405 protein-coding genes, 6 tRNA genes, 1 other RNA gene, 4 pseudogenes and 1 riboswitch (2 of these 417 cut by a window edge) are annotated in these 391743 nt (G+C 67.3%); of the genes and pseudogenes, 205 read left to right on the top strand and 211 right to left on the bottom strand.

Going from position 1 to position 391743, the window contains the following annotated elements:
• From PRL19_RS09310 to PRL19_RS09290, 5 genes are all read right to left on the bottom strand, one after another.
• Positions 1 to 937: the 5' portion of a DUF481 domain-containing protein gene (locus tag PRL19_RS09310; RefSeq protein WP_127898075.1), read on the bottom strand. It extends 26 nt beyond the left edge of the window; the window shows 937 of its 963 coding nt (coding positions 1–937); it begins with the start codon at positions 935 to 937; its stop codon lies off the left edge, out of view.
• Between the two features lie 498 nt (positions 938 to 1435).
• Complete coding sequence (gene nusB, locus PRL19_RS09305) at positions 1436 to 1918, bottom strand: transcription antitermination factor NusB (protein ID WP_139085859.1); 483 nt, start codon at positions 1916 to 1918, stop codon at positions 1436 to 1438.
• Positions 1915 to 2457 carry a 6,7-dimethyl-8-ribityllumazine synthase gene (locus PRL19_RS09300; protein WP_046000249.1) on the bottom strand — a complete coding sequence of 181 codons (543 nt, stop codon included), beginning with the start codon at positions 2455 to 2457 and terminating at the stop codon, positions 1915 to 1917. The genes nusB and PRL19_RS09300 overlap by 4 nt, the downstream gene beginning before the upstream one ends.
• Before the next feature lie 4 nt (positions 2458 to 2461).
• Positions 2462 to 3580, bottom strand: a complete 1119-nt coding sequence (ribB, locus tag PRL19_RS09295; RefSeq protein WP_273742742.1) for a 3,4-dihydroxy-2-butanone-4-phosphate synthase — start codon at positions 3578 to 3580, stop codon at positions 2462 to 2464.
• A gap of 22 nt (positions 3581 to 3602) precedes the next feature.
• Entirely contained in the window at positions 3603 to 4211 is a 609-nt protein-coding gene (locus PRL19_RS09290) for a riboflavin synthase (protein ID WP_273742741.1), read from the bottom strand.
• A 188-nt stretch (positions 4212 to 4399) separates the two neighbouring features.
• On the opposite strand from PRL19_RS09290, the gene PRL19_RS09285 reads away from it, so the two are divergent.
• The 3 genes from PRL19_RS09285 (at position 4400) to PRL19_RS09275 (ending at position 9000) form a co-directional block, all read left to right on the top strand.
• The gene (locus PRL19_RS09285) at positions 4400 to 5746 is read left to right on the top strand and encodes a capsule biosynthesis protein (protein ID WP_273742739.1); all 1347 of its coding nucleotides are present in this window, start codon (positions 4400 to 4402) and stop codon (positions 5744 to 5746) included.
• A 151-nt stretch (positions 5747 to 5897) separates the two neighbouring features.
• Positions 5898 to 6992, top strand: coding sequence for a polysaccharide biosynthesis/export family protein (locus tag PRL19_RS09280; RefSeq protein ID WP_232303314.1), 1095 nt, complete (start codon positions 5898 to 5900; stop codon positions 6990 to 6992).
• Between the two features lie 4 nt (positions 6993 to 6996).
• Positions 6997 to 9000, top strand: coding sequence for a capsular polysaccharide biosynthesis protein (locus PRL19_RS09275; protein ID WP_273744490.1), 2004 nt, complete (start codon positions 6997 to 6999; stop codon positions 8998 to 9000).
• Here PRL19_RS09275 and ribD read toward each other — a convergent pair whose 3' ends face one another.
• Together ribD and nrdR are read right to left on the bottom strand one after the other, a co-directional pair.
• Positions 9001 to 10011, bottom strand: coding sequence for a bifunctional diaminohydroxyphosphoribosylaminopyrimidine deaminase/5-amino-6-(5-phosphoribosylamino)uracil reductase RibD (ribD, locus tag PRL19_RS09270; protein ID WP_420704389.1), 1011 nt, complete (start codon positions 10009 to 10011; stop codon positions 9001 to 9003). It abuts the gene before it with no gap.
• Positions 10008 to 10472, bottom strand: coding sequence for a transcriptional regulator NrdR (gene nrdR, locus PRL19_RS09265; protein WP_045982052.1), 465 nt, complete (start codon positions 10470 to 10472; stop codon positions 10008 to 10010). Before nrdR ends, ribD begins: the two co-directional genes overlap by 4 nt.
• A gap of 163 nt (positions 10473 to 10635) precedes the next feature.
• Between nrdR and PRL19_RS09260 the strand changes: the two genes are divergently transcribed.
• Complete coding sequence (locus tag PRL19_RS09260; RefSeq protein ID WP_217844690.1) at positions 10636 to 11307, top strand: SDR family oxidoreductase; 672 nt, start codon at positions 10636 to 10638, stop codon at positions 11305 to 11307.
• Here the strand turns inward: PRL19_RS09260 and PRL19_RS09255 are convergent.
• The 6 genes from PRL19_RS09255 to PRL19_RS09230 form a co-directional block, all read right to left on the bottom strand.
• Positions 11298 to 11723, bottom strand: a complete 426-nt coding sequence (locus tag PRL19_RS09255; protein ID WP_273742737.1) for a secondary thiamine-phosphate synthase enzyme YjbQ — start codon at positions 11721 to 11723, stop codon at positions 11298 to 11300. The genes PRL19_RS09260 and PRL19_RS09255 overlap by 10 nt on opposite strands.
• Positions 11720 to 13123 (bottom strand): DNA recombination protein RmuC, encoded by a 1404-nt coding sequence (locus tag PRL19_RS09250; RefSeq protein ID WP_273742736.1) that lies wholly within the window; start codon positions 13121 to 13123, stop codon positions 11720 to 11722. The genes PRL19_RS09255 and PRL19_RS09250 overlap by 4 nt, the downstream gene beginning before the upstream one ends.
• A 63-nt stretch (positions 13124 to 13186) precedes the next feature.
• The gene (locus PRL19_RS09245; RefSeq protein WP_273742735.1) at positions 13187 to 13612 is read right to left on the bottom strand and encodes a BLUF domain-containing protein; all 426 of its coding nucleotides are present in this window, start codon (positions 13610 to 13612) and stop codon (positions 13187 to 13189) included.
• The gene (rpoD, locus tag PRL19_RS09240; RefSeq protein ID WP_046000242.1) at positions 13602 to 15575 is read right to left on the bottom strand and encodes an RNA polymerase sigma factor RpoD; all 1974 of its coding nucleotides are present in this window, start codon (positions 15573 to 15575) and stop codon (positions 13602 to 13604) included. The genes PRL19_RS09245 and rpoD overlap by 11 nt, the downstream gene beginning before the upstream one ends.
• Before the next feature lie 150 nt (positions 15576 to 15725).
• Complete coding sequence (gene dnaG / locus PRL19_RS09235) at positions 15726 to 17636, bottom strand: DNA primase (protein ID WP_273742734.1); 1911 nt, start codon at positions 17634 to 17636, stop codon at positions 15726 to 15728.
• Between the two features lie 42 nt (positions 17637 to 17678).
• Complete coding sequence (locus tag PRL19_RS09230) at positions 17679 to 18263, bottom strand: TetR/AcrR family transcriptional regulator (protein WP_252929986.1); 585 nt, start codon at positions 18261 to 18263, stop codon at positions 17679 to 17681.
• 40 nt (positions 18264 to 18303) lie between these two features.
• On the opposite strand from PRL19_RS09230, the gene PRL19_RS09225 reads away from it, so the two are divergent.
• Complete coding sequence (locus tag PRL19_RS09225) at positions 18304 to 18588, top strand: hypothetical protein (RefSeq protein WP_273742733.1); 285 nt, start codon at positions 18304 to 18306, stop codon at positions 18586 to 18588.
• Between the two features lie 58 nt (positions 18589 to 18646).
• Entirely contained in the window at positions 18647 to 19825 is a 1179-nt protein-coding gene (locus PRL19_RS09220) for an alpha-hydroxy acid oxidase (RefSeq protein ID WP_273742732.1), read from the top strand.
• Here the strand turns inward: PRL19_RS09220 and PRL19_RS09215 are convergent.
• Positions 19822 to 20781 (bottom strand): acyltransferase family protein, encoded by a 960-nt coding sequence (locus PRL19_RS09215; RefSeq protein ID WP_273742731.1) that lies wholly within the window; start codon positions 20779 to 20781, stop codon positions 19822 to 19824. The two genes, PRL19_RS09220 and PRL19_RS09215, sit on opposite strands and share 4 nt — an antisense overlap.
• A 209-nt stretch (positions 20782 to 20990) precedes the next feature.
• On the opposite strand from PRL19_RS09215, the gene PRL19_RS09210 reads away from it, so the two are divergent.
• The 3 genes from PRL19_RS09210 to gluQRS all read left to right on the top strand — a co-directional run bounded on the left by PRL19_RS09210 (position 20991) and on the right by gluQRS (position 23865).
• A complete protein-coding gene (locus tag PRL19_RS09210) occupies positions 20991 to 21620 on the top strand; it encodes a 50S ribosomal protein L25/general stress protein Ctc (protein ID WP_045982043.1) in 630 nt (209 codons plus the stop codon).
• Between the two features lie 101 nt (positions 21621 to 21721).
• Complete coding sequence (gene trmFO, locus PRL19_RS09205; protein ID WP_273742730.1) at positions 21722 to 23059, top strand: methylenetetrahydrofolate--tRNA-(uracil(54)-C(5))-methyltransferase (FADH(2)-oxidizing) TrmFO; 1338 nt, start codon at positions 21722 to 21724, stop codon at positions 23057 to 23059.
• Positions 23041 to 23865, top strand: coding sequence for a tRNA glutamyl-Q(34) synthetase GluQRS (gluQRS, locus tag PRL19_RS09200; protein WP_273742729.1), 825 nt, complete (start codon positions 23041 to 23043; stop codon positions 23863 to 23865). The genes trmFO and gluQRS overlap by 19 nt, the downstream gene beginning before the upstream one ends.
• Here gluQRS and hisI read toward each other — a convergent pair.
• Positions 23862 to 24218 (bottom strand): phosphoribosyl-AMP cyclohydrolase, encoded by a 357-nt coding sequence (gene hisI / locus PRL19_RS09195; protein WP_127898056.1) that lies wholly within the window; start codon positions 24216 to 24218, stop codon positions 23862 to 23864. The genes gluQRS and hisI overlap by 4 nt on opposite strands.
• A gap of 72 nt (positions 24219 to 24290) precedes the next feature.
• Here hisI and PRL19_RS09190 point away from each other — a divergent pair, with 72 nt between their 5' ends.
• Positions 24291 to 24728 carry an iron-sulfur cluster assembly scaffold protein gene (locus tag PRL19_RS09190; protein ID WP_045982039.1) on the top strand — a complete coding sequence of 146 codons (438 nt, stop codon included), beginning with the start codon at positions 24291 to 24293 and terminating at the stop codon, positions 24726 to 24728.
• A gap of 273 nt (positions 24729 to 25001) precedes the next feature.
• On the opposite strand, the gene recG is transcribed toward PRL19_RS09190, so the two are convergent.
• The 4 genes from recG to sciP form a co-directional block, all read right to left on the bottom strand.
• Positions 25002 to 27122, bottom strand: coding sequence for an ATP-dependent DNA helicase RecG (gene recG / locus PRL19_RS09185; RefSeq protein ID WP_273742727.1), 2121 nt, complete (start codon positions 27120 to 27122; stop codon positions 25002 to 25004).
• Positions 27095 to 29284 carry an NAD-dependent DNA ligase LigA gene (gene ligA, locus PRL19_RS09180; RefSeq protein WP_420704388.1) on the bottom strand — a complete coding sequence of 730 codons (2190 nt, stop codon included), beginning with the start codon at positions 29282 to 29284 and terminating at the stop codon, positions 27095 to 27097. Before ligA ends, recG begins: the two co-directional genes overlap by 28 nt.
• A 75-nt stretch (positions 29285 to 29359) precedes the next feature.
• Entirely contained in the window at positions 29360 to 30070 is a 711-nt protein-coding gene (gene ctrA / locus PRL19_RS09175) for a response regulator transcription factor CtrA (RefSeq protein WP_042249236.1), read from the bottom strand.
• 99 nt (positions 30071 to 30169) lie between these two features.
• Complete coding sequence (gene sciP, locus PRL19_RS09170) at positions 30170 to 30445, bottom strand: CtrA inhibitor SciP (protein WP_042249233.1); 276 nt, start codon at positions 30443 to 30445, stop codon at positions 30170 to 30172.
• 177 nt (positions 30446 to 30622) lie between these two features.
• Between sciP and mnmA the strand changes: the two genes are divergently transcribed.
• The gene (gene mnmA / locus PRL19_RS09165) at positions 30623 to 31792 is read left to right on the top strand and encodes a tRNA 2-thiouridine(34) synthase MnmA (RefSeq protein ID WP_252929978.1); all 1170 of its coding nucleotides are present in this window, start codon (positions 30623 to 30625) and stop codon (positions 31790 to 31792) included.
• On the opposite strand, the gene PRL19_RS09160 is transcribed toward mnmA, so the two are convergent.
• The gene (locus tag PRL19_RS09160) at positions 31764 to 32174 is read right to left on the bottom strand and encodes a SufE family protein (protein WP_045982037.1); all 411 of its coding nucleotides are present in this window, start codon (positions 32172 to 32174) and stop codon (positions 31764 to 31766) included. The genes mnmA and PRL19_RS09160 overlap by 29 nt on opposite strands.
• Before the next feature lie 119 nt (positions 32175 to 32293).
• Here PRL19_RS09160 and PRL19_RS09155 point away from each other — a divergent pair, with 119 nt between their 5' ends.
• From PRL19_RS09155 to modC, 5 genes are all read left to right on the top strand, one after another.
• Positions 32294 to 32797 (top strand): hypothetical protein, encoded by a 504-nt coding sequence (locus PRL19_RS09155; RefSeq protein ID WP_273742726.1) that lies wholly within the window; start codon positions 32294 to 32296, stop codon positions 32795 to 32797.
• A gap of 42 nt (positions 32798 to 32839) precedes the next feature.
• Positions 32840 to 32929: transfer RNA gene (locus PRL19_RS09150), tRNA-Ser, on the top strand.
• A 146-nt stretch (positions 32930 to 33075) separates the two neighbouring features.
• Entirely contained in the window at positions 33076 to 33834 is a 759-nt protein-coding gene (gene modA, locus PRL19_RS09145) for a molybdate ABC transporter substrate-binding protein (RefSeq protein WP_273742725.1), read from the top strand.
• Positions 33831 to 34538 carry a molybdate ABC transporter permease subunit gene (modB, locus tag PRL19_RS09140; protein WP_273742723.1) on the top strand — a complete coding sequence of 236 codons (708 nt, stop codon included), beginning with the start codon at positions 33831 to 33833 and terminating at the stop codon, positions 34536 to 34538. Before modA ends, modB begins: the two co-directional genes overlap by 4 nt.
• Positions 34535 to 35632 (top strand): molybdenum ABC transporter ATP-binding protein, encoded by a 1098-nt coding sequence (gene modC / locus PRL19_RS09135; protein ID WP_273742722.1) that lies wholly within the window; start codon positions 34535 to 34537, stop codon positions 35630 to 35632. The genes modB and modC overlap by 4 nt, the downstream gene beginning before the upstream one ends.
• A gap of 107 nt (positions 35633 to 35739) precedes the next feature.
• Here the strand turns inward: modC and PRL19_RS09130 are convergent, their stop codons facing one another.
• The 9 genes from PRL19_RS09130 to PRL19_RS09090 form a co-directional block, all read right to left on the bottom strand.
• On the bottom strand, positions 35740 to 37743 hold the full coding sequence (locus PRL19_RS09130; RefSeq protein ID WP_273742721.1) for a Hint domain-containing protein: 2004 nt from the start codon (positions 37741 to 37743) through the stop codon (positions 35740 to 35742).
• 178 nt (positions 37744 to 37921) lie between these two features.
• The gene (locus tag PRL19_RS09125; protein ID WP_273742720.1) at positions 37922 to 38110 is read right to left on the bottom strand and encodes a hypothetical protein; all 189 of its coding nucleotides are present in this window, start codon (positions 38108 to 38110) and stop codon (positions 37922 to 37924) included.
• Positions 38111 to 38182: 72 nt separating this feature from the next.
• Positions 38183 to 38548, bottom strand: a complete 366-nt coding sequence (locus PRL19_RS09120) for a hypothetical protein (protein WP_273742719.1) — start codon at positions 38546 to 38548, stop codon at positions 38183 to 38185.
• Between the two features lie 15 nt (positions 38549 to 38563).
• Entirely contained in the window at positions 38564 to 39838 is a 1275-nt protein-coding gene (locus PRL19_RS09115) for a hemolysin family protein (RefSeq protein ID WP_273742718.1), read from the bottom strand.
• 195 nt (positions 39839 to 40033) lie between these two features.
• The gene (locus PRL19_RS09110) at positions 40034 to 40195 is read right to left on the bottom strand and encodes a hypothetical protein (RefSeq protein ID WP_157020456.1); all 162 of its coding nucleotides are present in this window, start codon (positions 40193 to 40195) and stop codon (positions 40034 to 40036) included.
• Positions 40196 to 40330: 135 nt separating this feature from the next.
• Complete coding sequence (locus PRL19_RS09105) at positions 40331 to 41848, bottom strand: tripartite tricarboxylate transporter permease (RefSeq protein ID WP_045982029.1); 1518 nt, start codon at positions 41846 to 41848, stop codon at positions 40331 to 40333.
• 4 nt (positions 41849 to 41852) lie between these two features.
• Complete coding sequence (locus PRL19_RS09100) at positions 41853 to 42341, bottom strand: tripartite tricarboxylate transporter TctB family protein (RefSeq protein ID WP_045982028.1); 489 nt, start codon at positions 42339 to 42341, stop codon at positions 41853 to 41855.
• Positions 42338 to 43282, bottom strand: coding sequence for a Bug family tripartite tricarboxylate transporter substrate binding protein (locus tag PRL19_RS09095; protein ID WP_240542512.1), 945 nt, complete (start codon positions 43280 to 43282; stop codon positions 42338 to 42340). Before PRL19_RS09095 ends, PRL19_RS09100 begins: the two co-directional genes overlap by 4 nt.
• 84 nt (positions 43283 to 43366) lie before the next feature.
• The gene (locus PRL19_RS09090) at positions 43367 to 44458 is read right to left on the bottom strand and encodes an ABC transporter substrate-binding protein (RefSeq protein ID WP_273742717.1); all 1092 of its coding nucleotides are present in this window, start codon (positions 44456 to 44458) and stop codon (positions 43367 to 43369) included.
• A 99-nt stretch (positions 44459 to 44557) separates the two neighbouring features.
• Between PRL19_RS09090 and PRL19_RS09085 the strand changes: the two genes are divergently transcribed.
• The 10 genes from PRL19_RS09085 to PRL19_RS09040 all read left to right on the top strand — a co-directional run bounded on the left by PRL19_RS09085 (position 44558) and on the right by PRL19_RS09040 (position 54368).
• Entirely contained in the window at positions 44558 to 45226 is a 669-nt protein-coding gene (locus tag PRL19_RS09085) for a response regulator (protein ID WP_046000203.1), read from the top strand.
• 6 nt (positions 45227 to 45232) lie between these two features.
• Complete coding sequence (locus tag PRL19_RS09080) at positions 45233 to 46594, top strand: sensor histidine kinase (protein WP_273742716.1); 1362 nt, start codon at positions 45233 to 45235, stop codon at positions 46592 to 46594.
• Between the two features lie 97 nt (positions 46595 to 46691).
• A complete protein-coding gene (locus PRL19_RS09075) occupies positions 46692 to 47027 on the top strand; it encodes a hypothetical protein (protein ID WP_148910485.1) in 336 nt (111 codons plus the stop codon).
• A 216-nt stretch (positions 47028 to 47243) separates the two neighbouring features.
• Entirely contained in the window at positions 47244 to 50141 is a 2898-nt protein-coding gene (locus tag PRL19_RS09070; protein WP_273742715.1) for a monovalent cation/H+ antiporter subunit A, read from the top strand.
• Complete coding sequence (locus tag PRL19_RS09065) at positions 50141 to 50488, top strand: Na+/H+ antiporter subunit C (RefSeq protein WP_045983165.1); 348 nt, start codon at positions 50141 to 50143, stop codon at positions 50486 to 50488. The genes PRL19_RS09070 and PRL19_RS09065 overlap by 1 nt, the downstream gene beginning before the upstream one ends.
• Positions 50485 to 52125 (top strand): monovalent cation/H+ antiporter subunit D, encoded by a 1641-nt coding sequence (locus PRL19_RS09060; RefSeq protein ID WP_273742714.1) that lies wholly within the window; start codon positions 50485 to 50487, stop codon positions 52123 to 52125. The genes PRL19_RS09065 and PRL19_RS09060 overlap by 4 nt, the downstream gene beginning before the upstream one ends.
• Positions 52122 to 52610: a Na+/H+ antiporter subunit E gene (locus tag PRL19_RS09055; protein WP_273742713.1), complete on the top strand. Its 489-nt coding sequence runs from the start codon at positions 52122 to 52124 to the stop codon at positions 52608 to 52610. The genes PRL19_RS09060 and PRL19_RS09055 overlap by 4 nt, the downstream gene beginning before the upstream one ends.
• Positions 52607 to 52888 (top strand): K+/H+ antiporter subunit F, encoded by a 282-nt coding sequence (locus PRL19_RS09050; RefSeq protein WP_045983163.1) that lies wholly within the window; start codon positions 52607 to 52609, stop codon positions 52886 to 52888. The genes PRL19_RS09055 and PRL19_RS09050 overlap by 4 nt, the downstream gene beginning before the upstream one ends.
• Positions 52885 to 53250 carry a monovalent cation/H(+) antiporter subunit G gene (gene mnhG, locus PRL19_RS09045; protein ID WP_045983162.1) on the top strand — a complete coding sequence of 122 codons (366 nt, stop codon included), beginning with the start codon at positions 52885 to 52887 and terminating at the stop codon, positions 53248 to 53250. The genes PRL19_RS09050 and mnhG overlap by 4 nt, the downstream gene beginning before the upstream one ends.
• Entirely contained in the window at positions 53247 to 54368 is a 1122-nt protein-coding gene (locus PRL19_RS09040) for an AI-2E family transporter (protein ID WP_273742712.1), read from the top strand. The genes mnhG and PRL19_RS09040 overlap by 4 nt, the downstream gene beginning before the upstream one ends.
• Here the strand turns inward: PRL19_RS09040 and PRL19_RS09035 are convergent.
• On the bottom strand, positions 54365 to 56896 hold the full coding sequence (locus PRL19_RS09035) for an ABC transporter permease (protein ID WP_273742711.1): 2532 nt from the start codon (positions 56894 to 56896) through the stop codon (positions 54365 to 54367). The genes PRL19_RS09040 and PRL19_RS09035 overlap by 4 nt on opposite strands.
• Complete coding sequence (locus tag PRL19_RS09030) at positions 56893 to 57576, bottom strand: ABC transporter ATP-binding protein (RefSeq protein ID WP_273742710.1); 684 nt, start codon at positions 57574 to 57576, stop codon at positions 56893 to 56895. The genes PRL19_RS09035 and PRL19_RS09030 overlap by 4 nt, the downstream gene beginning before the upstream one ends.
• A gap of 157 nt (positions 57577 to 57733) precedes the next feature.
• On the opposite strand from PRL19_RS09030, the gene PRL19_RS09025 reads away from it, so the two are divergent.
• Complete coding sequence (locus PRL19_RS09025; protein ID WP_337960252.1) at positions 57734 to 58294, top strand: arylesterase; 561 nt, start codon at positions 57734 to 57736, stop codon at positions 58292 to 58294.
• Here the strand turns inward: PRL19_RS09025 and fba are convergent.
• The 5 genes from fba to PRL19_RS09000 are packed head-to-tail and all read right to left on the bottom strand — an operon-like array spanning position 58288 to position 62283.
• Entirely contained in the window at positions 58288 to 59322 is a 1035-nt protein-coding gene (gene fba / locus PRL19_RS09020; protein ID WP_273742709.1) for a class II fructose-bisphosphate aldolase, read from the bottom strand. The genes PRL19_RS09025 and fba overlap by 7 nt on opposite strands.
• 6 nt (positions 59323 to 59328) lie before the next feature.
• Positions 59329 to 60297 carry a class 1 fructose-bisphosphatase gene (locus PRL19_RS09015; RefSeq protein WP_273742708.1) on the bottom strand — a complete coding sequence of 323 codons (969 nt, stop codon included), beginning with the start codon at positions 60295 to 60297 and terminating at the stop codon, positions 59329 to 59331.
• Entirely contained in the window at positions 60297 to 60758 is a 462-nt protein-coding gene (gene derI, locus PRL19_RS09010; protein WP_273742707.1) for a D-erythrulose-4-phosphate isomerase, read from the bottom strand. The genes PRL19_RS09015 and derI overlap by 1 nt, the downstream gene beginning before the upstream one ends.
• Positions 60755 to 61516: a triose-phosphate isomerase gene (locus PRL19_RS09005; protein WP_273742706.1), complete on the bottom strand. Its 762-nt coding sequence runs from the start codon at positions 61514 to 61516 to the stop codon at positions 60755 to 60757. The genes derI and PRL19_RS09005 overlap by 4 nt, the downstream gene beginning before the upstream one ends.
• The gene (locus tag PRL19_RS09000) at positions 61513 to 62283 is read right to left on the bottom strand and encodes a DeoR/GlpR family DNA-binding transcription regulator (RefSeq protein ID WP_045982702.1); all 771 of its coding nucleotides are present in this window, start codon (positions 62281 to 62283) and stop codon (positions 61513 to 61515) included. Before PRL19_RS09000 ends, PRL19_RS09005 begins: the two co-directional genes overlap by 4 nt.
• Positions 62284 to 62415: 132 nt before the next feature.
• On the opposite strand from PRL19_RS09000, the gene tkt reads away from it, so the two are divergent.
• The gene (tkt, locus tag PRL19_RS08995; protein WP_273742705.1) at positions 62416 to 64440 is read left to right on the top strand and encodes a transketolase; all 2025 of its coding nucleotides are present in this window, start codon (positions 62416 to 62418) and stop codon (positions 64438 to 64440) included.
• 116 nt (positions 64441 to 64556) lie between these two features.
• Here tkt and PRL19_RS08990 read toward each other — a convergent pair whose 3' ends face one another.
• From PRL19_RS08990 to PRL19_RS08970, 5 genes are read right to left on the bottom strand one after another with little or no spacing between them, the layout of a single operon-like run.
• Positions 64557 to 65510: a sugar-binding transcriptional regulator gene (locus tag PRL19_RS08990; protein ID WP_148910494.1), complete on the bottom strand. Its 954-nt coding sequence runs from the start codon at positions 65508 to 65510 to the stop codon at positions 64557 to 64559.
• Positions 65510 to 66658, bottom strand: a complete 1149-nt coding sequence (locus PRL19_RS08985; RefSeq protein WP_273742704.1) for an iron-containing alcohol dehydrogenase — start codon at positions 66656 to 66658, stop codon at positions 65510 to 65512. Before PRL19_RS08985 ends, PRL19_RS08990 begins: the two co-directional genes overlap by 1 nt.
• Before the next feature lie 22 nt (positions 66659 to 66680).
• Positions 66681 to 67613 (bottom strand): sugar phosphate isomerase/epimerase family protein, encoded by a 933-nt coding sequence (locus PRL19_RS08980; protein ID WP_337960251.1) that lies wholly within the window; start codon positions 67611 to 67613, stop codon positions 66681 to 66683.
• A complete protein-coding gene (locus PRL19_RS08975) occupies positions 67610 to 69127 on the bottom strand; it encodes a glycerol-3-phosphate dehydrogenase (protein WP_273742703.1) in 1518 nt (505 codons plus the stop codon). Before PRL19_RS08975 ends, PRL19_RS08980 begins: the two co-directional genes overlap by 4 nt.
• A gap of 1 nt (position 69128) precedes the next feature.
• The gene (locus PRL19_RS08970) at positions 69129 to 70688 is read right to left on the bottom strand and encodes an FGGY-family carbohydrate kinase (RefSeq protein WP_273742702.1); all 1560 of its coding nucleotides are present in this window, start codon (positions 70686 to 70688) and stop codon (positions 69129 to 69131) included.
• A gap of 364 nt (positions 70689 to 71052) precedes the next feature.
• On the opposite strand from PRL19_RS08970, the gene PRL19_RS08965 reads away from it, so the two are divergent.
• From PRL19_RS08965 to PRL19_RS08935, 7 genes are all read left to right on the top strand, one after another.
• The gene (locus PRL19_RS08965; RefSeq protein ID WP_217844726.1) at positions 71053 to 71706 is read left to right on the top strand and encodes a DUF2291 family protein; all 654 of its coding nucleotides are present in this window, start codon (positions 71053 to 71055) and stop codon (positions 71704 to 71706) included.
• A complete protein-coding gene (locus PRL19_RS08960) occupies positions 71703 to 73208 on the top strand; it encodes a sugar ABC transporter ATP-binding protein (protein ID WP_273742701.1) in 1506 nt (501 codons plus the stop codon). Before PRL19_RS08965 ends, PRL19_RS08960 begins: the two co-directional genes overlap by 4 nt.
• A gap of 21 nt (positions 73209 to 73229) precedes the next feature.
• Entirely contained in the window at positions 73230 to 74267 is a 1038-nt protein-coding gene (locus PRL19_RS08955; protein WP_042245462.1) for an ABC transporter permease, read from the top strand.
• Between the two features lie 98 nt (positions 74268 to 74365).
• Positions 74366 to 75316, top strand: coding sequence for a D-ribose ABC transporter substrate-binding protein (locus PRL19_RS08950; protein WP_045982694.1), 951 nt, complete (start codon positions 74366 to 74368; stop codon positions 75314 to 75316).
• Positions 75317 to 75374: 58 nt separating this feature from the next.
• Positions 75375 to 76175 (top strand): DeoR/GlpR family DNA-binding transcription regulator, encoded by an 801-nt coding sequence (locus PRL19_RS08945; RefSeq protein ID WP_273742700.1) that lies wholly within the window; start codon positions 75375 to 75377, stop codon positions 76173 to 76175.
• A gap of 4 nt (positions 76176 to 76179) precedes the next feature.
• Positions 76180 to 77673, top strand: a complete 1494-nt coding sequence (locus PRL19_RS08940) for an FGGY-family carbohydrate kinase (RefSeq protein ID WP_273742699.1) — start codon at positions 76180 to 76182, stop codon at positions 77671 to 77673.
• Positions 77670 to 79322, top strand: coding sequence for a glycerol-3-phosphate dehydrogenase/oxidase (locus tag PRL19_RS08935; protein WP_273742698.1), 1653 nt, complete (start codon positions 77670 to 77672; stop codon positions 79320 to 79322). Before PRL19_RS08940 ends, PRL19_RS08935 begins: the two co-directional genes overlap by 4 nt.
• On the opposite strand, the gene PRL19_RS08930 is transcribed toward PRL19_RS08935, so the two are convergent.
• The gene (locus tag PRL19_RS08930; RefSeq protein WP_273742697.1) at positions 79304 to 79774 is read right to left on the bottom strand and encodes a 6,7-dimethyl-8-ribityllumazine synthase; all 471 of its coding nucleotides are present in this window, start codon (positions 79772 to 79774) and stop codon (positions 79304 to 79306) included. The genes PRL19_RS08935 and PRL19_RS08930 overlap by 19 nt on opposite strands.
• A 72-nt stretch (positions 79775 to 79846) precedes the next feature.
• Positions 79847 to 79980: riboswitch (FMN riboswitch) on the bottom strand.
• 67 nt (positions 79981 to 80047) lie between these two features.
• Positions 80048 to 81178 (bottom strand): tRNA guanosine(34) transglycosylase Tgt, encoded by a 1131-nt coding sequence (gene tgt, locus PRL19_RS08925; protein ID WP_273742696.1) that lies wholly within the window; start codon positions 81176 to 81178, stop codon positions 80048 to 80050.
• Between the two features lie 127 nt (positions 81179 to 81305).
• On the opposite strand from tgt, the gene PRL19_RS08920 reads away from it, so the two are divergent.
• From PRL19_RS08920 to PRL19_RS08905, 4 genes are all read left to right on the top strand, one after another.
• Positions 81306 to 81662, top strand: coding sequence for an SUF system Fe-S cluster assembly protein (locus PRL19_RS08920; RefSeq protein WP_045981535.1), 357 nt, complete (start codon positions 81306 to 81308; stop codon positions 81660 to 81662).
• A 76-nt stretch (positions 81663 to 81738) separates the two neighbouring features.
• Positions 81739 to 82110, top strand: coding sequence for a HesB/IscA family protein (locus tag PRL19_RS08915; RefSeq protein WP_217844734.1), 372 nt, complete (start codon positions 81739 to 81741; stop codon positions 82108 to 82110).
• Between the two features lie 57 nt (positions 82111 to 82167).
• Positions 82168 to 82914: a triose-phosphate isomerase gene (tpiA, locus tag PRL19_RS08910; RefSeq protein WP_273742695.1), complete on the top strand. Its 747-nt coding sequence runs from the start codon at positions 82168 to 82170 to the stop codon at positions 82912 to 82914.
• Positions 82915 to 82966: 52 nt separating this feature from the next.
• Positions 82967 to 83043 (top strand) — tRNA-Arg (locus PRL19_RS08905).
• Positions 83044 to 83082: 39 nt separating this feature from the next.
• Here PRL19_RS08905 and PRL19_RS08900 read toward each other — a convergent pair.
• From PRL19_RS08900 to PRL19_RS08845, 12 genes are all read right to left on the bottom strand, one after another.
• A complete protein-coding gene (locus PRL19_RS08900; RefSeq protein ID WP_273742694.1) occupies positions 83083 to 84147 on the bottom strand; it encodes a site-specific integrase in 1065 nt (354 codons plus the stop codon).
• A complete protein-coding gene (locus tag PRL19_RS08895) occupies positions 84123 to 84347 on the bottom strand; it encodes a MerR family transcriptional regulator (protein ID WP_273742693.1) in 225 nt (74 codons plus the stop codon). Before PRL19_RS08895 ends, PRL19_RS08900 begins: the two co-directional genes overlap by 25 nt.
• Complete coding sequence (locus PRL19_RS08890) at positions 84347 to 84922, bottom strand: MT-A70 family methyltransferase (protein WP_273742692.1); 576 nt, start codon at positions 84920 to 84922, stop codon at positions 84347 to 84349. Before PRL19_RS08890 ends, PRL19_RS08895 begins: the two co-directional genes overlap by 1 nt.
• On the bottom strand, positions 84919 to 85662 hold the full coding sequence (locus PRL19_RS08885) for a hypothetical protein (RefSeq protein ID WP_273742691.1): 744 nt from the start codon (positions 85660 to 85662) through the stop codon (positions 84919 to 84921). The genes PRL19_RS08890 and PRL19_RS08885 overlap by 4 nt, the downstream gene beginning before the upstream one ends.
• On the bottom strand, positions 85655 to 85993 hold the full coding sequence (locus tag PRL19_RS08880; RefSeq protein ID WP_273742690.1) for a hypothetical protein: 339 nt from the start codon (positions 85991 to 85993) through the stop codon (positions 85655 to 85657). The genes PRL19_RS08885 and PRL19_RS08880 overlap by 8 nt, the downstream gene beginning before the upstream one ends.
• A complete protein-coding gene (locus PRL19_RS08875) occupies positions 85990 to 86193 on the bottom strand; it encodes a hypothetical protein (RefSeq protein ID WP_273742689.1) in 204 nt (67 codons plus the stop codon). The genes PRL19_RS08880 and PRL19_RS08875 overlap by 4 nt, the downstream gene beginning before the upstream one ends.
• 95 nt (positions 86194 to 86288) lie before the next feature.
• The gene (locus tag PRL19_RS08870) at positions 86289 to 86597 is read right to left on the bottom strand and encodes a hypothetical protein (protein ID WP_273742688.1); all 309 of its coding nucleotides are present in this window, start codon (positions 86595 to 86597) and stop codon (positions 86289 to 86291) included.
• On the bottom strand, positions 86590 to 86763 hold the full coding sequence (locus PRL19_RS08865) for a hypothetical protein (protein WP_273742687.1): 174 nt from the start codon (positions 86761 to 86763) through the stop codon (positions 86590 to 86592). Before PRL19_RS08865 ends, PRL19_RS08870 begins: the two co-directional genes overlap by 8 nt.
• A gap of 109 nt (positions 86764 to 86872) precedes the next feature.
• Positions 86873 to 87160: a hypothetical protein gene (locus PRL19_RS08860; protein ID WP_273742686.1), complete on the bottom strand. Its 288-nt coding sequence runs from the start codon at positions 87158 to 87160 to the stop codon at positions 86873 to 86875.
• Complete coding sequence (locus PRL19_RS08855; RefSeq protein ID WP_273742685.1) at positions 87157 to 87504, bottom strand: hypothetical protein; 348 nt, start codon at positions 87502 to 87504, stop codon at positions 87157 to 87159. Before PRL19_RS08855 ends, PRL19_RS08860 begins: the two co-directional genes overlap by 4 nt.
• On the bottom strand, positions 87501 to 87713 hold the full coding sequence (locus tag PRL19_RS08850; protein WP_273742684.1) for a hypothetical protein: 213 nt from the start codon (positions 87711 to 87713) through the stop codon (positions 87501 to 87503). The genes PRL19_RS08855 and PRL19_RS08850 overlap by 4 nt, the downstream gene beginning before the upstream one ends.
• A gap of 255 nt (positions 87714 to 87968) precedes the next feature.
• Entirely contained in the window at positions 87969 to 88265 is a 297-nt protein-coding gene (locus tag PRL19_RS08845) for a helix-turn-helix domain-containing protein (protein ID WP_273742683.1), read from the bottom strand.
• Positions 88266 to 88358: 93 nt separating this feature from the next.
• Between PRL19_RS08845 and PRL19_RS15745 the strand changes: the two genes are divergently transcribed.
• The 35 genes from PRL19_RS15745 to PRL19_RS08675 all read left to right on the top strand — a co-directional run bounded on the left by PRL19_RS15745 (position 88359) and on the right by PRL19_RS08675 (position 120963).
• Positions 88359 to 88646, top strand: a complete 288-nt coding sequence (locus PRL19_RS15745) for a helix-turn-helix transcriptional regulator (protein WP_420704426.1) — start codon at positions 88359 to 88361, stop codon at positions 88644 to 88646.
• A gap of 130 nt (positions 88647 to 88776) precedes the next feature.
• Positions 88777 to 88938 (top strand): hypothetical protein, encoded by a 162-nt coding sequence (locus PRL19_RS08840; RefSeq protein WP_273742682.1) that lies wholly within the window; start codon positions 88777 to 88779, stop codon positions 88936 to 88938.
• Positions 88939 to 89316: 378 nt separating this feature from the next.
• Positions 89317 to 89577, top strand: coding sequence for a hypothetical protein (locus PRL19_RS08835; RefSeq protein ID WP_273742681.1), 261 nt, complete (start codon positions 89317 to 89319; stop codon positions 89575 to 89577).
• A gap of 3 nt (positions 89578 to 89580) precedes the next feature.
• The gene (locus PRL19_RS08830) at positions 89581 to 89871 is read left to right on the top strand and encodes a hypothetical protein (RefSeq protein WP_273742680.1); all 291 of its coding nucleotides are present in this window, start codon (positions 89581 to 89583) and stop codon (positions 89869 to 89871) included.
• Positions 89868 to 90788 (top strand): hypothetical protein, encoded by a 921-nt coding sequence (locus PRL19_RS08825; RefSeq protein ID WP_273742679.1) that lies wholly within the window; start codon positions 89868 to 89870, stop codon positions 90786 to 90788. The genes PRL19_RS08830 and PRL19_RS08825 overlap by 4 nt, the downstream gene beginning before the upstream one ends.
• Positions 90789 to 90822: 34 nt before the next feature.
• Positions 90823 to 91932: a DUF7146 domain-containing protein gene (locus tag PRL19_RS08820; protein ID WP_273742678.1), complete on the top strand. Its 1110-nt coding sequence runs from the start codon at positions 90823 to 90825 to the stop codon at positions 91930 to 91932.
• Complete coding sequence (locus tag PRL19_RS08815) at positions 91929 to 93788, top strand: DNA primase family protein (protein WP_273742677.1); 1860 nt, start codon at positions 91929 to 91931, stop codon at positions 93786 to 93788. The genes PRL19_RS08820 and PRL19_RS08815 overlap by 4 nt, the downstream gene beginning before the upstream one ends.
• A 434-nt stretch (positions 93789 to 94222) precedes the next feature.
• The gene (locus tag PRL19_RS08810; RefSeq protein WP_273742676.1) at positions 94223 to 95008 is read left to right on the top strand and encodes a hypothetical protein; all 786 of its coding nucleotides are present in this window, start codon (positions 94223 to 94225) and stop codon (positions 95006 to 95008) included.
• Between the two features lie 286 nt (positions 95009 to 95294).
• On the top strand, positions 95295 to 95633 hold the full coding sequence (locus tag PRL19_RS08805) for an HNH endonuclease (protein ID WP_273742675.1): 339 nt from the start codon (positions 95295 to 95297) through the stop codon (positions 95631 to 95633).
• Positions 95614 to 95862: a hypothetical protein gene (locus tag PRL19_RS08800; RefSeq protein ID WP_273742674.1), complete on the top strand. Its 249-nt coding sequence runs from the start codon at positions 95614 to 95616 to the stop codon at positions 95860 to 95862. The genes PRL19_RS08805 and PRL19_RS08800 overlap by 20 nt, the downstream gene beginning before the upstream one ends.
• A gap of 92 nt (positions 95863 to 95954) precedes the next feature.
• Positions 95955 to 96443 carry a hypothetical protein gene (locus PRL19_RS08795; RefSeq protein ID WP_273742673.1) on the top strand — a complete coding sequence of 163 codons (489 nt, stop codon included), beginning with the start codon at positions 95955 to 95957 and terminating at the stop codon, positions 96441 to 96443.
• The gene (locus PRL19_RS08790; RefSeq protein WP_273742672.1) at positions 96430 to 98139 is read left to right on the top strand and encodes a terminase large subunit domain-containing protein; all 1710 of its coding nucleotides are present in this window, start codon (positions 96430 to 96432) and stop codon (positions 98137 to 98139) included. Before PRL19_RS08795 ends, PRL19_RS08790 begins: the two co-directional genes overlap by 14 nt.
• Positions 98139 to 99371 (top strand): phage portal protein, encoded by a 1233-nt coding sequence (locus PRL19_RS08785; RefSeq protein WP_273742671.1) that lies wholly within the window; start codon positions 98139 to 98141, stop codon positions 99369 to 99371. The genes PRL19_RS08790 and PRL19_RS08785 overlap by 1 nt, the downstream gene beginning before the upstream one ends.
• A gap of 14 nt (positions 99372 to 99385) precedes the next feature.
• Entirely contained in the window at positions 99386 to 100225 is an 840-nt protein-coding gene (locus tag PRL19_RS08780; RefSeq protein WP_273742670.1) for a head maturation protease, ClpP-related, read from the top strand.
• 10 nt (positions 100226 to 100235) lie between these two features.
• Complete coding sequence (locus PRL19_RS08775) at positions 100236 to 101543, top strand: phage major capsid protein (protein ID WP_273742669.1); 1308 nt, start codon at positions 100236 to 100238, stop codon at positions 101541 to 101543.
• Positions 101544 to 101603: 60 nt separating this feature from the next.
• The gene (locus PRL19_RS08770; protein ID WP_273742668.1) at positions 101604 to 102122 is read left to right on the top strand and encodes a hypothetical protein; all 519 of its coding nucleotides are present in this window, start codon (positions 101604 to 101606) and stop codon (positions 102120 to 102122) included.
• Complete coding sequence (locus PRL19_RS08765) at positions 102119 to 102508, top strand: head-tail connector protein (protein WP_273742667.1); 390 nt, start codon at positions 102119 to 102121, stop codon at positions 102506 to 102508. The genes PRL19_RS08770 and PRL19_RS08765 overlap by 4 nt, the downstream gene beginning before the upstream one ends.
• Positions 102495 to 102824, top strand: coding sequence for a phage head closure protein (locus PRL19_RS08760; protein ID WP_273742666.1), 330 nt, complete (start codon positions 102495 to 102497; stop codon positions 102822 to 102824). The genes PRL19_RS08765 and PRL19_RS08760 overlap by 14 nt, the downstream gene beginning before the upstream one ends.
• Complete coding sequence (locus PRL19_RS08755; RefSeq protein ID WP_273742665.1) at positions 102821 to 103213, top strand: DUF3168 domain-containing protein; 393 nt, start codon at positions 102821 to 102823, stop codon at positions 103211 to 103213. Before PRL19_RS08760 ends, PRL19_RS08755 begins: the two co-directional genes overlap by 4 nt.
• Positions 103213 to 103713, top strand: a complete 501-nt coding sequence (locus PRL19_RS08750) for an HK97-gp10 family putative phage morphogenesis protein (protein ID WP_273742664.1) — start codon at positions 103213 to 103215, stop codon at positions 103711 to 103713. Before PRL19_RS08755 ends, PRL19_RS08750 begins: the two co-directional genes overlap by 1 nt.
• Positions 103706 to 103897 (top strand): hypothetical protein, encoded by a 192-nt coding sequence (locus tag PRL19_RS08745; protein WP_273742663.1) that lies wholly within the window; start codon positions 103706 to 103708, stop codon positions 103895 to 103897. Before PRL19_RS08750 ends, PRL19_RS08745 begins: the two co-directional genes overlap by 8 nt.
• Position 103898: 1 nt before the next feature.
• On the top strand, positions 103899 to 104372 hold the full coding sequence (locus PRL19_RS08740; RefSeq protein ID WP_273742662.1) for a hypothetical protein: 474 nt from the start codon (positions 103899 to 103901) through the stop codon (positions 104370 to 104372).
• On the top strand, positions 104372 to 104761 hold the full coding sequence (locus tag PRL19_RS08735; RefSeq protein WP_273742661.1) for a gene transfer agent family protein: 390 nt from the start codon (positions 104372 to 104374) through the stop codon (positions 104759 to 104761). The genes PRL19_RS08740 and PRL19_RS08735 overlap by 1 nt, the downstream gene beginning before the upstream one ends.
• Positions 104762 to 104924: 163 nt before the next feature.
• Positions 104925 to 107762, top strand: coding sequence for a lysozyme family protein (locus tag PRL19_RS08730; RefSeq protein WP_273742660.1), 2838 nt, complete (start codon positions 104925 to 104927; stop codon positions 107760 to 107762).
• On the top strand, positions 107762 to 108433 hold the full coding sequence (locus PRL19_RS08725; protein ID WP_273742659.1) for a hypothetical protein: 672 nt from the start codon (positions 107762 to 107764) through the stop codon (positions 108431 to 108433). Before PRL19_RS08730 ends, PRL19_RS08725 begins: the two co-directional genes overlap by 1 nt.
• Positions 108433 to 109053, top strand: a complete 621-nt coding sequence (locus tag PRL19_RS08720; RefSeq protein ID WP_273742658.1) for a hypothetical protein — start codon at positions 108433 to 108435, stop codon at positions 109051 to 109053. Before PRL19_RS08725 ends, PRL19_RS08720 begins: the two co-directional genes overlap by 1 nt.
• Positions 109050 to 109439 carry a hypothetical protein gene (locus PRL19_RS08715; RefSeq protein ID WP_273742657.1) on the top strand — a complete coding sequence of 130 codons (390 nt, stop codon included), beginning with the start codon at positions 109050 to 109052 and terminating at the stop codon, positions 109437 to 109439. The genes PRL19_RS08720 and PRL19_RS08715 overlap by 4 nt, the downstream gene beginning before the upstream one ends.
• Positions 109440 to 111473 (top strand): phage tail protein, encoded by a 2034-nt coding sequence (locus PRL19_RS08710; RefSeq protein WP_273742656.1) that lies wholly within the window; start codon positions 109440 to 109442, stop codon positions 111471 to 111473.
• A 62-nt stretch (positions 111474 to 111535) separates the two neighbouring features.
• Positions 111536 to 113461: a hypothetical protein gene (locus PRL19_RS08705; protein ID WP_273742655.1), complete on the top strand. Its 1926-nt coding sequence runs from the start codon at positions 111536 to 111538 to the stop codon at positions 113459 to 113461.
• Positions 113462 to 113675: 214 nt separating this feature from the next.
• Positions 113676 to 116300: a hypothetical protein gene (locus PRL19_RS08700; protein WP_273742654.1), complete on the top strand. Its 2625-nt coding sequence runs from the start codon at positions 113676 to 113678 to the stop codon at positions 116298 to 116300.
• Positions 116301 to 116323: 23 nt separating this feature from the next.
• Positions 116324 to 118933, top strand: coding sequence for a hypothetical protein (locus PRL19_RS08695; protein WP_273742653.1), 2610 nt, complete (start codon positions 116324 to 116326; stop codon positions 118931 to 118933).
• Positions 118934 to 119091: 158 nt separating this feature from the next.
• Positions 119092 to 119523, top strand: coding sequence for a hypothetical protein (locus PRL19_RS08690; protein WP_273742652.1), 432 nt, complete (start codon positions 119092 to 119094; stop codon positions 119521 to 119523).
• The gene (locus tag PRL19_RS08685; protein ID WP_273742651.1) at positions 119495 to 119848 is read left to right on the top strand and encodes a hypothetical protein; all 354 of its coding nucleotides are present in this window, start codon (positions 119495 to 119497) and stop codon (positions 119846 to 119848) included. The genes PRL19_RS08690 and PRL19_RS08685 overlap by 29 nt, the downstream gene beginning before the upstream one ends.
• A 168-nt stretch (positions 119849 to 120016) precedes the next feature.
• Complete coding sequence (locus tag PRL19_RS08680; protein WP_273742650.1) at positions 120017 to 120583, top strand: N-acetylmuramoyl-L-alanine amidase; 567 nt, start codon at positions 120017 to 120019, stop codon at positions 120581 to 120583.
• A gap of 2 nt (positions 120584 to 120585) precedes the next feature.
• Positions 120586 to 120963, top strand: a complete 378-nt coding sequence (locus tag PRL19_RS08675) for a hypothetical protein (RefSeq protein WP_273742649.1) — start codon at positions 120586 to 120588, stop codon at positions 120961 to 120963.
• 82 nt (positions 120964 to 121045) lie between these two features.
• On the opposite strand, the gene PRL19_RS08670 is transcribed toward PRL19_RS08675, so the two are convergent.
• From PRL19_RS08670 to PRL19_RS08605, 14 genes are all read right to left on the bottom strand, one after another.
• The gene (locus PRL19_RS08670) at positions 121046 to 121933 is read right to left on the bottom strand and encodes a hypothetical protein (protein WP_273742648.1); all 888 of its coding nucleotides are present in this window, start codon (positions 121931 to 121933) and stop codon (positions 121046 to 121048) included.
• Positions 121934 to 121996: 63 nt separating this feature from the next.
• Positions 121997 to 122305 (bottom strand): hypothetical protein, encoded by a 309-nt coding sequence (locus PRL19_RS08665; RefSeq protein ID WP_273742647.1) that lies wholly within the window; start codon positions 122303 to 122305, stop codon positions 121997 to 121999.
• 907 nt (positions 122306 to 123212) lie between these two features.
• The gene (locus PRL19_RS08660) at positions 123213 to 123722 is read right to left on the bottom strand and encodes a hypothetical protein (RefSeq protein ID WP_273742646.1); all 510 of its coding nucleotides are present in this window, start codon (positions 123720 to 123722) and stop codon (positions 123213 to 123215) included.
• A 302-nt stretch (positions 123723 to 124024) separates the two neighbouring features.
• Positions 124025 to 124669, bottom strand: coding sequence for a ceramidase domain-containing protein (locus PRL19_RS08655; RefSeq protein WP_127898010.1), 645 nt, complete (start codon positions 124667 to 124669; stop codon positions 124025 to 124027).
• 1 nt (position 124670) lies between these two features.
• Positions 124671 to 125879: a YeeE/YedE family protein gene (locus PRL19_RS08650; protein ID WP_273742645.1), complete on the bottom strand. Its 1209-nt coding sequence runs from the start codon at positions 125877 to 125879 to the stop codon at positions 124671 to 124673.
• 76 nt (positions 125880 to 125955) lie between these two features.
• A complete protein-coding gene (locus tag PRL19_RS08645; protein WP_273742644.1) occupies positions 125956 to 128052 on the bottom strand; it encodes a M10 family metallopeptidase C-terminal domain-containing protein in 2097 nt (698 codons plus the stop codon).
• Positions 128053 to 128067: 15 nt separating this feature from the next.
• On the bottom strand, positions 128068 to 128304 hold the full coding sequence (locus PRL19_RS08640; RefSeq protein ID WP_273742643.1) for a hypothetical protein: 237 nt from the start codon (positions 128302 to 128304) through the stop codon (positions 128068 to 128070).
• Between the two features lie 228 nt (positions 128305 to 128532).
• Positions 128533 to 129219: an ABC transporter ATP-binding protein gene (locus PRL19_RS08635; RefSeq protein ID WP_148910508.1), complete on the bottom strand. Its 687-nt coding sequence runs from the start codon at positions 129217 to 129219 to the stop codon at positions 128533 to 128535.
• On the bottom strand, positions 129219 to 129959 hold the full coding sequence (locus PRL19_RS08630; protein ID WP_273742642.1) for an ABC transporter ATP-binding protein: 741 nt from the start codon (positions 129957 to 129959) through the stop codon (positions 129219 to 129221). The genes PRL19_RS08635 and PRL19_RS08630 overlap by 1 nt, the downstream gene beginning before the upstream one ends.
• Positions 129956 to 130900, bottom strand: coding sequence for a branched-chain amino acid ABC transporter permease (locus PRL19_RS08625; protein ID WP_273742641.1), 945 nt, complete (start codon positions 130898 to 130900; stop codon positions 129956 to 129958). The genes PRL19_RS08630 and PRL19_RS08625 overlap by 4 nt, the downstream gene beginning before the upstream one ends.
• On the bottom strand, positions 130897 to 131814 hold the full coding sequence (locus tag PRL19_RS08620) for a branched-chain amino acid ABC transporter permease (RefSeq protein ID WP_273742640.1): 918 nt from the start codon (positions 131812 to 131814) through the stop codon (positions 130897 to 130899). The genes PRL19_RS08625 and PRL19_RS08620 overlap by 4 nt, the downstream gene beginning before the upstream one ends.
• Positions 131815 to 131818: 4 nt before the next feature.
• Positions 131819 to 132982 (bottom strand): ABC transporter substrate-binding protein, encoded by a 1164-nt coding sequence (locus tag PRL19_RS08615; protein ID WP_273742639.1) that lies wholly within the window; start codon positions 132980 to 132982, stop codon positions 131819 to 131821.
• Positions 132983 to 133159: 177 nt separating this feature from the next.
• A complete protein-coding gene (locus PRL19_RS08610) occupies positions 133160 to 133900 on the bottom strand; it encodes a MipA/OmpV family protein (protein ID WP_045981524.1) in 741 nt (246 codons plus the stop codon).
• 127 nt (positions 133901 to 134027) lie between these two features.
• Positions 134028 to 135893: an ABC-F family ATP-binding cassette domain-containing protein gene (locus tag PRL19_RS08605; RefSeq protein ID WP_273742638.1), complete on the bottom strand. Its 1866-nt coding sequence runs from the start codon at positions 135891 to 135893 to the stop codon at positions 134028 to 134030.
• Between the two features lie 121 nt (positions 135894 to 136014).
• Between PRL19_RS08605 and PRL19_RS08600 the strand changes: the two genes are divergently transcribed.
• The 4 genes from PRL19_RS08600 to PRL19_RS08585 all read left to right on the top strand — a co-directional run bounded on the left by PRL19_RS08600 (position 136015) and on the right by PRL19_RS08585 (position 139193).
• Positions 136015 to 137232, top strand: a complete 1218-nt coding sequence (locus PRL19_RS08600) for a GTP-binding protein (protein WP_273742637.1) — start codon at positions 136015 to 136017, stop codon at positions 137230 to 137232.
• Positions 137229 to 137855 (top strand): DUF1826 domain-containing protein, encoded by a 627-nt coding sequence (locus PRL19_RS08595; protein WP_273742636.1) that lies wholly within the window; start codon positions 137229 to 137231, stop codon positions 137853 to 137855. The genes PRL19_RS08600 and PRL19_RS08595 overlap by 4 nt, the downstream gene beginning before the upstream one ends.
• Positions 137855 to 138118 carry a DUF6525 family protein gene (locus PRL19_RS08590; RefSeq protein WP_273744485.1) on the top strand — a complete coding sequence of 88 codons (264 nt, stop codon included), beginning with the start codon at positions 137855 to 137857 and terminating at the stop codon, positions 138116 to 138118. Before PRL19_RS08595 ends, PRL19_RS08590 begins: the two co-directional genes overlap by 1 nt.
• Before the next feature lie 97 nt (positions 138119 to 138215).
• The gene (locus PRL19_RS08585) at positions 138216 to 139193 is read left to right on the top strand and encodes a zinc-binding dehydrogenase (RefSeq protein ID WP_046000166.1); all 978 of its coding nucleotides are present in this window, start codon (positions 138216 to 138218) and stop codon (positions 139191 to 139193) included.
• 24 nt (positions 139194 to 139217) lie between these two features.
• Here PRL19_RS08585 and PRL19_RS08580 read toward each other — a convergent pair whose 3' ends face one another.
• Positions 139218 to 139574, bottom strand: coding sequence for a YigZ family protein (locus PRL19_RS08580; protein ID WP_273742635.1), 357 nt, complete (start codon positions 139572 to 139574; stop codon positions 139218 to 139220).
• The gene (locus PRL19_RS08575; RefSeq protein WP_046000164.1) at positions 139574 to 139990 is read right to left on the bottom strand and encodes a Fur family transcriptional regulator; all 417 of its coding nucleotides are present in this window, start codon (positions 139988 to 139990) and stop codon (positions 139574 to 139576) included. The genes PRL19_RS08580 and PRL19_RS08575 overlap by 1 nt, the downstream gene beginning before the upstream one ends.
• Before the next feature lie 97 nt (positions 139991 to 140087).
• On the opposite strand from PRL19_RS08575, the gene PRL19_RS08570 reads away from it, so the two are divergent.
• From PRL19_RS08570 to PRL19_RS08550, 5 genes are all read left to right on the top strand, one after another.
• Positions 140088 to 140963, top strand: coding sequence for a metal ABC transporter solute-binding protein, Zn/Mn family (locus PRL19_RS08570; RefSeq protein ID WP_273742634.1), 876 nt, complete (start codon positions 140088 to 140090; stop codon positions 140961 to 140963).
• Positions 140956 to 141828: a manganese/iron ABC transporter ATP-binding protein gene (locus PRL19_RS08565; RefSeq protein WP_273742633.1), complete on the top strand. Its 873-nt coding sequence runs from the start codon at positions 140956 to 140958 to the stop codon at positions 141826 to 141828. Before PRL19_RS08570 ends, PRL19_RS08565 begins: the two co-directional genes overlap by 8 nt.
• Before the next feature lie 67 nt (positions 141829 to 141895).
• Positions 141896 to 142756, top strand: a complete 861-nt coding sequence (locus PRL19_RS08560; RefSeq protein WP_273742632.1) for a metal ABC transporter permease — start codon at positions 141896 to 141898, stop codon at positions 142754 to 142756.
• A complete protein-coding gene (locus PRL19_RS08555; protein WP_273742631.1) occupies positions 142753 to 143568 on the top strand; it encodes a metal ABC transporter permease in 816 nt (271 codons plus the stop codon). The genes PRL19_RS08560 and PRL19_RS08555 overlap by 4 nt, the downstream gene beginning before the upstream one ends.
• A gap of 72 nt (positions 143569 to 143640) precedes the next feature.
• Positions 143641 to 144936: a GH1 family beta-glucosidase gene (locus PRL19_RS08550; RefSeq protein ID WP_273742630.1), complete on the top strand. Its 1296-nt coding sequence runs from the start codon at positions 143641 to 143643 to the stop codon at positions 144934 to 144936.
• On the opposite strand, the gene PRL19_RS08545 is transcribed toward PRL19_RS08550, so the two are convergent.
• Positions 144933 to 146531, bottom strand: a complete 1599-nt coding sequence (locus PRL19_RS08545) for a GMC family oxidoreductase (RefSeq protein ID WP_273742629.1) — start codon at positions 146529 to 146531, stop codon at positions 144933 to 144935. The genes PRL19_RS08550 and PRL19_RS08545 overlap by 4 nt on opposite strands.
• 124 nt (positions 146532 to 146655) lie before the next feature.
• Here PRL19_RS08545 and PRL19_RS08540 point away from each other — a divergent pair, with 124 nt between their 5' ends.
• The 6 genes from PRL19_RS08540 to PRL19_RS08515 are packed head-to-tail and all read left to right on the top strand — an operon-like array spanning position 146656 to position 151816.
• The gene (locus tag PRL19_RS08540; protein ID WP_164871398.1) at positions 146656 to 146820 is read left to right on the top strand and encodes a hypothetical protein; all 165 of its coding nucleotides are present in this window, start codon (positions 146656 to 146658) and stop codon (positions 146818 to 146820) included.
• On the top strand, positions 146820 to 148001 hold the full coding sequence (locus tag PRL19_RS08535) for a vWA domain-containing protein (RefSeq protein ID WP_273742628.1): 1182 nt from the start codon (positions 146820 to 146822) through the stop codon (positions 147999 to 148001). The genes PRL19_RS08540 and PRL19_RS08535 overlap by 1 nt, the downstream gene beginning before the upstream one ends.
• Positions 147998 to 148579: a DedA family protein gene (locus tag PRL19_RS08530; RefSeq protein ID WP_273742627.1), complete on the top strand. Its 582-nt coding sequence runs from the start codon at positions 147998 to 148000 to the stop codon at positions 148577 to 148579. The genes PRL19_RS08535 and PRL19_RS08530 overlap by 4 nt, the downstream gene beginning before the upstream one ends.
• Positions 148580 to 148584: 5 nt before the next feature.
• Positions 148585 to 149268 carry a M48 family metallopeptidase gene (locus tag PRL19_RS08525; RefSeq protein ID WP_273742626.1) on the top strand — a complete coding sequence of 228 codons (684 nt, stop codon included), beginning with the start codon at positions 148585 to 148587 and terminating at the stop codon, positions 149266 to 149268.
• 59 nt (positions 149269 to 149327) lie between these two features.
• Complete coding sequence (locus tag PRL19_RS08520; RefSeq protein ID WP_273742625.1) at positions 149328 to 150491, top strand: hypothetical protein; 1164 nt, start codon at positions 149328 to 149330, stop codon at positions 150489 to 150491.
• Positions 150488 to 151816, top strand: coding sequence for a cytochrome P450 (locus tag PRL19_RS08515; protein WP_273742624.1), 1329 nt, complete (start codon positions 150488 to 150490; stop codon positions 151814 to 151816). The genes PRL19_RS08520 and PRL19_RS08515 overlap by 4 nt, the downstream gene beginning before the upstream one ends.
• Positions 151817 to 151829: 13 nt before the next feature.
• Here PRL19_RS08515 and PRL19_RS08510 read toward each other — a convergent pair whose 3' ends face one another.
• The 11 genes from PRL19_RS08510 to PRL19_RS08460 all read right to left on the bottom strand — a co-directional run bounded on the left by PRL19_RS08510 (position 151830) and on the right by PRL19_RS08460 (position 164661).
• The gene (locus tag PRL19_RS08510) at positions 151830 to 152930 is read right to left on the bottom strand and encodes an ABC transporter ATP-binding protein (protein WP_273744484.1); all 1101 of its coding nucleotides are present in this window, start codon (positions 152928 to 152930) and stop codon (positions 151830 to 151832) included.
• A gap of 14 nt (positions 152931 to 152944) precedes the next feature.
• Positions 152945 to 153757, bottom strand: a complete 813-nt coding sequence (locus PRL19_RS08505; protein WP_194885149.1) for an ABC transporter permease — start codon at positions 153755 to 153757, stop codon at positions 152945 to 152947.
• Complete coding sequence (locus PRL19_RS08500) at positions 153754 to 154626, bottom strand: ABC transporter permease (protein WP_046000153.1); 873 nt, start codon at positions 154624 to 154626, stop codon at positions 153754 to 153756. The genes PRL19_RS08505 and PRL19_RS08500 overlap by 4 nt, the downstream gene beginning before the upstream one ends.
• 84 nt (positions 154627 to 154710) lie before the next feature.
• Positions 154711 to 155481: a squalene/phytoene synthase family protein gene (locus tag PRL19_RS08495; protein ID WP_273742623.1), complete on the bottom strand. Its 771-nt coding sequence runs from the start codon at positions 155479 to 155481 to the stop codon at positions 154711 to 154713.
• Positions 155478 to 156887, bottom strand: a complete 1410-nt coding sequence (gene cysS / locus PRL19_RS08490; RefSeq protein WP_273742622.1) for a cysteine--tRNA ligase — start codon at positions 156885 to 156887, stop codon at positions 155478 to 155480. Before cysS ends, PRL19_RS08495 begins: the two co-directional genes overlap by 4 nt.
• Before the next feature lie 33 nt (positions 156888 to 156920).
• Positions 156921 to 158144, bottom strand: a complete 1224-nt coding sequence (locus PRL19_RS08485) for a glycosyltransferase (protein ID WP_273742621.1) — start codon at positions 158142 to 158144, stop codon at positions 156921 to 156923.
• The gene (locus PRL19_RS08480; RefSeq protein WP_273744483.1) at positions 158141 to 159775 is read right to left on the bottom strand and encodes an ABC transporter ATP-binding protein; all 1635 of its coding nucleotides are present in this window, start codon (positions 159773 to 159775) and stop codon (positions 158141 to 158143) included. Before PRL19_RS08480 ends, PRL19_RS08485 begins: the two co-directional genes overlap by 4 nt.
• Positions 159776 to 159840: 65 nt before the next feature.
• Positions 159841 to 160944, bottom strand: a complete 1104-nt coding sequence (locus PRL19_RS08475; protein WP_045981503.1) for an ABC transporter permease — start codon at positions 160942 to 160944, stop codon at positions 159841 to 159843.
• Positions 160944 to 162026: a microcin C ABC transporter permease YejB gene (locus tag PRL19_RS08470; RefSeq protein WP_046000148.1), complete on the bottom strand. Its 1083-nt coding sequence runs from the start codon at positions 162024 to 162026 to the stop codon at positions 160944 to 160946. The genes PRL19_RS08475 and PRL19_RS08470 overlap by 1 nt, the downstream gene beginning before the upstream one ends.
• 102 nt (positions 162027 to 162128) lie before the next feature.
• Entirely contained in the window at positions 162129 to 163985 is a 1857-nt protein-coding gene (locus PRL19_RS08465) for an extracellular solute-binding protein (RefSeq protein ID WP_273742620.1), read from the bottom strand.
• A gap of 142 nt (positions 163986 to 164127) precedes the next feature.
• Positions 164128 to 164661 carry a c-type cytochrome gene (locus PRL19_RS08460; RefSeq protein ID WP_046000146.1) on the bottom strand — a complete coding sequence of 178 codons (534 nt, stop codon included), beginning with the start codon at positions 164659 to 164661 and terminating at the stop codon, positions 164128 to 164130.
• 120 nt (positions 164662 to 164781) lie between these two features.
• Here PRL19_RS08460 and PRL19_RS08455 point away from each other — a divergent pair, with 120 nt between their 5' ends.
• Entirely contained in the window at positions 164782 to 165642 is an 861-nt protein-coding gene (locus PRL19_RS08455) for a prephenate dehydratase (protein WP_273742619.1), read from the top strand.
• 6 nt (positions 165643 to 165648) lie between these two features.
• On the opposite strand, the gene PRL19_RS08450 is transcribed toward PRL19_RS08455, so the two are convergent.
• Positions 165649 to 166107, bottom strand: a complete 459-nt coding sequence (locus PRL19_RS08450) for a hypothetical protein (protein ID WP_046000145.1) — start codon at positions 166105 to 166107, stop codon at positions 165649 to 165651.
• Positions 166108 to 166439: 332 nt separating this feature from the next.
• On the opposite strand from PRL19_RS08450, the gene PRL19_RS08445 reads away from it, so the two are divergent.
• The 3 genes from PRL19_RS08445 to PRL19_RS15785 all read left to right on the top strand — a co-directional run bounded on the left by PRL19_RS08445 (position 166440) and on the right by PRL19_RS15785 (position 168636).
• The gene (locus PRL19_RS08445; RefSeq protein ID WP_273742618.1) at positions 166440 to 168299 is read left to right on the top strand and encodes a bifunctional 2',3'-cyclic-nucleotide 2'-phosphodiesterase/3'-nucleotidase; all 1860 of its coding nucleotides are present in this window, start codon (positions 166440 to 166442) and stop codon (positions 168297 to 168299) included.
• Between the two features lie 51 nt (positions 168300 to 168350).
• An RNA gene (gene ffs, locus PRL19_RS08440) (signal recognition particle sRNA small type) lies at positions 168351 to 168447 on the top strand.
• 102 nt (positions 168448 to 168549) lie between these two features.
• Positions 168550 to 168636: a small membrane protein YohP gene (locus tag PRL19_RS15785; RefSeq protein ID WP_127899305.1), complete on the top strand. Its 87-nt coding sequence runs from the start codon at positions 168550 to 168552 to the stop codon at positions 168634 to 168636.
• A gap of 79 nt (positions 168637 to 168715) precedes the next feature.
• Here the strand turns inward: PRL19_RS15785 and pheT are convergent, their stop codons facing one another.
• On the bottom strand, positions 168716 to 171103 hold the full coding sequence (gene pheT, locus PRL19_RS08435; RefSeq protein WP_273742617.1) for a phenylalanine--tRNA ligase subunit beta: 2388 nt from the start codon (positions 171101 to 171103) through the stop codon (positions 168716 to 168718).
• A gap of 171 nt (positions 171104 to 171274) precedes the next feature.
• Here pheT and PRL19_RS08430 point away from each other — a divergent pair, with 171 nt between their 5' ends.
• The 3 genes from PRL19_RS08430 to PRL19_RS08420 all read left to right on the top strand — a co-directional run bounded on the left by PRL19_RS08430 (position 171275) and on the right by PRL19_RS08420 (position 173491).
• Positions 171275 to 172501 (top strand): hypothetical protein, encoded by a 1227-nt coding sequence (locus PRL19_RS08430; RefSeq protein ID WP_273742616.1) that lies wholly within the window; start codon positions 171275 to 171277, stop codon positions 172499 to 172501.
• Positions 172502 to 172705: 204 nt separating this feature from the next.
• On the top strand, positions 172706 to 173005 hold the full coding sequence (locus PRL19_RS08425; RefSeq protein ID WP_273744482.1) for a TM2 domain-containing protein: 300 nt from the start codon (positions 172706 to 172708) through the stop codon (positions 173003 to 173005).
• A gap of 171 nt (positions 173006 to 173176) precedes the next feature.
• Positions 173177 to 173491 carry a TM2 domain-containing protein gene (locus tag PRL19_RS08420; protein WP_239441282.1) on the top strand — a complete coding sequence of 105 codons (315 nt, stop codon included), beginning with the start codon at positions 173177 to 173179 and terminating at the stop codon, positions 173489 to 173491.
• Positions 173492 to 173533: 42 nt separating this feature from the next.
• Here the strand turns inward: PRL19_RS08420 and pheS are convergent, their stop codons facing one another.
• The 4 genes from pheS to PRL19_RS08400 form a co-directional block, all read right to left on the bottom strand.
• Positions 173534 to 174616, bottom strand: a complete 1083-nt coding sequence (gene pheS / locus PRL19_RS08415; RefSeq protein WP_127897976.1) for a phenylalanine--tRNA ligase subunit alpha — start codon at positions 174614 to 174616, stop codon at positions 173534 to 173536.
• 75 nt (positions 174617 to 174691) lie between these two features.
• On the bottom strand, positions 174692 to 176098 hold the full coding sequence (locus tag PRL19_RS08410) for an alanine/glycine:cation symporter family protein (protein ID WP_194885138.1): 1407 nt from the start codon (positions 176096 to 176098) through the stop codon (positions 174692 to 174694).
• Between the two features lie 63 nt (positions 176099 to 176161).
• Positions 176162 to 177517 carry a cytochrome P450 gene (locus tag PRL19_RS08405; protein WP_273742615.1) on the bottom strand — a complete coding sequence of 452 codons (1356 nt, stop codon included), beginning with the start codon at positions 177515 to 177517 and terminating at the stop codon, positions 176162 to 176164.
• Between the two features lie 56 nt (positions 177518 to 177573).
• Complete coding sequence (locus PRL19_RS08400; RefSeq protein WP_273742614.1) at positions 177574 to 178494, bottom strand: LysR family transcriptional regulator ArgP; 921 nt, start codon at positions 178492 to 178494, stop codon at positions 177574 to 177576.
• A gap of 91 nt (positions 178495 to 178585) precedes the next feature.
• On the opposite strand from PRL19_RS08400, the gene PRL19_RS08395 reads away from it, so the two are divergent.
• On the top strand, positions 178586 to 179194 hold the full coding sequence (locus PRL19_RS08395) for a LysE/ArgO family amino acid transporter (protein WP_273742613.1): 609 nt from the start codon (positions 178586 to 178588) through the stop codon (positions 179192 to 179194).
• A 57-nt stretch (positions 179195 to 179251) separates the two neighbouring features.
• On the opposite strand, the gene PRL19_RS08390 is transcribed toward PRL19_RS08395, so the two are convergent.
• The 5 genes from PRL19_RS08390 to pyk form a co-directional block, all read right to left on the bottom strand.
• On the bottom strand, positions 179252 to 179434 hold the full coding sequence (locus tag PRL19_RS08390; protein WP_045981490.1) for a CsbD family protein: 183 nt from the start codon (positions 179432 to 179434) through the stop codon (positions 179252 to 179254).
• A 125-nt stretch (positions 179435 to 179559) separates the two neighbouring features.
• Positions 179560 to 179919: a 50S ribosomal protein L20 gene (gene rplT, locus PRL19_RS08385; RefSeq protein ID WP_045981489.1), complete on the bottom strand. Its 360-nt coding sequence runs from the start codon at positions 179917 to 179919 to the stop codon at positions 179560 to 179562.
• A 15-nt stretch (positions 179920 to 179934) separates the two neighbouring features.
• The gene (gene rpmI / locus PRL19_RS08380) at positions 179935 to 180135 is read right to left on the bottom strand and encodes a 50S ribosomal protein L35 (RefSeq protein ID WP_042244892.1); all 201 of its coding nucleotides are present in this window, start codon (positions 180133 to 180135) and stop codon (positions 179935 to 179937) included.
• Between the two features lie 108 nt (positions 180136 to 180243).
• Entirely contained in the window at positions 180244 to 180468 is a 225-nt protein-coding gene (locus PRL19_RS08375; protein ID WP_045981488.1) for a hypothetical protein, read from the bottom strand.
• A gap of 30 nt (positions 180469 to 180498) precedes the next feature.
• Positions 180499 to 181944: a pyruvate kinase gene (pyk, locus tag PRL19_RS08370; RefSeq protein ID WP_046000136.1), complete on the bottom strand. Its 1446-nt coding sequence runs from the start codon at positions 181942 to 181944 to the stop codon at positions 180499 to 180501.
• Between the two features lie 98 nt (positions 181945 to 182042).
• On the opposite strand from pyk, the gene PRL19_RS08365 reads away from it, so the two are divergent.
• A complete protein-coding gene (locus PRL19_RS08365; protein WP_045981486.1) occupies positions 182043 to 182795 on the top strand; it encodes an N-formylglutamate amidohydrolase in 753 nt (250 codons plus the stop codon).
• 50 nt (positions 182796 to 182845) lie between these two features.
• On the opposite strand, the gene PRL19_RS08360 is transcribed toward PRL19_RS08365, so the two are convergent.
• Entirely contained in the window at positions 182846 to 183706 is an 861-nt protein-coding gene (locus tag PRL19_RS08360; RefSeq protein WP_273742612.1) for a D-amino-acid transaminase, read from the bottom strand.
• 164 nt (positions 183707 to 183870) lie between these two features.
• Between PRL19_RS08360 and PRL19_RS08355 the strand changes: the two genes are divergently transcribed.
• Positions 183871 to 184827, top strand: a complete 957-nt coding sequence (locus tag PRL19_RS08355; protein ID WP_046000134.1) for an L-malyl-CoA/beta-methylmalyl-CoA lyase — start codon at positions 183871 to 183873, stop codon at positions 184825 to 184827.
• Between the two features lie 828 nt (positions 184828 to 185655).
• On the opposite strand, the gene PRL19_RS08350 is transcribed toward PRL19_RS08355, so the two are convergent.
• Both PRL19_RS08350 and PRL19_RS08345 read right to left on the bottom strand, forming a co-directional pair.
• The gene (locus PRL19_RS08350) at positions 185656 to 186558 is read right to left on the bottom strand and encodes a TIGR02186 family protein (protein ID WP_273742611.1); all 903 of its coding nucleotides are present in this window, start codon (positions 186556 to 186558) and stop codon (positions 185656 to 185658) included.
• Positions 186555 to 187469 (bottom strand): sulfite exporter TauE/SafE family protein, encoded by a 915-nt coding sequence (locus PRL19_RS08345; RefSeq protein WP_045981483.1) that lies wholly within the window; start codon positions 187467 to 187469, stop codon positions 186555 to 186557. Before PRL19_RS08345 ends, PRL19_RS08350 begins: the two co-directional genes overlap by 4 nt.
• Before the next feature lie 170 nt (positions 187470 to 187639).
• Here PRL19_RS08345 and surE point away from each other — a divergent pair, with 170 nt between their 5' ends.
• From surE to PRL19_RS08330, 3 genes are read left to right on the top strand one after another with little or no spacing between them, the layout of a single operon-like run.
• The gene (gene surE / locus PRL19_RS08340) at positions 187640 to 188449 is read left to right on the top strand and encodes a 5'/3'-nucleotidase SurE (protein ID WP_273742610.1); all 810 of its coding nucleotides are present in this window, start codon (positions 187640 to 187642) and stop codon (positions 188447 to 188449) included.
• Complete coding sequence (locus PRL19_RS08335) at positions 188446 to 189096, top strand: protein-L-isoaspartate(D-aspartate) O-methyltransferase (RefSeq protein ID WP_273742609.1); 651 nt, start codon at positions 188446 to 188448, stop codon at positions 189094 to 189096. Before surE ends, PRL19_RS08335 begins: the two co-directional genes overlap by 4 nt.
• Positions 189097 to 189132: 36 nt before the next feature.
• A complete protein-coding gene (locus PRL19_RS08330) occupies positions 189133 to 190251 on the top strand; it encodes a LysM peptidoglycan-binding domain-containing protein (protein ID WP_273742608.1) in 1119 nt (372 codons plus the stop codon).
• Between the two features lie 14 nt (positions 190252 to 190265).
• Here the strand turns inward: PRL19_RS08330 and PRL19_RS08325 are convergent, their stop codons facing one another.
• Genes PRL19_RS08325 through PRL19_RS08315 form a run of 3 tightly spaced genes read right to left on the bottom strand, consistent with a single transcriptional unit; the run spans position 190266 to position 193407 of the window.
• Positions 190266 to 191351, bottom strand: coding sequence for a hypothetical protein (locus tag PRL19_RS08325; protein ID WP_273742607.1), 1086 nt, complete (start codon positions 191349 to 191351; stop codon positions 190266 to 190268).
• Between the two features lie 20 nt (positions 191352 to 191371).
• Complete coding sequence (locus PRL19_RS08320; protein WP_046000130.1) at positions 191372 to 192757, bottom strand: TolC family outer membrane protein; 1386 nt, start codon at positions 192755 to 192757, stop codon at positions 191372 to 191374.
• Positions 192754 to 193407 (bottom strand): protein-L-isoaspartate O-methyltransferase family protein, encoded by a 654-nt coding sequence (locus tag PRL19_RS08315; RefSeq protein ID WP_045981477.1) that lies wholly within the window; start codon positions 193405 to 193407, stop codon positions 192754 to 192756. Before PRL19_RS08315 ends, PRL19_RS08320 begins: the two co-directional genes overlap by 4 nt.
• A gap of 138 nt (positions 193408 to 193545) precedes the next feature.
• On the opposite strand from PRL19_RS08315, the gene PRL19_RS08310 reads away from it, so the two are divergent.
• The 8 genes from PRL19_RS08310 (at position 193546) to opgC (ending at position 203847) form a co-directional block, all read left to right on the top strand.
• Positions 193546 to 193619: transfer RNA gene (locus PRL19_RS08310), tRNA-Cys, on the top strand.
• A gap of 29 nt (positions 193620 to 193648) precedes the next feature.
• Positions 193649 to 194866 carry a 3-deoxy-D-manno-octulosonic acid transferase gene (locus tag PRL19_RS08305; RefSeq protein WP_273742606.1) on the top strand — a complete coding sequence of 406 codons (1218 nt, stop codon included), beginning with the start codon at positions 193649 to 193651 and terminating at the stop codon, positions 194864 to 194866.
• A 14-nt stretch (positions 194867 to 194880) separates the two neighbouring features.
• Entirely contained in the window at positions 194881 to 195285 is a 405-nt protein-coding gene (locus tag PRL19_RS08300; protein ID WP_045981475.1) for a DUF1178 family protein, read from the top strand.
• Positions 195286 to 195359: 74 nt separating this feature from the next.
• Positions 195360 to 196616 (top strand): aspartate kinase, encoded by a 1257-nt coding sequence (locus PRL19_RS08295; protein ID WP_045981474.1) that lies wholly within the window; start codon positions 195360 to 195362, stop codon positions 196614 to 196616.
• Between the two features lie 59 nt (positions 196617 to 196675).
• On the top strand, positions 196676 to 198919 hold the full coding sequence (gene ptsP / locus PRL19_RS08290) for a phosphoenolpyruvate--protein phosphotransferase (protein WP_127897964.1): 2244 nt from the start codon (positions 196676 to 196678) through the stop codon (positions 198917 to 198919).
• Between the two features lie 187 nt (positions 198920 to 199106).
• Positions 199107 to 200612, top strand: coding sequence for an OpgD/OpgG family glucan biosynthesis protein (locus PRL19_RS08285; protein WP_273742605.1), 1506 nt, complete (start codon positions 199107 to 199109; stop codon positions 200610 to 200612).
• A complete protein-coding gene (mdoH, locus tag PRL19_RS08280; protein WP_148910540.1) occupies positions 200609 to 202726 on the top strand; it encodes a glucans biosynthesis glucosyltransferase MdoH in 2118 nt (705 codons plus the stop codon). Before PRL19_RS08285 ends, mdoH begins: the two co-directional genes overlap by 4 nt.
• A complete protein-coding gene (gene opgC / locus PRL19_RS08275) occupies positions 202723 to 203847 on the top strand; it encodes an OpgC domain-containing protein (RefSeq protein ID WP_045981540.1) in 1125 nt (374 codons plus the stop codon). The genes mdoH and opgC overlap by 4 nt, the downstream gene beginning before the upstream one ends.
• A gap of 51 nt (positions 203848 to 203898) precedes the next feature.
• On the opposite strand, the gene PRL19_RS08270 is transcribed toward opgC, so the two are convergent.
• Complete coding sequence (locus tag PRL19_RS08270; protein ID WP_045981470.1) at positions 203899 to 205119, bottom strand: Hint domain-containing protein; 1221 nt, start codon at positions 205117 to 205119, stop codon at positions 203899 to 203901.
• Positions 205120 to 205725: 606 nt separating this feature from the next.
• Positions 205726 to 205962: pseudogene (locus tag PRL19_RS08265) on the bottom strand (integrase core domain-containing protein); the annotation flags it as partial.
• Between the two features lie 83 nt (positions 205963 to 206045).
• On the opposite strand from PRL19_RS08265, the gene PRL19_RS08260 reads away from it, so the two are divergent.
• Positions 206046 to 207452: an IS30 family transposase gene (locus PRL19_RS08260; protein WP_232303292.1), complete on the top strand. Its 1407-nt coding sequence runs from the start codon at positions 206046 to 206048 to the stop codon at positions 207450 to 207452.
• Positions 207453 to 207615: 163 nt separating this feature from the next.
• Here the strand turns inward: PRL19_RS08260 and PRL19_RS15740 are convergent.
• A pseudogene (locus PRL19_RS15740) lies at positions 207616 to 208318 on the bottom strand (integrase core domain-containing protein); the annotation flags it as partial.
• A 926-nt stretch (positions 208319 to 209244) separates the two neighbouring features.
• Here PRL19_RS15740 and PRL19_RS15735 point away from each other — a divergent pair.
• The 3 genes and pseudogenes from PRL19_RS15735 to PRL19_RS08245 form a co-directional block, all read left to right on the top strand.
• Positions 209245 to 209730: pseudogene (locus PRL19_RS15735) on the top strand (DEAD/DEAH box helicase); the annotation flags it as partial.
• 548 nt (positions 209731 to 210278) lie between these two features.
• A complete protein-coding gene (locus PRL19_RS08250) occupies positions 210279 to 210818 on the top strand; it encodes a hypothetical protein (RefSeq protein ID WP_273742603.1) in 540 nt (179 codons plus the stop codon).
• On the top strand, positions 210818 to 211069 hold the full coding sequence (locus PRL19_RS08245) for a hypothetical protein (RefSeq protein WP_273742602.1): 252 nt from the start codon (positions 210818 to 210820) through the stop codon (positions 211067 to 211069). Before PRL19_RS08250 ends, PRL19_RS08245 begins: the two co-directional genes overlap by 1 nt.
• A gap of 719 nt (positions 211070 to 211788) precedes the next feature.
• Here the strand turns inward: PRL19_RS08245 and PRL19_RS08240 are convergent.
• The 5 genes from PRL19_RS08240 to PRL19_RS08220 form a co-directional block, all read right to left on the bottom strand.
• Entirely contained in the window at positions 211789 to 212073 is a 285-nt protein-coding gene (locus PRL19_RS08240; protein WP_273742601.1) for a hypothetical protein, read from the bottom strand.
• A gap of 913 nt (positions 212074 to 212986) precedes the next feature.
• The gene (locus tag PRL19_RS08235; protein ID WP_273742600.1) at positions 212987 to 213229 is read right to left on the bottom strand and encodes a hypothetical protein; all 243 of its coding nucleotides are present in this window, start codon (positions 213227 to 213229) and stop codon (positions 212987 to 212989) included.
• A gap of 776 nt (positions 213230 to 214005) precedes the next feature.
• Positions 214006 to 214482 carry a hypothetical protein gene (locus PRL19_RS08230; RefSeq protein WP_273742599.1) on the bottom strand — a complete coding sequence of 159 codons (477 nt, stop codon included), beginning with the start codon at positions 214480 to 214482 and terminating at the stop codon, positions 214006 to 214008.
• Between the two features lie 542 nt (positions 214483 to 215024).
• Positions 215025 to 215101 (bottom strand) — tRNA-Arg (locus PRL19_RS08225).
• An 85-nt stretch (positions 215102 to 215186) separates the two neighbouring features.
• Positions 215187 to 216608, bottom strand: coding sequence for a sensor histidine kinase (locus PRL19_RS08220; RefSeq protein WP_046000117.1), 1422 nt, complete (start codon positions 216606 to 216608; stop codon positions 215187 to 215189).
• Between the two features lie 250 nt (positions 216609 to 216858).
• Here PRL19_RS08220 and rpmH point away from each other — a divergent pair, with 250 nt between their 5' ends.
• The 10 genes from rpmH to PRL19_RS08170 all read left to right on the top strand — a co-directional run bounded on the left by rpmH (position 216859) and on the right by PRL19_RS08170 (position 224914).
• Complete coding sequence (rpmH, locus tag PRL19_RS08215) at positions 216859 to 216993, top strand: 50S ribosomal protein L34 (protein WP_042247969.1); 135 nt, start codon at positions 216859 to 216861, stop codon at positions 216991 to 216993.
• Positions 216994 to 217043: 50 nt separating this feature from the next.
• A complete protein-coding gene (rnpA, locus tag PRL19_RS08210) occupies positions 217044 to 217436 on the top strand; it encodes a ribonuclease P protein component (protein WP_420704387.1) in 393 nt (130 codons plus the stop codon).
• The gene (gene yidD, locus PRL19_RS08205; RefSeq protein ID WP_045982129.1) at positions 217433 to 217696 is read left to right on the top strand and encodes a membrane protein insertion efficiency factor YidD; all 264 of its coding nucleotides are present in this window, start codon (positions 217433 to 217435) and stop codon (positions 217694 to 217696) included. The genes rnpA and yidD overlap by 4 nt, the downstream gene beginning before the upstream one ends.
• Positions 217680 to 218567, top strand: a complete 888-nt coding sequence (gene ttcA, locus PRL19_RS08200) for a tRNA 2-thiocytidine(32) synthetase TtcA (protein WP_045982130.1) — start codon at positions 217680 to 217682, stop codon at positions 218565 to 218567. The genes yidD and ttcA overlap by 17 nt, the downstream gene beginning before the upstream one ends.
• 58 nt (positions 218568 to 218625) lie before the next feature.
• Positions 218626 to 219921: an EAL domain-containing protein gene (locus PRL19_RS08195; protein WP_273742597.1), complete on the top strand. Its 1296-nt coding sequence runs from the start codon at positions 218626 to 218628 to the stop codon at positions 219919 to 219921.
• Between the two features lie 152 nt (positions 219922 to 220073).
• Positions 220074 to 221936: a membrane protein insertase YidC gene (gene yidC / locus PRL19_RS08190; protein WP_046000114.1), complete on the top strand. Its 1863-nt coding sequence runs from the start codon at positions 220074 to 220076 to the stop codon at positions 221934 to 221936.
• Positions 221933 to 222694: an MOSC domain-containing protein gene (locus PRL19_RS08185; RefSeq protein WP_273742596.1), complete on the top strand. Its 762-nt coding sequence runs from the start codon at positions 221933 to 221935 to the stop codon at positions 222692 to 222694. The genes yidC and PRL19_RS08185 overlap by 4 nt, the downstream gene beginning before the upstream one ends.
• Complete coding sequence (gene yihA, locus PRL19_RS08180) at positions 222691 to 223341, top strand: ribosome biogenesis GTP-binding protein YihA/YsxC (RefSeq protein ID WP_273742595.1); 651 nt, start codon at positions 222691 to 222693, stop codon at positions 223339 to 223341. The genes PRL19_RS08185 and yihA overlap by 4 nt, the downstream gene beginning before the upstream one ends.
• 63 nt (positions 223342 to 223404) lie before the next feature.
• On the top strand, positions 223405 to 224304 hold the full coding sequence (gene argB / locus PRL19_RS08175; protein WP_045982134.1) for an acetylglutamate kinase: 900 nt from the start codon (positions 223405 to 223407) through the stop codon (positions 224302 to 224304).
• A 91-nt stretch (positions 224305 to 224395) separates the two neighbouring features.
• Positions 224396 to 224914: a SixA phosphatase family protein gene (locus PRL19_RS08170; RefSeq protein ID WP_273742594.1), complete on the top strand. Its 519-nt coding sequence runs from the start codon at positions 224396 to 224398 to the stop codon at positions 224912 to 224914.
• Positions 224915 to 224950: 36 nt separating this feature from the next.
• Here the strand turns inward: PRL19_RS08170 and PRL19_RS08165 are convergent, their stop codons facing one another.
• The 18 genes from PRL19_RS08165 to rplO form a co-directional block, all read right to left on the bottom strand.
• Positions 224951 to 225736: an amino acid ABC transporter ATP-binding protein gene (locus PRL19_RS08165; protein ID WP_045982136.1), complete on the bottom strand. Its 786-nt coding sequence runs from the start codon at positions 225734 to 225736 to the stop codon at positions 224951 to 224953.
• A gap of 11 nt (positions 225737 to 225747) precedes the next feature.
• Positions 225748 to 227202, bottom strand: a complete 1455-nt coding sequence (locus tag PRL19_RS08160) for an amino acid ABC transporter permease (protein WP_273742593.1) — start codon at positions 227200 to 227202, stop codon at positions 225748 to 225750.
• 1 nt (position 227203) lies between these two features.
• Positions 227204 to 228460, bottom strand: a complete 1257-nt coding sequence (locus PRL19_RS08155; RefSeq protein ID WP_245008363.1) for an amino acid ABC transporter permease — start codon at positions 228458 to 228460, stop codon at positions 227204 to 227206.
• A 120-nt stretch (positions 228461 to 228580) separates the two neighbouring features.
• On the bottom strand, positions 228581 to 229606 hold the full coding sequence (locus tag PRL19_RS08150) for an amino acid ABC transporter substrate-binding protein (protein ID WP_045982139.1): 1026 nt from the start codon (positions 229604 to 229606) through the stop codon (positions 228581 to 228583).
• Positions 229607 to 229776: 170 nt separating this feature from the next.
• Positions 229777 to 230490, bottom strand: a complete 714-nt coding sequence (locus tag PRL19_RS08145) for an ATP12 family chaperone protein (protein WP_273742592.1) — start codon at positions 230488 to 230490, stop codon at positions 229777 to 229779.
• The gene (locus tag PRL19_RS08140; RefSeq protein WP_273742591.1) at positions 230487 to 231143 is read right to left on the bottom strand and encodes an HAD-IA family hydrolase; all 657 of its coding nucleotides are present in this window, start codon (positions 231141 to 231143) and stop codon (positions 230487 to 230489) included. Before PRL19_RS08140 ends, PRL19_RS08145 begins: the two co-directional genes overlap by 4 nt.
• On the bottom strand, positions 231140 to 232195 hold the full coding sequence (locus PRL19_RS08135) for an RluA family pseudouridine synthase (protein WP_273742590.1): 1056 nt from the start codon (positions 232193 to 232195) through the stop codon (positions 231140 to 231142). The genes PRL19_RS08140 and PRL19_RS08135 overlap by 4 nt, the downstream gene beginning before the upstream one ends.
• Entirely contained in the window at positions 232192 to 232551 is a 360-nt protein-coding gene (gene crcB, locus PRL19_RS08130; protein WP_273742589.1) for a fluoride efflux transporter CrcB, read from the bottom strand. Before crcB ends, PRL19_RS08135 begins: the two co-directional genes overlap by 4 nt.
• Before the next feature lie 32 nt (positions 232552 to 232583).
• Positions 232584 to 233900, bottom strand: coding sequence for a replication-associated recombination protein A (locus PRL19_RS08125; RefSeq protein ID WP_273742588.1), 1317 nt, complete (start codon positions 233898 to 233900; stop codon positions 232584 to 232586).
• Positions 233901 to 233963: 63 nt separating this feature from the next.
• Positions 233964 to 234554, bottom strand: coding sequence for an acyl-homoserine-lactone synthase (locus PRL19_RS08120; protein WP_045982145.1), 591 nt, complete (start codon positions 234552 to 234554; stop codon positions 233964 to 233966).
• Positions 234555 to 234615: 61 nt separating this feature from the next.
• On the bottom strand, positions 234616 to 235227 hold the full coding sequence (locus PRL19_RS08115; RefSeq protein WP_045982146.1) for a helix-turn-helix transcriptional regulator: 612 nt from the start codon (positions 235225 to 235227) through the stop codon (positions 234616 to 234618).
• 298 nt (positions 235228 to 235525) lie between these two features.
• Positions 235526 to 235945 carry a 50S ribosomal protein L17 gene (rplQ, locus tag PRL19_RS08110; RefSeq protein WP_042247916.1) on the bottom strand — a complete coding sequence of 140 codons (420 nt, stop codon included), beginning with the start codon at positions 235943 to 235945 and terminating at the stop codon, positions 235526 to 235528.
• A gap of 108 nt (positions 235946 to 236053) precedes the next feature.
• Positions 236054 to 237070 carry a DNA-directed RNA polymerase subunit alpha gene (locus PRL19_RS08105; RefSeq protein ID WP_042247914.1) on the bottom strand — a complete coding sequence of 339 codons (1017 nt, stop codon included), beginning with the start codon at positions 237068 to 237070 and terminating at the stop codon, positions 236054 to 236056.
• 114 nt (positions 237071 to 237184) lie between these two features.
• Positions 237185 to 237574: a 30S ribosomal protein S11 gene (gene rpsK, locus PRL19_RS08100; RefSeq protein WP_042247912.1), complete on the bottom strand. Its 390-nt coding sequence runs from the start codon at positions 237572 to 237574 to the stop codon at positions 237185 to 237187.
• Positions 237575 to 237586: 12 nt separating this feature from the next.
• Positions 237587 to 237955 (bottom strand): 30S ribosomal protein S13, encoded by a 369-nt coding sequence (gene rpsM / locus PRL19_RS08095; RefSeq protein ID WP_045982147.1) that lies wholly within the window; start codon positions 237953 to 237955, stop codon positions 237587 to 237589.
• A gap of 155 nt (positions 237956 to 238110) precedes the next feature.
• Positions 238111 to 238686: an adenylate kinase gene (locus tag PRL19_RS08090; RefSeq protein WP_371706120.1), complete on the bottom strand. Its 576-nt coding sequence runs from the start codon at positions 238684 to 238686 to the stop codon at positions 238111 to 238113.
• A gap of 70 nt (positions 238687 to 238756) precedes the next feature.
• Positions 238757 to 240127: a preprotein translocase subunit SecY gene (gene secY / locus PRL19_RS08085; protein WP_045982149.1), complete on the bottom strand. Its 1371-nt coding sequence runs from the start codon at positions 240125 to 240127 to the stop codon at positions 238757 to 238759.
• Between the two features lie 110 nt (positions 240128 to 240237).
• Positions 240238 to 240717: a 50S ribosomal protein L15 gene (gene rplO, locus PRL19_RS08080; protein WP_273742587.1), complete on the bottom strand. Its 480-nt coding sequence runs from the start codon at positions 240715 to 240717 to the stop codon at positions 240238 to 240240.
• A 233-nt stretch (positions 240718 to 240950) separates the two neighbouring features.
• On the opposite strand from rplO, the gene PRL19_RS08075 reads away from it, so the two are divergent.
• On the top strand, positions 240951 to 241577 hold the full coding sequence (locus PRL19_RS08075; RefSeq protein ID WP_127897946.1) for a hypothetical protein: 627 nt from the start codon (positions 240951 to 240953) through the stop codon (positions 241575 to 241577).
• 59 nt (positions 241578 to 241636) lie between these two features.
• On the opposite strand, the gene rpmD is transcribed toward PRL19_RS08075, so the two are convergent.
• From rpmD to tuf, 21 genes are all read right to left on the bottom strand, one after another.
• Entirely contained in the window at positions 241637 to 241822 is a 186-nt protein-coding gene (gene rpmD, locus PRL19_RS08070; protein WP_273742586.1) for a 50S ribosomal protein L30, read from the bottom strand.
• A gap of 12 nt (positions 241823 to 241834) precedes the next feature.
• Positions 241835 to 242404 carry a 30S ribosomal protein S5 gene (gene rpsE / locus PRL19_RS08065; protein ID WP_042247897.1) on the bottom strand — a complete coding sequence of 190 codons (570 nt, stop codon included), beginning with the start codon at positions 242402 to 242404 and terminating at the stop codon, positions 241835 to 241837.
• A 113-nt stretch (positions 242405 to 242517) separates the two neighbouring features.
• Entirely contained in the window at positions 242518 to 242877 is a 360-nt protein-coding gene (gene rplR / locus PRL19_RS08060) for a 50S ribosomal protein L18 (RefSeq protein ID WP_045982153.1), read from the bottom strand.
• Between the two features lie 12 nt (positions 242878 to 242889).
• The gene (gene rplF / locus PRL19_RS08055) at positions 242890 to 243423 is read right to left on the bottom strand and encodes a 50S ribosomal protein L6 (RefSeq protein WP_045982154.1); all 534 of its coding nucleotides are present in this window, start codon (positions 243421 to 243423) and stop codon (positions 242890 to 242892) included.
• A 10-nt stretch (positions 243424 to 243433) separates the two neighbouring features.
• Positions 243434 to 243826 (bottom strand): 30S ribosomal protein S8, encoded by a 393-nt coding sequence (rpsH, locus tag PRL19_RS08050; protein ID WP_045982167.1) that lies wholly within the window; start codon positions 243824 to 243826, stop codon positions 243434 to 243436.
• A gap of 16 nt (positions 243827 to 243842) precedes the next feature.
• Complete coding sequence (gene rpsN / locus PRL19_RS08045) at positions 243843 to 244148, bottom strand: 30S ribosomal protein S14 (RefSeq protein WP_042247889.1); 306 nt, start codon at positions 244146 to 244148, stop codon at positions 243843 to 243845.
• A gap of 19 nt (positions 244149 to 244167) precedes the next feature.
• On the bottom strand, positions 244168 to 244728 hold the full coding sequence (gene rplE, locus PRL19_RS08040; RefSeq protein WP_273742585.1) for a 50S ribosomal protein L5: 561 nt from the start codon (positions 244726 to 244728) through the stop codon (positions 244168 to 244170).
• A complete protein-coding gene (gene rplX, locus PRL19_RS08035) occupies positions 244728 to 245033 on the bottom strand; it encodes a 50S ribosomal protein L24 (protein WP_045982156.1) in 306 nt (101 codons plus the stop codon). Before rplX ends, rplE begins: the two co-directional genes overlap by 1 nt.
• Entirely contained in the window at positions 245033 to 245401 is a 369-nt protein-coding gene (gene rplN / locus PRL19_RS08030) for a 50S ribosomal protein L14 (RefSeq protein ID WP_022708219.1), read from the bottom strand. The genes rplX and rplN overlap by 1 nt, the downstream gene beginning before the upstream one ends.
• Before the next feature lie 77 nt (positions 245402 to 245478).
• The gene (gene rpsQ / locus PRL19_RS08025; protein ID WP_045982157.1) at positions 245479 to 245724 is read right to left on the bottom strand and encodes a 30S ribosomal protein S17; all 246 of its coding nucleotides are present in this window, start codon (positions 245722 to 245724) and stop codon (positions 245479 to 245481) included.
• A 12-nt stretch (positions 245725 to 245736) separates the two neighbouring features.
• A complete protein-coding gene (gene rpmC, locus PRL19_RS08020) occupies positions 245737 to 245943 on the bottom strand; it encodes a 50S ribosomal protein L29 (protein ID WP_045982158.1) in 207 nt (68 codons plus the stop codon).
• Between the two features lie 192 nt (positions 245944 to 246135).
• Positions 246136 to 246549: a 50S ribosomal protein L16 gene (gene rplP / locus PRL19_RS08015; RefSeq protein WP_045982159.1), complete on the bottom strand. Its 414-nt coding sequence runs from the start codon at positions 246547 to 246549 to the stop codon at positions 246136 to 246138.
• 13 nt (positions 246550 to 246562) lie between these two features.
• Positions 246563 to 247273 carry a 30S ribosomal protein S3 gene (rpsC, locus tag PRL19_RS08010; RefSeq protein ID WP_045982160.1) on the bottom strand — a complete coding sequence of 237 codons (711 nt, stop codon included), beginning with the start codon at positions 247271 to 247273 and terminating at the stop codon, positions 246563 to 246565.
• Complete coding sequence (gene rplV, locus PRL19_RS08005; protein WP_042247864.1) at positions 247273 to 247653, bottom strand: 50S ribosomal protein L22; 381 nt, start codon at positions 247651 to 247653, stop codon at positions 247273 to 247275. The genes rpsC and rplV overlap by 1 nt, the downstream gene beginning before the upstream one ends.
• Positions 247654 to 247658: 5 nt before the next feature.
• Entirely contained in the window at positions 247659 to 247937 is a 279-nt protein-coding gene (gene rpsS, locus PRL19_RS08000; protein WP_045982161.1) for a 30S ribosomal protein S19, read from the bottom strand.
• Positions 247938 to 247940: 3 nt separating this feature from the next.
• Positions 247941 to 248780, bottom strand: a complete 840-nt coding sequence (gene rplB / locus PRL19_RS07995) for a 50S ribosomal protein L2 (RefSeq protein WP_045982162.1) — start codon at positions 248778 to 248780, stop codon at positions 247941 to 247943.
• A gap of 93 nt (positions 248781 to 248873) precedes the next feature.
• Entirely contained in the window at positions 248874 to 249170 is a 297-nt protein-coding gene (locus tag PRL19_RS07990; RefSeq protein ID WP_046000098.1) for a 50S ribosomal protein L23, read from the bottom strand.
• On the bottom strand, positions 249167 to 249787 hold the full coding sequence (gene rplD / locus PRL19_RS07985; RefSeq protein WP_045982164.1) for a 50S ribosomal protein L4: 621 nt from the start codon (positions 249785 to 249787) through the stop codon (positions 249167 to 249169). Before rplD ends, PRL19_RS07990 begins: the two co-directional genes overlap by 4 nt.
• Positions 249787 to 250677, bottom strand: a complete 891-nt coding sequence (gene rplC / locus PRL19_RS07980) for a 50S ribosomal protein L3 (RefSeq protein WP_045982165.1) — start codon at positions 250675 to 250677, stop codon at positions 249787 to 249789. Before rplC ends, rplD begins: the two co-directional genes overlap by 1 nt.
• An 11-nt stretch (positions 250678 to 250688) precedes the next feature.
• A complete protein-coding gene (gene rpsJ, locus PRL19_RS07975) occupies positions 250689 to 250997 on the bottom strand; it encodes a 30S ribosomal protein S10 (protein WP_042247848.1) in 309 nt (102 codons plus the stop codon).
• 261 nt (positions 250998 to 251258) lie between these two features.
• On the bottom strand, positions 251259 to 252434 hold the full coding sequence (gene tuf / locus PRL19_RS07970) for an elongation factor Tu (protein ID WP_045983513.1): 1176 nt from the start codon (positions 252432 to 252434) through the stop codon (positions 251259 to 251261).
• Between the two features lie 231 nt (positions 252435 to 252665).
• On the opposite strand from tuf, the gene PRL19_RS07965 reads away from it, so the two are divergent.
• Positions 252666 to 253484 (top strand): DUF533 domain-containing protein, encoded by an 819-nt coding sequence (locus PRL19_RS07965; protein WP_273742584.1) that lies wholly within the window; start codon positions 252666 to 252668, stop codon positions 253482 to 253484.
• A gap of 138 nt (positions 253485 to 253622) precedes the next feature.
• Entirely contained in the window at positions 253623 to 254531 is a 909-nt protein-coding gene (locus tag PRL19_RS07960; RefSeq protein ID WP_217844790.1) for an SDR family oxidoreductase, read from the top strand.
• Between the two features lie 70 nt (positions 254532 to 254601).
• Here PRL19_RS07960 and parC read toward each other — a convergent pair whose 3' ends face one another.
• On the bottom strand, positions 254602 to 256845 hold the full coding sequence (gene parC / locus PRL19_RS07955) for a DNA topoisomerase IV subunit A (protein WP_273742583.1): 2244 nt from the start codon (positions 256843 to 256845) through the stop codon (positions 254602 to 254604).
• A 125-nt stretch (positions 256846 to 256970) separates the two neighbouring features.
• Here parC and PRL19_RS07950 point away from each other — a divergent pair, with 125 nt between their 5' ends.
• The 9 genes from PRL19_RS07950 (at position 256971) to betC (ending at position 264390) form a co-directional block, all read left to right on the top strand.
• Positions 256971 to 257486 (top strand): SH3 domain-containing protein, encoded by a 516-nt coding sequence (locus tag PRL19_RS07950; RefSeq protein ID WP_273742582.1) that lies wholly within the window; start codon positions 256971 to 256973, stop codon positions 257484 to 257486.
• Positions 257483 to 258301, top strand: coding sequence for an SDR family NAD(P)-dependent oxidoreductase (locus PRL19_RS07945; protein ID WP_273742581.1), 819 nt, complete (start codon positions 257483 to 257485; stop codon positions 258299 to 258301). The genes PRL19_RS07950 and PRL19_RS07945 overlap by 4 nt, the downstream gene beginning before the upstream one ends.
• A gap of 27 nt (positions 258302 to 258328) precedes the next feature.
• Positions 258329 to 258529: a twin transmembrane helix small protein gene (locus PRL19_RS07940; RefSeq protein ID WP_045982762.1), complete on the top strand. Its 201-nt coding sequence runs from the start codon at positions 258329 to 258331 to the stop codon at positions 258527 to 258529.
• Positions 258529 to 259101 (top strand): cob(I)yrinic acid a,c-diamide adenosyltransferase, encoded by a 573-nt coding sequence (locus PRL19_RS07935; RefSeq protein ID WP_046000094.1) that lies wholly within the window; start codon positions 258529 to 258531, stop codon positions 259099 to 259101. The genes PRL19_RS07940 and PRL19_RS07935 overlap by 1 nt, the downstream gene beginning before the upstream one ends.
• Before the next feature lie 111 nt (positions 259102 to 259212).
• A complete protein-coding gene (locus PRL19_RS07930; RefSeq protein WP_273742580.1) occupies positions 259213 to 259971 on the top strand; it encodes an electron transfer flavoprotein subunit beta/FixA family protein in 759 nt (252 codons plus the stop codon).
• Positions 259971 to 260897, top strand: a complete 927-nt coding sequence (locus PRL19_RS07925) for an electron transfer flavoprotein subunit alpha/FixB family protein (RefSeq protein WP_273742579.1) — start codon at positions 259971 to 259973, stop codon at positions 260895 to 260897. Before PRL19_RS07930 ends, PRL19_RS07925 begins: the two co-directional genes overlap by 1 nt.
• Before the next feature lie 110 nt (positions 260898 to 261007).
• Complete coding sequence (locus PRL19_RS07920) at positions 261008 to 261883, top strand: 3-hydroxybutyryl-CoA dehydrogenase (RefSeq protein WP_045982758.1); 876 nt, start codon at positions 261008 to 261010, stop codon at positions 261881 to 261883.
• 77 nt (positions 261884 to 261960) lie between these two features.
• Positions 261961 to 262890 carry a choline ABC transporter substrate-binding protein gene (gene choX, locus PRL19_RS07915; protein WP_148911879.1) on the top strand — a complete coding sequence of 310 codons (930 nt, stop codon included), beginning with the start codon at positions 261961 to 261963 and terminating at the stop codon, positions 262888 to 262890.
• A gap of 6 nt (positions 262891 to 262896) precedes the next feature.
• Complete coding sequence (gene betC / locus PRL19_RS07910) at positions 262897 to 264390, top strand: choline-sulfatase (protein ID WP_420704386.1); 1494 nt, start codon at positions 262897 to 262899, stop codon at positions 264388 to 264390.
• Between the two features lie 33 nt (positions 264391 to 264423).
• On the opposite strand, the gene PRL19_RS07905 is transcribed toward betC, so the two are convergent.
• From PRL19_RS07905 to PRL19_RS07880, 6 genes are all read right to left on the bottom strand, one after another.
• The gene (locus PRL19_RS07905) at positions 264424 to 264825 is read right to left on the bottom strand and encodes a DUF2852 domain-containing protein (RefSeq protein ID WP_273742578.1); all 402 of its coding nucleotides are present in this window, start codon (positions 264823 to 264825) and stop codon (positions 264424 to 264426) included.
• An 85-nt stretch (positions 264826 to 264910) separates the two neighbouring features.
• Complete coding sequence (locus PRL19_RS07900; RefSeq protein WP_273742577.1) at positions 264911 to 265540, bottom strand: TetR/AcrR family transcriptional regulator; 630 nt, start codon at positions 265538 to 265540, stop codon at positions 264911 to 264913.
• Positions 265540 to 265818 (bottom strand): HPr family phosphocarrier protein, encoded by a 279-nt coding sequence (locus PRL19_RS07895; RefSeq protein WP_127897938.1) that lies wholly within the window; start codon positions 265816 to 265818, stop codon positions 265540 to 265542. The genes PRL19_RS07900 and PRL19_RS07895 overlap by 1 nt, the downstream gene beginning before the upstream one ends.
• Positions 265815 to 266237 carry a PTS sugar transporter subunit IIA gene (locus PRL19_RS07890; RefSeq protein WP_045982754.1) on the bottom strand — a complete coding sequence of 141 codons (423 nt, stop codon included), beginning with the start codon at positions 266235 to 266237 and terminating at the stop codon, positions 265815 to 265817. The genes PRL19_RS07895 and PRL19_RS07890 overlap by 4 nt, the downstream gene beginning before the upstream one ends.
• 43 nt (positions 266238 to 266280) lie before the next feature.
• Entirely contained in the window at positions 266281 to 267231 is a 951-nt protein-coding gene (gene rapZ / locus PRL19_RS07885) for an RNase adapter RapZ (protein ID WP_127897937.1), read from the bottom strand.
• 30 nt (positions 267232 to 267261) lie between these two features.
• Complete coding sequence (locus PRL19_RS07880; protein WP_252926557.1) at positions 267262 to 267675, bottom strand: HPr kinase/phosphorylase; 414 nt, start codon at positions 267673 to 267675, stop codon at positions 267262 to 267264.
• Between the two features lie 198 nt (positions 267676 to 267873).
• Here PRL19_RS07880 and PRL19_RS07875 point away from each other — a divergent pair, with 198 nt between their 5' ends.
• Positions 267874 to 269469 carry a phosphoenolpyruvate carboxykinase gene (locus PRL19_RS07875; protein ID WP_273742576.1) on the top strand — a complete coding sequence of 532 codons (1596 nt, stop codon included), beginning with the start codon at positions 267874 to 267876 and terminating at the stop codon, positions 269467 to 269469.
• 714 nt (positions 269470 to 270183) lie between these two features.
• Here the strand turns inward: PRL19_RS07875 and argF are convergent.
• The 4 genes from argF to PRL19_RS07855 form a co-directional block, all read right to left on the bottom strand.
• Positions 270184 to 271110 (bottom strand): ornithine carbamoyltransferase, encoded by a 927-nt coding sequence (gene argF, locus PRL19_RS07870; protein ID WP_046000086.1) that lies wholly within the window; start codon positions 271108 to 271110, stop codon positions 270184 to 270186.
• A 147-nt stretch (positions 271111 to 271257) separates the two neighbouring features.
• Entirely contained in the window at positions 271258 to 271734 is a 477-nt protein-coding gene (locus PRL19_RS07865; protein ID WP_273742575.1) for a GNAT family N-acetyltransferase, read from the bottom strand.
• On the bottom strand, positions 271727 to 272899 hold the full coding sequence (locus PRL19_RS07860) for an aspartate aminotransferase family protein (RefSeq protein WP_273742574.1): 1173 nt from the start codon (positions 272897 to 272899) through the stop codon (positions 271727 to 271729). Before PRL19_RS07860 ends, PRL19_RS07865 begins: the two co-directional genes overlap by 8 nt.
• A gap of 151 nt (positions 272900 to 273050) precedes the next feature.
• Positions 273051 to 273887 (bottom strand): ABC transporter permease, encoded by an 837-nt coding sequence (locus PRL19_RS07855; RefSeq protein ID WP_273742573.1) that lies wholly within the window; start codon positions 273885 to 273887, stop codon positions 273051 to 273053.
• A gap of 117 nt (positions 273888 to 274004) precedes the next feature.
• Between PRL19_RS07855 and PRL19_RS07850 the strand changes: the two genes are divergently transcribed.
• From PRL19_RS07850 to rocF, 5 genes are all read left to right on the top strand, one after another.
• Positions 274005 to 274622, top strand: coding sequence for a GcrA family cell cycle regulator (locus PRL19_RS07850; RefSeq protein WP_273742572.1), 618 nt, complete (start codon positions 274005 to 274007; stop codon positions 274620 to 274622).
• 136 nt (positions 274623 to 274758) lie between these two features.
• Positions 274759 to 275466 carry a ZinT family metal-binding protein gene (locus PRL19_RS07845; protein ID WP_273742571.1) on the top strand — a complete coding sequence of 236 codons (708 nt, stop codon included), beginning with the start codon at positions 274759 to 274761 and terminating at the stop codon, positions 275464 to 275466.
• Positions 275467 to 275560: 94 nt separating this feature from the next.
• Positions 275561 to 277279 (top strand): methionine--tRNA ligase, encoded by a 1719-nt coding sequence (gene metG / locus PRL19_RS07840; protein WP_273742570.1) that lies wholly within the window; start codon positions 275561 to 275563, stop codon positions 277277 to 277279.
• 151 nt (positions 277280 to 277430) lie between these two features.
• Complete coding sequence (locus PRL19_RS07835; RefSeq protein ID WP_273742569.1) at positions 277431 to 279470, top strand: TonB-dependent receptor domain-containing protein; 2040 nt, start codon at positions 277431 to 277433, stop codon at positions 279468 to 279470.
• A gap of 74 nt (positions 279471 to 279544) precedes the next feature.
• Positions 279545 to 280468 (top strand): arginase, encoded by a 924-nt coding sequence (gene rocF, locus PRL19_RS07830; protein WP_127897930.1) that lies wholly within the window; start codon positions 279545 to 279547, stop codon positions 280466 to 280468.
• A gap of 52 nt (positions 280469 to 280520) precedes the next feature.
• On the opposite strand, the gene PRL19_RS07825 is transcribed toward rocF, so the two are convergent.
• A complete protein-coding gene (locus PRL19_RS07825) occupies positions 280521 to 282545 on the bottom strand; it encodes a catalase (RefSeq protein ID WP_273744431.1) in 2025 nt (674 codons plus the stop codon).
• A gap of 374 nt (positions 282546 to 282919) precedes the next feature.
• On the opposite strand from PRL19_RS07825, the gene PRL19_RS07820 reads away from it, so the two are divergent.
• A tRNA-Leu gene (locus PRL19_RS07820) sits at positions 282920 to 282991 on the top strand.
• A 49-nt stretch (positions 282992 to 283040) separates the two neighbouring features.
• Here the strand turns inward: PRL19_RS07820 and PRL19_RS07815 are convergent.
• Positions 283041 to 283592, bottom strand: a complete 552-nt coding sequence (locus tag PRL19_RS07815) for a LabA-like NYN domain-containing protein (RefSeq protein ID WP_042245486.1) — start codon at positions 283590 to 283592, stop codon at positions 283041 to 283043.
• Positions 283593 to 283643: 51 nt separating this feature from the next.
• Here PRL19_RS07815 and folK point away from each other — a divergent pair, with 51 nt between their 5' ends.
• The 4 genes from folK to PRL19_RS07795 all read left to right on the top strand — a co-directional run bounded on the left by folK (position 283644) and on the right by PRL19_RS07795 (position 287563).
• On the top strand, positions 283644 to 284291 hold the full coding sequence (gene folK / locus PRL19_RS07810; RefSeq protein ID WP_331497799.1) for a 2-amino-4-hydroxy-6-hydroxymethyldihydropteridine diphosphokinase: 648 nt from the start codon (positions 283644 to 283646) through the stop codon (positions 284289 to 284291).
• A gap of 70 nt (positions 284292 to 284361) precedes the next feature.
• A complete protein-coding gene (rpoZ, locus tag PRL19_RS07805; protein ID WP_042245492.1) occupies positions 284362 to 284718 on the top strand; it encodes a DNA-directed RNA polymerase subunit omega in 357 nt (118 codons plus the stop codon).
• Between the two features lie 33 nt (positions 284719 to 284751).
• Positions 284752 to 286866 (top strand): RelA/SpoT family protein, encoded by a 2115-nt coding sequence (locus PRL19_RS07800; RefSeq protein WP_045982739.1) that lies wholly within the window; start codon positions 284752 to 284754, stop codon positions 286864 to 286866.
• A gap of 37 nt (positions 286867 to 286903) precedes the next feature.
• Positions 286904 to 287563, top strand: coding sequence for a DUF2062 domain-containing protein (locus tag PRL19_RS07795; protein WP_273744429.1), 660 nt, complete (start codon positions 286904 to 286906; stop codon positions 287561 to 287563).
• Here PRL19_RS07795 and PRL19_RS07790 read toward each other — a convergent pair.
• The 7 genes from PRL19_RS07790 to PRL19_RS07760 form a co-directional block, all read right to left on the bottom strand.
• Positions 287557 to 288465: a 2-hydroxyacid dehydrogenase gene (locus tag PRL19_RS07790; RefSeq protein ID WP_273744428.1), complete on the bottom strand. Its 909-nt coding sequence runs from the start codon at positions 288463 to 288465 to the stop codon at positions 287557 to 287559. The two genes, PRL19_RS07795 and PRL19_RS07790, sit on opposite strands and share 7 nt — an antisense overlap.
• Complete coding sequence (gene rodA / locus PRL19_RS07785) at positions 288462 to 289601, bottom strand: rod shape-determining protein RodA (RefSeq protein WP_045982737.1); 1140 nt, start codon at positions 289599 to 289601, stop codon at positions 288462 to 288464. Before rodA ends, PRL19_RS07790 begins: the two co-directional genes overlap by 4 nt.
• Before the next feature lie 4 nt (positions 289602 to 289605).
• Positions 289606 to 291552 (bottom strand): penicillin-binding protein 2, encoded by a 1947-nt coding sequence (gene mrdA / locus PRL19_RS07780; protein ID WP_273744427.1) that lies wholly within the window; start codon positions 291550 to 291552, stop codon positions 289606 to 289608.
• A 10-nt stretch (positions 291553 to 291562) separates the two neighbouring features.
• Positions 291563 to 292084, bottom strand: a complete 522-nt coding sequence (locus tag PRL19_RS07775; protein ID WP_052714834.1) for a hypothetical protein — start codon at positions 292082 to 292084, stop codon at positions 291563 to 291565.
• Complete coding sequence (mreC, locus tag PRL19_RS07770; protein WP_045982735.1) at positions 292081 to 293019, bottom strand: rod shape-determining protein MreC; 939 nt, start codon at positions 293017 to 293019, stop codon at positions 292081 to 292083. The genes PRL19_RS07775 and mreC overlap by 4 nt, the downstream gene beginning before the upstream one ends.
• 23 nt (positions 293020 to 293042) lie before the next feature.
• Positions 293043 to 294077 (bottom strand): rod shape-determining protein, encoded by a 1035-nt coding sequence (locus tag PRL19_RS07765; RefSeq protein ID WP_045982734.1) that lies wholly within the window; start codon positions 294075 to 294077, stop codon positions 293043 to 293045.
• Positions 294078 to 294262: 185 nt separating this feature from the next.
• Complete coding sequence (locus PRL19_RS07760) at positions 294263 to 295825, bottom strand: 2-isopropylmalate synthase (protein ID WP_273744426.1); 1563 nt, start codon at positions 295823 to 295825, stop codon at positions 294263 to 294265.
• Between the two features lie 355 nt (positions 295826 to 296180).
• On the opposite strand from PRL19_RS07760, the gene PRL19_RS07755 reads away from it, so the two are divergent.
• The 4 genes from PRL19_RS07755 to PRL19_RS07740 all read left to right on the top strand — a co-directional run bounded on the left by PRL19_RS07755 (position 296181) and on the right by PRL19_RS07740 (position 299833).
• Complete coding sequence (locus PRL19_RS07755) at positions 296181 to 296615, top strand: universal stress protein (protein ID WP_045982732.1); 435 nt, start codon at positions 296181 to 296183, stop codon at positions 296613 to 296615.
• A 26-nt stretch (positions 296616 to 296641) separates the two neighbouring features.
• Complete coding sequence (locus tag PRL19_RS07750; protein ID WP_252929149.1) at positions 296642 to 298174, top strand: alanine/glycine:cation symporter family protein; 1533 nt, start codon at positions 296642 to 296644, stop codon at positions 298172 to 298174.
• Positions 298175 to 298286: 112 nt separating this feature from the next.
• On the top strand, positions 298287 to 299579 hold the full coding sequence (gene fucP, locus PRL19_RS07745) for an L-fucose:H+ symporter permease (protein ID WP_046000070.1): 1293 nt from the start codon (positions 298287 to 298289) through the stop codon (positions 299577 to 299579).
• A gap of 71 nt (positions 299580 to 299650) precedes the next feature.
• Entirely contained in the window at positions 299651 to 299833 is a 183-nt protein-coding gene (locus PRL19_RS07740; protein WP_046000069.1) for a hypothetical protein, read from the top strand.
• Here PRL19_RS07740 and PRL19_RS07735 read toward each other — a convergent pair.
• Together PRL19_RS07735 and PRL19_RS07730 are read right to left on the bottom strand one after the other, a co-directional pair.
• Positions 299830 to 300534: a CDP-alcohol phosphatidyltransferase family protein gene (locus PRL19_RS07735; protein ID WP_045982728.1), complete on the bottom strand. Its 705-nt coding sequence runs from the start codon at positions 300532 to 300534 to the stop codon at positions 299830 to 299832. The two genes, PRL19_RS07740 and PRL19_RS07735, sit on opposite strands and share 4 nt — an antisense overlap.
• 48 nt (positions 300535 to 300582) lie before the next feature.
• Complete coding sequence (locus tag PRL19_RS07730) at positions 300583 to 301317, bottom strand: SseB family protein (RefSeq protein ID WP_273744425.1); 735 nt, start codon at positions 301315 to 301317, stop codon at positions 300583 to 300585.
• 100 nt (positions 301318 to 301417) lie between these two features.
• Here PRL19_RS07730 and PRL19_RS07725 point away from each other — a divergent pair, with 100 nt between their 5' ends.
• Positions 301418 to 302428 carry a serine hydrolase domain-containing protein gene (locus PRL19_RS07725; RefSeq protein ID WP_273744424.1) on the top strand — a complete coding sequence of 337 codons (1011 nt, stop codon included), beginning with the start codon at positions 301418 to 301420 and terminating at the stop codon, positions 302426 to 302428.
• Between the two features lie 23 nt (positions 302429 to 302451).
• Here the strand turns inward: PRL19_RS07725 and PRL19_RS07720 are convergent, their stop codons facing one another.
• Positions 302452 to 302901, bottom strand: coding sequence for an outer membrane protein assembly factor BamE (locus PRL19_RS07720; protein WP_045982726.1), 450 nt, complete (start codon positions 302899 to 302901; stop codon positions 302452 to 302454).
• A gap of 122 nt (positions 302902 to 303023) precedes the next feature.
• Between PRL19_RS07720 and PRL19_RS07715 the strand changes: the two genes are divergently transcribed.
• The 4 genes from PRL19_RS07715 to PRL19_RS07700 all read left to right on the top strand — a co-directional run bounded on the left by PRL19_RS07715 (position 303024) and on the right by PRL19_RS07700 (position 306105).
• Entirely contained in the window at positions 303024 to 303560 is a 537-nt protein-coding gene (locus tag PRL19_RS07715; protein ID WP_273744423.1) for a YceD family protein, read from the top strand.
• 241 nt (positions 303561 to 303801) lie between these two features.
• On the top strand, positions 303802 to 304008 hold the full coding sequence (rpmF, locus tag PRL19_RS07710; protein ID WP_042251337.1) for a 50S ribosomal protein L32: 207 nt from the start codon (positions 303802 to 303804) through the stop codon (positions 304006 to 304008).
• Between the two features lie 19 nt (positions 304009 to 304027).
• Positions 304028 to 305134: a phosphate acyltransferase PlsX gene (gene plsX, locus PRL19_RS07705; protein ID WP_273744422.1), complete on the top strand. Its 1107-nt coding sequence runs from the start codon at positions 304028 to 304030 to the stop codon at positions 305132 to 305134.
• Positions 305131 to 306105, top strand: a complete 975-nt coding sequence (locus PRL19_RS07700; protein ID WP_045982723.1) for a beta-ketoacyl-ACP synthase III — start codon at positions 305131 to 305133, stop codon at positions 306103 to 306105. Before plsX ends, PRL19_RS07700 begins: the two co-directional genes overlap by 4 nt.
• Position 306106: 1 nt before the next feature.
• Here the strand turns inward: PRL19_RS07700 and PRL19_RS07695 are convergent, their stop codons facing one another.
• A complete protein-coding gene (locus PRL19_RS07695) occupies positions 306107 to 306382 on the bottom strand; it encodes a DksA/TraR family C4-type zinc finger protein (RefSeq protein ID WP_273744421.1) in 276 nt (91 codons plus the stop codon).
• Between the two features lie 185 nt (positions 306383 to 306567).
• Here PRL19_RS07695 and ihfA point away from each other — a divergent pair, with 185 nt between their 5' ends.
• The 4 genes from ihfA (at position 306568) to PRL19_RS07675 (ending at position 308665) form a co-directional block, all read left to right on the top strand.
• Positions 306568 to 306870 carry an integration host factor subunit alpha gene (ihfA, locus tag PRL19_RS07690; protein WP_042251331.1) on the top strand — a complete coding sequence of 101 codons (303 nt, stop codon included), beginning with the start codon at positions 306568 to 306570 and terminating at the stop codon, positions 306868 to 306870.
• Between the two features lie 15 nt (positions 306871 to 306885).
• Positions 306886 to 307365: a MerR family transcriptional regulator gene (locus tag PRL19_RS07685; RefSeq protein ID WP_273744420.1), complete on the top strand. Its 480-nt coding sequence runs from the start codon at positions 306886 to 306888 to the stop codon at positions 307363 to 307365.
• A 79-nt stretch (positions 307366 to 307444) separates the two neighbouring features.
• Positions 307445 to 307522 (top strand) — tRNA-Pro (locus PRL19_RS07680).
• Positions 307523 to 307594: 72 nt separating this feature from the next.
• Positions 307595 to 308665: a 2'-deoxycytidine 5'-triphosphate deaminase gene (locus PRL19_RS07675; protein ID WP_139599122.1), complete on the top strand. Its 1071-nt coding sequence runs from the start codon at positions 307595 to 307597 to the stop codon at positions 308663 to 308665.
• On the opposite strand, the gene PRL19_RS07670 is transcribed toward PRL19_RS07675, so the two are convergent.
• The 7 genes from PRL19_RS07670 to argS all read right to left on the bottom strand — a co-directional run bounded on the left by PRL19_RS07670 (position 308662) and on the right by argS (position 315465).
• A complete protein-coding gene (locus tag PRL19_RS07670) occupies positions 308662 to 309780 on the bottom strand; it encodes a THUMP domain-containing class I SAM-dependent RNA methyltransferase (protein WP_273744419.1) in 1119 nt (372 codons plus the stop codon). The two genes, PRL19_RS07675 and PRL19_RS07670, sit on opposite strands and share 4 nt — an antisense overlap.
• 38 nt (positions 309781 to 309818) lie before the next feature.
• Positions 309819 to 310037, bottom strand: coding sequence for a hypothetical protein (locus PRL19_RS07665; protein WP_139599124.1), 219 nt, complete (start codon positions 310035 to 310037; stop codon positions 309819 to 309821).
• A 3-nt stretch (positions 310038 to 310040) separates the two neighbouring features.
• Entirely contained in the window at positions 310041 to 310679 is a 639-nt protein-coding gene (gene scpB, locus PRL19_RS07660) for an SMC-Scp complex subunit ScpB (protein ID WP_273744418.1), read from the bottom strand.
• Positions 310663 to 311469 carry a segregation and condensation protein A gene (locus tag PRL19_RS07655; protein WP_273744417.1) on the bottom strand — a complete coding sequence of 269 codons (807 nt, stop codon included), beginning with the start codon at positions 311467 to 311469 and terminating at the stop codon, positions 310663 to 310665. Before PRL19_RS07655 ends, scpB begins: the two co-directional genes overlap by 17 nt.
• A 49-nt stretch (positions 311470 to 311518) precedes the next feature.
• The gene (locus PRL19_RS07650; RefSeq protein WP_273744416.1) at positions 311519 to 312496 is read right to left on the bottom strand and encodes a glycoside hydrolase family 3 N-terminal domain-containing protein; all 978 of its coding nucleotides are present in this window, start codon (positions 312494 to 312496) and stop codon (positions 311519 to 311521) included.
• A 4-nt stretch (positions 312497 to 312500) separates the two neighbouring features.
• The gene (locus tag PRL19_RS07645) at positions 312501 to 313649 is read right to left on the bottom strand and encodes an SPOR domain-containing protein (RefSeq protein WP_064503546.1); all 1149 of its coding nucleotides are present in this window, start codon (positions 313647 to 313649) and stop codon (positions 312501 to 312503) included.
• 73 nt (positions 313650 to 313722) lie between these two features.
• On the bottom strand, positions 313723 to 315465 hold the full coding sequence (argS, locus tag PRL19_RS07640) for an arginine--tRNA ligase (RefSeq protein WP_273744479.1): 1743 nt from the start codon (positions 315463 to 315465) through the stop codon (positions 313723 to 313725).
• A gap of 270 nt (positions 315466 to 315735) precedes the next feature.
• On the opposite strand from argS, the pseudogene PRL19_RS07635 reads away from it, so the two are divergent.
• Positions 315736 to 317313 (top strand): annotated as a pseudogene (locus PRL19_RS07635) (DEAD/DEAH box helicase); the annotation flags it as partial.
• Positions 317314 to 317870: 557 nt separating this feature from the next.
• Entirely contained in the window at positions 317871 to 319388 is a 1518-nt protein-coding gene (gene lnt / locus PRL19_RS07630; protein ID WP_273744414.1) for an apolipoprotein N-acyltransferase, read from the top strand.
• 19 nt (positions 319389 to 319407) lie between these two features.
• Here lnt and PRL19_RS07625 read toward each other — a convergent pair whose 3' ends face one another.
• Complete coding sequence (locus tag PRL19_RS07625) at positions 319408 to 320037, bottom strand: J domain-containing protein (RefSeq protein ID WP_046000058.1); 630 nt, start codon at positions 320035 to 320037, stop codon at positions 319408 to 319410.
• An 82-nt stretch (positions 320038 to 320119) separates the two neighbouring features.
• On the opposite strand from PRL19_RS07625, the gene PRL19_RS07620 reads away from it, so the two are divergent.
• The 5 genes from PRL19_RS07620 to PRL19_RS07600 all read left to right on the top strand — a co-directional run bounded on the left by PRL19_RS07620 (position 320120) and on the right by PRL19_RS07600 (position 325805).
• Entirely contained in the window at positions 320120 to 320380 is a 261-nt protein-coding gene (locus PRL19_RS07620) for a BolA family protein (RefSeq protein WP_045981785.1), read from the top strand.
• A 73-nt stretch (positions 320381 to 320453) separates the two neighbouring features.
• Complete coding sequence (gene glpX / locus PRL19_RS07615; protein ID WP_046000057.1) at positions 320454 to 321419, top strand: class II fructose-bisphosphatase; 966 nt, start codon at positions 320454 to 320456, stop codon at positions 321417 to 321419.
• A 70-nt stretch (positions 321420 to 321489) separates the two neighbouring features.
• Positions 321490 to 323241: a single-stranded-DNA-specific exonuclease RecJ gene (recJ, locus tag PRL19_RS07610; RefSeq protein WP_273744413.1), complete on the top strand. Its 1752-nt coding sequence runs from the start codon at positions 321490 to 321492 to the stop codon at positions 323239 to 323241.
• A 69-nt stretch (positions 323242 to 323310) separates the two neighbouring features.
• The gene (locus PRL19_RS07605; RefSeq protein WP_273744412.1) at positions 323311 to 324003 is read left to right on the top strand and encodes a metal-dependent hydrolase; all 693 of its coding nucleotides are present in this window, start codon (positions 323311 to 323313) and stop codon (positions 324001 to 324003) included.
• Positions 324000 to 325805: an aminopeptidase P family protein gene (locus PRL19_RS07600; protein ID WP_273744411.1), complete on the top strand. Its 1806-nt coding sequence runs from the start codon at positions 324000 to 324002 to the stop codon at positions 325803 to 325805. Before PRL19_RS07605 ends, PRL19_RS07600 begins: the two co-directional genes overlap by 4 nt.
• A 55-nt stretch (positions 325806 to 325860) precedes the next feature.
• Here PRL19_RS07600 and PRL19_RS07595 read toward each other — a convergent pair whose 3' ends face one another.
• The 3 genes from PRL19_RS07595 to gltX all read right to left on the bottom strand — a co-directional run bounded on the left by PRL19_RS07595 (position 325861) and on the right by gltX (position 329372).
• On the bottom strand, positions 325861 to 326526 hold the full coding sequence (locus tag PRL19_RS07595) for an SDR family NAD(P)-dependent oxidoreductase (protein WP_045981780.1): 666 nt from the start codon (positions 326524 to 326526) through the stop codon (positions 325861 to 325863).
• Between the two features lie 88 nt (positions 326527 to 326614).
• Positions 326615 to 327904: a citrate synthase gene (locus PRL19_RS07590; RefSeq protein WP_045981779.1), complete on the bottom strand. Its 1290-nt coding sequence runs from the start codon at positions 327902 to 327904 to the stop codon at positions 326615 to 326617.
• A 79-nt stretch (positions 327905 to 327983) separates the two neighbouring features.
• Positions 327984 to 329372: a glutamate--tRNA ligase gene (gltX, locus tag PRL19_RS07585; protein ID WP_273744410.1), complete on the bottom strand. Its 1389-nt coding sequence runs from the start codon at positions 329370 to 329372 to the stop codon at positions 327984 to 327986.
• 107 nt (positions 329373 to 329479) lie between these two features.
• Between gltX and PRL19_RS07580 the strand changes: the two genes are divergently transcribed.
• Entirely contained in the window at positions 329480 to 331621 is a 2142-nt protein-coding gene (locus tag PRL19_RS07580) for a ComEC/Rec2 family competence protein (RefSeq protein WP_273744409.1), read from the top strand.
• Positions 331622 to 331728: 107 nt separating this feature from the next.
• Here the strand turns inward: PRL19_RS07580 and PRL19_RS07575 are convergent, their stop codons facing one another.
• The gene (locus PRL19_RS07575) at positions 331729 to 331953 is read right to left on the bottom strand and encodes a DUF2798 domain-containing protein (protein WP_139598486.1); all 225 of its coding nucleotides are present in this window, start codon (positions 331951 to 331953) and stop codon (positions 331729 to 331731) included.
• Between the two features lie 36 nt (positions 331954 to 331989).
• Positions 331990 to 333351 carry an aminotransferase gene (locus tag PRL19_RS07570; protein WP_273744408.1) on the bottom strand — a complete coding sequence of 454 codons (1362 nt, stop codon included), beginning with the start codon at positions 333349 to 333351 and terminating at the stop codon, positions 331990 to 331992.
• Between the two features lie 123 nt (positions 333352 to 333474).
• Here PRL19_RS07570 and PRL19_RS07565 point away from each other — a divergent pair, with 123 nt between their 5' ends.
• Positions 333475 to 334770, top strand: coding sequence for an alpha/beta hydrolase family protein (locus tag PRL19_RS07565; RefSeq protein ID WP_273744407.1), 1296 nt, complete (start codon positions 333475 to 333477; stop codon positions 334768 to 334770).
• 4 nt (positions 334771 to 334774) lie between these two features.
• On the opposite strand, the gene PRL19_RS07560 is transcribed toward PRL19_RS07565, so the two are convergent.
• Complete coding sequence (locus PRL19_RS07560) at positions 334775 to 335095, bottom strand: TfoX/Sxy family protein (RefSeq protein ID WP_045981775.1); 321 nt, start codon at positions 335093 to 335095, stop codon at positions 334775 to 334777.
• A gap of 64 nt (positions 335096 to 335159) precedes the next feature.
• On the opposite strand from PRL19_RS07560, the gene miaB reads away from it, so the two are divergent.
• Both miaB and PRL19_RS07550 read left to right on the top strand, forming a co-directional pair.
• Positions 335160 to 336473: a tRNA (N6-isopentenyl adenosine(37)-C2)-methylthiotransferase MiaB gene (gene miaB / locus PRL19_RS07555; RefSeq protein WP_273744406.1), complete on the top strand. Its 1314-nt coding sequence runs from the start codon at positions 335160 to 335162 to the stop codon at positions 336471 to 336473.
• A gap of 404 nt (positions 336474 to 336877) precedes the next feature.
• Positions 336878 to 337717: a universal stress protein gene (locus PRL19_RS07550; RefSeq protein ID WP_273744405.1), complete on the top strand. Its 840-nt coding sequence runs from the start codon at positions 336878 to 336880 to the stop codon at positions 337715 to 337717.
• A 79-nt stretch (positions 337718 to 337796) separates the two neighbouring features.
• On the opposite strand, the gene queE is transcribed toward PRL19_RS07550, so the two are convergent.
• The 5 genes from queE to polA form a co-directional block, all read right to left on the bottom strand.
• The gene (gene queE / locus PRL19_RS07545; protein ID WP_273744404.1) at positions 337797 to 338504 is read right to left on the bottom strand and encodes a 7-carboxy-7-deazaguanine synthase QueE; all 708 of its coding nucleotides are present in this window, start codon (positions 338502 to 338504) and stop codon (positions 337797 to 337799) included.
• Positions 338501 to 338854 carry a 6-carboxytetrahydropterin synthase QueD gene (gene queD, locus PRL19_RS07540; protein ID WP_173403574.1) on the bottom strand — a complete coding sequence of 118 codons (354 nt, stop codon included), beginning with the start codon at positions 338852 to 338854 and terminating at the stop codon, positions 338501 to 338503. The genes queE and queD overlap by 4 nt, the downstream gene beginning before the upstream one ends.
• Positions 338854 to 339561, bottom strand: a complete 708-nt coding sequence (queC, locus tag PRL19_RS07535; RefSeq protein WP_273744403.1) for a 7-cyano-7-deazaguanine synthase QueC — start codon at positions 339559 to 339561, stop codon at positions 338854 to 338856. The genes queD and queC overlap by 1 nt, the downstream gene beginning before the upstream one ends.
• Positions 339562 to 339649: 88 nt before the next feature.
• The gene (gene fnrL / locus PRL19_RS07530) at positions 339650 to 340420 is read right to left on the bottom strand and encodes a transcriptional regulator FnrL (protein ID WP_045981770.1); all 771 of its coding nucleotides are present in this window, start codon (positions 340418 to 340420) and stop codon (positions 339650 to 339652) included.
• A gap of 97 nt (positions 340421 to 340517) precedes the next feature.
• Complete coding sequence (gene polA / locus PRL19_RS07525) at positions 340518 to 343316, bottom strand: DNA polymerase I (protein ID WP_273744402.1); 2799 nt, start codon at positions 343314 to 343316, stop codon at positions 340518 to 340520.
• An 82-nt stretch (positions 343317 to 343398) separates the two neighbouring features.
• Between polA and PRL19_RS07520 the strand changes: the two genes are divergently transcribed.
• A complete protein-coding gene (locus PRL19_RS07520) occupies positions 343399 to 343581 on the top strand; it encodes a DUF2256 domain-containing protein (protein WP_042251866.1) in 183 nt (60 codons plus the stop codon).
• Positions 343582 to 343637: 56 nt separating this feature from the next.
• On the opposite strand, the gene PRL19_RS07515 is transcribed toward PRL19_RS07520, so the two are convergent.
• Entirely contained in the window at positions 343638 to 343883 is a 246-nt protein-coding gene (locus PRL19_RS07515; RefSeq protein WP_045981767.1) for a zinc-finger domain-containing protein, read from the bottom strand.
• A gap of 90 nt (positions 343884 to 343973) precedes the next feature.
• Here PRL19_RS07515 and PRL19_RS07510 point away from each other — a divergent pair, with 90 nt between their 5' ends.
• Positions 343974 to 344897 (top strand): ABC transporter ATP-binding protein, encoded by a 924-nt coding sequence (locus tag PRL19_RS07510; RefSeq protein WP_045981766.1) that lies wholly within the window; start codon positions 343974 to 343976, stop codon positions 344895 to 344897.
• A gap of 1 nt (position 344898) precedes the next feature.
• On the opposite strand, the gene PRL19_RS07505 is transcribed toward PRL19_RS07510, so the two are convergent.
• On the bottom strand, positions 344899 to 345273 hold the full coding sequence (locus PRL19_RS07505; protein WP_045981765.1) for an HIT domain-containing protein: 375 nt from the start codon (positions 345271 to 345273) through the stop codon (positions 344899 to 344901).
• A gap of 12 nt (positions 345274 to 345285) precedes the next feature.
• A complete protein-coding gene (locus PRL19_RS07500; RefSeq protein ID WP_045981764.1) occupies positions 345286 to 346863 on the bottom strand; it encodes a DUF5928 domain-containing protein in 1578 nt (525 codons plus the stop codon).
• Between the two features lie 166 nt (positions 346864 to 347029).
• On the opposite strand from PRL19_RS07500, the gene PRL19_RS07495 reads away from it, so the two are divergent.
• Positions 347030 to 347848 carry a sulfotransferase family protein gene (locus PRL19_RS07495; RefSeq protein ID WP_045981788.1) on the top strand — a complete coding sequence of 273 codons (819 nt, stop codon included), beginning with the start codon at positions 347030 to 347032 and terminating at the stop codon, positions 347846 to 347848.
• A gap of 85 nt (positions 347849 to 347933) precedes the next feature.
• On the opposite strand, the gene PRL19_RS07490 is transcribed toward PRL19_RS07495, so the two are convergent.
• From PRL19_RS07490 to ndk, 4 genes are all read right to left on the bottom strand, one after another.
• Entirely contained in the window at positions 347934 to 348167 is a 234-nt protein-coding gene (locus PRL19_RS07490; RefSeq protein WP_042251881.1) for an acyl carrier protein, read from the bottom strand.
• A gap of 170 nt (positions 348168 to 348337) precedes the next feature.
• Positions 348338 to 349075 carry a 3-oxoacyl-ACP reductase FabG gene (gene fabG, locus PRL19_RS07485; protein WP_127897890.1) on the bottom strand — a complete coding sequence of 246 codons (738 nt, stop codon included), beginning with the start codon at positions 349073 to 349075 and terminating at the stop codon, positions 348338 to 348340.
• 63 nt (positions 349076 to 349138) lie between these two features.
• Positions 349139 to 350065, bottom strand: coding sequence for an ACP S-malonyltransferase (fabD, locus tag PRL19_RS07480; RefSeq protein ID WP_139598494.1), 927 nt, complete (start codon positions 350063 to 350065; stop codon positions 349139 to 349141).
• Between the two features lie 110 nt (positions 350066 to 350175).
• Positions 350176 to 350598 (bottom strand): nucleoside-diphosphate kinase, encoded by a 423-nt coding sequence (gene ndk / locus PRL19_RS07475; protein ID WP_045981761.1) that lies wholly within the window; start codon positions 350596 to 350598, stop codon positions 350176 to 350178.
• Positions 350599 to 350751: 153 nt separating this feature from the next.
• Here ndk and PRL19_RS07470 point away from each other — a divergent pair, with 153 nt between their 5' ends.
• The 15 genes from PRL19_RS07470 to urtE all read left to right on the top strand — a co-directional run bounded on the left by PRL19_RS07470 (position 350752) and on the right by urtE (position 364412).
• On the top strand, positions 350752 to 351831 hold the full coding sequence (locus PRL19_RS07470) for an AI-2E family transporter (RefSeq protein ID WP_273744401.1): 1080 nt from the start codon (positions 350752 to 350754) through the stop codon (positions 351829 to 351831).
• A 118-nt stretch (positions 351832 to 351949) separates the two neighbouring features.
• Positions 351950 to 352714: a GNAT family N-acetyltransferase gene (locus tag PRL19_RS07465; protein ID WP_273744400.1), complete on the top strand. Its 765-nt coding sequence runs from the start codon at positions 351950 to 351952 to the stop codon at positions 352712 to 352714.
• Positions 352715 to 352839: 125 nt separating this feature from the next.
• Positions 352840 to 353655, top strand: a complete 816-nt coding sequence (locus tag PRL19_RS07460; RefSeq protein WP_273744399.1) for an urease accessory protein UreD — start codon at positions 352840 to 352842, stop codon at positions 353653 to 353655.
• A 2-nt stretch (positions 353656 to 353657) separates the two neighbouring features.
• Positions 353658 to 353972: an urease subunit gamma gene (locus PRL19_RS07455; protein WP_148911302.1), complete on the top strand. Its 315-nt coding sequence runs from the start codon at positions 353658 to 353660 to the stop codon at positions 353970 to 353972.
• Positions 353973 to 353980: 8 nt separating this feature from the next.
• Positions 353981 to 354538, top strand: a complete 558-nt coding sequence (locus PRL19_RS07450; RefSeq protein ID WP_273744398.1) for a HupE/UreJ family protein — start codon at positions 353981 to 353983, stop codon at positions 354536 to 354538.
• A gap of 1 nt (position 354539) precedes the next feature.
• Positions 354540 to 354845, top strand: a complete 306-nt coding sequence (locus PRL19_RS07445; protein WP_045981756.1) for an urease subunit beta — start codon at positions 354540 to 354542, stop codon at positions 354843 to 354845.
• Positions 354842 to 356527, top strand: coding sequence for an urease subunit alpha (gene ureC / locus PRL19_RS07440; RefSeq protein WP_273744397.1), 1686 nt, complete (start codon positions 354842 to 354844; stop codon positions 356525 to 356527). Before PRL19_RS07445 ends, ureC begins: the two co-directional genes overlap by 4 nt.
• Positions 356528 to 356543: 16 nt before the next feature.
• Positions 356544 to 357089: an urease accessory protein UreE gene (locus PRL19_RS07435; RefSeq protein ID WP_045981754.1), complete on the top strand. Its 546-nt coding sequence runs from the start codon at positions 356544 to 356546 to the stop codon at positions 357087 to 357089.
• Positions 357076 to 357717 carry an urease accessory protein UreF gene (locus tag PRL19_RS07430; RefSeq protein ID WP_273744396.1) on the top strand — a complete coding sequence of 214 codons (642 nt, stop codon included), beginning with the start codon at positions 357076 to 357078 and terminating at the stop codon, positions 357715 to 357717. Before PRL19_RS07435 ends, PRL19_RS07430 begins: the two co-directional genes overlap by 14 nt.
• Complete coding sequence (gene ureG, locus PRL19_RS07425) at positions 357714 to 358337, top strand: urease accessory protein UreG (protein ID WP_273744395.1); 624 nt, start codon at positions 357714 to 357716, stop codon at positions 358335 to 358337. Before PRL19_RS07430 ends, ureG begins: the two co-directional genes overlap by 4 nt.
• Before the next feature lie 216 nt (positions 358338 to 358553).
• Positions 358554 to 359813: an urea ABC transporter substrate-binding protein gene (gene urtA / locus PRL19_RS07420; protein WP_198143142.1), complete on the top strand. Its 1260-nt coding sequence runs from the start codon at positions 358554 to 358556 to the stop codon at positions 359811 to 359813.
• Between the two features lie 54 nt (positions 359814 to 359867).
• Positions 359868 to 361787, top strand: coding sequence for an urea ABC transporter permease subunit UrtB (gene urtB, locus PRL19_RS07415; protein ID WP_420704417.1), 1920 nt, complete (start codon positions 359868 to 359870; stop codon positions 361785 to 361787).
• Positions 361788 to 361790: 3 nt separating this feature from the next.
• Positions 361791 to 362966 (top strand): urea ABC transporter permease subunit UrtC, encoded by a 1176-nt coding sequence (gene urtC / locus PRL19_RS07410; RefSeq protein WP_273744394.1) that lies wholly within the window; start codon positions 361791 to 361793, stop codon positions 362964 to 362966.
• A complete protein-coding gene (gene urtD / locus PRL19_RS07405; RefSeq protein ID WP_273744393.1) occupies positions 362963 to 363703 on the top strand; it encodes an urea ABC transporter ATP-binding protein UrtD in 741 nt (246 codons plus the stop codon). The genes urtC and urtD overlap by 4 nt, the downstream gene beginning before the upstream one ends.
• A 1-nt stretch (position 363704) precedes the next feature.
• Positions 363705 to 364412 (top strand): urea ABC transporter ATP-binding subunit UrtE, encoded by a 708-nt coding sequence (gene urtE, locus PRL19_RS07400; protein ID WP_273744392.1) that lies wholly within the window; start codon positions 363705 to 363707, stop codon positions 364410 to 364412.
• Positions 364413 to 364497: 85 nt separating this feature from the next.
• Here urtE and PRL19_RS07395 read toward each other — a convergent pair whose 3' ends face one another.
• Entirely contained in the window at positions 364498 to 364947 is a 450-nt protein-coding gene (locus tag PRL19_RS07395; protein WP_273744391.1) for a DNA polymerase III subunit chi, read from the bottom strand.
• A 132-nt stretch (positions 364948 to 365079) separates the two neighbouring features.
• A complete protein-coding gene (locus PRL19_RS07390; protein WP_273744390.1) occupies positions 365080 to 366663 on the bottom strand; it encodes a leucyl aminopeptidase in 1584 nt (527 codons plus the stop codon).
• Positions 366664 to 366773: 110 nt separating this feature from the next.
• On the opposite strand from PRL19_RS07390, the gene lptF reads away from it, so the two are divergent.
• Genes lptF through rsmA form a run of 6 tightly spaced genes read left to right on the top strand, consistent with a single transcriptional unit; the run spans position 366774 to position 374545 of the window.
• The gene (gene lptF, locus PRL19_RS07385) at positions 366774 to 367895 is read left to right on the top strand and encodes an LPS export ABC transporter permease LptF (protein WP_273744389.1); all 1122 of its coding nucleotides are present in this window, start codon (positions 366774 to 366776) and stop codon (positions 367893 to 367895) included.
• Complete coding sequence (gene lptG, locus PRL19_RS07380; RefSeq protein ID WP_273744388.1) at positions 367892 to 369001, top strand: LPS export ABC transporter permease LptG; 1110 nt, start codon at positions 367892 to 367894, stop codon at positions 368999 to 369001. Before lptF ends, lptG begins: the two co-directional genes overlap by 4 nt.
• The gene (locus PRL19_RS07375) at positions 368998 to 371379 is read left to right on the top strand and encodes an LPS-assembly protein LptD (protein ID WP_273744387.1); all 2382 of its coding nucleotides are present in this window, start codon (positions 368998 to 369000) and stop codon (positions 371377 to 371379) included. The genes lptG and PRL19_RS07375 overlap by 4 nt, the downstream gene beginning before the upstream one ends.
• Before the next feature lie 31 nt (positions 371380 to 371410).
• Entirely contained in the window at positions 371411 to 372682 is a 1272-nt protein-coding gene (locus PRL19_RS07370; protein WP_217844856.1) for a peptidylprolyl isomerase, read from the top strand.
• Complete coding sequence (pdxA, locus tag PRL19_RS07365; protein WP_273744477.1) at positions 372679 to 373644, top strand: 4-hydroxythreonine-4-phosphate dehydrogenase PdxA; 966 nt, start codon at positions 372679 to 372681, stop codon at positions 373642 to 373644. Before PRL19_RS07370 ends, pdxA begins: the two co-directional genes overlap by 4 nt.
• Positions 373645 to 373699: 55 nt before the next feature.
• Complete coding sequence (gene rsmA / locus PRL19_RS07360) at positions 373700 to 374545, top strand: 16S rRNA (adenine(1518)-N(6)/adenine(1519)-N(6))-dimethyltransferase RsmA (RefSeq protein ID WP_045983591.1); 846 nt, start codon at positions 373700 to 373702, stop codon at positions 374543 to 374545.
• Positions 374546 to 374667: 122 nt separating this feature from the next.
• Here rsmA and PRL19_RS07355 read toward each other — a convergent pair whose 3' ends face one another.
• The 4 genes from PRL19_RS07355 to speB form a co-directional block, all read right to left on the bottom strand.
• Positions 374668 to 375612: a DUF4167 domain-containing protein gene (locus PRL19_RS07355; protein ID WP_273744386.1), complete on the bottom strand. Its 945-nt coding sequence runs from the start codon at positions 375610 to 375612 to the stop codon at positions 374668 to 374670.
• A gap of 254 nt (positions 375613 to 375866) precedes the next feature.
• Positions 375867 to 376703, bottom strand: coding sequence for a peptide chain release factor N(5)-glutamine methyltransferase (gene prmC, locus PRL19_RS07350; protein ID WP_046000019.1), 837 nt, complete (start codon positions 376701 to 376703; stop codon positions 375867 to 375869).
• On the bottom strand, positions 376700 to 377755 hold the full coding sequence (gene prfA, locus PRL19_RS07345) for a peptide chain release factor 1 (protein ID WP_046000018.1): 1056 nt from the start codon (positions 377753 to 377755) through the stop codon (positions 376700 to 376702). The genes prmC and prfA overlap by 4 nt, the downstream gene beginning before the upstream one ends.
• A gap of 110 nt (positions 377756 to 377865) precedes the next feature.
• A complete protein-coding gene (gene speB / locus PRL19_RS07340; protein WP_046000017.1) occupies positions 377866 to 378825 on the bottom strand; it encodes an agmatinase in 960 nt (319 codons plus the stop codon).
• Between the two features lie 223 nt (positions 378826 to 379048).
• Between speB and rpsF the strand changes: the two genes are divergently transcribed.
• From rpsF to bmt, 4 genes are all read left to right on the top strand, one after another.
• Positions 379049 to 379489, top strand: a complete 441-nt coding sequence (gene rpsF / locus PRL19_RS07335; RefSeq protein WP_045981105.1) for a 30S ribosomal protein S6 — start codon at positions 379049 to 379051, stop codon at positions 379487 to 379489.
• Positions 379490 to 379502: 13 nt separating this feature from the next.
• Entirely contained in the window at positions 379503 to 379730 is a 228-nt protein-coding gene (gene rpsR, locus PRL19_RS07330) for a 30S ribosomal protein S18 (RefSeq protein ID WP_042247758.1), read from the top strand.
• A gap of 13 nt (positions 379731 to 379743) precedes the next feature.
• On the top strand, positions 379744 to 380334 hold the full coding sequence (rplI, locus tag PRL19_RS07325) for a 50S ribosomal protein L9 (protein WP_127897869.1): 591 nt from the start codon (positions 379744 to 379746) through the stop codon (positions 380332 to 380334).
• Positions 380335 to 380497: 163 nt separating this feature from the next.
• Positions 380498 to 381472, top strand: a complete 975-nt coding sequence (gene bmt, locus PRL19_RS07320; RefSeq protein WP_127899291.1) for a betaine--homocysteine S-methyltransferase — start codon at positions 380498 to 380500, stop codon at positions 381470 to 381472.
• On the opposite strand, the gene PRL19_RS07315 is transcribed toward bmt, so the two are convergent.
• Positions 381469 to 382548 (bottom strand): PA0069 family radical SAM protein, encoded by a 1080-nt coding sequence (locus PRL19_RS07315; RefSeq protein WP_273744385.1) that lies wholly within the window; start codon positions 382546 to 382548, stop codon positions 381469 to 381471. The genes bmt and PRL19_RS07315 overlap by 4 nt on opposite strands.
• A gap of 99 nt (positions 382549 to 382647) precedes the next feature.
• Between PRL19_RS07315 and yghU the strand changes: the two genes are divergently transcribed.
• A complete protein-coding gene (gene yghU / locus PRL19_RS07310) occupies positions 382648 to 383511 on the top strand; it encodes a glutathione-dependent disulfide-bond oxidoreductase (RefSeq protein ID WP_252930162.1) in 864 nt (287 codons plus the stop codon).
• Positions 383512 to 383638: 127 nt separating this feature from the next.
• Here yghU and ilvC read toward each other — a convergent pair whose 3' ends face one another.
• Entirely contained in the window at positions 383639 to 384661 is a 1023-nt protein-coding gene (ilvC, locus tag PRL19_RS07305; RefSeq protein ID WP_045981101.1) for a ketol-acid reductoisomerase, read from the bottom strand.
• Between the two features lie 128 nt (positions 384662 to 384789).
• On the opposite strand from ilvC, the gene PRL19_RS07300 reads away from it, so the two are divergent.
• The 3 genes from PRL19_RS07300 to PRL19_RS07290 are packed head-to-tail and all read left to right on the top strand — an operon-like array spanning position 384790 to position 386208.
• Positions 384790 to 385245, top strand: a complete 456-nt coding sequence (locus PRL19_RS07300) for an Lrp/AsnC family transcriptional regulator (RefSeq protein WP_273744384.1) — start codon at positions 384790 to 384792, stop codon at positions 385243 to 385245.
• Complete coding sequence (locus tag PRL19_RS07295; protein ID WP_045981100.1) at positions 385242 to 385700, top strand: Lrp/AsnC family transcriptional regulator; 459 nt, start codon at positions 385242 to 385244, stop codon at positions 385698 to 385700. The genes PRL19_RS07300 and PRL19_RS07295 overlap by 4 nt, the downstream gene beginning before the upstream one ends.
• A gap of 58 nt (positions 385701 to 385758) precedes the next feature.
• Positions 385759 to 386208, top strand: coding sequence for a DUF305 domain-containing protein (locus tag PRL19_RS07290; RefSeq protein ID WP_273744383.1), 450 nt, complete (start codon positions 385759 to 385761; stop codon positions 386206 to 386208).
• Between the two features lie 15 nt (positions 386209 to 386223).
• Here PRL19_RS07290 and ilvD read toward each other — a convergent pair whose 3' ends face one another.
• Both ilvD and PRL19_RS07280 read right to left on the bottom strand, forming a co-directional pair.
• The gene (gene ilvD / locus PRL19_RS07285) at positions 386224 to 388062 is read right to left on the bottom strand and encodes a dihydroxy-acid dehydratase (protein ID WP_273744382.1); all 1839 of its coding nucleotides are present in this window, start codon (positions 388060 to 388062) and stop codon (positions 386224 to 386226) included.
• A 175-nt stretch (positions 388063 to 388237) separates the two neighbouring features.
• Positions 388238 to 388552, bottom strand: a complete 315-nt coding sequence (locus PRL19_RS07280) for a DMT family transporter (protein WP_045981098.1) — start codon at positions 388550 to 388552, stop codon at positions 388238 to 388240.
• A gap of 221 nt (positions 388553 to 388773) precedes the next feature.
• Here PRL19_RS07280 and PRL19_RS07275 point away from each other — a divergent pair, with 221 nt between their 5' ends.
• Positions 388774 to 388947 (top strand): TMEM199/VMA12 family protein, encoded by a 174-nt coding sequence (locus tag PRL19_RS07275; RefSeq protein ID WP_164871395.1) that lies wholly within the window; start codon positions 388774 to 388776, stop codon positions 388945 to 388947.
• A 4-nt stretch (positions 388948 to 388951) separates the two neighbouring features.
• On the opposite strand, the gene PRL19_RS07270 is transcribed toward PRL19_RS07275, so the two are convergent.
• The 4 genes from PRL19_RS07270 to PRL19_RS07255 all read right to left on the bottom strand — a co-directional run bounded on the left by PRL19_RS07270 (position 388952) and on the right by PRL19_RS07255 (position 391610).
• A complete protein-coding gene (locus tag PRL19_RS07270) occupies positions 388952 to 389551 on the bottom strand; it encodes an HNH endonuclease (protein ID WP_045981097.1) in 600 nt (199 codons plus the stop codon).
• Between the two features lie 157 nt (positions 389552 to 389708).
• Complete coding sequence (locus PRL19_RS07265; protein WP_273744381.1) at positions 389709 to 390365, bottom strand: alpha/beta hydrolase; 657 nt, start codon at positions 390363 to 390365, stop codon at positions 389709 to 389711.
• A complete protein-coding gene (locus tag PRL19_RS07260) occupies positions 390362 to 390994 on the bottom strand; it encodes a DNA-3-methyladenine glycosylase family protein (protein ID WP_273744380.1) in 633 nt (210 codons plus the stop codon). The genes PRL19_RS07265 and PRL19_RS07260 overlap by 4 nt, the downstream gene beginning before the upstream one ends.
• Positions 390987 to 391610, bottom strand: a complete 624-nt coding sequence (locus PRL19_RS07255) for a GntR family transcriptional regulator (protein ID WP_045981094.1) — start codon at positions 391608 to 391610, stop codon at positions 390987 to 390989. Before PRL19_RS07255 ends, PRL19_RS07260 begins: the two co-directional genes overlap by 8 nt.
• A 64-nt stretch (positions 391611 to 391674) precedes the next feature.
• Between PRL19_RS07255 and PRL19_RS07250 the strand changes: the two genes are divergently transcribed.
• Positions 391675 to 391743, top strand: the start of a protein-coding gene (locus PRL19_RS07250; protein WP_273744379.1) for a pyrimidine 5'-nucleotidase. 594 nt of this gene lie beyond the right edge of the window; only the first 69 of its 663 coding nucleotides appear in the window; its start codon is at positions 391675 to 391677; its stop codon lies beyond the right edge, outside the window.

Genomic DNA, 391743 nt, shown 5'->3' with positions numbered 1-391743 from the left:
CGACGGTGTTGTCGGTGCGGATCGCACGGTCTTCCTGGTATTCGCTGGTGTAGCTCACACGGGTCGCCAGCTGCTCGGAGACGCGGAAGTTCACGCCGAACTCGTTGGTGATCACGTCAGCAGAATCTTCCGAACCCAGGTAGTCGGTGTCGTTGGTAATGAAGATGTTGTCGTTAAACCGGTGGTACAGACGCGACGACGCGATGTAACCGACCGAAGTGTCCGACGACGACGAGACGCCAACGGGGATCAGATCGCCATCGGGGCCCTCGACCAGATCAAAGCCAGCTTCCTGCGCACCGGTCTTGGTGTAACGGACGCCAACGCCGGCCTGCACACGCCAAGTGGTTTGGTCGGAGTTCAGGATGCGGTAACCGGGACCAAAGCCCAGGAACGCGTCGGTGCGGAAATCGCTGAACTCGTCTGCGAAATCTTCATCGGTCTGCGACGGGCTGTTGCGGACGCCGTCGACCAGACCGTTCTGGTTGATGCGGCCCAGGGCGAAGGCGTACAGCTGGTCGTTGAAGTAGTACTGCGCGTCATAGATCGCGGCGACGTCTTCCTGGTCCTTGTTGCCGAAATCATCTTCACCGAATTCCAGCGACAGGCCCACGCTCTGCGCGAACACGCCCTGGTTGTAGTTCACGCGACCACCGATCGCCAGATCCTGGTTGTCGGTGTTGCCGGTGCGGCCGGTGTAGCTCAGCGACATGTTGCCGAACAGGCCCTGGCGACGGTCGGCGGGGCCGAAGCGGTCAGCGTCGTTGTCACGGTCGAACGCGTCGGTCACATCTTCTTCGATGTCGGTGATGCGGTCGTTGATGGCCGACACGCCGGCAGCGTCGGCGCCGGTCGAGATCTCGGATTGCGCGAATGCCGGAACCGACAGGGCGGCCAGGATTGCGGCGGTGCTGGTCAGCAGCGTAACTTTTTTCATTTTCGTCGTCCTCACGAGCTGAGTAGGATTGTCCCGGCCCCGTTCCGGGCACCAGAGCATCTCTGCTGGGACATCAATTAGCGCCCCCCCCTTTCGGTTCAAAGCCCGCCGCATTTCTTCTGCAAGTCGCGCAATCGTGAGCATGCTTGGGTCTTGACAGAAAACGGCAAAACCTTGCCGAAAACGACGTGTAATGTTTGGTGATGCAACTTTTTCGCGACTTGACGAACCTACTTGGAACGCGACGTTTTTATGGGTTTCGTTCCATGCTGTCGCTTAAGGCCGCAAAAACAACCGACTGAAATATCAGCGTGATTGCCTTAATATTGGGCAAGACATTGACGGCGTTCAGGCATCATAAATGTTGCACAGATGCCACGATCCCGCTGTCAGAATGACACGACGTGCAAGGCGTCTGTCAAGCAAATGAACCCGTCCGTCCAATGAAAACGGCCCGGATCAGGGATCCGGGCCGCATCGTCATGACGGGACGGTGTGTCAGCCAAGGGAATCAGGTTTGAAGTCACGCGCCATGTGGTCCAGCACGGCATTCACGAAGCGCGCCTCGCGGCCGTCCGGAAAGAAGGCATGCGTCAGCCGGACGTATTCGGTGATGACCACCTTGGCGGGTGCACGTTCGGCCACCAGTTCGGCGCCAGCGGCGCGGAACACGGCGCGCAACACCGGATCGATCCGGTCGATGGGCCATTTCGCCACCAACCCGCGGTCGGTGGCCTGGTCGATCTTGGACTGCCACATGACGACGTCGTCGACGATGCGGGTGAACAGCGCCTCGTCGGCCTGATCGGTCGGGCCGTCGCGGTCGTCGAAATCGATGCGGAAGTTCTGGAATTCGCGCGTGACACGGTCGGCGGACTGACCCGCGGCCTCCATCTGGAACAGCGCCTGCACGGCATACATCCGCGCCGCGCTGCTGAGGGCGCGCCGGTCGGGCCGCTTGTCCTGGTCGTGGTCGGTCATGCCTTGCCCTGCCCTTCAAGTTCGCCCGCCAAGCGGATCACGTCATGGGCCGCAGCCTTTTGCGGTGTCGCCGCCCAACGGCGCGCAAGTGCCACCAGATGCAGCGCGGCCGCCGCGGCGCCCCCGCCCTTGTTCTGACCCGCCGGGTCCGCGCGGACCTGGGCCTGGGCCATCGTCTCGACCGTCAGGATCCCGTTGCCCAGGCAGACGCCCTGCAGCCCCAGCAGCGTCAGCGCGCGGGAGCTGTCGTTGCAGACGGTGTCGTAATGCGTGGTCTCTCCGCGGATGACGCAGCCCAGGGCCACGAAGCCGTCATACTGACCGCTGCGGGCGGCAAGGCCCACGGCGGTGGGGATCTCCAGCGCGCCGGGCACCTCGATCACGTCAAGGCTGGCGCCCGCGGCATCCGCCGTGGCGCGGACCCCCGACAGCAGGCCGTCGGTGATGTCCTTGTAATAGGGTGCCACGACCGCCAGCAGGCGCACCGGAGCATCCAGACGCGGCAGCGCCAGTTCGTGATGTTGCGTGTTCGAGGCCATGTACCTAGTCCTTGGGGATAGGCCGGGTGGAATGGATGGAAAGGCCGTAGGCGTCAAGCCCAACCACCTTCACCGGCGCCGAATTGGTCAGCAGGATCAGGTCCGACAGGCCAAGGGCCGACAGGATCTGCGCGCCCAGGCCGTATTGACGCAAGGTATGTGGCCCGACATCGCCCGGATCGGCGATCGCATGGGACAGGTCGCGGATCAGCACGACGACGCCCCGCCCCTCGACGGCGATGGCCTGCATCGCCGCGGGCAGGCTGCCCGCGCTTTCGCGCCCGACGCCCAGCACGTCGTGCAGCGGGTCCAGCGCGTGCATCCGCACCAGCACCGGCTCGGGGGTCGTCAGATCGCCCTTGGTCAGGACGATATGCTCGCTGCCCTGCGTCTCGTCCGCAAAGACACGCATCATCCAGTCGCCGCCATGGGCGGAATGAACCGCCTTCTGCGACCGCTCGGCGATCAGGTTGTCGTGGCGGCGGCGATAGCGGATCAGGTCGCTGATCGTGCCGATCTTCAGCCCGTGGCGCTGCGCGAAATCGACCAGATCGGGCAGGCGTGCCATGCTGCCGTCGTCGTTCATGATCTCGCAGATCACGCCCGACGCGTTCAGACCGGCCAGGCGGGAAATATCGACCGCGGCCTCGGTGTGGCCCGCGCGGACCAGCACGCCCCCGTCGCGGGCGCGCAGCGGAAAGATGTGGCCCGGCGTCGCGATATCAGGCGCGCCCTTGGTCGGGTCGATCGCCACGCTGATCGTGCGCGCGCGGTCGGCGGCGCTGATGCCGGTGGTGACGCCTTCGCGCGCCTCGATGGACATGGTGAAGGCGGTCTCGTGCCGGCTGGAGTTCTTGGGGCTCATCAGCGTCAGGCCCAGGGTCTCGATCCGGTCAGCGGTCAGCGTCAGGCAGATCAGCCCGCGCCCATGCGTCGCCATGAAGTTGATGGCATCCGGTGTGGCCATCTGGGCGGGAATGCACAGATCGCCCTCGTTCTCGCGGTCCTCGTGGTCGACCAGGATGAACATCCGGCCGTTGCGGGCCTCGTTGATGATGTCCTCGATCGGTGAGATGGCGGCCGACAGGTCGCGTTCGACGGGTCCGGGTTCTTCGAATTGCATCTGTTCGTCCTTCACGCAGGCGTCACGCGCCGATCGGTTGTCCGGCTTCGGCCAGCCGCGCGACATAGCGGGCCAGCGTGTCGATTTCCAGGTTCACGACATCGCCCACCGCCGCATCGCCCCAGGTGGTCACCTGCTGGGTATGCGGGATCAGGTTGATGCCGAAGCTGTTGCCAAAGACCTCGTTCACGGTCAGCGAGGTACCGTTCAGCGTGACCGACCCCTTCTGCGCGATGAAGCGTGCCAGGTCCGCGGGCGCCTCGAAGGTCAGGCGCAGGCTGTCGCCCTCCTTCGCGGCGGCGGTGATCTGTGCCACGCCGTCGACATGGCCGCTGACGATATGGCCGCCCAACTCGTCGCCGACGCGCAGCGCGCGTTCCAGGTTCAGGCGCTGGCCCACAGACCAACACTCGGCGCCGATGCTGGTCTTGGACAGCGTCTCGGCCGAGATGTCGACGTCGAACCAGTCCGGGCCCTTGGCCACGACCGTCAGGCAGACCCCGTCGCAGGCGATCGAGGCGCCCAGATCCACGCCCGCCATGTCATAGGCACAGCCGATGCGCGCGCGCATGTCGCCGCGCATCTCGACCGCGCGGACGATGCCGATATCCGTGATGATCCCCGTGAACATCGCAGCCCTTCCCTGATGATCCTGGTCCGAACTAGGCCATCGGCCCTGTCCGTTCAAGCACCAAGCCCCCGCCCCCGCGCCGAGCCGCTAAAGCTTGATGCACAAAATGATGGATCGGTGGGGCATGACATGGCATGTCTGACGCATGGCCCCAGGCATTGCGGCCGCCCCTCCTTTTCAAGTCGACCATGATTCAGACCGGCGTCACCCCCCTGCCCCAGACCTCGCACGCGCCGACGGGCCGCGTGTCCGCGCAGGGTGATCCGGTCTTCCTGATGCTGCAGGGGCCCCACGGTCCGTTCTTCGACCGCCTTGGACGGCTGCTGCGCGCGGCGGGGGCGGTGGTCTGGCGCTGCGGCTTCAACGCAGGGGATGAGTTCTTCTGGTCCGACCCGAAAAGCTTCATCCGCCATCAGGGCAGCGTCGACGAATGGCCCGACCATCTGGCGGCGATCCTGGACGACAAGGGCGTGACCGACATCGTCCTCTACGGCGATGTTCGCCCGATCCACGCCACCGCCCGCCGCCTGGCCGCAGCCCGCGGCCTGCGCGTCCACGTGTTCGAGGAAGGCTATCTGCGTCCCTACTGGGTCAGCTATGAACGTCAGGGATCGAACGGCAACTCGGTTCTGATGCGCATTCCGCTGGCCCAGATGCGTGCCGCCCTGCGCGAGCAGATCAACGAGGTGCGCCGCCCGCCCGCCCATTGGGGCGATATGCGCCATCACAAGTTCTACGGCGCCTTCTATCATTTCCTGATCCTGGTCGCGAATGGCCGGTACCGCGCCTATTCGGGGCACCGTGCGATCGGCGTCGTGCAGGAATTCCGCCTCAACCTGCGGAGGCTGGTGCTGGCCCCGGCCTACAACCTGGGCCGCGCGCTGCAATGGCGGCGCCTGCGCCTGTCGGGCTGGCCCTACAACCTGGTCCTGATGCAGCTGGAACACGATTCCAACTTCCTGGGACACTCGCCCTTCACCCGCAACGCCCAGTTCGTCCGCACCGTGATCGACGGGTTCGCTCGCGCAGCCCCCCGACACCACCACCTGATCTTCAAGGCCCACCCGCTGGAGGACGGTCGCGCGGGGAACCGCGCCGCCATCCACGCGGCGGCTGCCGAACATGGGGTTTCGGACCGCGTGCATTACGTCCGCGGTGGCAAGCTGGCCGAGATCCTGTCCCATGCCCGCGCCGTGGTCACCGTCAATTCCACCGCTGGCCAGCAGGCCCTGTGGCGCGGGATTCCCGTCAAGACCCTGGGCCGCGCCGTCTATGACAAGCCGGGGCTGGTGTCCGAGCAGACGCTGGAGGAGTTTCTGGCCGATCCTGACGCCCCGGATCCGCAGGCCTACCGCGTCTTTCGCGACTATCTGCTGCAGACCAGCCAGATCCCCGGCGGCTTCTATGCCAGCCGGTCACGCGCCCACGCGCTGCGCCTGGTGGCCGACATGCTGCTGTCGCCGGACGACCCGTACCAGGCCCTGGCGACAGGCCGAATCCTGCCGCGGCAGCAACTGGCGGACCGCCATGGCTGAAAGGCAACGCCCCGCCGACATTGCTCAAGATGATATAGCCTGTCTTTGCGGACAGGGTTACAGTGGATGCAAACCGGCATACAAGGCCGGAACCAGACAACATGGAGTATCAGAGGTGACAGTTTTATCCCGGTCGTCGACCACCCTGCGGATGCTGATGATCGCGTCAATGAGCCTTTTGGCCGCTTGCGCGCTGCCCCGTTCCGGCCCCAACAAGAACGAGATCTTCAACGGCGCGGTCGAACGCGGCGGCAACACGCAGGTGATCTACGTCAACGACCACGTCACCCGTGCCTCCGCCTTCGCACCCGCCTACGGGTTCTCGAACAGCTTCCGCAATGCCGGACAGGTCGGCGCGGACGAGATCCGGGCCGGCGACACGCTTGGCCTGTCGATCTGGGAGAACGTCGATGACGGTCTGCTGACCTCGCTCGGCGCCAGCTCGACCACCCTGACGGAAATCCAGGTGGACAGCGATGGCTTCATCTTCGTGCCCTATGCCGGCCGGGTCCGCGCCGCGGGCAACACGCCCGACCAGCTGCGCCAGGTCATCACTGACGCGCTCAGCGCACAGACCCCCGACCCGCAGGTGACCGTCCAGCGTGTCGCCGGCAACGGCGCGACTGTGTCCGTGGTGGGCCGCGTCGGCGCTCAGGGCGTCTATCCGATCGAGCGCCCGACCCGGTCGCTGTCGGCCATGCTGGCCCGTGCGGGCGGCGTCGCCATCGAGCCCGAGGTCGCCGTCGTGACCGTCAAGCGCGGCAACGACAGCGGCCGCGTCTGGCTGACGGACCTCTACAGCAGCCCCACCAACGACATCGCCCTGCGTCCGGGTGACCTGATCGTGGTCGAGGAAGACCAGCGGACCTTCACCGCCCTTGGCGCTTTGGGCGGCCAGACCCGCGTGCCCCTGGGCAACGAGGTGATCAACGCGGCCGAGGCCATCGCCATGGTCGGCGGTCTGACCAGCGCCCTCGCCGACCCCACCGGCGTCTTCGTCCTGCGCGACGAGCCGGAATCGGTCGCCTCGCGCGTCCTGGGCAAGCCGGTCGTCGGCACGCAGCGCTTCGCCTATGTCCTGGACCTGACGCGCCCCAACGGCCTGTTCCTCGCCCGCGACTTCGTCATCCGCGACGGCGACACCGTCTATGTGACCGAGGCGCCCTACGTCCAGTGGCAGAAGACCCTGTCCGCCGTCACCGGCAGCGCCGCCACCGCAGACAGCCTGTCCAGCATCGGCAACTGATCTGCTGCCGACGCCGCAAGACGATCGTTCAGCCGCCGGGGAAACCCGGCGGCTTTGCGTTTTCAACCTTGGTTTCCTGACCCGCCCCCGGATCGCACGCATCCTGACGCTGGCCGGCCACCGTCCGGTCCTGGCCCTGCCCCGGCTTGGCGATGCGGTGGGTATCTGGGGCGACAGCCCGACGGCATGGCGCGGTCGGGCCATTGCGCAACGCCACCGCTGCCCGCTGATCACGGTCGAGGACGCATTCCTGCGATCGGTCCTGCCCGGCAGGGCGCGGGGGACACTGGCGGCTCGCGGCCCGGTCGGACTGATCATCGACCCACAGGGGCTGCATTTCGATCCTGACCGGCCCTCCCGCCTGGAACACCTCATCAGACAACCGCTGGCACCCGCCACGCGCGACCGCGCGGTTCGCCTGCTGGCCCGGTTGCGCGCGGCGGATCTGTCGAAATACAATCTTCATGATCCCGACGCGCCGCTGCCGCCGCCCGGCTATGTCTTGGTCATCGATCAGACACGGGGCGACGCATCCTTGCGGGGCGCGGACCGCGCTTTATTTCTGACGATGCTGCAGGCCGCGCGTGACGAACATCCCGGCTGCCGCATCGTGATCCGCACTCATCCCGAAACCGCGGCGGGGCTCCGGCCCGGCCATCTGACCGCCGAGGACCTGCGTCCCGGCGACACGCTGTGCGACGGACCGGTATCCCCGTGGCGACTGGTCGAGGGGGCCGATGTGGTCTATGCCGTCAGCTCTCAACTGGGATACGAGGCCTTGCTGGCCGGGCACCGACCACGCCTGTTCGGTCAGCCGTTCTATGCAGGCTGGGGCCTCAGCGATGACGAAACCCCGCCCGCCCGGCGCGGCCGCGCCACGCGCGAGGCATTGTTCGCTGCCAGTCACCTGACCGGGCCCACATGGTACGACCCCTGCCGCGACCGACTGACCGATTTCGAAGGCGCGGTGGATCAGATCGAGGCCGAGACCCGCGCCTTTCGCCAGGACCGGCACGGCCACACGGCCTATGGCATGCGTCTGTGGAAGCGCCGCTTTCTGGCCCGTGAATTCGGCGATGCCCGCCCGCTGCGTTTTGCGGCTGAACCCGGACCGCAGGTGACCCTGGCTTGGGCCGGGGCTGCGCCTCAGGTGCCGCAGGCGATCCGGGTCGAGGACGGCTTTCTGCGATCGAACGGCCTCGGTGCCGCGCTGACCCCGCCTCTGTCGGTGGTGGCCGACGATCTGGGGATCTATTTCGACCCGACCGCGCCCTCGCGGCTGGAGGCGCTGATCTCTCGCGGCCCGCCGCCCTGCGGACGGGACAGGGCGGAACGGCTGATCGCCGCGCTGATCGCCGCGCGGCTGACCAAGTATAATCTGGGCGGCACCATTGACCTGCCCCCGCGCGACGCGCGCCGCCGAATTCTGGTGCCGGGACAGGTCGAGGATGACGCCTCGATCCTGAAGGGCGCGGGCGCCGAACGGACCAACCTGACGCTGCTGGCGCGGGTGCGGGCGGACAATCCGGATGCCTGCCTGATCTACAAGCCGCATCCCGATGTCGAGGCGGGGCTGCGCCCCGGCGCGATCGATGCCGCATCGCTGGCGGCCTTGTCCGATCATGTCGCCACCGATGCCGACCCCGTCGCGCTGATCGAGGCCGTGGACGAGGTTTGGACCATCACCTCGACCCTGGGGTTCGAGGCGCTGCTGCGCGGCAAGCCCGTGACGGTGCTGGGCGCGCCCTTCTATGCAGGCTGGGGGCTGACGCGCGATCTGGGCCCCCTGCCCGCCCGGCGTCAGGCGCGCCCCGATCTGGCGGCGCTGGTCCATGCCTGCCTGATCGCCTATCCCCGCTATCGCGATCCGGTGACGGGCCTGCCCTGCCCGGTCGAACTGGCACTGGAAAGGCTGGCGGCGGGACAGGCGCATCCGCTACCGGCCCTGCGGCTGCTGGCCAAGGCGCAGGGCGCGCTGGCCGGACATGCCTGGATCTGGCGCCGCTAGTCAGGCGCGGGTCCAGCGATGGAACAGATCGCCGCCAATGGCGCGCGTCTCGGCCAGGTGGAACCGCGGTGCCTGGGCCAGATGCGTCCAGCCGGTCGGACCCAAGAACGGCCGCGCCTCGGCCCCAAGCGCCAGGCCGGCAGTATAGCCGACCAGCTGATCGACCAGCCCCGCGGCCAGCAGGCTGGCAGCCAGCCGTCCGCCCCCTTCGCAAAAGACCCGCGTGATGCCGCGCGCGCCCAGATCGGCCAGGACCTGTGCCGGGGGCCCGTCGACCCGCCACAGCGGCCCGTGATGGGCGTCCTGCGGCGGCAATGGCGGCAAGGCCTGTGCCGACACGACGATGCGGACCGGCTGCTGTGGCGTGCGGATGCCGCGCACGTTCAGATGCGGCAGGTCGGTGCGTGCCGTCGCTCCGCCGACCATGATCGCGTCATGCTGCGCCCGCAGGGCATGGACATGTGCGCGGGCGGCGGGCCCGGTGATCCACCGGCTTTCCCCGCTGGCCATGGCGATGCGCCCGTCCAGGCTGCTGGCCAGCTTCAGCGTCACGAAGGGGCGGCCCACGGTGATGCGCAGCAGGAACCCCGCCTGCAGGTCCGCGGCCTGGTCCGCCAGCACGCCTTCGGTCAGCGGAATGCCGGCATCGCGCAGCATCTGGTGACCCCGCCCAGCCACGCGCGGGTCCGGGTCGGTCAGCGCCGTCACCACCCGCGCAACACCCGCGCCGACCAGCCCCGCCGCGCAAGGCGGTGTGCGGCCGTGATGGGCGCAGGGCTCCAGCGTGACATAGGCCGTCGCCCCCGCCGCCAGCGGTCCCGCCTGGTCCAGTGCCATGCGTTCGGCATGCGGCCTGCCGCCGGGCTGGGTCCAGCCGCGTCCGACTACGCGCCTGTCGCGCAACAGCACGCAGCCCACCGCGGGGTTCGGCCAGACGTTGCCCAGGCCGCGCCGCGCCAGGCGCAGGGCATGGGCCATGTGCCGAGCGTCTTCTGTCGGATCGGGGGTCAATCGTTGGCGGCGCCGGGGCGCAGCTCGGACACGAACTTGTCGAAGTCGTCCGCGTCCTGAAAGTTCTTGTAGACGCTGGCGAACCGGACGTAGCCGACATTGTCGATGCGCGACAAAGCCTCCATCACGATCTCGCCGATGGTCTTGGACGGGATGTCGGTCTCTCCGGTGCTTTCAAGCCTGCGGACGATGCCGCTGATCATCTGTTCGATGCGTTCCGGCTCGACCGGGCGCTTCTGCATGGCGATGCGGATCGACCGGGCCATCTTGTCGCGGTCGAAATCCTCGCGGCGGCCGTTCGTCTTGACCACGACAAGATCGCGCAGCTGGACGCGTTCATAGGTCGTGAAACGACCACTGCAGGACGGGCAGAAGCGACGGCGGCGGATCGCCACGTTATCCTCGGCCGGGCGCGAGTCCTTGACCTGGGTATCGACATTTCCGCAAAACGGGCAGCGCATTCCGTTGTCCCTGTGCCAAGGCGATCCACCGTCACTATAGGCACCTTGGCAGGGATTGGGTAGCTTTATCCACAGCCCACAAGATAGGCCCCCTGGAACCTGTGGCCCGAATGCCGCGTTGCCGCCCGTAATTTCCTGCGGGATTCAACCGATTGAGGCATCCATGACCCAGACCCTGTTCATCACCGGCGCCTCCTCGGGCATCGGTGCGGCGACTGCGCGCGCCGCCGTTGCCGCCGGCTGGAACGTCGCGCTGTTCGCCCGGTCGGCGGACAAGCTGTCCGCCCTGGCGAAGGAACTGGGCGACCGGGCGATGGTCGTCAGCGGCGATGCCACCGACATCGACGCCCTAACCGCCGCCGCGGCCCAGGTCGCCGACCATTTCGGCGGCATCGACGCGGCCTATGCCAATGCAGGGCGCGGCCTTTCCAAGCCGGGGACCGAGGCGGGCGATCTGGACGACATTCGCGGGATGATCGACCTGAACGTCATGGGCGTTGTCCTGACGGCGCGCGCCCTGCTGCCGCATCTGCGCAAGACGCGCGGAACGCTGGTGCTGACCGGGTCCGCGGCGGGACGCCAGCACATCAAGGGCTCGATCTATGGCGCGACCAAGTGGTTCGTGCATGGCTATGCCGGCAATCTTGCCGAAGAGATGCGCGAATGGGGTGGGCGCTGCTGCGTCGTGGCGCCGGGGATGGTCGACACCGCGTTCTTCGACGACGGCGCCCCGGACAAGCTGCAGCCGGACGATGTTGCCGCCGCCGTCATGCACATGATCACCGCCCCGGACCGCGCCGCGATCCGCGAAGTGTATCTGATGCCTCAGGCCTGAGGCGCGAACATCGCCACGACCTGACGCCGATGCGGGGCGCGGCGGTGTTCCACCAGATAGATGCCCTGCCAGCGGCCCAGTATCATCCGACCCCGGTCGACCGGGATCTGCAGGGTCGTTGGCAAAACGGCCGCCTTCAGATGCGCGGGCATGTCGTCAGGCCCCTCATAGCGGTGCGTGATCCAGCCCATGGACGGATCGTCGGCGGGCGGGGCCAGACGGTCCAGCCATGCCAGCAGGTCAGCCTGCACCTCGGGGTCGGCATTCTCCTGGATCAACAGCGACGCGGACGTATGTTGCACGATGAGGGTCAGCACCCCCCGGACCGCGCCGCCGGAACGCAGCCAATCGGCCAGTTCCGCGGTGATGTCGTGACAGGCGGGCCCCTGCGTGGCGACGGTCAGGACATGCATCATTCGGCGGCCTCCGGGCCCAGCAGCGCATCGTTGCGGTCATGGTCAAGGTCGATCTGCTTGCTGGCACGTGCGCCCAGGGACCGCAGCATCTCGACCTGACGGATGACATTGCCGGACCCGCGCGTCAGCCGGTCCATCGCCTGACCGTGGGCGCGGTTGGCCTGGTCCAGCGCGCGGCCGACGCCGTCCATCGCCTCGACGAAGCCCGCGACCTTGTCATACAGCTGCCCCGCCCGGCGCGCGATCTCCAGCGCGTTGCTTTCGCGCCGCTCGACCGCCCAGATGTGATCGACCGTGCGCAGCGTCAGCATCAGCGTCGTGGGCGTCGTCAGTCCCACGCGGCGTTCCATCGCGAATGCCGCCAATGCCGGATCGGCCCGCAGCGCGTCCGAGAACGCCCCCTCGATCGGGATGAACATCAGCACGTAATCGACGGAGTTGTCGTCCATCCGCTGATAGCCCTTGCCCGACAGCGTGGCGATGTGCGTGCGGATGGCGGCCACGTGACGGCGCAGCGCCGCGGCAGAGGCCGCCGGATCGTCAAGCGTCACCGAGGCCTCGTAATCGTTCAGCGACACCTTGCTGTCGATGACCATGACCTTGCCGCGCGGCATCTTGACCACCACGTCGGGACGCCACAGCTTGCCGTCGTCGTCGCGCCAGCTGGACTGCAGATCGTAATGCGTCCCGGCCATCAGCCCCGAATCCTCCAGGATGCGTTCCAGAACCATCTCGCCCCAGGCACCCTGCTGCTGCTTGTCGCCCTTCAGGGCGCGGGTCAGGTTGACGGCCTCGCGGCTGATCTGTTCGCTGCGGTTGTGCAGGGACAGGATCTGTTCGCGCAGGCGGGCCGATTCCTCGTCCAGCACCTTGTTCCGGGCCTGCAGCTCTGTCTGGAACCGGCCGACCTGATCGCGGAACGGGGTCAGCAGGGCCGCCAGCTGGTCGTTCTGCAACCGCTGCAGGTCGTCCTGCTGCGCGCGCAGCGTCTCTGCCGACAGCAGCTTGAACTGTTGCGTCATCTCGGCGCGCAGTTCCCGAAGGGTGGCGACCTCGCGCGCGCTGGCCTCGGCGTCCTTCTCGGCGCGCAGGCGTGTTTCGGCCAGACTTGTCTCCAGCTGCGCCGCCTGCCGGCGGGCGTGATGCAGCGCGTCGGTCAGACCGTCCCGCTCCTCGGTCAGATCGGCAAGGCGGGCATCCTGCGCCTCGCCCCGGGTCTGCGCGCGGGTGCGGTCCAGGTTCGCCTCGTGCAGTCGATCCTCGGCCAGTGTCGCGCGCACACGCATCCGCGACAGTGCCACCTGCCCGCGCCACCACAGCAGCAGCGCCAGCGCGACCGCCAAGGCCGGCCCGATCACCGTCATGTCGGAAAGCCACGCCCCGGCATCGTCGAACTGCATCCTGTCATCACCCCGTCGTTTCGGGGCAGTGTTCACAGTTTGTGCCGCAAGCGCAAGGCGCTGTCAGAGATCGAGACCCATCATGAAGGCGACCACGCCGCCTGCATAATCCCCGCGATGCACGGTCGAACTGTCGGACCGCGCGAACCAGTCCATCAGCGATGCCCTGTCCCGGTCCGAGAAACGCATCCGCCAATCCTGAAAGCGCCGGTGATCCAAAGCGCCCTGGTCCAGAATCTCGAAATCGCGATGACGGTCGTCGTCCATCAGCGACGCCACCACCTTCCGCAGGCCGTCGGCCGGCCCCTCCAGCCACTGGAAGAACAGGCCGTCCTCGTGGTGCAGGCATCCGGTCAGGCCGAGCGACTGGTTGCGATGGCGCGCGGTGCGCAGGATGTCCTGCATGGCCGAGCCGTCCAGACCGGCACGCGCGGTGCTGCGGTAGAGGACAAAGCCCAGGCCCTGCAGGTCCTCCAGATCACTGGTCAAGGAAAGACCGCAGCTTTCTGCTCCGCGACGGATGCTTCAGCTTGCGCAGCGCCTTGGCCTCGATCTGGCGGATGCGTTCGCGGGTCACGCTGAACTGCTGGCCGACCTCCTCCAGGGTGTGGTCGGTGTTCATGCCGATGCCGAAGCGCATGCGCAGCACACGTTCCTCGCGGGGCGTCAGGCTGGCCAGGACACGGGTCGTGGTCTCCTTGAGGTTCTCCTGGATGGCGCTGTCCAGCGGCAGGACGGCGTTCTTGTCCTCGATGAAATCGCCAAGCTGGCTGTCCTCCTCGTCCCCGATCGGGGTCTCGAGGCTGATCGGTTCCTTGGCGATCTTCATCACCTTGCGGACCTTCTCCAGCGGCATCTGCAGCTTCTCGGCCAGTTCCTCGGGGGTCGGTTCGCGGCCGATCTCGTGCAGCATCTGGCGGCCGGTGCGGACCAGCTTGTTGATCGTCTCGATCATGTGGACCGGGATGCGGATCGTGCGCGCCTGATCCGCGATGGACCGGGTGATCGCCTGACGGATCCACCAGGTCGCATAGGTCGAGAACTTGTAGCCGCGGCGGTATTCGAACTTGTCCACGGCCTTCATCAGGCCGATGTTGCCCTCCTGGATCAGGTCCAGGAACTGCAGGCCGCGGTTCGTGTATTTCTTGGCGATCGAGATGACCAGGCGCAGGTTGGCCTCGACCATCTCCTTCTTGGCCTGACGGGCCTCCTTCTCACCGCGCTGGACCTGGGCCACGATCCGGCGGAATTCCTCGATGTCGACACCGACATACTGGCCGACCTCGGCCATGTCGCCGCGCAGACGCTCGACCTGGTCGCGCGACCGGTCGAACAGCGCCTGCCAGCCGCGCCCGGCCTGCGCGGACATGCGGTCCACCCAGTTCGGGTCCAGTTCGCTGCCGCGATAGGCGTCGATGAACTCGCGGCGGTTGATGCGGGCCGCGTCGGCCAGCTTGACCATGCCGCTGTCGATGGTGACGATCCGGCGGTTGATGCCGTAAAGCTGATCGACAAGCGCCTCGATCCGGCCGCTGTTGAGGTGCAGCGAGTTCACCAGGACGACGATTTCCGACCGCAGGTTCTGATAGTCGCTCTCGGCACTGGCCGAGAAGCTGTTGTCCTCGTTCAGCGTCGCGGACATGCGCTGGTCCTGCATGTCGGCCAGCCCCTCGTAGTGATGGGCGATGGCTTCCAGCGTCTCCAGGACCTTGGGCTTGAGGCTTGCCTCCATCGCGGCCAGCGACAGGTTGGCGCCCTCGTCCTCGTCCTCGTCATCCTCGACGCGCAGCGGGTTGCCGTCGGCGTCGAACTCCTCGCGCTTGGTCGCGGCAGGGCTGGCCTCGCCCTCGACGGTCAGCTCGACCTCTTCGGCCTCCTCGTCGTCCATGGACTGGCCGAAGGTGGTCTCGAGATCGATGACGTCGCGCAGCAGGATCTCTTCGTCCAGAAGCTCCTCGCGCCACAGCGTGATGGCCTTGAAGGTCAGCGGGCTCTCGCACAGGCCCGCGATCATGGTGTTGCGGCCCGCCTCGATCCGCTTGGCGATGGCGATCTCGCCCTCGCGGGAGAGCAGCTCGACCGATCCCATCTCGCGCAGGTACATGCGAACGGGGTCGTCGGTGCGGTCCAGCTTTTCGGTCTCGCTGGCCGACACGGCCAGTTCGCGCGACCCGGACCCGGTGGTGACGATGGCCCCGCCCTCCGACTCCTCGGCGGCGTCGTCGTCCTCGATGACGTTGATGCCCATTTCGGACAGCATCGACATGACGTCCTCGATCTGCTCGCTGCTGACCTGCTCGGGCGGCAGGACGGCGTTCAGCTGGTCGTAGGTGATGTAGCCACGCTCGCGTGCCTCGGCGATCATCTTCTTGACCGCCGCCTGGCTCATGTCCAGCGTATGGGCATTGTCGTCCTTGTCGGTCTTGTCGTGGTCATCGTCCTTGGCGGCCATCCAGGGCTCCTTCTCGGCGAGATCGTGGGCGGGTGATTCGCATGTGCGTGCGAATCGTCGCAAAGTTGCTTCGGTTCTAGCGTGCTTCCCGGCCGAATCAAAGGCCGGGCGCGCTGATGATTCGCAACCCCCGGGGGTTGCGAATCGCGGTCACCGCCGGGGCGGCTTGCGCCAGATCTGGCCCGACAGCCAATCCGACAATTGCGCCGACATGGCGTCGCGATCCTCGTTCATGTCGCCCGACGTCTCCATCTCGGGGTTCTCGGCCCGGTGGCGGGCGCGGGTTATCTGGCTGATGCGCCATGTCAGTCCCTCATCGGCCTCTCCCTGGATCTCGGATTCGGCGCGGGGCAGTTCGTGCGTCGTGGCGCGCGCGACCTCGATGCGGTCCAGAAGATCCAGCAGCATCGTCACGGCGCCGTCGTCGTCCTTCCGTTCGATGATTGCGGGCGTCAGGCCCAGATGGGCGTCGCGGCGCAGGGTTTCAAGGCCGCGCCGCCCGGCCGGGCTGTCGGTATGGGTCAGCAGATCATGAAGCAGCGCCGCGCGGTCCGGGTCGCGCGGCAGCACGCGTTCAAGACGCGCCTCGACATGCGCCACGACTGAAGGGCGCAACGCACAGATCAGCAGGGCGGCGCCCTCCAGCGTCCCCTCTCCCTGTTCCGGGACGTTGATCCCCACCGGCAGGGACGCCGCCCGCGGGGCCATCGAGGCCCCTTGGCGCCGGGCCGGACCACGCCCGGCCGCGCCCCCCCGCGGGGTGGTCTTGCGGGCGCCACCGCCGAACAGCTCCCACTGCTTGCGCCGGATATCTTCGGAGTACAGCGCGCGGGTACGTTCATCGGGGATGCGGGCAACAGCCTCGGCCAGGCGGCGATCCAGGGCCGCCTTGCGTTCGGGGCTGTCGAAGACCTGCCCCTGCGTCTCGCGCGCCCAGAGCAGATCCAGCATGGGCCGTGCCTGATCCAGCAGCGCCCCCATCGCGCTCGGGCCGGATGCCTTGATCAGATCGTCGGGATCCTGCCCCGCGGGCAAAATGACAAAGCGCAGTGCCTGTCCGGGTCCGGTCAGCGGCAGCGCCAGGTCGATCAGCCGCTGCGCCGCGCGCTGGCCCGCCGCATCGCCGTCCAGCGCGATCACCGGTTCGGGCGAGACGCGCCACATCAGGCGCAGCTGCTCCTCGGTGATGGCGGTGCCCAGGGGAGCCACCGCCCCCTCGAACCCCGCGCGGGCCAAGGCGATCACGTCCATATAGCCTTCGGCCACGACCAGCCGCTGGCCCTTGGCGACCGCGCTGCGTGCAGGGCCCAGATTGTACAGATTGCGCCCCTTGTCGAAAAGCGGCGTTTCCGGGCTGTTGAGGTATTTCGCCCGCGCGTTCGGGTCCATCGCCCGGCCGCCAAAGCCGATGCAGCGGCCCTGTCCGTCGCGGATCGGAAAGATGATGCGCCCCCGGAACCGGTCATAGGCCGCGCCGCCGCCTTCGGGCCGGGCGGACATGCCGGCCTCGACGATCTGATCCTCGGCAAAGCCCTTGTCGCGCAGAGCCGCGGTCAGGGCGGTGCGGTGATCGGGGGCAAAGCCGATCTCGAACCGGTCCAGTGCGGCGGCGTCCAGGCCGCGGCGGTCTAGGTAATCGCGCGCATCCGCCGCGGCGCCGGTCTGCAACTGCAGGCGGAACCAGCGGCAGGCGGCCTCGGTCACCTCCAGCAGCCGCGTCCGCCTGTCGGTCTTTTCGCGGGCACGGGGGTCGGGTTCGGGCATGGTCAGCCCGGCCTCGGCGGCCAAGAGCTTGACCGCCTCGATGAACTCCATCCCGTCATGGTCGCGCAGGAAACCGATGGCGTCGCCCTTGGCCTGACAGCCGAAGCAGTAATAATAGCCCTTCTGGTCGTCGCAGTGAAAGCTGGCGGACTTTTCCTGGTGGAAGGGGCACGGTGCCCACCAATCGCCGCGCGCCTGGTTCGACTTGCGCAGATCCCACGTGACCTTCTTGCCGATCACCCGGCTGATCGGGACGCGGTTGCGAATCTCATCAAGGAAACCGGGGGGCAGGGACATGGGCGCGATTATCCGGCATGGCGCGGGGGGCAGCAAGCGCCTTCAGGCACCCACGGCGCCGCGGGCCAGCCCCCAATAGATCTGGGCGATGCGGCCCCGGTCCAGGCGCCCGCCCTCGCGGTACCAGTTCGTCACCCCGGTCAGCATCGCGATCAGGGCCAGTGTGGTCAGCTTGGGATCCTCGATCCGCATGGAGCGGGAGGCGACCCCGTCGCGCAGGATCCGCTCCAACGCGGCCTCGTACCGGCCCCGCAGCGCCGCGATGCGGCCGAAATTGTCGGGCGTCAGGTTGCGCAGCTCCATATAGGACAGGAACACCGCGTCGCTGTGATCAAGGCTGAAATCGATGTGGAACCGCACGAAGCGTTCCAGCCGCGCCAGCGGATCGGCCGCCGGATCGTCCGACCAGGCGTCCAGCAGCTCCTGCATGTGGCTTTCCAGCAGGTCGGCCAGCAGCGCCTGCTTGTCGGGCGTATAGGCGTAGAGCGCGCCGGCCTGCACGCCCACGGCAGCCGCGATCTGGCGCATCGACACGGCGGCATAGCCCTGCCGCGCGAACAGGCGGCGGGCCTTGTCGCGGATCAGGGGGCCGGTGATTTCGGCGCGGGAACCGGTGGTGCGGGCCATGGCCCCGTGTCTAGCGCGCAGCCGTGGCCGAGGGAAGGCGTTGCCGGGCGCCCACGGCCCGCGTATCGTCGCCGCCATGAAGCACGCCCTGATCCTTGCGCTGACGCTGGCCGCCTGCACCGCCGACGGGGACTATCCCCGCCTGCTGCCGACGGAACAGGCGCTGGCCAAACCCGCCCTGCCCGCCCATGCGACCGCGGCCCGCACCGACCCCACACCGCTGGAGGATGCGACCGCCGCCCGTGCAGCCGCCCTGCAGGCGCGGGCCGATGCGCTGCGCGGCCCTGTGGTCGATCCGGGCCTGCGGGGACGCGCGGGCGGGTGATTGCCAGGGGCCCGCGCAACTGGTAATAAGTTTTGACCAGTTCGCGAAAGGCCATGCCATGCCCGTCATCACCTGCATCGACGATCTCAAGCGGATGCACCGCGCCCGCACGCCCAAGATGTTCTACGATTACGCGGAATCGGGCAGCTATACCGAACAGACCTTTCGCGACAACACGACCGATTTCGCGCGGCTGAAGCTGCGCCAGAAGGTCGCCGTGGACATGTCCGACCGCCGCCTGTCGCGGCAGATGGCGGGTCAGGCAGTGACCATGCCGGTGGCGCTGGCTCCGGTCGGCATGACAGGCATGCAGCATGCCGACGGAGAGATCCACGCCGCCCGCGCGGCCGAGAAGTTCGGCGTGCCGTTCTGCCTGTCCACCATGTCGATCTGTTCGATCGAGGACGTGGCCGCGCACACGACCGCGCCCTTCATGTTCCAGCTGTACGTGATGAAGGACCAGGATTTCGTGGCCGCCATCATCGAACGCGCCAAGGCCGCCAACTGCAGCGCGCTAGTCCTGACGCTGGACCTGCAGATCCTGGGCCAGCGGCACAAGGACCTGAAGAACGGCCTGTCCGCGCCGCCCAAGATGACCCTGCCCACGGTGCTGGACCTGGCCACCCGCTGGCGGTGGGGCATGGGCATGCTGAAGACCAAGCGCCGCTTCTTCGGCAATATCGTGGGCCATGCCAAGGGCGTGGGCGACACCTCCAGCCTGATGAGCTGGACGGCGGAGCAGTTCGACGAGCGCCTGGACTGGGACAAGATCGCCAGGATCCGCGACATGTGGGGTGGCAAGCTGATCCTGAAGGGCATCCTGGACCCCGAAGACGCCCGCATGGCCGCCGATTTCGGCGCCGATGCGATCATCGTCAGCAACCATGGCGGGCGCCAGCTGGACGGTGCCCTGTCGTCGATCCGGATGCTGCCCCATATCGTCAAGGCGGTGGGCGACCGGGTCGAGGTCCACATGGACAGCGGCATCCGGTCGGGTCAGGACGTGCTCAAGGCGCTGGCGCTTGGCGCGCACGGCACCTGGATCGGACGGGCCTGGCTGCACGGGCTGGGCGCGATGGGAGAGGCCGGCGTGACCCGCGCGCTGGAGATCATCCGCAAGGAGCTGGACATCAGCATGGCGCTGTGCGGCGAACGCGACCTGGACAATATCGGGCCCGAGCATCTGCTGATCCCGCGCGACTTCCTGGACGAATACCAGATCGGCCAGCCGGCCTAGAACAGGCGCGACAACCAGCGGTGGCGTCGGCCCGCGAGGCTGACGCCCCAGACCAGCAGGAACGGCAAGGCGATCCCCAGGACCGCCGTGACGCCGGGATGGTCCACCCCCAGCTTCGGCAGCCCCTGCAGAACAATCACGTGCAGCACATAGATCCCCGCCGCCGCCCGCCCCAAGGGCAGCGCCGTGTCAGGCATCCGCAGCCGCATTACCAGCAGCAGCAGCGCCGGACACAGGATCAGGTGGCCGACCGGGATCTCCAGCAGCGGCTCCTCTCCGATGCGGCGCAGCCAGTACAGGCTTTCGCCGATGGTCAGGACCAGCCCCCCCGCGACCATCGCCCACAGAAGGGCCGTCGACAGGCGCGGCGGATGCACGGCCATCAACCAGCCCATCACCAGATAGGGATAGAGGTAGAAGGGGCCGTTGCGATAATGTTCGACGGGCATCTCGGACAGGCCGGCCATCCGCGCGTATTGCAGCGCGACCCCCACCAGCCCCAGCACGACCGCCGACGCGACCACGGCCCCCGATCCCAGCAGCCGCACCGCGCCCAGGATCACGCCGGAGATCGCCAGCCCCTCCAGAAACCACAGGTGCATGAAGCCAAGCGTCAGTTCGGTCGCGGTCAGTCCAAGGGGCCGGTTCGTGTAATAGGGCCACAGGAACAGCAGATAGACCGCCGACCAGACGGCATAGAGCACCAGCAGATGCCCCACCCAATCCGACAGCCGCGCCCGCCGCAGCACCGATGCCAGGAAATACCCCGCGATCAGCGTGAAGACCGGCACCGCGACGCGCAGCACGCTGTTGCCCGTGGCCAGCGCGACCAGGCCCGCATCGCCCCAGGTCCGGAACGTCTCTCGGGCAAGGCCCGAATGCGCGACGACCACGAAGGCGGCCAGCACCACCCGCAGATAGTCCACCGACATCTGCCGCGTCTGCGTCTTGTCCACCGCTGCCCCCAAGCCCCGCCCACGCCTTGCGCGCAGGCCCTGTCGGCCCATAGGGCCGGGGGGACCGGCAAGTCAATTCACCTGCGCGCATGCGTCGCGCGGCGTGGTATTTCTGACTTCACATCCGGGCCTGTCTGCGCTAAGGGCACCGCTTGGCGCCACGCACCCTTGGAGGGTGGCGTCTTCAATCATGGTTAAGGATTAAGAAAATGGCCAAAGAGATTCCGAATCTGGTGGCCGAGGCACGCGCGGGGTCAGGCAAGGGGGCCGCCCGCCAGACCCGCCGCGAAGGCAAGGTGCCCGGTATCGTGTATGGCGACGGCAAAGAGCCCGTCTCGATCGCGTTCGACTTCAACAAGCTGCTGACCACGCTGCGCGCCGGCCGCTTCATGTCCACGCTGTGGAACCTGCAGGTCGAGGGCCAGGACGATGTCCGCGTCATCTGCCGCGGCGTCCAGCGCGACGTCGTCAAGGATCTGCCGATCCACATCGACTTCATGCGCCTGCGCCGCACGTCCAAGGTGAACCTGTTCATCCCGGTCGAGTTCATCAACGAGGACAAGTGCCCCGGTCTCAAGCGCGGTGGCACCCTGGTCACCGTGCGTCCCGAGGTCGAGCTGGTCGTGACCGCGGGTGACATCCCCGATCATCTGACCGTGGACCTGGAAGGCCGCCAGATCGGCGACACTATCCACATCAGCGACGTCACGCTGCCGAACGGCGCCAAGGCGACGATCGACCGCGACTTCGTCATCGCGAACCTGGCCGCACCGTCGGCCCTGCGCGCCGAGGATGATGCAGAGGACGGCGACGCCGCCGAGGCAGCCGCCGAGGCCTGATCCCGCGCGGATCGGTCGCATGACCCTGGGGGCGGTGCCGACGGCGCCGCCCCTTTCCATTCCGCCACGGCCTTGCTAGCCCACCCGTCAAGGAGACACGCATGGAACCCGTCCACATCATCGGTGCCGGCCTTGCCGGATCGGAAGCCGCCTGGCAGATCACCCGGATGGGCGTGCCCGTCGTGCTGCACGAGATGCGCCCGCAGGTCGAAACCTTTGCCCACAAGACCGGCGACTGCGCCGAGATGGTCTGTTCGAACAGCTTCCGGTCCGATGACGACGTGATGAACGCCGTCGGCCAGCTGCACTGGGAGATGCGGGCCGCCGGCGGTCTGATCATGGAGATGGCGGGCCGTTACCGCCTGCCCGCGGGCGGCGCGCTGGCCGTGGACCGCGAGGCCTTTTCGGCCGCCGTCACCGCCGCGCTGCAGGCGGAGCCGCTGATCACCATCGTTCCCGGAGAGATCACCGAACTGCCCGGCACCGGCAACTGGATCGTGGCGACGGGGCCGCTGACCTCGGACGCGCTGGCCGGGGCGATCCGCGGCGTGACGGGGACGGACGCGCTGGCCTTCTTCGACGCCATTGCGCCCATCGTGCATGCCGACACGATCGACATGTCGATCGCCTGGGAGCAGTCGCGCTATGACAAGGGCGAGACGGAGGCCGAGCAGAAGGCCTATATCAACTGCCCGATGAACCGCGACGAATACGAGGCCTTCATCGACGCGCTTCTGGCCGCCGACAAGACCGAGTTCCACGAGGGCGAGACCGCGGGCTATTTCGATGGCTGCCTGCCCATCGAGGTCATGGCCGAACGCGGCCGCGAGACCCTGCGCCACGGTCCGATGAAGCCCGTGGGCCTGACCAATGCCCACAAGCCTCAGGAAAAGGCCTATGCCGTGGTCCAGCTGCGCCGCGACAACGCGCTCGGCACGCTGTACAATATCGTGGGCTTTCAGACCAAGATGAAATACGGTGCGCAGACCCAGGTGTTCCGGATGATCCCTGGCCTGCAGAATGCCAGCTTTGCCCGGCTTGGCGGCATCCACCGCAACAGCTTTTTGAACTCACCGACGTTGCTGGACGACCGCATGCGCCTGCGCCTGGCGCCGAACCTGCGCTTTGCCGGGCAGGTCACCGGGGTCGAGGGATACGTCGAAAGCGCCGCGATGGGGCTGCTGGCAGGGCGCATGGCCGCAGCCCAGGCCCTGGGGCGCGATCTGGCGCCGCCGCCCTTCACCACCGCGATGGGCGCGCTGGTCAACCACATCACCGGCGGGGCCGAGGCCAAGACCTTTCAGCCGATGAACGTGAACTTTGGCCTGTTCCCGCCCCTGCCCGACAGCCGGTCGGGTCGCCGCGGCCGCAAGGACCGCTATCCCGCCTACACGCAGCGCGCCAAGGACGATTTCAACGCATGGCTGGCCGCCCAGTAACACGGTTCGCGCCGTCGCCCACGGGGCTGCTGCACCTGGGCCATGCGTTTTCGGCCCTGACCGCGGCGGCGCAGGGGGATTTCCACCTGCGGATCGAGGATATCGACCGCGACCGCTGTCGCCCGGAATACGAGGCCGCGATCTTCAAGGACCTGGCTTGGCTGGGCCTGGACTGGCCGCGGCCGGTCATGCGCCAGTCCGACCGCATGCCCGCCTATCAGGACGCGCTGGCGCGGCTGGCGCCATTGACCTATCCCTGCCGCTGCCGCCGGGGGGATATCCGCGCAGCGCTGTCCGCCCCGCAGGAGGGCGCCCTGCCTGCCGGGCCGGATGGCCTGATCTATCCGGGCACCTGCCGCCACCGCGACCTGCGCGATGCCGGCCCTGATGACGTGATCCGGCTGGACGCCGGTCGCGCCTTCGACGCGCTTGGGCTGGACAGCATCGGGTTCACGGATCAAGGCCGAAGCCACATCCTTACCCGTCAGCAGTTCCTTGCGGGCATCGGCGACGTCGTCCTGTCGCGCCGGGGGATGGGTACGTCCTATCATCTGGCGGTTGTCGTGGACGACGCCGCACAGGGGATCACGCTGGTGACGCGGGGGATGGACCTGTTCGCGTCGACCCATATCCACGTGCTGCTGCAGCACCTGCTGGACCTGCCGACGCCGGCCTATCTGCACCACCGGCTGATCCGCGACACGGCGGGGCGGCGGTTGGCGAAGCGCGACGATGCCCGCGCAATCCGCCAGTACCGGTCGGACGGAGCGTCCCCGGACGACATCCGCCGCATGGTCGGGCTTTAGACCATCGGTTCGGTCAGCACGACCTCGGCCCCGTCCCGGATGCCGGTGTAAAAGCAGCTGCGCCGGTTCGTGTGGCAGGCGGGCCCGGTCTGGTCGACCAGCACCAGCAGACAGTCGCGGTCGCAGTCGACGCGCATCTCGACCAGCGCCTGAACGTGGCCCGAACTTTCGCCCTTGATCCAGAACGACGACCGCGACCGCGACCAATAGGTCACGCGTCCTGTCTCCAGCGTCCGGGCCACGGCGTCGGCGTTCATCCAGGCCATCATCAGCACCTCGCCCGAGGCGGCGTCCTGCGCGATGGCGGGGATCAGGCCGGCCGCGTCATATTTCAGGCTGAGGGGGTCGAACATCGGGTTTCCTTTCGGCATGGCCGTCCCTATCTACTCATCGACCCGCGCTGATGAAACCCCAAGGGATGACGCATGGCCGAAACCGATCTGATGCAGCTTTACTCGCGACGCATCCTCGCGCTGACGACCGCCATCCCCCATCAGGGCCGGCTGGACGACGCACAGGCGAGCGTCCAGCGCCGGTCGCCGCAATGTGGATCGTCCGTGACTGTGCACCTGTCGATGGCCGATGGCCGCATCAGCGATTTCGCGCAGGAGGTGCGGGCCTGCGCCCTGGGTCAGGCTTCGGCATCCGTGCTGGGACAGGCGGTGATCGGCATGGACCGGGCGGGCATCGTGCAGGCGCGCGATCAGCTGCGCGCGATGCTGACCCAGGATGCCCCCGCCCCCGGCGCGCCCTTTTCCGACCTCGAGGCGCTGACGCCTGCGCGCGCCTATCCCAACCGCCATCCGTCGATCCTGCTGGCCTGGGACGCCACGCTGGAGGCGCTGGACAAGGCATCCGCATGAAAAGGGCCGGCCTCCTGCGGGGCCGGCCAGGTGCGCGAGCTTTGGGGACGGATGGCGCACAGGCGGGGCGCCATCCCTGCGTCGCGGGGCAGTCGGTCAGACCTGCAGCATGGCGGGCAGCCACAGCAGGACAATGGTGGTCAGGCTGAGCGCGGCGGCCCCGATCAGGTCGATGGCAGTGTCTTTGGTCATGACGGCAACTCCTCTCTGTTGCCTCTTTGTTCTCATGTTCTCTCGATTCGGTAAAGAACTTTTTAAGAACATTCCGCCTTGTCAGCCAACCTGGATCAGTCGAATCGCATGATCCTGCTGCATCAGCCACATCAGCAGCCGCAGCGCCTGCCCCCGCGGGGTCTCCAGTGTCGGGTCGCGTTCCAGCAGCGACCGTGCGTCCTGGCGCGCCACCGCCATCAGCCCGGCCTGGTGTTCCAGGTCCGCGATGCGGAACCGCGGCAGGCCCGATTGCGCAGTGCCGATCACATCGCCCGCGCCCCGCATCTCAAGGTCGACCTCCGCGATGCGGAACCCGTCCTCGGTGTCGCGCAGCGTGGTCAGGCGGCGGGCCCCGGTCTCGTTCAAGGGCCCATGATACATCAGCAGACAGGTCGAGGCGCCTGCCCCGCGCCCGACCCGACCCCGCAGCTGGTGCAGCTGCGCCAAGCCAAAGCTTTCGGCGCGTTCGATCACCATGATCGTGGCCTGCGGCACGTCCACGCCGACCTCGATCACGGTGGTGGCGACCAGCAGCTGCGCCGTACCGTCGGCGAAATCGGCCATTGCCGCGTCGCGTTGGTCGGGGGGCATCTGGCCGTGGATCAGCCGCACCCTGTCGCCGAAGATCGCGCGCAGATGGGTGAACCGCGCCTCTGCCGCGGTCAGGTCGGTGACCTCGCTCTCCTCGACCAGGGGGCAGACCCAATAGGCGCGCGCGCCCTGCGCCATCGCGGCGCGCAGGCGTTCCGTGACCTGGTCCAACCGCGTGTCCGCGATCATCACCGTGGTGATGGGCTGGCGCCCCGGCGGCTTTTCGTCCAGCACCGACAGGTCCAGATCGCCATATTGCGACAGGGCCAGCGAGCGGGGGATGGGCGTTGCGGTCATGATCAGCATGTCGGGCGGCACGTCGCCCTTGGCCGACAGCTCCAGTCGTTGGGCCACACCGAAGCGGTGCTGTTCGTCGATGATGGCCAGGCGCAGGTCGTGGAAGGTCACGTCCTTCTGGAAGACCGCATGGGTGCCGACCAGGATGTCGATGCGGCCCTCCGCCAGGTCGGTCAGGATCTGGCCGCGCAGGTCGCGCTTGTCGCGCCCGGTCAGCGCGGCCAGCCGCGCCCCTGCCGCACGCGCCAGCGGTTCCAGCGCGCGGGCATGCTGGCGGGCCAGGATCTCGGTGGGCGCCATCAGCACGGCCTGGCCCCCGGCCTCGACCGCGACCAGGGCAGCCATAAGCGCGACCAGCGTCTTGCCCGCGCCGACATCGCCCTGCAGCAGGCGGTTCATGCGGCGCGCACTGGCCATGTCATCGGCGATCTCGGCGATCGCGCGGCTCTGAGCGCCCGTGGGCGGCCAGGGCAGGCTTTGCAGCACCCGCGCGCGCAGGGTGCCGTCACCCGCGCTGGCCCGCCCCTTCAGCCGCCGCTTGTCCCGCCGCACCAGTGCCAAGGTCATCTGATGGGCCAGAAATTCGTCATAGGCCAGCCGCGCCCGCGCCGGGCTGTCGGGCGACAGCGCGCCGGGCGATTGCGGCGCATGCGCCTGGTGCAGCGCATCGGCAAAGGAGGGCCAGCCGCGCTGCGCGATAAGCTGTGGGTCGATCCATTCCTCGACCGGGGGCAGCCGGGTCAGCGCGGCATCGACCGCCTTGGCCATGCCCTTCTGCGTCAGCCCCGCCGACAGGGGATAGACGGGCTCGAAGCTGGGCGGCAGCGCATCGCCATTCGCCAGGATGTGGTCGGGATGCACCATCTGGGCCAGTCCGTCGAACAGCTCCAGCTTTCCGCTGAGGATGCGGCGCGCGCCCACGGGCAGCTGGCTTTCGATCCAGTTGTCGCGCGGACGGAAGAACACCAGCGTCAGGTCGCCCTCTCCGTCGGTGCAATGCACCCGGAACGGGCGGCCGCGGACCTGGGGCGGGTGGTGGCGCGTGACGGTCACCGTGATCGTCACGATCTCGGGCGCGCGGGCGTCGGCGATGCGCGCGATGCGGCGGCGGGTGATGCCGCTGGCCGGCAGCGTCAGGACCAGGTCGCGCGGCTTGTCGATGCCCATCTGTTCCAGCGCGGCGCGCCCCTTGGGGCCGATGCCGGGCAGCGTGTCGATGGCCGCGAACAGCGGGAACAATGCGGGCGGGCGGCCCTTGGGGGCGGTCATCCGGCCCCCGCGATGCGCAGCCATTCTTCCTCGTCGATGACGGTGACGCCCAGGGCCTCGGCCTTGGCGGCCTTGGACCCCGCCCCGGGCCCCGCGATCAGCAGGTCGGTCTTGGCGCTGACGGACCCCGCGACCTTGGCCCCCATCGCCTCGGCCCGCGCCTTGGCCTCGGCGCGGGTCATCCGCTCCAGCGTACCGGTGAAGACCAGCGTCTTGCCGGAAATCTCGGTCTGCACCGCATTGGCGGTATCGACCGGCCGGATGTCCAGAAGGGTCGCCAGCCGGTCGATGCTGGCGCGTTCTGTCGGCTGCGCGAACGTCGTCACCAGCGAATCGACCAGCACCGCGCCGATGCCGTCGATGCCGGTCAGCTCGGCCCAGTTCGGGCTGTCGGCCAACGCCACGCGACGGGCCTTGTCGTCCGGGGCGGCAAAGGCGGGCTCCCGTGCCGCCCCGTCGATGGCGGCGATCAAGGCAGGCCAGTCGTGGAAATGGCGGGCCAGGGTCGCGGCCGCGACCTCGCCCACATGGCGGATGCCCAAGGCAAAGATCAGCCGGGCCATGGGGATCGAACGGCGATCCTCGATCGCGGCGAACAGCTTTTCGGCCGAGCGTTCGCCGAACCCCTCGCGGTTCTTCAGCTTGGTGAAGTTTCGGGCGTCGCGATCGGCCAGGGTGAAGATGTCGGCGGGCTCGCGGATGGGCAGCTGATCGTCTGCGAAGAACATCTCGATCTGCTTGGCGCCCAGCCCGTCGATGTCGAAGGCTGCGCGGCTGACGAAATGCTTCAGCTTCTCGACGGCCTGCGCGGGGCAGATCAGGCCGCCGGTACAGCGGCGCACGCTGTCGCCCGGCTCGCGGATCGCCTCGGACCCGCATTCGGGGCAGTGCGACGGAAAGACATAGGGCACGCTGTCCGCGGGCCTGCGCGACAGGTCGACATCGGCGATCTTGGGGATCACGTCGCCGGCGCGATAGATCTTCACCCAGTCACCCTCACGGATGTCGCGACCGTCACGGATGGGTGCGCCAGAGCTGTCCCGCCCGGCGATGTAATCCTCGTTGTGCAGGGTCGCGTTGGACACGACCACGCCGCCCACGGTCACGGGCTCCAGCCGCGCGACGGGGGACAGGGCGCCCGTGCGACCGACCTGGATCTCGATCCGCTCCAGCCGGGTCCAGGCGGTCTCGGCCGGAAACTTGTGCGCCAAGGCCCATCGGGGCGTGGTGGACCGAAAGCCAAGCCGCCCCTGGAACGCAAGGTCGTTCACCTTGTAGACCACGCCGTCGATGTCATAGCCCAAGGTGGCGCGCTGCTGTTCGATCTCGGCCCAGGTGGCGATCATCTGCGCGGTGTCGGTGCACAGGCGCGTCAATGGGTTGGTTTGGAACCCCAGGGCGGCCAGCCGCTCCACGGAGGCCATCTGCGTCGGCGCCAGCGGTTCGGACAGCTGCCCCCAGCCATAGGCGAAGAAGCGCAGCGGCCGGCGCGCGGTCACCGCCGGGTCGATCTGGCGCAGCGATCCCGCGGCCGCGTTGCGCGGATTGGCAAAGACCCGCCCCGCATCGTTCAGCGCCGCAAAGTCGTCATGCGCCATGTAGACCTCGCCGCGCACCTCAAGGATGGCGGGGACGTCGCCCTCCAGCTGGTGGGGGATGTCGGAAATCGTGCGGGCGTTGGCGGTCACGTTCTCTCCCACCACGCCATCGCCGCGGGTCGCGGCATGGACCAGCACGCCGTTCTCATAGCGCAGCGACAGGGACAGCCCGTCGATCTTCGGCTCGGCCGTCACCTCCAGGGGCATGTCGGGGTCAAGGCCCAAAAAGCTGCGGACGCGGGCGGTGAAGTCGGCGACGTCGCCCTCGGTAAAGGCATTGCCCAACGACATCATGCGTTGCGCGTGGACGATCTTGCCGAAGCCCTCGGCCGGGGCGGCGCCGACCTTGCCGGTCGGGCTGTCGGGCAGCGCCAGATCGGGAAAGTCCCGCTCAAGCGCCGCCAGCTGCGCCTTGAGCGCGTCGTATTCAGCGTCCGATATCTGCGGTGCGTCCTCGGCGTGATAGGCCTTGTTCGCGGCGGCGACCCGCGCCGCCAGATCCGCGATGCGGTCCGCGGCCTGACCGCGATCCATCTTCCGGTCCGGTTGCCCCACCGACTTGTCCTGCGCCATCGCCGCCCCCATCATCCGCATCCGGCCGAAACACGCGACCGTCTCAGATGTGGGTATCGCCCAAGGGCAGGCAATCGTCCAGAAGCCGTATCAGGCCCCGATCGCCAGACGTTCCGCCTGCCCCGGACCCGGATCGCGCAGGACATAGCCGCGGCCCCAGACCGTCTCGATATGGCTCTCGCCGCCCAAGGCCTCGGACAGCTTCTTGCGAAGCTTGCAGATGAACACGTCGATGATCTTCAGTTCGGGTTCGTCCATGCCGCCGTACAGGTGGTTCAGGAACATCTCCTTGGTCAAGGTCGTGCCCTTGCGCAGGCTCAGCAGTTCCAGGATCTGGTATTCCTTGCCGGTCAGGTTCACCGGCTTGCCCTTCACCTCGACCGAACGGGCGTCCAGGTTGACGGTGATCTCTCCGGTCCGGATCAGCGCCTGGCTGTGCCCCTTTGAGCGGCGGATGATCGCCTGGATGCGGGCCTGCAGCTCTTCGCGGTTGAAGGGCTTGGTCATGTAATCGTCCGCGCCGAAGCCGAAGCCGCGCAGCTTGCTTTCCGTGTCGTCGGACCCGGTCAGGATCAGGATCGGCGTGTCGATGCGGGCCAGGCGCAGATGGCGCAGGACCTCCATCCCATGCATGTCGGGCAGGTCCAGATCCAGCAGGATCAGATCGTAATCGTACAGCTTGGCCAGATCGATCCCCTCCTCGCCCATGTCGGTCAGGAACACGTTGTAGCTGGCCGCCGTCAGCATCAGTTCGATCGCCCGTGCAGTGCTTGGGTCGTCTTCTACCAGAAGGATTCGCATGGCTTGGTCTTTCCCCGATTCGCCGAAGGTCATGTCCCGACAATCTGACGAACAGGTTAATATGTCGTTACCACTTGCATTCCTTCTGCGTCATGCACCCTATGGTTGTCTATACTTTTGAAGCGCCGTCACCTTCAAAGCCGCCTTTCCGTGGCGCGCGACCGCGGTGCACCAGCCGTCGAACTCCTCCTCCGACAAGCCATAGCGGCGCAGCGCGTCGTCGCGGCTGATCAGCCCGTGCGACACCGCCAGCACGACCGTCTGCTTGCGGCTGGCGACCCATCTGGTGTCGGCCATCGGCAGATCCGCCACGCTGAGGATGCGCCCATCCGCCAGTGTCACGATCCGCGGGCCTGTGGTCTTTTTCACGAACATTGCAGCGTCCTTCCGTCACGTTCTGCAAGTTCTGGTCGAAAGCACTTAAGGCGCGGTTAGCCTGATCGGGATTTCGACCCCGGCCGGGGTTGAGAATCCGACCAATTTGCCTATATTTTGACGCAAATCCCTTTGCCGCCCGACCAGCACCGCCCTTGGCGGGCCGAAAGATCATCCATGACCCTGACCGCTGCCCTGCGTGCCGATGCGCCCGCGACCGAACTGAACAGCCTTGGTTTTGCAAAATCCCCTGCGCAGACGCGTGTCGTCGTGGCGATGTCGGGGGGCGTGGACAGTTCAGTCGTCGCGGCGCAGCTGAAATCCGAAGGCTATGACGTCATCGGGGTCACGCTGCAGCTGTATGACCACGGGGCGGCACTTGCCAAGAAAGGCGCGTGCTGCGCGGGCCAGGATATCCACGATGCCCGTCGCGTGGCCGAACGCATGGGCTTTCCCCATTATGTCCTGGATTACGAGAACAAGTTCCGCGAATCGGTCATCGACGAATTCGCCGACGCCTATCTGGCCGGCGCGACGCCCGTTCCCTGCATCCGCTGTAACGAACGGGTCAAGTTCCGAGACCTGCTGGAAACCGCGCGCGATCTGGATGCCGACTGCATGGCGACCGGCCATTACATCCAGCGCAAGGACGGTGCGCATCGCGCCGAACTGCACATGGCGGCCGACCCGAACCGCGATCAGAGCTATTTCCTGTTCTCGACCACCCAGGAACAGCTGGACTTCCTGCGCTTTCCCTTGGGCCATCTGGTCAGCAAGGCCGAGACGCGCGCCCTGGCCGCCGATTACGGCCTGTCCGTCGCGGACAAGCCCGACAGCCAGGATATCTGCTTTGTCCCCAACGGCGACTATGCCGCGGTGATCGAGAAGCTGCGCCCGGGTGCCGCAGATCCCGGCGAGATCGTCGACCAGCAGGGCACCGTCCTGGGCACCCATCGCGGGGTGATCCATTATACGATCGGACAGCGACGCGGGTTGGGCATCGGCGGCGGCAGCCCGCTCTATGTGCTGCGGCTGGAGCCGGAGACGCGCCGCGTCGTCGTCGGCCCGCGCGAGGCGCTGTCGACGCGCACCATCGCCGTGACCGAGGTGAACTGGCTGGGCGATCAGCCCTTCGAGGGAGAGATCGCGTGCCTGGTCCGCATCCGGTCCACCCGCCCGCCGCGGCCCGCGATCCTGCGCCCCCTGCCCGGCCGCCGTGCCGAGGTCGAACTTCTGGACCCCGAGGACGGCGTCAGCCCCGGCCAGGCCTGCGTCTTCTACGAGGCCGAGGGCACGCGCGTCCTGGGCGGCGGCTGGATCAGCCTGCGTCGGCGGCCAGCTGCCTGATCCGGGCGATCATCGCGCGCACGCCGTTCGATCGTTGCGCCGACAGGTGTTCGTCCAGCCCAAGGCGCGCCAGCGCGGCCTGGGCGTCCACCGCCTCGACCTGGTCCACCGGCAGCCCTGCATACAGCGCGTGCAGCACCGCGATCAGGCCGCGCACGATCAGCGCATCGCTGTCGCCCTGAAAGTCAAAGCTGCGCCCCTCGATCCGCGGCAGGATCCAGACCTGGCTGGCGCAGCCGTCGACCTTGGTGGCCGGGACCTGCACCGCGGAGTCCATGGGCGGCAGGGCCTTGCCCATCTCGATCAGGTGGCGATAGCGGTCTTCCCAATCGTCCAGAAAGTCGAAGGTTTCGGCGATGTCCTCGAAGGCGGGGGTGGCCATGGGTCTCTCCTGATATCAGGGGTCATGGCCTAGCGCGCCGCGGCGGTCAGGTCAAAGAGGCTTTTCGGCGCGGCCCGGATCGCCTATCACGGGGCCAAGGACCGCCAAGGGGACATGCCATGACCAGACTTACCGTGCCGCTGCTGATCGGCGCCCTGATCCTGTCCGGCTGCGGGCGGTTCGGCGACAGCGGCTGGAACCCGCTTGGCTGGCGTGGCGCGGGTGCGTCGACCCCCGAAACCCTGGCCCCGGAAGGCGGCTATCCCACGGCCCAGGACGCCCGCCCCGCGGTGCCGCAGATCCTGGGTGCCGAATGGCAACCGCTCAGCGACGGCCGCCTGCTGGTGCTGCGGGGCTTTGCACCGGTCAAGGGCTATCACTCGGCCACCCTGGTCCGGTCGGTGCCGCGGTCCGGCGACCAGCTGCAGCCCGACCCGGACGGCGTGCTGCGCCTGCGCTTCGTGGCCTCGCCCCCGGTCGCGGACAACCCCGCGGCGGCCCTGCTCGCAAATCCCGTCACGGACACGATCACGGTGGCGCTGCCGATCAGCTTCCTGCGTCTGTCGCGCCTGTCCGCGATCCAGGTCGAGGGCGGCGACCGCGTGATCACCCTGACCCGCTGAAGGCTTGCGCAAACGCCCGCGCCGCGCTAGTCCGCAGCGGTCGGAGGCGTGGCAGAGTGGTTAAATGCACCGGTCTTGAAAACCGACGTGGGTGAAAGTCCACCGTGGGTTCGAATCCCACCGCCTCCGCCATCCCCAACTCATCTGATCTGATCTGATCTGATCGTCCGCACCCCGACCCTGCCTGTGCGTCGATATGTCCGCCGGAAAATAGCGCTTGCCAGGTCCGCCCTTCGTTGCGTTATATCCACCCGGACATATCACCGATGGAGATTGCCATGCCCGGCCCGGATCGCCTTGCCCTTGCCGCCTGCGTGGCGCTGATCGCGTTCCCCGCGCTGGCCGACGACGTCACCATCTTTGCCGCCGCCAGCCTGACCGACGCGCTGGACCGCATCGCCGCCCAGTGGAGCGAAGAGACCGGCCAGACGGCCGTGATGTCCTATGCCGGCTCGTCCGCCCTGGCCCGCCAGATCCAGCAGGGCGCGCCCGCGGACATCTTCATCTCGGCCAGCGAGGAGTGGATGGACGCGGTTCAGGCCTCGGGTGATATCCGCCCCGACACGCGCCGCGACCTGCTGGGCAACAGCCTGGTGCTGATCGCGCATGGCGACGCGGCCCCGGTGATCATCGACACGACGCTGGACCTGACGGCGATGCTGGACGGGGGGCGGCTGTCCATGGCGATGGTCGACAGCGTCCCGGCGGGCATCTATGGCAAGGCCGCGCTGACCCAGCTGGGGCTGTGGGACGCGGTGGCGCCCATGGTCGCGCAATCGGACAACGTGCGCAGCGCCCTGACCTTCGTCGCGCGCGGAGAGGCGCCCCTGGGCATCACCTATGCCACCGACGCCGCCGCGCAGGACGACGTGACCATCCTGGGCACCTTTCCCGCCGACAGCCACGACCCGATCGTCTATCCCGCCGCCGTCACCGCGCAGTCGGACAATGATCAGGCGCAGGCCTTTCTGGACTATCTGTCGTCGGACGCGGCACGGGCGGTCTGGACAGAGTTCGGCTTCACGACCCCACAATGATCGACGCCGTCACATCCTGGCTGGGACCGACCGAATGGCAGGCGGTGCGCTTGTCGCTGTGGGTCGGGCTGGTCGCCACGCTGGTCAGCCTGCCATTGGGCATCGTGACCGCCTATGCCCTGGCGCGCTGGTCCTTTCCCGGCAAAGGGATCCTGAACGGCATCGTCCACCTGCCGCTGATCCTGCCGCCCGTGGTCACGGGCTATCTGCTGCTGGTCACCTTCGGGCGGCGGGGCAGCGTCGGGCAGTCGCTGGAGACGGTGGGCATCGTCTTCTCGTTCCGCTGGACCGGGGCGGCGCTGGCGGCCGCGATCATGGCCTTTCCGCTGATGGTGCGCGCCATCCGCCTGGCGATCGAGGCGGTCGATCCCCGGCTGGAGGCCGCGGCGGGCACGCTTGGCGCCAGCCCTTCTTGGGTGTTCGCCACGGTGACCCTGCCCCTGATCCTGCCCGGCGTGCTGGCCGGATCGATCCTGGCCTTTGCCAAGGCGATCGGTGAATTCGGGGCGACCATCACCTTCGTGTCGAACATCCCCGGCCAGACCCAGACCGTCCCCTCGGCCATCTATGCCCTGCTGCAGGCGCCGGGCGGAGAGGCGGCGGCCGGGCGCCTGGTTCTGGTGTCGATCACCATCGCCATGACCGCGCTGCTGCTGTCAGAGGTTCTGGCGCGCCACGTCGCGCGTCGGGTGGCAGGCGCATGACGCTGCAGGTCCGCCTGACCCACCGGTTTGCCGGGTTCGACCTGGACGTGGCGTTCGACGCGCCCCCGGGGCTGACGGTGCTTTTCGGGCCATCCGGTTCGGGCAAGACCACGGTCGTGAACACGGTCGCGGGCCTGCTGCGACCGGATGCGGGGCGGATCGCGGTCGATGACTGGGTCCTGACCGACAGCGCACTGCGGCGCCACCTGCCCCCCCACCGCCGCCGCCTTGGCTATGTCTTCCAGGAGGGGCGGTTGTTCCCGCATCTGTCGGTCCGCCAGAACCTGCTCTATGGCCGGTGGTTCGCGCCGCGCGACACCACCGTGCCCGATCTGGATCGCGTGGTGCAGATGCTGGGCATCGACCCCTTGTTGGCCCGCCGCCCCGGAACCCTGTCCGGCGGAGAGCGCAGCCGCGTGGCCATCGGGCGCGCCTTGCTGGCCGCCCCGCGCCTGATCCTGGCGGACGAGCCGCTGGCCGCCCTGGACGAGGCCCGCAAGGCCGAGATCCTGCCCTATTTCGAACGCCTGCGCGACGAGTCCGGCGTGCCAATCCTCTATGTCAGCCATTCCAGCGCCGAGGTCGCGCGGCTGGCCACCACCGTCGTGGCGCTGCGGGCCGGGCGGGTCGCGGCCATCGGGCCGCCGGCGCAGGTCCTGGGCGATGCGGGCGCGGTTGGTGCGGACACGGCATCGGTCCTGACAGCGCAGGTCACCGGCCACGATGCGGACGGGCTGACACGGCTGCAGACGGGGGCGGGTCCGGTCTTCGTCGCCCGCCTGGATGCCCCGCCCGGCACGCATGTGCGCCTGCGGGTGGGGGCGCGCGACGTCATCCTGTCACGGGATCGGCCGCAGGGCCTGTCGGCGCTGAACATTCTGGCGGGCCGAATCGCCGCGATCACGGCCGAGGAAGGACCGAACGCGCAGGTCGTCCTGACCGTTGGGTCCGACACGCTGACGGCTCGCCTGACGCGCCGCTCCGTCGCCGCGATGGGTCTTGCGCCGGGGCAGCCCTGCCACGCGATCCTGAAGACCGTGGCGGTGGCCGCCGGTGACATCGGCGCATTGCACACTGTCCCGCCCGCGACGTGACCGCATCTTCGGATGCAGAAATTTGATGGCCGACGCCGAAATGACCGGTTACCGCAACCGAAGGTGGCATGCCTTCGGATGCAGTGGCCGTGAACGCTTGGTCCTGGTCAGCAGACCAGCGTCTTGCCGTTGCGGCGGTGGCGCTGAACCATCTTCTGGGCCTTGCCGCCGGGCACGAAGGGCCGTGCGGGTTCCGACGGGCCGGCACGCAGTTCGGGGAACAGCGTGAAGATCTCGTCCTGCGCGGCCTGGCCCAAGGACTTCATCGCCTGGGGCCCGGTATACAGCGACTCGGTCTGCGCGTCGTTCGAGAAGACGATCTCGTGGCGGGCGAACAGGATGTGATAGTACTGGACCGAGTCCACCGCGACCTCATCGACGCCGTCCAGCGCGGTCAGCTGACGTGCGGCGACCAGAACCTCGGTCGTGCCGAACATGCGCTGCGCGATGGCCGACCGGACCAGCACGCGATGCTGCGGCGACACCATCAGGTCGCGGCTTGGCAGATCCTGCCCCAGGGCGCCCGCGCGGATGCGGATCGGACGCAGCTTGGGAACCATGGTCAGATCGACGCGGTCCAGCGCGCGCCCCCCGATCCAGCGGATCGGACGGGCGCCGTTGTCGCGGGTCTCGACCAGGTCGCCCACGCGCAGGTCCTCGACCGCGACGTCGCCATTGGGGGTGCGGATCATCGTGCCCGCGCAGAAGCAGGGAATGCCCATCCCGTTCAGGCGCGACGGCGTCAGGCTGTCGGGATCGACGTCGCGCATCCACAGCTCTTCCCCGTTCGGGAAGGAGATGACGGCGTACTTGTTGTCCCACTCGTCCACATCGGCGCGGATCTTGACGTCTGACAGGTCGATCGGGTTGCCATCGGCATCATGCAGGCCGCTGAGGTCCAGCACGTCCGCGGCGGCGGGGTTGCCCTCGCTGTCCAGCTCGTCCCCGAACCCGAACCCGCGGATCGTGTCATGGCCAAAGCCGTCGGTCAGGACCAGCGTGTCGACCTCGGCATCAGGACGGCTGACGGCGGCGAACAGATCGCCGTTCATCGAGATCTCGTCGTTGCCAAGGCCGCCGATGATGGTATCGGCGCCCCACCCGCCTTCCAGGACGTCGTTGCCGTCGCTGCCGATGATCATATCGTCGCCCGCATCGGCAAAGACGCGGTATCCATCGACGCCTGCCGCCGATCCGTCGATCACGTCATGACCGCCGCCGGTCCGCAGGTTCTGCATGTTCAGGAACCGCAGATGCCCGTCCACGCCGCCCAGGGCGTCGATGTCGCCCGAGCTGGAGCTGTCCAGCACGACATGCACGCCGGGCGCGGATTCGGTGGGCTCCGACGGGGCGGACTGCCAGGCGTTCAGAGTGTTGTACCCCCCTTCGCCGTCGTACAGGTCGTTCCCGATCGGCGCGTCGCTGCCGCCGTTGCCCCAACGATAGCCGTCGTCACCGTCCCCGCCATAGGCGACGTCGTCGCCGCCGCCGGTCTCGATCACGTCGTTGCCGTCGCCGCCATGGACGATGTCGTTGCCGCCGCCGCTCTGGATGTAGTCTGTGCCCGAGCTGCCGTGGATCGTGTCATTGCCGTCGCCGGAATAAAGGCGCATGCCGACCGTGTGCGTCGGGCCATCGACATACAGGATGTCGGCATTCGAGGCGTCGACATTGTGGTTGCCGTCGCCCAGGTACACCCGCTCGATTCCCTGGAACTCGATGGTGTTGCCGTTGGAATCGGTCGCGGTCCCCGCCTCGGTCGAGGAATAGGTGACCGTCATGTCGGCGTCGCTGTCCGGGTTCAGGCTCAGCGTGTCGCCGCCGTTGTGGTTGTAGGGATCGAAGGTGTAATTCTCGGACCCCGTCATGCCGATGACATAGGAACCGTCGAAGACGGGCACATGCCCGTCGCCACCGATATACGTGTCGTGCTCACCACCCTCGGCCGATCCGTTCCAGGTCAGATGGTCCGCGCCCTCGCCACCGTCGACGGTGTCATTTCCGGGACCGCCGTCGATGGTGTCATTGCCGGGGCCGCCGTTGATCGTGTCGCCCTCGGCGGTGCCCACGATCGTGTCGTCACCCGTGGTTCCGGGAAGATCTGCGGCCATGGATAGTCCTCACAATGTCGCTGGTTACATCACATGCCGCGGGTCGCTGAGGGCTTCTGCCCGGCGATTCGCACCCGCTGACTTATGTCGGTTTAGTCCAAAACGCTGCCCAATTGAGAGTTGTCCTTTTCTACAGGCCACGGGCATGGCACGGCCCCGCCGCACCATGCCGCGCCGGTCAATAGATCAGCACGAGGGCACCGATCACCCCGCCGAACACCAGCGCGAAGATCGCCCAGTGCAGCAGGACGCTGTGCGGCGTGGTCGGGGGTTGCACCAGGCGCCAGTCATCGACCGGGCCGGGTTGCGCGTCCATGTCGGTCGGTGCCGGGGGCGTGGCCGCCCGGTCTTGGTTCATCTTTGTCATCTGGATGTCCTGAAAGAATGAGGTCGCGACGAACCGCCCGCCGGGGCGGTGTCCGTTCAGATCGTCATTGTTTCAGGGGCGTGGCGGCGCGCGGGGCCTGCGCGTCCGCCGGACAGGCCGCGGGGGTGCGGCGCGGCGTGCCTGCGGCAGGACCAGCCTGACGGGCGCACGCGGGGGCGGCGGCGAAAACGGTTCCGGATCGGCCCCCGCGGCGGGTGACGGCACCACCGGCACGCCCTGACGGTCGACCAGCGCGACGGTCGCGGGCAGGCCGAGCTGTGACAGGCGGTCGCCAGACAGATGCGGCACCTGCCGTTGCCAGGCCGGATGGGAAACCGCAACCGCCGCGACCAGCAGCAGGACCGCGCAGACGGCCCACAGCCTCAGGACAACGGTCCTGAGGCCGTTATGGGATGCGGCGTTCGGCGGGGCGGACATCGGTTCTGGCGTTCGTCAGTCGATGCGGGCGACCAGCAGCTTGTCGATGCGGCGGCCGTCCAGGTCCACCACCTCGATCCGCCAGGGCGACAGGGTCACGTGGGCGCCCACCTCGGGCAGGACGCCCGCAAGGTCAAGAACCAGGCCGGCCACGGATTCGTAATCGCGATCCTCGGGCAACGGGACGCCCAGCAGGTCGGAAAACTCGTCCACCGGCATCCAGCCCGCGATCAGCCAGCTGCCATCGTCGCGCCGGACGGCCTTGGGCTCGTCCTCTCCGGGGTCGGGGAAGTCGCCAGCGATGGCTTCCAGCACGTCCATCGCGGTGATCACACCCTCGAAATGCCCGTATTCGTCAAAGACCAGCAGCATGTGCGCGGGCGAGGATTTCAGCTGCTCGATCACGTTCAGCGCCGGCAGACCGTCGCGCACGACGGGCACCGCCTGGATCAGCGCGCGCGGGTCGGCGGCGGGATCGGCCTGCAGGCGGATCAGGTCGCGGGCATGGATGACGCCGACGATGTCGTCATCGGCCCCGTCCCGCAGCAGGATGCGAGAGCGATGGCCGGTGCGGAAGACCTGCGCCAGATCGTCGGGGGTGGCGTTCGCGTCGGCGATCAACACCTCGTGGCGGGGGGTCATCAGGCCGCGCGCGGTGCGGTCGGCGATGCGCATGACGCCGGCGATCATCTCGTTCTCGGCCGGGGCGATGACGCCGGCGTTGTGCGCCTCGGCCAGCATGACCTTGATCTCCTCGTCGGACATGCTGCTCTCGGCCTTGCCCGATTGGCCCAGCAGGGCCAGCAGCACCCGCCCCGACCGGTCCAGCACCCAGACCACCGGCGCCGCGATGCGCGAGATCATCCGGATCAGCGGCGCGATGCGCGCGGCAACGGCCTCGGGGGCGCGCAGGGCGATCTGCTTGGGGACCAGTTCCCCGACGATCAGCGACAGATAGGTGATGGCGACGACCACGCCGCCCACGGCCAGCGTATGGGCCAATGCGGGCTGCATGCCCCCCGCGACCAGGGCGGTGGCCAGGCGCGTGCCCAGTGTCGCGCCCGAGAAGGCGCCCGACAGCACGCCCACCAGCGTGATGCCGATCTGGACGCTGGACAGGAACCGGCCCGGATCGGCGGCCAGGTCCAGCGCGGTCGCGGCCCCCCGGCTGCCCTGCTGGGCCATGGTCTTGAGCCGGGCGGGCCGGGCAGAGACGATGGCAAGTTCGGACATGGCAAGAATGCCGTTGAACAGGGTCAACAGCAGGACAATGGCGATTTCGAGGAGCATGGGACTTTCGTCAGGTGATGAAAGGCGGCGTCACGGCCGTCCTGGACCGCCACGATAGGCGACGGCCCCCCATCGGACCAGCACCTTTCCGCGTCTGTTCACGCAATCGTCGGTTTTCCGCCGCCGTGACCCGGAAACACGAAGACGCGCCGCGGGGGGCGGCGCGCCGGGTGGCGGATCGGACCGGGGCCGCGATCAGATATGGGTCGGAAAGCTGTCGCGGCGGATGCCCAGCTGCTTCAGGCTGGCATCGGCGGGACGGCGATGGGCGCGGACGGCGCGGGCCGCCTCGAGGCTGGCACCCAGAGTGTCCATCGCGGACAGAAGGCGGTTCCAGGCATTGCGCAGGGTGGTCATTTCGGTCTCTCTTTCCGTCATCAGGTGACAGCAGAGATATCGGGTCCGACCCCCGTTTCTGCAATGCAGCATCCGGTCAACCCAGCCTTGCGCCGGGTGCATGACCCCGGCCCGTCACCGGGCCGGGGTTTCGCGTCAATCCTCGTCCGATGCCATCTGGCTGAGGACCTGACCCTTGCCGCGGGCCCGCATGATCATCGGCACGATCAGCGCAAAGGCCGCGACCGCGATCAGCCCCGCGGATACCGGGGTCGAGACCAGCGTCATCACGTCGCCCTGGCTGATCGACAGCGCGCGGCGCAGCTGCTGTTCGGCCATCGGGCCCAGGATCAGCCCCACGACCACCGGCGCGATGGGATAGCCGTAAAGGCGCATCAGATAGCCCATGACGCCGAAGATCAGCAGCATCGACAGTTCGATCGGGGAGGGGTTGGCGCCGATCGTGCCCAACGTGGCAAAGCACAGGATGCCCGCGTAAAGCCACGGCCGCGGGATGGTCAGCAGGCGCACCCACAGCCCGATCAGGGGCAGGTTCAGGATCACCAGCATCACGTTGGCGATCAGCAGCGACGCGATCAGGCCCCAGACCAGATCCGGGTTGGTCGCGAACAGCAGCGGTCCGGGCTGCAGGCCGAACTGCTGGAACCCGGCCAGCATGATCGCCGCGGTGGCGGTGGTCGGCAGGCCCAACGTCAGCAGCGGGACCAGCGTGCCCGCGGCGCTGGCATTGTTCGCGGCCTCGGGCCCGGCGACGCCCTCGATGGCGCCGTGGCCGAACTCCTCGGGGCGCTTGGCGGCGCGTTTTTCGGCGGCATAGGACAGGAAGGTGGCGATGTCGGCACCGCCCGCGGGCATGGCGCCGATGGGAAAACCGATGAAGGTGCCGCGCAGCCAGGGCTTCCAAGACCGCTTCCAGTCCTCGCGCGTCATCCAGACCGATCCCTTGACCGCCGTCACCTTGTCCTCGACGCCATGACGGTTGGCGGCGACGATCATCGCCTCGCCCACGGCGAACAGCGCCACGGCCAGGGTCGTGACCTCGATCCCGTCCAGCAGCTGCGGGACGCCAAAATCCAGCCGCGCCTGACCGGTCAGCTGGTCGATGCCGACCAAGGCCAGCGCCAGTCCGATGAACAGCGATATCAGCCCCTTGCGCGCGCTGTCGCCAAAGGCAGACGACACGGTGACGAAGGCCAGCACCATCAGCGCGAAATACTCGCGCGGGCCGAAGGTCAGGGCCAGCTTGACCACCGTCGGCGCGACGAAGGCCAGAAGCAGCGTCGCGACCAGCCCCGCGACGAAGGATCCGATGGCAGCGGTGGCCAGCGCCGGCCCGCCGCGTCCGGCGCGGGCCATCTTGTTGCCCTCCAGCGCGGTCACGATGGAGGCGCTTTCGCCCGGCGTGTTCAGCAGGATCGACGTGGTCGATCCGCCATACATGCCGCCGTAATAGATGCCCGCGAACATGACCAGCGACCCAGCCGGGTCCAGCCCGTAGGTCACCGGCAGCAGCAGCGCCACGGTCAGTGCGGGCCCGATGCCGGGCAGCACGCCCACGGCGGTGCCCACGGTCACGCCGATCAGCGCGTAGAGCAGGATCATCGGGTCGGTCGCGACCATCAGGCCCTGAAACAGATATCCGAACGTGTCCATGCCCTTAGCCCCCCGTGATCAGGCGTTCCAGCGGACCCGCCGGAAGGCTGAGGTTCAGAAGCTGGGAGAAGACCAGATAGATCGTCCCGGTGAAGATCAGCCCGATGGGCAGGGTCAGCGCCAGGTTGCGCTTGCCGAAGGCCCGGGCGGTGGCCGCGAACAGCAGCGCGGTCGCAATGACGAAGCCCGCCGTGTTCAGCAGCGCCAGCTGTGCGGCCAGGCCGCCGATGATCCAGGCGATGGGCGCGGGATCCTGGGCCGGGCGTTCGGCCGGCGCGTCGCGGAATGCCGCGACGACGGTCCAGGCCGACAGCGCCAGCAGCGCCCAGGCGATCCAGCGCGGGACGTCGGCCGGGCCGACGCCGGAATAGCCCCGGTTCTGCGGCAGCGTGGCCACGTCGCGGAAAATGATGACCGCGATCAGCGCCAGCACGGCCGCCACGGTCAGCGCCGCCCCGTCGGGGCGGCGTCTCGTGTCCGGGGCAGTCGTCATTCGACCAGCCCGATGTCCTTGAGGACCGCGGCCGTCGTGGCGGTCTCCTCCTCCAGCTGGGCGCGGAACGCGTCGCCCGCCAGATAGGTGTCGGCCCAGCCCTTGGTCGCCAGCGCCTCCTGCCATGCGGTCGATTTGGCCATCGTCTCGATGTCGGCGGCGATGGCGGCCTCGTCCTCGGGGGACAGTCCTGCGGGGGCGGCGACCATGCGCCAGTTCTGCAGCACGACGTCCAGGCCGACCTCGGTCAGGGTGGGGGCGTCGACGCCCTCGATCCGCTCCTCGGAGGTGACGGCCAGGATGCGCAGCGTCCCGGCATCGGCCTGCGGCTTGAACTCGCCAAGGCTGGAGATGCCCGCGGTCACCTGGTTGCCCAGGATCGCGGCCAGTGCCTCGCCGCCACCGGAATAGGCGATGTAGTTGATCGCGGTCGGGTCGACATCGGCGGCGTTGGCCAGAAGGCCGACCGCGATGTGGTCCGCGCCGCCCGCCGAACCGCCGGCCCAGCTGACGGAGCCGGGATCGGCCTTCAGCATCTCGACCAGCTGGTTGATGTCCTGGATCTCGGATGCGGTGGGCACCACGATCGCCTCGTATTCGCCGGTCAGGCGGGCGATGGGCGTCACGTCGGCCAGCGACACGGGCGAGGCGTTGGTCAGGATCGCCCCGACCATCACATAGCCGCCCACGATCAGCTGGTCGGCCTTTCCGGTGGCCGAGGACGCGAACTGCGCCAGACCCACGGTGCCGCCGGCGCCCGGAACGTTCTGGACCTGCACGGAATCAGAGATGCCCTCGGCCTGCAGGACCTCCTGCATGGTGCGGGCGGTCTGGTCCCAGCCGCCGCCCGGTGCGGCAGGCGCCAGGATGGTATAGTCGGTGGCCAGCGCCGGAACGGCCAGGGCCGCGGTGAACAGGCCCGCAAGAATCGCGTGTTTCAAGATAGTCCTCCCCATTGGCCGGGCCTCCACCCGGCAACGGGCATCCTGACACGCCAACCTGACGCAAAGCTGACATCGGCGCGATTATTCCTGGCCCGGCTCCGGCGGGGACAGCGCCTGCTGCCATCGCGCGATCAGCCGGGCACGGCGCGACTGGTCCAGATAGGCCAGCAGGCCGGGGCTGATCGCCACGGGGCGCAGCTGCGCGCCCAGCGCCGGGGGCATGCCGTCCGCGCCCGACGACACCTCCAGGCTGACGGCGGGCAGGCGCAGCTCCTCGGCCAGGATAGTCTGGCCCTCGCGCGACATCAGGAAGGCCAGGAAGGCCGCGCCCAGGTCGGGCCGCGCCGCCGCACGCGGCACCAGCGCCACCCGCGACACGACCACGGTGAAGTCGCGCGGCAACAGCAGGCCCACGTCCGGCTCCTGCCGCGCCCAGTCCGCGGCATAGGACCCCAGGATGTTGTATCCGACCGCCAGCCGCCCGTCGGCCACGCGTTCCAGGATCTCGCGCGAGGTCGCGAACTGCTGGACGCCCGCGCGACCCATCGCCTGGCCCAGGTTCCAGATGTCGAAGAAATGCTCCTGGTCGCGGGCCAGGAACAGGTATCCCACCCCCGACAGCGCGATGTCATAGGTGCCGATGCGCCCCTGCACCGCCGCCCCGCCATGATCCAGCCAGTCCAGCAGCTCGAACCGGGTCGCGGGGGGCTGGCGGTCGCGGAAGCTGGGCTTGTGATAGACCAGGACGGCGGGTTCGAACGTGATCGCATAGGCCGTGTCGCGCCAGTTCGCCCAGCGCGGCCAGTCGGCCGAGGACGGCGTGGCCACCGCCTGGGCATAGCCGTCATTGGCCAGCTTGATCTGCAGGTCCATCGCCGAGGAGAACGCCAGATCCGCGGTGGTGCCGCCGGCATCTGTCTCTTCGGTGATGCGCGCAAAGATCTGGCCGGTCAGCAGGTCCTGGTATTCGACGGCGATGTCGGGGTTCAGCGCCTGGAACCCCTGGATCAGCGGGCGGGCCAGATCCTCGTCCAGCGACATGTAAAGGCGCAGCGGCTGGTCCTGCGCGCCCGAGGGCGCGGGAAACCGCAGCGTGTCGGCCGCCGCCGCCCCGGCGATGACGGACAGGATCAGCGCAACGCAGGACAGGCGGGGAATCATGCGCACCAGCATGGCGCATCGTGGCACCCGCCGCCCCGCCGGACAAGCGGGCCGCGCGCCCTTGCCTGCCCGGCCCGCGCGGCCCTAAGATCGCCGCCGGGGGGACGGTCGATGCGCATTCTGCTGGTCGAGGACAACGCGGCGCTGGCCGACGGGCTGGTGCAGCTTCTGGCCGGTGCGGGGCATGCCGTCGATCACGTCGATGACGGCGCCTCGGCCGAGGCGCTGATCGCGGCGGAGCGGTTCGACCTGGTGATCCTGGACCTGAACCTGCCGCAGATGGACGGGCTGGAGGTGCTGCGCCGCATGCGCACACGCCGCGACCCGGCTGCGGTGATGATCCTGACCGCCCGCGGCACGCCCGAGGAACGCGTCCGGGGCCTGGATCTGGGGGCCGACGACTACATGGTCAAACCCTTCGAGATCACCGAGTTCGAGGCCCGCGTCCGGTCGCTGCTGCGCCGCCAGGCGGGCCTGCGCGCGGCCGAGGTCACGATCGGCGGCGTCATGCTGGACCTGACCGCGCGCCGTTTCCTGGCCGAGGGGCAGCCGATGGACCTGCCCGCCCGCGAACATGCGCTGCTGGAACTGCTGTTCATGCGCGCCGGCAAGGTCGTCCCCAAGGAGACGATCATGCAGTCCATGACCTCGCTGGAGGATACCCTGTCGGACAACGCGATCGAGCAATATGCCAGCCGCCTGCGCCGCAGGCTGGCGCCCCACGGGGTGCAGCTGCGCACCGCGCGGGGCATCGGCTATTACATCGACAAGGGCGTCTGAGCGCCGATGGGATCGCTGCGCCGCCGCCTGCTGGCCTGGCTGCTGGCGGCCACGGCCGCCCTGGGCACGCTGGCGATGGCCGACACCTGGTCCGAGGCCGTGTCCACCGCGCGCGCCGTGTCCGACCGGGTGCTGACCGGATCGGCGCTGGCCATCGCGGAACGGGTGACGGTGGGCGACGATGCCGCCCTGCAGGCCGACATCCCCTATTCCGCGCTGGAGATGCTGACCTCGACCGCGCAGGACAGCGTGTTCTATCGCGTCGACGGGCCGGGCGGGTTCATGACCGGCTATGCCGACCTGCCGCTGGCCGAACCGGGCGCGGATGGGGCGGGCTATGCGGATGCGGTGTTCGCCGGTGCGCCGATCCGGGTCATCACGCTGGCGCGGACCGTGTCGACGGGCATCGAATCCATCCCGTTCCGCGTGACGGTCGCGGAATCCAAGCTGGCGCGGAACCAGCTGTCGCAGGCGATCCTGCTGCGCTCGGCGGCCAGGTTGGCGCTGATGATCTGCGGGGCGGCGGCGATCATCTGGATCGCGGTGCCGCTGGCGCTGCGCCCGCTGAACAGGCTGGGCGACGCGATCAGCGCGCGGCGCGCGGACGACCTGTCCCCCCTGCCCACCGACGTCCCGCAGGAGGTCCAGGACCTGGTCGCGGCGATGAACTCGTTCATGGTGCGGCTGGCCACGGCGCTGTCGGCGCTGCGCAACTTCACCGGCAATGCCAGCCATCAGCTTCGCACGCCGCTGGCGGTGATCCGCACCCAGCTGACCCTGGCGCAGCGGGCGGGCGACGCGCAGGCCGCGCGATCGGCGGTGGCCAAGGGCGACGCGGCGCTGGCCGATGCCGAACGGATCTTGGCGCAGCTGCTGCTGCTGGCGCGGGTCGATGCGGCCGCGGGCCATCCGATGGTCGCGCCGCTGGATGCCCACGCCCTGGCCCGCGATCTGACCGGAGAGATGATCCCCCGCGCCGCCGGTGCGGGGATCGACCTGGGCTATGACGGCCAGCCCGTCGTCGTGCGCGCCGAACCCGTCCTGCTGGCCGAGGCGCTGAAGAACCTGGTCGACAACGCGCTGGCCTATGCCGGCCGCGGGGCAGAGGTCACCGTCCGCGTCGCGCGGCAGGACGGCACGGCGGTGATCTCGGTCGAGGATGACGGCCCCGGCATCGCCGCCCCGGCGATGGACCAGCTGACCTCGCGCTTTACCCGCGGCGCGTCGGCCGAGGCGCGGCCCGGCGGCAGCGGCCTGGGCCTGTCCATCGTGACCGAGATCGCGCAGCTGTTCGGCGGGACCTTGCGGCTGCGCGCGGGGGCGCAGGGGCGCGGCCTGCGGGCCGAACTGCACCTGCCGGTGGGGTGACAAACGCGTCTGCGCCCCCCACCCGCCCTTGCATCGCCCCGGCGGCGTCTGCAATATCCGCGCCATGGACGGACAGCGGACACCCTTGGCGTGCATCATGCGCGTTCTGGTCCTGGTGGCCAGCATCGTGCAGCTTGCGCTGTACGGGGCGACGGCGCCTGCCTCGGTCGAACTGGGGCCGCAGTTCCTGCGCCTGACCGAGGAGCAGCGGCTGTATTCCGACAGCCCGGCCCAGGTCGCAGTCCTGACCTCCAAGGCCCCGACCGGACCGCAGGCGACATCACCACTGCCGGACGCCGATCCCTGGTACCGCACGCCCGCGAGGCCCGTCCCGCCGCAGGCCGTCTCGATCATCGCCGCGTCCGACGCGGACGTTCCCCGGCCGCAGGGCGTCGCCCGCCCTGCCCGCGCCCGCGGCCCTCCGCTGGCCTGACCCGCGCCCGCGGACGCCTGCTGTCCTGACCCGCGGCCGATGGCTCCGCGGCCGCCCCCACAGAGGTGATCCCGGACGGATCGTGCCGCGGCACGGCCACATCGCATGCGCCGTCCCGTCATCACCCGCATCTTGCCGCATTCCCCCGACGCCCGCATGATCCCGCCTGGGATCCTGCCCCGCCCTGCATGCCGCCCCAGCGAAGGACCGCCCTTGATGATGACCCCCACCGCCCTTGCGCAGCAGAACCTTCTGGTGCTGCTGGCGGTCCTTCCCTTCCTGTCCGCGCTTCTGCTGATCAGCGTCTCGGGGCGCGCGGCGGGGATTCTGGCGGGCATCACGATGCTGGCCGGAATCGCGCTGTCGGCGGGGCTGGGGGGACCCGTGATGTCGGGCGAGGTGCTGCGCGCATCGCTGGACTGGGTGCCGTCGGCGGGGCTGTCGCTGTCGCTGCGGATGGACGGGTTCGCCTGGATGTTCGCGACGCTGGTCAGCGCGATCGGCCTGCTGGTCGTCGTCTATGCCCAGGTCTACATGGCGGGCAAGGACCGCCTGCCACGCTTCTTCGCACTGCTGATGGCGTTCACCGGCGCGATGCAGGGCATCCTTCTGTCGGGCAACCTGCTGATGCTGGTGGTGTTCTGGGAGCTGACATCGGTCGTGTCGTTCCTGCTGATCGGGTTCTGGCACCAGGGCCAGGCGGCACGCGACGGCGCGCGCACCGCGCTGCTGATCACCGCGATGGGCGGGCTGTGCCTGCTGCTGGCAATGCTGATGCTGGGCCATGTCGTGGGCAGCCACGATCTGGACGTGGTGCTGGCCGCGGGGCCGCAGGTGCGCGAACATCCGATGTACGGCGCGATTCTGGCGCTGTTCCTGCTGGGTGCGTTCACCAAGTCGGCGCAGGTGCCGTTCCACTTCTGGCTGCCCGGCGCGATGTCGGCGCCGACCCCGGTCTCGGCCTTCCTGCACAGTGCCACGATGGTCAAGGCCGGGGTGTTCCAGCTGATCCGCTTCTCTCCCGTCCTGGGCGGGACCGAGGCGTGGTTCCTGGCCGTGACCGGCATCGGCATGGCGACCTTCCTGACCGGCGGGGTGATCGCGCTGTTCCGCCACGACCTCAAGGGGTTGCTGGCCTATTCGACGATCAGCCATCTGGGCCTGATCACCGCGCTGGCCGGCATCGGCAGCCAGGGCGCGATCCTGGCCGCGATCTTTCACATCTGCAATCACGCGGTCTTCAAGGCGTCGCTGTTCATGACCGCGGGCATCATCGACCACCAGACCGGCACGCGCGACCTGCGCAAGCTGGGGGGCCTGGCGCGCGTGATGCCCTTCACCGCGACCCTGGCGATCATCGCATCCGCCGCGATGGCGGGCGTGCCGCTGCTGAACGGCTTTCTGTCCAAGGAGATGTTCCTGGCCGAGGCCGTCGCCTGGCACAACGGCAGCTGGCTGGACGACAGCCTGCCCTATCTGGCGGTCGTGGCCAGCGCGTTTTCCGCCGCCTATGCGATCCGGTTCATCGCGTCGGTGTTCTTCGGTCCGCTGCCCGACGCCCTGCGCGGCCGCGTGTCCGAGGCGCCGGTTCTGCTGCGCCTGCCCGTCAGCCTGCTGGCCGCGGCCTGCCTGGCGGTGGGCATCCTGCCCGCGCCGGTGATCGGCCCCGTCATTAACAGCGCCGCGCGCGCTGTGCTTGGGCCCGACCTGTCCTATTACGACATCGCGATCTGGCACGGGGTCAATGCGGCGCTGATGCTCAGCCTGGTGTCCCTGGGCGTGGGCACGCTGATCTATGCGATGACCCGGACCCGCATCCCCCTGGGACCCGAAGGCCCGCCCCTGCTGCACCGCCTGCGCGGGCAGCGCGTCTTCGACCGGCTGATGCTGAAGGGGGCGTGGGTCCTGCCCCGCCGCGTGCTGGGCAGGCTGGCGACCGAACGGCTGCAGCCGCAGCTGCGCCTGCTGGTGGCGGTCGCGCTGTTTCTGGCCGTCGCGGCCATCGGCGCGCGGTTCCCCTGGGCACCCCCGGCGCGGGTGACCGATTTCAGCTTGGCGTTCGCGCTGATGTGGCTGATCGGCGGGGCCTGCGCTGTGGGTGCGGCGTGGCAGGCCAAGTACCACCGCTTTGCCGCGCTGGCGATGCTGGGCGGCGCGGGTCTGGTGACCTGCCTGACCTTCGCCTGGCTGTCGGCCCCCGACCTTGCCGTGACCCAACTGCTGGTCGAGGTGGTGACCACGGTCCTGCTGCTGCTGGGCCTGCGCTGGCTGCCCCAGCGCCGGGCGGGCCTGCCCGAGGACAACCTGGCATCCGCCCGCAGGCGGCGGATGCGCGACCTGGTGATGGCCGTCGCGGGCGGGTCGGGCATCGCCCTGGTGGCGCATTCGGTGATGACACGGCCGCTGGTCCCGAACGTGGGCGACTGGTTCCTGGCCAACGCCTATTACGAAGGCGGCGGCACCAATGTGGTGAACGTCATCCTGGTCGATTTCCGCGCCTTCGACACGTTCGGAGAGATCGCCGTGCTGGCGATCGTGGGCCTGACCGTCTATTCGCTGCTGCGCCGCTTCCGCCCCGCCCCCGAAAGCGTGGACCAGCCCAACCAGCAGCAGGCCACCAGCCAGCAGGCGCTGGACGACTACCTGATGGTGCCGTCGGTCATCATGCTGTGGATGTTCCCGGTGCTGATCATGGTCGCGGCCTATTTCTTCTTCCGCGGCCATGACCTGCCGGGCGGCGGCTTCGCCGCGGGCGTGACCATGGCCATCGCCTTCCTGCTGCAATACCTGGCCACCAATGTGCGTTGGGTCGAGGCGCGGCTGACCATCCTGCCGATCCGCTGGATGGGCATCGGCCTGCTGATCGCGGTTGGCACGGGGATGGGGTCGTGGATCTTCGGCTATCCGTTCCTGTCGGCCCATGCCCGCTATGTCTCGATCCCGCTGATCGGGAACGTGCCCGCCGCGACCGCGCTGCTGTTCGACCTGGGGGTCTTCGCCCTGGTCGTGGGCGCGACGGTGCTGATGCTGATCGCCATCGCCCACCAATCCCTGCGCGCCGCGCGCCTGCGCGAACAGGACGATGCCGCCCCCGCCACGAAGGAGATCCGCTGATGGAGATCGTGCTGTCCCTGGCCATCGGCGTTCTGTCGGCGTCGGGCATCTGGCTGATCCTGCGCCCGCGCAGCTTCCAGGTCATCGTGGGGCTGTGCCTGCTGTCCTATGCGGTGAACCTGTTCATCTTTTCCATGGGGCGCCTGACGCTGTCGGCGCCCGCGATCATGCCCAAGGGCGGCTTCGTCGATCCGACCCGCTATGCCGACCCGCTGCCCCAGGCGCTGGTCCTGACCGCCATCGTCATCAGCTTTGCCACCACGGCGCTGTTCCTGGTCGTGCTGATCGCCTCGCGCGGGTTCACCGGCACCGACCATGTCGACGGCCGCGAGAGAGAGCAGCCATGAGCCAGCACCTGATCATCGCCCCGATCCTGATCCCCTTCGTCGCCGGCGCGCTGATGCTGCTTTATGACGACCGCCAGCGCGCGGCGAAATTCTGGCTCAGCCTGATCGCGACCGGGCTGACCCTCGCGGTGGCGGTGGCGCTGCTGATGCGCGCCAAGCTGGGCGCGTCCGAAGGGGCCGAGAACATCGGCTTCTACCTGCTGGGGGACTGGGCCGCGCCGATGGCGATCGTCCTGGTGCTGGATCACCTGGCGGCGATGATGCTGCTGCTGACATCGGTGCTGGCGCTGGCGTCGCTGGTTTATGCGCGGGCGTCCTGGCACCGGCAAGGGCAGCATTACTTTTCGCTGTTCCAGTTCCTGCTGGTCGGTCTGAACGGCGCGTTCCTGACCGGCGACCTGTTCAACCTGTTCGTCTTTTTCGAGGTGCTGCTGGCCGCGTCCTACGGCCTGCTGCTGCACGGGTCGGGACAGGTGCGGGTCCGCGCGGGGCTGCATTACATCGCGATCAACCTGGCGGCGTCCCTGCTGCTGCTGCTGGGGATCAGCCTGATCTATGGCGTGACGGGCACGCTGAACATGGCGCATCTGGCCAGCATGATGCCCGACATCGATGCCGCCAACCGGCCCCTGCTGCAGATGGGCCTGGCGCTGATGGGGGTGGCCTTCCTGGTCAAGGCGGGAATCTGGCCGCTGTCCTTCTGGCTGCCCAACGCCTACATGGCCGCCGCCGCGCCGGTGGGCGCGATGTTCGCGATCATGACCAAGGTGGGCATCTATGCGATTTTGCGCCTGACGATGCTGCTGTTCGCGGCCGGATCGGGCCCGTCTGCGGGGCTGGGCGCGGGGCTGCTGATCGGGCTGGGCATGGCCACGGTCGTCTTCGGCATGCTGGGCGTGCTGGCGTCGCAAAGCCTGGGGCGGATCGCGGCGCATGCGGTGATCCTGTCGTCGGGCACCATGCTGGCCGTGACCGGGCTGGCGCTGGCGGGGGGCGGGGAATGGATGCTGGCGGGCGCCCTGCATTACATGGTCGCGTCGACCCTGGCCGCGGGCGCCCTGTTCCTGATGGTCGAGCCGATGTCGCGCGACGACGGCGGCATCGCCGCCATGCTGGCGCTGACGGCCGAGATCTATGGCGCCAAGGCCGACCTGCCGTCCGACGACGAAGGCCCGGACGGCCCCGCCATCGCCGCGGGCCCCGCCCTACTGGCGGCGTGCTTTGCGCTGTGCCTGCTGGCGCTGGCGGGGTTGCCGCCGATGCCCGGCTTCATCGGCAAGCTGACGATGATCCAGGGCGTCTTCGACACGGCCGACACCAGCCCCTGGCTGGGCTGGGCCTTCGTCGCGCTGCTGCTGGTGTCGGGCTTTGCCACGCTGATCGGGCTGGCGCGGATCGGCATCCAGACCTTCTGGGCCAATGACGACCGCGATTCCCCCGTCATGGCGATGGAGATCGCGCCGATCATGGCCCTGATCGCCGTCCTGGCCGTGATCAGCATCGAATCCGAGGCTGTGCTGCGCTATACCGACCGCACCGCGCAGGCGCTGCATCAGACGTCGCGCTATGCCCAGGGCGTGCTGACCGCGCCCCGTGCCGACGACGCGCAGCCGCCCACCCCAGAGGACGTTCCATGATGATCCGGCTTGTCCCCTATCCCGTCCAGTCGGGCCTGCTGACGCTGCTGTGGATGGTAATGACGCGGTTCTCGCTTGGTCACCTGCTGCTGGGGGGCGCGCTGGCGCTGCTGGCGGGCTGGGCGATGTCGTCGCTGCACCCCGAACGGGCCACGCCGCGCAACTGGCGCGTGGTGCCGCGGCTGATCTCCACGCTGTTCGGCGATATCGTCCGGTCGAACATCCGCGTGGCGCGGCTGATCCTGACCGAGGGGCGGTCGGGCCGCCGCTCGGCCTTCCTCGAGGTGCCGCTGCAGCTGCGCAGCCCGACCGGGCTGGCGGTGCTGTCGATCATCCTGACCGCCACGCCCGGCACCGCCTGGATCGAATATTCCCACGACCGCCAGACGCTTGTCCTGCATGTCTTCGACGGGGCCGAAACCGACCATTACCTGCATGTCATCCGCGACGTGTATGAACCCATGCTGCAGGAGATCTTCGAATGAGCGGCACGATCCTGACCTTTGCCATCGGCTATGCCCAGGTGGTCCTGGCCCTGGCGGGCTGCCTGGCGGGCCTGCGCATCCTGCGCGGTCCCCGCGCCCAGGACCGGGTGCTGGCCCTTGACACGCTGTATATCGCGGTGATGCTGCTGTTCCTGGTCACCGGGATGCGCCTTGGCTCACTTTACCTGTTCGAGGCCGCGATGGTCATCGCGGTGATGGGGTTCGTGGCCTCCATCGCGCTGGCCAAGTTCCTGTTCCGCGGAGAGGTGATCGAATGAGCCCGCTTGACGACATCCCCCTGTGGCTGGCCATTCCGGTGGCGGGGCTGGTGATGCTGGGTGCGACGCTGACGCTGATCGGGGCCTGGGGGTTCTTGCGGATGAACAGCTTCTATGACCGGCTGCATGCGCCGACGCTGGCCTCCAGCTGGGGGACGGGCGGGGTGATCCTGGGGTCGGCGCTGCTGGCCAGCTTTCAGCAGGGGCGCCCGATCCTGCATGAACTGATGGTGGGTCTGGGCATCATGACGACGGTCCCCGTCACGCTGATGCTGCTGGGCCGCGCCGCCCTGCACCGCGACCGGGCCGAGGGCACGCTGCCGCCCGCCCCTGGCGACGACCACCCGGAGACGCGCGAATGACCCCAGGGGCCGACCGCAACGCCGTTCCCCGTCCGGCGCCGCGCCCGCTGGTCACCGACCTGTCGGCCGCGCGCTGGCTGCTGCTGGGGATCCTTGCGGCGTCGATCTATTTCTTCCACGGCTTCCTGATCCCGGTCCTGGCCGCGACGATCATCTGCGTGGCCAGCTGGCGCATCCGCGATTGCCTGGCAGAGCGCACTGGGCCGACGCTGGCCGCGACGCTGCTGGTGCTGGCGATCCTGTGCATCCTGGTGGTGCCGCTGCTGATGGCGCTGACCTATGCGGCGGCCGAACTGCGCGTCTGGATCCTGTGGGCGGGCAACGTGAACGCCATGGGCGAGGCCACGCCCCCCTGGATCGCCGACATCCCCCGCGTTGGGCCGTGGCTGGACCAGCAATGGCGCACCTATATCGGTCAGCCCGGCGCGATCAGCCAGCTGGTTCAGGCGGTCACCGGGTCGAACATCTATTCCGTCTATCGCGGCATCCTGACCGCGGGATCGACCGCGTTCCACTTTATGTTGAACCTGCTGTTCACGTTGATCGCGCTGTTCGTGTTCTATCGCGACGGCGAACGCATCGTGGCGCAGCTGGACCGCGTGGGCGCGCGCATCCTGCCCGGCCGCTGGTCGCACATGTCGCGCGTGGTCCCCGCCACGATCAGCGCGACCGTCACCGGCATGACCCTGATCGCCATCGGCGAGGGGGTGATCCTGGGCACGGCCTATTGGCTGGCGGGGGTGCCCTCGCCGGTGTTCTTCGGGGTCGTGACCGGGTTCATGGCGCTGATCCCGGGCGGCGCGCCGCTGTCCTTCACGCTGATCTCGGCCTATCTGGTGTTCAGCGGAACGCCGGTCGCGGGCGCCGCGCTGTTCCTGTGGGGCACGGTCGAGCTGTTCATCGTGGACAAGACCATCCGCCCCGTGCTGATCGGCGGCCCGGTCAAGCTGCCTTTCCTGGCCACGTTCTTCGGGCTGATCGGCGGGATCAAGACGATGGGCCTGGTGGGCCTGTTCGTGGGGCCGGTGCTGATGGCGCTGCTGATGTCGATCTGGCGGGAATGGCAGCGCGACGTATCCCAGCCCGCGGCCCCCCTGCCCGGTCCCGTCGACCCCTAGTCCTGCGCCCGCAGGACCTGTGCGGGCCGCGCGGCCAGCGGGCGCCACGCAAAGGCCAGCCCCGCCACGACGGTCGCGGCGATACCGCCCGCCACGATGGGCAGCGCCGAGCCCATGTCGAACCGATAGGGCACGTCCATCACGAAGCGGCTGACAGCCCAGCCCGCGAGGCCCCCGCCCAACAGCGCGACCAGCCCCGCCGCCGCCCCCATCAGCGCTTGGCGCAGCGCGAAGCTGCCCAGGATCAGCGCGCGCGACGCGCCTAGCGTCTTCAGGATCGCGGCCTCATAGACGCGCGCGCGTTCGCCCGCCGCCGCGGCCCCGATCAGCACCACGAAGCCGGTGACCAGCGTGGCCCCCGCCGCCCAGGCCACCGCCGCCGCGATCCCCGCCAGGGCGTCCGAGGCACGGTCGATCGCCTCGGCCACGGGGACGGCGGTGATGTTGGGAAAGCGGTTGCCCAGATCGCGCAGGATCTGCGCCTCGGCCGCCGGATCGGCATAGACGGTGGCGATGTGGGTGTGCGGCGCGCCCGCCAGCGCGCCCGGGTTCAGCGCCATGACGAAGCCGATGCCCGCATCGCTGAAATCCACCACCCGCAGGTTGGCGATGGTCGCGGTGATGTCGCGGCCCAGGATGTTGACGGTGACGGTGTCGCCCAGGTCCAGGCCGATCTCGGTCGCGATCTCCTCGGACAGGCTGACCAGCGGGGGGCCGGCGTAATCCTGGGGCCACCAGTCGCCGCGGGTGATCTGGGTGCCCGGCGGCGGGGTCGCGGCATAGGTGATGCCCCGGTCGCCGCGCAGCACCCAGTGATCGCCCGCGACCTCGCGCGCGGGGCGCCCGTTCAGCTGCGTGACGATGCCGCGCAGCATCGGCGCGGTCTGCACGTCGCCGACCAGCGGATCGTCCCGCAGCCGGGTCAGGAACGGGTCCAGTTGATCGGGCTGGATGTCCAGGAAGAAATAGCTGGGCGCACGTTCGGGCAGTTCGGTCGCGATGGCCTGGCGCAGGTTCGACGACACCTGCCCCACCGCCGCCAGCACCGTCAGGCCCAAGCCCAGGGACAGGATCACCGACAGCGCCTCGCTGCGCGGCCCGCCGATGGCCGCCAGCGCCAGCCGCAGCGCGGGTCTGCGTCGCGCCAGGCGCGCCCCCGCCCCCGCCGCGCGCCGGACCAGCGCCGCCGCCCCGGCCAGCACGACAAAGGCCGCCAGGACGCCCCCCGCCATGCCAAGCGTCAGCCGCCACAGCCCCGAAAACAATGCGGCAGCCCCCACCAGCGCGATCAGCGCTGCGACGATCATCACCAGATAGCGCCGTTCGGGCCAGCCGCCCCCGGATGCGTCCGCGTCGCGGAACAAGGTCGCCGCCCGGATGCGCCGCGTCCGCGCCAAGGGCCACAGCGCAAAGATGAACGCAGTCAGCACGCCATAGACCGCCGCCTGCGCCAGGGGGCCCGGATAGACGCCGAAGACCGCCGGCACCGGCAGGCGCGCCGTCAGCAGCGGCGCCAGCGCCAGCGGCACCAGCGCCCCCAGGATCAGCCCCGCCGCGACGCCGATCGCGGTCACCGCCCCGATCTGCAGCAGATAGACCTGAAAGATCGTGCGTCCCGACGCGCCGAAGGTCTTGAGCACGGCGATGGTCTCGGTCTTGCGCGCCAGATGGGCGCGCACCGCGGCCGACACGCCGACGCCGCCCACGGCCAGCCCGGTCAGCCCGACCAGCACCAGGAACGCCCCGATGCGGTCCACGAAACTGTCGATGCCCGGCGCGCCACGGCGGCTGTCGCGCCAGCGTGCGCCGCTGTCGGGGAAGGCCGCGCGCCAGTCAGCCCGCAGCGCGTCCAGATCGGTCCCCGGCGGCAGCGCCAGCCGATAGTTGCTGTCATACAGCGTGCCTGCGCCCAACAGATCGCTGTCGGCCAGCGCCTCGCGCAGGACCAGGGTGCGGGGGCCGAAGCCAAAGCTGGCCGCGCCCGCATCGGGTTCGCTGACCAGCCGCGCGGTCAGCACGAAATCCTGCGTGCCAAGGCGGAACACGTCGCCCGGAGACAGCCCCAGCCTGTCGGCCAGCAGCGGCGCCATCACGCCCCCGGGCAGGCCCTGCGGGGTCGCCCCCAAGGCCTGCGCCAGCGGCATGGGCGGGTCCAGCACCGCCTGACCCAGAAGGGGCCAGGCCGCGTCGACGCCCTTGACCTGGGTCAGGGCGCGTTCGGAGGCATCCCCCTGCCCGACCACCGCCATGGACCGGAAATCGACGATTTCGGATACCGTGACGGCCCGATCCTCCAGCCAGTCCCGCTCTGGGGGCGTGGCAAAGCGATAGGTAAGCTGCACCTCGGCATCGCCGCCCAGCAGGATCGCGCCCTGCGCGGTCAGCCCCGCCTGGATCGCCGCGCGCACCGACCCCACGGCGGCGATGGCGGCCACGCCAAGCGCCAGGCAGGTCAGCAGCACCCAGAACCCGCGCAGGCCCCCGCGCAGGTCGCGCCGCGCCAGCCGGGCCGCCAGCGCCAGGCTCATGCCGCGGCCTCGGCGGCCAGACGGCCGTCGGCCAGGCGGATCACCCGGTCGCAGCGTCGCGCCAGGTCCGGGTCATGCGTGACAAGGACCAGCGTCGCGCCATGATCGGCGCGCAGCCCGAACAGCAGATCCATGATCGCCTGCCCCGTCGCCCCGTCCAGATTGCCGGTGGGTTCGTCCGCCAGCAGGATGGCCGGGCGCGGCGCGGCGGCGCGGGCCAGGGCCACGCGCTGCTGCTCTCCGCCCGACAGTTGCGCGGGGTAATGGTCGCGCCGCGCACCAAGGCCCACGCGGTCCAGTTCCGCCGCCGCGCGGTCGAAGGCGTCGGGCGCCCCGGCCAGCTCCAGGGGCGTCGCGACATTTTCAAGCGCCGTCATGGTGGGGATCAGGTGGAAGGACTGGAACACCACCCCCATATGGGACAGACGAAAGCGCGCCAGCGCATCCTCGTCCAGCGCGGTCAGGTCCTGACCCATCGCCTCGACAAGGCCGCCCGTGGCGCGTTCCAGACCGCCCATCAGCATGAGGAGCGACGACTTGCCCGATCCCGAAGGACCCACCAGCCCGACCGTCTCTCCGCGTTCGACCTGCAGCGACAGGCCGCGCAGGATCGGGACCGGCCCGGCATTGCCCTGCAACGTCAGATGCGCATCGGACAGGCGGATCACGGGGTCGGCCATCGGGTCGCTCCTTCGTCGCGGTCTGGGTGTCGGGGCACGATATGGTCGGCCCGCCCGCGAAGGCAACCGCCTGACGGCCGCCGTCGCGGCGCTGGCGGTCACCATCGCGGCATCATGGGCAGCCCCTGCTGACGCAGAGACGCTGCGCCTGACCGCGATGGGCGACAGTCTGACGCAGGGATACGGCCTGCCGCAGGATCAGGGGTTCGTGCCCATGCTGGAGGCGTGGCTGCGCGAGCGCGGCCATGACGTCGCGGTGACCAATGCGGGCGTGTCGGGGGACACCACCGCGGGGGGTGCCGCGCGGATCGACTGGACGCTGGCGGACGGGCCCGATGCGATGATCGTGGCGCTTGGCGGCAACGATCTGTTGCGCGGGATCGACCCGTCCTCCAGCCGCGCGAACCTGGCGGCGATCCTGGACAAGACGCAGGCGGCGGGGGTGCCCGTGCTGCTGGCGGGCGTGCCCGCGCCGGGCAATTACGGCCCCGATTTCAAGCGCGACTTCGAGGCGATGTATGCCGAACTTGCGGCCGAATACGACGCCCTGCTGGTCCCCGACTTCCTGGGGCCGATCGGCGAGAAGGCCACGCAGGGCCTGTCCCTGGCCGATCTGATGCAGGAGGATCGCATCCACCCCAATGCCGAGGGCGTCCGACAGATCGTAGACGCCATCGGCCCCGAGGTCGAGGCGCTGCTGGCCCGCACGGATCAGTAGCGCGCGGCCATCTCGGGCAGGGACAGCGGGCGCAGGCGGTCGGCGTTGCCGGCCGTGCCGAAGGCTTCGAAGCGGTCGCGGCAGACTTGGGCCATCATCGCCATCGCGGGCTTCAGATAGGCGCGCGGATCGAACTCGGCCGGGTGTTCGGCCATCACGCGGCGGATCGCGGCGGTCATGGCCAGGCGGTTGTCGGTGTCGATGTTCACCTTGCGCACGCCGTGGCGGATGCCACGCTGGATCTCCTCGACCGGGACGCCCCAGGTCGGGCGGATGTCGCCGCCATGGGCGTTGATGATCGCCTGCAGATCCTCGGGGACCGAACTGGAGCCGTGCATCACCAGATGGGTGTTGGGCAGGCGGCGGTGGATCTCCTCGATCACATGCATGGCCAGGATGTCGCCGTCGGGCTTGCGCGTGAACTTGTAGGCGCCATGGCTGGTGCCCATGGCGATGGCCAGGGCGTCCACGCCAGTCTCCTCGACAAAGCGCACGGCCTCGTCCGGGTCGGTCAGCAGCTGCTCCTCGGACAGCTTGCCCTCTGCGCCGTGGCCGTCCTCGGCGTCGCCCATGCCGGTCTCAAGGCTGCCCAGCACGCCCAGCTCTCCCTCGACCGACACACCGCAGGCATGGGCCATCTCGGTCACGCGGCGGGTGATGTCGGCGTTATAGGCGTAATCGGCGGGCGTCTTGCCGTCCGATTTCAGCGACCCGTCCATCATCACCGAGGTGAAGCCGTTCTGGATCGCGGTCGCGCAGGTTTCCAGCCCGTTGCCATGGTCCAGATGCATGCAGATCGGGATGTCGGGATAGGCCCGCGCCAGACCCGCGATCAGCCCCGCCAGCACCGCGTCATTGGCATAGGCCCGCGCGCCGCGGCTGGCCTGCAGGATCACCGGGCTGCGGGTGGCCTGGGCCGCCTGCATGACCGACAGGCCCTGCTCCATGTTGTTGATGTTGAAGGCGGGCACGGCATAGTCATGCTCGGCCGCGTGGTCCAGAAGCTGGCGCAGGGTGATCATCGGCATGGGATGTTATCCTTGAAGGGCGGCGTGAAGCGCGTCGATTTCCTCGGACGCGCCGAAGAACAGCGGGGTGAAGTCATGCGGCCCGCGCGGCACGCGGTCCAGGATCGGGCCATGCCCGTCGGTCGCGCGGCCCCCGGCCTGTTCGATCAGGAAGGCGATGGGCACGCATTCATAGATCAGCCGCAGCCGGCCGTCGCCGTATCCGGGCCGGGTATCGGCGGGGTACAGGAATGCACCGCCCTTCAGCAGGATGCGGTGCAATTCGCCCACGGCGGCGGCCAGCCAGCGCATGTTGAAGTCGCGCCCGCGCGGCCCGTCCCGCCCTGCGCGCAGATCGCGCGCCCAGGCCTGAAGGCCCGGCGCCCAGTGGCGTTCGTTCGAGGCGTTATAGGCGATGGTCGAGGCCTGAGGCTTCAGCCGCAGGTTCTGGCGGGTGACGCGGAAGGCATGGATCTCGGCGTCCCAGGTCGCGACATGGACGCCCGCGCCGGTGGACCAGCCGAAATCAACCGAATGACCGAAGGAGGCGTAGCCCGCCGCCACCGCCGCCCGGCCCGTCCGCTGAAATCCCTGCGGATCGGCGGGCAGGATGCTGAACAGCATCCCCAGGGGCGCGCCGATGCCGATGCTGCCCGAGCCGTCGATCGGGTCGATCGCCACGTCGAAGGCGCCGCCTTCATTCAGCAGGATGATGTCCAGGGCCTCCTCGGACAGGACCTGGCGCACGCCCGCCGCGCGCAGGGCGGCGATCATGTGGTCGTGGGCCGCGACGTCCAGCGCCTTCTGCCGGTCGCCGCTGTCATTGGTGCCGACGATGGCCTCGGGGTCGCCATGCAGGCGCCCCGCCGCCAGCCGCGCGGCCAGGGGCGGAAGCGCGCGCGCGATGGCCGCCACGATGACCGCCGCGCCCTCGCGCGCCAGCACATCGTCCAGCAGCGGCCCCGTCGCGGGCCCGTCCGTCGGCAGGCGCAGCATCACCGGCCCGCGTATTTCGCGCCGACCGCGTCGATGGCGTTGACATTGCCCGCCGACTTGCCGTTGCGGTCGAAGTTCTGGGTCTGCGCCAGCCATGCGTCGGCGATGGTCTTGGCGACTTCGGCCCCGATGACGCGGGCACCCATGGTGATGATCTGCGCGTCGTTCGACAGGGCGGCGCGTTCGGCCGAATAGGTGTCATGCGTCAGGGCGGCGCGGATGCCTGGCACCTTGTTGGCCGCGATGCAGACGCCGATGCCCGTGCCGCAGACCAGGATGGCGCGGTCATAGGTGCCGTCCATGACCTGGCTGGCCACCCGGTCCGACAGGTTGGCATAGAAGGCGTCGGGGCCTTCGTCGGTGCGGCTGATTTCCGAGACCTCAAAGCGGTCCTTGAGGTGGTCGGCCAGAACCTTGGCCAGACCTTCGCCCGCGCTGTCCCCTGCGATTGCCAGTTTCATGCGTTCTCTCCGATGGTTGCGGCGCAGCGCGCCAGGATGTCCAGATAGCCGTTCACGTCCCAGGCCGACCGCCCGATGAACAGCCCGTCGATATGCGGGCAGGCGATCAGTTCCGCGCAGTTGCCCGGATTGACCGACCCGCCGTAGAGGCAGGGCACGCGGCGGCCCAGCACGTCCTGCGCGACCGCGATGATCTCGGCCTGCCGCGCATCGGCATAATCCGATGTCGCGGGGATGCCGTTCGCGCCGATCGCCCAAACCGGCTCATACGCCAGCAGGATCGTGGCGTCGGACCCTGCCACCGGCTCCAAAGCGGCGCGGACCTGCGTTTCCAGCACCTGCGTGGCGCGGCCAGCCTCGCGCTCGGCCAGGGTCTCGCCGATGCAGATCAGCGGGATCAGGCCGTGGCGAACGGCGGCGGCGGTCTTCAGGCCCACGGTCCTGTCCGTCTCTCCGAAATGCTCGCGGCGTTCGCTGTGGCCCAGCTCCACGATGTCCAGCTCGCAATCGGTCAGCATCACGGGGCTGATCTCTCCGGTCCAGGCGCCCGCGTCGTCCCAGTGCATGTTCTGTGCGCCGACCTTGACGTCGGTGTCCGACAGCGCGTCGGCCACCTGGCGGCAGGCGGTGAAGGGCGGGATGACGAAGCGCTGGATGCCCGCGGGCGCGGGCGTGCCGCGCAACCCTTGGGCAAATGTCATCGCCTCGGCCAGGGTCTTATTCATCTTCCAGCTGGTGCCGATCCAGAATGGGGTCATGCGGGGTCCTTTGCGATGGTCAGCGCGATGCCCGCCCGGTCGATCGCGGCGCGATCCTCGGGTGCGGGGGGCGCGTCGGTGATGATGGCGTCGAATTCGGTCAGGTCGGCCAGCGCATGCAGCGCGCTGCGCCCGAAGCGCGCGTGGTTGACCAGCAGCACGCTGCGTTCCGCCGCGTGCATCATCGCGCGCTTGGCCCGGACCGCGTTGTCGTCCATGTGGAACGCCCGCAGTCCCGCCACCGCGGGGGTCGAGATGAAGGCCAGGTCCGCATGCAGACCGGCCAGCGCGCTTTCCGTGACCATGCCGAAAAAACCGTTGAACTTGGCGCTGTAGATGCCGCCAAGCGCGATCAGCGTGACGCGCGGCGCATCCTTCAGCCGCTCGATCACGGCGGCGTTGTTGGTGATGACCGACAGGGGCGCACATTCCGTTAGGCTGGCGCCCAAGAGCGCCGCCATCGAGCCGTCATTGACCATCACGGTCATCCCCGGCTCAATCAGGGCGCGGGCGGCATGGGCCATGCGGATCTTGGCCTCTCCGTCCTGCAGGGCGCGGATGCGGAAATCGCTCTCGAACTGGGTGCCGGCCTCGATGGTGGCGCCGCCGCGGACCTTGCGCAGCAGGCCCGCCTGTTCCAGGTCGTCCAGATCGCGATGGATGGTCATCTTGCTGACCGCAAAACGGGCCGCCAGATCGTCCAGGTCCACGGCGCGTGCCGCGACCAGCAGATCCATGATCGCCTGTCTGCGTTCTTCGCGTTTCACCCAAACCCTCCCCTGGTTCGCCGATTTCATAACATGATCCGCGCACATAACAACACCAACTTTGTGACTTTGTGATTTTTTGTTGTGATGATGACGGCGACGGGTTATGGAGGGCGCGACAGGAGGACCGCCATGCCCTTAGACACCCCCAAAGACCCCGCCATCGCCGCCAAGGCCGATCTGGACCCGCAGAACTTCGCCTTGGCGAACTGCATCCGCGCACTGACCATCGACGCCGTGAACGCCGCCAACAGCGGCCATCCCGGCGCCCCGATGGGCATGGCCGATGCCGCCACCGTGCTGTTCCGCAACCACCTGAAGTTCGACGCGGCCAATCCCGACTGGCCCGACCGCGACCGCTTCGTGCTGTCGAACGGGCACGCGTCCATGCTGCTCTACAGCCTGCTGCACCTGACCGGGTACCAGGACATGACGCTGGATCAGATCCGGAATTTCCGCCAATGGGGCGCGATCACCGCGGGCCATCCGGAATACGGCCATGCCAAGGGCGTCGAGACCACGACCGGCCCCCTGGGCCAGGGCCTGGCCACGGCCGTCGGCATGGCGCTGGCGGAACGCGCGCTGGCCGGAGAGTTCGGCGATGACCTGGTCGATCACCGCACCTGGGTCATGCTGGGCGACGGCTGCCTGCAGGAGGGCATCGGCCAGGAGGCGATCAGCCTGGCGGGCCATCTGGGCCTGGGCAAGCTGATCGTGCTCTATGACGACAACAGCATCACCATCGATGGCCCGACCTCGGTCAGCTTCTCCGAGGACATCCCGGCACGGTTCAAGGCCTGCGGCTGGCATGTCCAGAGCTGCGACGGCCATGACGGCCGCGCCCTGGACGCCGCGATGGAGGCCGCCAAGGCAGAGACGGGCAAGCCCTCGCTGATCGCGATGAAGACGATCATCGGCTTCGGCTCTCCCAACCGCGCGGGCAGCTATTCCGTGCACGGATCGCCTTTGGGCAAGGATGAGGGCGCACTGACCCGCGAGGCCCTGGGCTGGAGCCACGACGCCTTCGTGATCCCCGACGATCTGGGCGCCGAGTGGCGCGAAATCGGCGCGCGCGGGGCCGCCGACCGCGAGGCCTGGGAGGCCCGTCTGGCCGCATCGCCCAAGGGCGCGGCCCTGACGCAGCGCCTGTCGGGCGCCCTGCCCGAGGGCTATGACGCGGCCCTCGCCGCCGCCCGCGACGCGCTCTTCGCCGCGCCCAAGAAGGCCGCGACCCGCAAGGCCAGCCAGATGGCGCTGGAGGCGCTGACCCCGGCCGTGCCCGCAATGATCGGCGGATCGGCCGACCTGACCGGATCGAACCTGACCCGCGTCAAGGCCGTCGACACGCAGTACACGCGCGAGGCGCCCGGCCGCTACATCGGCTATGGCGTGCGAGAGTTCGGCATGGCCGCCGCGATGAACGGGCTGAACCTGCATGGTGGCGTGATCGCCTATGGCGGCACGTTCCTGGTATTTTCCGACTATGCCCGCAACGCGATCCGCCTGTCGGCGCTGATGGGGGTGGGCACGATCTATGTCATGACCCATGACAGCATCGGCCTGGGCGAGGACGGCCCGACCCACCAGCCGGTGGAGCATCTGGCGTCCCTGCGCGCCATCCCCGGTCTGACCGTCCTGCGCCCCGCCGACACGGTCGAGACGCTGGAGGCCTGGGACATCGCGATCCGCAACCGGACCGTGCCGTCGCTCCTGGCCCTGTCCCGCCAGGACGTCCCGCAGCTGCGCACGGAGACCGGGTCCGAGAACCTGACCGCCAAGGGTGCCTATGTGATCCGCCAGTTCGGCGAGGGCCGCGACGTGACCCTGATCGCCACCGGCACCGAGGTCGCCATCGCCGTGGAGGCCGCCGAGGCGCTGGCCGCCGAAGGCATGGCCGTGGCCGTGGTGTCGATGCCCAGCTGGGAGCTGTTCGAGGCGCAGGACGCGGATTACCGCGCCCAGGTGCTTGGCACGGCGCCCCGCATCGCGGTCGAGGCTGCGGGCAAGTTCGGCTGGACCCGCTATGTCGCGACCGAGGACGACGTGATCGGCATGACCGGCTTCGGTGCATCGGCCCCGATCGACCGGCTGTACCAGGAGTTCGGCATCACCCCCGAGGCCATCATCGCCCGCGCCCGCCTGGTGACAGGCCACTGATCCAAAGGCCAAGGCCGCAAGCGGCCTTGCCACGATGCTCCCCACGCGCGCAAAGCGCGCGCGGGGCCCAGCGGCAGCGACCGGGTCGGGGTTTCCCCGACCCGTCCCCGTTTGGGTCACCCCGCCATCAGCGCACGCGCCGTCGCCTCGTCGGTGATCAGCCCGGACAGGCGCCCGCTGTTCAGCACCGCGCGAATGGCCGCGACCTTTTCCGCGCCGCCGGCGATGACCACGATACGCTGATCCTGCCCCCGGTTCAGGTCCACCGACAGCGTCCGCGCGCTCAGCGTCGTGTCCAGCACGCGACCCGTGGCATCGAAGAAATACCCCATCATCTCTCCGACGCCCCCCGCGGCGTTGATCTCGGCGATCTCGCGCGCCTCGATCATGCCGGATGCGACCAGCTGCGCGCCCGCATCAGCCGTGCCCATGCCCACGAAGGTCAGCGTGGCGCTGTTCGACAGATCGAAGATGTCGCGCACGCCGGGCTGGGACAGCAGCACGGCCCGGTCGCCTTCGGAATTGGCAAAGAACGGCACCGGCATCACGAAGGCCTGCGCCCCGGTCTTTTCCGCCAGCGTATGCATCACGTCATGCGGGTTCGCCGCATAATTGCGCGTCAGCCCGCCCAGGACCGCCACGAAGCGCACCGCGCGCGCGTCAAAGCGCGGCATCTGCCGGACCGCCGCCGCCAGCGTCCGGCCATGACCCAGCCCGATGACCCTGTGTGCGCCCCGCTCGATCTCGCGGCGCAGGAAGCCCGCGCCCGCCAGACCCAGGGCACGCAGGGGCATGCCGTCCTCGCCCAGGTCGGGGGCAACCTCGCAGTGGTCCAGCCCATAGCGCGCGCACAGCTGATCCTCCAGCATGGCGCATTCGACGATCTCTCCGTCGATGGTGACCTTGACCACGCCCTCGGCCACGGCGCGGGCGATCAGGCGGTGCGCCTTGACGCCGGGCAGGCCCAGCCGCTTGGCGACGGCAGCCTGAGTCAGCCCGCCCGCGTAATGCAGCCAGGCCGCCCGGATCGCCAGGCTCTGCTCCGGATCGACCGGTCCCCGCCGGGCCATCAGGCGGCGGCCCGCATCAAGGCGTCCAGATCGTCGGCCGACAGGGGCGCCGGGTTGGCCCTCATCGACGACGACGCGGCCGCCGCCTGCGCCGCGGCCTGGCGTGCCGCCGCGTCGATCCCCAGGGCGTCCAGCCCCGGCAGGCCCGCCGCACGGGACCAGTCGGCCAGCAGCGCTGCGGCCTCGGCCACCGATGCATCGGCCCGCCCGAACGCCGCCCCGATCCAGGCGCCCACCTGGTCCAGCCGGGCCGCCAGCGCGCGGTCCGTGACCGCCCGGCGGTTCGCGACCAGCACATGCGGCAGCAGCGTGCCGCAGATCGCGCCATGCGCCGCCCCGGTCAGCCCGCCCAAGGGGCCGGCCAGCCCATGCACCGCGCCCAGCCCCGCATTGGCCAGCGCCAGGCCGCCGCACAGGCTGACCCAGGCCATCTCGTCGCGCGCTTGCGGGTCTTCGGCCTGCATCAGGCGGACCAGCGACGCCAGCCCACGCGGGATCGCGTCGCGGCACAGCGCGTCGGTCAGCGGATTGGCGCGGGTGCAGACATAGGGCTCGATCACCTGCGTGACGGCATCCAGCCCCGAGGCCAGCGTCACCGCGCGCGGACAGCCGTCCGTCAGGGCCGGGTCCACGATGGCCAGCGCCGGCAGCATCCGCGCATCGCGCAGGCTGACCTTGCGGCGCGCCTCGGGGACGCCGATCACGGCGTTGCGGGTGACCTCGGCCCCGGTGCCGGCGGTGGTGGGGATGGCCACGAAGGGCAACGGGGGATGGTCCAGCGGCAGCCCCTGTCCCACGACTTCCAGATGATCCATCAGCGGACGGGTCATGGTCAGGCAGGCCGCCAGGGCCTTGCCCGCGTCGATCACCGCCCCGCCGCCCATCGCGACGACGACCTGGACCTCCGCGCCCGTCCGGACGCCTGCCTCAATCAGGGCGATGTCGGGTTCATGCGGAACGGCGAAGGTTGCGACCGAACAGCCCGCCGCGGCCAGATCGCGAGCCAGCGCCGCGCTGCGGCCCGGATCGCGGCCATGGATCAGCAGGACCCGCCGCCCCAGGGCCGCGACCCGCCCGGCGGCCATCGCCGCCTGCCCCCGGCCGAACAGGATCTCGGTAGCGGTGGCAAAGGCAAAGAGCTGGGGCATGGGGCGTCCTGTCGATGATGGGTCAGATATTCAGCTTATCCGCCCCGGTGTCGATATGCGGCGCCCAGAATGCGACACTTTCGGCGATCTGGGCGATGACCTGCCGGTCGTTCGGGTCGCGTTCCTTGAAGGACAGCTCCAGGCAGATCTCGTTGTCGACCGCGCCGCCCTGGGCCAGCGCCTCCAGCAGGGGTTCCGGCTGGACGCGGCCCTTGGCGTTGAATTCGGCGGTGAAAGGGCGGTGGCCGCCCTTGTCCATCAGCGACTGCTTGATGTGGATGATCGGGCTGACGCGCGGCACGGCGCGGGCCCAGGCATAGGGGTCCAGATCGTCCGGATCGGGGCTGGTGACGTCGCCGTGGTCGATATCGGCCATCATCCACATCGGCACCGCCATGTCGGCCGCGCTCAGCCGGTCCTGCAGCGCCAGGGCGGCCGGGATCGTCTCTCCGAATTCGCGGCCCACGCTCATGGGCTCCCAGAAGACATAGTCCAGCCCGGCGGCCTTCGCATGCTCGGCAACCTCGGCCCAGCAGTCGATGGCGATGCGGATCAGATCCTCGCGCCGGGCCGGACCGTCGTAATCGCGATAGGTGAAGATCGCGAACTGCGTGCCCACCGACCGACCGCCCAGATCGGCGGTGATGTCCGCGAAGGTCTTGAACCAGTCGACATAGTATCGCCGCACATCCGCATCAGGATGGCCGAAATGATTCAGCCGACCATAGGGCCCGGTCATGCCACTGGTGACGCGCACCCCGGTCCGGTCCAGCGCCGCGCGCATCTGCCGGGTCAGGCGGCGGATCACCGGCGCGGGCCAGGAGGGATTGATGAACTCATGCGTCAACTGCAGGTCGCGGATCTGCAGATCCCGCGCGACCGTGTCGATCAGGTCGTCCGGATCGGCAAAACGGTTGACCAGCGGATTGGTGTTCAGCGACAGGGTCAGCATCACGCGATCTCCGGCGCCAGGGTGTCGTCGAACCACGCGGCAAAGGCCGCCTGCTGGTCCTTGGTCAGGTGCAGATAATGCTTGGTGCGCCGGGTCAGGATGTCCTGCGGCGTGCGTGCCCATTCCTTGGCGACCAGATACCGCGCCTCGGCCTCGTAAAGCTGTCCGCCGAAATGGCGTCCCAGGCCCGACAGGGTCATGGCGCCCGCCACGACATCCTTGGTCCGCGCGCCGTACAGGCGGCCATAATGCTGGACCAGCGCGCGCGGCATCCAGGGGTGCAGTTCGCGCTGCAGATTGGCAAAGCTTTCGTAATCGGCATTGGCGATCTCGCCGCCCGGCAGGGTCGCGGTCTCGGTCCAGTCGGGGCCCATCTGCGGGAACACCTCGGTCAGGCGGTGCATGCCGCGTTCGGCCAGTTCGCGAAAGGTGGTTATCTTGCCGCCGAAGACGTTCAGCAGCGGCGCGCCTCCGGTCTTGTCCAGGTCGAACACATAGTCCCGCGTGACCGCCGACGGGTTGCCCTGCCCGTCGTCGAACAGCGGGCGCACGCCCGAAAAGCTGTGGATCACGTCGGACCGGCGCAGTTTCTCCTTGAAATAGCGGTTCACGGCGGCCAGCAGATAGTCGATCTCGGATTCGTCGGCGGTGACGTCCTCGGCCCGGCCGTCATAGGCGATGTCGGTCGTGCCGATCAGCGCCATGTCGCCCTCGTAGGGGTTGATGAAGATCACGCGCTTGTCGTGGTTCTGCACCAGATAGGCGTTGGTCCCCGCCCACCATTTCGGCACGATGATGTGGCTGCCCTTGACCAGGCGCACGTTGCGGGCCGAATTCGACCCCGCCACGCGGGTGATGAAGTCGCTGACCCAGGGACCGGCGCAGTTGACCAGGCAGCGGGCGCGGAACTGCCGTTCCTCTCCGGTGACGGTGTCGCGGGTGGTCACGGACCAGGCGTCGCCCTCGCGGCGTGCCGACACGCAGGCGGTGCGGGTCAGGACGGTCGCGCCGCGCTCCGCCGCATCGACCGCGTTCAGCACCACCAGCCGCGCGTCGTCAACCCAGCAATCGCTGTATTCGAACCCCTTATGGTACTTGTCCAGCAGCGGCGCGCCCTCGGGATCGCGGCGCAGGTCCAGCGTGCGCGTGCCCGGCAGTTTTTTCCGCCCGCCCAGGTTGTCATAGAGGAACAGCCCCAGCCGGACCAACCAGGCGGGCCGGTCGTCGGGGCTGTGCGGCAGCACGAAGCGCATCGGCCAGATGATGTGCGGGGCCGCGGCCAGCAGCACCTCTCGTTCGATCAGCGCCTCGCGGACGAGGCGGAATTCGTAATATTCCAGATAGCGCAGCCCACCATGGACCAGCTTGCCCGAGCGCGACGAGGTGCCCTGCGCCAGGTCGTCCTTTTCGCACAGCACGACCGACAGGCCCCGCCCCGCGGCATCGCGCGCGACGCCCGCGCCGTTGATGCCGCCACCGATCACGAACAGATCGATCATCTCGTGGCCTTGGGTCATCCTACTCTCCTGTCGTGGTGCGGGCCCGCGCCATGGCCGCCCAGACAGGCGGCAGGGCGGCGCGGGTCGCGGCAAAGGCGGGGAACAGCCGCGCATAGGTCGCGGCCAGATGGGAATCGGGGGCCTCGGGGGCGCGCAGCAGGGGCGTGACCCATTCGGCGATGCAGGCGTCCATGTCGCGATAGGCGCCGATGGCCACGGCAGCCATCATCGCGGCCCCCGCGGCCCCGGCCTCGTCGCGGTCGGACACGCGGACCGGCGCGTCCAGCGCGGCCGACAAAATGCGCCGCAGGGCGGGCGACCGCGCCGCCCCACCGGTCAGGCGCAGTTCGGACGGAAGCGGCCCCATCGCGGCGTAACAGTCGCGCATGGCCAGGCCCAGCCCTTCGGCCACGGCGCGCACCAGATCGGGATAGCGATGGCCCGCCGACAGGCCGGTGAACCCGGCCCGCGCCGCAGCATCGACGAAGGGCCCGCGTTCCCCGGCATCCGAGATATAGGGGTGGTACAGGATCTGCCCCGGCGCGGCCTGGCCCAGCCAGCCGTCCAGCCGCGCGACAAGGTCGCGATGCGTCACCGGCTGGCCCATGTCCGACAGGATACCCGCCGCCAACCCCAGTACCCAATCGAGGTTCAACGTCGCCGCCATGTTGGTCTGGACCTGCGTGACCACGCCCGGCACCGGCAGGCATATGACATAGCCCGTGCCCTGATCGTTCAGATGCACCCGGTCGGCGGTCACGGCGCGCAGATGCACCCCGGTCGAGCCGACCGTCGAACAGGCCACGTCGCCCGCCCCACCCAGCACGCCCGCACCCAGCGCGGTCATCACCATGTCGACATAGCCCAGGCTGACCGGCGTGCCTGCCAGCAGGCCCGTCGCCGCAGCGGCATCCGCGGTCAGCGGATGGGTCACCTGTGTGCCATCGATGATCGGCGGCAGCAGGCCGCGCCGATGCGTCAGGCCCAGCGCGTCGATGACCGTGTCATCATAGGCCCGGCTGCGGAAGTTGCCGAAGGTGAAGCTGGCCTCGGACGGGTCTGTCGCCCGAACGCCGGTCAGGTTCAGATACAGCCAGTCCTTGCAATGCAGCGCGACCCGCGCCCCATCCAGCAGGTCCGGATGATGGGCGTCCATATGGGCCATCTGCGCGCCCTGCTGGCAGGTGTTCAGGCCGGTGCCCGTCGCCTCGAACCGGGCGCGGTCCTGGCCCAACCGGCCGACGGTCGGTGCGGCACGCGCGTCCAGCCACAGCCAGGCATCGCCCACCGGGCCGTCGTCTCCGACCAGCCAGGTGCCGTCGCCCTGCCCCGTCACGGACAGCGCCGCGGTCCGCCCCGCTAGGTTCGGGATATGATCGGCTAGCCCGCGCAGCGCGGCGGCGCAATCATCCCAGGTGCGGGACATGTCCTGCGTCGCTGCGCCCTGCGCCCCGGTCGCATAGCGATTCGGCACCGCCGCCGCGCCCAGCTGACGCCCGGAAAGATCGAACCCCACGGCCTTGATGACCGAGGTCCCGGCATCGATTCCGATCAGCACATCGCGCTGCTTGTCCGTCATGATGCCTCCATCCCTTGGCCTCGGTTTATATCACGATGATCGCACAGGGAACGTATTTTTTTACGGACACGGCAATTTATTTCATCTAAGCTGGTCCTGTTCGCGTCCGAAAGGATGCGCGGAATCGCCGCAATCACAGGCCCGCGCCACGCGAATCGACCGGAGGGGAGGCCGGAGCGCATGACGACTTTCGCCAGCACAGGCTTGCGCCCCGCATGCCTTCGCGCCATGGATGCGGCCCGTGCGGCGACCGCCACAGGACAGGCCCCGATGCGCATCCTCTCCGCGAGGTCGATCACGTGAAGTTATCATCAACCATGAGATGTGCGCCCGCCCGCCCCGTGTTCCAGCCAGAGGCAGACCGATGACCGACAGCACCACCGCCCCCCGGGCCCCCGCCGCCAGCCGTCGCGGCCTGATCCTGTCCGTGGCCCTGGGCCTGGCCGTCCTGGCCGCCATCGCGCTGGATACCACCGTGGTGCAGGTCGGCTCCGAGGCAGATGCCCGCCAGCAGGCGTTTTCGCCCGACACCTATGGCACGCAGGAATTCCCGCGCATCCGCGACGCGGTGATCGAACGCGCCGTGCCCGCCACCGACCTGGCCGCGGCCATCGCCGCCGATCAGGACGCGGCCATCGCCGAATACGGCACGCCCGCATCGACCGGCGCCATCATGATGGTAACCGTGACCGGCACCGCCGGAGAGCCGCGGGCCGGGGTCTATCCGCTGACCGTCGAGGGCCTGCCCGAGGATCTGCGCATCCGCGTGCAGACCGGCCCCGCGATCAACGGCACCGACCTGCGCGACGCGCCGGGCGACATCGCCTTCGGCGCCTTCAAGAACCAGATCGAATACCAGGACGCGGGATCGGGCATCAACCGCGCCATGGCGGCCGAGGTGCTGGCCCCCATCGACACCACCGCCCTGGCGGGCAAGCAGGTGACGGTGACCGGGGCGTTCCGGCTGATCAACCCGTCGAACTGGCTGATCACCCCCGTCGCGCTGGAGGTCCAATGAGCGCCCAGGTTGTCCTTGCCGCCCGCAACGTGGCCAAGTCCTATGGTCAGGTCCACGCGCTGAAGGGCGTGAATTTCGACATCCATCGCGGCCAGGTCACCACCCTCTTCGGAGAGAACGGCGCGGGAAAATCCACGCTGATGAAGATCCTGTCGGGCGTGATCCAACCCACATCGGGCCAGATCGTGCTGGACGGCCAGCCGGTGGCCTTCGCCAATGCGAATGACGCGCGCGACCGGGGGATTTCCATCATCCACCAGGAGCTGTCGCTGGCCCCGAACCTGTCGGTGCGCGACAACATCTTCATGGGCCGCGAGATCATGGGCCCCTTAGGCGTCGATTACGCCGAGGAGGACCGCCAGACCCGCGCCCTCATGGATGAGCTGGAGGAGCAGATCGACCCTGCGACCCTGGTCGAGGACCTGCGCCTGGGCCAGCAGCAGATCGTCGAGATCGCCCGCGCCCTGTTGGTGGACAGCCGCATCCTGATCATGGACGAACCGACCAGCGCGCTGTCCGCCAGCGAGGTCGAGGTTCTGTTCAAAGTCATTCGCGACCTGACCGCGCGGGGCGTCAGCATCGTCTATATCTCGCACCACCTGGAGGAGGCGCTGACCATCACCGACCATGCGGTGGTGCTGCGCGACGGGGTGATGACCGCCTATGCGCCGCGCGCCCAGATCGACCTGGAATGGATCGTGCGCAACATGGTCGGCGAGAATTACGACCTGGGCTCGCCCCCGGACAGCACCATGGGCAAGGTCGCCCTGTCGATCCGCGACCTGTCGGTCCCGGACGCCACCGGCCAGGACCTGGTGCGCGGGCTGAACCTGGACGTGCGCGCCGGAGAGATCGTCTGCATCTATGGCCTGATGGGCGCGGGCCGCACCGAACTGCTGGAGACGGTCGCGGGGCGGCTGCGCGCCACCGGCGGCCAGATCGTGCTGGAAGGGCACGAGATCAGCCACCTGTCCATCGGCGAGCGCATCGCCCGCGGCCTGGCCCTGGTCCCCGAGGACCGCCAGCGCGATGGCTTGGTCCAGACCATGAGCGTCGGCCAGAACCTGTCGCTGGCCTCGATCGCGCGGTTCACGCGGGGGCTGTTCACCAGCACCCGCGCCGAACGCGACCTGATCGACGACAGCATCCGCCGCGTGACGGTCAAGACATCGGGCGGCGGCGCCCCCATCGGATCGCTGTCGGGCGGCAACCAGCAGAAGGTCGTGATCGGCAAGATGCTGGCCACCCGGCCCCGCGCGATCCTGCTGGACGAGCCGTCGCGCGGCATCGACATCGGTGCCAAGGCCGAGGTGTTCCGCCTGCTGGCGGAAGGCGCGCGGGCTGGGCTGGCGGTGGTCTATTCCACCTCCGAGGTCAGCGAATGCCTGTCCATCGCCCACCGGATCATCGTCATGCACAAGGGCCGCATCACGGCCGAATTCGACAGCACCGTGTCCAAGGACCGGATCATGGCCGCCTCGGGCGAGTCCGTGGCCGCCTGACGCGCCCGAGGGAGGGAACACATGTCCGCAACCACCACGACCGCCCCCGCGAAAGGCCGCCAGTTCCATCTGGGCCGCCTGCTGCTGGAAGGGCGCGCCTTCTTCGCGCTGATCGCCATCATCGCGGTCTTCTCGTTTCTGTCGCCGAACTACTTCACGCTGTCGAACCTGCTGATCATGTCCAGCCAGGTCGCGATCTTTGGCATCCTGTCCATCGGCATGCTGCTGGTCATCCTGAACGGCGGGATCGACCTGTCCGTGGGCTCCATCCTGGCGCTGTCGGGCGTGGTCGCCGGCGCGATGATGCAGGGGGTCGAACTGGATGCGCTTGGCGTGATCCTGTATCCGCCGGTCTGGGCGGTCGTGGTGCTGACGCTGTGCGTGGGCGCGGCCGTGGGCGCGGTCAACGGCGTGCTGGTCGCGATCTTCAAGGTGCCGCCCTTCGTGGCGACGCTTGGGGTCATGTACGTGGCGCGCGGCATCGCGCTGTTGATGACCAACGGGCTGACCTACAACAACCTGCGCGGGTCCGAGGCCCTGGGCAATACCGGCTTCAACTGGCTGGGCTTCTACCGCATCGGCGGCGTGCCCATCAGCGTGATCGTGCTGGCGGTCGTGGCGATCGCCGCGGGGCTGATGCTGGGCCGGTCGGCCTTCGGGCGCTGGCTTTACGCATCGGGCGGCAACGAACGCGCGGCGGAGCTGTCCGGCGTGCCGGTCAAGCGGGTCAAGATCACCGTCTACATGGTGTCGGGCGCGCTGGCCGCCGCCGCGGGGCTGGTCCTGGCGTCGCAGCTGACCTCGGCCGGGCCCACGGCGGGCAACGCGTATGAACTGACCGCCATCGCCGCGGTCGTGATCGGCGGCGCGGCCCTGACCGGCGGGCGCGGCAACGTGCGCGGCACGATGCTGGGCGCCTTCGTCATCGGCTTCCTGTCGGCGGGCCTGGTGATCATCGGGGTCAGCTCCTACTGGCAGACGGTGTTCACGGGCGCGGTGATCGTGCTGGCCGTGCTGATGAACTCGCTTCAATACGGCAGCGGCACGCGCAAGACGTGAGGCCCTGCCCCCCGACCTTCCCCGCGCGCCACAGGGATGGCGCGCGGAAAGACTGCCCCGCACCGGGCAGGATCACCACACCAAGGGAGAGAGACCAAATGATGAAGATGACGCGCCGGATGCTGATGGCCGCCGTGGCCACCGTGCCGCTGATGGCCGGATCGGCCTGGGCCGAGGGGCTGATCACCGTGATCGTGAACGATCCGGCCAACCCCTACTGGTTCACCGAGGGCGAGGTCGCCAAGGCCACCGCCGAGGAGCTGGGCTATACCGCCAACGTGGCCGCCCATCGCGGCGACACCAACACCGAAAGCACGCTGATCGACACCGCGATCACCAACCAGTCGGTCGCGATCATCCTGGACCCGGCCAATGCCGACGGTTCGGTCGGTGCGGTGCAGAAGGCCGTCGATGCGGGCATCCCGGTCTTTCTGGTCAACGCCGAGATCAACCAGGAGGGCCTGGCCAAGGCGCAGCTGGTGTCGAACAACGCGCAGGGCGCGGCCTTGGGCGCGCAGGCCTGGGTCGAGGCCATGGGCGAGGAAGGCGGTCAGTTCGTCGAGCTGTTCGGCAACCCCTCGGACAACAACGCCCAGACCCGTTCGAACGGCTACGAGACGGTTCTGAGCCAGTATCCCGAGTTCGAGAAGGTCGGCCAGGAAGTCGCCAACTGGGACCGCACCCAAGGCTATCAGCGCATGCAGTCGCTGCTGCAGGCGAACCCCGACATCACCGGCGTCATCTCGGGCAATGACGAGATGGCGCTCGGCGCCATCGCCGCGCTGAAGGAGGCCGGCAAGCTGGACGCCGTGACCGTGGGCGGCTTTGACGGCAGCCCCGACGCCGTCGAGGCGGTGAAGGCCGGAGAGATGGCCTATACCGTCCTGCAGCCCGTCGCCGTCTTCGCCGAGGAGGCCGTCCGCCAGGCCGACACCTTCATCAAGACCGGAGAGACCGGCGTCGAGACCGAAAAGCAGCTGTTCGACTGCCTGCTGATCACGCCGGAGAACGTGGACAGCTACAGCGCCGCCTTCGTTCTGGACCAGTGACGCCACCGGGGCGCGCGCCGTCACGCGCGCGCCCCACCCACGCAAGGGCCGCATCCCCATGGACATGATCCCCTCGGACAGCCGACAGGCCCGCCTGCAGGCGCGTCGCCAGCTGATCGCGCAGGCCGTCATGGCCGAGGGCAGCCTGCGGATCGAGGATCTGACCGACCGCTTCGGCATCAGCCTGATGACCGCGCACCGCGACCTGGACGAACTGGCCGCCAAGGGCCTGCTGCGCAAGTCGCGCGGCATCGTGTCCGCCGCCCCCACCAGCCTGATCGAGGCCAGCGACCTGTATCGCGACACCCGCCAGGGTCCGCAGAAATCCGCCATCGCGCAGCTGGCGGCCCAGCAGGTCGAACCGGGCCAGGCGGTGTTTCTGGACGACAGCACCACCGTGCTGCGCATGGTGCCGCATCTGGCCGCACGGGTACCGCTGACGGTCATCACCAATTCGCTGACGCTGATGAGCGCAATCAAGGAGATCGGCGACATGACGCTGCTGGGTCTGGGCGGCCAGTTCCACCATTGGTGCAACGCCTTCATGGGACCGCAGACCACCGCCCAGATCCGCCGCCTGCGCGCGGACGTGGCGATCCTGTCGATGGCCGCCGTCACCGACGACCAGGTCTTTCACCAGTCCCCCGAGATGGCCGAGACGAAGCGCGCCATGCTGGACGCCGCCAGCCGCCGCATCCTGCTGGCCGATCACACCAAGTTCACCCGCCGCGCCCTGCACTCGATGGGCGGCATCGAGGATTTCGACCTGATCATCACCGACGACCGCACTGCCCCCGACCAGATCACCGCCCTGCGCCGCAGCGGCGTCGAGGTGCAGATCGCCGTGACGGGGGACTGACGCCATGCTGATCCTGGGCATCGACAACGGGCTGACCGTCACCAAGGCGGTGATCTTCGACGCCACCGGCCGGGTTCTGGCCACTGCGCGCCGCCGCGTGGCGCAGGTCATGCCGCAGCCGCGCCATGTCGAACGCGACATGGAGGACCTGTGGTGCCAGACAGCCGCCGCCATGGCCGAGGCCATCGCCGCCTGCGGTCGCCCAGCCCGCGACATCGGCGCCGTCGCCGCGACCGCGCATGGCGACGGGCTGTATCTGCTGGACCGGGCGGGCGTGCCCCTGGGACCGGGCATCCTGTCGCTGGACAGCCGCGCGGGCGGCGTCGCGGACGGCTGGGTCGCGGACGGGACCGCCGCGCGCGCGCTGGCGCGGACGGGGCAGATGCCCCATGCCTCGGCGCCGTCGGCGATCCTGGCGTGGCTGCGCGACCATGACCCCGCGCGGTTTGCCGCGATCGGGCATGTGCTGGCCTGCAAGGACTGGCTGACCTATCGCCTGACCGGCCGCATCGGCACCGACCTGACCGAGGCCAGCACCGCCTTCACCGATGTCGCAACCCAAGGCTTCGCCCCCGACATCCCCGGCATCTTCGGCCTGCCGGGCCTGCCCTTGCCTGACATCGCCCTGCCCGATCAGGTCGTGGGCCATGTCACGGCGGATGCGGCCGCCCTGACCGGCCTGGCCGCGGGCACGCCGGTTGTGGCCGGACTGCATGACGTGACCGCATCGGCCTTGGGCTCGGGCGGGTACGGGCAGGGCTGCGTCGCCATCGTCGCCGGCACCTATTCCATCAACGAGACCGTCACCGACCGACCCCTGTCCGATCCGCGCTGGTTCTGCCGCAACGGCATCGCGCGCGGCGAATGGAACGCCATGTCGATCTCTCCGGCGTCCGCCGCGAATTACGACTGGTTCCTGGACAGCCTGTGCCGCGAGGGGGGCGACCAGCCCGCCCATCTGCGCGTCATCCCGGAAATCGAGGCCGCCCTGGCCCGCCCCACCAGCGCGCTGTTCCACCCCTATCTGTTCGGATCGCCCCATGGGGCGCAGGCCAGCGCGGGCTTCTTCGGCCTGCGCGGCTGGCAGGATCGCGGCGACATGCTACGCGCCGTGATCGAGGGCATCGCCTTCAACCACCGCCACCATGTCGACGCCCTGCGCGACGGGTTCGCCCCCAGGGCGGCGCGGCTGACCGGCGGCATTTCCCGCGCGCCGGTCTTTGCGCAGCTCTTCGCGGATGTGCTGGACATGCCCGTGACCGTCAGCGCGACCGAGGAGGCCGCGGCCTGGGGCGCGGCGCTCTGCGCGGGCGCGGGGGTCGGGATCTTCGCCTCGCCGCGCCACGATCCGCGCGACATGGGCGCGATCAGCACCACCCATCACCCCGACCCCGCCCGTGCCGCCGACATGGCACGCCGCTATGGGGTCTTCACCGACATCGCCGCCGCCATGGCCCCGCTGTGGCCGCGGATCGAGGCCCTGCAGGACATCCCATGACCCAAGACATCGACGTGCTGATCCTGGGCGCGGGCATCAACGGTGCGGGCCTGTTTCGCGATCTGTGCGAACAGGGCGTCAACGCGGTGATCGTGGACAAGGCCGATTACGGCGGCGGCACCTCGGCCGCGCCCTCGCGCCTGATCCACGGCGGCATCAAGTACCTTGAGACCGGAGAGCTGCGCCTGGTCGCCCAGTCCACGCTGGAGCGGAACCTGCTGCTCAAGAACGCGCCGCATCTGGTCAAGCCGCTGCCGACGGTCATCCCGATCTTCTCCTGGCTGCGCGGCATCGGGCCGGCACTGCGCACGCTGATGGGGTCGACCACCGCGCCCCGCAGCCGCGGCGCGGTGCTGATGAAGGCGGGGCTGGCCATGTACGACTTCTATGGCCGCCGCCACCGGGTCATGCCGCGCCATCAGCTGTGGTCGCGCGCCCGCGCTTTGCGCGAGATCCCGCCCCTGACCCCGCGCATCAAGGCCGCGGGGCAGTATTACGACGCCGCCGTCACCCTGCCCGAACGGCTGGTCTGGGAGCTGGTGGCGAACGGTCTGCGCGCCAATCCCGCCGCCCGCGCGCTGAACCACACTGCGCTGACCGGCACCGACGGCGACGTGATCCACCTGACGGGCCCGCAGGGCGCGCTGTCCCTGCGCCCGCGCATCGTGGTGAACGCCGCCGGCCCCTGGATCGACCGCGTGAACACGGCCCTTGGCGTGCCCACGCGGATGATCGGCGGCACCAAGGGCTCGCACATCCTACTGGACCACCCCGAGCTGCTGGCCGCGCTGAAGGGCCGCATGATCTATTTCGAGGCCGATGACGGACGCATCTGCCTGGTCTTCCCCTATCTGGACCGCGCGCTGGTCGGATCGACCGACACCCGCGCAGACGACCCCGACGACGTGGCCTGCGACGATGCCGAGGTCGCCTATTTCCTCGACGCGCTGCGCGGCCTGCTGCCGGGGCTCCATTTCGACGACAGCCAGATCGTCTATGCCTATTCCGGCATCCGCCCCCTGCCCGCCTCGGACGCGGCCAATCCCGGCCTGATCAGCCGCGACCATTCCGCGCCGGAGATCGCCCCCGACGCCAACCGCCGCTGGCCGATCATCGCGCTGGTGGGCGGCAAATGGACCACGTTCCGCGGCTTCGCCGAGGAGGTCGCCGACGATCTTCTGACGCGCCTGAACGCGTCCCGCCGCATCGCCACCGACAGGCTGCCCATCGGCGGTGGCCGCGATTACCCGGCCGATGCGGGCGCGTGGAGCGACGATGCGGCCCGGCGCACCCTGGCCGCGCCCGCCCGCGCGCGCCATCTTCTGGCGCGCTACGGCACGACGGCGGCGGCGATCCTCGCGGCCGAAGGCGCGGCGCCCATCATGCTGGCCGACAGCGATCACAGCGAACAGGAGCTGGGCTGGATCATCCGCAACGAACAGGTCGGCACCCTGGCCGATCTGGTCATGCGCCGCACCGCGCTGGCCGTCACCGGCCATCTGTCGGCCCGCGATCTGGCGCGCATCGCCGATCTCTGCGCGGCGGCGCTGGACTGGGACGCCGCGCGGCGCGACCGCGAACTCAGGGAAACACAGGCGATGCTGCTGACGCGGCACCGCCTGCGGATGGATCAGGCCGCGTCGGCCTGATCCAGACGGGCCAGACGCCCCTCCACGGCCAGCATCTGCACGACCGCATGGGCGGCCTCGGCGCCCTTCTTGACGAAATGCTCGCGATAGAAGCCGGTCAGCAGCTCGGTCTCCTGATAGTTGTGCGGAGTCAGCGACACCGAGAACACCGGCACGCCCGTGTCCATGCCCGCCTGCATCAGGCCGCTTACCACCGCGCCCGCGACGAAATCATGGCGATAGATGCCGCCATCGACCACCAGGGCCGCGGCCACCACGGCGTCATACTTGCCGGTCAAAGCCAGCTTCTTGGCCAGCTGCGGCATCTCGAACGCGCCTGGCACGTCCCAAGCCTCGATCTGCGCACCGGGCATCAGGCTGGCGGCCTGGGTCAGGAAACCTTCGTGCGCGCGGTCCACGACATCGGCGTGCCAGCGCGCCTTGATGAAGGCGATACGGGGGGATTTGGTCATCTTTCAGGAACCTTACGTAAGTTGCGTCAGGCCCCCAAGGCATACCACCACGCGCGCCGGGGTGGCACACGGGGCGGTTCTCTTCCATCCGGACTATACCGTCGGCCCCGGAATTTCACCGGATCTGCTGACCCCCCTGCCGTGGCAAGGGGCGCTCGCGGGCTGTCACCGCCGGTGGGGAATTGCACCCCGCCCTGAGAACACCATCAAGATAACGCCCTCGCACGCCCGCGCCAAGGCCCGGACGGGGAAAATCCTTCCAAGGTCGCGGCGTCACACCGGTTCGATATCGCCTTCCGCGCGGCGCGCGTGGAATTCGGCCACGAAGGCGTCCAGCCGTCCCGCCGCGATCGCGTCGCGCAGCCCCGCCATAAGCTGCTGATAGTAATGCAGGTTGTGCCAGGTCAGCAGCATGCCGCTGATCATTTCCTTGGCACGGAAGACATGGTGCAAATAGGCGCGGGAATAGCCCGTGCAGCAGGGGCAGGTGCAATCCTCGTCCAAGGGACGCGGGTCGTCCTGGTGGCGGGCGTTCTTGATGTTGACCTGACCGCGCGGGGTCCAGGCCTGACCCGTCCGCCCCGACCGCGAGGGCAGCACGCAATCCATCATGTCGATGCCGCGCTGCACCGCGCCCACGATGTCGTCGGGCTTGCCCACGCCCATCAGATAGCGCGGCTTGTCCAGCGGCAGGAAACCGGGGGCATAGTCCAGCACGCCGAACATCGCCTCCTGCCCCTCGCCCACGGCCAGGCCGCCGACCGCGTATCCGTCAAAGCCGATGGCCTGCAGCGCCTCGGCGCTCTCCTCGCGCAGTTCGCGGGTAACGCCGCCCTGCATGATGCCGAACAGCGCATGCCCCGGACGGTCGCCGAACGCGTCGCGCGACCGCTGCGCCCACCGCATCGACAGGCGCATGGAGGCCGCCACGGCCTCCTCGGTCGCGGGCAGCGCGGGGCATTCGTCGAAACACATCACGATGTCGCTGCCCAGCAGCTTCTGGATCTCCATGCTGGTTTCGGGCGACAGGAAATGCTTGGACCCGTCGACGTGGCTGGAGAAGGTCACCCCCTCCTCGGTCAGCTTGCGCAGGCCCGCCAGCGACATCACCTGGAACCCTCCGCTGTCGGTCAGGATGGGCTTGGACCAGTTCATGAACCTGTGCAGACCGCCCATGCGTGCCACGCGCTCGGCGCCGGGGCGCAGCATCAGGTGATAGGTGTTGCCCAGCAGGATGTCCGCGCCCGTGGCCGCCACGCTGTCGGGCAGCATCGCCTTGACCGTCGCGGCCGTCCCCACCGGCATGAAGGCCGGGGTGCGGATCTGGCCGCGCGGCGTGTCGATGACGCCCGTGCGCGCCGCACCGTCGGTCGCCTGGAGGGTAAAGTTGAAACGCGTGGTCATGGGTCCGCCCGAGCCTTTGGAACCGGGCGCTTGTAGCGCCGCCCCCCGCCCGGCGCAATGTGGGGCGCCCACTGGACCGCGGGCGGTCGGTGCCCTATATAATCGGTCGGAATTGAAGGATGCTCCGATGACCGAACCCCTGATGGAAGGCGCGCCCCTGATCGCGCCGTCTTCGACCGACCATCCCCTCTACGAGCCCATCGTCGAGGCGTGCAAGACCGTCTATGACCCCGAGATCCCGGTCAACATCCACGACCTGGGCCTGATCTACACGATCGACATCAACGACGCCTCGGAGGTGCGGGTGATCATGACCCTGACCGCCCCCGGCTGCCCCGTCGCCGGAGAGATGCCGGGATGGGTCGCCGACGCCGTCGAGGCCGTGCCCGGCGTCAAGCAGGTCGATGTCGAGATGACCTTCCAGCCGCAATGGGGCATGGACATGATGTCCGACGAGGCGCGCCTGGAACTGGGCTTCATGTGATCGCCGGCCGGGGGGCGGTCTTGAACCGATGCCCCCCGGATGACTATCTTGAGGCCAAGCCCGAAAGGATCTCGCCATGTTCGCCATGCCCGGCACCCCTCCCGTGACCATCACCCCCGCCGCCGCCGCCCAGATCGCGCGGCTGATGGCGGGCAAGAACGCCTATGGTCTGCGCATCGGGCTGAAGAAAGGCGGCTGCGCGGGCATGGAATACACGATGGAGCTGGCCCAGACCCCCACCGCGAACGAAGAGGTGGTCGAACTTGACGGCGCGCGCGTCATCATCGCGCCCATGGCGCAGATGTTCCTGTTCGGCACCCAGATCGACTATGAGACCGGCCTGCTGGAGCAGGGCTTCCGGTTCCGCAACCCCAACGTCACCGACAGCTGCGGCTGCGGAGAGTCGGTGAACTTTGCCCCGATCGAGGGCAGCCGCGCGCAGAGCTGAGCCTTGCGCGGGGGCGGGACGCTGGCTAAGCCTGTCCCGAACCCACGGAGGACCCCCATGGCACCGCGCAAACTTGCCGCTGGAAACTGGAAGATGAACGGCGATCTGGCCGCGCTGGATCAGCTGGACGACATGGCCGCCGCCGCCGAAGGCGCGACCTGCGATGTCCTGATCTGCCCGCCAGCCCTGCTGATCCACCCGATGATGGCCCGCATCGGCGCCAGCGACCTGCTGGTCGGCGGGCAGGACTGCCACCATGCCGACAAGGGCGCCCATACCGGTGACATCGCCGCCCTGCAGCTGCGCGACGCGGGCGCGACGCACGTCATCCTGGGCCATTCCGAACGCCGTGCCGATCACGGCGAGACCGACGCCATGGTGCGCGCCAAGGCGCAGGCCGCCCATGCCGCAGGCCTGACCGCCATTATCTGCGTCGGCGAGACCGAGGCCGAACGCGACGCCGACCGCACCCTGGACGTAATCGCCACGCAGCTGGCCGGGTCCGTCCCGGACGGCGCCAATGCCCGCAACACCGTCCTGGCCTATGAGCCGGTCTGGGCGATCGGCACCGGACGCACGCCGACGCTGGATCAGATCGCCCAGGTGCACGCGCTGATGCGCGACCACCTGTCCGCGCGCCTGTCCGACGGAGCCGATGTCGCGCTGCTCTACGGTGGCAGCGTCAAGCCCGCGAATGCGGCCGAGATCTTTGCCATCGCGCATGTGAACGGCGCGCTGGTGGGGGGCGCCAGCCTGAAGGCCGCCGACTTTGTCCCGATCATCATGGCCCTGGACGCCGCCTGATCGATTTTCACCATTGCGTCGCCTGACCCCGCCGGGTAATCAGGCGGCGCGTGCACCCGTAGCTCAGCTGGATAGAGCGCTGCCCTCCGAAGGCAGAGGCCAGGGGTTCGAATCCCTTCGGGTGCACCATATCTCCATACGCCCCCTGATTTTGCAGCGTTTTCCGGCCTATTTTGGAAACTGGGCAATGTTGTTTCCACTTTGCCGTTCTCGCTTCGCCCCAAGGACGCCCTTCTGATCCGCCTGGCGGGTGTAGTGAGAGATCTCCGACAGGCTCGCATGCCCGGTCCATGCGCCAATCTGAGAGGCGGTCGCCCCGGCCTCGGCTAGCGCCGCCGCGCGCGCCTTCCGGAGGCCATGCGCGGTGCAGTCGTCGGGCAGGCCAGCCGTCGATGCGGCAGCACTCATCCACTGCGACAGGCCCTTCACGCTTCGCGGCTTGCCGCCTTGGGTCATGATCCAGATCATCCGATCTCGCGGGACCGATGCCAGGAACGACGCGTGCTCGGCGCTCAACGGTGCAGCCCATTCGGGCAGTGCCGTGATCGGGCATGTCGCGGGCCCGCCGGTCTTCGCCTGGACGAACGAAAGCCACCCATCATCGTCCACCTTCTGCCAGCCGAGACCGACAGCGTCGACGCAGCGGGCGCCCGTCCAGTAGATGACCTCGAAGGCTATCCGCTCCGGCGTGTCCACTGCCCAGTGGTCGCGGAAGGTCTGGAGCTCGTCTGTTGTCCACTGGCGATGCGGTTTGACCTCGCCGCGCTGCGCCTTGACGCCGGCAGACGGGTCGGAGGAGATCATCCCCTCCTCAACCGCGAATTTCAGGATTGATCGCCACGCCTTGATCCGGTTTTGAGCTGCACCAGGCGTCAGTGCACGGATGTCTTTGCGCAGGTGATCCGGCCGAAGATCCTTGACCAGGCCCGTGCCTCGATCGGCGCTGATGCGGTCGAGCGTCCGGCGCCACACGCCACGCGTGCTGTCTGCCATCCGCCGATACTCATGAGAGGCGAGGTATGCCACACAGAGGGCCGATATGGTGCCTTCCTGATGCCGGGGCTTGGGCTGCACCGCGCCGGCCGCGACATATGCCGCGAGGAACTCGGGGTGGTTCTCTGGGAGGTCAGGCAGCGGCACGAGCTGCGCGCCCACGCGGCGGTACTTGTACTGGCGACCGTCAGCTTTCGTGACGACCTTGATCCCCTTCAGTCCCCGAATACCGCGTCGCATGAATTTCCTTTCTCGTCGCCCTCAGTGGGCAGGCTGGACGCGAATTCGTCAAGCACTAGACGATCGTACAGGCGCTTGCCGCCCAGCAGCTTGCGAGGGATCGAAAGCCCGCGCAGCATGGTCTCGCTGACGCCCAGATACGCTGCGGCCTCCGGGGTTGGAAGCAGGCGCGGTGCAAAAGTAATTGCTTGGCGTCCCATCAGCTGGCCTCCTCGAATTTCTCGGACTCGTGTCCCCAGTTCGACCACCCTGCCCGCCTCTGCCGGCTGAACACCTCGATCCGCCGCGCGTCGGGCATTAGCTTCTCGGCCTCGGCGAAGGCCTCCTCCGGCTTTCGGCTATGCTCGCGGATCTGGCCCATGATGACGGACCTGGTCGAGCTGGTCGTCTTCGGCGCGCCGCGCGTCCCAATCAGGAAGGGCTCTCCGGCACCGCGCAGAATGTAGCCCATGCCCATGTTTAGCTTACCGTTCACGGTCGTCTTCACCCAATGGCCCGACGTCTTATATTCGAACCCCCACGCCTCGATCACCCTCAAGGCCTGAGGCAGCATCGTGTTCAGCCCCCAGAGCCACAGCAGGCAGTTCGGGGCGGCCAGCGCTGCGACAGGCAGCGCCGCGATCTCGTCGATCGTCATGCAGACGTACTTGGCCTGGGGCGACCGCGTCTCGCCTTTCTCGGACCGCATTTCATAGCGCCAAGGCGGGTCGGCCATGATCAGGTCAAAGCCGCCGAAGGGCCGCAGGTCGTTGAACTGATGCAGGACGGTGGTCATATGTCCCCGCCGGTGATCTGGTCACGCAGCTGACGGTCTGTGAGCCCAACCTGATCAATGTTGCCGCGCTGAACGGTGAAGCTCAAGGCCACGACCCACGGGTTGCTACCCCACGGCGCGCGCTCTGCGTTCAGGCTGTCCCAAACGTCAGCGAACACGTCGACGTAGCTATCGTAATGCGACCATTCCGGTGCAATGCCCTCCGGTGGAGGCGGGACGCCTTCCGCTTTCGCATCTTTCTCGCTGATGTCCCACAACCGCTGCACGCGCACGTCGGTCACGGTCAGCGTCAGGCGGCTGGCCCACCGGGGCATGTGGATAGAGGGCCGCCAGCGCGGCGCACCGGATCGGTCGAAGCCCTCGCGCATGACGGCGGCGCTATAGCCGTCTGTGGGATGAACTGTTTGGACGATGGTGCCGGTCCCGATACTGCCGCGATATGCGGTGGCGGGAAGGATCGCGTGCGCCTCACGCACCCACGCCCTATCACCTGCGCGCCAAGACGCCGCGAAGTCGTGCCAGGTTGCAGCTTGTGCGTCGTCGGAATCCCGATCGGCCAAGATGTAGCCGCCTCGGCCATCATCCCAGCCCCAGCAGGCCGGGTCTTCGGTGCAGCCGCGCGGGCCGATGTAATCCGGCCGCCTGCCGCCAAGGGTCAGCACCCGCCGCGTCTGCGTCTTGCGGCCGTCCAGGAGTGCGCGGATCATCAGGGCGGAGAACAGGATGGGACGGTCAGTCATTGTTCTGCCCCTGGCCTGTGGCAGGCCTAACGCCTCCACCCGCGACATCGACACCCATCTTGGTCAGCGCCGCCGTCCAGCTTTCTTTAACGTCAGGGGCGCAGTGCTCCATGGCGTCTTGCCAGTTCGGCCAGCGGCCGTTCTGGCCGTAGAAGGCATACTGGTAATACAGCGCAGTGGCGTCGTGGGGCTGATCGTCAGGGTGTTGACGGGCGCAGGTCTGACAAAGGTCTTTCCGTGGGGCGAGGAGGGCGAAGGTCGCGGTCCCTTTCTCGACGATCCTGCTCGTGGTCATATCGACCGTAGTGCGCTCGATTGGGACATCGCTCATGCCACCAGCTCCTCGCCGTCATAGCCGCGCCCGCCGTCCATCGCGGCCAGCTCCTCGTCCATGCTGAACGTCTTGGGAGTGCCCTGCATGACCGGGGTGCCACTGCCGCGCAGGCGGTTGCTCCAGCCCTTCTCGCGGGCCACGCGGGCGACGTGGCGGGCGGTAACGCCCCACTCGCGCGGCGCGGGGTACCGGGCCACCAGGTCTGCGGCGACCTCGGCCGACGTTCGCGCCCAGGTGTGGGTCGTGCAATCGTAGTGAATGATGGCCGCAAGGGCCATGGTGCGCGGGCTGGTCATGCCGCCTCCTGATTTTCGAGAATGGCCATGCCGTTCTTCAGATCGATGCCGAACACGGCTATCACCGCCCTGACAGCGGACCGCTCTGCCTCTGTCTCCCAGACTGGCAGACTTTCCATTGTTGCGATGTCGAAGGGCCGGCCATGGGTAAGGGCAGCCATGGATTCGCGGACGCACCGCACAAAGCCGACAGGGTCAGCGATGTCTGGCTCAGGCAACGGGTCTAAGGGCGCATCGACTTGAACGGGTTTGCGCTGCTCAGGTTGAGCCTGGAGCATCGTAAACATGGAAAGCTGATCAGCCATGGGCGTCACACCGCTTCGCCAGGTGCGCGTCGATCTGCGCGCGCGCCTGGTCCAAAGTTTCTGCGGTACCGTGGCCGTCGGTTTCGTCGTGGGTCCAGACGTAGGGCGTGCAGGGCACCTCGAACTGCCGGATAGTGATACCGCGGTGGATAACGGGCTGGGTCATTTCAGCACCCGCTTGCCCAGTTTGATCTGCGCGGCCATCGCCAGCGTCAGGTTCTCCTCGAGGATCTTGCCGATCTTGTCCTGAGGCACCGGAAAGCCCTTGATGATGGTCATAGCCGCGCCCCTTCGGGCAGTGCCATGCGCCGAGCCTTGTCCCACTGGTGGGCATCGTCGCTGCCAACAACGGTGATCGCCTGGCTGATAGCCTCCCAGTTCGGCGGCAGCTTGCCGGTGATGACCGCCCTGCCTCGGTCCAGCGCCTCGACGATGCGGAAACACTCAGCGGCGGCAGCATGGGCCAGCGGCGGCATGTCGATCGGGTCGACATCGAAGCGTTCGACGATACCCAGCATGGCGCTGGTGATCTCGTCGCGCATTTCTTGCGTGAAGCGGGTCATGTCAGGGCTCCAAGGATGCGGGCCGCGCAGCTGGGCAGCGCGGCAGTGCCGTCGCAGGCCACCGGCCAATTGGTGTTGATGGCGTCGTAGAGAGCGATGCCGATGACGAGGCAGACGAAGGCCAGCACGAGCCCGGCCGCGACGCCCACAAGGTGGGCGCGTCGGATCGCGGCGCGGTATTCCGGGGCGTCCTGGTCAAAAGCTTGTGGCGAAAGTCCCTCGCGCATGGCCGCAAGGCGCAGGTCCTGCGCTTCGGCACAGGTGCCGCTGTCCCAGCCCAAGTGCCGCGTCCGCCTGATCATCTCGGCATCGGCCAAGCTGAGCGGTTTTTGATCGGTGGTCATTGCGGCCCCCGATGAACGTTGGCTGCCTGGCGTCGCTGCGTGACGCGGAAACCCATGCTGCTCATGGCCACGTTCCACGCCATGCGGCGGATGCTCTCTGGCAGACGCGACGCGAGGTCAGGAGTCGACAGCACCGCCATCGCGTCAGCGACAGCAGCGGGCGTCACGGGCAGGGAAACGGTATTGCTGTGGACGGGGCGCATGGCCAAGGTCTCCATCGAGTTTCGATGGGACTGAAAATGAATGTCAGGAATATTCCTGTCAATCCTTAAAATTCCTGTTGGGAATTTATGCACCGCTTGGTTAGGATCGTTTCAGGCAATTGCACCTCATGCACTTGCACCGCACGGTTGCGGTGCTGCATGATGTTCTCATTATGTTCTAGGGGGTATGAGTGAAACCAGAGGATCGATTCGCAGCATTACTTCGCCAGATGAACGACGAAGAATTTCGATCCTTCTTGGCTATGGCTGAGGGCCAGGCTGAACAAGCGCGGCTGCAAGCTCCAACCAACCTTTCTGCCGATCAGCAGAAAGACCGCGGAAAGCCTTAACAAGCTCACGCTCAGCAGTAGCGCGGTCATCAGCTAGAAGGTCATACACCTCGACATCCAGCGCAGAGGCTAACGACCGCAGTACCCGCAAGGTCACGCCGTCGTAACCCGCCTCGACCTTTGAGATCGTGGCTTGCTGGACGCCGGCCATGTCAGCCAGCTCTTTTTGGCTCAGTCCGCGGCTGAGACGCATGCTCTTCAGGTTCATGTCGACATTGTCATACGCTTGAGTGATGGCGGCAAACGCGTCTCAGGAATATTTATTCTTGACGATAATATTCCTGTCAGTGATAAGTGGCGCATGAGCACACTTCTCACATATCTCGCTGAGGCCGGAATTCGGCAAGATGACTTCGCGGCATCCGTAGGGGTGACGCAAGCTACGATCAGCAAGCTTGTGCGAGGGGTAGCTCGCCCAAGTCTGGATCTAGCGTTCGCCATTGCACGTGTCACTGGCGGCCGTGTTCCAGTTCAATCTTGGGACTCTTCCGGCGCGGACCATTCCGATCCGTGTCGAACCTCCCCCTCCTCCAACCAAGAGAACTCTCATGACCTGTCCCAACCCGATGCTTCGTCGGACGCAGCCTGATGCGTCGCACCGTCAAATGTCCCAGTCCAACCTCCTTGAGGGGCGCGGGCGTGGGCACCAGGCGGCGCGTCGTGCCCACGTTCATCATGGTGCCGACCGTGCGGTCTTTGGCCGCAACTGGTCGCTCCTGATGATCGCCAGCTTCTCCAGCCGCGAGGCCTGCGCCGTCCATTTCGGTGTCACCTTTCAGACCGCATGCAACTGGTTCGACGCCTTGAATGCCCCCTACGGGCACCACGTCGATCACGCGACGCGGACCCTGCCCCGCTATGCCGAGATCATGGCGGGCTGACATGCAGATCGGGTTCACAGGACACCCGAAGGCGGGAGAGATGGGCAGGAAGCACGGCCCGTCCAGGGGTGAGACCCCCCGCCCAAGCCACAATTCCGGCCGCCTTCGGGTGAATGTGGGAACGACCGGGATTGTGGAACCTGCGGCTGGCCCGGCCGAGAGCTGCCAGAAGGCGGCAGGGCACCATTACTCCGCATCCGCCTGTCCGGATCCGGCACCTGGCGCGGCGGCCTGACCGCCGCGTCCTTTTCATCCCCATCCGCGCGGTCCCTCATGCGCGGCTTCCGGGGCGCCCGCCACTCCTCCTCCCTGCGGGCGCCCCGGTTCATCCCAGAGCCGGAGGCTGCGATGCCCACCACCGATCACAGGATTGCCGCGATGCAGATCACCCTTGGCGTCGCCATGCGCGCCAAGCTGGCCACGCCAGACGTGACCTCCCTGCGTCTCGCCGTGATCGCGGTGAACAAAAGCTTTGGGGTCGAGGATCCACTGCGCGTCGCGCTGACCGATTTCGCCGACCGCTTTCCCTGCGCCAAGCGCGACCCGTCCGCCCTGCAGCAAGCGGGTGACGTGCTGTTTGATGCTGTCCGGCGCGCAACCTGGCCCGCGTCTGTCTCGCGCGCCGATATCGAGGGTTGATTCATGAAGCTGACGCAGTTCGATCGTGCGCTGATCCACGGCTTGGCCGTGCTGTCGCGCCCGCCGCTGACCCCCGATGCGGGCGAGCATGCGATGCTGGCCGACATCGTCGCCAGGTGTGCCGAGCGGGCCACGTCTGACGGTGCGATGATGCCGCTGATCCGTGCGGCCGGACAGGTCGGCCGGACGCCGGAGATCCACCGCGGCACTGTCCACCTGATCGCCGCCACCATGAACGATTTCGACCGGTGGGCGCTTGGCGCGCACTGGGATGCTGCGCGGGGTGTGAAATGACGATCGACGCCAAATCGGTGCCCCTGATCCTGCTGCAGTTTCAGATCACACTCCCCGCCAACATCAAGCCCGCTGCGTTTGATGCGCTGGTGGGGTTCGTTGCCACAATGACAGAGGTCGAACCCACGCCCGAGCCGGTGGCGGAGCCCGCGCCCGAGCCGGTGGCGGAGCCCACGCCCGAGCCGGTGGCGGAGCCCACGCCCGAGCCGGTGGCGGAGCCTACGCCCGAGCCGGTGGCGGAGCCTACGCCCGAGCCGGTGGCGGAGCCTACGCCCGAGCCGGTGGCGGAGCCTACGCCCGAGCCGGTGGCGGAGCCTACGCCCGAGCCGGTGGCGGAGCCTACGCCCGAGCCGGTGGCGGAGCCTACGCCCGAGCCGGTGGCGGAGCCTACGCCCGAGCCGGTGGCGGAGCCTACGCCCGAGCCGGTGGCGGAGCCTACGCCCGAGCCGGTGGCGGAGCCTACGCCCGAGCCGGTGGCGGAGCCTACGCCCGAGCCGGTGGCGGAGCCTACGCCTGTGAAGTCGCCGAAAGCTAAACCTTCAGCTGCGTCGAAGGCGAAGCCCGCCCCGGCGGCGAAGCCGATATCTAACAGCTCTGCGCAGGACCTGCTTGTCGCAGCCGTCAAAGGCGGCATGTCGGGCAACCGAATCCAGATCCTCGCTCACTTGCTCGGAACGCCACGCGACTTTTCGTGGGTTGATGACCTGTTCCTTGCCGAGGGCTTGATTGCCCGTCGTCAGGTCTCTGAAATCAGTGATCAGCTTGGCTGTTCCGACAAGTTCATCGCCAATCGATGGCGCGCAATGATGTGCCGGCAGATCACAGACAAGCATGGACGCATGACTACCGATGGTCAGGCGGATTTGCTACGCACCCTACGTTGGCTGGCCGAACAAGAGGCCGCTGCTCGTGTCTGATGATCCCCGAATTGCCATTGCGAAGCAGACGCCCATGCTGGATCTGGTCGATCGGCTTGCGATCACCAATCTATTGCGGACCGGTGGCGAACTGGTTGGTCCCTGCCCCGGCTGCGGCGGCAAGGACCGCTTCTCGATCAATCCGCGCAAGGACGTGATCTTCTGTCGCAGATGCGATGCCAAGGGCGACCAGATCGCCCTGGTGCAGCTGGTGCTGGGCCTCGACTTCAAGGCGGCGCTGGACTGGCTCGTCGGGCCCAGGCAGGAACTGACGCCGCAGCAGCTGGCCGAGCAGGAACGCAAGGCCGAAGAGCACCGCCTTGCGCGCGAGGCCGACGCCGCCCGCCGACGCACCGATGCCATCGCCCAGGCTCGCAAGATCTGGGATCAGGCGGGCCCGGCAGATGGCACCTTGGTCGTTGACTACCTCGCCCGCCGCGGCATCCGTCCGCGCGCCGGTGCACAGCTGCCGCGCTGTTTCCGTTTCGAGCCCGCCGCCCGCCTTGTTGTGCCGGGCAATGGCCGCCGGGGCGAGTTCGTGACCGTCCACGAGGGTCCGGCCATGTTGGCCGCCATCCTTGGTCCCGACGGCACCCTGACAGGCGTGCACCGGACATGGATCGATCTTGATCAGCCAAAGGGCAAAGTGGTGGTCATGAACCCCGCCAAGCCGGGCGAGCTGGTGCCGTCGAAGAAGGTCTATGGCTCCAAGAAGGGCGGCGCGATCCGGATCTTCACCCCGCGCGATGCGACCTGCCTGGTCATGGCCGAGGGGATCGAGACGACGCTATCGGCAATGGTTGCCGCCGCCAATGCCGCCAAGGCCGCGTACTGGGCCGGGGTCGATCTCGGCAATATGGCCGGGGCGCGCAAGCTCGGGCCCGGCCTCAAGTACGCCGGCATCCCGGATCTGGCCGACCTCGATGCCTTCGTGCCGCCCACTTGGATCAAGCGCCTGGTCTTCGTCCAGGACGGCGACAGCGATCCCAAGCTGACCCGCGCCAAACTCCTTTCCGGCCTCCGCCGCGCCATGGCGCTGCGTCCCGGCCTGACCGCCGCCATCGTCCACCCGGGCGAGGGCATCGACATGAACGACCTGCTGATGGGCGCACAAGACGTCGCACGGCGAGAGGATGACAGATGACCGACGATGGTATCGAGAAGGTCCGGGCCGCCATGGCTGCGGAAGAGGAAGTCGACCTGCCTGAAGGCATGGATCTTCCGCAGGATGCTTATGACGGCGACCCCGCCGATAGTTACCCGGAGGGCTATCTGCCGCCACCTCCGCCCCCGGACGATCGCGATGGGCAGGGCGATGGCGAGACCCCCGACCCCGTTGCGGTCGCCGCCGCCGAGCCCCTCAACGACATCGGGAATGCCCGGCGCTTCGTGGTGCATTTCGGTCAGGACGTTCACTATGTCTCGCAGGTCGGCTGGCACATCTGGGACAGCATGCGCTGGCGTAAGGATGCCGAGATCACCAAGGGGCTGTCGCCGCGAATCCGCACCATGGCCCAGCAGATGTCGGCACTGATCGAGCAGGAGATCGACTTCATCCTGCCCTCGCCTCGCGATCGCAAACTGCTGGAGGAGGAGTTCCAGCTGATCAAGCGCCGGGCCGAGATCGAGAGCACCGCAGGATATGCGGCCGACGAGGCCCTGCTTGGAGAGCTGGGCAACATCGCCGGGCGCCTCCGCAATATCGAGACCGCCCTCAAGGGCCATAAGACGGCCATCGGTCGCCGCATCACCCATGCCAAGAATGCCGGCAACTCGGGGCCGATGACAAACATGGCGGCCGAGGCCTCGGTCATGCGCTCGATCACCGTCGACGATTTGGATCAGGATGACCTGGTGGTGAACACGCTGACGGGGACGCTGCGCTTCTACGTCGACCCGACTGGCGATCTGGGCATGGGCCCGAAGCCCGCGGTCAAATTGATGCCCCACGACCGCGCCCATATGCTGAGCAAGCTGATGCCGGTGGATTACGACCCCACCGCGACCTGCCCACGCTTCGACGATTTCCTGTTGCAGATCCAGCCGAACATCGACGTGCGGCGGTTCCTGCAGCGCTGGTTCGGCCTCTCCATGAGCGGCATCCCCGTTCAGAAGCTGGCCTTCTTCCACGGGGCCGGCGCAAACGGCAAATCGGTCCTGGTGGACATCGTCTCACGCATCATGGGCGACTATTCGGCGACGGCGAAGATCGAGAGCCTGACCGGCAAGAACAAGAAGTCCGGCTCGGACTCGCAGCCCGACATGATCCCCCTGATCGGTGCCCGCAGCGTCCGGACCTCTGAGCCCGAAGAGGGTGAGCGCCTGCAGGAAGCGCTGATCAAGGCGCTGACCGGGGGTGAGCCGATGATGATCCGGGATCTGTTCTCCGGCATGATCGTGGTGCAGCCCTATTTCAAGCTGACGATCAGCGGCAACCACCTGCCCGACATCCGCGGCGGTGACGACGGGATCTGGCGGCGTCTGATGCTGGTCAAGTTCCCGATCCAGATCCCCGAGCACAAGCGGATCCCCAAGAAGGACCTGGACGCGATCCTGTGGGAGGAGCGGGCCGGCATCTTCAACTGGATGGTGCAGGGCCTGCTCGACTTCCTCGATGGCGGCCTCCAGGAGCCGGACGAGGTCCTGGCCGCAACGGAGGACTATCGCAAGGACAGCGACCCGGTCGGGAGCTTCCTGGCCGATGCCACCACGGTCACCGGCTATGAGGGCGACTTCATGACAGCCCGCGAGCTGATCGAGGCCTTCAACTTCTGGATGGAGGAGCGCGGGGAGACGCGATGGGGCGGCAGGACCGTGTCCAACCGCCTCAAGGGGAAGGCCGACAACTGGCGGCATCCAGAGACCCAAAAGACCTTCGCGCCCGGCAAGTCGGGCGTCACGGGCTATCGCGGCATCAGGCTCGGCGAGGACTTCGGCCAACGCATGCGCGAGGCCGAAACCAACGAAAAGGGCAACGGATGGACGTCATGGTCCAAATGACCCCGCACCCCACTCTCAGGATCATCGACCAGGCGGGCCTTCGGGCCCGTCGCGCATGTCAGCCCCTCGTCGCTGCGTTTGGGCCCGACGGGCTTAGTGGCGGTGGCCATTGGGCGCGACTGAAAGCGGGGTCAGGGGGCTTCGGTTTCAATGTGCTCAAAGGGTTAGGTGATGTTTTTGGGCTTGAGGGCCTGACGGGCCTGAAAATCTCGCCCACGTGCGCGCGTCTTCCAAGCGGGGTCGGGGGGAAAGCTTGCCTTGTGCATGGGTCGAACTTTCAAGCCCATCAAGCCCGTCAGGCCCAAATTCACCACTCAAGCCCATGATTTCATTGGATCAGGCCCTATCAAATACCCTCTAATCTCAAGCCCTCTTCAATTCCTACTAAGCCCATCAAGCCCAATCCCTAAAGACAAAGAACAACGGATAGACAAATGACCGAGAAGGGACGCAAAATGTTGATCGCAAAGCTTGCCGAGGATCAAAACCACCTTCCCGCAGGCCTGTCCGCCAGACTGAAGGCCCAGGAGGCCGAACGTGCCGCTGCGTTGCGCCTGAAGGCCGTGAAAGATGCTGGGGCTATTCCTGAGGCCTGCGGCCCCGACATTGCCCCTGCCCCGGCCCGTGGCGGCTTCGTGCTGGTTCAGAACATCGAGCTGCTGCCGGTGGGCACCGATGACGTCGAGGCCGTCCATCGGGGTTACGGCGGTCGTCAGGCCATCCGCGGGGCCGACGTGTTCGATGCAATGCTTGCTGCCGCCGCGCGCCGCAATCAACCTGCGCCATTGACGCCCGGCCAGATAGCTGTTGGCCGCCGGTATCACAACCTTGTGGAACTGCTCGCCGCGGACGGGATGAAGCTGTCGAGCCTGCAGGCCAGCGCGGGCGGCACCGATGCCCGAGACTGGATGGATCGCCGCCTAGAGCTGTCAGCTGAACTGGAAGGCATGCGCCGCAGGATTGGCATCGGGCCGGTGATGGTGCTGCGTCGCATCCGACCCTCACAACGCAAGCGTGACTTGGCGCCAGGCGAACGTGCGCCAGAGACGTTCACGGCCCGCGATCTGATTGATGGCGTGTGCGTCAAGGGGCTCACTTTGAAGCAGGTGCTGGTGCGGTTCTCGTGGCAGGACAATGGTCGCAATGCAAAGGCGGCCCTGCAGGCCCTCAGTGAGACGCTGGATGCCATGATCGGCCTGCGACCGCGAAAAAGTTCTTGACCGCTTATGGCGCTCTGTGCGAACAGAATCACTATTATCCAGACGTGTGCCCGCAGGGATCATCCCTAGCGGGCGTTCGTCGTTTCTATACCCAGGGGCAGCTGCTGCGTCCCATCCATACAAGGTTCGCCCGGCGCGGACCCCGGCAGCCAAGCGGGTGGAAGGCCCAATCCATCAGCAATGGAGCCTGACATGAGCCTGAGCAATCAGATCATCGTGCGGGCGCGCCTCGGTCTCCGCCCCATGCGGTACCGGGGTATCCGCTTCTGGTACTGACATGGCGCGCATGAGGCAGCTCGCACCGCGCGGGCAACAGCTGAAGCCGCGCGGCTCCAATGGTGGGGTGCCGGTCCGGTCGCGTGATCGGATCGATACCTGGCGCAAGTGGTACAAGACGGCAGAGTGGCAGGCCATCCGTTGGGATGTGCTGGTCGCGGCCAGCTTCACCTGCGTCCGGTGCAAGCGGATCTTCGAAAGTGCCCAGCTGGTCGGTGACCACATCCGCGCCCATCGTGGCGACCGTGACCTGTTCTTCGATAGGTCCAACGTCCAGTGCATGTGCGCCACCTGCCATAACCGCGACAAGCAGAGAGAGGAGCGGCGCGATGCTTATCGGAACGATTGAGGGCGTTACCCGCATCATCGGCAAGTCGCAAGGCTACCTCGGTCTGCCGCTTCGCGATGAGCTGATTAACTGCACGGTGGGTGGCCAAGGTACGCCTGCCATGGTGACGGCATGGCAACCCACCCCTGACGAACTGGCCCGCCTCAATGCCGGCGCGTCGGTACATCTGCGCGTGCTCGGCACCGTCCACCCGCCCGTGATGGTCGGGGTCGGCGACCCGCCGGCCTGATCCGCACCGACGTCCGGCAGGGGGGTGGGTCGAAAGTCGGGGGGCCGTCCTGGCCCGGACCCGCGTCCCCCTCATGCGGAGATTTTTTTCTCATGGCTGCGATTTTTGACCTTTTTGGCAACCCGGTTGAAGACCGGACCGGCAAGCTCGGACGCCCCCGGAAAGAGGCGACGCTGGAAGATCGCAATAAGGTCAAGATGTTGCTGGCTGTCGGGTGGAACAATGAACGGATCGCCAGTGTCCTGCACATGTCGCTCCCCACATTTCGGCGGCTTTTTTTTCAGGAGCTGAAGCTGCGCGATGTCGCTCGCGACATGCTCGATGCCCGCCGCCTGGAACTGGCAGTACAGGCAGCGGGTGGCGGCAACGTCGGTGCCATGCGCCAGGTAGACCGGCTTATGGAGATGTTCGACCGGATGGGAGCCGAACGCATGTACGCGGGCAAGGACAAAACTCCGGAGCCAGCCGCGCCGCGGGAGAAGCTGGGCAAGAAGGGCATGGACGAGAAACTCGCCCTCGATGCCGATGCGGCGCTGACGGCCGAACTGGATCTGGAGACCAAGCGGAATGTCCGCCACTGAGGCCCTGCCCCGCTTCGCCTGCCCCGACTGGTGGGAGAAGCTGCAGGCGGGCGACGTTCCGATGGCGGACGTGCCCATCAACGAGGCCAAGGCCGCGCGCGTCTTGGCATTCTTCAACCGGCTGCGCCTGCCGGACGTCCCGGGCAACCCGACAATGGCCGAGGCCTGCGGGGATTGGTTTAAGACGCTGCTGGTCGCCTTCTTCGCCAGCGAAGATCCCGACACGCATCGCGAGCTGGTCTGGGAACTTCTCTGCATGGTGCCGAAGAAGAACTCGAAGTCGACCTATGTTGCGGCCCTGGCGCTGACCGCGCTCTACATGGAGGAGGCCCCCAATCGGCAGATGCTGCTGGTCGGGCCCAGCCAGAACATCTCGGAGCGGTGCTTCGAGCAGGCGCAGGGTATGGTCGCCCTGGACGAGAAGCTGCAGCTGATCTTCAAGGTACAGGATCACCTGAAGACGATCACCAGGAGGAAGACCGGCACCTCGCTGGACGTGAAGACCTTCGACACGACGATCGTGACGGGCGAGATCCCGGTGCTGACGATCATCGACGAGCTGCACGAGCTGGGCAAGAAGGCCAAGGCACTGAAAGTGATGCAGCAGATCCGCGGCGGCGGCATCACGATGCAGCGCGGCAAGCTGCTGATGATCACGACGCAGTCCGACGAGATGCCTACCGGCATCTGGAAGGCCGAACTGAAGAAGGCTCGTGCCATTCGCGACGGCAAGGGCGGCCCGAAGCCGATCATGCTGCCGATCCTCTACGAGTATCCGGAAGCACAGCAGAAGGACGAGACCTTCTGGCGCGACCGGTCCAACTGGGGAATGCTCCTGCCGAACCTCGGCCTGTCCATCAGCGAACAGGCGCTGGAGGAGGATTACGAGAACAATGGCAAGGTCTCGAAGGAGGCCGAACAGATCTGGGCCAGCCAGCATCTAAACATCGAGATCGGTGTCGGCCTCGGTGGTGATGCGTGGCGTGGCGCGGATTATTGGGAGACCTGTGGAGACGAGAAGCTGAACCTGGACGAGGTGATGCGCCGGTCCGAGGTCTGCGTCGTAGGTATTGACGGTGGCGGCCTGGACGACCTCTTCGCACTAACCGTCCTCGGCCGGGAGAAGGGAAGCCGGCGTTGGCTGCACTGGGCCCACGCGTGGGCCTTTCCTGAAGTCTTTGAACGTCGCAAGGACATCGACGCCCGCCTGCGCGACTTCGAAGCCGACGGCGATCTCACGATCTGTCAGGAAGTAGGCGACGATGTGACCGGGGCGATTGCTTATATCCAGCGCCTAGAGGCAGCCGCCCTGCTGCCAATCCAGACTCCAGCGATCGGGTTGGATGCCGCCGGCATCAACGAGTTGCTGGACGGATTGGAGATGGCGGGTTTCGACGACAAGCGATGGATAGGCGTGGGTCAGGGATGGAAACTCAACCCTGCCGTATTGACGCTGCCGCGTCGCTTGAAGGACCGCAAACTGGTCCACTGTGCTTCCGACTACATGGCGTGGACGGTCGGCAATGCAAAAACAGAGCTCAAGGGGAGCAATTACATCGTGACCAAGCAAGCCGCCGGAAGCGCGAAGATCGACGCCCTGATGGCGACCTTCAACGCTGCGATGCTGATGTTCGGCAACCCCGAGGCTCCGGCCTCTCTGAACGACTTTCTCTCCGACCCCGTGATGGTCATCTGATGTCGCTGATTGAACGTCTGGCATCAGCCCTCCCGGCGCGCGTCCGCTCGGCAGTCTACGATGTCGAAAAGGAGAAGCGGCTGACCCTGACCGACGGCAGCGCCTGGAGCCAGTTGTTCGGAAAGGGGGCAGCGTCGGGCAAGCGCGTGACGCTGGACAGCGCCATGCAGCTGTCTGCTGTGTGGGCCTGCATCCGACAGACGGCAATGGTCATCTCGTCGCTGCCGATGGGCGTCTATGAGAAGCGCGCCGATGGATCGCGGGAAACTATCAGCGACCGCTTGGCGGAGGTGCTGACCGTGTCGCCCAACGCCGACCAGACGGCGATGGAGTACTGGGAAGGCCAGATCGCGTGGATGATGACCAACGGCAACAGCTATGCCGAGCGGACCGATTCACGCCTTGGGCTGTCCGACCTGCGGATCCTGCCTGCCAACATCACCAGCCCCTTCCGCAATGCTGACGGGGATCTGATGTACAGGACCGTCGATCGTGGAAAGCAGGAGGTCCTGCCCCGTGAGAAGGTCTTCCACGTTCGCGGCTTCGGTTTTGGCGGCGACATGGGCTTGTCAGCCATTTCCTTCGGCGTCCAGACGATGGGCACGGCGCTGGCGGCAGAGGAAAGCGCCGGCAAGCTGTTCGGCAACGGCATGCAGATCTCCGGTCTGCTGAAATCCAACCAGGTGCTCAAGCCCGAGCAGCGCGTCCAGATCCGGGAGATGCTGCAGGCCTACAGCGGGTCCGAGGCCGCCTGGAAGGTGATGATGCTGGAGGCAGGCTTCGACTTCGAGCAGCTGTCGCTGAACCCGGAAGATGCCCAGATGCTGGAGACGCGCCGGTTCTCGATCGAGGACATCTGCCGCTGGTTCGGCACGCCCCCGATTGTCATTGGGCATGCCGGAGACGGCCAGACGATGTGGGGCTCTGGCGTCGAGCAGATCATGATCGCCTGGATGAACACAGGGCTCAACCCGCTGCTGCGCCGCATCGAAGGGCGCATCCGCAAGGACATCATCCCGCCCGGTTCGAGGGTGAAGCGCTACGCGGAGTTCAACCGCGAAGGCATCCTGCAGATGGACAGCAAGGCCAAGGCCGACTTCCTGACCCGCCTGGTCAGCAACGGCATCATGTCGCGCAACGAGGCACGCGAAAAGCTGAACCTGCCCCGCCGCGACGGCGCGGACGATCTTACCGCGCAGACGGCCATGGCCCCTGTGCAAGACCTCGGCTAACAGGAGACCAAACCATGACGCTGATGAAGCTTCCCAAGGCGGACATCGCGGCCCGGCCGGGGCTGCGGAGCGACGTCACGCCCAAATCGCTGACCCGTTGGAACCCGGACGTCCGCTCGGCCGCCGACGATACCGACGCCACCATCTCGGTCCTGGACGTGATCGGGGAGGATTACTGGGGCGAAGGCGTGACCGTCAAACGGATCATGGCGGCCTTGCGCGCGATCGGCGACCGCGACGTCACCGTCAACATCAACTCGCCCGGCGGCAACTTCTTCGAGGGCCTGGCCATCTACAACGCGCTGCGCGACCACCCCGCCAAGGTGACAGTCAATGTCCTGGGCGTGGCTGCCTCGGCCGCTTCGGTCATCGCCATGGCCGGCGATGAGATCTTCATTGCCCGCGCCGGCTTCCTAATGATCCACAACACCTGGGTCATCGCCGCCGGCGACCGCCACGCGCTGACCGAGGTCGCGGAATGGCTCAAGCCCTTTGATGATGTGTCAGCCGACATCTATGCCGCGCGCACCGGGATCGACGCCAAGGTGATCGGGGACATGCTCGATCGGGAAACGTGGATCGCAGGGTCTGCCGCCGTGGCCCAGGGCTTCGCCGATGGGCTGCTGGCTGCAGACGAGATCGATGCCGGCGGAGACACCCAACAGCGTGGCGACACACGAGCCGAGAAGAAATTCGACGTCATGGCCCACAAGGCCGGCGTCACGCGGTCGGAGGCTCGTGAGCTTCTGGCCGCCCTCAAAGGGGGCAAGCCTGGTGCTGCCCCGCACGGCAAGCCGGGTGCTGCCGACACCGAGGAGATCCGCAATCTCCTCTCCTCCCTGAAATCCATCTAAGGAACCCACCATGTCCAAACACATGATGCTGCAAGCAAGCCTTGCAGCAATGATGGCTGCGCAACCGGCTGCCGTTCTTGGCTCGGTTCGCGCCGATGCCGGCGGCGGCGACGTCGTCCAGCTGATGAAAGAGGTCAAGTCTGAGCTGGAGCGCATCAACAGCGACGTCAACAAGAAGGCCGAGGAGGCCCAGAACGAGGCCAAGAAGGCCGGCACCCTGTCGGCGGAAACCAAGGTCTCCGTCGATCAGCTGCTGCAGGCGCAAGGCGGCCTGAAGCAGGCCGTCGACAAGCTGGAAAAGAAGATCGAGGATCTGGACAGCACCAACCTCGACATCGAGCAGCGCCTGAGCAACCGCCGTGGCGGCGGTCAGGGCAACGCCCGTCAGACCCTCGGCACCGCCGTCTCCAACCACGAGGGCGTCAAGGGCTTCGTCAAGGGCACGATGACCTTCACGGTCCAGAACGCGATCACGTCGGGCTCGGCCTCGGCCGGCACGCTGAAGGTGCCGCAACGCGACACCGAGATCGTCGGTCTGCCCCGCCGCCAGTTCTTCGTGCGCGACCTGCTGAGCCGCAACACCACGACCACCGACCTGATCCAGTACGCCAAGCTGCGGCTGCGGGCGCTGAACGCCGCCGTGGTGGCCGAGGGTGCGCTGAAGCCGGAAAGCAACCTGGAATGGGAACTGGCCGAGGCGCCCGTGCGCACCATCGCGCACTGGATCCACGTCGCACGCCAGACCATGGACGATATCCCCCAGCTGGAGGGAGAGATCGACAACGAACTGGTCTACGGCCTGGACCTGGCCGAAGAAGACCAGATCCTGTCCGGCGACGGTGTCGGTCAGAACCTGAGCGGCCTGATCACCAACGCGTCGGCCTATGGCGGCACGTATGAGCCCGCAGGATCCTCGCGGATCGACCGTCTGCGCTTCTCGCTGCTGGAAGCCAGCCTCGCCGGGTATCCCGCCGACGGCATGGTCCTGAACGAGATCGATTGGGCGCTGATCGAGACGTCCAAGGACAGCGAAGGCCGCTACATCTTCGCGAACCCGCTGCAGCTGGCCGGTCCCGTCCTGTGGGGCCGGCCCGTGGTGCCGACCACGGAGATCGAGGTCGACAACTTCCTGACCGGTGCATTCAAGGTGGCCGCGACCATCTACGACCGCATGGACACCGAGGTGCTGATCTCCAGCGAGGATCGCGACAACTTTGTCAAGAACATGCTGACGGTCCGCGCCGAGAAGCGTCTGGCGCTGGCCATCAAACGCGCCCAGGCTCTGATCTACGGCCAGTTCACGGCGGCCGGCGCCTGATCCGGGGCGGGCGCTTCGGTGCCCGCCTTTCCCCATCCCCATCATGTGTGGAGCATGAGAATGTCGAAAGTCACCATCACGCCGCTGCGTCAGCAGACCGGTGTCTATGGCACGGTTCGCGCCCATGAGCCGATCCAGGTCGAAGAGGACCTGGCCAAGACGCTGCTGAAAGGCCGCCATTGGCAGTTGGGCGTCACGGAGCAGGCCCGGAAGACGCATGCGTCGATCGTGCAGCGGTTCCAGGACGAGGCCGATGCTGCTGCTGCGCAACGGTTTGTCGACGCCGAGGCTGAACGCCAGGCACAGGCTGAGCGCGATCGTGCCGCAGCGGACGCGGACCGCGTGCGCGCGGAGGAAGATCTGCGCATGCAGAACGAGGCCAAGGCCAAGGCCGATGCGGATGCCAAGGCGAAGGCAGAGGCCGATGCGAAAGCCAAGCGCGAGGCAGACGAACGGCTGGAGGCCGAGGCTAAGGCGGAAGCCGAGGCGAAGGCAAAGGCCGATGCTGAAGCTGCCGCAAAGGCAGAGGAAGAGGCCAAGGCGAAAGCCGAAGCCGGCGCCAAAAAGGCCGGCAAGTGATCGTCGGGTCGGTCGAACTTCGGCAGCACCTACGGGTGGATGCGGGCGACGAGGACCAGCTACTGGAGCTCCTCGCCTTTGCGGCCGAACAGCAGGTGTCCAGCTGGATCGACCGGCCCCTCTACTCCAGGGAAACAGATCTGCCCGTCGCCACCGCACCGGGCTATCACCCGAACCAGATCGTTGCGACGGAAGCCATCAAGGCCGCGATCCTGATGATGGCCGCGCGGCTCTACATGAACAGGGAGGGCACCGGGGACGGCATGGAAGATGCCTCTCTGCCGATGTCGGTGCGCGCGCTGCTGGCCCCTTACCGTTTCTTCGGCTGTCCGCCACGCGCGCCCGAGTTGCCTGTCGTGCCGGAGGTGCCGGATGAAAATCTCTGACCTTAACCGCCGCATCACTCTTCTGGAGCCGAGCCTGAGCAAGGACGCCGATGGGAAAGCTGTCCAGGGCTGGGCGAACCGCGGAGAGGTGTGGGCCAACATTCAGCATCGGCCCGGTAGCGAGGCATTCCAGCAGGCGCGACTGGAGGCCAGAGACCCGGCCACGGTCGCCGTGCGCGCCTCCACCCTGACCCGGCGGATGACCTCGATGTGGCGCGTCGAGACTGACCGGGTGGTCTACGAGATAAGCAGCAACCCGAACCTGTCCCAGGACAATGCGTTCGTGACGTTCCAGGTTGAGGGGCAACGCAAATGAGGGCCGGTCGCCGTCTTCGCCAGCTGGTCATCGCCCGCATCGAGGATCAGGTCGCCGCGCTGGCAGGCAAGGTCTTCGACCAGGCGCTTGCCAGCACCGCATATCCCTATGTGACATTGGGCCCGTCCTATTGGAATGACACCAGCGTGACCTGCGTCAAGGCGCGCACGATGACGCTGCAGATCGATCTCTGGCACAGCCAGGAGAGCAAGGGGGCCTGTGAGGATCTGACCGACCACATCGCTGCGGCGATCGAGGGATGGTCTGACACCGCGGCGTTGACCATGCACCCGGCCACCATCTCACTGGTCCGCGTCCTGGACGATCCCAGTGGCAATGTGCACGGGATCATTCAGTTGGAGGTCAGGATCGAGCAGGACCCCGCCTGATGGCGCAGCTCAATCCCCGAATCGTCGCGAAGCTAAAGCAAATCCCTGCCGCAGCAGTCGATGCCGCCCGGGTAGCAATGGAGGAGGGCGCAGAGGAAATCTGTGTCCTGATGCGCAGCCTGGTGCCTGCCAAAAGCGGAGCCTTGCGCGCCAGCATCGGCTGGACCTGGGGCGACCTGCCGCCAGGTACCTTCATGATCGACGAGATCCGCTCCGGCATGAACAAGGGCGAGCAGTACGCCACGCTGCGCATCAAGATCTATGCAGGAAGCAAGGAGGCCTACTACGCCCGGTTTGTCGAGTTCGGCACCCAACCCCACTCGCTGGCGCGCAACGCGTCGGTGAAACGCGGCAAGCGGCAGGACAAGGGGGCGGGCCATCCCGGCACTGTCGCGCAGCCGTTTTTCTATCCCGCTTGGAAAGCCAAGCGGGCGGAGTTCCGCAACAGGATCCGCACCAAAGTCCGCGCAGCAATCAAGGAGGCATGGCGCAATGGTTAAGGCCGTTTTCCACAAGCGTTTCGACGCGACCGACCCGAAAAAGGGTACCTCGATCCGGGTCCAGGCATCGCCCGATCCGCAGGATTTCCCGGCATGGGTGATCGACAAGGCTGAGGCGGCCGGCGCCGCGACCCGCGAGGCCCCCAAAACTGCGGCCAAGGCCGCCCAATCCGAGGACAAGTGATATGGCCACCCCCCGCCTTCACAAGCGCGGCGACATCGTCGTGATGGTCGCGCTGGACCCGACGGCATCGCCGGCGAGCCCGACCTATTACACCAACTTCTGCGGCGCGACCGGCATCAGCCTGAACATCGAGAACGCCATCAGCGAGACGAATGTCGGCGACTGCGAGGACTGGACGCTGCCGATCCAGACGGTCCTGGACTACGGCGCACAGACGGTCGGCATGACCATCAACGCCCAGCTGGCACGTTCCAACCGCGACAAGCTGCTGCGGTGGGCCAAGGACCAGCTGATCCTGCCCGTCCGGACCTTCTTTGTCGATGCCGTCCCGGGAGAGGTCGAATACGTCGATGGGATGGGCATGCTCCCCACCCTGAACATCGAGAACATCGGCAGCACCGAGCAGAACGCCGTCGTCACCACCACGCTGAACCTGCGCTTCCAGGAAGGCGTGGAGTTCACGGACGCCACCTGATGCAGGCGGCGACGATACGCTGGCCGGGCGGGGAGCATGCTTTCCGCCTTGGCATCGCCGAGCTGGAGGTGATCCAGCAAAAGACGCAATGCGGTCCTGAGTATCTCCTGCACAAGCTGAACACCGGGCAGTGGTTTGCGGTCGAGCTGATCGAGGTCCTGCGCAACGGCCTGATCGGGGGCGGCCTGCCGCATGTTGAGGCGCTGAAGCTGGTGCGCAATGCCTTCGAACTGCATGACCTGATCAGCTTCAAGGTCCCCGTCCAGGAGGTTCTGTCGGTCTGTCTCTACGGCCCGGCGGATGATCCCGTGGGGGAGGATCAACCGGTGATGCCGACACCGGAGAACGAACAAACGGCCGCTGGAAGTTCAGCACCTACTACGGACTAGGGGCGGTCATGGGCTTCTCGCCTGCGCAGGTCGGCGAGATGACCCCTTGGCAGTTCATGGCATGCCTCGACGGCTATGGCCGCTCTCAGGGGTGGAACACGGCCCCGCAGGGCAAACGCATGAGCATCGACCGGATGCGTGAACTTGGAATTGAGGGGGTCTGATGGCTGAAGAACCGGATCTTGTCGTCTCCGCAGGCTTCTCGGACGCGCAGCTCGTCAAGGACGCCAACAAAGTCGTTGCCGCGTTCAAGAAGCGCGGCGAGGAGGCGCAGAAGGCGTTCCAGGACGCACAAGGCAAGGTCGGCAATTCCCAAGCCGCCAGGGCGCATGCGCGAGAGCTGGACCGGCTGTCCAAGGCCTATGATCCTGCCTATCGCGCAGCGAGCCGGTACGAGGCTGAGGTCAAGAAGCTGGACCGGGCGCTGGACGTGGGCGCGTTGACCCAGACCCAATACACCGCTCGTGTGGCCTCGGCAGCCCGCGAGATGAAGCAGGCCACCGAGGTCGTCGAACAGACGGCGCAGGGGTCGCGCCGCTACGGCGGGGCCATGCAGCAGGTCGGTTACCAGGTCGGCGACTTTGCCGTTCAGGTCGGTGCCGGCACGTCGGCCGTCCAGGCCCTCGGCCAGCAGCTTCCGCAGCTGCTCGGCGGGTTCGGCGCGATGGGCGCCCTTGCCGGTGCTGGCGCGGCGATCCTGATCCCCCTCGGCGCGGCCCTCTATCGTGTGGCCACCGACAGCGAGACCCTGGAGGAGCGGACCGCTGACCTGACCAAGTCGACGGACGCTTACGTGGACGCGGCGGAAGCGGCCATGACGCCCATCGAGGAGCTGCGGAACCAGTACGGCGATCTCGCGGACGAGGTGGCCCGCGCGAACTCCGCGATGGCCATGCTGAGCGCGATCCGCGCGCGCACAGATGTTATGGGTGCCGCCCGCGGCCTGAGCGCGCCTCTTGGCGTGAACCTGAACCCGGACCCTCTTCCCGTCCGCGGTGACGGTACCGTCGATCCCAACCGCGAATACATGCGCCGCAAGGAAATGGAGCGGGACCTTCAGCGGGTCAAGGATCTGACTGGCGCCAGCGCGGAACAGTTCGAAAAGCTGCGGATGGCCATCAATCGCGTGGACAGCTCCAATTCCGTGGAGGCGGTCGCGCGCGATGCGGAGAACCTGCTGGCTACCATCTCCGAGCTGGCCACAAACGATGGAGCCGATCTCGACTTCTTGGGGAACTGGGGCAGCCAGGTCTACGCCGTCATGCAGCAGGCGCAGCGCCAAGTGGAAGCCGGCGCCGATGCGATGGTCCGGGAACAGCGCCGGATCGTCAGCGAGTACCAAACCGACACCGACAAGCTGAAGAAGCTGACGGACGATCGTGCATCGGCGCAACGGATCATGGACGCCGCCATCAAGAGCGGCAACGAGGAGACGGCGCGGCTCACGCAGGAACGGCTTGACCTGATCGATGCCGAGATCTCCAAGGTCCAGGCACTCGGCCGCGCGAATGATGACGCGTTCGTCGCCATGCAGAAACGCATCCAGCAGGGCGCATGGGGTGTCATCAGCGGCGCCGTCGAGTCCGCCACAGGCAACAGCCTGGAACAGTGGGGCAAGGATCTGGAAGCCTCACAGAGAGGCATCCTCGAACTGATCAAGAGCCGGGAGAGCGGTGGGAACTACAATGCCACCCTCGACAACGGCCGCTACACCGGCGGTCAGCGCGATCTGGTGAACATGACCCTGAACGAGGTGCTGGAGATGCAGCGCCAGATGCTGGCGCACCCGGACAACACGCATAACAGCTCGGCTGCCGGGGCTTACCAGATCGTCAGCACCACGATGCGCGGGCTGATCAAGGAACTGGGCCTGAGCGGCAACGAACTCTATTCCCGCGAGATGCAGGATCGCATGGCGCAGCAGTTGCTGCGTCAGCGCATGCCTCAAGGGATCGAGGGCCTCCGGAATGAATGGGAGGGCCTGCGCGGCGTATCTCCTGCGGTCATCCAGCAGGCCCTCGGCCAACAGTCGATCGAACGGATGGACCCGGAGCTGCAGCGTGAGGCAGATGAGCGTCTAAAGGAACAGGTCCGTGATCGGGAGCGCCTGGCCAAGCAAGCCAAGGATTACGGCGACCAGCTGTCGGCCAGTCTGATCACCCAGCAGCAGGCAAACGACCTTTCCAGGCAGCAGGCCGAGCAAGTGGCCGCCATCAAGGCGCTGCGCCTCGATCCTGAGGCCGAGGCCCGCGCGATCGCGCAGGTCACGGCAGAGATCGAACGCCAGCGCACCGTGATGGCCCTGCAAGCCGATGCCAAGCGGCGCAACGTGGACCTGGACGCGCAGCTGGCCGACGGCACGATGACCTATCGCGAGGCCATCGAAGCACTGGGCGCGGCCAAGGCCGCGGACATCGTCGCCACCAATGAACGGGCGATCGCGGAAGGGCGCGCAGCCGAGGCGCAACAGTTCATGGCGGACCAGCAGCAGCGGGTGGAGCAAGGTCTGGTTCGCAGCATTGCTGCCGGTCAGAGCTTTACCGACGTCTTAGCAAATGTTGCGACGGCTTTTGCCGAAGCCGCACTGCAAGCCGCGCTCTTCAATAGCGGACCCTGGGCAAAGGGTGGAGGCATGGGCTGGCTCGGCGCTGTGACTAGCACCATCTTCGGCGGCGGGGACGCCCTGAGCGCCGGATTGAAGGTCGCTGGTCTTAACCCTGTCCGGTCCTTCGATGGCGGAGGCTACACCTGGAGCGGTCCGCGCTCTGGCGGCTTGGACGGCAAGGGCGGGCAGCTTCACATGCTGCATCCAAACGAGCGAGTCCTCGATCTCACCCGCGGCCAGACGCACGGTTCCGGCAGCCAGTCCGTAGCTCTCACCTTCGACCTGCGTGGAACGACGGGGGACCGTGTCCTCGATGAGAAGATCCGTCGCGCCGGCGAGGCGATGCTGGAGCGGGTGCCGTCTGTCATGGCTGAACACCAGAAACGAGAGCAGTGATGCAAGTCACCTTTCCCCATCTTTGCCTCTGGCAGGACGTTCAATTCCACATTGCCGGCCAATCTCTGGCACCGGAAGAAAGTGTGAGCGGCGATGAGACGATCATCCCCACGATGCGGGGCAAATGGGTGGCGAGCGCCAAGTTCGTTTTGCGCGGTGAGGCTGCTACCCTCCAATGGCAGGCGTTCCTGGCGCAGATGCAGGGCCGGATCGGCACCACGCTTGTGCCATGCCGGTCGCGGTATCGCCCCAAAGATAGGAGCGGATTGCCGTTGCCGTTCTGCAAAACCGGCGACATCGCAGAAGCACAGACCTTCGAGCACTTCGGCTTCGAGAAAACACCTGTGAACCGTATCGTGCTGGCCTCGGCTGCTGCACTGCGCGCCACCGAACTCGATCTGACCGTAAACGATTCGACGGGGTTGCGGCCTGGGCAGTTCTTCTCGATTGGCGAGAGGCTGCATCGGGTGCAGCACCACTGGCAGCCCACCAGCGCCTTAGATCGGGTGATGATCGAGCCGCCACTCCGGGCGGCCGCCCCGGCTGGCACCCGCCTGGAGATTGAGCACCCAGTCTGCAAGATGAGAATGGTGTCTGAAACGGAGGGGCTGATCGACCAGGCGATGTCGATCAGCCCCAGCACCCCCGTGAACTTCATGGAGTCGCTCTGATGCCCGCACGCGACGATCTGATGGCGATCCCGGACGAGGTGCTCCGAGACGGCCGGATCGGACAAGCGGTGCTCGTGTTCATGGATTTCCGGGACGGCCCCAAGCGGTGGTGGACGGGATTCGGGGATCTCGATGTCGGCGGCTACCGCTGGCAGGGCGTGGGCGATCTGGTCAGCATCGGCAAGATCAGCACGGCCTACCAGGTCTCGGCTAAGCAGCTGACCTTCAAGGTTGCAGCCACGCCGGAGATGTTCGCACTGGCACTGAACGCCAAGGCCCGCGTCCGTGACCGGGCGGTGACTGTCTACCTGCAGCTCTTCTCGAATATCCGACAGGCCGCCTTCACGGCCGGGGGTGGCGAGTTGCTGGCCGGCGACCCGGTAGGTTCGCCCATCTCGCTCTTCAACGGTACCATGCAGCGCATGCCCTGGTCCGGTGAGGGCTCGACGAAGCGCGAGATCAGCATCGAGGCCGAAGGGCTGTTCTTCCGCCGCAACGCTCCACCGCGCGGGCGTTGGACAGATCCGGACCAGCGGGCACTTTACGCCGGCGACCGGGGACTTGAGCGGCTGCCGCTTTATGCAAACGGGTATGAGGTCGGGTGGAGGATCAGCGGATGATCCGCCGTGCCGGTGCAAACGACATTTTACCCATCGTGGACATGATCGAGGATCTGCGCGCCGCCGTGGGTGGGCCTGTGCCGGTCGATCGATCCTGGACGGCGGGCATACTGGCGAAGCTGATCACCAGCCCCGACGCGGCTGTCTGGGTCTCCGGCGGTGGGTTCATTGCAGGATCATTGCAGCCCACGGTCATCAGCCCCGCACTGATCGCCATGGAGCATGGCTGGTGGGCCCGCGACGGAAGCGGCCTGCGCCTGCTGCGCGCATTCGAGGCATGGGCCCAGGAACGCGGCGCCCTGCTGACACAGTTATCGACGGGCCCCACAGGGCTGGATCTGACACGGCTCGGCTATCGGCTGGCTGAACGCGCATGGGTGAAGTGAATGGCCGTCTTTACGTACCTGGCAACCACGGCCTTCTGGGCCTCCGTAACGACGGCTCTCGGCACCACTGCGGCCAGTGCCATCATTGCGGCGGGTCAGGCAGTCACCTGGTCCTTGGCGTCGGCGGCGCTGAGCCGCCCGCAGGCGTCCCGCCAGGAGATGATGGCGACGCTGAACCAGCCGGAAGGCGCCCGCCGTCGAGCCTATGGTCGCAACCTGATGGGCGGCATCAGGGCGCTCTTCGAGGCACGCGACGGTCGGCTCTACCAGGTCGTGGTGATCCATCACGGTCGGGTCGACGGCCTGCTGCGCTTCTGGATCGATGGTGAACCCGTCGGCTGGAATGCGACGACGGGTGAAGTCTCGCGTTACAAATACCTGTTCTTTCGTGACGGCTCTGGGCAGGGCGGCGACTACGCGCCCGCGCGAGAGGCATTCCCGACACTTTGGACTGCCGACCACCGCCTGCAGGGTCAGGCAACGTTCTGTTCGGTTTGGGGCGATCCCTCCGACGAGGACTTCCAGAAGACCTTCCCGAAAGGCGACCAGACGCAGGTGCAGGCCGAGATCCTCGGCGTCCGGGTCCGCAACCTCGCGGGCGATCTCGTCTATACGGAAAACGCCGGGTTGAACATCCGCGATTTCATGACCCATTTAGATGGATGGGGGATCCCTTTGGCCCGTCTGGACGCTGCATCCTGGGCATCGTTCGTCGCCCTCTCAGGCGAGGCCGTGCCACTGCTCGCCGGCGGGACGGAACCCCGATATCGGCTTTGCGGCTACTACACTCTCGAAGACCCGCTGAAGGACGTGACAGCCCGAATGCTGGCGACGTGCGACGGGCAGATCTACGAAACGGCGGACGGCCTGGTCGGCATTCTCGGCGGGGCATGGTCGGAGCCGGACGTCACCATCACTGACCGGGACATCCTGTCCATTCAGATGTCGGACGGGTTCGATCCATTTACCGATTACAACGTGCTGCAGGGCAGCTTCGTCAGCCCGACGCATGGCTATCAGCCGACACAGGTGGCCGAACTGGTCGACGAGGAGGCGATGGCCACGCAGCCGCGTCGCACCGACATGCTCGACGTGGACATGTGCCCCTCGGGGACGCAGCTGCAGCGGCTGATGCAGATCAAGCAGGCCAAGGACCGCCGCGAGTATGTCGGCACGCTGCGGACCAACCTCGTCGGGCTGAAGGCACGTTTCCCGAAGGGTGACGGGATCCATACCATCCGTGTGGTATCGGAAGAATTCGGGATCAATCGTGTTTTCGAGGTCACCAGCCATAGCTTCGACATCGCCAGTGCCACCTGCGAGATCGGCATCGGCAGTATCGTTAACCCTTACCCCTGGCATCCTCCGTCCAACGAACAGCCGATGCCGCCAACATTGGTTCAGATCGGAACGCCTGTTGATGTCGATCCGGTTCCAACCGGCGCGGTGCTGGTGCAGGAGCAGGTATCGATCTCGGGCGACGTGCAAGGGGTGAGGCTCTCACTGTCAGTCGATGATCCTGATCGTGACGGGCTGCAGTTGCGCGCGCAGATCGCCAGGGGGGACTTCGCCGCCGTCGGCCCATGGTCCGGCGTACAGCCCCAGTGGGACGAGATGACGACATCGCAATTGCGCGCCATGAGCGATGTGCTGAATGACGGCCAAATCTATACGGTTCGCTATCGCTGGCGGGGATATGGGGATTGGCGGAAGGCGGGCCCTGTGACAGTGCTGGCAAATCCGACCACCCCACCACAGCCCTCCAGTCTTGGTGTCGTTGCAACCGGTGCTGCTGCGTACATCGACTGGATCAATGCCGCCTCGGGCTACTTCCGGACGCAGGTGTTCATGGGTGCCACAACCAACTTCGCAGCAGCTGCCCTGATTGCCACAGTAGCGGGCAGTGCCGGTCGGCCCGACAACTACACTCATGACATGACCGGGATCAGCGGCACCCGCCGCTTTTGGGTTCGCACCTTGAACCGTTCCGGCGTCCCATCCGCCCCCATCGGGCCGATCTCGGCCAGCTTCTAGCACTACCTGAACATCTTCACGACCGCCCGCCACGCGCGGGCTTTTTGCATTCGAGGTCAATCATGCCTGTATTGGACACCATCAACCGCGCGTTCAGGGATTTCGTGCGCTTTACCGGCGACGGAAAGCCGAACGCTCCGGTTGGTGCGCCATTACCGATTGGCGACCCTCGGTCCGGCCGTCACAATCCTGCATTGGCAGAAATTCGGGCGGCATTGATCGAGGTCGCGCAGACCCAGGGTGACCCGGAGGCGTTACAGGAAATTATTGGGGGCCTGAGCACGACAACCGCGCGATATGTTCAACCTATCGCTGCGGTGTCTGGAGGTAGCGGTGCTGCATATACCGTCACATCTGACCGCATCCCGATCAACGGCCAGACCTTCACCTGGACGCCGCATGTCGACAGCACGGTGGACAATCCGACAATATCCATCAGTGACGGTACCACAACGGCAACCAACGCGCTGTTTTCCATCGATGGCGGTCCCGTAAGGCTGAAGGGCGGCGCTCCCTATCTGGTCCGCAAGGGGGCTGGGGTCAATTACGTCTTGACGCAAACCCACTATGGCGAGCGCAGGATGTCGCCGATCGCGCCGATCCGCGCAGCGTCGGCTGTGTCAGGGCCTTCTGTTTTTGGTTCGCTGCAACCAGTTCCCGTGGCAGGGCCGGAGCCTTATCAGATCCAGCCCTATCATCAGCGCGGGGCCTTTCAGATACAGGGCGTCAACGGCGTCATCGACTGCAGCAATATGATTCCCGGAACCCAGGCCGAAATTTACATGCGCTCTGGGGATCGAGTGGTTGCGGGTGCCGGTCGTTCTTACATCGGCCGCGCAGGCGGAACTGCCACGGCAACCGGAGTCAGCGTCGTGCGGGTTTCGGCCATGTTCGCGGATCTCTACATCGAGGAAATCGCAGGCCCGGCGCCGACTTACACCGCCACGATTGGCGCGCATCTGCCCATCGATCGTATGCTGGTTATGGGCGGGCAGTCGAACGCTAACCTTTTCTTCCGAAACGGCGGCATCGGCGGTTTCTCTTGGGGTCTTCGGAACTGGCTTCAAACGCCTGCTCGGACATCGGTCCAGTGGGTTAATGGCGCCACAGGCGGATCAGCCTTGGATCGGCGGTCGGTCAACGCTGGCTCGGAGAATTACTGGTGGGATGCTATAGCCGGGGCACCTGGGCCCTGCATGACCACTTTCACTGATGCTGCCGATGCAGCAGTCGCGGCAGGTGGCCCAGCTCCGTCTTTTGTTATCTGGAGCCAGGGAGAGGCGGACGCTGGTGCCATTCAGGTTGGGCTCCTCACCACCGCCCAGATGACATCGACAATCCGCGCGGTCTGGGGTTACATCCGCGCTCGGTATCCCGGCATCCGCATCCTTGCCTGCCCGCTCGGTTCTCACGATGATCGAAATCCCGACAGAGGGGCCAACGCCGTCCGCGTAGCATACCTTCGCGCCATAGAGGCAGAGTCGTGGGCCTTCCACGGAGCAGAGTTCTACGATCTGCAACGTCCCGAGGATGACATTCATTACTTAGGCCAGTCGTATGCGGTTTTGGGTGCGCGTCTTGCCCGTATCTGGGCGAATGTCGCCTTGGGTCAGACGAATTCCCTCGGCCCGAGAGTGACAAGCAGCGTGGTTGGGGCGGGAGGACGGTCCGTCAACTTGCTGGTCGATTGGGGCGGAGCTGCGTTTACGCCAACTATGGCGCGCGTGAATGGGGCAACGCCGTTCGGCATCTACGCGCTAGCTCCCGGCGCCGATCCCGTCACGGCCCCAATCCCCCTAATGTCAGTGGAGGTATCAGGCGGGGTTATCAGGATCGCTTCGACATTCGATTTGACGGGGCACCAGATTGGTGGGGTGTGGGGGTATATGGCAGATGCCCGTATGGGCCATATCATCCGAGACACCCAGCTTGATCCTTACCATCTGATGCCGGGTCAGCCTCTGCGGTCCTTCCTGCAGCAACTCTGAGGGGCCGCTTGCAAACCGTCCTTCTCAGCCCAGTACGACCGGGCATGTCGTCCTGCGCCTCCGCCTTGGACTGACCAGCCGATAAATCGTTCTGCTATCGACCTGCCGCGCGCGGGCTTTTTTATGACCGACACCGTGTGCCCTGCGCTGCTGTGCGCGGCGCTTGCGACGACAGCACTGCCGGCATTGCCAGCCCAAATTGAGGATCGAATAAATGGCCACCCCTCGCCTTCACAAACGCGGCGACATCGTCGTGATGGTCGCGCTGGACCCGACGGCATCGCCGGCGAGCCCGACCTTCTACACCAACTTCTGCGGCGCGACCGGCATCAGCCTGAATATCGAGAACGCCATTGGTGAGACCAATGTCGGCGACTGCGAGGATTGGACGCTGCCGATCCAGACCGTGCTAGATTATGGCGCGCAGACGGTAGGCATGACCATAAACGCCCAACTGGCGCGCTCCAACCGCGACAAGCTGCTGCGGTGGGCCAGGGATCAGTTGGTGCTGCCTGTCCGAACCTTCTTTGTCGATGCAGTGGAGGGTGAGGTCGAATACATCGACGGAATGGGCATGTTGCCTGCCTTGAGCATTGAGAACATCGGCAGCACTGAACAAAATGCCATCGTCACCACCACGCTCAACCTGCGCTTCCAGGAAGGCGTTGAGTTCATAGAGTCCGGGCAGGTCATGTCTGCCCCGGAATTCACTGTTTCTCCTTCCCTGATAGGATCGACTGCTCTTGGTGGCACGATTGTAATCGACTTGGGTGCAGCGTCGGGTGTGCCCACTCCGGTGCTTACGGGTACACTCTCCCGCCCCGGCGTTTCACCCATCGCGGTGACGCAGGGTCAGCAGATAACGATCGTCTCTGGCGATCAGGGGGGCAGTCTGTCGCTAACGGCGGTCGCAACGAACAGCCAGGGTACTGATACGGAGACCGTTGTACGATCTGTTCCCGCTGCGCCGTCTCAGTTCGCGGCAGGCGACTGGTCGGTGGCGACCGGTCTGGAGGCGAACCAGCTGGTCGTGAACATTGCATCGCTGCCGGCCAATGGCGGGTCTCCGATCACCGCGATCCAGTACTCCGCCAATGGGGGCACGTGGACGGCGCTGCCTGGTGGCGCTGGAACCGGCCCCCGTACGCTGACCATGCCCGCGGCCGCCACGAGCTACTCGATCCGCCTGCGCGCCGTGAACGCAGTGGGCAACAGCACGCCTGGTGACACGAAGACGGCCACCAGCGGGGCGGCTGATACGTCCGCACAGCGGGTCATCGTTCTGACGGACTACGCGGGTGACTGCGATGACGCGGCAGCGATGGCTATTGTGGCGCGTGCGCATGAGGAAGGTGACATAAATCTGCTAGGTGTGGTCACAACCTCAACGGTCTCTACATCAGCGCCAGGTCTTCGCGGCAATCTTGACGCTTACAGGTTACAGTCCATTCCAGTCTACGCCTACCAAGGCGCTGTCGGAACGTACAACGACCGATACAGCATTCAGATGCGTGACGAGTTCGGCGTTCCCGGCCAGACACGAACTGCATACCAGGACGACGTCGCCGGGTTGCGGACGATGCTCGCGGCAGCGCCGAGCGCCTCGGTCAAGCTGATTGACATCGGCGCGCCTATCTCGACTGCTCGCTTGCTAGCCAGTCCTGCCGATGGCATCTCACCTCTTACCGGCGCAGAGCTTGTAGCGGCAAAGGTCGTAGGCTTGTGGGCCATGGCGGGCAATTTCCCGACCGGCGTGTCCGAGTACAACATGAACCGCGACGTGGCCTCGTCGCAGGCTGTGTACAGCAGCTGGCCCACGCCCATCTATGCGCACGGCGGGGAGGTTGGGGCTACGATTTTCACTGGACCAGCCCCGAGCACGGTTTACGGCGATGATCCGGTCAAGACGGCCTTTGATGCGTTCCAGAACATCTATGGCGGTACGCTGCAGAGTGGCCGCCGCCAATCATGGGACCCGGCGACGGTCCATCACGCCATCTATGGCAATCAGGCCCTCTACACCCTGTCCGCAGCCGGAACGATTGCGATCGACGGCACGGGTGTCAGCACCTGGACGGTAAACGCCAGCGGCAATCGGTTCTATGTCACCAAGACTGCGTCCGACGCGGCAATTGCCGCGGCAATGCAGGCTCTGATTGACGACTACGCTGTCATTGCCCCGCCGGGGCCATCCAATGCCGTGAACCGGTTCTTTGATCTGAACGAGGGCAATGGATCACCCACACAGCGTGGCGGCACTCTCGCAATGACCCGCGCCAGCGGCGCGACGTGGCGAACTGACCCTGTTGGTATCGCCCATAGCGGCACGACCAGCCACATGATCCTGCCGGGCGCAGGACTGAACGCTGATGACTTGCTGATCGGGGCCGTGTTCCGCCTGGACAGGATCACCGGGACACAAGCACTAGCTGCCCTGCGTGTAGGGGTGACCAACCAGTACCAGTTTCGGGCTAATGCCGCAGCGCTGGAGGCTGTCGTTTTTACCGGCAATGCAAATACGGCAACGATCCTCGCGTCTCCAAGCCTTCTGGTCATAGGCGATTGGGCTATGGCCGTGGTTCGCATGGGTGATATGGCCACGACCCTCCGCCTGAACGGGGTGGAGGTCGCATCCGCCTCACACCCTGTTCGGAACAAGGCTACGCCTGATGCCGGGGTTGCCATCGCAGGCCGGTACACCGGCTCGGCCTACACCGATTTGCTAGACGGCGACATGATCGGCTTCGGATACGCGACAAACGCCGCCTTGACCGACATTGCCGGGTTCGAGGCCGAGCTCCGAGCCATCGCCTTAGCCAAAGGCATCACCCTCTCCTGAAAACCGTCCAGAAAGGACATTTCATGCCCACCGCTGAAATCGCGGCGCGCCTCGGCGTCATCAATGGCGAGACCGCACGTCCCTTCATCAACGCCTTCAAGCAGGCGTGGTCCTGGCAGGCCGACCGGGGCGGCGCGCAATGGGACCAGCTGGTCGCGGCCGGTCACATGACCCCCGGCGGCCAGTTGATCTCGATCCCGCCGGGGTCAGGCGGGTTCCGCACACGCCTGTTCCACAACATGCCGGCGGAGGCGGGCGGCTCCGGCCGCCAGCGTCTGCGGTGGGACGGGACCTGCACCATTGATCTGCATGGCGCCCGAAACATCACCCGCGTGTCGCCGAACGAGATCCAGTTCGACTTCACTGCCAATGGTGCGTCCTGGATTGACCTGATCGTCCGGACGATTGAGCCCGCAGGCGGACCGATCGAGAACATCTCGCTGGTGCACCAGGATGACTGGGCCGACGCCGATCAGGGCAAGATCTTCCGTCGGCAGTACCTGACCGAGGTCGCCCCATATCACGCCCTGCGGTTCGACGAGTGGATCGGCATCCTGACGTCGGAGAGCCAGGGCGGGCTGCGGATCACGGACTGGGCCAGCCGCGCCCTGCCGACCGACGAGATCTTCCATCGCTTCGTGCCTTACGAGTGGATGGCGGCGCTGTGTCGGGAGGTCGATGCCGCGATGTGGCTGTGCCTGCCGACCGCGGCCACCGACGATCACATGCGCCAGTGCGCAGCCCTGATCCGCGACCTGATGCCCGCGCCGCGGCAGGTCTATGTCGAGTACAGCACCAAGACCTGGGACTTCTCAGGCACCCCGCAGGCCCACTACTGCGCCGCCCGGGGCCGCGAGGCCTTCGGCACCAGCACCGGGTCCGAGTTCCGGAACTGGTACGGCATGCGGTCGGTGCAGATGGCGCAGATCTGGCGCCGTGTCTGGGCCGGCGACGATCGGCTGCACACCGTGGTCCAGCACCAGGCGGACTGGGTCGGCGGCGAGGCCGACATCCTGTTGGCGCCGCTATGGCGGGATCGCAGCGGGACGCGAGGTCTTCCGGTCTACGTCGCGCCGCACTCGGTGATCGACATGCTGACCGTGCATGCGCAGATCGACGGCGGCATGGCCTATGGCGGCCGGGCCTCGCAGCTGGAGGGTTGGCGCACCTCCCTGTCACAGGGCGCGGCCTTCGACCGGATCCGCGACCAGCTGCTGACGGGCAACGCGTGGGGCGCAGACCGCACGGTTCGTAGCCTGGTGCCCAAGTGGCGACACTACCGCACAGAGGCGTCGAAGTACGGCATGGAGCTGGGCGCTTACGAGGTCGGCAACCATCTGAATGGCGTCGGCGGCAGCACGGCCCTGCAATCGTTCATCCATGCCTTCTCGGTCAGTCCGCAGATGGGCGAGGTCTATGCCGCGACCTTCGCTGCTCTCGATGCCGTAGGCTTCGACGGGCCGCTTGCCATGTCGGTCGAATGCCGGATGCCCGACCAGAATATCTGCCACGGCCTCCAACGCTGGCTGGGCGACCGTAACCCTGCCTGGGCCGCGGTGCGGGCGCTGATCGTGGATGCACCTGTCACAGCCCCTGATCCCGCGCCTGTGCCGGTTCCTAAGCCTGACCCGGTGCCGACGCCCACCCCTACGCCGGATCCTGTCCCGGAGCCGACCCCAACCCCCACACCGGACCCCGTTCCGGAACCAGCCCCCGAGGAACCCGACATGGCCGACCGCCAACTGCTGACTGCCCTTCTAGCCCTGCTGAAGGAGGGCGCTGCCTTGCTGGAGGCCCATCTGGCGGCCGAACCGGCAACACCGGCCCCGACGCCTGATCCGGAGCCGACCCCTGCTCCTGCACCCGATCCTGCGCCGGAGCCGGTCCCTGCGCCGCAGCCGACGCCCGAACCTGCACTCACGGTCCCGGCCGGCTATCGCGCCGTGCAGGACTTCAAGATCGACCGCAGCCTCTCCTACGACTGGTCGAGCAAAGGCGGCATCAACATCTTCCTGCCGAACTGGGCCGGTGGAGACCGGGGCAACGGTGTGGGCGGCAGTCTCGGCACGCCTTCCCGCGTCCGCTACGAAGACGATAAAGCCGTCACGATCAGCGCTGGCATGGAAGGCGGCAAATGGCTGAACGGCGCGCTGCAGCTGAACCGGCCGACCGTCGCACGGGGCAAGTGCGGCGCCGTGGTCACCAGCCACACCGGAGACGCGGTCAATGCGTTCTTCACCCATGCGGCCAACGGAAAGGAGCTGGACTTCGAGCTGGTCAAGCGTGACGGCGTGATCGGTTGGGCCCCGGCCGTCCACATGCCGCGCACGGGCGGCGGCCGCGCCTCTTCGAATCGTCGCAAGCTGGCCCTGGGCGCGTTCAAGCCGGGCGTTCGGCAGCGCCTGGAATTCGAACTGTTCGCCGATCGCTGCGAGTTCTCGATCGACGGCGAGATCTTCGAGACGGTCCACCTGGCCGACATGGGCGCAGGCTTCATCTGGGACGTGACCACCGGCATGGCGACGTTCGCCACGATCGAGCGGCACGCGAACTGGGCGGGCTGGAGCGCGACCGACTATGGCCGCGAAAGCCGGATGACCGTTCACGGCTTCCTGCTGCCCTCGATGCCATAGGCGCGTCTAAGGCGCTGCTACTCGGACCACCATAATCCGCCGCGTGCGGGCTTTTTCATGCCCGACAGCCGGGCATGAACCCCAACCCATTTCACGGAGGCCACGATGGCTGATCTTACCGTCCGCCATCGCGCGGCTGAGAATCCCGCATGACCAGAATGTCAGATGTCCTTCTACAGCACGGCCGCGCCTTGGAGTGGCTAACCAGTTGCGCTCTGCTGGTCTTTGCCCTGACCCTTGCGCTACCAGGTGACACGTTGGCCTCAAGCCCCAGTTTCTCCGGCTTCTTAGACGCAGGGCTGGACGAGGCGGCGATTGCGATGCCGCTCTCCTGGATTGCAGCCATGAGGATGGCAGGGCTCTACATCAACGGAGCATGGCGACGCTCGCCGATCTTGCGAATGGTCGGGGCAATCATCGGTGCAGGTGTTTTCGGGTTCCTCGCCGTGATGTTCGCGGTGCCCTATCTCACGGGCCAGCAGGTCGCCCTGTCCACCGGCGCAGGGCTCTATGCAGTCCTTTGCGTCTTCGATCTTCTCGCAGCTTACAGGACCGGCGCCGATGTTGGACACGCTAAACGGATTGGGTGAAACGGCATGGGCTGGCATTGTCGCGCTGGTCACGGTGATCCTCGGCGCCATCGGCGCTGCGTACAAGGGCAGCAAGAAGAGCCCTGTGGACGTTGGGCAACCGCTGCCTCCAGCAGATCAGACGCCGTACATCTTAAAGGAGCTGCGCGAGCTCAATCGCAAGCATGACGACGGCAGCCTTCAGATGGGCGCGCGATTTGACCGGCTGGATCGCAAGGCCGACGAGAACTGCAAGCTGGTCGACGAACGGTTTGACAATCAGGACCGATTGATGGGCCGTATTTATACCGACACCCAGGTGCTGCGAGAGCGCGGCAGCCGGTGAATGGATGCGGCGGCACCGGAAAGCCCAATCCCCCCGGCGCCGCCTAACCGATCTGCAAAGAATAAGCTTGGAGCGGCTGAGGCGACCTTAGCCCCACGCTGCCCGAATCCAACCCCGCCCCGCCGTCGTGCGGGGCTTTTTCATGTCCACACCCACGAGGAGGCAGCCATGCCGCACTTCCCCATAAAAAGTATCGTGCTGCACTACAGCGCGACCTATCCCGACCAGGATTACGGCGTGGCCGACATCCGCAAGATGCACCTTGCGCGCGGGTTTAACGACGTAGGCTACCACTACGTGATCCGGCGCAGCGGTGCCGTCGAGAAGGGCCGACAGGACGCGACCGTCGGCGCGCATGTCGCGGGCCATAACACCGGCAGCCTGGGCATCTGCTGCATCGGCGGCATCGAGCGGGCGACCGGCCCCAATGTCGGCGTCGATAACCGCACCGAGGCGCAGAAAGCCGCAACGGTGAAACTCGTCCGCGAGCTGCTGGCCAAGCATCCCGGTGCCCAGGTCGTCGGCCACCGGGATCTGGGCGCCACCCAGTGCCCCGGCTTCGACGTGCGCAGCTGGTGGGCCGCGGCCAACGCACGGCCGCCCGTCATCGACAGCATCCCGGCGAAGCCCCTGCCGTCCCCATCTGCCCCTGTCACGACCGGCCCTGCTAAGGGCGCCATCTACATCTTGGCTGCGCTGGCTGCTGCCGCGCTGGCCTATTTTGGAGTGAAATGACCATGAACCCGCTGATGCTCTTCAAGACCCTTCGCGACCTGTCCGCGCTTATCGACCAAGCGAACCACCTGGCCGGGCCAGACAAGCGCTGGTCGCTTGCCTTCACCAACCGTTCGTTCATCGTCGCCTGTGTGGCCTTCGTCGCGGCTGCGGCGCTGATGCTCGGCCTGCCGTTTCCGATGCCGATCGATGTGACGGCGGAGACAGTCTATGCGGTGATCACTGTGGCAGGTCTGCTGTGGGCTGGCATTGAGCGCATGCTCGGCAAGACGCGGGCGGTATGGAACAAGAAACAGGCCGTGGAGGCAGTCGTGGAAGCCGATGCTCTGACCACTGCGTTGAACAAGGTCCCGGGAGTGTCCGCGAAGCCGCCGCGCTGAACCAGAAATTCTTGCGCCAAGTTCTCCTCCCACTTTAATCGGATGGAAGGAGACAGGAGCTTTGCGAGGAGTCTGTAAACTACTAATCAGTATAGTGACCAGTTCTACGCTCTTTATGGTCCTCCACAATACTGCGGAACTTTTCACTTCCTTGCACTCGCTGACGAGATAACAAGGTCGCATAATAAGCTCTCAAATTTCTCCGCGCCCTGGCTTTGCTTCTGTAATCGCTAAGGTTCAGGTTCCCATCCATTATCTGTGAAAGAGTAGATCGCAAAATTCCCGCTTGTTGGAAATGAAGTGGCATCATGTGGCCAACATACGGCATATTTAAAATCTGTACGTTACTTCCCGTTATCCTGTCGACGTGCTTCCGGTCCAATTCTTCCCGCATGTCTACAGCGATGTATGCTCTCTCAACATTCTCGATCCCTTGGCGAGCTTCAGCGTAAGCGCTTGACCAGTCCTGATGCCAGCCTTGGTGGAACCGTGTTTCCCAAGGCACCTTTGTCTTATCCAAGGTCGACTGCGGGTTCAGGGAGAAAACGAACTTTGCACCTACGACATCCGCGAATGCCAAGGCAGCATAACCGCCCATAGAGCCGCCATAGGTTACAACGGTTTCAAATGCCTGAAAGAAGCCACCAGCTTTTAATTCAGCGAAGGCTGTTAGAAGATCGGGTCCTCTATACCAGTCCGAAACTTTCGGCTTTATGCAAAGGTGAGAAACGCATTGGGAACGAAAAAGGGGTGATCCCCAGCCCATTCGATACCCATCAGCTGTGGCATTCGGATTAAAAGGTTCAAATGAAACGACAAGCCTCCTATAATCGTAAATAAATGCTTCTAGATGATAGTTTTCAGTTGAAATGAACAGGTTCTCAGACTTATGAATATTGTACGATGACACTGTAGACTTTAGTGGTTTATCTTTAAAAGACGGAATTTTCTTGAACCAGTCTTTAAACATTTGCTGTTCCGCCTGAATTATCTGATGGCCGCCTCTTAATTAATTATATTAAGAGTCAAAGATTTACATGGAGGTAATTTTCTTTGCTTGTTCCGCTATATCAGCATTAGCTTTCTCAAGCAGTTTATCTGACCAAGTCCTCTGGTTGGTACCTAAGATTTGAGCTGCCGCATTCATTAAAGCCTCGGCTTTCGCCATCTGCTCACTGATCTGCTCCTCTGTCAGAGAAAGCGGCTCATAGAAGGGATCTTGCTGCGCATTCCACCCACAGGTGCTGCGTGCAACAACTGAAGCAATATCATTGGCCGCGTTCATCAAGGCTCCAGCGGCAGTTTCAGCGGCTATATCGGCAATCGTGAATGTTCGAGCCATCTTATGTTCTCCGTGCCAGATCTTTGGCGATTCAATCTTTGGTAGCTTAGGTGTGCGTTAGTGCGCTAGGAATGGAAACATCCTCTACGTATTTTTTTCGCGCTACCACCTCCTGATATGTACCTTCCCGACCATGCGTGTCACGACTCGATTTTCCAGAACCAGATAGCAGCTCGATCCTTGACGTCTTATCTTTGTAGTCATGACGCACTGGAGCCGAAAACGTATTTCCGAACTTAACGTTGAAGATTGGGTCGCTCTCCGGAATGGCCTGGTGGTCGGCCGTGTCATGCTGGACGACCAGCAGAGCAGCCGCCTCGGTCGTGATTAATGGGCATGGTCGGTCATCACGATGCCCTCAAAGAACGGCTATTCAATATCGATGCCTGAAGCGCTGGACGAGGTCCGCTCACGGGCGTCTGACAAGTGGGGGCACAAGCCCCATGGTTGGCCGGATCATCGCTAAGGTGTCCCACGCCCTGTTCCAGCGTGGGACACCTGCACTGATTTCTAAGGAAAATATTACACTGCTGGTAGGCCCGGCAGGACTTCAAATCGCCACGGAAACCGTGGGCGTCTCTTAGTAGCATCAATGATCAAATAATCTAAAAGAAAAGCCCCGCGGTTGCGGGGCTCAAGTCTTCATTCAGCTTCGTGAAATCTAAGCGCACTTTCGCAAGCGCACTTCCGTTGTGACCTCCGATGGCGCGTCCGGTGCTTTTTGCTTGGGCGACGGACGGCGGAGCATAGCACGCACGCCTTCGTCAGCCTTCCACTTAGCGGAAAGCGCGTCAGAACGTTCTTTTGCGTGCTTCATGATCTCAATCTGAAGTTCGCGGTCGATAGGTGCTTTCATGGTCCTTGTCTCCCTTCGGAGCTACGTACGGATGTAACGTGTCAGGTTCGGTCAAGTTTCGTCCGTGATTCTACTCATAATCCAAATTTGCGTTCCTAGGAAAGGACTATCGCGCCGACCGTCGTAGCCTACGTCACGTAGCTCACGACAAATCGTCCAATATTTATCTAACGCTTTCTTGGGCAAATTTTCAGTGATCGTAGTCATCACGATAGTGTCAGGTTGCAGCTGTAGTGCCAGCGCGTTCGTTGCAGTCACTACACACCAAAGAGCTATTCGTCGAGCCGTAGCATCAAGAAAGCGCGTTTCTTGTCCGTCGCGGTACTCGTACACGAGCTCTTCGCCGTCCTCAATCACTGTCTCGACAATGGAGAAGTGGATGTCTCTCCCGTTCGGACGCGGCAAGTACGGCGGCATGTGCACAAACACATTATAGATCGCGTCCGTTTCGTCATCATGCCCCAAGCAAATGTGAGCATAGGCGTTGTCCCCGTCGATGCGGACCGTGAGTTCTACACCCTGCGAGTCCTCGTCGATTGCACATACAAATGCCACGCGCACCTCACCATTGGTTCATAGTGCTCCCATATAACTATACATTTCCCAGTTTCCATCGCCATGATCACAATCCCATCGAAATATTAAGGAGTAGTTACATCAGCGCGTGCTAGTGTTGCAGTAACACGAAGGGTGTCCGGTCCACGGGGCATCATCCGATGCAGTCGCTCATAGCGGCTAAGTAGATCGTTTCCAAAGTGACTATTAAGCCATTGAAATCTTATGAAGTTGAAACAGCAATGTTTCCAATACAATCAATTGTTTTAGCACGCTTTGCGAGGTCCCTTCGGGTGCACCAAGATCCCCTAACCGATCCGATGCCGCCGCCAGACCTCGATCATCCATGCCAGCATGGTCGCGTTCAGGATGTGCCACATGAAATGCGTGCCGATGGGCAGCACGGCGCAGCTGGCCTGGTCCAGCGTGCGGAAGGTCAGCGACAGCGTCAGCAGCCCCGCCCCGATCGCCAGGCCCCGCGCCACGCGCGGCTGGCGGTTCCGCAGCAGGACCGCATAGGCCAGGATCAGCACCGGCACCGGGGCATAGCTGGCCGACGATCCCAGCCCCGGCACCTGCGCGAACAGCGGCACCGTGATCGCCGCATAGGGGATGAACCCAGCAGTCACCAGCGCCGCGACCCAAGGCCGGGCGCCCAGATAGTCGCGTGTGGCGGCAAACACGTAGATCAGGATGAACGTCAGGATCGGCAGGACGTCCATCAGCCCGGTCAGTCCGTTGGCATGGGTGTGAAACAGCCAGGACCCCAGCCCGATGACGAACAGCACCCCGGCCAGCACGTGCCCCGTCGCCATGCCCGGTCCCCGCAGGCGCCGCGCCATGACCAGAGCCGCCAGCAGAAAGGCCAGGTTGGTCAGCGCATTGACGGGTTCGGACCAGTATTCCGGCCCGGTGCGTTCGCAATAGGCGTCGACGGAGTCCAGCCAGTCCATCTCAGCCGTCGGCGCGGCTGGTGCGGCGTTCCATGAAGAACCACGGGCGCAGGGCCACGCCCAGCATGTTGCCCGCGAATGCCGCCACCGCCCACAGATAGCCGTGCAGGCTGCCCGACGCGATCCCCGAGAAATAGGCCCCGATGTTGCAGCCATAGGCGATGCGCGCGCCGTAACCCAGCATCAGCCCGCCCACGACCGCGGCGATCACCGACCGCAGCGGGATCCGCAGCGACGGCGCGAACCGACCGGCCAGCGACGCGGCCAGCATGGCCCCCGCGATGATGCCGAAATCCATGACCGAGGTGACGTCCAAGACCACGCTTGACTGCAGCGCCTCGGCATTGGCGGGGCGCTGCCAGTAGCCCCAGGCGGTGGGGTCGATGCCGATGGCCTGCGCGATCTTGGCCCCCCACAGCGCAAAGGCCGAGGTGATGCCCCAAGGCCGCCCCGAGATCGCCAGCGTCAGGAAGTTCAGCACCACCAGCGCCACCGCGCCACCGACCAGCGGCCAGGGCCCGCGCAGCCAGCGCGCCATGCCGTGACGCTCACTTTCGGGGGGCTGCTCCAGCGTGCCGTGGCGGTTGCGTTCGACCCGCATCGTGATCAGCGCGATCGTCCCGAAGATGGCCAGAGACAGCGCGATCCCGCCCCAGGGACCAAGCGGCTGCCACAATGCGACAGGCTCCAGCGCGGGCAGGCTGGCCCACCAGTCGAAATGGACGGTGCCCAGCACCGACCCCACGATGAAGAAGACCAGCGTGATCAGCATCCGCGCATTGCCGCCCCCGGCGGTGAACAGCGTGCCGGAGGCGCAGCCGCCGCCAAGCTGCATGCCGATGCCGAAGATGAACGCCCCCGCGATCACCCCCAGCCCGGCCGGAGAGACCAGGCCCCGCACCTCGTTCCCGAACAGCGTTCCCGATGCGAGGGCCGGAAAGAACAGCACCACCGCCATGGCCAGCAGCAGCATCTGCACCCGAAGGCCCCTGCCCCGGCGGTCCAGGATGAACACCCGCCACGCGGAGGTGAACCCGAACGCCGCATGGTACAGCGACATGCCCAAGGCGCCGCCTACAAGGAACAGCGCGCCCTGCGCCGCCCCCTGGGTCAGCGCCAGCGCGATGGTGCCAAGCGCCAGGACAACCAGTGCGCCGGTTCCGGGAAGGCCCAATCCGGGGCGGGGGGTCAGGGTCTGTGCGTATGCCATGGCCGGTCCTTGTCATCGGTGTTGGCAGGCAGATGGACCCGGTCGCGGGGAATTTGCAAGCCCCGCGCGGGCCGCCTCACAGCAGGAAGCTGTCGGCGTCCAGCTGCAGCCTGCCGCTCAGGCGGATCAGCATGTCCGGCAGGCGGTCGCCGTCCACGTCGACCAGCACGCGGGTCATCCCGTTCGCGTGGTCCCACCGCACCGCGGCATCCCCCGCCAGCGGCCCGCGTCCGACATAGTCGACATCCAGCGCCCGCAGGTCGATCACGTCCCGATCGGGGTCGAAATCGACGATCAGGTCCGGCGCGGCAAGGCTGCTGTCGGCGGCAGAGAAGAACCGGAACGTGTCCGCGCCCAGTCCGCCCGCCATCGAATCAGCCCCCAGCCCGCCGACCATCGTGTCGTTGCCCTGCTGGCCGAACAGGCGGTCGTTGCCCCAGCCGCCATCGACGATGTCGTTGCCCAGGCCGCCCTCGGCCCGATCATGGCCGGCACCGGCGCGGACCGTGTCGAACCCCGCCCCGCCCCGGATCAAATCGTCGCCCGCCCCCGCAAGGATGATGTCCGCGCCATCGTCGCCATAAAGGCTGTCGCGTCCGGCCCCCGCGGTCAGGCGATCGTCCCCTGTCCCGCCCGCCATCGCATTGTCGCCCTGCAGGTCGGTCAGCACGTCGTTCCCGGCATCGCCGAACAGCCGGTCCGCACCGACATCCCCCAGCAGGGTGTCGTTCCCCGCGCCGCCATGCAGGATGTCGTTGCCCCATCCGCCCGACAGCCGATCGTGGCCGCCCATGCCGCGCAGGACGTTGCCGGCAGCGTTGCCATGGACCGCATCATTGCCCGATCCTGCGACATAGCCCTCGATCACGGTGTTCTGGGCGATCTGCAGATTGCCGCGCAGGCCATAGATGTCCGACATGGCCCCGGGACGCAGATCGACCCGCTGCGCCTGTCCGTCGTTGGAGAAGTTCAGAACGTCATGGCCGCCTGCGTCATAGATGGTCATCGCCACGCCGCGCGCGTTCTGGACGGTCTGATGAGAGCCCCCGTCCTGGGCCGAGAACACGCGCCCCAGCCAGCTGCTGCCCAGCGTATGGCCCACGCCATAGACCGTGTTGCCCGCGGTCAGCGACCCCGCACCCGCGGCGCCGTACAGGCGCTGGATGGCGATGATGTCGGCGGGCATCAGCGACGCCAGATAGGCGCCGCTGGCGGCGATGTTGGGGTTCTCGTCCTGGCCGAAATAGGACATCACCGAGGCCTGCCAGCTGTCGTTCACGAACCACGCGTCATCGGCGAAATTGCCGCTGCCGTTATAGAGGCCCTGGTGCCCCAGGCCTAGCGCGTGACCGATCTCGTGCACGTAGGTCTGATAGGAATAGGTGCCGATGCGTGCGCCATCCTGCGAGATCCAGTCCGTGGAGACGTTGATCGACGACCGCAGGATGCGCCCGCCCATGATCGTCGACTGGGCAAAGGCCCCGTCCTGGTTGTCGTCGAAGGTGATGTCGGCATCGCCGCGCTGTTCGACGAAGCGCAGATTGGCGACTGCCGACCAGGCCTGCATCGCGTCGCGCGCCAGCGCCCGGCCCTGCGGCGTCAGGCCGCTGAAGTCATAGGTGATGATGTTGTCGCGCGACATGTCGAAGGACCGCGCGGACTGTCCGGTATCGGCCCAGAAGCCGTCGGTCAGATAGGTGGCCAGCTCTGCCATCGGGGCGGGCCGGGGCACGGGCGCCTCGGTCACGACCAGCTGATAGCTGCCGGTGCCCGCGGAATAGGCGCCCGCGTTCACGTAATAGGTCCCGGTCTGCGTGGGCGCGATGGTGATCAGGCTGTCCAGCCCCGGCCCCCCGTCGTCGTTCACGGCGACCACGCGGCCATCGGGGCCGCGCAGTTCCAGCAGGGGGTCCGACAGGCTGATGCCGTTCAGGGCGATTCGATAGGTCGTGCCGGCCTCCAGACGGACGGCCACCCAGTCGTTGTCGCCCGAAAATCCGACCGTGCCGTTGAACACGTCCCCCGGCGCCATGCGATAGGGGGTTCCCCGTCCCCCCGGCGCGTCGCCCTGTTCGCGCAGCGTCGCGCTGAGCAGATCGACGGTGGAACCCGCGAACTCCGACCCGGCGCAGGATTTGTCATAGGGACGAAGGTTGGCGCAGATCTGGCACATGCGTGCGGCTCTTTCCTAATCGGGCAACCCGTATCGCAGCAGGTCGCGGGCAAAGCTGGTGAAATCGTCGGGCTGCAGGTCCCGGTCCGTGACGCTGAAATCCATCCGCTGGCCGGGCCGGTCGCCCTGGTCGGTCACGCGGTCCAGCTGTGCCGACAACGCCGTGGGCCCCGTGGCCAGGACGCGCAGGCGAATCCCGCCCTTGGGGTCCTGGGCGCGCAGCGCGTCGCACAGGGCATCGGCCTGGACCATGTCCACACCTTGGGCCGGGGCGCATTGGACGGTCGGTGCCTCACCGCCTCCGCCGGCATCGACTCGGCAGGCGGCCAGCATCAGCGGCGCGAAAGCAAGACCGAGGGTCACGATTCGCGCGGACGGACGCATGATGAATTCCTGAAAAAAAACGGGCGGCAGTCGCCGCAGACCAATGCATCTTATTATGTCGCGCAGGCCGCGCCGGTAAAGGGGGATGTGCGTCCGTCAGACGCCCAGATGCCGTTCTGCCACAGCGGAATCGTTCAAAAGCTGCGCATTGTCGCCGGACCAGACGGTGCGGCCCTTCTCGATCACCACATGGCGGTCGGCAAAGCGGGTCAGGGCCGACAGGTTCTTGTCCACGATCAGGATGGCCTCGCCCTGGTCCTTCAGGCGCGTCAGGCAGGACCAGATCTCGTCCCGGATCAGGGGGGCCAGGCCCTCGGTCGCCTCGTCCAGCACGATCAGGCGGGGGTTGGTCATCAGCGCCCGGCCGATGGCCAGCATCTGCTGCTCGCCGCCCGACAGCTCGCTGCCCTTGTGGCCCATGCGCTCGGCCAGGCGCGGGAACAGCGCGAGGACGCGCGGCAGGGTCCAATGGCCGGGGCGCGCGGTGGCGATCAGGTTCTCGCGCACGTCCAGGGTGGGAAAGACCTGCCGCCCCTCGGGGACCAGGCCCAGGCCCGCGCGCGCGATGCGGTGCGGCGCGGCGCGGGTCACGTCGCGCCCGTCGATGCTGACCCGCCCGCCCCGCGCCGCCAGCAGGCCAAAGATCGTGCTGATCGTCGTCGTCTTGCCCATGCCGTTGCGGCCCAGCAGGGTCACCACCTGCCCCTGCCCGACCGACAGGTGGATGTCGTGGAGGACCTGCGCCTCTCCGTAACCGGCCTGCAGCCCCTCGACGACCAGCATCACGCATCCCCCAGATAGGCGGCGCGCACCGCCGGGTCGGCGCGGACCTGATCGGGCGTGCCGGTCGCGATGATCCGGCCATAGACAAGCACGCTGACCCGGTCGGCCAGCGCAAAGACCGCGTCCATGTCATGTTCGATCAGCACCAGCGTCACCTGCCCCTTCAGGCCTGCCATGACCTGGACCAGACGCTCGGCCTCTGCCCCGCTGGTCCCGGCCAAGGGCTCGTCCAAGAGCAGAAGGCGCGGCCTTGTGGCCAGGGCGATGGCCAGCTCCAGCGCACGTTTCTCTCCATGCGACAGGCTGCCGGCGCGGGTGTCGGCGCGGTCGGCCAGACCCACGCGAGACAGCGCGTCCCGCGCCTGTGCGTTCAGGCCGTTGTCCCGTGCGACGGGGGCGAAGAAGCGGAAGCTGCTGCCCGCATGGGCCTGCACGGCGGTGGCCACGTTCTCCAGCACGGTGAAGCCCGGCAGGATCGAGGTGATCTGGAAGCTGCGCGACATGCCCGCCCGAACCCGCGCGGGCATGGGGCGACCCATCATCTCGGCCCCCGCAAAACGGACCGAGCCCGCATCCGACCCCGCCTGCCCCGACAGCTGCGCGATCAGCGTGGATTTCCCCGCGCCGTTCGGGCCGATGATGGCGTGCAGCTCGCCCTCGGTGACCTCCAGGTCCAGATCGTCGGTAACCTTCAGCGCACCATAGGATTTGCGCAACCCGCGCACGGAGAGAAGGCTCATTTCCCGCGCCCCCTGAACAGCCCCGTAAGCCCGTCGCGCGAGAACAGCACGACCAGGATCAGCAGCGTGCCGAAGATCAGCCGCCAATGTTCGGTGAAGAGCGCCAGCCATTCCTCCAGCAGCAGCGCCAGTGTCGCCCCGGCGATGGCGCCCAGCAGGTTGCCGATGCCGCCCAGGACGACCATCACCACCAGTTCCCCCGAGCGGTGCCAGTTCATGTAGGAGGGCGAGACGAAGTTGGCCTGATTGGCCAGGATCACCCCGGCGATGGCCGTCATCGCCCCCGAAATGACGAAGGCCGTCAGCTGGAACCGGAAGGGGGTGAAGCCCACCGCCTGCATCCGTAGCGGGTTTTCCCGCGCCCCGGTCAGCACCCGCCCGAACCGCGACCCGGTGATCGCGACACATAGCAGATAGAGCCCCGCCAGCATCGCCAGCGCCGCGTAATAGAGCACCCGATCATCGGCCAGCCAGTCCTGCCCCAGCACGGTCGACCGCGCCGTCAGCGTCACCCCGTCATCGCCGCCATAGGCCGACAGCGAGACGAAGAAGAAATAGGCCATCTGTGCGAAGGCCAGCGTGATCATGATGAAATAGATGCCCCGCGTGCGCAGGCTGATCGCCCCGGTGACCAGCGCGAAACCCGCACCCGCGACCACCGCCACGCCCAGATGCGCGCCCAGATCGGTGATGCCCGCGCGCGACAGGATCGCCACCGCATAGGCGCCGATGCCCAGATAGGCCGCGTGGCCAAAGCTGACCATGCCCCCATAGCCCAGGATCAGGTCCAGCGCCAAGGCGGCCATGGCGAAGGCCAGGATCCGCGTCGCCACCACCACCAGATAGGGGTCCCCCGTCAGCGCCGCGACCAGCGGCAACAGGGCGAAACCGCCGAAGATCGCCCAGGCCGCCACCCGGCGGCGCATCAACCAGCGGGTCATGGGCGCGCTCCGAACAGGCCCTGCGGCCGGGCGGCCAGGATCGCGGCCATCAGCACATAGACCAGCATCGGCGCCAGCACGCGCCCGGTCTGGGCGGCGGCGGACGGCTCCATCACCGCGCGCAGGATGATCGGGCCGAAGCTGCGGCCCAGCGTGTCGACGATCCCCACCAGCAGCGCGCCCGCGAAGGCGCCCTTGACCGAGCCGATACCGCCAATGACGATCACCACGAAGGCCAGGATCAGCACGCTTTCCCCCATCCCCGGATCGACCGACAGGATGGGTGCCACCATCGCCCCCGCGAACCCTGCCAGCATCGCGCCAAAGGCGAAGATGACGGTGAACAGCCGCCCGATATCGACGCCAAGCGCCCCCACCATCGCGCGGTTCGTGGCCCCCGCCCGCAGGCGCATGCCGATGCGGGTGCGCGTGATGACCAGCCACAGCCCCACCGCGACCGCCAGCCCCGCCGCGATCACCGCCAGCCGGAACACCGGATAGCGCAGCGCGCCCACCAGCGGCACCGACCCCGACAGCGCGTCGGGCGGCAGGATCGACAGCGGCGACTGGCCCCAGATGATCTTCACCAGCTCCGTCACCACCATGACCAGCCCGAAGGTCGCCAGCACCTGATCCAGATGCGGGCGGTCATAGAGCCTGCGAAAGATCAGCGCCTCCAGCACCAGCCCGATGACCAGCGTTGCCGGAAGGGTCAGCAGAAGGCCCAGCCCGTAGCTGCCGGTCATGCCCGCGAACATCACCACCAGATAGGCGCCGACCATGTAGATCACGCCATGGGCCAGGTTCACGAAATCCATGATCCCGAAGACCAGGGTCAGCCCGGCGGCGATCAGGAACAGAAGGACCCCCAGCTGCACCCCGTTCAGCAGCTGCAGCAGGAACAGGCTGGTCATCGGCTCAGTTCATCTGGCAGTTGGCGGCGTAATTGTCCTGATAGTCGTCGAAGATCTTTTCGACGACCGAGGTGGCGAATTTGCCGTCCTCGCGCTGCACCACCGTGGTCAGGTAGAAGTCCTGGATCGGGAAGTGGTTGGGACCAAAGCTGAAATCGCCGCGGACCGAGGTGAAGGGCGCCCCCTCCAGCGCTGCGATCAGCGCGTCGCGGTCGGTGCCGCCCGCCTTGCGCAGCGCGCCGTCGATCAGGCGGGCCGCGTCATAGCCCTGCATGGCATAGACGCCGGGTACATGGCCGTATTTCGCCTCATAGGCCGCGACGAAAGCGGCGTTTTCCGCCGTGTCCAGATCGGGCGCCCAGTTCGACCCGGCAAAGAAGCCCAGGGCCGCCTCGGCCTGCGCGGGCAGCGTCGCCTCGTCCACGGTGAAGGCCGACAGGAACGGGATGCCCTCCAGCCCGGCCTGGCGATACTGGCGCACCAGGTTCACACCCATGCCGCCCGGCATGAAGGCGAAGACCGCATCGGGCTGCATCGCGGCGATCTGGGCCAGTTCGGCGGAATAGTCCAGCTGACCCATCTGGGTGAAGATCTCTCCGGCGACGCCGCCGGTATAGCTTTTCTTGAAGCCCGCCAGCGCGTCCTGCCCGGCCTGATAGTTCGGGGCCAGCAGGAAGACGTTCTGGAACCCCTGCGCCTGCGCATGGGCGCCCATCACCTCGTGCATCTGGTCGTTCTGATAGGACGTCGCGAAGAAGGCCTTGTTGCATTCCGCCCCGGCCAGGTTCGACGGGCCGGCATTCGGGCTGATCAGGATGCCGCCCCCCTGCGTCACCGGCTGCACGATGGCGCCCGCGACGTTCGAGAAGATCGGCCCGACCACGATGTCCGCGCCGTTCCGCTCGACCAGTTCGCGGGCCTTGTTGGCGGCGACGTCGGGCTTCTGTTCGTCGTCGACCACGATGATCTCGGTGGGGATGCCGCCCAGATCGCCGATCTCCTCTGCGGCCAGCAGGAAGCCGTCGCGCGCCATCTCTCCCAGCACGGCGCCGGGGCCGGACAGGGTCAGCAGCACGCCCACGGTCAGCGTGTCGTCCTGCGCCATGGCCGGGGCGGCCAGGGCGGTCGTTGCGGCAAGCGCCGCGATCAGCGAACGGGTCTGGGTCATGGTGCGGTCTTTCCCTGTTGGCGGGGACCGCGTTGGTCGCGGCCCGGTTCGGATGCCTTGACACCAGAACGCAACAGGCGGGCGCGACCTGTCAAGAAATTATTTCAGGCTTAAAACATTTGGCCAAGAAAAAGGGGCCGCGCCACGCGCGACCCCGATCCCCTGACCCTGCGGCGATCAGAAGCCGAAGGAGAACCGACGCGTCACGCCAAGGCGCAGCGAGGGCTGGTATTCTTCCTGCACGACCGGCGAATCGCCGGCGTCGCCGATCAGCTTGCCGTAACGCACCTCGCCCAGGACGGCGGTGGTGTCGTTGATGGCATAGCGCGCCTCGAAGGTGATCGCGGCCTCGTTCAGACCGCCGCCGGGGGCGCTGGCGGGCAGGCCGCTGGTCACGCTTTCGGCCGGCGTCACGCCGAAATAGGTGTTGTTGAAGTCGTCATTGCCATAGACGACCTCGGCCCCGGACCACAGGGTCACGCGGTCGCTCAGCTCGGTGCGGTACTTCGCGCCGACCTCTCCGGTGATGCCCTCATGGCCCTCGAACCCGCGGCGCACGCTGCCATAGGCCGTCACCGGCCCCGCGCCATAGCTGACCCGCAGGCCCAGCTCATAGGCGCGGTCGATGTCGTCCAGCCCCGTCAGGGCCGCGTCGTCGCTGCTTTCACGCTTGCCCACGGTGCCAAAGGACGGCGCGATCGAGAATCCCTGCGCAGGGGCCGTACCGACCGGACCGAAGCCCGCGTCGCGCCAGATGATCCACGGCGCGACCTCGGCATCCTCGGCACCGGGATAGGCCGGGCGCAGGGCCGCACCGACGCCCAGATCGACCGAGAACGTGCGCCCCCCGGTTGCCCCGAAATCCTGCGCATGGGCAGGAACGGCGAACAGGACGGCAAGGGCCAAGGCATATTTCATGGGGGCGATTCCGCGCAAAAAGGGCTTTCCGGGTATCTATGGCCGTGCCCCGCAAGGCACAACCTGTCCGCGTCTTATCCTGGGCCATGCGCCGCATTTTCGCAACAGCGCGATGATCACCCCGCCGTCAGCCCTTTTCGGCCGCGTCCAGCTTTTCCAGCGCGGCCATCCACAGCTCCTCGGCAAAGGCCAGGGCGCGCACGGCCTCGGCCCGCTTCTTGCCCCATTTCTCGGCCTCGTAGGGATCGTTGTAGAGGCCCGGATCGGCCAGCTTGACGTCCAGCTTGCCCATCATCTCGGTCAGCTTCTGGACCCGCTCCTCGGACTTGCGCACGTCCGACCGCAGGGCCAGCACCGCATCGCGGTTCGGCTTCTTCGGGGCGGCGGGCTTAGCCGCCTCGGGGGTCTTCTCGCCGGACTTCTCGGCGGGCGCGTCGCCCGACAGCAGGAACTTGCGGTAATCATCCAGATCGCCCTCGTAGGGGGCGACGGCGCCGTCCTTGACCAGCCACAGCCGGTCCGCGACCAGTCCCAGCAGGTGCATGTCGTGACTGACCAGCACGACCGCGCCCGTGTAATCGTTCAGCGCCTCGGACAGGGCCTCGCGGCTTTCGATGTCCAGGTGGTTGGTCGGTTCGTCCAGGATCAGCAGATGCGGCGCGTCGATCGTGGCCAGCAGCAGCGACAGGCGCGCCTTCTGGCCGCCGGACAGGGCGCGGACCTTGGTCTCGACCTGCGCCTCCATCAGGCCGAAACCGGCCAAACGGGCCCGCTGGCGCGCCTGCGCCTCGTTCGGGCGCACGGCGCGGATGTGGTCCAGCGGCGTGTCGTCCAGCGACAGCTCGTCGACCTGGTGCTGGGCGAAATAGCCGACGCGCAGCTTGTTCGACTGCACCACCTTGCCGGCCATCGGCGTCAGGCGGCCGGCCAGCAGCTTGGACAGCGTCGACTTGCCCTGGCCGTTGCGGCCCAGCAGCGCGATGCGGTCGTCCTGATCGATGCGCAGCCCCAGGCGCGACAGCACGGTGCGGTCACCATAGCCGACATTGACCCCTTCCATCGCGACGATGGGGGGCGACAGCTCCTCAGGCTGGGGAAAGCTGAAGCGGAAGAACTTGGCCTCTTCGGGCGCGGTGATCGGCTCCATCTTGGCCAGCGCCTTGACGCGGGCCTGGGCTTGGCGGGCCTTGCTGGCCTTGGCACCAAAGCGGTCGACGAAGCTTTGCAGATGGGCGCGGCGCTCGGACTGCTTCTTGGCCTCGGCGGCCTGCAATGCACGCTTTTCGGCGCGGATGCGGGTGAAGCTGTCATAGCCGCCGGTATACAGCGTCAGCTTCTTGTCCTCGACATGCAGGATATGGCCGACGGCGCGGTTCAACAGCCCGCGGTCGTGGCTGATGATGATGACCGTGTGCGGATAGCGGGCCAGATAGGTCTCCAGCCACAGCGCGCCTTCCAGGTCCAGATAGTTGGTCGGTTCGTCCAGAAGCAGCAGGTCGGGCTGCGCGAACAGCACCCCCGCCAGCGCCACGCGCATCCGCCAGCCGCCGCTGAAGTCGCTGGTCGGTCGCTGCTGGTCGGCGGTGTCGAAGCCCAGCCCGTCCAGGATCGTCGCGGCGCGGGCCTCGGCCGACCAGGCATCGATGTCGGTCAGGCGGGTCTGGATGTCCGCGATGCGATGCGCGTCCGTCGCGGTCAGCGATTCCGCCATCAGGGCGGTGCGTTCCTGGTCTGCCTCCAGAACGGTCTCCAGCACGGACAGCGCGGTCGCGGCCGATTCCTGGGCCACGCCGCCGATGCGGGCGCGCGTCGGCAGGCTGATGGCGCCGCCGTCCAGGCCCAGTTCGCCGCGGATCAGCTTGAACAGCGTCGTCTTGCCCGCGCCGTTCGGACCCACAAGGCCGACCTTGTGCCCTTCGGGCACGGATGCCGAGGCGCCGGCGAACAGCGGGCGGCCCTGGATGGAATAGGAGATGTCATCGATGTGCAGCATCCGCGCGGCATGGCCCATCGGGGGCGGGTCGTCAATGGGGCGGGCAAGGCAGGCTGCAGGATTGTCATCAGTAATGTTATACTATAACTAACCTGACCAGCCACAGCACCGAGGACCTGCCATGACCCACGATCCCCGCCTGCCCGTCACCGTCCTGTCCGGCTTTCTGGGCGCCGGCAAGACGACACTGCTGAACGCCGTCCTGAACAATCGCGACGGGCTGCGCGTCGCCGTCATCGTCAACGACATGTCCGAGGTGAACATCGACGCCGACCTGGTCCGCGCCGAGGGCGGCATGTCGCAGACACAGGAGACCCTGGTCGAGATGTCGAACGGCTGCATCTGCTGCACCCTGCGCGAGGACCTGCTGCTGGAGGTGCGCCGCCTGGCCCAGGCGGGGCGGTTCGACTATCTGCTGATCGAATCGACCGGGATCAGCGAGCCGCTGCCCGTCGCCACCACCTTCGAGTTCGTGGATGACAGCGGCGCCAGCCTGTCCGACGTGGCGCGGCTGGACACGATGGTGACGGTGGTCGATGCGGTGAACCTGACGGCCGACTTCTCCAGCCACGATTTCCTGTCCGACCGCGGAGAGGTGATGGGCGACGCCGACGCGCGCACGCTGGTCGATCTGCTGACCGACCAGATGGAATTCGCCGACGTGATCGTGCTGAACAAATGCAGCGATGCCGGACCCGCCCGCGTGGATGCCGCGCGCAAGATCATCCGGGCGCTGAACGCCGACGCGCGCATCATCAAGACGGATCACAGCCGCGTCGCGCCGCGCGACATCCTGAACACCGGCCTGTTTGATTTCGACCGCGCCCATACCCATCCGATGTGGGCCAAGGAGCTGTACGGCCATGCCGACCACACCCCCGAGACCGAGGAATACGGCGTCGCCAGCTTCGTCTATCGCGCCCGCCAGCCGTTCGAGCCGCGCAAGATATACGAGCTGCTGAACGGCCCCCTGCCCGGCGTGATCCGCGCCAAGGGGCATTTCTGGGTCGCCACGCGGCCCGACTGGGTGGCCGAGTTCTCTCTGGCGGGGGCGCTGTCCTCGGTCCGGCCCCTGGGGCAGTGGTGGGCCTCGGTCCCACGCGACCGCTGGCCGACCCACCCCGAGGGGCGCGCCTATCTGGACGCGCATTGGTCCGACCCCTTCGGCGACCGGCGGCAGGAGCTGGTCTTCATCGGCACCGGCATGGACGAGGATCGCATCCGCGCCCGCCTGGACGCCTGCCTTCTGGGCGAGGAATGGGGCGACAACCCGGCCGGCTGGACCGCCCTGCCCGACCCCTTTCCCGCCTGGCGCCGCGCGACGGAGGTCGCGGCATGAACCAGCGCGTCGCCCTGCGACCAACCCCCGCGACGGCGATGAACAGCGGCCACGATCCGCGCGTGCTGGGGACCATCGCGCTGCCCGGCGTCGCGGTCGCGCTGTGGCAGCGGACCACCGATCCTGCATGGCAGGTCTGGCTGGATGCGTTGCCGCCGGACCGGTTGCCGCGTCTGCGCCAGACCATGCGCCCGCAGGACGCCGCGACGGCCCTGCGCCATGCCTGCGACGCGGCCGCGCTGGCGGATTGCGATTACCGCAGCGCGCTGATCGACCAGATCGCCGAGTTGGCGCAGCACGCGGCGCGTTCCCTGGGCGCGTTGATGGTCACCCTGCGGGTCGAGGTCACGGATGGCCAGTCCTGTCCGAAATGGCATCTGGATGCAGTGCGCGCACGGCTGCTTTGCACGCTGCGCGGGGCGGGCACGCAGTTCGGTCCCGTGAGTGGTCCGGCCCAGGTCGACCGCATCCAGCAGATGCCCACGGGCACCGCCGCACTGTTCCGCGGCCGGACCTGGGGGGCCCAGCCGACGGGCATCCTGCACCGGTCGCCGCCCGCCATCCCCGGCCAGACGCGGCTGCTGGTGGTGGTCGATCCGGTGGAGGAGGCCGCGTCGTGCTGATGCGCCGCTGTGCCAACCTGGGCCGGACCGCGCAGCGCCAGCGGCGGCGCACGCGCGACCCCATGGCGGCCTTCGACGCGCTGCCTGCGCCGCTGCGCGCCTGGCTGAGCCGCGCCGCCCTCCCCTGGTCGCCCGCATCCTGCCTGCGCATCTGGCAGCGGCAGCGGGCGCAGGGGGCCACGATCAACCAGATCCTGGCCGCCCTGGACCGGGCCGAGGCGCGGGCGCTGGCCCGCGAGGTTCCCGCCGAACGGGCCGCTTGACGCGGAGTCATCCTGTCGCCGCCCGCGCGCCGGCACTGGCAACGGCGGGGGGCAATGCCTAGGTCAGCTGCAACGAACAGGACCGAAAGGATATCTTATGCGCAGCGTCACCCATGACCGCTTCGGCGAACCCGCCGACGTGCTGCAGTCGACCGACACCGACCGTCCCGCCCCGCAGGACGGCGAGCTGCTGGTCCGCGTGCTTCTGTCGCCCATCCACAATCACGACCTGTGGACCATCCGCGGCAATTACGGCGTGCGTCCCGACCTGCCCGCCACCGCCGGCAGCGAGGCCGTGGGCATCGTCGAGGAGACCGGCCCCGGCGTCGACCCCGCCCTGAAGGGCCGCCGCGTCGCCGTCGCGGGCCTCAAGGGGTCCTGGGCCGAATACGCCGTGGCCCAGGCCGCTGGCGCAATCCCTGTCCCCGACGAGATGCCCGACGCGGCCGCGGCCCAGCTGATCGCCATGCCCTTCAGCGCCATCACGTTGCTGGAGTTCCTGCACGTATCGCGCGGTGACTGGGTGATCCAGACCGCCGCCAACGGCGCGGTGGGCAAGATCATGGCCGTGCTGGCGCAGTCGCGCGGCGTGCGCCTGCTGAACCTGGTCCGCCGCCCCGAAGCGGTCGAGGAACTGACCGCGATGGGCATGACCGACGTCATCTCGACCAGCGACCCGGACTGGGTGGCCAAGGCGCGCGCGATCGTGGGCAAGGACGGCGCCCGCGCGGCGGTCGATTCCGTGGGCGGCGCGGTCGCGGCGGGGCTGGTCGACCTGCTGGGCACCGAGGGGCTGCTGGTCACCTTCGGTTCGACCACCGGAGAGGACCTGCAGCTGCCTGCCGGGCCGATCATCTTCAAGCACCTGTCCGTCAAGGGCTTCTGGGGTGCCAAGGTGATGCCCGCCACCCCGGCAGAGGATCGCCAGCGCATGTTCGGCGAACTGATCGGGCTGGTCATGGACGGCAAGCTGGACCTGACCGCGGGCGGCACCTTCGGACTGGACGAACCGACCCAGGCCGTCACCGCCGCCCTGACGCCGGGCCGCACCGGCAAGGTGATGTTCCGGCCCTGACCGAGGGGGTGACCCGTCTCCGGGTCAGCCCGCCCCCGTCTCGCGCAGGTAATGGCGCACCGCATCGGCGACATGCCGGAACCGGTCCCCGCCCAGATGCTTGCCGCCGTACCAGCGCGTGACGATGACCACATGATCCTGCAGGCCGGCGCGTTCCAGCATCTGCAGGATCAGCTGCCCCGCGCCGCTTTCGCCATCGTCATCCTTGACGCCCTCGCCGCCCAGGATGGCGGCCCAACTGTGATGGGTCGCCTTTTGGAACCGCTTGACCCGCGTCAGCTCGGCCAGCATCGCGGCCACCGCCGCCCGGTCGGCGGCCGGCCCGCCCGACACCGCATAGCGCGACCCTCGATCGCTGATGATCTTGTCGAACACCTGCATCAGCGCCGCCGCACATACAGCTCCAGCCGGTGATGGACGATGTCATATCCCATCTCGGCGGCGATCTCGGCCTGAAGGCGCTCGATCCGTTCGTTGGTGAACTCCATGACCTCGCCGCTGTCCACGTCGATCATGTGGTCGTGGTGGCGCTGGTCGGCGGCCTCCCAGCGGGCGGGTTCGCCCTGGAATTCCAGCTTCTCGATCACGCCCTGCGCCTGCAGCGTCGTCAGCGTGCGATAGACCGTGGCCAGCGACACCCCCGCCCCGGCGGTGACCGCGCGGGCATGCAGCTCGGCCGCGTCCGGATGATCGTCGGCTGCGGCGATCACCTGCAGCAGCGCCGCGCGCTGACGCGTGACGCGGACCCCCGCATCCCGCAACGCCTGCTCCAACCTGTCCGCACGTCGTCTGGTCATCCGCGCATTCTGCCGCAGCCGGGGTCCAGTTGCAACTGGTTCTCAACTGTTGACAGTTGCGAACCGTTCGCAGATAACAGGGGCATTGGAGGATGCGATGTATCGATTCCTGACGCCGTTCCTGTTCCTGATCCCGACCCATGCGACCGCTGACCAGTTGCAGGTCGCCACCAGTTTCACCGTGATCGCCGACATGGCCCGCAATGTGGGCGGCCACCTGGCCGAGGTGCGGTCAATCACCCCGCCAGGGGCCGAGATCCACGACTATCAACCCAGCCCGCGCGACATCATCGGCATCGCCGATGCCGATCTGATCCTGGTCAACGGCCTGAACCTGGACGGATGGGCCCAGCAATACCTGGACCGCGCGGGCGACGTGCCCATCGTCACGGTGACGCAGGGCATCGACCCCCTGCCGATCCGCAGCGGCGATTACGAAGGCAAGCCGAACCCCCATGCCTGGATGGCGCTGGATTCGGCACAGATCTATGTCGACAACATCGCCGCCGCGATGGCCCAGGCCGACCCCGACAATGCCGCCGCCTATGCCGCGAATGCGGACGACTACAAGCAGCAGATCGCCGATGTCGTGGGCCCGCTGCGTGACGCCGCCCGCGCCCTGCCCCAGGATCGCCGCTATCTGGTCACCTCCGAAGGCGCCTTCAGCTATCTGGCCCGCGATTTCGGCCTGACCGAGATGTATCTCTGGCCCATCAACGCCGAAGGCCAGGGCACGCCCCAGCAGGTCCGTGCCCTGATCGACGCCATGCGTGACACCGGCGCGCCGGTGATCTTCTCGGAAAGCACCATCTCGGACCGTCCGGCGCGCAGCATCGCAGCGGAAACCGGGGCCGACTATGGCGGCGTCCTCTATGTGGACAGCCTGTCGGACACGGAGGGGCCCGTGCCCACCTATCTGGACCTGCTGCGGGTCACGTCGCAGACCATCGTGGACGCGCTGGCCGATGGCTGACCCTCAGACCCAGCGCGACCCCCTGGGCATCGAGGTCGGCGATCTGACGGTTGCCTATCGCAACGGCCACCGCGCCCTGGCGCAAGCCAGCTTCACCGTGCCACAGGGTTCGGTGACCGCGCTGGTCGGCGTGAACGGCGCGGGAAAATCGACGCTGTTCAAGGCGCTGATGGACCTGCTGCCCCATGCCACGGGTCAGGTGCGCATCCTGGGCCTGACCGTGCGCCAGGCCCTGTCGCGCAACCTCGTCGCCTATGTCCCCCAGGCGGAGGAGGTCGACTGGACCTTCCCCGTGCTGGTGCGCGACGTGGTGATGATGGGCCGCTACGGCCATATGGGCTTTTTGCGCCGCGCCCGCCCCGCCGACCGCCAAGCCGTCACCGAGGCGCTGGCCCGCGTGGGCCTGACCGACTACGCCACCCGCCAGATCGGAGAGCTGTCCGGCGGCCAGAAGAAGCGCGTCTTCCTCGCCCGCGCGCTGGCGCAGGAGGCGCGGGTGATCCTGCTGGACGAACCCTTCACCGGCGTCGACGTGCAGACCGAACAGACGATCATCACGCTTCTGCGCCAGATGCGCGACGAAGGCCGGGTGATGCTGGTCTCGACCCACGATCTGGGCTCGGTCCCCGAATATTGCGACCGCGTTGTGCTGGTCAAAGGCACGGTGCTGGCCTTCGGCCCGACCGAGACGACCTTCACACCCGCCAACCTGCGCCAGGCCTTCGGCGGCACGCTGCGCCACTTCATGCTGGGCGGCACCGACCTGCATGCCGACGCGGACGCGCGCAACGTGGACGTCTTCACCGACGACGAACGCCCGCTGATCTTCTACGACGACCGTCACCGGACGGGGGGCGGCGCATGAGCATTTCTCCTTTGCCCCAATACCCTGCGGGGGTGCGGGGGTGCAAAACCCCCGCGCGCGACGCCTGATGATCGATCTGGCCCTGACGCCCTTCACCTATGGTTACATGGCGACCGCGATCTGGGTCTCGGCCCTGGTCGGGGGCGTCTGCGCGTTCCTCTCGGCCTACCTGATGCTCAAGGGGTGGAGCCTGATCGGCGACGCGCTGTCCCATTCCATCGTGCCGGGCGTGGCGGGGGCCTACATGCTGGGCCTGCCCTTCGCGCTTGGCGCGTTCCTGTCGGGAGGGCTTGCAGCGCTGACCATGCTGTTCCTGAACACCCGCACGGGGCTCAAACAGGACGCGATCATCGGCCTGATCTTCACCGGCTTCTTCGGCATCGGGCTGTTCATGGTGTCTCTGAACCCGGTCGCGGTGGACCTGCAGGCGATCACCATGGGCAACATCCTGGCCATCGCGCCAGCCGACGTGATCCAGCTGGTGCTGATCTCGACCGTCTCGCTTGCGATCCTGCTGATGAAATGGCGCGACCTGATGGTGGTCTTCTTCGACGAGACCCACGCCCGCACCATCGGCCTGCATCCGAACCGCATGAAGGCGCTGTTCTTCACCCTGCTGGCGGCCTCGACCGTGGCGGCGATGCAGACCGTCGGCGCCTTCCTGGTCATCGCCCTGGTGGTGACGCCGGGGGCCACGGCCTATCTGCTGACCGACCGCTTTCCGCGGCTGATCGTGATCTCGGTCGTGATCGGCACGACGACCTCGGCCATCGGCGCCTATGCCAGCTTCTTCCTGGACGGGGCCACGGGCGGCATCATCGTGACGCTGCAGACGCTGATCTTCCTGGCGGCCTTCGTCTTCGCCCCCACCCACGGGCTGCGCGCCACGCGCCGCCGCGCCCGCGACGCCGTCAGGGCGCGGCCATGAACGCGCTGATCCTGCCCTTCACCTTTCCGGTCATGGCGGACGCGGCGCTGATCGCGGTGATCGTGGCCATCCCGGCGGCGCTGCTGTCCTGCTTTCTGGTCCTCAAGGGCTGGGCGCTGATGGGCGACGGGATCAGCCACGCCGTCCTGCCGGGCATCGTGCTGGCCTATGCGATGGGCGTGCCGCTGCTGGTCGGGGCCTTCGCGGCGGGCATGGTCTGCGCGCTCTCCTCGGGCTGGCTGGACGCCAACAGCCGCATCAAGTCCGACACCGCGCTTGGCGTGGTCATGGCAGGCATGTTCGCCGTCGGCCTGATCCTCTTCACGGTCTTTCCGCCCGGGGTGCATCTGGACCATATCCTGTTCGGCAACATTCTCGGCATCGGGCCGGGCGATTTCGCCCAGGCCCTGCCCATCGCCGCCGCCGTGACGCTGGCGCTGCTGCTCAAATGGCGGGATTTCGCGCTGCTGGCCTTCGATCCGGTGCAGGCGCGGGTGTCGGGGCTGCGGGTGGGCTGGCTGCATTACGGGATGCTGGCGATGATCGCGGCGTCGGTCGTGGCGATGCTGTCGGCGGTGGGGATCATCCTGGCCGTGGGGCTGCTGATCGCGCCCGGCGCCATCGCCTTCCTGCTGACCCGCCGCCTGGCGGTGATGATGGCGCTGGCCACCGCCATCGCGGTGGCCAGCGCGCTGGCGGGCATCTGGGCCAGCTTCTGGCTGGACAGCGCGCCCGCCCCCACGATCATCGTGATCCTGACCGCGGTCTTCGTGCTGGCCTTTGCCTGGCGGCAGATGGCGCCGCGCGCGTGAACGGCGGCGCCTGACCCCTTTCGCGCCCCGCGCGGACATGCCAGCATGGTTGCGCCATCAGGAGGATCCCCCATGCTGCCGCCCCGCACCGACTTTCCCGCAGGTTTTACCTTCGGCGCCGCCACCTCGGCCTATCAGATCGAGGGCACGGCCGGCGCGGGCCCGTCGCATTGGGACACCTTTGCCGCCACGCCCGGCAACATCATGGATGACAGCGACGGCAGCCGCGCCTGCGATCACCTGCGGCTGTGGCCGCAGGACCTGGACCTGATCCGCGACGCAGGCTTTGACGGCTACCGCTTTTCGACCTCCTGGGCGCGGGTGATGCCGGACGGGGTGACGGTGAACCCCGATGGTCTGGATTTCTACGACAAGCTGGTCGACGGCATGCTGGAACGCGGCCTGAAGCCCTTCCTGACCTATCACCACTGGGATCTGCCCGCGGCGCTGTCGTCGCAGGGCGGCTGGCAGAACCGCGACATCGCGCAGCGTTTCGCGGACCTGTGCACCACGATCAACGCCCGCATCGGCGACCGCGTGGCATCGGCCGCCACCCTGAACGAGCCTTGGTGCATCGCCTGGCTGTCGCATTTCCTCGGCCACCACGCCCCCGGCCTGCGTGACATCCGCGCCGCCAGCCGCGCCATGCACCACGTCCTGCTGGCGCATGGCACCGCGATGCAGGCGCTGCGCGCCGATGGCGCCACGAACCTGGGCATCGTGCTGAACTTCGAGACCAGCCACCCCGCCGACACCACCGCCGAGGCGGAACAGGCGGCAGAGACGCAGGACGCGATCTATAACCAGTGGTTCATCCGCGCGCTGATGGGCCAGGGATACCCGGACGCCGCGCTGGCCGGGATCGGGCCGCATCTGCCCGACCGCTGGCAGGATGACATGGACCTGATCGCGCAGCCGCTGGACTGGCTGGGGGTCAACTACTACACCCGGCGCCTGTACACCCGGAACGACGGGCTGTGGCCCCACGCCTCCGAGGTGCCGGGCCCCCTGCCCAAGACCCAGATGGACTGGGAGATCCGCCCCGAGGGCCTGACCGAATTCCTGACCCGCCTGGCGCGCGACCACACCGGCAACCTGCCGGTGTATGTGACCGAGAACGGCATGGCCTCCGAGGTACCGACCGACGATCAGGCCCGCATCCGGTTCATCGGCGATCACCTGCGCGCGACAAAGGCGGCGATGGATCAGGGCGTGGACGTGCGCGGGTTCTTCTACTGGTCGCTGCTGGACAATTACGAATGGGGCTGGGGATACGGCCCGCGCTTCGGCCTGGTCCATGTGGACTATGACACGATGGTGCGGACCCCCAAGGCCAGCTGGCACGCGTTCCGCGCCATGCTGACCTAACGCGCCAGGATCATCCCCGCCGCCTTGTCCGCGATCATCGTGACCGGTGCATGGGTGTTGCCCGACACGATCGCGGGCATCACCCCGGCATCGGCGATGCGCAGGCCCGACAGCCCGTGCACGCGCAGCTGCGCATCGACCACGGCCATCGGGTCCGACCCCATCCGCGTCGTGCCGACCGGGTGGAAGATGGTCGTGCCGACCTCTCCCGCCGCCTGCGCCAGATCGGCGTCGCTTTGCAGATGCGCGCCCGGCTTGTGCTCCTCGGGCGCGAATTCGGCCATGCGGGCGGTCGCCATCAGGCGGCGCGCATGGCGCAGGCTGTCGATGGCCACCTGTCGGTCGCCCTCGGTCGTCAGATAGCGCGGCGCGATGGCGGGGGCCGTCCGGGGATCGGGCGCGGTGATGTGCACGGACCCCGTGCTTTCGGGCCGCAGGTTGCAGACCGACACCGTCAGCCCCGAAAAATCGTCCAGCGGGTCGCCGAACTTGCCCAGGGACAACGGCTGCACGTGATATTCGATGTTGGGCGTGTCGAACGCATCGGACGATTTCGCGAATATCCCCAGCTGGCTGGGCGCCATCGCCATCGGCCCCGTCCGGCGCAGCGCGTATTCCAGCGCGATGCCGGCCTTGCCCCAGATCGTCCGCGCCCGGTCGTTCAACGTCCGCGCGCCGCGGATACGGAACACGGTGCGCAGCTGCAGGTGATCCTGCAGGTTCTCGCCCACCCCCGGCAGGGCATGGACGGGCGCGATGCCCAAGGCCGCCAGGCGGTCCGGCTGACCGATGCCCGACAGTTCCAGCAACGCGGGCGAATTGACTGCGCCCGCGGCCAGGATCACCTCGCCCCGCGCGCGCGCCAGCCGGCGCTGGCCGTGCTGGTCGAACAGGACGCCCGTGACGCGGCGGCCGTCCATCTGCAGGCGCAGGACCTGGGCATCCGTCTCGATCCGCAGGTTGGGGCGGCCGCGGGCGGGGTTCAGGAAGGCCTTCCTTGCGTTCCAGCGGATGCCCTTGCGCTGCGTGACCGGAAAATAGCCGACGCCCAGGTTGTCGCCCCGGTTGAAGTCAGGGTTGGCGGGCAGGCCCAGCTCCTGCGCGGCCTGGGCCACCGCGTCCAGGATCGGCCAGCGCAGCCGCTGCTGTTCGACCCGCAATTCGCCTTGGTCGCCGTGGATGTCGCAGGCCGGTTCGTAATGACGCTCCGTCGCGCGGAAATGCTGCAGCACGTCGGACCAGGACCAGCCCGCGTTGCCCATCTGCCGCCAGCGGTCGTAATCGGCCGCCTGCCCGCGCATGTAGATCATGCCGTTGATTGACGAACACCCGCCCAGAACGCGCCCGCGCGGATAGTTCAGGCGGCGCCCGTTCAGACCGGGTTCCGGTTCTGTCTGATAGCACCAGTCCAGGGTCGGGTTGCCCATCGCATAGAGATAGCCCACCGGCACATGCACCCAGAAGCGGTTGTCATGCCCCCCCGCCTCCAGCAGCAGGACCCGGTTCGCGGGATCGGCCGACAGCCGGTTCGCCAGCACGCACCCGCCCGAGCCCGCGCCCACGATGATATAGTCGTAATCCCCGAAATCCTGCATGCCGATCCTCCGTCCCGGTGGCGACGCTAGTGGCACGGCCGCGCGGGGACAAGCGGTCGCGGTTGCGGGCGGGGGCCGGGCGCGGTATCTGCTGGGGGCCTTGGGTGCCACGGGAAGGACCGTCATGATCGTCATCGCAGCCGTCATCATCGGTGCCATCCTGGGCTGGCGCCGCGCCGGCCAGCTGGGCGGCACGCGCGCCGACCGCATCCAGTATGCGGTGGCCTTCGCGCTTGGCCTGGCCATGATCGGCGTTGTCGCCACGATCATCGTTCATCGGATGAGCTGATGTTCCTGCCCTTTCTGGACAATCTGCGCAGGCACGGGGTTCCCGTCTCGCTGCGGGAATGGCTGGATCTGATGGAGGGCATGGGCGCCGGCCTGGACGGCATGACGGTCGAGGGGTTCCACGGCCTGGCCCGGCTGGTGCTGGTCAAGGACGAACGCCATATCGACCGCTTCGACCGCGCGTTCTCGGACACGTTCTCGGGGCTTGAGCAGGTCGATGTCGGCGACCTGCTGGACCCCCGCGCCCTGCCCGAGGGGTGGCTGGAGAAGCTGGCCGAAAAGCTGCTGTCGGACGACGATAAGACGCAGGTCCAGGGCCTGGGCAGCCTGCAGGCGCTGATGGATACGCTGCGCAAGCGGCTGGCCGAACAGCAGGGGCGCCATCAGGGCGGCAACAAGTGGGTCGGCACCGCGGGCACCTCGCCCTTCGGTGCCTATGGCTACAACCCCGAAGGCGTGCGCATCGGCCAGGACGGCAGCCGCCACCGCCGCGCCGTCAAGGTCTGGGACAAGCGCGAGTTCCGCGATTTCGACGACACCGCCGAACTGGGCACCCGCAACATCAAGGTCGCGCTGAAGCGCCTGCGCCAGTGGGCGCGACACGGCGCCGCGGACGAGCTGGACCTGCCCGGCACGATCCGCGCCACCGCCGACCACGGCTATATCGACGTGCAGACGCGGCCCGAACGGCGCAACGCGGTCAAGGTGCTGCTGTTCCTGGACGTGGGCGGCAGCATGGACGACCATATCCGCGTCGTGGACGAGCTGTTCAGCGCCGCCCGCGCCGAATTCAAGCACATGCAGCATTTCTATTTCCACAACTGCCTGTACGAAGGCGTCTGGACCGACAACCGCCGCCGGTGGGACGCGCAGACGCCCACCTGGGACGTGCTGCACCGCTATGGCCGCGACTACAAATGCATCGTGGTGGGCGACGCGTCGATGTCGCCCTACGAGATCGCGGTGCCGGGCGGGGCCAACGAACACTGGAATCCCGAATCCGGGCAGGTCTGGCTGCAGCGCCTTGCCGGGGCCTGGCCCGACCATGTCTGGCTGAACCCCGTCCCCGAGTCGCATTGGGGATACACCCAATCCATCGGCATGGTGCAGCAGGTCTTTCCCGACCGGATGCTGCCCCTGACGCTGGACGGGCTGACGCGCGCCATGCGGGTGCTGGGATGATCGCCCAGCTGACGGCCCTGCTGCCGGTCTGGGGGCCGTGGCTGGTGGGGGTGATGGCGTTCCTGTCCTGCATGATGGTCCCGGTGCCGACCTCGGCGGTGCTGGTGGCAGCGGGGGCGCTGACGGGGACCGGGCACCTGGACCTGGGGCTGATCGGCGCGGGCGCGGTGCTGGGGGCCAGCGCGGGCGACGCGGCGGCGTTCCTGCTGGCGCGCCGGATGCGGCCGTGGCTGATGCGCGGCAGGCGGGGGGCGATCCTGGCGCGGGCGCAGGCGCTGATCGCCCGGCGCGGCGCGGGAGCGGTGTTCCTGTCGCGCTGGCTGGTCACGCCGCTTGGTCCGGCCACCAACTACGTCGCGGGGGCCGCGGGGGTGTCGCTGGCGCGGTTCATGGCCGCCTCGGTCCCCGGAGAGGCGATCTGGGCCACGCTGCATCTGGGCGCGGGGCATCTGGCCGGGCGCGGCTTTCGCGGGGACGAGGCCGCGGCGCTCAAGGCACTTGCGGCGGCCGCGATGCTGGCTGCGGCAATCTGGGCGGGGCGCAGGCTCTGGCATCGCCGGTCCGGCGCCGCCATATAAGGGCCATGATGCGTTACCTGCCCTTCATCCTGCTGGCGCTGTACCTGGTCGCGATGTGGTTCTTTTCCGCATGGCGCCTGCGCCAGGAGCTGAACCAGAAGGCCACGCCCCTGACCCATCCGCGCCTGACGCCCATGCTGGACCGGCTTGGCCGCGCGATGGACCTGCCCCCGATCCGCGCCCATGTCTATGAGATCGAGCCGGTGAACGGCCTTGCCGCCCCCGACGGGCGCATCTTCCTGACCCGCGGCTTTCTGCGCAAGCTGGACGCCGAAGAGGTCACGCCCGAGGAACTGGCCAGCGTCATCGCGCACGAACTGGGCCATGTCAGCCTGGGCCATTCGCGCCGCCGGATGATCGATTTCGCGGGCCAGAACGCGATCCGCATGGCGCTGGCCGGGGTTCTGGGGCGCATCCTGCCGGGCATCGGCGCCTGGATCGCCAACCTGATCGCGACCGCCGTCGCCGCCCGCCTGTCGCGCCAGGACGAGTTCGAGGCCGACCGTTTCGCCAGCGCCCTGATGATCAAGGCGGGCCTTGGCACCGCCCCGCAGAAGTCGCTGTTCCGCAAGCTGGACCGCCTGACCGGCAGCGGTGGCGCAGGCGCCCCCGCATGGTTCCTGTCCCACCCCCCCGCCGCCCGCCGCATCGCCGCGATCGAGGCGCACGAGGCAAGCTGGCGCGGCTGACCGGGTCTTGCCGCGGCGGCATTTCCACCTAAGGTGGTGCCGGACAGTCAAGGGCCCCCATGACCGCACCGTTCCGCCGCCACGTCCTGTACCTGCCGGGTTTCGACCCCATCCCGCCGCGCCGCTATCGCGAGCTGTATCGGCGCGAGGCCGCGGATCAGGCGCGGATTTCGGGCCACCGGCTGCGCATCACCAAGGCGCAGGCGCAGGGCTTTGCCTGGGCCGTCCACGGCCGGGTCGAGGGTCGCGACACCACCACCGTGATCGAGGTCGCGCTGTGGTCCGACATCGTGCAAGCCTCGATGCGGCAGGGCATCGCGGGGACGTTCGCACAGCTGGCGCGGACGTCCTGGACCTATATCGCGACGGGCACCCTGTCGCGGCTGATGCGGTTGCGGCGCGGGCCGGTCATCGCGGCGCTTTATCCCATCGCGGTGCTGCTGGCACAGCTGGCGCTGGCTTTGCTGGCTGGGGGGCTGGCGGCGTGGCTGGTCGGCGGCTGGCAGGGCCTGCCCGTCGGGGTGACGGTGGCCTGGGGCGTGCTGGTCCTGGGGCGGCGGCTGGATCACCGGCTGTTCGCCTATTACCTGATGCACGATTACGCCTTCACCGCGCGCCATCGCGGCGCTTATCCCCCCGCGCTGGAGGACCGGCTGGCCCAGTTTCGCGCCCGCCTGACGGCGATCCTGGACGACGGACCGGACGAGGTGCTGGTCGTCGGCCATTCCTCGGGCGCCTATCTGGCGGTGTCGCTGATGGCCGATCTGCTGCGCGAACGTGTCAAACCCGGCCCGGCGCTGTCGCTGCTGACGCTTGGGCATGTGGTGCCGATGGCGGCGTTCCTGCCCGATGCCGGGCGGCTGCGCGACGATCTGGGCTGGCTTGCGCGCAGCGACCGACTGTTCTGGCTGGACGTGACGGCACCGGGCGATGCCTGCTGTTTCGCGCTGTGCGATCCCGTGGCGGTCTGCGGACAGGCCGGCCCGGACCAGCGCTGGCCGCTGGTGATTTCGGCGGCGTTCACGCACACGCTGTCGCCGGACCGGCAGGCCGCGTTGAGGAACCGATGGTTCAAGCTGCACTTCCAGTATCTGTGCGCCTTTGATCGGCCGGGCGATTACGACTATTTCGCGATCACCGCCGGGCCGCGGACGCTGGCGCAGCGGTTCGCCGGGCGCAAGCCGTCGCCGGGGCGGATCACCCGGCCCGTGGGCGCGCGGTGACGCCCCGGCCCCGGGGAGCGGAGGGGCGCGGCACCCTGCGCGGGCTGATCCGCGGGTTCAGGCGCGACCTGCTGGGTGCGCTGCCGGAACGCCTGTACGGCGCGTGGATGGCGGAATTCCGCAGTCCGGTGATCCACAGCTTCTTCTGCAACGACCCGGCGCTGATCCGGCTGATCCTGCAGGATCGGCCGGTCGATTTCCCGAAATCGAACCGCATGCGCGAGGGTCTGGCGCCGCTGTTGGGCAACGGCGTCTTCATCGCGAACGGCGCGGACTGGGCGCGCCAGCGGCGCATCATCGACCCGGCGTTTGACGGCGGCCGCCTGCGCGACAGCTTTCCCGCCGTGCTGGCCGCCGCGCGCGCGGCCAGCCAGCGGCTGACGGCGGGAGTGCAGGACATCGAGCCGCAGGCCGCCCATGCCGCCGCCGACGTGATCTTTCGCACGCTGTTCTCGCTGCCCGTCGAACACCGCATCGCGACGGATGTGTTCGAGGCGTTCCGCGACCATCAGGCCGCGCAGCCCCTGGTGAATCTCGCGGCCCTGCTGCCCCTGCCCGCCTGGATGCCGCGGCCCCATTCGCGCCGGACCCGCGCCACTGCCGCGCGCATCCGCGGGCTGATCGGCGATCTGGTGCGCGCGCGTCGCCGGGCCATCGCGGCGGGCACCGCGCCCGACGATCTGGCCACGCGGATCATGACCACGCCCGACCCCGAGACCGGCACGCCGTTTTCCGAAGCCGAGATGATCGACCAGGTCGCGGTGATGTTCCTGGCCGGGCACGAGACCAGCGCCTCGGTCCTGGCCTGGGCGCTGTGGCTGCTGGCCGCCCATCCCGACTGGCAGGAGCGTGTCGCGGCGGAGGCCGCGACCCTGGACGACTTTGCCAGCGTCGGCGGGTTGCGGGCGACCCGCGCCGTGTTCCGCGAGGCGCTGCGCCTGTATCCGGCCGTCGCGATGTTCGTGCGCGAGGCCACCGCCCCCGAGACGTTCCGCGACCGGGCCGTGCCGCGCGGGGCGCAGCTGGTGATCTCTCCGTGGCATCTGCACCGGCACAACCGGCTGTGGGACCGGCCCGACGATTTCGACCCCGCCCGATGGGACAGCCCCGACGGCAAGGCCAGCGCGCGCGCGGCCTTCCTGCCGTTTTCCGCAGGGCCGCGGGCCTGCCCCGGCGCGGGGCTGGCCATGGTGGAAGGTGTGGTGATGCTGGCCGCGATCACCGCGCGGTGGCGGCTGGAGGTGACCGACCGCCGGCCGATGCCCGTGGCGCGGCTGACGATCCGGGCGCGCGACGGGATCTGGGTCAGGCTGACGCCGCGCTAAGGCGCCGCGCGCCTCAGCGGAACAGCACCAGCGATCCGGGCGACCAGGCCAACCGGGTCCGCGTCCCGACCTCCTGCACGTCGCGGCCGAAGACGTTGCGCATCGAGATGCGGACCGTGCGCGACTTGCCGTCGCCCCGCGCCACGCCGTCCAGGCGCAGGTCGTAATAGGTCATGTCGCCGTAATAGACGACCTCGTCGATGGTGGCGTTGGTCTCGCGTGGCTGCGTGTGGGTCGCGCCCGAACCGACCAGGGTCATCGTCTCGGGGCGGAAACCGATCACGGCACCCGCATCGTCGGGATTGGCGCGGCTGACCTGACGTTCGGGCAGCTCGACCGTACCCAGGCCCGCGACATCGACGGTGACCGTGCCGCCCGCCTCGGACAGGATCGTGGCGGGCAGAAAGTTCATCACCCCGATGAAATCCGCGACCCGCCGCGTGGCCGGGCGGGCATACAGCGCCTCGGGGCCGTCCAGCTGCGCGATCTCGCCCTCGAACATGACGGCGATGCGGTCGGACATGACCAGCGCCTCCTCCTGGTCATGGGTGACCAGGACGAAGGTGATGCCGACCTGACGCTGCAGCTTGATCAGCTCGACCTGCATCTGCTCTCGCATCTTGCGGTCCAGGGCCGACAGCGGCTCGTCCAGAAGCAGCACCTTGGGCTTGAGGATCAGCGCGCGGGCCAGTGCCACCCGCTGCCGCTGGCCGCCCGACAGGGCATGCGCGGATCGCGCGCCGTATCCCTTGAGCCCGACCATGGCCAGCGCCTCCTCAACCGCGGCGGCCTTTTCGGCCTTGCTGCGCGGATCGCGGCGCAGGCCGAAGGCCACGTTCTCGGCGACGGTCAGGTGCGGGAAGATGGCATAGGACTGGAACACCATATTGGTGGGCCGCTTGTTCGCGGGCACCTCCTCCATGCGCTTGCCGCCGATCAGGATGGCGCCGTCGCTGATGTCCTCGAAGCCCGCGATGGTGCGCAGAAGCGTGGTCTTGCCGCAGCCTGACGGGCCTAGCAGGGAGAAGAACTCTCCGGCCCGGATGGTCAGGTCGATCCCGCGCAGCGCGTGATAGTCGCCGTAATACTTGTGGACGCCCTGACATTCGATCATCGGCTTGGCTTCGGTCACATCAACCCTCCGGTGGGCTTGCCGCCGATGCGGGCATTGCCCCGGCGGCGGAAATATTCGCCGATCGCCAGAAGGACGATCGACAGGATCACCAGCACCGTGCCCAACGCCATGATGACGGGGATCGCGCGCGGAAAGCGCAGCTGGCTGAAGATGTAGGTGGGCAGCGTCGGTTCGTTCCCCGCCAGGAAGAAGGCCAGGATGAACTCGTCCAGGCTGATGGTGAAGCTGATCAGCAGCGCGCTGATGATGCCCGGCATGACCAGGGGCAGCGTGACAAGACGGAACGCACCCCATTTCGTCTCGCCCAGGTCATAGGCCGCCTCCTCCAGGCTGCGGTCCAGCGACGAAAAGGCGGTGGTCAGCACCGCGATGGCATAGGGCATGCAGATCAGCGTGTGCCCGGCGATGACCGTCATCAGCGACAGCTGCACCCCCATGCCCAGCAGCACGACCAGCAGCGACATGGCCACGATGATTTCCGGCAGCACCATGGGCAGCATGATGAACCCCATCATCCCGCCCTTGCCCGGAAACACGAAGCGGGTCGAGGCGCGCGCCGCGAAGATGCCAAAGCAGGTGGCCAGGATGGACGAGGCCACCGCCACGGTCAGCGAATTGGTCAGCGCCCGGCGCAGCGTCGCGTCCGCCCACATCTGCCGGAACCAGTCGGTCGTCACCCCCTGCAGCGGAAAGGCGATGATCGTGCCCGAATTGAACGCGAACATCGGCAGCAGGATGATCGGCGCATACAGGAACAGCAGATAGAAGATGGCATAGGCCTGCAGGCCGCGTCCCTGGCGGTTCATTGGCGCACCTTGAGGAAGCGGCGGTTGAGGAACAGGAAGACCAGGCTGACCACCGCCACGATGGCCATGGCCGTCACCGCCAGCGCCGATCCCAGGGGCCGGTTGTCCAGCGCCAGCATCTGGACCTGGATCAGGTTGGCGATCATCGGGATCTTGCCGCCGCCGATGACCTCGGGCGTGACATAGTCGCCGATGGTCGGGATGAAGACGATCAGCACCGCCGCGATGACGCCCGGCATCGCCAGGGGCAGCGTCACCCGCCAGAAGGTCATCAGCCGGCTTTCGCCCAGATCGCGCCCGGCCTCCAGCAGGGATCGGTCAATCTTCTCCAGCGCGACGAAGATCGGCAGGATCGCGAAGGGCGCGTAGGCATGGGCCAGCGTCAGCACGATCGCGTTGGTGTTGTAGAGGATGAAGGTCAGCGGCTCGTCGATGATGCCAAGCCCCGTCAGGGACGAGTTGATGACGCCGTTGTACCCCAGGATCACCTTCCACAGGAACACCCGGATCAGATAGCTGGTCCAGAAGGGGATCGTGATCAGGAACAGCCACATGGCCTTCTTTTCGGGCCGCACGCAGAAGCTGACGTAATAGGCGACCGGAAAGGCCATCACCACGGTCGCCAGCGTCACGATGGCCGCCACGACCAGCGACCGCAGCATTACCGTCCGCACGATCGGGTCGGTCAGCACCTGGGTATAATTGTCCAAGGTGAAGTCGCGGATGATCTCGAGATAGCCGTCGGTCAGGAAGCTATAGGCCAGGATGGTCAGCAGCGGCGCCGCCAGGATCACTAGCGCATACAGGAACGGCGGCGCGATCAGCGACAGCCCGGCCCGTGCCTGGTCGTCGAACTTGGCCTTTGCCATGGCGATCCCCTTCCGTCCGCCCCGCCGGGCCTTTCGCAATTGCTGTCACAGGCCGCGCGCGAGGAAAAGAGGTTTCTAGCCCGCCTAGCGCCACCAATGCCCGGTCAGCGCCAGCCGCGCCAGCGATGCGCGCCGCTGAAACGGCGTGATCGCGGTGGTGGCCTCGAACGGATCGGTGCGCCCGGCCATGATCTCGGACAGCAGGCGCGGCACGCGGGGGCCGGGATACAGCGCAGCCGCCGCCCGGCGCGGCAGCTTGCGGTGCATCCGTGCGGCCATGCGCAGCCCGTCGCGCGCCTGTTCCGCCAAGGCCCGCGCGTCCTCGGGGCGGGCCGGTTCCAGCCCCAGCCGGACTGCCTGCAATTGCGGCAGCGCGCGCAGCCACGCGGCCAGACCGGCACCGCGGGCCTGATGGGCCACGATCTCTCGCGTGCCTTCGGGCGCGCCGCAGCAGCGCGCGGCGGTCCACATCAGCGCGCCCGCCGTCGCGTCGACATAGGCCAGCACCGCCTGCGGCCCGTCAAAGGGCTGGCGTTCGCAATCCCTGCGCCGGGCCTCGGCCAGGGGCGACAGGGTGCCGGCATCGGTCCCCCAGGCCTCCCACAGGGGCGTCAGTACATCGTGCAGCGGGGGCGCGGTGTCCTGCCCCATCTCGTCCAGGCGGTCGATCCACCATTGCAGCCGCATCTCGGCCAGCATCGGCTCGGCCGACTGGAACGGCGCGCGGGCGATCTCCAGGTTCAGCGCATAGAGCGTGACCAGCGCCGGACGGTCCGCCGCCTCGGCCACCAGCACCGCACCGAACCGGTCGGGGTCATGCTGGCGCAGCGCCTCGGTGCAGGCCTCCAGGGTCATGTGCCGTGGGTCCGCGCCAGATCGGCCAGTCGTGCCGGATCGAACCCCGCGGCCAGCGACCATTCGGGCCCCTTGGCCGTGTCCTTGACCTCGACGCCCGCCGCCGCGAACCCGTCGCGGATCGCATCCGCGCGGGCGAAATCGCGGGCCTGGCGCGCCGCCAGTCGCGCCGCCAGCAACGCCTCGATCTGGCCCGCCGCACCGGCATCGGCCTGGGCCCAATCCCCCATGCCCGGCAGCAGCAGGCCCAGCATCCGGGCCGATGCCAACAGCGTCTCCGCGTCCCCCCGACCCGCCAGGTCGTGCAACGCGGCGATGGCACCCGCAGCGTTCAGGTCATCGGCAAGCGCCTCGATCAGCGCGGGTGCCGGGCTTGGCGCGGGCTCGATGCCCGTGACAAGCCCGTGCCACCGCCGAAGCACCGCTTCGGCCTCCTGCGCCTTGGCCTCGGTCCAGTCCATCGGCTTGCGGTAATGGGTGGACAGCATCACAAAGCGGATCACCTCACCCGGCACGCCCCGGTCCAGCAGGTCGCGGACGGTGAAGAAATTGCCCAGGGACTTGGACATCTTCTTGCCTTCGACCTGCAGCATCTCGTTGTGCAGCCAGACATTGGCGAAGCCCGCGCCGGGATGGGCGCAGCAGCTCTGCGCGATCTCGTTCTCGTGGTGCGGAAACTGCAGGTCGATGCCGCCGCCATGGATGTCGAAATGCGGCCCCAAGAGCGCCGCCGACATGGCCGAGCACTCGATATGCCAGCCCGGACGCCCCCGGCCCCAGGGGCTGTCCCAGCCCGGCAGGTCATCGCTGGACGGCTTCCACAGCACGAAATCCATCGGGTCGCGCTTGAAGGGCGCCACCTCGACCCGCGCGCCCGCGATCATGTCATCCACCGACCGGCCCGACAGCCTGCCGTAATCGGGGAACGACCGCACGTCGAACAGCACATGCCCCTCGGCCTCATAGGCATGGCCCTTGGCGATCAGGTCGGCGGTCATCGCGATCATCTGCCCGACATAGGCGGTCGCGCGCGGCTCGTGATCGGGGCGCAGGGCGCCCAAGGCATCCATGTCGGCGTGATACCAGCCGATCGTCTCCTCGGTCCGCTCGGCGATCAGCGCCTCCAGGGACAGGTCGGACCCGGCCGCACGGCGGCGCTGTGCCTCGGCGTTGATCTTGTCGTCGACATCGGTGAAGTTGCGCACATAGGTGACCGCACGGTCGCCGTATTCATGCCGCAGCAGCCGCACCAGCAGGTCGAACACCAGGACCGGCCGGGCATTGCCCAGATGGGCGCGGTCATAGACGGTGGGTCCACACAGATACAGACGCACGTTGGCCGGGTCGACGGGGACGAACTCCTCCTTGCGGCGGGTGCGGGTGTTGGTCAGCCTGATCTGCGTCATGATGCGGCCCTTTTGGCAAGCGTGGCCAAGGGTCTATCGCATCGCGCCCTGGCTTTCCACCCAGGCAATCTGGCGCGGCAGCGATTGCGACGCCAGATCATAGCCCCCCAGGATCGTGGCCCGCGCCGCCTTGCGGATGGCCGCCGCCTGCGGGTCGCCCGCCAAGCCGCGGATCAGGGCCGCCGACAGGGCCGCCCCGTCAAAGAACGGCACCAACCGCCCGTTCACCCCGTCGGTGATCAGCTCGCGCACCGGTTCGGTATCGGACGCCACGACGTACCCCCCCGCCGCCATCGCCTCGGTCAGCGACCAGGACAGCACGAACGGATAGGTCAGATAGCAATGCACCCGCGCCACCTGCATCAGCGACAGATAGTCGCCATAGGGCACGCGGCCCAGGAAATGCACCCGCGACAGGTCCAGCCGGGCGCCGACCTCTGCCAGCAGTTTGTCCTTCCAGCTGTTCGCATCGCGCGGCTTGGCGCCATAGCTGGTGCCCTCGGCGCCGACCAAGACCACCTGCGCGTCGGGGCGCGACGCCAGCACGTCGGGCAATGCCCGCATCAGCACATGAAACCCGCGGTAAGGCTCCAGAGAACGGGACACGAAGGACAGCACCTCGTCCCCCGCGCGCAGGATCGTGCCGCCCGGAAGGGTCAGGCGGGCCGCGGGATCGGGGGCCACGCGGGCCGTGTCGATGCCGTCATGGATGACGGTGATCTTGCCGCGCAGCTCGGGCGGAAAGCTGTCGGCCTGATAACGGGTGGGCGCGATGGCCGCATCGGCCTGCACCATCGCCTGGACCAGATGCGCCGACCGCGCGACGGTCATGAAGCGCACCTCGTCCCGGTCGGGGCTGATCTCGGGGTCGAAGCCCACGTCGTGGCCGCGGGTGCGGTACATCAGCTCGGCATAGACCAGCAGGCGCGCGTGGGGCCAGATCTCCTTCAGGAACAGCGTCTCTCCCCAGCCCGGATGGCCGATGACGATGTCGGGGTGAAATCCGTGCCGGTCGCGCAGCGCACGCGCGCCCCGCGCCGCCAGCAGGCCGCGTTCCGCATGGTCCGCATAGGTCCGGCCCAGGGCGCTGTCGGTCTGCACCGCCGCCGGCGCCTTGTAGCGCAGGGTCCGGATCGGGCTGGGCCGCTGGTTGTTCTCATCCGTCAGGGCCAGGACCTGGTGCCCGCGCGCGGCCAGGGCCGGGGCCAGATGCGGAAACTGGCCCGGAAAGTTCTGGTGGACGAACAGGATCTTCATTCTTGGATCGGAAAGGCCGCGCGCAGCAGGGCGCGGGTGTAATCCTGCCGGGGCGCATCGAAGATCTGCGCGACGCTGCCATGTTCCACGACCTCTCCGGCGCGCATGACCATGATGTGATGCGCCATCGCGCGCACCACGCGCAGGTCGTGGCTGATGAACAGGTAGGCCAGCCCGTATTTCCGCTGCAGGTCGCGCAGCAGATCCACGATCTGCACCTGCACGGTCATGTCCAGCGCGCTGGTCGGCTCGTCCAGGACGACGACCTTGGGACGCAGGATCATCGCGCGGGCGATGGCGATGCGCTGGCGCTGACCGCCGCTGAATTCGTGCGGATAGCGGTGCATCATCTGGGGGTTCAGCCCGACCTCGGTCATGATCTCGGTGACCAGCTGGCGGCGGTCCCGGCCGGGTTCGACCCCGTGCACGCCCAGGCCCTCGGTGATGATCTGCTCGATCGTCATGCGGGGCGACAGGCTGCCATAGGGGTCCTGGAACACGATCTGCATGTCGCGGCGCAGGCGGCGCAGCTGGCCGCTGGTCCAGGCCTGGATATCCTGCCCCAGATACAGGATCGGGCCGTCGCTTTCGATTAGGCGCATGATGCCCAGGGCCAGCGTGGTCTTGCCCGATCCCGATTCGCCGACGATGCCCAGGGTCTCTCCCGCGCGCAGCGACAGGGTCGCGCCGTTCACCGCCTTGACGTGCCCCGTCACGCGGCGCAGCAGGCCGCGCTTGATGGGAAACCAGACCTTCAGGTCGCGCGTCTCGACCAGAACCGGCGCATCGGGGGCTATGGGATCAGCCTGCCCGGTCGGCTCGGCGGCCAGCAGCTTGCGGGTATAGGGGTGCTGGGGCCGGGCAAAGATGTCCTCGACCGCGCCCTGTTCGACGATCTCTCCGTCCTTCATCACGCAGACGCGGTCGGCGATGCGGCGCACGATGCCCAGATCGTGGCTGATGAACAGCATCGACAGGCCCTCGTCGGCCTTCAACTCGGCCAGCAGGGCCAGGATCTGGGCCTGGATGGTCACGTCCAGCGCCGTGGTGGGTTCGTCCGCGATCAGCAGGTCGGGACCGTTGGCCAGGGCCATCGCGATCATCACGCGCTGACGCTGACCGCCCGACAGCTGGTGCGGATAGTCGGCCAGGCGGGTTTCCGGGTCGCGGATGCCGACGCGGGTCAGCAGTTCGATGATCCGCGCCCGCGCCTTGGCGCCCGACAGCCCCTGGTGCAGCGCCAGGCTTTCCGACAGCTGCTTTTCCAGCGTGTGCAGCGGGTTCAGCGAGGTCATCGGCTCCTGGAAGATGAAGCTGATGTCGTTGCCGCGGATGTCGCGCAGGGTGCGGTCCGATGCGCCGACCATCTCGCGGCCCGCGTATTTCACCGACCCTTGGACCTCGGCCGAGGCGCCCAGCAGCTGCACGGTGGACAGCGCCGTGATCGACTTGCCCGACCCGGATTCGCCCACCAGGGCCACGGTCTCGCCACGGTCGATGTGAAAGCTGACGCCCTTGACGGCCGCGGTCAGGACACCTTCGGACCGGAACCCGATGCGCAGGTCGCTGACCGCCAGCACCGCGTCGCTGGACGCGGCGGGCACGGGACGCGCCTGCGATGCGCCGGGCATCGAGCCGCCATGGCTCTCGGCCACGGCCGCGGGGGCGCCGGGGGCGGGGCGGACGGGCTGATCGCTCATCGGAAGGTCTTTCTGGGGTCGAAGGCGTCGCGGATGCCCTCGAAGATGAACACCAGAAGCGACAGCATGATCGCGAAGGTGAAGAAGGACGTGAAGGCCAGCCAGGGCGCCTGCAGGTTCTGTTTCGCCTGCAGCGCCATCTCTCCCAAAGATGCCGATCCGGCGGGCAGGCCATAGCCAAGGTAGTCTAGCGCAGCCAGGCCGCTGATCGTGCCGGTGACGACAAAGGGCATCATCGTCAGCGTGGCGACCATCGCGTTGGGCAGGATGTGGCGGAACATGATCTTGCGGTCGCTGACGCCCAGGGCGCGCGCCGCGCGGACATATTCAAAGTTCCGCGCGCGCAGGAATTCCGCCCGCACCACGCCCACCAGCGCGGGCCAGCCGAACAGGATGGTGACGAAGACCAGAAGCCAGAAGCTGCGCCCCAGGATCGCGAACAGGATGATGATGACGTAAAGGCTGGGCGTCGAGGCCCAGATCTCCAGCACGCGCTGGAACACCAGGTCGGTGCGGCCGCCGAAATAGCCCTGGATCGCGCCCGCCGTGATGCCGATGGTCGAGGCCACCACCGTCACGATCAGCGTGAACAGGATCGAGGTGCGGAACCCGTAGATCACCCGCGCCAGCACGTCCCGCGCGGTGTCGTCCGTGCCCAGCAGGTGGTTGCCGTCGGGCGCGGAGGGCGCGGTGCCCACGTTGTTGATGGTGCGGTAGTGATAGGGGATCGGCGGCCAGATCATCCAGCCCTGTTCGGCCTTGGGCACATCGGTCGAACCCGACCGCACCGCCGCCATGAAGCCCTCCGGCTCGTCCCAGCATTCCTCGCGGCCGCCCGACACGATCAGGCATTGCACCGCCTCGTCGCGATAGATCGCCTCGGTCCCGAAATCGCCGCCGAACGCGGTCTCGGGATAGAAGTTGTAGGCGGGCCAGTACAGTTCGCCCTGATAGCGGACGACGATGGGTTTGTCGTTGGCCACGATCTCGGCGAACATCGCGGTCACGAACAGGACCGCAAAGATCACCAGCGACCAGAAGGCGCGTCCGTTCCGGCGGAAGTTGCGCCAGCGGCGGCGGTTCAGTTCCGACATCGCCATCAGCCCGCCCTCTTCTCAAAGTCGATGCGCGGATCGACAAAGACGTACATCAGGTCCGACAGGATGCCGACCACCAGGCTCATCAGGCCGAAGACATACAGCGTGCCGAAGATCACCGGATAGTCGCGCTGCACCGCCGCCTCGAAGCCCAGGCGCCCCAGCCCGTCCAGCGAGAAGATCGTCTCGATCAGGATGCTTGATCCGAAGAACACGCCCAGGAACATCGCCGGAAACCCCGCGATCACGATCAGCATCGCGTTGCGGAAGACGTGGCCGTACAGGACGCGGCGTTCGGTCAGCCCCTTGGCCCGCGCAGTCATCACGTACTGCTTGTTGATCTCGTCCAGGAAGCTGTTCTTGGTCAGCAGCGTCAGCGTCGCGAAGCTGCTGATCGTGGCCGCGATCACCGGCAGGGCCGCGTGCCAGGCATAGTCCTTGACCTTGCCCCAGACCGACAGGTCCGCGAAATTGTCCGATGTCAGGCCGCGCAGCGGAAAGATCTGCCAATAGCTGCCGCCCGCGAACAGCACCATCAGGATGACCGCGAACAGGAACGCCGGGATCGCATAGGCCATGATGATCACCCCCGACGTCCAGGTGTCGAACCGCGATCCGTCGCGCACCGCCTTGCGGATGCCCAGCGGGATCGAGATGACATAGGCGATCAGCGTCGACCACAGCCCCAGCGTGATCGAGACCGGCATCTTCTCGACGACCAGGTCCATCACGCTGATCGATCGGAACCAGCTGGTCCCGAAATCGAAGCGGATGTAGTTCCACATCATGGAGAAGAACCGCTCGACCGGGGGCTTGTCGAAGCCGAACTCCTTTTCAAGCTGGGCAATGAATTCGGGGGGCAGGCCGCGCGCGCCCTCGTATCCCGCATCGCCGCCCAGCTGTTCGGCGCTGTCGGCCGTGGCGCCGGCCAGGTTGCCCAGCACATCGCCCTCGCCCCGGACCTGGGCCGCGATCTGTTCGATCGGGCCGCCGGGGACGAACTGCGTCAGGGTAAAGTTCACCACCATGATCCCGATCAGGGTCGGGATGATCAGCAGCAGTCGCCGCAAGATGTAGGCGCCCATCAGCGCATGCCCTTCCCCGTTGGGTCCGTGCCCCTTGGCGGGGCCTTGTCGTTATCTGGGCTTGTCGGCAATCCGCGCCGGGAAATCAAGCGCATCGCCGTCTCAGCGCAGCTGGCCCGCCGCCCGCAGCTCGTCCGCACGGGTCTGGTCGTACCACCAGAAGTCCGTGACCCCCAAGCCAAGGGCGGGCAGGGTCTCGGGGCGGTCATAGACGTCCCAGTAGGCGACCGTGGTCACCGGCTTGTACCATTGCGGGATCCAGAAGCGCAGGCTGCGCAGCGCCCGGTCCAGCGCGCGGATGGCGACGCGGTTCTCGGCGTCCGTCGTGGCGGCGCTGCCGATCTCGATCAGGCGGTCGATGGCGGGGTTGGCCAGGCCCATCGGGTTGAACACGTCGTCGCTGTGCTCGGACCCAAAGGCCTGCGCCGTGCCACCGCCGATTCCGTAACCGTTGCCCAGGCTGTCGCGCACGATGTCGAAATCATGGCTGCGGGTGCGGGTGGTCAGTTCCGACGGATCGACCCGCGACAGGACCGCGTCCACGCCGATCGCACGCAGGTTCTCGACATAGGGGTTCACGATGCGGTCATAGCTCTGGTTGAAGTCCAGGAACTCGACCCGCAGCGTCTGGCCTGCGGCGTTGCGGCGCATGCCGTCCGTGCCGGTGGTCCAGCCCGCCTCGTCCAGCAGCGCCGCCGCGCGGCGCGCATTGCCGCGGTCCAGCTGGCGTTCGCCGCTGACCGGGGCCGAGACCGGATCGTCGGTCAGGATGCCCGGCGGCAGATCGGCCGCGACGGGTTCCAGCAGCGCCAGCTCCTCAGGCGTGGGCGGGCCTTCGGCCTGCAGGTCGCTGTTGTCCCAGAAGCTGTCCAGCCGGGTGTTCATGCCATAGAACAGCGCCTGGTTCGACCATTCGAAGTTGAACATCAGCCCGATCGCCTCGCGCACGCGGATGTCCTTGAACTTGTCGCGCCGCAGGTTGAAGACCCAGGCATCGCCCGATGCGATCACGCCGTCGGGGATCTCCTCCTTGATGACGGCGCCCGCCGCCACCGCCGGAAAGTCATAGCCGGTCGACCACAGCTGTTCGGACGGCTCGACCCGGAACGTATAGATGCCGGCCTTGAACGCCTCGAAGGCCGCGTCGAAATCGCCGAAATACTCGAACCGCAGGGTGTCGAAATTGTGCCGGCCCTTGTTGATGGGCAGGTCCTTGCCCCAATAGTCCGGGTTGCGCCGCATCGTGATCGACCGCCCGAAATCCGCGCTGTCGAAGACATAGGGGCCGGACCCCAGGAACGGCGTCGTGCTGGTCTGCTGGATGTCACGGCCAGTCGCTTCGAACTCGGCGCGCGAGAAGATCGACTGGTTGCCCATCAGCCCAAGCACGTCGCGGCGTTCGATGTCGGGCATGAAATCGAACCGGATGCGGTGCGTGTCCAGCACCGTGGCACTGGCGACGCGTGTCTTCAGCGCCTCGCTGTAGGACGGAAAGCCCTTGTCGCGCAGCAGTTCGAACGTGAACAGGACGTCGTCTGCGGTCAGCGGGCTGCCGTCGCTGAAACGCGCTTCGGGGCGCAGGTTGAAGATGATCCAGTCGCGGCTCTCGGGATATTCGACCGTCTCGCACAGCAGGCAGTACATCGAATACGGATCGTCCAGGACCGACTCCATCAGCGGTTCCAGCATCATCACCGACGGCGCCGTGGCCCGCCCCCGGAACGTGTAGGGATTGTAGCTGTCAAAGGTGCCGATACCGTGCTGGGACATCTCGCCGCCCTTGGGCGCGTCCGGGTTCACGTAGGGCAGATGCGGAAAGTCCGCGGGCAGTGCGGGCTCGCCAAAGGTGGCGATGCCATGCGTCTTGATGACCGTCGGATCGCCGGCCGCGTCCTGCGCCCAGGCTGGGACCGCGGCGATCCCAAGAAGCAGCGTGGCAAGGCGGGCGGCGTGGCGCATGTCGTCTCTCCGGTCTGGACCAGCGAGAGGCTAGGCCAGCGGGGGGCCGGGCTTCAAGCCGCGATTTCGTGAACGCGGGCCATGAGAAAACCCCGGCGCCGGGCCGGGGTTTTCTGGATGGCGCACGGTCTGGCGGGACCGATCAGGGATTGGTTTCCAGATAGGCGATCAGGTTGGCGCGGGCCTGCGGATCGCGGATGCCCGCGAAGCTCATCGCGGTGCCCGAGACGAAGCCGCGCGGGTTCTCCAGGAACGCCTGCAGGTGGTCGGGATCCCAGGTGGGGTATTCGGCCGCATGTTCGGTCATCGCGCTGGAATAGCTGAACCCGTCGATGCTGGCGGTCGGGCGTCCGACGACGCCGTTCAGGTGCGGGCCGACGCCGTCGCTGCCGTCCAGGGCGTGGCACGACCGGCACTTGGCCCATTCACGCTCGCCCGCAGCCGCGTCGGCCGAGGCCATCAGCGCGGCAAAGTCCAGCGGCGCTTCCTCTTCGCCCGCGGGGACGGTTTCCGGGACCGGGATGGTATAGGCCTGCGCAATTTCCTCGTCGCCGTGATGACCGCCGCCATGTCCGACAGTGAACAGGCCGCTGGCCGCCCAGTTGGCCAGCATCAAAAACAGCAGCGCGCCAATGAAGGCGCCGGCTGCCTTGGTCAGGGTCATCGTATTGAACATCGCGTGCGGTCCCGCCTTGGTAAGCTCGTCAGGTCGTGCGGTATGTATCCGCTTTCGCTTTCAAGGATCAAGGTATAGTTACCCCGGCACGCTCAAATTTAGAACAGCGGGGGCCCGGCCATGACCACGAATCGCATCGCGTTCCAGGGAGAACCGGGTGCCTACAGCCACGAGGCCTGCCGCAGCGCGCGTCCTGGAATGGAGGCCCTGCCCTGCCGCACCTTCGAGGACGTGATCGAGGCCGTGCGCGCGGGCGACGCCGATCTGGCCATGCTGCCGGTCGAGAACTCGACCTATGGACGGGTGGCCGACATCCATCACCTGCTGCCCGAATCCGGCCTGCGCATCATCGACGAGGCCTTCGTGCGCGTCCATATCAGCCTGCTGGCCGTGCCCGGCACGACCCTGGATCAGGTCCGCGAGGCGATGAGCCATACCGTCCTGCTGGGCCAGTGCCGCGGTTTCCTGCGCCGGAACGCCATCCACGCGATCACCGGGGCCGACACGGCCGGTTCCGCCAAGGAGGTCGCCGCGCGCGGCAATCCGTCGCTGGCCGCGCTGGCCGCGCCCCTGGCGGGCGAGATCTATGGTCTGGACCGCCTGGCCGACCGGATCGAGGACCGGCAGAACAACACGACGCGGTTCCTGATCATGTCGCGCCATTCCGACGACAGCCGGCGCGCCGAGCGGATGCTGACCAGCTTTGTCTTCCGGGTCCGCAACATCCCGGCGGCGCTCTACAAAGCGATGGGCGGGTTCGCGACGAACGGCGTGAACATGACCAAACTGGAAAGCTACATGGTCGACGGCGTGTTCACCGCGACCCAGTTCTATGCCGACATCGAGGGCCACCCCGAAGATGCGAACGTCGCCCGCGCGCTGGATGAGCTGCGCTACTTCACCTCCAGCCTGGACATCCTGGGCGTCTATCCGGCCGATCCGTTGCGCGAGATGCAGCGACAGGCAAGCATGGCGGACTGATCTCGCCTAGCGGGCAAAGTTGCGCATCTGGTGGACGAAATCCTCGATCCGGCGCTGATAGCGGCGGTCTAGCTGCGCCTTGCCCAGCTTGGCGGTCTGCAGCATCAGCCTGGCCTTCATGTTGCGCGGGCGGACCTCGGTCTCGAAGATCAGGCGCGACTTGACGCGGCTCAGCGCGACGACGGTGGCCACCACCGTCAGGTCCAGCGCATCGGAATGACCGGCCATCATCATCTGTTCGGGGCGGTCGAACCGCGTGACGGCCAGCCGCAGCTGCCGCGCCTTGCCCCGCCAGTCGAACCCGATGTTCCAGCCCATGCCGATCCCCGGTTCGTTCGACGGATCGATGCGCGCCACGGTTGCGCCGCGGCCGATCACCATCCGTTCCAGCGCGTCGAAATTCCCGACCACCTCGAACAGGCGTTCCGCGGGAAGGTCCGTGTCGATCCGCGTGGAGAACTTCATCTGAAACGACCCAATGACCCATCCGGGGCGGCCAGGACCGCCGACCCCTCCCTTGGCAGATAATCCGGATCGCGCGGCAGGTTCAACCGGGGGATTACCAAACCGCGATCATGGCACCCGAAAACCAAGGCGCGCCCGAATTCATCGCAACGTTTCGGATTTGTGAAATTCTGTGCCACAATGACCTGATAAAGCGTGCGTTCTTCAATCTTTGGTTGTGTGGTTCGAATTGTATACAGTAAGCATGGTATCGGTATGTCGTCCGTGCCCGGAAAGGACATGACGGCATGCGCAACGCGGCGTCGGGCGATCACATGTTTGACAGGAAGACGATGCAAATGCCCGCAACGGCCGCGGATGATCCGCCCCCGGACGGCATGACGCTGCGCATCCTGGCCACCAGCGACCTGCACATGCACCTGCTGCCCTACGATTACCTGGCGGATCGTCCGTCGGACCGGATCGGGCTGGCGCGCACCGCATCGCTGATCGAGGCGCGGCGGACCGGGCCGCATGCCAGCATTCTCTTGGACAACGGCGATTTCCTGCAGGGCGGTCCGATGGGCGACCTGGTCGCGCGGCGCAGCGGACCCTTCGCCGGCACCCACCCGGCCATCGCGGCGATGAACGCGCTTGGCTATGACGCGGCGGCGCTGGGGAACCACGATTTCAACTTCGGCCTGCCCTTCCTGCGGCGCGCGGTGGCACGGGCGCGCTTTCCGATGCTGGCCGCGAACCTGACCGTGCGCCGCGGCGCCGATTTCGCCGCCACCTGCGTGATCGAGCGTGAGTTGACCGACCCGCACGGCAACCGCCTGCCGCTGCGCATCGGCGTCATCGGCTTTCTGCCGCCCCAGACCGAGGAGTGGGACCAGGACCTGCGCGCCGTCATGCGCAGCGACGACATCCTGGACTGTGCCCGCCGCCTGGTGCCGCGGCTGCGCGCCCAAGGGGTCGATCTGGTCGTGGCGCTGGCCCACAGCGGCATCGGCGGCCCCGAGCCCCTGCCCCGGATGGAGCACGCCGCCCATGCGCTGGCCGCCCTGCCCGGCATCGACGTGCTGATCGCCGGCCACACGCACGAGGTCTTTCCCGGCCCCCGCTGGCGCGGCCGCCCCGGCATCGACGCCGATCGGGGAACGCTGGCGGGCAAGCCCGCGGTCATGCCCGGCTTTGGCGGATCGCATCTGGGGGTGATCGACCTGCGCTTTACCCTGCGGGCGGATGGCGGGCTGGCGGTCGACCGCTTTGCCGTGCGCGCCGAATCGGTCACGCCGGCGATGCCGACCGCGGTGCTGGTGGCGCGCCAGGTGGCGACCGCGCACAAGGCCACCCTGCGGCAGCTGTCCACGCGCATCGGCCGCACGGCGCAACCCCTGAACAGCCATTTCGCAGTGATCGGCCATGATTGCGGCCTGCGCTTGGTGAACCTCGCACAGCGCTGGCATGTCCGGCAGCGGCTGTCGGGCACGCCGGATGCGGACGTGCCGGTGCTGTCGGCCTCGGCGCCCTATCGGGCCGGGGGGCGGGGCGGACCTCAGCATTACACCGACGTCCCGGCGGGCACGCTGAGCCTGCGGCACCTGGCCGACCTCTACTCCTTTCCGAACCGGATCACCGCCATCCGCCTGACGGGCGCGCAGCTGCGGGGATGGCTGGAACGTTCGGCCAGCCTGTTTCACCGCGTCCAACCCGGCGCGCGCGACGCGCCGCTGCTGAATCCCGAGTTTCCGGCCTACAACTTCGACGTCATCGACGGGGTCAGCTGGCGGATCGACCTGTCCGCCCCGGCGCGGTTTCACCCCGACGGGCGGCTTGCCGACCCGAATGCCCACCGCATCCGCGACCTGACCTGGCAGACCCGGCCCGTCGCGGACGACCAGGCCTTCGTGCTGGCCACGAACTCGTATCGGCTGGCAAGCTGCGGGCTGTTCAGTCCGCTGGTCTCGTGCAACCGGGTGATCCTGGACCGTGACGCGCTGACTTTGGACGTTCTGCGCCGCTATGTCCGACAGCTGCGGCGGGTCCGCATTCCGGCCCGGCCCAACTGGGCCTTCGCGCCCCAGCCCGGCACCACCGTCCTGTTCGAGACAGCACCCGCCGCGCTGGACCGTCCCCTGCCCGAACCAGACCGGCTGCAGGGCGTGGGACTGAACGAGGACGGTTTCGCGGTGATGCGCCTGTCGCTGTAAGACATGCGCATGGGCTTGCATCCGCCGCGCGACCATCCTATCTGTGCGCCCGAGAGGTTGGCGCGGGCAAGCGCCTCGCCAAATCGGTCAGGTCCGGAAGGAAGCAGCCGTAACGAGTCCCGCATGGGTCGTTGTCCAGCCTCTCACCGTTTTCCGGCATGATCATCCGGTTTTCCTGCACCGCGCGGCCCGTGCCGGGGAACAACAGCGCGCCTTTCCGGTTGTCCTGCGTAACAAACAGGAGACCGACATGCTCAAGTTCATCGGCGGCGCCGCCGGCATCATCTTCATCATCGGCCTGCTGGTCGTGATCGGCATCCTGTCGCTGATCTTCTGAGACGCGCCAGACGGCCGACATGAAAAGACCCCGCCCGGACAACCGGGCGGGGTCTTTTCATGTCCGTGACCGGGGTGGATCAGGCGCGCAGGCGGCCGCCCGTGGCCTTTTCGACCTTCTCGACGATCTTGCGGCTGACCGCCTCGATATCGGCATCGGTCAGCGTCTTGTCGCGCGGCTGCAGGCGCACGGTGATGGCCAGCGATTTCTGGCCGCCCTCCAGCCCCTGGAACTGGTCAAAGACGGACACGCCTGCGATCAGCGCCTTGTCGGCCCCGGCGGCGGCGTTGACCAGGGTCAGCGCCTCGACCCCCGCATCCACGACGAAGGCGAAATCGCGATCGACGGCCTGCAGTTCGGACAGCTCCAGCGCGGGGCGCGTGGGCGTCTTGACCTTGGGGAAGGGCACCGCGGCCAGCTGGATCGTGAAGCCCACGGCCGGCCCCTTGACGTCCATCTGGCGCAGGACCTTGGGGTGGATCTCGCCGAAGGTTGCCAGCACGTTCGGCCCGAGCGCGATGTTGCCCGCACGCCCCGGATGCCACCAGCCATCCAGCTTGCGGTTGATCTGCGCACGCGCAGGCGCGCCGACGGCGTTCAGGATCGCCTCGGCATCGGCCTTGGCGTCATAGAGGTCCACCTTGCGGCGGCTGCCGAAGGGGTCGCGCGGCGCGGTCTGGCCGACCAGCAGCCCGCTGATGCGGACCGCCTGCTCGCCCGGCTCTCCGCCCGAAAAGACCGGGCCCAGCTCGAACAGCGCCAGATCGGCGAAGCCGCGCGCCTGGTTGCGCGCCGCGGCCTGCAGCAGGCCGGGCAGCAGGTCGGGGCGCAGATGGCTCATCTCGCTGCTGATCGGGTTCTCGACGCGCACTGCATCATCCCCGCCGCCGAACAGCGCCGCCGAGGCCTGGTCGATGAAGCTGTAGGTCACGCATTCGTTGTAGCCCAAAGCCGCCGCCATGCGCCGCGCCGTCTTCTCGCGGACCTGCAGGGGCGTCAGCACGGGCTTTGGCACCCCGGCCTGGGCCCGCGGCAGGGGCTTGCCCTGCAGCTTGGTCAGGCTGGCGATGCGGGCGATCTCCTCGACCAGATCGGCCTCGCCCAGCACGTCGGGACGCCAGGAGGGGACATGCGCCATCTCGCCCTCCAGCCGGAAGCCCAGGGCTTCCAGCGTGGCGCGCTGATCGGCCTCGTCGATATCCATGCCGACCAGGCGGCTGGTGCGCGCGGGGTCCAGGCGATAGGCGCGGCCCGTGTCGGGCAGCGCGCCGGCACTCACCACCTCGGAGGCCTCGCCACCGCAGAGGTCCAGCACCATGCGCGTGGCCAGCTCCAGCCCCGGCAGGGTGAAGGCCGGGTCGATGCCGCGTTCAAAGCGATAGCGCGCATCGCTGTTGATCTTCAGCGCGCGGCCGGTGGCGGCGGTGCTGATCGGGTCAAAATAGGCGGCCTCGATGAAGACGTCGCGCGTCTTCTCGGACGCGCCAGATGCCGCGCCGCCCATGATGCCCGCGATGCTTTCGATGCCGTTGTCGTCGCAGATCACCACCGCGCCTTCGGGCAGGGCATAGGTCTTGTCGTCCAGCGCCACCAGCTCCTCTCCGGCCCGTGCGCCGCGCAGGATCAGGTCGCCCGCGACCTTGCCCGCGTCGAACACGTGCAGCGGCCGGTTCAGGTCGAAGGTGAAGAAGTTGGTGATGTCCACCAGCGCATTGATCGGGCGCAGGCCGATCGCGCGCAGGCGCTTCTGCAGCCAGGCGGGCGACGGGCCGTTCGTCACCCCCCGCACCACGCGGCCCGCAAAGAACGGCGCCTTGGCGGCCACGCCCGCGTCGATGGTCACCCCCACCGGGCAGGGAAAGGCGCCGGGCACCGCATCGACCGTCACGGCCTTCAACGTGCCCAAGCCGCGCGCCGCCAGGTCGCGGGCGACGCCGTGGACGCCCAGGGCGTCGGGGCGGTTCGGCGTGATCTTGATGTGGATCATCGGGTCGATCTTGTCCGGCGCGTTCTGCGCCAGCCAGTCGACGAAGCGCTGCCCGACCTCGCCGGACGGCAGCTCGATGATGCCGTCATGCTCTTCGGACAGCTCCAGCTCGCGTTCGGAGGCCATCATGCCGTGGCTTTCGACGCCGCGGATCTTGCCCACGCCAAGCGTCGTGTCGATGCCGGGGACGTAATCGCCGGGCTTGGCCAGCACGACCGTGATGCCCGCCCGCGCATTGGGCGCGCCGCAGACGATCTGCTTTTCGCCCTCGTCCGTCATCACCCGGCAGACGCGCAGGCGATCGGCATCGGGATGCTGTTCGGCATGATCGATCCGCGCCAGGGTAAAGGTCCCCAGCCTAGCGGCAGGGTCCGCGATCTCCTCGACCTCCAGGCCAAGATCGGTCAGCGCCTCGGCGATCTGGTCGATGGTCGCGGTGGTGTCGAGATGCTCCTTGAGCCAGGAGAGGGTGAACTTCATGGCGTCTGCCTTCCGGGTCGGCCCGCGCGGGGACTTTGCCGCCTTGAACCGTGCCATGCGTCCTGGGTCAAGCCGGATCAGCGGATTTCCCCGAATCCCCGGCCCGTCACCACGCTTGCCGGGCCCTGCGCAGGGTGCAACTGTAGCGCGAAGCAAACCGAAGGTGTCATCATGAGTCTCATGTCCCGTCTTGCCCCCCTGCCCCTCCTGCTGCTGGCAGCCCTGCCCGTGCAGGCGCAGGACGCCCCGGCCCAGCCGCAGTGTTCCGGTCAGCCCGCCACCTGGCTGGGCGACGATCCCGATGCCAGCGACATCACCGCGGCGGGGGCCGCGCTGTCGCGGCAGATGACCACGACCGCCGGCACCAACCCCTATGCGATGTTCCGGGTGACGGGCGACATGCAGCCCCTGCGGCTGGAGGCGATGTCGGACGGCGACCCGTCGATCAGGCTGGAAACCCCCGACGGCGACCTGCTGGCCGAGAATGACGATGCCGTCGGGCTGAATTCGCGGATCGAACAGTCCGTCGGACCGGGCGACTATTGCGTGCGGCTGATCCCCGTCGGGGACGCGGACATGACCGCGACCGTCCAGCTGACGCGTCCCGACATGCCCGCCCTGCTGGTCGGTCCCGTGGACACGACCATCGCCGCCTGCACTCTTGAAACGCCTGCCGAGACCCTGGGCCAGGGGCCGCTGAACGCCGCCCTGCCCGTTGAGGCGCAGACGGACGGCACCGTCCGCTATCTGCGATTCGCGCTGGACGGCAGCGCCTCCGTGACCCTGCGCGCGGTCAGCGACGGGCTGGACCCGAACATGATCCTGTTCGACGGGTCGGGCACGCAGATCGCCGCCAACGACGATGCCGACGGGTTGAACGCGCGCCTCGATTTCCCAAGCGGTCTGGCCGGGGGCGACTATTGCCTGGGTGTCGCGCCGATCTCCTCGGGCGAGGGCACGATCACCGTCAGCGTCGAGGCGCTGGACCGCGACAGCTATCTGCGCACCGCCTGGCGCAAGGGCGAGCTGGCACCGCCCAAGGATGGCGACTATCCGATGCAGGCCATCGACCTGGCCGCCGACCGCGAGACGGTCGTCCTGCAGGACGGCACCGCGCAATGGCTGACCTTCACCCTGGACCGAGAGACCGCGCTGATTGTCAGCGCCTATGGCGAACTGGTCGGCGTCGATGCCAAGCTGGCGCTGTTTTCACGGGACGGGGCTGTCGTGGTGCAGGCCGACGACCGGGACGGCAGCGTGGACGCCCGGTTGGGGCCGGTGGTGCTGGAACCCGGAGAGTACCGGATGGCGCTGACGGACGTGAACCGCCCCGACCAACCCGGCGCACCGATCCGCCCCGTGGGCCTGGTGTTCGAGCGGTTCGAGCGCGTCGACTGACCCCGGACGCTGTCGATCCCATCGGCCTGGGGCACGGCGCCGTGGTCGGCGGTGCTGCCGGAAGGCCGCGGGCATCGCGGGGTCACCGACCGCGCACAGGATCCGCCGGGTTCTGCGGTGCGGATCTTGCGTGGCCGCGGGGCGTTCCTATCTTTGCAATGCGCCCCGATGGCGGGCGCGACATGGAACAGGAGAGCCTTGCGGATGGATGTGCAGCGCGAATTGCTGATCGAGCAGCGGGTGGCCAACGAGGCGAAATCGCCGCTGATCGCCTATCTGCTGCTGATCTTCCTCTGGGGGTTCGGCTTGCACCGCATGTATTTGGGCCGCTGGATCAGCGGGTTCATCATGCTGGCCATTTGGGGCGTCGGCTGGCTGACGGTGCCGATCCTGATCGGCTGGCCCGCGGTGGGCTTTGTGGTGCTGTGGTGCATCATCGACCTGTTCCTGATCCCCGGAATGGTCCGCGCGGATCGCGAGGACATCCGTCGTCGGCTGCGGTGATGGCGCGCCGTTAACCTGAGGTTGAAGTTTCCGTGATCTGTAAAGGCGGCCCGTGCTAGGGTGGTCAACTATAGACATTCCCTTTTCAGATCCGGAGATTTCGACGTGCCCCTTGATACCCAACAGCGAATCCTTATCGAACAGCGTGTCACGAACGACACCAGGTCGCCCGTGATCGCCTATCTTCTGCTGGTTTTTCTGGGTGGATTCGGGGCGCACAGGTTCTATCTAGGCAAGACCGGCACGGCAGTCGCCATGCTGATCCTGTGGGTGCTGGGCTGGATGACGCTGATCCTCGGGGTCGGACTGATCATGCTGGCCGCAGTCGGGATTTGGGCGTTCGTCGATCTGTTCCTGATCCCCGGGATCATCAGGGCCGATCAGGACGCCCTGCGGCAGAGGCTGGCCGTGGAGTTCGGGGGTCATTCCGGACCGCACCCAACCGCCTTCCCCGCATCCGCACCGGGCGTTCCGTTCACCGCCTGACGTCCACGGCGCGCGCCCCTCGATCGCCAGGGCGCGCAGCCTTCAGCGCGACAACCCGCCGCTGACGCTCGGCACGTCGCCTGCTGCAAAGCCATAGTGGCGCAGCCAGCGCAGGTCGCTTTCGAAGAAGGCGCGCAGATCGGGGATGCCGTATTTCAGCATCGCGATGCGGTCGATGCCCATGCCAAAGGCAAAGCCCTGCCATTGATCCGGGTCGATCCCGCCAGAGCGCAGGACATGCGGATGCATCATCCCCGAACCCAGGATCTCCAGCCAGGAATTGCCCTCGCCGATCTTCAGCTGGCCGCCTTCCCAGGAACAGCGGATGTCCACCTCGGCCGAGGGTTCGGTGAAGGGGAAATGCGACGCGCGGAAGCGCAGCTCGACCGATGGCACCTCGAAGAAGGCCCGGCAGAATTCCTCCAGCGTCCATTTCAGATGCGCCATGCTGATGTCGCGGTCGATGGCCACGCCCTCGATCTGGTGGAACATCGGCGTGTGCGTCTGGTCCATGTCCATGCGATAGACGCGGCCCGGCGCGATCACGCGGACCGGGGCGCCGTGATCCTGCATGGCGCGGATCTGCACCGGCGACGTGTGGGTGCGCAGCACGTGCGGCGGACGGTCGTCGCCCGGGGCGCGGTGCATGAAGAAGGTGTCGTGCTCCTGCCGTGCGGGATGTTCGGGGGCGATGTTCAGGGCGTCGAAATTGTACCAGTCGCTTTCGACCTGCGGCCCTTCGGCGACGGCGAAACCCATGTCGGCGAAGATCGCCGTGACCTCGTCGGTGACCTGGCTGATCGGGTGGATCGACCCCTGGCGGCGCGGACGGCCCGGCAGGGTCACGTCCAGCCATTCGTCGCGCAGACGCGCGTCCAGCGCCGCATCCTCAAGCGCCAGCTTGCGCGCGCGCAGGGCGGCGTCGATCTCGTCGCGGATCTGGTTCAGCGCCTTGCCGGTGGTCTGGCGCTCCTCGGGGGACATGCGGCCCAGCTCGCGCATCATCAGGCTCAGCTCGCCCTTCTTGCCAAGCGCGGACAGGCGCACGTCCTCGATGGCCTGAGGGTCGGAGGCGGCAGAAATGCGGTCCAGCCATTGCTGGCGCAGGGGGGTCAGATCGTCCATCGCGGGGCCTTTCCTGGTTGCGCCCGCGTTAGCATGGCCGGGCGCGCGGGGTAAAGACCGCGCGCCCGTGCCGCCTTATTTCCAGATGTCGCGGTTCACGCCCGGCGCGATGCCGGGGTGATCGCCGATGCGGAAGGTCGGCTCGTGCCCGGCCTTGCGCTGGCGCAGATAGTCGCGGGTGACGACCGCGACGGTCCCCGACAGCGCGACGATGGCGATCAGGTTGATCGTGGCCATCAGCCCCATGCTGGCATCGGCGAAGTTGAAGACGGTCGTGACCGCCTGCAGCGAGCCCCAGACCACCATGCCCAGTGCCGCCAGCCGCAGGACCATGATGCCCGGCTTGCCCGCGCCCAGATAGACGATGGCGTTCTCGGCATAGGAATAGTTGCCGATGATCGAGGTGAAGGCGAAGAAGAAGATCGCCACCGCCACGAAGATCTGGCCGAAGCCGCCGAAATGGTCGGTCAGCGCGGCCTGGGTCAGGTTCACCCCGGTCAGCTGATCCGAGGGCATGACATCGGCCAGCAGGATCATCACCGCGGTCGCCGTGCAGACCAGGATGGTGTCGATGAAGACGCCCAGGGCCTGCACGAAGCCCTGGCTGGAGGGGTGATGCGGGTTAGGCACTGCCACCGCCGCGATGTTGGGGGCCGAGCCCATGCCGGCCTCGTTCGAGAAGAGACCACGCTTGACCCCGTTCAGCATGGCCGCCGCGACGCCGCCCGCGACCCCGCCCACGGTCTCCTGCAGGCCGAAGGCCGAACGCACGATGCCGCCCAGGATGCCCGGCACCTCGGTGATGTTCATCACCAGGATGACGACCGCCGCCAGCAGGTAGAGACCCGCCATGATCGGCACGATGAACTGGGCCGCCCGCGCGATCTGGGGGATGCCGCCGAAGATGATGATGCCCGACAGGATCGCCACGCCGATGCCGACCATGCCCGCGCCGATGCCGAAGGCGCCCTCGACCGCCTGCGCGATCGAGTTGGCCTGGACCGCGTTGAACACCAGGCCGAAGGCGACGATCAGCGCGACCGCGAACAGTGCGGCCAGCCAGGGCAGGCCCAGGCCGCGGGCGATGTATTGCGCCGGTCCGCCGCGATACATCCCGTCCGACCCGTGCACCTTGTAAAGCTGCGCCAGCGTCGATTCCGCATAGGCTGTGGCCATGCCGACCAGTGCCACCATCCACATCCAGAAGATCGCGCCCGGCCCGCCCAGCGTCAGCGCCACAGCGACCCCCGCGATGTTGCCAGTGCCCACGCGGCTGGCCAGCGACACCGACAGCGCCTGGAACGGGGTAATTCCGTCCTTGTCCGTCTCTCCCGATCCGCGCACGCAGCGCCACATCTCGGCAAAGTGGACGAACTGCAGGAAGCCCAGGCGCAGGGTGAAGTAGATGCCCACGGCCAGCAGGCCGTAGATCAGCACATAGCCCCAGAAGATGGTGTTGAGGAAATCGATGATGGCGGTCATGGCGTTCTCCGCTGCCTTTTCAAGGGGCAGTCTGTAACAGCCATGTGAGCAATCGCAAGCCGCTTAGTCGCGGGGCGTCACGGTCAGCCAGACCCCGCCTTCGGGGCGCAGCGTCAGGATCATGCGCGGCTGCGGCTCTCGCCCCGGCACGCGGGCAAAGCGAAATCGCGCCAGCAGCGTCGACAGGATGATCACCGCCTCCTGCAGGGCAAAGCTGGCGCCGATGCAGATGCGCGGCCCCGCGCCGAAGGGCAGGAACGCATATCGGTCGGGCGCGCTCAGAAAGCGGTCGGGGTCGAAGGCGTCGGGCCGGTCCCACAGCAGGTGATGCCGGTGCAGCGCATAGATCGGCATCATGACCGTATCGCCGGGATTGATCTGGCGCCCGCACAGCGTGTCGCGGGCCTGGGCGGTGCGCGACAGGAAGGCCGCGGGCGGGTACAGGCGCAACGTCTCGTTCACGATGCGCATGGTCAGGGGAAGCGCGCCCAGATCGGCGGCGGTGGCGGCGCGGTCGCCCAAGGCACGGCGCGCCTCCTCGGCGGCGGCCTCCTGGATGTCGGGTGCGAAGGCCATCAGGTACAGCGCCCATGCCAGCGTCAAGGCGGTCGTCTCGTGCCCCGCCACGATGAAGGTCAGCAGGTTGTCGCGCAGTTCGTCGCGGGTCATCGTGCGCCCGGTCTCGGGGTCCTGCGCGACCAGCAGCAGGTCCAGCAGGTCGGGCGGCCCGTGCTTTTCGGCGGCCTGCGCGCGAGCGGCGATGGACTGGTCCGCGATGGCCTTCATCCGCTTCAGCCCTGGGCCGGAAAACAGCCGCCCCGGCCGCGGCAGCCAGGCGGGCAGGCCCAGCACGTCCATCAGCGACAGTTTGGCCGTCTGCGCGATATAGGCGTCGATTGACTGATGCACCGCATCGCGGTCGAACATCCCGTCGCCGGAAAAGGTCACATCGGAAATCACGTCGAAGGTGGCGGCCACCGTCTCCTGGAACAGATCGACCGGACCGCGCGCGCCCGCCAGACGGCGGCAGGACGCCTCGGCGGCGGCGGTCATCACGGGGCCAAGCGCCTCGACATGGCGTTGTGCAAAGGCCGGGGCGGCGGCGCGGCGCTGCCAGCGCCAATGCGCACCCTCGGCCACGAACAGGCTGTCACCGATGGCCGGGTTCAGGATCAGCTTGGTCGTAACCGATTTCGGATAGTCGTCCAGCTTCTCCTTGAGGATCCGGCGCAGGGCGGTCGGGTCCATCACCATGTGCCAACTGACGCCGGTCTTGCCCGACACGATGGGCTGGCGCGTGGCGATGGCAGGGATCAGTTCCAGCACGTTGCGGCGCGCGGTCATGGCCGTGCCCCACAGGCCAAGGGGGACGGTCGCCAACGGCACCTTGGCGGGATCGGCTTGGGGCAGGTCGAACATGGCGGCGGCCTCTGGCTGGGGCTGTCCTACAAAGCTGGGGCCGCGGGGGCTGCGGGTCAACCGTTGGACAGCGGCCCAGATGTCGCGGGCAGCAGGGCTGCGGCCGCCGCCGCCTGCACCGCGCGCGTCAGCCCGGACAGCCGGTCCTCAGCCAGCCGCCCGATCTGCCAGTACAGCGACACGTCCAGCGGCGTGTCCGGCACCATCTGCACCAGCCTACCCGAGGCCAGGTCATCCGCCACCAGCATCTCGGGGTTCAGCCCCCAGCCCAGCCCCGCGCGGCACGCATCCACGAAACCTTGGGTCGAGGCCAGGCCATGCGCGGGCAGCACCGGCGATTGCCCCGTGACCTGTCGGACCCAAGCCAGCTGCAGCCCGTCCTTGCGATCAAAGGCCAGCGCCGGCGCACGGGCCAGCGCCGCCGCCGTCACCCCGTCAGGGAAATGCCGCCGCATGAAATCGGGGCTGGCCGTCGCGTGATAGCGCAGCCGCCCCAGGGGCCGCACCGCGCAGCCCTGCACCGGGCTGTCCAGCGATGTCACGGCGGCCAGCACCCTGCCCTGCCGCAGCCCGTCGGCGGTGTGCTGTTCGTCGTCGATGGCGATCTGGAACAGGTGCCCGCTGTCGCGCGCATGGGCGGCCAGGGCGGGCATCAGCCAGGTGCCCAAGCTGTCGGCATTCGTCGCGATCGTCACCGTGACCCGCGCGGCATCCCCGTCGGCCACCCCCGGCAGGTGCTGCGCCAATGTCTGTTCCAGCATGCCCACATGGTCCATGTGGCGGCACAGGCGGGCTCCGGCTTCGGTCGCGGTACAGGGCTGTCCGCGACGGATCAGGACGGTGCCCAACCGCTCCTCCAGATTGCGGACCCGCTGCGAGATCGCCGAAGGCGTCACCCCAAGAGCCCGCGCCGCGGCCTCGAAGCTGCCGGTCCGCACGATCGTCGCAACGGCACGGGCAGCGGCATAATCCAGCATCAGTTTTCCTTACCCGGCCTTAGCAGCATGAGTTTGTCTAATCCGGCAGGGGCGACTAGATCAACCGCGACCCCATGACCGGAGACGCCCCATGAGCCCTGCGATCTTTCTGACCGGCCTGATGACGGGCCTCAGCCTGATCGTGGCGATCGGTGCGCAAAACGCCTTCGTGCTGCGCCAGGGCCTGAGCGGGGATCACGTGCTGGCGGTCTGCCTGACCTGCGCGCTGTCGGATGCGGTGCTGATCGTGCTGGGCGTCACCAGCTTTGGCCGCATCGCGCAGTTGCTGCCCTGGATCGACCCGGTGATGCGCGTGGCAGGGGCGGCGTTCCTGATCTGGTACGGGGCGCGCAGCCTGCGCGCGGCGATCAGCGCGACCGGGGCGCTGGAGGCAGGCGGCGGGCGCGGACCGGGCGGGCTGCGGCGAACGGTTCTGGCCTGCTTGGCGCTGACATGGCTGAACCCGCATGTCTATCTGGACACGGTCGTGCTGTTGGGCACGATCTCGACCCGGTTCGCGGGGGACCGCGACGCGTTCGCGGCGGGCGCGGTGACGGGGTCGTTCCTGTTCTTCTTCGCCCTGGGCTATGGCGCCGCCTGGCTGCGGCCGGTCTTTGCCAACCCCACCGCCTGGCGCATCCTGGAGGCGGTGATCGCCGTCGTCATGTGGTCCATCGCCGCCAAGCTGCTGCTGGGGTGACGCACCACATGAAAAAGGCCCCGAAATCGCGGGGCCTTTCCAGACAATGGATGACGATCAGATGTCGTCGCCCAGCTTGCCCTTGACGGTGCCCGACACGTTCTGTGCGGTCCCCTTGGCCTGCTGGGCCTTGCCTTCGGCTTCCAGACGCTCGTTGTCGGTCATCTTGCCGATGCCCTCCTTGACGTTGCCTGCCAGCTTGTTCCCTGCGGCTTTCGCCTTGTCGGTCATCTCGCCCATGGGGATCTCCTTGATGGGTGTGTCTCTGTGGGGGATGAACGCCCGACACGCATGCGGGTTCCGCGCATGACAAAGGCCCGCCCCCGGATCGGGAACGGGCCTCTGCGGCAATGCGGTGGCCGCGATCAGGCGGCGGCTTTGGCCTGTGCCACGATCGCGCCGAACGCGTCGGGTTCGTTCACGGCCAGGTCGGCCAGAACCTTGCGGTCAACCTCGATGCCGGCTTTCGACAGCAGGTTGATGAAGCGCGAATAGGTCATCTCGGCATCGACGGCGCGGACGGCGGCGTTGATCCGCTGGATCCACAGCGCGCGGAAGTTGCGCTTGCGGTTCTTGCGGTCGCGGGTCGCGTACTGGTTGGCCTTGTCGACGGCCTGGGTGGCGGTGCGGAAGTTGCGCGAGCGCGCGCCATAGTAGCCCTTGGCTTGATCAAGGACTTTCTTGTGACGGGCGTGGGTCACCTTGCCGGATTTAACGCGGGACATGTGTGGTTCTCCTGATCAGCGAGCGTAGGGCATGTATTTCTTGACGATCTTGGCATCCGCATCCGACAGGATGGTGGTGCCGCGCGCGTCGCGAATGAACTTGGTCGTGCGCTTGATCATGCCGTGGCGCTTGCCGGCCTGACCTGCCTTGACCTTGCCCGAGGCCGTCATCGAGAACCGCTTCTTGGCAGCGGATTTGGTCTTCATCTTCGGCATTTTCATCTCCTTCATCAGAGTGAACGCGCGGCTCGGCAATGCCATGTCGGCCGGCCGCACGGGAACGGAAGCGTCGCCTTACACAGGCGCGCGGGAATGCGCAAGGGGTCAGGACGCGGGCGCGCCGCCGGTGACCGTGTCCAGCGCGGCCGGGATGTCGGCCGGGCTGAAGGGTTCGGGATCCATCCAGGCCCCCGCGAACAGCAGCACGATCCCGCCCAAAAGCGCCAAGATCGCCGCGCGCGGCGGCTGCGTCTGCAGCAGCTGGACCACCGCAAGCACCACGGACAGAAGGCACAGGGCAACCCCTGCCAGCAAAAGAAGATCGGACATCACCACCCCCCGGGTTTCAAGGCCCCAGCGTTATTCCGGGTCGGTGGCGAAGATCAAGCGGTCATCGCAGGGGGCGATGCGCAGGATGTTCGTCGTGCCCGGCACGTTGAAGGGCACGCCCGCCATCACCACGACCTGCCGCGTCTCATCGGCAAAGCCGTATTCGCGGGCGGCGCGGGTGCCGATGATCACGGCCTCCTTGAAGCGCGACATGCGCGGGGTCGTCACGCAATGCGTCCCCCAGGTCAGCACCATGCGGCGCGTGACCGTCAGGATCGGCGACAGCGCCAGGATCGGCACGCGGGGCCGTTCGCGGGCGATCAGGCTGATCGTCTTGCCGGACTGGCTGAAGGCGCAGATGGCGGCCACGTCGGTCGTCTCGGCGATCTCGCGCGCGGCGGTCACGATGGCGTCGGGGACCGACGACAGGCTGGCCTTGCGCGCCGCCTCGATGATCGAGCGATAGTTCGGGTCGGCCTCGACCGACCGGGCGACGTTGTCCATCGTGCGCACGGCCTCGACCGGGAAGCTGCCGGCGGCGCTCTCGGCGGACAGCATGACGGCGTCGGTGCCTTCATAGATGGCGTTGGCGACGTCGCTGACCTCGGCGCGGGTGGGCATCGGGCTGTCGATCATCGATTCCAGCATCTGCGTGGCCACGATCACCGGCTTGGCGGCGCTGCGGCACAGGCGGACCAGGCGCTTCTGGATCGGCGGCACCGAATGGACCGGCAGCTCGACGCCCAGGTCGCCGCGCGCGACCATGATCCCGTCGGACGCCTGCAGGATCTCGTCAAAGGCGCGCACGGCCGCGGGCTTCTCGATCTTGGACAGGATCGCGGCGCGACCCTTGGCCAGGGTCTTGGCCTCCTCGACGTCCTCGGCACGCTGGACAAAGGACAGGGCCAGCCAGTCCACGCCCAACTCGCAGGCGAATTCCAGGTCGGCGCGGTCCTTGTCCGACAGCGCGGCCAGCGGCAGCACCACGTCCGGGACGTTCACGCCCTTGCGGTCGCTGATCGCACCAGCGACCGTGACCACGCAATCGGCGAAATCGGGGCCGCATTTCTGCACCGTCAGGCGGATCTTGCCGTCGTTGACCAGCAGCTCCGACCCCTCGATCAGGGCCGCGAAGATCTCGGGGTGCGGCAACGAGACGCGGGTCGCATCGCCCAGATCAGGCGACAGGTCAAAGCGGAAATGATCGCCCACGGCCAGTTCGTGCGGCCCGGCGGCAAAGGGACCCACGCGCAGCTTGGGGCCCTGCAGGTCGGCCAGGATGGCGATGGGACGGCCCGTCTCGGCCTCGATCTCGCGGATCGTGTCGTGGCGTGCCCGGTGATCGTCATGGCTGCCATGGCTCATGTTCAGGCGGAACACGTCGGCCCCGGCATCGAACAGTGCGCGGATCATCTCTTTCGACGATGATGCCGGTCCCAGGGTTGCCACGATCTTCACGTTGCGATGTCGTCTCATCATCCCGCCCTTGTCTCAGGTTTAGCGCTATCTATGCCGCAAATGCCGATGGTCGGCAACTGGCGTCTGTCCGCCATCCGTCGTAGACAGCCTGCATCATGACCGATGACACGACAGCGACGCCCTTCCGCATCCTGGGTCAGGACCGCCCCTCGCGGTGGCTGATCACTTGCGATCACGCCACGAACCGCGTGCCCGATTGGGTCGGCGGCGGCACCCTGGGCATCGCGCCCGCCGACATGGCCCGGCACATCGCCTATGACGTCGGCGCGGCCGGGCTGACCGAACGGCTGGCCGAACGGCTGGACGCGCCCGCAATCCTGTCGGATTTCTCGCGCTTGGTGATCGATCCGAACCGCGGAGAGGACGACCCCACCCTGCTGATGCGGCTCTATGACGGCACGGTGATCCCGACGAACCGGCTGGCTGACGCGGCCGAACGCCAGCGCCGGCTGGACCGGCTGCACCGCCCCTATCACGCGGCGCTGGCCCGGGTCGCGGCGCTGCACCCGGACCGCTGCATCTGCGCCGTCCACAGCTTCACCCCGCAGCTGCGGGGGCGCCCGCCGCGGCCGTGGCAGGTCGGCATCCTTTATTCGCATGCCGATCCGCGCCTTGGCCCGGCGATGGTTGCGGCCTGCCGCGATCAGGGCTGGATCACCGGTGAGAACCAGCCCTATGACGGGCATCTGGACGGAGACAGCGTCGATCGCCACGCCTTGCGCCACGGCCGCCCGAACATGCTGATCGAGGTCCGCAACGACCTGATCGCCACCCCCGAAGGCCAGCAGATCTGGGCCGACAGGCTGGCGCCGGTGATCACGAAGGTGCTGGCCGACAGCGGGTTGTGACGACGCCGGGGGGTGCGGGGGGCTGGCCCCCCGCCGCCGCGGGACGCAACTCAGACCCCGGTCTTCAGGCTCTCCTCAAGATAGATCTCGCGCAGGCGCGTGGCCACCGGGCCAACCGTGCCCGCCCCCACGCGCGCCCCGTCGATCGACACGACCGGCATCACGAAGGCCGAGGCCGAGGTGATGAACGCCTCGTCCGCCGCCTGCGCCTCGGCGATGGTGAAGGCGCGCTCCTCGACCTGCATCTGCGCCTCGCGGGCAAAGCGCAGCACCGCCGCGCGGGTGATCCCGTGCAGGATGTCGTGGCTGAGTTCCCGCGTCACGATCGTGTTGCCCTTGACGATATAGGCGTTGTTCGAGGTTCCCTCGGTCACGCGCCCGTCCTCGACCATCCAGGCATCGTCCGCACCGCGCGCCTTGGCCTCCATCTTGGCCATCGACGGGTACAGCAGCTGCACCGTCTTGATGTCGCGCCGACCCCAGCGAAGGTCATCGACGCTGACGACGCTCCACCCGGTCTTGGCCGCGGGGGCGTCGGCCAGGCCGGGCTTCGATTGCGTGAACATCACCACCGTCGGCACCGTATCCGCCGACGGATAGGCAAAATCGCGATCACCCGGATTGCCGCGGGTCACCTGCAGATAGACCAGCCCGTCGGTGATGTCGTTCCGCGCCACCAGGTCGCGATGGGCGGCCAGATACGCGTCGTCCGACAGCGGATTGGCGATGGCCAGTTCCGACAGCGACCGCTTCAGCCGCACCATGTGCCCTTCGAAATCGATCAGCTTGCCGCCCAGCACGCTGACCACCTCATAGACGCCGTCGGCCATCAGGAACCCCCGGTCAAAGACCGATACCATGGCCTGATCCTCGGGGGTGTAATCGCCATTCACATAGACCGTCCGCGTCATCGCTGCCTCCGTGCCGTCGCGTGTTCGGGCCCGGTCCTGCGCCCAAAGCCCCGCTGCGTCAAGAACCGCGCCCGATGCCGCATTGCGGAAATAGGGCTTGCTGCAACCGCAGCGCAACATTATTACCGATGGCAGGCCCGAATCTTGTCGAACAGGACCCTGCCATGAGCTTTCGCCAACAGCCCCTGCCCCCCGCGCGCCTGAACCGCTGTCAGCTGTTCGGCCCCGGATCGCGCCCCGCGCTGTTCGCCAAGATGGCCGCCTCTGCCGCCGACGTGATCAACCTGGACCTGGAGGATTCGGTCGCGCCCGCCGACAAGGACCAGGCGCGCGCCAACATCATCGCGGCGATCAATGATGTCGACTGGGGCACCAAGACGCTGTCGGTGCGCATCAACGGGCTGGACACGCCCTTCTGGTACCGCGACGTGGTCGATCTGCTGGAACAGGCGGGTGATCGGCTGGACCAGATCATGATCCCCAAGGCGGGATGCGCGGCCGACATCTATGCCGTCGATGCGCTGGTCACCGCCATCGAACGCGCCAAGGGCCGTACCAAGCCAATCGCCTTCGAGGTCATCATCGAATCCGCCGCCGGCATCTGCCATGTCGAGGAGATCGCGGCCGCGTCCCCGCGCCTGCAGGCGATCAGCCTGGGCGCTGCCGATTTTGCGGCGTCGATGGGCATGGCCACCACCGGCATCGGCGGCACGCAGGAAAATTACTACATGATCCGGGACGGCCAGAAATACTGGCCCGATCCGTGGCACTGGGCCCAGACCGCCATCGTCGCGGCCTGCCGCACGCACGGGCTGCTGCCCGTGGACGGCCCCTTCGGCGACTTCAGCGACCCCGAGGGGTTCCGCGCGCAGGCCCTGCGCAGCGCCACATTGGGCATGGTCGGCAAGTGGGCCATCCATCCCAGCCAGATCGCGCTGGCCAACGAGGTGTTCTCGCCCAGCGAGGCCGCCGTCACCGAGGCGCGCGAGATCCTGGCCGCGATGGAGAAGGCCAAGGCCGAAGGCGCCGGCGCCACCGTCTACAAGGGCCGCCTGGTCGACATCGCGTCGATCAAGCAGGCCGAGGTGACCCTGCGCCAGTCCGACCTGATCGGCGCCTGAAGACCCCCCGCGGGCCGGACCAGTGGAGGGGGACGGCCCGCACCACAAGGGAGGAGAGGCCCCGCGAGCGATCGCGGGGCCTTATCGCATGACCGCGGGTGAGGCCTGCCGATGGCCGGACCATGGACGGTCCCGGCCACGGCAACCATCCCGGTCAGCCGCCCTGGACCTTGCCTCCCCTTGAACTCCAGCAGTACCGCCCACGGCGCATCCTGGTATGTCCGAAGGGTGACGCGACGCGCGCCGTCAACCGGCGCGCCGGCGCGGGCGTCGCCTTAGCGGGCGTAACCGCGTGGTGGCGGAAGCGCAAGCGCAGCGCGGTTCCTCATTCCCACGCATTGCTGTTCCTACCGCCATCCGGCCGATGCAGGTCCAAAGTCGGCTTGCCAGGGACAAAATGACCCTCTGGATTGCTCCCACCGATCAAACGCCGGAACAGTCCCGGTCCTCCGACGGGCCCGCCGTCGGTCACCCTGCAATATCGAGCACCGCCCTCCGCTGCCGCCGTCTGCGGTCTGTCGTCCAACATTAAATCTTGCACCGCCCGATGCCGTGCATTCGAGCGGGCTCCAAGCCTCCAGTTCCGCCTCGACGATCAACGACGTTGGGCCATAGGATACATTGACCACATGCGCCGGCCCGCCGGTCAGGCCGACTGATCGATCCCGCGGATGGCATACCCGGACGGCTCGACAGCCAGAAAGGCTGCAAACTGTATCATGCAGTGCCCCCGACGATTGCCACGTAAGCCCATCAAGACGTGCAGACGCGGGATTAACATTGCAGGGAGACCCTACGCCGCTGCCCCGCAGCCAAGATGATCGGCGATCACGCGCGCCGCAGCTTCCTGAACGCGGCCGAGGCGCCCCAGCCGGCGATCACCGCCACCGCCAGCGACATCAAGCCATAGAGCAGCGGCTGGTCGAAGGCCAAACGGTACAGCCAGCGTTCCAGGCCCACCTTGCGCACCTCGATCGCGGCGCCATAGGCGTCGATCACCGCCCCCTCGCGCAGCAGGAAGATGCGGGCGCGGTAATCGCCCTCGATCAGGTTGGCAGGCAGGCGGATGTCCGTGCGGAACAGCGTGTCCTCGACCAGGGTCACGGCCCCCTCCTCCATCCGGTAATGGCCGTTCTGCTGGCGCAGACGCAGCAGGGCCTGGGTATAGGGCAGCGTATCCTCGACCTCGGGGGCGCCGCCAAAGGCGCGCAGCACAAGCGGCAGCGAGATGCGGTACCGGTTGTCCCAGTCCGGCGCCAGGATGTCGTCCAGGGGCCGCGTCGTCGCCACCGCATAGAAGCTGGGCGCAGCCCCCACATCGACGCGTTCGGTGTTGACCCAGATGCCGAAGCGGCGGGCCTTCTGCCAGATGGTCAGGGGTTCGGACGGCGCCTCGATCGTCACGATCACGTCCAGCGGGCCGTCGGGAATCGGCGTCTCGCGCCGTACGGCGCCATAGATCAGAATGTCGCTGCCATCGAAGCTGGTCGTGATCGCCACGGCGCTGTTCGACAGTCCCGCCACCACCTGCTCCCCCCCCTGGTCGGCGGGGGCGACCGGATCGCCGCGCGGCGACCCCGGATCGGGGAACAGCGGCCAGACCTGGGGGGCGTCCACCGGGGGGATCAGGCCCGCATCCGGGTCCGTGGGCATGGTCGATCCCGCCCCTTGCGCCATCAGCGCACCGGGCAGCAGCGCCAGCATCATCGCCAGGACGACCCCCCGCATCATTGCCCCCGCGTGGTGATGACGAACAGGTCGTCAGGTGTCAGGAACAGGTCCAGCGCCAGCTTGCCGCAGACCGCCAGCACCAGAAGCGCCAGCAGGATGCGCAGCTGCTCGGCCCGCAGGCGTGCGCCCAGCGTGGTGCCGATCTGCGCGCCGATGACACCCCCCACGATCAGCAGCACCGCCAGCATCACATCGACCGTGTTGTAGCTGACCGCGTGCATCAGCGTGGTGAAGGCGGTCACGAAGGTGATCTGGAACAGCGACGTTCCCACCACGACCTTAGTGGGCATGCCCAGCAGATAGATCATCGCGGGCACCATGATGAAGCCGCCGCCGACGCCCATGATCGCGGCAAGAACCCCCACCGCGACCCCGACCAGAAGGGGCGGAATGACACTGATATAGAGGCCCGAGGCACGGAACTTGACCTTCAGCGGCCAGCGGTGGACCCACATGTGCTGGTGCAGGCGCCGCCGCCCCGTGGGATGGCGCGCGCGCAACAAGGCCCGCAGGCTCTCCTGCAGCATCATCGCGCCGATCAGGCCCAGGAAGACGACATAGCACAGCTGGACGACCAGCTCGACCTGGCCCAGCTGCTGCAGGATGTTGAAGACCACGACCCCCAGGCCCGATCCGACCATCCCGCCGGCCAACAGGACGCCCCCCATGCGGAAATCGACGGTCTTGCGCTTCATGTGCGCCAGCACGCCCGACACCGACGACGCGACCACCTGGTTCGCGCCGGTCGCCACCGCGATGGCGGGCGGGATGCCGATGAAGAACAGCAGTGGCGTGATCAGGAAGCCGCCACCGACGCCGAACAGGCCGGACATGACGCCCACCAGCCCGCCCAACCCCATCAGGGTGAAGGCGTTGACCGAGACTTCGGCGATGGGAAGAAAGATCTGCATCGCATCCCGGCCCGTTGCGCACCGTCCCACGATGCAACGCGGCGCGCCCGACGTCAAACCGCTTCCGCCCTGCGGCGCAGGAACGGGTTGAAGCAGAAAGCCGCCCCCGCTAAGCAGATCGGGTCACATCCGCGTGCGCAGGGGCGCGGTCAGCCGGAACAGGGGACAGGATGCGCATTCTCATCACCAATGACGACGGGATCAACGCCCCGGGCCTGGAGGTGCTGCACCAGATCGCCACCGAACTGGCCGGCCCGCATGGCGAGGTCTGGACCGTCGCGCCCGCGTTCGAGCAGTCGGGCGTGGGTCATTGCATCAGCTATACCCACCCCACCATGGTCGCCCGCCTGGCCGAACGCCGCTATGCCGCCGAGGGCAGCCCCGCCGACTGCGTGCTGGCGGCCCTAGGCGATATCGTGGGCGCGGCCCCCGACCTGGTGCTGTCGGGCGTCAACCGCGGCAACAATGCCGGAGAGAATGCCATGTATTCGGGCACCATCGGCGGCGCAATGGAAGCCGCGCTGCAGGGCCTGCCCGCGATCGCGCTGTCGCAGTACCTGGGCCCGCGCACCGCGGACCTTGCCGACCCCTTCGAAGGCGCGCGCACGCATGGCGCCGCGGTGATCCGCCGCCTTCTGGATCATGGCGACTGGTCGACGGATGCCGACTTCCGCCTGTTCTACAACGTGAACTTTCCGCCGGTTCCGGCCACGGAGGTCCGGGGCCTGCGCGTCGCACCCCAGGGCCAGCGCCAGGGATCGCGCTTTGCCGCCCAGCCCTACAGCGCGCCGAACGGGCGCCGGTTCATGTGGATCGCGGGCGGGTCGCAGCAGGCGCCGGCGCGCGACGGGACCGATGTGGCCGCCAACATGGAGGGGTTCGTCTCGGTCACGCCGATGCGGGCGGACCTGACCTGCCATGCGTCGCTGGACCGACTGGCGGCAGCGCTGGACGATCCGCTGGCACGGGCCGCCGAATGAGCGACGAGGACGACGACGCGGAACGCAAGATGCGGTTCGTCTTTCAGCTGCGGTCCCGCGGGGTCACCGATCCGCGGGTCATGGCCGCGATGGAGGGGATCGACCGCGGCCTGTTCGTGCGCGGCCAGTTCGCCGACCGCGCCTATGAGGACACCCCCCTGCCCATCCCCTGCGGCCAGACGATCAGCCAGCCCTCGGTCGTCGGCCTGATGACCCAGGCCCTGGACGTCGGTCCCCGCGACACCGTGCTGGAGGTCGGCACCGGTTCGGGATACCAGGCCGCGGTCCTGTCGGGACTGTGCCGGCGCGTCTACACCGTCGACCGCCACCGCCGCCTGGTCCACGAGGCCGAGGCGATCTTTCGCGAACTGGGTCTCTACAACATCATCGCGCAGGTGGCCGACGGATCGCGGGGCCTGCCCGACCAGGCCCCCTTCGACCGCATACTTGTGACCGCCGCGGCCGAGGATCCGCCCGGGCTCCTGTTGGCACAGCTGAAGATCGGCGGTATCATGGTGGTGCCTGTCGGACAGTCGGACGCGGTCCAGACCCTGATCCGCGTGACGCGGACCCAGGAGGGTTTCGATTACGACGAGTTGCGGCAGGTGCGGTTCGTTCCGCTGGTCGAGGGGTTGGGCCAGACATGACCCCCGGCCACCACCAGGCAGGCCGAGGACAGGACCATGACAAGACGTGATATTCGGACCGGCTGCGCCATGCTGGCCGTGCTGGCGCTGACGGCCTGCGGGTCGGACGGCAGTTTCGACCCCGACCTGCGCGGGCTGATCGGGGGCATGGACACCGCCCCCGCGGCCGCAGCCGCGGCACCCCGTCCGGCGCCCGACGCGCGCGGCGTCATCAGCTTTTCCAGCGGCCAGGTCGCGGTCGCGCAGGCGGGCGACACGCCCGCATCGATCGCCGCCCGGCTTGGGCTGGATGCGACGGCTTTGGCCGGCCACAATGCCCTGCCCGCCGACGCGCCCCTGCTGGCGGGTGCGGTCCTGGTCCTGCCGACGCAGGTCCCCGCGGGGGCCGCGAGCGGTGGCGGCACGGCGATCGTGACCGACCCCTTCGCCGGCAGCGCCCCGGCCAGCCCCACGCCGCGGCGCGCCGCCCCGGCCCCTGCCGCCGCTGCAAACCCGGGCGAGCATGTCGTCGCCGCCGGAGAGACGGCCTGGGCCATCGCGCGCCGCTATGACGTCAGCGTCCAGGATCTGGCCAGCTGGAACGGCCTGCCGGCCGACATGAGCCTGCGGACCGGCCAGCGTCTTCTGGTGCCGCAGCCCGGCCAGAAACCCGACAGGCTGGCCACGACCGCCCCCGGCGCGGGGAGCCCGACCCCGACCCCGCCATCGGCCACGCGTCCCCTGCCCGCCGAGGAGACGCCACCCGCGGGCGCCCCAGCGCCTGACACGCCCCAGACCGACCTGGGATCCACGCGGACCGCGGCATCGGGCGGCGGCCAGTTCCGCATGCCGGTCCAGGGGTCAATCATCCGAGTCTATGAAAAGGGCCAGAACGACGGGATCGACATCGCGGCCTCGGGCGGCACGGCGGTCACCGCGGCAGGCAGCGGCCAGGTGGCCGCGATCACCCGCGACAGCGCGGGCACGCCGATCATCGTGGTCCGCCACGAGGGCGACCTGATGAGCGTCTATACCAACCTGGGCGATGTCGCCGTCGCCAAGGGCGACAGCGTCAGCGCGGGACAATCCCTGGGCCAGGCGGGCGACGCGGGCTTCGTCCATTTCGAGATCCGCCGGGGGTTCGAAAGCGTCGACCCCGAGCGGTACCTGAACTGATCCCCGGACGGGGATCAGAGATGCGTCAGCCGTTCATCCAGCGCCGTGGCGATCTCGCGCCGTACCACGGCACGCAGGTTGCCCGAAAAGCGGGCGCCCATCTCTCCCTCCAGCTCCTCGCGGATCATCTCCTGCAGGTGGGCGCGCATGGTCTTGTCGTCCATCATCTGCGCAACGGTCTGGGCGACGATCTGCGCGACCGGCAGATGCGGCAGCGCGGCGCCATCGTCCGCCTGCGGACGGTCGGGACCGTCGCCCGCGGGCGCATGGGCGTGCGGCGCAGGGACGACATCGGCGGCCGCTGATCCGCGGACCTGCGCAGGACCGACAGCCGCATCCTGTGCGGATGCCTGGGCGGGCATCGCCGGCGGCAGCAGGCGCCACAGCAGCCAGTCGCCCCACGCAGAGAGCAACCGTGCGATACGGGACCGGGGCGCCGCTGCGGCCGGGATGACCGCCGGTGCCACGGCAGACACCACGACCTCCTCGGTCAAGGCATCGGCGATGGGCGCCTCGACGACCGCGTCAGGCAGGGCCAGCGCCGCTGCCGTCCTGCCGCGGGCCTTGCCTGTCGCGCGCCGGGGCCGCGACGGCGGTACGCCGTCGTCCGGCAGATCCGCGACCGCCCTGCGCAGATGCGGGGCCAGCAGGATGACCGAGGCCGTGCTGCCCGCCAGCATGCCCCGCGGGGTCGGATCCTGAGACAGGCGGTGCAGCATAGTGCGCGCGTCGCTGTGAATCACGGGCTGGGCGTCGATCATGTGCCGGATGCTTTGCATTTCGGCACGGATGCGGGCGATTTCCTGGGCGGCCTGTCCGATCGGCTGATCCTGGGTCAGGACCGGCAGGGTGACGACCTGAGCGGGCTGCGCCGGCGCGACCTTGCTGGTGCGCGCGCGGGCCGGCTTGGTCTCCGAGTCGGCCTTGGCGCGGGGGGCCTTGGCACGGGCCGGCTTGGTGGCGGAGGCGGCCGCATCGGCCTTGGCGCTGCGGCGGCGCGGTGCCTTGGGCGCCGCAGCGGCCTTGGCAGTGCTGCGCCGCGGTGCGGGGGTGTCGGTCGCCGAATCCTCGACGGGGGTCATGCGGCGCGCCTCAGTCATGGCGCACCGCCGGGGCCGGATCAGTTCCGGCCGATGGCGCGCAGCACGCGGTCCAGGCTTTCGCCCTGCTTGCTGGTTGCGGGCGCGTCCCGCACAGCGTTGTAATATTGCGATGGGTCATAGGTGGGTATCCCCAGTTGCAGGTTTTCTACCGTCAACAGACCCATAGCAGCCAGAAGTTGATAATGAGCTAACTGCAGATTCGATTCCGCGGAAATCCGGTCGGCCCGCGCCTCCAGCAGCGATTGTTCGGCGTCCAGCACGTCCAGCGTGGTCCGCGCACCCAGCAGCGCCTCCTCGCGGACGCCGTCATAGGCCTGCTGCGCGGCCGAGATCTGCTGGTTGATCGCGGTGATCTGCGCGCGGGCGACAGCGATGTTCGCCCAGGTCTCTCCGACCTGCTGGCTGATCTGGCGCGCGGTGTTCAGCAGTGCCGAACGTGCCTGGTCGCGCTGTGCCATCGCGCGGCGATGCGCGGCCGACAGGCGCCCGCCCGAATAGAGGGTCTGGCTCAGTTCCAACCCCACAGACGACGAATTGCGGCTGCCATAGCGGCCGCCCAGGCTGGCTTCGGGCGCGCGGGTCACGCCGACGCTGGCCGTGCCCGACAGGGTCGGGTTGCGTTCGGCGGCGGCGGCGGCCACGCCGATCTCGGCCGCGGCGGCCTGGCGTTGCGACTGACCGATTGCGGGGTGGGTGCGCTGCGCGATCTGGCGTGCCTCGTCCAGGGTGGCGGGCAGGTTGGGCAGCGGCGGCGGCGCGTCCAGGCGACCCGGCTGGCGGCCGGTCACGGCCAGATAGGCCTCGCGCGCGATCTCCAGCTGGCCGTTGGCGGCAGCCAGCGCGGCACGGGTCGCCGCCAGCTGCGCATCGGCCAGCGCCACGTCGGTCACGGTGATCTCGCCCACGTCGAATCGGTCCTGCGCGGCCTGGCGTTCGCTGGACAGGACGTCGACCGAGTTTTCCTGCAGCCCGACCTGCTGGATGGCCTCGCGCACGTCGAAATAGGCGACGGTCGCGGCCAGCAGGATGTCCTGTTCGACCCCCACCAGCGCCTGTCGCGTAGCCAGGACCTGCTCCTTGGCCCCGTCGATGGCCAGCTGCGAGCGTCCGAAATCATAAAGCGTCAGCTGCGCGCCAAGGGACAGCGAGGTCGAGCGCACGGTCGTGCCCCCCTCGGTCCGCGAGGCGGACTGGCGCGCGACCCATTCGACGACCGGGCGCAGCGCCGCGACGGAGGCCGCGACATCCTCGTCGGCGGCGCGCAGGACGGCGCGGTTCTGTTCGATCAGCGCCGAATGGCGATAGGCCGCCACCATGGTGTCGGCCAACGATTCGGCGCGGGCGGGCAGTGCCGCGGCCAAGGCCAGCAGCGCACCCCCCGCGAACCGCGCAAGCGGGGTCACAATGCGAACCCGCGTTGCAGGCCGAACCCGGGCAGCATCGGAGCCTTGGCGTTGAACGAATAACGCCAGCTGAGCTGGCCGTTCTGCCGGGTGCCGATCCGGGCGACGCCCAGCGCGCCCTCGACGAACAGGGCGGCGACGCGGCCGCCCTCGCGCAGCTGCTCGACGATGGCGGCGGGGATGTCCTGGACCGCGCCCTCGATCAGGATCACGTCATAGGGCCCCTGCTTGGGCGCGCCTTCGGTCAGGGGGGCGTGCAGGACGGCGACGTTGTCGATGCCCGCCTCCGACAGGCGCTGTTCGGCCTCGGAGGCCAGTTCCGCGTCGTCCTCGATCGCGACGACGGCCTCGGCCATGCGGGCCATGACGGCGGCGGAGTAGCCATAGCCGCAGGCCAGGTCCAGGACCAGCTCGTCGGGCTGGATGTCCAGCGCATCGACCATCTTGGCCAAGGTCCGCGGCTCCAGAAGGACGCGGCCGTGGCCGATGTCCAGGTTCTCGCCGGAATAGGCGACAGAGCGGCGGCTGGCGGGAACGAACTCCTCGCGCGGAATGGTCAGCATCGCGTCGATCACCGGGAACTTGGTGACGTCACTGGTGCGCACCTGCGTATCCACCATCGTCGTGCGGCGCGCGGCGAAATCGCTCATGTCGGGGAACCTCTGCTGGACCTGTTTGGCCGACTATTGCCATGTTTCCCGCAGTTGGGCAACGCAGGACATCGGCCCCGCGCTTCGCGTCTTGCAAGGGTCGCGGCAATCCGCTAGGACACGGCCACTCTCGACGGCGGCGGGTTGGCGGAGAGGTTACGCACCGGATTGCAAATCCGTGAAGACCGGTTCGATTCCGGTACCCGCCTCCACCTCATCCTGACCGAGGGGACCTTCCTGCATGATCTATGACGCCACGACCCGCATCGCCGAGGCCGCGCTGTGCCTGCGCGCGCGGTTGGGCGGATCGCGGGCGCTGCGCGAGCGTCTGGTCTACACGGGCGCGCCCGGCCCCGCCGCGATCTGGCTGCATGCCGCATCCGTCGGAGAGCTGACCTCGGCCCGCGTGGTGATCGAGGCACTGGCCGCGCGCCACCCCCTGACGGTCACCACCAACAGCGAGACGGGCCGCGCACTGGCGCAGGACTGGGGCCTGCCCGCGCGGCTGGCGCCCCTTGACCTACCCGGCGCGCTGACGCGCTTCCTGGATGCCGCGCGCCCCACGCTGGCGATCACCGTCGAGGGAGAGTTCTGGCCGCTGCGGTCGCGCCTGCTGGCCGAACGCGGCATCCGCCAGGCGATGATTGGGGCGCGCATGTCGGAACGGTCGGCGGGCACCTGGGCGCGGTTTCCGCGCATCATCGAGCCGATGCTGGGACGCGTCGCGGCCCTGTCGGCGCAGGATCAAGGCAGCGAGGCGCGCCTTCTGAACCTGGGCCTGCCGCACCGCGCGCTGCTGCCGCGGCTGGACCTCAAGCTGCTGGCCCCTGCGGCGCAGCCCGTGCCCCCGGACAGTGCGGCCCGCGACCGGGTGATCCTGGCGGCATCGACGCATGAGGGCGAGGACGGGCCGGTGCTGGACGCCTTTGCCGCGCTGCGGGATGCCCGGCCCGACCTGCGCCTGATCCTGGCGCCGCGCCATCCCGACCGGGGGGATGCCATCGCGGCACTGATCGCGGCGCGCGGCCTGTCCTTCGCGCGCCGCAGCGCGGGCGCGGACGATGCGCCGTCAGGCGGCGTGCTGTTGGCCGACACCTTGGGAGAGATGGCGCGCTGGTACGCGCGCGCCGGGATCTGCATCATCGGCGGCAGCCTGCAGGACCATGGCGGCCACACCCCGTGGGAGCCCGCGGCCCATGGCTGCGCGCTGATCCACGGCCCCCATGTCGGCAACTTCGTCGAGGCCTTCGATGCGCTGGACGGGCACGGCGCGGCGCGACCCGCGGGCGATCTGATGGCGACCCTGTCGCGGCTGACCGACACGCCCGACGAGGCCCGTGCGATGGGCCGCGCGGCGCGGGCCGTGCTGGTGGACCGGGCGGGCGATCCTGCGGCGCTGATCGCGCGGCTGGACGATCTTGCACGCGCCCCCGGCGGACCCGATATAGGGATCATCTGACAGGAGTTGTTGCGATGATCCGCTATGCCTTGCGCTGCGACCAGGGGCATGATTTCGACGGCTGGTTCCGGTCCTCGGACGGGTTCGAGGCGATGCGCGATGCGGGTCAGGTCGGCTGCGCGGTCTGCGGCGCCACCAAGGTCGACCGGGCGCTGATGGCCCCGGCGGTCAGCGACAAGACCCTGACCGCCCCCCGCAACCCCGCCGAGGCCGCCTTGCAGGCGCTGCGCCGCAAGATCGAGACCAGCTCCGACTATGTCGGCCTGTCCTTCGCCGAGGAGGCCCGCGCGATGCACGAGGGCACGCGGCCCGCCCGCGCCATCCATGGAGAGGCCCGCCCCGAGGATGCGCGCAAGCTGATCGAGGACGGCGTTCCCGTGGCCCCCCTGCCCTTCGTCCCGCGTCCCAAGACGAACTAGCGCCGCCCCTTGCGGTTCGCGCGCACCGCCCCTAAAAGCCCCGCCGACGCACATCCTTTGGCTGGAGGCCCTTGATGCCGCTTCTGGTAATGAAATTCGGCGGCACCTCGGTGGCCGATCTGGACCGGATCAAGAACGCCGCCCGCAAGGTGCAGCGCGAGGTCGAGCGGGGCTATGACGTGATCGTCATCGTCAGCGCCATGTCCGGCAAGACGAACGAACTGGTCGGATGGGTCGAACAGACCTCTCCGCTGTTTGACGCGCGCGAATACGACGCGGTGGTCAGTTCCGGAGAGAACGTGACCGCGGGCCTGATGTCCCTGACCCTGCAGGAGATGGGCGTGCCTGCACGCAGCTGGCAGGGCTGGCAGGTGCCGATCAACACGACCGCCGCCTATTCGGCCGCGCGCTTCGTGGACATCCCGCGCAAGAACCTGGACCAGAAGTTCGCCGAAGGCTTCAAGGTCGCCGTGGTCGCGGGCTTTCAGGGCCTGTCGCCCGAAGGCCGCATCACCACGCTTGGCCGCGGCGGATCGGACACGACCGCGGTGGCGTTCGCCGCCGCCTTCGATGCGGAACGCTGCGACATCTATACCGACGTGGACGGGGTCTATACCACCGATCCGCGCATCACGTCGCGCGCGCGCAAGCTGCCCCGCATCGCCTTCGAGGAGATGCTGGAGCTGGCATCCCTCGGCGCCAAGGTGCTGCAGACGCGGTCGGTCGAGCTTGCGATGCGCTACAAGGTGCGCCTGCGGGTGCTGTCCTCGTTCGAGGATACCGACGAAAATTCCGGCACGCTGATCTGCGATGAGGATGAAATCATGGAATCGAAAGTCGTCAACGGTGTCGCCTCGTCGCGCGACGAGGCCAAGATCACCTTGGTCACGGTCGAGGACCGTCCAGGCATCTCGGCCGCGATCTTCGCGCCGCTTGCCGATGCGGGCGTGAACGTCGACATGATCGTTCAGAACATCTCGGAAAAGGACTATGACGATCACCCGGGTTCGGTGACCGACATGACCTTTTCCGTGCCGATCAACCAGGTCGAGCGCGCCAAGCGTGCGATGGAGGAGGCCCGCCAGGCCGGCCACATCGCCTATGACGAACTGGTCGTCGACACCGAGGTCGCCAAGGTGTCCGTCGTCGGCATCGGCATGCGCAGCCATGCGGGCGTCGCCGCCCGCATGTTCAAGGCGCTGGCCGATGAAAACGTCAACATCAAGGTCATCTCCACCTCCGAGATCAAGATTTCGGTGCTGATCGATCGGAAATACATGGAACTGGCCGTGCAGGCGCTGCATGATGCCTTCGAACTGGAGAAGGCATAACGCTCTCTGGTTGGTTCCCCGGTCGGGGACACGCGTAAGGGCAGAAGGCGGGGCAGGCGATGCAGGATCGCACCGACAGCGACTCTCGCAAGCTGCTGAAGCGGCTCAAGGAAATCTTGGCCGCGGCGGGCGGTGGGCAGGATCGGCTTGACCAGATCACCCACCACATCGCCGATTCGATGGGCACCGAGGTCTGCTCGATCTATCTGTTCCGCGATGCCGACACGCTGGAACTGTGCGCGACCGAAGGGCTGCGCCCCGAGGCCGTCCACCAGACCCGGCTGCGCCTGGGCGAGGGTCTGGTCGGCCGCGTCGCCCGAACCGGGCGCAACGTGAACACCGCGAACGCCCCCGCCCAGCCCGGCTTCCGCTTTATGCCCGAGACCGGCGAAGAGGTCTTTCCCGCCTTCCTGGGCGTGCCGATCCAGCGGGTCGGGGAACGGCTTGGCGTCCTGGTCGTGCAATGCGCGACCGCCCGGCAGTTCTCCGAGGACGAGGTCTATGGCCTGGAGGTCGTGGCCATGGTCCTGGCCGAGATGACCGAACTGGGCGCGTTCCAGGGCAGCCAGTCGGACAGCCTGCCGCTGGCGCACCGCTTTCCGCTTCTGGTGCGCGGCGCCACCGGCCAGGAGGGCGTGGCCGAGGGGCGCGTCTGGCTGCACGAGGCGCGCGTGGTCATCGCCAACCCGGTCGGCGACGACCCCGACAAGGAGCTGGCCCGCCTGCACGAGGGCGTGGAGACCCTGCGCGAGACGGTCGACAGGATGCTGGGCGCGGTCGACATGGGCGACGGCGATCATGCCGCGGTCCTGGAGACCTATCGGATGTTCGCCCATTCGCGCAGTTGGCTGAAGCGCATGGAGGAGGACATCCGCCTTGGCCTTTCGGCCGAGGCCGCGGTGGAGAAGGAGCAGTCCGGCGCCCGCGCCCGGCTGGAGATGGCCGCCGACCCCTATCTGCGCGATCGCCTGCACGATCTGGACGACCTGTCCAACCGCCTGCTGCGCATCCTGACCGGACAGGGACACGACACCGGCGCCGAGATGCCCGAACGCCCGATCCTGGTCGCCCGCAACATCGGCCCGGCCGAGCTGCTGGAATACGGGCGTCGGCTGAAGGGCGTCGTGCTGGAGGAGGGATCGGTCGGCAGCCACGCGGCCATCGTCGCCCGCGCGCTGGCCATTCCGCTGGTCATCCACGCCACCCGCATCACCACCGAGGCGCTGAACGGCGACCCGATCCTGGTCGACGGCGATCAGGGCGTCGTCCACCTGCGCCCCGAGGAGACCGTTCACAAGGCGTTCCTGGACAAGATCGCCATGCAGGCCGAGGCGCAGGACCGCTATGCCGACCTGCGCGACCAGCCCGCCACGGGCACCTGCGGCACCACCATCCAGATGTTCATGAACGCGGGCCTGATGGCCGACCTGCCCTCGCTGGAGGGGTCGGGCGCCGAGGGGGTTGGCCTGTTCCGGACCGAACTGCAGTTCCTGGTCCGCAGCCACGTCCCCCGGCGCGCCGAGCTGGCCGGTCTGTATGCGCGCGTCATGGACAACGCCCAAGGCAAGCCGGTGATGTTCCGCACGCTGGACATCGGGTCGGACAAGGTTCTGCCCTACATGAAGCCGCAGGACGAACCGAACCCCGCGATGGGGTGGCGCGCGATCCGCGTGGGGCTGGACAAGCGCGGCGTGCTGCGGATGCAGCTGCAGGCCCTGATCCGCGCCAGCGTGGGCCGGCCCCTGCACGTCATGTTCCCCTTCATCGCGGACATCACGGAATACGAGGCCGCACACCGCATCCTGATGCAGGAGATGGCGCGCGAACAGCGCCTGGGGCATTCCATGCCCAGCGACATCCGCGTCGGCGCCATGCTGGAGACGCCGTCGCTGGCCTTCGCACCCAAGCGGTTTTTCGAGATGTGCGACTTCATCTCGATCGGCGGCAACGACCTGAAGCAGTTCTTCTTTGCCGCCGACCGCGAGAACGAGCGGGTCCGCCGCCGCTATGACACGCTGAACGTGTCGTTCCTGTCGATGCTGCGCCAGATCATCGCGCGCTGCGCCGATGCCCGCGTGCCGCTGTCATTTTGCGGCGAGGATGCCGGGCGGCCGGTCGAGGCGCTGGTCTTTGCGGCCCTGGGCATCCACCGCCTGTCGATGCGGCCGGCGTCGATCGGACCGGTCAAGCACCTCATCCGGCGCATCAGCATCGTCGAGCTGGCCCGCGTCATCGAGGAGGCCGAGGCCGAGGGCCTGACCAGCGTGCGCGGCCCCGTGACGGCCTGGCTGGCACGACAATGAACCGATAAGGCCGATTCCTGCTTGCCCGGCGGGCCCATATCGGCCGATAAGCGAGCAAACCGCCCGGCATGCTTGCTGCACTGCGGCGTGCCGCGTATATTCGCTTATCCTTGTCGAGACATCCCCGGATATGAAACGTCGTCAATTTCTCAATGCTGCCACCGCCCTGGCTGCCGGTGGATCGCTGATGGCGGTCCCGGCACAGGCCCAGGCGCCTGCCGAAGGCGTGGACCCCGCAGCCTTCGGGCCCCCTGCCCCGCAGCCCTTCGACTTTGAACAGGTCGCGACTCTGGCGCAGGAGCGGTCCGCGCGCCTTTACGTCCAGCCGGTCGCGGAACTGGTCGGCAGCTTTGCCAACCTGGACTATGACCAGTATCGCGGCATCCGTTTCCGCCGCGACCAGGACCCGCTGGCGGGCAACGCGACCTTCCGGGTGGACCTGCTGTCGCCCGGTTCGATCTTTTATGAACCGGTGCAGATCAACCTGGTCCGCGACGGCGTCACCCGGCCGATCCCGTTCGACCCGGCGCTGCTGGAATTCGACGAACGCTATTTCCCCAACGGCCCGGACCTAAACACGATCGGCAACATGGGCTGGTCCGGGTTCCGGATGCGCACGCCACTGAACCGCCCCGGCGTCATGGACGAGTTCATCGTCTTTCAGGGCGCCAGCTATTTCCGCGCGGTGGCGCGCGGCACGTTGTACGGCCTGTCCGCGCGCGGCCTGGCCATCAAGACCGGCAGCCCCGACGGCGAGGAATTCCCGCTGTTCACCGACTTCTGGATCGTCGAGCCCAAGCCCGGCGCGGAAAGCGTCCGCATCTATGCGATCCTGGACAGCAAGTCGGTCGCGGCGGCGTTCCAGTTCGACGTGACGCCCGGCGCGGTGACCATGGTGCGGACCCGCGTCGCGCTGTTCCCGCGCGTCGATCTGCGCGAGACGGGCCTGGCGCCGCTGACGTCGATGTTCTGGTTCAGCCCGGCCAGCCGCCGGGTCGTCGACGACTATCGCCCCGCCTGCCACGACAGCGACGGGCTGCAGATGCAGACCGGTGCGGGCCAGTCGCTGTGGCGCGGGCTGATGTCGCCGCGCAACCTGCAGATCAGCAGTTTCGTCGACACCGATCCGCGCGGCTTTGGCCTGGTCCAGCGGCCCCGCGACTTCGAGACCTATCAGGATGCCGAGGCGATGTACCATCTGCGTCCCTCTGCCTGGATCGAGCCCGAGGGCGATTGGGGCGCGGGCGAGGTGCGCCTGATCGAGATCCCGGTCGAGAACGAGTTCAACGACAACATCGTCAGCTACTGGCTGCCCTCCGACACGATCCCCGGCGGAGAGCGGACCGAGTTCCGCTATCGCCTCAGCTTTGCGGGTCTGCCGCCCAGCAACCTGCCGTTGGCCAAGGTCCGGCAGGTGCGGTCCGGCCGGTCGATCAATGTCGAGACGACGCGCAGCTATATCATCGATTTCGATCTTGGCATGTTCCGCGAGACGCTGCCCAACTATCAGGTCAGCGCGTCCGAGGGCCGGATCGCGCATGCCTATCTGAAACCGCTGCCGGAACAGGGCGTGCTGCGCCTGGCATTCGAATTCGAACCGGGGCGGACGCAGCTGTCCGAACTTAGCGCGCTGTTGACCGATCCCGACGGCCTCGCCCTCAGCGAGACCTGGCTGACGCGCTGGACGGCATGACCATGGACCATGACATGACGACGGCCGGTCGTTCCGACGCGCCGGCCGTGGCACCCGTTGTGCCGCCTCTGGCGCCGCTGACGATGCCCGTGCAGGATTTCGCGCGCCACCCGCAGGCGGGGCCCACGCGGCGCATGAACAGCCTTCGCGTCTGGCTGGCGCGGCTCATCGCCTTTGGCGGCACCGCGGTCCTGGCCGTCGTGGGCTTTTCGCAGATGCTGGCGGCCTTCGGCGCCGATCCCACGCCGATGCAGATCGCGCTGCTGGTGCTGTTCGTGCCGACTTTTGCCTGGGTGGGCTTTTCCTTCTGCGGGACGCTGGCCGGGTTCCTGGCCCCCCGCCTGACCACGCCGGATGGGCCGAACGATGCCCGCGTCGTCGTCGTCATGCCGATCTATCACGAGGATGTCGCGACCAGCACGGGCCTTCTGGTCGCCCTTGCCCGAGAGCTGGAGGCCGAGGGCATGGCCGATCGGACCGAGATCTTCGTGCTGTCGGACACCCGCGACCCCGCCATCGCTGTCAACGAGACGCTGGTGATCGACCGCGCCCGCGCCCTGTCGCCGCTGCCCCTGTGGTATCGCCGCCGCCTGTCCAACGACGATCGGAAGTCGGGCAATCTGGCGGAATTCGTGCGCCAATGGGGCGGACGCTATGACCAGATGGTCGTGCTGGACGCCGACAGCGTGATGTCGGGCGCCACCATCCGCGCATTGTCGGCGCGCATGTCGGCGGACCCCCAGGCGGGCCTGATCCAGACCATGCCCATGCTGGTCGGCGGAGAGACGATCTTTGCCCGCCTGACCCAGTTCGCGGGCCGCGTCTATGGCCCGATGATCGCGCGCGGCGTGGCCGCGTGGTCGGGCGATACCGGCAACTACTGGGGTCACAACGCGATCATCCGCGTCAGCGCCTTTGCCCAGGCCTGCGGCCTGCCCCGCCTGCCCGGCAATCCGCCCTTCGGGGGCACCATCCTCAGCCACGATTTCGTCGAAGCCGCCGCCCTGTGCCGGGCCGGATGGGCCGTGCGCCTGGATCACGACCTGCGCGGCAGCTATGAGGGATGCCCGCCCACGCTGCTGGACATGGCCGTGCGCGAACGCCGTTGGGCGCAGGGCAACCTGCAGCATTCCCGCCTGCTGGGGGTCAAGGGCCTGCGCGGTGTCAGCCGGGCGCACATGATCATCGGCATCATGGGCTTTCTGATGAGCCCGCTGTGGCTGGCCCTGATCCTGGTGGGTCTGGTCCTGTCGGCCACCGTGCTGCTGTCGACGCCGGAATATTTCCCCAACGCCTATCAGCTGTTCCCCGAATGGCCGGTCTTCGACAGCCGCCGGATGCTGTGGCTGTTCGCCATCGCCATGGGCCTGCTGCTTCTGCCCAAGTTCATCGCGACCTTCCGGGCCTGGGCGCGTCCCCTGGCGCGCAATTCCGGCGGCCGCGTACGCATCTTTGCCAGCGCCATCTTCGAGACGGTCCTGTCCGCGCTGATCGCGCCCGTGCAGATGCTGGTCCAGACCCGCCAGATCTTCGAGATCCTGTCGGGCCGCGACAGCGGTTGGAACGCGCAGACCCGCGCCGGGTCGATGCCGTCCTGGGGCGTGGTGCTGCGCCATCACTGGGCGCATGTCGTCCTGGGCCTGGGCACGCTGATCGTGCTGGCGACCTTCTCTCCTGCCCAGCTGATCTGGCTGTCGCCGATCCTGGCGGGGCTGATCCTGTCGCCTCTGACCTCGCGTCTGTCGGCCAGCCCGGTCTTCGGCCGGTGGGCACGTCTGCGCGGCCTGCTGGTCACCCCCGAAGAACGCGATCCCCCCGCCATCCTGACAGAGGCCGCGGCCATCAGCCGGTCCCTGCCCCAGGCCATGACCGGGCGCGACAGCCTGCTGCGGCTTGGGTCCGACGCGGACCTGCTGGCGCGCCATGTCGCGATGCTGGCCCCCCTGCCCGACGACCTGCCCCGCGCGGTCCGCCTGGCCCGGATCACCGCCGGCGCCAAGATCGAGCATGCCAGCGGACAGGTCGCCGCCCTTGACGACATGGATCGCACCGAAACGGACGCCATGCTGCTGGATCCGGCCCTCCTGACCCGGTGGAGCCGGTTGCCCGCATGAACCGTCTGATTGCGCTGGATATGCTGCGCGGCTACGCGCTGGTCAGCATCATGATCAACCACATGCCGATCTCGGTCCTGCGGGGGACGACGCTGCCGAACTTCTCGATCTTCGATGCGTCCGAGATGTTCGTGCTGCTGTCCGGCTTCCTGGTGGGCCTCGTCTGGCGCAGCGTTGAAACTCGCGAGGGACGCCGCATGGCCCAGCGCCGGTTCGCCCGCCGCGCGTTCGAGGTCTGGCGCGCCATGCTGATCGGCGCAGTACTGATGGCCCTGCTGTCGGCGGCCCTGTTGGCGCTGGATCGTCCGCACACGGCGATCTGGAACCAGTACGCGATCTGGATCCTGGAGAACCCGTTGGGCTTCGTCGGCACGGTCGCCACCTTCTGGGTCCAGCCCAACATCATCGATGTGCTGGCCGTCTACGTGATCCTGATCACCCTTTCGGTGGTCGTGGTGCCGCTGATGCTGCGCTGGCCGCTGATCGTGGCGCTGGGGTCGGTCCTGCTGTGGTGGCACGCGCCCGAACTGAACGCGATGATCCCGAACCACCGGACCGAGAACGGCTTCCTGTTCAACCCGTTCGGCTGGCAGATGCTGTTCTATACAGGTACGGCGATCGGCCTCTATCGCCAGACGATCATGGCGGTTCTGTGGCCGTGGCGGCACGTGCTGACCGTGCTGGCGATCGGCATGTTCGCCTTCGGCAGCGCCATCGTCATCGGCGCCCGGATCGGAGAGCCCGCGCTGGCGTTTCGCCAAGCGCTGATGCAGGTCTATGGCACCATCGACAAATGGAGCCTGGACGGCACCCGCTATCTGGCGATCGTCGCCGCCGCGTGGCTGGTCTCGGTCCCCCTGGCGCGGCCGATGGAATGGCTGGCGGCCACCCGCCCCGGCGTCGCATTGCAGCAGATCGGCAAGGGCGGACTGTTCGCCTTCGTGGCCTGCGTGCTGCTGTCGGTGCTGGGCGACGCGTTCCAGATGACCCCCGCGGACCAGCCCACGTGGCGGCGTCTTGCGGTCGATCTGTGGGCCTGCGTGGCGCTGTGGTGGGTGTCGGCCCTGTGGCTGGAGCACGGCGCCCCCTGGCAGCGTGCCCGCAAGGCACGACGGGCCTGAATCGAAAAGGCCGCCCGTGATGGGCGGCCTTCTTGCTGTCGCGCCGGCGGTTCAGCCCACCAGTGCGCAGGCGTTGCGCTGATGGCGTTCGGCCATCTTGCGCACCATCCTGTTCTGCGGAAGATCGCGTGCGGGAAGGGTCGCGCGACCCGCATCGACCAGGTCCGGAAACAGGGTCAGCAGCTCTTGCCGTGCGGCCGGGCCGACCATGCGCAGGGCCTGCACGCCGGTATAGAGCGATTCGGTATCCGCCCCGTTGGACCGGATTACCTCGTGGCGGTCGAACATGATGTGGAAATATTCGACCTCGGCCAGATCGGTGGCCAGTTCGAACCCGTCCAGCGACAGCAGCTGCTTGGCCGCGACCAGCACCTCGAACGTACCGAACATGCGCTGCGCGATCCGGGACCGCACCAGCACCCGATGCTGGGGAGAGACAATCAGATCCCGGGACGGTGTGTTGATGCCTAGGGCACCTGCCGCGATGCGGACCGGCGTCAGGCGCGGATTGCGCGCCAGCGCCACCGCGGACAGGCGCTGCGATCCCGTCCAGCGCAGCGGCTGCGCCCCGTTGTCGCGCGTCATGACCAGATCGCCCGGGCGAAGGGTCTGGACGGCCACCGGCCCATCCGGCGTGTCGATCAGGGTGCCGGCGGCAAAGCACACGATTTCGATATCGTCATCCGCCAGCACGAGCGTCCCGTCACCGCTGATCGTGGTATTGATCACGGCGGTATCAAGCACCTGCTGGGTCAATCCTGTGACTTGCGGCAGCGCGGCACGCAGAGCCCCTGTCGGGTCCAGCCCTGCAATGGTTTGGTTCACCTCGTTGAGCGGAACCGTCACGGTCGTGTTCACACCAAGGACCCGAACAGTGAGGGTCGCCTGAAGGCGGTCTGCGGTCAGGGGCTGATCGCTGATGAAATACACGTTGCCGTCATTGTCGCGGAAATAGTCGACGTCCACTGGATTTACCTGCAGGCGGACGCCGTTGGTCAACGCACCCGACAGCTGACCGATATTGGCGGCCGCTGTCGACAGGACGCCGGACCCTAGATACGTGCCCGGCAGGGGCTCTCCATCGATGATCGGCGTCAGGAACTCACCGGCAGTAACGGTGTTCGGTCCGGTCTCATCGTCCTGGACGCGATAGCCGTCAAAGGACTGGCCGGCGCCGAAATCATTCAGCACGGAGGTGGGCGGCAGCGTCACCACCGGAGAGTCGACGGTTCCGGTAATGGTCGTGCCTTCAAGTTGGGTAAGGACGGGCATGGGCGTCTCCTTAGAACAGGGGCGTAAGAGGTCCGTCCCCGCAGAACAGCTCTGGGGGCCAATCAGGTAATCGGAATTGCCGGGGCGCCCGAAGGCACCCTTCAGGGGTCAGTAAGCGATCGGCCAGTGCAGGCACGGGGGATGGGGTCGGATGCCGTGTCGCATGGTCTGGCCTCGCTCCGATCGGGGCCCGTGCGCAAATACTGCAGGGGCCAAGTGCAGGACCGCGACGGCGACCCTGTTAACCTTCATTACCACATTATGTACGCGAAGATGCATGACCAAGAAAGAACCGAACGGTACGGTTCCAGTCGAGATGGGCTGCAACTCTAGCAGTGATACGTTCCGAGCGAACGAAATCTGCTCAGGACACGTCGCCTCTCAGCAACGTGAATTATCGCTGAAACGGAGGTGAAACGTACCGAAATGTTTAGATAAAACAAATGCAGACAGTGCAGAAAGTCTTAAAGGTGAGCAATTTAAACTCTACGCACTCTTGGGTTGTAAGATCTGGAATCTCCGCAGGACGCTGGTCATCACTTTATCGTGATTACCTACTGAAGCAGCACACCATCATTGGACTTGCCCGGCTTTTGTAGAGAGCGTTTAGCTCATGTCTGGGGCCATTCGCTCGAAGGCGGTGGGGCTTTGGAAGCCAAGCAATGAATGTCGCCTGACGGGGTTAGAAAACCCGTCGATGTATCTGGCGACGGCGCTTTCAGTCTGCTGGTGGGATTGCCAGTCGACCAGCCAAACCCGCTCGGACTTGAGAGTCTTGAAGAACGTCTCGATCATCGCGTTGTCGTAACAGTTCCTGCGCTCGCTCATTGAGATCAGGATGCCGCGTTTTCAGCGACTGGTAGTCGACAGAGGAGTATTGGGCGGTCTCAACCGGTCGTCGCAACACTCTGCTGATGGAGGTTGCGATGACGACAGGCAAACGAAGATCCGAACAGTCGACGAGGCGCAAATTGCGCTCACCAGGGCGGCCGGGAGTGGCAAGGCAGTCGGAGCGGCGCCGTTTCTGGTCCCTGATTGCATTGGGTCTTTCCAGCGAGGACGCTGCCGCCCGGACCGGCATCTCGCAGCCGGTCGGAACACGGTGGTTTCGAAAGGCTGGCGGCATGCCCCCTTCACATCTAGCTCCATCCGCGGCGGCACCGTCTCGGCGCTACCTGTGCCTGGAAGAGCGTGAAGAGATCGCTCTGCTCTTGGTGCAGAATGTCGGCTTGCGTGAGATTGCCCGCCGTCTTGGCCGCGCTGCGTCGACTATCTCGCGGGAGATCCGTCGCAATGCCGCCACACGCTCCGGCGGGTTTGAGTATCGTGCGACCACGGCCCAGTGGCATGCCGAGCGCGCGGCCGAGCGGCCAAAGGCCGCAAAGCTGGCGACGAACGCGGCTTTGCGGCAGTATGTGCAGGACAGGCTCTCCGGCCATATCTCGCACCCGGGTGGCTCGGTCGTTGTTGGCCCGCCTACAGCCTGGAAAGGCCGGCGACATGGACGGCGGCAATCGCGTCGGTGGGCCAAAGCCTGGAGTCCCGAGCAGATTGCCGGTCGGTTGCGCATCGACTTTCCAGGGGACGAGACCATGCGGATCAGTCACGAGGCCATCTACCAGGCGCTCTACATTCAGGGGCGTGGCGCTCTGCGCCGTGAGCTGACGGCGTGTTTGCGCACTGGTCGAGCGTTGCGTGTGCCCCGTGCCCGGACTGCCGGCCGAGGAAAATCCTTCGTGACATCCGAAATCATGATCAGCGAGCGCCCCGCCGAAGCTGCGGATCGTGCCGTCCCCGGCCATTGGGAAGGCGACCTCATCATCGGCCTCAACCGCTCTGCCATCGGCACGCTGGTCGAGCGGCAGACGCGCTTAACGCTGTTGCTGCACCTTCCACGGATGCCCGGGCATGGTGACGGACCACGCGTGAAGAATGGGCCGCCTCTTGCGGGTCACGGTGCCGAGGCCGTGCGCGATGCCATCGTGCGGAGCATCGTTCATCTGCCCCGCCATCTTCGGCGGTCGCTGTCTTGGGATCAGGGGTCCGAGATGGCCCGTCATGCCGAACTGACCGTTGCCGCTGATCTGCCGGTCTACTTCTGCGATCCTCACAGCCCATGGCAGCGCGGCACAAATGAAAACACCAATGGGCTGCTGCGCCAATACTTCCCCAAGGGCACCGATCTTAGCTTGCACGGTCCTGATGATCTCGAAGCTGTTGCAGCTGCGCTCAACGGACGTCCGCGCAAAACCCTCGGCTGGAGAACCCCGGCAGAGGCACTGGACGCGCTGCTCACGAACGCCGAAACTGACCATGTTGCGACGACCGGTTGAGACCGCCCTGACAGCCGCGATCCGTATGATGAACATGCCCTAGGCCAGGGTTGCGATGTGATGTTCTCCCCATTCCTTTGACGGGATCTGGCGCTTTTCAAGCTCTGATCTGCTCCTGCTGATCGGGTTGCGTTGCTTCTCCTGTCAGTGAGGAGACCACTGCCGGCGGTCGGCCGCCAAGGGCCTTGTGCGGCCGGCGGTGGTTGTGGAATTCCATCCAGTTGCGGACACCGGTGCGTGCCTGTGATCCGGTCTCCCAAGCATGCAAATAGACGCATTCGTATTTCAGGGTGCGCCACAAGCGCTCGATGAAGATGTTGCCCAAGGTGCGCTTGCGAACGCCTTTGCCATCCATCGAGATGCGGACGCCCGACCGTCGCAGGCGGTCTGTCCAGGCAAACGACGTGAAGTGGGACCCTTGGCGTCGCATGGCCGCTTGGACCGATGGCGCGACCATGCTCCATGGTCATGATGTCCGGCGGTCCGAACCGATAGATGGTCTCGTTCAGCGCCTCGACGCAGAAGTCGGCGTCCCCTCGCCATGGCCCTCGGACCAGTGGCGGACCATGGCTCGATGTTCGAGATCCGCCACGCCAGGACCATGCGGGTGTGCCAGTCCATGATCGCCACCAGGGAGAGCGAGGCATGAGCCGCCACTGGTCCGAGGCCATGCCGAGCGCCGCGACGCATCGGCAGATAGGTGATGTCCACACACCAGACCTGATTTGGCCGGGCCACACGCAGCCCGCGCGAGCCAGATAGGGGTAAGTCTTGTGTCCCTTCGTCGGCCGGCGGGTGTTGGGCTTCTGGTGGATCGGCATCAGACCCGTCAGGCGCATAAGCCGACGTATGCGCTTTTCGTTCACCTTGTGGCCGTTTTCGGGCTTGCGCGGCCCCACTGGGGCCACGGTCCCTGCAACTGCGCAGGTGCCAGGTCATCTGACGGACGCCAAGGAAAGGCGTGTCGAGGAACCGCACGTCGATCAACCGCAGTGAGCCATGTGGCCGCCACTGGTTCGAGGTCCATGGCGAACGCGAGGTTCTGGTCCGTCTCACCTTGCGGCGTATAGTAAAAGGACGAACGAGGGACCTGCAGCAGAGCGCGCTGCCGGCCGATCGACAGGTCCGGATGGTCGCGTTCGACCATGCCGTTCGGCATCGTCTCTCGGACCAATGGCGTTCCAATGCCTCATCACTTCCCGCCCCAAGACTTCAGCTTTCGTTACAAAAAAAGAACTCAGGGGCGTGCTGCTTTCGTTTCGACATCGTCGATCTCCCTCGTGATGAAGATCAGCAGACAGCAAAAACAGAGCTTACGTCAGTGCCCAGCTTTCAGGCGGCACCTCAATCCGTGCGCTCGCGGCCGTTTTAGGAGGCATCCCGGACGCGGATAGGAAGCGACATGCAGCGGTTTTCCGTGGCGTCGCAAAGTCAGCCAAACCAGACGACGCTGTCGTAATGGAAGGCCTGCCGCCGATGGTGGTAGCCTCTTTTCCGGGTCCATTTCACTTGGCGCGGCTTCTCGAAGTAGCAAGTTCTGCGCTTATCGAAGTAGCAGTCATCAACGTTGACCCGCCAGACGGTGTACCTTCCGATCGCTGGCATCATTCGATGGCGCGAGTCGCGAAGAAGAGGACTTATATCTGGTCGAACCACCTAGCTGCATTCAGGGCAGGCTACCTCGAACCCGGCACATCCTGTGCAGTTGGTTTTCCAAAAGGTGCAGGCAGATCGACCACCGCACAATTAAAGATTCATGCAGCTCTTCTGCGAGATCTGAAAAGTTGTTTTCCTCGCGCCAACCCATGCACTGGTCGATCAGACCGCCCGGGTCTTGCGGGCCGCCTTCCCGAACACCAGCGTCAAGGGACAGAGGGCAGAGGATTTAGAGGAAGACACGTTGCCTGAAGAGTTGCCCGACATACTAGTAATGACCGGGGAAGCATGCCTCTACGCGAGCCATATCGAGCCTGAGAGCTTTGCGGAAATCGGACTTCTCATCCTCGACGAGTGCCATCTGATCCATCCGAAGACTGACGGAAATCGGCGAGCTATCGACGCAATGCTATGCCTGATCCGCTTTACTCGGGTTGACCCAGATGCGGATCTTGTCCTCCTATCGGCTATGGTGACGAACACGGGAGAGATCACCGAATGGCTTGGGAAGTTGACGGAATGCCGGTCCATCCCTCTTGATGACGTTTGGAAGCCGACCCGACAGTTGCGGGCTGCGTCGTGTACCAAGCGGACGCAATCGAACGTCATAAGCAGCATATAAGAGAGGCTTGGCAGAAAAGAACCATACTAGGTCCGCCCGCTACACTCAATCGAACCCTAAACGCTGCCCCATTCGGCTTTTTCAGCTTAAAGCAGACATGGGCGTCAACAAGGCGCGATGAGTACGCACTGCTCTTACTTTTGGACCATGAGGTCCTATTGTCCGCTAGTAAACAATGGGGTCTGACTCCAAACTCGGGTGAGCTTGCGTCGCAGATTGCTGCTTCGGCATCAGCTGCCGGACTCCGGCCCCTCGTCTTTTCCCAGTCAGTTCCCAACGCATGGTCGATCGCCAAAAAGGCGTCTGCGATCATCAACGCTCCTTCGACCGAGCTTACGACAATTGAAAAGCGTCTATACGAAACGGTACTCGATGAAGTGGGTAACGCGGGCGATGCTTATCTCGTCGTCGAGAACGTTGCTCTGCAAAGCGCCGCCATGGCCCATCACGGCCTTTTGCTTCCCTAGGAAAAAGACTTAGCGGAGAGGCTATACGGTCGAGACGGCGGTCTACAGGTTCTCGTCGCGACACCCACCTTAGCGCAGGGGATGAAGCTGCCGGCCGAATTGGTGATCATCGCTGAGGACAGTCGCTTTGATCGTGAAACGAACCGCCGTGATCTTCTCGATGCCGCTGCGTTGCTGAATGCCGCCGGGCGGGCCGGACGCGCGGGTCAGAGCGCTTCGGGTATCGTGCTTATTATTCCCGGTAGGGTTGTTCCTCTTTCAGATAAAGATGGTACGATTGGTAGGCAATCGACGCAGCTCCGCGAGGTCTTCAGCCAGTCCGATCAGTGCTTAGTTCATGAATATCCATTTGAAGCCGTCATGGACCGTATTCATTACGAAGCGGAGGACGCCGGAGATCTGGAACGGTATGTCGTCAGCCGTCTGACGGAGACCCATTTGGATGGCGAAGACGGAGGCCGCATCGAATCGATTTGCCCCGAAGCCTTACAGCTTTCCGAAAGCATAAAGCGGTTGACGAACAATTGGTTGCGAGCCGAACGAGGGCCGCTCTGTCTGTCATATCCCCCTTGGATCAAGATGCCGCTGTGCTCGATCAGAGGTACCGGGACCTTGCTTTGATGGTAGGCCTCCACGTTCTCAAAGCTTTGTCCGACGCTTTGAACGATGCTCCAGATGATATGGCAGGCACCGTAGCCGGGATCTGCGAGTGGATGTTCTCATGGATGCAGGCCAATCCAGGCTACCTTATTCGAATGATCAAGCCGTCCACCTTCGACGATCTGTTCGGAAAGGCCTATGGGTATCTGCCATCTGATAGTGAAAAAGCGCAGTATTTAGTCCCCAAGCTCAACGCGACGCTTCAACGGTGAATGGATGGCGCATAACTGAACAAAATCCAGCCGATCATATCGCCGAAGGGTGCTGCGGCGCAGTTTTCGCCTGACGCACGCAAGTTTGTGATCCGTGCGATCCCGGACTTGGCACATATAGCGGGTTTGCCATCTCATATTATGCAGGTCTTTACACAAGGAGGATCTGAATCCAGTACGGTGGAGGAGGCGGGCCCTCTCCTCCTTACTCATGTCTGCGTTCGGCGTGGGCTGCGAGATGCAGCGATGGCAGCCGTTTTCGATGTTGGACGGAACGTTGCCGCGAAGAGCGATCCATAGGGCGTTCGAGGACGTGCGCCCGCATGTAGCTGGAGCAGAAAGCGGTGAAACGATTGACGGCCTCAAAGAAAGGGTTCGTGTAGGGAGGGATCTCAAAGAGGTGATTGAAGCGTTCTCAAGTATCGATACTGGTCCATTCGCCCGCACTCAGTTGTGACAAGAGGTGCACAGCAAGCATAGCCCAGGCGCAGCGAAGTCGGCTTTCCTTCCTTCGTATCGGCCTTTGAGGTGACGGGTACACGAGTCCTGCAACTGCAGCGGACATCCGGAAGGTCCCGCATAAATGACGGATGGGGGCTATCGTGAACCGTTCGCTATGCGGGACCTAGCTGCCGTTCGCTTAATGTCTAAAGATTTTCTATTTCAGATGTTTGGTTGCTGAAGGCAGAAGCCTTACTTTAACCTGATCTAAGAAATAATCATTCCAAGATCAAAGCCACCACGAGTTTCGAGATCAGTATCGCGGCTGCAAGAAGCGATACAAAATAATATCGAGGGCGGTTACGGGACTCCAGCCATTCGGCAGGATTGAGAATTAAGCCATAGTACAGCAAAAACCTTAGCTTGGACGTGCGCGTGCCTTTTTCCAGCTGCGATTTTGCATAATCCGCATAATGCTCTCGAAAGAGGAGCCCATTGGCGATCACCGTGCCTACCAAGAACACGATGACTGCTACAATGATGAGAACTATTGTGGTGTCCATGCACCAAAGCATGCCGCCTTCCACAGCAGAAGCAATGTGTATTCCGCAATTTCGCAGCGCGATACGTTATGCAGCTATAGCTTACAAAGCCAAAGACAGCTTTGGACTCCTTGCGCATATGCCCTAGCGCCGCCCTGGCGGCGGCTATGCAGGACAAAGCTGCAAAGGTTTGGACTGAAGCATACTCAGGTTTTTAAACGGCGCAAGTATAGCTGCCTTCCAAAGAATCCTATCCCTAGCACAGCAAAGATACCTCCGGTGCCCATGAATTTACTCCCCATAGATTGAAAATTTCTCAAGAGTAGACCGCTGCGGAGAACGCCGGTAGCTTGATCGTAATGAGCCGTAACAGTTTCTCCCGCTTCATGAGGTTTATGAGCGACCCAAGTATTTCCGGAGTATAGAACGCTATTGCCATTCTGCGTTTCAGCTTTGAAGGTTGGCCTGAAGACAATCCCGTTGTCTCCCCGACGCTCCTCGACAGCAACCACTAAGGCTTCTACATCGATAGAGGTTCGCAAAAACGTGGCGGAAGTATATACCATCCATACGCCAATGCAAAAAAATAACGGGCCGATGGTCACCGCTAAGTAGGGAAAGGTATGAATGCTGCGAGCTAAAAACTCTGAAAAGCTTTTTGGCTTTGAAAACCTATTTCAAAATTTCCTACGTTTTCTTCAAGTATTAAAATTTCTTTTAATATTTGCACGTCATAATAACTGGTCATCGATTAGATTATCAGGAACAATTGATCAACTTTCAGTCTATTCAGTTGTTTTGCCATAATAGATAATACTAATTCGTAATATACGCAGCATTCGTCAATAAGGGCTCCTCACCTCCACGCCCGCCTAGCGCTCCGGCGTCAGCTATTGCGGACGGAGCTGCCGATCATTGCTCTCGGTCTAAAATGCTACTTCTGCCTGTCCAAAAGTTTTCGCCCCTCATCGGTCCAGCTTGCGAAGCGCACCCCGTCATGCAGCCAAGTCACAAGTCCATGCTCTGCCAATACACCCAAGGCGAGTTCACCCGAACTCATAGCCATGCTGTCGAGGACACCCTCATCGCGCCGTAGGTATTGCTCTGTCATCCAAGCCAAGGCCTTGAGTGCCTTTTGCTCGGCGAGCATTCCCGAGGAGGTCGCTTGTTGGGCCACGTGCCGCGATCCTGTCATGGTCCTACCTGAATCAGAGTTAGTCATGGATCGACGATACCATGCAGGCGACTGACGGCTATGGGCTCTTGGCGCCGCTGGCCGGTCTCCACAACGGTGGCCGCTCTGCGGGACTAAGCTGCCGTCCGCCCAACTCTTGCTTAGAACATCCCGAACTAACACGAACTTCCTGCGCCATTTGAGGAATTACACTAATAACCTTTGAGCCATTACTCAATTCCAAATTCTTCATGTATCAATAATGATAAATTTTCCGCCAGCTTTTCGTCTGAGCCAGTCAGTATGAGCGTGGAGCTACGCGGCTCTTGGGGCCATTCCCGGCCAAAGCAGTCAACCTTCAAATCGGATTTTTCATCTAGTCCCGCGTCATCCACATCCACAAACACCCCGAATTTTCCTGAGTTGCTTGACACATAAACATCGACTATCGATGCGATCGGTATTCTTTCTAGTGAGAACGTGGTTTGATTGGGCGCATGGTATATCCTATCCAAGCTCTCCGTTACCATAAAAAATCCGTCCATTTTATATATATGTTGTGACATCCCCTCCATCTGCTAGTGTATTGAACTTAATATTGAAATCATCCAGCTTCGGCTCCTGAGTATAGGCTGTATATGGCAATACAGCCGCCAGAAGCGCAATCATAAGTGATACTTTAATATTTCGCCTATTTATATAATAATAAGCCCCAGATAATTTACTTTGATGGCTCCGCGTCGCCTGCGGCTATGCAGGACGAAGCGGTCATTCGTTCCTTACGGCGATTGGATAAATATCGCTCCTCTCCCCAAGTCACCGGAAAGAAGTACGATGACCACCTGCTGATCCGGTGACGAATAATATGTGCCGGGTGTATCCCCGAACATGATTTCGTCCGCACCGGCAGTCATCTCTCGCAGGCAATCCTTTCCATCAAGCAGAGTTGCATTGATTCCCGCGATTTCGCGAGAGCGCACCTCCGCAAATTCGACCATTGATCCGTGTTGAGACCACGAGGGGGTGTCGGCGAAGCGCCCTTTGAAACCCGCCGCTTCTCTCGCCGCTTCCGGCGAGACTTCGAAAATACCTACTGCAGGGCCAAACCCGAAAAAGCTGGTGCAGCTATCCGTCAAGGTAGGTGATGCATCCGCAGGAAGCGCGTTACCGAGGATTTTCATGAGGTGGCTATCCTGGGTGCAGCCGACTGCAAAAAGCATGGTGGCGGACACTGCCAGCAGGCGATTAATCGGCATGTCTCCACCTCGAACTTACAGGCATATCAGGCATAGCCGCCGCGCGAGGTCAATGACCGCAAAGGACTCTTTGTGTCGATACTACCTAGCAGTCGAGAGGCTGCTTTTCAGGTATATGGTGATCGCGGGCACCGCGATCGCTGATCCAGGAGACAGCCGCGCCTCCGCTTCGCTCTGGCACAGCTGACGATCTTTCATTTCATTTTTCCGCCTGCCATCCGGCCGGCGATCCGAACACGGGCTCTGGTGCCGCTGCGCGTCAGCCTCCACGGAGAAATCCGGTTCCTCCCACGCGCGGGGCGCGCGGATCCCTCCCAATTTCACCACTTGGGCCCCGTGTGTCAGATCACCGTACGGCCGCAGGTTGGGCTGCGCGCACCCTGCTTTGCCCTTCGGATGACATGAGGTCATCCAAAGCGAAAAGCAGCGATGGGTTTGCCACTGGCGGAACAGGAAAGAGCGGGCGGAGATATTGTACCACCAAAAAGGCAAAGCCGTAACAGAAACGGCAATTTTGCATGGTGTTCACAAAAAAGGAAAAATGGTGCACCCGGAGCGATTCGAACGCCCGACCCCCAGATTCGTAGTCTGGTGCTCTATCCAGCTGAGCTACGGGTGCAACATGCGGTGGGAATTAGCGACCACGCCGGGGGGATGCAAGGGCGAAAAGACAAAAAGATGACTCCTTTTTGGCAAATCGTCCTTCAGCGCGCCGCGGCGTCGGCGCGGGCCGACAGATCGGCCATCCCGCGGGGGATGTGGATGCAGAACTGGCTGCCCTCGGCATCGCTGCGCAGCAGGATCAGCCGGCCCCCGTGCCCACGCACCAGATCGGCCGCGATCGTCAGACCCAGGCCCGTGCCGCCGCGGCGCGTGCTGCCCGTGAAAGGCTTGAACAGGTACTCGCGCGCCTTGTCCGGCAGGCCCGGTCCCGAATCGCAGACCTTGATCCACCAATCGCTCTCTGCCTCGCCGGCGCCGATCTCGACCGTGCCGGGGCCGCCGGTCGCCTCGATCGCCTGGCGGGCATTGCGGGCCAGGTTGGCCAGCACGCGGTACAGCTGATCGCGATCGGCGCGGATCACCAGGCTGGGGGGAATGTCGGTCAGGAACTCGACCCGCCCTGCCGCCTCTCCTGCCAGGGTCTCGGCCTCGATCACCTCGGCAGCCAGCTGCGCCAGGTTGAAGCGTGACAGCGTCGGCGCAGGCTCCTCGGCCTTGCCGAAGGCCAGCGTCGTCTCGCACAGGTTCACGGCGCGGGTGATCGAATTGACCAGCTTGGGCGCGGCTCGGCGCACCTTGGGGTCGGCGCTGTCCTCCAGACGGTCGGCAAAGATTTGCGCCGTGGTCAGGATGTTGCGCAGGTCGTGGCTGATCTTTGCGATCGCCTGGCCCAGCTGTGCCATCCGCTCCTTCTGCTTGAGGGAGGACGTCACGGTCTGCTGCATCGACTGCAGGGCGGTCTCGGCCTCGCGGAGTTCCGCCAGGCGCGCGTCGGGGATGATGATGTGGCGGCTGTCCTCGGGCGCGCTGGCATAGGCGGACATGTGGGTGATCACGCGGCGGATCGGCACCAGGATCATCCGTTGCGCGGCTGTGAACAGCAGGACCGCCGTCAGGATCGAGAACGCGGCCGATACCGCCAGCAGGCGCAGGCCGTAGTCGATCATCGCCTGACGCAGGGGCGCGGTCTCCATGGTGATCTCGATCAGCTGGCCCGCCTGATTCACCGGTGCGCCGATGACGCGGATCACACGATTCTGTCGGTCGGCCAGCGCCCGCAGCGAATCGCCGATCGTGTGCAGCACGCCTTCGGACCGCAGATCATACGTCGCGGCGATCGGGCCCGGGATGGGCGACGACAGGACCAACTGGCGCACGTCGTTGCGCCGCAGCACGACGTTGAAGACGCCGGCCGTCTGCAGCAGCTCGGCCTCCAGATCCAGAGCGATCGATTCGTCGGTGGCCAGCAGGGCCAGACTGGCGATCTGCGCCCTTTCCAGCCGGCTCTCCAGATAGTCCAGCCGGAAGCCCGCCAAGGATGGCAGCAGGATGAACAGCTCTGCCAGGATGACGAACATGGTTGTCAGCGCGGCGAATCGGCCAGAGATCGTGTTCAGTCGCATCGTGTCCGGGTTATGGTGTCGCGGGCCGGACTTGTCAGCCAAGCGATTGCGGGTTTGCACATCAAACGAATGTGATCTTGACCCGGTTCCCGGACCGATTGGCCCGTGATTTACCGGTTTGGATGGTTGACGTGGGCGTGCGGGTCCACTATCCAGCGGGCTTCGAACAACCGGCGTCGTGGTGCAGGGCAGTCTTCTGCAATCTGCCCCGTCCCGATCCGCCCCGCAAGAACCGACCCGGAGACTGATCATGAAGCGCACCTTCCAACCGTCGAACCTCGTTCGTGCGCGCCGTCACGGCTTCCGCGCCCGCATGGCCACCAAAGGCGGCCGTCTGGTGCTGAACCGCCGCCGCGCCAAGGGCCGCAAGCGTCTGTCGGCCTGATCATTCGTGATCCTGCCGGCGGTCACGACCGCCACGTAAAGGCTTTCGACATGCCGCCTCTGCCCCATCCTGCTGAAGTTCAGCCAAGGGATGTCGGCACGGCGGCATTTCGCATGCCGCCCGTCCTGCAGAAACGCGCCGATTTCCTGGCCGCCGCCCGTGCGCGCCGTCAGGGAATGCCGGGCTTCCTGCTGCAGGCCCGCAGGCGGGATGATGACGGCCCGGCACGGATCGGTTTCACCTGCTCCAAGAAGATCGGCAATGCCGTGGCCCGCAATCGCGCCAAGCGGCGCCTGCGCGAGGTCGCCCGCCTTGGGCTGGGCGATCTGGGCCAGGCCGGATGGGACTATGTCCTGGTCGGACGCCCCGAAGCGACCATCGCCCGGCCCTTTGCCGATCTGCAGGGCGATTTCGCGCGCGCCATGGCCAAGATCCACGCATGAGCCCGCTGGCGCGCCTTGTCGCGCTGCCGGTGCGCGGCTATCGGCTGCTGGCCTCTCCTTGGGTCGGGCATGGCTGCCGGTTCCAGCCGACCTGTTCGGCCTATGCACTGGATGCGCTGGCCCGCCACGGCGCCCTGCGCGGCAGCTGGCTGGCCCTGCGGCGCATCGGGCGCTGTCATCCCTGGGGCGGGCACGGCTATGATCCGGTGCCCGGCGCCGATCCCGACCATGAAAGGGCCCGCGATGCTGGACGACGCTGACACAACCGAGATCCACCCCCTGTTCGCGGGCGCCCCCCAGGGGACCGAGTTCCGCAAGCTGCGCAAGCGGCTGGTCCGCGAGACCCGCGCCGCGATCGAGGATTACGCGATGGTCCGCCCCGGCGACCGCTGGCTGGTGTGCCTGTCGGGCGGCAAGGACAGTTATACCCTGCTGGCGATCCTGCACGAGCTGCAGTGGCGCGGGCTGCTGCCGGTCGAGCTGTTGGCCTGCAACCTTGACCAGGGACAGCCCAACTTTCCGGCCACGGTGCTGCCCGAGTTCCTCAAGGCGCGCGGCGTGCCGCACCGGATCGAATACCAGGACACCTATTCCATCGTGAAGGAGAAGGTCCCGGCCGGCCGCACCTATTGCGCGCTGTGTTCGCGTCTGCGCCGCGGCAACCTGTACCGCATCGCGCGCGAGGAGGGCTGTTCCGCCGTCGTGCTGGGCCATCACCGCGACGACATGCTGGAGACGTTCTTCATGAACCTGTTCCATGGCGGCCGCCTGGCCACCATGCCGCCGAAGCTGTTGAACGAGGATGGCGACCTGACCGTCCTGCGCCCGCTAGCCTATGTGGCCGAGGACGATTGCGACCGCTTTTCGCGGGCGATGAACTATCCCATCATCCCCTGCGATCTGTGCGGAAGCCAGGAAGGGCTGCAGCGCGTCCAGGTGAAACGCATGCTGGACGAATGGGAGGCGCGGACGCCCGGACGACGGCAGGTGATGTTCCGGTCGCTGATGAATGTCCGGCCGTCGCACCTGCTGGATACTGAACTATTCGATTTTTCCGCGATTTTCCCGCCCGAACAGGGTGATAAGCCCGCCCTTCCGCCGATCCTGCGCGATCTGGCCGGGGAACATTAACGGTACGACAAGCAATTTGATCTATTCCTGACCCCGGTGATTCCGTGAAAGGTCCGGTATGTCAAAGAATGCGAACCGCTTGTTCTCGCCCCTCCGCAGGCTGCTTGGCGGCGCCAAGCGGGGTCAGGACCTGTCCCGCAGCCTGCTGCTGATGCGGCTGGAGAACACCGAAGCCCTGGGCAACATCTTGGACAAGGCCGCGATGGGGCACCTGATGGTGCAGCTGTCGATGACCCTGGGTGGCGCGGTGCGTCCCTATGATCCGGTGCAGGTGCTGGCGCCCGGCCTGTTCGCCTTCGTGCTGCGCGACCGGACCGACCGCGACGCGCTGCAGGTCGCGCGCAGACTGCACCAGCAGGGACAGACGCCCGTCGCCCTGTCGGGCCAGCAGGTCACCCCGGTGATGACCGGCGTCCTGATCCACGCCACGACCCCCGACCTGCCCTCGATCACCGCGCTGGTCGACAATGCCCGCCAGCGGATGAACCTGGTCGAGGATTGCGCCCTTGGCCAGCTGCGTCTCTATCCCTACGACCCTGCCCTGTCCGGGCCGGGCCTGATCGCGACCGTCAGCGACGCGGTGGTCGCGGCGCAGATGGAGGCATGGTTCCAGCCGCAGGTGTGCTGCAATTCCGGCCAGATCACCGGGTTCGAGGCGCTGGCCCGCTGGAACCACCCGACCCGCGGCATCCTTGCCCCGGGGGTGTTCCTGCCGCATATGTCGCCTGCCGATCACAATACCCTGACGCTGTTCATGCTGGCGCAGTCCATGGCCGCGCTGAAGACCTGGGACAAGGCCGGGTTCGACGTGCCGACCGTGTCGATCAACATCTCGAACTGCGAACTGTCGGACCGCGGTTTTGCCGACTGCCTGCTGTGGGAGCTGGATCGCCACGAGATCTCTCCACGCCGCTTGGTGGTCGAGGTGCTGGAAAGCGTCGGTCCCGTCACCAGCAGCGGAGAGACCCGCGAGAACCTGCGCAAGCTGGCCGAGGCCGGCTGCCAGATCGACCTGGACGATTTCGGCACTGGCTATGCCAGCTTGGACGCGATCCGACAGTTCGGCATCAACCGCATCAAGATCGACCGCAGCTTTGTCACTGCCTGCGACATCGACAACGGCCAGCAGCGGATGATCCTGGCGATCCTGGCCCTGGCCGAGCGGTTGGGCATCGCGGCCCTGGCCGAAGGGGTTGAAACCCGCGAGGAATATGCGTTCCTGGCGCACATGGGCTGCGACGAAGTCCAGGGCTATGCCATCGCCCGGCCCATGCCGCTGACGAAAAGCCTGGACTTCCTGGCCGGCCACGCGGACGCCGCGGCGCGCCTTCCCACGATCGGCCTGCGCGGCTGACACCCGCCCCATGGACCCGCGCCCCGCGGTCGCACGCGCGGGGCGTTTCGGCGAATTCCCTTGCATTCCTGCGTCAAATGGCAAATCCGCTTGACCTTTGGGGGTACGTTCTGTTGAACCGCCCAGACTGACGCGATGACGGTGGTGACGGAATGGAAGACAACAACCGCAATTTGATCCTGGCAACGGTCCTGTCGTTTCTGGTGATCCTGGTATGGTATACGGTCTTCGCCCCCGAACCCGTCTCCGACCAGCCCTCGGGGCAGCCGCTGACGGAACAGGTCGTGGGCGACCAGCCGCTGGCCACCCCCGGAACGGAAGCGGCCACGACGGCCCCCGCCGACCTGGCGGCCGAGCCGGATGCCGCAGAACCCGCCGGTCGGGTCGCGATCCAGTCGTCGGCGCTGTCGGGGTCCATCTCGCTGGCCGGCGGTCGCATCGACGACCTTCTGCTGACCCGCTATCAGGAAACCCGCGACGAGGGGTCTCCGGACGTGCGACTGCTGACGCCGTCCAGCGCGACGGCCGATGACAGCATCCCCGTCGACAGCGCCCAGTACAAACCCTATTACGCCGTCTATGGCTGGACCCCCGGTCCGGGCGTGGACGCAAGCCTGGTTCCGAACCCCGCGACCGTCTGGACGCTGGAATCGGGCGAGACGCTGTCCCCCGGTCAGCCGGTGACGCTGGCATGGGACAACGGCGCGGGCCAGATCTTCCGCCGGACCTTCGCGCTGGACGACAACTATCTGTTCACCGTCGGCCAGAGCCTGCAGAACAACGGCGATGCCGCGTTCTCGGCCGCGCCCTACGGCATCATCGCGCGCCATGGCCGCCCCGACACCCAGAACAACTTCATCCTGCACGAGGGCGTGGTCGGCATGGTCGACGGCACCCTGGTCGAGATGAAATACGACGACGTCGCCGAACTGGACCCGATCGACCGCGAAGGCCGGGCCGAGGTCTATAACGTCACCGGTAACGGCTGGATCGGTTTCACCGACAAGTACTGGATGTCCTCGCTGGCCCCCGCGCCTGGCCAGGCCTTCACCGCGGTCGTGAAATACGCCGACGGCGCCGACATCTATCAGACCGAGGCCCGCTTCCCGATGCAGACCGTGGAGCCCGGCACCCAGCTGAGTGCGGACAGCTACCTGTTCGCCGGCGCCAAGGTCTGGGAGGTCATCCGCGGCTATGAGGAGACCCCCGGCATCCAGCGCTTCGTCGATTCGATCGACTGGGGCTGGTTCTACTTCCTGACCAAGCCGATCTTCCAGTTGCTGCACTGGCTGCACGGCATCATCGGCAACATGGGCTGGGCGATCATCGCGCTAACCTTCGTGCTGAAGACGCTGGTCTTCCCGCTGGCCCGCAAGTCCTATATCTCGATGGCGAAGATGAAGGAACTGCAGCCGCAGATGGAGGAGATCAAGAACCGCACCGGCGACGACCGGATGAAGTTCCAGAAGGAAGTGATGGAGCTGTATAAGCGGGAAAAGGTGAACCCGGCCGCGGGCTGCCTGCCGATCCTGCTGCAGATCCCGATCTTCTTCTCGCTCTACAAGGTGATCTTCGTCACCATCGAACTGCGCCATGCGCCGTGGTTCGGCTGGATCCAGGATCTGTCCGCGCCCGACCCGTCCAGCCTGCTGAACCTCTATGGCCTGCTGCCCTACGGCGTGCCGGCACAGGGGACGCTGCTGCACTCGGTCACGCTGCCCGCGCTGGCGATCGCCCTGGGCATCAGCATGTGGATGCAGCAGCGTCTGAACCCGGCCCCCACGGACGCCGCGCAGAAGATGATCTTTGCCTGGATGCCGTGGATCTTCATGTTCATGCTGGGCGGCTTCGCCTCGGGTCTGGTGCTGTACTGGATCACCAACAACGTGATCACGATCCTGCAGCAGTACACGATCATGTCGATGCACGGGCACCGTCCGGACCTGTTCGGCAACATCAAGTCGTCGATGCCCACGCGCAAGCGTCCCGGCAACAAGCCTGGCGCAGGAAAGTGACCGCGCATCTGGCCCTGATCCGCCGCCATCCGATCAAGTCGGTCGGCGGAGAGGGGCTGGAGCAGGTCACCCTGCAGGCCGGCCATCGCCTGCCCGGCGATCGTGAATGGGCGGTGCTGACAGAGGCCGGTGAACGCCACGCTTTGGCCCACCAGACCGACGGGCAGCCGGATCGCTGGCTGCCCAAATCCTGCTTCCTGCGCGGCGTCGTCTCGGCCGACCTGCAGGCCATCGTTGGCGGGTGGCGGGACGGCATGCTGCACCTGTCCCATCCGCGGGCTGGCACGCTGGTGCTGGACCCCGCCACGCGGGGACAGCAGTTGATCGACTGGTTGCGCCCGCTTTGGCCGACCGATGCCCCTGCCCCCACCCGGCTGGTGCATGGTGCGGCCGTCTGGACCGACCAGAAGCGGCCCCTTGTGTCCATCCTGTCCCTGTCCAGCCTTGCCCATCTGGAAGCCCAATGCGGCCAGGCCTTCGCCACGCATCGGTGGCGCGGCAACCTGTGGGTCGATGGTTGGGCGCCCTTTGCGGAACGCGACCTGATCGGCCGCACCATCCGCATCGGCGCGGCAGAACTGCGGGTTACCGACCATGTCGGCCGCTGCGACGCCACCAGCGCGGATACCGACAGCGGGACGCGCGACATCGACATTGTCCAGACGCTGGACCGGCTTTACGGCCACACCGATTTCGGCATCTTCGCCGAGGTTGTCACCGGCGGTCCGGTCCGCCTGCAAGATCAGGTCTACGCATGAAAGTCGCCTTTCCCACCGCCCCCGATCCCGAAGCCTCCAAGGCAGAGCAGGCTCGCCTGCTGTTCGCGGGGCCGGTCGATTTCGTCAAGGGCGTCGTCCACATGGACGGCCTGCCGCCGCCGAATCGTCCCGAAGTCTGCTTTGCGGGCCGATCGAACGTGGGCAAGTCCAGCCTGATCAACGCGTTGACCGGCCGCAAGGGGCTGGCCCGCGCGTCGAACACGCCGGGCCGCACGCAAGAGATCAACTATTTCGCCCTGGGCGAGCACTCCTATCTGGTCGACCTTCCGGGCTATGGCTTTGCCAAGGCCCCCGTCGCCGTCGTCGCGAAATGGCAAGCGGTGCTGAAATCCTATCTGGCCGGGCGTCAGACCCTGCGCCGCGCGTTCTGCCTGATCGATTCGCGCCATGGCGTGAAGGATGTCGACCACGAGATCATGACCCTGCTGGACCGGTCCGCGGTGCCGTTCCAGGTGGTGATGACCAAGACCGACAAGCTGGGCCCGAACGCCCTAGCCCCGGTCCTGGATCAGGTGCGCGAGGCGTTGCAGAAACACCCTGCGGCCTATCCGGAACTGGTCGTCACCAGTTCCGAAAAGAACCAGGGCATCGCCACGCTGCGCGCGATCATCGCCGGGCTGGACTGATCGGCGCATGCGTCCTAGGGTCCGCCCCGTCAGATCGGGGCCCCAAGGATGAGAACACAGAACATGAACCGTGACTGGATCGCCACCGCACGCACCCTATCCGAAGCCCTGCCCTATCTGCAGCGCTATTCCGGGGCGGTCGTCGTGGTCAAGTTCGGCGGAAACGCCATGGGCGACGACGAGGCGATGGCCGAATTCGCCCGCGACGTCGTGCTGATGAAGCAGGTCGGCATGAACCCGGTCGTCTGCCATGGCGGCGGGCCGATGATCAACGACCTGCTGGGTCGCCTTGGCATCGAGAGCCGCTTTGTCCGCGGCAAGCGCGTCACCACCAAGGAGACCGTCGAGGTGGTCGAGATGGTGCTGTCCGGCCTGGTGAACAAGCGCATCGTCCAGGCGATCAATGACGCGGGCGGCCGCGCGGTCGGCATCTCGGGCAAGGACGACGACATGATGGTGTGCGAGGCCGACGACCCGGAACTGGGTTTCGTCGGTCGCCCGGTCGAGATGAACGTCCAGATCATTCGCGACCTGTATACCGCCGGGATGATTCCGGTCATCGCCCCCGTCGCCACCGGCATGGAGGATAACGAGACCTTCAACGTCAACGGCGACACCGCGGCGGGGGCCATCGCCGGCGCGCTCAAGGCCGACCGCCTGCTGCTTTTGACCGATGTCGCGGGCGTCAAGGACGCGACCGGCCAGGTGGTCACGCAGCTGCATCCCGACCAGGTCCGCGCGATGATCGCCGACGGCCAGATCGCCGGCGGCATGATCCCCAAGACCGAGACCGCGCTGAAGGCGTTGGACGACGGGGTGCGTGCGGTGGTGATCCTGGACGGACGCGTGCCCAACGCCTGCCTGCTGGAGCTGTTCACCGAACACGGCGCCGGATCGCTGATCCGGACCACCGAACCGCGCGTGACCCCGCGCGGCCTGCGTCAGGTCGCCAGCAGCCTGTGATCGGGGCGCTGGCGAAGGGCGCTTGCCCCTTCGCCAGCGCCTGTGGCAGGCTGCCGAAACCGACAGCATGGCACAAAGAGGCAGCATTTTCATGACCCCACTTGGACACAGACGCCTGATCCTGACGCGTCATGCGAAATCGGCCTGGGACGATCCCACCCTGGACGATCACGACCGGCCGCTGAACGACCGCGGTCGCCGGTCCGCGCGCGCCCTGGGCGACTGGCTGGCCAGCCGCGGGTATGAACCCGAGGAGGTCCTGTGTTCGTCCTCGGCCCGCACGCAGGAAACCTGGTCCGTCATCGCCGGTGCTCCCCTCGAGGTACGGCCGCTGATGAGGATCGAGCCGGGCCTGTATCAGGCGGGCGCGGAAAAGATGATGGCGGTGCTGAAGACGGCGACGATGCCGACGGTGATGATGCTGGGCCACAACCCGGGCATTTCGGAATTCGCATCGATGCTGCCCGCGCGCCTGCCGATGGACCCGGATTTCCGCCGCTATCCGACCGGCGCAACGCTGGTGGTGGATTTCCAGATCGACAGCTGGGCCGACCTGCAGAAGGGTCAGGGCAGCGTGATGGATTTCGTGCGCCTGGACGGGCGCATCTGAGGATGTCCGGCGGGGGCTTTGCGCCCCCGCCGTCGATCAGTGACCCAGGATCTGGCTGAGAAACAGCTTGGTCCGCTCGGATTTCGGGTTGTTGAAGAAGTCGGTGGGATTGTTCTGCTCGACGATCTGACCCTGATCCATGAAGATCACCCGGTTCGCCACCGCCTGCGCAAAGCCCATTTCGTGGGTGACGCAGATCATGGTCATCCCCTCCTCGGCCAACTCGATCATGGTGTCCAGGACCTCCTTGATCATCTCGGGGTCCAGGGCGCTGGTCGGCTCGTCGAACAGCATGATCTTGGGCTGCATGCACAGCGACCGGGCGATGGCCACGCGCTGCTGCTGGCCGCCCGACAGCTGGCCCGGATATTTCCCGGCCTGTTCGGGGATCTTGACCTTTTCCAGGAACCGCATCGCGGTCGCCTCGGCCTGCTTGCGCGGCACCTTGCGCACCCAGATGGGCGCCAAGGTGCAGTTCTCCAGCACGGTCAGGTGCGGAAACAGGTTGAAGTGCTGAAAGACCATGCCGACTTCGGAACGGACCTTGTCGATGTTCTTGATGTCGCTAGTCAGTTCGACCCCGTCGACGACGATATGGCCCGCCTGATGCTCTTCCAGCCGGTTGATGCAACGGATCAGGGTGGATTTCCCCGACCCCGACGGACCGGCGATGACGATCCGTTCCCCCTTGTGCACGGTCAGGTCGATGTCGCGCAGGACGTGGAATGTGCCGTACCACTTGTTCATGTTGCGGATGTCGATGGCGACCTCGTCGCTGACGGTCATCTGGCTGCGGTCAATGCGGCGTTCGATGTGTTCCATAACCAGGGTCCTTACCTGTGGTCGCGTTGCAGGCGGCGTTCCAGATACATCGAGTATCGCGACATGCCGAAGCAGATGAGAAAGAAGATGGCGCCGACGAAGATGAACGGCTCCCAATAGATGCCTTTCCATTCGACATTGGCGCGCACCGCGTCCGACATGGATTTCAGCGGATCATAGAGCCCCACGAAGGTCACCAACGTCGTGTCCTTGAACATGCCGATGAAGGTCGACACGATTCCCGGAATCGAGATTTTCAGCGCCTGCGGCAGCACGATCAGGCGCTGCGCCTTCCAGTAGTCCAGGCCCAGGGCATCGGCGGCCTCGTACTGCCCCTTGGGCAGCGCGGCCAGACCGCCGCGGATCACCTCGGCCATGTAGGCGGCGGCGAAGATCGTCACCATGATGATGACGCGCAGGATGATGTCGAAATTGGTGCCCGGGGGCAGGAAGTAGTTCAGCAGCAGCGAAGCCACGAACAGCAGCGTGATCAGCGGCACGCCGCGGATGAATTCGATGAAGATCACCGCCAGCGACTTGATCAGGAACATGTCCGACTGACGCGCCAGCGCCAGAACGATGCCCAGGGGCAGTGACAGCGCGATGCCCGCCACGCCGATGGTCAGCGACAGCAGGAAGCCTCCGAAACGGTCCGACCGCACCGCGTCGATCGACAGCGGCAGCAGCGCCTCGGCATCGCGGGCCGCGTCACCTGCCAGCACCAGCCAGAACAACACCGTCACCAGGATCGCCACGACCGTCGCCAGCATCGGAGAGACGCGCGACAGCGCCCGCCAGGCAAGCCAGCCAAACAGGGGCCCGACCAGCACGAAGATCGGCCCCCAGAGGGTGCCGCCCCACAGGAACCATACGCCCAGCAGCGGATAGACCAGCGAGAAGGGCAGCATCCAGCTGATGTTGCGCTCTGATGCGACCAGTCCCGCGACAAGCACCGCGGCCGCGAAGATCAGCCAGCCCGCCGGTGCGCCCAGCACGACCATCGCCCACAGCGTGACGACGGCGGTGATGCCCAGCACCACGCGGCGGATCGACAGCGAGGCCGAGAACAGCACCGGCGCCAGCGCGACCATCAGCAGGCCGAAGGTCATCGTGGGCCGCCAGTACAGCTCGACCGGATAGAAGCCGAAGACGTACTGGTTCCAGCGTTCGCGGATCACCGCGAAACAGGCGCCGCGGGCGCCCTCGCCCCAGGTGGCCGCGATGATCGCGCGGCATTCGTTCAGGCTGGAGGCGTTCCAGACCGAATGGGCGAACCAGTCCCAGAAGGTCGAGACCAGGAACCAGATGATCAGCGCCCCCAGAAGGGTCAGCACCGTGTTGACCGGCCCCGAGAAGAGGTTCGTCCGCAGCCAGCGGATCGCCCCCGATTCGCGGACCGGCGGCGCGGCCGAGGGCAGCATGGTGTCGCGCACGAAGGGCACGGTCTGGGCGTGGGTGTCGCTCATCTCACCGCTCCTTCAGTTTGACGCGGGCGTTGAAGACGTTCATCCCGGCGGAAATGATCAGGCTGAGGGCCAGATAGGTCAGCATCATCAGCACGATGGCCTCCAGCTCGCGGCCGGTCTGGTTCAGCGTGGTCCCCCCCAGGGTGCCGCGCAGGTCCATGTAGCCCACGGCAATCGCCAGCGAACTGTTCTTGGTCAGGTTCAGGTACTGAGAGATCAGCGGCGGAATGATCACGCGCAGCGCCTGCGGCAGGATCACCAGGCTCATGGTGCGGTTCGGGCGCAGGCCCAGGGCGAATGCCGCCTCGGACTGGCCGCGGCTGACGGCCAGGATGCCGGCGCGCACGATCTCGGCGATGAAGGCGGCGGTGTACAGCGTCAGCGCCAGCCACAGCGCGACCAGCGAGTTCGACACGTTCAGCCCACCGGTGAAGTTGAAGCCCTGCAGCGTGGGCGGCTCCAGATGCAGGCCGAAATACCAGATCAGCAGCAGCGACGGCACGATCATCACCGCCAGCGACATCCACCAGGTGGTGGGCCGGCTGCCGGTGCGGTCCTGCACGTCCTGCGCCCAGGACGCGATCATGCGGCGTGCGAACCACCCCCCGACCAGCACCACGACAAAGGCGATGGTGGCCCAGTTGAAGGTGATGCGCGCGCCCAGGTCCAGGCTGCCCGGATCGTTCGTCATCGCCAGCGTGGGCAGCGCGGTATAGCGGTTCGTCAGCGCCACGTGGTCAAAGAGGATCATCCCCGATGTCGCGGCCTCGCCCCGGAAGGCGTTGGGCGGCGGCAGGATCTCGGTGAAGATCGCATAGACGATCAGGATCCACAGCAGCAGCGGCATGTTGCGGAAGATCTCGACAAAGACGGTCATCAGCCGGGCGAACAGCCAGTTCTTGGACAGCCGCGCCACGCCCACGATCACGCCCAGGACCGTCGCCGCGATGCAGCCCAGCACCGCCACGATCAGCGTGTTCAGCAGGCCCACGACCGATGCGCGCAGGTGCGAATCGTCGGCGGTATAGGGGATCGGCGTCTGCGGGATGTCATAGCCCGCGCGCTGGAACAGGAACCCGAAATCGAAGCTTTTGCCCATCAGGGCCAGGTTGCGGATCGTGTTGTCGACCAGCCACCAGGCGGCGGCCATGACCAGAATGAACACGATGACCTGAAATGTCAGGGACCGATACCGCTGGTCGTTGACCAGCATGCTCAGCCGGAACGGCGGTGTCGCCGTTGCCCGGATGTCCGTCATCTTTCTTACCCCTGTCGCCTGCCATCGGCTTTGCGCCGTTTTTCGCTTGGGCAGGATTATCGTTGATGGAGGGTCGGGGCCGGGCCCGTCATGGGTCCGACCCCCGGTCGTGTCAGCCGATCAGCGGAACGGCGGTGCGTAGAGCAGGCCGCCCTGGGTCCATTGCGCGTTCAGGCCGCGGGCCAGGCCGATCGGGGTCTGCTCGCCGATGTTGGCGGCAAAGATCTCGCCATAGTTGCCGCCCGCCAGGATGGCGCGACGCGCCCATTCGGCGTCCAGGCCCATCATCGCGCCCAGCTCGTCCGTGGTGCCCAGAAGGCGCTGGACCTCGGGGTTCTCGGACGACCGGACCAGCTCCTCGATGTTGCGCGAGGTCACGCCGTATTCCTCGGCGGCGATCAGCGCGTTCAGGGTCCAGCGGGCGATGTCGCCCCAGTTGCTGTCGCCGTGGCGCACGGCCGGCCCAAGCGGTTCCTTGGAGATGATCTCGGGCAGGATGATGTGGGTTTCCGGGTCGGCAAAGGCCGCACGGGTGGCCGCAAGGCCCGACGCGTCGGTGGTATAGGCGTCGCAGGCGCCGGCCATGTACTGCTGCTCGCCCTCGGCATTGCTGTCGATGTTGACGGGCGTGTAGGTCATGTTGTTGGCGCGGAAATAGTCGGCCAGGTTCAGCTCGGTCGTGGTGCCGGTCTGGATGCAGATCGTCGCGCCGTCCAGTTCCTTGGCCGAGGTCACGCCCAGATCGGACCGGACCATGAAGCCCTGGCCGTCGTAATAGTTCACCCCGATGAAATCCAGCTTCAGGTCGGTGTCGCGCGAATAGGTCCAGGTCGAGTTGCGGGCCAGGACGTCCACCTCGCCCGACGACAGCGCGGTAAAGCGCGTCTGGCCGGTGGTCGGCACGAATTTGACCTTGGCGGGATCGCCCAGGACGGCTGCGGCCAGCGCGCGGCAGAACGCGACGTCAAAGCCGGTCCAGTTGCCGCTGGCGTCGGGCGCCGCGAATCCGACCAGGCCGGTGTTGACGCCGCAGTTCAGTTCGCCGCGCTCCTTGACCTGGGCCAGCGTCGACCCCTCCTGGGCCATGCCCATGCCTGCCAGCAGGGTCGCCGCGGCCGCCGTCCCCAGGAAAACCGATTTTTTCATAGTTACCTCTGTGTTGGAGCGCCCGCGGCCGATCGGTCCGCGAACGCTGATGCGGACCCTTCGGGGGGGTCCTTGTCGGCATAGCACGACAGCGGCTGCCGTCCTATTAGGCGGTATTGTGCCGATACAAGTTGCCGCGTCAAGAACCCCGTCCGGTCGCGCAAGCGCTTTCAACCCCGGCGGGACAGGCTCCACAGCCGTTCTGCCGAAAGTATGGACAGGCGCCGGCCCTCGGCTGCCTCGGCCGCCTCTTCGTCCGCGCCCCATCGTTCGGCCTGGAAATCCTCGTCGATGCGGGACAGGCGGTGCGCCTCGGCTCCGTCGATGCGACCCTCGATCACCGCCAAGCCCAGGATCAGCGATCCTGGAATCGTCACCAGATCGTGCAGCGCGGTCAGCCCCCACTGGTCCTGCGCGCGTACACGCGCATGCAGGCGGTCCAGCGCACCCTGGTCCTGATCGATGGGAATCACCCCCTGCGTGACCCGCAGCGGCGCGTCCAGATGCCGGGCGGACCAGTCGATCAGCGGATCCCATTCGCGCGCCTGCAGGTCGATCAGCGATTGCGGATCGGTTGCCCGATAGGACAGCAGATCGGTGCCGCCATAATTGGCAAGCATGGCCGCGACCGCATCGAATTGCGGGGCCACCTTCTCTACGGCAGAGTTCACGGCGCGGGTCAGCGGCATGGTCTGCGGCGCGATCACCTCGCCCTGGGCCAGCCATTCGTCGGCCACGGCGCGGGCCAGCGCCTCGCTCGGCAGGACCAGCGCGTGCTTGCCGGGCGTCCGCAGGACGCGGCTGTCCAGCATGATCTCGAACCCGCCATCCGCGGGTCGCAGGTCCGCATCGGTCCAGAACCTGCGCGCCTTCCATTCGCTCATGCCGCCCACTCCTCGATGGCCGTTGTCAGTCCGGTGAAATCGTCCAGGATCCGGATCGCCCCGGCATCCTGCAGCGCATGCGCGGGGTGATAGCCCCAGCTGACGCCGAAACCGGCCAGCCCGGCCGCCCGCGCCATCTCCATGTCAAAGCTGGTATCGCCGACCATGACGGCGCGCCCGGCCTCGGTCCCCGTCTCGGCCAGGGCCGCGTGCAGCATCGAGGGATGCGGCTTGGAGGGATGCCCGTCCGCCGTCTGCAGGCTGAGGAACCGCCCCTGCAGACCGTGCGCCGCGATCATCGCATCCAGGCCCCGGCGCGACTTGCCCGTCGCCACCGCCAGCAGCAGGTCGTCGCGGTCGGCCAGCCGGTCAAGGCATTCCATCGCGCCCGGATACAGCGGCGCGGCACTGTCCAGCCGCGCGCGCATGAAGCTTTCCTTGTAGCCCGCCACGATCCGCGCCTGCGTGTCCGCATCGACGTCGGGCGCCAGCTGGGCGACCGCCACGGGCAGCGACAGCCCGACGATGGACAGGACCTGCGATTTCGGCAGCGGCGTCAGGCCGACCTGGTCGAAGGCAAAGCCCATCGCGTGGGTGATGTGGTTCTGGCTGTCGACCAGCGTGCCGTCGACGTCAAAGACGACCAGCCTCATGCGTCATCCGCAAACGGATCGTCGGGCACGTCGTTCTCGTGCCAGCCGACGGATTTCCAGGTCCTGCCCATATGGTCGGGCAAGGGCGCGGTGATGGTGATGCGTTTCTTGGTGATCGGATGGTCGAAGGTGATCGAGCGCGCGTGCAGGTGCAGCTTCTTGCTGATCTCTCCGCCCAGCTGGGCACCCCAGCCATCGCCCAGATTCTCTTGCCCCGATCCGCCGTACTTGCCGTCGCCCACGATGGGATGGCCCAGTTCGGCCATATGTGCGCGCAGCTGATGGGTGCGGCCCGTGATCGGTACCAGCGCGCACCAGCTGGCCCGCGTGGCCAGCGCGTCCAGTACGGCGTAATCGGTTGTGGCGCGTTTCGCGCCCTCGGTCGCGTCGATGTCGCGGGGGTGGACGGCGATCATCTTCTCGTTGTCGCCTCCCCGGCCCTGCCCGCCCTTGACCAGGCCATAGCGGATCGTGCCCATCCGCGGATGCGGCACGCCCGCCACCGCCGCCCAATAGATCTTGCGCGTGGTGCGCGACCGGAACGCCTCGGACAGGGCCCGCGCCATGCGGTCGGTCCGCGCCAGCAGCAGGACGCCCGACGTGTCCTTGTCCAGCCGGTGCACCAGCTTGGGACGCTCCTTGAACCCGAACAGCAGCGCGGTGGTCAGGCCGTCGACGTGACGCCCGCCCAGCCCGCTGCCGCCTTGGCTGGGCAGACCCGGCGGCTTGTTCAGCGCGATGATATGCTCGTCCTTCCACAGGACGGCGGCCTGGATCATCTCGGCATCGCTGTCGGTCACGCGCGGCCCAAGCGGGCGTTCGGACCGTTCGGCCGCGGGGCCGGGTTCGGGCAGCGGCGGCACGCGGACCTCCTGGCCCGGCGCGATGCGGATGGCGGCCTTGACGCGCCCCCCGTCGATGCGCAGCTCTCCCTTGCGGCACATCTTCTCGATGGCCACTTGCGACAGCTGCGGAAAGCGTTTCTTCAGCCAGCGATCCAGCCGCATCTCTGCGTCGTCGTCGCCGACAATGATGGTCTGCACGGCACTCATGCCCAAATCCCTCGTCCCAAGGCCAGTCCGGCCATCACGGCCGCCAGCGACAGCAGGACCGAAAGCCCCACATAGGCCAGCGCCATGACGCCCTGACCCCGTTCCCACAACGTCAGCACATCCAGCGAAAAGGCCGAAAACGTCGTGAATCCCCCCAGCACGCCGGTCAGCAGGAACGGCGCCCAGGCATTGCCCAGCCTGTGCGCCAGCAATGCGGCCAGCAGCCCCATCGCAAAGCTGCCCGCCACGTTGACCAGCAGCGTCGCCGACCATGCCAGCGGCATGACGCGATAGATGGCATAGCGGCAGGTCGCCCCAAGGGCCCCGCCAACGGCGACTTGCAGAAAGGGGTTCATGCGCGCGTCTGTGTGGCCCCGCGCGCGCAAAGTCAACCGCCGCGCTTCAGCCGCTGGCTGACGAACCAGTCCAGGCGGCGTTTCAGTTCGCGTTCGAACCCGCGTTCGACGGGCGTGTAGAGGACCGGGCGCTTCAGCCCGTCAGGGAAATAGTTCTGGCCGCTGAACCCGTCCTCGGCGTCGTGGTCATAGGCATAGCCCGCGCCGTATCCCTGCTCCTTCATCATCTTGGTGGGCGCGTTCAGGATATGGGCGGGGGGCATCAGGCTGCCGGTGCGCCGGGCCTCGGCCCGCGCGTTCTTGTAGGCCGCGTATCCAGCATTCGATTTCGGCGCCAGCGCCAGATAGATGACCGCCTGGCCAAGGGCCAGTTCCCCCTCGGGCGAACCAAGCCGCTCGTACAGCGCCCAGGCATCCAGGCAGTGCCGGGCGGCCGCAGGATCGGCCAGGCCGATATCCTCGATCGCCATGCGCGTGATACGCCGCGCCAGATAGCGCGGGTCCTCTCCCCCCTCCAGCATGCGCGCCAGCCAGTACAGCGCGGCGTCCGGGTCACTGCCCCGCACCGACTTGTGCAGGGCCGAGATCAGGTTGAAATGCTCCTCGCCCGACTTGTCGTACTTGGGCGCACGCTTGTTCAGACGTTTCGCCAAGGCGTCGGGATCGACCTTGCCCTCGACCTTCCAGGCGGCCACCTGCTCGATCAGGTTCAGCGCGGCACGGCCGTCGCCATCGGCCATCTCCAGCAGGGTGTCGCGCGCCTGCGCCGTCAGGGGCAGCTTGCGTCCCAGCTCGCGTTCCGCGCGTTGCGCCAGCAGCTCCAGATCCGCCAGCGTCAGACGCTCCAGCACGACGACCTGGGCCCGCGACATGACCGCGGCGTTCAGCTCGAAGGACGGGTTCTCCGTCGTGGCGCCGACCAGAAGGATCGTGCCGTCCTCCATATGCGGCAGAAAGCTGTCCTGCTGCGCCTTGTTGAACCGGTGGATCTCGTCGACGAACAGCAGCGTGGCGCGACCCTGGCTGCGCCGCAGGCGGGCAGCGTCAAAGACCTTCCGCAGGTCGGGCACGCCGGTAAAGATGGCGCTGATCTGCACGAATGCCAGATCGGTCTCGTCCGCCAGCAGGCGGGCGATGGTCGTCTTGCCGACGCCCGGCGGGCCCCACAGGATCAGCGACGACAGGCTGCCCGATGCCAGCATGCTGCCAAGCGGCCCGTCGGGGCCCAGCACCTTCGCCTGACCGATGACCTCGGACAGGCGGGCGGGTCGGATGCGGTCGGCCAGCGGCCTTGCCCCCGTCCCGGACGGGGGGTCTGCCTGCGGTGCGGTATCGAACAGATCTGCCATGATGCGCCCATTCTAGGCATGTCCGGGCAGGCGCGACAGCCCTGTTCGCAGGGCCATCGACAGTCAGTGCATCTTGGTGGCCAGGTCGATCGCCACGCACTGGAACTCGCCGTCGTCGATGAACAGCGGACGCCCCAGGGCGACGGCGGACAGGCCGCAGCGACCGTACCAGCGCGGCCAGTTCGACCCGGTCAGCGCGATCAGCTTGGTCGCGCCCATGTCACGGGCCGATCCGGTCATCGCCTCGACCATCTTGAAGTGCACCTTGCGCCGGTACATCTGCGGGATGGAGTGGCTGACGAACACGCGCGAGCATTCCCACACATGCGGGTCGACGGGCGCCTTCTCGAACAGCAGGTCCTGGGGAATGCTGCCGCCCAGGATCCCCTCCTGCGCGTCGCGGATCATGTAGGAATAGATGCCGCAGCGCGCGGTCGTCGGGGTCAGGCGGATTCCGGCCAGAACCTCGGTCCGGTCATGGATGGCGATCCAGCGGCTTTGCGGGGTGTCGTACTGGTCGAACTCCATATCCTCGGATTCGGGCAAATCCCAGTTCTTCTGGATAATGAAGCTCTGCTTGCGGGCGCGAAACAGGTTGGCAAACAATTCGCCGTGGTTGTGAAGATTTGAAAAAGAAAGTGTTGTCGTCTGCATCTGATACTCCTGGGGTGTGAGGGCACCCTTCCTCGCCTCGCGGACCCCTTGGGCGACACATCTACAGCAAACGGTATTCCTTGGCCCTCTGCAGCGCCTCGGCGGTCGTCCGCGCCTTCAGGCGTTCCCGGACAGAAATCAACCTTGCCTTGAACGCGCTTTCGGTAATGCCAAGCTTGGCAGCCGCTGCTGCATGACGATCCCCCTCCGCAATGCATCGAAGGGCTTCTTTCTGAGCCTTTGTCAGGCTCGCAGGCGGCTCGGTCATGTCGTGAAGCCGCCGTACCGTGGTCGAGATCTCCTCGATCTCGGCATCGGAAAGTTCGCGATCAGCGCGCGCGAAGGACGCGATGGTGCGCGATGCGATCGGACCGTGGGACACGGTCAGACCGAAGATCAGCCCGTGATCGGCGGCATCCTTGAGGATGTTGAACGGGTCTGGGATCGGCAGCGCGGACCACCGGCAGGCGCCGGTCGTCGAGAACCCCCAGGCGATTGTCGGATCGCGCAGGGCATAGCCGTTCTGGGAATAGAATTCCGACCATTTTTCGTCATAGGTCTGAAACTGCATCAGCGGTGCAGCGAAACGGATATGCAGCCCCACGAAATAGCCGGACAGGGCATGCTTGCCCAGCTTTCGGAGATCTGCATTTATGTCTGCACGAGATGACATGGCTTTTTGGATATGTTGAAATGATTGAGGTCAAGGTTCAAACAAGTTGTGACCCATCGAAGTTTCGATTTGGTTAACGTCCTCGGCTTCGCGATAAAATACATCACCCTCCCTCGCGGAATCGGCGCTTCGCTCACCAACATTCCGTCCGTGGATGATACATACGCGAAGCCACTCGCGGAAGGTGAAGAATTTTTCGTTCCTCTACGTCAACGCGTTTTGGCTGTGCTAAATTAGCAAACCCCGCCGCAATCTCTTGCGACGGGGTCTAAATCACTGGCCCATCCGGGCTGCGCGATCAGTCTTCGGCAGTGAATTCCGATTCCAGGCGCGCACGGTCGGCGGCACCCTTGGCGCTGGTGTCGCGGTCGACCAGTTCGATGATCGCCATCGGCGCCATGTCGCCATAGCGGAAGCCGGCCTTCATGATGCGGACATAGCCACCCTGGCGGTCCTTGTAACGCTCACCCAGAACGTCGAACAGCTTGGCGACATGCATGTCCTGCTTCAGCTGGGCGTTCGCCTGACGGCGGGCGTGCAGATCGCCACGCTTGGCCAGCGTGATCAGCTTCTCGACGATCGGACGCAGTTCCTTGGCTTTCGGCAAGGTGGTCTTGATCTGCTCGTGCTCGATCAGCGAGCCGGACATGTTGGCGAACAGCGCCTTGCGGTGTTCGTGGGTACGGTTGAGGCGGCGATAGCCACGGGCGTGACGCATGATGATCTCCTACAGCGTGTTTTGCTTTGTCCGGCGGCCCATGCGTGCGGGCCGCTCTCCTTGGGGCAGATGCCCGGTAGTCAGCGGGGGTCACCCCCCGCCGTGATCTCAGAACTGGTCGTCGAAACGCTTGGCCAGGTCCTCGATGTTTTCCGGCGGCCAGTCGACCACGTCCATGCCCAGATGCAGGCCCATGCCCGACAGCACTTCCTTGATCTCGTTCAAGGACTTGCGGCCGAAGTTCGGGGTCCGCAGCATCTCTGCCTCGGTCTTCTGGATCAGGTCGCCGATATAGACAATGTTGTCGTTCTTCAGGCAGTTCGCCGAGCGGACCGACAGCTCAAGCTCGTCGACCTTCTTCAGCAGGCGCGGATCAAATTCCAGGCCATCGTCGCTGTCCTGGCGGTTCGCGGCTTCCGGCTCGTCGAAGTTGACGAACACGGACAGCTGATCCTGAACGATGCGCGCGGCATAGGCCACGGCGTCTTCCGGCGTCAGCGACCCGTCGGTCTCGATCTTCATGGTCAGCTTGTCATAGTCCAGCACCTGGCCCTCACGGGTGGGCTGCACCTCATAGCTGACGCGCTTGACCGGAGAAAAGATCGCGTCGATCGGGATCAGGCCGATGGGAGCATCCTCGGGACGGTTCTTGTCGGCAGCGACATAGCCCTTGCCCGTCTGCACGGTCAGTTCCATGTTCAACTCGGCGCCGTCATCCAGATGGCAGATGACGTGGTCACGGTTCAGAACCGTGATGCCGGCCGTTTCCTGGATGTCGCTGGCCTTAACCTCGCCCGGACCCTTGGCGGACAGCGTCAGGCGCTTGGGGCCCTCGACGTCCATCTTCAGCGTGACGCCCTTCAGGTTCAGCACGATGTCGGTCACGTCCTCGCGGACGCCGGCGACGCTGCTGAACTCGTGCAGGACGTTGTCGATCTGCACGGCCGTGATGGCACCGCCCTGCAGTGACGACATCAGCACCCGGCGTAGCGCGTTGCCAAGCGTCAGGCCGAAGCCCCGCTCCAGCGGCTCGGCGACCAGGGTGGCCGTGCGGGTCGCGTCGGCGCCCGGCTTGACGACCAGCTGAGTCGGCTTGATCAGTTCGGCCCAGTTCTTGTGGATCATGGATTTTCCTCCATACTTGCTTCCTGCCCATGACCGTGGCCGGAAACGCCCGAGGTGAAATGCGAAAGTCCGGCCCATGCGCGGACGCACGGGCCGGTCAATGATGATCCAGGATCAGACGCGACGGCGCTTGGGCGGGCGGCAGCCGTTATGCGCGATCGGCGTCACGTCACGGATGGCCGTGATGTTGAAGCCGGCAGCGGCCAGCGCGCGCAGAGCCGATTCGCGGCCCGAACCGGGGCCCTGGACTTCGACGTCCAGCGTGCGGACGCCGTGTTCCTGCGCCTTGCGGCCGGCATCTTCGGCAGCCATCTGGGCGGCGTAAGGGGTCGATTTGCGCGAACCCTTGAAGCCCATCGTGCCGGCCGAGGACCAAGCGATGGCGTTGCCCTGGACGTCCGAGATCAGGATCTTGGTGTTGTTGAAGCTGGAGTTCACATGCGCAACGCCGGTGGCGATGTTCTTGCGTTCCTTGCGCTTCATGCGGGTCTTGTCACGTGCCATGTCGCTTGCCCCTTATTTCTTCTTGCCGGCGATCGGCTTGGCCGGGCCCTTGCGGGTGCGCGCATTGGTATGCGTGCGCTGACCGCGGACCGGAAGGCCGCGACGGTGGCGAAGACCGCGATATGAGCCCAGGTCCATCATGCGCTTGATGTTCATCTGGACTTCGCGGCGCAGGTCGCCCTCGACGGTCAGGTTGGCATCGATGTATTCGCGGATGGCCAGGACTTCTGCGTCCGACAGATCGTTGATGCGGCGCGACGTGTCGATGCCAGTCGCTTCGCAGATCTGAGCGGCGTACAGGTCGCCGATGCCGTGGATATAGGTCAGAGCGATGGGGACGCGTTTCCCCGTCGGAATGTTGACGCCAGCAATACGAGCCACGCGTTTTCCTTTTCAGTTGCGGTTCCGTAACGCCGGAACCTTTTTTCACAACGCAAGGCCCGAAAGCTGTGCCTCCGGGCCAAATCGATGGTCCACCCGCGATCCGGGTGATTCTCTTGCGAGATGACGTGAACTAGCGGCAGATCGCCGCGTCGTCAAGCAGGCAGCTTTGCCGCGATCTGGGCGGCGACCTGCTCCATCGGTGCCATGCCGTCGACGGTCTGCAGGTTGCCCTTGGCGTAGTAGTATCCCAAGAGCGGCGCGGTCTTCTTGTAGTATTCGCGCAGGCGGTCGGCAAAGACCTCGGGGGTGTCGTCGCGGCGCACCGGCTGACCAGCGGCGCGCGATTCCTCGGCGCGCTTGACGATCCGTCCGACCAAGGCCTCGTCATCGACCTGCAGCTCGATCACCGCATCCAGCGCCATGCCGGATTCGGCCAGAAGGCGCCCCAAGGCATCCGCCTGAGCCAACGTCCGGGGGAAGCCGTCGAAGATGAAGCCCTTGCCGCCCTTCTCAAGCTGCTCGCGGATCAGGCCGATGACGATCTCGTCCGTGACCAGTTCGCCCCGGTCCATGACCTCAGCGACGCGGCGGCCCATTTCGGTCCCCGACGACCGGGCGGCACGCAGCATGTCCCCGGTGGACAGCTGGACAAGGCCCTTGTCGGCCACAAGGCGCCCGGCTTGGGTTCCCTTGCCGGCACCCGGCGGCCCCAACAGGATGATGTTGATGGTCATGGCGTCTGTCCCCCTCAGGTGGCCATTGATGCGGCCTTGTCGTGTCGTCGGTACGGTCGCGCCCTCAGCGGCGCGACGGCAGGCGGCGCGGCTTGGCGGTACCCGGCTTGCGCTTGCCGCGCAGCTGGGATTTTTCGATCAGCCCCTCGTACTGGTGCGCCAGCAGGTGGCTCTGAACCTGGTTGATCGTGTCCATCGTCACCGACACCACGATCAGAACCGAAGTTCCGCCCAGATAGACCGGGATCGAGAACTGGTCGCGCAGGATCTCGGGCATCAGACACACCAGTGCCAGATAGGCAGAGCCGATCACCAGCAGGCGGTTCACCACGTAATCAAGATAGTCCTGGGTCCGCTTGCCCGGACGGATGCCCGGAATGAAGCCGCCCTGGTTCTTCAGATTCTCGGCCACGTCATCGGTCTTGAACGAGACGTTCTGCGTGTAGAAATACGTGAAGAACACGATCATCGCCGCGAAGAACAGCAGGTACAGCGGTTGGCCGGGCCCGAAATAGGCCAGGATCACCGACATGATCGGACCGGTCTCGTTCCCCGAGAAGGTCGAGATGGTGATCGGCAGCAGCAGCAGTGAGCTGGCGAAGATCGCCGGGATCACGCCCGCGGGGTTCACCTTGACCGGCAGGTGGCTGGTCTGACCGTCATAGACCTTCATGCCGACCTGGCGCCGGGGATACTGGATGCGGATCTTGCGCAGCGCGCGTTCCATGAACACGACGAAGGCGATGATCGCCACCAGCATCACGATCACGAACAGGATCACCGGGGTCGAGATGGCGCCCGTGCGGCCCTGCTGGAAGAAGGTGGCCAGCGCGGCCGGGATTTCGGCCAGGATGCCCACGAAGATGATCAGCGAGATGCCGTTGCCGACGCCGCGTGCGGTGATCTGTTCGCCCAGCCACATCAGGAACATGGTTCCGCCGACCAGGGTGATGACCACCGATGCCTGGAAGAACAGGCCGGGTTCATGCGCCAGGCCGCCGGCCTCCAGGCTGCGTGCCAGGCCGTATGCCTGGAACAGCGCCAGCGCCACGGTGCCGTAGCGGGTGTACTGGTTGATCTTCTTGCGGCCGGTCTCGCCTTCCTTCTTCAGCTGCTCCAGCGACGGGACCATCGAGGTCAGCAGCTGCACGATGATCGAGGCCGAGATGTAGGGCATGATGCCAAGGGCAAAGACACCCATCCGGCCAAGCGCGCCGCCGGTGAACATGGACAGCATGCCGCCGATGCCCGTCGAGGCCTGCTCCATGAAGTTGCGCAGCGCCGCGCCGTCGATGCCGGGCACCGGAATATAGGTGCCGATGCGGTACATGATCAGCACGCCGATCGTGAACCAGATCCGCTGGCGAAGTTCCGTGGCCTTGCCGAGCTGCCCCCAGGAGAGGTTCGCGGCCATCTGTTCTGCGGCTGACGCCATGCTGTTTATGTCCCGTGTCATGACAGCGCCGCCGACCCGTTTTCGCGGGGACCGGCGGCGCCTGAAAACCTAGATGCTATCTATGGGGCAGGAAAGCCCCCTTCAACAGCTTATTCGGCCGCCGCTTCGCGCGCTGCCGGCAGGTTGACCTTGCCGCCCGCCTTCTCGACCGCGTCGATCGCGGCTTTCGAGGCACCGGTGACGGTGATGGTCATGCCCGACTTCAGCTCGCCCGTGGCCAGCAGACGGATGCCGTCCAGCTTGCGGCGGACCAGACCCGATGCGACCAGCGCGTCTTCGGTCAGCTCTGCCTTGCCGTCGATCTTGCCCGCATCGATGAAGCCCTGGATCTGGCCCAGGTTCACGACGGCGAACGACTTTGCGTTCGGCTTGCTGAAGCCGCGCTTGGGCAGGCGGCGGTACAGCGGCATCTGGCCGCCTTCGTATCCGCCCAGGGCGACGCCCGAACGCGACTTCTGGCCCTTGATACCCCGGCCGGCGGTCTTGCCCTTGCCCGAGCCCGGACCACGCGCAACGCGCTTCTTCGAGCGGTTCGCGCCATCATTGTCGCGGATTTCATGCAGTTTCATGTCGCTTCTCCTTGCCGGACACTCCCTCGAAGCGAAACAGGGGGCCACGGCTTTTCTTGCTTGTTGAATCACTGTGCCATTGAGCACCGGGGCCCTATACGCGCAATGCCCGCATCTTTCAAGCGATCCCGCCACAGGGGCGTTGCCAATCACGCCCGACACCATCTTGTGTCTTGAGTGGCGCGCCCCCCTGCCCCACGCATGGGCCATCCCCGATACTACCGGAAGTTGCCATGCCCCGCCTTGCCCTGATCCCCGTCCTTGCCCTGCTCTCCGCCCTGCCGGCCGCGCCCGTCGCCGCGCAGGAGGCAGAGCCGACCTTCTGCACCGCCCGCATCAATGACCGCGATGTCGTCATGGGCTATGACAAGGCCGAGGCGCGGCTGTCGGACACCTATTCGCGCCGCGAACAGCTTGCCACCCGCATCGGGCGCCACGACTGCCCCAGCTATGTCGTCCTGCGCAGCCTGACGCCCGAACTGACGGACGAGGAACGCCTGCCCTTCTGCCTCCGCTTCGACAAGGCCAGCGAATCGGTGATGGGCTATGACCTGGGGGCGCGGGATGCCTGGGGCGTGTGCCGCAGCCAGACCCGCGCCGTCTGCCGCCGCGTGAACCAGACGACCGCCGCCGCGGGGGCGCTGTCGGGTGCCGCGGCCCGACGGTCAGTGCAGGGGCTGCAGGCGCTGCCCGATGCGTCCGGGGCCGTGATCCTCAGCGGCGCGGGCACGGCGGTGTCCGGGGCCCTGGCCTCGCTTGGCGGTGCGGCAGCGGCGGTCGCGGCCTCTCCGGTGCTGCTGACCGGGGCTGCGGTATCGGTCGTGGCGGTGGGCGGCACGCTCTATGCCTGCCGCGAATAGCGCTGAAACGCAAAACGCCCCGCAATGGCGGGGCGTTTCACTGTCCTGACCGCGGGGGATCAGGCCTTTTCTTCGATGATCGCCACCAGGTGCGGGATCTTGTTGACCATGCCGCGCACGGAGGGGGTATCCTCCAGTTCGCGGGTGCGGTTCATTTTGTTCAGGTCAAGGCCCTTCAGGGTAGCCAGCTGGTCCTTGGGGCGGCGGATCGGCGATCCGATCTGCTTGACGACGATGGTTGCCATGCGTCTCGCTCCTTACGCTTCGACAGCGGCGTCAGCCGGCTTGTCGTTCGAGGGCAGGATGTCGGCCACTTTCTTGCCGCGACGGGTCGCGACGCTGCGGGGGCTCGACTCTTTCTTCAGACCGTCCAGGGTGGCACGGATCATGTTGTAGGGGTTCTGCGACCCCTGCGACTTGGCCACGACGTCCTGCACGCCCAGCATCTCGAACACGGCGCGCATCGGGCCGCCTGCGATGATGCCGGTACCGGCGACGGCCGTGCGCATGATGACCTTGCCGGCGCCATGACGACCTTCGATGTCGTGGTGCAGGGTACGGCCGTCACGCAGAGGGACGCGGATCAGGCCGCGCTTGGCCTGCTCGGTCGCCTTGCGGATCGCCTCGGGGACCTCTTTGGCCTTGCCCTTGCCGAAACCGACGCGGCCGCGTTGGTCACCGACGACGACGAGTGCCGCAAAGCCAAAGCGCTTGCCGCCCTTGACCGTCTTGGACACGCGGTTGATGGCAACCAGGCGGTCCTGGAATTCCGGGTTCTCTTCGCGGTCGTTGCGACCGCCCCGGCGGTTGTTGTCACGTTCTGCCATGAGGCATTCCTTGTACGCGGGCGCGCGCGGCGCCGGTTGTATCGATCCCGGTGAACGGATGCTCCCGGATCATCGGGACGGCGCCGCCACTGGGGCGTGCGCCGTCCGCAGGATCAGAACTTCAGACCACCTTCACGGGCGGCGTCGGCCAAAGCCTTGACCTTGCCGTGGAAGATGAAGCCGCCGCGGTCGAACACGACTTCTTCCACGCCAGCGGCTTTCGCACGCTCGGCGATGGTCGAACCGATCTTAGCCGCAGCCTCGACGTTGTTCTTGCCGATCAGGCCCAGGTCCTTCTCCAGCGTGCTAGCCGAAGCCAGGGTCACGCCCTTCAGGTCGTCGATCACCTGCACGAAGATGTTCTTCGAGGACCGGTGGATCGACATCCGCGGACGGCCGTTCGACATCGCCCGCAGCTTGTTCCGAACGCGCAGGCGGCGCTTCTGGAACAGCTCTTGCTTTTTCAGTGCCATTTCATGCGCCCCTTACTTCTTCTTGCCTTCCTTGCGGAACACGAACTCGCCCTTGTAGCGAATACCCTTGCCCTTGTAGGGCTCGGGCTTGCGCCACTCGCGGATGTTCGCTGCGACCTGGCCAACAAGCTGCTGGTCAATGCCTTCCACAACGATTTCGGTCTGCTTCGGAGACGACACCGTGACGCCTTCCGGCACCTCGAAGATCACGTCATGCGAGTAGCCCAGAGCCAACTTCAGGTCCTTGCCCTGCATGTTGGCGCGGTAACCCACACCCTGGATCTCCAGCTCCTTCTTGAACCCGGTGGACACGCCCACGGTCAGGTTCTCGATCATCGAGCGGGTCATCCCCCACTGCTGGCGCGCACGCTTGGACGTTCCGCGCGGCTTGACCGCGACGGAGCCGTCTTCCAGCACCAGATCCACATCATCGGTCGCCGTGAAATGACGGGTGCCCTTCGGCCCCTTCACTTCGATGGTCTGACCCTTGATCTCGGCCGTCACGCCCTTGGGCAGTTCGACCGGCTTCTTACCAATACGAGACATTCTGCCCTCCTTAGAACACGGTGCAGAGGACTTCGCCGCCAACATTGGCATTGCGAGCCGCTGCATCCGACATGACGCCCTTGGGAGTCGAGACGATCGAGACGCCCAGACCCTGACGGACCTGCGGGATTTCCTTGGACCCGGCATAGACCCGGCGACCTGGCTTCGACACGCGCGACAGTTCCCGGATGACCGGGGTTCCGTCGTGGTACTTCAGCCCGATTTCCAGCTCCTTGTGGCCCTCGGTGGTGGTCACTTCCTCGTAGCCGCGGATGTAACCTTCGTTCTTCAGCACGTCCAGAACCCAGGCACGCAGCTTGGAGGCGGGGGTGCGGACGGTCGATTTGCCGCGCATCTGCGCATTGCGGATGCGGGTCAGCATATCGCCGAGAGGATCGTTCATCATGGTATGTGCCCCCTTACCAGCTGGACTTGACCAGGCCGGGGATCTGACCGTGCGAGCCGAGCTCGCGCAGCATGATCCGCGACAGTTTCAGTTTGCGGTAATACGCATGCGGACGACCGGTCAGTTGGCACCGGTTGTGCAGGCGCGTCGCCGACGAGTTGCGCGGCAGTTCGGCCAGCTTCAGCGTGGCCTTGAACCGCTCTTCCATCGGGCGGGACTGGTCCTTGATGACCTCGTTCAGTTCAGCACGCTTTGCAGCGTATTGCTTGACCAGACGTGCGCGCTTGTTCTCGCGCTCGATCATGGATTTCTTTGCCATATCTTCTTTCCCTCCGCGATCAGCTGGTGAACGGCATGTTGAAATGCTTCAACAGCGACTTCGCTTCCGCGTCGGTCGTCGCGGTGGTGCAGATGATGATGTCCATCCCCAGAACTTCGTCGACCTTGTCGAAGTTGATTTCCGGGAAAACGATGTGCTCTTTCAGGCCCATCGCATAGTTGCCGCGACCGTCGAACGACGTCGGCTTCACGCCGCGGAAGTCGCGGACGCGGGGCAGCGCGATGTTGATCAGGCGGTCCAGGAATTCGTACATGCGGTCGCCGCGCAGGGTCACCTTGCAGCCAAGCGGCATCTCCTCACGCACGCGGAAGCCGGCGATCGACTTCTTGGCATAGGTGATGATGGCCTTCTGACCGGCGATCAGCGACAGCTCGTCGGCCGCCTGCTTGACCTTCTTGGTGTCCTTGACGGCTTCGCCGACACCCATGTTCAGGACGATCTTGTCCAGACGCGGGATCTGCATGTCGTTCTTGTAGCTGAACTCTTCCTTCAGCGCGGCCCTGATGGTGTCGGTGAACACCGCGCGCAGGCGGGGCGTGTACTTGGCGTCGTCCAGCATCAGATCACGTCTCCCGTGGTCTTGGCAAAGCGGACCTTGCCGCCGTCTTCCATGCGGAAGCCGACGCGGGTTGCCTTGCCGTTCTTGTCCATCAGCGACAGGTTCGACAGGTCGATCGGCATGGCCTTCGACACGCGGCCGCCCTGGCTGTTCTGGGACTGCTTGGTGTGGCGGATGGCGACGTTCACGCCGTCCACGATGGCCTTGTTGTCCTTGGGCATGACAGCGGTGATCTCACCCTGCTTGCCCTTGTCCTTGCCGGCCAGCACGACGACCTTGTCGCCCTTCTTCAGCTTGGCAGCCATCACAGCACCTCCGGTGCAAGCGAGATGATCTTCATGAAGTTCTTCGCACGCAGCTCGCGCACGACCGGCCCGAAGATACGGGTGCCGACCGGTTCGCCCTGGTTGTTCAGGATGACGGCGGCATTGCGGTCGAAGCGGATCGAGGTTCCGTCTTCGCGATTCACTTCCTTGGCGGTGCGAACGACGACGGCCTTGCGGACGTCACCTTTCTTCACCCGGCCCCGGGGGATGGCTTCCTTCACGGACACGACAATGATGTCGCCCACCGACGCATAGCGACGGTGCGAACCACCCAGGACCTTGATGCACTGAACCCGGCGAGCGCCCGAGTTATCAGCAACATCCAGATTGGTCTGCATCTGGATCATTTGGTTTCTCCCGACCTTTGGGGACCGCCGACTGCGGCCCCAGGGTTTCGATCATTTCTGATCTGTAATGATGGACTTCAGGCGTTGACCGCTTCGTCCGTCAGGACAGTCCAGCGTTTCGTCTTCGAGATCGGGGCGCATTCGACGATGCGAACGGTGTCCCCGATCTTGAACTGGTTCTGCGCGTCATGCGCGCGGTATTTCTTCGACGAGCGCACAATCTTGTGCAGCACGGGATGCTTGAAGCGGCGCTCGACCAGGACGGTGATCGTCTGTTCGTTCTTGTCGCTGGTGACGCGGCCTTGCAGGATACGTTTGGGCATGGGCCGGGCTCCTTAGTTCGAGGCCGCGGCTTCGGCCGCTTTCTGGTTCAGAATCGTCTTCACGCGGGCCACGTCGCGACGGACGGTGCGCATGCGTGCGGTGCTTTCCAGCTGGCCGGTCGCCTGCTGAAAGCGCAGGTTGAAGGCCTCTTTTTTCAGCGCAACCAGCTGATCCTTCAGCTGGTCGGGCGTCTTCGACTTCAGTTCGGTGGCGTCCATGACGCGTCTTCCTTTCAACATCACCGGAGAGCCCCTGTCGCCAGGGCCACCCTGATTCCGGTGGAGTTTCGTGATGAAGGCCTGCGCATACAGGCTGAACGCCCGTTTGGCAAGCCCGTTTGCGGGAAAAGGCAGGGGCCCCGCCGATCGCTCGGCGGGGCCCCCTTTCGCGCTGGCCCGGCGGGCCGACGCTTACCAGTCTTCGCGTGCGACGATGCGGGTCAGGACCGGCAGCTTCATCGCGCCGAGGCGCAGGGCCTCGCGGGCGATGGTGTCGTTCACGCCGTCGATCTCGAACATGATCCGGCCGGGATGCACCCGGGCCGCCCAGAAGTCGACGGAACCCTTGCCCTTACCCATCCGGACCTCGGTGGGCTTGGACGACACCGGAACGTCCGGGAAAATCCGGATCCAGACCCGGCCCTGACGCTTCATGTGACGGGTGATCGCGCGGCGGGCCGCCTCGATCTGGCGCGCGGTGACGCGCTCCGGTTCGGTTGCCTTCAGGGCGAACGAGCCAAAGTTCAGGTCGAAACCGCCCTTTGCCTCGCCGTGGATACGGCCCTTGTGCTGTTTGCGGAACTTGGTCCGTTTCGGTTGCAGCATTGTTTTCTACTCCTTACCGGGCGTCGCGGCGCGGACCACGGGGGGCCGGACCTTCCTGGGCCTCGGCAGCGCGGCGATCATGGGCCTGGGGATCATGTTCCATGATCTCGCCCTTGAAGATCCACACCTTCACGCCGATGATCCCGTACGGGGTCGTGGCTTCGCAGAGTGCATAGTCGATGTCGGCCCGCAGGGTATGCAGGGGCACGCGGCCCTCGCGATACCACTCGGTCCGCGCGATCTCGGCACCGCCCAGACGGCCGGCGACGTTCACGCGGATGCCCAGGGCACCCATGCGCATCGCGTTCTGGACCGAACGCTTCATCGCGCGGCGGAACGACACGCGACGCTCCAGCTGCTGAGCGATCGACTCGGCGACCAGTTGCGCATCGACGTCGGGCTTGCGCACTTCGACGATGTTCAGGTGCAGTTCGCTGTCGGTGAAGTTCGCCAGCTTCTTGCGCAGGGTCTCGATGTCCGCACCCTTCTTGCCGATGATGACACCGGGACGCGCTGCGTGAATGGTCACGCGGCACTTCTTGTGGGGGCGCTCGATGATGACGCGGCTGATGCCGGCCTGCTTGGCCTCGGTGCGGATGAAGTCCCGGATCTTCAGGTCTTCAAGCAGCAGATTGCCATAGTCCTTGTCGTCGGCGTACCAGCGGCTGTCCCAGGTGCGGTTGACCTGGAGGCGCATGCCGATCGGATTGACCTTCTGACCCATTATGCTTGCTCCTCGACTTGGCGCACCTTGATGGTGATTTCCGAAAACGGCTTCATGATCTTGCCGAAGCGGCCACGTGCCCGCGGACGGCCACGCTTCATCACCAGGTTCTTGCCGACCCAGGCCTCGGCGACGACCAGGTTGTCGACGTCCAGACCGTGGTTGTTCTCGGCGTTCGCGATGGCGGACTGAAGGCACTTCTTCACGTCGCCGGCGATGCGCTTGTGCGAGAAGGTTAGGTCGGCCAGAGCCTTGTCGACCTTCTTGCCGCGGATCAGCTGAGCCACCAGGTTCAGCTTCTGCGGCGAGGTGCGAAGCATCTTCGTCTTGGCGAAGGCCTCGTTCTCCGCCACGCGGCGCGGATTGTTTTCCTTACCCATGACGATTACTTCCTCTTGGCTTTCTTGTCCGCGGCGTGCCCGTAATAGGTGCGCGTGGGCGAATATTCACCGAATTTCTGACCGATCATCTCTTCGCTGACGTTCACGGGGATGTGCTTGTGCCCGTTGTAGACGGCAAAGGTCAGGCCGACGAATTGCGGCAGGATGGTCGAGCGACGCGACCAGATCTTGATGACGTCGGATTTTCCCGACTCACGGGCCTTCTCGGCTTTCTTGAGCACATAGGCGTCAACAAAGGGGCCTTTCCAAACAGAACGTGCCATAGGTCAGCGCCCCTTCTTCTTCGCGTGACGCGAACGCAAGATGTACTTGTCGGTCGCCTTGTTGCTGCGGGTCTTCTTGCCCTTGGTGTCCTTACCCCAGGGCGTGACCGGCGTGCGGCCACCCGAGGTGCGGCCCTCACCACCACCATGCGGGTGGTCGATCGGGTTCATGGCGACACCGCGGACGCTCGGGCGGATGCCCTTGTGGCGGTTGCGGCCGGCCTTGCCGAGGTTCTGGTTCGAATGGTCGGCATTCGACACGGCGCCGATGGTCGCCATGCACTCCTGACGGACCAGGCGCAGCTCGCCCGAGGACAGGCGGATCTGGGCATAGCCGCCGTCACGGCCCACGAACTGGGCATAGGTGCCAGCCGAACGCGCGATCTGGCCGCCCTTGCCGGGCTTCAGCTCTACGTTGTGGACGATCGTGCCGATGGGCATGCCGCTGAAGGGCATGGCGTTGCCCGGCTTCACGTCGACTTTGGAACCCGCGACGACCTTGTCGCCGATGGCCAGACGCTGCGGTGCCAGGATATAGGTCTGCTCGCCGTCTTCGTACTTGATCAGCGCGATGAAGGCGGTGCGGTTGGGATCGTACTCGATCCGCTCGACCGTGCCGGCCATGTCGAACTTGGTGCGCTTGAAATCGACGATGCGATACAGGCGTTTCGCGCCGCCGCCTTGGCGCCGCATGGTGATCCGTCCGGTGTTGTTCCGGCCGCCTTTCTTGGTCAGACCCTCGGTGAGGCTCTTGACCGGGCGACCTTTCCAAAGCTCCGAACGGTCGATCAGAACCAGCCCACGCTGGCCAGGCGTCGTCGGTTTGTACGACTTCAATGCCATCTTTCTGTCTTCCGTTGCTTTGGACCAGGGTGGTCCGTTTCAGTCAATTGCGGCGGCCCCGGAATGCCGGGGCCGCCAGATCGCGTCCGGTTATCAGAGACCGGTCGAAACGTCGATGGTGCTGCCGGCTTCCAGCGTCACATAGGCCTTTTTGACGTCGCTGCGACGACCCAGCTGGCCGCGGAAGCGCTTCTGCTTGCCCTTGGTGATGGTAGTGTTGACCGCCTTCACCTTGACGCCGAACAGGGCCTCGACGGCCTGCTTGATCTGCGGCTTGTTCGAGTCCTTGGCGACCTGAAACACGACGCCGTTGTTCTCGGACGTCATGGTGGCCTTCTCGGTGATGATCGGCTTGACGATCACGTCGTAATGTTCTGCTTTCGCGCTCATTTCAGACGAGCCTCCAGAGCTTCGACACCGGCGCGCGTGATGACCAGGGTATCACGCTTGAGGATGTCATACACGTTGGCACCCATCGACGGCAGGATGTCCACGCCTTCGATGTTGCGGGCGGCACGGGCGAAGTTCTCGTTCACTTCGGCACCGTCGATCACAAGCACGCGCTTCCAGCCGTTCTCACGGACGGCCTTGGCGACGGCTGCGGTCTTGGCATCAGCGAGGTTCAGATCCTCGATGATGACCAGTTCACCCGCGGTGGCCTTCGCCGACAGCGCGTGACGCAGACCCAGGGCACGGACCTTCTTGGGCAGATCGAAAGCGTGCGACCGCGGGGTCGGACCCTTGTAGACGCCGCCATGACGGAAGGTCGGCGCCTTGCGGGAGCCGTGGCGTGCGCCGCCGGTGCCCTTCTGGCGATAGATCTTCTTGGTCGAGTAGCTGACGTCCGACTTGCCCAGCACCGAGTGGGTGCCGGCCTGTGCCTTGGCGCGCTGCCAACGCACGACGCGCTGCAGGATGTCGCCGCGCGGCTCCAGCCCGAAGATGTCGTCGGCCAGATCGATCGACCCGGCTGCGCCGGAATCCAGCTTGATCACATCAAGTTTCATCACTTGTCTCCTTCCGGCGCGTCGTCATTGGAGGCCGGCTCTTCCGCGTTGGGATCGGCAGCGTCCTTGTCCGACTTGATCGAGGCTTCGGCCTCGGCCAGGGCGGCGGCTTCCTGCTCGGCGGCCAGACGGGCGGCCTCCTCGCGGGCGGCTTCTTCCTCGGCGGCGGCGGCGGCGGCGGCTTCTTCAGCCAGACGCGCGGCTTCGCGGGCGGCGGACCGCAGGGCGGCCGGATAGATCAGGTTCTCGGGCGTCGCCTTCTTGACGGCGTCCTTGACGGTGACCCAGCCACCCTTCGAGCCCGGAACCGAGCCCTTGACCATGATCAGGCCGCGCTCGGAATCCGTGCGGACGACCTGCAGGTTCTGCGTGGTGACGCGGACGGCACCCAGGTGACCTGCCATCTTCTTGCCCTTGAACACCTTGCCGGGGTCCTGGCACTGGCCGGTCGAACCGTGCGAACGGTGGCTGACGGACACGCCGTGCGACGCGCGCAGACCGCCGAAGTTGTGGCGCTTCATGGCGCCAGCAAAGCCCTTACCGATCGAGATGCCGGCGATGTCCACATACTGACCCGAGAAGTAGTGGTCAGCCGTGATCTCCTCACCGACGTTGATCAGGTTCTCTTCCGCCACGCGGAATTCCACGATCTTGCGCTTGGGCGCGACCGAGGCCTTGGCAAAGTGACCGCGCATCGCTGCGGTCGTGCGCTTTGCTTTCGCTTCGCCGGCGCCCAGCTGGACGGCGGTATAGCCATCGGTCGCGGCGGTGCGCTGTGCGATGACCTGCAGGCCGTCCAGTTGCAGGACGGTGACGGGAACCTGACGGCCGTCCTCGAGGAACAGACGGGTCATGCCCAGTTTCTTGGCGATGATACCAGTACGCAACATGATCTGCCTCCTCAGACTTTGATCTCGACGTCCACGCCGGCGGCGAGGTCGAGCTTCATGAGGGCGTCAACGGTCTGCGGGGTCGGATCGACGATGTCCAGCAGACGCTTGTGCGTGCGGATTTCCCACTGATCGCGCGACTTCTTGTCGATGTGCGGACCGCGCAGGACGGTGAATTTCTCGATCTTGTTCGGCAGCGGGATCGGGCCGCGGACGGTCGCGCCGGTGCGCTTGGCCGTGTTGACGATTTCCTGGGTGCTGGCGTCCAGCACGCGGTAATCAAAGGCCTTCAGCCGGATCCGGATATTCTGGCTTTGCATAAAGACATCCCTCTTGCGGGGAGTTCCAGTCGAGAGGCTGACGGCGCACCACGCGGCGCCAGCATCGGACCGTACGAAAAAAACGCAGGCCGCCCACGATGAGGCGGCCACGCGCAAAACCGACGATTCTTCGCGAACCGGCAGCGTTGCGGTCCTATGCCGCAAATCGGCCTGCCCGTCAAGCGCCGCGGGCCGCATGAAAAAGGCCACCCCGAAGGGTGGCCTTTCCCGCAGCATTCCTTGGCCCGTTCGGGCCCTGGATCACTTGATGATCTTGGAGACGACGCCTGCGCCGACGGTGCGGCCGCCTTCGCGGATGGCGAAGCGCAGCTTCTCTTCCATCGCGATCGGGGCGATCAGCTCGACCTCGAACTTCAGGTTGTCGCCGGGCATCACCATCTCGGTGCCCTCGGGCAGCTTGACGGTGCCCGTGACGTCCGTGGTCCGGAAGTAGAACTGCGGGCGGTAGTTCGCGAAGAACGGCGTGTGGCGGCCGCCCTCTTCCTTGGTCAGGATGTAGGCCTCGGCCTCGAACTGGGTGTGCGGGGTGACCGACTTCGGCTTGACCAGGACCTGGCCGCGCTCGACGCCGTCACGGTCGATGCCGCGCAGCAGGACGCCCACGTTGTCGCCGGCCTCGCCGCGGTCCAGCAGCTTGCGGAACATCTCGACGCCCGTGCAGGTGGTCTTCTTGGTGTCGCGGATGCCCACGATCTCCAGTTCGTCGCCCACGTTGACCGCGCCGCGCTCGATGCGGCCGGTGACCACGGTGCCGCGGCCCGAGATCGAGAACACGTCCTCGATCGGCAGCAGGAACGGCTGGTCGATCGCACGCTCGGGGGTCGGGATGTACTCGTCGACGGCGGCGATCAGCGCGCGGATCGAATCCTCGCCGATGGCGTTGTCGCGGCCTTCCATGGCTGCCAGCGCCGAACCCTTGATGATCGGGATGTCGTCGCCCGGATAGTCGTAGGAGGACAGCAGCTCGCGGACTTCCATCTCGACCAGTTCCAGCAGTTCCTCGTCATCCACCTGGTCGACCTTGTTCAGGTAGACGACCATGTAGGGGATGCCTACCTGGCGACCCAGCAGGATGTGCTCGCGCGTCTGGGGCATCGGGCCGTCGGCGGCGTTCACGACCAGGATCGCGCCGTCCATCTGGGCGGCACCGGTGATCATGTTCTTGACGTAGTCGGCGTGGCCCGGGCAGTCGACATGCGCATAGTGGCGCGTCTCGGATTCGTATTCCACGTGCGCGGTCGAGATCGTGATCCCGCGGGCCTTCTCTTCGGGCGCGCCGTCGATCTGGTCATAGGCGCGGAATTCGCCGAAGTACTTCGTGATGGCCGCCGTCAGCGTCGTCTTGCCGTGGTCAACGTGGCCGATCGTGCCGATGTTGACGTGCGGTTTGTTCCGTTCAAACTTTGCCTTTGCCATGTGGGCCTCCTGGATCCGCGGGGCATGGCTGAAAGGGCCCCGGATTGACGTGCGCCGCGATGTATAAGGCGCGCGCGGGGAAATCAAGGGCGGGCTTGCGTGCCGTGGCTAATCATGTCGGGGTCGGGGCGCCTGCCCGCCCCTTTGCAGGAACCGCGGGGCGACCCATATCGTTTGGCAGCGCAAGGCGCCGGGCCATCAGGTCCGCGCCCATCCACAAGGGGGATTCGCATGAGCCTGATGAGAAGCCTGTCCAAGGTCGCCGCCGGCGTGATGCTGGCCAAGGGGATCGGCACGATGATGAACAACCAGCATGGCGGGCGTCCCGGCCAGCGCAAGGCCAGCGGCGGCCTGCTGGACAACCTGCTGGGCAACAACACCGGCGGTACGTCGGGCGGCAGCCTGAACCAGATGCTGGGCCGTGCCCTTGGCGGCGGCACCGGGACGGGCAGCGGTTCGCTTGGCGGCCTGCTGGACAAGCTGGGCGGCCAGCGCGGCGGCAGCAGCATGGGTAGCGGCAGCCTGGGCGGAATGCTAGGCGGCCTTCTGGGCGGCGCGGCCGCGGGCGGTGCGGCGGGCCACCTGGCCACGAAGGGATCGCAGGAAAAGAACAATGCCACCTTTGGTGCGCTGTTCGACGATGCGCTGGCCCATGACGGCGAACCGCAGGTCGCGCCCACGCCGGAACAGAATGCCATCGCCGGGCTGATGCTGCGCGCGATGATCCAGGCGGCCAAGTCCGACGGCCATGTCGACGACACCGAACGCCAGCGCCTGCTGGGTCATCTGGGCGACGATCTGGACGATGACGAACGCCAGTTCATCCGCGACCAGATGGCCGCGCCCGTCGACGCGGCGGGCCTTGCCCGCGAGGTCCCCGAAGGGATGGAGCGTCAGGTCTATCTGATGTCGCTGCTGGCGATCGACTTCGACAGCGAGGCCGAGGCCCGCTATCTGAATGACCTGGCAACCGCGATGAAGCTGGACCGCGCCACCGTCAACGCCGTCCATGCCGAGGCGGGCGTGATGCCGCTTTACAACGGCGCCTGAGACCGTACCGACCATCGCCGCCGTCCCATCGGGGCGGCGGCTTTTTCATGCGCGGTTGATCTTTCTTGCCCCGGACGGACCGGAACATTCGCCGTGCTGTGCGGTTGGCCTGCGAACCGCAAACGCATGAGGCCACAGATGTCCGACACCCCCGCCCGTCCCCCGTTCCGCAGTGGCGCCATCGCCGAGCCGCGCCTTCCCGTCCCCGATTTCCCGGCGCAGGAACAGCCCTTTCCCGGCCTGGCCCAGAAGATGGACCCCCTGCCCGACCATGGCGAGACCAGCTATCGCGGCGCAGGTCGCCTATCGGGCAAGCGCGCCCTGATCACCGGCGGCGACAGCGGCATCGGCGCCGCGGCAGCGATCGCCTTTGCCCGCGAGGGTGCGGACGTCGCCATCTGCTATCTGCCCGACGAACAGGCCGATGCCGACGCGGTCATCTCGCTGATCGAGGCGGAGGGCCGCGTGGCCGTCGCCGTTCCGGGCGACCTGCGCGACGAGGGTTTCTGCAAGGAGATGGTCGAGAGCGCCGTGTCCCAGCTGGGCGGGCTGGACATCCTGGTCAACAATGCCGGTCGCCAGCAGTTCTGCGAAAAGCTGGAGGACCTGACGACCGAGGATTTCGACGCCACGATGAAGACCAACATCTATGCGCCCTTCTGGGTGACGCGGGCCGCGCTGCCCCACATGGATGCGGGCGCATCGATCATCATCACCTCTTCGGTGCAGGCGTTCTCGGGGTCGGCGCATCTGTTCGACTATGCGCAGTCCAAGGCCGCGAACGTGGCATTCGCGCAGTCGCTGGCGAAACAGCTGGCCCCGCGCGGCATCCGCGTGAATGCGGTCTGCCCCGGCCCCTACTGGACCGCGCTGCAGATCAGCGGCGGCCAGCCGACCGACAAGGCAAAGGAACATGGCGCAAGCCAACCCTTGGGTCGCCCCGGGCAGCCGGTCGAGATCGCGCCGATCTATGTGCTGCTGGCCTCGGACGAGGCCAGCTACATCACCGGCGAATATTTCGGGTCCGTCGGCGGCGGCGGGCTCTGAGCGACCCTTCCGGGCGGCTCAACCGCCCCGGACCCTCTCGGCGCCCCTTGACGTCGCGAGGGGTGCCGCCTCAGGCAAAGCGGTTGTCGCGCGGGAAACCGCGCGGCGCCATTCGGCCGGCACTGCCCCGCTTGCCCAGCCATTCGGTCAGGTCCGGTTCGGTCCGGGTCTTGCCGCCGGTCATGGGCCAGGACAGGCCCTGCGCCAGCGTCAGGCAGATCGCATCGACCAGCTCATCCGCCTTGACCAGCCCACCGCCCTTGCCAAAACGCTGCAGCCGCACGCCCTTGCCGCGTGCCATCTCGGGCAGTTCGGCCAAGGGAAAGACCAGCATCTTTCGGTTTTCGCCGATGACGGCGACGTGGTCGCCCGATACCGGACGACACAGCAGCGCGTCGCCATTCAGGACCTGCTTCCCGGTCTTGGTCTGAGCCAGGATGTCCCCCGCGCCCACGATGAACCCGTCGCCTGCCCGTGATGCGACCAGATACTTCGCCCCCTCGCGCCACGGGAACATGGCGATGACCTGCGCCTCGTTGGGCAGATCGACCATCAGGCGCAAGGGTTCTCCCATCCCGCGCCCGCCGGGCAGCGTGTTGACCGGAAGGGTGTAGAACCGCCCGTTCGACGCGAATATCATCAGCTTGTCAGTCGTCTCGGCATGCAGCGCCTGACCGGGGCCGTCGCCGTCCTTGAACTTCAGTTCGGCGTCCAGCGGCTGGTGGCCCTTCAGGGTGCGGATCCAGCCCATCTTCGACAGGACCACGGTCACCGGCTCACGCTCGATCATGGCCTCCAGGTCGATCACGGGCATCTCGGTGGCCTCGCTGATTGTGGTGCGGCGCTGACCCTCGGGGCGCGACTTGCCGAACAGGTTGCGCACCTCCTTCAGCTGGTCCGCGATGCGCGCCCATTGCGCGGCCTCGCTGTCCAGCATCGCCTGAAGCCCCTCGCGTTCGGTCAACAGGGCGTCGCGTTCGGCGCGCAGCTCGATCTCCTCTAGCTTGCGCAGGGCGCGCAGGCGCATGTTCAGGATCGCCTCGACCTGCACGTCGTTCAGGCCGAACTCTGCCATCATCACGGCCTTGGGCTCGTCTTCGGTCCGAATGATCTCGATCACGCGGTCCAGGTTCAGATAGGCGACCAGATAGCCTTCCAGCACCTCCAGGCGCGACGCGATCTTGTCCAGACGATAGGCCGCGCGGCGCACAAGAACGTCGCGGCGGTGGTCCAGGAACGCGCGCAGAACCTCCTTGAGCGAGCAGACCTTGGGCACGCGGCCGTCGATCAGCACGTTCATGTTCAGGTTGAACCGGATCTCCAGGTCGCTGGCGCGGAACAGCGCGCCCATCAGCTGTTCGGGGTCGACGGTGCGGGCACGCGGTTCGATGACGATGCGCACGTCCTCGGCGGATTCGTCGCGCACATCGGCAAAGATCGGAATCTTGCGCGTCTGGATCAGTTCGGCCAGCCGTTCGATCAGCTTGGATTTCTGCACCTGATAGGGAATCTCGGTGACGACGATCTGCCACAGCCCGCGGCCCAGATCCTCCTGCGTCCAGCGCGCGCGCAGGCGGAACGCGCCGCGCCCGGTGCGATAGGTCTCGGCGATGCTGCCCGCCGATTCGACCAGCACGCCGCCGGTCGGGAAATCGGGCCCTTTGATCAGGGTCGCCAGCGTGTCGTCGCGCGCGTCGGGCGTCTTGATCAGATGCAGGCAGGCGTCCACGACCTCGTGCAGGTTGTGGGGGGGGATGTTGGTTGCCATGCCAACCGCGATCCCCGACGCACCGTTGGCCAGCAGGTTCGGAAAGGCCGAGGGCAGCACGACCGGCTCGCTCAGCGTGCCGTCATAGTTGGGGCGGAAATCGACCGAATCCTCGGCCAGGCCATCCATCAGCGCCTCTGACGTCGCGGCCAGGCGGGCCTCGGTGTATCGCGCGGCGGCAGGGTTGTCACCGTCGATGTTGCCAAAGTTCCCCTGCCCGTCCACCAGCGGATAGCGCATGGCGAAATCCTGGGCCAGGCGGGCCATCGCGTCATAGATCGCGGCGTCGCCATGCGGGTGATAGTTGCCCATCACGTCGCCGGTGATCTTGGCCGACTTTCGGAACGCCCCGTTGGGCGCCAGGCGCAGTTCGCGCATCGCATAGAGGATGCGGCGGTGCACCGGCTTCAGCCCGTCGCGGGCATCGGGCAGCGCGCGGTGCATGATCGTGGACAGCGCATAGGTCAGGTACCGCTCGCCGATCGCACGGCTGAGGGGTTCGGAAGAGGTGCCCTGTTCGGGCTGGGGGATCAGATCGTCGGCCATGCGCCTTGGATAGGCCCCATGGCCCGCCCGGTCCAGATCGAAAAGCTGGCCGGGAACGCTGCCGTCCGCGTGGCGTTGGACGATCAAATCGGTTAATCCGATGGCCGCAACGGGGGACGGGCGCGATGATCAGGCTGGGACTGCTGATGCTGGTGACGCTGCTGGGCGTGTTCATGACGCTGGACCGGTTCGGCCAGGGCGACCTGCGGACCGAACGCAGGCCGGAACCGGCAACGCGGGCCAGCGCCGCGACCGATGCAGGCGCGCCGTCGCTGACCGCCCCGGCGGCTGGCACCCTGCCCGCGACGCCGTCGGTCGACATAGTCCCCGCCGCCAGCCAGACCCCGGAACGCACGCAGCGCTTTCCCGGTCCGCCGTTGGAGCCGTCGCCCGAATATGCGGGGGCCACACCGGAGGCCGCGCAGGTGGTGCCGGTGGATGGGCCGGTGCTGTATGTCACGGCCGACCGGGTGAACATGCGCGCAGGCGCGGGCACCGACAATCCGGTCGTGGCCAGCCTGACCGGCGGATCGGCGGTGCAGGCCTTGGGACCGACGGGCGGCGATTGGGTGCAGGTGCAGACGGCCGAAGGTCAGCAGGGATTCGTCTCGGCCCAGTTCCTGACGTCCGACGCACCATGAGGCGCGTGCTGATCACCGGCTGTTCGTCGGGCATCGGCCTGGACGCCGCGCGCCACCTGCAGGCGCAGGGCTGGCAGGTCGTGGCCACCTGCCGCACCCCGACGGACATCGCCGCCCGGCAGGCCGAAGGGATGGAGTGCCTGCCCCTGGACCTTGCGTCCGAGGACAGCGTCGCCGCCTGCGCCGAGGCCGCGCTGGCCGGCGGTCCGATCGACGCGCTGATCAACAACGCGGCGTTCGCCCTGCCCGGCGCGGTCGAGGACATGCCCCGCGGCGCCCTGCGCGCCATCTTCGAGGTCAATTTGCTTGGCACGCATGACCTGACCACCCGGTTGATCCCGCATTTCCGCGACCGCGGTGCGGGGCGGATCGTCACCATCAGTTCGGTCCTGGGGCTGGTCGGCATCCCGTGGCGCGGCCCCTATGTGGCCACGAAATTCGCGCTGGAGGGGCTGACCGACGTGCTGCGCCTCGAGATGCACGGCACCGGCATCCACGTCACCCTGATCGAGCCGGGGCCCATCACCAGCCGCATTCGCGAAAACGCCATCCCGCATTTCGAGCGGTGGGTGAACTGGCAGGCCAGCCCGCGCGCCGACCAGTACCGCGCCAGCCTGCTCAAGCGTCTCTATGAGCCCTCGGGCAAGGACCGGTTCGAGCTGCCGCCGCGCGCGGTCAGCGACCGCATCCTGACCGCGCTGACGGCGGCGAATCCCGCCCCGCGCTACTATGTCACGGCGCCGACGCGCATTTCCGGGGTCGCGCGGCGGGTTCTGCCGACCCGCGCTCTGGACTGGTTTGCGCGGCGCAACTAGGTTGGCGGCCGAAAGGCGGTGTCCCCCATGCCCGATCAATCCCTGTTCCTTGTCACGATCCTGTCCGTCGGGGTCGTCATCGCGATCCTGCTGACGGGGATCGGCGGCTTTGCCAAAGGCGGCGATTTCAACCGCAAGCATGGCAACCGCATGATGCGCTGGCGGCTGTATGCCCAGGCCGCCGCGCTGGTCATCCTGATGCTGTTTTTGTGGCTGAGGTCGATTTGATGGTCGTTCTGAACAAGATCTATACCCGCACCGGCGACAAGGGCGACACCGCCCTGTCCGACGGCAGCCGCGTGGCCAAGCACGACCCCCGTGTCGAAGCGTACGGCACCGTCGACGAACTGAACGCGACCCTGGGCCTGTGCCGCCAGCATGCGACGGGCGATCTGGCCGAACGCATCGCCGTGATCCAGAACGACCTGTTCGACCTGGGCGCCGACCTGTCGCGCCCGAACATGGCCGCGGACGATCAGGCGGGCTATCCGGTCCTGCGCATCATCGACGCCCAGATCGACCGCCTCGAGGCCGAGATCGACGCGATGAACGCCAACATCGCGCCGCTGCGCAGCTTCATCCTGCCCGGTGGCAGCGCGCTGGCTGCGCATCTGCACCTGTCGCGGACGGTGGCGCGCCGGGCGGAACGCCGCGCCACCGAACTGCTGGCGGGGGGCGACGTGAACGCCAGTGCGATCCGCTATCTGAACCGGCTGTCGGACTGGTTGTTCGTCGCGGGCCGCGTGGCCAACAACGACGGCGCGGACGATATCCTGTGGGTGCCGGGCGCCAGCCGCTGACGGGGGCGTCGCCGCAAACGCTGCGTCCTGTGACGCTTTTGCCCTGTCCTTGCCGGATTTCCCTGTCTAACAATCCTGCGACAGATGACGCAAACAAAGGGAGAGAGGCCGATGAAAGTCCTCGTGCCAGTCAAGCGCGTGATCGACTATAACGTGAAGGCCCGCGTGAAGGCGGACGGATCGGGTGTCGATCTGGCCAACGTGAAGATGTCGATGAACCCCTTCGACGAGATCGCCGTCGAAGAAGCCATCCGCCTGAAGGAAAAGGGCGCGGCCACCGAGATCGTGGCCGTCAGCATCGGCGTCAAGCAGGCTGCCGAAACCCTGCGCACTGCGCTGGCCATGGGGGCGGACCGCGCCATCCTGGTCGTCGCCGCCGATGACGTGCATCAGGACATCGAACCGCTGGCCGTCGCCAAGATCCTCAAGGCGATCGTCGATGCCGAAAAGCCGCAGCTGGTCATCGCCGGCAAGCAGGCGATCGACAACGACATGAACGCGACCGGCCAGATGCTGTCGGCCCTGCTGGGCTGGAGCCAGGCGACCTTTGCCAGCAAGCTGGAGATCGCGGGCGACGCGGCCCATGTCACCCGCGAGGTCGACGGCGGCCTGCAAACCATCGAGGTCAAGCTGCCCGCCATCGTGACCGCCGACCTGCGCCTGAACGAGCCGCGCTATGCGTCGCTGCCCAACATCATGAAGGCCAAGAAGAAGCCGCTGGAGGAGAAGACCGCCGCCGATTACGGCGTCGACGTCACCCCACGCCTGACCGTGGTCAAGACCCGCGAACCCGAGGGCCGCAAGGCCGGGATCAAGGTCGGATCGGTCGACGAACTTGTGTCGAAACTCAAAGAAGCGGGGATCGTGTGATGGCTGTTCTTCTTCTGGCCGAAGTCACCGGCGGCGAACTGAACCGCGATGCGACCGCCAAGGCCGTCCATGCCGTCACCGCCCTGGGCGACGTGACCGTGCTGTGCGCCGGCGCACAGGCGCGTGCGGCGGCCGATCAGGCCGCGACCATCGCCGGCGTCTCCAAGGTGCTGGTCGCCGAGGATCCGCGTTACGGCCACCGCTTGGCCGAACCGACCGCCGCGCTGATCGTGGCGCTGGCGGGCGACTACAGCCACATCGCGGCCCCCGCCACCACGGATGCCAAGAACGTCATGCCGCGTGTCGCGGCCCTGCTGGACGTGATGGTGATGTCCGACGTCTCCGCCGTGATCGACGCCGACACGTTCGAGCGTCCGGTCTATGCCGGCAACGCCATCCAGACGATCACCTCGGCCGACAGCAAGAAGGTCATGACCATCCGCGTGGCCAGCTTTGATGCGGCCGGCGAAGGTCCCGCGGCGCCCGTGTCCGACGCCGCGCTGGCGGACGATCCGGCCCTGTCGAAATGGCTGAACGACGAAGTCGCCCAGAACGACCGCCCCGAACTGACCTCGGCCGGACGTGTCGTGTCGGGCGGGCGCGCCCTGGGCTCCAAGGAGCAGTTCGTGATGATCGAACAGCTGGCCGACAAGCTGGGCGCCGCCGTCGGCGCATCGCGCGCGGCGGTCGATTCGGGCTATGCCCCGAACGACTGGCAGGTGGGCCAGACCGGCAAGGTCGTGGCGCCCGCGCTCTACGTCGCGGTCGGCATTTCCGGTGCGATCCAGCACCTGGCCGGCATGAAGGACAGCAAGGTCATCGTGGCCATCAACAAGGACGAGGAAGCGCCGATCTTCCAAGTCGCCGATTACGGCCTGGTGGGCGATCTGTTCACCATCGTCCCGGAACTGACCGAAAAGCTGTAATCCCGCACAAGGATTGCCACGGGCCGCCCCCCGGCGACGGGGGGCGGTTTTGCATTGCAGCATGTCCCGCCCCGCCCTATCGTCCCGGCGTCGGAACAGGGGATGCAGGCATGACAGTTCAATCGGTTGGCGTGATCGGCGCAGGTCAGATGGGCAACGGCATCGCGCATGTCTTTGCGGTGGCGGGCTATGACGTGCTGCTGACCGACATCAGCCAGGATGCGCTGAACAAGGCCATCGCCCTGATCGACCGCAACCTGGAACGTCAGGTCGCCCGCGACAAGATCACCGCTGAGGTCAAGGCGACCGCCATGGGCCATATCCGCACGACGCTGAAGCTGTCGGACCTGGGCCAATGCGACCTGGTGATCGAGGCCGCGACCGAACGCGAGACGGTGAAGCAGGCGATCTTCGAGGACCTGGTCCCGCACCTGAAGCCCGAGACGATCCTGACGTCGAACACATCGTCGATCTCGATCACGCGGCTGGCCTCGCGCACCGACCGGCCCGAAAAATTCATGGGGTTCCACTTCATGAACCCCGTTCCCGTGATGCAGCTGGTCGAGCTGATCCGCGGCATCGCCACGGACGAGGCCACCTATCGCGAACTGCACGCCGTCGTCGAGAAGCTGGGCAAGACATCGGCCACCGCCGAGGATTTCCCCGCCTTCATCGTGAACCGCATCCTGATGCCGATGATCAACGAGGCCGTATATACGCTTTACGAAGGCGTGGGATCCGTCAGTAGCATCGACAGCGCGATGAAGCTGGGCACCAACCACCCGATGGGCCCGCTGGAGTTGGCCGATTTCATCGGCCTGGACACCTGCCTGGCCATCATGAACGTGCTGCATGACGGCTTGGCCGACACGAAATACCGCCCCTGCCCGCTGTTGACGAAATATGTCGAGGCAGGTTGGCTGGGCCGCAAGACGGGCCGCGGTTTTTATGATTACCGTGGTGATACACCAGTTCCGACGCGCTGACTGTCGCATTCAGGCGGGCGCGCCCTGAGAATCTGCCCAGCATGAGGGCAGATCTTCACACCGACAGGAGAGACCCCATGACCAAGCCGATCCTTGCCGCCCTGCTTCTGGGCGTGGCCGCCCTGCCTGCCCATGCCGCCGATCCTGCCGAATGCGGCACGGTCCGCCTGTCCGATCCGGGCTGGACGGACATCACCGCGACGAACGGCGTCGCGGCGGTCGTGCTGGAGGCCCTGGGCTATGCCCCGAACATCGCCACCCTGTCCGTTCCCGTCGGCTATGAGGCGCTGAAGGGCGCGCAGACCGACGTGTTCCTGGGCAACTGGATGCCGGCGCAGGCCGCGTTCCGGGAGGATCTGGACGCCGATGGCGGCGTGACCGAGCTGGCGCAGAACCTGGAGGGCGCCAAGTTCACCTTGGCCGTGAACCCCGCCGCCGCGGCGCTTGGTGTCGGGGATTTCGCCGATCTGGACGCCCATCGCGACGCGTTCGAGGGCAAGATCTATGGCATCGAACCCGGGGCCCCCGCGAATCAGAACATCCAGGGCATGATCGACGCCGATCTGTTCGGCCTGGGCGATTGGGAGCTGGTCGAGAGCGGTGAACAGGCGATGCTGGCGCAGGTCACCCGCAATGCCGACACGCCCACCGTCTTCCTGGCCTGGGCGCCCCACCCGATGAACGAGGCGATCGAGATCACCTATCTGTCGGGCGGCGACGAACAGTTCGGCCCCGATTTTGGCGGTGCGACCGTCCACACCCTTGCCCGCAGCGAATGGGCCGAAATGTGCCCCAATGCCGCGCGGCTGTTCAGCCAGCTGGTCTTCGACGTGTCGATGGAGAACCAGCTGATGGGCGCGATCCTGGACGACGGCGCCGACGCGCAGGACGCGGCGCGCGAGTGGCTGGCCGCCAATCCCGATGCGATGGGTCCCTGGCTGGACGGCGTCACCACGCTGGACGGGCAGCCCGGCCTGGATGCCGTGCAGGCCGCCGTCGCCGGATAACAGCCCGTGAAACCTAATATCCTGATCCTCATGGCGGATCAGCTGTCGGGGGTTCTTTTCCCCGACGGCCCCGCCGCTTTCCTGCACACCCCAAACCTGCGGCGACTGGCCGAACGGTCGACCCGGTTCGCGAACACCTATACCGGCAGCCCGCTTTGCGCGCCGGGGCGGGCCAGCTTCATGTCGGGCCAGTTGCCAAGCCGCACGCGGGTCTATGACAACGCGGCGGAATTCGCGTCCGACATCCCGACCTATGCGCATCACCTGCGCCGGGCGGGGTACCACACCTGCCTGTCGGGCAAGATGCACTTCGTCGGCCCTGACCAGTTGCACGGCTTCGAGGAGCGTCTGACCACCGACATCTATCCCGCCGATTTCGGCTGGACCCCGGATTACCGCAAGCCGGGGGAGCGGATCGACTGGTGGTACCACAATCTTGGATCCGTCACCGGCGCGGGCGTGGCCGAGATCACCAATCAGCTGGAATATGACGACGAGGTCGCCCATCACGCGACGCGCAAGCTGTACGATCTGGCACGCGGGGCCGACGGCCGGCCGTGGTGCCTGACCGTCAGCTTTACCCACCCCCACGACCCGTTCGTGGCGCGGCGCAAGTACTGGGACCTATACGACGGCATCCCGGAACTGGAGCCGCCGCGGCCGATCCCCTATGACCAGCAGGACCCGCATTCGCAGCGCCTGATGGATGCGTGCGACTGGCGCGGGCTGGAGATCACCGACGATCATATCCGCCGCGCGCGGCAGGGCTATTTCGCCAATATCAGCTATGTCGATGACAAGATCGGCCAGATCCTGGACGTGCTGGAGGCGACGCGCCAGCAGGACACGATCATCCTGTTCCTGTCCGACCACGGCGAGATGCTGGGCGAACGCGGGCTGTGGTTCAAGATGAACTTCTTCGAAGGCTCGGCCCGGGTGCCGCTGATGATCGCCGCGCCGGGCATGGCGCCGGGACGTGTCGACCAGCCGGTCAGCACCATCGACGTGCTGCCGACGCTGTGCGACCTGGCGGGCCTTCCGATGGACGAGATCGCGCCCTGGACCGATGGCCGGTCGCTGGCGCGAGGCGCGCCGCGCGGTCCGGTGCCGATGGAGTATGCCGCCGAGGGCAGCATCGCACCCATGGTCGCCCTGCGCGACGGGCGCTGGAAGTACATCGTCTGCGACGCCGATCCCGAGATGCTGTTCGATCTGGACAGCGACCCGGCAGAGCGCGTGAACCTGGCCGGCGATCCGGCCCATGCGGCGGTGCTGTCCGATCTGCGTGCGCAGGCGGCGCAGCGGTGGGACCTGTCGGCCTATGACGCGCAGGTGCGTCATTCGCAGGCCCGCCGCTGGATCGTGTACGAGGCGTTGCGCAACGGGGCCTATTATCCGTGGGACCACCAGCCGCTGCAGCGTGCGTCCGAACGCTACATGCGCAATCACATGGACCTGAACGTGCTGGAGGAAAACCAGCGGTTTCCCCGCGGCGAATAGGAACGGGGGCCGGTCACCCGGCCCCCGATCTGCTTACGCGTCGGTTTTGGCGTCGCGCTTTTCCATGAACTGATCGAATTCCGCCTTGTCCTTGGCCTCGCGCAGCTTGGCCAGGAAGTCGATGAATTCGCGATGCTCATCCTCCAGCCGCTTCAGCGTCTCGGCGCGATAGGCGTCGAAGGCGCTGTTGCCGGTCGACGGCGCGGAATAGCGGGGGGCGGCGGTGCGTTTGGTGCATCCGAACATGCGTTTGCTCCAGATCATGTAGCCCAGAAGGGCCAGGCCCACGGGCCAGACAAAGATGAAACCCAGCACCATGGCGACAAGCCAGGCGGGGCGACCGCGCGCATCCAGCCAGTCGCGACTACGGGCCAGCACATCGGTGATGCGCTGCTGGGTCGTCGCCGGGCGAAGCACGGGGGTTGCGATGGTCATCTGTGGTATCTCCCTATGTTAATGTGAATTACATTTACATAGATGGGCGGCGCCGAGGGTTCCGTCAAGATCGCCGTGCAACAATTCAGTCCTGGATCAGTCCAAGCCCGCGCAGATAGATCAGCGCCCCGCTTTCCAGCATTTCGGTCGGCTCGACCGGGCTGCGGCAGCCGGGCTTGCCGCGGCCGAACAGCTCGACCACACCGTGGCTCAACGCCCAGATGTGGTTGGCCACCATGCGGGCGGGCGGACGGCGGTCTTCGGGCAGGCGGGCGGCCATCGCCTCGGCCGCGGTTACAAGCACGCCCTGCGCCCGCGCAGAGGCAGCCGCCAAATCGACATTGCCCACGACAGAGATGCCGCTTTCGAACATCGCCATGTAATAACCGGGCCGTTCGGCGGCAAAGTCCAGATAGGTCTGGCCCATGCGCAGGAACGCGGTCAGCGGCCGCGGACGGCCACCGTCGAATGCGGCCTCCAGCCGGGCGGCGAATTCGATGAAGCCCTGGCGTGCGACCTCCTCCAGCAGGTCGTCGCGGCCCTTGAAGTGGCGATAGGGGGCGGCAGGGGACACGCCGGCGCGGCGCGCGGCCTCGGTCAGTGTGAAGGCCTGCGGGCCCTGCTCCTGGACCAGATCGGCGGTCGCCTCCACCAGGGCCTGGCGCAGGTTGCCATGGTGATAGGACTTGCGGTCGGGGGTGACGGGCGCGGGCACTACATGCCTTCGCCGAAATAGTCCCCCACAAGCGCCTCCAGCGCGTCCGCCAAGGCCTGCGCCTCGGGGCCGGAGGTCGTCACGCGGATCTGGCTGCCGCGCGGGGCGGTCAGCATCAGCAGACCCATGATGCTGTCGCCAGAGACGGCCATGCCGTCCTTTTCGACCCGTGCCTGCGCGTCATGGCGTTCGACCACGTCCACGAACTTGGCGCTGGCCCGGGCGTGCAGGCCCTTGACGTTGATGATCGACAGGTCGCGGGTGATCGCATCGGTCATCGCGGATACCGCCCGCTGTCCAGCGCGGCCTCGGGCGGGACGTTGTAGGAATTGATGTACTTGCGCCCCGCGTCCTTGGCAAAGCCCACCGCGACCGGCACGCTGAGATGCCGCGACTTGGCCAGCTTGACCAGCATCGGCAGGTTCGCGCCGTAGAGGATGGTGCGGTCCTGCACCGCGCAGGCCGGCAAGGACAGGTTCGAGGGAGAACCGCCGAACAGATCGGTCACCAGGACGACGCCGTCGCCCAGATCGACCGCATCCGCGGCCGCCTTGATCTCGGCGGTCTTGGCCGCGCGGTCGTGATCATCCTCGATCGCGACGGCGGCGATACCGACCTGCGGACCCACGACATGTTCGACGGCCGAGAGATACTCTCGGGCCAATCCCCCATGCGCCACTATGACAATACCGATCAACGCGCCTCACCAAGCCCAGAAGACTTCCAAAACACCCCAAACCTCATGACGCCTGCCTTTGCGACGCGCGAGCCTCGCCCGCAGGCGATGCGTCCGCACCAGACTGCAGCGTCATGCCCCGACGCTCCAGTTCCCTGTGCCTTATTGACACCGGCCAGCCCGCATCTGCAAGCGCCAGGGCCATCTTTTCCACCAAAGTGACGGAACGATGCTGTCCCCCGGTACAGCCGAAACCAACCGCCAGGTGCGATTTGCCCTCGTCCATATGGGCGGGCAGAAGAAATTCGACCAGATCCCGGGTCCGCTGAAAGAATTCGGCGAATCGCGGATCGGCGGCGACATGCGCCTGCACGCGGTCGTCGCGACCGTCCAGCGGCCGCAGGTCCGGGTTCCAGTGCGGATTGGCCAGAAAGCGACAGTCGAACATCAGGTCCAGGCCCCGCGGCACGCCACGTTTGTAGCTGAAGGAGTGCAGCGACACGCTGAGCCGCCGGTCGGGGCGCACGTCGAACCACCGCGTCAGCTCGGCCTTGAGGTCATGGGGCGACAGTTCGGTCGTATCGACCAGCACATCGGCCCGCACGCGGATCGGTGCAAGCAGGTCAATCTCGGCCAGGACCCCGGCCATTGGCGCCTCATCGGGGGCCAAGGGATGGCGGCGGCGCGTCTCGCTGTAGCGGCGGACCAGGGTATCGGCGTCGCAGTCCAGATACAGCACCTCGGGCGCATAGCCGGGAAGGCGCGTCAGTCGGTCGATCAGCTCGATGACATTGAATGCAGAAAAGTCGCGATTGCGCACGTCCAGCCCCAAGGCCAGCGGCGTCGGACGCGCCGGTCCGTCCAGCAGGCGCGGGATCAGCGACAAGGGCAGGTTGTCGATCGCCTCGAAGCCCAGATCCTCCAGCACGTTGATGGCGGTTGATCGCCCTGCCCCGGACGGCCCGGTGACCAGCACCAGCCGTTGGGCCTCGGGTTCGATGGCGTCGTGGTCCATGCGTCCTTCCCTATGGCGCTGCGCGCGCGATCATGCCAGCCGTCGGCCCAGCATCAGCTGCCGCAACGCAGCGTAAAGATGGGGGCGATAGGGGCCCAGCACAAGCGAAACCCGGACCCCCAGCCAATCTTGATGGCGCACCTGTGGCAACCTGTCCTCTTCGTCGCGTCCAAGGTCGCAGGCCAAGGCCACCGGGACCGGCGCCGACGGCTCTGCCTGAAGGATGCCCACGCCCCGCGCCTCGATGCGTCCCAGCAGCGGCAATGGCGCCTGCGCCATCAGTCGGCCCGCGGACAGGCGCAGGTCGGTGCGGTCATCGGCGACCAGCGTCGCGCCCACTGCCATCAGCTGCAGTGCCAAGGTGGACTTGCCGGATCCGGACGGTCCCAGAATGACAAGTCCACCCCCGTCAAGCGCGACCGTGGTCGCGTGAACCTGCATCATGCGAATCACCTCCTGATCCGATCCTGCCCGAAAACAGGTTAATTTTCCGCCTGTGGCATGGCGTCGCGCCGGCTGAACGGTCCTGATGGCGATAACATTTGATGTTTCCGCTAACTGTTTGCGCTGACTTGTTTCGGGCCGAATCCGCCGTGCTATAGGCCGATGAAACGCCGCACCCCAAGCCACGGAGCCCCCGACATGACCACGCGCGTAAACCCGACCTGCCGACTGGAAGACCAAGGCATCACGGGGCTGGGCCAAGTGCACTACAACCTGCTGGAACCCGCCCTGATGACACAGGCCGTCGCCCGCGGAGAGGGCAAGCTGGGCCTGGGCGGGGCGTTCCTGGTCTCGACCGGCGCGCATACCGGCCGCTCGCCCAAGGACAAGTTCGTCGTCCGCACCCCGTCGGTCGAGAACAGCATCTGGTGGGACAACAACAAGCCGATGGACCCGGCGGCGTTCGATCTGCTGCATGCCGACATGCTTCAGCACATGAAGGGTCGCGATTATTTCGTTCAGGACCTGTTCGGCGGCGCGGATGCTGATAACCGCCTGGACGTGCGCGTGGTGACCGAGCTTGCCTGGCACGGGCTGTTCATCCGCCACCTTCTGCGCCGGCCCCAGGCTGACGAGCTGGCAACCTTCACGCCCGAATTCACCATTATCAACTGCCCCGGCTTCAAGGCCGATCCCGCGCGTCACGGTTGCCGGTCCGAGACGGTGATCGCGATGAACTTCGACAAGAAGCTGATCCTGATCGCCAACACCGCCTATGCCGGTGAGAACAAGAAATCGGTCTTCACGCTGCTGAACTACCTGCTGCCGGAAAAGGGCATCATGCCGATGCACTGCAGCGCCAACCACGCGCCGGGAAATCCCGATGACAGCGCGGTCTTCTTCGGCCTGTCGGGCACCGGCAAGACCACCCTGTCGGCCGATCCGTCGCGCATCCTGATCGGCGACGACGAACATGGCTGGTCCGACACCGGCATCTTCAACTTCGAGGGTGGCTGCTACGCCAAGACGATCAACCTCTCGGCCAAGGCCGAGCCGGAGATCCACGCCACCACCAGCCGGTTCGGTACCGTGATCGAGAACATGGTCTTCGATCCCGAGACGCTGGAGCTGGACTTTGAGGATAACTCGATCACCGACAACATGCGCTGCGCCTATCCGCTGGAGGCGATCAGCAACGCGTCCCAGACCAGCCTTGGCGGGCATCCCAAGAACGTCATCATGCTGACCTGCGACGCCTATGGCGTCCTGCCCCCGATCGCGCGGCTGACGCCTGCACAGGCGATGTATCACTTCCTGTCGGGCTTCACCTCCAAGACGCCGGGCACCGAGGTCGGCGTGACCGAGCCGATCCCGACCTTCTCGACCTGCTTCGGTGCGCCGTTCATGCCCCGCCGCCCCGAGGTCTATGGCAAGCTGCTGCAGGAAAAGATCGCCCAGCACGGCGCATCCTGCTGGCTGGTGAACACCGGCTGGACCGGGGGCGCTTTCGGCACGGGCAAGCGCATGCCCATCGCCGCCACCCGCGCCCTGCTGGCCGCCGCCCTGGACGGCAGCCTGAACACGGTGCAGTTCCGCCGCGATCCGAACTTTGGCTTCGACGTGCCGGTCAGCGTCCCCGGCGTCAGCCCTGTCCTTCTGGACCCGCGCCAGACTTGGGCCGACCCGGCCGCCTATGACGCCCAGGCCAAGAAGCTGGTGCAGATGTTCTGCGACAACTTCGCCCAGTATCTTGACGCGATCGACGATGAGATCCGCGCTGCAGCCATCGGCTGAACGACATGACGGCCCCCACGCGGGGCCGTCGCTCTATTCGATCGCGGCGATCGACAGGCCTCGGCTTCGGTACTCATATCCGGCAGGGCTTGTCCTTAACCTTATTGAGACAACCGCTAGCCCAGAGACACCTCGTCCCTTGCAATCGTGCTGTTACCTTTGGTCTCAACCAAACTGGGTCCAACCCGACCCGATCAATTGACGCGGTGATTGTAGCGGCAAGACAGCATGAGCTACGTCCGGTCCCAGCCACGTGACATGGCATCCATTTTGGCAGGCGCGCCTCCCACCTGCGCAGCAGAAGCGACATCTTTGACGTAGCAAGCACGCGGCCAGACTGGTCGTAGCTCCTACATCCTATTGATGGAACACGATACCGCGGAAAGCGGACAAGTGAATAGGCTTGCCTTACTCACTTTTTACAAATGGAATAGCCCGTACGCGGCATGCTTCGCTGATCGTCATTACAGCGGTTGAGGCACTGCCGACAGGTCCTTGCAGTTGAGAGCGAATTTGGGCGCCCTTCGCAATGAATAGCGGTTTCAAAGTTCGTCCCACTTATCCTAAGCAAAGAACTAGGTCTAAGGCGCAAAAGTTAGCATCCGCCTTCCTTTGCATTCGGATGCCGATGCAGAGCACCGGACGGAACCTGCCCCGCCCTCGCGGGGCCGGTTCAAGTGTCGTCAGGCGGCCCTTGGCCGCCCGTCAATCAGGTCACAGTCCCAGGCAGTGGCGCATGATCGCCTTCTGGGCGTGCAGCCGGTTTTCGGCCTCGTCCCAGATGACGGATGCGGGGCCGTCCATGACGGCACTGGTCACCTCGTCCTCGCGGTGCGCGGGCAGGCAATGCATGAACAGCGCATCCGGCCGCGCCTGCGCCATCAGGGCCTCGTTGATCTGATAGCCGCGCAGCTGATTGTGGCGCCGCTCCTTGGCCGATTGCGGGTCGTGCATGCTGACCCAGGTGTCCGTCACGACCAAGTCGGCACCGATGACGGCCCGCGCCGGATCGCGCTCGATCGTGACGGGGCGCCCTTGGGATGCCGCATAGTCGAGGCAGGCCGCTTCGGGATCCAGCGGCGGCGGGCCGGTGAAGGTCAGATCGAAGCCGAACTGCCCTGCCGCGTGGGCAAAGCTTGCGAACACGTTGTTGCCGTCGCCCGACCAGACGACCTTCTTGTCGGCGATGGGGCCGCGATGTTCCTCAAAGGTCATCACGTCGGCCATGATCTGGCATGGATGTGTGCGGTTCGTCAGCCCGTTGATCACCGGAACGGTCGCATGCTCGGCCATCTCCAGCAGCGTCGCCTCCTCGAAGGTCCGGATCATGATCAGGTCGACATAGCGGGACAGCACGCGCGCGGTGTCGGCGATGGTTTCGCCATGACCCAGCTGCATCTCCGAGCCCGACAGGATCATCGTCTGACCGCCCAACTGGCGCACGCCGACATCAAAGCTGACCCGCGTGCGGGTCGAAGGCTTTTCGAAGATCAGCGCGACCATGCGGCCAGCAAGCGGTTGTTCGTCATCGGGACTGCCCTTGGGGCGGCCGTTGCGAGCGGCCTTCATCGCGTGGGCGCTGTCGATGATGCTGCGCAGGGCGGTGCGGTCGGTGGTGTGGATATCCAGGAAATGGGTCATCGTCTTGGTCTTTCGGCTTTTCTCCAGCAAGCCCCGCCGGACGGGCCGGGTCAAGGGCGGATCGGGCTTTCCGCGCCCCCGCAGGGGTCGCGCCCGACCGGACCGGAGAAGATGGGTATTTGGACAAAGAAGAGGGGCGCGTTCGCCTCATCGGAGGCGGGTCATCACGCGGACGGGCCGGCCTTGCGCGTCCAGACGGTGGTCGTTGCCCGCAAAGCCCGCCTTGCGGTAGGCGGCGATGGCGCGCTGATTTCCGGGGGCGGGATCGATCGCCAGGGTCGAACAGTCCAGCAGCAGCAGATCGCCCAGGGCGCGCAGCCATGCGCCGCCCTGCCCCACCCCGTCAGGCCCGGAAAACACGTCCAGCGCCACGGCATCCGCCGGCAGCCCCGCGAAATGCGGCGCGGGCCAGTGATGGGCCGGATAGGATTGCGCATAGGCCAGGGTAGCGCCGTCCCGCACCACGATCATCTGTCGCATCACCCGGTGCCCCAGATCGTCGCGGATCAGGGCGATCTGGCGATCGGGGCCGGGCCACCAGGCAGCGACCTCCGGCTGGGCCAGCCATCGGGCCAGCACGGGCAGGTCGTCCACGGTGACCGGCCTGAAGGCGTATTCAGCCATCCAGGCTGGCGGCGGCCCTGTCCAGGCGCGCCACCGCCTCGGCGATCTCGTCTTCGGTGATGTTCAGCGGCGGCAGCAGGCGCAGGGTGTCATCTGCGGCGGGCACGGTCAGCAGATGCTGATCATAGGCCGCACGGACCAGATCGGTCGGCGCGACGCGGCATTTCAGGCCCAGCATCAGCCCCTGCCCCCGCACGCCGTCGAAGATCTGCGGATGGGCGGCGACCAGCCCCTCCAGCTTCTGGCGGAACAGGGCGGCCTTGCGGTTGACCTCGGCCAGGAATGCCGGATCGGCCACGATCTGCATCACGCACGCGCCGACCGCGCAGGCCAGCGGGTTGCCGCCATAGGTGGAGCCGTGCGTCCCTGCGACCATGCCCGCAGCCGCGCCTTCCGTCGCCAGCACCGCCCCCAGGGGAAAGCCCCCGCCGATGCCCTTGGCGACCATCATGATGTCGGGCGCGATCCCGGCATATTCATGCGCGAACAGCCGCCCTGTCCGGCCCATGCCGCATTGCACCTCGTCCAGGACCAGCAGCGCGCCGGTCCGGTCGCACAGCTCGCGCAGCCCCTGAAGGCAGGCGTCGGGCAGCGGACGGATGCCGCCCTCGCCCTGCACGGGCTCGACCATGATCGCGGCGGTGCGGTCGGTGACTGCGGCCTTGAGCGCCTCGTGATCGCCGAAGGGCAGCGTGCGGAACCCGGGCATCAGCGGGCCGAAGCCCTTGACCATCTTCTCCGACCCTGCCGCCGCGATGGCCCCGGTCGAGCGTCCGTGGAACGCGCCGGAAAAGGTCAGGATCTCGATCCGGTCCGGGTCGCCCGCGTGGTCCCAATGCTTGCGCACCATCTTGATGGCCAGTTCGGCGGCCTCGGTGCCCGAATTGGTGAAGAACACCGTGTCCGCGAAGGTGTGTTCGACCAGCAGGTCGGCCAGACGCTCCTGCTCGGGGATCTGGTACAGGTTCGACACGTGCCAGATCCGGCCCGCCTGTTCGGTCAGCGCGGCGACCAGATCGGGATTGGCATGGCCCAGCACGTTCACCGCGATGCCCGCGCCCAGGTCCAGGTATCGTGTCCCGTCGGCAGTGACGGCCCAGGCGCCTTCGCCGCGTTCGAACGCCAGGGGGGCGCGATTATAGGTCGGCAGGACGTGCGGGATCATGGCAAGGCTCCGGCGATGGAAGGGGAATGGCGGAAACGGCAACAGGGACGCGGGCCCGCGAAGGGGCCAGCGTCAGCGTCGCGAACGGGTGGTGCGTCGTTTCGTCATGGCGCGAAGGATGCGCAGCTTTGCCTGTCAAGGCAAGCGCTAATCAGGCCTTCATGCGATAGCCCGACCGCAGCCACCGCCACGCCAGATACAGCACGCCCGCGACGACGCCCGCGCAGATCAGCGCGCCGCGCCAGACGGGCGCGTCGCTGACCCCGGTCACGCCATAGCGCGCGCCGTCGATCAGGTAGAAGATCGGGTTCCAGTGCGACAGCGTGCTGAACGGCTGCGGCAGCGCCTGCACCGAATAGAAGGTGCCCGACAGGAACGACAGCGGCGTGATGATGAAATTGGTGATCGCCGCCATCTGGTCGAACTTCTGCGCCATGATCCCTGCCAGGATGCCCAGGCCGCCCAGCATCAGCGCGGCCAGCAGCACGAACATCGCCGCCCAGCCGGGATGCGCGATGCCACGCCCGGTGACCAGCACCATGCCGGTCCCGATGACCGTGGCCACCAGCCCGGCACGCACCACCGACCCGGCCAGATAGCCGGCCAGCAGCTCTCCGGCGGACAGGGGCGGCATCAGCGTGTCGACGATGTTGCCCTGCACCTTGGCCGCGGTGATCGAGCTGGAAGTGTTCGCGAAGGCGTTCTGGATGACCGTCATCATCAGGATGCCCGGCCCCAGGAAGACCAGATAGGGCAGGCCCATGATCTCTCCGCGTCCCTGGCCCAGGGCCATCGCGAACACGACCACGAACAGGCCCGCCGTCATCAGCGGCGCGAATATCGTCTGCTGCCAGACGGCCATGAAGCGCATGACCTCGCGCCGCGCCAGCGTGCGCAGGCCCAGCCAGTTGACGCGGCCAAATCGGCGCACGCCCATGGCGGGGCTGTTGGAAAGCGGGGGCAGGCCGGGCATTGTGGGCGGGGTCATCTGGCGGTCCTTGAATTTCTGCGCTTCGGCGGCTAAATCTCGGCATCCCGTATGTGACGGGACCAATCGCAGGTTACAAGATGGGGCGGCAGGTCAGACCCGCCCGGAAAGGCTGCCATGTCCTGGACGGATGATCGCGTCGAGACACTGAAACGCATGTGGTCCGAGGGCCAGTCGGCCAGTGCCATCGCCAAGGAACTGGGCGGCGTGACCCGCAACGCGGTGATCGGCAAGGTCCATCGCCTGGGGCTGTCGAACCGCACCGAGGAGCCCGAAGCCCCAGCCCCCGCCCCTGCACCGGAACCGGTCGCCCGCGAAAAGCCCGCGGCTCCCCGTGCGGTCCCGCAGCCAGCGACGGTCCCTCTGCGCCCCGAACCCGCGCCCGAGCCCGTGGCGGTCCAGCCCGAGCCGGAACCCGAACCCAGCACGCAACCGGCCTTCGTGCCCGTTCCCCGCCGCCCGATCGTGCCGGCGGGACAGCCTTTGCCGCCCCAGCCTTCGGCCAATGAGATCTCTCCCGAAGCCTTGGCCTCGGTCCGCGAGGTCGAGAAGCGCGCCAAGAAACTGACCCTGATGGAACTGACCGAGCGGACCTGCAAATGGCCCATCGGCGATCCGGCAACCGACAAGTTCTGGTTCTGCGGCCTGCCGTCGGTCGCGGGAAAACCCTATTGCGAGGCGCATGTCGGCGTCGCGTTCCAGCCGATGTCCTCGCGCCGCGACCGTCGCCGCTGATTGCTTTCGGGCGGGCCGCAAAGGTCCGCCCGGTCCCGACCCGCCCTTGCCATCCCCGTACGCGCGCCTTACTGCGGTCCCGTTATGTGATGATATATCATTCCATGATTCGTCATATCTATAGAAGGACCGCCCCATGCCCCTCCGCTCGCCCCTCCCCGCCAGTCTGCTGATCGCCGCGACGCTTGCCCTGACCGGGCCTGCGCTGGCCCAGTACAGTGCCGCCCCAGCCGCACATGACCACTCCCACGACCACGACCACGACCACGATCATGACCACGATCACGCCCATGCCCGCAGCCCCGAGGCACAGGCCATCTATGACGGCTATTTCGACGACGATCAGGTCAAGGACCGCCCCCTGTCCGACTATGCGGGCGACTGGCAGTCGGTCTATCCCCTGCTGCAGGACGGCACCTTGGAGCCGGTCATGGACCGCAAGGCCCAGAAGGGCGACCAGACCGCCGAGCAATACACCGCCTATTACCGGACCGGCTATGCCACCGATACGGACCGCATCACCATCGAGGGTGACGTTGTGACGTTCTACAGCGACGGCACGCAGGTGTCGGGCACCTATGCTGATGACGGGCACGAGATCCTGACCTATGCCCGCGGCAACCGCGGCGTCCGTTTCATCTTTGCCAAGACTGCCGGCGACGCGGGCGCACCCGCCTTCATCCAGTTCAGCGACCATGGGATCGCCCCGGCCCGCGCCGACCACTTCCACCTGTATTGGGGCGACGACCGCGCCGCCCTTCTGGAGGAGGTGACGAACTGGCCCACCTACTATCCCGCCGACATGACCCCCGCCCAGATCGTGGACGAGATGTTGGCCCATTGACGACCTGCGCACGCCCGGTGCGCCGGGCGTGCGCACCGCTTTTCATCACGGCGCAACAGGGCTAGAGATGCGCGACCCCGAAAGGACGCATGCCATGGCCCGCCACCTGATCACCTCTGCCCTGCCCTACATCAACGGCATCAAGCATCTGGGGAACCTCGTCGGTTCACAGCTGCCCGCCGACCTCTATGCCCGCTATCTGCGGGCGCGGGGCCACGAGGTCATGTTCATCTGCGCCACGGACGAACACGGCACCCCCGCCGAGCTGGCCGCCGCCAAGACCGGAGAGGCCGTGGCCGACTATTGCGCCCGGATGCATGGCGTCCAGACCGCGCTGGCCGACGGGTTCGGGCTGTCCTTCGATCATTACGGCCGCTCCTCCAGCGACCGCAACCGCGCCCTGACCCAGCATTTCGCGGGACGCCTGGCCGACCAAGGCTATATCCGCGAGGTCGTCGAGAAGCAGGTCTTCTCCCATGCCGACAACCGCTTCCTGCCGGACCGCTACATCGAGGGCACCTGCCCCAACTGCGGCTATGACAAGGCGCGCGGCGATCAGTGCGAAAACTGCACCAAGCAGCTGGACCCGACAGACCTGATCAACCCGCGCAGCGCGATCTCGGGCAGCACCGACCTGGAGGTACGCGAGACCAAGCACCTGTACCTGCGCCAGTCCGCGCTGAAGGGCGACATCGCCGCCTGGATCGACGCCAAGACCGACTGGCCGATCCTGACGACCTCGATCGCGCGCAAATGGCTGAACGACGGCGACGGGCTGCAGGACCGCGGCATCACCCGCGACCTGGACTGGGGCGTGCCGGTGAAGCGGGGCGACCAGGACTGGCCGGGGATGGAGGGCAAGGTCTTCTATGTCTGGTTCGACGCGCCCATCGAATATATCGGCGCGACCGCCGAATGGGCCGATGCGGCGGGCGCCGACGATGCCGCATGGCGCCGCTGGTGGCGCCTGGACCAGGGCGCCGAGGACGTGACCTATACCCAGTTCATGGGCAAGGACAACGTGCCCTTCCATACCCTGTCCTTCCCCGCGACACTGATCGGTTCGGGCGAGCCGTGGAAGATGGTCGACTATATCAAGTCCTTCAATTACCTGACCTATCAGGGCGGACAGTTCAGCACCTCGCAGGGGCGCGGCGTCTTTATGGACCATGCGCTGGAAATCCTGCCAGCGGACTACTGGCGCTGGTGGCTGCTGTCCCACGCCCCCGAATCCGGCGACAGCGAGTTCACCTGGGAGAATTTCCAGCAATCCGTGAACAAGGACCTGGCCGACGTGCTGGGCAACTTCGTCAGCCGCATCACCAAGTTCTGCCGCGCCAAGTTCGGCGAGGCCGTTCCCGAAGGCCCGGCCTGGGGCCCTTCCGAACTGGCGCTGATCGACACGCTGACCGCCCGCGTCCGTGCCTATGAGGCGAATATGGAGGCGATGGAGGTCCGCAAGGCCGCCGCCGAGCTGCGCGCCATCTGGGTGTCGGGCAATGAATACCTGCAGTCGGCCGCGCCCTGGACGGTGTTCAAGACCGACCCCGACCAAGCGGCGATGCAGGTGCGCATGGGCCTGAACCTGATCCGCCTTTATGCGGTCCTGTCGCAGCCCTTCATCCCCTTTGCATCGGCCGCGATGCTGCAGGCGATGGACGCGCAGGATGCGGGCTGGCCCGACGACGTGGCGCAGGCCCTGCAGGCGCTGGCCCCCGGCCATGCCTTCACCGTCCCCGAGGTGATGTTCGCCAAGATCAGCGACGAGGACCGAGAGGCCTGGGCCGCCCGTTTCCAGGGCGTCCGCGCCTGACTGTCGCATTCGTGCCACAGGAGCGCAGGGGGCGGGCGCAGACCTTGTCCCCCGCGCCCACCCGCCGTAAAGGCGACTGAATTACCCAGGTAATCGGCTTTTCCCTCTGGCCACGACCCCAGGCAGCATGTCCCCTCCGACCCCGAGGCCCATGATGCCCAAGACCCCCTCCCTTCGCGCGACATTCCTGTCGCTGACCGCCCTGACCGCGCCGGCATTGGCCCAGGACACAGCCCCCATCCTGCTGGACGAGATCGTGATCACCGCGTCCGGGTTCGAACAGAACATCGCCGACGCCCCTGCCAGCATCTCGGTCATTTCCGGAGAGGAGCTGGCGCGGCGCAACATCACCAGCCTGTCGGACGCGCTGCGCGGGGTGCAGGGCGTGGCCACAACGGGCGTCGCCAACGAACAGGACATCACCATCCGCGGCCTGTCGGGCCAGTACACGCTGATCCTGGTCGACGGCAAACGTCAGGGCACGCGCGAATCGCGCACCAACGGCAGCGCCGGGATCGAGCAGAACTGGATTCCCCCCGTCGCCGCCATCGACCGGATCGAGATCGTTCGCGGCCCGATGTCGTCGCTGTACGGATCGGACGCGATGGGCGGCGTGGTCAACGTCATCACCAAGCCGGTCGCCGACCGCTGGACCGGGTCGGTCACGGCCGAGGCCACCCTGCCCCAGGACGGCGACGACGCGTCCTCGCGCCAGCTGTCCTTCTATGGCAGCGGGCCGATCGTTGCGGACCGGCTGGGCCTGCAGGTCTGGGGACGCCGCCTCGACCGGTCCGAGTCGCGGGTCGTCGACGGGCTGCGCGACCGCGAACTGACGGACCTGTCGGCGCGGCTCAGCTGGACGCCCGAACCCGATCACACCGTCCACCTGGAGGGCGGGCGCACCACAATCGAGGACCTGGGACGCGTCGGCCGCACCATCGCGCCCGTCGATTTCCGCGGCACGCCGCAGAACGACAGCCTTCAGGACAACACCCGCGACCGCGCCGCCCTGTCCTATGCCGGGCAGTGGGGCCATGTGGCGGCCGACCTGTCGGTCCTGCGCGAGGTGGGCCAGCGCAAGACGGCATCGGGCAATGGCGCGCTTGTCGCAGGCGACCGCGCGCCAGAGGTCACGAACACCGTCTATGACGCGAAATTCACCGCGCCGCTGGAATGGCAGGGCAGCCATACGCTGGTCTTTGGCGGGCAGGTGAATCGCACGGGGCTGCGCGACCAGAACCCCGGCCTGGGCGATGGGCGGACCTATTCCTTTGCGACCTCGCAGCGCGCGGTGTTCCTGGAGGACGAATGGCGCCTGCGCGACGATCTTGCCCTGACCCTTGGGGCGCGGCTGAACGATCATGCCGAATACGGCAGCAACCTGACCCCGCGCGCCTATGCGGTATGGAACGCGACGCAGGGCCTGACCCTCAAGGGGGGCGTGTCGACGGGGTTCCGCGCGCCGGATCTGCGCTCCGTCGTGCCGGGCTATTTCTACACCACCGAACGGGGCGCAGGCGCGATCGTCTCTAACCCCGGCCTGCAGCCAGAGGAAAGCACCAGCTATGAGCTGGCGGCACTTTACGATGCGCCGACGTGGCAGGTGGGTGCGACGCTGTTCCGCACCGATTTCGACGACAAGATAGAAAGCGCCCGCACCGACGACCAGGTCATGATCGGCGGAACCACCTTCAACAGATGGGAATGGTACAATGTCGGCCGCGCCCGCCTGCAGGGGGTCGAGTTGACCGCGGACTGGGACGCCACTCCCGACCTGACGCTGCGCGCAAGCTACAGCTTCACCGACAGCGAACAGCGGACCGGCAATTTCGCGGGCCTGCCGCTGGACCGTACGCCGCGCCATCAGGCCAGCGTGACCGCCGATTGGGTCACCCCCGTCGCGGGGCTGGGGGCCTGGGGGTCGGTGATCTATCACGGCCGGGAAACAGCCGCAAGTGCCCGCATCGGCACCAACGGCCGACCGGTGGCCTTCGACGCGGACGGGACAGCCATCGCCTATGAATACGGGTCCTACCTGACGGTGGACCTGGGGGCGGATTATCAACTGACCGACCGGGTCAGCCTGAACGGCGCGATCTACAACCTTCTGGACCGCGACGTCACCATGGCCGCCAACAACACCGAGGGCGAGGGCCGCCGCCTGTGGCTGGGCTTGACCTCGAACTTCTAGGGGGATGCGCCCGGCCGGTGGACTTTCCCCGGTCGGGCGTGTTCAAACGGGGCACCATCCAGCCGGAGAGCCCCATGACCCATTGCATCCTGATCGGAGCCCCCGTGGACGAGGGCCAGCGCCGCCCCGGCTGCCTGATGGGCCCCGCCGCCTATCGCACCGCGGGCCTGGCCGCGACCTTGTCGACCTTGGGCCACACGGTCGAGGATCGCGGCGATGTCACGCCGGACCCGTTGGGCGACCACCGCTGCGCCAACCCCGCCGTCCATCACCTGCCCGAAACAATCGCCTGGACCGGCGCCCTGCGCCAGGCCACCCAGGACGCCCTGCCGCATGGCATGCCGATCATCATGGGGGGCGATCATTCGCTGGCCTTGGGCACCGTCGCGGGGGTCGCTGCGCATGCCGCCGCGCAGGGCCGCGCGCAGTTCGTGATCTGGCTGGACGCGCACAGCGACTTTCACACTGTCGCCACTACCACGTCGGGGAACCTGCACGGCACGCCGATGGCCTATGCCAACGGGCTGGACGGTTTCGACCCCTTCCCGCCCTTCCCCGCCCCCATCCCGGGCGAAAACATCTGCATGTTCGGCATCCGCAGCGTGGACCCCGCCGAACTGGCCCTGATGCAGCCCACGGACATCACCGTGAACGACATGCGGGTGCTGGACGAACAGGGCATCGTGGCCCCGCTGCGGGCCTTTCTGGACCGCGTGCGCGCGGCCGACGGCCTGTTGCATGTCAGCTTGGACGTGGATTTCCTTGACCCCTCGATCGCGCCCGCGGTGGGAACCACGGTGCCCGGCGGCGCGACCTTCCGCGAGGCGCATCTGGTGATGGAGCTGCTGCACGAATCGGGGCTGGTCACATCGCTGGACTTGGTCGAGTTGAACCCGTTCCTGGACGAACGGGGCCGGACCGCAAAGCTGATGGTCGATCTCGTCGGCAGCCTGATGGGCCGCAAGGTCTTTGACCGCCCGACCCGCAGCTATGGGTAAGGGGCGGACCACCGGCCCGCACCCTTTCATTCCGATCCAAAACGGCTGAGGCCTACCAGACCTTGGCTTCGCGGTCATAGAACCGCTGCACCGCCGCCTCGACGAACGCCGCCGGGTCCAGCTTGGTCACGCCCTTGTCGGGCTGCACCCCGGCCGCCGCCAGCAGCTTGGCGCTGGCATCGTCGGCGCCGATCGCCTTCAGATGCGCAAAGGCATCCGACACGAAGTCGACCGCGGGCTTGAACTTGGCCAGCTTGGCCGCGTCATCGGCGCCGATGACCAGCGCCACCGCATCGAACAGGACCGACGGCGATCCCGCCAACTGCGCCTCGGCCTTGCCACGCTCCTTGGCGATCAGCATGACGGTGCCGCCCTGGGCCTCGACCGCGTCGCGCAGCGCATCGACCTTGGCTTGATCCCCGCCGTCGCCGATCAGGATGCCGACCTTGCGACCCTTCAGGCTGTGCTTGGCCTGCTTCATGATCGACAGCGCATCCGAAGGTGCCATGTCGATCGGCTCGCGCATGGGCGTCGCGGCGGCGGGCAGATCCTCGGCCAGACCTTCGGCCACGGTCTCGGCCAGATCCTCGTCGATGACCCGCAGGTGACCCAGAACGCGCTGGATCACGTGGCCAAGGCCGACCTTGGACAGTTCGAACGTGATCGCATCGGCGATGTGGGTCTGCTCGACCTCGGTCTGGCTGCGATAGAACAGCCGTGCCTGGCTGTAATGGTCGCCGAACAGGTCCGCCCGCACGCGCAGCTTCTCGTCCGGCTGGTTGCCCAGGTCGGTCATGTCCTTGTAGGTCGCAAAGCCCTGGTCGGTGGCGCGGGGTCCCGGCTCCTCTCCGGCCTGATCCAGGCTGTTCGGCTCATAGTTGGCGCGGCCTTTGGGCACCGCCATCTGCATCATGCCGTCGCGCTGAAAGTTGTGCATCGGGCATTTCGGCGCATTGACCGGGATCTGGTGGAAGTTCGTGGTGCCAAGCCGCGACTTCTGGGTGTCCATATAGCTGAACAGCCGTCCCTGCAGCAGCGGGTCGTCGGAAAAGTCGATGCCGGGCACGACGTTCGTCGGCAGGAAGGCCACCTGCTCTGTCTCGGCAAAGAAGTTGTCGGGGTTCCGGTCCAGCACCATGCGGCCCACGATGCGGACGGGAATGTCCTCCTCGGGGATCAGCTTGGTCGCGTCCAGGACGTCATAGGGCTGCTTGGCGGCCCATTCCGCGTCAAAGGTCTGGATGCCCAGTTCCCATTCCGGGAAGTCGCCCGAATCGATGGCCTCCCACAGGTCCTGGCGGTGATAGTCCTGGTTCGCGCCGGCAGTCTTGACGGCCTCGTTCCAGACCTGGCTCTGCAGGCCCAGATTGGGCTTCCAGTGGAACTTGACGAAGGTCGACTTGCCTTGGGCGTTGACCAGGCGGAACGTGTGAACGCCGAACCCCTCGATCATGCGCAGGCTGCGCGGGATCGCGCGGTCGGACATCGCCCACATGATCATGTGCATGGATTCCGGCATCAGCGACACGAAATCCCAGAAGGTGTCATGGGCGCTCGCGGCCTGCGGATAGCCCTTGTCGGCCTCCATCTTGACCGAATGGATCAGGTCGGGAAACTTGATCGCGTCCTGGATGAAGAACACCGGGATGTTGTTGCCGACCAGGTCCCAGTTGCCTTCCTGGGTATAGAACTTGACCGCAAAGCCCCGCACGTCGCGCGGCGTGTCGACACTGCCGGCGCCGCCGGCCACGGTCGAGAATCGCACGAAGACCGGCGTCTTGCCCGGATTGGCCAGAACGCCCGCGCGGGTCAGTTCCGGGATCGGATCGGTGCATTCGAAATAGCCGTGTGCACCCGAACCGCGGGCGTGGACGATCCGCTCCGGGATGCGTTCATGGTCGAAATGGAAGATCTTTTCGCGAAGGACGAAATCCTCCAGCAGGGTAGGACCGCGGGCCCCGGCCTTCAGGCTGTTCTGATTGTCGGAAATCGGGACCCCGTGATTGGTGGTCAGGGCCTCGCCGCCGGTCTGGTGGGTCTCTCCACCGTTGCCGCGTGTCTCGCTGATGCTGGACATGACGTCCTCCTGTGCTGGCGCGTTGTCTGTCCAACAAAGGTCGATGAAAACGGTTCCTGATTCGGGGGGCTATGTTTTGTTCACCCGCTTGCCCTGCGCCGCGCAGCCTGCGATACGCAGGAGTGATGATGATGCGGACGTGGCGAAATCGGTAGACGCAGCAGACTTTGACAATTGGAGTGCCCGGTCGGGAAACCGCCGGTGCAGAACCGCTCAAATTCGGGGAAAGCTGTGGGGCCCCGGCCCCGTGCCAATCCCGAGCCAAGCCCCGGAGACGGGGAAGGTGTAGAGACTAGACGGGCGGCGCCTAACGTCCTTGCGGACCATGGCGAAGGGATAGTCCAGACCACGAACGGGGCATCGCACCCCCGGCGGCGAAAGTCGAAGTGGTACGAAAATCTGTTTTCCGAACGGAAGTGCGGGTTCAAGTCCCGCCGTCCGCACCATCATCGCGTCATGCGGCACCGGCGCCGTCAGGCCCCGGTGCACGCGGGATCACGTCTCGACTTGGGCCGGCTCGCGCGGCGGGCGGCCGATGATGTCGCGCAGCGCGTCCAACTCGATGAAATTGTCGGCCTGGCGCCGCAGGTCGTCGGCGATCATCGGTGGCTGGCTGCGGATCGTGGACACGACCGACACCCGGACCCCCTGACGCTGAAGCGATTCGACCAGCGGCCGGAAATCGCCGTCGCCGGAGAACAGGACCGCGTGATCCATCCGCGGGGCCAGTTCCATCGCATCGACGGTCAGTTCGATGTCCATGTTGCCCTTGACCTTGCGGCGGCCCAGGGCGTCGGTGTATTCGCGCGCCGGCTTGGTCACGACGCAGAAACCGTTGTAATGCAGCCAATCCACCAGCGGACGGATCGGGGAATATTCCTCGCCCTCAATCAGGGCGGTATAGTAATAGGCACGCATCAGCTTGCCGCGGCGATCGAATTCCTGGCGCAGCAGCTTGTAGTCGATATCAAAGCCCAGTGCCTTCGCGGCAGCATAAAGATTGGCCCCGTCTATGAAGATTGCCAATCGGTCGTCTTTGTAAAACATGGATGTTGCCTTTGATGAACCCGGTCCTTCACGGCACAAGCGCGGGCCAGGGTGAGGGACCTGAGATGCGCGGGCCCATGCCATGGACCTGTAAGGAAAGAGGAAAGCGTGGTTAACCTGTCTTTTGGTATCGTTGCTTTTGGGGCCAACCTTCCCCTGTCGGATCAGGACCCCGTAACGACCCTGTGCACGACGATGGGCATTCTGCACAGCGCCCCGGGCATTTCAATCACCGCGATCAGTCGCATCTGGCGGACTCCCGCCATGCCTGCGGGATCGGGGCCCGATTTCGCCAATGCGGTGGCGCTGATCGCCACGTCCCTGGACGCGCCGCAGGTCCTGGCGACGCTGCACGCGATCGAGGCAGAGCATGGCCGCGACCGCAGCACCGGCCGGTGGTCGGCACGCGTCCTGGACCTGGACCTGATTGCGCTGGACGACCGGATCGAACCCGATGCGGGCCATCTGCGGGACTGGATGGACCTGTCCCCCGACCGCCAGGGGGTGCAGACGCCCGACCGGCTGATCCTGCCCCATCCGCGGATGCAGGACCGCGCGTTCGTCCTGGCCCCCCTGGCCGAGATCGCGCCGGACTGGCGTCATCCGCTGACCGGGCTCAGCGTCGCGGCGATGCTGGAGGCGCTTGGACCCCGCGCGCTGGACGGAATGACGCCGGTCGAATCCCCAGGTTTTCCTTGACAATCGGCGCTGTGGCGACCATCAGTCCGGTTCGCCCCGAATGTCCGATTCGCAACTGCACAGGTGATCCATGGCCCGCGTAACGGTCGAAGACTGCGTCGACAAGGTTCCCAACCGCTTTGATCTGGTGATGCTCGCCTCGCATCGCGCCCGAGAGATCGCGGCTGGCAGCGCCCCCACCGTCGATCGCGACAACGACAAGAACCCGGTGGTCGCCCTGCGCGAAATCGCCGAAGAGACCCAGCCCGTCGACGATCTGCGCGAGCGGATGATCGAATCGACCCAGACCCAGATCGAGGTCGACGAGCCCGAGGAGGACGCCATGGCCCTGCTGCTGGGCGCCGAGGTCGATCGCCCCAAGCCGTCCGACGAGGAATCCGAGGAACGGATGCTGCGCATGATGCTGGAAGCCAACCAGCGCGCCTGACACGGTCACACTGCAGAGGTCTTCGACACCATCATGATCGACGTCGAAGACCTGCTGGCCCTTGTCCGCAACTACAATCCGCGCAGCAACTGCACCCTGATCCGCGATGCCTATGAATACGGCATGCGCATGCACGAGGGCCAGTTCCGCCATTCCGGCGAGCCGTACTTCACCCATCCCATCGCCGTCGCCGCCATCCTGACCGAGATGCGGCTGGACGACGCGACCATCGTGACCGCGCTGCTGCACGACACGATCGAAGACACGCGATCGACCAAGGACGAGGTCGTCGGCATGTTCGGCGCCGAGATCGCCGAACTGGTCGACGGGGTCACCAAGCTGACCAACCTGGAACTGTCCAGCACCCAGTCCAAGCAGGCCGAGAACTTTCGCAAGCTGTTCATGGCCATGTCCCGCGACATGCGGGTGATCCTGGTCAAGCTGGCCGATCGGCTGCACAACATGCGCACCATCCGGTCCATGCGCCCCGACAAGCAGGTCAAGAAGGCGCGCGAGACGATGGACATCTATGCCCCCCTGGCGGGCCGGATGGGCATGCAGTGGATGCGCGAGGAGCTGGAGGACCTGGCCTTCAAGGTCATCAACCCCGAGGCGCGCAGTTCGATCATCCGCCGCTTTGTCAGCCTGCAGCGCGACAGCGGCGACATCATCGGCCAGATCACCGCCGACATCCGCACCGAGATGGAGAAGGAGGGCATCGAGGCCGACGTGTTCGGCCGCGCCAAGAAGCCCTTCAGCGTCTGGCGCAAGATGCAGGAAAAGCAGCTGGCCTTTTCGCGCCTGTCCGACATCTACGGCTTTCGGATCATCACGCGGACCGAGATGGACTGCTATCGCGCGCTTGGCGTGATTCACCATCGCTGGCGCGCGGTTCCGGGGCGGTTCAAGGATTACATCAGCCAGCCGAAATCGAACGGCTACCGCTCGATCCACACCACGGTATCGGGTCGCGACGGCAAGCGGGTCGAGGTGCAGATCCGCACCCGCCAGATGCACGAGGTCGCCGAGGCCGGCGTCGCGGCGCATTGGGCCTATCGCGACGGCGTGCGCACCCGGAACCCCTTTGCGGTCGATCCCGCCGAATGGATCGCCCAGCTGACCGACCGGTTCGACACCGAGGACCACAACGAGTTCCTGGAACACGTCAAGATGGAGATGTACCAGGACCAGGTGTTCTGCTTCACCCCCAAGGGCGACGTGATGCAGCTGCCGCGGGGCGCGACGCCGATCGATTTCGCCTATGCGATCCACACCCGGTTGGGCAATTCCTGCGTCGGCGCCAAGATCGACGGCATCCGCGTGCCCCTGTGGACGCGGCTGAAGAACGGGCAGTCGGTCGACATCATCTCTGCCTCGGGGCAGCGCCCGCAGGCGACTTGGCTTGACATCGTGGTCACGGGCCGCGCTAAGGCCGCGATCCGGCGCAGCTTGCGCGAGGAGGATCGCGACCGCTTCATGCGCCTGGGGCGCGAACTGGTCCGCGTCAGCTTCGAGCATGTGGGCCGCAAGGTCACCGACAAGGCGCTGCGCACCGCGGCCAAGCAGATGGGTCTGCCCTCGGCCGAGGATCTGCTGGCCCGCATCGGCAGCGCCGAGAACTCCGCCAAGGAGGTCCTGGGCGTCCTTTATCCGGAACTGGCCGACCACCAGGACGAGATCGACGGCAAGCGCCCCTTCGCGGGGCTGGAGGCCGACGCGAACTTCAAGCGCGCGCCCTGCTGCGCCCCCCTGCCCGGCGAGCGGATCGTGGGCATCACCTATCGCGGCGCAGGCGTGGTCATCCATGCCATCGACTGTCCCGTGCTGGCCGAGTTCGAGGACAGCCCCGACCGGTGGGTCGACCTGCAATGGCGCGAGGGGCGCCACCCCGCCGCCTATTCGACCGTGCTCAATTTGACGATCCGCCACGACGCAGGCGTGCTGGGACGCATCTGCACCTTGATCGGGGCGCAGGGGGCGAATATCTCGAACCTGGAGTTCATCGCCCGCAAGCCCGACTTCTACCGCATCGAGGTCGAGGTCGAACTGCGCGACCATGAACATCTGCACAACCTGCTGACCGCCCTCGAGGCGGAAAGCGATGTCGCGCAGGTCTCGCGCGTGCGGGACCCGGCGCTGAAACCCTGAGGCAGGCGCCCCCTGCCCGTCACGGATCGGGTTCGCCTTGTTCAAACGCCGCAAACCGCGCAGCTACGGCCAACTGGCCAGCCAGATGATCTATCCGCCGGGCGGCTGGCGGCGGGCCAGCGCCTATGTGGCTCACAGGCTGCGCCGCCTGCCCGACCAGCCGCATCGCATTGCGCGCGGGGTCGCGGCGGGGATCATGGTGAATTTCACGCCGCTGTTCGGGTTCCACTTCCTGTCGGCGGCGGCGGTGGCCTGGATCATCCGCGGCAACGTGCTGGCCGCGCTGTTGGCGACCTTCGTGGGCAATCCGGTAACCCTGCCCTTCATCGCGCTGATGTCGGTCAAGCTGGGCCGCGAGATCCTCGGCCAGGAGGGCGAGCTGACGCCCCAGTTCATCTTCCACGAATTCTCGAAGGCCACCGGAGAGCTGTGGCACAACCTCAGCGCCCTGTTCGGCCCGTCCGAGATGCACTGGTACAACCTCAGCGACTTTCTGGCGCAGGTATTCTGGCCCTACATGGTCGGCGGCGTCATCCTGGGGTCCATCGCGGGGGTCATCACGCATTACCTGACCGTGCCGATCTTCATCGCCTATCAGCGCCGCCGCGAGAAGAAGATGGCAGAGCGCATCGCCCGCGCCTCGGCACGCGCGGCACAGCTGAAGGCGGATCGGGCCAAGGGCGGTCCGGGTCAGTAACCGCGGTCGCGGTCCACCAGATGCAGCAGCGGCCGTCCCGCCATCGCGCGCCGCAGGTTTTGGGCGACGACGGGGGCGGCGGTCGCGGGGCGGGTCTCGGCGGCGATATGGGGCGTGACGGTGACCGCGGGATGGGCCCAGAACGGGTGATCCCCTGGCAGCGGTTCGGTGCGGAACACGTCCAGCACCGCGTGCCCCGGCCGCCCCCGGTCCAGCCCCCGCAACAGCGCCTCGTCATCGATCAGCGTGCCGCGTCCCGGATTGATCAGCCAGGCGCCGTCAGGCAGGCGCGACAGGCGGTCCGCATCCAGCAGCCCGCGGGTGGCGGGCGTGTCGGGCAGCAGGCAGACCAGGATCTGCGCGCGGGCCAGGGCCTGGTCCAGCTGCGCGATGGGCAGCACCGAAACCCCCGGCACCGCCCGCCCCGAGGCGCTGACGCCGGTGACCGGAAAGCCCAGGGCGGTCAGCATGGCTGCGGCGGCCTGTCCCAGTTCGCCCATGCCCAGGACGGTCACCGGGCGTTCCGCGGCCAGCGGCGGGATCTGCCCGTTGCGCCAGATGCCGTCCTGGGCATAGCGGTCCATGCCCAGATGGGCGCGCATGGCCCATCCGGCGCAATACTCCGCCATCCCCTGGCGCAATCCAGGATCGACCATCCGCGCCAAGGGCTGGGTCAGCGTGGCGTTGCCCACGATGCGTTCGACCCCGGCCCACAGGCTCTGCACCAGCCGGACATTGGCGTAGGGCGCGAAATCGGTGATGTCGCCGCCCGGGGCGTAGATGATCGCATCGAACGTGGCCGGATCGCCGTCGCGGTCCAGATGCATCTCGGGGCAGGCCGCGCGCAGGGCCGGGGCCCATTCGGACCACGCATCGTCGCGGGCAGAGAACCGGACCCTCATCGGGGCCTGTGGACATGGGCGGATTGCACCAGGCCAAATCCCAGCATCAGGATCATCAGCGACGTCCCCCCATAGCTGACCAGCGGCAGCGGCGACCCCTTGGCGGGCAGCAGCCCCATTACCGTCGCCATGTTGATCGAGAAGTACAGAAAGAACGTCGCGCTGATGCCGATGGTGATCAGGCTGGCAAAGCGGTCGCGGTTGCTGAGTGCGGAATACAGGCAGAAGCCCAGGATCAGCATGTACAGCACCAGCAGCGACGATGCCCCGATGAAGCCGAACTCCTCGGACAGGACGGTGAAGATGAAGTCGGTGTGCTTTTCGGGCAGGAAGTTCAGCCGCGACTGCGTGCCTTGCATGAAGCCGCGCCCCGACAACCCGCCCGAACCAAGCGCGATCTGGCTCTGGATGATGTTGTAGCCGGCCCCCAACGGGTCGGAGGTCGGGTCCAAGAAGGTGTCGATCCGGCGGAACTGATAGTCGCGAAGCAGCTGCCAGTCCGTCCCGCGGCTGCGCATGACGGCCACGACCAGGCCCACCGCGGCGCCGATCACCGCCCCGAAATACCACAGCGACACACCCGCCGCGAACATCACGATCCCGCCCCCCGCAATCAGCATGATCGACGTGCCAAGATCCGGCTGCATCAGGACCAGAGCGGTCGGCGCCAGGATCAGCACCACCGGCACGATCACCCACAAGGGACGCGACACGCGGTTCAGCGGCAGCCAGTCGTAATAGGCCGCCAGCAGCAGGACCAGCGCGATCTTCATCAGTTCGGACGGCTGGATGCGGATCGGGCCGATGTCGATCCATCGCTGCGCGCCCATGCCGATGACCCCGAACAGGTCGACCGCGACCAGCATCAGGAAGCACATCACATAGGCCGCGACAGAGATGCCGCGCCAGAACCACATGGGCACGAAGGCCAGCCCCAGCATGATCACCATGCCCACGGCAAAGCGGATCATCTGCGGTTCCGCCCAGGTGTCCATGCGGCCGCCCGCGACCGAATACAGCATCAGGAACCCGATGCAGCACACGGCGGTGATCAGCAGGACCAGCGGCCAGTTGATGTACAGGACCTTGCGGAACCCCGTCGGAACCTGCGCCACCTGATAGTCGAGATAGGACATCGCCTTACGCCCTGCTGCGGCCGGGGCGCGGGGCCTCGGGCTGGTAAAGGTGCATGGCGTTGTGACGCTCCTCCAGCGCGGCGCGCTGATCCGAGGGCACGGCGTCCAGGGGCGGCAGTCCGCCGTTCAGCGCGAACAGCAGGATGTCGCGCGCGATGGGCGCGGCCACGGCCGATCCGCCGCCGCCATGTTCGACCACCACCGAGATCGCGTATTTCGGCGCGTCATAGGGGGCATAGGCCACAAACAGCGCATGGTCGCGCCGCGCCCAGGGCAGCTGATCGTTCGAGATGACGCCGCGGGCGCGTTCGGCGGCGGTGATGTTGCGGACCTGGCTGGTGCCGGTCTTGCCGGCCATGCGCCATTCCTCGCGGGTGATGCGGGCGCCGCGGGCCGTGCCGCGGGCGCTGTTCATCACCGCGTCCATGCCAAGCCGCGCGACGCGCAGCGATTCCGGGCTGATGTCCAGCGGCAGGTATTCGGGCGGCGCCTGCCGCACGCCGTCGACGGACCGGATCAGCTGGGGCCGAACCTCGCGGCCCGACGCGATGCGGGCGGTCATCACCGCCAGTTGCAGCGGCGACGCCAGCACGAAGCCCTGCCCGATCGAGACGTTCAGGCTGTCGCCGATCTGCCAGGCCTGGCCGTGGCGGGCCATCTTCCATTCGCGGTCGGGGGCGATCCCTTCGGCCACCGCCGACATGGGCAGGTCGTGGCGCTGGCCCAGGCCAAGCTTGCGCGCCATGATCGCGATCCGGTCGATGCCCACCCGCTGCGCCAGTTCGTAGTAGTAGACGTCGCAGCTTTCCTCGAGGCTCTTGATCGCATCGACGGTGCCATGCCCGCCGCGCCGCCAGCAGTGGAACCGCCGGCCGCCCAGTTCGGTGTGGCCCGGACAATAGAACCGGGTGCCCGCATCGATCACCCCGGCCTCCAGCCCGGCCATCAGGGTGACCATCTTGAAGGTCGATCCGGGCGGATAGACGCCCTGCACCGTCTTGTCGGCCAGGGGGCGGTGGTCGTGATCCATCAGCGCGCGGTATTCGGGGCTGCTGATGCCGCGCACGAACTTGTTGGGATCGAAGCTGGGCGACGAACAGATCGTCAGCAGCTCTCCGGTCTGGCAGTCGGTGATGACGGCGGCGGCGCTTTCGGTGCCCATCCGCTGCGCGGCATAGTTCTGCAAGGCGGCATCCAGCGTCAGCTGCAGCGTGGCCCCCTGTTCGCCCTGCTGGCGCGACAGCTGGCGCATCTCGCGGCCTTGGGCGTTGACCTCGACGCGGCGGGCGCCCGCCTTGCCGCGCAGGATCTCCTCCATGCGGCCCTCGACCCCGATCTTGCCCAGCTGAAAGTCCGGTAGCAGCAGGACCGGGTCCGGGTCCTCGATCCGCGACAGGTCGTAATCGCTGACGGGGCCGACATAGCCCATGACATGCGCGAAATCGCCCGCCCGCGGATAGGCGCGCGACAGCGCCGATTCGGGCGTGACGCCAGGCAGCGACGGGGCGTTGACCGCGATGGCGCTGAACTGCTCCCAGGTCAGGCGGTCGGCCAGCACGATGGGGGTAATGGCGCTGCGGCGGGAAAACTCCTCCATCAGCTCCGCCATGCGGGCGTCGGTCATGGGCACCAGCCGCGACAGGCGGCGCAGCACGGCCTGGACGTCGCCGCCCGCCTCCTCGCGCGTCAGGGTGACGCGATAGTTCTGTTCGTTCCCCGCGATGATGATCCCGTTGCGGTCCAGGATCAGCCCGCGCGACGGCGGCAGCAGCCGGATCTTGATCGAGTTGCCGTCCGCCAGCGTGCGGTATTCCTCGGCATGGTCCAGCTGCATCGACCGCATCTTCAGCGCCAGCGTGGTGATGGTGGCCACCTGGATGCCGGCCAGCATCAGCCCGCGCCGGGTGATCTGGCGGGAGCTGTCCAGGATCTCGCGTTGGGACTTCTTCATGCCCTTGTCCTCATGTCGGATCGCCGCGGCCAAGACGGCGCAGCCCGATCAGCCAGCGTGCCCCGAAGACGACCAGCGGATAGGCCGCCACCGTCGCCAGAAACTGCAGGATCACCTGCCCCAGGGCCGGCACCTGCAGCACGAACACAACCTGCACCAGGCGATAGCCCAGCATCATCAGCCCGATCAGCACGCCCACGCGGAACCATTCAACCATGAATGGCTGATCGCGCCAACGGGGCTCTCGCAGACGTGCGGCCTCGGACCCCAGCAGCACGATTGCGGTCCACAGGCCCAGGGGGCGCATCAGCAGCACGTCCTCGACCAGGATGGCCAGCACGATGACCGGCGCGGCCAGCTGGTCGGGGCGGCGCAGCACCCAAGCCAGGATCAGCGCCAGCGCCAGGTCGGGACCGGGCCAGCCCATGATGCCCGCCGACAGGGGCAGCAGCCGCACGAACAGCAGCGCCCAGACCGAGGCCAGAAACACCAGCGTTCCCAGGACGAAGCTGCGGCTGGGCAGCTGGATCATGGCGTGGAACCCGGGTCCAGCGGATCGCTGGCCGCCGCCGCGTCGACCGGAGAGGCCGGCAGCTGCGGCCCGATCAGCCCGCTATCCTGGCCCAGGATGATGGCGGCGCTGTCGACCACCGCCTCGGCCGGATGCGACCGCAGCACGCGCAGGAACTCCAGGCGTTCGTAATCGGCCGCCATGCGCAGGCGGAGCCGCCCGTCGCTGCCCTGCGCGACCTGGCCCACCAGCACCCCGGCGGGAAAGACGCCCCCGTCGCCCGAGGTCACGACCCGGTCGCCCGGACGGACGTTATCGGCCTGCTCGACGAATTCCAGCAGCGGCAGCGGCGTGTTGTCGCCCGTCAACAGCGCCCGTTCGCCGGTCGGCTGGACCGTCACCGGCAACCGCGACGAGGGGTCCGTCAACAGCACGACGCGGCTGGTCCGGTTCCCGACGCCGGAAATGCGCCCGACCAGCCCCAGCCCGTCCATGGTGGCCCATCCCTCGATGATGCCGTCCTGGGCGCCGACGTTCAGCAGCACCGACTGGCGGAAGGCCGAACCGCTGTCGACCATCACCACGCCCGTGACGCTGGTCAGGGCCGGGTCGATGCGGACGTTGTTCTGCGCCATCAGCTTGGAGTTCTCCTGCTCCAGCTGGACGGCGGCCTCGCGCCAGGCGGACATGCGCTGCAATTCGCGGCGCAGTTCCTGGTTCTGCTCATAGATGCGCGCATAGCTTTGAAAGCCCGCGACCATCTGGGTGACCTTGGTCACCGGGGCCACGGCCCATTCGAACCGCGGCACGATGCGGTCGATCATCGCCGTGCGCATCATCTCGGCCCGCGGGCTGTCGATGCGCCAGAACAGGAACACCGCCAGCAGCGCAAGCGCCAGCACCGCGATCAGGACGCGGCGCACGGGTGTGGCGAAATCGGTGCTCTTCTGCGCCATTCAGGCGCTCCCTGCCTGCGCGATCAGCTGTCGTAGTCGATGACGTGACGCAGCTGCTTTTCGAACTCCAGCGCCTTGCCGGTGCCCAGGGCCACGCAGCTCATCGGCTGGTCGGCCAGGCTGATCGACAGGCCGGTCTGCTCGCGCAGCGCCAGGTCCAGCTCACCCAGCATGGCGCCGCCGCCGGTCAGCATCACGCCGCGGTCGACGATGTCGGCGGCCAGATCCGGGGGCGTCGCCTCCAGCGCAACCATCACGGCCTCGCAGATGGCCTGGACGGGCTCGGACAGCGCCTCGGCGACCATGGCCTGGCTGATCTCGATCTCCTTGGGGATGCCGTTCAGCAGGTCGCGGCCGCGCACCATCAGGGTCGCGCCACGCCCGTCATCGGGCATGCGGGCGGTGCCGATGCTGGTCTTGATGCGTTCGGCGGTCGATTCCCCGATCAGCATGTTCTGGTTGCGGCGCAGATAGTTGATGATCGCCTCGTCCATGCGGTCGCCGCCGATGCGCACCGAGCGCGCATAGACCACGTCGCCCAGGGACAGGACCGCGACCTCGGTCGTGCCGCCGCCGATGTCCACGACCATGCTGCCGGTGGGTTCGGTGATGGGCATGCCCGCGCCGATGGCCGCCGCGATGGGTTCGGCGATCAGGCCCGCCTTGCGCGCGCCCGCGGACAGGACCGACTGGCGGATGGCGCGTTTCTCGACCGGGGTCGCGCCGTGCGGGACGCAGACGATGATCTTGGGCTTGGAGAAGGTCGTGCGCTTGAACACCTTCTTGATGAAATGCTTGATCATCTGCTCGGCGCTGTCGAAATCGGCGATGACGCCCTCGCGCATCGGGCGGATGGCCTCGATACTTCCCGGCGTGCGGCCCAGCATCAGCTTGGCGTCCTCTCCGACCGCCAGGACGACGCGCTTGCCGTCCTTGACGTGATAGGCCACGACCGAGGGTTCGTTCAGGATGATGCCCTTGCCCTTGACATAGATCAGCGTGTTCGCCGTCCCCAGGTCGATTGCGATGTCGGTCGAAAACAAACCGCCGAATGCCATGCCCGTATCCTTTTCCCGCCGGTTGGCCCGGCCTGCCCTGTTTTGATGGTGCGTGATCGCCCTGACGGACGTGGCCCCGTATAGAGCCGTGCGCCGCACCGGAAAAGCCCCGATGCGCGCATTGGGCCGACAGCGGCATTTCTCGCGGGGGTGGTGCCGGGGGGACACGATGCCCCCCGCGCGCCTCAGTGCGAATACATGCTGATCTGCTTGGCGTCAGTGTCGCGGCCGGTCATCGCGCGGCGCAGGATCAGCCGGTTCAGCGCCCCCACATAGGCCTTGACCGAGGCCAGGATCGTGTCCGTATCGGCGGCCTGGCCGGTGACGATGCGGCCCTCCTCCTCCATGCGGACGCTGACGGTGGCCTGCGCATCGGTGCCCTCGGTCACGGCATGGACCTGATACAGCTGCAGCCGCGCGTCGTGCGGAAAGATTTCCCGCACCGCGTTGAAGCAGGCATCGACCGGACCGTCGCCGGTCGTCTCGGCCGTCTTCTCGACCCCGTCCACGATCATGGTCAGGGCCGCGGACTGCCCGTCGCTGCCGCAGACGACGCGCAGGTGCTTGACCTGCAGGTGATCCTCGGCCGTGTTGGCGGCGGCGTCCAGGACCAGGGCCACGATGTCATCGTCATAGACCTCCTTCTTGCGGTCGGCCAAGGCCTTGAACCGCACGAAGATGTCCTTCAGCTGGTTGTCCCCGACCTCGTATCCCAGATCGGCCAGCTTGGCGCGCAGCGCGGCGCGGCCCGAATGCTTGCCCATGGCGATGTTGTTCTCGGTCAGGCCGATATCGGCGGGGCGCATGATCTCGAAGGTCTCGACGTTCTTCAGCACGCCGTCCTGGTGGATGCCGGATTCGTGCAGGAAGGCGTTCTTGCCGACGATGGCCTTGTTGAACTGCACCGGAAAGCCCGACACGGCCGCCACGCGACGCGAGATGCCCATGATCTTGGTCGTGTCGATGCCCGTGCGGAACGGCATGATGTCGTTGCGGACCCGCATCGCCATCACCACCTCCTCCAGCGCGGTGTTGCCGGCGCGTTCGCCAAGGCCGTTGATCGTGCATTCGATCTGGCGGGCACCGGCCTCGACCGCGGCCAGGGCGTTGGCGGTCGCCATGCCCAGGTCGTTGTGGCAATGCGTGGCAAAGATGATCTGGTCCGCGCCGGGCACGCGCTCCAGCAGCATTGCGATCAGGGCGGCGCTTTCGCGCGGCGCGGTATAGCCCACCGTGTCGGGGATGTTGATCGTGGTGGCGCCGGCCTTGATAGCGATTTCCACCACCCGGCACAGATAATCATGCTCGGTCCGGGTGGCGTCCATGGGCGACCATTGCACGTTGTCGCACAGGTTGCGCGCATGGGTCACCGTCTGGTGGATGCGGTCCGCCATCTGGTCCATGTCCAGGTTCGGGATCGCCCGGTGCAGCGGCGAGGTGCCGATGAAGGTGTGGATGCGCGGCTGGCGGGCATGCTTGACCGCCTCCCAGCAGCGGTCGATATCGGGCAGCTGGGCGCGGGCCAGGCCGCAGATCACGCTGTTTTTCGACTGTTTCGCGATCTCGGACACGGCGGCAAAGTCGCCTTCCGAGGCGATGGGAAATCCGGCCTCGATCACGTCCACGCCCATCTCGTCCAGCATGGCGGCGATTTCCAGCTTTTCGGCATGGGACATGGTGGCGCCGGGCGACTGTTCGCCGTCGCGCAGCGTGGTGTCAAAGATCACGACGCGGTTCTGTTCGGTCATTGGCTTGGTCCTTCTTACGTGGTCCTGTGGGGTTTCCCGGGCGCTGACCTGTCTGAGCGGCGGCCCGGAAGACCCGCTCAGCGCAGCGTAAGAAGCAGCAGACCGCGAAGCTGCACGGCCAGACGCGCGCCGTGGGGCGCGGTGCGGGCGGTGGCGATGTGGCGCATCCGGGTCATGGCCGCGAATATGCCCCCCCGCGCGCATCTTGAAAACCCCTGATCGACACCGCCCGTCCGCAAGGCAGTTCCGACCTTTGCCATTGTAGCGACACATTTATGTCTGGCCCCGCCCGGCAAGCCTGCCTATCCTTTGATCACGACAACGAAAAACGACAACCAACAGATGAGGGCAACGAATGTCACGCAAGATCGTCGTCGGTTTCGACGGCAGCGATGCCTCGATCCGCGCCTTGGACTTTGCCATCTCGCGCGCGCAGGCGCAGGGCGACCACATCCTGATCGCGCATGTTCTGGAATGGTCGCCCTACAGCTTCCTGACGCCAAGCGAGGTCGAGGAACGACACCGCCGCCGCAAGGAGGAGCTGCAGCGCGCCGAAGCCGCCATCCTGACCCCCATGGTCAAGCGGGTCGAGGACGCGGGCATCCCCTGCGCGACCACGCTGCGATACGGCCACATCGCCGAAACGCTGTGCCGCATCGCCAAGGATGAGGGCGCGGCGATGATCTTCATAGGCCGGATGGGCGATTCGGGCTTTGCCTCGCGCATCTTCGGATCGGTCGCGGCGACGCTGGCGCAGGTCGCGCCGGTGCCCGTGGTCATCGTGCCGTGACCGGCCAACCAACAGGGACAAGAGCAATGAGAACACGCATCACAGCCGCGGCCCTCGCGGCACTGGCCGCAGGCCCCGCCGCGGCCCAGGGCATCGACGAGACCGTGAACCAGGTCTTTGCCAATTCCACGGGCTGGTTCGTCAGCCTGATCTTTTCCAACTTTCCCGGCACCAGCTTTCCCTGGATCGTCGCCTGGCTGGTGATCGCGGCCACGACCTTCACCATCTATTTCGGCGTGATCCAGCTGCGCGCCTTCGGCCATGCCATTGCGCTGGTCAGGGGCGACTATTCGGATCCGAACGACGCCGGAGAGGTCAGCCATTTCCAGGCGCTGACCACCGCCCTGTCGGGCACCGTGGGCCTGGGCAACATCGCGGGCGTCGCGGTGGCCGTCAGCATCGGCGGGCCGGGCGCCACGTTCTGGATGATCCTGGCGGGCCTTCTGGGCATGGCGGCCAAGTTCACCGAATGCACGCTTGGCGTCAAATACCGCAACGAATACGCGGACGGCACCGTGTCGGGCGGACCGATGTACTACATGGTCAAGGGGTTTGCCGAACGCGGCCTGCCGGGCGGGCGCATCCTGGCCGTGCTGTTCGCGATTTTCTGCATCCTGGGCAGCTTTGGCGGCGGGAACATGTTCCAGGCAAACCAGGCCCATGCCCAGCTGATCAACGTGGTGGGCGACTATCCCGGCTGGATCACAGGCGTGGTGATGGCGATCATCGTGTTCCTGGTCATCGTCGGCGGCCTGAAATCCATCGCCAGCGTGACCGAGAAGATCGTGCCCTTCATGGCCGCGCTCTACGTCGGGACGGCGCTGATCATCATCGTCATGAACTATGACATGATCGGTCAGGCGTTCTACCAGATCTTCGCGGGCGCCTTCACCAATGACGGCGTCGTGGGCGGGGCCATCGGGGCCCTGATCCAGGGCTTCCGCCGGGCCGCCTTCTCGAACGAGGCCGGCATCGGTTCCGCCGCGATCGCCCACAGCGCCGTGCGTACCAAGGAGCCGGTGACCGAGGGCTTCGTGTCGCTGCTGGAGCCGTTCATCGACACCGTCGTCATCTGCACCATGACCGCGCTGGTGATCATCATCACCGGGCAGCTGATCGCCGACCCCACGACCGGGATGTTCGTCCTGAACGAGGCGGGCGACCAGATCCGCACCGTGACCGGCAACACGGGCGTTGCCCTGACGTCGGATGCCTTCAGCAGCGCGTTCGGCTGGTTCCGCTATGTGCTGGTGCTGGCGGTGGTGCTGTTCGCCTTCTCGACCATGATCTCGTGGAGCTATTACGGGCTGAAGGCCTGGACCTTCCTCTTCGGAGAGGGCCAGACCAAGGAGCTGATCTTCAAGATCATCTTCTGCCTGTTCGTGGTCATCGGCGCCTCGGCCAGCCTGGGCCCGGTCATCGACTTCTCGGACGCGATGATCTTTGCGATGGCGATCCCCAACATCATCGCGCTGTACCTGCTGATGCCCGTCGTCAAGGCCGAGATGAACCGCTATCTGGGCCGCCTGAAATCCGGCGACATCCGCAAGTACGAATAACGCCCGCGACAGCGACGCGACCAGGGGGCGGGGAACCGCCCCCCTTTTCATTCGCGGTGGTCCGCGCGGACGATCTGTGCCAAACGGCGCCGGTCCGCGCAGGAGAACCCCGATGCCAAAGCCCCCCTTCGTCCATCCCGGAATGCGGTTGCCCTTCGCGCTGCTGGTGACCTGCTTCGCGGCCTGGGGGATCGCGGCGAACATGACCGACCCGCTGGTCCAGGTCTTTTCGCGCATCTTCTCGATGTCGACGCTGCAGGCGTCCTTCGTCCAGTTCGCCTATTACGGGGCCTATTTTCTGTTGGCCCTGCCCGCGGCCTTCATCAACCGGCGCTTCTCCTACAAGACCGGCATCCTGACGGGCCTGGGCTGCGCGGTCGCGGGCGCCTTCCTGTTCTATCCGGCGGCGCAGGCCATGACCTTCGGGTACTTCCTGGCCGCGCTGTTCCTGCTGGCGGGGGGGCTGTCGATCCTGGAGACCTCGGCCAACCCCTTCGTCATCGCGATGGGCCCCGAGGGCAATGCCACGCGCCGCCTGAACCTGGCCCAGGCCTTCAATCCGGTCGGCACGAACATCGGCGTGTTCCTGGCCGCGACGCTGATCCTGCCGCGTCTGAACCCGGCAACCGACGCCGAACGCGCCGCCATGCCCGCCGCGACGCTGGAGCAGATCCAGCGCGCCGAACTGTCCGCGGTCATGACGCCCTATGTGGGGCTGGCCTTCGTGCTGCTGGTCATCTGGATCGCCATCGCCTTCCTGCGCATCCCGACCGACCGCGAATCCATCGCCCCCGACGCCGCCCGCGTTCAGTTCGCACCGACGCTGCGGCGGCTGCTGTCGAACCGGCATTACGTGTTCGGGGTGGTGGCCCAGTTCTTCAACGTGGCCGCCCAGACCTGCGTCTGGACCTTCACCATCCAGTACGTGATCGCCGCCATCGGCGGGACCGAGGCGCAGGCCGGATGGTACCTGCAGGCCAGCCTGATCGTGTTCCTGATCGCCCGTTTCGTGATGGTCGGCGTGATGGGCGTGATCCGCCCCGCGGCGCTGCTGACGGTGATGGCCGTGGCGGGGACGGGCCTGTGCCTGTTCGCGGCCACCGGGCCGGGGCTGGCGGGTGTCTGGGCGGTGGTCGCCGTATCGGCCTGCCTGTCGCTGATGTTTCCCACCATCTACGGCATCGCCCTGCACGGCCTGGGCGACGACACCAAGTTTGGCGCGGCGGGCCTGGTCATGGCGATCCTGGGCGGCGCGACCGTGCCGCTGATCCATGGCGCGGTCATGGATTCCCACGGCGCAGCGCTGTCCTATGTGGTGCCGGGACTGTGCTTCCTGGTCGTCGCGGCCTTCGGGCTGTTCGACCTGCGCTCGACCCGCCATGCGGACGCTGCAACGCAGCATTGACCAGCCAGGCGGTTGCCTGCCGGGCTGATAGCGCCAACATAGGGGTCAGGATCTGCGAAAGGACCACCCCCATGCTTGCCTATTACGGACTGTATCTTGACGACGCCGGCCGGGCGATGGCGCGCCGTGCGCCGCGGCCCACCGCCGGGCTGTTCCTGCTGCCCCATCAGATCGGCGCACTGAACGCCACGCGCCACGGCGGAACCCTGCGTGCGCTGCTGCGGCGGCTGACCGGACGGCTGCGCGCGGCCTAAGGGCGGCGGCGGCGACGTACCGGGATCATCTGCTGCGCGCCACCGGCCACCAGCAGCCATGCCGAGGTCAGGACAAGACCCCAGTTCGCCCAGCTTTCCGGGTGGAAGTCGACCACCGCGGCCCAGCCCGCGAACAGCACCCAAGCCAACGCCACCGGCAGCGAGATCGCCTGCCAGCGCTTGGTCCGGACGGGGTGAATGAACTTGATGTTGGTGAACATCGCGGCGCTCAACGCCGTGACGATCAGCAGGATGATGGTCCAGTGCGGCTTGACCGCGAACAGGACCAGGATGACCATGTTCCAGCAGCCGGGAAAGCCCGCGAAGGAATTGTCCCGCGTCTTCATCCGCGTGTCCGCGAAATAGACGACGCTGGTGAACACGATCACGATGATCGCGAACCAGCCCGTCCAGCCCGACAGCAGCCCCGACTGGAACAGCGCAAAGGCCGGGATGAACACGTAGGTCAGATAGTCGATGATCAGGTCCATCAGCACGCCGTCATAGGCGGGCCAGTTCTTCTTGACGTCGTAACGTCGCGCCAGCGGGCCATCGATGCCGTCGACGACGAAGGCCACCACCAGCCACAGGAACATCAGCGCCCAGTCTGCCTGCACGGCGGCCAGCATGGCCAGCATGGCCAGAACGGCTCCGGTGGCGGTCAAAAGATGGACGGAAAGGGCTTTGTGACGCATCTGCATGCGGTTTAATCGCAGGTTGAACCCCCCAACGCAACCGCACTTGCCCGGTCAGCGCAGGATCGGGGGGCCTTTCGGGCGCGGTGCCGGTTCCTCGGGCGCGGGGGGCGTCAGGTCGAACAGCAGCGCACCGGCCGGGGGCGGCGCGTCCGAAAAGCTGATGTCGACGCCGCCGGGCTGGGCGGGAAGGAACGCCAGCGCCTCGGCCAGGGCCTTGGCGATGGCCGGCTGGCGGTCGACGGGCGCGCCGGTGATGACCAAGAGATGCCCGGCACCGTCCCCCGACGCGCCGACCAGCGCCGCGCCTGCGACCAGTCCGCGCAGGTCGGCCAGCCGTTCGGCCAGAGGATCCGCCAAGGCCTGCGCCACCTGCGGGTCGGGCGCGGTCAGGCGCAGCCGGGCCTGGCCCTCCTGAGGGGCGGCGTCCAGCACACCGGTCAGCCAATCCAGCATGCTGCTGTCCAGCAGCATCTCGGACGGGTGGCCGGGATTGACCAGCAACCCCGCTCCGTCCGCATTCAGCAGTCCCGCCAGCACCCGCCCCGGCAGCGCCGCGTAAGCCACGGGATGGCCGAAGAAATCCGCCAGCCGATCCTCGGCGTCGCAGGCCAGAGCGACACGCGCCCCGTCCAGATCGAAGATCTGCAATTCGACCTGGTCATGCACCGGCTCGCGCAGCAGGGCCACGGTCAGTTCGGTACCCGCCAGCCGCGACAGCATCCGCGCCCGCTGCGGCGCATCCGCGTCGTGGAACGGGACGGGGGCAAGATCATCCAGCGCGCTCATGGTCGGGCCTTTCCGAATTGGCTGGCCAAGCGGTAAAGCCCGCGCCGTGCCCACGCAAGCGTGATTGCCCATGCCCGGCCCCCCGCCCCATATTGTGCGCATGAAAAGACGCGCCCTGATCCTGACCGCCGCCGCCCTGCCCCTGCTGGCAGCCCCCCGCATCGCCGGCGCCAGCCTGGCCCCCCTGCTGTCGCAGGCCGGATCGATGCCGCCCCTGCGTGCCATCGCCCTGTGGCAGGACGACGGCGCACAGGGGGTGGAACTGGCGGCCCAGGGCTATCACGGCTTCACGCCGGACAGCCCGACGAACATCAAGTCGGCGTCGAAATCGGTGGTATCGGCGCTGGCGGGCATCGCAATCGGCCGCGGCCTGCTGGAGAGCACGGATCAGCCCATCGCACCGCTGCTGCGCAGCGACCTGCCCGCATCGGCCGACCCGCGGCTGGCACGCGTCACCCTGGGCAACCTGCTGTCGATGCAGGCCGGGCTGGAACGCCAGTCGGGACAGAATTACGGCCGATGGGTCAGCAGCCCGAACTGGGTGCGCAGCGCGCTGGCCGCGCCCTTCGTCCAGGATCCCGGCACGCGGATGCAGTATTCGACCGCATCGACGCATCTGGTCGCGGCGATCCTGACCCGCGTCACCGGCCGCCCGCTGCTGGACGTCGCACGCGACTGGCTGTCGCCCATTCCCGGATTTCGCATCACCGGATGGGACCGCGATCCGCAGGGCATCTATCTGGGCGGCAACCAGATGGCGATGAGCACCCGGTCGCTGCTGGCCTTCGGTGCGACATACGCGCGGGGCGGTCGGGCGGGCGGGCGGCAGGTCGTCCCCGCGGCCTGGATCGACGAAAGCTGGCGGCGCCGCACCTCCAGCATCTTCAGCGGCCAGGGATACGGCTATGGCTGGTTCCTGGGGCGGATGGCCGGGCGGGACGTGCGCTATGGCTGGGGCTATGGCGGGCAGATGGTCTATGTGTTCCCCGCGACGCGGCGCCAGCCGGCGCTATCCATCGCGATGACGTCGGACCCGGACCTGCCGTCGGGGCGCACCGGGCACCGCGACGACCTGCACCGCCTGGCGGAACAGCTGGCCGGCGCGGTCTAGGCGAACGCGCGCGGCCTGCGCCGTCAGTCGACGAAGTCGCCGGCCTGGAAGTTGCCCAGGTTGCCAAGAAGCTGTCCGATGAACGAGATATCGGTCACGCTGCCGTCGGTCACGCGGCGCGACAGGCTGACCACGCGGCCGCGTTCCAGGCCAAAGGTCTCGACATTGCTGACCACGCCGGTGGGCGCGAACGAGATGGCGACGACCTTGCGGTCGATCTCGCGCGGGGCGGCTGGGCCGAGGCGGCGCCAGCGCGATCCGACATAGTACCAGCCGGACCCCGTCAGCAGGCCCTGGGCCGACGGGCGACCGATCAGGCCGGGCAGTTCCTCCATCGTGGTCTGCCCCGGCACGACCTGCGCCAGTTCCAGATCGGGGGGGACGTATCCGTGGTTCCGTTCGATGGGTGCACAGGCGGCAAGCCCGAGGACAGCCAGAAACGCCAGTGTCATCAGGCTTCTGATGGCGGACATGGGCGGGTTCCCTCCTTGGGGCGGTTGACGCGGCCCGCCCTGCCTAGCAAACTCGGCCACCCTGCTCAAGAATATCAATCCTCGGGGTCACGCGCCCCGCGCCGCATCGACAAAGGTCCGACATGATCACCCCCGAATCGCATCCGCAGCGGCTGCGCGTCGCGCATCTGAACCCGAACGCGCCGACGACCTTTCACCTGCGCCCAGACGAAGGCGTGCGGGAGGCCCTGGCGGCCGAGCTGGGGCTGGACGCGCTGACGCGCCTGGACTTTCGCGGCACGCTGCGCGCGCATGGCACCTACAGCTGGCTGCTGACGGCGACGCTGGCCGCGCGGGTAACGCAACCCTGCGTCATCACGCTGAAGCCCGTGCGCACCGACATCTCGGAACCGGTCCGCATCCAGTTCTCTCCGCATGTGGCCGCACCCGAGGGCGACGAGATCGAGATGCCGGACGAGACGCTGGAACCCCTTGGCAACTTCATCGACCTGACCGCGATCATGGTCGAGGCCCTGTCGCTGGCCCTGCCCGCCTATCCGCGGGCCGAGGGGGCAAGCCTGCCGCAGGCCGCGGCGGCCGACGACGATGCCGCCGGCGACACACGGCGTCCCTTTGCCGGGTTGGACAAGCTGCTGGGCGGCAAGGACGGCGAATCCTGACCCGGGCTGCGTGGCCATCGGGCCACAGGCGGGCGCGAAATGCGCCCGAACCCGCCGCCGGGGGGCGCAATCGCGGCCCGTTCGCGGCAAAGGGGGGCCATGTGCGGTGCGTTTGCGGCCGTCCCCTGGCCTTCGGGGCTTGCGGGCGCGGTCGTCATGGCGTATCTGCGCGGTTCATTTACGAATTCAAATCTGGTGTGATCGCGTTCTGGCGCCGCACCCTGACAACCGAGGTGGTGACATGGCTGTCCCTCAGAATCGCGTAACCCGGTCCAAGCGCAACATGCGCCGTGCGCATGATGCGCTGGTCGCGGGCAACCCGAACGAATGCTCCAACTGCGGCGAGCTGAAGCGCCCGCATCACGTCTGCCCGTCCTGCGGCCACTACGCCGACCGCGAAGTGATCGCGAAGGCGAACGAGATCGACCTGGACGACGACGCGGCCTGATTCCGGCGCGCCCGTCCTGATGTCCGTCCCCTCCGCGAGCACGCCGACACCGCGCGTCCCCGATTCCGGGGGCAGCGTGGTGATATCGGTTGACGCCATGGGTGGCGACCGCGGCCCCGCCGTCGTCGTCGCAGGCATGGCCGAAAGCGCCGAGAAGAACCCCGAGATCCGCTTCATCGTCCATGGCGACGAGGCAGAGCTTGCGGGCCTGATCGCGCGCCGCAAGGTGCTGGCGGGTCGCTGTGACATCCGCCATGCCGCGGGCGTGGTGACGATGCATGACAAGCCCAGCCAGGTCCTGCGCAAGGGCGAGGGCACGTCGATGTGGTCCACGCTGGAATCGGTCAAGGCTGGAGAGGCGCAGGTCGCCGTGTCCTGCGGGAACACCGGCGCGCTGATGGCGCTGTCGATGATGCGCCTGCGCAAGCTGCCGGGCGTGAACCGGCCGGCCATCGCCTGCCTGTGGCCGTCGCGCAACCCCCAAGGGTTCAACATCATGCTGGACGTGGGCGCGGACATCCGCGCCGATGCGCATGACCTGCTGCAATATGCCCTGATGGGGGCATCCTATGCGCGCAACGGCCTGGGCCTGCCCATGCCGCGCGTCGGCCTGCTGAACGTGGGCACCGAGGAACACAAGGGCCGCGCCGAACTGAAGCAGGCCCACGAGATGATCGAGCAGGCTGCCGCCGGCAGCTATACCTATGTCGGCTTCGTCGAGGGTGGCGATCTGCCGTCCGACCGCGTGGATGTGATCGTCACCGACGGATTCACCGGCAATGTCGCCTTGAAGACCGGGGAAGGCACGGCCAAGCTGGTCGGCGACTTCCTCAAGGACGCCTTCTCGAATTCGATCATGTCAAAATTTGCGGCCGTCCTGGCCATGAGCTCGCTCAAGCGCCTGCAGAAGCGGATCGACCCGCGCCGCGTGAACGGCGGCATCTTCCTGGGCCTGAACGGCACGGTCGTGAAATCGCACGGCTCCGCCGATGCGACCGGCGTGTCCGCGGCCATCAAGCTGGCCTTCACCCTGGCCAAGTCGGGCTTCCAGGACCGCCTGGCCGCCCGTGTGGCCCAAGGTGCCGCGGCATCCGCCAGCGCCACCGATACAGGAGCATCGTCGTGACGCGTCGTTCGGTCATCTGCGGCACCGGGCATTATCTGCCTGAACGCATCGTCGAGAATAGCTGGTTCGAGGACAAGCTGGACACCACCGACGAATGGATCCGCTCTCGCACCGGGATCGAGCGTCGCCACTTCGCGGCCGAGGGCCAGACCACCAGCGACCTGGCCATCCGCGCCGCCAAGGCCGCGCTGGACCGCGCAGGCATGACCGCAGACGACATCGACGGTGTCGTGCTGGCGACCTCGACCCCCGACTTCACGTTTCCGGCCGTCGCGACCATGGTCCAGGCCGGTCTGGGGATGAAGCGCGGCTTTGCCTATGACGTGCAGGCCGTCTGCGCGGGCTTCGTCTTTGCGCTGGCCAATGCGGATGCGATGATTCGCGCGGGCCAGGCCGACCGCATCCTGGTAATCGGCGCCGAGACGTTTTCCCGGATCATGGACTGGACCGACCGCGGCACCTGCGTGCTGTTCGGCGACGGCGCTGGCGCGGTCGTCCTGCAGGCTGAGGACGGTGCGGGCACCAGCGATGACCGGGGCATCCTGGCCAGCGACCTGAACAGCGACGGCACCTATCGCGAGCTTCTGTATGTCGATGGTGGCGTGTCATCCACCGGAACGGCAGGCCAGCTGCGGATGCAGGGCAACCTGGTCTTCCGCCACGCGGTCGAAAAGCTGGCCAAGACGGCGCATACCGCACTGGACCGTGCCGGGCTGACGCCTGCCGACGTGGACTGGCTGGTCCCGCATCAGGCGAACATGCGCATCATCACCGCCACCGCACAGAAGATGCAGCTGCCGCTGGACAAGGTTGTGCTGACCGTGGCCGATCACGGCAACACGTCGGCCGCGTCGATCCCGCTGGCCCTGTCCGTCGCCGACGGCCAGGGACGATTCGCGCCAGGCCAGGTTCTGGTGACCGAGGCGATCGGCGGCGGTCTCAGCTGGGGCGCGGTCGTCCTGCGCTGGTAGGCTATTTCAACAACGCATCCTTGCTGGCGCGGCGGTTCATCCCGCCCGCGGGCCGTTTTGCGCGATCATGGCCCGACTGACAGGCCACGCACAGCTGTACCCCGGGCTGCGCAGCGCGGCGTGCCTCGGGGATCGGTTCATCGCATTCCGCGCAGATCCGTGCGCTGTCGCCGGCCTGACGGCGCGACGCGGCCAGCCGGGCGCGGGCGATCGCCTCGGCCGTGCTGACATCGATCTGGTCGTTCACCGCGTCGTCGCGGGCCCATCCGCCTGCCATCCTGTCCTCCATCGCTATCCTGCGTCCTCAACAGATGGGAAGCATCGCGCCGGAATCAATCGCCATGCCCTGTCCAAGGGCGCGCCGGCGCATGACAAGTATCGGGCGGGGAACGATTTCCCCGCGGGCCTCGTTGACAGCCATGGGAATTCGAACCATCCTTCCCGCATTCAAGAGGATCAATCATGGGCGACAAGACCTTGACCCGGATGGACTTGGCCGAAGCGGTATTCCGTGACGTCGGCCTGTCCCGTCACGAATCGGCACAGCTGGTCGAAAGCGTGCTGGACCACATCTCGGACGCGCTGGTGCAGGGAGAGCAGGTCAAGATCTCGTCCTTCGGCACCTTTTCGGTGCGCGACAAGAACGAGCGGATCGGCCGCAATCCCAAGACCGGCGAAGAGGTGCCCATCACGCCCCGCCGCGTGCTGTCCTTCCGGCCTTCGCACCTGATGAAGGATCGCGTGGCAGCCGGAAACAAGCGATAGCCCCGGCCCGACCCCATGGCGAAAGGCGCAGAGGCATTCCGGTCGATCGGAGAGGTGGCGGCCCTGATCGGCGTCGCGCCGCATGTCCTGCGCTATTGGGAGACGCAATTCTCGGCGCTGAAGCCGATGAAGCGCCCCGACGGCAGACGCTACTATCGCCCCGCCGATGTCGAGATGGCAGCGGGCATCTGTGCCCTGCTGCGCGACGACGGGCTGACGATTCGTGGAGCGATTCGCCAGATCGCCACGGACCGCGGACAATCAGTCCGCAGGCGGGGCGCACAGCAGCTTTCCCCGCAGTCGGAGACGGCGCCCCCTGCCCCCGCACCCGCGCGCATCGCCCCTGTCAGCCCTCCGTCGCAACCGCCGGTCTGGCTGGCACGCCTCAGCGATATGGCGCGTCATCTGCAGCAGATTTCACCCGCCGATCGCCGCTGGCCGCGGGCCAAGCCTGCTGTCATCCGGCTGGCGCAGGCCATGTTGAGCCTGTCCTGATCCCCGCGTGCGATTTGTCAAAGTTTTCCGCGCCCAGGCCCTTGTGCTGGCCTGCCGGATCGCTTTATAGCATGCGCGTCGGGCCGTGGCGCAGCCTGGTTAGCGCGTCCGTCTGGGGGGCGGAAGGCCGAGAGTTCGAATCTCTCCGGCCCGACCATTCCGAAAACGCCCATCCTTTTCCAAGGGTGGGCGTTTCCCTTATCCCCCACCCGCATCAGGGGCTTGCGACATGAATGGCGTTCTGCCCGACAGCGATATCCGCGATCTGATCGACCAAGGCGTCATCCGCGCCGACGCCCCCGTCACGTCCGAACAGATCCAGCCCGCCAGCCTTGACCTGCGGCTTGGCCGCACCGCCTATCGCCTGCGTGCCAGCTTTCTGGCCGGGCGCGGGCGGCGCATCGCGGACCGGCTGGCCGATTTCCAGATGCACCAGATGGACCTGTCCGACGGCGCCGTGCTGGAACGCGGCTGCGTCTACCTGATCCCGCTGCAGGAGCGGATCGCCCTGCCTGCGGGCATGTCGGCGGTCGCCAACGCCAAGTCATCGACCGGGCGGCTGGACCTGCTGACGCGGCTGGTGACCGATGACGGCACCGAATTCGACCGCCTGCCCGAGGGTTACGACGGACCGCTTTACGCCGAGATCTGCCCGCGCAGCTTTTCGGTGCTGGTGCGGCCTGGCATGCGCCTGAACCAGCTGCGCCTGCGCCGGGGTCAGGCCGTCCTGTCGGACGCCGATCTGACCGCGCTGCATGCGGATCAACCGCTGGTGGGCGGTGCGCCGGTGCTGATCGATCACGGTTTGGGCTTCTCGGTCGATCTGCGTCCTGCGCAGGGCGATCTGGTCGGCTATCGCGCCCGGCCGCATAGCGGGGTGATCGATCTGGACCGCATCGGCGCCTATCCCGTGGCCGAGTTCTGGGATGAGCTGCGCACGACCGAGGGCCGCCTGATCCTGGACCCCGGCGCCTTCTATATCCTGGTCAGCCGCGAATCGGTAGCAATCCCTGCCGACTACGCGGCCGAGATGGCGCCCTATCTGGCGATGGTGGGGGAATTCCGGGTCCATTACGCGGGCTTCTTCGATCCCGGCTTCGGCATCGGGGATGAGGGGCACGGGGCACGCGGCGTCCTTGAGGTACGCTGCCACGAGGCGCCCTTCGTGCTGGAACACGGCCAGACCGTCGGCCGCCTGGTCTATGAGCGCATGGGTGCCCGCCCGCAGCGCCTTTACGGCGAGGGGATCCGGTCGAACTATCAGGGTCAGGGCCTGAAGCTGGCCAAGCAGTTTCGCTAAAGCGGCCCGGTCTGCCACAGGCGGACCTTCAGCCCGCCATGGGCCACGATAGGACCCGGTGCCTTCCACGGCAGGGCCGTAGCCTTGGCCAGTCCGGCCTCGGACGTGACCATGCCGATGCGCCACCCCTGGAACCGATCGCGGAACACCGTGCCCATCTGGCCGTGCAGGCCGAACAGCGGACCCTTGTTGCCGATCCGGGTGCCATAGGGCGGGTTCACGATCACGATGCCCGGCGGGCCGTCGGGGCGCTGCAGGTCGGTCACCTGCCCGGCCTGGAACCGCGTCACCGCGGACACGCCCGCACGGGCGGCATTCGCCTCGCTCATGCGGATCGCGCCGGGATCACGGTCGAAACCCAGGAACCGGAGGGACAGGTCGCGCGGCGCGGGCGCAGCGTTCATCGTGGCGAATGCAGCTGCGTCGTAATTCGCAAATCGCTGGAACGCGAAGCCGCGGCTGCGGCCGGGCAGCAGGCCCAGGGCGATCTCGGCAGCCTCCAGCACGAATGTGCCTGATCCGCACATCGGGTCCAGCACCGGCTGGCTGCCGTCAAAGCCCATCTTCGCCAGAAACATCGCGGCCATGGTCTCGCGCATGGGGGCCTTGGCGACGGCCTCCTTATGGCCGCGCTTGTGCAGCGATTCGCCGGTCGTATCCAGGCTGAAGGTCACCAGGTCGTCCTCGATCCGCGCCTTGACGGTGATCGACGGGCCGCGATCCTCCGGCGTGGCCAAGGGGGCGCCCAGTTGTTCGGTGATGGCGCGTTCGATGCGCTGAGTCGCAGCGCCGGCATGATAGATCCGGGAGGCGCGGCAGATGCTCTCGACCCGCACGGGCAGGTCGCGGGGCAGCAGGTCCGCCCAAGGGAACTTTCGGGCGCGCTTGTCCAGCTGGGCCAGGTGCATGGCGCGGAACCCGCCGATGCGGGCCAGCACGCGCGTGGCCCCTCGCAGCATCAGGTTCGCGCGCCAGACATCGGTCCAGCCGCCCGTGATGGCGACGCCGCCTGGCTGGATCACGCCGGTCCAGCCAAGGGCCTTTGCCTCGGCCGCCAGCGGCGCCTCGAGGCCGGGGGTGGCCACCAGAAAGATCTCGAAAGGGGTGTTGTCCATCGCGCAGCCCTAGCGCGCGTCGCGGGGAAAGCCCAGCCTCAGCGACGCGTCAGCCGCGACAGGGTCCGCATCTTGCGCGCCAGGTCCTGCATCTGCGCATCGCTGCGGCGCTTGCCCAACCCCGACTTGCCGAAGCCCGTCTTGCCGGACCCGGTCTTGCCACGCGACAGGGTGCCCAGCCCCTTATTGATGCCCCAGGTCATCGCACGGCGCGCGACAAGGCGGGTGAACATGCTGATCAGCTGGTTGGCGTTCATCGCTTACTCATCCTCGAACAACTCTTCGGGGTCGATATCGGGGTCCGCATCCCCGCCGACAAGGGGCAGGCCCAGACCATCGGCGGGCGGGCGCGATTCCAGCAACCCTGCCGCGCGCAGTTCCGCAAGCCCGGGCAGATCGAGCGCCGATTCCAAGCCGAAATGGTCCAGGAACGCCTCGGTCACGATATAGGTCGCGGGACGGCCGGGCGTCATGCGGCGGCGGCCGACACGCACCCATTCCATCTCGATCAGCTGGTCCAGCGTGCCACGGCTGAGGGCGACGCCGCGCACCTCCTCGATCTCGGTCCGGGTGACCGGCTGATGATAGGCGATGATCGCCAAGGTCTCGATGGCGGCGCGCGACAGGCGGCGGGTGTCCACCGTCTCGGTCTGCATCAGGAACGACAGGTCGGGCGCGGTCCGAAAGGCATAGGCGTCGCCGATGCGTTCCAAGACCACGCCGCGCCCCTGATAGGTCGCGCGCAGCCGGGCCACCGCCGCGGCCGGGTCGCAGCCCTGCGGCATCCGCGCGGTCAGATCGCGCAGGCTCATCGGCTGCACGGCGGCAAACAGGATCGCCTCGACCATGCGGGCCTGTTCGTCCAGCGCCGGAGAGGTGGGGTCAGCTGTGGTCGTCATGGGACTTTTGCCGGTAATGGATGGGCGCGAAGGTCTGCGCCTGCCGTATCTCCAGCCGGCCCTGGCGCGCAAGCTCCAGCGAGGCGGCAAAGGTCGCGGCGGTGGCGCTGCGCCGTCGCTTTGGGTCGTCCGACCAGCCGTCGGGCAGGAACACCGACAGGTCGGTCCACTGGCCGGTGAACCCGATCATCCGCCGCAACCGGTCCAGTGCCTGTTCCATCGTGAAGATGTCATGCCGGTCGAACGCATAGGGGCGGAACTCGTCGCGCGTCTTGAGCCGGGCATAGGCGCGCATTAGGTCGATCAGCCCCGCCTGCCATTGGGTGCGGCGGGTGCGCGCGACGGTCTCGGGGGCGCCGCGGGCAAAACGCGACAGGCCAAGCCGGTCGCGGCCCATCAGCTGCGCCGCCGCCTGCCGCATCGCGGCCAGACGCTCCAGCTGGAAGGCCAGATGGGCGGCCATGTCCTGGGCCGAGGGGCCTTCGGCCTCGGGGTCGGGGGGCAGCAGCAGGCGGGATTTCAGGAAGGCCAGCCAGGCGGCCATGACCAGATAGTCGGCCGCAAGCTCGATCCGCAGGGCGCGGGCCTTCTCGACAAAGGTCAGGTACTGCTCCGCCAGGTCCAGCACTCGGATCTTGAGCAGATCCACCTTTTGCGTGCGCGCCAGCGTCAGCAGCAGGTCCAGCGGCCCCTCATAGCCGTCGACATCGACGATCAGAGCCTCGTCCGCGCGCCGCTGCGCGACATTGGCATCCGCGACGGGCTGAAGATAGGGAACCTGTCTGGCCACGAAGCCTCCTTGGCACGGGCGCAAAGGGTCATGCCCCCGCGCCTGCCTGTCAAGCGCTCAGCACCCGCCACTGATCGGTCAGGGCGGCGATGTCGGCCTGTGCCGGAGTCTGTCTGCGGGCCAGGGCGGCATCGGCGCGGCGCATGGCGTCGCGCGTCATCGGACCGGCGGCCTCGACCACAGGCGCCATCTGGTCGATCGTGCCGTTGCAATGCAGCACCAGATCGCAGCCCGCCGCGATGGATGCGGCCGCGCGTTCGGCCTGCGTCCCCGACAGCGCGTTCATGGTGATGTCGTCGGTCATCAGCAGGCCGTCGAACCCGATCCGGTCGCGGATCAGCCCGATCATCCGGCGCGAGGCCGTGGCGGGCCCGTCATCCAGTGCCGGAAAGCGGATATGCGCGGTCATGCCCATCGGCAGATCGTTCAGTGCCCGGAACGGCGCGAAATCGACCGCGTCCAGTTCGGCCTCGGTCGCGTCGACCACGGGCAGGCCGTGATGGCTGTCGACCTGTGCGCGGCCATGGCCCGGCATGTGCTTGACCACCGGCAGAACGCCCGCGGCCAGCAACCCGTCCGCCGCCGCGCGGCCCAGTTCGGCCACGCGGTCAGGGTCGGTGCCCAGGCAGCGGTTGCGCAGGAAGGGATGCGTCCTGTCCTGCGCCACGTCCAGCGTGGGGGCGCAGTTCGAATCGATGCCCATGGCCCGCAGCTCTTGGCCAATCAGGTGATAGTACAGCCACATCGCCTGCGGTCCCGCCCGCGCCTGGTCCAGCGGCGCCGGCCAGTCGGTCCAATGGGGCGCGCGCATGCGCTGCACACGCCCGCCCTCCTGGTCGATGGTGATCACGCAGTCGCGGCCCACGGTCTCGCGCAGCTGCGCGGTCAGGCGGCGCAGTTGATCGGGCGCGTCGACATTGCGTCCGAACAGGATGAAGCCCCAAGGGTCGGCCTCGCGAAAGAACGCGGCCTCGTCCGGCGTCAGGGACAGGCCACCGACGCCACCCAGAATGGTTGCGTTCTGCACGGCCTCAGCCGCCAAGCGCCAGGCAGTCGGTCCCCGAGGATTGCAGCGCGGAACAGAACTGCCGCGCCTCGGACAGCGAATCAAAGCCCGCGACCCGCAGCCGCCAGAAGGTGCGACCGTTCGACTGATGTTCCTGGATGACCGGCGACTTGCCCGAGAACAGGCCACCATTGCGCCCCGCCAGCCGTTGCCATTCGCCATTGGCGATGGAGTCGCTGTCGAACGCGCCGACCTGCACGACGGGACCGCTGGCGCTGCGTGCCGCGGCGGGTGCCGGGGCCGGTGTGGGTGCCGCCGCGGGACGGTCGGGGGCCGGCGCCGGGGCCTGGGCCAGGGCGGTCTGCGCGGCGACGGGTGCGGGTGCCGCGGCAACCTGCGTCACACGGGGGCGCGGCGTGGGGCGGGCCGATGCGACGACCACGGCGGGGTTCGCCTCGGCCTGGGCCTGTGCCAGCGCCTCGGCGATGGCCGCGGACTGTGCCGGAAGGCCGTTCTCGTCGGTGACGACCTCGGTCACCGCACCCTCGCTGGCGGGGGCGTCGATGATCGCGGCCTGGTTGACGGCGTGATCGGCCAGGGCGCGTTCCGCGGCGGCGGCCGCCTCGGCCTCGGCCAGGGCGCGGGCCTCGCTGTCGGACAGCGGCACGATGGGCTCGCCCGCGAAAGTCAACGGCGTCTCCGACGGGTTCGAGGGTTCGCGGGCGGTGGCGCCCAATTCTCCCATGGCGACGTCATCGGCGGACAGGTCCACCGGTGCCGGCGCGATCGCGACCTGCTCGGTCGGCGACAGGACCTGCCCACCGGCGACCGAATTCACGGCCAGTCCTGTATGGTTGGTCAGCTGACCGCCCGGATCCTCGGCGGTGGTGCGGGCTTCGCCCTGGACGGCGCGGATGACGGGCACGCCCGACACGTCGCGCGACACCAGCTGCCAGCCCCAGGCCATCAACCCGACCATCAGCGCCACCGATGCGACCGCGCCCATGTAATGGGTCACCCGCGCCAGCCGCGCCGGCAGGCCGTCGGCCTGCCCGGGGTGCTGTGCCTGACCGGCAGCCGCCGCCGGCTGTCCGTTCTGATCGTAAGAGAATTCGCGCTTCACCTTGTGACGCGAGAAAACGTAGCCGCCTTCGCGGAAGTCCATCACTGCCATGTTCGCCTGCCCGCCGGTTGTCCCGGATTAACTTTTGCCTGCTCTCAGCCTTCCCCGGCGGCGACGCATTCGGTCAGCGCATTTCTTCCGCCGGAGTGACGCCAAGAATAGCGAGACCAGATGAAATAACAACGCCAACCGCCCGGACCAGCGCAATTTTTCCTTGGCTTGTGACCGCGTCGCCATCCTGGATGAATCGCAGCGACATGTCGTCATTGCCGCGATTCCACAGCGAATGCAGGTCGGATGCCAGTTCATACAGGAAGAACGCCACGCGATGGGGCTCGTGCGCGCGGGCCGCGTTCTCGACCAGGCGCGGCCATTCGGCGACCTTGCGGGCCAGTTCCAGCTCGGCCGGGTGGGACAGGACGGACAGATCGGCATCCGCCAGGGTCGAATCGTCGACCGCGATCCCGGCCTCGGTCGCGCGGCGCAGCACGGAATGGACGCGGGCGCTGGCATACTGGACGTACCAGACCGGGTTGTCCTTGGACTGTTCCAGCACGCGGGCAAAGTCGAAATCCAGCGCCGCGTCGTTCTTGCGCGTCAGCATGATGAAGCGCGTGACGTCGGCCCCCGCCTCCTCGACCACGTCGCGCAGGGTCACGAAGGTGCCGGCTCGCTTGGACATCTTGAACGGCTCGCCGTTCTTGTACAGCTTGACCAGCTGGATCAGCTTGACGTCCAGCGGCACGCGGCCGTTCGACAGCGCCTTGACCGCCGCGTTCATCCGCTTGACATAGCCGCCGTGATCGGCGCCGAAGACGTCGATCAGCTGATCGAAGCCGCGGTCGATCTTGTCCCAGTGATAGGCGATGTCGGGCGCGAAATAGGTCCATGCCCCGTCCGACTTCTGGATCGGCCGGTCCACATCGTCGCCATGCGCGCTGGAGCGGAACAGCAGCTGCTCGCGCGCCTCCCAGTCCTCGGGCAGCTTGCCTTTCGGCGGCTCCAGCACGCCGCGATAGATCAGGCCCTGCGTGTCTAGGCGCGCGATCGCATCCTCGATCCGCCCGGTGCCGTACAGCGCCTTCTCGCTGGAATAGACGTCCATCTCGACGCCCAGGATCGCCAGGTCGCCGCGGATCTGCTCCATCATCGCCTGCGTCGCGAATTCGCGGATCTCCTCCAGCCATTCGGCCTCGGGGCGGTCCAGCAGGCTGTCGCCGTACCTGGCCTTCAGCGCCCCTCCGACGGGGATCAGATAGTCGCCGGGATACAGCCCCTCGCGGATCTCGGGCTCCAGCCCGTTCGCCTCGCGATAGCGCTCGTATGCCGAGCGGGCCAGCACGTCGACCTGCGCGCCGCCGTCATTGATATAGTATTCGCGCGTGACGTCATGGCCGGAGAATGCCAGCAGCCGCGCCAGCGCGTCGCCGAAGACCGCGCCGCGGACATGGCCCACATGCATCGGACCGGTGGGGTTGGCGCTGACGAACTCGACGTTGACCTTGGCATTCGCCCCAAGGTCGGATCGCCCGAATTCGGTGCCCGCCTGCAGGGCCGACCGGATCACGCCCTGCCAGACCACCGGCGACAGGCGCAGGTTCAGGAAACCGGGGCCCGCGACCTCGGCCGCGCTGATGCGGGGGTCGGTCAGGCGCGCGGCCAGGCGGTCGGCGATCTCGCGCGGCTTCATGCCAGCGGGCTTGGCCAGCACCATCGCGGCATTGGTGGCCATGTCGCCATGCGCCGGGTCGCGGGGCGGTTCGACCGTGACATTGGCGGTATCCAGGCCTGCGGGCAGCTCTCCTGCGGCGGCCATCTGGTCCAGCGCCTCGACGACGACGCCGCGCAAATCGGTGAAAAGGTTCATCATGGGCTTCCTGATTGACCCCCGGGGGTTACCCTTTCGGACGGGGAGAGGTCAACCGAAAGCCCCGCGCCACCGCCCCGCCGGCGGGACGGACGACGCAAAAGATTGACGCGGCAGCGCCTTTGGTCTACGCGATGCGGGCCTGCATCCGGCAGGCATCAAGGCGGGGCGTCCGTGTTTGCGTCCCAACTTAGCCGCCACTGCGCCAGACGGGCGCGCGGCTTGGAACGCATCGCGCCAGAACGGGCGCGGCTTAATGGAAAGCCCCGAATGACCAAGTTCTCTGATCTGAAGCTGGACCCCAAAGTGCTGCAGGCCGTGCTGGAAGCCGGCTACGAGACGCCGACGCCCATCCAGCAGGGGGCGATCCCGCCCGCCCTGGAAGGCCGCGACGTGCTGGGGATCGCGCAGACCGGAACCGGCAAGACCGCCAGCTTCACCCTGCCGATGATCACGCTGCTGGGCCGTGGCCGGGCCCGCGCCCGCATGCCGCGCAGCCTGGTGCTGTGCCCAACGCGTGAACTGGCCGCCCAGGTGGCCGAGAATTTCGACACCTATGCCAAGCACACCCGCCTTACCAAGGCGCTGCTGATCGGCGGCGTCAGCTTCGGCGAACAGGACAAGCTGATCGATCGCGGCGTGGACGTGCTGATCGCCACCCCGGGCCGCCTGCTGGACCATGTCGAGCGTGGCAAGCTGCTGCTGACCGGCGTTCAGATCATGGTCGTGGACGAGGCCGACCGCATGCTGGACATGGGCTTCATCCCCGATATCGAGCGCATCTTCCAGCTGACGCCCTTCACCCGCCAGACGCTGTTCTTCAGCGCCACCATGGCCCCCGAGATCGAGCGGATCACCAACACCTTCCTGCACTCGCCCGAACGGGTCGAGGTCGCGCGCCAGGCCTCGGCCAGCGAGACGATCACGCAGCGCCTGATCCAGCTGACCCCCACCCGCCGCGACATGGCCGCCAAGCAGAAGCGCGATCTGCTGCGCGCCCTGATCGACGCCGAGGGCGAGGGGCTGACCAACGCCATCGTCTTCTGCAACCGCAAGACGGACGTCGACATCGTCGCCAAGTCGCTGGCGAAATACGGATACGACGCGGCCCCGATCCACGGCGACCTGGACCAGAGCCAGCGGACCCGCACGCTGGAATCGTTCCGCGACGGCAAGCTGCGCCTGCTGATCGCGTCCGACGTCGCGGCGCGCGGCCTGGATATCCCGGCGGTCAGCCACGTCTTCAACTATGACCTGCCCAGCCATGCCGAGGACTATGTCCACCGCATCGGGCGCACCGGCCGCGCGGGCCGTCTTGGCACCTCGATCAGCATCGCCGTGCCGTCCGACGACAAGTATCTGGCCGCGATCGAGCAGTTGCTGAAATCCTCGCTGCCGCGGGTCGAGGCGCCGGCAGGATTTGCCGGTGGCGACGCACCTGCACGCGACGACCGCAAGGCCGAAGGCAACGCCACGGAGGATCGCAAGGGCGGATCGCGTGAACGCGGCCGTCGCCGCCGTCGCGACGAACCCCGCCCCGAGGCGGAAGCCGCAGCGCCGCCCGCACCCGTCGCGACCGCAGCCGAACCGGAGGCCCGCATGGAGCCCAAAGCGCAGCCTGAACCCCGCCCCGAACCCGAAGCACGCGCCGAGCAGCCGCGCCGCGAGGAGACCCGCAAGGACGAACGCCGCGAGGATCGTCGTGACGACCGCCGCGGCGACCGCCGGGATGACCGTCGCGACGGACGCCGTGGTCGCGATCAGGACCACCGCGGGTCGCAGGTGATGGGCATGGGCGATCACATCCCCCAGTTCATGCTGGTCGAACTGCGCAGCGTCGGCCTGTCGGACGACGCCCCGACCGAAACCGTGGCAGAGGCCCCCGCCGCCGATCCCGCCCCCAAGCCCGCACGCCGGTCGCGCGGCCGCGGTCGCGGCAAGGCGCAGGCCGAGACGGCGACCGAAGCCCCTGTCGAAGCCCAACCCCAGGCCATGCAGCCCGAGAGCGCGCCGGCCGACGCCGTGCAGGACGCGCAGCCCGTAGCTGAAGCGCCAATTCAGGCAGAGGCACCGGCGGTCGAACCCGCTGCGGAACCCAAGCCCAAGCGCACCCGCGGCCGCAAGAAGGTCGAGACGGCCGAAACCGACGCCCCCGCCGTCGAGCCGGTCGAGGAGACAGCGCCCAAGCCCAAGCGGACGCGCAGCCGCAAGCCCGCCACCGATGCGGCAGAGGCGCCCGCCGAAGCCTCGGTCGATGCGCCCAAGCCCACCCGTCGCCGCAAGGCCGCGACCGCCGATGCGCCCGCCGCCGATGCCGCGACGGACACGCCGGAAAAGCCCAAGCGTACCCGCCGCAAGAAGGCCGACGCCGACGCGCAGCCCAAGGACGCTGACGCGCAGGCCTGATGCGCCGCACGCCTCGCCCGCTATCCCGACTGCGCGGGGGCCGTCCGCCCCTGCGCAGTCTTCTGCCCGATCTGGCCCTGGGCCTGATCGCCGCCCTGGGCCTTGCGCCCCTGGGCATCTGGGCCGCGACGCCGCTGGCGATGGCCGCGCTGATCTGGCGGCTGTCCCCCCTGCCCGCCGCCGCCGTGTTCTGGCACGTGCTGGCCGCGGGCTTTGGCTGGTTCGCCCTGTCGCTGTCCTGGATCACCGAACCCTTCCTGGTCGACATTGCCCGCCACGGCTGGATGGCGCCCTTTGCGCTGATCCTGATGGCGCTTGGGGGTGCCCTGTTCTGGGCGGTGCCGGCCGGCGCGGCCGCGCGTCTGGCCCGTGATCCCGCTGCGCAGGCCACGGCGATCGCTGCGGCACTGGTCCTGTCGGACTGGCTGCGGGGCTGGATCTTCACCGGCTTCCCCTGGGCCCAGATCGGCCACGCATGGATCGACACGCCCGTCGCCCAGATGGCCGCGTGGACCGGGGCCCTGGGCCTTGGCACGCTGACGATGGCGCTGGCCGCAGTGCCGGTCCTGTTGCGCGCGCGTGCGGTGATGGCGACAGCCCTGGCCGCGGCCCTGCTGGCAGGTCCGTGGATCGCGGGGACGATGCGGCTGGCCGCGCCGATGCCCGCCGACCGGCCCGTGACCCTGCGGATCGTGCAGCCCGATGCAGCGCAGCACCTGAAGTGGGACCCCGAATGGTCCACGGTCTTCTTCCAGCGCCTGCTGGACCTGTCCGCCGAACCCGGCCCCCGCGATCTTGTCATCTGGCCCGAGACGGCCGTGAACTTCCTGCTGGAGGATGCCGACGCGGTCCTGCCGATGATGTCCCAGGCCGCGGGCGCGCCCCTGGTCATGGGCATCCAGCGCCGCGAAGGCACCCGCTTCTTCAACAGCCTTGCGACCATCGTGCCGGGCGGACAGATCACCCAGGTCTATGACAAGTTCCATCTCGTGCCGTTCGGCGAATACGTCCCCTGGGGCGACGCGCTGGCCCATCTGGGCATCGGCGCCTTTGCCGCGCGGCAGGGCAACGGCTATTCCGCCGGTCCCGGACCGCAGATCATGTCCGCGCCGGGCGTTCCCGACTTTCAGCCGCTGATCTGCTATGAGGCGATCTTTCCCCAGCACCTCCGCCATCTGGACCAGCGCCCCGGCTGGCTGCTGCAGGCCACCAACGACGCATGGTTCGGCACCTTGTCGGGCCCGTACCAGCATCTGGACCAAGCCCGCCTGCGCGCGATCGAGACGGGGCTGCCGCTGGTGCGCGCCGCGAATACGGGGGTCAGCGCGGTGGTGGACGCCCGCGGGCGCATCCTGGCCAGCCTGCCCCTGAACCAGCCCGGCAAGATCGACGCGGCGCTGCCCGGCGCGCTTCCTGCGACGCCGTGGCTGGCGGTCGGGAACGTGCCGGTCGTGACGCTGCTGCTGCTGGTTCTGGGCCTGGCCCTGTGGCCGCGCCGCCGAGGGCGCGCGGCCTGACGCTGTCCGCCTGGCGACCCTAGTCGCGGATGAATCGGCTTTCCTTGATCTGATCCCAGGCCCAGACCACCTCGGACAGGCGATCCTCGTCGGAACGGTCGCCGCCGTTCATGTCGGGGTGCAGGTCCTTGACCAGCGACTTGTACTGCTTGCGGATCTCGGCGCGGGTCCAGTGATCCTTGGCCTCCAGGATGTCCAGGGCGCGGCGTTCGGTGGGCGGCAGCTTGCGCGCGCTGGACTGCGCGCGCGACTCCGGTGCGGTGCCGTTCGCGCCCAGGATCTCCAACGGGTCGCTGACGCCGTGGCGCGCCCACTTGTCCTCGGCCGCGGCGCGACCGAAGGGCTTGGTGGGGCGTTCCCAGACCGTCGCATTGTCGATGAACTGCTGGAACTCCTCCTCGGACTGGCCCTGGAAGTAGTTCCAGTTCGCGTTGTAATCGCGGACGTGCTCTTTGCAGAACCAGAAATAGTCGTCCAGGTTGCGCGGGTTCTTGGGCGCGCGATACTGGCCCGGCTCGTCGCATCCCTCGCGCTCGCAGGTGCGGGTCGAGGTCTCGAACGCCCCCGACATGCCGCGCCGCCCTTTGGTCTTGCGCTTCTTGTCCTTGGCGGCGGAAATGTCGAAACCGAACGGGTCGTTCTTGCTCATCCTGGGGCACCTTTGCGACTCAAGGCGGGCAGTTTAGGCTATCTGACGGGACATGAAACCCCTTGACGGAAAGGATATGCGGATGATCGCGGACCAGATGACCGAACGACTGGCAGCCCTGCAGCCCACGACCCTGCAGGTGCTGGACGAAAGCGAGGATCATCGCGGCCATGCAGGCTTTCGCGACGGGGGCGAAAGCCATTTCCGCATCCGCATGGCCAGCCCGGCCTTTGCCGGGCTGACGCGGATCCAGCAGCACCGCCTGGTCCATGCGACCCTGGGCGACATCGTGCCGCGGATCCACGCGCTGGCGCTGGAACTGTCGGAAAGCCCGGACCGTTAGCGCCGTCAGGCTTGCTGCCCCCTGCCCCGCCCCCTAGAAAGCCCCCAACCTGCAGCACGAAGGGATGAGGGACATGACCGCGCCGAAGGATTTCAACGACAGGATGCTGTCCCTGGGCCTGGCCCGCGTCAGCGAGGCGGCGGCCCATGCCTCGGCCCGGCTGATCGGCCGCGGCGACGAGAAGGCCGCCGACCAGGCCGCGGTGAACGCGATGCGCGACCAGCTGAACATGCTGGACATCAAGGGCGTCGTCGTCATCGGCGAGGGCGAGCGCGACGAGGCGCCGATGCTGTTCATCGGCGAGGAGGTCGGCACCGGCGAAGGCCCCGAGGTGGACATCGCGCTGGACCCGCTGGAAGGCACCACCCTGACCGCCAAGGACATGCCGAACGCGCTGACCGTCATCGCGATGGCGCCGCGCGGCACGCTGCTGCACGCACCCGACGTCTATATGGACAAGCTGGCCGTGGGGCCGGGCTATCCCAAGGACGTCGTCAGCCTGGACATGAGCCCGGCCGAACGCGTGCGCGCCCTGGCCCGCGCCCGCGGCTGCGAGGACGGAGACATCACCGTCTGCATCCTGGAGCGTCCGCGCCATGAGGAGATGATCGCCGAGGTTCGCCAGACCGGCGCCGCGATCCGCCTGATCACCGACGGCGACGTGGCCGGCGTGATCCACTGCGCCGAGGCCGAGCTGACCGGCATCGACATGTACATGGGTTCGGGCGGCGCGCCCGAGGGCGTCCTGGCCGCGGCGGCGCTGAAATGCATGGGCGGGCAGATGTGGGGCCGCCTGATGTTCCGCAACGACGACGAACGCGGACGCGCGAAGAAGGCCGGGATCACCGACCTGGACCGCATCTATGCCCGCGACGACCTGGTCACCGACGACGTGATCTTTGCCGCGACCGGCGTCACCGACGGCTCTATCGTCGCCGGCGTCAAGCGCGAGCCGGGATACCTGACGACCGAGACCATCCTGATGCGGTCCAAGACCGGATCGGTGCGGCGCATGACCTATCGCAACCCGGTGAAGTGAGGTAAGGGGGGCCCCGCGCCCCCCTGTCCCGTCCCGGGACGACCCCGGGGCCCTTGGACAAAGAAGACACATGACGGCATTTCTGGGCATCGACAGCTCGTTGACCGGGCGGCGGTGGATCGGACCGCCCGCCGATCTGGAACGGCTGGCCGAAGGGCTGGCCCAGCAGGCGGCCCTGCCCCTGCCGGTGGCCCGCGTGCTGGCCGAACGCGGCGTGCCGCCCGCCGAGGCGGCCGGGTTCCTAGCGCCCAAGCTGCGCGACCTGCTGCCCGACCCGCTGACCCTGCGCGACATGGACGTCGCCGCCGAACGGCTGGTCGATGCCGCCGTCAACGGCCAGCGCATCGCGATCTTTGCCGATTACGACGTCGACGGCGGATCGTCGGCCGCCCTGCTGATCGACTGGCTGCACCAGCACGGGCGTCAGGCGACGCTTTATATCCCCGACCGGATCGACGAGGGCTATGGCCCCAACGTCCCCGCCATGACCGCGCTGGCGGCGGCGCATGACCTGATCGTCTGCGTCGACTGCGGGACGCTGTCCCATGACGCGCTGGCCGCCGCCGCGGGCTGCGACGTGATCGTCCTGGACCACCACCTGGGCGGAGAGACCCTGCCCCCCGCGCTGGCCGTCGTGAACCCCAACCGCATGGATGAGGACGGCGCCCTGGGCCATCTGTGCGCCGCGGGCGTGGTGTTCCTGACGCTGGTTCAGGCCGGTCGCGTGCTGCGCCAGCGGGGCCTGCCGCAGCCCGACCTGATGGCGATGCTGGATCTGGTCGCGCTGGCCACGGTCGCCGATGTCGCGCCGCTGGTCGGTGTCAACCGCGCGTTTGTTCGCCAGGGGCTGGCCGTGATGGCGCGCAGGCAGCGGGCGGGTCTGGTCGCGCTGTCCGACATCGCCCGGCTGGACGGCGCGCCAAGCGCGTTCCACCTGGGCTTCCTGCTGGGTCCGCGCATCAATGCGGGTGGGCGCGTGGGTCGCGCCGATCTGGGCGCGCTGTGCCTGTCCTGCCGCGACGCGTCGCAGGCCGATCAGCTGGCCCGTCAGCTGGACGCGCTGAACAGCGACCGCCGCGCGATAGAGGCCGCCGTCCGCCTCGAGGCCCTGTCCCAGGTCGAGGCGCGGGGCGATGCGCGCCTGTCCTGGGCCGCGGGCGCGGGCTGGCATCCGGGCGTGGTCGGCATCGTCGCCGCCCGCGTCAAGGAGGCGACCGATCTGCCATCCGTGGTGATCGGTGTCGATCACGGCATCGGCAAGGGCAGCGCCCGGTCGGTCCCCGGCGTCGATCTGGGCCGTGCGATCCAGCGTCTTGCGCATGAGGGTCTGCTGCTGAAGGGCGGCGGGCATACCATGGCCGCAGGCCTGACCGTCGAGGAGGGAAAGATCCCCGCCGCGATGGACCGCTTGGCCGAGCTGATCGCCCGCGATCTGGCGGGCCGCACCGGGTCGGGCGACCTGCGCATTTCGGGCCTCCTGGAGCCGTCGGGTGCCACCGCGCCCATGTACCGCATGCTGGAGGATGCCGGTCCCTTCGGGCAGGCCGCCCCCGCACCGCGCTTTGCCTTTTCCGACCAGCTGATCGACAGCGCCGCCACCATGGGCGACCGCCACCTGCGCCTGCAGTTCCGCAGCCCCGGCAGCCCCCCGATGGAGGCCGTGGCCTGGGGCGCGATGGACGGCCCGCTTGGTCCCGGCCTGATCGGCGCCAAGGGGCGGCGGTTCCACCTGGCCGGCAAGCTGGAGCTGTCGACCTGGGGCGGGCGGGAACGCCTGCGCCTGCGCCTGGACGATGCGGCACCCGCGACCGGCAACCTTTGACCCCGCCGGGGGTTCTGGTCACGACCGGACGCGGCCGCTAACCTGCCGCGACAGCGCGAAGGAGACCCCATGAAACTGACCTGGCTTGGCCATTCCGGCTTTCGTCTGCAGATCGAACAGGCCGTGATCCTGATCGACCCCTGGTTCAGCGGAAACCCCGTCTTTCCCGACGACCGGCGCGCCGAGGCCATCGACGGCGCCACGCATATCCTGATCACCCACGGCCATGGCGATCATACCGGCGACACGCTGGCCCTGGCCAAGGAGCTGAAGATCCCCGTCGTGGGCATCTTCGACCTGATCGGCCATTGGGAAAAGACCGACAAGATCGAGGGCATCGGCTTCAACAAGGGCGGCACGGTCGATCTGGGCGGCGCGCAGGTGACGATGGTCAACGCGACGCATTCCAGCTCGATCAGCGGGCCGGACGGACCGGTCTATGCGGGCCACGAATCGGGCTACATGATCGCGGGCGACGGGCATGTGATCTATGTCTCGGGCGACACCGACATCATGGCCGACATGGAATGGATGGGCGACCTGCACAAGCCAGACATCGGCATCCTGTGCGCGGGCGGGCATTTCACCATGGACATGTCGCGCGCGGCCTATGCGGCCAAGCGCTATTTCGACTTCAAGACCGTGATCCCCTGCCATTACAAGACCTTCCCCCTGCTGGAACAGTCGGCGCAGGTGCTGATTGACGCCCTGCCCGACGTCGTCGTGATCGAACCCAAGGTGATGGAGGCCATCGCGCTGTGAGCTTTCAGACCTTCGACGACCCGGCGGGCGGTGGCGATCATGCCGCCCGCCTGACCGCCCTCCGCCAGTTGATGGCCCGCGAACAGCTGGACGCGGTCATCGTGCCGCGGGCCGATGTGCATCAGGGCGAATACGTGGCCGATGCCGACGCCCGACTGGCCTGGCTGACCGGGTTCACCGGCAGCGCAGGATTCGCGATCGTGACGGCTGACCAGGCGGGCGTCTTCATCGACGGCCGCTATCGCGTGCAGGTGCGCAGCCAGATCGACCTTGGTCATTTCACCCCGGTGCCCTGGCCCGAGACGCGCCCCTCCGCCTGGCTGGCCGAGGCCTTGCCCCAGGGCGGGCGCGTGGGTTTCGACCCCTGGCTGCACACACGCAAGGAGATCGCCGGGATGGAGGGCGCGCTGACCGACACCGGCATCGCCCTGATCGCGCTGGACCACAATCCGGTCGACGCGATCTGGCGCAACCGCCCCGCCCCGCCCGTGGGTCCTGCCCGCATCCACCCCGACGCCATCGCCGGAGAGAGCGCGGCGCAGAAACGCGCCCGCCTGGCCACCGATCTCAAGGCGCAGGGGCAGGCAGCGGCGCTGTTGACGCTGCCCGACTCGATATCCTGGCTGCTAAACATCCGCGGCAGCGACCTGCCCAAGAACCCGGTGGTGCAATCCTTTGCGGTGCTGTCGGACAGCGGCGATCTTGCGCTGTTCGCGGACCCGGCCAAGTTCGACGCCGACCTGCGCGCGCATCTGGGCAATCATGTCCACATCCTGCCGCATGACGCGCTGGCTGCGGCGCTGACCGACCTCGAAGGCCCCGTTCGCCTCGATCCCGGCTCCGCGCCCGAGGCCGCGTTTCGCATCCTAGAGGCCGCGGGCACCACCGTCGTCGCAGGCCCCGATCCCGCCGTCCTGCCCAAGGCCCGCAAGAACGCGGCAGAGCTTTCGGGCATGCGCAGCGCCCATCACCGTGACGGGCTGGCCATGGTGCGCCTGTTGGCATGGCTAGACCGTCAGGACCCCGCCGCCCTGTCCGAGATCGACGTGGTCCGCCAACTGGAGGGGCTGCGCCGTGATCAGGGCATCCTCGACATCAGCTTCGACACGATCATGGGCGCCGGTCCGAACGGCGCCATCGTCCATTACCGCGTGACCGAAGCGACCAACCGTCGGTTGGCTGCGGGCGACCTGCTGCTGATCGATTCCGGCGGTCAATACGCCGACGGCACCACCGATATCACCCGCACCGTGCCCTTGGGCGATCTGCGCCCGGACGCGGTCGGGCCCTTCACCGCAGTGCTGCGCGGCATGATCGCCCTGTCGCGGGCGCGCTTTCCGACCGGCGTGACCGGGGGGCATCTGGACACCCTGGCGCGTCAGTTCCTGTGGTCGCAGGGTCTGGACTACGATCACGGCACCGGCCACGGCGTCGGCGCGGCACTTTGCGTGCATGAAGGCCCGGCGCGGATCAGCCGCGTCAGCGACGTGCCGCTGGAACCCGGCATGATCCTGTCGAACGAGCCCGGCTACTACCGCGAAGGCAGCTTCGGCATCCGGATCGAGAATCTGATCGTCGTGACCCAGGCCGATGCCGAACCGGGCCGCCAGATGCTGGGCTTCGACACGCTGACGCTATGCCCCATCGACCGCCGCCTGATCGACCGCGCTGCGCTGTCGGCCGACGATGTCGCCTGGCTGGACGCCTATCACGCCCAGGTTCGGATCAGCCTGTCGCCCGATCTTCAGGGGCAGGATCTGGACTGGCTGACGGCGGCGACCGAACCGCTCGGCCAGGTGTGACATCCGGGGGGTGCGGGGGGCAGGCAGCCCCCCGCGCCGCCGCGGGACGCAAACCTCACAACAGCGACAGGATGCGCGCCGCCTCGTCCCTGCACGGTGCCAGCGCGCCGCGATCCTCGCCTGGATGGAACCGCGCGCGGACGGCGGTCGGCATGGGCGCCGGCGAATCGATCAGCACCCGCGGGCCGGTCTGCACCGTCTCGGCCTGCCAGCTGCGCGCCAACGCGATCTGCGCGGCCTTGGACGCGCCGTAGGCGCCAAAGAACTTCTGCCCGCCCCGCGCATCGTCAAAGAACAGCGCCGTTCCCCGGCGCTGGCGCAGCAGCGGCTCCAGCATGGCGATCAGGCCGCGGGCGACCTCGACATTGACCAGCATCGACTTGGACCAGTCGCGCCCCTCGATATGGGGCGCCGGCGACATCGGCGCCGCATGAACCGCGCAATGCGCCCACAGGTCCAGCCCGCCCCACCGGCCGGCAATGGCCTGGGTCATCTGCTTCATCGCCTCGGGTTCGGTCACGTCCATCGGCGCCAGTGTCGCCTGGCCACCGGCCGCACGGATGCGGTCGTCCAGCTCCTCCAGCGCGCCCACGGTCCGCGCGACCGCCAGCACGTGATAGCCCTGCGCCGCCAGCCCCTCGGCCAGCGCCGCCCCAAGCCCCCGAGAGGCCCCCGTCACCAGCGCCAGCCGGGTGGCGCCTGTCTGTTCGATCTCGCTCATGTCCGGTCCCTTGCCACCGCGCGTCCCCCCGCGCAACCACGAAAAAGGGGCCCCCGAAGGGACCCCCATGCCTGACCTGCCAGGACGCTCAGCGCGCCTTCAGGTCCACATAGTCGCGGCGGTCGCTGCCGACATACAGCTGGCGCGGACGGCCGATCTTGTTCTGCGGATCGCCGATCATCTCTTTCCACTGCGCGATCCAGCCCACCGTGCGCGACAGCGCGAAGATCGGCGTGAACATCGACGTGGGGAAGCCCATCGCCTCCAGGATGATGCCCGAATAGAAATCGACGTTGGGGTACAGCTTCTTCTCGATGAAGTACTCGTCCTCAAGCGCGATCTTCTCCAGTTCCTTGGCAACCTGCAGCGTCGGGTTGTCGCCCACGCCCAGCAGGTCCAGGACCTCGTCGGCCGATTCCTTCATGACCGTCGCGCGCGGGTCGAAGTTCTTGTAGACCCGATGGCCGAACCCCATCAGCTTGAACGGGTCGGACTTGTCCTTGGCCTTGGCGATGTATTCCGGGATGCGGTCGACGGTGCCGATCTCGCGCAGCATCTCCAGGCAGGCCTGGTTGGCGCCGCCATGGGCGGGGCCCCACAGGCAGGCGATGCCCGCCGCGATGCAGGCAAACGGGTTCGCCCCCGACGATCCCGCCAGGCGCACGGTCGAGGTGGACGCGTTCTGCTCGTGATCCGCATGCAGGGTGAAGATGCGGTCCATGGCGCGGGCCAGGGCCGGGTTCACCTCGTATTTCTCGGCCGGGACCGAGAAGCACATGTTCAGGAAGTTCGACGCGTAATCCAGGTCGTTCTGCGGATAGACGAAGGGCTGGCCGATCGAATATTTATAGGCCATCGCCGCGATCGTGGGCAGCTTGGCGATCAGGCGGATCGCCGCGACCTCGCGCTGCCATTCGTCGTTCACGTCGGTCGAATCGTGATAGAAGGCGGACATGGCGCCCACGACGCCGACCATGGTCGCCATCGGATGCGCGTCGCGACGGAAGCCGCGGAAGAAGTTGTGCATCTGCTCATGCACCATCGTGTGGCGCGTGACGCGGGCGCGGAAATCGTCCATCTGCGCCTCGGTCGGCAGCTCGCCGTACAGCAGCAGATAGCAGACCTCCAGATAGCAGGACTTGGCGGCCAGCTGCTCGATCGGATAGCCGCGATACCACAGCTCGCCCTTGTCGCCGTCGATGAAGGTGATCGTCGAATCGCAGCTGGCGGTCGAGGTGAAGCCGGGGTCATAGGTGAACACGTCCGCCTGGCCATACAGCTTGCGGATGTCCAGAACGTCCGGGCCCTTGGTGGGCGACAGGATGGGCAGGTCATAGTCCTGCCCGTTCAGGTGCAGTTTAGCGGTCTTGTCGGCCATGCAAAGGCGTCCTTCCGGCTAAGGCCGGGCGGTCCGTCGTGTAAACCCGTCAGACAGCCCTGGCATGTGAGGGCAGGCTTCAGCCTGCCAAATCGGTCTGGTCCTGCAGCCGGGCCAGCGTTTCGTCGCGGCCAAGCGCAGTCATCATGTCGAACACACTGGGGGTGGCGCTCGTTCCGGCCAGGGCGGCGCGCAGCGGTGCCGCGATCTTGCCCAGTCCGACACCGTTTTCCGTGGCAACCTGCTGGGCCGCCTCCTCCAGATCGTCTCGGGTCCAGCTAGCATTCTGCACCGCAGCAGTCAATGATTTCAGCATACCACGGGATACCGTATCCAGGTTGCGCGCGGCCTTTTCCTCAACCGCAACAGGGCGTTCGATCATCGCGAACCGCGCCTGATCCAGCAGCCCAGGCAGGGTTTTCGCCTTTTCCTTCAATGCGCCCATCGCTGCCCGGATGCGGCTGCGCTGCGTGTCGGTCAGCGCAGCCGCGCCTGTTTCCGACAGGTAATCCTGCAGCGCGGCCAGGACCTGATCGTCCGGCATCCGCCCGATATGATGGCCGCTGACATGCTCCAGCTTCTTGAAGTCCAGGCGCGCGGGCGCGCGTCCGATCCCCTCCAGCCCGAACCACTCGCGGGCCTGGGCATCGTCGAACAGCTCGTCGTCGCCATGGCTCCAGCCAAGCCGCGCCAGATAGTTGCGCATGGCCGCCGGCGGATAGCCAAGCGCCGCGAATTCGTGAAGGCCGACCGCGCCGTGACGCTTGGACAGCTTCTTGCCGTCCTCGCCGTGGATCAGCGGGATATGGGCATAGGTCGGGCGCGGCCAGCCCATCGCGTCGATGATCTGGATCTGGCGCGCGGTGTTGGTCAGGTGGTCGTCGCCGCGGATCACATGGGTCACGCCCATGTCGTGATCGTCCACCACCACGGCCAGCATATAGGTGGGCGTCCCGTCGCTGCGCAGCAGCACCATGTCGTCCAGCTGGTCGTTGGCGACGCGCACCGCGCCCTGCACCTGATCGTCGATCACCGTCTCTCCGTCGCGCGGCGCCTTCAGGCGGATCACATAGGGCGCGTCGGGCAGGTCGGTCGCATCGCGCCACGGGCTGAGGAAGGGCTGGCGCGGGTTCGCCTCGCGCCAGGCCGCGATCTCGTCGGTGGTGGAGAAGCACTTGTAGGCCGTGCCCTGGTCCAGCATCTGGCGGGCGACCTCGGCGTGGCGGTCCTTGCGTTCGAACTGGCTGACGGGTTCGCCGTCCCAGTCCAGGCCCAGCCAGGTCAGGCCCTTCAGGATTGCCGCAGTGGCCTCGGGGGTCGAGCGGGCGCGGTCGGTATCCTCGATCCGCAACAGGAACTTGCCGCCCCGCCCCCGCGCGAACAGCCAGTTGAACAGCGCCGTCCGGGCGCCGCCCACATGCAGGTATCCGGTGGGAGAGGGGGCGAAACGGGTAACGATCTGGGTCATGGCGGCCTTCGGGCAGGGTCTGGCGCGGCACGGCGTTAACGCTTTGGTAAGCATCCCCGTGCCATCTTGCGGCCAAGTGATAGTCACCGGGTCGCGAAAGGACAAGGATGTTGCCCCAATCGGGGGCGGTCGCGCCCCCCCTGCCCCAGACCGCACCCCGCCCCGTGGCCGCCGCGCGCCCCGCCGCGGCGCTGCGCGCGGGACTGTTTCCCTGGGTGCCGGTCTGCCTGTCGGCCGGGATCGGGCTGTGGTTCCTGCATCCGACGCTGTTCGGCGCGGCCCATTGGACCGTGATGGCCTGCCTGCTGGCGCTGTCGCTGACCATCGCCCGCCACGCGCCCCTTTGGGCCGACCGAGGCCGGATCGGCTGGCCTCAGGCCGATGCCGTCCATCTGTCCGCACTGGCGCTGTCCTTCGTGATCGCCGGCACCGGCCTGGTCGCGTTCCGCGCCGCGCATGTCGCGGCCCCGGTCTTGGAATGGCGCTATTACGGCCCGGTCGAGGGGCGGGTGATCCAGATCGACCGGTCGGGGCGCGACCGGATGCGCCTGACGCTGGACGGGGTCGTGCTGCATGACCTGTCGCCCGACCGCACGCCCGCGCGGGTACGCCTGTCGCTGATGGGCGACGATGCATTGCCGCCCCTGGGCCAGCGGGTGATGCTGACCGGGCATCTGGGCCCGCCCCCGGCGCCGTCGTCCCCGGGCAGCTTCGATTTTCGGATGTTCGCATGGTTCGACGGCCTGGGCGCCGTCGGCTATTCGCGCACGCCGATCATGGCCGTGGCGCCGCCGCAGGGGGGCGTGTGGTGGGCGCACCGGGCGCGCATGTCGATCAGCGCCGCGATCCAGGACCGCATCGGCGGACAGGCCGGCGCGGTGGCCTCGGCCCTGATGACCGGCGACCGCTCCGGCATCGCCGAGGAGACGAACGAGGTGATGCGCGCCTCGAACCTCTACCACATCATCTCGATCTCGGGGCTGCACATGGGAATGCTGGCGGCCTTCGTCTATGGCGCGGTGCGCATGGTCCTGGTGGGGGTGCAGGGCGCAGGGATCGGCCTGGCGCGACCGATGCACAAATGGGCGGCCGGCATCGCGCTGGCGGCGGCGGCCGCCTATCTGTGGCTGTCCGGCGGCGGGGTCGCGACCGAACGGTCGTTCATCATGGTCGCCGTCATGCTGGGCGCGATCATCGCCGACCGGCGGGCGATTTCCCTGCGCACGGTCGCCCTGGCCGCGACCATCGTGCTGATCTATTCACCCGAAGCCGTCGTCAGCGCCGGCTTCCAGATGAGCTTTGCCGCCACCGTGGCCCTGATCCTGGTCTATGGCCCCTGGGCGCGGGTGTCCCCGCGCCTGCCATGGTGGCTGCGCGCGGTGGCGATGCTGATCGTGTCGTCGCTGATCGCCGCCGTGGCGACATCGCCCATTGCCGCGGCGCATTTCAACCGCATGGCGCAATACGGTCTGCTGGCGAACCTGCTGGCGGTGCCGGTCATGGGCACGCTGGTGATGCCCGCGGGCGTCATCGGCGCCGTCCTGGCCCTGGTCGGGCTGGAGGCGCCGGCCCTGTGGGTCATGGGCATCGGCACGGAATGGATGCTTTGGGTCGCGCGGTTCGTCGCCGATCTGGGCGGGGCGGTGACCGGTGTGGCCAAGCCGCCCGCCGCCGTGGTGCCGCTGATGGGCTTTGGCGCTGTGCTGGGCATCCTCTGCTGGCGCCCCGCGGCGCGGCGTGGGGTGCTGACGCAGGCAGGCTTCGTGCTGGCGATGACGCTGCTGATCGCCGCCGCCGCGCTGTGGATGACTGCCCGCCGCCCGCTGCTGCTGATCGCGCCGGAGGGCGAGGCCGTGGGCCTGATGACCCCCGAGGGCCGCGCCATCTCGAAACCCTCGGGCGGCGCCTTCGTCGTCTCGACCTGGCTGCAGGAGGACGGCGACATGGCCGACCAGGAAACCGCCGCCGCCCGCCCGGCCTGGACCGGCGACCGCCGCGACCGGCAGGCGGCCCTGTCCGGCGGCTGGCAGGTCTGGCACCTGACCGGAAAGGGGTCGGGGGCCCGCGCCGCCGCCGCCTGTCGTCCCGACCGCATCGTGGTCGCGACCGAACCCGTCGACATCGACGGCAAGCCGCGCTGCCTGCTGCTGGACCCGAAACGCCTCCGCCGCAGCGGCGCCGTCGCGATCCGCATGACCGCGGATGGACCGCAGGTCACCACGGGTCAACCGATGCGGCTGTCGCGATAGCACGGGCCCGCGGCCCGGGGCGCGATCGCGGCGCATGGTCGGCCAGACAGGTTCTTACGACCCGCAGGCGACCCCCGCGCCATGCGCAACCGCCGACAGGGTCGTCGTCAGGCCCGCGTCAGCCGCGCGACCAGATGCCGCGTCACCGGGGCCACCACCAGCACCGCCGGAAAGGCCACCGCCCAACTGGACAGCCAGTTCCCCATCCACAGCCCCGCGACCCCGTCAGACAGACCCACCGCCCGGACCGTGGCGATCCCCGACACCAGCGACGACATCAGCCCCGACAGGAAGAAGCCGAACAGGATCGGAGCATACCGCGCGGGTATCATCCGGCAATCTTTCCGAAACGCATCCCCGCCCCTCGCTCAGGCCAGTTCGGCAAAGACTTTGCCCAAGGCCTTGTCCAGCTTCTCGAACATCTCGTCCATCTGCGCGGGCGTCAGGATGAAGGGCGGGCACAGCACGATCGACTGCCCCAGGGGACGACAGATCAGGCCCATGTCGGTGCAGGTGTTGGCAATCCGCTCGCTGACCGACAGATGCCCCTCGAAGGGCGTCTTGGTCGCCTTGTCGCGCACCGCCTCCAGCGCCCACATGAAGCCCACGCCGCGATATTCGCCGATATTCGGGTTCTGCGCCAGCTGCCGCAGCCCGTCCTCGAACCGCGGCGCCAGGTCGATGACGTTCTGCGCCAACCCCTCGTTCATGACCACGTCGATGGCCTTCAGCGCGATGGCGCAGCCCACCGGATGCCCCGAGGCGGTGAAGCCGTGCGGGAATTCCTCGATCTTGTCGATGGCGGCCTGCAGGCGGTCGGTCAGCTCGGGGCCCAGGATCACCGCCCCCATCGGGAACAGCCCCGCCGTCAGATTCTTGGAGCTGATGATCGCGTCCGGCACGAAGTCGTAGGTGATCGAGCCCCAGGTGTTGCCCGTCCGCCCGAAGCCGCAGATGACCTCATCCGCGATCATCGGGATGCCGTGCTTTTTCAGCACCGGCAGGATCGCCTGGAAATACCCCTCGGAGGGCGGAATGACCCCGCCCGCGCCCTGCACGGGTTCCGCGAAAAAGCCCGCGATGGTGTCCGCGCCCTCGCGCTGGATCGTCTCGTCCAGCTCGCGCGCCAGGCGCTGCGTGAACGCCGCCTCGGTCTCTCCCTCCTCTCCGAACCGCCAGTAGTGCGGGCAGGTCAGGTGGATGAAGCCCGGCAGCGGCAGGCCGAACACCTCGTTATAGGGCTTGCCGGTCATGCTGGCCGACACGGCCGTCACCCCGTGATAGGCGTTCCAGCGCGTCAGGATCTTGCGCTTTTGCGGATTGCCCTCGCTGGCATGCATGAACCACAGCATCTTGACCATGGTGTCGTTCGCCTCGGAGCCCGAGTTCGTGTAGAAAACCTTGCCACGCGAAAACGGCGACACCTCGACCAGCTTCTCGGACAGCATCACGGTCTGGTCGGACATCCGCCCGAAGAACGCGTGATAGCCCGGAAAGCGGTCGTACTGATCCTTGGCGGCCTGGGCCAGGCCCTTGTGGTCAAAGCCCGCGACCATGTTCCACAGGCCCGAATTGGCATCCAGATAGCGGTTGCCGTTCACGTCGACGACATAGGGGCCCTCGCCATGGGTCAGGACGACGGCGCCGCGCTTGTGGACGCTTGGCAGGTCGGTGAAGCCGTACAGCGAGTATTCGTCGGCGCGTGCTTCCCAGCTTTGCGGGGTGGTCATGGTCGGTCTCCTTGCCGGATCTTGGGGGCAGGCTAGCCGGGCGCCGGGCGGCGTTCAATGGGGCACGCTTGTGCAGATCGTGCAACCGGGGCACAGTTCGCCCGAACCGCCGGAGGAGTTCCCATGAGACACCTGATGCTGGCCGCTGCCGCCACCCTGGCCTGCGCCGCCCCCGCCCTGTCCGAAAACCGCATCGACCTGATCCGCCCCGACGCGCCGGAACTGGCCGCGCGCGGCGCGCATCCGGTCGGCGTGCGCGCCGCCAGCTTCACCGACCCGGACCGCATCGACGTGATCGCGACCACCGCAACGGGCACGCCCCCCACCGCGGAACGCACCCTGCAGGCAGAGATCTGGTATCCCGCGGCCGACGGCACCGAACCCGGCACCACCTATGACACGATCCTGCGCGACGGGGTCACGCCCACCACCCTGTCCGGCAGCGCCGCCCGCGACGCGGCGCCGGCCGAGGGGTCGTTCCCGCTGGTCATCCTGTCGCACGGCTATCCCGGCAACCGCTATCTGATGAGCCACCTGGCCGAGAACCTGGCCTCCAAGGGATACGTCGTGGTCGCCGCAGACCATCCCGACAGCACGTACGACGACATGGGGGCGTTTGCCTCGACCCTGGTGAACCGGGCGGTGGACCAGCGGTTCCTGCTGGACAGCATGGCCGGGCTGGAGGACGAGATCGGCGCGATCACCGATGCCGACACGGCGGCCGTCGTGGGCTATTCCATGGGCGGATACGGCGCGATGATCTTTGGCGGCGCGGGCCTGTCGCAGACCGCCATCGACCGGACCGAGCCCGAACGCTTTATCCCGCCGCAGAAGCTGCTGTCCCGGCTGGCCGCGGGCAGCGAGGATCACGCCGCTTTGGTCGATCCGCGCGTCAAGGCCATCGTGGCCATCGCCCCCTGGGGCCGCCAGCACGAGTTCTGGGACGCGGACGGGCTGGCCGGCATGACCAAGCCGCTGCTGCTGGTCGCGGGCAGCGATGACGACGTGTCGATCTATGACGCGATCCGGCAGATCTTCGACCAGACGACCGCGGCGACACGGCACCTTCTGACCTTCGATCATGCCAACCACAACGCCGCCGCCCCGATCCCCGCCCCGGCCGAGGCCTGGGCCTTCTCGGAATCCCTGGGCCGCGCGCCCTTCGACCATTACGCCGATCCGGTCTGGGACAGCGTGCGGATGAACAACATCCTGCAGCATTTCACCACGGCCTTCCTGGACCAGCACCTGAAGGAAGAGGATCGCGGCGCCTTCCTGGACCTGGTGCCCGATGCCGAGGACGGGGTCTGGTCGGTCGATGACGCGGGCACGCCCGATGCGGCCCACAGCTATTGGCCAGGCTTTCCCGAGCGCAGCGCCAAGGGCCTGATGTTCGAAACCAAGAACGCCGGTCAGTAGGCCGTCAGGGGCGGCGCAGGCCGATCTGGTCCAGCGCCGCCTCCAGCGCCGTCATCGGGCGACGCTCGGCCACCAGCGCGTCGAACCGCGCGCGCAGGGCGGCCTTTTCGGCGCCCTTGCAGTCGTTCCACGGCCGCCCCTGCAGCGCCATGTGCAGCACGTAATATCCGATGAAATGCGGACGCTCTCCGGCGTCCATCAGGGCGCGATAGGCCGCGTCCGCCCCCATCGCCCGCAGCGCCGCCGCGTCCGGCACGCCGGCCGCGATCAGCGCCTGCGCGGTGGCCGGGCCGATGTTGCGGATGGTGGTCAGGTCGCTCTCCATCCCGTGCCTTTCCAAAAGTCCGCATTTCCTGTATCGCTGCGCGACCTTCAGGAACAGGCATGACATGACCGCCCATAACCCGGCCGCAAAGAAACTGTTCATCAAGACCTACGGGTGCCAGATGAACGTCTATGACAGCCAGCGCATGGCCGAGGCGATGGGCGCCGAGGGCTATGTCCTGACCGAGGATCAGTCGGACGCCGACATGGTCCTGCTGAACACTTGCCACATCCGCGAGAAGGCGGCCGAAAAGCTGTACAGCGACCTGGGCCGGCTGAAGCCCCTGAAGGCCGCGCGCCCCGACCTGAAGGTCGGTGTCGCGGGCTGCGTGGCCCAGGCCGAGGGGGGCGAGATCATCCGCCGGATGCCGCTGGTCGATCTGGTCGTCGGGCCGCAGACCTATCACCGCCTGCCCGCCATGGTGCGCGGCGAGGCGCCCGCCATCGACACCGATTTCCCCGAGGAAGACAAGTTCGACCACCTGCCCGCCCCCCGCGCGACCCGTCGCGCGCCCGCGGCCTTCCTGACCGTGCAGGAGGGCTGCGACAAGTTCTGCGCCTTCTGCGTGGTGCCCTATACCCGCGGCGCCGAGGTCAGCCGCCCCGCCGAACGCATCCTGGCCGAGGCCCGCGACCTGGTCGGACGCGGCGTGTGCGAGATCACCCTGCTGGGCCAGAACGTCAACGGCTGGCATGGGGGTCCGGGCGGTTTCGGTGCCCTGATCCGCGCCTTGGGCGAGATCGACGGGCTGCTGCGGATCCGCTATACCACCAGCCATCCCAACGACATGGCCGATGACCTGATCGAGGCGCATCGCGATGTGCCCCAGCTGATGCCCTATCTGCACCTGCCCGTGCAGTCGGGCAGCGACCGCATCCTCAAGGCGATGAACCGCAAGCACACGTCGGACCAGTACCTGCGCCTGATCGACCGCATCCGCGCGGCGCGTCCTGACATCCTGCTGACCAGCGACTTCATCGTCGGCTTTCCCGGAGAGACGGACCAGGATCACGCCGACACCCTGCGCCTGATCGAGCAGGTGGGATTCGGCATGGCCTACAGCTTCAAGTATTCGCCGCGTCCGGGCACCCCCGCCTATGACCGCCCCGAGGTCGACGCCGCCCTGGCCGACGCCCGCCTGCAGGAGTTGCAGGCCCTGCTGACCCGTCAGCAGCATGCGGTGCAGGACGGCATGATCGGTCGCACGGTCAACGTGCTGTTCGAGAAGGCGGGCCGCGAGGCGGGCCAGATGATCGGCAAGTCCGACTATCTGCATTCCGTCTTCGTCGACACCGACCGCGCCCAGGTCGGTGACCTGCGCCCCGTGCGCATCATCGGCAGCCAGCGCAACTCACTGCATGGGGAACTGGTCGCATAGCCCGGCGGCGGGGCGGCCCGTTCGGGTCTGTGACCGGGTCATCCGCCGGGTCCGGACCGGCCTGCCGCCACACGCGACATGCGGAACGGCCCCGGACCAAGGTCATGAACCAGGCGGCAGGTTTGTGCCCATGCCGCCACCGTCGTCGGAACGGCAGCATCCGTGATGACGCGGCACTTCTGCATCGCTCCTTCATTGCTGCCAGCGCTGCGCCCCGCACCGCCCGCGACCAGGGCCGGCGCGCTGCTAGCGCCAACGCGCGGCCGTGACAAGCGTCCTGATGGATCCCCGCGGCACGATTGACGGCGTCCCTCCGCTGCTCCGCATCGCGCGGGGTTTGATCAGGATCAAGGCGCCGCCCGCTCCGCACCGCTACGATGGCTTATCCGCAACAGGAGGCGATCATGGCCTACAAGACGATCCTGACAGTCCTCAGCCACCCGTCCCAGGTGCCGCAGCTGGACGATGCCGCGGCGCTTGCCGCGGCGCAGGACGCGCATCTGGACATCCTCTGCCTGGGCATCGACCACAGCCAGGCCGGGTACTTCTTTCCCGGCGGCACGTCCTATGGATGGCAGGAGGCGATCGACAGCGCGCTGACCGATGCCAATGCGCTGGACCGCAAGGTGCGCGACCGCATGGCCGCGTCCCACGACCTGCGCTGGTCCTGCGAGGCCGCGGTGACCCAGTCCCTGGGCATCGCATCGCTGGTGGGCCTGCGGGCGCGGTTCTCGGACCTGGCGATCCTGGCAAGCCCCTATGCCAAGGGCCAGCCCGGCGACGCCGAACTGATCACCGAGGCCGCGCTGTTCGAGGGGGCCTGCCCCGTCCTGGTCCTCCCGCAGGGCTGCGAGCCGGCTGCCGCGCCGCGCCGCATCCTGGTCGCGTGGAACCAGTCCGCCGAGGCCCTGGCCGCCATCCGCCGCGCCCTGCCCCTGCTGCGCGCCGCCGAGATGGTCGAGGTGACCTGCATCGATCCGCGCAGCAGCGGGCCGGAACGCTCCGATCCGGGGGGCGCGCTGACGCAGATGCTGACGCGGCACGGCGTCCACGCCCAGATCGCGGTGCTGGCCCGCACCGCCCCCCGCATCAGCGACGAGATCAACCGCCGCGCGATAGAGGTCGATGCCGACATGGTGGTGATGGGCGCCTATGGCCATTCCCGCCTGCGCGAGGCGATCCTGGGCGGTGCGACGCGCAACATGCTGGAACAGGCACGCGTGCCAGTCTTCCTGGCGCGTTGAAGGCGTACGCCGCCTTGCGGGGATGCGCGCAGGGGGGTGCGGGGGGACGGCCAGTCCCCCCGCCGTCGCGGGACGCAAGTCAGACGCCGCGCCGGTTGCCCCACAGCAGGACATGCAGCTGCGGCAGCAGACGGGGCCGGAACCAGCCGTCTGCCATAACCTTGTCGACCAACCACAGCAGCCGGTCCGCGACATCCTGCGCCGCGACGGGCACGTCCGGGTCGACCTCCGGGTTCCCCGGCTGCAGGACCAAGTCCAGGTCCGGATACCGCCCCGCCCAATCGCGCGCCCAGGCATAATCGGCATCGTCGAAGACGACGATCTTCAGCACCGTCCGCGTGCCCGGCGCCGCCGCCAGGCAGGCTTCGAAGGCCGCCGGGTCCGGCGTCTCGCCGCTGGAGGGCGGCTTGGGGCTCAGCACCAGCAGCGTCAGGTCCGCGAACCAGTCGCGCGCCACCGATCCCTGCGTCTCCAGTGCGAAGCCGTAGCCCTCGGCCCGGCCCGTCGCGATCAGCGGCCCAAAGTCCTGGATGGCCGGATTGCCGCCGGAAATGGACACCGTCAACGGCCGCCCGCCCGACAGCGCGCGCACCTGCGCCCAGACCTCGGCCGTCTGCATCGCCGCCCAGCTGTCGCGAAAGGCGCTGTCCACCGCATGCATCGAATCGCACCACGAACAGCGGTAATCGCACCCCCCTGCCCGGACAAAGACCGTGGGCTGTCCGATCAGGGCGCCCTCCCCCTGGATGGTGGGGCCAAAGATTTCCGCGATGCGCAGGGGTTTCATGGCCGGTACTCGGCCCAGGTCTTGGGCGTCTCGCTGACCTTGACGGCGCTGGTCTCGGGCCAGCGTGCCCGGCACCAGTCGAAGAAATGCCGCGCAAGGTTCTCGGCGGTCGAGGGCACGTCCAGCACGTCGTTCAGGTGCCGGTGGTCGAACGTCCCGTCGACATATTCCTTCAGCGGCGCCAGTTCGTGGTAATCGCGCACGAAGCCGTCGGGATTCAGATCCGGCGCCGCCAATTCGACCACGACGATATAGTTGTGCCCGTGCAGCCGCGCGCATTGATGATCGGGCGCCAGATGGTCCAGGCGGTGCGACGCGCTGAAATGGAACTCCTTGCTGATGCGGAACATCACGCACCCCCCACGGCATGTGCGGCCACCGCCGCCTGCCAGAAATCGGCATCGTCGTATTCGGTCGGATCGGCAACGCCCGCCAGGTGGAACGCCTCGCGCCGCTCCACGCAGGTGCCGCAGCGTCCGCAATGGCGCGCCCCGCCCTTGTAGCAGGACCAGGTCTGCGCAAAGGGCGTGCCCGCGGCCGCGCCCGCCGTCACGATGTCGGCCTTGGTGCGGTGAACGAAGGGCACGTCCAGCGCGACATCGGCATACCCCTCCAGCGCCGCGCGCTGCATGGCGGCGAAGGCGTCCGTGAAACCTGGCCGGCAATCGGGATAGATGAAGTGATCGCCCCCGTGGACCGCGGCCGCCACCGCCGAATCGCCAGTGGCTGCAGCGATGCCGAAGGCCACGGTCAGCATGATCGCGTTGCGGTTGGGAACCACAGTCACGCGCATCGTCTCTTCGGCATAATGGCCGTCGGGCACGGCCAGATCGTCGGTCAGCGCCGATCCCGACAGCGCCGCGCCCAAGCCCGACAGGTCGACCAGGTGGAACGGCACGCCCAGCCGCAGGGCGCAGGCGCGGGCAAAGTCCAGTTCCTTGCGATGGCGCTGGCCGTAATCAAAGCTGACGATGCGCGACAGGCGCCCCTGGGACGCAAGGACATGGGCAAGCGAGACGGAATCCAGCCCGCCCGAGCAGACAAGTGCAGTGTGCATGTTTGAACCCTTGTTTTTGTGACCCGGGTAGGCTGCGACCGGGAAGCTGCCGCTTAACAGAGCGAGCACACGATGAAAAGCACCGCCCTCAGGCGGTCGCCCCGTCGTCGCCCGTCCCGCCCGATTCGGCGATCAGCCGGGCGTAATCGGTCAGGGTGACGCCACGCTTGCCCACGATCTCGATGATGCCGTCGCGGCGCAGGGCGGTCATCTGGCGGCTGACCGTCTCGATTGTCAGGCCCAGATAGGCGGCCATCGCCTCGCGCGTCAAAGGCAGCTCCAGCACGATGCGGCCCGCCGGGCGGCGCTTCTGCGAGGCCGCCTGCCGCCGTGCGATGATGGCGATGAACGAGGCGATCTTCTCGCGTGCCGTCTTGCGGCCCAGAAGCAGCATCCATTCGCGCGCCGCGTCCAGCTCATCCAGGGTCATCTCCAGCAGGCGGTGTGCCAGATGCGGGATGCGCTGCATCAGCTGGTCGAACGGCCCGCGCCGGAAACAGCACAGCACCACCCCCGTCGCGGCGGTGGCGTTGTAGGCGGCCGTGTCGCGCCCCGGCCGGCCCAGGAAATCGCTGGGCAGCAGCAGGCCCACCATCTGGGCGCGCCCGTCCTCCAGCGTCCGGGTCAGCGTCGCCACCCCGCTGACGACCGAGGCCACGAAATCCATCCGGTCGCCCTCCCAGACGATCGGCTGGCCGGCCTCGAAGCTGCGATAGAACTTCATCCGTTCCAGCAGGGCCAGCTCGTCGCCCTCGCATTGCGCACAGACGGCGCGATAGCGGATGGGGCAGTCGCCGCAGCGCGCACCGCCTTGCAGGGGGCTTGACGGTTGAACCTGGGTCGGAACGGGGGCGCGCATGGTGATCGCAGGATAGGCCCATGGGGTGCGCGGCGCAACGACAGGCGAACCGAATCGTTCGCCTGCCACCAAGCGCCGGCCGAAGCGACGCTTGGGGTCAGTGCGCCTCGGCCCAGTTCATTCCCTGCCCCGCATCCACGACCAGGGGCACCGACAGCCGCACCGACGGTTCGGGCGCGGCCTCCATGATGGTCCGGGCGCGGGCGATCAGATCGTCCACCGCATCCTCGCGCACCTCGAAGACCAGTTCGTCATGCACCTGCAGCAGCATCCGCGCGGGCAGGTCGGCAATGGCGTCCGGCATGCGGATCATCGCGCGGCGAATGATATCGGCCGCAGCCCCCTGGATCGGCGCGTTGATCGCCGCGCGACGCGCGCCCCCGGCGGCAGGCCCCGAGGTGTTGATGCCCGGCGTGTTGATCCGCCGCCCGAACAGCGTGGTGACGTAACCGTCCTGCTTCGCGTCGGCGACGGTCTTGTCCATATAGGCGCGGATCTCGGGGAAGCGTTCGAAATAGGTGTCGATGAAGCTCTGCGCCTCGGCCCGCGGGATGCGCAGGTTCCTGGACAGCCCGAACCCCGAGATGCCGTAGATCACGCCGAAATTGATCGCCTTGGCCCGCCTGCGGATCATCGGGTCCATCCCCTCGACGGGGACGCCGAACATCTGGCTGGCGGTCATGGCGTGGATGTCGATCCCCTCGCGGAAGGCTTGCTTCAGCGCCGGGATGTCGGCCACATGCGCCAGGATCCGCAGCTCGATCTGGCTGTAGTCCAGGGCCACCAGCTTGTATCCGTCCGGCGCGATGAAGGCCTGACGGATGCGGCGGCCTTCTTCCGTGCGGATCGGGATGTTCTGCAGGTTCGGCTCGGTCGAGGACAGGCGCCCCGTCTGCGCCCCGGTGATCGAATAGCTGGTATGGACCCGCCCCGTTTCCGCGTTCACATAGGTGGGCAGCGCGTCGGTATAGGTCGATTTCAACTTGCTGATCTGGCGCCAGTCCAGCACCCGCGCGGGCAGATCGTGGCCTTCGGCGGCCAGATCCTCCAGCACGTCGGCGCTGGTGGAAAACGCCCCGGTCTTGCCCTGCTTGCCGCCGCTCAGTCCCATCTTGTCGAACAGGATCTCGCCCAGCTGCTTGGGGCTGCCGATGTTGAAGCTCTGCCCCGCCAGCCCGTGGATCTCATCCTCCAGCCCGGCCATCTTCTGCGCGAAGGCGTTCGACATGCGCTTCAGCACATCCGTGTCGATGCGGATGCCCGCCATCTCCATCTGGGCCAGGACCGGGATCATCGGCCGTTCCAGCGTGTGATAGACGGTCGAGACCTTCTCGACCGGCAGCATCGGCAGGAAATGCTGGAACAGGCGCAGCGTCACGTCGGCATCCTCGGCCGCATAGGGCGCGGCCTTGTCGATGGCGACCTGGCCGAAATGCAGCTGCGCCTTGCCCGACCCGATCAGCTCCTTGATGGGGATGCACTTGTGGCCCAGATAGCGCTCGGCCAGCTCGTCCATGCCGTGATTGTGCGTGCCCGCGTTCAGCGCATAGGACATCAGCATCGTGTCGGCGATCGGGGCCATCCGGACCCCGTGGCGGGCCAGCATCTTCCAGTCGTATTTCAGGTTCTGCCCGATCTTCAGGATCGCGGCATCCTCCAGCACCGGCTTCAGCGCGGCCAGGACGGCGGCGGGGTCCAGCTGCCCCGCCACCCGCGCGGACTGGCCGAACAGATCGTCGCCCCCCGCGACATGGCCCAGGGGGATGTAACACGCCCGCCCCGGCGCGACCGCCAGGCTGATGCCGACCAGATCGGCCTGCATCTCATCCAGGCTCGTGGTTTCCGTGTCGATTGCGACCTGCCCCGCCTCGCGGATCGCGGCGATCCAGGCGTCCAGCGCCTCGGGCGTGGTCACCGTCTCATAGCCGCCGGTGTCGATGGCGGGTTGATCGGGGGCCGCGGGCGCCTCGCTGGCGGGGGCCGCCTGCACGGCCGGGGCCTCGGCGCCCAGGGATTCCGCCACGCGGTTCGTCAGCGTGCGGAACTCCATCTCGGACAGGAAGGCCAGCAGGCGGTCGGCATCGGGGGCCTTCACCTCAAGGGACTCCAGCGTCACGTCCAGCGGCGTGTCGCAATCCAGTTGCACCAGGCGCTTGCTGACGCGGATCTGGTCTGCATGCTCGATCAGGGTCTGGCGGCGCTTGGGCTGCTTGATCTCCTCGGCGCGCGACAGCAGCGTCTCCAGATCGCCGTATTCCTGGATCAGCAGGGCCGCGGTCTTGATGCCGATGCCCGGCGCGCCCGGCACGTTGTCGACCGCATCGCCCGCCAGCGCCTGCACGTCCACGACGCGGTCGGGACCGACGCCGAACTTCTCGAAGACCTCGTCGGGGCCGATCAGCTTGTTCTTGATCGGGTCCAGCATGTCGACGCCATCGCCGATCAGCTGCATCAGGTCCTTGTCGCTGCTGATGATCGTGGCCGTGCCGCCGGCATTGCGCGCCGCGCAGGCCATGGCCGCGATGATGTCGTCGGCCTCATAGCCCTCGGTCTCGATGCAGGCGATGTTGAAGGCGCGGGTCGCGTCGCGGGTCAGCGGGAATTGCGGGCGCAGGTCCTCGGGCGGTTCGGGGCGCTGCGCCTTGTAGGCGGGATAGATCTCGTTGCGGAAGGTCTTGGAGGAATGATCGAAGATCACCGCCGCATGGGTCGGCGCGGTATGCCCGTCATCGGTCTGCACATAGCGCCACAGCATGTTGCAGAACCCCGCGACCGCGCCCACCGGCAGCCCGTCCGACTTGCGCGTCAGGGGCGGCAGCGCGTGATAGGCGCGAAAGATGAAGGCCGATCCGTCGATCAGATGCAGATGACAGCCCTTGCCGAAACGCTCGCCCATGATCACCTATCCTTGCTGGTCAGGGCCGCCTTGTGCCACGACCGGGACCGATCTTCCAGCGCGATGCCCCCAGGAAACCGTCATGCCCAAGATGCGCCGCAAATCCGACCTGCCGACCAAGATCTGCGCGGCCTGCGGCCTGCCCTTCACCTGGCGCAAGAAATGGGAACGCGATTGGGACAATGTCCGCTACTGCTCGGACCGCTGCCGGGGCAAGGGCAAGACCCGCGGGGACGCGCCGGGCGGCAAGGCCGCCCCGGTTTGACGGCCCCCTCGATGGGGGGCGGCAAACCGACGCGGGTCGGGACGATCCCAGGCGGGTCAGTGGTCGTCGTGGGCGTGATCGCGGTCGATCACGAAGCGCTTGTCGCAATAACCGCAATCGACAAACCCCATGTCCGGGCTGATCGCCAGCCAGACGCGCGGATGGCCCAGGCCAGCTGCATCATCGCCGTCGCAGCTGACGCGCCAGCGGGTCACCACCTCGGTCACGGGGGCGGGGCGGGTCGTGGCCTCTGGCCCGGTTTCGGTCGACAGGGGGGTCTCGGGCGTCACGTGCTGCGTCATGGCTGGCCTTCTTGTGGCGGCGTGCATCATCTGGTCTAACCCCATTAGCGCAGCGCCGCCTGCCTTCGCAAGCTCTGCAAGGATCACCCCATGCCCGACGCCATCCAGATCACCGGTCTTCGCAAGACCTATGCCGCCCAAGGCAACGCCCCGGCCAAGGACGCGCTCAAGGGCGTCGACCTGACCATCCGCGCCGGCAGCATCTTCGGCCTTCTGGGCCCCAACGGCGCGGGCAAGTCGACGATGATCAACATCCTGGCGGGGCTGGTGAACAAGACCGCCGGAAAGGTTTCCATCTGGGGGTTCGACCAAGACGTGAACCCGCGCCAGTCGCGCGCCGCCATCGGGGTCATGCCCCAGGAACTGAACATGGACCCGTTCTTTTCCCCTCGCGCCAGCCTGGAGGTCCAGGCGGGCCTTTACGGCGTGCCGAAATCCGAACGCTGGACCGATGAGCTGCTGGCACTGGTGGGCCTGACCGACCAGGCCAACGCCTATGCCAGGAACCTGTCAGGCGGCATGAAGCGGCGGCTTCTGCTGGCCAAGGCGCTGGTCCATCGCCCGCACATCCTGGTCCTGGACGAACCCACGGCGGGCGTCGACATCACCCTGCGCGAGATGCTGTGGAAGAATGTCCGCCGCCTGAACGAACAGGGAATGACCATCATCCTGACCACCCATTACCTGGAGGAGGCCGAACAGATGTGCGACGAGATCGCCATCATCAATCACGGCCAGGTGGTGGTGCGCCAATCGACCCAGGACCTGCTGTCGCGCACCGACGGCAAGACGCTGGTGCTGGACACGGGCGGCGCGGTCCCGCACCCGCCCCTGCCCGCGGGCGCGCGCCCAGAGACGCGGCCCGACGGGCGGCTGGCGATCACCTATCCTCCGTCGCGGCTGCGCGCCGACCAGATCCTGGACGCGGTGCGCGCCGCGGGCGTGCCCATCCTGGACGTCGCCGCCGAACAGCCCGACCTGGAGGACGTCTTCGTCGAACTGACCCGCGACTAGATCAGCCGCGCGCCCCGATCATCGGCCCCATGATCGACCCGCCCATGATGTGCAGGTGGAAATGGGGCACCTCCTGCACGCCGTCATGGCCGGCATTGGTGATGGCGCGGAACCCGTTGCCCCGATCCAGGCCCACCCCCTCCAGCGCGCAGACCTGGGCGCACAGCCGCATGAAGCCCGCGATCTCGGCCTCGGACGCGTTGGCCGCGAAATCGTCGAAGGCGACATAGCGGCCCTTTGGGATCACCAGGACATGGCTGGGCGCCTTGGGCGCGATGTCACGGAACGCCAGGGCGTGATCATTCTCGGCCACGGTGTCGTTGGGGATCTCTCCGCGCAGGATGCGGGCAAAGATGTTGCTGTCGTCATAGGCCATGAATGTCTTCCTTCAGTCGGCAAAAAGATGCGGCGTCTCCGCCAGGGCGCGGGCCTGCGGCTCGGGCACCCCAAGGAACGCGGCCAGCGCCGCGGCGTTGCGATCGGGCCCTGCGGATTCCGAAATGGTCGCCAGATGGCGGAACCCCGCCTCCCTGAGGCGGTCCGCCTCGTGCTGCAGGTCGTTGCGCACGATGGGCAGCAGGCGGTGGACGATGTCGGACGGGGCGTCCGGGCTGACCAGGCCGACCCTGCCCATATGGCCGCGGACGTAATCGTCGTCGAACCGGCTGTCCACGAACAGCACCCGTGTCTGCGCCCGGTCGGCGTCGAAATCGGCGATCAGGCTGACCGCCGACGGATCGACGCAGAACACCAGCCGGTCGCTGCCGAACTGCTCAAACATCAGCTTGACCAGCGCGCGGCGGTGACGCTCGCGCTTGTCCACGGTCGATGCCACGCCGCCCATGTCCGGCAGGTGCGCGTCCTGTTCGTTGAACACGTAATCGACCGCAGGAATGTCCGTAGCGGCGCGGATGGCCGCCGTCAGCCGCTTGGCGACGTGCCATTTCTTGGCCACCACGATCTGGACCACGCGTTCGGCGCCCAGGCTGCCGTCCGTCTCCCAGAACCGCGGGGCAAAGCGGCGCCCGATGCGCCCGCGGCCGGTCAGAAAGCTGAACAGCCGCCGCCCCTCGGCCGAGATGGTGAAGTCCTGCCCCGTGGCCTGCCACAGCGCGCCAAGCCGGGCGCGCAGCTCCTGCGCCTCGGGGCTGATCTTGCGGGCGAACAGGTAATCCTGGCGCAGCAGCAGGTCGTAATGGTCGTTGTGGAAATTGATCGGCATCCCGTAATCGCTGAAGATCAGGAAGGTCAGCGTGCGGGTGCGGATCTGCTGGCGCGGCACGACATGGGCCACCAGGGTCTGAAAGAACGTCTCGTCCGGGATCCAGGTGGTGCTGAAGAAGCGCACGATCTCGGGGCGCGCGCGGATCAGGTCCAGGATCGCCTCGACCGTCTGGCGGCGCAGGCACCACCATTGCGACCCGATCATCACCTGCAGGTCGTCGGGCACCCGCCGCGTCAGCCCAAGCCGCTGCTGCAGCTGCAGGCTGGCATAGAATAGCGCCTTGTGGCTGCGTTCGTTGAACCAGTGGCGATAGATCAGCCGCTCCTTGCGCAGGCCGGTCTTGATCCAGTCGCTGTTGAAGAAGTCAAAGCTTTCGATGTAGTCGCAATCTTCGGCATCCAGATAATTGTACGCGAATTCCGCCGACTTGATCGGCATGCAGTCGCCCGACAGCATGTAGAAATGCGTGGCCTGGGGAAACGCCGTCTCGGCCGCGCGCAGAGCCTCCAGGGTGGCGGCGACCAGCGACCATTCCCCCCATCCGCATCTGCGCCGACGCGCCGCAAAGGTCACGCGGGGATGGTCGTCCAGCGCATCGCGGATCTGCTGGAACATCGCCCGCGGGGCACGCTTGTCGAAATGGATCGACACGTAATCCCCCGTCGCCGTCAGACGCCGCGCCTGATCGATCACACCCTGCGGGTCCTTGTGCATCAGCAGGATGAAGGCGATGCGTGCCATGCGCTGGACGGTCCCCCGGGGCCAAATAGGTGCAGTTTGACGTAAGGCGTTGAATATGTCTGCGGGTTTTGGTTTGAATGTGTAACCTTTTTTGTCGGTGGGACAAGCAGGACGGCCCGACGCCAGGGCCTCTGACCCGTTGATCGCAAGCGAAGTGGATGTCACGATGGGTTTCCCCGGTGTCTGGATGACGGAAAGCGAAAGCCTGATCTATCGGGTGGTGCCGAAATGCGCCTGCTCGACGATCGGCCAGATCATGTTCCATTCCGACCACGGCCGCTTCTTCGACGGGGACATCCACGATTCGACCGACGGGCTGCACAAATGGGCCCAGGACCACAGCCACGATCCGATCGAACGGGCGGTCCGGGCGCGTTCGGGCGTGACCTTCACCTGCGTGCGCAACCCCTATGCCCGGCTGCTGTCGTCGTTCTTCGACAAGATCGCGGGCATCCAGCGCAACGGCCGCCGCTATCGCGGCAACCTGGTCCCGCAGCTGGTGCAACGTTACGGCATCGACGTGGGCAGCCCCGACAACGGATTCGAATTCGACCAGATCGCCAGCTTTCGCCGCTTTCTGCTGTTCGCGCGCGACACCGTCCGGTTCCGCAAGCCGATGGAGCCCGATATCCACTGGTCTGCCATGTCGGGCCACATCTCGACCTTCATCGTGAATGGCGGGCGCTACGACCAGATCTTCTTCACCGAGGCGTTCAACGAGGGCATGGCAAAGGTGCTGGCCGCCGCCGACACCAAGGTCGCGATCGACCTGGACCAGGTGCCCCGGTTCAACGAATCCGAAGGCCACGGCCCCAAGCGCGCGCACAAGGTCAGCGATTATTTCGACGACCTGTCGCGGCACCTGATCTGGGAGATCTACAAGGACGACTTCCGGCTGTTCCGCTACGATTTCGACGATCCGGACAACAAGATGCCCCTGGGCGAGGTCGACCTGGACGAGGTGCACGCCAAGCTGGGCCGCTGATCCGCCACCCGGCCATGAAAAACGGCGCCTCCCTTTCGGGGGCGCCGCAAATCCTGCCGCACCGGGGCGCGGCCAAAAGCGTGGATCAGACCGCGCCCTTGATGAAGGTCACCGCGTCGCCGACGGTCTGGATGGTTTCGGCGGCATCGTCGGGGATCTCGATCCCGAACTCTTCCTCGAACGCCATGACCAGCTCGACGGTGTCGAGGCTGTCGGCACCCAGGTCGTCGATGAACGAAGCGGATTCGACCACCTTGTCCTCGTCGACACCCAGATGCTCGACCACGATCTTCTTCACGCGATCAGCGATATCGCTCATGTCATATCCTCATTCTCGCGGGCATCCGCCCAAGTTTTGCACGGACACGCGGTCCGGTTCAGCACAGGGCGGTTCCCCTGCTGCTAAAGGCGGGGATATAGCACCCATGAACCCTCATGCAACCGATTTCGCACGGTTTCGTGCGCGCAATCCCGGCCGCGGACGCCGGGTCAGACCATCGCCATGCCGCCGTTGACGTGCAGCGTGGCCCCCGTGACATAGCTGGCCTCGGGGCTGGACAGGTACAGGACCGCGGCGGCGATCTCCTCGGCGCTGCCCATGCGGCCGGCGGGGATCTGCGTCAGGATCTTGCCCTTCTGGTCGTCGGTCAGCTTGTCGGTCATCGGCGTCTCGATAAAGCCGGGCGCCACGCAGTTCACCGTGATCCCGCGGCTGGCGACCTCGTAGGCCAGCGATTTCGACATGCCGACCACACCCGCCTTGGCGGCGGCATAGTTGCCCTGCCCCGGATTGCCCGTGGCCCCCACGACCGAGGTGATGTTGACGATCCGCCCCCACCGCGCCTTCATCATGCCGCGCAGCACCGCGCGCGACAGCTTGAAGGTGCTGGTCAGGTTCACGTCCAGCACCTGCGCCCATTCGTCATCCGACATGCGCATGAACAGGTTGTCGCGGGTGATGCCGGCATTGTTGACTAGGATGTCGATCGACCCCATCGCCTCGGCCGCGGCCTTCGGCAGCGCCAGGACCGATTCCGCATCGCCCAGGTTCGCGGTCACGACATGCGCCCGCTCGCCCAACCTGTCGGCCAGCGCGCGCAGCGGCGCCTCGCGCGTCCCGGACAGCGCCACCGTGGCCCCCGCCCCATGCAGCGCCTCGGCGATCGCGCCGCCGATCCCGCCCGACGCGCCCGTCACCAGCGCGGTCTTTCCCGTCAGATCGAACATCCCAAGCCTCTTCTTCTTTGTCCAAATACCCCCGGGGTCCGGGGCGGCGCCCCGGTCCGCCGGTCAGCCCTTCAGCGCCGCCACATCGGCAGGAGTGCCCACGTTGCGCACCGTCACGTCCTTGGCGATCCGCTTGATCATTCCCGACAGGGCCTTGCCCGCGCCGATCTCCCAGAACTCGGTGACGCCGCCCTCGGCCATCGTGGCGATCGACTCGCGCCAGCGCACGGTCCCGGTCACCTGCTCGACCAGCAGGCGGCGGATGGCGCCGGGCTCGGTCACGGCCTCGGCGCGCACGTTGGCGATCAACGGCACGGCGGGGGGCTGGATGTCCACGCCCGCCAGCGCATCGGCCATGACCGCCGCGGCGGGCTGCATCAGCACCGAATGGAACGGCGCCGACACCGGCAGCATCAGCGCCCGCTTGGCGCCCGCAGCCTTCATCGCCTCGGCCGCGGCCTCGACCGCCCCCTTGTGCCCCGAGATCACGACCTGCGCAGGGTCGTTGTCATTGGCGGCCTGCACGACCTCGTCGCCCCCGATCTCGCGGCAGATGCGGTCGACGGTCTCGAAGTCCAGGCCCAGGATCGCGGCCATCGCGCCGACGCCCACCGGCACGGCCTCCTGCATGGCCTGACCGCGCAGGCGCAGCAGATGCGCGGTGTCGGCCAGCGTCAGCGATCCGGCCGCGCACAGCGCCGAATACTCGCCCAGTGAATGGCCCGCGACGAAATCGGCATTCGCGATGGTCAGGCCCTCGGCCTCCATCGCGCGGAACGCCGCGATCGACGTGGCCATCAGGGCGGGCTGGGCGTTCTGCGTCAGGGTCAGGGTGTCGGCGTCCCCCTCCCAGATCAGCGCGGACAGGCTCTCGCCCAGGGCCTCGTCCACCTCGTCGAAGACGGCGCGCGCCGCCGGATAGGCCTCGGCCAGTTCGCGGCCCATGCCGATGGTCTGGGCGCCTTGCCCCGGAAACACGAATGCCCGCATGGCGGTCCCCCCTGTGATCATTGCGTTGCAGATGGGCATAGCCGTTGGCGACGCAAAGAAAAAGGGGCCACCGGGGGCCCCTTTTCAAACGTCAGGGTCGGTGGACCCGATCAGCCGACCAGTTCCAGGCCCGAGAAGAAGAACGCGATCTCTTCCTTGGCGGTGTCGGCGGCGTCCGAACCGTGGACCGAGTTCTCGCCCATGGACAGCGCGAATTCCTTGCGGATGGTGCCCTCGTCGGCGTTGGCCGGGTTGGTGGCGCCCATCACTTCGCGGTTCTTGGCAATGGCGTTCTCGCCTTCCAGGACCTGCACGACGACCGGCTCGGAGGCCATGAACTCGACCAGCTCGCCATAGAAGGGACGGTCCTTGTGGACCTCGTAGAACTTGCCGGCCTGGGCGGGCGACAGGTGGATGCGCTTGGACGCGACGATGCGCAGGCCGGCCTCCTCGAACTTGGCGGCGATCTTGCCGGTCAGGTTGCGGCGGGTCGCGTCGGGCTTGATGATCGAGAGGGTGCGTTCGATGGCCATGGTCTTCACCTTGTCTGATGCGCGGGCCGGGCCCGCATGAAAGGAAATCCGCGCCCGGTTAGCAGGCTTGTCCGCCCCCGGCAAGGCGCGCGCGCAGGGCGGAACCCCCGGCGGCATCGGCGCCTTGTCCCCGTGCACCCTGCAGGAGACCCCATGACGCAGCTTTCCCCGGCCCCCGCGCCCGCCCCGCCGACGGCCCGGCGATCCCTGACCACCGGCACCATCGTGGCCACGCTGGCGCTGGCCGTGCTGCTGGCGGCGTCCTGGTTCTGGTCGAACCTGCTGCTGATGTCCTTTGCGGCGATCCTGATCGCCATCGCGCTGCGCGCCGGCGCACGGGGGCTGAACCGGCTTTTGGGTCTGAACGTCAAGCTGGGCGTGCTGGTCGTGCTGCTGGGGGTGGTCGCGGTGCTGGCCCTGCTGGTGCGGCTGGCCGGACCGTCCGTCGGGGACCAGTTCGGTCAGCTGGCCGATGCCCTGCCCGGCTCGTGGCAGGCCATCCAGGACTGGGCGTCATCGTGGCCCGTCGCCGACACGGTGATCCAGCGCGGAGAGGCTGCCGCCGGAGAGGACAACGCCATGCAGCTGGCGCAGCGCCTGCCCGACGTGTTCGGCATGGTCCTGGGCGGCCTGAATTCGGTCCTGGGCAGCCTGTCCTCGGCCTTCCTGCTGCTGATCCTGTCGCTCTACATCGCGATGGAGGCGGACCTGTATCGCGGCGGCGCCCTGCGCCTGGTGTCCCTGCCCCGCCGCGCGCGGGCGGCGCAGATCATGGACGAGCTGGGCGAACAGCTGGGCCGCTGGATGGCGGGTCAGGCGCTGGACATGGGCATCGTCGCGGTGCTGGCCGGGATCGGTCTTTACCTGCTGGACGTGCCGCTGGCCTTCATCCTGGCGGTGATCGCGGGCCTGACCAACATCGTGCCGATCATCGGGCCGTTCTTCTCGGGCGCGATCGCGGTGGTCGTGGCGGCGCCGCAGGGGCTGGATACGGCCATCTACGTCGCGCTGCTGTTCACCGTCATCCAGGTCTTCGAGGGCGAGGTGCTGATGCCGATGATCCAGAAATACGCGGTCCAGCTGCCCCCGGCCCTGACCGTGCTGGCCATCGTCGCGGTCGGTGCGCTGTTCGGGCTGGTTGCGGTGATCCTGGCCACGCCGCTGCTGATCGTGGTCATGCATCTTGTCCGCCGCATCTATGTCGAGGACGTCCTGGGCGACCGCATGGACTGAACCCCTGCCGCATCGCGCGGCAGGGCATGCAACTTTTACGTGCGCGGATGCACGCCCGGTCGTGATTTCGACACATGATCGGCCTATGCTGCGGGTGACATTGACCGGGGGTCGCGCGATGCAACCGTTCTGCAAGGGCCGCTATCGTGCCCGCCTGGCCGAAACGCCGGGCGATCTGCGCGAATCACAGCGGCTGCGCTGGTTGGCCTTCGTTGCGCGCACGGGCCGGTCCGACGACGGACAGTCACTGGACGCGGACCATCTGGACGACGACTGCCGCCACATGCTGATCCACGACCTGCGGGACGACCGGCTGGTCTGCAGCTTCCGATTTCTGCCACTGGCCGACGGTTCCCAGATCGCGCGCAGCTATTCGGCGCAGTTCTACGATCTGGCCGCGCTTGGCCGATTCGACGGTCCGATGGTCGAGATGGGGCGGTTCTGCCTGCATCCCGACTGCCACGACCCGGACGTGATCCGCCTGGCCTGGGGCGCGCTGACCCGTTTCATCGAGGAGACCGGGGTCGAGATGCTGTTCGGCTGTTCCAGCTTCAGCGGCCTCGACCCCGAGACCCATGCCGAGGCCTTTGCCATGCTCAAGGACCGCCACCTGGCGCCACGCCGCTGGTGGCCGCGCGTCAAGGCGCCGACCGTGTTCCGCTTTGCCCGCGCCCTGCGCCTGCGCCAGCCCGACCCCCGCCGCGCGGCAGAGACGATGCCGCCCTTGCTGCGCAGCTATCTGGCAATGGGGGGCTGGGTCAGCGACCATGCCGTCGTCGATCCGGTGCTGATGACCATGCATGTCTTCACCGGGGTCGAGATCCGCGCCATCCCTCCCGCCCGCCGCCGCCTGCTGCACGCGCTGGCCCAGCAGCCCGCCTGACATCCGCCCCGAAAACGGGCACGCTGCCCAAACCGTGGGCACATGCGGGCGATCTGCCCTTGGCGGGTGCAGGATGGCCGGGGGCGGTGATTGACCTTGCCCGATGTCCGGCGCCCCTTGCCCCCATGTTCGACACCGGTGCCCCATCCATCCGCATGCAGCGCAGCCACGGGGCGGCGCATGTGGTCATGGGGCCGCGCGGCCTGATCGACCTGGCCCAGCGCGGGTCGGCCAAGGCGATGCTGCCCCGCATGACCGCGGGCCTGCCCGAGATCGTGTTCCTGAACACCGCGGGCGGGTTGGCATCGGGCGACGGGCTGTCCTTTGGCGTGGACCTGCGGGCGGGTACGCGCGCCCTGGCCACGACCCAGACCGCCGAACGCGCCTATCGCGCGACGGGCGCGCCTGCGCGGGCCTCGGTCGCAATAACGGTCGGCGCCGGCGGCTGGCTGGACTGGGTGCCGCAGGAGACGATCCTTTATGACGACGCTCGGCTGGAGCGGGACACGACCGTCGATCTGGCCCCCGGCGCGGGCTGCCTGCTGCTGGAGATGCTGGTCCTGGGCCGCCTGGCCATGGGCGAACGCCCGACGCGGCTGCATCTGCGCGACCGCCGCGTGGTGCGTCGCGCGGGCCGCGTGATCCACCACGATGCGCTGTCGCTGGACGACGACGCGCTGGCGCGGCTGGCGAACCCGGCCATGACCGCGGGTGCCCCGGCGCTGGCCACGCTGGCGATGATCGCGGATGACGCGCCCGACCGGCTGGCCGCCGCCCGCGCCGCGCTGGTCGAGCCGGGCGTCACCGCCGCCGCCAGCGCGCCCCCCGGCCGGCTGGTCATCCGCCTGCTGGCCGCCGATGGCTGGCCCCTGCGGCGGCAGATCAACCGAGTGCTGCGCGTCCTGCGCCCCGATCCCCTTCCCCGCATCTGGCAGGTCTGACGATGAACCTTTCCCCCCGCGAACGCGAGAAACTGCTGGTCTCGGTGGCCGCCATGGTGGCGCGCGGCCGCCTGTCGCGCGGCGTCAAGCTGAACCACCCCGAGGCGATCGCGCTGATCACCGATTTCGTGGTCGAGGGCGCGCGCGACGGCCGCACGGTCGCCGACCTGATGCAGGCGGGCGCACATGTGATCACCGCCGATCAGTGCATGCCCGGCATCCCCGCCATGATCGAATCCGTCCAGGTCGAGGCGACCTTTCCCGACGGGACCAAGCTGGTCACCGTCCACCACCCCATCCGCGAGGCCGCAGAATGAACGCCCTGATGAAACGCCTGACACTTGCCGCCACCCTGCTGCCCTCGGCCGCGCTGGCCCATCCCGGCCATGTCCACGATGAGGCGCAGTTCATGCACGGGCTGGTCCACCCCGTCGGCGGGGCCGATCACCTGCTGGCGATGGTGGCGCTTGGCCTGCTGGCGGCGCAGCTGGGCGGGCGCGCAGTCTGGTCGCTGCCCGTGACCTTCGTGGGCGCGATGCTGGCCGGGGGCGCGATGGGCGCGGGCGGCATGGGCTTGCCAGTGGTCGAGCCGATGATCCTGGCCTCGGTCGTGATCCTGGGCGTGCTGGTCGCGATGGCCGCGCGCCTGCCGATGGCGGCGCTGGTGCCGATGGTCGCGGTGTTCGGCGCGGCGCATGGCTGGGCGCATGGGGCCGAGGGTCCGGCGACCGGACTGGCCCTCTATGCGGCGGGCTTCGCGCTGGCGACCATGGCGCTGCATCTAGGCGGCATCGCCTTTGGCCGCCTGCTGTCGCGGGGGCTGGAGCTGCGCGTGTTAGGCGGCGGCACCGCGCTGGCGGGCCTGGCGCTGACGGTGGCGTGACATGATTCCGGGTGAGATCCTGCCCGCCGAGGGCACCATCGCGCTGAACGACGGACGCGCGACGATCACGCTGATGATCGCCAATACCGGCGACCGGCCCATCCAGGTCGGCAGCCATTACCATTTCGCGGAAACCAACGCCGCGCTGGACTTCGACCGCGCGGCGGCGCGCGGCATGCGCCTGGCCATCCCCGCAGGCACCGCCGTTCGGTTCGAGCCGGGCCAGTCGCGTCAGGTCACGTTGGTGGGCTATGCGGGCGACCGCATCGTCCACGGCTTTCGCGGCCAGATCGGGGGTGCGCTGTGACCACCCTGTCCCGCGCCGATTACGCGGCGCTTTACGGTCCCACGAAAGGCGACCGCATCCGGTTGGCGGACACGGAAATCATCATCGAGGTCGAGCGCGACCTGACCATCCCCGGAGAGGAGGTCAAGTTCGGCGGCGGCAAGGTCGTCCGCGACGGCATGGGCCAAAGCCAGATCACCCGCGCGGGCGGCGCGATGGACACGGTCATCACCGGCGTCGTGGTCTTTGACCACCAGGGCATCGTCAAAGCAGACGTGGGCGTCCGCGACGGCATGATCGCGGGCATCGGCAAGGCCGGCAACCCCGACACCCAGCCCGGCGTGACCCTGATCATCGGCCCCGGCACCGAGATCATCGCCGGAGAGGGCCGCATCCTGACCCCCGGCGGCTTCGACTGCCACATCCACTACATCTGCCCGCAGCAGGTGGACCACGCGCTGCATTCGGGCGTCACGACGCTTCTGGGCGGCGGCACCGGCCCCGCGCATGGCACGCTGGCCACGACCTGCACGCCGGGGCCCTGGCACATCGCGCGCATGCTGGAGGCCTGCGCCGACCTGCCGGTCAACATCGGCATCGCGGGCAAGGGGAACGCCTCCATCGCGGCGCCGTTGGAGGAGCAGATCCGCGCGGGCGCCTGCGCGCTGAAGCTGCATGAGGATTGGGGCACCACGCCCAAGGCCATCGACACCTGCCTGAGCGTCGCCGACGCGATGGACGTGCAGGTGATGATCCACACCGACACGCTGAACGAATCGGGCTTTGTCGAGGATACGATGGCCGCCATCGGTGGGCGCACCATCCACGCCTATCACACCGAAGGCGCGGGCGGCGGGCACGCCCCCGACATCATCCGCATGGTCGGCATGGCGAACGTGCTGCCGTCATCGACCAACCCCACGCGCCCCTATACCGCCAACACGGTGGAGGAGCATCTGGACATGCTGATGGTGTGTCACCACCTGGATCGACGGGTGCCCGAGGACGTGGCCTTTGCCGAATCCCGCATCCGCAAGGAGACCATCGCGGCCGAGGATATCCTGCACGATCTGGGCGCGTTTTCGGTGATCTCATCCGACAGCCAGGCGATGGGCCGGATCGGAGAGGTGATCACCCGCACCTGGCAGACCGCGTCCAAAATGCGCCAGCAGCGCGGGCGCCTACCTGACGAACAGGGCCAGAACGACAACATCCGCGCCCGCCGATACATCGCGAAATACACGATCAACCCGGCCATCGCGCATGGGGTCAGCGGCCATATCGGGTCGATCACCCCGGGCAAGCGCGCCGATCTGGTCATGTGGTCGCCCGTCTTCTTTGCTGCCAAGCCCGAGATGGTGCTGGTCGGCGGGCAAATCAGCGTGGCGCAGATGGGCGACCCGAACGGCTCGATCCCGGTGCAGCCGATCTTTTCGCGACCCATGTGGGGGCACAACCGCCGCACTTCGGCGCTGTTCCTGTCGCGTGCCGGTCTGGAGGCCGGGGCCGGAGAGGCGCTGTCCAAGACCCTGATCGCGGTCGAGAACACCCGCGACATCGGCAAGCGCGACATGGCGATGAACGACGCCATGCCCGCAATCGAGGTCGATCCCGAGACCTACGAGGTCCGGGCCGATGGACAATTGTTAACCTGCGAGCCCGCGACGGAACTGCCGCTGGCACAGCGCTATTTCCTCTTCTGAGAGGGAGGACCCCACCATGATCGCAACCGCACATTCCATCATCCGCAACGCCCCCGCGCCCTTCGACGCCGAGGTCAGCCTGGACTATGAAGGCCGCCTGCTGCGCCGCAAGCGCCTGTCCTGCGAGGGGGGCGACTTCATGGTCGACCTGCCCGAGGTCACCAGCCTGGACGACGGCGACGCGTTCGAGCTGTCCGATGGCCGCCAAGTCGTCGTGCGCGCGGCGCCGGAACCGGTGCTGGTCATCCGCGGCAACCTGCCCCGGCTGGCCTGGCACATCGGCAACCGCCACACCCCCTGCCGGATCGAGGCCGACCGCCTGGTCATCCGCCAGGATCACGTGCTGGAGGCGATGCTGAAGCAGCTGGGCGCGGACATGTGCCGCAAGGACATGCCCTTCCGTCCCGAAGGCGGCGCCTATGGCCACGGCCGCACCTTCGGCCATGACCACGGCCCCGCAACGAACCACCCCCATGGCGCGGGCGAACACACGCATTCCCACGCGGAAAGCCACAGCCATGCTCATGCCGAAAGCCACAGCCACGCGCATGACCACGCCTGAGGCCGCCCGCCTGCAGCTGTCGCAACTGCTGTCGCCCGCCTTTCCGGTGGGCGGCTTTGCCTGGTCGCAGGGCTTGGAATACGCAATGGACGAGGCTTGGGTGACGCGCGCGACACTGCCGCAATGGCTGGCCGACTGGCTGGATCACGGCGCGGGCTGGTCCGATGCGGTGCTGCTGTCGCTGGCCCTGCGTCCCGATGCCGACCATGCCGACCTGGACGACCTGGCCCGCGCGGCCTGCATGAGCAGCCAGCGCCTGGCCGAGACCACTGAGCAGGGCGCGGCCTTCGCCGCCAACATGGCCGCGCTGACCGGGTCGCCGCAGCCGCCCGTGGCCCTGCCCGTCGCCATGGGCCGCGCCTGCGCCGCCCTGCCCCTGCCTCCGGCAGAGATCATCGCGGCCTTCCTGCAGGCACAGGCGGCGGCGCTGATCAGCGCGGCGGTGCGGTTCCTGCCCCTGGGCCCGGTCGAGGGACAGCGGATGCTGGCCGCGCTGCAGCCGCGCATTCTGGTCCGCGCCGCCTGCGCCGTCACGGCCACGCCCGACGATCTGACCAGCGCCACCTGGGGCGCCGACATCGCCGCGATGGCCCACGAAACCATGACCACAAGGATCTTCCGCTCATGAGCCATAACGGCCCTCTCCGCGTCGGCATCGGCGGTCCCGTCGGCGCCGGCAAGACGACGCTGACCGAACAGATCGCCCGCGCGCTGGCCCCCCGCCTGTCGATGGCGGTGATCACCAACGACATCTATACCCGCGAGGATGCCGAGGCGCTGATGCGCGCCCAGGTCCTGCCTGTCGAACGCATCCGCGGCGTGGAAACCGGCGGCTGCCCCCACACCGCCATCCGCGAGGATGCCAGCATCAACCTCGCCGCCATCGCCGATCTGAACGCGGCCTTCCCGGATCTGGAGCTGATCCTGATCGAATCGGGTGGCGACAACCTGGCCGCGACCTTTAGCCCGGAACTGGCCGACCTGACGATCTATGTGATCGACACGGCCGCGGGGCAGGACATTCCCCGCAAGCGCGGCCCGGGCCTTGCGCGGTCCGACCTCTTGGTGGTGAACAAGACAGACCTGGCCCCGCATGTCGGCGTCGATGCCGCACTGCTGGAAAAGGATGCACATGAGGCACGGGGACCCCGTCCCGTGGTCATGGCCCAGCTGCGTCACGGCCGCGGCGTGCAGCAGATCGTCGATTTCCTAGTCGAACAGGGCGGCCTGACGCCTCGCGCGGCGTAACTTTGCCCGGCGGGCGGGCATTTGCCCCGCCCACTGCCGAAGTCCGCGCCACTGCCTGCGCGGGGCGCGCAGGGACTGCTGAAATCCTGTCCAACTGCCCGATTTTCCCCTCTTTCTGCACATGCGAAGGCCGCGCGCCTTCCCAAGGACAACAGGGACACCGGCCGACGCGCCGGGGGGAAAAGGGTAACGATGACCAAGCTGACCAAGATCCTGATGCTGACCAGCGCCCTGACGCTGGCCCACGCCGCCCATGCCCAGGAGGGCGAGCCGATCAAGATCGGCGTGCTGCATTCGCTGTCGGGCACCATGGCGATCTCGGAGACCACGCTGAAGGACACCGTCCTGATGCTGGTCGAACAGCAGAACGCCAAGGGCGGCGTGCTGGGCCGCCCGCTGGAGGCGGTGGTCGTCGATCCGGCATCCGACTGGCCGCTGTTCGCGGAAAAGGCGCGCGAGCTGCTGACCGTCAGCGACGTGGACGCGATCTTCGGCTGCTGGACCTCGGTCAGCCGCAAGTCGGTCCTGCCGGTGATCGAGGAGCTGAACGGCCTTCTGTTCTATCCTGTCCAGTACGAGGGCGAGGAATCGTCCAAGAACGTCATCTATACCGGCGCCGCCCCGAACCAGCAGGCGATCCCCGCCGTCGATTACATGCGCGACGAGCTGGGCGTGGAAAGCTGGGCTCTGCTCGGCACCGACTATGTCTATCCGCGCACCACGAACAACATCCTGGACGCCTATCTGAAGGACAACGGCACCGCACCCGAGGACATCTTCGTCAACTACACCCCCTTCGGGCATTCCGACTGGTCCAAGATCGTGGCCGATGTCGTGGCGCTTGGCGCGGGCGGCAAGAAGGTCGGCGTCGTGTCCACCATCAACGGCGACGCGAACGTTGGCTTCTACAAGGAGCTGGCCGCGGCGGGCGTGTCGGCGGACGACATCCCGGTCATGGCGTTTTCCGTGGGCGAGGAGGAGCTGTCGGGCCTGGATACCGCCAACCTGGTCGGCCACCTGGCGGCCTGGAACTATTTCCAGACCGCCGAATCGGACGCGAACACCGCCTTCATCGAGGAGTGGAAGGCCTTCACCGGCGATGCGGACCGCGTGACCAACGACCCGATGGAGGCCACCGTCATCGGCTTCAACGCCTGGGTCGCGGCGGTCGAGGCTGCGGGCACCACCGACGTGGACCCGGTTCTTGACGCGATCGTCGGCGTCGAGGTGCCGAACCTGACCGGCGGCACGGCCACCGTCCTGCCCAACCACCACATCACCAAGCCCGTCCTGATCGGAGAGATCCGCGAGGACGGCCAGTTCGACATCGTCAGCCAGACCGACCCCGTGCCGGGCGATGCCTGGACCGACTTCCTGCCGGAATCGGCTGTGCTGGACGCCGACTGGCCGGGCAAGGACTGCGGCATGTTCAACACGGAAACGGACAGCTGCGTCCAGGTCCAGTCGAACTACTGACGTGACGGTCGGGCGGCCCCGCGCCGCCCGGCCCTTCGTGCGAAGGAAGCCCCCGTGATCCGCCATCGTCTTCTTGCCTGCGCGCTTGCGCTGATCCTGCCGTGGTCGGCGCAGGCCAACCCGGCCCTGCAAGCCGTCATCGACGCGAACCTGGACCAGATCGAACGTCCCTCGCGCCAGACGGTCGGGCCACTGGTCGACCAGATCGCGGCGACCGGCCCCGAGGGCCTGGCGATGCTGCAGGCCTGGGCCGACCGCAGCCTGGGCCTGACGGAAACCGGCCAGGTTCTGATCATGGACGACGACACGGCCACGGACGCTGTGACCGGCGACACGGTCGCGGGGGCCGATCCGCGCATGCTGCGCCCCAATTCCGGCGTGCGCGGCGTGATCGAGGCGGCGCTGGCCGCGGGCGCGCTGACCGACCCCGACCCCGCGCGGCGGGCGGCCGCGCTGCAGTCGCTGGAACGCGGCGCGGCACCCGACCAGCTGCCGCTGCTGCGCGCGGCGCTGGACGATCCGGACCCGGTGCTGGCCGCGCGCAAGGCGCGGCTGGAACGCCTTCTGACCATCCAGCACGACCCCGACAGCGCCGCCCGCGTCGCCGCGATCGAGGAGATGGCGGGCGACGTCGGCCTGGATTTCCGCGCCGCGCTGAACCCGCTTCTGGTGACCCGCGCGGTGGTGGCCCCCGACACGCCGCCGGGCGCCAATGTCGCGCGCGAACTGACCCCCGGCGATGCGGGCCTCACGCGCGAGGCGGCCCTGGCCCAGCTGGTCCAGCAGGACCTGCTGCAGCCGCCCCTGTCGGGTGCCGATCAGCGCGCGGCGCTGGCCGCCAACATCACCGACGGGGCGGTGGCGGGCGTGCCCGTGGATCAGCTGTCCGACCAGGCCGCCCGCGACCGTGCCTATCAGGCGCTGGAGGCGGCAGGCGCCGTCCCCCCCGCCGCGACGGAAACCGAAATCCAGGCCGCCCTGGATGCCAGCCGCTTCTTCGAGGTCTATGCCGAACCCGATCCGGCCGTGACGGACGCGGCCAAGGCCGCCCAGATCCGCGCCCAGGTGCGCCTTGGCGCGATGACCGGGATCGACCTGGGGCTGGACGCGCTGTCGCTGGCCTCGATCTATTTCCTGGCGGCCATCGGGCTGGCCGTCACCTTCGGCGTCATGCGGGTCATCAACATGGCGCATGGCGAATTCATCATGATGGGCGCCTATACCGCCTACACGGTCCAGACCGTCATCGCGGACCGCACGCTGTCGCTGGTGGTGGCGCTGCCCCTGGCCTTCGCGGTGACCGCGCTGGCGGGGGTGGTTCTGTACCGTCTGGTGGTCCGGCACCTGGCCAACCGCCCGCTGGAGACGCTGCTGGCGACCTTCGGCGTGTCCATCGCGTTGCAGCAGCTGGCCAAGAACATCTTCGGCACCCAGGCCCGCCCGCTGACCGCGCCCGCCTGGCTGGAGGGGTCGATCACCGTGAACGACGTCATTGGCATCAGCGCGATCCGGGTGGCGATCTTCGTGCTGGCGCTGCTGTTCCTGGGGCTGTTCCTGTTCATCATGAAGCGCACCCGGTTGGGCCTTGAGGTCCGCGCGGTCACCCAGAACCCCGGCATGGCGGCATCCATGGGCATCAACCCCGACCGCATCGCCATGATGACCTTCGGTCTGGGGTCCGGCATCGCGGGCATCGCGGGTGTGGCCATCGGTCTGTTCGCGCAGGTCACGTCGGAAATCGGCCAGCAATACATCGTCCAAAGCTTCATGACCGTGGTCGTGGGCGGCGTGGGCAACATCTGGGGCACGCTGGCGGGGGCCACCCTGATCGGCGGACTGTCCAAGGTGATCGAGTTCATGAACCCCGCCAATACGCTGGCCGCCCAGACCTTCATGATCCTGTTCATCATCATCTTCATCCAGTTCCGGCCGCGCGGGATCATCCCGCAGCGCGGTCGCGCGGCCGAGGCGTAAGACATGACCCGAACCCCCTTCATCCTGAGGAATCCGTCGGTCCTGGCGATGCTGGCCGTGCTGGCGGTGCTGACACTGGCCGTCACGCTGACCAGCCAGGCCTATGGCACCGGCGCGCTGCCGACATCGACGGTCAAGATCCTGGGCATGACGCTGTGCCTGGCGCTGGCGGCGGTCGCGATGGACCTGGTCTGGGGATACCTGGGCATCCTGTCCCTGGGCCAGATGGCGTTCTTCGCGCTTGGCGGCTACATGATCGGGCAATGGCTGATGTATGCGCGCACCGAAGCCATCGTCGCGCCGCAGCTGGCGCAGTCGCCCATCCCCCCCACCCCGCAGGAGGTCCGCGACGCGGTCACCAACCAGATCTTCGGCGTGGTCGGGTCGTCCGACCTGCCGCTGGTCTGGTCCTTTGCGCATTCGCTGTGGCTGCAGCTGTTGCTGGTCGTTGCGGTGCCGGGGCTTCTGGCGCTGGTCTTCGGCTGGCTGGCCTTCCGCAGCCGCGTCAACGGCGTCTATCTCTCGATCCTGACCCAGGCGATGACCCTGGCGCTGGCGCTGTGGCTGTTTCAGAACGACAGCGGGTTCCGGGGCAACAACGGGTTGTCGGGCCTGCAGAACCTGCCGGGGCTGGACCATGTGGGCCAGGCGACCCTGTCGGTGTGGTTCCTGTGGGCCTCGGCCGCGGCGCTGGCGCTGTTCTATGCCCTGGCGGCCTGGCTGGTCAGCGGCAAGTTCGGCAGCGTCACCCGCGCCATCCGCGACGACGAGACGCGGGTGCGGTTCCTGGGATACCCGGTCGAGGGGTTCAAGCTGGTCGTCTTCACCTTGGCCGCGATGATCACCGCCATCGCCGGGGCGCTGTACTATCCCCAGGCCGGGATCATCAACCCGGCCGAGATGATGCCCATCGCCTCGATCTACCTGGCGGTCTGGGTGGCGATCGGCGGGCGCGGACGGCTCTACGGCGCGGTCATCGGCGCGGTGGTCGTGTCGCTTCTGTCCAGCTGGTTCACCGGCGGGCGGGCGCCGTCGATCCACCTGCCGGGATACGTGGTCAACTGGGTCGACTGGTGGCAGGTGCTGCTGGGTCTGTCCTTTGTGCTGGTCACGCTGTTCGCGCCCAAGGGCATCGCCGGGGTGTTCGACCTGTTCGGCCGCAAGGGAGACCGGGCATGAGCGCGCTTTTGGAGGTCAGCGGGATCAGCAAGTCCTTCGACGGGTTCAAGGCGATCAACAACCTGTCCTTTTCCATCAACGCGGCCGAACTGCGCGCGGTGATCGGGCCGAACGGCGCAGGCAAGACGACGTTCATGGACATCGTGACCGGCAAGACGCGCCCCGACACGGGCGAGGTGCTGTGGGGGGCCACGTCGAAATCGCTGCTGAAGCTGTCCGAGGCGCAGATCGCCCGCGAGGGGATCGGTCGCAAGTTTCAGCGCCCCACCGTGTTCGAGGACCAGTCGGTCGCCGACAACCTTGTGATGGCGCTGAAGGCCGACCGCAGCCCGTTCGCGGTGCTGGGCTGGCGGCCCACGGCCGCGTCGCGGGACCGCGTGAGCGAGCTGGCCACCGAGGTCGGGCTGGCCAACCAGCTGTCCCGCCCGGCCGGAGAGCTGAGCCACGGCCAGAAGCAGTGGCTGGAGATCGGGATGCTGCTGGCATCCGACCCGCGGCTGCTGCTGGTCGACGAACCCGCGGCCGGCATGACCCTGGCGGAACGCGAACAGACCACGACGCTGCTGTGCCGGCTGGCGGAAACGCGTGCCGTGGTGGTGGTCGAACACGACATGGATTTCGTGCGCCGCCTGAACTGCAAGGTGACCGTGCTGCACCAGGGGTCCGTGCTGGCCGAGGGCAGCCTGGACCACGTGACCCGCAATCCCGACGTCATCGACGTCTATCTGGGGCGATGAGATGATCGAGGCCAAGAACCTGACCCTGCATTACGGCGGCAGCCAGATCCTGCACGGGATCGACCTGGTGGCGCGCCCCGGAGAGGTCACCTGCGTGATGGGCAACAACGGCGTGGGCAAGACCAGCCTGATGAACCTGCTGGCCGGCAGGCACCCCCGGTCGGGCGGGGACATCACCTGGGACGGCAAGCCCCTGGGCCGGCTGTCGGCGCAGCGGATGGCGCGGATGGGCGTGGGCTATGTCCCGCAGGGCCGCGCCATCTTTCCGATGCTGACGGTGCGCGAGAACCTGGAGACCGGGTTCGCCTGCCTGCCCCGCGGCGAAAGGCGCATCCCGGATGCGATCTTCGACAGCTTTCCGGTGCTGGCCGAAATGGCGCATCGGCGGGGCGGCGATCTGTCGGGCGGCCAGCAGCAGCAGCTGGCCATCGCCCGCGCGCTGATCACCCGGCCCCGCGTGCTGCTGCTGGACGAGCCGACCGAGGGGATCCAGCCCAACATCATCGCCCAGATCGGGCGGGTGATCGCCGGGCTGCGCGACCGGGGCGACATGGCGATCGTGCTGGTTGAGCAGTTCTTTGACTTTGCCTGGGATCTGGGCGACCGGTTCCTGGTCATGGAACGCGGGCGCGCGGTGCTGCAGGGGCCGAAATCCGATCTGGCGCGGTCGGACCTGCACGCCCGCCTGGCGGGACATGCCAGCGCCTGAAGGACGTCGTCGCGGACGGTGGCAGGGGGGCTGCCAGCCCCCCTGACCCCCCGGAAGGCCGGCACCCGGACATGACCGTCCTGCCCTAGCGCTTGCGTTCCCACTTGCCCGATTCTTCGGACCAGTATTCCGCCTCGACGCCCGCGGCGGTCAGCTCGCGCCATTGTGCGCGGGCGCGTTCCAGCGCCTGCGCGTCGCCCCCGTCGAACAGGATGCAGGTCCGCTGCACGGCCTGCGCGCGATCGGGCGCAACCGGGGCGCCGTCCAGCGCCATCAGGCAGAACGGGTCGTTGGCGGCGGGCTGATCGGGCAGGGTCAGCAGGATCGGCTGTCGCGCGTCATGGGGTCCGCCGGACAGGCCGTGCGGCAGGAAGCCGTCGCCCTGCCACAGCTGCTGGTCCAGCCGGTCCAGACGATCCGGGTCGGGGGCCGACAGTTCGACCCGCCAACCCGCGGACAGAGCCTTGCTCAGCAGGACCGGCAGCAGCGCCTCGGCCGGGGACCGGGTCAGGTGATAGAACAGCGCCTTGCCCATGTCAGCGCAGCACCCCGGCGATGGCGGCACGCCCGCCGGCAAGGGGTGCCGTCGCCCCGGACGCCGACGATCGCGGGCGTCCGGGGCGTGCGCAGGCGGTGCACGAGGCGTGCACCGCAGACGCCGCGGGGCTCACGCGTCCTCGAAGCCGTCGCGCACCAGGCGATCCAGCGTCATCACGCCCCAGCCCGACGCGCCCTTGGGCGCCAGGTCGGTGCCACCCGGCGGCAGGGCCACGCCCGCGATGTCGATATGCGCCCAGGGCTGGCCTTCCTTGACGAAGCGCTGCAGGAACTGCGCCGCGGTGATCGAGCCCGCCGCGCGCCCGCCCGAGTTCTTCATGTCCGCCAGGCGGCAGTTGATCAGCCCGTCATAGGCCGCGCCGAGGGGCAGGCGCCATGCGCCCTCTCCCTCCGCCTTGGCGGCCGACAGGATCTGGCCCGCCAGCATGTCGTCGTTCGAGAAGACGCCCGCATTGTCATGGCCAAGCGCGATGATGACCGCGCCGGTCAGGGTCGCCAGGTCGATCATGGCGCGGGGGCGATAGGTTTCTTGCGCGTACCAGAGGACGTCGGCCAGGACCAGGCGGCCCTCGGCGTCGGTGTTCACGACCTCGATCGTGTCGCCCTTCATCGACTTCAGGATGTCGCCGGGACGATAGGCGCGCCCGTCGGGCATGTTCTCGACTAGGCCGACCAGGCCCACGACATTGGCCTTGGCGCGGCGCAGCGCCAGGGCGCGCATGGTGCCCGCGACGACGCCCGCGCCGCCCATGTCCATGGTCATCTCCTCCATGCCGGCGCCCGGCTTGATCGAGATGCCGCCGGTGTCGAAGACGACGCCCTTGCCGACCAGCGCCAGCGGCGCCTCGTCGCCGCCGCCGTTCCAGCGCATCACCACGACCTTGGAGGGCGATTCGCTGCCCTGGCCGACGGCCAGCAGGGCGCGCATGCCCAGCTTGGCCAGCTGGTCCTCGTCCAGAACCTCGACCTCCAAGCCGATCTCCTGCATGGCCAGCAGGCGGTCGGCGAAGTCGGTGGTGGTCAGGACGTTGGCGGGTTCGTTGACCAGGTCGCGGGTGAAGAACACGCCCTCGGCCACCGCGGCGGCGTCCTGGGCGGATTTCGCCAATGCCTCGGGGTCCTTGACCATCACGGTGACGCGGGCCTTGTCGCCGATGGGCGCATCGGCGCTGTCGGGGGCCTCGGTCGCCTGCGCGTCGCCCAGGACGGCGTCGTCCTGTCCGGCCTGCTGTTCGGGGATCAGCCCCTCGGCCTGGGCCGGGGCGGCGTCCGGCGTCGCGGGCTTGGTCTTGTAGACCGAGAAATCATAGCCCCGCAGCGCCAGCCCGAACGCGATCTGTCCGGCCTGCTTGTGGCTGCCCGCCAGAACCAGCGTGTGCCCGGTGCCCAGCTTGGCGCCCAGGGCGGCCCCCGCGCGGCGTGCCTCGGCCTGGGTGGCGGAATTGGGCAGCATGACCAGGATCAGCGCGTCGGCGGCCATGCCCGCGGGAAAGGCCAGCTCCAGCGCCTGACCGGGCTTGAGCGCGCGGCCCGCCTTGGAGGCCAACGCGCGTGTCGCGGCGTCGCGGATCACGCGGGGCAGCTTGCCCGGCAGCTTGGACGCGTCGGTCATGATCAGAGCCACGCGGCCCTTGTGATCGGCCAGCTTGTCCAGCGCGACCTCGGTGAAGTTGATTTCGACAGGTTGGGTCATTGCAAAACGGTCCTCACGTCTGGTTGCGCCGACCCTAGACCCCCGCCCGGCCCTTTTCCAGAGCCGCCCTTGCCGCTAAGCAGGACGGAACGTCACGCCAAGGACCATCCATGCCGCGCATCGACCGATACATCCTGGGACAGCTGCTGACGCTGTTCGGGTTCTTTGCCTTGGTGCTGGTCTCCGTCTACTGGATCAACCGGGCGGTCAGCCTGTTCGACGATCTGCTGAACGACGGCCAGACCGCCCTGGTGGTGCTGGAGTTCACGGCGCTGACGCTGCCGCTGGTCATCTCGGTCGTGCTGCCGGTGGCGGCATTCGCGGCGACCGCCTATGGCACCAACCGCCTGGCCGGCGAATCCGAACTGGTGGCGATGCAGTCGGCGGGCCTGGGGCCGTGGCGGCTGGCGCGGCCGGTGCTGATCTTCGGCGTCTTCGTCGGCGTGATGGTGGCGGTGCTGGTTCACGGGCTGGTGCCCATGGCCCGCGCCCGCCTGGCCGACCGCAGCGCCGAGATTGCCGAAAACGTGACCGCGCAGTTCCTGCGCCCCGGCAGCTTCCAGTACCCGGCGCGCGGGGTCACGCTGTTCATCCGCGACGTGGCGGGCGACGGTCGCCTGCTGGACCTGTTCATCGAGGATTCGCGCGATCCCGCCGACCAGGTCACCTATACCGCGCAGGAGGCGCTGGTCGTCCGGAACGATACCGGCCCGGTCCTGATCCTGCTGGAGGGCATGGCGCAGAACCTGCGCCCCGGCCCCGACGGCCCGGTCCTGTCGGTGACCCGTTTCGACGAATTCAGCTATGACGTGGGGGCGATGTTCGCGGGCGGCGGCAGCCGGGGCCGCGACCTGCGCGATTTCGGCACGCTGGCGCTGCTGCAGGCCGACCCGGCCGTCCTGGAGGCCACCGGCGCGACCGCCGCCGACGCGCAGCGCGAGGCGCATGAGCGGCTGGCCCAGCCGCTGCTGTCGCCGATCGCCGCGATGCTGGGCTTTGCCACGCTGCTGATCGGCGGGTTCTCGCGGTTCGGGGTGTGGCGGCAGGTGGGCTGGGCCACCCTGTCGCTGATCGCGGTGCAGTTCCTGACCAACGCGGCCGCGAACCAGGTTGGCCGCGATGCTGCGCTGTGGCCGCTCCTGTATCTGCCCGCCGTCCTGGGCGCGGGGCTGTGCCTGTCCTTCCTGTGGCTGGCCGCCCGGCCGCGCGGACCACGCGAGGTCGCCCGATGATCCTGGCTCTTTACGTCGCGCGCCGCTTCCTGCGCGCCTTCATGATGATCGCGGGGGTGTTCCTGCTGATCCTGTTCCTGATCGACATGATCGAGATCATCCGCCGCTTTTCGGGCCGCGACATCGGCCTGGGCGGGGCGGCGCGGCTGGCCGGGCTGAACATCGCCGGCAGCTTCTATTCCATCCTGCCGCTGATGACGGTGCTGGCCGGGATCACGCTGTTCCTGGGCCTGGCCCGCAGTTCGGAAATGGTGGCGATCCGCGCATCGGGCCGGTCGGCGCTGCGCGTGGTGCGCGCGCCGGTGGCCACCGCGATCGTGCTGGGGGCGCTGACCGTTGGTCTGCTGAACCCGCTGGTCGCCGCCACCGGCTCGCTTTACGACGACGCCGTGGCCGAGATCGACCGCGCCGGCAGCCAGACCGTCAGCCTTGGCGACAGCGCCGTATGGCTGCGCCAGGCCGTCCAGCAGGGCGGAGAGGAGGCCGGCCAGATCGTGATCCGCGCCAGCCGCGCCAGCCCCGATGCCGTGACCCTGTATGACGCCAGCTTCCTGGTCTTCGGCGCCGAGGCCGGTCCGATCCGTCGCATCGAGGCCCGAGAGGCGCGGCTGACCCCCGGGGCCTGGGACCTGCGCGATGTCAGCGACTTTCCTCTGGATCAGCCCAATCCGCAGGCGGCCGCGACCCGCAGCGCCGCGATGACCTTGGCGTCGGACCTGACCGCCCAGCGCATCCGCGAGGGGTTCGGTCGTCCCGAATCGGTGTCGGTCTGGCAGCTGCCGCAGTTCATCGCCGGGCTGGAACGCGCGGGCTTTTCCGCCGCCCGGCACAAGGTCTGGTTCCAGACCGAACTGGCACGCCCGTTCCTGATGGCCGCGATGGTGCTGATCGCCGCGGCCTTCACCATGCAGCATGTGCGGGGCCGCAACACCGGTGGTGCCGTGCTGATGGCGTTCGGCGCGGGGATCGCGCTGTTCTTTCTGCGCAACCTGGCGCAGGTTCTGGGGGATAACGGGCAGATCCCGCCCGCGATGGCGGCCTGGACGCCGCCCCTGGTCGGCGCGATGCTGGCCCTGGGGCTGATCCTGAGACGGGAGGACGGATGAGCGCGCGCATGGTAAGCCGGGGCCTGCTGCGGGCGGGGGTGGCGCTGATCGCGCTGTCCGGTCCGCTGGCCGCCCAGTCGATGTTCGATGCCGATGACGGCATGGGGGTGCAGCCGCTGACGGGCATGCCGGGCAGCATGTCCGCCGACAGCGGGGTGACGGCCCTGGCGCCCGAATCGGTGGCCTTGGGCAGCGCGCCCGTGGCCGACCGCACCCCCTCGCCCCAGAACCCGATGGTTGTGGGGCCCGATGCCGACGTGACCCTTCCCGGCAGCGGGCCGCGCGATCCCCAGTCCGGGGCCGCCACGCTGCTGGCCGACCGGATCGACGTCGCGGGCGACCAGACCCTGACCGCGTCCGGCGGCGTCGTGGTCTGGCACCAGGGCGCCCGGCTGGTTGCCGACCGGATCGTCGTCGACGGCGACAGCGGCGATCTGACCATCGAGGGGCCGATCCACCTGTCCCGCCCCGGCGCCGCCGACCCCGAGACCGACGCCATCCTGATCGCCGACAGCGCCCAGCTGGACAGCGAACTGCAGGACGGCATCGTCCTGGGCGCGCGGCTGGTGCTGGCCCGCGAACTGCAGCTGGCCTCGACCCGGCTGGAGCGGCGCGAGGACGGACGGATCAGCCAGCTGGACAATGTCGTGGCCTCCAGCTGCCAGATCTGCGCGACCGATCCGACACCCCTGTGGGAGATCCGCGCCCGCAGCATCATCCACGACGCCGACACGCGGCTGATCACCTTCGACCGCCCGCAGCTGCGTGCCTTCGGCGTGCCGCTGGCCTATGTGCCCTTCCGCGTGACCGCGCCCGACCCGTCGGTGGAACGCCGCTCGGGCTTTCTGCGCCCCGAGATCCGCACGACATCGGGCCTGGGGTTCGGGGTCAAGCTGCCGTATTTCCAGACCCTGGGCGACAGCACCGACCTGACCGTCACCCCCTATGTCAGCGAAAGCCGCACCCGCACGCTGGAGCTGCGCTATCGCCAGGCCTTCACCACCGGGGCCACGGAATGGAACGGCGCGATCAGCCGCGACGACCTGCGCCCGGGCGAGACGCGCGGATATCTGTTCGGCGCGGCCCAGTTCCTGCTGCCACGCGACTATCGCTTGGCGCTGCAGGTCCAGCATGCCAGCGACCGCGCCTATCTGCTGGATTACGGCGTCACCGATGCCGACCGCCTGTGGAGCGGCGTCAGCGTCGAACGCGTGCGCCGCGACAAACTGTTCTGGGGCCGCGTCGGCAACTATGAGACCCTGCGCGAGGACGAGGACAACGCGACCTCTCCGGCACAGGTGGCCGACGCCATCTGGATGCGCCGCCTGACGCCACGCCTGATCGGCGGCGAGGCGCTGCTGGAATGGTCGGCCCATGCCCATCGCCGCCCGTCGGACAGCGACCTGGTCGGTCGCGACGTGGCGCGCGCATCCGTAGGCCTGGACTGGCGACGCAACCAGATCCTGCCCGGCGGGATCGTCGCGGCCGCCCTGGCCGGGCTGGACGCGGATCTGTACCGCATCGCGCAGGACGACCAGTTCGACGACGTCGTGACCCGCGTCGATCCGCAGGTCGGGTTCGAACTGCGCTGGCCCCTGGCCGGCGGAACGGGCGGCGCCACCCATATCGTCGAGCCGGTGGTCCAGGTCCTCTATTCGCCGCGCGGCCGCGACCAGGACATCCCGAACGAGGACAGCCGCCTGATCGAGTTCGACGAAGGCAACCTGTTCTCGGACAACCGCTTTCCGGGCTGGGACGTGCGCGAGACCGGGCTGCGCGCCAATATCGGCGCCACCTGGACGCGGATCGATCCGACAGGCTGGTCGATCGGGGTGACCGGCGGGCGCGTGCTGCGCGCACGCGATGCCGACAACTTTGCCGCCGACAGCCCCCTGGGCGGGCGCAGCTCGGATTGGCTGCTGGCCGCAAATTTCGACAATGGCGGCGGGCTGGCCGTGGCCAACCGCGCGCTGTTCGACGATTCGGCGCGCATCTCGCGCAACGAATTGCGGGTGGGCTGGCTGCGCCCGGACCTGAACCTGTCGGCCGGCTATATCTGGATCGACCGCGACGAAGACGAGGGCCGCGTCGTCAACGCCAGCGAACTGGCCGCCAATGTCGGATGGCAGATCGCGGACGGCTGGTGGGGCGAGGCCGAGACGCGGTATGATTTCGCCGCCGACCGGGCACAGCGCGCGGCCTTGCGCGTGGCCTATCGCAACGAATGCATCACGCTGGAAAGCGGCCTGTCGCGGCGCTTCAGCAGCAGCGACCTGCTGCGCGCGGAAACCAGCTTCGACCTGTCGGTCCGCCTTGGCGGGTTCGGCGCACAAGAAGACGGCCCCGGCACGGTGGCGCGCCGCAACTGCATGCGCTAACCTGCGGGCCAAGGACCAGATGAGGGCAGACATGCGGCAATTTCTTTCGGGTATCGCCCTGGCGGCGATGATCGCCACGGGCGCCGTGGCGCCGGCGGCGGCGCAGAACCTGTTCGCGCCCGTCGTCTATGTGAACGACAGCGCCGTCACCCGCTATGAGGTCGATCAGCGGATGCGGTTCATGCAGGTGATCGGCGCCCCCGACGCCAGTGCCACCGCTGCCGAACGGGCACTGGTCGACGACCGCCTGCGCATCCAGGCCGCCCGCCAAATCGGCGTCGAGATCACCCCCGAGGGGCTGCAGGCCGGGCTGGAGGAATTCGCAGGCCGCGCGGGACTGGACGCGGCGGGCTTCATCGCCCAGCTGGAACGCGCCGGCATCGAGGAAGGCGTGTTCCGCGATTTCGTCGAGGCCGGCACCGTCTGGCGCGACGTCGTGCGCGCCCGCCTGCTGCCCCGCGTCAACGTCACCGACGCCGAGGTCGACCAGGAGCTGCAGCGCGTGATCGAGACGCCGATCATCGACCGCGTCCTGCTGTCGGAGCTGATCATCCCCGCCCCGCCGGGACAGGAGGCGCAGGCCCTGCAGCTGGCCGAACGCATCGCCGCCTCGCGCCCGACCGAGGCCCAGTTCGCCGAAGCCGCGCGGCAGTATTCGGCCACCCCCTCGGCCGAGGCGGGCGGGCGGCTGGAACTGCTGGCGCTGGACAACCTGCCGCCCAGCCTGCGTCCGATTATCGCCGGCCTGCAGCCCGGCCAGACCACGCCGCCCCTGCCGGTCGAAGGCGCGGTGGTCCTGTTCTTCCTGCGCGACGCCCAAGGCACGCTGCGCCCGGGCGCGCGGGAACAGGTGCTGGACTACATGACCCTGCGGCTGGCCTCGGTCACCGATGCGGCCAGCCTGGCCGCGCGGGCCACCAGCTGCGACGACCTTTACGTCCAGGCAGGCCCCGAGGCCGCCGCCCAGATCCAGCGCCAGACCGTGTCCCAAGGCGCGATCCCACAGATGATCGGCGCGCGCCTAGCCTCATTGGACGCCAACGAGGCCGGGGTGGTCCCGTCGGGCGCGGGGGCCGATCTGGTGATGCTATGCTCGCGCCAGCCCGCGCTGGCCGCCCAGGCCCAGGTGGCCACCACCGCCCTGCCCGATGACGGGGTCGAGGCGGCGATCCCCCAGCCCGAAGTCCAGGGCATCCCCTCGCGCGAGGCCGTCCGCGACCGGCTGTTCAACGCCAAGATCAACACCGCCGCCGAAGGGCTGCTGGCCGATCTGCGGGCCGACGCGATCATCCGGCGGCCCTGATGGCGCGCATCCTGCTGACCTGCGGCGAACCCGCGGGAATCGGCCCCGAACTGGCGCCGCTGGCGCTGGCCGCGGGCGTGGACCTGGTCTGGATGGGCGATCCGCGCCACCTGCCTCCGACCGCCGCCTGGACCCCGGTCGCGGACCCCGACGATGCCGTTCCGCCCGGACACCTGCCGGTGCTGCGCCATGACTTCGCAGGCCCCGCCACGCCCGGCCGCCCCGACCCCGCCCATGCGGCCGATGTCGTCGCGGTCATCGCCCGCGCGGTCGATCTGGCGATGGCCGGCCGCGTGGCCGCGATCTGCACCGCCCCCATCAGCAAGGAGGCTCTGATCCGCGGCGCGGGCTTCGCCTTCCCGGGCCATACCGAATTCCTGGCGCATCTGGCGGGCGACGTGCCGGTGGCGATGATGCTGGCCTCGACCACGGTGACGCCGCCCTGCCGTGTGGTGCCCGCGACGAGCCACATCCCCCTGGCCGACGTGCCCACAGCCCTGACCGAACAGGCACTGGAACAGGCGATCCGCCTGACCCATGCCGCGATGATCCGCGACTTCGGCCTGCCCACCCCGCGCATCGCGGTTGCGGGGCTGAACCCCCATGCGGGCGAAGGCGGCATGATGGGCACCCAGGACCGCGACATGATCGCCCCCCTGATCGCCCGTCTGCGCGATCAGGGCCTGCACGTCACCGGCCCCCATCCGGCGGACACCCTGTTCCACGCCCCCGCGCGGGCGCGCTATGACGCGGCCGTCGCCTGCTATCATGACCAGGGCCTGATCCCCATCAAGACGCTGGACTTCGACGGCGGCGTGAACGTGACGCTCGGCCTGCCCTTCATCCGCACCTCGCCCGATCACGGCACCGCCTTCGACATCGCGGGCAAGGGGCTGGCCGATCCGTCCTCGACCATCGCCGCGCTGCGTCTGGCGCGCTCCATGGCGGACAGCCGGGCATGAGGTTTCTCCTTTGCCCAAATACCCATTGGCGCGCCCCCGCCCCCAGGATCCTGCGATGATCGACAACCTGCCCCCCCTGCGCGAGGTGATCGCGACCCATGACCTGCGCGCGAAAAAGCAGCTGGGCCAGAACTTCCTCCTGGACCTGAACCTGACGCACAAGATCGCGCGGCAGGCGGGCGACCTGACCGGATGCGACGTCCTCGAGGTCGGTCCCGGCCCCGGCGGTCTGACCCGTGGCCTGCTGGCCTGCGGCGCACGCCACGTGCTGGCCATCGAAAAGGACCCCCGCGCCCTGCCCGCGCTGGAACAGATCGCCGACGCCTATCCCGGCCGCCTGACGGTCATCACCGGCGACGCGCTGCAGATCGACCCCTTGGCGCACCTGACGCCGCCGATCCGCGTGGCCGCGAACCTGCCCTACAACGTGGGAACCGAACTGCTGATCCGCTGGCTGACGCCCCGGGACTGGCCACCCTTCTGGCAATCGCTGACGCTGATGTTCCAGCGCGAGGTGGCCGAACGCATCGTGGCCCGTCCCGGCTCCAAGGCCTATGGCCGGCTGGCGCTGCTGGCGCAGTGGCGGGCGGACGCGCAGATCGTGATGTCCCTGCCGCCCGAGGCCTTCGTGCCCGCGCCCAAGGTCCATTCCGCGGTCGTCCACCTGACCGCCCTGCCCCAGCCGCGCTTTCCCGCTGATGCGGCGATCCTGTCACAGATCACGGGGGCCGGCTTCAACCAGCGCCGCAAGATGCTGCGCGCCAGCCTGAAAGGCCTGCACCCCCAGATCGAGGCGCTGCTGGACAGCGTCGGCATCCCCCCCACCGCCCGCGCCGAGGAAATCGAGCTGGAACGCTTCTGCGCCCTGGCTCGCGCGCTTCAGGCGGCCCGGCAAGGCTGATCCCGCGCCATCGGCCCCGCAACGACGCCGGACGCCCAAAGTGACGCCCTTCATGGGATTTTACGACAAAGGGCGCGCCGATCTGGCGCGCCCTTTCCTATCTTTCCGATGATCGGCCCGGATCAGTCCTGATCGCCCTCGGGGCGGACAGGGGCCAAACGCTCGGCCTCGGCCACGGGCTTGCGGCGGCTGCGGGTCGGCGCGGGCGTCCCGTCCTCGGACACTGCACGCGGCGCGCGGGGACGAGAGACGCGGGTCCGTGCGGGCTTGGCCGGGGCTTCCGCCTCGGGCGTGCGGACGGCGGCGCCGCCGTCGTCCTCAGTGGCAGGCATCACCTCGGGCAGGCTGGGCTGCTGCAGGAACTGCGGCGCGTTCTCCTCGGACAGGTCGGGACGCGCGTCCTGGCGCGGCTCGAACCGCGGGCGCTGCTCACGCGGCTGGTTGTCGCGCTGGCTGTCACGACCCTGATTGTCGCGGGCCTGATTGTCACGATTCTGATTGTCGCGGGGTTGGCTGTCGCGACCCTGGTTGTCGCGGGGCTGACCATCGCGGGCCTGGTGATCGCGCTGGCCGTCGCGCGGCTGGTGTCCGCCATCGCGCTGCTGGTCCCGCTGCTGTCCGCCGTCACGCTGCTGATGGTCGCGGCGCTGGTTGCCCTCGCCCTGCTGGCCCTGGTTGCCGTTCTGGCCACCATTGTTCCGATCGCCGCTGTTCTGGCCACCGTTGTTCTGACCGCCGCTCTGGCCGCCCTGGTGATAACCATGGCTGCCGATGTTGCTCTGATAGCCGTCATCGTCGGGGCGGCCCTGGCGTTCGGCCATCTCGCGGTTCGCCTCGCCCAGCATGCGGGTGTAATGCTCGGCGTGCTGCAGAAAGCTCTGCTCCGCGACGCGGTCATGGGACAGCTGCGCGTCGCGCGCCAGCGTCAGGTATTTCTCGATGATCTGCTGGGGGGTGCCACGCACCTTGCCCTCGGGCCCCGAGCTGTCAAAGACGCGATTGGTGATGTTCCCCAGCGTGCGCTGGCGGTTCGATTTGCTACGCGAGCGGGATTTTGATGATCTCATCAGTCTTGTCTGTAATGTTTCCGGGCGTCGGGATGCCAGCGTGAACTGGACGGCGGTGTCGGACGGATACGGGGGCTGTGACCACTCCGTTCAGCCCTGCCTTGCCCAACCGCGGCGCACCAGATGCACCCCTTCGGTATCGGCAGTTGTCAGGCTGACCCATGCGACGGCTAGGGCCTGTCGCACGCTGCCGACTAACCATGCAATGACGGGCCAGACAAGGGAAAACTGCGAAAACCACGCCGAAATGGGCGTCAAACCGCCGCAGCGGGCGCGAAATCCGCCAGCACCACCCGGTCGCGTCCATCCAGATCGGGCAGCACGCGGACCTGCGCGCCCTGCGCCCGGAACAGCGCCGCGACCGCCGCGCCTTGGGTCGGTCCGATCTCGACCAGGGCGGCGCCCTTTGGCGACAGCAGGCCGCGCACGCCCGCCGCGATGGTGCGATAGGCGCCGAGCCCGTCGCCTTCGTCCGTCAGCGCATGGCGGGGTTCCCAGTCGCGCACGTCGGGGTCCAGCAGCGCCATCTCGATCGCCGCGATATAGGGCGGGTTCGACACGACCAGGTCGAACGGCCCCTCGACCCCGTCCAGCCAGTCGGCTTGGCGGAACCGCGCGTCGACGCCGATCCGCCGGGCATTGTGACGCGCAACCTGCAGCGCGGCCTCGGATATGTCGGTTCCCAGCCCCGTCGTCCCCGGACGCGCCGCCAGAAGAGAGATCAGGATCGCCCCCGTCCCCGTCCCCAGGTCCAGCACCCGCCGCCAGGGCCGCGCCAGTGCCGCCTCGACCAGCGCCTCGGTCTCGGGGCGCGGGTCCAGCGTGTCGCGCGTGACCTTGAAACGATGCGCCCAGAAATCGCGGAAACCGGTGATCTGGGCCACGGGCTGGCGCAGGGCGCGGGCCGCGATGCCGCGGTTGAACTGCGTCGCCTGATCGTCGGTCAGCGCGCGGTCGTCGGTGATGCGCAGCTGGCCCGGCTCTATCTCCAGCACCGCGGCCAGGATGCGGTCGGCATCACGCGACGCGCCCGCGATGCCCGCCGCGCGCAGCAGCGCCGTGCCCTGGGCCTGGGCGTCCGACAGCCTCACTGCGCCTCGGCCAGGCGGGCGGCCTGGTCATGGGCGGTCAGCGCGTCGATGATCTCGGCCAGGTCGCCGGCCATGACCCGGTCCAGGGCATAAAGCGTCAGGTTGATGCGGTGGTCGGTCATGCGGCCCTGCGGAAAGTTATAGGTGCGGATGCGCTCGCTGCGGTCGCCGCTGCCGACCTGCGCGCGCCGGTCGGCGGATCGTTCGGCATCGGCGGCGGCGCGCTGCATGTCATAGAGGCGCGCGCGCAGCACGGCCATCGCGTTGGCGCGGTTCTGGTGCTGCGACTTCTCGCTGCTGGTGACGACGATGCCGGTGGGCAGGTGGGTGATGCGCACGGCCGAATCGGTCGTGTTGACATGCTGGCCGCCCGCGCCGGACGCGCGCATCGTGTCGATGCGGATGTCGGTCGCGGGAATGTCGATCTCGACGTCCTCGGCGGCCTCGGGCAGGACGGCCACGGTGGCCGCGCTGGTATGGATGCGCCCGCCCGATTCGGTCGAGGGGATCCGCTGCACCCGGTGCACGCCGGATTCGTATTTCAGGCGGGCAAAGACGCCCTCGCCCTCGATCCGGGCGATGGCCTCCTTGATGCCGCCCAGCTCGGTCCGGGTCAGTTCCAGCGTCTGGAACTGCCAGCCCTGGGCCTCGGCGTGGCGGCGGTACATCTCCAGCAGGTCGCCCGCGAACAGCGCGGCCTCGTCGCCCCCGGTTCCGGGGCGGATCTCCAGGATCGCGGGGCGCGCGTCCGCCGCGTCGCGCGGCAGCAGCGCCAGCCGCAGGTCCTGCTCCAGCGCGGGCAGCAATGCGCCCAGGCGGCGCAGCTCATCCTCGGCCAGGTCGCGCATCTCGGGATCGGCCAGCAGGGCGCGGGCCTCGACCAGCCCGTCCTGGGCGGCGCGCCAGCGGTCGATCTGGGCCACGACGGGCTTCAGCTCGGCATATTCACGGCTGATCCTGGCGATCTGGTCGGCGGCGGGGCCGGCATTCAGCTGCGCCTCGAGAAACTCGAAGCGGGCGGCGATCTGGTCAAGGCGGTCCTGGGGCAACATGGATGCGGCTTACCCCCCGGCCCCGGACCGTACAAGCGCCCTTGCATCCCGGCACGACGCCGGGGGGGTCCGGGGGGCGCGCAGCCCCCCGGCGCGGCGCGGGACGCAACTCATCGCCGCGACCAGCCGAACAGCGCGATCAGCTCCAGCGCGACATGCGCGCCCGCGATCGCCGTGGCCCCGGTCGTGTCATAGGGCGGAGAGACCTCGACCACGTCGCCGCCGATCAGGTCGATCCCCGCCAGCCCGCGCAGCAGCGCCGCCGCCTGCCAGCTGGCCAGCCCGCCCCAGACCGGGGTGCCGGTGCCCGGCGCAAAGGCCGGGTCCAGCGCGTCGATGTCGAAGGTCACATAGCAGGGCCGGTCGCCGACCACCGCCCGCACCCGCGACAGCGTCGCCTCGATCCCGTCCCGATGCACCGACGGCGCATCCAGGATGGTCACGCCCAGCGTGTCGGGATTGTCGGTGCGGATGCCGATCGACACGCTGGCCGCCGGGTCCACGATCCCCGCCTTGATCGCCTTGTATAGGAACGTGCCGTGGTCGATCCGGTCCGGGTCGTCGTCGACCCATGTGTCGGAATGCGCGTCGAACTGGATCAGTGCCACGGGCCCCCGCCGCGCCGCGACCGCGCGCAGGATCGGCAGCGTGATGAAATGATCGCCCCCCAGGGTGATCGGCGCTGCACCCGCATCCAGGATCGCGCCGACATGCGCCTCGATTCGGGCGGGCACCTCGCGGACATTGGCGTAATCGAACGCCATGTCGCCGTAATCGACCACATCCAGCACCGCCATCGGATCATAGCCCCAGCCATAGGGCGGATCGAAGGCCTGCAGGCTGGACGCCTCGCGGATCGCGCGCGGTCCGAAGCGTGTGCCGGGCCGGTGGGTCACCGCCTGGTCGAAGGGGATGCCCGTGACCGCTACGTCGACGCCGCCCAGGTCCTTGGTATAGCGGCGGCGCAGAAAGCTCGTGGCCCCGCCAAAGGCGTTCTCGAAGGACAGCCCGCGCAGGCTGTCGCGCGTGAAGGCCTGATCCACCTGGGTCTTCGCATCTTCCAGCGCCATCGCCGCTCCCCCTGTCGTGCCGGCGGCCAGATTGGCCGCGCGCATGGACGGGCGCAAGGGGCGCCGGACGCGGCCGGGGGCGAAAACCCTTGCATCCGCGCGGTTCGCTGCTATGACACGCCATCCTTCCGCCTGAGCTTGACTGTAACGGCGCAGCCTCTCGTGACGGGTGCGGAAGGGACGGCCCGTCGATGAAATGCGCATTCAAACCGAAAGGATCGCCATGCCTCTGTACGAGCATGTGCTGATCGCCCGCCAGGACCTGTCGAACACGCAGGCCGAAGGGCTGATCGAACACTTCTCGACCGTTCTCGCCGACAATGGCGGCAAGGTCGTCGAGCACGAATACTGGGGTGTGCGCACCCTGGCCTACAAGATCAACAAGAACCGCAAGGGCCACTATGCCTTCCTGCGCACCGACGCCCCCTCGGGCGCCGTGCTGGAGATGGAACGCCTGGCCCGCCTGCATGATGACGTGATGCGCGTGATGACCATCCGCGTGGACGAGCATCAGGAAGGCCCCTCGGTCCAGATGCAGAAGCGCGAAGAGCGTGGCGAGCGCGGTGACCGTGGCGACCGTCCCCGGGGCGACCGTGGCGACCGCGATCGCGGCGACCGTGGTGATCGTGGCGGCGACCGCGGCGAACGCCGCGAGCGGAACTGAGAGGATCTGACGAATGGCCAACAAACCCTTCTTCCGTCGTCGCAAGGTCTGCCCGTTCTCGGGCGATAACGCACCTGCGATCGACTACAAGGACACCCGCCTGCTGCAGCGCTACATCAGCGAACGCGGCAAGATCGTGCCCTCGCGCATCACCGCCGTCTCGGCCAAGAAACAGCGCGAGCTGGCCCGTGCCATCAAGCGCGCGCGTTTCCTGGCCCTGCTGCCCTATGTCGTCAAGTAAGGAGACCTGAACGATGCAAGTCATCCTGCTGGAACGTGTGGCCAAGCTGGGCCAGATGGGCGAAGTCGTCAACGTCAAGCAAGGCTTCGCACGCAACTATCTCCTGCCCCAGGGCAAGGCGATGCGCGCGTCGGAAGCCAACATCAAGGCGTTCGAAGGTCAGAAGGCGCAGCTGGAGACCCGCAACGCGGAGTCGAAGGCCGAAGCCCAGAAGATCGCGGACAAGCTGGACGGCCAGACCTTCGTGGTCATCCGTTCCGCATCCGATTCGGGCGCGCTGTACGGCTCGGTCACCACGCGTGACGCGGCCGAGGCCGCGACCGAGGCCGGCTTCACCGTCGACCGCAAGTCGGTTGTCCTGCGCGAGCCGATCAAGGACCTGGGCCTGCATGACGTCACCGTCGTGCTGCACCCGGAAGTCGAGGCGACGATCACCATGAACGTCGCCCGCTCGGCCGAAGAGGCAGAGCTGCAGGCGCAGGGCAAGTCCATCCAGGACATGGCCGCCGAAGCCGACGCCGAGGCCGAGTTCGAGATCGCCGAACTGTTCGACGACATCGGCGGTGCCGATGACGGCGAAGGCGACGACCGCGACCGCAACTGATCCCACCGGATCAAGCGCAGACTTTTTTGCCGCGCCGGGAAACCGGCGCGGTTTTTCATTCGTTCCTGTCAAAATTCTCCTTGCTGTGACACATCCCGACATGGACCTGATGACTGGACCCGACATCGCCCCGGCCCCCTTGGCCGTGGCCAAGGAAGTGGTGATGACCGACGCGCTGTCCCTGATGCTGCAGACCCGCCCGCATGTGCTGGCCGACGGCGCGACGGGGACCGCCCTGTTCAACATGGGCCTAGACGCCGACACCCCGGCCGAGATCTGGAACGCCACCCATCCCGACCGCATCGCCGCCCTGCACCGCAGCGCGATCGAGGCCGGGTCCGATCTGTTCCTGACCAACAGCTTTGGCGCGAATGCCAGCCGCCTGGCGCGCCACGGCGCCGCCGCGCGCGTCACCGAACTGAACCGCCGCGCCGCCGAGATCGCCCGCGATCAGGCCGACCGCGCGGGCCGCACCGTCATCGTCGCGGGCAGCATGGGCCCCAGCGGCGAATTCATGGCCCCGATGGGCAGCCTGACCCATGCACGTGCCGTCCAGATGTTCCACGAACAGGCCGAGGCGCTGCGCGACGGCGGCGCCGACATCCTGTGGGTCGAGACCCTCTCCTCGCTGGAGGAGCTGCGCGCCGCGGCCGAGGCCGCGCGCCTGGCCGGCATGGCCTGGTGCGGCAGCCTCAGCTTTGACACGGCGGGCCGCACGATCATGGGCGTGACGCCCGGACAGCTGGCCGCCGCGGTGGAACGTTTGCCCAATCCGCCCGTGGCCTATGGCGCCAATTGCGGCGTCGGCGCGTCCGACCTGCTGCGGTCGGTCACCGGTCTTGCCGCATCGGGCAATGAACGCCCAACCATCGCCAAGGGCAATGCGGGCGTGCCGCATCTGCAGGACGGCCATATTCATTACGACGGCACGCCCGAGCTGATGGCCGATTACGCCTGCCTTGCGCGCGACCTGGGCGTGCGGATCATCGGCGGCTGCTGCGGGACCATACCCGCGCATCTGCGCGCGATGCACGAGGCGCTGGAGACCCGGCCCCGCGGCCCCCGCCCCGCGCTGGACCGGATCACCGCACAGCTGGGCGCCTTCAGCAGCTGCGGCGAGGACGACCGCCGCCACTAGAACAACGACAGCTGGTCCCCGGCCTTGGGCGGCGGCCCGAACCGCGAACAGTCCAGCGCCGGCCCGCCCGTGCGGTACCCCAACCTGGTTCGCGCCAGCCGGAACCGCTGCTGGGCCAGTTTCGCGTGCAGGCCCTCTCCGCGAAACCGGTGGCCGAAACGCGGGTCGTTGTCGCGCCCGCCGCGCATGTCCTGCACGCGGTTCATCACATGCGCGGCCATCCCCGGCCGGTGCCGTTCCAGCCAATCGCGAAACAGCGGCGCCACCTCATGCGGCAGGCGCAGGGGGATCATCGTGGCGGTGGTGGCCCCGGCCTCGCGCGCGGCGGTCAGGATCGCCTCGATCTCGGGCTCGGTCAGGACGGGGATGACCGGGGCGACCATCACGCGGACGGGCACGCCTGCGCGTGACAGATCCCGGATCATCCGCAGACGGGTCGCGGGTGCCGGCGCGCGCGGTTCCAGCGTGCGGGCCAGATCCGCGTCCAGCGTGGTGATGCTGACACCCACCGAGGCCTGATCGCGTGCCGCCAGTTCCGCCCACAGGTCCAGATCGCGCAGGACTGTCTGGCCCCGCGTCACCAATGTCACCGGGTGGTTCCAATCGCGCAGCACCCGCAGGATGCCGGGCATGATCGCAAGCCGCTTTTCGACCGGCTGATAGGGATCGGTGTTCGTGCCCAGGGCGATCGGCGCGGGGCGATAGCTGGGCCGCGCCAGTTCGCGCGCCAGCAGGTCGGCCGCATCGGGCTTTGCGGTGATCCGCGTCTCGAAATCCAGACCCGGCGACAGGCCCAGCCAAGCATGCGTCGGCCGCGCATAGCAGTAGATGCAGCCATGTTCGCACCCCCGATAGGGATTGATCGACCGGTCGAAGCTGATGTCCGGAGAGGTATTGCGGCTGATGATGCTGCGCGGGCGCTCGACCGTTACCTCGGTCCGCAGCAGGGATTGATCCTCGGCGATGTCCCAGTCGTCGGCTTCGCGGGTCCTGACCTGCTGTTCGTACCGCCCCGCGGGGCGAGTGTCGGCCCCACGGGCCTTGATGCGCTGGTCGGGATCACGGGGCGGAAGCATCTTGCAATTATAGAACATAATAAGAACATCGCAAGCCCCCGGTTGATGTTCCGCAAGCCCGCCCACATCTCTGATCCGACGCAATCACAGGACATCCCGATGAGTGACGACTATACCCCGCCCAAGGTCTGGACCCCGGGCAAGGAGAATGGCGGCCAGTTCGCCAGCATCAACAAGCCCACCGCCGGGGCCCAATATGACCGCGACCTGCCCGTGGGCCAGCATCCGCTGCAGCTTTATTCGCTGGCAACGCCCAACGGGCAGAAGGTCACGATCCTGCTGGAGGAGCTGCTGGAGGCCGGCCATGACGCTGAATATGACGCGTGGCTGATCAAGATCGGTGACGGCGACCAGTTCGGAAGCGGCTTCGTCGCGGCGAACCCGAATAGCAAGATCCCCGCACTGATGGACCATTCGGTCAGCCCCCCGCAGAGGGTCTTCGAATCAGGATCCATCCTGCTTTACTTGGCCGAGAAATACGGGGCCTTCCTGCCCACGGATCCCGCCGCACGAACCGAGACATTGAACTGGCTGTTCTGGCAGATGGGCGCGGGCCCCTATCTGGGCGGCGGCTTCGGGCATTTCTACGCCTATGCACCCACCAAGATCGAATACGCGATCGACCGATTTACGATGGAGGTCAAGCGTCAGCTTGACCTGCTGGACAAGCGCCTGGCCGATAGCCGCTTCATCGCGGGCGACGACTACACCATCGCCGACATGGCGATCTGGCCGTGGTACGGGCGACTGATCACGGGGGGCGCCTACGGCGATGCGGCGACCTTTCTGGATGCCGAAAGCTATCGCAACCTGCATCGCTGGCAGGCCGAGATCGCGGCGCGCCCGGCGGTTCAGCGTGGCATCATGGTGAACAACGTGTCCGGCGATCCCGCGAAACAGCTGCATGAACGCCATGACGCGTCGGATTTCCAGACGAAGACGCAGGACAAGCTGCAGGCATGAGGAAGGGGGGCGTTGCCCCCCGTCCTTCGGACTCCCCCCAGGGTATTTGGACAAAGGAGAATGACATCTTCTTTGCCCAAATACCCCACGGGGGTCCGGGGGGTGTGAAACCCCCGGCTTCGACAGATCAGTTGCGCGCGCGGTCGACCATCTTGCCCTTGGAGATCCAGGGCATCATCTCGCGCAGCTTGGCGCCGACCTGTTCGATCTGATGCTCGTCGTTGATGCGACGCGTCGCCTTGAACGACGGCTGGCCGACGGCGTTCTCCTGCATGAAATCGCGCACGAACTTGCCGGTCTGGATGTCGCGCAGGACGGCCTTCATGCGGGCTTTCGTCTCGTCATAGGGCAGGATGCGCGGGCCGGACACGTATTCGCCGTACTCGGCCGTGTTCGAGATCGAGTAGTTCATGTTCGCGATGCCGCCTTCATAAATCAGGTCGACGATCAGCTTGACCTCGTGCAGGCACTCGAAATACGCCATTTCGGGCTCGTAGCCGGCCTCGACCAGCGTCTCGAAGCCCATGCGGATCAGTTCGACCAGGCCGCCGCACAGGACCGCCTGTTCGCCGAACAGGTCCGTCTCGCATTCCTCGCGGAAGTTGGTCTCGATGATGCCCGACCGGCCACCACCGATGGCCGAGCAGTAGGACAGGCCGATATCCATCGCCTTGCCCGAGGCGTTCTGATGCACCGCGACCAGGCAGGGCACGCCGCCGCCCTTGGTGTATTCGCCGCGCACCGTGTGGCCGGGGCCCTTGGGCGCCATCATGATGACATCGACGCCGGGCTTGGGCTCGATCAGGCCGAAATGCACGTTCAGGCCGTGGGCAAAGGCGATCGCCGCGCCTTCGCGCAGGTTGTCATGGACGTACTTCTTGTAGGTCTCGGCCTGCAGTTCGTCGGGCATGGTGAACATGATGACGTCGCACCAGGCGGCGGCCTCGGCGATGCCCATGACCTTCAGGCCCTCGCCCTCGGCCTTCTTGGCGGACGGGCTGCCCTCGCGCAGGGCCACGACGACGTTCTTGGCACCGCTGTCGCGCAGGTTCAGGGCATGGGCATGGCCCTGGCTGCCATAGCCCAGGATCGCGACCTTGGCGTCCTTGATCAGGTTCACGTCGCAATCGCGGTCATAGTAAACGCGCATGGGGAAGTCCTTTCGATTTGCTGACACCGTTCTAGCTCGTGGACCGGGTTCGAACCTTCGCATTCGATCAGTGTTTCAAACATCTTGCGAAAAGATCATGCAATGATAATGCCATTACCATGACTTTCATGCCTGACTCCACCGATCGCCGCATCCTGCGCCAGCTTCTGGCCGATCCCGCCGCCGCCAATGCGACGCTGGCCGAACGCGCCGGTGTCACCGCGGCCAGCCTGTGGCGACGGATGGAGCGCATGCGCGAGGCGGGCGTCCTGCGCGGCGTGCAGGCCCGCATCGACTGGCGCGCGATGGGCTGGGCGGTCGAGGTCAGCCTGCGCTTCACGCTGGACAAGACAAACCCGCGCGCCTTCGACGAGTTCGTCGCCGCCCTGCGCCAGGTCCCCGAGGTGATCGAGATCCAGTCCTTCCTGGGTAGCGTCGACTGGCGAGCCTCGGTCATCGCCCGCGACATGGCGCATTGGCAGCAGGTCTATCGCGACCGCATCCTGACCCTGCCGCATATCGCCGAACTGGACGCGCTGATGCTGGTCGCGACCATCAAGGACAGCGAGGATCTGGCCCTGTGACCGACCTGGACGCGACCGATCTGGCCATCCTGCGGGCGCTGGCACGCGACGCGACCACCAGCGCCGCCGATATCGGGCGCGCGGTCGGCATCGGCCAGCCTGCCGCGTGGCGGCGCATCCGGCGGCTGACGGATCAGGGCGTGATCGCCGGCCGGCGCGTGGTGCTGGACCCGGCCGCGCTTGGCTTTGGCGTGACCGTGTTCCTGGGGATCAAGCTGGCCGCCAAGGGCCGCACCGGGCTTGAGGATTTCGAACGCGCCGTCACCGCCATCCCCGAGGTGCAGCTGGTCCAGCACGTCCTGGGCCAGTTCGACTACCGGCTGCGAATCACCGCCCGCGACATCAGTGATTTCGAACGCATCCTGCGCCGCCGCATCATGACCCTGCCCGGCGTGGGCCAGGTCGAGGCGAACGTGATGCTGTCCGAGGAACGCCGCCCCGGTCCCTTGGGCTGAGGGAACATCGGCGTGGGTCCCCGGTTGGGGGCAGGCACTTTTTATGAAAGGCCATGCCATGACCCATGCCCGCTTTCTGGCGACCATCGCCGTCTCGACCGTTGCGATGTTCGCGATGATGTATCTGAACACCTGGGATCTGTCACATGTCCGGTTCAGTCAGACCCGCGCCTGGATGGCCCTGTATATGGGGGGCGGGATGGCGATCGTGATGCTGGTCGCGATGTGGGGGATGTTCGCGAACCGCCGCGCCAATGTCGCGGTTCTGGCGGGGGCGGTCGCCATCCTTGGCCTGGGCGTCGCGATGGTGCGCAGTCAGGCGACGGTGGACCAGGTGTCCTGGATGAAGGCGATGATCCCGCATCACTCCATCGCCATCCTGACCAGCACCCGGGCAAAGATCACCGATCCCCGCGTCCGCGCGCTGGCCGATGGCATCATCGAGACGCAGCGCCGCGAGATCGCCGAGATGGAGGCGCTGATCGGCGACTTGGAGGGCGCCAAGTGACCGGCGCCCCGCCACTTACTCCGGGATCACCCGGACGGCGCCCTTTGCCGCGCTTGTGGTCATCGCCGCATAGGCGCGCAGGGCGGTGGTGATCTTGCGCTTGCGCGGCTTGGCGGGCTTCCAGCCTTCCGCATCGCGGGTGGCGCGGCGGGCGGCCAGGGTCGCGTCGTCGACCACCAGCTCGATCTTGCGGTTCGGGATGTCGATGCGGATCAGGTCGCCCTGCTCGACCAGACCGATCGTGCCACCCTCGGCCGCCTCGGGAGAGACATGGCCGATCGACAGCCCCGAAGACCCGCCCGAGAACCGCCCGTCGGTCACCAGCGCGCATTCCTTGCCCAGACCCTTGGATTTCAGATAGCTGGTCGGATACAGCATCTCCTGCATCCCCGGCCCGCCGCGCGGTCCTTCATAGCGGATCAGCACGACCTCTCCGGCCTTGACCTTTCCGGTCAGGATGGCGCTGACGCTGTCGTCCTGGCTTTCGAAGATGTGCGCGGGCCCCTCGAAGGTCAGGTTCGAATCGTCCACCCCCGCCGTCTTCACGATGCAGCCGTCCTCGGCCAGGTTGCCGTAAAGAACCGCCAGCCCGCCATCACGCGAGAACGCATGCTCCGACGACCGGATCACGCCCGTCTCGCGGTCCAGGTCCACGTCGTCATAGCGGTTCGCCTGAGAGAACGCGGTCTGCGTCGGCACCCCGCCCGGCGCCGCACGGAAGAAATCGTGCACCGACGCCGCGGTCGTGCGCGACACGTCCCACCGGTCCAGCGCCTGCGCCAGCGTGCCGGAATGGACGCTGCCCACCGAGGTGTCCAGCAGTCCGGCGCGGTCCAGCTGGCCCAGGATGGCCATGATGCCGCCGGCACGATGGACGTCCTCCATGTGCACGTCCGATTTCGCGGGCGCGACCTTGCACAGCACCGGCACCTTGCGCGACAGGCGGTCGATGTCGGACATGGTAAAATCGATCTCGGCCTCATGCGCCGCGGCCAGCAGGTGCAGGACGGTGTTGGTCGACCCGCCCATGGCGATGTCCAGCGTCATCGCATTCTCGAAGGCGGCAAAGCTGGCCACATTGCGCGGAAGCACGCTGTAATCGTCGCCGTCATAATGGCGTTTCGCCAGGTCGACGATCAGGTGGCCCGCCTCGACGAACAGCCGCTTGCGGTCGGCGTGGGTCGCCAGGGTCGATCCGTTGCCCGGCAGGGACAGGCCCAGGGCCTCGGTCAGGCAGTTCATCGAATTGGCCGTGAACATCCCCGAACAGGACCCGCAGGTCGGGCAGGCCGACCGTTCGATCGCCTGCACATCCTCGTCGCTGACCGAATCATCGGCCGCCGCGACCATGGCATCGACCAGGTCCAGCGCCTTGACGCGACCGTCCTGCAGCACGACCTTGCCGGCCTCCATCGGTCCGCCCGACACGAAGACGGTGGGGATGTTCAGGCGCAGCGATGCCATCAGCATGCCCGGCGTGATCTTGTCGCAGTTGCTGATGCAGACCATCGCGTCGGCGCAATGCGCATTGACCATGTATTCCACCGAATCGGCGATGACCTCGCGCGAGGGCAGCGAATACAGCATGCCGTCATGGCCCATGGCGATGCCGTCATCGACCGCGATGGTATTAAATTCCTTGGCGATGCCGCCGGCCGCCTCGACCTCGCGGGCGACCAGCTGGCCCAGGTCCTTGAGGTGGACATGGCCGGGCACGAACTGGGTGAAGCTGTTGACGATGGCGATGATCGGCTTGCCGAAATCGCTGTCCTTCACGCCTGTCGCGCGCCACAGGCCCCGTGCGCCGGCCATGTTGCGGCCATGGGTGGTGGTGCGGGAACGATAGGCGGGCATGGCGGATCTCCTTTGGCTTGCATTGCGTCTATCACCCCTCGGCACGGAAGGAAATTACCCCCGACGCGGGAATTTCGCGGTTTTCTGTCGGCAGGGCGCGACGCGGCGGGGGGTCCGGGGGGCGCAGCGCCCCCGGCCGTCGCGGGACGCAAGCGCACCCCGCCCTCGGGACTTGTCAGGAGGCCAGCTTCATCGTGACGATGCCTGCGACGATCATCCCCGCCGCCGCCATGCGCATCGCGGTGACGGGCTCTGCCAGAAACACCACGCCCACGACAAAACTGCCCACCGCGCCGATGCCCGTCCAGACCATGTAGGCCGTCCCCAGGGGCAGCGACCGCATCGCCGTCGCCAGCAGCCAGAACGACGCGATCATGCCGACGACCATCACGATGGTGGGGATGGGGCGGGTGAACCCGGCCGAATATTTCATCGCCGTCGCCCAGACGATTTCCAGAAGACCGGCCGTGAACAGAAGAAGCCATGGCATGGCTGAACCCTCCGAATGGTCCGGGCCGTCCCGGAAGTGTCAGCCCGTCAGGGGGAGGTCGTCCTCTGCCGCCCCATCTAGGACGCCTGATTCCCCCGGTCAAGACGCCGGATCTCGGCGCGATCCCGCCCCGTCCCCGTCAAAACGTCGCGCATTCTCCGCATGGCCTTCCCAACCCGACCCATGCGGCCCATATTGGATGTCAGGAGAAGGAGTGTCCCATGCCGCTGACCCATTTCCTCGCGTTGATCGCCGTGACGATCCTGGCCGCCGCGGTGACGCTGTGGGCAGGGCTGTCGGCGGGCGTTCCCCCGATCGCCTTCCTGCTGCTGGCGCTCAGCGGTGCGGTGCTGGTGCATCTGAACAACCGCGACCGCCACGATCACGACGGCTGATCGCTCAGCTGTCCAGTTCGGCGTCCCAGTACAGGAAGTCCATCCAGCTGTCGTGCAGATGGTTCGGCGGAAAGCGCCGCCCGATCGCATGCATCTCGTCCGCTGACGGTCGGCGCGCGGGCTTGCGCAGCTGCATGCCGGAATGGCGCAGGCTGCGGTTGGCCTTCTTCAGGTTGCAGGGCGAACAGGCTGCGACCACGTTCTCCCAGCTGGTGATCCCGCCGCGCGACCGCGGCACGACATGATCGAAGGTCAGATCGCCCTTGGCCCCGCAATACTGGCAGCAGAATTCGTCCCGCAGAAAAAGATTGAAGCGCGTGAATGCCACGCGCTTCTGGGGTCGAACGAAATCCTTCAGCACCACCACCGAGGGGATGCGGAACGCCTGTCGCTGGCTTCGCACCTCGTGGTCGTATTCGGCGATGATGGTCACCCTGTCCAGGAACACCGCCTTGATCGCCTCCTGCCACGGCCACAGCGACAACGGGTAATAGGACAGCGGCCGGTAATCGGCATTCAGGACCAGCGCCGGGAAATGGCGCAGGTTGGCCGGCTCGCGCACGAACTGCGTTCGGAAATCGGAATGAAGATGGTCGTCCAGCATAGCGCCTTCCCGTCTGCCCCGTGGGGTTGACCGGGGCGCCCGTCAGATCCGTTGCGTCGACTATATCTGGCGGCGGTGATCTGGCAAGCCCCCGCATCTATTCCCGACGGACCATCCCATAGACGCCCAGGATGACAGCAGCGTGACGCCCCCGCGATCAGTCGGGCAGATGCTCCTTCAGAAAGGCCAGCGCGACCGACAACCCGTCCGGAGAGATGCCGTGCCCGGTCCCCTGCATCACGTGGCCATAGACGGTGAATCCCGCCTCCTGCAGGGTCTGGCCGGCCAGGGACATGTCGTCGAAGGGCACCACCTCGTCCTGGTCGCCATGGATCAGCAGGACCGGCGGCTTGACCCGCGCCTCCTCCGCCAGGACCTCGGGGGTCAACAAGCGGCCCGAAAATCCGACGACCCCCGCCACGGCCACGTCGCGGCGCGGGGCCACGTGCAGCGCCATCATCGTGCCTTGGGAAAAGCCCACCAGCACAATCCGCTCGGGGGTCAGCTCTTCGGCGGCCAGCACGGTGTCCAGGAATTCGTTCAGCGCAGCCACCGACTGGCCCATGCTGATGCGGGCATCGACCTCGGACGATCCGTCCAGCCAGGGAATCGGGAACCACTGGAACCCCATCGGATTGTTGCGCGACGGCTCGGGCGCGTCGGGCGCATAGAAGGCCGTCGTGGGCAGGTGCGGCGCCAGAGGCTCGGACAGGCCCAGAAGGTCTGTCCCGTCGGCGCCATAGCCGTGCAGGAAGACGACGACCGATCCGGCCTTCTCGGGGCCCCGGCGGGCGGATTGCAGCGGTTCGGTCATGATATTCCCTCGCGTCCTTTGGCCCAGCGGTAATAGGCCCAGAGCCCCCGCGCCGCAACCGCGCGCCACGGCGCCCAAGGCTCGGCCAGCGCACGCAATGCCACAGGGCCGGGGCGTTCGGGCAAGCCATACATGCCGCGCGCCGCCTCCTGCAGTGCCAGGTCGCCCGCCGCGAAGACGTCCCTGCGGCCCAGCGCGAATTTCAGATAGATCTCGGCCGTCCAGACCCCGATGCCCGGCAGGGCCACCAGTCGCGCCATGGCCTCATCATCGGGCAGATCGCGCAGGCCCTGCCAGTCCAGCTCCGCCGCGGCGATCCCCCTCAGATAGCGCGCCTTGGGACGCGACAGGCCCGCGGCGCGCAGGCTGTCGTCATCGGCCTCGCGCAGGGTCGCCTCCCGGTCCAGCCCAGCGGCCTGCAGCCGCCCCCAGATCGCCGCCGCCGCCGCGACCGACACCTGCTGGCCCACGATGGCCTGCGCCATCGCCGCGAATCCGTCCGGCTGGCGGCGCAAGGGCAGCGGGCCAAGCTGGGGCAGCACCCGCGCCCAGACCGGGCAGACGGCCGCCAGATGCGCGGCCCCTTCGTCGATGTCGTCCTGGGTCAGGATCAGGCGCGGCTCAGCCACCCGCCTGCGCCTCCAGCTTCAGCCGCGTCTCCCACGCCATCGAGATATGCTGGCGCAGTGCGCGGTCCGCCGCCGCCCCGTCGCCCGCAGCGATCGCCTCGACGATGCGGGCATGTTCGGCCAGCGCGGTCTCGCCCCGCCCCTCGGCGGCCAGCGACGTCCGCGCCATCAGCGCCATGGTCCGATGCACCAGGTCCAGCTGCTGCACCAGATAGCGGTTGTGCGACGCCAGGTGGATCTGCCGGTGGAATCGTTTGTTGGCCCGCGCCAGCGCCTCGGGGTCGCCCTTGGTGCGGCGGTCCTCCTCGACCATCTGGGCCAGCACGCGCACCTCCTCGGGCGTCGCGTGGCGGGCAGCCAGGCGGGCGGCCAGCGCCTCCAGCTCGGCCCGCACGGTGTACAGCTCGGCCAACTGGTTGTGGTCCAGCGATGCGACGATCAGGCTGCGCCCGTCGCGCACCAGCATGGCCTGGGTCTCCAGCCGCTGCAGCGCCTCGCGCACGGGGGTGCGGCTGACGCCGAACCGCTCGGCCAGCTCGGATTCGACCAGCCGGTCGCCGGGGCGGTATGTGCCGCCCTCGATGGCGGTCAGGATCAGGGAATAGGCGTCTTTCATCCGCGAACGATTGGCCCGCGCGCGCCGAATTGCAAGCGGCCAGCGCGCAAGCTATGCCTCTGCCATGGATTTTTCGCATGTCACCACCTGGATCTTCGATCTGGACAACACCCTCTACCCGCCCGAGGCGCAG

It is taken from the genome of Paracoccus marcusii, assembly GCF_028621715.1.
GTDB lineage: Bacteria > Pseudomonadota > Alphaproteobacteria > Rhodobacterales > Rhodobacteraceae > Paracoccus > Paracoccus marcusii.
The sequence above is the reverse complement of the archived record's forward strand: the minus strand, read 5'-3'. Positions and strand labels throughout refer to the sequence as shown.

Coding starts and splice junctions, on each gene's coding strand:
- rplI (WP_127897869.1), top strand. CDS start 379,744: ATGCAAGTCATCCTGCTGGAACGTGTGGCCAAGCTGGGCCAGATGGGC.
- PRL19_RS07450 (WP_273744398.1), top strand. CDS start 353,981: ATGAAACGCCTGACACTTGCCGCCACCCTGCTGCCCTCGGCCGCGCTG.
- rpsN (WP_042247889.1), bottom strand. CDS start 244,148: ATGGCAAAGAAATCCATGATCGAGCGCGAGAACAAGCGCGCACGTCTG.
- PRL19_RS07500 (WP_045981764.1), bottom strand. CDS start 346,863: ATGGCACGCATCGCCTTCATCCTGCTGATGCACAAGGACCCGCAGGGT.
- rpmI (WP_042244892.1), bottom strand. CDS start 180,135: ATGCCGAAGATGAAGACCAAATCCGCTGCCAAGAAGCGGTTCTCGATG.
- PRL19_RS08410 (WP_194885138.1), bottom strand. CDS start 176,098: ATGACCGCCATCATCGATTTCCTCAACACCATCTTCTGGGGCTATGTG.
- PRL19_RS08145 (WP_273742592.1), bottom strand. CDS start 230,490: ATGAGCGAATGGAAGGCGCGCAGGTTCTGGACCGATGCGGACCTGCGA.
- rpmD (WP_273742586.1), bottom strand. CDS start 241,822: ATGGCAACCATCGTCGTCAAGCAGATCGGATCGCCGATCCGCCGCCCC.
- mrdA (WP_273744427.1), bottom strand. CDS start 291,552: ATGAAGAAGTCCCAACGCGAGATCCTGGACAGCTCCCGCCAGATCACC.
- PRL19_RS08530 (WP_273742627.1), top strand. CDS start 147,998: ATGATCGCCCAGCTGACGGCCCTGCTGCCGGTCTGGGGGCCGTGGCTG.
- rpoD (WP_046000242.1), bottom strand. CDS start 15,575: ATGGCCGCCAAGGACGATGACCACGACAAGACCGACAAGGACGACAAT.
- PRL19_RS08475 (WP_045981503.1), bottom strand. CDS start 160,944: ATGGCGATGTCGGAACTGAACCGCCGCCGCTGGCGCAACTTCCGCCGG.
- PRL19_RS08815 (WP_273742677.1), top strand. CDS start 91,929: ATGACCGACGATGGTATCGAGAAGGTCCGGGCCGCCATGGCTGCGGAA.
- fucP (WP_046000070.1), top strand. CDS start 298,287: ATGCCAAAGCCCCCCTTCGTCCATCCCGGAATGCGGTTGCCCTTCGCG.
- hisI (WP_127898056.1), bottom strand. CDS start 24,218: ATGTTCGACCCCCTCAGCCTGAAATATGACGCGGCCGGCCTGATCCCC.
- PRL19_RS07950 (WP_273742582.1), top strand. CDS start 256,971: ATGATCAGGCTGGGACTGCTGATGCTGGTGACGCTGCTGGGCGTGTTC.
- rpsQ (WP_045982157.1), bottom strand. CDS start 245,724: ATGCCCAAACGTATCCTGCAAGGCCGCGTCACCAGCGACAAGAACGAA.
- bmt (WP_127899291.1), top strand. CDS start 380,498: ATGACCGACGCGCTGTCCCTGATGCTGCAGACCCGCCCGCATGTGCTG.
- PRL19_RS09260 (WP_217844690.1), top strand. CDS start 10,636: ATGACCCAGACCCTGTTCATCACCGGCGCCTCCTCGGGCATCGGTGCG.
- PRL19_RS08975 (WP_273742703.1), bottom strand. CDS start 69,127: ATGACCCAAGGCCACGAGATGATCGATCTGTTCGTGATCGGTGGCGGC.
- PRL19_RS07580 (WP_273744409.1), top strand. CDS start 329,480: ATGTTGCCCCAATCGGGGGCGGTCGCGCCCCCCCTGCCCCAGACCGCA.
- prfA (WP_046000018.1), bottom strand. CDS start 377,755: ATGTTGCCCCAGGACCGCCTTGACCAGATCGCCGCCCGCTTCGAGTTT.
- PRL19_RS08315 (WP_045981477.1), bottom strand. CDS start 193,407: ATGAGCGATTTCGCCGCGCGCCGCACGACGATGGTGGATACGCAGGTG.
- PRL19_RS08950 (WP_045982694.1), top strand. CDS start 74,366: ATGATGAAGATGACGCGCCGGATGCTGATGGCCGCCGTGGCCACCGTG.
- rplR (WP_045982153.1), bottom strand. CDS start 242,877: ATGGCACTGAAAAAGCAAGAGCTGTTCCAGAAGCGCCGCCTGCGCGTT.
- ptsP (WP_127897964.1), top strand. CDS start 196,676: ATGCAGGATCGCACCGACAGCGACTCTCGCAAGCTGCTGAAGCGGCTC.
- PRL19_RS08195 (WP_273742597.1), top strand. CDS start 218,626: ATGTCAAAGAATGCGAACCGCTTGTTCTCGCCCCTCCGCAGGCTGCTT.
- PRL19_RS08565 (WP_273742633.1), top strand. CDS start 140,956: ATGGCTGACCCTCAGACCCAGCGCGACCCCCTGGGCATCGAGGTCGGC.
- PRL19_RS08835 (WP_273742681.1), top strand. CDS start 89,317: ATGCAGATCACCCTTGGCGTCGCCATGCGCGCCAAGCTGGCCACGCCA.
- PRL19_RS07935 (WP_046000094.1), top strand. CDS start 258,529: ATGGTCGTTCTGAACAAGATCTATACCCGCACCGGCGACAAGGGCGAC.
- PRL19_RS08800 (WP_273742674.1), top strand. CDS start 95,614: ATGCTTATCGGAACGATTGAGGGCGTTACCCGCATCATCGGCAAGTCG.
- PRL19_RS07860 (WP_273742574.1), bottom strand. CDS start 272,899: ATGATCCCGCACGTCCTGCCGACCTATAATCGCGCCCCCCTGGCGTTC.
- PRL19_RS08690 (WP_273742652.1), top strand. CDS start 119,092: ATGTCAGATGTCCTTCTACAGCACGGCCGCGCCTTGGAGTGGCTAACC.
- PRL19_RS08970 (WP_273742702.1), bottom strand. CDS start 70,688: ATGACGGACAAGCAGCGCGATGTGCTGATCGGAATCGATGCCGGGACC.
- PRL19_RS08650 (WP_273742645.1), bottom strand. CDS start 125,879: ATGGCATACGCACAGACCCTGACCCCCCGCCCCGGATTGGGCCTTCCC.
- pheT (WP_273742617.1), bottom strand. CDS start 171,103: ATGAAGTTCACCCTCTCCTGGCTCAAGGAGCATCTCGACACCACCGCG.
- rpmH (WP_042247969.1), top strand. CDS start 216,859: ATGAAGCGCACCTTCCAACCGTCGAACCTCGTTCGTGCGCGCCGTCAC.
- rplE (WP_273742585.1), bottom strand. CDS start 244,728: ATGCTGGACGACGCCAAGTACACGCCCCGCCTGCGCGCGGTGTTCACC.
- PRL19_RS08575 (WP_046000164.1), bottom strand. CDS start 139,990: ATGACCAGACGACGTGCGGACAGGTTGGAGCAGGCGTTGCGGGATGCG.
- PRL19_RS08445 (WP_273742618.1), top strand. CDS start 166,440: ATGCAAATGCCCGCAACGGCCGCGGATGATCCGCCCCCGGACGGCATG.
- PRL19_RS08930 (WP_273742697.1), bottom strand. CDS start 79,774: ATGACCAAATCCCCCCGTATCGCCTTCATCAAGGCGCGCTGGCACGCC.
- PRL19_RS08620 (WP_273742640.1), bottom strand. CDS start 131,814: ATGACCAGCCTGTTCCTGCTGCAGCTGCTGAACGGGGTGCAGCTGGGG.
- tuf (WP_045983513.1), bottom strand. CDS start 252,434: ATGGCAAAGGCAAAGTTTGAACGGAACAAACCGCACGTCAACATCGGC.
- PRL19_RS08610 (WP_045981524.1), bottom strand. CDS start 133,900: ATGAAATATGCCTTGGCCCTTGCCGTCCTGTTCGCCGTTCCTGCCCAT.
- urtE (WP_273744392.1), top strand. CDS start 363,705: ATGATCGAGGCCAAGAACCTGACCCTGCATTACGGCGGCAGCCAGATC.
- PRL19_RS08990 (WP_148910494.1), bottom strand. CDS start 65,510: ATGGCCCGGCGGGGACCGGTCGATCCGGAGCAGAGCCTGGCGATCCGG.
- PRL19_RS09190 (WP_045982039.1), top strand. CDS start 24,291: ATGGCCGAAACCGATCTGATGCAGCTTTACTCGCGACGCATCCTCGCG.
- PRL19_RS08590 (WP_273744485.1), top strand. CDS start 137,855: ATGCGCCGCTGTGCCAACCTGGGCCGGACCGCGCAGCGCCAGCGGCGG.
- queC (WP_273744403.1), bottom strand. CDS start 339,561: ATGCACACTGCACTTGTCTGCTCGGGCGGGCTGGATTCCGTCTCGCTT.
- PRL19_RS08345 (WP_045981483.1), bottom strand. CDS start 187,469: ATGCAGATCTTTCTTCCCATCGCCGAAGTCTCGGTCAACGCCTTCACC.
- PRL19_RS08545 (WP_273742629.1), bottom strand. CDS start 146,531: ATGCAGGATTTCGGGGATTACGACTATATCATCGTGGGCGCGGGCTCG.
- derI (WP_273742707.1), bottom strand. CDS start 60,758: ATGAAACTGGCAATCGCAGGGGACAGCGCGGGCGAAGGTCTGGCCAAG.
- rplF (WP_045982154.1), bottom strand. CDS start 243,423: ATGTCTCGTATTGGTAAGAAGCCGGTCGAACTGCCCAAGGGCGTGACG.
- rodA (WP_045982737.1), bottom strand. CDS start 289,601: ATGTCCTATCTCGACTATCAGGTGGCGCAGGTTCCGACGGGGTTCCGC.
- PRL19_RS08855 (WP_273742685.1), bottom strand. CDS start 87,504: ATGACCACCGATCAAAAACCGCTCAGCTTGGCCGATGCCGAGATGATC.
- PRL19_RS08430 (WP_273742616.1), top strand. CDS start 171,275: ATGAGTCTCATGTCCCGTCTTGCCCCCCTGCCCCTCCTGCTGCTGGCA.
- PRL19_RS07790 (WP_273744428.1), bottom strand. CDS start 288,465: ATGAGGGTCCGGTTCTCTGCCCGCGACGATGCGTGGTCCGAATGGGCC.
- PRL19_RS08790 (WP_273742672.1), top strand. CDS start 96,430: ATGTCCGCCACTGAGGCCCTGCCCCGCTTCGCCTGCCCCGACTGGTGG.
- lptF (WP_273744389.1), top strand. CDS start 366,774: ATGCCGCGCATCGACCGATACATCCTGGGACAGCTGCTGACGCTGTTC.
- PRL19_RS08250 (WP_273742603.1), top strand. CDS start 210,279: ATGAAGCTGCCGGCCGAATTGGTGATCATCGCTGAGGACAGTCGCTTT.
- PRL19_RS09115 (WP_273742718.1), bottom strand. CDS start 39,838: ATGCTCCTCGAAATCGCCATTGTCCTGCTGTTGACCCTGTTCAACGGC.
- rocF (WP_127897930.1), top strand. CDS start 279,545: ATGACCCATTGCATCCTGATCGGAGCCCCCGTGGACGAGGGCCAGCGC.
- PRL19_RS09255 (WP_273742737.1), bottom strand. CDS start 11,723: ATGATGCATGTCCTGACCGTCGCCACGCAGGGGCCCGCCTGTCACGAC.
- PRL19_RS07750 (WP_252929149.1), top strand. CDS start 296,642: ATGAGAACACGCATCACAGCCGCGGCCCTCGCGGCACTGGCCGCAGGC.
- PRL19_RS09015 (WP_273742708.1), bottom strand. CDS start 60,297: ATGCTGCGCCTGCCGACGGACGGGCCCGCGACGGGGCCGCTGCTGGAC.
- PRL19_RS07455 (WP_148911302.1), top strand. CDS start 353,658: ATGAACCTTTCCCCCCGCGAACGCGAGAAACTGCTGGTCTCGGTGGCC.
- recJ (WP_273744413.1), top strand. CDS start 321,490: ATGACGGCATTTCTGGGCATCGACAGCTCGTTGACCGGGCGGCGGTGG.
- rnpA (WP_420704387.1), top strand. CDS start 217,044: ATGCCGCCTCTGCCCCATCCTGCTGAAGTTCAGCCAAGGGATGTCGGC.
- PRL19_RS09005 (WP_273742706.1), bottom strand. CDS start 61,516: ATGACCCCATTCTGGATCGGCACCAGCTGGAAGATGAATAAGACCCTG.
- PRL19_RS08960 (WP_273742701.1), top strand. CDS start 71,703: ATGAGCGCCCAGGTTGTCCTTGCCGCCCGCAACGTGGCCAAGTCCTAT.
- PRL19_RS07665 (WP_139599124.1), bottom strand. CDS start 310,037: ATGAACGCCAACCAGCTGATCAGCATGTTCACCCGCCTTGTCGCGCGC.
- argF (WP_046000086.1), bottom strand. CDS start 271,110: ATGACCCATTTCCTGGATATCCACACCACCGACCGCACCGCCCTGCGC.
- yidD (WP_045982129.1), top strand. CDS start 217,433: ATGAGCCCGCTGGCGCGCCTTGTCGCGCTGCCGGTGCGCGGCTATCGG.
- sciP (WP_042249233.1), bottom strand. CDS start 30,445: ATGTTCGTGAAAAAGACCACAGGCCCGCGGATCGTGACACTGGCGGAT.
- ribB (WP_273742742.1), bottom strand. CDS start 3,580: ATGCAATTCGAAGAACCCGGACCCGTCGAACGCGACCTGTCGGCCGCC.
- fba (WP_273742709.1), bottom strand. CDS start 59,322: ATGCCGATGATCACCCTGCGCCAGCTTCTGGACCACGCGGCCGAGCAT.
- PRL19_RS09250 (WP_273742736.1), bottom strand. CDS start 13,123: ATGCAGTTCGACGATGCCGGGGCGTGGCTTTCCGACATGACGGTGATC.
- PRL19_RS08115 (WP_045982146.1), bottom strand. CDS start 235,227: ATGTCATCTCGTGCAGACATAAATGCAGATCTCCGAAAGCTGGGCAAG.
- pyk (WP_046000136.1), bottom strand. CDS start 181,944: ATGAGACGACATCGCAACGTGAAGATCGTGGCAACCCTGGGACCGGCA.
- PRL19_RS07905 (WP_273742578.1), bottom strand. CDS start 264,825: ATGACCATCGCAACCCCCGTGCTTCGCCCGGCGACGACCCAGCAGCGC.
- choX (WP_148911879.1), top strand. CDS start 261,961: ATGACCAAGCCGATCCTTGCCGCCCTGCTTCTGGGCGTGGCCGCCCTG.
- PRL19_RS07565 (WP_273744407.1), top strand. CDS start 333,475: ATGAGACACCTGATGCTGGCCGCTGCCGCCACCCTGGCCTGCGCCGCC.
- PRL19_RS07920 (WP_045982758.1), top strand. CDS start 261,008: ATGACAGTTCAATCGGTTGGCGTGATCGGCGCAGGTCAGATGGGCAAC.
- PRL19_RS08325 (WP_273742607.1), bottom strand. CDS start 191,351: ATGACTGAGGCGCGCCGCATGACCCCCGTCGAGGATTCGGCGACCGAC.
- plsX (WP_273744422.1), top strand. CDS start 304,028: ATGTCCGTCCCCTCCGCGAGCACGCCGACACCGCGCGTCCCCGATTCC.
- PRL19_RS08160 (WP_273742593.1), bottom strand. CDS start 227,202: ATGAGCGACACCCACGCCCAGACCGTGCCCTTCGTGCGCGACACCATG.
- PRL19_RS09035 (WP_273742711.1), bottom strand. CDS start 56,896: ATGAGCCTGGCGCTGGCGGCCCGGCTGGCGCGGCGCGACCTGCGCGGG.
- PRL19_RS07255 (WP_045981094.1), bottom strand. CDS start 391,610: ATGAAAGACGCCTATTCCCTGATCCTGACCGCCATCGAGGGCGGCACA.
- PRL19_RS08240 (WP_273742601.1), bottom strand. CDS start 212,073: ATGGACACCACAATAGTTCTCATCATTGTAGCAGTCATCGTGTTCTTG.
- scpB (WP_273744418.1), bottom strand. CDS start 310,679: ATGACGACCACAGCTGACCCCACCTCTCCGGCGCTGGACGAACAGGCC.
- PRL19_RS08770 (WP_273742668.1), top strand. CDS start 101,604: ATGTCGAAAGTCACCATCACGCCGCTGCGTCAGCAGACCGGTGTCTAT.
- PRL19_RS08450 (WP_046000145.1), bottom strand. CDS start 166,107: ATGAAGTTCTCCACGCGGATCGACACGGACCTTCCCGCGGAACGCCTG.
- miaB (WP_273744406.1), top strand. CDS start 335,160: ATGACCGCCCATAACCCGGCCGCAAAGAAACTGTTCATCAAGACCTAC.
- PRL19_RS07800 (WP_045982739.1), top strand. CDS start 284,752: ATGATCGACGTCGAAGACCTGCTGGCCCTTGTCCGCAACTACAATCCG.
- PRL19_RS07875 (WP_273742576.1), top strand. CDS start 267,874: ATGACCACGCGCGTAAACCCGACCTGCCGACTGGAAGACCAAGGCATC.
- mdoH (WP_148910540.1), top strand. CDS start 200,609: ATGACCATGGACCATGACATGACGACGGCCGGTCGTTCCGACGCGCCG.
- PRL19_RS08675 (WP_273742649.1), top strand. CDS start 120,586: ATGAACCCGCTGATGCTCTTCAAGACCCTTCGCGACCTGTCCGCGCTT.
- PRL19_RS07865 (WP_273742575.1), bottom strand. CDS start 271,734: ATGGCTGAATACGCCTTCAGGCCGGTCACCGTGGACGACCTGCCCGTG.
- rpsR (WP_042247758.1), top strand. CDS start 379,503: ATGGCCAACAAACCCTTCTTCCGTCGTCGCAAGGTCTGCCCGTTCTCG.
- PRL19_RS08460 (WP_046000146.1), bottom strand. CDS start 164,661: ATGTTCAATACGATGACCCTGACCAAGGCAGCCGGCGCCTTCATTGGC.
- PRL19_RS09070 (WP_273742715.1), top strand. CDS start 47,244: ATGATGACCCCCACCGCCCTTGCGCAGCAGAACCTTCTGGTGCTGCTG.
- PRL19_RS08945 (WP_273742700.1), top strand. CDS start 75,375: ATGGACATGATCCCCTCGGACAGCCGACAGGCCCGCCTGCAGGCGCGT.
- ureG (WP_273744395.1), top strand. CDS start 357,714: ATGAGCCATAACGGCCCTCTCCGCGTCGGCATCGGCGGTCCCGTCGGC.
- PRL19_RS07625 (WP_046000058.1), bottom strand. CDS start 320,037: ATGAGCAAGAACGACCCGTTCGGTTTCGACATTTCCGCCGCCAAGGAC.
- PRL19_RS08680 (WP_273742650.1), top strand. CDS start 120,017: ATGCCGCACTTCCCCATAAAAAGTATCGTGCTGCACTACAGCGCGACC.
- PRL19_RS08735 (WP_273742661.1), top strand. CDS start 104,372: ATGCAGGCGGCGACGATACGCTGGCCGGGCGGGGAGCATGCTTTCCGC.
- PRL19_RS08820 (WP_273742678.1), top strand. CDS start 90,823: ATGCTGGATCTGGTCGATCGGCTTGCGATCACCAATCTATTGCGGACC.
- PRL19_RS08750 (WP_273742664.1), top strand. CDS start 103,213: ATGGCGCAGCTCAATCCCCGAATCGTCGCGAAGCTAAAGCAAATCCCT.
- PRL19_RS07835 (WP_273742569.1), top strand. CDS start 277,431: ATGATGCCCAAGACCCCCTCCCTTCGCGCGACATTCCTGTCGCTGACC.
- PRL19_RS07850 (WP_273742572.1), top strand. CDS start 274,005: ATGTCCTGGACGGATGATCGCGTCGAGACACTGAAACGCATGTGGTCC.
- PRL19_RS08710 (WP_273742656.1), top strand. CDS start 109,440: ATGGCCGTCTTTACGTACCTGGCAACCACGGCCTTCTGGGCCTCCGTA.
- trmFO (WP_273742730.1), top strand. CDS start 21,722: ATGGAACCCGTCCACATCATCGGTGCCGGCCTTGCCGGATCGGAAGCC.
- ndk (WP_045981761.1), bottom strand. CDS start 350,598: ATGGCCATCGAACGCACCCTCTCGATCATCAAGCCCGACGCGACCCGC.
- PRL19_RS08485 (WP_273742621.1), bottom strand. CDS start 158,144: ATGAAGATCCTGTTCGTCCACCAGAACTTTCCGGGCCAGTTTCCGCAT.
- PRL19_RS08375 (WP_045981488.1), bottom strand. CDS start 180,468: ATGTCCGATCTTCTTTTGCTGGCAGGGGTTGCCCTGTGCCTTCTGTCC.
- rplO (WP_273742587.1), bottom strand. CDS start 240,717: ATGAAACTGCATGAAATCCGCGACAATGATGGCGCGAACCGCTCGAAG.
- PRL19_RS08860 (WP_273742686.1), bottom strand. CDS start 87,160: ATGACCCGCTTCACGCAAGAAATGCGCGACGAGATCACCAGCGCCATG.
- PRL19_RS07695 (WP_273744421.1), bottom strand. CDS start 306,382: ATGGCAGGCGGATGGGCCCGCGACGACGCGGTGAACGACCAGATCGAT.
- PRL19_RS08605 (WP_273742638.1), bottom strand. CDS start 135,893: ATGCTGCACATCGATGACATCTCCTATTCCATCCAGGGCCGCCCGCTG.
- PRL19_RS07505 (WP_045981765.1), bottom strand. CDS start 345,273: ATGGCCTATGACGACAGCAACATCTTTGCCCGCATCCTGCGCGGAGAG.
- PRL19_RS09040 (WP_273742712.1), top strand. CDS start 53,247: ATGACCCCAGGGGCCGACCGCAACGCCGTTCCCCGTCCGGCGCCGCGC.
- PRL19_RS07430 (WP_273744396.1), top strand. CDS start 357,076: ATGACCACGCCTGAGGCCGCCCGCCTGCAGCTGTCGCAACTGCTGTCG.
- PRL19_RS08555 (WP_273742631.1), top strand. CDS start 142,753: ATGAACGCGCTGATCCTGCCCTTCACCTTTCCGGTCATGGCGGACGCG.
- rplB (WP_045982162.1), bottom strand. CDS start 248,780: ATGGCATTGAAGTCGTACAAACCGACGACGCCTGGCCAGCGTGGGCTG.
- PRL19_RS07495 (WP_045981788.1), top strand. CDS start 347,030: ATGGGTTTCCCCGGTGTCTGGATGACGGAAAGCGAAAGCCTGATCTAT.
- yihA (WP_273742595.1), top strand. CDS start 222,691: ATGAAAGTCGCCTTTCCCACCGCCCCCGATCCCGAAGCCTCCAAGGCA.
- PRL19_RS08505 (WP_194885149.1), bottom strand. CDS start 153,757: ATGAACCGCCAGGGACGCGGCCTGCAGGCCTATGCCATCTTCTATCTG.
- PRL19_RS08560 (WP_273742632.1), top strand. CDS start 141,896: ATGATCGATCTGGCCCTGACGCCCTTCACCTATGGTTACATGGCGACC.
- PRL19_RS09155 (WP_273742726.1), top strand. CDS start 32,294: ATGACCAGACTTACCGTGCCGCTGCTGATCGGCGCCCTGATCCTGTCC.
- PRL19_RS09055 (WP_273742713.1), top strand. CDS start 52,122: ATGATGATCCGGCTTGTCCCCTATCCCGTCCAGTCGGGCCTGCTGACG.
- PRL19_RS07880 (WP_252926557.1), bottom strand. CDS start 267,675: ATGATGCAGGTTCACGCGACCACGGTCGCGCTTGACGGGGGTGGACTT.
- PRL19_RS08120 (WP_045982145.1), bottom strand. CDS start 234,554: ATGCAGACGACAACACTTTCTTTTTCAAATCTTCACAACCACGGCGAA.
- tgt (WP_273742696.1), bottom strand. CDS start 81,178: ATGACCACGCGTTTCAACTTTACCCTCCAGGCGACCGACGGTGCGGCG.
- PRL19_RS07990 (WP_046000098.1), bottom strand. CDS start 249,170: ATGAGCGCGAAAGCAGAACATTACGACGTGATCGTCAAGCCGATCATC.
- PRL19_RS09230 (WP_252929986.1), bottom strand. CDS start 18,263: ATGGCCCGCACCACCGGTTCCCGCGCCGAAATCACCGGCCCCCTGATC.
- rapZ (WP_127897937.1), bottom strand. CDS start 267,231: ATGGACCACGACGCCATCGAACCCGAGGCCCAACGGCTGGTGCTGGTC.
- PRL19_RS08780 (WP_273742670.1), top strand. CDS start 99,386: ATGACGCTGATGAAGCTTCCCAAGGCGGACATCGCGGCCCGGCCGGGG.
- PRL19_RS08985 (WP_273742704.1), bottom strand. CDS start 66,658: ATGCCCCAGCTCTTTGCCTTTGCCACCGCTACCGAGATCCTGTTCGGC.
- rpsJ (WP_042247848.1), bottom strand. CDS start 250,997: ATGCAAAGCCAGAATATCCGGATCCGGCTGAAGGCCTTTGATTACCGC.
- nrdR (WP_045982052.1), bottom strand. CDS start 10,472: ATGCGCTGCCCGTTTTGCGGAAATGTCGATACCCAGGTCAAGGACTCG.
- PRL19_RS07765 (WP_045982734.1), bottom strand. CDS start 294,077: ATGGCATTCGGCGGTTTGTTTTCGACCGACATCGCAATCGACCTGGGG.
- PRL19_RS07575 (WP_139598486.1), bottom strand. CDS start 331,953: ATGATACCCGCGCGGTATGCTCCGATCCTGTTCGGCTTCTTCCTGTCG.
- PRL19_RS07895 (WP_127897938.1), bottom strand. CDS start 265,818: ATGACCGATGCGATCACCCGCGACCTGTCGATCATCAACGTCAAGGGC.
- PRL19_RS09300 (WP_046000249.1), bottom strand. CDS start 2,457: ATGGCCTCGAACACGCAACATCACGAACTGGCGCTGCCGCGTCTGGAT.
- PRL19_RS08270 (WP_045981470.1), bottom strand. CDS start 205,119: ATGCCCGTCCTTACCCAACTTGAAGGCACGACCATTACCGGAACCGTC.
- PRL19_RS08425 (WP_273744482.1), top strand. CDS start 172,706: ATGGATGTGCAGCGCGAATTGCTGATCGAGCAGCGGGTGGCCAACGAG.
- PRL19_RS08305 (WP_273742606.1), top strand. CDS start 193,649: ATGATCTATGACGCCACGACCCGCATCGCCGAGGCCGCGCTGTGCCTG.
- queE (WP_273744404.1), bottom strand. CDS start 338,504: ATGAAACCCCTGCGCATCGCGGAAATCTTTGGCCCCACCATCCAGGGG.
- PRL19_RS08700 (WP_273742654.1), top strand. CDS start 113,676: ATGGCCACCCCTCGCCTTCACAAACGCGGCGACATCGTCGTGATGGTC.
- PRL19_RS07590 (WP_045981779.1), bottom strand. CDS start 327,904: ATGGCCGACAAGACCGCTAAACTGCACCTGAACGGGCAGGACTATGAC.
- PRL19_RS08525 (WP_273742626.1), top strand. CDS start 148,585: ATGATGCGTTACCTGCCCTTCATCCTGCTGGCGCTGTACCTGGTCGCG.
- PRL19_RS07265 (WP_273744381.1), bottom strand. CDS start 390,365: ATGACCGAACCGCTGCAATCCGCCCGCCGGGGCCCCGAGAAGGCCGGA.
- PRL19_RS08685 (WP_273742651.1), top strand. CDS start 119,495: ATGTTGGACACGCTAAACGGATTGGGTGAAACGGCATGGGCTGGCATT.
- PRL19_RS07715 (WP_273744423.1), top strand. CDS start 303,024: ATGATCACCCCCGAATCGCATCCGCAGCGGCTGCGCGTCGCGCATCTG.
- PRL19_RS09075 (WP_148910485.1), top strand. CDS start 46,692: ATGCGCGTTCTGGTCCTGGTGGCCAGCATCGTGCAGCTTGCGCTGTAC.
- PRL19_RS08585 (WP_046000166.1), top strand. CDS start 138,216: ATGCGCAGCGTCACCCATGACCGCTTCGGCGAACCCGCCGACGTGCTG.
- PRL19_RS07375 (WP_273744387.1), top strand. CDS start 368,998: ATGAGCGCGCGCATGGTAAGCCGGGGCCTGCTGCGGGCGGGGGTGGCG.
- PRL19_RS07445 (WP_045981756.1), top strand. CDS start 354,540: ATGATTCCGGGTGAGATCCTGCCCGCCGAGGGCACCATCGCGCTGAAC.
- urtC (WP_273744394.1), top strand. CDS start 361,791: ATGACCCGAACCCCCTTCATCCTGAGGAATCCGTCGGTCCTGGCGATG.
- PRL19_RS09065 (WP_045983165.1), top strand. CDS start 50,141: ATGGAGATCGTGCTGTCCCTGGCCATCGGCGTTCTGTCGGCGTCGGGC.
- PRL19_RS08695 (WP_273742653.1), top strand. CDS start 116,324: ATGCCCACCGCTGAAATCGCGGCGCGCCTCGGCGTCATCAATGGCGAG.
- rpsH (WP_045982167.1), bottom strand. CDS start 243,826: ATGAACGATCCTCTCGGCGATATGCTGACCCGCATCCGCAATGCGCAG.
- PRL19_RS07395 (WP_273744391.1), bottom strand. CDS start 364,947: ATGGGCAAGGCGCTGTTCTATCACCTGACCCGGTCCCCGGCCGAGGCG.
- PRL19_RS09050 (WP_045983163.1), top strand. CDS start 52,607: ATGAGCGGCACGATCCTGACCTTTGCCATCGGCTATGCCCAGGTGGTC.
- PRL19_RS09280 (WP_232303314.1), top strand. CDS start 5,898: ATGCTGATGATCGCGTCAATGAGCCTTTTGGCCGCTTGCGCGCTGCCC.
- rpsS (WP_045982161.1), bottom strand. CDS start 247,937: ATGGCACGTTCTGTTTGGAAAGGCCCCTTTGTTGACGCCTATGTGCTC.
- PRL19_RS08810 (WP_273742676.1), top strand. CDS start 94,223: ATGACCGAGAAGGGACGCAAAATGTTGATCGCAAAGCTTGCCGAGGAT.
- PRL19_RS08365 (WP_045981486.1), top strand. CDS start 182,043: ATGACCGATGACACGACAGCGACGCCCTTCCGCATCCTGGGTCAGGAC.
- PRL19_RS08760 (WP_273742666.1), top strand. CDS start 102,495: ATGAAAATCTCTGACCTTAACCGCCGCATCACTCTTCTGGAGCCGAGC.
- PRL19_RS08245 (WP_273742602.1), top strand. CDS start 210,818: ATGGTAGGCCTCCACGTTCTCAAAGCTTTGTCCGACGCTTTGAACGAT.
- PRL19_RS08500 (WP_046000153.1), bottom strand. CDS start 154,626: ATGGCAAAGGCCAAGTTCGACGACCAGGCACGGGCCGGGCTGTCGCTG.
- PRL19_RS08360 (WP_273742612.1), bottom strand. CDS start 183,706: ATGACGCGGACGGTCTATGTGAATGGCGATTACACCCCCGAGGATCAG.
- PRL19_RS07270 (WP_045981097.1), bottom strand. CDS start 389,551: ATGCTGGACGACCATCTTCATTCCGATTTCCGAACGCAGTTCGTGCGC.
- PRL19_RS07570 (WP_273744408.1), bottom strand. CDS start 333,351: ATGACCACCCCGCAAAGCTGGGAAGCACGCGCCGACGAATACTCGCTG.
- PRL19_RS08725 (WP_273742659.1), top strand. CDS start 107,762: ATGCAAGTCACCTTTCCCCATCTTTGCCTCTGGCAGGACGTTCAATTC.
- rpmF (WP_042251337.1), top strand. CDS start 303,802: ATGGCTGTCCCTCAGAATCGCGTAACCCGGTCCAAGCGCAACATGCGC.
- PRL19_RS08135 (WP_273742590.1), bottom strand. CDS start 232,195: ATGAGTGCCGTGCAGACCATCATTGTCGGCGACGACGACGCAGAGATG.
- PRL19_RS08520 (WP_273742625.1), top strand. CDS start 149,328: ATGACCGCACCGTTCCGCCGCCACGTCCTGTACCTGCCGGGTTTCGAC.
- PRL19_RS08355 (WP_046000134.1), top strand. CDS start 183,871: ATGAGCTTTCGCCAACAGCCCCTGCCCCCCGCGCGCCTGAACCGCTGT.
- PRL19_RS08885 (WP_273742691.1), bottom strand. CDS start 85,662: ATGACTGACCGTCCCATCCTGTTCTCCGCCCTGATGATCCGCGCACTC.
- fabG (WP_127897890.1), bottom strand. CDS start 349,075: ATGTTCGATCTGACGGGAAAGACCGCGCTGGTGACGGGCGCGTCGGGC.
- PRL19_RS08665 (WP_273742647.1), bottom strand. CDS start 122,305: ATGGCTCGAACATTCACGATTGCCGATATAGCCGCTGAAACTGCCGCT.
- PRL19_RS08550 (WP_273742630.1), top strand. CDS start 143,641: ATGCTGCCGCCCCGCACCGACTTTCCCGCAGGTTTTACCTTCGGCGCC.
- PRL19_RS08465 (WP_273742620.1), bottom strand. CDS start 163,985: ATGCGCCACGCCGCCCGCCTTGCCACGCTGCTTCTTGGGATCGCCGCG.
- mreC (WP_045982735.1), bottom strand. CDS start 293,019: ATGGCGCAGAAGAGCACCGATTTCGCCACACCCGTGCGCCGCGTCCTG.
- rplT (WP_045981489.1), bottom strand. CDS start 179,919: ATGTCCCGCGTTAAATCCGGCAAGGTGACCCACGCCCGTCACAAGAAA.
- PRL19_RS07685 (WP_273744420.1), top strand. CDS start 306,886: ATGGCGAAAGGCGCAGAGGCATTCCGGTCGATCGGAGAGGTGGCGGCC.
- mnhG (WP_045983162.1), top strand. CDS start 52,885: ATGAGCCCGCTTGACGACATCCCCCTGTGGCTGGCCATTCCGGTGGCG.
- polA (WP_273744402.1), bottom strand. CDS start 343,316: ATGGGCGAGCGTTTCGGCAAGGGCTGTCATCTGCATCTGATCGACGGA.
- rpsF (WP_045981105.1), top strand. CDS start 379,049: ATGCCTCTGTACGAGCATGTGCTGATCGCCCGCCAGGACCTGTCGAAC.
- PRL19_RS09060 (WP_273742714.1), top strand. CDS start 50,485: ATGAGCCAGCACCTGATCATCGCCCCGATCCTGATCCCCTTCGTCGCC.
- glpX (WP_046000057.1), top strand. CDS start 320,454: ATGACCGCGCCGAAGGATTTCAACGACAGGATGCTGTCCCTGGGCCTG.
- cysS (WP_273742622.1), bottom strand. CDS start 156,887: ATGACGCAGATCAGGCTGACCAACACCCGCACCCGCCGCAAGGAGGAG.
- rpsC (WP_045982160.1), bottom strand. CDS start 247,273: ATGGGTCAGAAGGTCAATCCGATCGGCATGCGCCTCCAGGTCAACCGC.
- PRL19_RS09080 (WP_273742716.1), top strand. CDS start 45,233: ATGGGATCGCTGCGCCGCCGCCTGCTGGCCTGGCTGCTGGCGGCCACG.
- PRL19_RS08805 (WP_273742675.1), top strand. CDS start 95,295: ATGAGGCAGCTCGCACCGCGCGGGCAACAGCTGAAGCCGCGCGGCTCC.
- PRL19_RS08655 (WP_127898010.1), bottom strand. CDS start 124,669: ATGGACTGGCTGGACTCCGTCGACGCCTATTGCGAACGCACCGGGCCG.
- fabD (WP_139598494.1), bottom strand. CDS start 350,065: ATGCGGGCATTCGTGTTTCCGGGGCAAGGCGCCCAGACCATCGGCATG.
- PRL19_RS08260 (WP_232303292.1), top strand. CDS start 206,046: ATGACGACAGGCAAACGAAGATCCGAACAGTCGACGAGGCGCAAATTG.
- PRL19_RS07845 (WP_273742571.1), top strand. CDS start 274,759: ATGCCCCTCCGCTCGCCCCTCCCCGCCAGTCTGCTGATCGCCGCGACG.
- PRL19_RS09100 (WP_045982028.1), bottom strand. CDS start 42,341: ATGACGACTGCCCCGGACACGAGACGCCGCCCCGACGGGGCGGCGCTG.
- PRL19_RS08170 (WP_273742594.1), top strand. CDS start 224,396: ATGACCCCACTTGGACACAGACGCCTGATCCTGACGCGTCATGCGAAA.
- crcB (WP_273742589.1), bottom strand. CDS start 232,551: ATGAACCCCTTTCTGCAAGTCGCCGTTGGCGGGGCCCTTGGGGCGACC.
- PRL19_RS08845 (WP_273742683.1), bottom strand. CDS start 88,265: ATGAACCTGAAGAGCATGCGTCTCAGCCGCGGACTGAGCCAAAAAGAG.
- fnrL (WP_045981770.1), bottom strand. CDS start 340,420: ATGCGCGCCCCCGTTCCGACCCAGGTTCAACCGTCAAGCCCCCTGCAA.
- PRL19_RS07280 (WP_045981098.1), bottom strand. CDS start 388,552: ATGCCATGGCTTCTTCTGTTCACGGCCGGTCTTCTGGAAATCGTCTGG.
- modA (WP_273742725.1), top strand. CDS start 33,076: ATGCCCGGCCCGGATCGCCTTGCCCTTGCCGCCTGCGTGGCGCTGATC.
- PRL19_RS09120 (WP_273742719.1), bottom strand. CDS start 38,548: ATGTCCGCCCCGCCGAACGCCGCATCCCATAACGGCCTCAGGACCGTT.
- PRL19_RS08915 (WP_217844734.1), top strand. CDS start 81,739: ATGTTCGCCATGCCCGGCACCCCTCCCGTGACCATCACCCCCGCCGCC.
- PRL19_RS09025 (WP_337960252.1), top strand. CDS start 57,734: ATGGGCGACAGTCTGACGCAGGGATACGGCCTGCCGCAGGATCAGGGG.
- PRL19_RS08480 (WP_273744483.1), bottom strand. CDS start 159,775: ATGCCCGGCGCATCGCAGGCGCGTCCCGTGCCCGCCGCGTCCAGCGAC.
- PRL19_RS07605 (WP_273744412.1), top strand. CDS start 323,311: ATGAAACTGACCTGGCTTGGCCATTCCGGCTTTCGTCTGCAGATCGAA.
- urtA (WP_198143142.1), top strand. CDS start 358,554: ATGCTGACCAGCGCCCTGACGCTGGCCCACGCCGCCCATGCCCAGGAG.
- PRL19_RS07515 (WP_045981767.1), bottom strand. CDS start 343,883: ATGACGCAGCACGTGACGCCCGAGACCCCCCTGTCGACCGAAACCGGG.
- PRL19_RS08105 (WP_042247914.1), bottom strand. CDS start 237,070: ATGATCCACAAGAACTGGGCCGAACTGATCAAGCCGACTCAGCTGGTC.
- PRL19_RS08640 (WP_273742643.1), bottom strand. CDS start 128,304: ATGGTCCAGGCCGATGCCCTGTGCGACGCGCTGCGCGCCCAGGACCCC.
- ihfA (WP_042251331.1), top strand. CDS start 306,568: ATGGGCGACAAGACCTTGACCCGGATGGACTTGGCCGAAGCGGTATTC.
- yghU (WP_252930162.1), top strand. CDS start 382,648: ATGAGTGACGACTATACCCCGCCCAAGGTCTGGACCCCGGGCAAGGAG.
- PRL19_RS08395 (WP_273742613.1), top strand. CDS start 178,586: ATGAGCCCTGCGATCTTTCTGACCGGCCTGATGACGGGCCTCAGCCTG.
- ligA (WP_420704388.1), bottom strand. CDS start 29,284: ATGATGGGGGCGGCGATGGCGCAGGACAAGTCGGTGGGGCAACCGGAC.
- PRL19_RS07960 (WP_217844790.1), top strand. CDS start 253,623: ATGTCCGACACCCCCGCCCGTCCCCCGTTCCGCAGTGGCGCCATCGCC.
- PRL19_RS08900 (WP_273742694.1), bottom strand. CDS start 84,147: ATGCGACGCGGTATTCGGGGACTGAAGGGGATCAAGGTCGTCACGAAA.
- PRL19_RS07930 (WP_273742580.1), top strand. CDS start 259,213: ATGAAAGTCCTCGTGCCAGTCAAGCGCGTGATCGACTATAACGTGAAG.
- PRL19_RS08570 (WP_273742634.1), top strand. CDS start 140,088: ATGTATCGATTCCTGACGCCGTTCCTGTTCCTGATCCCGACCCATGCG.
- ilvD (WP_273744382.1), bottom strand. CDS start 388,062: ATGCCCGCCTATCGTTCCCGCACCACCACCCATGGCCGCAACATGGCC.
- PRL19_RS09090 (WP_273742717.1), bottom strand. CDS start 44,458: ATGCTGGTGCGCATGATTCCCCGCCTGTCCTGCGTTGCGCTGATCCTG.
- PRL19_RS08705 (WP_273742655.1), top strand. CDS start 111,536: ATGCCTGTATTGGACACCATCAACCGCGCGTTCAGGGATTTCGTGCGC.
- PRL19_RS08405 (WP_273742615.1), bottom strand. CDS start 177,517: ATGTTCGACCTGCCCCAAGCCGATCCCGCCAAGGTGCCGTTGGCGACC.
- PRL19_RS15745 (WP_420704426.1), top strand. CDS start 88,359: ATGAGCACACTTCTCACATATCTCGCTGAGGCCGGAATTCGGCAAGAT.
- PRL19_RS08730 (WP_273742660.1), top strand. CDS start 104,925: ATGGCTGAAGAACCGGATCTTGTCGTCTCCGCAGGCTTCTCGGACGCG.
- PRL19_RS08935 (WP_273742698.1), top strand. CDS start 77,670: ATGACCCAAGACATCGACGTGCTGATCCTGGGCGCGGGCATCAACGGT.
- PRL19_RS07755 (WP_045982732.1), top strand. CDS start 296,181: ATGTCACGCAAGATCGTCGTCGGTTTCGACGGCAGCGATGCCTCGATC.
- PRL19_RS08840 (WP_273742682.1), top strand. CDS start 88,777: ATGATCGCCAGCTTCTCCAGCCGCGAGGCCTGCGCCGTCCATTTCGGT.
- ctrA (WP_042249236.1), bottom strand. CDS start 30,070: ATGCGAATCCTTCTGGTAGAAGACGACCCAAGCACTGCACGGGCGATC.
- PRL19_RS07390 (WP_273744390.1), bottom strand. CDS start 366,663: ATGACCCAACCTGTCGAAATCAACTTCACCGAGGTCGCGCTGGACAAG.
- PRL19_RS08350 (WP_273742611.1), bottom strand. CDS start 186,558: ATGATGCGGGGGGTCGTCCTGGCGATGATGCTGGCGCTGCTGCCCGGT.
- lptG (WP_273744388.1), top strand. CDS start 367,892: ATGATCCTGGCTCTTTACGTCGCGCGCCGCTTCCTGCGCGCCTTCATG.
- PRL19_RS08965 (WP_217844726.1), top strand. CDS start 71,053: ATGACCGACAGCACCACCGCCCCCCGGGCCCCCGCCGCCAGCCGTCGC.
- PRL19_RS08230 (WP_273742599.1), bottom strand. CDS start 214,482: ATGCCGATTAATCGCCTGCTGGCAGTGTCCGCCACCATGCTTTTTGCA.
- PRL19_RS08390 (WP_045981490.1), bottom strand. CDS start 179,434: ATGGGCGAGATGACCGACAAGGCGAAAGCCGCAGGGAACAAGCTGGCA.
- PRL19_RS07670 (WP_273744419.1), bottom strand. CDS start 309,780: ATGGACAACACCCCTTTCGAGATCTTTCTGGTGGCCACCCCCGGCCTC.
- PRL19_RS08940 (WP_273742699.1), top strand. CDS start 76,180: ATGCTGATCCTGGGCATCGACAACGGGCTGACCGTCACCAAGGCGGTG.
- PRL19_RS08830 (WP_273742680.1), top strand. CDS start 89,581: ATGAAGCTGACGCAGTTCGATCGTGCGCTGATCCACGGCTTGGCCGTG.
- PRL19_RS07645 (WP_064503546.1), bottom strand. CDS start 313,649: ATGGCAGTGATGGACTTCCGCGAAGGCGGCTACGTTTTCTCGCGTCAC.
- PRL19_RS08220 (WP_046000117.1), bottom strand. CDS start 216,608: ATGCGACTGAACACGATCTCTGGCCGATTCGCCGCGCTGACAACCATG.
- PRL19_RS09220 (WP_273742732.1), top strand. CDS start 18,647: ATGCCCGTCATCACCTGCATCGACGATCTCAAGCGGATGCACCGCGCC.
- PRL19_RS07275 (WP_164871395.1), top strand. CDS start 388,774: ATGCCGCTGACCCATTTCCTCGCGTTGATCGCCGTGACGATCCTGGCC.
- rplV (WP_042247864.1), bottom strand. CDS start 247,653: ATGGGTAAGGAAAACAATCCGCGCCGCGTGGCGGAGAACGAGGCCTTC.
- opgC (WP_045981540.1), top strand. CDS start 202,723: ATGAACCGTCTGATTGCGCTGGATATGCTGCGCGGCTACGCGCTGGTC.
- rsmA (WP_045983591.1), top strand. CDS start 373,700: ATGATCGACAACCTGCCCCCCCTGCGCGAGGTGATCGCGACCCATGAC.
- gluQRS (WP_273742729.1), top strand. CDS start 23,041: ATGGCTGGCCGCCCAGTAACACGGTTCGCGCCGTCGCCCACGGGGCTG.
- modB (WP_273742723.1), top strand. CDS start 33,831: ATGATCGACGCCGTCACATCCTGGCTGGGACCGACCGAATGGCAGGCG.
- PRL19_RS07300 (WP_273744384.1), top strand. CDS start 384,790: ATGCCTGACTCCACCGATCGCCGCATCCTGCGCCAGCTTCTGGCCGAT.
- PRL19_RS08890 (WP_273742692.1), bottom strand. CDS start 84,922: ATGACCACCGTCCTGCATCAGTTCAACGACCTGCGGCCCTTCGGCGGC.
- PRL19_RS08495 (WP_273742623.1), bottom strand. CDS start 155,481: ATGACCCTGGAGGCCTGCACCGAGGCGCTGCGCCAGCATGACCCCGAC.
- PRL19_RS08670 (WP_273742648.1), bottom strand. CDS start 121,933: ATGTTTAAAGACTGGTTCAAGAAAATTCCGTCTTTTAAAGATAAACCA.
- PRL19_RS07435 (WP_045981754.1), top strand. CDS start 356,544: ATGATCGCAACCGCACATTCCATCATCCGCAACGCCCCCGCGCCCTTC.
- PRL19_RS08075 (WP_127897946.1), top strand. CDS start 240,951: ATGCCCCGCCTTGCCCTGATCCCCGTCCTTGCCCTGCTCTCCGCCCTG.
- PRL19_RS08595 (WP_273742636.1), top strand. CDS start 137,229: ATGAACCAGCGCGTCGCCCTGCGACCAACCCCCGCGACGGCGATGAAC.
- PRL19_RS08865 (WP_273742687.1), bottom strand. CDS start 86,763: ATGACCCAGCCCGTTATCCACCGCGGTATCACTATCCGGCAGTTCGAG.
- ilvC (WP_045981101.1), bottom strand. CDS start 384,661: ATGCGCGTTTACTATGACCGCGATTGCGACGTGAACCTGATCAAGGAC.
- rplP (WP_045982159.1), bottom strand. CDS start 246,549: ATGCTGCAACCGAAACGGACCAAGTTCCGCAAACAGCACAAGGGCCGT.
- PRL19_RS08720 (WP_273742658.1), top strand. CDS start 108,433: ATGCCCGCACGCGACGATCTGATGGCGATCCCGGACGAGGTGCTCCGA.
- PRL19_RS09210 (WP_045982043.1), top strand. CDS start 20,991: ATGGCCAAAGAGATTCCGAATCTGGTGGCCGAGGCACGCGCGGGGTCA.
- PRL19_RS07740 (WP_046000069.1), top strand. CDS start 299,651: ATGCTTGCCTATTACGGACTGTATCTTGACGACGCCGGCCGGGCGATG.
- urtD (WP_273744393.1), top strand. CDS start 362,963: ATGAGCGCGCTTTTGGAGGTCAGCGGGATCAGCAAGTCCTTCGACGGG.
- PRL19_RS09160 (WP_045982037.1), bottom strand. CDS start 32,174: ATGGCCACCCCCGCCTTCGAGGACATCGCCGAAACCTTCGACTTTCTG.
- PRL19_RS07735 (WP_045982728.1), bottom strand. CDS start 300,534: ATGCAGATGCGTCACAAAGCCCTTTCCGTCCATCTTTTGACCGCCACC.
- rplX (WP_045982156.1), bottom strand. CDS start 245,033: ATGGCTGCCAAGCTGAAGAAGGGCGACAAGGTCGTCGTGCTGGCCGGC.
- PRL19_RS08895 (WP_273742693.1), bottom strand. CDS start 84,347: ATGGGACGCCAAGCAATTACTTTTGCACCGCGCCTGCTTCCAACCCCG.
- PRL19_RS08400 (WP_273742614.1), bottom strand. CDS start 178,494: ATGCTGGATTATGCCGCTGCCCGTGCCGTTGCGACGATCGTGCGGACC.
- PRL19_RS08615 (WP_273742639.1), bottom strand. CDS start 132,982: ATGACCCAGACCCGTTCGCTGATCGCGGCGCTTGCCGCAACGACCGCC.
- PRL19_RS08580 (WP_273742635.1), bottom strand. CDS start 139,574: ATGCAGGTGTTCGACAAGATCATCAGCGATCGAGGGTCGCGCTATGCG.
- PRL19_RS07470 (WP_273744401.1), top strand. CDS start 350,752: ATGACGCAGCTTTCCCCGGCCCCCGCGCCCGCCCCGCCGACGGCCCGG.
- PRL19_RS08635 (WP_148910508.1), bottom strand. CDS start 129,219: ATGCTGGTCGTCGAGGGGCTGCAGGCCGGTTACGGAGAGGCGCAGGTC.
- PRL19_RS07370 (WP_217844856.1), top strand. CDS start 371,411: ATGCGGCAATTTCTTTCGGGTATCGCCCTGGCGGCGATGATCGCCACG.
- PRL19_RS07460 (WP_273744399.1), top strand. CDS start 352,840: ATGTTCGACACCGGTGCCCCATCCATCCGCATGCAGCGCAGCCACGGG.
- PRL19_RS08715 (WP_273742657.1), top strand. CDS start 109,050: ATGATCCGCCGTGCCGGTGCAAACGACATTTTACCCATCGTGGACATG.
- PRL19_RS08155 (WP_245008363.1), bottom strand. CDS start 228,460: ATGACGGACATCCGGGCAACGGCGACACCGCCGTTCCGGCTGAGCATG.
- PRL19_RS07730 (WP_273744425.1), bottom strand. CDS start 301,317: ATGAGCGCGCTGGATGATCTTGCCCCCGTCCCGTTCCACGACGCGGAT.
- PRL19_RS08825 (WP_273742679.1), top strand. CDS start 89,868: ATGACGATCGACGCCAAATCGGTGCCCCTGATCCTGCTGCAGTTTCAG.
- PRL19_RS07925 (WP_273742579.1), top strand. CDS start 259,971: ATGGCTGTTCTTCTTCTGGCCGAAGTCACCGGCGGCGAACTGAACCGC.
- PRL19_RS08125 (WP_273742588.1), bottom strand. CDS start 233,900: ATGGCAGATCTGTTCGATACCGCACCGCAGGCAGACCCCCCGTCCGGG.
- PRL19_RS08795 (WP_273742673.1), top strand. CDS start 95,955: ATGGCTGCGATTTTTGACCTTTTTGGCAACCCGGTTGAAGACCGGACC.
- PRL19_RS07825 (WP_273744431.1), bottom strand. CDS start 282,545: ATGTCCAGCATCAGCGAGACACGCGGCAACGGTGGAGAGACCCACCAG.
- argB (WP_045982134.1), top strand. CDS start 223,405: ATGAACCGTGACTGGATCGCCACCGCACGCACCCTATCCGAAGCCCTG.
- PRL19_RS08785 (WP_273742671.1), top strand. CDS start 98,139: ATGTCGCTGATTGAACGTCTGGCATCAGCCCTCCCGGCGCGCGTCCGC.
- rpsK (WP_042247912.1), bottom strand. CDS start 237,574: ATGGCACGTGACAAGACCCGCATGAAGCGCAAGGAACGCAAGAACATC.
- PRL19_RS07550 (WP_273744405.1), top strand. CDS start 336,878: ATGGCCTACAAGACGATCCTGACAGTCCTCAGCCACCCGTCCCAGGTG.
- PRL19_RS07815 (WP_042245486.1), bottom strand. CDS start 283,592: ATGTTTTACAAAGACGACCGATTGGCAATCTTCATAGACGGGGCCAAT.
- PRL19_RS08740 (WP_273742662.1), top strand. CDS start 103,899: ATGGCCACCCCCCGCCTTCACAAGCGCGGCGACATCGTCGTGATGGTC.
- secY (WP_045982149.1), bottom strand. CDS start 240,127: ATGGCGTCAGCCGCAGAACAGATGGCCGCGAACCTCTCCTGGGGGCAG.
- metG (WP_273742570.1), top strand. CDS start 275,561: ATGGCCCGCCACCTGATCACCTCTGCCCTGCCCTACATCAACGGCATC.
- PRL19_RS08920 (WP_045981535.1), top strand. CDS start 81,306: ATGACCGAACCCCTGATGGAAGGCGCGCCCCTGATCGCGCCGTCTTCG.
- speB (WP_046000017.1), bottom strand. CDS start 378,825: ATGGCGCTGGAAGATGCGAAGACCCAGGTGGATCAGGCCTTCACGCGC.
- PRL19_RS07560 (WP_045981775.1), bottom strand. CDS start 335,095: ATGGAGAGCGACCTGACCACCATCCGCAACATCGGCCCGGCCACCGCG.
- modC (WP_273742722.1), top strand. CDS start 34,535: ATGACGCTGCAGGTCCGCCTGACCCACCGGTTTGCCGGGTTCGACCTG.
- PRL19_RS07490 (WP_042251881.1), bottom strand. CDS start 348,167: ATGAGCGATATCGCTGATCGCGTGAAGAAGATCGTGGTCGAGCATCTG.
- PRL19_RS08285 (WP_273742605.1), top strand. CDS start 199,107: ATGGCGGTCCCGGCACAGGCCCAGGCGCCTGCCGAAGGCGTGGACCCC.
- PRL19_RS07965 (WP_273742584.1), top strand. CDS start 252,666: ATGAGCCTGATGAGAAGCCTGTCCAAGGTCGCCGCCGGCGTGATGCTG.
- PRL19_RS07945 (WP_273742581.1), top strand. CDS start 257,483: ATGAGGCGCGTGCTGATCACCGGCTGTTCGTCGGGCATCGGCCTGGAC.
- yidC (WP_046000114.1), top strand. CDS start 220,074: ATGGAAGACAACAACCGCAATTTGATCCTGGCAACGGTCCTGTCGTTT.
- nusB (WP_139085859.1), bottom strand. CDS start 1,918: ATGACCGACCACGACCAGGACAAGCGGCCCGACCGGCGCGCCCTCAGC.
- tpiA (WP_273742695.1), top strand. CDS start 82,168: ATGGCACCGCGCAAACTTGCCGCTGGAAACTGGAAGATGAACGGCGAT.
- dnaG (WP_273742734.1), bottom strand. CDS start 17,636: ATGTCCCTGCCCCCCGGTTTCCTTGATGAGATTCGCAACCGCGTCCCG.
- PRL19_RS07465 (WP_273744400.1), top strand. CDS start 351,950: ATGCAACCGTTCTGCAAGGGCCGCTATCGTGCCCGCCTGGCCGAAACG.
- lnt (WP_273744414.1), top strand. CDS start 317,871: ATGCGCCGCACGCCTCGCCCGCTATCCCGACTGCGCGGGGGCCGTCCG.
- PRL19_RS08870 (WP_273742688.1), bottom strand. CDS start 86,597: ATGGCTGATCAGCTTTCCATGTTTACGATGCTCCAGGCTCAACCTGAG.
- PRL19_RS08150 (WP_045982139.1), bottom strand. CDS start 229,606: ATGAAAAAATCGGTTTTCCTGGGGACGGCGGCCGCGGCGACCCTGCTG.
- rpmC (WP_045982158.1), bottom strand. CDS start 245,943: ATGGACGCCACCGAACTGAAGTCGAAGACGCCCGACCAGCTGAAGGAT.
- rplN (WP_022708219.1), bottom strand. CDS start 245,401: ATGATCCAGATGCAGACCAATCTGGATGTTGCTGATAACTCGGGCGCT.
- rplD (WP_045982164.1), bottom strand. CDS start 249,787: ATGAAACTTGATGTGATCAAGCTGGATTCCGGCGCAGCCGGGTCGATC.
- PRL19_RS08300 (WP_045981475.1), top strand. CDS start 194,881: ATGATCCGCTATGCCTTGCGCTGCGACCAGGGGCATGATTTCGACGGC.
- PRL19_RS08295 (WP_045981474.1), top strand. CDS start 195,360: ATGCCGCTTCTGGTAATGAAATTCGGCGGCACCTCGGTGGCCGATCTG.
- PRL19_RS08335 (WP_273742609.1), top strand. CDS start 188,446: ATGAGCGACGAGGACGACGACGCGGAACGCAAGATGCGGTTCGTCTTT.
- PRL19_RS07675 (WP_139599122.1), top strand. CDS start 307,595: ATGAATGGCGTTCTGCCCGACAGCGATATCCGCGATCTGATCGACCAA.
- PRL19_RS09125 (WP_273742720.1), bottom strand. CDS start 38,110: ATGACAAAGATGAACCAAGACCGGGCGGCCACGCCCCCGGCACCGACC.
- recG (WP_273742727.1), bottom strand. CDS start 27,122: ATGGCTGCGCATCGCGGGGGCCGGATGACCGCCCCCAAGGGCCGCCCG.
- surE (WP_273742610.1), top strand. CDS start 187,640: ATGCGCATTCTCATCACCAATGACGACGGGATCAACGCCCCGGGCCTG.
- PRL19_RS15785 (WP_127899305.1), top strand. CDS start 168,550: ATGCTCAAGTTCATCGGCGGCGCCGCCGGCATCATCTTCATCATCGGC.
- gltX (WP_273744410.1), bottom strand. CDS start 329,372: ATGACCCAGATCGTTACCCGTTTCGCCCCCTCTCCCACCGGATACCTG.
- PRL19_RS07315 (WP_273744385.1), bottom strand. CDS start 382,548: ATGCTTCCGCCCCGTGATCCCGACCAGCGCATCAAGGCCCGTGGGGCC.
- PRL19_RS09030 (WP_273742710.1), bottom strand. CDS start 57,576: ATGGCCGACCCCGTGATCCGCCTGTCCGATGCGCATCTGACGTTGCAG.
- PRL19_RS07720 (WP_045982726.1), bottom strand. CDS start 302,901: ATGTCCGCCATCAGAAGCCTGATGACACTGGCGTTTCTGGCTGTCCTC.
- PRL19_RS08510 (WP_273744484.1), bottom strand. CDS start 152,930: ATGATCGAATGTCAGGGCGTCCACAAGTATTACGGCGACTATCACGCG.
- queD (WP_173403574.1), bottom strand. CDS start 338,854: ATGTTCCGCATCAGCAAGGAGTTCCATTTCAGCGCGTCGCACCGCCTG.
- PRL19_RS07940 (WP_045982762.1), top strand. CDS start 258,329: ATGCCCGATCAATCCCTGTTCCTTGTCACGATCCTGTCCGTCGGGGTC.
- PRL19_RS08645 (WP_273742644.1), bottom strand. CDS start 128,052: ATGTGCCAGATCTGCGCCAACCTTCGTCCCTATGACAAATCCTGCGCC.
- PRL19_RS07355 (WP_273744386.1), bottom strand. CDS start 375,612: ATGAGATCATCAAAATCCCGCTCGCGTAGCAAATCGAACCGCCAGCGC.
- PRL19_RS08775 (WP_273742669.1), top strand. CDS start 100,236: ATGTCCAAACACATGATGCTGCAAGCAAGCCTTGCAGCAATGATGGCT.
- PRL19_RS09085 (WP_046000203.1), top strand. CDS start 44,558: ATGCGCATTCTGCTGGTCGAGGACAACGCGGCGCTGGCCGACGGGCTG.
- PRL19_RS08625 (WP_273742641.1), bottom strand. CDS start 130,900: ATGACCCGCTGGTTGATGCGCCGCCGGGTGGCGGCCTGGGCGATCTTC.
- PRL19_RS07775 (WP_052714834.1), bottom strand. CDS start 292,084: ATGATCCAGCTGCCCAGCCGCAGCTTCGTCCTGGGAACGCTGGTGTTT.
- ttcA (WP_045982130.1), top strand. CDS start 217,680: ATGCTGGACGACGCTGACACAACCGAGATCCACCCCCTGTTCGCGGGC.
- PRL19_RS09110 (WP_157020456.1), bottom strand. CDS start 40,195: ATGACCACCCTGCGCAATGCCTGGAACCGCCTTCTGTCCGCGATGGAC.
- rplC (WP_045982165.1), bottom strand. CDS start 250,677: ATGTTGCGTACTGGTATCATCGCCAAGAAACTGGGCATGACCCGTCTG.
- PRL19_RS07725 (WP_273744424.1), top strand. CDS start 301,418: ATGAAAAGACGCGCCCTGATCCTGACCGCCGCCGCCCTGCCCCTGCTG.
- PRL19_RS09130 (WP_273742721.1), bottom strand. CDS start 37,743: ATGGCCGCAGATCTTCCCGGAACCACGGGTGACGACACGATCGTGGGC.
- PRL19_RS08600 (WP_273742637.1), top strand. CDS start 136,015: ATGACCCACGATCCCCGCCTGCCCGTCACCGTCCTGTCCGGCTTTCTG.
- PRL19_RS08755 (WP_273742665.1), top strand. CDS start 102,821: ATGAGGGCCGGTCGCCGTCTTCGCCAGCTGGTCATCGCCCGCATCGAG.
- tkt (WP_273742705.1), top strand. CDS start 62,416: ATGCCCTTAGACACCCCCAAAGACCCCGCCATCGCCGCCAAGGCCGAT.
- PRL19_RS09105 (WP_045982029.1), bottom strand. CDS start 41,848: ATGGACACGTTCGGATATCTGTTTCAGGGCCTGATGGTCGCGACCGAC.
- PRL19_RS08540 (WP_164871398.1), top strand. CDS start 146,656: ATGATCGTCATCGCAGCCGTCATCATCGGTGCCATCCTGGGCTGGCGC.
- mnmA (WP_252929978.1), top strand. CDS start 30,623: ATGACCCTGACCGCTGCCCTGCGTGCCGATGCGCCCGCGACCGAACTG.
- PRL19_RS08630 (WP_273742642.1), bottom strand. CDS start 129,959: ATGAGCCTTCTCTCCGTGCGCGGGTTGCGCAAATCCTATGGTGCGCTG.
- PRL19_RS08745 (WP_273742663.1), top strand. CDS start 103,706: ATGGTTAAGGCCGTTTTCCACAAGCGTTTCGACGCGACCGACCCGAAA.
- PRL19_RS08165 (WP_045982136.1), bottom strand. CDS start 225,736: ATGGAACACATCGAACGCCGCATTGACCGCAGCCAGATGACCGTCAGC.
- PRL19_RS07620 (WP_045981785.1), top strand. CDS start 320,120: ATGATCGCGGACCAGATGACCGAACGACTGGCAGCCCTGCAGCCCACG.
- PRL19_RS08955 (WP_042245462.1), top strand. CDS start 73,230: ATGTCCGCAACCACCACGACCGCCCCCGCGAAAGGCCGCCAGTTCCAT.
- parC (WP_273742583.1), bottom strand. CDS start 256,845: ATGGCCGACGATCTGATCCCCCAGCCCGAACAGGGCACCTCTTCCGAA.
- PRL19_RS07855 (WP_273742573.1), bottom strand. CDS start 273,887: ATGACCCCGCCCACAATGCCCGGCCTGCCCCCGCTTTCCAACAGCCCC.
- rpsE (WP_042247897.1), bottom strand. CDS start 242,404: ATGGCAGAACGTGACAACAACCGCCGGGGCGGTCGCAACGACCGCGAA.
- PRL19_RS09285 (WP_273742739.1), top strand. CDS start 4,400: ATGATTCAGACCGGCGTCACCCCCCTGCCCCAGACCTCGCACGCGCCG.
- argS (WP_273744479.1), bottom strand. CDS start 315,465: ATGAACCTTTTCACCGATTTGCGCGGCGTCGTCGTCGAGGCGCTGGAC.
- pheS (WP_127897976.1), bottom strand. CDS start 174,616: ATGGACGATCTGACCCCCCTGCGCCAGCAATGGCTGGACCGCATTTCT.
- PRL19_RS08880 (WP_273742690.1), bottom strand. CDS start 85,993: ATGAGCGATGTCCCAATCGAGCGCACTACGGTCGATATGACCACGAGC.
- PRL19_RS07760 (WP_273744426.1), bottom strand. CDS start 295,825: ATGACCGAACAGAACCGCGTCGTGATCTTTGACACCACGCTGCGCGAC.
- PRL19_RS08535 (WP_273742628.1), top strand. CDS start 146,820: ATGTTCCTGCCCTTTCTGGACAATCTGCGCAGGCACGGGGTTCCCGTC.
- rplQ (WP_042247916.1), bottom strand. CDS start 235,945: ATGCGTCACGCCCGTGGCTATCGCCGCCTCAACCGTACCCACGAACAC.
- PRL19_RS07520 (WP_042251866.1), top strand. CDS start 343,399: ATGCCCAAGATGCGCCGCAAATCCGACCTGCCGACCAAGATCTGCGCG.
- PRL19_RS09290 (WP_273742741.1), bottom strand. CDS start 4,211: ATGTTCACGGGGATCATCACGGATATCGGCATCGTCCGCGCGGTCGAG.
- PRL19_RS08455 (WP_273742619.1), top strand. CDS start 164,782: ATGACCACGAATCGCATCGCGTTCCAGGGAGAACCGGGTGCCTACAGC.
- rpoZ (WP_042245492.1), top strand. CDS start 284,362: ATGGCCCGCGTAACGGTCGAAGACTGCGTCGACAAGGTTCCCAACCGC.
- PRL19_RS07290 (WP_273744383.1), top strand. CDS start 385,759: ATGACCCATGCCCGCTTTCTGGCGACCATCGCCGTCTCGACCGTTGCG.
- PRL19_RS08330 (WP_273742608.1), top strand. CDS start 189,133: ATGACAAGACGTGATATTCGGACCGGCTGCGCCATGCTGGCCGTGCTG.
- PRL19_RS07595 (WP_045981780.1), bottom strand. CDS start 326,526: ATGAGCGAGATCGAACAGACAGGCGCCACCCGGCTGGCGCTGGTGACG.
- PRL19_RS08140 (WP_273742591.1), bottom strand. CDS start 231,143: ATGAGGCTGGTCGTCTTTGACGTCGACGGCACGCTGGTCGACAGCCAG.
- PRL19_RS07510 (WP_045981766.1), top strand. CDS start 343,974: ATGCCCGACGCCATCCAGATCACCGGTCTTCGCAAGACCTATGCCGCC.
- PRL19_RS08470 (WP_046000148.1), bottom strand. CDS start 162,026: ATGGGCGCCTACATCTTGCGGCGACTGCTGCTGATCATCCCGACCCTG.